Source organism: Pantoea sp. X-Soil-YNGN-775, from assembly GCF_059730575.1.
In genome coordinates this window covers 2,515,629-2,977,001 of record NZ_AP035945.1, presented here as the reverse complement: position 1 = coordinate 2,977,001, position 461,373 = coordinate 2,515,629, and the positions used below count along the sequence as shown (strand labels likewise).

Genomic DNA, 461,373 nt, shown 5'->3' with positions numbered 1-461,373 from the left:
ATAAAAATGAAAATCCTGCTTGTTGATGATGATGTTGAATTAGGCACCATGTTAAGCCAGTACCTGATCGCTGAAGGGTTCGATGCGCAGCTGGTGTTAACCGGCAGCGCCGGGGTTCAGGGGGCGCTGTCCGGTCAATACACCGCAATGATTCTGGATATCATGCTGCCCGATATGAGCGGTATTGATGTGCTGCGTCAGGTGCGGCAGAACAGCCGCCTGCCGGTGATCATGCTGACCGCGAAAGGCGACAATATTGATCGGGTGATCGGCCTGGAGATGGGCGCGGATGATTACATGCCGAAACCCTGCTATCCGCGTGAACTGGTTGCCCGACTGCGGGCGGTGCTGCGTCGGTTTGAAGAGCAGGCGCCGCAACCGGACGCGAAAGAACCGCTGCGCTGGCGTGAGCTGACGCTCAATCCCGCTACCCGCATCACCGAATGGCAGGGCAAAGCCTTTGACCTGACCGCCTCGGAATTTAATCTGCTGGATCTGTTGCTGCGCGCGCCGGATCGGGTGGTATCGAAAGATGAGCTGTCGGAGAAGGGGCTCGGTCGTCCCCGTGAAGCCTATGACCGCAGCGTCGATGTTCATATCAGTAATATCCGCCAGAAGTTAAGCGCCTTAACCGCCGACAGCGTAAATATCGAAACCGTGCGCAGCATTGGTTACCGTATTCGATGAAGCAGAGTTACCGTGGACGGATGTTCTGGAAGATTCTGATCGGCTTCTGGGTCGTGTTCGTCATCATGAGCCAGTTAATCTGGCTGGGTTTTTCGCTCTCCGGTAAACGCCATGAGCCGCCTGAAATCGTCGCTATCCGGCGTACCGTCGATCTGCAAATGGCCTCTGCGGTTTCGGTGCTGGAGCGGGGCGGTCCCGCGGCGCTGGAGGATATGATGGCGGGCTGGGAGCCTAACGATCGCCAGTTTTTTACCGTGATACAGCATACGCGGCCAGCCGGGCAACCCAGCCTGCCCGAGCGGCTAAATCCGCCGTCTGAAGGCCGGATACCCGACCAGATCGTGCGCTGGGTACGTGGTGCAGACAACAAAGAGTATGAGCTGCGCTACAACATTAAAGGCATGCGGGAAGACAGCAGCATGAACATGATGCCGCGTAAATTCCTGAATATTCCCGAGCCGATGTTCGTGTTTGCCGGCTCGGTAGGGCTGCTGTTCAGCCTGCTGCTGGCCTGGAACCTGACGCGACCGATGCGTCAGTTACGCGAAGGCTTTTCCCGGGTCGCCGGGGGCGATTTGAGCGTACGGCTGTTCCCGATGATGCGTAAACGCCACGATGAGATTTCCAACGTGGCGGAAGCCTTTGATGCGATGGTTGAACGGCTGGAGACGCTGGTGCGGGCGCGAGAAGAGCTGCTGCATGATATCTCTCACGAGCTGCGCTCCCCGCTGGCGCGGCTGCAGCTGGCCACCGGGCTGGCGCGTCAGACGCCGGAAAGCGTCGGCAGTTCGCTCGATCGGATTGATGAAGAGGCGCGCCGGCTGGATAAGATGATCGGCGAGCTGCTCACCCTGTCGCGTGCTGAACATGAAAGCATTCCGGATGAGCAATATTTTGACCTGACCGGGTTAGTCGATGCGGTGGTCACTGATGTCCGCTATGAAGCGCAGATCCCAGACGTCAGGGTTGAATTTCTGGTAGATAACCAGGCCGACTATACGGTGCGCGGTAATGCGGAACTGATACGGCGTGGCGTCGAAAACGTGCTGCGCAATGCGCTGCGCTTTTCGCTGCCCGGTCAGCAGATTGAAGTACGCTTAAGCGCGGAACAGCAGTGGCTGGCGATTCGGGTACGGGATCAGGGGCCGGGTGTTGATGAAGAGAAGTTATCCAGCATTTTTGACCCGTTTGTGCGGGTCAATTCACCGCTGATGGGCAAAGGTTATGGCCTTGGGTTAGCTATTGTGCGCAAAGTAGTGCTGGCGCATCATGGCGAGGTCAAAGCGATTAATCGACCTGACGGCGGCCTGGAACTGACGCTGCGTTTACCGCGCTGGCAGCAGCCCTGAGCCTGGACGAGAGTCAGAAACAGTAACGGCACCCGAAGGTGCCGTTATGTTTAATCACTGACGCTTACTTTTTGATGCGAATCACCGGCGTTTCGCCAACGGTGACCTGGCCAGACAGCTTAATCAATTCCTTGATTTCATCCATGTTGGAGATGACAACCGGTGTCAGGGTTGATTTTGCTTTCTCTTCCAGCAGCGGTAAGTCGAACTCGATGACCACGTCGCCTTTTTTGACCTTCTGGCCTTCTTCAGCGATGCGTTTGAAGCCTTCACCTTTCAGTTCAACCGTATCGATGCCGAAGTGGACAAACAGCTCAATGCCGTTATCAGACTCGATTGAAAAAGCGTGGTTGGTTTCAAAAATCTTGCCGATAGTGCCATCAACCGGCGCGACCATTTTGTTGCCGCTTGGTTTGATCGCAATACCGTCGCCCACGATTTTCTCTGCAAACACCACATCTGGTACGTCTTCAATGTTCACGATTTCGCCTGACAGAGGCGCTACGATGTCAATTGTCCCAGCGCTATCTGTTTTTTCGCCAAAAAGTTTAGAAAACAAACCCATGATCTTCTCCTAAGCAGTAATTTGGGGCCAGCATCTCGCAGATTAGCAGAGCGTTTTTTCTTTGATGAATTTGTTAACCAGATTCATCAAATCATCCGCTGTCGGTTGAGCCAGTGCCTGCTCCGCCAATGCCTTCGCATCTTCGAAATTAGTATTACGAATGATTTTCTTGATGCCAGGGATAGAAATGGCACTCATGCTGAACTCGTCCAGCCCCATTCCCAGTAACAGTAGTGTAGCACGTTCATCACCTGCCAGCTCACCACACATGCCGGTCCATTTGCCTTCAGCGTGAGATGCATCAATGACTTGCTTGATTAAATTCAGCACTGACGGCGTCATTGGGTTGTACAGGTGCGAGATCAAATCATTACCACGATCGACCGCCAGAGTATACTGCGTCAGGTCGTTGGTCCCAATACTGAAGAAGTCGACTTCCTTCGCCAGATGGTGCGCGATGACGGCAGACGCCGGGGTTTCCACCATGATGCCGACTTCAATGCTCTCATCAAACGCTTTACCTTCTTCGCGCAGCTGGGCTTTCAACAGCTCCAGTTCCGCTTTCAGGCTGCGCACTTCTTCAACCGAAATAATCATCGGGAACATGATGCGCAGTTTGCCGAATGATGACGCGCGCAGGATGGCACGCAGCTGGGCATGCAAAATTTCTTTGCGGTCCATGGCGATACGAATCGCGCGCCAGCCGAGGAACGGGTTCTCTTCTTTCGGCAGGTTCATGTACGGCAGATCTTTGTCGCCGCCAATGTCCATGGTACGCACGATCACCGCCTGTGAACCCATCGCTTCAGCGACGGCTTTATAGGCCTGGAACTGCTCTTCTTCGCTTGGCAGCGAATCACGGTCCATGAACAGGAATTCAGTACGGTAGAGGCCAACACCTTCTGCGCCGTTGCGCTCAGCGCCAGCGATATCACGCACGGTACCGATGTTAGCGCACACTTCTACCTGATGGCCGTCCAGCGTCACCGCCGGCAGATCTTTCAGTTTGGCTAATTCATGTTTTTCAGACAGATACTGGGTCTGTACGGCTTTCAGCTCTTCCTGAATTGCTTCAGAAGGATTGACGTAAATGGTGTTATTAACGCCATCCAGAATCAGGAAATCGCCGTTTTTGATGGTGGCGGTGACGTTACCGGTTCCGACAATCGCCGGGATCTCAAGGGAACGCGCCATGATTGAGGTGTGCGAGGTGCGCCCGCCTAAATCAGTAATAAAGCCCAGCACCTTTTTCAGGTTCAGCTGTGCGGTTTCTGACGGCGTTAAATCTTTGGCCACCAGAATGGATTCGTCCTGAATTGCGCTCAGGTCAACGATATGCAGACCTAAAATGTTCTGCAGCAGACGCTTACCGATGTCACGCACGTCAGCCGCACGCTCTTTCAGGTATTCGTCATCTAACTCTTCCAGCGCTTTCGCTTGGCCATCGATAACAGAGTAGGCAGCGGCGTCAGCAGAGGCGTGATCTTTTTTGATCAGGTCGATGATTTCCTGCTCCAGCTCTTCATCTTCCAGCAACATGATGTGGCCTTCGAAGATGGCGGCTTTCTCTTCACCGAGGGTTTCACCCGCTTTGATGCGAATCGCTTCCAGTTGTACTGCCGCCTTGCTGCGGCCGTCGAGGAAGCGCTGAACTTCCTGCTCAACCTGGTCATCCGAAATCTTCTTGCGGTTGATGACGATCTCGTCTTCTTTCAGCAGCAGTGCTTTGCCGAAAGCGATACCTGGTGATGCTAAAATGCCTGAAATCATAACCTTACCTTTTAATCACGATGGCTGATTGGACTCTTTGCGGTGCCATTGTCGCGGGACACGTACTTTACGAAAGCAATAACGCGGACAGATTGTCCGCGATCAAGATGTTTGCACTCAATGGCGCAGAGGAGTCGATTTGCTGGAAAGCTGAGCGGAACTTATTCCAGTTCAGCCATCAGTTTGACCAGATGCTCAACTGCTTTTTGCTCGTCTTCACCTTCCGCGGAAAGGGTCACGACAGTCCCCTGGGTTAAACCCAGCGTCTGCAGTTTGAACAGGCTTTTTGCGCTCGCTGATTTACCGTTAGAGGTCACGGTAATTTCTGACTGGAAAGCTTTGGCTTCTTTAACGAATTGCGCAGCTGGGCGAGTGTGCAGACCGTTTGGTGCGGTAATGGTAACTTCTTGCTGGAACATTCTATTTCCCCAACGTTATCAGGATGAGTGTTTTGGATCTAAAGTCTAGCCTGGAGCCGTCACTTTAGCCTGTGTAGGTGCGCGGGTATAGCATCATGCTGGCTAACGACGCGCATGAATGAATTTTTCAATTCCGTTGCGTGTCAAAAACGATTCTACACGTCACCGGGTAATTATGCCGTTAATCGCCGTTTCGCCAAATCCGTAAATCGATTCAGCTTGATCCACTTCAAAGAGGGATTAATTTCAGGCATCGAAATAATTGGCAGTCTAAATACCAGAGCCGCGTCACTGAAATCAATCTGCAGGGTGGTAAAAGTGGGATCTGCACCACAAAAAAGCACCCAATCGGGTGCTTTTTTCGGCATTTTCAGACTATCAGCCGTTACTGCTGCAGCTCTTTTTCGGTGAACAGGTCGGCAAAAAGGGCGGTACTGAGGTAGCGTTCGCCGGAAGAGGGCAGGATCACCACAATGTTCTTATTGGCGAAAGCTTCATCTTCCTGCAGCTTCAGCGCCGCAGCGACTGCCGCGCCAGATGAAATACCGGCCAGAATACCTTCTTCTTCCATCAGCTGACGGGCAGTGCTGATGGCTTCTTCATTGCTGATGGCAATGACCCGATCGATCAGATTCAGATCAAGGTTGCCTGGAATAAAGCCGGCACCGATACCCTGAATTTTATGCGGGCCTGGTTTGATCTCATCGCCGGCCAGCGCCTGAGCAATCACCGGTGAGTCCGTCGGCTCAACGGCGACCGAGATCAAATCTTTTTTGCCTTTGGTGTTCTTGATGTAGCGGCTCACGCCGGTCAGCGTACCGCCGGTGCCGACGCCAGCAATAAACACGTCCACTTCACCGTCGGTATCTTCCCAGATTTCCGGGCCAGTAGTCTTTTCGTGGATTTCCGGGTTGGCCGGGTTGCTGAACTGCTGTAACAGCACATATTTATCCGGGTTACTGGCGACGATCTCTTCTGCTTTGGCGATCGCGCCTTTCATGCCTTTGGCACCTTCGGTCAGCACCAGCTGTGCGCCCAGCGCTTTCAGCAACTTACGACGCTCAACCGACATGGTCTCCGGCATGGTCAGCGTCAGTTTGTAACCGCGCGCCGCCGCCACATAGGCCAGCGCGATACCGGTGTTACCGCTGGTTGGTTCAACCAGTTCAACGCCCGGTTTCAGAATGCCGCGTTTCTCTGCGTCCCAAATCATATTGGCACCGATACGGCATTTCACGCTGAAGCTCGGGTTACGGGATTCAACTTTCGCAAGGATGCGGCCGTTACCGATACGGTTCAGTCGAACCAGTGGCGTATGACCAATTGTCAAAGAGTTGTCTTCATAGATCTTACTCATAGCCTGCCCTTAACTGTATGAATTATTGGGAACCCTCTGAGCATACCTGTTCTGCCTGGGTGCGGAAGGAAAGAAATCGCATATCTATATGTCAGCCGGCAATAAGCCTCGTTAAAAAGAGCATAAGGCCGGCTGAGAGGTCTAACGCAAACCGGGATGCGCCAGGTTCTGTCGATAGCGATCGACCCACATTGCCGTGGCACCGCAAACAGCAACCGGCATGATGGCGAGGTTCAGAATCGGAATCATGGTGAACAGACTAATCAGTGCGCCAAACTGCATGTTAGCGGTTTTGTGCTGTCGCAGGGCGTTGCGCATCTGCTGAAAAGGGACTTTATGGTTATCAAACGGATAGTCACAATATTGCACCGACAGCATCCAGGCGCTGAACAGGAACCACAGCACCGGCGCCACGGTCTGGCCGAAGCCGGGAATAAAGTAGAGCAGCAGCAGCCCGATGGCGCGCGGCAGGTAGTACCCCAGCTTTTGCAGCTCACGCTTCATGATGCGCGGCACATCCTTAATCAATCCAGCCCAACCGCTGTCGGGCAACGGCTTACCGGTAAGACGACCTTCGAGCTGCTCGGCCAGCAGTCCGCAGAAGGGCGCGGCAATCCAGTTCGCCAGCGTGGAGAAGAAGTAGCTAAACACCAGCACAATTGCAATCACCGACAGCGGCCACAGCAGATAGCTCAGCCACTGCAGCCAGTCCGGGATATGAGCCAGCAGGCGTGGGATCCAGTCGCCCAGCCGGTAAAATAGCCAGATAAACGCGCCGCCCAGCATTACGATGTTAATCAGCAGTGGCATCACCACAAAACGCCGGATGCCCGGTAAACGCACCAGTTTCCAGCCCTGGCTGAAATAGTGCACACCGTTAAAATTTGAGACCGATTTCTCACGGGCCATAAAGCCAATTCTCCTGAAGATGTTAAGCCGCGCCCACTATAACCTGGCTTTTTCTGCTGACCAGCTGCCGTTTGGGTAAAAAAACAGCGAAAAAGCGTGGGTCGCCTATCTTATTTGTCAGAAAATAGTGCACAGACTTGCACTTGTGTAGCAGGGCAAATACAGTTAGAGGATAAAGTTTGCCGCGGTGGCAAGGTATTGGAACAACAGAGAATACAATGATGCAGGATTTGCGTCTGATATTAATCGTTGTTGGCGCGATCGCCATTATAGCGCTCCTTCTTCACGGGCTGTGGACCAGCCGAAAAGAGCGCTCGTCAGTGTTCCGCGATCGCCCGCACAAACGTCTTAAACAACGTGATGAACATGATGAGCAGGACCTGATTGACGACGAGGACGACGGCGTCGGTGAGGTACGTGTACGCCCTGAGCGTCCGACTCATCAGGAACCGCGTTTCGATGAAGTTCGCGATTCACAGCCACAAGCGCCGCGTCAGCCTGCGGCCGCTGAGCCTGTGCGTCAGCCCGCGCCGCGACCTGCACCGCAGTCTGAACCTGAAAGCGATCCGCTGTTCGACACGGCACCGCAGCCTAAGCCGCAGCCGCGTCCTGAGCCGGTCCGCCAGCAGCAACCTGCGCCGACCTTTGTCGCGCCGCCGGTGCAGGCCGATCCGCTGCTCGATTTAGATCCGCTGGAGTCGGTACAGCCGGAACCGCAGTATCAGGCTGAGCCTGAGCCGCAGTCTGAGGTGGTTGCTGCGCCTGAAACCAAAGCGCCAGCAGAGAAGCCTAAAGAGGCGGTGCTGGTGCTGCATGTGGCCGCGCACTCCGGTGGCGAGCTGAACGGTGAAGCGCTGCTGCAGGGGATTCTGCAGGCTGGCTTCCAGTTTGGCGAAATGAACATTTTCCACCGTCATCTCAGCCCGGCAGGCAGCGGTCCGGTATTGTTTAGCCTGGCCAATATGGTTAAACCGGGTTCGTTCAATCCTGATCTGATGACTGATTTCAGCACGCCTGGCATCTCTATCTTTATGATGGTGCCTTCCTATGGGGATGCGAATCAGAACTTCAAGCTGATGTTACAGTCGGCGCAGCGTATCGCGGATGATGTCGGCGGTGTGGTGCTGGATGATGAGCGCCGCATGATGACACCACAGAAGCTGGAAACCTACAAAGCGCGCATTCGCGATGTGGTCGGCATCTGAGACCTGCGCTAACGGTTAACTGAATTGTCAAAACAAACCCCCGCCTGTCGGGGGTTTTTTATCTGATGGGGCTTTATGAAATCCGTCCAGGATCAAATCACCGAACTGCGCACAACGTTGCGTCATCATGAATATCTCTACCACGTTATGGATGCGCCGGAAGTACCGGATGCCGAATACGATCGTCTGATGCGTGAGCTGCGTGAGATGGAAGCGGCGCATCCCGAGCTGATCACTCCGGACTCGCCTACTCAGCGTGTCGGAGCTGCGCCGCTGACGGTGTTCGAGCAGGTGCGTCATGAAGTCCCGATGCTGTCGCTGGATAACGCTTTTGATGAAGCCACCTTTATGGCTTTCAACAAGCGGGTGCAGGATCGGCTGAAAAACAGCGATGACATCACCTACTGCTGCGAACTGAAACTGGATGGCCTGGCGGTCAGCCTGCTGTACGAAAACGGCCTGCTGGTGCGGGCGGCGACCCGCGGTGACGGTACTACCGGCGAGAATATTACCGCCAATGTCCGCACCATTCGCGCCATTCCGCTGCGGCTGAAGGGCGACAACATTCCGGCGCGACTGGAAGTGCGCGGCGAAGTGTTTATGACCCAGCGCGGCTTTGAAAAACTGAATGAAGAAGCACGGCGTACCGACGGCAAGGTGTTTGCCAACCCGCGTAATGCGGCGGCAGGCTCGCTGCGCCAGCTGGATCCGCGCATTACCGCTAAGCGCCCGCTGACCTTCTTCTGCTACGGTTTTGGCCTGCTGGAAGGCGGCGATATTCCACACAGCCACCTGGCGCGACTGCAACAGTTCAAAGCCTGGGGGCTGCCGGTCAGCGATCGGATCCGTCTGGCGCACAACGCAGAAGAGGCGCTGGCTTTTTATCGTGAGATTGAGCAGCAGCGGCCCACGCTCGGTTTTGATATCGACGGTGTGGTAATCAAAGTCGATTCGCAGGCGCTGCAGGAGCAGCTCGGCTTCGTGGCTCGCGCACCACGCTGGGCTATTGCTTTTAAGTTCCCGGCTCAGGAGCAGATGACCTGGGTGCGCGACGTCGAGTTTCAGGTCGGACGCACCGGCGCGATTACGCCGGTGGCGCGGCTCGAACCGGTTCAGGTGGCCGGCGTTATCGTCAGCAATGCCACGCTGCACAATGCCGATGAAATTGAGCGCCTCGGCTTGCGCATCGGCGATCGGGTGGTGATTCGCCGCGCGGGCGATGTCATTCCGCAGGTGGTTAATGTGGTAACGACGGAACGCCCCGATGACGCCCGTGAAGTGGTGTTTCCGCAACATTGTCCGGTCTGTGGGTCGGACGTTGAGCGGGTGGAAGGGGAGTCGGTCACGCGCTGCACCGGCGGGCTGATCTGTGGTGCCCAGCGCAAAGAAGCGCTGAAGCACTTTGTGTCGCGCCGGGCGATGGATGTGGACGGCATGGGCGATAAGATTATCGACCAGCTGGTGGAAAAAGAGTATGTCAAAACCCCGGCTGACCTGTTCCGCCTGACCGCCGGTGTGCTGACCGGCCTCGATCGTATGGGGCCGAAATCGGCGCAAAACGTGGTGGATGCGCTGCAAAAGGCGAAATCAACCACCCTGGCGCGCTTTCTCTATGCGCTCGGCATTCGCGAAGTCGGTGAAGCGACCGCCGCTAATCTGGCTAACCATTTTGGTGAACTGGAAAAAGTGATGGATGCCGATCTGGAGGCGCTGATTGCGGTGCCGGATGTCGGCAAAGTGGTGGCGACTCACGTGCGTAACTTCATGGAAGAGGAGAGTAACCGCGAGGTTATCCGTCAGCTGGTTGAGGAGATCGGCATTCACTGGCCAGCGGTGGTGGTGGTGAGAGCCGAGGAGATCGACAGTCCGTTTGCGGGTAAAACGGTGGTGCTAACCGGTTCGCTGTCGCAGATGAACCGTGATGATGCCAAAGCGCAGTTAATTGCGCTGGGCGCAAAGGTAAGCGGCAGCGTTTCGAAGAAAACCGATCTGCTGATTGCTGGTGAAGCGGCCGGTTCCAAGCTGGCAAAAGCGCAGGAGCTGGGGATTGAGGTGATCGATGAAGCGGAAATGATCCGTCTGCTGGGTGCCTGAGATGGAGAAACATCAGCTGGTGGCGATCGCCAATACCGCGATGCCCTTTGGTAAGTACAAAGGGCGGATGCTGATCGATCTGCCCGAGCCTTACCTGCTGTGGTTTGCCCGCAGCGGGGATTTTCCGTCAGGCCAGCTGGGTGATCTGATGCAACTGACGCTGGCAATCAAAATTGAAGGCCTTGAAGGGTTGGTTAAACCGCTTAAGGCCGGCAATTAATTCTGCCCGCGCTGGCGGGCAGTATCTCTACTTTTGCGACTCCATCACCGGCGCTTTAACCTGCTGCGCCTGCAGCTTCTCGCCACTCTTTTTGTAGCGCCCGGCGATAAATGAACAAACCATCAGCTGAACCTGATGGAAGATCATTAAGGGCAGCACAATCATCCCTACACTGCTGGCGGGAAACAGAATATTCGCCATCGGCACGCCGTTGGCCAGGCTCTTCTTCGAGCCACAAAAAAGCACCACAATTTCATCGGCACGTTTAAAGCGGAACAGACGTGATGCCAGCAGGTTGATCAGCAACACTGCGGTCAGCAGCAGTACGCATCCGGCCAGAATCCATAATAGCGTATCGACGCCGACGCGGTGCCAGATGCCGTTGATGACCGCTTCACTGAAGGCGGAATAAACCACCAGCAGAATGGAAGTCTGATCGGTTTTGCCAATCAGACTGCGATGTTTCTCCACCCAGGCACCAATCCAGCGGCGCGAGAGATGACCCAGCACAAAAGGCACCAGCAGCTGCAGCATAATCTTACCGATTTGCTCCAGGCCATCTGATGGCGCATTGCTGTGCACATCCATCACCAGATTAACCAGCAGCGGGGAGATAAATACCCCCAACAGGCTCGACGCTGAGGCGCTACAGACCGCCGCTGCGACGTTACCGCCCGCCATTGAGGTGAAGGCGATGGCTGATTGCACCGTCGCAGGCAGAATGCAGAGGTAGATAAAGCCGGTATAGATTTCGGGGCCGACATTCACCGGATGCCACCAGACCAGCAGCAGACCGAGCAGCGGGAACAGCACAAAGGTACTGAACATAATCCACAGATGCAGCTGCCAGTGACTGCTGCCGGCGATGATCTTTTCACGTGATAACTTGGCACCGTGCATGAAAAACAGCAGGGCGATGGCGGCAGTGGTCAGATAGCTAAAGATATCGACGAAAATGCCTTTTGCAGGCAGGAAAGACGCCAGCAACACGGTGATGATGAGTTTGACCATCATCGGATCGAGCCGTAAAAATCCCATTGTTAAAATCCGGTTAAATATTGAATAGCAATGATTGTGCGCGAAGCGGGTTTAGAAATAAAATTGATTTATTGAATTAATCTATGAGCTGAATCGATGAATTATACCCTACGACAGTTGCGAACCTTTATCGCGGTGGCGCATTACGGCGGATTCAGTCAGGCCGGGCAGGCGATCGGTCTGAGTCAGTCGGCGGTCAGCCACAGCATAAAAGAGCTGGAGGCGGAGACCGGCGTACGCCTGCTGGACCGCACCACGCGGGAAGTGATGCTGACTGAAGCCGGACAGCAACTGGCGTCGCGCATGGAGCGATTGCTGGAAGAGATCAACACCACGCTACTGGATATCCGCAGCTATGGCGAGCAGCGTAGCGGCACGGTGCGGCTGGCGGCCAGCCAGACGATTTCAGCTCATCTGATGCCACAATGCCTGGCGGCCAGTCAGCACCATTTTCCCGATATCAAAGTGATCCTCCACGATCGCGCCCAGCAGTGGGTATTGCAAAGCGTGCGCAACGCCGAGGTCGATTTTGGCATTATCATCGGTCCGCTCAGTGATACCGATTTCGATTGCCTCGCCATTCTGGATGAGCCGTTTCTTTTATTGTGCCGTGATGACGATCCGCTGGCGCTGGTGGAACAGGCGCAGTGGTCGATGCTGGCGGGGCGCACTATGGTGCTGCAGGATTACGCTTCAGGCAGTCGGGTATTGATTGATGCAGCGATGCAGCAACAGCAGATTCAGGTCGACGTGGTGCAGGATATTGGTCATCCCGCCACGCTGTTCCCGATGGTCGATGCGGGGATCGGTATCAGCATTCTGCCGGCGCTGGCCTTACCGCTGCCGGCCGGGCGGGCGCTGACGGTGAGACGTTTGTACCCGGAGATAAATCGCAGCCTGATGCTGATTAAGCGCAAAAATCGCTCGCTGACGCCAGCGGCCGAAGCGATCTGGCAAGAGGTGCGCCAGCAGGCCGCGCTGCTGGCGCAACAACGGGCGGTCAATCCGCCGTTTTAGATATAGACATCGAGCTGGTGGTTGTCGGTTGGACGGTTGACGCCGTCCGCCTTGATTTCGCCTGGCAGTTTGCTGTCATCACTTTTCTGCTCAGCCTGTTCGGCTTGCTTCTGCTCTAACTGCGCAATCTGCGCTTCCAGCATGGTGATTTGCGACTCATACATCTGCTGCATCTCAGCTTTCTGTTTGTCAGACAGATCGTGATTGCCGGACAGGTCTTTCAGTTGCTTAGTGATGTTCTGGATCTGTTTGCTCAGTGCGGCCACCTGCGCCGCGACACTGCCGCCGCCGCTGTCACTGCTACTGGCTGCACTGCTTAAAACGCCCGATATAGATGACATCATTTTCTCCCTGCAAATAGTTAATATAAATATCGGCCTGCGGAAAAATGTCTTGAGAAGAAAAATGTTAAGAAGGCGAAAAGAACGGCGAGGAGAGATTGTCTGCGCCGTTAAGGCGGATGTGGCACGTTTGGCACCGGAGCCTGAAAACGAAAAAAGCGCCTTAAAGGCGCTTTATTCTGAATTGGTGGGTCGTGCAGGATAAGCCGTGGCCCGTCCGGGGCCACGCCCTGCGGGTGATGCTGTCGCATCAGCCTGAACCGCTCCCGGCGATTCAGTCGAACCTGCGCAGGTTCTCATCCGGCACGTTCAACTCTGGGCAGCAGAAACGAAAAAGCGCCTTAAAGGCGCTTTATTCTGAATGGGTGGGTCGTGCAGGATAAGCCGTGGCCCATCCGGGGCCACGCCCTGCGGGTGATGCTGTCGCATCAGCCTGAATCGCTCCCGGCGATTCAGTCGAACCTGCGGCAGGTTCTCATCCGGCACGTTCAACTCTGGGCAGCAGAAACGAAGAAAGCGCCTTAAAGGCGCTTTCTTCTGAATTGGTGGGTCGTGCAGGATAAGCCGTGGCCCGTCCGGGGCCACGCCCTGCGGGTGATGCTGCCGCATCAGCCTGAACCGCTCCCGGCGATTCAGTCGAACCTGCGGCAGGTTCTCATCCGGCACGTTTAACTCCGTGCTGCAGAAACGAAAAAAGCGCCTTAAAGGCGCTTTCTTCTGAATTGGTGGGTCGTGCAGGATTCGAACCTGCGACCAATTGATTAAAAGTCAACTGCTCTACCAACTGAGCTAACGACCCGAAGTGGTGGGTGATGACGGGTTCGAACCGCCGACCCCCTCCTTGTAAGGGAGATGCTCTACCAACTGAGCTAATCACCCACTTCGTACTGCTTAACAGGCGTGTATCACACTAAGATATGGTGGGTGATGACGGGCTCGAACCGCCGACCCCCTCCTTGTAAGGGAGATGCTCTACCAACTGAGCTAATCACCCATATCTTATATCCTGTTCACTGCGGGCCACCTTTTAGAGTGGTGGGTGATGACGGGTTCGAACCGCCGACCCCCTCCTTGTAAGGGAGATGCTCTACCAACTGAGCTAATCACCCCCGCTGTGTGGAGTCGCATTATAGGGATAGTTGATTTTGAGTCAACGCTTTTTAAAACATAAATGTGCGTTCGGTTTATTTTTAAACATCCTGTCGCGCTTTTAGTCAATGTGCTGGTTTTACTGGCAGAAAAGCCCCTTTTAGCCGGGCGCAGGCAACGGGCACGCATTGAGGATTCACCGCCAGATGCTAGAATGTGGCCACTGTTTTCGCGTCTAACCTGTTTTTTGTCATCCAGACAGAGAACCTGCGCATCTAAGGCAATACTCAATGAAAATCAAAACTCGCTTCGCGCCCAGTCCTACCGGCTATTTACATGTAGGCGGCGCCCGTACCGCACTCTATTCCTGGCTCTTCGCCCGCCACAATCAGGGCGAGTTTGTGCTGCGTATTGAAGACACCGATCTGGAGCGCTCTACGCCAGAGGCCATCGAAGCCATCATGGATGGTATGAACTGGCTGAGCCTCGACTGGAATGAAGGCCCGTATTACCAGACTAAACGCTTCGATCGCTACAACGCGGTGATTGATGAGATGCTGGCAGCGGGCACAGCCTATAAATGTTACTGCTCGAAAGAACGTCTCGAGGCCCTGCGTGAACAGCAGATGGCAAACGGCGAAAAGCCGCGTTACGACGGTCGCTGCCGTGACAGTCACGATCATCATGCAGCCGATGAGCCTTGCGTGGTGCGTTTTCGCAACCCGCAGGACGGTTCGGTCATTTTTGATGACCAGATCCGCGGTCCGATTGAATTCAGCAACCAGGAGCTGGATGATCTGATCATCCGCCGCACCGACGGTTCACCAACCTATAACTTCTGCGTAGTGGTTGATGACTGGGATATGGGCATCACGCACGTCATTCGTGGCGAAGACCATATCAACAACACCCCGCGCCAGATCAACATCCTGAAAGCGATTGGCGCTCAGGTGCCGGTCTATGCCCACGTGTCGATGATCCTCGGCGACGATGGCAAGAAACTGTCCAAGCGTCACGGTGCCGTTGGTGTTATGCAGTATCGTGATGATGGTTATCTGCCGGAAGCGCTGCTGAACTACCTGGTTCGCCTCGGCTGGTCACATGGCGATCAGGAGATCTTTAGCGTTGCTGAGATGACTGAGCTGTTTACGCTGGATGCGGTCAGCAAGTCTGCCAGTGCCTTTAATACCGAAAAGCTGCAGTGGCTGAATCACCATTACATTAATGCGCTGCCGCCAGAATATGTTGCGACGCATCTGCAATGGCATATTGAACAGCAGAAAATTGATACCCGTACCGGTCCGGAACTGGCGAAGCTAGTGGGTTTGCTGGGTGAACGTTGTAAGACGCTGAAAGAGATGGCGGCTTCCTGCCGTTATTTCTATGAAGACTTTAATGAGTTTGATGCCGATGCTGCGAAGAAACATCTTCGTCCGGTTGCACGTCAGCCGCTGGAAGTGGTGCGTGATAAGCTGGCGGCCATCAGCGACTGGACAGCAGAAAACGTTCATCAGGCGATTCAGAGCACCGCAGATGAGCTGGAAGTCGGAATGGGTAAAGTCGGTATGCCGCTGCGTGTGGCGGTGACCGGTGCCGGTCAGTCACCGGGTCTGGACGTGACCGTTGAAGCGATTGGCCGTAGCCGCAGCGTCGCGCGCATCGAGCAGGCGCTGGCCTTTATCAGTGAGCGCGAAGCGCAGGCCTGAATAAACAAGCCGGAAGCAGCACGCTTCCGGTTTTTTTTACTCTTCATTAATCCCCAGCCGCTGCAATACGCCTTTAATCCCTTCACGTAATATTAATGCCGTGAACTGATCCTGCTCTGCCTGACTCATTTGCTGGACGGAACTTATTAATAACGCAGGCAATGAATGAGGGGCTGTGCCATAGGTCGCTGAGGTTTCATTCAGGTTGCGCGTTGCCTGGATAAAACTTTTAACACGCTCATCAATATGGATCAGGCGAGCCTTACCGCCTTGTACACCGGGCTTTGGCGTGGTGGTCCAGTTTTCCCGCTTGATCCACTTATTCACCGTTTGTCGACTGTAACCCGTTTCTGCCGCTAACTCTTCGGGAGTGAGCCATTCCTTTTTCACAGTGCTGTCCCTGTTAAATACATTAGCACTACATATTACAGCAAAACGTAACGGGTGAAAGTAACTGAAGGTGAAATTGCCTTTTGCCACTCGACAAAAGGCAAAAAATCATTTATTGCACGCTGCTGGCAGGTTCAACAGCAGGGCGGAAGGCGAGGAAGTAGGCCAGACCGACGAAAACGGCACCGCCGACGCCATTACCTAAAAATACCGCGACAAAGTTAGGGAAGTACTCTGCCCAGCTCATCTGACCGGCGAAAATAGCGGCCGGAATGATGAACATATTGGCCACCACGTGCTGGAAGCCAATGGCGACGAAGGCCATCACCGGGAACCACATGCCGAAAATTTTGCCGACCACATCTTTACTGGCAAACGCCAGCCACACCGCCAGACAGACCAGCCAGTTACAGCCTACGCCGGAAATGAAGGCGTGCAGAAAATCGGCGTGCACTTTCGCTGAGGCGATGGCGACAGTCTTCTTCAGGTAATCCCCTTCGGTCATGCCCAGCATGTGGCCAAAGAACCAGGCCACCGCGACGCTGCCGAGAAAGTTAGCCAGCGTCACCCAAAACCAGTTACGCGCGACGCTGAAAAACGAGATACGACGGGCAAACCAGGCTACCGGTAAGGTCATCATATTGCCGGTCAGCAGCTCTCCGCCCGCCAGTACCGTCAGAATGAGTCCGACCGGAAAGACCGCCGCGCCCAACAGGCCGCCGAACGAGCCCCAGTCGGCAGGCAGGGAATTAATGACATGCAGATCCAGCAGGAAGCCGGTGGCAATAAAAGCGCCGGCCATAAAGCCGAGGATCAGAAGAATGCTGATCGGCGCGCGGCTTTTGGCCACGCCTGCCTGGATCGCCAGTTGGGCGATTTCTTTTGGTGTATGCAGTGACATAGTATCTCAATAGTTTTTTTGATTAATGGGACGGTAAACGCCTGGTGGACGCGCGGCCGGCGGGAGAGGGGTCCGGTGACCGCTTAATTAGCGCGCTAAGTTTTGCATGCGAAAAAGACGAAGACAAGAAAATTCCCATAACATATTTAACCGTGATTTAACCTGGCCGCCGTCTGAATAACAGAAAAAAAACGCTCAGGCAGTTACCGCTGCGGTTCTGGCGCTGGCATGCTGCTGAAACCGCTCAGGTTGCCGTCTTTTTCAGCGATCAAACACAGAATGTGATTTTGCCGTTGACACCCTGGAGGGGGTTTCATATTATGCCGTCCGTCGCTTAACACGACAGTTTTTCGGTTCGGGGCTATAGCTCAGCTGGGAGAGCGCCTGCATGGCATGCAGGAGGTCAGCGGTTCGATCCCGCTTAGCTCCACCAAACTTCTTCCCAAAAGTTTGGTACTGAAAAACAATTCCAGATGTGGGGGTATAGCTCAGCTGGGAGAGCGCTTGCATGGCATGCAAGAGGTCAGCGGTTCGATCCCGCTTATCTCCACCATTTTCTGACAATTCTCTGTCAAATTCGCCTTTCTGATTTCGACTTCTCGCTTAACCGCGCCAACGCGTCACGTCTGACGTTTACCCGCCGATTATCCCGTATCTGAACCTTCTGTTGTCAATCGCCGAACTCATCACGCTCACACGCTCACACGCTGCTGTGCGGCGATAGCGCTATTCGTTGTCTGTCACGACGATTAGGCTCTGGCGCGCTGCTGTGCTGGTTGTGCCGCGCTGAGCGATTGCTAATGCGCAGCCTCAGCATGTTGCTGAGCCGTGACGACAGGAAGCAGAAGCAGGAAGAAGCAGGAAGGGCAGAAAGACAGAAGAGAAGGGCGAGACCCGCTCGCCCTTTTAGATCAGAACGCCAGCACCAGACCGGCGATCGCAGCTGAAAGCACGCTGACCAGGGTTGAGCCATACAGCAGTTTCAGACCAAAGCGGGAAACCACGTTGCCTTGCTCTTCGTTCAGACCTTTGATGGCGCCTGCCACAATGCCGATAGAAGAGAAGTTAGCGAACGACACCAGGAACACCGACAGAATGCCTTCGGCGTGCGGTGACAGCTGACCAGCAAGTTTCTGCAGATCCATCATCGCAACGAACTCATTAGACACCAGCTTGGTGGCCATAATACTGCCAACCTGCAACGCTTCACCTGCCGGCACGCCCATCACCCAGGCAAACGGGTAGAAGACATAACCCAGTACGCCCTGGAAGGTGATACCGAAAATCACGTCAAACAGCGCATTCAGACCTGAAATCAGTGCGATAAAACCGATCAGCATCGCGGCCACAATGATGGCAACGCGGAAACCGGCCAGGATATACTCGCCCAGCATTTCAAAGAAGCTCTGGCCTTTATGCAGATCCTGCAGTTGCAGATCTTCTTCGCTGTCGACGCGGTAAGGGTTGATCAGTGACAGCACGATAAAGGTGCTGAACATGTTCAGTACCAGCGCCGCGACCACATATTTAGGCTGCAGCATAGTCATGTAAGCGCCGACAATCGACATCGAAACGGTCGACATCGCGGTGGCCGCCATGGTGTACATCCGGCGCTGTGACATCTGGCCGAGGATATCTTTATAGGCAATGAAGTTTTCTGACTGTCCCAGTATCAGAGAACTCACGGCGTTAAACGATTCCAGCTTGCCCATGCCATTCACTTTTGACAGCACGGTGCCGATGCCACGGATAACCCACGGCAGAATGCGGAAGTGCTGCAGGATACCGATCAGCGCAGAGATAAAGACGATCGGGCACAGTACGTTGAGGAAGAAGAAGGCGAGGCCTTTATCATTCATATTGCCGAAGACGAAGTTGGTACCCTCAGCCGCATATTTCAGCAGATGGTCAAACACGCCGGCAAAGCCTTTGACGAATCCGAGTCCCGCTTCGGAGTTCAGGAAGAACCAGGCGAGCACAATTTCAATCACCAGAAGCTGTATAATGTAGCGAATGCGAATACTTTTTCGGTCGTGACTGACCAGCAAGGCCAACACGCCGACCACCACCAGTGCTAAAAGAAACTGCAAAATATGGGACATGGTTGCTCCAAATTTGAGGAGGGTTGTATTTTGCTGCGTATTCTATGTAACGCGTTACTTAAAAACGAGATCTGAGCCACAATATAAGTATTCGCTATCACCTTATTTTCCAGAAAACTCTCAGCGATCACGTCTCGTTTACAAAACCTTCACAGTAGATAACCACAAATTTATTGTCTATATTTTGCCCCGGGCGTAGAGTGACATCGTTGCTCACATTTTTAGCACTCACTTCCTTTACTGTAAGATATAGCAATGGCTATACTTTATAGCAGCATCTATTTCACCAATAACAATAATCGAATTTCACTTGCAACCGCTTCCTCCTAAGCTTGCCGGGGTAGGCACATGTTCAGACAGGGTACCGTATATGTTTGAAAGTCGTACCGCCGAGCGCGCCGCTCGCGGAGTAAGAAAAGTCAAACTCGCACTGTTGGGACCCGCGTTTATTGCCGCTATCGGCTATATCGATCCGGGCAACTTTGCGACTAATATTCAGGCGGGCGCAGCGTACGGCTATAAACTGCTGTGGGTGGTGGTGTGGGCCAACATCATGGCGATGCTGATCCAGCTGATGTCGGCCAAACTGGGCATCGCTACCGGTAAAAACCTCGCTGAACATATTCGCGACCGCTTTCCCCGGCCAGCGGTGTGGTTCTATTGGGTGCAGGCGGAAATCATCGCCATGGCCACCGATCTGGCGGAATTTATCGGCGCGGCGCTGGGCTTCAAACTGCTGCTGGGCATCTCGTTGATGCAGGGCGCGGTGCTGACCGGTATCGCCACCTTCCTGATCCTGATGTTACAGAGTCGCGGACAAAAGCCGCTGGAGCTGGTGATTGGCGGGCTGCTGCTGTTTGTCGCCGCTGCCTATATCGTTGAGCTGTTCTTCTCCCAGCCCAAGGTCAGTGAACTGGTGCTCGGCATGGCGCTACCCTCTTTGCCGACCTCAGACGCGGTGTTCCTTGCCGCCGGGGTGCTGGGGGCGACCATTATGCCGCACGTGATCTACCTGCACTCCGCACTGACCCAGGGCAAAAGCAGCGACAGCAAAGGTCAGCGTTACTCGTCGACCAAACTGGACGTGGCGATTGCGATGACCATCGCCGGATTCGTTAACCTGGCGATGATGGCAACTGCAGCCGCGGCCTTCCACTTTAGTGGGCACAGTAAAATTGCCGAACTCGATCAGGCTTACCTGACGCTGCAGCCGTTACTGGGCGAAGCCGCTGCCATCGTGTTTGGCCTGAGCCTGGTGGCCGCGGGTTTATCATCGACGGTGGTCGGTACGCTGGCGGGACAGGTGGTGATGCAGGGCTTTATCCGTTTCCATATCCCGCTCTGGGTGCGCCGCACGGTGACCATGCTGCCCTCCTTTATTGTCATCTGGGCGGGCTGGGACCCGACCCGCATTCTGGTGATGAGTCAGGTGCTGCTCAGCTTTGGTATCGCGCTGGCGTTAATTCCGCTGCTGGCGTTCACCGGCAACCGTGAACTGATGGGCGATGAGATGGTGAATTCTCGTCTGATGCAGCTGACTGGCTGGGTGATTGTGGCGCTGGTGATTACGCTGAATATCTATCTGCTGGTGGGACAAGCGCTGGGACTATAACGGCGATAGGTAATGATAAACGCCCGGTGATGCCGGGCGTTTTGCCTTAATGATGGTCGCGTCCATGGTGGTCGCGGCCATGGTGATCGTGGCGGTCATGATGATCGCGGCGATGCTGATGTTCCCAGCGACGATCCCGGTCACGCTGGTGCCAGCGACGTTCGCGCTCCCACTCCTGATGACGACGCCACTCTTCATGACGCCACCAGCGGCGCTCATTCCAGGAATAACGATCGTTCCACCAGCGCGGTTCACGCCAGTGGCCGCCATCCCAGTAGTAGCCACGACGGTCGCGGTCGCCAAGTTGCAGCGTTACGCCGGGGGCCAGGGTTATTGAGGCACTGGACGCGTGTGCGGTGTGTACTGCCAGCGGTGATAACATTGCCAGCAAGGCGGCAAACAAAACGGCTCTTTTCATTTTTTTCTCCTCATCAACAGTCTGATGCTGTTGCGGCGCAGCGATTATGCCTGCGTATTGCTGTTGTTACCGCATCATTGTGTCGGAAGATTGTGAGGAAATTGGGGAGAAAAAGGGGATTGAGACTATTCTGGCGCAGAAAATGCCCGGCCTGCGCCGGGCGATAAAAGGTTACTGCAGGGCCGCTTCGATTGCGGCTAGCTCCGCCTGATCAAACTGACGGCTGGCGAGCATCGCCACCGCATCATCAATCTGGGCGGTTTTGCTGGCCCCGATCAATACTGAGGTCACCCGATCGTCGCGCAACACCCAGGCCAGCGCCATCTGCGCCAGTTTTTGTCCACGCTGGAGGGCAATCTCATTCAGCTTGCGGACTTTTTCCATCTTCTCGTCGGTCAGCTGATTCTCATTGAGGAATTTACTGCCGCTTGCTACCCGTGAATCCTCCGGAATGCCCTGCAGATAGCGGTCAGTCAGCACGCCGCCCGCCAGCGGTGAAAAGGCGATACAGCCGACACCCGCATCACCCAGCGTCTGAATCAGAGCCTGCTCCGGGGTGCGTTCGAACATCGAATAACGCGGCTGGTGGATCAGACACGGCGTGCCGAGATCGCGCAGAATGGCAATCGCCTCGGCTGCGCGATCGGCCGGATAATTCGAAATGGCGGCGTATAACGCTTTGCCCTGACGCACCACCTGATCCAGCGCGCGCATGGTCTCTTCCAGCGGCGTCTCCGGATCCGGACGGTGATGATAAAAGATATCAACGTACTCCAGCCCCATGCGCTTCAGGCTTTGATCGAGGCTGGCCACCAGATATTTACGCGATCCCCAGTCACCATACGGGCCGTCCCACATGGTGTAGCCCGCCTTGGTCGAGATAATCAGTTCATCGCGATGGGCACGGAAATCTTCGCGCAGAATACGGCCAAAATTCTCTTCCGCCGAACCCGGCGGCGGACCGTAATTATTGGCTAAGTCGAAGTGAGTAATGCCGTGGTCAAACGCATGACGCAGCAGGGCGCGGCTGTTATCCACCCGGGTGTTGTCACCAAAGTTATGCCACAGACCAAGTGAGATTGCGGGAAGTTTGATGCCACTGCGGCCGCTACGGCGGTATTCCATCTGCTGATATCGATCGGGACGGGGGAAAGACGACATTCAACGCTCCTGGGTCAAAAACGGGGATTTGTGCCAAAAGGATAGCAGTGTATACGGTTACACTCAGTGACAACGCGCCGCAGATCGCATAATTACAGAGTAATCCGCCGCCGTAACGGCGGCTTGCCAGCCATTGTGGCTGGCACCTGCGACACTTTTCTCGCCAATTTTACAGGCTGTCAGATACTTAAGCCGACTCTCCCAAAAAAGGAATCTGCTATGTCCGCTTTTACTGTTGGTGACTACCTGTTGGCGCGTCTGCAGGAGATTGGCGTGCAGCATTTGTTCGGTGTGCCGGGTGACTACAATCTGCAATTTCTCGATCGGGTTATCGACCATCCGGTGATCCATTGGGTCGGTTGTGCCAACGAGCTGAATGCCGCCTACGCCGCAGACGGTTATGCCCGCTGCCGTGGAGCAGCAGCGCTGCTGACGACGTTTGGCGTGGGCGAGTTGAGTGCCATCAACGGCATTGCCGGCAGTTACGCCGAGCATCTGCCGGTGATCCAGATTGTCGGCGCCCCTGCGACCCAGGCCCAGCAGCAGGGTGATTGCGTGCATCATTCGCTGGGTGATGGTGACTTTCGCCATTTCATCCGCATGGCCGAAGAGGTCAGTGCCGCAACCGCGCTGTTAACCGCGGAAAATGCCACTGCGGAGATCGACCGGGTGATCGTCAGCGCACTGCAGATGCGCCAGCCCGGTTATCTGTCGCTGGCGGTGGACGTCGCCGCCTGCGAGGTTGAGCCACCGACGCAGCCGTTAAACCTGCTCCACGCTTCATCACACCAGGTACGCGAAGCCTTCCGGCAGGCCGCCGAACGATTGCTGGCACCGGCCGCGCGGGTGTCGTTACTGGCGGACTTTCTGGCGTTGCGCTGGCAGCAGCAGCCGGCACTGGCTGCGCTGCGCCAGCGTCGCGCCATCCCCTGCGCCAGTTTACTGATGGGCAAAGGGGTGCTGGATGAACAGCAACCGGGATTCGTCGGCACCTATGCGGGCGAGGGCAGCGCCGGTCAGGTCCGTGAGCAGATCGAACAGGTTGATGTCGCCCTCTGCGTCGGCGTACGCTTCACCGATACCATTACCGCCGGCTTTACCCAGCAGTTTGCCGCTGAACGTCTGATCGATCTGCAACCGCACAGTGCTACTGTTGGCGGGGAAACGTTTTCACCGCTTTCGATGGCCGATGCGCTAAGCGAACTTGATGGCTTATTCGCCCAATATGGCCAGCAGTGGCAGCTCGGGCCGCAGGCAGAAGCCGCCGCGCCGGTTGAGGCAGCGGCGGTCATCAGCCAGCAGGCTTTCTGGCAGGCGATGCAGGAATTTCTGCAGCCAGGCGATATTATTCTGGCCGAACAGGGTACCGCGGCCTTTGGGGCGGCGGCGTTGCGCTTGCCGGCACAGGCGCAGCTACTGGTTCAGCCATTATGGGGATCGATCGGCTATACTTTACCGGCAGCGTTTGGCGCGCAGACCGCCGATCCCGCTCGCCGGGTTATCCTGATTATTGGCGACGGTTCGGCACAGCTGACCATTCAGGAATTAGGGTCAATGTTGCGCGACCAGCAGCAGCCAATTATCTTTCTGCTGAATAATGAAGGATATACCGTTGAGCGGGCGATTCATGGCGCAACACAACGTTACAATGATATCGCTCAGTGGAACTGGACGGCGTTGCCGCAAGCCCTTAGCCTGCACGGCCAGGCGCAGAGCTGGCGCATCAGTGAAACGGTCCAGTTACAGGAAGTAATGGCGCGACTTTCTCAGCCTCAGCGTCTGACGCTGGTTGAGGTGGTGATGCAGAAAGAGGACTTGCCTCCGCTGCTGCGAAAAGTCACCGCCTGCCTGAATCAACGCAACGGTGGATAGATTCAGATAGTTGCCGCTGTGCAGGTCAGGCTATCGCGGTTAGGCTGTAGCGCACCTGAGTAGACGCTCACCAATCGCACCGGTGAGCGTTGTTGTTTTATGGGCAGGATTTTATAGTGTCCTCCAACTCTTTAAGACCCCAAGCGGAGCAACAGAAGAATGACAACCTATGCCTTGGTCGGCGATGTCGGCGGCACCAACGCCCGTCTCGCCCTGTGTGAGGTGGAAAGCGGCAGCATCTCCCAGGCCAAAACATTCTCAACATCAGAGTACGACAGCCTCGAAGCCGTCATCCGCCATTATCTTGATGAACAACAGCAGGATATTAAAGATGGCTGTATTGCCATCGCCTGCCCGATTACCGATGACTGGGTTGAAATGACCAACCACGACTGGGCGTTTTCGACGCGCAAGCTGAAAGAGAACATCGGTTTTGAACACCTGGAAATCATTAACGACTTCACCGCGGTTTCGATGGCGATCCCGATGCTGACTGCCGATAACGTGATTCAGTTCGGTGGCGGCGAGCCGGTTAAAGATAAGCCTATCGCCATTTACGGCGCCGGTACCGGGCTGGGCGTCAGCCATCTGGTCCACGTCGATAAGCGCTGGGTGAGCCTGCCGGGCGAGGGCGGCCATGTTGACTTCGCCGCCAACAGCGAAGAAGAAGATCAGATTCTGGAAGTGCTGCGCGAAGAGCTGGGCCACGTCTCCGCAGAACGCGTGCTCTCTGGTGCCGGGCTGGTTAACCTCTATCGCGCCATCGTTAAAGTCGATAATCGCGTGCCGGAAAACCTGAAACCGAAAGATGTCAGTGAACGGGCGCTGGATGACAGCTGTACCGACTGCCGTCGCGCGCTCTCGCTGTTCTGCGTCATCATGGGACGCTTCGGCGGCAACCTGGCGCTGAACCTTGGCACCTTTGGCGGCGTTTACATTGCGGGTGGCATCGTGCCGCGCTTCCTTGAGTTCTTTAAAGCGTCGGGTTTCCGCGCTGCGTTTGAAGATAAAGGCCGTTTCCGCGATTACGTTGCCAGCATCCCGGTTTATATGATCACTCACGATCAGCCTGGCCTGCTGGGTGCCGGTGCGCATCTGCGTCAGACGCTGGGCCGCGAAATCTGATCCTTGCCTGATCCGCTATACCGCTTCCCGACCCGGCTGCCGATCGGTCGGGAAGTGAATTTCTGCCATTCCCTGCCGGTAATTACAAACGCATCAGCTGACGAAACAGCTTCACTTTGCTGCGGCTGACCGGCACCTGAAAGTCAAGATCGCGCAGTTTCAGCAGGTAGGTGTTGTTAAACCACGGTTCGATTTCGCGAATCTTACTCAGATTAACGCAGTAAGAGCGATGGCAGCGGAAGAACTGCTGCTCCGGCAGGCGTGAACAGAACTCGCTGATATTCATCGACATCACATAGGCTTCACGGCGGGTATAGACAAACGTCAGTTTCTCATGGGCTTCCACGTAGTAAATATCATTCACGTCGGTGACGATGATGCGTTCATCTTTCAGCAGATTGACCGTCTGCGGCTGCGGTGCAACGGCAGGATTGCTGACGGCCTGCTGGGTCTGGACGGTGGCTTCAAGCTTGTTGAGCATGGTGACAATGCGTGACTCGTGGTAAGGCTTGAGAATGTAGTCGAACGCCTCCAGTTCAAACGCCTCAACCGCATGCTCTTTCCACGCGGTAATAAACACAATCAACGGTTTGTGGGCAAACTGATTGATATTCTTCGCCAGCAGCATGCCATCCAGCGACGGAATATTAATGTCGAGGAAAATCACGTCAACCCGATGCTGCTGCAGGTATTTCAGCACGTCGAGACCGTCATCAAAGCAGGCTTCAATCTGGATAGTGCTGTGCTGCTGGATCATCCAGCTCAGCTCCTGCTGGGCCAAAAATTCGTCTTCAACAATAATCGCTTTCATAACAGATTCTCCGCCAGGCGCTGGCCGTTTTTACTCAGTATGAAGGCAATCTCGGTGCCGGGCTGATGGCGGACGATGGATAATCCCTGGCCCGATAACAGTTTGACCCGATGATGCACATTCAGCAGGCCGATCTTATTACCGGGCATCTCGTTGCGGGCAACGCGCGCCATCACCTCATCGCTGATCCCCTGGCCGGTATCGCGCACCGCGATCCGCACCCGATCGCCCAGATCCCGCACGCTCAGCGTCACCACGCCTTTACCCTTACAGGGCTGGATACCGTGCACAATAGCGTTCTCCACCAGCGGCTGAATCAGCAGGCTGGGCAGTAAAAAGTGCAGATCTTCATCGACGTCGTAAATCATCGTCAGCTTATCGCCAAAACGCGCCTGCTCAATGGCGATATAATCTTTTACCTGCCACAGCTCTTTGCGGATGTCGATCAGCTCATCGTCATTCAGCTCCAGGTTGTAGCGCAGATAACGCGACAGGTTGATCACCAGCTGGCGGGCGGTATCGGGATTAAGGCGGATGGAGGAGGAGATAGCGTTCAGGGCATTAAACAGGAAATGAGGATTTATTTTACTTTGCAGTGCGCGCAGTTCCGCTTTATTGGCCATCTCGCGCAGTTGCTCGGCGCGGGAGACTTCAAGCTGGGTGGAGATAATCTGTGACAGCCCAATCGCCATCTCCTTGAGCGAGCCGGTAATGCGGTGCGCCCGGCGGTAATAGATCTTCAGCGTGCCGGTCACTTTGCCTTTTTCCCACAGCGGAATGACGATCATCGAGTGAATATCTTTGGTGCGGTGCGCTTCATCGTTATTTCTGATGATGATCTTACCGCTGGCCAGCGCCTGGGCGGTGGTCGGGCTGATGTCATCATCGCCATGCTGATAGTTCTGTTCGCCATATCCCACGTAGGCGAGGATCTGCTTTTTGTCGGTCATCGCCACCGCATCGGCTTTTATCTCGCGCCGGATAATGTCACAGATATTACGCAGTGAATCGCTATTGACCTGACGGAACAGCGGCAGGGTTTTATTGGCGATCTCCAGCGCCAGCTTGGCCTGACGGGCAGCAATCGCCTCTTTTTCACCTTCTACGCTCTGCACCAGCAGCACAATCAGGCCGATGCTGGAGGCACCGAGGATCATCGGCAGCGCAATTTCCGATACGATTGCCAGCCCGAGTGAGGTCGGGCGCGCCCAAAGGATGATCAGCAGCATGGTCAGGGTTTCGCACAGCATGCCGCCGATGATGCCCACCCGCCAGCGATGCTCTTTCAGCACCCGCCGGTTAATGCCGCCCGCCACCAGACCGGCAATGATGCTGGTGATCAGACAGGGCACCGAGGTGACACCGTGAATATCAATCAAAAAACGGTGCAGACCGGCAATCACGCCGGTCGCGATACCGACCCACGGCCCGAACAGAATGCCGCCAGCCATGACCGCAATTACCCGCACATTCAGCAACGATCCATCAACATCAACGCCGGACCAGGTGCTGAACAGCGCAAACAGTGAAAAGATGGCGGTAACAGCTGCTTTTTCATAGCCGGTGTGTTCATCTTTTTGCAGCAGCTGGCGAAACAGATGGGTGCGCGTCAGAAAGAAAAGACAGATCAGCATTAATGCGGCGCGATCAAACACTGCCAGTAACATCGTGAAGTGGGAGGACACAGGCGACTCATCGGCAAAGGAATGTGGGCCTATGATAAAAAATGTGATCGCGAACCGCTAGCATTCTGGCGATCCGCTATGCCGGTTTATGTTTCAGATCAATCATGGGGATCAAATAACGAAAAGGGGAAAGTCTGAGTGCTATAAAGGGGAACATTTTCCAGCCGGCCGGGACTGGTCGCCAACGGGGCAGTTTGCTATGTTGCGCGATAAGCGAGCCAGAACCGTCGTAAAACCGCGCGCATCGGGAGCCGAGCATGCAATTCGTCACCGCCAGATTAGCCCTGAGTAAACTCCAGCCAGAGGACTGGCAACTGTTCCGCGCTGTGCATCAGGACCGCGACACCATGACCTGGGTGAGCGAAATTCCTGATGAGGCAGATATTCGCCAGCGCTTCAATGAGCGGCTGGCACCCTGGCAGGCCAGCAGTTTTCATATGCTCTGCCTGGTGGCGCGCCGGCTCGATACCGGTGAACCGATTGGCCTGTTCGGGTGCAGCCCGGAATGGGAGCCTTACCGCCAGGCGGAAGTGGGCTACATGCTGCTGCATCGTCACTGTGGTCAGGGGTTTGGCAGCGAAGCGCTGGCGGCGCTGTGCCAGTTTTTATTTGAGGCCGATTTCCATAAGCTCAAAGCCATGGTGATTGAAGGCAACTGGGCGTCGCGCCGGATTCTGGAAAAAAATGGCTTTCAGCTCGAAGGGACGCTACGGGATAATTATCTGCTGAACGGTCGCTGGGTAAACGATTGGCTGCTGGGACGGCTGAATCCGCAAAAATAAAAATATTTTCCGCCACCCTCGACAAAGTTGTTATCGCCACGTTATGTTCTTGAGAGGTCACCGCAGTGACCAGCGTCGCTCGGACGGTCCGGGCGCTCACGTACTCCAGAGGACATCATGGCTGATAACAGCACACCCCGTCGTTTTTCGCGTATCGAACGTCTGCCCCCTTACGTTTTCAACATCACCGCTGAACTGAAAATGGCTGCGCGTCGGCGCGGCGAAGATATTATCGACTTTTCAATGGGCAACCCGGATGGGGCGACGCCACCGCATATCGTGGAAAAGTTGTGTCAGGTCGCACAGCGTGACGATACCCACGGTTATTCTACTTCGCGCGGCATTCCTCGCCTGCGCCGGGCCATTTCACGCTGGTACGCCGATCGTTATCAGGTGGAGATTGACCCCGAGTCCGAAGCGATTGTTACCATCGGCTCGAAAGAGGGCCTGGCGCACCTGATGCTGGCGACGCTGGATCATGGCGATACCGTGCTGGTGCCGAACCCAAGCTATCCGATTCATATCTACGGCGCGGTGATTGCCGGGGCTCAGGTCCGTTCGGTGCCGCTGGTGGCGGGCGTCGACTTCTTCAATGAGCTGGAACGCGCCATCCGCGAAAGTTATCCCAAGCCAAAAATGATGATCCTCGGCTTCCCGTCTAACCCGACCGCGCAGTGCGTGGAACTGGACTTCTTCGAGCGGGTGATTGCACTGGCGAAGCAGTACAACGTTCTGGTGATCCACGATCTGGCCTATGCCGACATCGTTTATGACGGCTGGAAAGCCCCGTCGATTATGCAGGTACCGGGCGCGCGTGACGTCGCCGTCGAATTTTTTACTCTGTCAAAAAGCTACAACATGGCGGGCTGGCGCATCGGCTTTATGGTCGGTAATAAAGAGCTGGTTGCCGCGCTGGCACGTATCAAGAGTTACCACGACTACGGCACCTTTACACCGCTGCAGGTGGCGGCTATCGCGGCGCTGGAAGGCGATCAGCAATGCGTGCGCGATATCGCTGAGCAGTATAAACGCCGCCGTGATGTGCTGGTCAAAGGGCTGCATGAAGCGGGCTGGATGGTCGACAATCCCAAAGCCTCAATGTACGTCTGGGCGAAAATTCCCGACCATTACGCCCATATGGGATCGCTGGAGTTTGCCAAACATATGCTGCAGGAGGCCAAAGTCTGCGTCTCGCCAGGCATCGGCTTCGGTGATTATGGTGATACGCATGTGCGGTTTGCACTGATTGAAAACAGTGACCGGATCCGTCAGGCGGTGCGGGGGATTAAAGCGATGTTCCGTGCCGATGGCGTATTGCCGGGCAGCGTAAAAAGTCTGGAAGAAGAGATCTGACAGCCAGCTGGGGCGACAAGCTTGTCGCCCCCTGGCGGCACTGTCACGCCATTACTTCAGCAGCAGAACGAAGGTTCCGAACCAAAGCAACGCGAAAAAAGATATTCCCATCAAGGCATATTTCACAAAGCAACTCCTCTGAGCGGTTACGATGATGGCGATCCCAAACCAGTGCAACGCGAACAGATTTGGAAAAAAGATCGCCGCCTGAATTAACGGTCTGCTCTTTTCCGGGTCGATCTGAATAATTCAGAACAGGATCGGGCGCTAATTTACGCGGAATCCCGCCTAAATGAAATAGGTCCGTTCTGAGATATTGCTCACAAATTTACGGCACTTCAATTTCCGGGATCGCCGACATGCCTACACGTAATTGCGCCAGATGCGGTTGGTCACTCTCCAGCACAATTTTCACCGGCAGACGCTGAACGACTTTAGTGTAGTTGCCTGTGGCATTATCGGGGGAGATTGCCGAAAAAGTCGCGCCGGTGGCGGGCGCAATGCTGTCCACGTGACCGGTAAAGGTCTCGCCCGGTAAGGCGTCGATGTGAATACGCACCCGCTGTCCCGGCCGCACGTCGCTCAGCTGGGTCTCCAGATAATTGGCGGTGATATAGGTCTGCTGCAGCGGTACCACCGCCAGCAGGCGGGTGCCGGCCGAGACGTAGGCGCCGGTGCGCACCGCGCGCTGCCCGACCATGCCGGCCACCGGTGCTACGATGCGGGTATAAGAGAGATTCAGTTCGGCCTGATCGACACTGGCTTTCGCCGCTGCCACGTCAGCTTCCGCTGAGCGGACCGCCGCCTGCAATACGCCAACCTGTTTTACTGCCGAGGCCAGCGCCGCCTGACTCTGTCGTACCGCCGCCAGCGCTGAACGCTGGGTTGAGCTGGCTTTCTGCTGATCGTCAGCAGCGACCGTGCCGCTCTTATACAGCCGGTTATAGCGATCGGCGCTCTGACCCGCATACTGCGCTGAGGCCTGACTGGCGGCCACGCTGGCTTTTTGCTGCTCAATCACCGACTGCTGCTGTTCGAGCTGCGCCTGACTGCTCAGCAGTTTTGCCTCACTGACCTGCAGGTCGGCTCTGGCGCTCTCCAGCGCCACGCGATAGTCGCGATCGTCGAGCGTCGCCAGCAGTTCACCGGCTTTAACCTGCTGATTGTCCTGCACCAGCACGGTGTTGATGTAGCCCGATACCTTCGGTGCCACCAGGGTATAATCGGCATTGACGTAAGCATCGTCGGTGCGGTGATCGTTACGGGTCATCATCGACCCAATCAGCCAGGCTATCGCCAGTAAAACCAGCAGCAGCAGGCTCAGCAGCACTGTTTTTCTCATTATTAAAGCACGCATATTCAGTTCTTCCGGGATAGGGGTTGAATCAGGGTTTGGGGCGGCCAGACGCGTTTAGGCAGGATGGCGGTCAGTAATAACAGGCAGCCAGCAAAGCCGATCAGCATCAGCCAGCTGTCGCTCAGGCTCAGCACCGTCGCCTGATGCTTCACCAGCGTGGCGAAACCGCTGATATTTTCACTGGCGCTGATGCTGCCGTCCGGCAGTAACGGCTGACTGCTGCTGGCATGGCTGCTGTCGGATGCGGTTATCAGCCACGGACGACTGGCGGCCTGGTTAATTAAAATGTTGGAGTGAAACTGCTCGCGGTGGCTGAGGAATACCTCAACCAGCGTCGAGGCGGCGATGCTGGAAAATCCGCGCACCGTGTTAAACATCGCTGAGGCGAACGGGCCTTCTGGCGGCGCGACCACGCTGGTGGCACTCATCAGAATCGGCACAATCACCATCGGTTGTCCGAACGCCTGCAAAATCTGCAGCAACCAGAAGTTCTGTCGCGCCCAGTCACTGGTAACCTGCGAACCCAGCAGGCACGAGGTGACCAGCAGACCCACGCCCGCCGCCAGCATCCAGCGGCAGTCGATCCAGCGGATATTCAGCAACGCCGCAACCAGTGGCGCAATAAGCAGTTGTGGCAGGCCAACCGCCAGCGCCAGCGGGGCAAACTGCAGGGTACGAAAGCCCTCAACCTGGGCAAAGTAGGCGGAAGGCAGTGCCGAACCTGATAGCGAAAGGGTCAGGATGCAGGCCAGTGCCAGCAGCCCGTGCGCCAGGTTATGACGCTTCAGCATCTGCAACTTAAAAAGCGGCAGCGGGTGAAACCACTCGTTGATCAGGAACACCAGCAGCAGCGGCAGCGCGGTCAGTAACATTCCGACGATCAGCGGGGAGTTGAGCCAGTCAAGACGTTCGCCCTGAGTCAGCACCAGCACCAGCAGGGCGATAGCACTGCAGCCGGTGACCATGCCAAACAGATCGATCTGCTGGAAACGTTCGGGACGCAGCGGGTCCTGCGGCAGGCCCCAGCCAATCAGCAGCATGGCGATCAGCATGCCCGGCACCACCTGCCAGAACACCATCATCCAGCTGACGTGATCGGTCCACAATGATGCCAGCGAAGCCGCCATGTTCGGGCCAAAAGTGGCGGTCAGTGCATATCCGGCCAGGCCAAACAGTTTAATCGGCGGCGGTAAAAAGCGCAGGGCGACGGTCATCAGCATCGGCGGCAGTGCGCCGCCAAACAGCCCCTGCAGCACCCGCAGGCAAATAAACAGCGTCGGGTCTGGCACCAGCGGCAGCAGGATGCCGGTCAGCATAAAGCCCGCCGATACGCCGAGCGCAAAGCGCCGTAACGATAGCGTGACGGCGAACCACGGCGCGATCATCATCGCCGCCACTTCCGCCGCCTGATAGGCGGAAATAATCCAGCTACCCTGATCGTAACTGATGCCGATCGCCGCACGAATATCCGCCAACGCAATATCGCTGACGCGATCGTTCAGCCCGGAGGTCAGGGCGGCGATTAAGACACCGATTAACCCCAGCGCCAGGCGCAGCGTAAAAGGATGGGGGGCCGGCACAGGGGCTGGCTGAGCAGTCATAGCACGTTATCTCATTATTTTGATGCAGTGTATTGCGATGTGATACAGCAGCGTATTATTACATCCCGGTATGCTGTATTGCAATGTGGTACAGGCTGTAAAAAGTGCGCCGATCGCGCTACAGTAGGCCAGCTGAAAAAGGACGACGCTATGGCACATCAACCCTCCAGCCGTGAGGAAGAGAAAACGGGCGGTATCCAGGTGATCGCACGTGCGGCAAAAATTCTGAATGCGCTGGGCGAACAGCCGGGCGGTATGAGCCTGGGTGAGATTGCCCAGGCGGTCGATCTGCCTCGCTCCACCGTGCAGCGGATTGTCGCCGCGCTCGACAGCGCAGAACTGGTGCGCAGCAGCGGTGCCGGCGGCCTGCGGCTGGGACCGGCGTTACTGAAGCTGATGTCCAGCGTGCACACCGATGTGGTCGATCTGGTCCGGCCACTGCTGGAAAAACTCTCTGCCGATACCAATGAAACCGTCTCGCTGGCGCGCGCCAGCGGTACTCAGCTGGCTATCGTTCACTGTGTGGTCGCCTCGCGTGAGCTGCGCGTTGTGCCGCACATGGGGCTCAACCTGCCGCTCTACAGCACCTCCGGCGGCCGGGCGCTGCTGGCGTTAGAGTGCGATAAAGACGTTCGGGTGATTGTAGGCGAAGCCTGGCGGGAGCTGACCGAGATGACGGTCAAAACCCTGCCGCAGCTGCTGCAACTGATCAACGAAGTGCGCGAAACCGGCATTGCGGTCGATCGCGGTGAAACGCTGGAAGGCATCTCGACTATGGCGTTTGCCCTCGATACGCTGTTTGGCCGCTTCTCTGTCTCTTTGCTGGTGCCCTCTGCACGCTTCCAGCGCCACGAAGATCGCTATCGTGATGAAATGCTGAAGTGTAAAGACGCGCTGGTGCGTGAAATTGGCAAAATCGCCGCTGTAGAAGGATAAGCATTCGATGAAAACCCTGTTGATGGCCATTGATCATTCGCCGGTAACCGAAAAAGTGGTTGCGCTCACCATTGAAGAGGCGCTGGCTCACCACGCAGAAGTGGTGGTGCTGTGCTGCGTCGATCCGGCGTACTCCTCCTGTAACCAACCGATGGAAATTGATGCCGGTGAAGATCCGGCTGATTTTGTCGCGGCGCAGGATGAGCAGAACACCGCGGAACTGGTGGTGCGCCATGCCCTCGCACCGCTGCTGCGCGCCGGCATTAACGCGCGCGGCATGATTCTGGCCGGCGAAGCGGCCGACACGATTATTGCGCAGTCACTCCAGCTCAAGGCCAGCATGATTATCATGGGACGCCGTCATCTCTCCTCTTTTAACCGACTGTTGAAAGGTTCGGTCAGCGCGGCGGTGATTGAGCGTGCTCACTGCCCGGTGCTGATTGATGTGCGTAAGGATTAATACCGTAGCATGAGCTCTTTGCTGGTTATTACGCTGGCCGCCTTTGCGCTGCTGGCGTTGATTATTATTGTGCTGATTAAAACCACCCGACTGCGACTGTGGCAGGGGCTGATGCTTTTTCTGCTGCCGCTGGTGGTGGCTAATCTGTTGTGGTTCAGCTGGGCTGTGCCGCAGCAGCAGCAGGCACGAGAGCGCGATCGGGCGGTGAGTTACCTGGCACAGACGCCGGGATATCGGGTACTGCAAACCCAGGAACCGGCATTGTGGCTGTTGTTGACGCAGGAACTGACCCGCCGGGTCCGCGCCGGTGAACCGGTTGAACAGGCGACGGGCGAACTACGCGGCTGGCTGCTCGACGTGATTAATCAGCGGCTGATGCGGGCAACCGATGCGGCGGTGGTGAATTACATTGGCGTGTCAGTCGAGGAGATGCAGGCGCTCAATGCCCTTGATCCTGGCCTGTGCTTCCGTTTTCTCTATCCCCAGGTCAATGGCGGCGTCAATTTAGTGAAAATCCTGCCGCCGTCGCTCAACCACAAAGAGGCCGGGGCGATGGAGCAATTACTGCTTAACAGCGCACCTCAGCAGCAGCCAATGGACAGCGCACTGGCGCAACGCGATCTGAAACAGGTGGTTGCGCAGCTTTATCAGCGCTGGGGCGATAAGCTGCAGCAGCTGAACATGCCCGCCGATACCGCGGTTGATCGCTCTTCAATGTGCGGCATGTCGATTGATCTCTACAGTGCGATTCTCGCATTACCTGACAAGCGCGCGGCCAACCTGTTACGTAGAATGTTTGCAGTTTCCGGCTAGTGACTGACGTAAAAAAGCCCGCTTAGCGCGGGCACAAAGGTCAGGATTACGTTGTTATTTTGGCTATTACCTGGTGTGGTGCAGACTTCGTTTGGTCTGAATGCATCATGTCACGCTCGCCCTGATAGTGACAGCCGTTTAATCGTATCGAATTAATCGGTAAAAGCGTGTAAATTTTTGGTTTTTCGCGCATTAATCCTATGGATGCGTGACGTGCTGCGACATACACTGCGCAGCAAGATGAGGATAAATAAATGAAAAAAAAAATTATCGGCGCGCTGGCGCTGATTTTGCTGAGCGGTTGTACCGCCAGTAAACCCGGGGCATTTGAACGTGTTGACGAAGATGCCAGCTCAAATACTGTCCAGTACCGGTTTGACCCGGAGAAAGTCAATCGTGATGCGATGGACGTTGATCTGGCGAATTACTGTAATAAGAAAGGATTCGATAAAGTGGAATCGCTGCCGGCCCAGGACAGCCATATTCCGGGGCTAAAGAAAGCCTGGTTCCAGTGTAATTATGCAGTCAAAAGCTAAATAAAACGGGCGGGATAATTATCCCGCCCTTAATTTTTCTATTTTTATATTATGCTGTGTGACGCCTTTGCCCGTTAGCGGTGATGATGCCCGCTATGATACCCACCGTGATAGCCTCCATGATACCCGCCGCCACCGCCGTGATGCCAGCCATTGTCGTGACGGGGTTCGATAATACAGCCGCTTAATAATGTTATCAGCCCGACTACCGAAGCGACTTTAATTAATCTCTTCATAGGAAACGTCTCCTCTTTTCCAATGACTACGACGTTACGCTGGAAAAGTGGAGTGAAGATGCAGGAAATGTAGAGTTATTTATGCAGATATTGCTGGATATTTCAGTTGGCGGAATCTGGCGTCGGTAAAAGAGAAGAAAATAAGAAATGGCTGAATAGCGATTATTTTCGGCGAGAATAATCTTAAAAGCAAGCGAAAATAATTCTCATTTAAAATAAATTATAGCTACATTATTAGCAGACGCGTTAACAGGAGAAAAACATGGCGCATGAAGTGAAAAATGTAATGGCGTTGCAGGCTGAGCTGGGCGAATGCCCGCTCTGGTCAACAGAAGAGCAGGTGCTGTGGTGCGTCGATATTCTGGCACCGGCGATCCACCGTTTTGACCCGGTCAGTGGCGAACTGCAGACCTTTCCCCAGCCGGAAGAAGTGGGCTGTATCGGCTTACGTCAATCGGGCGGACTGATTGCCGCTTTGCGCAGCGGCGTCTGGCTGCTGGATGCGCAGGGCAAACCGCAACAGAAGGTGGCGGATAATCCGGGGGAAGCCGCGCGCAGTCGCTTTAATGATGGCCGGGTCGATCCCTGGGGTAATTTCTGGTGTGGCAGCCTGTGGGAACCGCAGGACAAAAACGGCGGCCTGTTATGCCGGGTTACGCCGGAACTGACGCTGGAGGTTAAAGCGCGGGACATCAAAATCTCTAACGGCGTGGCGTTCTCTCCCGACCGTCGCTGGATGTATCACAGCGACACGCCCAACGAGGTGTTGTACCGCTATCCGTTAGATAGCCATGGCGAACCGGGCGAGCGCAGCGTTTTCCGCCGCTTCGACGCCGCTGGTGGCTTACCGGATGGCGCCGCGGTCGACAGTGAAGGCTACTACTGGTCAGCCCAGTTCGATGGCGGACGGGTAGTGCGTATCGATCCGCAGAGTAGCGAGATTGTTGATGAGATCCTGCTGCCGGTGAAATGGCCGACCATGGTGGCATTCGGCGGAGCCGATCTGAAAACGCTGTTTATTACCAGTTCGCGTGAAGATCGCACTGAAGAAGAGCTGGCACGCTACCCTGAATCGGGCGATATATTTGCGGTTGAGCTTGAGGTGGCGGGTAGTGCAGAGCCGCGTTTCCGCGGCTGAAGCAAAAGGGCCGCCTGGTCGCGGCCCGTAAAGATTAATGGCGCTGCAACACCGCCTTACCGACCGCCGGTTGATGCGGTAAGCGAATGGTCAGGGAGAGTAACAGCGAGATCACCAGCAGGGTCATAATCAGGCTAAAGGTGACGGTAAAGCCGCCGAACAGCGATGCCACCAGTGAGCCCATGACGCTGCCAATACCAAAGCCGAGATAGAGCAGGCCATAGTTTTTGGTCAGGTTGTTGAGGCCGAAAAAGTCACTGACCAGCGAGGGAAACACGGTAATGGTGCCGCCGAAGCTGAAGGCGATACAGGCTAACGACAGGAAGAAGGTGGTTTCATTCATGTGGGTAAACAGCAGCACGCTCATTCCCACCAGCGAAACCACCTGCGCCAGCGAAATCACCCGGATACGCAACATCTTGTCAGATAAGATGCCCAGCACCAGACGCCCGCTCAGGTTAGCAATGGCAATCACCGTAACGGCATTGGCGGCAGTCTGCGTAGTCAGATGTACCAGGCCTTCACCGATATCCTTCGCCACGCCAATCACATACAAACCACTCATGCAGGCCGTCAGGAACATCAGCGCCAGCATCCAGTACTGTGGCAGACGTACCGACTGCGCCAGCGTGTAATCGCGAGCCTGCTGCTGGCTGACGCTGGACGCACTTTGCGGTGGGGCATCACGCATCAGCAGGGCACCGAGTATAATCATCGTCATCGCCAGCACGCCCCAGATAATAAAAGTCTGTTCCAGGCCGACATGGGTCAGCAGCGCGCCGCAGATAAATTTGAAGCCCAGGCTGCCAAGTCCGTATGCACCAATGGCGCAGGCTGAGATCATGCCTTTACGTTCCGGGAACCACTTAACACAGTTTGAGAGCGTCATCAGATAACCGGCACCATCGGCCAGGCCGACCAGCAGGCCAGCGCTGAGGTAGAGCATCACCAGGTTGTCGGCATGCGCGGTGAGCCAGAATCCTGACGCCATCAATATACCGGCACCGATAGTGACGCGCCGTACACCAAAACGTTCCTGCAGTTTTCCCGCCAGCGACGAGGCGATAGCCAGGCCTAAACTTAGCAGGCCAAACGAAAACGCCACCTGACTGATCGACGCATCCAGTTTTTGCGACAGCTGGCCGTTGAATAAACTCCATGTATAAACCGATCCCAGCGCGAACTGGGTAATCACCGTTCCGATCAGTGTGAGCCAGCGGGTGCGCTGGTGCGAAGCCTGTTGAGTCTGGTTCATGATTTTCTCTCCCGTCCGGGAATCTGGAAATTGCGGACAGAATAGGCCAGCCTTACGCGCGCGCGGCGACCAACGGCATGAACGGAAGCAGGCGCGGCATGAAATGCTGCTGAGAGGGTATGAACGGCCTCTGCTGAAAGATAACCAAAGCGGCAGTTTAATAAGTAAGGGTAAGTAGCCGTAAGATAATGTTTCACTCAGGCGATTATGCCTGCAGCTTTGCAGATTTTTTGCCAGGCTAAGGGTTCACTTATCAGGAGGAAATATGAAAGACCGGACATATGAATCCATCACCAGTGAGGATGAAGTTTGCAGCATTATCGGTCAGGCAGTGATTGAACTGAGTGCTGAACAACAGCCTGTGACCAAATCGACGCTGGCGCTCAAACTGCTGTCGATGGCCGATCGCGATAGTGATGATGAGCGAGTACTGCTCTACTGGATTGCACGCAAGGCAATCAATCAACCACAAAAACTCATTCAACAGCAGCAATGGGCATGACGCTCATCCGGACGCGGGCCGCAGCCCGCCTCTTCGTCAGACGATAGCGCGGCGACGGCTTGCCGGCCAGCGGGCAAACATCACCAGGTTGCCCAGCAGAATCATGACAAGGCCAGGGATGGCGCTGGTATGCCACTGATACCCCTCATAGCGGGTTGAGAACGCCAGCGCAACCAGCGGGAACAGCACCGTGGTATAGGCGGCCCGGCTGGCACCGATGCGACCTGCCAATGTAAAATAGGCACCAAAACCGATCACCGATCCGACTATCGCCAGATAGCTCAGCGCCGTCAGCCATTGCCCGTTCCAGGTAGGGTAGAGTGAAACGCCCTGCAGCAGTGACACCAGCGCCATCAGCAGCGCGCCATACAACATGCCATAACTGTTGGTGGTCAGCACATCCCGCTGCCGCCGTTGATGGCGCTGACTGATCATATTGCCGAACGAAAAGCCCAGCGTGCCGAGCGCGCTCAGTCCCATTCCCCACAGCAATTCGCCAGACGCCTGAGTGTCACGCAGATCATGCCAGCACAGCGCCACGATCCCCGCCATACCCAGCAGCACTGCCGGAATCAGACGCGGCGAAGGACGCTGGCCGAAAAAAATCCAGCTGTTGATGGCGTTATACATCACGGCCATGGAAAAAATGACCGACTCAAGCCCGCTGCTGATGTAGCCGGATGCGTAATAGAAGCAGACAAAGTTGAAGCCAAACACGCAGCCGCCCTGTAGCAGGCAGAACAGATGATCGTCCAGACTCAGGCGATGCAGGCGTTTCACCGCCTTAAGCAGCAGCAACATCACCACTGAAGCCAGTAAAAAACGCCAGAACACGGCAACGGTCACCGCACTGGTGCCAGCCGACTGTTGCGCATAGATGGCAATCCAGGTGGTACCCCAGATCAGCACCACAGAGAGATACAAAAACAGGTTCATCGTCGCGTTCCTTAGCCTAAAGCCCGCAGTCTGCGGCTTTAGCACGGGCGGCGCTTGCATCGGGCTGCGGCAGATTTGCAAAATCTTGCGCATTTTTATCAGGCGTCCCGATGTGGCCTGTTCTCCGTCCCGCCAGATCCGTAAACTGGTTTCCTGTTCCTCTGAAGCTGATACCCGGATGCGTAGTTACCAGACCTTTGAAACCCTGCAACGCCATAAAGCGCAGCTGCGCGATCGGGTGGAGCTGCGCAATGGCCTGCAACTGGCGGCCTGGTTTAACAGCGGCGATCGCGTGACCACGCTCAGCGATCACCATACGCTGAGTCTGTATGTGGAAGGGGGCTACGATACCTGGCATAAAACCGCCCAGGGCTGGCGTAATGGCGGCGCACCGGATCGTTTCTGCCTGATGCCGGCGGGGATAGAATCGAGCTGGGATCTGCGCGCCGATCTCGCCTTTGTTCACCTTTACTGCAGCGAAGCACAGCTGCGCCAGCTGGCGGAACAGGTATGGGATCGCAGCCCGGCACAGTTAAATCTGCACGAAAAAATTTTCGCCGCCGACCCGCGCATTACCCAACTCTATCGCCATTTTTTGCTGAGCTGCGACTGGCAACAGCCCGCCAGCCAGCTCATCCTGAGCAGTGCGACAACCTTGTTGCTGACCCATCTTCTGCAGCAATACAGCGAGGTACAGTGGCAACTGCCTCAGGTGCGGGGCGGGCTGGCACCTGCCGTATTGCGTCGGGTGCTTGAATTTATCGATGCGCACCTCGATCGGCCGTTAACGCTGGCCGATCTGGCGAGCGAAGCGGCGCTGAGTGAGTTTCACTTCGCCCGTATGTTTCGTCACTCAGCCGGCGAAGCGCCTCATCAGTTCGTGATGCAGCGCCGTATGCTGCGGGCCAGGATGCTGTTGACGCAGCCCGCATTAACCCTGACGGATATCGCGCTGCAGTGCGGTTTTCACTCTTCCAGCCACTTCAGCCACCGTTTTCGTCAGGTACACGGCGTTACGCCCTCGGCTTACCGCAAGGCAAAGCATCACACGCTGGATGAGTGATTATCATGTTTTGCGGCAATGAGCGCAGAGGCGACTATCGCAGGCAGTTATAGCGCTGCACCGCACTCAGCGACTGGCCGTTGTCGTGTGGTGTCTGGCGGCGGTCAGATAACAAAAACCTCGCCGCAGCGAGGCCGTTTACAGCACAGGTGATTACTGCAGGGAGAACTGCCATGAGCCCATCGGCTTGCGCACCAGCGTCATGGTTTTTTCCTCGCCATCAATCACTACATAATACTGTTCATTTACTTTGAGGCCTCGGGGAAAGGATTCATTGCCCTCATAGCGAATGGTGATTTTGTTGCCGAACACCTCTGCATCAGCCTGCTGACCAAACTGGGGCAGAGTAATTTTCTTTTTCACGCTTTCGGTCCTCGTTTTGATCGATCGGGGTCGAAACCCACACTGTTTTACTCATTTTTGCGGCGGGGCTGTCGTCAGCACAATGTTTCACGCTCCTCTGCAGCGTCTCCTTATCCAGCATGGCTGTGGTCTGCGGCTCCAGCAAATTCACGGTGCGTGGCCTGACCCAGACCGCTGCGCGGGATCTCGCTCCGCTTAGCATTACCGTTAACGGCTACTGCCCCGGCATCGTTAAAATCCCGATGTGGGCGAAGATTAACCGTCAGGTCTCCGAGGCGGCGGGTAAACTGCTGGGTTATGGTACGGAGGAGTTCGCCAAACGTATTACTTTAGGACGGCCCTCTGAACCTGAAGATGTTGCGGCGTGCGTAGCCTTTCTTGCAGGACCGGCCTCCGACTATACGACTGGGCAATCCCTGTTAATCGTCGGTGGGAGGGTGTTTAACTGATATTCCCTCCTGTCACAATAAACCCTGCCGCTGGCTGGGTTTATTGTGTTCTTTCTGAGTAACCGGGTCAGCTTTGGCAATACCCTATCGGTAGCTTGCCATCCTCGATCAGATAATCTCCGTTCTTCTGGGCAAAAAAGCGATAAAGCAGCTTATGCCCCTCTTTAAAAAAGAACGGGGCAACAAACTGAGCGAGGGATGCATCGTCCGCTTCGTCATGGGGCTGGGTAAAATTTTTTTTTGAAATCATTAGATAGTGAGAAGCGGTATGTTTAAAGGAATAGAGCATCTTTTTATTGACCACCCGTGTCCCGCCGTGCTCATCGTTTACTCTTCCCGCCATCGTTACAATCCCCTCATCGCCATTAAAATCAAACCGTAATATGACATCCAGACTTAATGTATTTTTACGGGAATGGTAATGCGTATAGCAGCTAAAATAGCGATGCTGATAACTTCGATTGAGCAGGATAAACGTTGTAACAATCACCATGCTCACTGCAGTCACTATTATCCCGTAAGAAAATCGTTTTCTCATGGTTCCCCGAGCTCCGTTACAAAGAATGAATCACAGTTAGGTTTGTTATAAGAGATGGGTTTTTCACAGGTAATAATAGATGCCACAGGTAATATACTATAGGCGGTAATATAAATATAAGGTGAGCGCGAGCAGTCCTGAATAATGGAGGATAAAAATTTTTCATGTATATAAGGTGCTCGGGCGATTTTATTAATGTTCAGCTCACAAAAACCGTAGGACTTGTAGAAGAAAAAGTTATCTGCGAACCTGGATTCTTTATAAGTATATTGCTCTACTACCAGAAAACAAACAGCCGCCAGGGCTACCAGAAAAAGATAGCCACAGAGTTTAAATAGTTGGGGAAGAGATAGAGAAAGGTAATCTGAGGGGGAGCTTTTCTTTCCTGATGTTATTACCGGCATTGCGTCAGGTGCTTCTGGGTAAGGTTCCTGCTCTTCACTTTGCTTTACCTCCACCCCCACAGACGGCGCAAGTTTAAATCCTTTCCTCGGTACGGTTACCACCCAAGCCTCTCCATCCGGCGCAATACTGCGTAGCGCTTTACGTAGTAAGGATATGTTTTGATAAAGGTTGTTAGGCATAATCTGATCTGAATCTTTACCCCATACATAAGGATAAAACTCTTTATGGGGGACGAGATCGCCTCTTTCCAGCAGCAGAGTAAAGCAGCGGGCAGAAGGTAAAGGTAACACAACGCTGCGAACCGGCTCGGTGTAACAAAGCAGCAAATTATTGCTGGGCTGAAATTCAACAAAGTTGTTAATTAAATATTTTTTATTCATAAAAACAATCATTAAGGCCGGTGTCAGGCTAATTTGTATACAATTTAAAGTGGTATATTAAATACACTTTATGTAGGTGGGATGCAAGTACTTCATGGCCGAACCTAAGTTACTGCTGTGCCGATTTTGAGCACATTCGTCTTCGTCAGAGGGCGCGTCATGGCGACGGATAAAAAGGTCAGGTAACCCTTTTTTCTATAAGCAGAACCTTAATGGAGATCTTAATGCAGCCATTAAGAATGTTTTTAATCATTTATATATCAATCGCTTAATTCTCTTTCTTTTATGTAATTGCGTTTATATGTATTAGATATCTGAAAGAGTTCGTTCATGTTGATTTTGATGCGGGGTTCGCTGAAAGTGAAAAGGAACACGGCGCTTAGCTATCACCTGAAATTTTGTTCTGTCTTTTGTTGAAATTCGGTGCTTTATGTTTATGTATACTTTGCTGCGAATAAATAACCTCTTCTTTAGTGATGTTGTTTTGTTGTTAAATCCAGGGGGCGATGACCACCATGCCCGACATTAATTACTGTTTTTAAGTTTTTTAATGGGCAAATATTTTGATTGTTAAATGATGTATTTAGTTGTTTTCTTTTTTTTATATTAAAAATATGATGTAGCCGCATTGTGCTGCCATGTGAGGTCATGTGAACAAAGTGAGGTAATTCTCTTATGGAAAAAGAACTCGTTGGTTACTATATCGGTGATAACTTTCAATTCGATATTATGCATAAAAAATTCACGAGTTACGATAGCAAAGGAAGGCCACAGAATTTTTTTGTCATGCGAGAGACAATGATGCGACTCTTTCTTTATCTGCTGCAAAATGCCTGCGATCGTATTGTGACGAATGAAGAGATTCTTTACAACGTATGGGACTTGCATGGGCTGAGGTCGTCCAGTCAGCGGCTGTGGCAGGTAATGCAATCACTCAGATTTAAATTAGCCATGCTTGGTGTTTCTCACGATTTCATTATGCGTATTGAAACGATAGAGGTGAAAGGCTTTTCAATTAAGAAAGGAAGTGTCCGTCCTTTATTTTTATTTAGGGAGGGAGCATAGATTATTTTATGGCGAGGATAGCCAACATGAAAGCATACGTCGTGTCTAATGATAACTATTTTAAATTAGGGATGCTTACTCTTTTGACCGAGGCTGGCTATGAGGCTTGTCTGACGGAGATGAGTTATGACGAGGTTATTAATACTGAAGACGATTTGCCCACCAGTCTGGTCTTCTTTGATCTCCGAAATGAAACGCAGCCAATAGTTTTTTTTACCAGCAATATTTATAGCGCAGCAAAGGTTATTTTTATTGTTGAACGTTTTGGTGTACGGGATTTCAGGTGCAATAGTTTTATTCTGGCAGTGCCGGAGAAAGCGCGTCTGGCAAGCCTGATAATCTGGTTAAAACATATCGGTAAAAATTGTCAGAGACGGTGTGCGGGGGAATCTTTAAGCTTATCTGACAGAGAAAACACCATTTTAATGCACTATATCAATGGAGAATCGCCGAAAGATACTTCCGAGAGGCTGAATATTTCAATTAAAACATTTTCTACTTACAAACTGAATGCCCTTAATAAACTTGGTGTCAAAAGGATAAGCAGTAGATCGCTAATCTATATCAATAGCTATATTTCAAAAAAAATGAATAAACTTCCCATGAACACAATTTAATTAACCGGGGTAGTGTCAGATTGCTGTGGCGAAGCACTTCTTTGAATTAATCTATGGAATATATGGACATGACCAGAAAAGTATTTATAAAGCTATTTTTTACCTTTTTTATAAGCAGCTTTACCTATAGCACCTGTGCTTACGCGCAAGAAACGCAAACTAAATCTGAAGCTCATACTCCTTGGGTCCTGGATACCCCGCCGGGTAAAGACCAGTGGGTGACAGAAGATACGCTGGCGCGGGTAGTAATATTTCGGCTGGCTCGCGATCGGGATACGCTTGCAGCGAAGCCTCTGAATATTTTTCTCAACGGCAAGTATCACGCCAGTCTTTTACCGGAGCATCAGGCTGTTGCGCTTTCCCTTTGCCCTGGCAAAAAAGAGCTGAGCGTGGTTCCTGGCGATCTGAATAGTGGCGTGAATAAACCTTTGGGAGCGGCAGAGGAAACGCCGGATTTAGAGCCGGGTATGCTCTATTTCTATCAGGTTGCCGCCGATGACCAGGGGAAAGTGGTCACCCGTTGGGTCGATCGCGATCAGGCGAAACAGGTCTTAGCCAATGTGAAGGTGCAATCGCACACGATATCACGCGTAGTGGACGGCAAGAATTGCCCGACCGGGATCTACTCAATTAGCTCCTCCTCGCTCTTTAAGCTGAACCGTCATGACCGTAGCGGCATGTTGCCCGGCGCTGCCCAGACGCTACAAAAACTGGCTGACCAGATCGGCACTGATTATAAGACGCTGGATAAAGTTATCGTCAAAGGTTATGCCGATCCGCTTGGGAAAGTTGAATATAACCAGCGCCTCTCGGAGCAACGCGCGAAAACTATTGCGTCATTACTTATCGAATCAGGATTACCTGAAAATGTCATTACTTTTGAGGGAGCAGGGGCGACCCACCTTCTTGTTGCCGATTGCCAGGCTCACAATTTGAAAAAAAAGCAGCTTATTGAGTGCAATCAACCAAACAGAAGGGTGGAAGTCGAAATATACGGCACTAAACAACACGCAGAAGGCTAAGAACTTTTATTCTGACATTTATTAACATCTATGCTAGATAAGGATAAAAAATGGTTACCATGGTAAAAATTAATTTACGTGGGACTAAAGGGATTATTTCGTCTCACGAAGTCGCAGCAGGAAAACATGCCGCTACGGTCATACTGGTGCCGCATAGTGGAAAATATAATATTGAGCTTATTGACGAAACTACCGGCCATGCGCCGCAGGTGGTTTCGACTAAGCGTGTCGGAAATAATCTGATTTTATTTTTTGATGGCGGAGACGAAGGTGCTCCGGATGTCATTTTACAGGATTATTATGACAATGATGGCGTGCATTTAATCGGCCAGGCCGAAAATGGACAATATTACGAATATATTCCGACCTCTGGCGATGTAGCGGATTATCCGCCCGCCATGATTGACGGTCATGAGAGCCAGGTGGCGTTAGGCGGCGAGGCTTCAGGCATCGCCGATCCCGTTGCTGACGGTAATAACTTTGCCTGGCTGCCCTTCTTGCTGATGGGCGGTGCAGCGGCCGGGATCGCCGGTATTGCCTATGCGGCATCCGATGATGGCGATGGCTCAAGCCACAGCAAACCACCCATGAGCGTCACCATTAATCCGGCCACTGATGCGGATAAAGATGGTCGCCCGGAGCTTTCCGGCACCTCTTCCAGCCCGGACTCCACGGTAACCATTACCCTGCCGGATGGTACGACGCTGACCACCACCACCGACAAAGATGGCAACTGGGCGGTTGAAGCGCCTGCTGCCCAGCCTAACGGCACTATTACCGTTACGGTAACGGCTCCAGATGGCAATACCACCACGGCGACCGGTAGCTATGAAGATACCACTGCGCCAGAGGTTCCGGTGTTAACGCAGAACGATGATGGCGGGCTGGCTGGGACGGCTGAGCCAGGTTCTAAAGTGACCATTACCGATCCCGATAATGGCACCACAACCACCGTCACCGCTGATGAAAACGGCAACTGGAGCATTCAGCCTAATCCCATCAATGAAGGGGATAAGAATGTCACGATTGTGGCGGAAGATCCCGCTGGCAACGTCTCCCCACCGATCTCAATTGACCGGCCGGATCTTACCGCGCCGGACAATGTCACCTCTGGACTTGTCGCCGGTTCTATTACGCTGACGGATGATGTTGCGCCAGTCACCGGCGTGATTGCCGACGGCAGCGTGACAAACGATACCCGTCCTGGTTACTCCGGTAAGGTCACCGCCGATATCGATCACGTTAATATCTACGATAACGGTACCCTGGTGAGTAGCGTAGCGGTGGGAAGCGACGGTACCTGGAGCTATACGCCGACGACCAGCCTTGCGGAAGGTTCTACCCATGAATATACCGTTTCAGCGGTGGACAAAGGGGGTAATGAAGGCCCGCAGTTAAGCGGCACCGCCGACAGCAGTTGGTCCTTCACGGTGGATACCATTGCGCCGGATAACTCCACCTCCGGGATCGTGGATGGTTCTGAAGGGTTGATCGACGATGCTGGTCCGGTAACCGGCCCGATCGCTGACGGCGATACCACCGATGATACCCGTCCAACCTTCACCGGTAAGGCCACCGACGATATCGATCACGTCAATATCTATGACAATGGCAACCTGATCGGCAGCGCGCCGGTGGGCGGGGACGGCAGCTGGAGCTTTACGCCGGAGACCGATCTGGCCGAGGGGGATCACTCCCTGACCGTTTCGCCGGTGGATAAGGCCGGGAACGAAGGCCCACAGACCAGCGGCACCGGTGACGGCAGCTGGGACTTCACCGTGGACACCACCGCGCCTGACAACATCACCTCCGGGATTGTGGATGGTTCGCTGGGGCTGACCGACGATGTTGGCCCGGTAACCGGCCCGATTGCCGACGGTGACACCACCGATGACACCCGTCCGACCTTTGCAGGTCAGGCCACCGACGATATCGACCACGTCAATATCTACGACAACGGCACCCTGATCGGCAGCGCCCCGGTGGGCGGGGACGGCTCCTGGAGCTTTACGCCGGATACCGATCTGGCGGAAGGGGATCACTCCCTGACCGTGGCGGCCGTGGACAAGGCGGGCCAGGAAGGTCCGCAGACCAGCGGCACCGGTGACGGTAGCTGGGACTTCACCGTGGACACCACCGCGCCGGACAACATCACCTCCGGTATTGTGGATGGCTCGCTGGGGCTGACCGACGATGTTGGCCCGGTGACCGGGCCGATCGCCGACGGTGACACCACCGATGACACCCGTCCGACCTTTGCAGGTCAGGCCACCGACGATATCGACCACGTCAATATCTACGACAACGGCACCCTGATCGGCAGCGCCCCGGTGGGCGGGGACGGCAGCTGGAGCTTTACGCCGGAGACCGATCTGGCGGAAGGGGATCACTCCCTGACCGTGGCGGCCGTGGACAAGGCGGGCCAGGAAGGTCCGCAGACCAGCGGCACCGGTGACGGTAGCTGGGACTTCACCGTGGACACCACCGTGCCGGACAACATCACCTCCGGTATTGTGGATGGCTCGCTGGGGCTGACCGACGATGTTGGCCCGGTGACCGGCCCGATTGCCGACGGTGACACCACCGATGACACCCGTCCGACCTTTGCAGGTCAGGCCACCGACGATATCGACCACGTCAATATCTACGACAACGGCACCCTGATCGGCAGCGCGCCGGTGGGCGGGGACGGCAGCTGGAGCTTCACGCCGGATACCGATCTGGCGGAAGGGGATCACTCCCTGACGGTAGCGGCCGTGGACAAGGCGGGTCAGGAAGGTCCGCAGACCAGCGGCACCGGTGACGGTAGCTGGGACTTCACCGTGGACACCACCGTGCCGGACAACATCACCTCCGGTATTGTGGATGGCTCGCTGGGGCTGACCGACGATGTTGGCCCGGTGACCGGCCCGATTGCCGACGGTGACACCACCGATGACACCCGTCCGACCTTTGCAGGTCAGGCCACCGACGATATCGACCACGTCAATATCTACGACAACGGCACCCTGATCGGCAGCGCCCCGGTGGGCGAGGACGGCAGCTGGAGCTTCACGCCGGATACCGATCTGGCGGAAGGGGATCACTCCCTGACGGTAGCGGCCGTGGACAAGGCGGGTCAGGAAGGTCCGCAGACCAGCGGCACCGGTGACGGCAGCTGGGACTTCACCGTGGACACCACCGTGCCGGACAACATCACCTCCGGTATCGTCAGCGGCTCGCTGGATCTGGTTGACGATGTGGGCAGCGTTATCGGCTCCATCGCTGACGGCAGCGTCACCGACGACACGCGTCCGACCTATACCGGCAAAGTGACGGCGGATATCGATCACGTCAATATCTATGACAACGGCACCCTGATTGGCAGCGCCCCGGTAGGTGAGGATGGCTCCTGGAGCTTTACCCCGGACACCGATCTGGCGGCGGGCGACCACGCCTTTACCGCAGCGGCGGTGGACAAGGCGGGCCAGGAAGGTCCGCAGGTCAGCGGCACCGATGATGCGGCCTGGAACTTCACCCTCGACACCACCGCGCCGGACAACATCACCTCCGGTATTGTGGATGGTTCGCTGGGGCTGACCGACGATGTTGGCCCGGTAACCGGCCCGATCGTCGACGGCGGTACCACGGATGACACCCGTCCGACCTTTGCAGGTCAGGCCACCGACGATATCGACCACGTCAATATCTACGACAACGGCACCCTGATTGGCAGCGCCCCGGTGGGCGAGGATGGTTCCTGGAGCTTTACGCCGGATACCGATCTGGCGGAAGGGGATCACTCCCTGACCGTGGCCGCCGTGGACAAGGCGGGTCAGGAAGGTCCGCAGACCAGCGGCACCGGTGACGGTAGCTGGGACTTCACCGTGGATACCACCGCGCCGGACAACATCACCTCCGGGGTTGTGGATGGCAGCATCACCCTGACGGATGACGTTGGCCCGGTAACCGGCTCCATCGCCGACGGCAGCGTCACCGACGATGCGCGTCCGACCTATGCCGGCAAAGTGACGGCGGATATCAGCCACGTCAATATCTACGACAACGGCACCCTGATTGGCAGCGCCCCGGTGGGCGAGGACGGCAGCTGGAGCTTCACGCCGGATATTGCGCTGGCAAGCGGCGGCCACGGTCTGACCGTCTCCGCCGTTGATGCCGCAGGTAACGAAGGCCCGCAGGTCTCCGGCACTGACGACGCCAGCTGGGACTTCACCCTGCTGACCAGCGCCCCGGCCCAGCCGTCGATTGAAAATATCGTCGATGACTATACCCAGGGCGATGATGCGGACACCGGCACGTTACAGAAGGGCCAGGCGACCAACGACGCCACCCTGACCCTTAACGGCAGCGGTGCGCCGGGCCTGACCGTACAGATCTGGGCAACGGACAGCGCCAGTAACCGCGTCATGGTAGGCGAGGGGACGGTAGGGGAAGACAGCCGCTGGAGCATCACCACCAGCGCGCTGGGTGCCGACGGCACCTATAACCTGACCGCGACCGCGGTTAACGCGGCGGGCGTCTCTTCCGCAGAAACCGGTGCCTTCCCGGTTGTGCTGGATACCACCTTACCGGCAGCAGCGGTCGCCGTACTCAATGACGATCAGGGCGAGGTACAGGGTGCCGTGGCCGCCGGTGGCGTGACGGACGATCGCTCCCCGACGCTGAGCGGTACCGGCGAGGCGGGTGCGACGGTCAGCGTCTATCTCGACGGCAGCAGCACGGCGGCAGGCAGTGTGGTCGTGGCTCAGGATGGTACCTGGAGCCTGGCGCTGGCCACGCTGACCGATGGCGCGCACAGCTACCAGACGAAGATCACCGACGAGGCGGGCAATGAAACCCGTGGCGAGGTGGTGAACTTCACGGTGGACAGCAGCGCCGTGGAACTCACGATCGACCAGGCGAACGACGACGCGGGCACCATCACCGGCGCGGTACTGAACGGCGGCATGACCGACGACACCTCTCCGGAACTGCAGGGCACCACGACGGCGGGCGCGACGGTCACCATCAGGGATGAGGCCAGCACCGTGCTGGGTACGGCCGTGGCGGGTGCGGATGGCAAGTGGACCTTCCAGCTGGATGGCGTTGCCGATGGCGAGCATACCTGGACGGCGGAAGTGACCAGCGGCACGGGCAACACCGCCCAGGCCACCATCACCCTGACGGTGGACAGCACCGCCCCGGCGGCACCGGCGATTACCGCGATGGCGGACGATGTGGGCACGGTTCAGGGGACCAGCACCACCCCCGGCAGCGTGACCGACGATCCGGCCCCCACCTTCAGCGGCACGGCGGATGCCGGGACCACCATCACCCTCTATGACGGTGACAGTGTGCTGGGTACCGTGACGGCCAATAAAGACGGCGAATGGAGCTACACCCCGACCACTAACCTGGTGGACGGAGAACACGCCATCACGGTCACCAGCACCGATGCGGCGGGCAACGAAAGCGCCCACAGCCCGGCCTGGGACTTCACGCTGGATACCAGCATTGAGGCGCCGGCCATCATCACTAACACCACCGATGAAATCAGCGGCACGGCAGAGCCGGGATCGACCGTGACGATCACCGATCCGTCTGACGGCAGCGAAACCTCGGTGGTGGCTGACGATGAAGGTAAATGGAGCATCCAGCCGAACCCGCTTGAAACCGGGGATACCGGCGCGACCGTGGTGGCGACCGACCCGGCAGGCAACACCAACAGCACCGTCGTGGACGGCCCGGCAGATATCACGCCGCCGGACAACATCACCTCCGGTATTGTGAATGGCAGCATCAGCCTGACGGATGATGTCGCACCGGTGACCGGTACCATCGCCGACGGCAGCAGCACCAACGATGCGCGTCCGACCTACAGCGGCCAGGCCACCGCCGATATTGACCACGTCAATATCTACGACAACGGCAACCTGATCGGCAGCGCCCCGGTGGGCGAGGACGGCACCTGGAGCTTTACGCCGGGTACCGATCTGGCGGCGGGCGACCACGTCTTTACCGTCTCCGCCGTGGACAGCGCGAACAATGAAGGGCCGCAGACCAGCGGCACCGGTGACGGCAGCTGGGACTTCACCGTGGATACCACCGCGCCGGCCAACATCACCTCCGGGATTGTGGATGGCAGCATCACCCTGACGGATGACGTTGGCCCGGTAACCGGCTCCATCGCCGACGGCAGCGTCACCGACGATGCGCGTCCGACCTATGCCGGCAAAGTGACGGCGGATATCAGCCACGTCAATATCTACGACAACGGCACCCTGATTGGCAGCGCCCCGGTGGGCGAGGACGGCAGCTGGAGCTTCACGCCGGATATTGCGCTGGCAAGCGGCGGCCACGGTCTGACCGTCTCCGCCGTTGATGCCGCAGGTAACGAAGGCCCGCAGGTCTCCGGCACTGACGACGCCAGCTGGGACTTCACCCTGCTGACCAGCGCCCCGGCCCAGCCGTCGATTGAAAATATCGTCGATGACTATACCCAGGGCGATGATGCGGACACCGGCACGTTACAGAAGGGCCAGGCGACCAACGACGCCACCCTGACCCTTAACGGCAGCGGTGCGCCGGGCCTGACCGTACAGATCTGGGCAACGGACAGCGCCAGTAACCGCGTCATGGTAGGCGAGGGGACGGTAGGGGAAGACAGCCGCTGGAGCATCACCACCAGCGCGCTGGGTGCCGACGGCACCTATAACCTGACCGCGACCGCGGTTAACGCGGCGGGCGTCTCTTCCGCAGAAACCGGTGCCTTCCCGGTTGTGCTGGATACCACCTTACCGGCAGCAGCGGTCGCCGTACTCAATGACGATCAGGGCGAGGTACAGGGTGCCGTGGCCGCCGGTGGCGTGACGGACGATCGCTCCCCGACGCTGAGCGGTACCGGCGAGGCGGGTGCGACGGTCAGCGTCTATCTCGACGGCAGCAGCACGGCGGTCGGTAACGTGGTGGTGGACGCCGAAGGCAACTGGAGCCTGGCGCTGGGTACACTGACCGATGGTGCGCACAGCTATAAAACCAAAATCACCGACGAAGCGGGTAATGAAACGCAGGGCGAGATGGTGAACTTCACGGTGGACAGCAGCGCCGTGGAACTCACGATCGACCAGGCGAACGACGACGCGGGCACCATCACCGGCGCGGTACTGAACGGCGGCATGACCGACGACACCTCTCCGCAATTGCAGGGCACCGCCACACCGGGCGCAACGGTCACCATCAGGGATGAGGCCAGCACCGTGCTGGGTACGGCGGTAGCGAACGCCAGCGGCCAGTGGACCTTCCAGCTTGACGGTGTCATTGATGGCACCCACACCTGGACGGCGGAAACCACCAATGCGGCGAATAACACCGCCCAGGCCACCATCACCCTGACGGTGGACAGCACCGCCCCGGCGGCACCGGCGATTACCGCGATGGCGGACGATGTGGGCACGGTTCAGGGGACCAGCACCACCCCCGGCAGCGTGACCGACGATCCGGCCCCCACCTTCAGCGGCACGGCGGATGCCGGGACCACCATCACCCTCTATGACGGTGACAGTGTGCTGGGTACCGTGACGGCCAATAAAGACGGCGAATGGAGCTACACCCCGACCACTAACCTGGTGGACGGAGAACACGCCATCACGGTCACCAGCACCGATGCGGCGGGCAACGAAAGCGCCCACAGCCCGGCCTGGGACTTCACGCTGGATACCAGCATTGAGGCGCCGGCCATCGTCACTAACACCACCGATGAGATCAGCGGCACGGCAGAGCCGGGATCGACCGTGACGATCACCGATCCGTCTGACGGCAGCGAAACCTCGGTGGTGGCTGACGATGAAGGTAAGTGGAGCATCCAGCCGAACCCGCTTGAAACCGGGGATACCGGCGCGACCGTGGTGGCGACCGACCCGGCAGGCAACACCAACAGCACCGTCGTGGACGGCCCGGCAGATATCACGCCGCCGGACAACATCACCTCCGGTATTGTGAATGGCAGCATCAGCCTGACGGATGATGTCGCACCGGTGACCGGTACCATCGCCGACGGCAGCAGCACCAACGATGCGCGTCCGACCTACAGCGGCCAGGCCACCGCCGATATTGACCACGTCAATATCTACGACAACGGCACCCTGATCGGCAGCGCCCCGGTGGGCGAGGACGGCACCTGGAGCTTCACCCCGGACACCGATCTGGCGGCGGGCGACCACGTCTTTACCGTCTCCGCCGTGGACAGCGCGAACAATGAAGGGCCGCAGGTGAGCGGCACCGGTGACGAGGGGTGGAACTTCACGCTCGACACCACCGCGCCGGGTGCAGATGCCTTTGAAGAGGGCAGCATCACCCTGACGGATAACGTCGGACCGGTTCAGGGCAGCATTGATGATGGCAGCACCACGGACGATGCTCAGCCAACCTACGCCGGTAAAATCACCGCTGCTGGCCTGGCTGATGGCGTAGTGAGCGTCAACATCTATGACAACGGCAGGTTAATCGGCAGTGTGCCGGTGGATCAGACTACCGGGGCATGGAGTTTCACGCCGGGTAGCGCGATGGACAGCGGCGATCATGCGCTGACTGTGTCAGCCGTTGATGCAGCGGGTAACGAAGGGCCACAGACGAGCGGTACGGCTGATGAGAGCTGGGACTTCTCCCTGCTGACCAGCGCCCCGGCGCAGCCATCGATTGAAAGTATCAGCGATGACTATACCCAGGGCGAAGATGCGGATACCGGCTATCTGCAGAAGGGCCAGGCGACCAACGACAGTACGCTGACGGTAAACGGTACCGCAGGTGCCGGCATGACGGTGCAGATCTGGGCGACGGACAGCAGTAATAACCGCGTCCAGGTAGGGGAAGGGCAGGTTGACAAGGATGGTCGCTGGAGCATCACCACCAGTGCGCTGGGCGATGATGGGGCCTATACCCTGACCGCGACCGCCGTAAATGCGGCAGGTGTTCCCTCGGCGGAAACGGGCGGCTTCCCGATTATCCTCGATACGGTCGCGCCGGATGTGGCCGTTGCCACCCTGATGGATGACGAAGGGGACAAGCAGGGTGAGATCGCCCCAGGCGAAACCACCGACGACCGCTCTCCAACCTTAACCGGTACCGGTGAAGCTGGGGCGACTGTCAGCGTTTATCTGGACGGCAGCACGACGCCGGTCGGTAACGTAGTGGTGGATGCTGAAGGCAACTGGACGCTGGCGCTGGGTACGCTGACGGATGGCGAGCACAGCTATAAAACCAAAATCACCGATGCGGCGGGCAACGAAACGCAGGGCGAGGTGGTGAACTTCACGGTAGACAGCAGCGCCGTAGAACTCACGATCGACCAGGCGAATGACGACGCGGGCACCATCACCGGTGCGGTACTGACCAACGGCCTGACCGACGATACCTCGCCGCAATTGCAGGGTACCGCCACACCGGGCGCAACGGTCACCATCAGGGATGAGGCCAGCACCGTGCTGGGCACGGCGGTGGCGAACGCCAGCGGCCAGTGGACCTTCCAGCTGGATGGCGTCACCGACGGCACCCACACCTGGACGGCGGAAACCACCAATGCGGCGAATAACACCGCGCAGGCCACCATTACCCTGACGATTGACAGTACGCCACCGGCAGCTCCGGTTATCACCTCCCTGGAGGATGATGTCGGAACGGTGCAGTACACCTCGAAAGTGCAGGGGAACATGACCGACGATCCAGCCCCGACCTTAACCGGAACGGCGGAAGCGGGTAGCACCGTTACCCTTTATGACGGCACCAGCGTCCTGGGTACCGTGACGGCGAACGCCGCGGGCGAATGGAGCTACACCCCGACCACCAACCTGGTTGAAGGCACGCACAGCATCACCGCCACGGCGACCGATGCGGCGGGGAACGTCAGCGACCCTTCCGATAGCTGGAACTTTATCCTGGATATCACCGCGCCAAACGTGGGTATCTCCGATAACTCCGCCGACTCGCTGGCGGGTCAGTCAGAGCCAGGTGCGCTCGTCACTGTTGAAACCGCGAGCGGCGATAAGTTTACCGCCGTGGCTAACCAGGATGGCCGCTGGATCATTACGCCAAACCCTATTGCCGCAGGTGAATCTGGCAAGATCTATGCCACCGATCCGGCAGGCAACGTGGGGGATCCAGTCAGCTTCCAGGGATCGGCGCTGGCAAGTTACGATCTGCTGAATGAAAGTTCACAGGTCAATACCACTACGGCGGGGGATCAGGCTAACCCGACCACCACCCGCCTGGCGGATGGCCGCATTGTGGTTATCTGGCAGGGGGCGGGCACCGGAACCGACATCTTTATGCAGCTCTATGAGGCAGATGGCGTGCATAAGATTGGTACCGAGCAGCAGATCAACCAGCGCATCAGCGGCACTCAGGACAGCGCGCAGGTGGTGGCCCTGGCTGATGGCGGCTTCCTGGTGGTCTATGAATCTTACGGTGGCGGCCTGGATAACGATCAGGATGGGGTTATTGCTCGTCGCTATGGCTCTGACGGCCAGGCGATGACCGATGAGTTCCTGGTGAACGTGACTACTGCGGGCAGCCAGCGTATGGCGAGTGCCGTGGCAACGGATAACGGCGGCTATATCATCACCTGGGAGAGTGATAGCAAAACGATTTTCCAGCGTACCTATGATGCCGATGACCAGCCGACCACCGGCGAAGTGGTGGTGGCGACCGGCACCGGTATGGGCAGTAGCGGCGGGCCGGAGATGGCGGCCTTTACCGACGCGGCGCACAGCGGGATGTATATCACCGTCTGGAGCGCGGCGAGCGGCCCGTCAGATACCAGCTCCACCGGTGTGGTCGGGCAGCTCTTCGGGGCGGACGGCAAGCCGCTGGGCAGCGCCTTCCAGGTGAACACCACCATGGACGCCAGCCAGAACTACCCGGATGTGCTTACCCTCGCGGACGGCAGCTTCGTGGTCTACTGGGATACCAACGACAGCGGAGCGAACGGCTCGGATATCCGCGCGGTGCACTACACCGTGGATGCCGAAACCGGCAAGGTTACCGTGCAGGGAACCGGCGACTTCATCGTCAACAGCTACACGACGGGCAAGCAGTACAAGCCGGTGGGCGTGGCGCTGGAAGATGGCGGCTACCTGCTGGTCTGGGGCTCGGAAGGGGGCGACGGCGACGGCTCGGCGATTTATGCCCAGCGCTTTGACGCCAACGACCACAGGGTGGGGCGTGAGTTTATCGTCAATACCACCACGCTGGGTAACCAGGGTTACGGCGGGGATTCCGTCGACGTCACCCATATCCTGGATGCGACCCTGACCGCCGACGGTAACGTCTACGTCACCTGGCAGACCGATAACCTGGACGGCAGCGGGATGGGCGTGAGCGGTATCGTGATCGACCCGGATGCAGCCTACTACTCCGAATTTACGGTTAACACCACCGTTACTGGCGCACAAACGGTCTCCTCCGTAGCGGCCCTGCCTGACGGCGGCGCTATTGTGGTCTGGCAGTCCGCCAGCGGCGACGGCTCCGGTAGCTGCGTGATGGGCCAGATGCTGGATGCTAAAGGGCAGCCGGTGGGTGGAGAGTTTGTGGTTAACACCACGACATCCGGGGATCAAACCGCACCGCAGGTGGCGGTGCTGGCAGACGGCACCTTCGAAGTGGTCTGGTCATCCGGTAGCTATATCAAAGGCCAGAAGTTCGCTTACAGTTACGATAGTGACGGCGCGGTGAACGGCGTTGCTACTTCCGGGGCTGAATTTAACGTCAATAACGGTACTGCCGCAGCAAACCAGGGGGAACCGGTTATAACCCCCCTGGCAGATGGCGGTTATATGGTGGTCTGGCAGGCCGCGGTGAACGGTACATGGCAGATCTATGGCCGTCAGTACGATGCCGAGGGAGCTCCGGTAGCCGATCAGCAGATTCTGACATCCACCACCCTCAGTACTGGCGGTTTCTTAGTGGGTGCCGATTGGGAACCGCTGCCGTCGGTCACCGCGCTGAACAACGGTATGCTTGCCATTACCTATACCGTGAAGGGTACGGGTTATGACTCGGCGGTACGCATCTACGATCCGTCTACTCAGACCGTAGGAACTGAGTTCATCGTCAACCAGACGCTGACCAACGATCAGGCATCACCGAGCGTGAGCGCGCTGGATAACGGTAACTTCGTGGTGACCTGGGACTCTAACGATAACAGCGGACCGGATCAGAACGGCTACAGCGTCTGGGGACGTATCTACGACGCGGAAGGTAAAGCGGTATCGGACGAGTTCCTTATCAATACCGCGACCAAAGGCGACCAGCATCTGGCGAAGGTGGTGAGCCGCCCGGACGGCAGCTTTGTCACCGTGTTTGTTTCGGCAACCGACGCCGATGCGGGTGCCGATACGTATGGCATTTATGCCCAGTTCTTTGATGCCAGTGGCAATAAAGTGGGCCAGCAGATGCGTATTAACCAGCTGACCTACGGCGATCAGACAGAGGTGGATGCCACCTTCCTGGAAGGGGGACAGCTCTATGTCACCTGGACCGATTCGGGCGTGGGGGACGGCAACGGATCGGCCATCAAAGGGCGCATCGTTGACCTGGTGGAAACGCTGGGGCTGGAGCAGCAGACGCCGCAGAATGACGATCCGACGCTGATTGATTATCAACCGTCTACCGTCTCGACCCAGACCGGGGATGACACCGTACCGCCGAACGTGGGTATCTCTGCCAATACGGCGGATAAACTGGGCGGCCAGACCGAGCCGGGTGTGACGGTTACGGTGACCGATGCCAAAGGCGTTGAGCATACCGCGGTTGCCGACAGCACCGGGGCGTGGAGCATCGAGCCTAACCCACTTGGCGTCGGGGATAACGGCTATATCTCTGCGACAGATGCGACGGGTAACCAGAGTGTGCCAGTTCTGATCAGCGGTTCGGCGCTGGATAACTACAACCTGCTGAATGAAAGTTCACAGGTCAATACTACTACCGGTAATGACCAGGCTAACCCGACCACCACCCGTCTGGCCGACGGCCGTATTGTGGTGATCTGGCAGGATACGACGAGTACAGGTGTTCTGACGTCGCAGATGGATGTCTATATGCAGCTGTATGAGGCAGATGGCGTGCATAAGATTGGTACCGAGCAGCAGGTCAACCAGCGTACCAGCGGCGATCAGGATAGCCCACAAGTGGTGGCCCTGGCAGACGGCGGCTTCCTGGTGGTCTATGAATCTTACGGTGGCGGCCTGGATAACGATCAGGATGGGGTTATTGCTCGTCGCTATGGCTCTGACGGCCAGGCGATGACCGATGAGTTCCTGGTGAACGTGACTACTGCGGGCAGCCAGCGTATGGCGAGCGCTGTGGCAACGGATGACGGCGGCTATATCATCACCTGGGAGAGTGATAGCAAGACGATTTTCCAGCGCACCTACGGGGCTGATAACGAGCCGACCACCGGCGAAGTGGTGGTGGCGACCGGCACCAGTATGGGCAGTACCGGTGGACCGGAAATGGCGGCCTTTACCGACGCGGCGCACAGCGGGATGTATATCACCGTCTGGAGCGCGGCGAGCGGCCCGTCAGATACCAGCTCCACCGGTGTGGTCGGGCAGATTTTCAACGCGGACGGTACACCGCTGGGCAGTGCCTTCCAGGTGAACACCACCATGGACGCCAGCCAGAACTACCCGGATGTGCTTACCCTCGCGGACGGCAGCTTCGTGGTCTACTGGGATACCAACGACAGCGGAGCGAACGGCTCGGATATCCGTGCGGTGCACTACACCGTGGATGCCGAAACCGGCAAGGTCTCCTTGCAGGGTACCGGCGACTTCATCGTCAACAGCTACACGACGGGCAAGCAGTACAAGCCGGTGGGCGTGGCGCTGGAAGATGGCGGCTACCTGCTGGTCTGGGGCTCGGAAGGGGGCGACGGCGACGGCTCGGCGATTTATGCCCAGCGCTTTGACGCCAACGACAACAGGGTGGGGCGTGAGTTTATCGTCAACACCACCACGCTGGGTAACCAGGGTACCGGCGGGGACTCCACGGACGTCACCCATATCCTGGATGCGACCCTGACTGACGACGGCAACGTCTATGTCACCTGGCAGTCCGATAACGTGGACGGCAGCGGGATGGGCGTGGAAGGGATTGTGATCGACCCGAACGCGGCCTACTACTCGGAGTTTACGGTTAACACCACCACGTCCGGTGACCAGACCGACTCTCAGGTGGTCTCGCTGCCGACGGGCGGGTTGTTTGAAGTCTGGGTTTCCGCCAGCGGCGACGGCTCCGGTACGGCCATCAAAGGCCAGATGCTGGATGCCAAAGGGCAGCCGGTGGGCAGCGAGTTTACCGTTAACTCTACCACCACGGGTAACCAGCTGACGCCGGTAGTGCTGGAGAACGGCAATATTGAAGTCGTCTGGGCCAGTCCGGGAACGGGCGGGGCTAACTACATCAAGGGCCAGCAATATACCTACGCCTATGATAAGGACGGGAATATTACCGGGCTTACCGCAGTCGGTGCTGAGTTTAATATCAGTTCCGGTGCTGGGGCGACCAGCCAGCAGAACCCGGATGTCACCTCGCTGGATGACGGTGGCTATATGGTGGTCTGGGAGGCTATTGTCGGCAGTGAGTATAAGATATTCGCCCGCCAGTACGATGCGAATAACTCGCCGGTTACCGACGAGTTTACCCTGGCATCAACCGGGTTAACGACAGGGTGGCTGGGTAGCAGTTCCGGATGGAGCGCTCTGCCTTCCGTAGCACAGTTGGGTAACGGTCAGATTGCCGTCACCTATGCCGTACTGGGCGATGATTACGATACCAGCATGGTGATGTATGACCCCACAACGCATACGGTGGGAACCAGCTCGATTGTTAACCAGACGACCGCGAGCGGTCAGGCGTCTGCCACCGTGGCGGCGCTGGATAACGGTAACTTTGTGGTGACCTGGGACTCCAGCGACAACAGCGGGCCGGATCAGAGCGGCTACAGCGTCTGGGGACGCATCTACGACGGAAGCGGTAAAGCGCTGTCGAATGAGTTCCTCATCAACACCGATACGGCTGGCGATCAGCATCTGCCAACCGTAGTAAGCCGTGCCGATGGGAGCTTTGTGGCGGTATTTGTCTCGGCGACCGACGGCGATGCGGGGGTGGGTACCTACGGTATCTACGCCCAGGACTTTGACGCCAGTGGCAACAAAGTAGGCCAGGAGATGCAAATCAACCAGCTGACCTACGGCGATCAGGTTGATGTCAGCGCCACCTTTACGGAAGGGGGACAGCTCTACGTCACCTGGACGGATGAAGGGGTAGGCGACGGCAGCGGTACGGCTATTAAAGGCCGCCTGGTTGACCTGGTTGAAACGCTGGGCCTCTCCGATGTTGGTGATGGCGTGACCCATATTGATTATCAGCCTGCCCAGTCGTACCTCAACGGTACGGAAGGCAGCGATTCTCTGGATGGGCGCGGCGCGGTTACCATCGACGGTAAAGGTGGGGATGACACCATCTTTATTAACAGCACCGCCTTTACCAGTATCGATGGTGGGGACGGGAAAGATACGTTGGTCTGGGATTCGAATAATAATTTCGAACTGGGCAGCGTTTCGTCGAAAATTACCGGCATCGAAACTATCCACATGGGGAATAACGCCGCGCAGACATTGGTTATTAGCGCGAACGATGTTCTCGAAATGACAAAAGATAATGGAGAGAGTGAACACGTACTGAAAATTACCGGTGACGACGGCGACTCAAATACGAGCGGCGCACGTGATACGGTCAGCATCGATAAATCTGGCTGGACGGCTTCAACGTCCGAAAACGATCAAGGTGTGACTTATGATGTGTACGTTCATAACGATGATACGACCGTTAAGCTGATGATTCAGCATGGCCTTAATGTAGTGTAAGCAGCACCAGGGCGGTGGCTTCGGCCACCGCCTTAAGGACTGTCTTTGTAAAAATCTTTTCGCAATTTATTAGCCTTTTGCACTTTTAAGGGAATAAGGGAATTATGAAACGGTCCGTAATCGCGCAATTTTCGCAGAGTAGCACCTGTAAATTTATTATTGCTATTCTGTTTGTTTCCCCTGCATTTAAAACGAATGCGACCGAATTTATTGATATTTTACGGATGACGGCAGATCATCCTTCCATTCAGTCTGCGGTCTCTTCAGCCAACGCTGCTTATTTTGATATTGAGCAGGCAAAAGCGGGAAATAGCCTTCAGTTAAGTGCCGGGTTAAGTTCCACGGCCTATTCCGGGCAGCCGGGTTATGAAAATAATCTTATTGCGCCGCATATCAGCATCAGCAAGGTGCTCTACGATCACGGACGTACCGACGATACGGTTCAGGGTAAAGAGGCGGCGTTTTCGATGCAGCGCGCCCAGGTGATGGCGACCCGCGAAACCCTTAACCAGCAGGCGTTGACCCTGTTCACCTCGGCGGTGACCAACGCCAAAGTCGTGGCGATCCTCGATCAGGAGATTGCCGCTCTTAACGATCTGCTGCAACGGGTAAAAACCATTGCGAGCATTGACTCCGGACGAGCATCGGAGATCAACCAGGTCGCCACGCGCTTAAACTCCGTGGTCGCGACCCGCGAGAGCAGCAATACCACCCTGCAACAATCCTGGAAGCAGCTTTCACTGCTGCTTAACAGAAACATTGCCCTCACCAGCGAACTGCCCGACCTGAAACAGGCCGGGTTGCTGCCTGAAAATCTGGATATCGCTCTGAAAGCGTTGATGGACAACCCCACTTACACGGCATACCGCTACAAACGCGACGAAGCGCGGGCGGCGTTGCAGCTCGCCTCCAGGTGGAATCGTCCTCAGTGGAATGTACAGCTGAGCCTGGATAGCCCGCGTAATAATGGCGAAATGGAGCTGTTTAAGGGGGCCACCCTTCAGGTGAGCAGCGATATCAATCTCTGGGACGGTGGGGCGGGCGGGGCGGCGGTGAAAGGGCAGACCCAGCGCCTGGCCTCTGCGGAGCAGGATATGGATGCCTCCCTGCGTTCGCTTCGGCAGCAGCTGGAGCAGCTCTGGATTTCACTGCCGCTACGCCAGCAGCAGATCAATGCCCTGAAACAGCAGTCTGAATCCGCCCTGAAAACCTGGAAAGCGGGTGAAGTGCAGTTCTTTGCCAGCCAACGGCCCCTGACCGATCTGATCTCCTTTGCTACGGATTACTACTCCAGTCTGGCAAGCCTTGAGGAGCAGAAGGTGCAGTACGCCGCCGCCCAGTGGCAGATTGTGGCCTCTCTGGGAAAGATGAGCGATCTGGCGAAAACCGTCCCGGCGCTGCCCGGCGCGCCGCTGGCAACCTCTGCGCAGAGCAGAAAAGAACGGGCGGCGGTTGCCACCAGCACGATTAATGCGCAGGTTGCCGCCGATACGCGGCAAAACATCAGGTTGGCCGACGAAAAAGATATCGAAGCCTTTAAAAAAGCGGTGGAGGCGAAAAGCGCTTCCACCCGTACACCGTTGATCGCGTCAGAGTCTCAGCTTCAGCAGAGCGCTTTCATCCCTAAAAGCCAGAAAGAGACCAATGTTGCGCAGAATGCGTTGCACGCATGGCCGTGAAATGGGCAGTAAAAAGAGAAACAGGACATGACAATTTTAGAGACACAGCAAACACTTTCTCCGCGACGATCTGATGGTGAGGAGGCGATGACATCGCACGAGGCATCGGATGTCAGCCTGCCGATGGCACTACAGAACGCGCTGCGGCTATTCGACGTGCGCTTAACCCTCAGCGAAATCACCGACGGTATGCCGTGCTGCCCTGACAGCAGCCAGCCCGATCAACAGAAAAAGTGGGCCAGCCTGGTGCTGCAGCGACGCAGTATGACGTCGGCCTGGCGGCAGATTGCCTTAATGGATGTGAAACCCTTTTTGCTGCCTGCGGTTATCCGCTATCAGGACAGCTACGCGGTGCTGACCCATTACGATGCTGAGCAGTGCCGCATGATCCTGCCGTTGCTGGGCAGCCAGCCGGTCGCCATCGAAACGGAAGAGGTGATGCGTCACTACCGGGGTGAGATGCTGCTGATGCGGCCAAAAGCCCATATGGACCATCGCGCGGAAGACCTGGTGCAGCTCACCGGGAAGCACTGGTTCTGGCATACGCTCTGGCGCTTTAAACGCTACATCTTTGAGGCGGCGGCGCTCTCTGTGGTGATCAACGTGCTGGTGCTGGCGATGTCCATCTTTACCATGACTGTCTATAACCGCGTATTGCCCAATCAGACTTATGTCACCCTTTGGACGATGGCGATTGGCGTCATGCTGGCGCTGCTCTTTGAGCTGGCTGCGCGCGTGGCGCGGGCGTGGGTCACCGACCGGGCCGGAAAGAAAATCGACCTTATCCTCGGGGCGCAGATTTTCCGTCACGTTTTGCAGGGCAAGATGGAGAACCGTGCCCAGTCCAGTGGCGCATTTGGCAACATCATGCAGAGCTTTGAGAGCGTGCGGGAGCTGACCACCTCGGCGGCGCTTACCACGGTGGCGGATCTGCCTTTTGTTCTGCTCTTTTTACTGGTTATCCATATGGTTGCCGGACCGCTCGTCTGGTGCGTGATCCTGATTTTAGTGGCTATCGTCAGCATGGTGCTGCTGATGCAGCTCCCGCTGAAACGCCACGCGGAAGAATCGATAAAAATCGGCAGCAACCGCTATGGCCTGGTAATAGAGACGCTGGATAACCTTGAAACGATCAAAGCGCTGCGTGCCGAGAACCTGGTATCCGGCAAGCACGATATCGCCAGCGTAAAACTCTCCGCTGTCTCCATGAAGTCCCGTTTTCTGTCGACGATGGGATCGAGCATGATCCAGACCACTCAGCAATTTGGCACGGTGCTGCTGCTGCTCTGGGGGGCATATCTGGTGGGGGACGGTGAGATCTCGATGGGTGGCATTATCGCCACCATGACGCTGATGGGGCGCGCCGTTATGCCTATCGCCACTCTTGCGGCGCTGGGGCTGCGCATCCAGCAGGCTAAAACCTCGCTCGATATTCTGAACAAGCTGATGAAAACGCCGACCGAACGCGAAAAAGAAAAAGTCTATATGCAGCTTCCGCAGGGCAGCCCGACGGAGATCGTTTGTCAGGATCTGAGTTTCAGCTACCGCAAAGAGCTGCCGGCGGTGGTTGACCGTCTGGATCTGACTTTACGCCCCGGAGAGCGGGTTGCCATCCTCGGCAAAATGGGCAGCGGTAAATCGTCTCTGTTGCGCCTGCTGGTTGGACTGTATGAGCCGGTAGGGGGCAGCGTCAAAATTAGCGGCGTCGATATCAACCAGATTGAAAAGGGTGAGCTGCGCTCAAGGATTGCGCTGGTGAACCAGGAGCCGCGCCTGATGTTCGGTACGCTGCGCGACAACCTGCTGATGGGCGCGCCCTGGGCCAGCGATGAAGAGATGATGCGCGTGGCGCAGATGACCGGCGTGAGCGAGATCGTCTCCCGCCATCCGATGGGCTTCGGGATGCCGGTGGGGGAACGAGGCGAGACGCTCTCCGGCGGGCAAAAACAGGCGATCGCGCTGGCCCGTGCGCTGCTGACCGAGCCGGATGTGCTGCTGCTGGATGAACCTACCTCCGGCATGGACATGGGCTCGGAACGCATGGTGCTTCAGGCGCTGGTGCCTGCAATGGAAGGGCGTACCGTGGTGATCGTGACCCATCGCCCGGCGGTGCTGAAGTATGTGGATCGCATTATCGTCATGGACGAGGGCATGAAGGTGGCCGATGGCCCGAAAGAGGAGATCGTCGCCATGCTTAACGATGGCAATATCCCGGCGGCCTCAGTGCTTCGTGCTTCCGCAAAGCCAAATGTTGTAGAAGGTAAGCCGGTGGCGGCATAGGTGAGAAAGATGCGTAATTTTTTTAGTCAAAAACAGCCTGATGCTGCTGAAGACTATATTAACCGTACCGATACGTCGTTCCATGCCGACAATATGACGGCCAGTGAGATAGTCCGGGCGGCAGGGGAAGATCGCTGGGAGGGGTGGCTCTATATCTTTGGGGGGATCATTGCGATGTTTGCCCTGGCGATAATCTGGGCCGCCACCTTTAATATCGAAGAGGTCACCACCGGCACCGCACAGATAGTCCCCAGCTCCCGCGAGCAGGTTTTGCAGAGCCTGGAAGGGGGGATTCTACAGGAACTGCTGGTGCATGAAGGGGATACGGTAGAGAAGGGGCAGATTGTTGCCCGTATTGACCCGACCCGCGCGGAAGCCTCGTTTCGCGAGAGCGCCAACCGGCTGCTGGCCCTGAAAGCGCAGTCGGCCCGACTGGCGGCGGAGGCTGCCGGGACGGATATCGTTTTCCCCCCAGAGGTGCAAAAAGCGCCTGAGCTGGTTGCAAGAGAGATGGATGCTTACCGCTTACGCAAACGTGGGCTGGATGAGTCTATCGCAGGCTATGTAAAAACCAGAGAGCTGATTGGCAAGGAGCTGGCTATGGCGAAAAAACTCGCCGCCGAGTCGCTGCTTTCTAATACCGAGGTACTGAAGCTTGAGCGCCAGGCGAATGATACTGAGCTGCAAATTGTCGATCGCCGGAACCGCTATCGCAACGAAGCGAACGATGAGTTATCCAAAGTGGATGTGGAGATGAGTAGCCTTCAGGAAACGGCGCTGGGCAGGCACGACACCCTGGAGCGAACCGAGCTACGCTCTTCCGTACGTGGCGTGGTAAACAGCATCCACATCAATACTATCGGCGGCGTCATCCAGCCGGGGGTGGAAATCATGGAGATCACCCCTCTGGACGATCAGCTGCTGGTGGAGACTAAAATCAGGCCGTCGGATGTGGCTTTCCTTGCGCCGGGTCAGGAGGCGATGGTGAAAATTTCCGCCTATGACTACTCCATCTATGGCGGGCTGAAAGGGCGGGTGCAGAGTATCAGCCCCGGCGCGCTGAAGAATGAGGAAGCTAAAATGCCGAAGCGGCAGGGGGTAGATGAGACTTACTACCGGGTGATGGTGCTGACGGAAAGCAATACGCTGACCAAAGCGGGTAGCAGGCAGCTACGCGTGATCCCCGGCATGACAGCCACGGTGGATATTCGTACCGGCGAGAAGAGTCTGTTGCAGTATCTCCTGCGACCACTGCTCCGGGTACAGGAAGCGTTCCGGGAGAAATAAATCTGTAGAGGATGAAACCAGGGCTAAGCCCCGGTTTCATCTCGCTGACAAACGTGCTTAACAGTGAATGTGAGCCCGGTTTTCCCCCTTCACCCTATTGAGTTGGAGTTTTCTGCAGAGAAAATCAGAAAGTTAAAAACTCGCTCAATAAGAGATGAAGGCAGTAAGTCTGTTCTTTTTATGTCTCATGATTGCTGGTTATAGCGGCAGAAGCATAAGCCATTTTATCCTTTGATTAATTCAGCCGCTGATAATCGCTTTTCGCCTCTTCCAGCTCTTGTTTTACTGACTCAAGCTTTAACTTCTTTTCTTCAATCTTACGCGTTTTATCGCTGATTTTAGCGGCCCGGCCATCCTGCTGCGCTTCAGCCAGATCGTCCTGAGCCTGTTGCGGCTCCAGTTCAGCTTTTTTACTTTGCGCTCTTTTTTTAACAACTTCATTTCCCGCTTTATTACTCTGTTGCCCTTCAGTACACCAGGTATTGACTTTAGTCAGGGCCGTTTCAGGTCGGCGTTCGGCATAGCTATCACCGCCAGTTTTCGCGGTGGCCAGCTTGCGGTTAATATCATCTCTCTGTTCCTGGCAGCTGTTAGTGACTGCGTGACAGGTAGAAAAAATTCCGGCGATAATCCCAGATAAAATGAGTTTCTTCGTGAAAATTCTCCATATTAAAGTGAGTGTAATATAGGGCAAGACATGCTTTACATTGCAGGTAAAAATCTGATTATTGAAATTATCATAAAAAAATCCCGCCGCTACGGCGGGAAGGGAATTGGCTATCTCAGGGGTCGATATCTTTTGCAGAGTAATAAAGTTTTATTATTGGGCGGGCATATAAACATGGTTTTTAAGGGCTTCTGGTAACAAGTATCAACCGTTTATCGTTGCATTAGCGGTTTTCTCTTCCAGGAGGGGACCATGAAAAGGCTCATGATCAACATTGATAACATTGATTACGGCTTCCCACTGACGTGTCTGATTAGCCTGCCCGGTAAAGACGCCACCTTTTTTCACGGAGAACTGATCGTATGTCATGGTGCCGTCGAGGCGACCATGTTCGCAGATATCAATCGTTTCAGCCTGGCAGTGGCCTTCTATTGTGCCATCAATAATCAGCTCCCGACTGTAAATACTGCCCTCGACCCGACCGTTATGCATCACTTTCACCACTCCTTCATCAGTGGTTATATTGCCTTTTACTCTGCCGTAAACATACACCTGACCGCTGGCGTTAATATTGCCTTCAAATTCCACGTCACTGGCAATGATCGTCTTATTCGCTCTGCCGCTGCTTAGCGGTTCTGGATCTGACAGCACGTTCTCCTTTATCTGTGGCGGGATATGCGGCGTAACGGAGGATGGGGCGGTCTGATCTTTATACCTGGGCGTTTTATTTTTTCCAAACATAGCGTTCAGCATCTTTTCCTGTTGAAAATGGAGGGTAAAAGAAAACGATAGCAGCAAAAAGCAGGCGGTTGCAGTGGTTCGATATTCATAACACCATGCCAGTAGCGCCATTCCCCAGAGAAATATGCCCGCATTCATAAAGACACCATTCTTCTGGTCTGTATCACGTTTCATGTCATGACCTGATTTATTCATTGTTACTGCCAGGCTATCGGGTGAAGTAGTCATACCGCTATTATCGCTTAAAAAAACCTGAAATACCTGAATATGATAAATAAGCAGCGGGCAAACCCGACCGGAACAGTAAGATTATTCTTCAGATTAGGCTCTGGTTATTGTCAATGTGAACTATCTGATGAAAAACCTCCTCAAAATACGCTTTTTACGACGCGTCTTAAGCCCGATTGAAACGTATCGGCGGTATTATCGATTTAATTCTGAATAGATTCAGCATCGTGCTGCTGGGTTCAGAAAAAGTCATGCCCAGGATGGCAAAGGCAAGGGTATAAATTGTATTACGAAGGATTGATAACATAATGAGAAACAACCAGATACATATTGCGGTGGTGAACAACAGCAAGATCGTTGAAGCGGCGGAAGTTAATGCCGATACCAACGCACTATTGACTACAGTACAGCCCGTCATTGTAAAAGCGATTGCAGGGGGCAAGTATTTATTAACCGAAGATGAAAACGGTACGGCACCTGAGAATATTACTGTCAAACGGGTAGGCCACAACCTGTGGATCTGTTTTGAGGGTGAAGACCTGGATCACCCAGGCCTTATTATTGAAAATTTTTACGACTATGACGGAGAAGTGATCGGTAAAGGCGAGGACGGCAGCTATCACGAATATATCGCTTCCGATGCGCGTGACGAGCATGAAGCCGCGGCCTTACTGAGCGGCGACTCGTCGGCCCTGGTGCTGGGTAGTGATAACGTTGTCGGCGTGGGGGCATTGGTTGCGCCGGTGGGGATGGTCAGCCCGGTCTGGATGGGGTTGCTTGGCCTGCTCGTTGCGGGTGGGGCTGTGGCTGCATTAGCGGGTGGCGGTGGCGGTGGCGGTGGCGGTGGCGATAACAGCGGCGGCAGTGACGCGGGCAGCAGCACCGGAGTGACCGATGAGGCTGCCGTGGCACCTGTGGTCGTGGTGCCACCTGCCACTCAGATTACGCAGGTGAGTGACGATGCGGGAGCGGTTCACGCCTCCGTCGCCTCCGGCGGCCTGACTGACGACAATACGCCAACGCTTACCGGAAAATCTGACCCGAATGTCACCATCGTTATCTATGATAACGGGAACAAAATCGGTGATGCGGTGACAGACAGTAACGGCGTATGGGTATTTACCCCGACCACGCCGCTGGCAGATGGTGCGCATAGCTTCACCAGCGTGGCAACGGATGCCAGCGGGAACAGCGGCGCGCCATCCGCACCCTGGGATGTCTCTATCGACGCGACCGCCCCGGATGCGCCGTTTATCAACGCCATTAATGATGATGTGGCCTCGACTACCGGCTCCATCGCCAGCGGCGGCGTCACTGACGATAATACGCCTACTCTTTCCGGGCAGGGCACACCGGGCGATACCATTACCATCACCGATGGCGGGACGCCAATCGGCACGGCCATTGTGGACGGTAGCGGTAACTGGACCTTTACGCCGGATACGCCACTGGCGGATGGCGAACACGATCTGGCGGTGACGGCGACCGATCCGGCGGGCAACGTCTCTGCCCCCTCCGTCGCTTATCCCATTATTGTGGATACCACGGCGGAGATCGAAGGGGCGCCACTGTTGACGGATGATGTCGGCAAGGTAACCGGCACGATCGCCAGCGGTGATACCACCGATGACAATCTGCCCGACTATAGCGGTAAAACCGAACCTGGCGCTGAGGTGATTATCCGGGATAACGGTGCTGAAATTGGTCGCGTGACGGCAGACGATGCGGGGAACTGGAGCTTTACCCCTGAGACTCCGCTTGCCGATGGCGAACACAGCTTCACCGCGCAGCCGGTGGACGCCGCCGGGAACGTTGGCGACGAAAGCGCGCCAACCGATTTTATCGTCGATACGGTGCCGTTAGCCGTGGCTATCGTGAATGTCACCGATGATGTCAGTCCGATCACCGGGGATCTCACTTCCGGGCAGGCTACCAATGACGCCACGCCGACACTGAATGGCACCGCCACGCCAGGGGTGACGGTAAACATCTACGACGGGGGAACGCTGCTGGGTACTGTGGTCGCCACGCTGGCGGGAGAGTGGACGTTAACGCCATCCGCCTCTCTTGCGGAAGGCGAACATAACTTCACCGCCACGGCTTCCAGCCCCGCCCAGGGAGAGACCGATCCCACGCCGGTATTTGCCATTACCATTGACACCACGCCGCCCGATACGCCGGTCACGGATATCAACGATGATGTGGGGGTAACTGTCGGCTCCGTTGCGCCTGGGGGCGTGACGGATGACAACCTGCCAACCCTGAGCGGCACCGGCACACCGGGCGATACCATCACCATCACCGATGGTGATACGCCGCTCGGCACGGCCATTGTGGATGATACGGGCGCATGGACCTTTACGCCGGATACGCCACTGGCGGATGGCGAGCACGATCTGGCGGTGACGGCGACCGATCCGGCGGGCAACGAATCGGCTCCCTCCGTCGCTTACCCCATTATTGTGGATACCACGCCGGAGATCGAAGGGGTGCCACTGTTGACGGACGATGTCGGCAAGGTAACCGGCACGATCGCCAGCGGTGATACCACCGATGACAATCTGCCCGACTATAGCGGTAAAACCGAACCTGGCGCTGAGGTGATTATCCGGGATAACGGTGCTGAAATTGGTCGCGTGACGGCAGACGATGCGGGGAACTGGAGCTTTACCCCTGAGACTCCGCTTGCCGATGGCGAACACAGCTTCACCGCGCAGCCGGTGGGTGCCTCCGGAAACGTTGGCGACGAAAGCGCGCCAACCGATTTTATCGTCGATACGGTGCCGTTAGCCGTGGCTATCGTGAATGTCACCGATGATGTCAGTCCGATCACCGGGGATCTCACTTCCGGGCAGGCTACCAATGACGCCACGCCGACACTGAATGGCACCGCCACGCCAGGGATGACGGTAAACATCTACGACGGGGGAACGCTGCTGGGTACTGTGGTCGCCACGCCGGCGGGAGAGTGGACGTTAACGCCATCCGCCTCTCTTGCGGAAGGCGAACATAACTTCACCGCCACGGCTTTCAGCCCCGCCCAGGGAGAGACCGATCCCACGCCGGTATTTGCCATTACCATTGACACCACGCCGCCCGATACGCCGGTCACGGATATCAACGATGATGTGGGGGCAACTGTCGGCTCCGTTGCGCCTGGGAGCGTGACGGATGACAACCTGCCAACCCTGAGCGGCACCGGCACACCGGGCGATACTATCACCATCACCGATGGCGGGACGCCAATCGGCACGGCCATTGTGGATGATACGGGCGCATGGACCTTTACGCCGGATACGCCACTGGCGGATGGCGAGCACGATCTGGCGGTGACGGCGACCGATCCGGCGGGCAACGAATCGGCTCCCGCCACCGTTATTCCCATTACCATTGATACCCTGGCTCCGGATGCGCCGGTTATTACGGATGTGGTGGATGATGTGGATGCCCTCACCGGTGCCGTTGCGGAAGCCGGGCTGACCAACGATGCCCAACCGGCTATCAGCGGAACGGCTGAGGCGAACAGCACCGTCACGGTGTATGTTGATGGCAACGCAGTGGGCACCACCACGGCCAGCGATACCGGCAACTGGACCTTTACGCCAGAAATGGGGGTGGCAGACGGCACGCATCAGATTACCGCCTCGGCGGCCGATGCGGCGGGCAATATCAGCGGGCTAAGTAATACCTGGTCTGTCGTGGTTGATACGGTGAGTGAAACGCCGGTCATTACTACCGCAACCGATGATGTTGCCGGGATTCTGGGAAATATCAGTAACGGCGGACTGACCAATGACAACCTGCCGGTAATCAACGGTACGGCAGAGCATGACAGTAGGGTTTCCATTTACATCGACAGTGTGATGGTCGGTACTGTGCAGGCTGACGCCACCGGTGCCTGGGCTTATACGCTGGATAACCTCCTGTCTGACGGCGAACATCAGTTCTCCGCCGTTGCCGTGGATGCCGCCGGGAATACCAGCAGCCAGTCGGCGGCATGGGGATTAACGGTGGATACCGTTGCGCCCACCTCATCCATTCTTTATGCCTCCGATGATGCAGGTGCAGATTCAGGGTTGGTCTACGATGGAGAAGCAAGTGATGACTCGCGTCCAACCTTCATCGGTAATGCCGAGGCGGGGAGTAATGTCACCATATTTATCGATGGCGTAGAGGCGGGTACCACCATCGCGGGTAATAAAGGTACCTGGTCCTACACCCCCACCAACGATCTTGAGATTGGTCAGCACACCGTTGAAGTCCTGGCCACTGATGCGGCGGGTAACAGCAGTGAGAAAACCCCTGTCTTTACGGTATCAGTAGCGGCATTAGAGCCATTAGAGGCACCTTTAGTGGAAAACCTTACTGCTGCCAGCGAAGCTCCTGCAACCGGGGTGCAAACATTCCCGACTCAACGGGTAAGCTCAGACCCGACGGCGGCGGAAGAGAAACTCTCTCTGAACCTGACCGATCACCATGACATGAACTTATCGGTGAATGCAGAGACAACCCAGGGTAACGGGGCGGCAGAGATGCAGTGGAGTAAAGGGGATATGCTGTCCAGGGCAGATGTCCTGATCCCGGAGCAGGAGTTCTGGCAGTTTGACGATGCCGGTACGGTTCAAAAAGGGGAAGCGAGCAAGCCGGGTGAACCACAGGGCACCGATAATGCTCTGCCGGTAGCGGATCAGCACCTCAGTGAGACAAGCGGAGATCACTACAGCGCCTTACAGCCCACGGGTAGCGATCTTGCTCTGCTTCTGCAACAGGGGGGCGTGATCCACTGACGCATTCTCTTATCGCTGGACGTTAATTTACCCTTAACCGTATTGACCGGGTGCCTTACAGGGCACCCGTGGAGGAGTCATGAAAAAAGCTGGTCTACATCTGTTAATTACGCTGCTGGCAGGTGCTGCACTCTGTAGCAACGCCGCCCAGGCGCGTAATGCGATGGGAAAACAATATGCGCCGGTATCCGCCGTATCGCCGTCTCAGTCTCAGGTTGTTTATTATCGTGCTGAAACAGGCACCCCTGACGGTGCGGCACATGTTTATGTGGATGGGGAGTTTCAGACAGCGTTGCTGCCGGGTGGGTACAACGTATTCTGCCTGACACCCGGCAGCCATACGCTGGGAAGTTACATCAAGGATGCGCCCGCTTATGCTGGAAAAAGGGCGCAGCCGTGGTCGGTGACGCTGGAGGGAGGCAAAACCTATTTTATGCGTATAGATAAAGGGAGCGCGCAGCAGCCGGAGAGGATTAATCGTATGCAGGCGGAGCAGGAGTTAAGCCCGATGCATCAGCAGATCCATACGCTGTCCAGAGTGTCATCGGTGGTGAAGTGCCAGGCTCCGACAGCCCAGGAATAAACCGGTTCTGACCAAGCCTGACGGTTTCCATCGCCGTCAGGCTATTTACCCTTATTTAGCTGAGCTTCAGATGCTCGGCATATTTAAATAGTTCCAGATCGGAGCGTAACCCTAATTTACGCAGGGCAGTCTGCTTCTGGCTGCTGATGGTTTTACGGCTGCGTGAGTATTTCGCGGCGATCTGCATCAGTGTCATACCTGCCAGGTAACAGCGAATAACTTCAGTTTCTCTCGGAGAGAGATCGCGCTTTAACACGCTGATATTTGCCCCCTCCTGCCATAGGCCATTCTCGCTTTTCCCATCCGCTTCCAGAAAACGGTCAAGCTGCCGCTGCATCTCCTCAGTAATAAAGGTTTTTTCGCATCTGACCTGGCGGATGGCGTGAACCAGCACGTCGGTATCTTCATTTTTACTGACGTAGCCCCGCACGCCGGCATGCATCACCAGCTGGAGGATGGCCGGGCTGGCGATAGAAGAGTAGATAAGTATTTTTAATTGGGGAAACTGCGCGCGCAGATATTTGATAAGGTATAACCCGTCAATCTCCTCGCTACCGAGCTGGTAGTCCAGTACCAGAAGATCAACTTTTCGGCTCCTGAGAATAGCGATGATATCGCGACGATTGCCATAAACCCCGATTAGCTCCAGCCCCTCTTTACCCGCAAGGATGGATTGTATCCCTCTGCATACAATGGGCTGCTCATCCAGAACGGCGATGCGGAGCTTTATCAGTGATTCGCTTTTTTTTATCATAGAAGGCCATTCACTCCGGCGGTGAGTCAAAGTCATAACATATCCGGGCCTGCTTTCTCCTTTTATAAAAAGCAGAATTGATTACAGGGCTTTTTTTATACATCCATCATTGGGAGCATGCTGATAAAGCTCAGCGGCTCTTAACATCGTAAAGGTGACAATCTTCTTTCCAGCCACAAAAACATTAACGACATTAGCTTCGTTGTTTTGTGTACCACGCCAGAAGGCATACCACTGTCCATCTCCCCAGCCAGATTTCGCGCTAATGTGATAGCTTTTTTCCCCCGTACTCAGCATGATAATTTGATTACTTGAATCGTATGATTGAGTACCGATATAGAGATATAAAATGCGTTCGCCAATGAGGTTGGGGGACGACGCATTAAATGCCGTCTCACAGGAAAAGTTAAGCACATTACCCAGCGGATCTTCGACGATATATTCGCGCGCGCCTTCCTCCTGCACTAAAAACCACTCATTGCGCTTTGCGATGGCTGTGACAGACACGAAAAGGCAAACCACAAAGCCTGACAGGTAAAGAATACGATGCACAGATATTCCTCCACAAAAAGTGAAATATTGAGTTCTTCTGTTTTATTGTGGAGAGTAATGCAGATTATCAGGATTAAGCCGCAACGTTAACCTTAAGGCAGTAAGCTGCTTTTCAGGATGGGTGCCAGCAAAAGAGAAGCCCCTTCTAATCAGATTATTGGTGTAATACCCATTGTATTTAAACGCCCAGATGATAATGAGCATTATCGCCCCGGCACCCAGCGTGTAGAGGCCCAGCAGGAATGTTGCCAGCATAAAGGTGATAAAAGTCCGGAAATCTCTGCGAAGGAGCGCCGGGAAGGGGCCAAAAAAGAGCGTTGTCCATGAGAAGCCATAAAAACCTGCCGTCCATTCACTTGTCCGGCGATTCTCCATTCTGATCTTTACCGCCATAACTTATCCTTAAGAAATACGATTTATAAAATTTTGCCACAGATAGCAAATCGCCCGGATGCTTTTTAACAAAATTTATCCACAGGAACAATATCCAGAATCTGAATTTTATAGCAGACGAATTATTTTGTGGTCATATGGAACTCGCTTAGGAATATTCGTTGTCAGATTGATAATGACGTTAGATATCCTTTTTAAATTCCCTGTGCGCATAAGAAAATACTGAAAAAATCATTACCAACCCACCAGTTCTGGATCGGCATACTCCATTTTACGACGCATCCTTGATCGCCAGATAAATAACCTGACGTACCGCATTATCTGCCGGGAACATGTGGCATTTTTTTATCACCGCACGGAACACGTCGTTCGGTGCTTCTATCGATCTTGTGGTGTAAAGTGCAGATATCAGTTGCATCCCTGCGCTGCTGGCGCAGTGTAATTTGATGGCTGAATGACTGCCTGATGAGAGCGGATATTTCGTTTATCGGTTGCTGGTGGAAAAAATAACATAGCGAGAAAATGACGTCCGGCCTGTGGCTGGGTGTATTTGGTGCTGCCCTTTTTCTTTTCTGTAATGGTGGCAGGGATAGCGGTGTTATCAGAATATTCGCATCCCACACCATTGCAGCATAAGCCTGTGCTCGTAAGGTTCCGAATGAGCGCTTTTTCTTTTTCCCGGCAAACCGATACTTCATGCGCCAGTACTTTGAACCGTTAGTATTGACCATGAGATAGAGTCCTCCGCCATCAGCGGGCTTACAGGCTTTGTCTCTGGGTTTTGCAGTCTCGTCCTGACGCGCATTTAAGGGCATTTTGGGGCGTCGTTTTTCATTGAACAGGATAAGCCCCCAAACGTTTATTGATTCACGTTGAAATGGGTAGGTATCAGTTGACGTCGCATAGCCAGAATAGAGGGGTTGTCGCTGATTATAAGGGGTGTATTTAATTGGGTAGACGTCAGGAGAGGTGTACATCATGTTTTGCGGCAATGAGCGCAGAGGCGACCATCGCAGGCAGTTATAGCGCTGCACCGCACTCAGCGACTGTCCGTTGTCGTGTGGTGTCTGACGGCGGTCAGATAACAAAAACCTCGCCGCAGCGAGGCCATTTGCAGCACAGGTGATTACTGCAGGGCGAACTGCCATGAGCCCATCGGCTTGCGCACCAGCGTCATGGTTTTTTCCTCGCCATCAATCACCACATAATACTGTTCATTTACTTTGAGGCCTCGGGGAAAGGATTCATTGCCCTCATAGCGAACGGTGATTTTGTTGCCGAATACCTCTGCATCAGCCTGCTGACCAAACTGGGGCAGAGTAATTTTCTTTTTCACACTTTCGGTCCTCGTTTTGATCGATCGGGGTCGAAACCCACACTGTTTTACTCATTTTTGCGGCGGGGCTGTCGTCAGCACAATGTTTCACGCTCCTCTGCAGCGTCTCCTTATCCAGCATGGCTGTGGTCTGCGGCTTTTTCAATCTGGCTTTTTACTTCGCCAGGCCTGACCGGGTTCACGGCTGACATTTTCTCTTTTCGAATGAGGGTAACGGCACGCAACGGAGGCGTTCAGGGCACGGCAATATCTTGGGGTGCAGCAGCGCCTGACCGGGCTCTGGCGTCACGCTGAACCTGCCTCGCACCGCAGTCTGAACAGCAGAATAAGTTGCTGACACTGAGTACAGAAGCCAGAGCGTAGCCGCGGCTTTTTTCTGCGCCTGACTCCGGGCATTGTCCGGTCCATTACATCGGGCATTGCTCCCGCACTGCGATCGGTATGGATCCGGACATTGCTGCACCTGTCAGCCGAAATAAGGTCATCTCTGTCGCTAACCCTTCCCATCACTTCGCCCTGCCCAGAATGCCAGCATTTTCCTCAATAAGTCACGACGAACGGTTACATCTCCTCCTTTTTGGGTACATAAATAATATTAAGCGCTGTTTAAGTAAAAACAAAAAATTCACTTTCAATGCAATGATGAACATTCCATTTACCGCTACGCGGCCCGGCTCTCGTAGTTACATAAATATTACAGTCTCATATGAAGAGTGAAAGTGACGATGCTTTATACGATTTTAAATGCCAGGTTACAGTAATCGGCTGGCGTACATCCTTACCTCATGCGGCCTGCGCACGGTTTCTTTAGAAAATTCTTATAAATCATGATGATGATCTGTTTTTGTTAAAACCCATTCTTGTAATCTTTAGTTACATCTTTTCATTTCCAAACGCCGATGCAATGTTTCTAAACTTCGTCAATGAGGCGTTGTCCGAAATTAATGCCTTTCATATAAAACCTCAAAACAGGTGTCATGCTCGCTGATGAATGGAATCTGCCCGATTTTTGACTCACGTCCTCGGGTAGCGTAAACGGGGAAGGGGTTATTTAAAGGTAAGTCTTTCTTATTAATTTTTCAGTGGCATTAACCGTTTCTATTACTTCGTAGAACAGGGACAGCCATGTCTAACTCCTATCAGTCCGAAATCCCCAAAGCCCGCGTAAATATCCGGCTCAGCCTGCACACCGGCGGGGCACAGAAAAAAATCGAACTCCCGCTCAGGCTGATGGTTATCGGCGATTACAGCAATGGCGCAGAGCAACGCCCGGTATCGGAGCGTGAAACCGTCAGCGTCAATAAAAACAACTTCGACAGCGTGATGACAGGATTCACGCCTGCCGTTCACCTGTCAGTCGAAAACACCCTGGCCGGTGACGGCAGCGAAGAGAACGTCAGCCTTTCCTTCAATGAAATGAAAGATTTCGAGCCGGAACAGGTCGCGCGTCAAATCCCGCAGCTGCGGGCCATGCTCGCCATGCGCAACCTGCTCCGCGACCTTAAAGCCAACCTGCTGGACAACGTGACCTTCCGTAAAGAGCTGGAAAAAATCCTGCTCGACCCGACGCTCAGCGCTGAATTACGCGGTGAGTTATCTGCTCTGGCACCGAAACAGCCGTAACGGTCACCCCGGTTTAACGGATTAATGAAGGAAATGCTGATGTCTGTAAAAAATGAGAATGGCGCGGGTGGCGAAAGCATCGTGCTGGAACGCCCGGAAGCCGGTGGCGTGTATGCCGCCCTGTTTGAAAAAATCAACCTGAACCCGGTCTCTGAACTGAGCGCCCTGGATATCTGGCAGGACAGCCAGGCGATGTCCGATGCCACGGCTGACGAGCGACTGACCGCCGGGATGCAGGTGTTTCTTGAGTGCCTGACAAAATCGGGTTCAAAAGTTGAAAAACTGGATAAAACGCTGATTGACCACCACATCGCCGGGCTTGATTACCAGATAAGCCGCCAGCTGGATGCGGTAATGCATCATGAAGAATTCCAGAAAACAGAAAGCACCTGGCGCGGGCTGAAGTCGCTGGTGGACAAAACCGACTTCCGTCAGAACGTCAGAATTGAGTTACTTGACCTGTCGAAAGACGCTCTGCGTCAGGATTTTGAGGACGCGCCGGAGATTATTCAGAGCGGATTATATCAGCACACCTATACCGCAGAGTACGACAGCCCGGGTGGCGAACCCATTGCCGCGCTGATTTCTGCCTATGAATTTGACGCCTCGGCGCAGGACATCACCCTGCTGCGCAACATCTCGAAAGTGTCTGCCGCAGCGCACATGCCGTTTATCGGCTCTGCCGGTCCGCAGTTCTTCCTGAAAAGCTCAATGGAAGAGGTGGCGGCGATTAAAGATATTGGCAACTACTTTGACCGGGCCGAATATATCAAATGGAAATCCTTCCGCGAAACCGACGACAGCCGCTATATCGGGCTGGTGATGCCGCGCGTGCTGGGGCGCCTGCCTTACGGTCCTGACACCGTGCCGGTGCGCAGCTTCAATTACACTGAAGAGGTGAAGGGGCCGGATCACGATAAATACCTGTGGACCAATGCTTCGTTTGCGTTTGCCGCCAACATGGTGAAAAGCTTCATCAACAACGGCTGGTGCGTGCAAATCCGGGGTCCGCAGGCCGGCGGCGCTGTGCAGGATCTGCCTATCCATCTGTACGATCTCGGCACCGGTAATCAGGTGAAGATCCCCTCAGAAGTGATGATCCCGGAAACCCGTGAGTTTGAGTTCGCCAGTCTCGGTTTCATCCCGCTGTCGTACTACAAAAACCGCGATTACGCCTGCTTCTTCTCCGCCAACTCCACCCAGAAACCGGCGCTGTACGACACGGCAGATGCGACAGCCAACAGCCGCATCAACGCCCGTCTGCCGTATATCTTCCTGCTGTCGCGTATCGCGCACTATCTGAAACTCATTCAGCGCGAAAACATCGGCACCACCAAAGATCGCCGTTTACTCGAGCTGGAGCTCAACACCTGGGTACGCAGTCTGGTGACTGAAATGACCGATCCGGGCGACGAGCTGCAGGCGTCACACCCGCTGCGCGATGCAAAAGTGGTGGTGGAAGATATCGAGGACAACCCCGGTTTCTTCCGCGTGAAGCTGTTTGCCGTGCCGCATTTCCAGGTGGAAGGCATGGACGTCAATCTGTCGCTGGTTTCCCAGATGCCGAAAGCGAAATCGTAAGCTAAGGCAGGAAGCCAATGAAAACGGAACAACCATTATGGGGCAGGGGCCAGATGATCTCTCCCCAGCACTTCCAGCAACAGGCCGCGTATGCGGCCTGGTCTGCGGAATGCATCGCCCGACTGGGTTTATCACAGCCCTGGGGAGTGATAAATGTCGCTTTCGAACCGGAAGCACTGAAACTGGGCCGTCTGCAGGCTCGTCATCTGCATGTCCGTTTTCAGGACGGTACGCTGATCGATACCGACAATGCCGACGCGCTGCCGCCGGTACTTTCGCTTGAAGGCGCTTCGCATGAGGAGCAGGTGGTTCTGGCTCTTCCGCTGCTGCGGTCGAATGGCGGCAACTGCCTTAAACCTGACGGCGTGGCCGAGCGCCCCGTTCGTTATCGCCAGCGCTGGCGGGATGTCCGCAACACCTTTGGCGAAGACATCCGCCAGATCGCGGTGATGCAGCCAGAGCTGACGTTGCGCTTCGCCCATCAGAACAACAGCGATTACCTGACCTGTCCGGTCGCCCGTCTGCAGCAGGATTCACAGGGGAGCTGGGTGCCCGATGAAACCTGGCTTCCGCCGCTGCTGGCTCTGCAGGGCAGTCGCTGGCTGGTAACACAGCTGGAACAGCTGATGACGCAACTGCGCGCTCGTCTGAGTCGGCTGATGGATATGCGCCGGGAAAGTAACGAGCGCATGGCTGATTTTGCCGTGGCCGACGTGTCCCTGTTCTGGCTGCTCAATGCCCTGAACAGTGCTGAACCGGTGCTGGGACAGTTTCAGCGCCACCTGCAAAGCCCGCCTGAGCGTCTTTATCCTGAGCTGGCCCGGCTGGCTGGCAGCCTGCTGACCTTCTCGCTGGAGCACCAGGTGAGCGCCATCCCGGTCTGGCAGCATGAGCAGTTGAATAACGTCTTCCCGCCACTGTTTGATCTGCTGGGCGACCTGCTGGAAGCCAGCCTGCCGTCGCGGGTGGTGGCGATTCAGCTCGAGCACGATGCCCGACTTCACTTCTGGCAGGCTCGTCTGCATGACCCACGCCTGCGCGAAGGGGCTGATTATTACCTCTCCGTGCGATCGCCGATACCCGTGGCACAGCTGCAGGAGCAGTTCACGCGTCAGTGCAAGGTCGGCAGCCCCGATCATGTCAGGAGTATCGTTAATTCATCACGGGTGGGCGTACCTCTGACGCCACTGCGCCATGTGCCGGCAGCGATTCCACTGCGTCTGGAAAATCAGTATTTCAGCCTTGATGCCTCTCATCCGCTGGCCATCGAAATGCTCCAGGGCGGCACCTGCATGTTTTACGTTCCTGGAATGCTCGGCGAGCCTGAACTCGAACTCTTCGCGGTACTGAGAACATGAGTGATCGTAAACGCGGTAGTAGTGCAGCTGTTGATATCGACATGTTGCTTCAGGACACCTTGCTGCAGGTGATCAGCCTGCGTCACGGCCCGCAGTTTCAGGACGGTGAAGGCCGGATACTATGGGATCGCTGTATTGCTGATGTGGAGCGCGTGCAGCGTGAGCTTAAAGCAAGTGAACTCGATGAAGCCAGTTGTCAGCATATTCTCACCGCGCAGTGTGCGCTGCTTGATGAGGTGGTCAAAGGTCGCGGTGTGGAGGATGACGCCTGTGTGCAGTGGTATGACATTCCGCTGCAGGGATATTTTCTCGGCACGATGGACGCTGGTGACACGCTGTGCGATCGGATGCGCGATGTGCTGCGTGAACCGGTGCCTGACCACGCTGTTGTGACCTGTTTCCAGCGGGTGATGATGGTGGGGTTCCTTGGTAGTTTCCGCTCTCTGAATGACCCGGAACGCCAGAAACTCGTTACTGCACTCAGTGAACATGTCACGCCATTCAGCTATCCACAAAACCATCCGGTACTGGCGGAAAGTCGTACTGGATCAGCAATGGGCGGCTGGCTGGCGTCATGGCCGGTGCGTATTGGCCTGAGCGCGGTGGCGATCGCCGCGCTCTGGTGGGCACTGGATCACTGGCTGGATCAGACGCTGCTGACCCTGTTGCCGGGAGTCGTGAAATGAGTCCTGCACAACAGCGCGGGCTTGCGATGTGGGCCGCGCTGCTGAGTGCAGTGGTCTGCCTGGGATTTCTGCCGCTCTCCCGACAGGTTTCTGTGCTCGCTCTGCTGGCGGTATGCGGGCTTATCGTGGCGTTCTGGTATCTCAACAGTCGTGGTACGGAGCACGATGACACCCTGCATCTGGACGATCTACCTGAAGCCACTTACCGTCAGCCGGTAGTGCTGGTCTGTGGCGATCTGCCGCTGGCCTGGCCTCATCAGTCACCGGTGCTCACGGTCACGCAGGGGTGCTGGATCCGCGTCGGAGACCCTCAGAATCTGGAGCAGACCGCCCGTCAGGTCCTGCGGCTGCGCCCTGACTGGGGACGTCAGTTGTCGGTGATGGTCACTGTCTGCCCGCAGAAGCACGCTGACAGTGAGCGACTTACCCGCTGCCTGCTGGCCCTGCGCTGGCAAATCAGCCAGCTGCGTAAGGAAACCGGACTCTCCGTACCGCTGGTTCTGAACGGTCAGATCGGTAGCGCGATGACAAATGACCTGCTCTGGCAGGCGGCTATACCGGGTGAAGGGGTCAGGGTCTGGCGCGAGTCTTTAGCACCGAACTCAATCGCCGCATGGGTCACCACCGGCGGTACACCAGCGCTGCAGCAACAGGTGCTGATCAACAGCCTGATGAGCTGGTTCCATCAGCACGTCAAGGCCGTCTTTATGGATGAGAATCCCGATGTTCCGGTCATCTCACCCACGGCGGTGCTGTGGGGAACAGGCCCGACCCTTGCCGGAAGTCTGGCAGCATCGGCCTGGACAGCATGGTTGTCCCGCCACACCGCTCTGCAGCAGGTAGCTGGCTGGCAGCCGGTGGGCAAGGACAGTACGGTGAACTCCCCCTTGCCGGATTTTATCCTGCCGCTGCTGCCGGCAGGGCGGGGATTAACGCCTCAAGGGCGCACCTGGCGTTATGCGCTCGGGATTTTCACGCTGGCGGCCATTGCCGCGCTGCTCAGTAGTGGCTGGAACAATCGCCAGCTGCTGCAGCGTGTGAGCTTCGATATTGCCCGCTATGACCGCATACCGATGAATGATTTCGGACCTAAAGCCGACGCCGTTGCCGTCCTGCGTGACGATGCGGCACTGCTGGATGGTTGGGCGCGCAATGGCGTACCGGCCCGGCTTAGCCTGGGCCTGTATCAGGGTGAGCGTCTGCGACTGCCGGTGCTGGATGCGATCCGCTCGTATGTGCCTCCGCCTCCGCCTCCGCCGCCTGAACCGCAGCCGAAACCCAAACCGGTACCGAAAATTGTGCAGCTCGACAGTATGTCGCTGTTCGATTCCGGCAGGGCAGAGCTGAAGGCAGGCTCCACCAAAATGCTGGTGAACTCGCTGGTCGGCATCAAAGCGAAGCCGGGCTGGCTGATTGTGGTGGCCGGCCATACCGATAACACCGGCAATCCGCAACTCAATCAGACGCTGTCCCTGAACCGTGCCGAAGCGGTGCGCAACTGGATGCGTGACACCGGCGACGTGCCGGAAAGCTGTTTTGCAGTGCAGGGCTATGGCGCAGACCGTCCCGTAACGACCAACGACACGCCGGAAGGCCGCGCGCTTAACCGTCGTGTTGAAATCAGTCTGGTACCGCAGGCCGATGCCTGCCGAATTCCAGGCAACACCAACGTGTCATCGCAGGATGGTGACGCGCACGACTATAAAATGGAGAAATAACACATGGCTATTCCTGTTTATCTGTGGCTGAAAGACGACGGCGGTGCGGACATTAAAGGGTCTGTAGACGTTCATGAGCGTGAAGGCAGCATCGAAGTGGTTGCTCAGGATCACTGCCTCTATATCCCGACCGATAACAACACCGGCAAGCTGACCGGCACCCGTATCCACACGCCGTTCCTGTTCACCAAGGAAATCGACTCCTCCAGCCCGTACCTCTACAAGGCGGTGACCACCGGTCAGACCCTGAAGTCTGCGGAGTTTAAGTGGTACAAAATCAACGACGCGGGTCAGGAGGTGGAGTACTTCAACACGAAGCTGGAAAACGTCAGGCTGGTGAAAGTTGCACCGAAAATGCACGACATCAAAGACCCATCCTACGAGAAGCATAACCACCTCGAAACCATCGAGCTGCGTTACGAAAAAATCACCTGGACCTACAAAGACGGCAACATCATTCATTCCGATAGCTGGAACGAACGCGCCACCGCCTGATTACGCGTCATATTTCGCGCTGTAGCGGTGTTGGCTGTACTCATGCACCCCGGTCACTTACTGGTGTTGGCTGTACTCATGCACCCCGGTCACTTACTTATGTAAGCTCCCGGGGCTGCACGCGCTTGCCGCCTTGCTACAGCACGAACTATTTAGCGTAACCGCCTGACGGGCAGCCTGTTCTGTCCGCTTTTTACTTTTGCTGAGCGTCTGCCTGTGCGGGCTTTCAGCAAAGAAACCCACAATCTGCCCGCCCGACCTTGTGCGCTCTGGTCTCCTTCACGGGAAACAGCGAGGGGCGGTAGCGTGTCCAGCAACCGACAAAGAGAGAGAGTCATGGAAAATCCAGCCATCCTGCTGCGACGTCTGAACCCTTACTGCGCCCGTGCGATGGAGGCGGCGGCCTCGCTCTGCCAGACCCGTGCCCATGCGGAAATTTTGCCGGAGCACTGGCTGCTGAAGCTGCTCGAACAGGGGGAAGGTGACCTGACGGTGCTGGCCCGCCGCTATGAGTGGGATATGGACGCCATCTGGCAGGATTTGCTCGGCTGGCTGGATAAACAGCCGCGCTCAGTGCGCAGCCGCCCGCAGTTGTCTGACGACATTCAGACGCTGATGCAGGAAGCCTGGCTGATTGCTTCTCTTAACGGTGAGGAACAAATCCGCAGCATCCATCTGCTGATGGCGCTGACTGACAAACAGAAACTGGTTCGCTGTGACGGGCTGTGGCCGCTGCTGACGCTGGGCCAGAGTCAGCTGGAACGCCTGCGTCCGCTGCTTGATGGGCAGTCGGATGAGCGCCCGGACGTGCAGCAGGAAGCCGGACTGGCGCAGAGCCACGGCAGTAACGTGGAGTTTGTGGGCCGCCCGGTCGGTGCAGAGCTGAAAGACGGTGAGCTGAACCCGGCGCTGCAGAACGCGCTGGATAAATTCACCCTCGACGTCACGGCCAGGGCCAGGGAAGGTCAGATTGACCCGGTGTTCGGCCGCGACACCGAAATCCGCCAGATGGTCGACATTCTCTCCCGCCGCCGTAAAAACAACCCGATTCTGGTCGGTGAGCCGGGCGTCGGGAAAACCGCACTGGTGGAAGGCCTGGCGCTGCGCATTGCCGAAGGCAACGTCCCTGAGTCCCTCAGGCCGGTCATCCTGCGCACCCTTGACCTCGGCCTGCTGCAGGCGGGGGCGGGGGTGAAAGGTGAATTTGAACAGCGCCTGAAAAACGTTATCGACGCCGTGCAGCAGTCACCGGTGCCGGTTCTGCTGTTTATCGACGAGGCCCACACCATTATCGGTGCCGGTAATCAGGCCGGTGGCGCAGATGCCGCCAATCTGCTGAAACCGGCGCTGGCGCGCGGTGAGCTGCGCACCATCGCTGCCACAACATGGTCCGAATACAAACAGTATTTTGAGCGCGATGCCGCACTGGAGCGCCGTTTCCAGATGGTGAAGGTGGACGAGCCGGACGACGACACCGCCTGCCTGATGCTGCGTGGGCTGAAATCCCGCTATGCCGAACACCATGACGTGCATATCACCGACGATGCGGTAAAAGCAGCGGTCAGCCTGTCGCGCCGCTACCTGACAGGTCGTCAGTTGCCGGACAAGGCGGTCGACCTGCTCGATACCGCCGCCGCCCGGGTACGCATGAGCCTCGACACGGTGCCGGAACAAATTGTACGCCTGAAAGCACAGCTGACCGCGCTGGCGCTGGAAGAGCAGGCGCTGCTGGCAGACATCGCCGCCGGCAGCAACCGTCATGCTGACCGCCTGGGTGTCATTGAGCGGCAGCGGGCTGAACCGGAAGCGCGTATCGGGGAGCAGGAGGCGCGTTTCAGCCACGAAAAGGCGCTGGCTCAGCAGCTGATGGCCAGCCGCCAGGGCAGCAGCCAGCAGGCTGAAATTACCGGCCTGCAACAGCAGCTGGCGCAGGCGCAGCAGGGCGACGTGCTGGTTCAGGTGGATGTCGACACCCGCACGGTTGCCAGCGTGATTGCCGACTGGACCGGCGTGCCGCTCTCTTCCCTGATGAAAGACGAACAGACCGGACTGCTGACCGTGGAAAACGAAATCGGCAGCCGTGTTGTCGGCCAGGATACTTCTCTTGAGGCCATCGCTCAGCGCCTGCGCGCCGCCAAAACCGGGCTGACGTCAGAGAACGGCCCGCAGGGCGTGTTCCTGCTGGTCGGCCCGAGCGGCACCGGCAAAACCGAAACCGCGCTGGCGCTGGCGGACGTGCTGTACGGCGGTGAGAAATCCCTCATCACCATCAACCTGTCGGAGTACCAGGAGCGGCACACCGTGTCGCAGCTGAAAGGCTCACCGCCGGGCTATGTCGGTTACGGTCAGGGCGGCATTCTCACCGAAGCGGTGCGCAAGCGTCCGTACAGCGTGGTGCTGCTGGATGAAGTGGAAAAGGCGCACCGTGACGTCATGAACCTGTTCTATCAGGTGTTCGACCGCGGCTTTATGCGCGACGGCGAAGGGCGTGAAATCGACTTCCGCAACACGGTGATTCTGATGACCTCAAACCTCGGCAGCGACCACCTGATGCAGCTGCTGGATGAACAGCCGGACGCCAGCGAAGGGGAGCTGCACGAGCTGCTGCGCCCGATCCTGCGCGACCACTTTCAGCCGGCGCTGCTGGCCCGCTTCCAGACGGTGATTTACCGCCCGCTGAATGAAACGGCGATGCGCACCGTCGTGGAAATGAAGCTGTCACAGGTCAGCAGGCGCTTACATCGTCACTACGGCCTGACCACGCAGGTTGATGAGAGCCTGTATGACGCGCTGACCGCCGCCTGCCTGCTGCCGGATACCGGGGCGCGTAATGTCGACAGCCTGCTCAACCAGCAAATTCTGCCGGTGCTGAGCCAGCAACTGTTAACCCATATGGCGGCGAAACAGAAGCCACACTCCCTGACGCTGAGCTGGAGTGAGGAAGAAGGTGTAGTGCTGGAATTTGACCATACACAAGGAGTGCACGCATGAGTGGTCAGCCCCCGATAAGATTCAGCCATAATCATCACCGGCTGGCGGTGAAGGGATGTGAAGCAGAGCTCGACGTGCTGGCGTTTGAAGGCGACGAGGCCCTGAGCACGCCGTTCAGCTACCGTATTGAATTCACCAGTCCGGACCATGCCATCAGCAGGGAAATGATGCTGATGAAAGCCGCCTCCCTGACGCTGCAGGCCCCGGTTGACCAGGGCTACGGCATCAAAATGCAGCAGGTGGTGCGGGTGATACAGGGCGTGGTGAGCGGCTTTGAACGCCTCAGCACCTCAAAGGATGAAACCCGTTATGCCCTGACGCTCCAGCCACGCCTGGCGCTGCTCGACCGTTCGCACCAGAACGCCATCTACCAGGACATGCCGGTCCCGCAAATCGTGGAAAAAATCCTGCGCGAGCGCCATGGCATGCGCGGCCAGGACTTCCTGTTTTCACTGAGTAAAGAGTACCCGCGACGCGAGCAGGTGATGCAGTACGGTGAGGACGACCTGCGTTTTATCACCCGCCTGCTGGGCGAGGCCGGCATCTGGTTCCGCTTCACCGCCGACACGCGGCTGAACATCGACGTGGTGGCGTTTTACGACGGTCAGGACGGTTATGAGAAGGGCCTGACCTTACCCTCGGTTCCGCCGTCAGGCCAGCATTCTCAGGGCATAGACTCGGTCTGGGGGATGGCGTGCCATCACAGCGTGGTGCAGAAGCAGGTCAGCACCCGTGATTACAACTACCGCCAGGCCACGGAGGACATGAACGCGCGGGTGGATGCAACCCGCGGGGACAGCACCACCTGTGGCGATGCCTATCACTATGCCGACAACTATCTGACGCCGGGCGTTGCTCACGACCGCAATCCGGCACCGGAGTCCGGCGCGTTTTATGCCCGCATCCGCCACGAGCGCTACCTGAACGGCCAGACGCAGACCCGTGCCATCACCGGCTGCCCGACCCTCTCGCCGGGTCAGGTACTCAAAGTCACCGGCGGATATGAAGTGGCAGAGGTATTCGCGCAGGGCGTGGTCATCACGGCGATGCACAGCCATGCGCGACGTGATGAGGACTTCAGCGTCAGCTTTGACGGCATCCCGGACAGCACGGGTTTTTGTTTTCGCCCCGCGCCCGGCGCGCGCCCGGTGATGGCGGGTACGCTGCCTGCGCGGGTGACCAGCACCATCGAAAACGACACCTACGGCCATATCGATAAAGACGGCCGCTACCGCGTTCACATGCTGTTTGACCGTGAAGACCGGGAAACCGGGTTCGAGAGCCTGTGGGTGCGGCAATCCCGGCCCTATGCCGGCGACACTTACGGCCTGCACCTGCCGCTGCTGGCGGGCACCGAAGTGGCGATTGGCTTTGAGGACGGCAACCCGGACCGGCCGTACATCGCCGGCGTGCTGCACGACTCGGCGCACGGTGACCACGTCACTATCCGAAACTACAAACGTAACGTGCTGCGCACCCCGGCGAACAACAAAATCCGCCTCGACGACGAGCGCGGGAAAGAGCACATCAAGGTCAGCACCGAGTACGGCGGCAAGAGCCAGCTGAACCTCGGCCAAACGGCTTTGCCAGCAGATTGGGCAGAACTATATCGATGTCATTGTTGATCAGTGCAGTGTGGATTACTCCGTGATCCCTGCGTTATCTGGCTTTTCACCGCAGATTAAATGGCAGTCTCTCTATAAGGATTTGCCTGAGGATATTTATCCCGAGGACGCACCGTTGCTGATGCGGATTATGTTTAACGATTTGCAACAATGGAACTGGCTTCAGGCGCTGGCAAAAGAGATGTCCTCAACGGCGCCTTTACTGATCTTATGTTCTCTTTGGCCATTATCCAGATTGGGAGAATGGCTGACTCAAATCACTAATGCCCGGCAAGAAGGACGGGAAGGGATTTTTCGTTTTTGGGATACTCGTATTTTTTCATATTTTTTTACGGATATTCTGAATGCTGAGCAGCAGGAACAACTGAAATACCCTGCATTGTTCTGGGGGTGGCAGGATCTTGATGGACAATCGGCACTGCTGGCGGGGAGGGGAAGTATCCCGAAACGCGACGAGGCTGCCCAACAGCTCGATTTCAGTGATAGTCAGTATGAAAAATTTATGTGCTTATGTGATGCAAAACGTTTTTTAGCTCAGCAGTTGCCAATAATAAGTACTTTCTCCTCCAAAGAGACCCAATTCAAAGCCTGTTTTGAAGGCATGGTGAATGCGACTCACGCTGGGGTATTGTTTGATGATGAACGCGATGCCTTTGTAATCGACCATTTAACCCGATTGAGTCATCAAATCGGATGAGGACAGCTTATTTACGTTAAATCATTCAGTTTATTGTTTTTTAGGATGACAATAATAAATAAGGAAAAGTAATGAAAATTATAATCGTGTTGATGTCTGTGTTTCTTTTAAGTGGCTGTGGCTCTATATCAGAACATGCCTCAGGGTGTTATCAAGAGTATTATCAGGGAACACAGAAAATGGTGGATATGGGATACTGGGTCTACCTTCCCTGGCTTGATGTCCCTTTCTCTGCCGTACTGGACACAGTGACGCTGCCTGTTGATGCCATTTGTATTGCAAATCGTTAATACGGGAATATGATTTTTTAAATGATATTGGTATATATCATTTTTCTGAAGGGAAATCAGAATGAAGATAACAATCTCTTGCGCATTACTGGGTGTTTTTTTACTGGCCGGATGCAGCCAGCCGAAGGCTGAAGCACAAACGCAAAGCGGTGGTTCGGGGACTATAGAAGCCATTAACCATACCAAATGGGCCATCAACCATTTCAGCGTTAACGGGCAATCTGGAATAGATGCGATCGGTCCATTTGACGGTGGCGGTGGAGGGTGTTGCTACGGTGTGCTTTCCGTCTGGAAACCAGGAATGACAGTGAAAATTGACTGGGAAACAGGAGTTGGAGGATCTAAAGGTTTCCCCGGCTTTGCTGACAGAGAAAAATATAAAGCGTGGAAACGTCAAATCGATTTACAAAAAAAGCAACATAGTGCAGTCGTGCCAGTTCCTAATTATACAGGACAGGAAACCTGTGGTATCACGGTGCATTTTTTACCCTGTGATGAAGTGAGGGTGACAACCAGCTGCTTTACCTACGGTAGCCCCTCTTACCCGATCAAATTTCCGCTGGAAATGAAGGAGCCGAAAGTATGTCCGAAGTAACCACGGATCTGGTCTGGCACCCGCCGGAATTTCCGGCACAGGGGCGTTTGCCGTCACAGGCGGTATTAGTAGTTAAGAAGCAACAGAAAAGAGTCTGATAAAGATTTATCTCAATGATAAAAATTATTTAATTCTGCCTGGTGGCGGCAAAATTAAATCATTTTATCTGTAAGTGTGGATGACGCAATAAAAGGAAGATAAGGATGAAGATAACAATCTCTTGCGTATTACTGGGTGTTTTGTTACTGGCCGGATGCAGCCAGCCGAAGGCTGAAGCACAAACGCAAAGCGGTGGTTCGGGGACTATAGAAGCCATTAACCATACCAAATGGGCCATCAACCATTTCAGCGTTAACGGGCAATCTGGAATAGATGCGATCGGTCCATTTGATGGCGGCGGCGGCGGATGCTGCTATGGCGTTCCTGCTGTCTGGACGCCTGGAATGACAGTCCGAATTGACTGGGAAACAGGAGTTGGGAGTTCTGACGATTTCCCCGGGTATGCTGACGAAAAGAAATTTTTGGAATGGGCAAAAAAAATAAAGGCTCAGAATCGTCAGCACAGTAAAACAGTGCCGCTGCCAGATTACTCTGGCCAGGAAACCTGCGGTATTACGGTGCACTTTTTACCTTGCGATGATGTGAAGGTAACGACCAGCTGCTGGTCACCCGCCAATGCAAATTATCCAATCAAACTGCCGCTGGAAATGAAGGAGCCAAAAGTATGTCCGAAGTAACCACGGATCTGGTCTGGCACCCGCCGGAATTTCCGGTTCAGGGTCGTTTGCCGTTGCAGGCAAGGAAAACCAGTTGAAGGCTACCTTTTCGACGGTGCTGGTAAGAGTTTTAAAGCAATTTATCCCGATGGCTGAAATGATTTAATTATGCCAGCCAGTGGCGCAATTAAATCATTTTATCTGTAAGTGTGGATGACGCAATATAAGGAAGATAAGGATGAAGATAACAATCTCTTGCGTATTACTGGGTGTTTTTTTACTGGCCGGATGCAGCCAGCCAAAGGCAGAAGCACAAACGCAGAGTGGTGGTACAGGAACAATTAAAGCCATTAACCATACCAAATGGGCTATCAATCACTTCAGCGTAAACGGGCAATCTGGAATAGATGCGATCGGTCCATTTGACGGTGGCGGTGGAGGGTGTTGCTACGGTGTGCCTTCCGTCTGGAAACTAGGAATGACAGTTAAAGTCGACTGGGAAAGCGGTGAAGCCTCCACAGAGGGTTTTCCAGGATTTGCAGATAGAGAGAAGTACAAAGTGTGGCTAAAGAAAATGAGGGCTAATAACAGGGAGCATAGCAAAACTGTGCCTCTGCCAGATTATACGGGACAGGAAACCTGCGGTATTACGGTGCACTTTTTACCCTGCGATGACGTCAAGGTAACGACCAGTTGCTGGTCACCCGCCAATGCAAATTATCCAATTAAACTGCCGCTGGAAATGAAGGAGCCGAAAGTATGTCCGAAGTAACAACGGATCTGGTCTGGTACCCGTCGGAATTTCCGGCGCAGGGGCGCTTACCGTTGCAGGCGGCGCTGGTGGGGAAAAATTGTAAGCAACAGGAGAGTCTGGAGCGTACTTACCGCAATGAGCTTTGCCAGGCTGAAAACAAGCTGGTAGATATGCCGTGTTGTAAGACGCTGCATATTAGCCTGTTTTTTGACGGTACCGGTAATAATCTGAATAACGATCTTTACCTGTCTGATCCAAAACATCCAACCAATATTGCCCGTCTATTTCGTGCCACCATCGGCAGTGGGTATGCCGGCGGTATTGGAGGTTCAGATGCTCTTTTTGACAGTAATGAAGCCGTTTCCGGGCGGTATTTTAAATATTATATTCCGGGCGTAGGTACGCCTTTCCCTGAAATTAACGACCTTGATTACACGAGTTGGGGCCTGGCTACGGCGGCGATGGGGGAGGAGCGAATTAACTGGGGACTTCTGCGCATTATTGATGCCCTGAAGTTTACGCTGACCCAGAAGTGGATGAGCAATGCTGAAAGCCGTGCGGCGTTGGATCAAATGGGAACGACCTGGGCCTCGCTCGGGCTAACCGGCAGCCATAACCGCTACGAAACCTTCACCACAGAGTTGAAAAAACTGAAGTCTTTGCTGAGCCCGGCTCTCCAGCAACCTAGCCCTACTCAGCCAAAGCTGCTGGGTATTAAGCTGTATATATACGGTTTTTCCCGCGGGGCGGCGGCGGCGCGCGCCTTTGTCAGTTGGTTGAGTGAGCTACTACCAAAACCTGAAGGCAGTAACCAAAAGCCTGAGCAGTGCCTGATGGTTGACGACCTGAAAATTCCTCTCAGCGTTGAGTTTCTGGGGCTGCTGGATACCGTGGCATCCGTGGGCATAGCGCATGTGGCACCCGTGGCGGAAGGGCATATGTCATGGGCTGACGGGACTCAGGAGCTGCCGGAGGAAAAAACCTACGGCGGGCTCATTAAAAATTGTGCACATCTGGTTTCTTCGCATGAGCAGAGGCTCAGCTTCCCGCTGGACTCTCTCCGCCGTGCTAACGGTAAATATCCGGCAAACTGTAAGGAAATAATCTACCCAGGGATGCATTCTGATATTGGTGGCGGTTATCCTCCTGGAGATCAGGGTAAGGCGAATGGGGAAAATGACAGCCTATTATTGTCTCAGATCACACTTAATGATCTATATAGTTTAGCTTTTCAGGCCGGAGCACCTCTGAAAGTTGCTGGCGATAATCTTCCAAATGACCTCAAAAAGGATAAATGGAGAGCTTTAGTATTAGATGTCTTAACCGAGTTTGATGTCGATACCTCCCTTATCAATCGCTTCAACGCCTGGCGAGAATTAACGCTAAACCTCCCCCCATCAAAAGAAAAAATCACTGACGAACAGGCAGCAGAATACATCCCCCCACGGGCATCGGTCAGTCTTGAAAAAGCGTTTGAAAATCAGATAGCCTGGATCACCGCGTGGCGCATCGATCGCTACGCCAAAGGCACAATGCTGACGACACCTTTTTACGAGCGGGCGACGGATAGTGATGCTCTCCCTGGGGCGCTGGAAAGCTCAGAAGCTAAACGGGAGCTGCAACAGGGCGCAGTCAGGGCCCGGCGACAAGAAAAAATAGCCAGTCAGCCAGCAGATAAAATGGATGAATTGGTGCTGGAGGCCGGGGTAAAGGATTTTGACCCGGATATCGCACAAACCCAGTTGAAGCAGGCAGCGAAGGAATTTGGCAAAGACTATCGTCAGCAATTCCGCAGCCCGACCAGCATTGGTCAACTGGTGCTGGCGGTGATTCCGCGTAACTCCATTTTTCTACTGAATATTGACGACGGGCCGCGAGAGTATGCCCTGATCAAAGCATCAGCCGAGACTAAGGTCGCGACGCTGTTCCCACCACCTGGAGGAGCCTCGAATGCGGATACGCATGCCGGGTTGGTCAGAGCGCTTTTTGACGATCAGGTGCATGACTCCCGCGCGTGGTTTATGCATTACGCGCTTGGAACGCGGGAACCCTGGGGCAGCTATTTCCTGTACCGGATGATCTACTTCGGTAACAAATGCAATAAATCACTCTCTCCGTTGACCATTGCCGGTGATGTGGTTGGGGCTGCTACGCTTGTCGGTGGCGTTATCTTTAGCTTCAAACAGAAAGGCACGACGGCAAAACTGGCCGGTCTCGCCGGCACGGCCGGGCTGCTGACGCTGGAGTCTGAAGCAATGGATTATCTCACCGGCCTGGCAATTCCTATGGTCGACAACGCGGATGTGCTGAAAGCCTTTACCTCCGAACCTGGCGTTGTGACGGCGCAACAGAGAGAAATCATCAGTGAGAAACGTCTGGAGATGGCGAAATCAATTATCCAGTCCGGATGGCTGGAAAAAGCACAATCGCTGGTGACAACCTGAACAGGAGGCACTGAATGAAACGGGTGATTCGTCAGGGGGACATCCTGAAAGAGTACGGCGGTAAGGTTTTGGTCGGGCACTATCTCTGCTTTGGTAAAGGGATTGCCGCTAAAGGGGATGCGGTTAAATGTAACAAGCATGGAATGACAAACATCGCCGAAGGCAGTTCACTCTCGAAGGTAGATGGTCAGCCTATTGCCCTGCATGGACACCGTTGTGTTTGTGGTTGCACGCTGGTGAGCTCCTTTCCTGATTTTGGTATCGGACAGTGAGGGACGTGCCACAGTATCCCGCCTGGAAAAAAGCCAAAAAGCCGATAAACCGTGGATGGCTGCTGGCAGGGGCATTTCTGATTTTATTTGCCGGGGCGGTGGGGGTGCTGATTGGCGGAGAAAATCGTAGCGGAATGGCTTTTTCAGCAATGGGCTTCGTTCTGATCTGCATAGGTTTTTTCTGGCTTTGTCAGCTGCTTTATTTCCGTCTCTCTTTGCATCATGCAATAGCATGGCAACGCAACGTTGCGCATGAGCAAAGTCGGTGGTGGGAAGATCATCAAAGCCTCCTTGGCCTGCAAGAAGTCCTGCTGCTTGGTCCTTCAGGCGCGGATATGGTGGATTGGCAAAGGGTGCTTAGCCGTATTCAGCGGCCCCCGGCAGAACGCCAGGAAACGGGTGGAAAAGCACTGCGTATTGCCCGCACTTTCTCTGCAGATAGCCTGATAAGGGAGCAACAGCTGGTTCGCGCTTTGGTGATGCAATGGAGGAGTACCCCGCGTGACAGGCCGCTTACGATCTCGCATTGTTTCTTTTTAGGGGATGCCTCTGTCTGGTCCGCTTTCTGCGAGCAAATGAAGGCGTCTTTTCCTGAAGTCCACCTGCCAGACCAACCTGAAAACTGGCAGGGAGAAGCAACGCTCGCGAGGCTTGCGACCCTGCTTCGTGAAGATGAAAAGAGTCAACATCTGGTGGTTGGGTGCGTGTCTCTCCCTGCTGATGCGAATAGCCCATTGCCTGCGGGCGAATCAGCCGCTCTCTGGGTGGTCGGGGCAGATGCTCCGGTGGTGATGCCCCGGGGTGAGTTTTATGATGCGTCTGCCTCAGAGCCATTGAACCTCATCTGTGAACGCGCGGTGGCACAGTGCGATCTTCACGACGATCCACCCGCCTGCGTTTTATTTACACATCCTCAAATTACTCAGTTGGATGAGTGCGGCTGGAATACCACGCATAACCTACAGGACAGCTATTGGGGAATGCAGGGCAGCATGGAACCTCTCATTGTTATCTCTCTTGCTGCTCTTTTTGCCAAAACAGAAGCACAGCCATGCGGCTGGGTTAGTACCGATCCTCAACACACTCTCGCTCTTGGAATAGTAAAGCCACATGGAAAAGGATAACGGCCTTAAACCAGACGCAAGTATCTCTACTGCCGTAACGGTGATAATCACCCTTGCTGTTGTCACTTTGCTGATACTCTGCGGCGGTCTCGTATACTGGTATTTTTTTTCTGATATCTCGCTGGGCTGGGAATCGATTCGGCCCATCCTTATTGTCTGCGGGATTTGTTGGACTGCGTTAGTTTGTCTAATTACGCTGAGTTTTGTTGGCATTCAGCTGTGGCAAATTAGCCAACTTAAGAAGCTCTCCTCTAAGGGAGTGAAATACAAAAGTCGCAAACACAACTTAAAACAGCAGGGGCTGAAAACCGAGATCGCGAGTGTTTTGCGTAAACGCTATAACCTCTTCTGGCGTCATAAAATCCGTCTGCTGCTGGTCACAGGCGAACAGGCTGCTGTTGCCAAACTGCTGCCTGAGTTAAACGCTTATCAGTGGCTTGAAGGCAACCGCACCGTGCTGATTTACGGCGGCAGCCTGACGGAAGAAATCGATAAAGAAAAGTTTGAAGCCCTGCGTAAACTGCGCCGGGGCCGTCCGTTGGACGGGATTATTCGCGTTCTGGACGCTTCACAAAACCTTACGCCGCAGACCAGCGACAACGACCTGCGGGGGCTTGAAAAAATCGGCGAAGCGCTGCGCTATCAGCCACCGGTCTGGCTGTGGCAGCAGTGCGACAGCGAGTGGTCGCAGGTAAAGCGCCCTGAGCAAACCGTGGGAGTCAGCTTTCCGCTGCGTGCCAAAGAAGACGATATTACCCGCCAGCTTGAGCTGATGCTGCCGGTCCTGCGGACGCAGGGTTTAAGTCAGGTCGCCGGGAACAACAGTCACGACTTCCTGCTGCGCCTGGGCCAGCACCTTAAAGATGGCGGTATTGCCCGCTGGGCTCAGCAACTGGTGCCATGGTTGTCAGCCTCTCAGCAGCGTGTTCCGCTGCGTGGCCTGATGTTCAGCCTGGCGGAGAATCAACTCGCTGATACGTCAATGAGTACTGCTGCCTCTGCCGCTGCTGAGAAATATATCCCGCCATCACAGCGCCATGCTCTGGCCCTGCCGGTGACCTGGCAGGGTATCGTTGACGACTGCACCCGGGTACGTGGCCGTCGTGTCGGTATGGCCTGGGAGCAGACGCTCGCCTGGACACTGATGGCCATAATCGGCGTCTGGGGCGCGGGGCTGTTGCTCTCGTTTGCGCTGAACTATGGACAAATTTCTTCTGTGGCGGCAAAAGCCCGAAACCTGGTGGAGTATCCCGCTGTTTCCGATAATCAACTCACTGCATTGTATGAACTGCGAAATGCCGCTGGTCGCTTACAGCATAACGTCCAGGCGGGTTCACCGTGGTATCAGCGCTTCGGTCTGGACCATAACCCGCCATTGCTCGACGCGATGTTGCCCTGGTACGGTGTGGCGAATAACCGCCTGATACGTGACCCGGCAAATGTCGCCCTGATGCAGAAACTCAGCGCGCTGGCAAATTCAGCCCCCAACAGCGACCAGCGGACGCTGCTGGCGAAACCGGGCTACGACCAGCTGAAAGCCTGGCTAATGATGGCCCGTCCGGATAAAGCCGACGGGGCATTCTATGCGCAGATCATGAAAACCGTGCAGCCAGCGCGTACGGGTATCTCAACCGGCCTGTGGCAAAGCCTGTCGCCGGATTTGTGGGCCTTCTACGCCTCCGGGCTGCCAGCGCAGCCGCAGTGGAAAATTACGCCGGATGCGCAGCTGGTCAGCCAGAGCCGCCAGGTGCTGTTGCAGCAAATCGGCCGGCGCAACGCTGAAAGTACGCTCTACCAGAACATGCTTAAATCCGTGCGTCGTAACTTTGCCGATGTGTCTCTGGAAGACATGACCAGCGGTACTGATGCGCGGCGACTGTTTAGCACCGATTCAGTGGTGCCGGGGATGTTCACCCGTCAGGCGTGGGAAGGCGGGATTCAGCAGGCTATCGAAAAGGCCGCCGGTTCCCGCCGGGATGAAATCGACTGGGTGCTGAGTGACAGCCGAAAAGCCGTCTCTTCAGACCTGTCGCCGGAAGCGCTGAAGGCGCGTCTGAGGCAACGTTACTTTACCGACTTTGCCGGTAGCTGGCTGAGCTTTCTCAACAGCCTGCGACTTAACCCGGCGAACAACATTGCGGATGTCACTGACCAGCTGACGATGATGAGTGACGTTCGCCAGTCTCCACTGATTGCCCTGATGAATACCATCGCCTGGCAGGGGCAGACCGGACAGCAAAGCGAAGGCCTTTCGGACTCCATCCTCAAATCGGCTAAAGACCTGGTAGGCGGAAAACACAAACCGGCGATTGACCAGTCTGCGTCAGGACCACAGGGGCCGCTGGATGAAACCTTTGGGCCACTGCTTCAGCTGCTGGGCAAAAATAAGGGCAGCAACGTCATGTCGGCCGACAACTCACTGAGCCTGCAGACGTATCTGACCCGTATCACCCGCGTGCGTCTGCGCCTGCAACAGGTAGCCAGTGCCTCTGATCCGCAGGAGATGATGCAGACCCTGGCGCAGACCGTATTTCAGGGCAAAAGTGTCGACCTGACCGACACCCAGCAGTACGGCAGTCTGATTTCTGCGAGTCTGGGTGAAGAATGGAGTGGTTTCGGCAACACGATGTTTGTGCAGCCACTCACCCAGGCCTGGGAAACCGTCCTGCAACCGTCAGCAGCCAGCCTGAATGACAAATGGAGCCGTTCGGTTGTCACGAACTGGCACACCGCCTTTGACGGACGCTTCCCGTTTGCGGCGAGCAAGAGCGATGCCTCCCTGCCGATGCTGGCTGAATTTGTGCGTAAGGACAGCGGACGTATTGAGCGCTTCCTCACGACAGAGCTCAGTGGCGTGCTGCACAAAGAGGGCAGCCAGTGGGTTCCGGATAAGGTCAACAGCCAGGGGCTGAGCTTTAATCCGGCCTTCCTCAGGGCGATTAATCAACTGAGCCAGCTGTCGGACATTCTGTTTACCGATGGCAGCCAGGGCATCAGCTTCGAACTGCAGGCACGTCCGGCACCGCAGGTGGTGGAAACCCAGCTGACCATTGATGGACAAAAGCTGCACTACTTCAACCAGATGGCCGACTGGCAGTCCTTCCGCTGGCCGGGAGACACCTATAGGCCAGGGACCATGCTGACCTGGACCACGGTCAACGCAGGCGCGCGTCTGTTTGGTGATTACAGTGGGAGCTGGGGCTTTATTCGCTGGCTGGAACAAGGCAAACGGCAGCAGCTTGACCGCAGTCAGTGGATGATGAGTTTCACTGCCCAGGATGGCCGGACCCTGCAGTGGGTGCTGCGCTCACAACTGGGCAAAGGACCGCTGGCATTACTGGCGCTGCGCGGTTTTACCTTACCGGACCAGATATTCAGCGTAGACAGCGCAGCCACGGCGCAGGCGCTGATGGCCAGTACCGGGAACAGCGACATGGAAGGAATGGAATAATGAGCATTCTGCAGAATCTGATTGCCGCCTGTCAGGCGGACGAAACTCAACTTCGACAACAGGCGCAGCTACGCACGGAAAGCTGGCAGCCCTGGCTTGCCCCGCTCAGCGATACCCGCCCGACAGGAGAAGACCCGGGATATGACGATGATTTCCAGCGTATCCGCGAGGAGGTCAATAAGCTTTCCGGCATCGATACCGGGCTGATTTGCACACTTGCCGAAAAACTGCTGACCACTACCGCCAAAGATATCCGGATTGCCACTTATTACTGCTGGGCGCGTCTGCATCAGGACGGAGAAACCGGCTTTGCTGAAGGGCTGGAACTGCTGGCAGGGTTACTGCAGCGCTATGGTACACAACTTCATCCGCAGCGTGAGCGCAGCCGTAAACCGGCGCTGGAGTGGCTTGCCGGCTCTCGTCTGCTCGACAGTCTGTCACTCTGGCCGGAGGTGGTGCGCGACGATGCCTTGCGCACTACCGGTGCGCTGCTGATCATCCGCGACAGCCTGAATGTGGAACCGGAAGCGTCACAACCAGACCTGAATACCCTGTACACCGCACTGGAGTCCCGCCTGATGAAGGCCGGTGGCGTGGATGCTGTGGTGCCGCAGAACGCCGGTAACAAGGCACAGCCGCAGGCCTCCACGCATATGACGGAGTCTGACGCGCCGGTGCTGAGCCGCATCACCTCCGGTCAGGATCTGCTGGCTCAGGCCCGCACCCTGACGGAATATCTGCGTGAACAACCCGATGGCTGGCTTGCCGCACACCGGCTGATGAAAAGCCTGCGTCACGACACGCTGAGAGCGATCCCGGCACCGGATGCCGAAGGGAGGACACGCATCGAACCGCCGCGGGCTGACCAGCGGGCGATGCTCAAACGCCTGTACCTGCAGCAGAGCTGGCTGGAGATACTGGAGCAGGCGGACAGTACCTTCTCGCGCGGCGCCAACCACCTCTGGCTGGATTTGCAGTGGTATATCCATCAGGCCCTGGTGAAATCGGGGCAGGATGTGCTGGCTGATATCATAGCCGCCGACCTGAAAGGGCTGCTGCGCCGCCTTACCGGGCTTGAAACGCTGGCCTTTAACGACGGTACGCCGTTTGCCGATGAGGTGACGCTGAACTGGATAAATCAGAGCGTGCTGGACGATATGTCCGGCTGGCGGGATGAACCGGTCAGTGCCGTCAGTGAAACGGACAACGATATCCTGGCCCTTGAGCCGGAAGCGCTGGAAAAAGCGGACGCTGAAGGTCTGGATGCCACACTCCACTGGCTACAGACTCGTCCGGGCACCGACTCCACAAAAGACAAGTGGCTGCTGCGTTTGCTGATGGCCCGCGTCGCCGAGCAAAAGGGCAAAAATGAACTGGCGCTGCATCTGCTGGGCGAGCTTGACGGTGCAGCACAGACAATCACTCTCACGCAGTGGACGCCCGGGCTGTTGTTTGAAGTGAAATCGCGCCGCCTCAGACTGCTGCGCATGAAAGCCACCCGCAGTGAAACCGATAAATCACGGCTTCAGCCCGAGATGGATTTGCTTCTGTCCGGTCTGATTGCGCTCGATCCGGCCAGCAGTGCAGTGCTTTGCGGGTAAAAAGCCTGGCATACCTTTAAAACACACATATTCAGGATCTTATGGATGACCTAACCCTGCGTTATTACGACGCCGAAATGCGCTACCTGCTGGAAGCCGGCGAAGAGTTTGCCCGCGCTCACCCCGAGCAGGCGGCAATGCTCAATCTCGATAAGGCTGGCGCGCGCGACCCTTACGTGGAGCGCCTGTTTGAAGGCTTTGCCTTCCTGATGGGACGCCTGCGTGAAAAGCTCGATGACGACCTGCCAGAACTGACCGAAGGGCTGGTCAGCCTGCTGTGGCCGCATTACCTGCGCACCATTCCGTCAATGTCGGTGGTGGAGTTCACTCCTGACTGGCGTGAGATGAAAGAGCCGATGCGCATCGTCAAAGGTTTCGAGGTGAACTCCCGGCCGATTGGTGAGAAGGGCACGCGCTGCCGCTACACCACCACTAAAGAGATCACCCTTCAGCCGCTGTCGCTGGAGCACGCCCGCCTGTCGACCGACCCTGACGGGCGTTCGGTTATCAACCTGCGCTTTAACTGCAGCCATCTTGCCGACTGGAGCCGTGTCGATCTCAGCCAGATCCCGTTCTACTTTAACGCTGACGCACCGCTGGCCTGTGCCATGCACGAAGCCTTTACCATGAACACGGCGCACCTGTGGTTGCGGATGCCGGGGGAGGTGGACAGGAGACCGCTGGACGGGCATTTTACCGCGCTGGGATTTGGCGATGACGACAACCTGTGGCCGAAGGGCAACAGCGGTTTCAGCGGCTACCAGTTGCTGCTGGAGTACTTCACCTTCCGTGAAAAATTCATGTTTACCGGTCTGCGTGGTCTGGAGAGCGTAGCTTTTCCGGCTGAGTTGCCCTGGTTTGAAATCGACGTGGTGCTGGCGGAGCGCTGGGAGCATGACTTCAGCTTTACCGGGAAGCACCTGCGGCTGCACTGCGTGCCGGTGGTTAACCTGTTCCCGCTGGAATCTGACCCGCTGACGCTCAGTTCATTGCAGACGGAGTACATGCTGCGCCCGATGCGTGTGCAGGATGGCCATACCGAGATTTACACCGTGGATTCGGTAATGTCATCGAGTCAGCATACCTACGTGCCGTTCTCCAGCTTTCGCCACAAGGGCGGGATGATGCGCCACGACGCGCCGGAATATTACTACCACACCCGCGTGCGCCGCGGCCCGTCCGGGCTGCATAACACCTGGCTGATCCTCGGCGGTGAAGCGTTTGATAACCACACCGTTCCGGAAGACGAGAGCCTGTCGCTGACGCTGACCGGCACCAACGGTCAGCTACCGCGGCGAGCACTGCAGAGCACGGTGCTTGATACGGTGATGAAAACCACCTCGGCCAGTATCGCGGTGCGCAACCTCTGCGCCCCGACGCTGCCCTGTTATCCGCCGGCGCAGGACCGTTTTCACTGGCGGGTGCTCAGTCATCTCGGCAGCGGTTTTCTCTCAATGATGGACAATGCCGACGTGCTGCGCGGCACGCTGGCGCTGTATGAATGGACCGACAGCGAGATGAATCGCCGTCGCCTGGAAGCCATCATCGAGGTGAATCACAGCGAAACTGAGCGCTTCGAGCAGGGCTACCTGGTCCGTGGCGTGCAGATTGAAGTGACGCTGGACAGCTAGGGCTTTGCCGGGCGCGGCGACATCTGCCTGTTCGGTGAGATGCTGAGCCGCTTCTTCGCGCTCTACACCGACATCTATCTGTTTAATCGTCTGATTATCATCCTGCAACCGACCGGAGAGCGCCTGGAATGGGAAGAGAAGCACAACCGCCGTATTCCCGGCTGACACCAAGGCTGGAAGCCGACCTCCACCGCATTAACTTTTACCGCTTCTGTCAGTTGCTGGAGAAGGCGAATTCGGACAGGCCGCTGATGGGCTCAACCAGCCATCCTGGTGACGATCCGGTCCGATTCGTACCGCATCCGGGAATGGGCTTTCCGATCAGCGAGCTTAGGGCGGCAGAGTACGATGAGGATGACGACAGCAAACCACCGCGCATCCGCGCCACATTTATGGGGATGTACGGCGTCGATTCGCCACTGCCGACCGCCTATCTCGATGACATTACCCAGCGGCGGGAAGGACATGACGCGCTGCAGGGATTTCTCGACATCTTCAGCCACCGTATCCTGACGCAATTTTATCGCATCTGGCGCAAATACTCCTACCCGGCCACGTTTGAGCCGGGCGGTAGCGACAGCATCTCGCAGTCGTTACTCGGCCTGGTAGGGCTGGGCATTCCCGGCACGGCAAACCACATTGCAACCCCGGTTTCGCGCTTTCTGGCGCTGCTCGGCGTATTGCGTCAGCCGGGCAAAACTCAGGAGGGTATGCAGGCGCTGGTGACCCTGCTGGCCCCGGATACCATGGTAAAGGTCAGCCCTTACTGTCTGCGTCCGGTGGAAGTCAGTCGGCCGCTGGGCTTTTACGGCGAGGATGATTTTCTGCTGGATGGCAACACGCCGCTGGGCGAGGAAGCGATGGATGCCAACAGCCAGCTGCTGGTTGCGCTCACCACAGATAATGAACGGGAAGCGCATGGCTGGAAGCCGGACGGACTGTTGTATCAGGATTTTCTGGTGATGCTGCGGGTCTGGCTGGGCTGGCGATTTAAGGCAAAAATTACCCTGACCACCTCAACCCGGCTGCTTGCCGTGCCCCCACTGGGCGAAGGACCTTTCTGGCTGGGCATGAATGGTGTACTGGGCGTGGAGAGCGATGACCTGCCGGAGGATATTCCTCAGACCTTTACCACTGAACTGGGTTACTACACCGGGCTGGAGCCCGCGACACCACCACAAGGAACTCAACGTGTTACATACAAGTTTAACTAAAATGCGCTGTCTGCTACCGCTGCTGGCATTCAGCCTGGCGGGATGCGGAGTGACCCAGGGCGTTACCGATGGCACCAAATCGGCCTTTAACGCCGTGTTCTTCAAAAAGATTAAGGTGCTGCGCCTGGATTTCTCGGCCCGTGAAGCGCTGAACACCGATTCCCGCGAAAGTAACTCGCTGTCTGAGCCGTTGGTGGTGCGTGTTTACCAGCTGAAAGACCGCAAAACTTTCGACAAAACGGTCTATCAGCAGCTGCTGAAAGACGGGGAGACCCTTCTGAAAGCCGATCTGCTGGCGAGCCGCGATGTGGTGGTGAAGCCGGGTGGTGATGCAAATCTTGATATGCCAATGGAGACCGATGCGCAGTTTGTGGCCGTCGTGGGGCTGTTCCGTCACCCGGATATGGTCAACAACAGCTGGAAGCAGGTGATGGGGCGCGAAGAGCTCGATCCGGATAAACCGCGCATTCTGAAAGCGGGCAATAACCATCTGACGCTGCAACCGCTCAAGGACGACTGATGCCCCAGGGAAACAACACACCTTCACTGTATGAAATGCTGACCGGCAATTTCACCGGCGGGCTTGCCCTGCATCAGGTCAGCGAGCAGAACCAGGTCATTTTGTCGGTGCTGGATAATATGCAGCGCATTCTCAACTGCCGCGCCGGCACGCTGGCGCACCTGCCAGACTTTGGCCTGCCGGATATGACCAAAATTCTTCAGGGGATGCCGGGTACGGCCCATCAGCTGATGGGCGCATTATCTGCTGTGCTGCTCAAATATGAGCCACGGTTAAAAAAAATAACCGTTGTCCTGCTGGAACAGAAAGTCCCCGGCGAGCTGCGCTATGCCATTGACGCTGAACTTAAAGGCGTCGGGTTAGTGCGTTATGGCACCGAATTTATGCCAGAAGGTCGGGTTCTGTTGAGGCATCTGAAGCAACAGCAGTATCTCGATAACAGGGCCGGAATATGAGCCGCTTTTCCCGGACCAAAAAACTGATAAGACAATGACAGCTAAAAATCAATTTCTGAAAAGACTTCAGGCCAGGCATTCTCCTCCCACCACCTTCAGCAGTAAGCATCAGGCTGATATTGCCGGTTTTCGCCAACAGATGGCATTGCTGCTGGACAATATGAATGCCTGGCTGGCGGATACCGCGCTTCAGGCGGAAGAATTAACCGTTTCCGTTACAGATCTGCTGGTAGAGGAGGGCACGTTTGATATACCCGGCATCGTACTGAATTACGAAAACCGGACGATAAAATTTATACCCATATTTTTATATGGGCAGGGCGTAATCGGGTGCGTAGAAGTCACTCTATGCACGGGAAATAACGTTACCCGGCTGAGTCGGTTATTTATGCGTGCAGGCCAGCTTAGTGCCTGGTCGCTTAATCAGCAACGTAATGTATCCCGGCCAGGTGAATTATTTGATGAAGACGCTTTTTTCCGCCTGATTAATGTTCTGCTGCCTTAGCCGATTCAATAAAAGGGGATCTTTAACCCTCGCTTACTGGCGATAACAGCGCCGTTAACAAGGCTTTTTATCTCTGCGGGAATCGGGCAGACAGATACGTTTCCAGACAGGCAAACTCTGACCCCGGCCGGAAGGAGGATGCGTTTAATGAATCTGTTAACATCGCAGCACCAGGTGAAATTCATCAGGTTACAAGCCCTGTGGGATAAATATCAACAGGCCGAAACAAGGCCGATATAGACTAATCTTCTGCCACAACCCTGGTTGCAGCGTCCCGAACTGCAGAAAACGAAACCGTATAAATACTCTCCCTCATAGCTGTAGACACGTCAGTTGGACAAGTCGTCATGAATGACATTATCTCCCGTAAAATTAAAACCGGCAGCGATCCGCGCATGCTGCCGGATTATGCTGCTCTGCGTGAAGAGCTGAGCAAACTGTCACATCCGGCGCGTCCGGACGTGAACTGGCGTTATGCCGAAAAACTCTGTCTTTCACTGTTTGAGCGAAATGGTGTGGAGTTGCAGACGGCAGCCTGGTATACGCTAACCCGAACACAACTGGCTGGATTGGCGGGCCTGAATGAAGGGCTGGCAATACTTGAGGCACTCATCACCCATCAATGGGAAGCACTCTGGCCGCAGCCGGTTAACGCCCGGATGGAAATCCTTACCAGCCTGAGCCAGCGTCTGCAGCAACGGATGCGCACACTTCCTCTTAGCTACAGCGATCTCAGCCCGCTTTATCTGGCGGAGCAGCAGCTTAACCGCATGGGAGAGGTGCTGCAGCGGCAGGCGCTTAAACAACTGAGCCAGCTCGAGGCCTTGCGTGCCCTGATCCACAACAGCGCTGTCCGGCTGGAAAAAAGCGAAGGTTCATCCAGCGAAGGTTCGTCCAGCAAAGGTGCGTCCAGCAAAAGTGCGTCCAGCGAAGGTGCATCCAGCGAAGGTGCGTCCAGCGAAGGTTCATCCAGCGAAGGTTCATCCAGCGAAGGTGCTGCGATTCAGCCCGGTGTGGTACTGCCGGCAACGGTAAGCGATCGCTCAGACACCTCCGTTGATGTGCTTCCCATCATTCCGCTTGCGGCGAAAACCGAGCCGGATAAGCAGGTAAAATGGGTGTATGTGGCCCAGCCGGAACATCAGCCGAATGTTGACGTGCTGGCGGCGCTCCCGGCGCCAGAAAAAAAGTGGAAACCCTTTGTCGCCGGGATGTTAACCATGCTGGTGGCAGGTGGGGCGGCGATGTGGGGCTGGCATGTTTTACACCAACCTGACCCGCTACAGACGCAGCTCGCTGCCTCCCTGATGCCGTTGCCCGCAACACTGACTCCCGGGCAACGTGAGACGCTGCATCAGCAAGCGCTCACCCCGCAAGCCTTTATCGCCGCCACGCAGCAGCAGCTCGAGCGCCTGGAACGGTTGCCGCCAGACTGGCGTATTCACTACAGTGGTCAGTTGATCGAACAGGCTCAGGCGTTGTGGCCGGAACAGGCAAAACCGCTGGCACAGCAGTGGCTGCGGCAGTTACATGCTGCCAGCATACCGGCAGAAAACCTGAATGGCTGGCATCAGGGGATGACGACGCTACAGCATCTGAGCGACCGCCTGAATGGACTGGATCAGCAGAAGGGAAAATATATGACGGTCAGTGAACTGAAGTCAGTGGTCTTTTCAGCCATGCAGTCGTTCAGCCAGTCTCCGCCGGCTGAAGAGCAACTGCGGGCATTGTCAGAACATCCTGCCGGTGAACCTTTACCTGCCGCAGCCAGCACCCAACTGGAAATGCATCTGAAGCAACTGACAGCCGGTTATGCTGAATTAAAACGAAAAGCATCATAATGAAACGGTAAAAATCATCGCTGACGCCATTGATTACCCTGACAGCCAGGCTCTTTGGCTTGCGCAGCAAAATTTTTGATGACGAGGATGAGGTAAAGCGGATTTATCCCGCCTTTATCCGGATTCATAGCGGGCTTTCAGCAAACGATGATGAACGGTAGTTGGGCGGAATGCCTGATGCAATCGGGTTTTAACGAACAGAAGAGGCGGCGTAAGAGGTGTGTATGGTGTCCCCTGCAGGAATCGAACCTGCAACTAGCCCTTAGGAGGGGCTCGTTATATCCATTTAACTAAGAGGACGACGGCGCGCAGTATAGCGCAGATAGGCGCAGAAATTCACTACGACGCCGTGCGTTTGCTCATTCCGACAGCAACTTACCCGTTTTGCTCTTCACGCTGACGGCGCTTCTCCTGCTTTTTCTGCTCGGCTTTGGCTTTGGCGACCGCCGCTTCGCTCATGTCATTACGGATCTGCGCATGGCTGATCAGGGCAAAAATCAGGGTGCCGCCGGTGATGTTACCTAACAGCGTAGGCAGGGCGAATGGCCAGAAAAATTCGTGCCAGGGAATGCTGCCATTAAACACCAGATAGAGCACCTCCACCGAACCGACCACGATATGCGCCAGATCGCCCAGCGCTACCAGCCAGGTCATCATCACAATCACCACCAGTTTGGCCCCGCCAGCAGAAGGGAACATCCACACCATAGTGGCGATAATCCAGCCGGAGATCACCGCATTAGCAAACATCTCGCCAGGGGTGTTTTCCATCACTTTCATGCTGATGTTGGTAAACGCCTGACGGGTCGCATCATCAAAAATCGGCATCTCATTAAACGCCAGTGCGCCCAGCGCGGTGCCAATCAGGTTGCCCAGCAGCACAAAGCCCCATAAACGCAGCAGCAGACCGACATTCCCCCAGGTCGGTTTGTGCATCACCGGTAATACCGCTGTCACGGTGTTCTCGGTAAACAGCTGCTGGCGCGCCATAATGACAATTACAAAGCCAAAGGTGTAACCGAGATTTTCCAGTAAAAATGCGCCGGGAACCCCGTCGAGATGAACCTGGAAAATCCCTTTCGCCATCAGCGAGGCGCCCATCGATAATCCAGCCGCAATGGCCGACCAGAGCAGGGCCATGCCGTCGCGCTCCAGCTCTTTTTCCCCATCCTGTCGAATCTCTTCATGTATCGCCGCTGCACGTGAAGGTAGCGCCTCCTCATCAACTTCTATTTCCGTCCCCTCGTCCTTTTCATCGCTTTCAACGTCATTGTGACCCTGTTGGTTACCTGATGAAGGCTTCATATTTTCTCCTGGTGATAGTGCTGTGGCGTAATAAGCGTAGCTGCTTTTTATTTGCCGATAATGTAACGGTCGATATGAATAAGCGTAACAAGCTTTTTCGTGGCTGCATTTTTAAGCAAACAGCATGGCGGACCGCACATATCGCCTCCTGACGGTCGGTCTCAACGGCGGTGCAGACTTCGGCCCACAGCAACATTATGGTATTATCCGGGCCTCTTTTTAGCTGGTGCGATTCCCCCTTCATGTTGGAAATCATTACGCTCTCTTGTGTTCGCGATGAACGGACGCTGTTCCATCGGCTGTCGTTCAGCGTCAAAGCAGGTGACATTGTGCAGATTGAGGGACCAAACGGTGCCGGTAAAACCTCGCTGTTGCGCTTGCTGGCGGGATTAAGCCGGGCAGAGCAGGGCGAAATACGCTGGCACGATCGGCCGATCCAGCAGCAGCGTGAGCGCTGGCACGCATCGATGCTCTATCTGGGGCATCATCCCGGCGTGAAAGCCGTGCTCTCCCCGCTGGAAAATTTGCGCTTCTACCATTCCGACTGCGATGACGCGCAGATTTTTACTGCGCTGGAAAGCGTTGATCTGCTGGGTTATGAAGAGGTGCCGGTGGCGCAGCTGTCGGCAGGCCAGCAGCGTCGGGTGGCGCTGGCGCGTTTATGGCTGAGTCGCGCCACCTTATGGATTCTGGATGAGCCGCTGACTGCCATCGACAAAACGGGCATCGAAAAATTAATGATGAAATTTGCTCAGCATGCCGATAACGGCGGAGCGGTGATCCTGACGACTCATCAGGATTTACCTGACCAGACGGCGCGGGTGCGTAAAATTCGCCTCAGCGCAGCGGAGTCAATCTGATGCTGTTCCGTCTTATCCAGCGTGAATTGCGCATTGCCTTTCGTGGCGGGGCAGATGTGGTTAATCCGCTGTGGTTTTTTCTGATTGTCATTACCCTGTTTCCGCTGGGTATCGGACCCGATCCGCAACAGCTGGCGCGCATTGCACCCGGCGTCGCCTGGGTCGCCGCGCTGCTGGCATCGCTGCTGGCGCTGGAGCGGCTGTTTCGCGATGATTTTATCGATGGCTCACTTGAGCAACTGCTGCTGCTGCCGACGCCCCTGCCGGTCACGGTGCTGGGGAAAGTGATTGCGCACTGGCTGGTGACCGGCTTGCCGCTGATCGTGCTGTCGCCGCTGGCGGCACTGCTGCTATCGCTCGATTTTAATGGCTGGTGGGCGATGGCGTTAACGCTGCTGATCGGCACACCGACCCTGAGTTTTCTCGGAGCGATCGGCGTCGGGTTAACCGTCGGTTTACGGCGAGGCGGCGTGCTGCTGAGCCTGCTGGTACTGCCGCTGTCGATTCCGGTGCTGATTTTCGCCAGTGCGGCGATTGAGGCCGCCGGGCAGGGCTTACCGATTGGCGGTTATCTGGCGATCCTCGGGGCAATGTTGCTGGTTAGCGCCACCCTGTCACCGTTTGCGACCGCGGCGGCGCTGCGGATTACCCTGCAATGACCGCGTCTGACCGGCGCGGCGACCCATAATTTACCGAAATGTGAGTGGCTGATATGTGGAAAGCGTTACATCAACTGGGGAAACCCGAGCGGCTCTATCAGTGGTCTGGTCGGCTGATACCCTGGTTCGCCGTGGCGGGTCTGGCGTCGTTGCTGTTGGGGTGGATCTGGGGATTTGGTTACGCACCGGCTGATTATCAGCAGGGCGACAGTTTCCGCATTATCTATATCCACGTTCCGGCCGCGATGTGGTCGATGGGCATCTACGCCTCAATGGCGATTGCCGCTTTTTGCGGGCTGGTGTGGCAGCTGAAGATGGCCGATCTGGCCTCTGCCGCAATGGCACCGGTTGGCGCGGTGTTCACCTTTATTGCGCTGGTTACCGGCTCGGCGTGGGGCAAACCGATGTGGGGCACCTGGTGGATCTGGGATGCGCGCCTCACCTCGGAGCTGGTGCTGCTGTTCATCTATATGGGGGTGATTGCGCTCTATCACGCCTTTGATGACCGCCGTACAGCCGGGCGTGCCGCCGGTATCCTGATTCTGGTTGGCGTGGTCAATCTGCCGATCATTCACTTCTCGGTACAGTGGTGGAATACCCTGCATCAGGGCTCGTCCGGCATACTGCAGCAGGCCATTGCGCCGGTGATGCGCACCCCGCTGCGCTGGTCGATTCTCGGTTACCTGCTGCTGTTTCTGACGCTGACCCTGATGCGGTTACGTAATCTGATTTTATTAACCGAACGCCATCGTCCGTGGGCGATCGGCGTGGCCAGCAAAGGAGAGAAAGCATGACGCCGGCATTTTCGTCATGGCACGCCTTCTTCGCCATGGGCGGTTACGCCTTCTATGTCTGGCTGGCCGTCGCCTGTACCTTAATCCCGCTGATCGGTCTGGTGTTGCATACCCTGCTGACACGCCGTCGTTTACTGGCGGAGATCCGCCAGCGTGAGGCGCGCGAACGTCGCATCCGGGCAGCGAAAAGTAAAAAAGCCACCGCTGAAGCGGCAGGAGAAAGCCTGTGAATATCCGTCGACGTAATCGTCTGTATGCCGTGCTGGCGATTCTGATCGGCCTTAGCCTGGCCACGGCGCTGGTGATGTACGCGCTGCGCTCGAACATCGATCTGTTTTATACCCCGAGTGAAATTCTGTATGGCAAAGGCGAGGCGCATGAAGTACCGGAACCGGGACAGCGGCTGCGCGTCGGCGGCATGGTGATGCCGGGCAGCGTCAAACGCGATCCCAACACGCTTGCCGTGTCGTTCAAACTTTATGATGCCAGCGGCGTGGTGAGCGTCAGTTTCGAAGGAATTTTGCCGGACCTGTTCAGAGAAGGGCAGGGCGTAGTCGCGCAAGGGGTGCTGGAGACCGGTAACCGGATTATCGCCAAAGAAGTGCTGGCGAAGCACGATGAAAAATATACGCCGCCGGAGATTGAAGACGCGATGAAGAAAAATCACAACGGCCCGCAGTCGCTGTATCAGCCGGGAAAACAGTCATCATGATGCCGGAAATCGGAACCTTTCTGCTCTGCCTGGCGCTGGGCATTGCGCTGCTGCTCAGCACCTATCCACTGTGGGGCGCGGTGCGCCAGGATGCCCGCCTGATGGCAATGGCGCGTCCGCTGGCTGCCGGCCTGTTCGTGCTGATTGCAGCCGCATTTTTGCTGCTGGTCTGGGCCTTCATCGCCAATGATTTTACCGTCAGCTATGTTGCCACCAACTCTAACAGCCTGTTGCCGGTCTACTACCGCATCGCCGCCACCTGGGGCGCCCATGAAGGTTCACTGCTGTTGTGGGTGCTGCTGCTGAGTACCTGGACCGTGGCGGTCGCGATCTTCAGTCGCGGCATGCCGCAGGATGCGCTGGCACGCGTGCTGGCGGTGATGGGAATGATTAACCTCGGTTTCCTGCTGTTTATCCTGCTGACCTCAAATCCCTTCAGCCGCACCTTGCCCGATTTCCCGATTGATGGACACGATCTGAACCCAATGCTGCAGGATATCGGTCTGATCTTCCATCCGCCGCTGCTCTATATGGGCTATGTCGGATTCTCGGTGGCGTTTGCCTTTGCTATTGCCTCATTGATGGCCGGACGGCTCGACACCGCCTGGGCTCGCTGGTCACGTCCATGGACCACCGCGGCCTGGGTGTTTCTTACCATCGGCATCGTGCTCGGTTCGGCCTGGGCCTATTACGAACTGGGCTGGGGTGGCTGGTGGTTCTGGGATCCGGTAGAAAATGCCTCGTTCATGCCATGGCTGGCGGGCACCGCGTTAATGCACTCGCTGGCGGTCACTGAAAAGCGTGGCACCTTTAAAGCCTGGACGGTGCTGCTGGCGATTACGGCCTTCTCGCTCAGCCTGCTCGGGACTTTTTTGGTACGTTCCGGGGTGCTGGTTTCGGTGCACTCATTTGCCTCCGATCCGGCGCGCGGCATGTTTATTCTCGCTTTCCTGGTGATCGTGATTGGCAGTTCGCTGCTGCTGTATGCCATCAAAGGTGGGAAAGTGCGTAGCCGGGTGCAGAATGAAACCTGGTCACGGGAATCTTTCCTGCTCGGTAATAACGTTTTGCTGATTGCCGCGATGCTGGTGGTGCTGCTCGGCACGCTATTGCCGCTGGTGCATAAGCAGCTCGGACTGGGCAGCATCTCGGTGGGTGAGCCGTTCTTTAATACCATGTTCAGCTGGCTGATGGCGCCGTTTGCCCTGCTGCTGGGGATTGGACCGCTGGTGCGCTGGCGTCGTGACGAGCCACAGAAGCTGGCAAAACGACTGGCGCTGGCGCTGATCGTGACGCTGGCCGGTTCGATAGTGATCCCGTGGTGGTTACAGGATCGTATTGCCGCCATGACCGTGGTCGGGCTGATGATGTCGCTGTGGATCATTGTGCTGACGCTGCTGGAACTGCATGAGCGCGCCACCCATCGTCACACCTTCTTTGCCGGGCTGCGTCATCTCTCGCGCAGCCACTGGGGCATGGTGCTGGGCCATCTCGGCGTCGGCGTGACGGTGATTGGCATCGCCTTCAGCACCCAGTACAGCGTAGAGCGCGATGTGCGGATGAAGGCCGGCGACAGTGTAGACATTCATCATTATCACTTTGTTTTTCGTGGCGTACAGAACCTGCAGGGCCCTAACTACAGCGGCGGTTCAGGCATAATCGAGGTAACGCGCAACGGCAAACCGGAAGCGACGCTGCAGGCTGAAAAGCGTTTCTATACTGCCGCACGCACCATGATGACCGAAGCGGCGATTGACGGCGGTTTCAGCCGCGATCTCTACGCGGCGTTAGGCGAAGAGCTGGATGATGGTGGCTGGGCTGTGCGGATCTATTACAAACCCTTTGTGCGCTGGATCTGGTTCGGCGGCCTGTTAATGGCGCTGGGTGGCCTGTTCTGCCTGGGCGATCCTCGCTATCGCGCCCGCAAAAAAGCGGTCCCTCAGGAGCTGGCATGAATAAGAAAATCCTGTTTATCCCGCTGGTGCTGTTTCTGCTGCTGGCGGCAGCGCTGCTGTGGCAGCTGGCGCGCAATGCCGACGGCGACGATCCGACCCGACTGGAATCGGCGCTGATAGGCAAGCCGGTGCCGCTGTTCAGGCTGGAAGCGCTCGATCAGCCGGGTAAAATTTACGATCAGCAGGTGCTGACCGACGGCAAACCGATACTGCTTAACGTCTGGGCCACCTGGTGCCCGACCTGTCGGGCTGAACATCACTACCTGAATAGCCTGGCGGAGCAGGGCATTCGGGTGGTCGGGCTGAACTACAAAGACGACCGCAACAAAGCGGTCAGCTGGCTGAACACGCTGGGCAACCCGTATGCGCTCAGCCTGTATGACGGCAACGGGATGCTCGGGCTGGATCTTGGCGTCTACGGTGCACCGGAAACCTTCCTGATCGACGGTAAAGGCATCATCCGCTATCGCCATGCAGGCGATCTGAATGAGCGCGTCTGGCAACAGGAAGTGAAACCGTTGTGGATCAAATACAGTAAGGAGGCGGGAGCATGAGGCGTCTGTTACTGCTGGTCTGTGGATTGCTGTTCAGCTTTAGCCTGTGGGCGACTATCGATACCCTGCAGTTCGATTCGGTGGCGCAGGAAGAACAATACCGCGATCTGACCGCCTCGCTGCGCTGCCCGAAATGCCAGAACAACAGCATCGCCGACTCGAACGCGATGATTGCAGCGGATATGCGACTCAAGGTCTATCAGCTAATGAAGCAGGGCCAGGACCGTCAGCAAATTATCGATTACATGGTGGCGCGTTACGGCAACTTCGTCACTTATCAGCCGCCGGTTACGCCGTCTACCCTGATTTTGTGGGTCGGACCGGCGCTGTTCGTGCTGCTGGGCGGATGCGTCATCGTGCTGCGCAGTCGCCAGCGTAAAACCCGCAGCGAGCTGGATGAAGATGAACAACAGCGTCTTGATGCGCTACTGAAGTCAGACAGGAAGCCGTAATGAGTGCATTTTGGATCACCCTTTTACTGTTGTTGCTGGCAGCCTGTGCATTGTTTCTTGCCGCGGGCTGGCGGCAGCGGCACGCCAGCGCTGGCGATCGCGATCGCCTCAATCAGCGCTTCTACCATCAGCGTCTGAGCGAACTGGCGGAAGATGAAGATCAGGGCGTGGTAGCGGAGCGGCCGGTCATGGAGCGGGAACTGCAACAGACGCTGCTGGCCGATGTTCCACCCACCCAGACCGTACAGGCGCACAGCAGCAGCCGCTGGATATTACTGCCCGGCCTGATTGTGCTGCTGCTGGTGTCGCTGGGGACTTATCTGAAAGTCGGCGGCCTGGCGCAGCTGACTGGCTGGATGCAGGTGCAGCAGGACTATCCTGCCTTACGGGCACGGCTGATGGACCCGGCGGCAAAGCCGCTGACGATGGAGGAGCTGGCGCGGTTGCAGCTTGGGCTGCGCAGCGCATTGCAGTCGGAACCGGACAACCTCAACGACTGGACCATGCTGGGACGGCTCGGCATGGTGCTGAATAACGCCAGTATCGCCAGCCAGGCCTTTGAACGCGCCTTGCAGCTCGCGCCCAACGATCCCGGCCTGAAGCAGGACTACGCCGAAGTGCTGACCCGCTCCAGCGATCCGCAGGATAATCGCCAGGCGGCGCTGCTGCTGCACGAATTGCTTAAGGCCGATCGGCACAACCTGCGTACTCTGGGCCTGCTGGCGTTTAATGCTTTCGAGCAGCAGCAATATGATCAGGCGATTGACGCCTGGCAAACGCTGCTGACGCTGTTGCCAGCTAACGATGAGCGGCGTGTGATGATCGCCCGCAGCATTGAGCAGGCCAAAACCGCGGCCGGGCAGCAGAGCAGCCAGTTGGCACTCAGTATCAGCCTGACGCCGCAGGCAGAAAAAATATTACCGCAAGGCGGAGTGTTGTATATTTCTGTCACCGACGGTGTTTCACCGGTGCCGGTGGCGGTAAAACGCCTGCCGCTCAGCCACTTTCCGCTATCGCTGACGCTGGATGACAGCAATGCGATGATGCCGGATCGCCTGTTGTCGGCGCAGCATCAGCTTCAGGTGCGGGCGCGAATTTCCCGCGACGGCAGTGCCAACGCGCGTTCGGGTGACTGGTTTGGTCTGAGTGCGGTGATGCCCTGGGACGGCCATCAGCAGATGGCAGTAGAAATAAATCAACAGCAGCCCTGAGCGCGGGATCCGACGACGCTCAGGCAGATCCTGTCGCTACCCAGGCTGACGTAAAGTTAGCTATGCTCAGGGTAAGCAGGTTCGTTAATCGACTGCCGCCTGAAGGGTGAGCAGACTTTTTTTCATCCGCACAGGGAGATTGGAATGAATTATCGCCTGACCAGCCTGGCCGTTGCCAGCGTTCTTCTGGTGGGTTGTGCCAGTTCGAAGCCGGCGAATGACGAACCTGCGCAACGCAGCGATCCGTTCGAAGGCTTTAACCGCACGATGTTCAACTTTAACTACAACGTGCTCGATCCCTATCTGCTTCGCCCGGTAGCCGTTGCCTGGCGCGACTATGTGCCGGTGCCAGCCCGCACCGGCCTGAGTAATTTTCTCGGTAACCTCGAAGAACCCGCCAGCATGGTCAACGCCATTCTGGTCGGTAACGCCCGTGATGCGGGTATTCACTTCACCCGTTTCTTCCTGAACAGCGTGCTGGGGCTGGGCGGCTTCATTGACGTGGCCGGTAAAGCCAATCCGGAGCTGGCGCGTGAAGAGCCACACCGTTTCGGCACCACGCTGGGCCACTATGGCGTCGGCTATGGCCCTTACGTTGAACTGCCGGCTTACGGCAGCTTTACCGTTCGTCAGGATGGCGGCGATTACGTCGATACCCTCTATCCGATTCTCGGCTGGCTGACCTGGCCGATGTCGATTGGTAAATGGACGCTGGAAGGCATTGAGACGCGGGCACAGCTGCTCGACTCGGATGCGATCCTCAAACAGCAGAGCGATCCGTACGCCTTTATCCGCAACGCCTACTTCCAGCGTCACGATTTTCTGGCGCGCGGTGGCAAGCTCAAGCCGGAAGAGAACCCGAACGCAGCCGCGATTCAGGACGATCTGCAGGATATTGACGCGCAGTAAGGTGCGATTTTTATCAGCAAAAAGGGCGACTCCGGAGAGTCGCCCTTTTTATTGGCGTTTGCGCATCAGAACTTATAGTTAAAGTTCGCGCCATACAGCCAGGCCTTACCTTCGGAATTAAAGGTATATGGGCCTTCTTTGACCGTCACGTTCTGGCCGTGCATATAAGAGATGCCGACATCGACCGAAGCATTGTCGTCGAACGCGTAGGAGGTCCCGGCGCTCAACCACAGGCGATCCTGATCCGGGATGGAGATCGAACGTTTATCGGCCGGAACCGGGCTGTCATCAAAGGCGATACCGGTGCGGAAGGTCCAGTTTTGGTCGTAGAAGTAGGTGGTTCCGAGCGCAATACGCCAGGCATCACGGTAACTTTCATCTTTATAGAACAGGGTCTGGCCGTTAGAACCGGTGGCTTTCAGCTCCTGGAACTGGCTCCAGCTGGTGTAGGCCATGCTGTAGTGAACCGCCCACTGCGGTGCCACTTTATGCCAGCCCGACACTTCCCACATTTCCGGCAGATTCAGGGTCAGCGCACCTGGAATGGTCGAGCCGTTGGTGCCGTAAGGGATGCCGGACTGCTGCGGATTATTGACTGCGTTCAGCGCAGAAGGGAGATTACTTTTGTAATCGCCATCAAAATCAACTTTGACTTCTGAGCGGTAGGTAAAGCCGAAACGGTTATTTTCATCGACTTCATACAGGATACCGGCGTTCCAGCCGTAGCCCCACTCATCGCCTTTCAGATGGGCGACCTGGGTATCCGCCGGGATGCGTAACGCTGCGCCTGATTCACCGGCATAACGTTCGATTTTCGCTTTAGCGTAGACCGCATCAAATCCCACCCCGACGCTGAAATGTTCATTTAATCGGTAAGCGGTGCTGAGATTAAAATTGCCGGTCATCAGGTCGGTTTTACCGCCGTAGCCGCCAGCGGTGTAACCATTATTAAACTCTGTTGCTAAGCCGTAATTGGAGGTAGCCGATGCGCCAATCCACCATTGATCATTAATGGGCTGAACGTAATGAATATTCGGCACCCACTGGTTTGGGGCAATATTATTGGCATCCAGACTGCGGCCACTCTGGCTGCGTCCGCTGATATTCACATCCGGGTCGATATACACCGCCCCGATGGAAAACGCCGGACGATCCATTAATGCCATGGTTGCCGGGTTACGGCTGGCGGAAGCGGCGGTATCGCCCATTGCGCCTTCGCCTGAATATGCGCGACCTAAACCAATCGAAGAAAACTCATTTAACTGAAACCCAGCTGCGTAAACATGTGAAGAGACAAGCGCCACTGCAGCCGCCACGGCTGACTTTGCAAACAGGTTTTTATGGTTCATGACCACAACCTCATGTGAATTATTATTTAACGTTATTACGTCGCGTAACAAGGGACGGCGGATTGTAGGGACTGATGTAAATCGCACATATCAGACCAGTGCGGAGAGTATAGGTCCGACCTGTGTGCATGTTGCAATATTGTTTTTAAAATATTTCAGGATTGATCGCTTAAAATTCGATCTGCGTAACAAAACTGACCCGACGCGCCACAGCATAACCAGTCCAGTTTGTTCTGGATCAAATTTTATTGTGATATTCGTCACTTAGCTACAGGTTAATGGCGCATCTTTAGCCGAAGAGGTAAAATCTGGTCCATAAAATTGTGTATCCCACCAGACTATCGTCAGGAGAAAATGATGACTGATGCCATTAAAAAATGCAGTGCGACCGAAACCGCAGCCTGCTGTTGCGTCGATGTCGGCACGGTAATGGATAATACCGATTGCACTGCCAGCTGGTCGGAGTGGTTTGCACAGCGCGCTGATGCTGAAGCAAAACTGGCCAGCCTCACCGAACGTGCGCGTGAGGTTGAGTCTGACCCTTGCCTGATTGAGGCCCGTTTCAGCGATGTGGACCAGGGGGTGCAGCTCGATATTGATTTCACCTTCTGCTGCCAGGCAGAAACCCTGATTTTCCAGCTCGGTTTACGCTAAGCCGCCAGACGCCGCTTTCAGAGCGGCGTTTTTCATTTTCGTGTTTCCCTTCGCAATTTTTCCCTTTCGATATTGGCGACTCACCCGCTTGTGGTTAACACTGGGATCAGGTCAGACCTCTTTGGGCAATGATGCCACAGTCCCGATTCACAGGTGAGAACAATGAGCAAAGCGCAGCCGCTGCTGACGCGCGATGGCGAACGCATCGCGATTACCCACGGGTTACGTACCCCTTTTTTGCGCCAGGCGACCGGCTTCCATGGCATTCCGGCGGTGGAACTGGGACGGATGGTGGTCAGCGAATTAATGGCGCGCAGCGAACTGCCGGTCGACGTGATTGAACAGTTGGTGTTTGGTCAGGTAGTTCAGATGCCCGAAGCGCCGAACATCGCGCGTGAAATCGTACTCAGCAGCGGACTCAGCGTCCATACCGACGCCTACAGCGTCAGCCGCGCCTGTGCCACCAGTTTTCAGGCGGTGGCTAACGTCTGTGAAAGTTTACTGGCCGGGACCATCTCTGCCGGCATCGCCGGGGGTGCTGATTCGTCATCGGTGCTACCGATTGGCGTCAGCAAAAGCCTGGCGCGGGCGCTGGTTGATCTCAATAAAGCGCGCAGCCTGTCGCAAAAATGGCAGATTCTGCGCCGTCTGCGCCCGCGCGATCTGCTGCCGGTGCCGCCGGCGGTGGCCGAGTATTCAACCGGACTGCGCATGGGCGACACCGCCGAGCAGATGGCCAAAAGCCACGGAATCAGTCGTCAGGCACAGGATGCGCTGGCGCTGCGTTCTCACCAGCATGCCGCCAAAGCATGGCAATCGGGCGTGCTGCATCAGGAAGTGATGGCGGCGCTGGTGCCGCCGTGGAAAAAGCCCATCGATCAGGACAATAACGTGCGGATGGATGCCAAAGCTGAAGATTATGCCCGGCTGCGTCCGGCGTTTGACCGCCAGCACGGCAGCGTGACCGCCGCCAACAGTACCCCACTGACCGACGGTGCGGCAGCGGTTATCCTGATGCGCGAAGGGCGCGCCCGTGAGCTGGGACTGCAGCCGCTTGGCTATCTGCGCAGCTATGCCTTTACCGCGATTGGCGTACAGCAGGATATGTTGCTGGGCCCGGCCTACGCCTCGCCGGTGGCGCTGGACCGCGCCGGTATCACCCTGGCCGATCTGACACTGATTGATATGCATGAAGCCTTCGCCGCTCAGACCCTGAGCAACCTGCAACTGTTCCGGGATGAGCGCTTTGCCCGCGAGGTGCTGAATCGCCCCCATGCGCTGGGTGAGGTGAATGAAGAGCGCTTTAACGTGCTGGGGGGATCGATCGCCTATGGCCATCCTTTTGCCGCTACCGGTGCGCGAATGATCACCCAGACGCTGAACGAACTTCGGCGGCGCGGGGGAGGATTAGGACTGGTTACCGCCTGTGCGGCCGGTGGTCTGGGCGCGGCAATGGTTCTGGAGGCCGAATAATGGAGCAGAACGCATTTCATTTACAGCTGCGGCTGGATCACGTTGGCGTCATCACCATCGACGTGCCGGGCGAGAAGATGAACACCCTTAAAGCGGAATTTGCTGGCCAGATCGCTGCCATTATTGCCGAGGCGCGGCGCGATCCTCAGCTGGCCGGGCTGGTGCTGATTTCGGGCAAAGCTGACAACTTTATCGCTGGCGCCGACATCAGCATGATCGATCGCTGCCAGAGTGCCGCAGACGCGGAAGCGCTGGCGAAACAGGGGCAGGAGGTGATGGCGATGCTTGCCGCCTTGCCGTTCCCGGTGGTGGCCGCGATTCACGGTGCCTGCCTCGGCGGCGGGCTTGAGCTGGCGCTGGCCTGCGATGCGCGCATCTGCTCGCTGGATGATAAAACCCGCCTCGGCTTGCCGGAAGTCCAGCTCGGCTTATTGCCCGGTTCAGGCGGCACGCAGCGGTTACCCCGTTTGATCGGCGTGCAGCAGGCGCTGCCGCTGATCCTGACCGGCAAAAGCCTGCGGGCGAAACAGGCCCGTAAACTCGGCATGGTTGATGATGCGGTGCCGCAGGCGATTTTGCTGGAGACCGCTATCGCACGGGTGAAAAAAGGCAAGGCCAGCGTCCGTACGCTGCCGCTGCGCGATCGCCTGCTGCAGGGCCCGGTTGCGCGTCAGGCGCTGTTTGCGCTGGCCAGCCGCCAGACCGCCGCCAAAACGCAGGGCAACTACCCGGCGGCGAAACGCATCATTGAGGTGGTGCGCATTGGGCTGGAGCAGGGCAGCCGTGCCGGACATGAGGCTGAAGCCCGCGCCTTTGGTGAACTGGCGATGACGCCAGAATCGGTGGCGTTACGCGGCCTGTTCTTCGCGACCACCGCGATGAAAAAAGAGCCGGGTGGCGACGCCACGCCGCGGCCGGTCCACAGCATCGGTATTCTGGGCGGTGGTCTGATGGGCGGTGGTATTGCCAGCGTCAGCGCCATCAACGCCGGATTGACGGTACGCATAAAGGATATCTCGCTGGAAGGGATAAACCATGCGCTGCAAACCAGCTGGGAGCTGCTGAGCAAAAAAGTTAAACGCCGTCAGATTACTCCGGCTCAGCGTCAGCAGCAGATGGCCCGCATCACCGGCGGCATCGATTATCAGGGCTTTGCCCGGCGTGATGTGGTGATTGAAGCGGTATTTGAAGATCTGGCGCTTAAGCAGCAGATGGTGCGTGAGATTGAATCACACTGTCAGCCGCAGACGATATTTGCCTCTAACACCTCTTCCTTGCCGATTGAGGATATCGCTGCCGGGGCGCAGCGGCCAGAAAACGTCATCGGACTGCACTATTTCAGCCCGGTAGAGAAAATGCCACTGGTGGAGGTCATTCCCCATCTGAATACTGCCAGCGAAACACTGGTAACGATCGTGGCACTGGCACGCCGCCAGGGCAAAACGCCGATTGTGGTGGCGGATAAGCCCGGTTTTTACGTTAACCGGATTCTGGCGCCCTATATAAATGAGGCGATGCGCTGCCTGCTGGAAGGTGAACCGATTGAGCATATCGATGGTGCGCTGGTGAAATTTGGTTTCCCGGTCGGTCCGCTCCAGCTGCTGGATGAGGTCGGCATTGATGTCGGCAGTAAAATTTCTCCGATTCTGCAGCAGGCCTACGGCGAGCGTTTTGCCGCGCCTGCTGCGTTTGAGGCGGTACTGAATGATGGCCGCAAAGGGCGTAAAAACCGCAAAGGCTTCTATCGCTACGACCTGCCGCACTGGCAGCGTAAAAAGCCGGATACGTCGCTTTACGCCTTACTGAAAATCACCCCGCAGGCGCGACAGAGCGAAGCGCAGATAGCCGAACGCTGCGTGATGATGATGCTGAACGAAGCGGCGCGCTGCCTGGATGAGCAGGTGATTCGCTGCGCGCGTGATGGCGATATCGGCGCGGTGTTCGGCATCGGTTTTCCGCCGTTTCTCGGTGGTCCGTTCCATTATATGCAACGACTGGGCGCAACGGAGCAGGTGAATAGATTAACCCGGCTAATGCAGCAACATGGCGAACGTTTCGCGCCGTGTGAGGCGCTGATTAAGGCCGCCGCAGAATAGACGAAATTTTACATTTCTGGCTGAAATGGAATACCCACTCCGATTCAGCGGGTTAGAAAAGCGTCGCCAGAGTGTGCGCCGCAGCAGGAATCTGAGAAGTGCTTATTTAATAAACAACCGGTTGACTATACTGAAGCCATTAGGGTACAACACAGCGTTCATTCGCAGAGTGAAGAGTCAGGCGCAATGCGTCGGGCGATGTCGACAAACAACAGCGGTGCTTTATGCAAGTTTTTATCATGCGTCACGGCGATGCAGCTCTGGAAGCAGCAAGTGATTCGGTCAGGCCTTTAACGCTATGCGGCTGTGATGAATCACGCCAGATGGCGAACTGGCTTAACAGTCAGACGCCGGACATAGAATGTGTGCTGGTCAGTCCCTACCTGCGTGCGCAGCAAACGCTCGCCACGGTACGTGAGGCATTTCCTCTGCCTGAAGGCCAGGAAGTGTTACCTGAATTAACGCCGGGCGGCGACCCGGGGCTGGTGGGGTGCTATCTGCAAACCCTGGCAAACGAAGGGGTGAAATCCGCGCTGGTGATTTCACACTTACCGTTGGTGGGATATTTAGTCTCAGAACTGTGCCCGCAGGAAGCGCCGCCCATGTTCGCCACTTCCGCTATCGCCTGCGTCGAGTTTGATCCGGCACAGAGTGAAGGCAAGCTGCTGTGGCAGGTCAGTCCGCGCAAACTGGCAAAAGCGATTTAACGTCTGTGGGCCGAAATATCGGCCCTTCCTCTCAGGGCAATTCAGGCGGTTGCCACTCCTCAATCTCAATCAGCACCAGCAGGGCGGCATCGCCGCCAAACATCTTCGGTGCCTGATGAAAAGCCATTACCCACGGATGCTGGGCCAGCCACAGCGGCGTTTGCTGCTTCAGGACATGTTTGCCATGGCCGGTCATCACGCTGGCGCAAAACAGATGCTCACGGCGGCAGGCGGCGATTAGCGCCCCCAGTTCCTGCTTGGCCTGCTGCTGGGTTAAGCCGTGCAGATCGAGAAATATCTCCGGCGTATAGTCGCCGCGCCGCAGTTTTTTCAGTTCAAAGTGGCTGACGTCAGCGCGCACATAGCGCGTCGCCCCCTCGGTTGAGAGCAGCGGCTGAAACTCATCCGAGAAGTAATGACTGTTGTCCGCCTGCTCTGAAAGCAGACGTTTTACCGGCACTTCGCGGGTTTTCACTCGCGGCTTGTGCACAAAGGTATCCTGTTTTAGCTGGCGCGTTCCGGTCATTAACTGCCGAAACAGCGCTTTATCATCCTGGCTCAATGGCGTTTTTTTACTCATGGCGGGCCGGTTATATCAGAAAAGGCTGTCAGACAGCAGATGGCGATACCTTACCGTTAAGTGTCATTAAATGTCAGCTTTTTCACCTTGCTGCGCTGAATTCTCCCCGGCTTCATGGCACACTATCGGCCGATTTAGTAAATGGCCTGCGGAGGGCTACGTGGACAAAATTTTCGTCGATGAGGCAGTGAACGAGCTGCACACCATTCAGGACATGCTGCGCTGGGCGGTCAGCCGCTTTTCCGCTGCCGGAATCTGGTACGGACATGGCACAGACAATCCGTGGGACGAAGCCGTTCAACTGGTCCTGCCGTCCCTCTGGCTGCCGCTGGATATTCCGGAAGAGATGCGCAATGCACGCCTGACCGCCAGTGAGCGTCATCTGATCGTCGAGCGGGTCATTCGCCGCGTCAATGAGCGCATTCCGGTCGCCTATCTGACCCACAAAGCCTGGTTCTGCGGTCACGAATTTTATGTCGATGAACGGGTACTGGTGCCACGTTCACCGATTGGTGAACTGATCGAAAATCGCTTCGCCGGTCTGATCAGCGAGAAACCGCGCCACATTCTGGATATGTGTACCGGCAGCGGCTGTATCGCCATCGCCTGCGCCTATGCGTTTCCTGAGGCTGAAGTTGACGCGGTCGACATCTCCAGCGATGCGCTGGCGGTTGCCGAGCAGAATATTGAAGAACATGGCCTGATGCAGCAGGTCACGCCGATCCGCGCCGATCTGTTCCGCGAGTTACCGGCGCTGAAATACGATCTGATCGTCACCAATCCGCCTTATGTCGATGCGGAAGATATGGACGATCTGCCGGGCGAATATCACCACGAGCCGGAACTGGGACTGGCGGCCGGCAGCGATGGCCTGAAGCTGGTGCGCCGTATTCTGGCCTGCGCGCCACAGTATCTGAGCGAGCAGGGCGTGCTGATTTGCGAAGTCGGCAACAGCATGGTGCACATGATGGAACAGTATCCCGATGTGCCGTTTACCTGGCTGGAGTTCGATAACGGCGGTGACGGCGTATTTATGCTGACCCGCCAGCAGATCGTCGACGCACAGCATCATTTCTCTTTTTACAAAGACTAAAAGTGGGGCGAAGCATCGCCCGCCGAACCGTAACAAGGAACCACAATGGCCGGAAACAGCATCGGACAATTTTTTCGAGTAACCACCTTTGGCGAGTCCCATGGTCTTGCGCTGGGCTGCATTGTTGATGGCGTGCCGCCGGGCATTCCGCTAACCGAAGCAGATATTCAGCACGATCTCGATCGTCGTCGGCCAGGCACGTCGCGCTATACCACTCAGCGCCGCGAGCCGGATCAGGTGAAAATTTTGTCCGGTGTGTTTGAGGGCGTGACCACCGGTACCTCCATTGGCCTGCTGATTGAGAATACCGATCAGCGTTCCCAGGATTACGGTGCCATCAAAGATCTGTTTCGTCCGGGCCATGCGGATTACACCTATGAACAAAAGTATGGTCAGCGTGACTATCGGGGCGGCGGCCGCTCGTCGGCGCGCGAAACCGCGATGCGGGTTGCTGCCGGTGCGATTGCCAAAAAGTATCTGCAGATGAAGCACGGCGTGGTGGTGCGCGGCTATCTGGCGCAGATCGGCGATATCGCCTGTGAGCTAAAACAGTGGGAGATCGTCGAACAGAATCCGTTCTTCTGTCCGGATGCAGACAAGCTGGACGCGCTGGACGAACTGATGCGCAGCCTGAAAAAAGAGGGTGACTCGATTGGTGCCAAAGTGACGGTAATGGCTGAAAACGTGCCGCCGGGTCTGGGCGAGCCGGTGTTCGACCGTCTGGACGCCGACCTGGCCCACGCACTAATGAGCATTAACGCGGTGAAGGGCGTCGAGATTGGTGATGGCTTTGCGGTGGTTAATCAGCGCGGCAGCCAGCATCGTGATGAAATTCGCCGTAGCGGCTTTCAGAGCAACCACGCGGGCGGCATCCTCGGCGGCATCAGCAGCGGTCAGACCATCAGCGCCAATATCGCGATGAAGCCGACCTCCAGCATTACCGTGCCGGGCAAAACTATCACCCGCGACGGCGAAGAAGTAGAGATGATCACCAAAGGTCGTCACGATCCCTGCGTCGGGATCCGCGCGGTGCCGATCGCCGAAGCGATGATGGCAATCGTCCTGATGGATCATCTGCTGCGTCAGCGGGCGCAGAATGGGGACGTTAACAGCCCCGTGCCGCGCTGGTGATCGCATGAAAGCGCTTCTGCTTACGCTTAGCGCGCTGTTGTTCAGCGCCCCAATCGTGGCGGCCACGCCATGGCAACAAATCCAGCAGCCGATCAGCGGAACCCCGCAGTCGATTGGCGGCTTTGCGAACGGCTGTATCATTGGTGCCCAGGCGCTGCCGCTCAATTCGCCGTATTATCAGGTGATGCGTCAGGACCAGCGGCGCTACTTCGGCCATCCCGATCTGATCCAGTTCATTCAGCGTCTCAGCACCCGGGTGCATAATCTGCAGCTGGGTAATCTGCTGATTGGCGACATGGGCATGGCGGCAGGCGGGCGCTTCAGCAGCGGCCACGCCAGTCACCAGACCGGACTGGATGTGGATATCTGGCTGCAGCTGCCGAAAACCCGCTGGAGTGCGCAGCAGTTGCTGAAGCCGCAGCCGCTGGATCTGGTGGGGCCGGGCGATAAAAACGTCATTGCCCGTCACTGGCAGCCGGAGATCGACAGCCTGATTAAGCTGGCGGCGAAAGACGATGACGTCACGCGCATCTTCGTCAATCCGGCGATCAAGAAACAGCTGTGTGCCGATGCTGGCGCGGATCGTGACTGGCTGCGTAAAGTGCGCCCGTGGTTTGCCCATCGCGCCCATATGCATGTGCGGTTGCGTTGTCCGGCCGGCAGCATCGGCTGTGAAGATCAGCCTGCGCCGCCGGCGGGTGATGGCTGTGGCGCAGAGTTGCAGAGCTGGTTCCTGCCGAAAAAACCGGGAAGCGGTGCGCCAGTGAAACGCGAGCCTCCACCGTTGCCGCCTGCCTGTCAGGCGCTGCTGGATAAACATTTACTGTAAGGGATCACATGGATTGGTTCGTGATCAGCCCGTTGCTGGTCGGGCTGCTGTTCTTTGTCGCCATGCTGGCCGGTTTTATTGACTCGATTGCCGGCGGCGGCGGTCTGCTGACCGTGCCGTCGCTGCTGGCCGCCGGCCTTTCCCCGGCGCAGGCGCTGGCGACCAACAAGCTGCAGTCGGTGGGCGGGTCATTCTCAGCCAGCCTCTATTTTATCCGACGCGGTGCGGTAAAGCTGAATGAGCAGTGGCTGAATATCGCCATGACCTTTCTCGGTTCGGTGCTGGGGGCGGTGCTGATTCAGCGCCTGCAGGCGGACATTCTGCGCCAGATGTTGCCGCTGTTTCTGATTGCCATCGGTTTGTGGTTTCTGCTGATGCCGCGCATTGGTGAAGAAGATCGCGCCCGTCGCCTGCACGGCATCGCTTATGCGCTGGTGGGCGGCGGTTGCATCGGCTTTTACGATGGCTTTTTTGGACCCGGCGCCGGCTCCTTTTATGCGCTGGCCTTTGTCACTCTCTGTGGCTACAACCTCGCCAAAGCGACGGCGCATGCCAAGATCCTTAACTTCACCTCCAACTTCGGTAGCCTGCTGTTCTTTATGTTCGGCGGCAAAGTGGTGTGGGGAACCGGTCTGATCATGATGCTGGGCGCATTTTGCGGGGCGCGGCTGGGCGCACGCCTGGTGCTGACCCGCGGGCAAAAGCTGATCCGTCCGATGGTGGTGATCGTCTCCGCTGTCATGAGCATTAAATTGCTGTGGGACAGCCACGGCAGCGCCGTTCTGGCGTGGTTCGCCACGCTGCACCCGTAACTATTACGTGATAACAATGAGCACAACACACGATTACACCCAGCTGATTACGCTGTTTGATCGCTGCTTTAGCGATGAATTTCAGACCCGTCTAATTAAAGGCGACGACGAACCGATCTATCTTCCGGCAGACGCAGAGTCGCCGTGGAACCGCGTGGTGTTTGCCCACGGTTTTTATGCCAGCGCCCTGCATGAAATTTCGCACTGGTGCATCGCCGGTGAAGCGCGCCGCAAGCTGGTCGATTTTGGCTACTGGTACTGCCCGGATGGCCGCGATGCGCTCACCCAGAGTCAGTTTGAAGCCGTTGAAGTGAAGCCGCAGGCGCTTGAATGGATGTTTTGTGTTGCAGCAGGCTTTCCCTTCAACGTCAGTTGTGACAATCTCGACGGAGATTGTGAGCCGGATCGCATTGCGTTCCAGCGTAAAGTGCATGCTCAGGTCATGAGCTATCTGACGTCGGGCATTCCCGCTCGTCCCGCGCGTTTTATTGCCGCCCTGGCGGAATTTTATGGCAGGCCTTCATTAAGCGCATCGCAGTTTCCCTGGCCGGACGATCTGTGATGCAGCAAGGCATTATCAAAAGAGGAATTGAGATGATCGCAGAATTTGAAGCGCGTATTCTGGCCCTGATTGACGACATGGTTGATCATGCCAGTGACGATGAGCTGTTTGCCAGCGGTTATCTGCGTGGACACCTCACGCTGGCGGTGGCTGAAGTCGAACAACTGGGCGAACATACGCCGGAAGCATTGCAGATTCAGGTGACCCGCAGTCTGCAAAATGCCATTGCCGCTGGTGAGCTGTCGCCGCGTGATCAGGCCTTAGTGGTCGGAATGTGGGACAACCTGTTTGTCCAGGCTCGTCAACTCTCCGCATAACGGTACAGGGCGGCATGCCGCCCGCAACCCCGCTTAAACCGGTTTACCCTTCAGCAATTTTCGGACCCAGTAACGATTCGGATTCAGCGCAGCCAGCGTGGCGGCATCTGCCGGTTGCGGTTCGCCGGTCAACTGTGCCGCCAGCACTTCAGCCGCCAGCGGTGCGCTGCATAATCCGCGTGAACCGAGCGCACCAAACAGATACAGACCGTTAAAGCCAGGAGCATCAGCGATCGCGCTGCCCGCCGCCTGCTGTGCCGGTAAATCGGCGTAGCGCGCCAGCGTGGCGGCATAATCCGGCACGCTGCCGACCATCGGCAGATGATCGCGGGTCGCACAGCGCACCCCAACACGCGCCTCATCCGCACTGATGTCTACCGTGTCGGTCCAGCGACTGTCGGGCAGGCACTGTTGCAGACGGCTGCGGTTCTCCTGCTGATCCTGCTGCCGATACGCGGTGGCGGTTTCGCCACGATGATAGCTGGCACCGATGCAGTGCGTAGCGAACTGCGGACTGACCGGCGTCAGGTAGCCGTCGTAGCAGAGCACGGTCTGCAGCGCATTCAGTTCCGGCGTCGACGGAACGTGACTCACCTGGCCTGCCACCGGATAGATCGGCAGAGGCGCACTCTGGGTAAAGTCGCTGATGGCGTGACCATTCGCCAGTACCACCGTCGGATGGCGCACCGCCGGACGATCGCTGAACGACAGCGTCCACTGTTCACCGTCATGCGTCAGCCCGGTTACGCGGTGCAGCCAGTGGATCCGCAAGCCCTGCGTCTCGCCATGGGCCAGCATCGCCGAGGTCAGTTCGGCCGGTGACAGCCAGCCACCCTGCGGATAGAAAATCCCGCCGCAGCCGAGCGTCACGCCCGCCAGCGCTTCTGCCTGGTCGGCATCAACAGCACAGGCGATGTCGTCAGGCAACCCCATCGCCAGCATCTGTTCAATTTTTTTGCTGCTTTTCTGGTCCCAGCCAAGTTGCAACACCCCGCTCCAGTTATGTTCGTAAGGCAGCGGTAGCCGATCGTACAGGCGGCGGGCAAAGCTGAACGCCGCCGGAAAAAAGGTGGCGATGGCCGGATCGTGCTGATTCAGCAATGGATAGAGCGCGCCCTGACGGTTGCCGGACGCGCCCAGCGCCGGTGCTTCATCGGCGCAGTAAAGCGTCACGCGCCAGCCGCGCCGCAGCAGCGCCAGCGCTAAACTGGCGCTGGCCACGCCGCCGCCAATCAGCGCCGCTTCCCGCGTCGGGCTGGCGGGCCGGGCATACCACGGCTGCGTCGCCGGCAGCGGCGGTGCTGATTGCAGGCTACCGCACAGCATCTCGCGTTTGGGGCCAAAACCTTTCCGGCGGGTGACGCTGAAACCCGCCTGCTGCAGTCCACGCCGCACGAAGCCGGCGGCCGTAAAGGTGGCAAATGTTGCCTGCGGCCGCGCCAGCGTCGCCATCATGCTGAACAGCTGCGGCGTCCACATATCGGGGTTTTTCGACGGCGCAAAGCCATCGAGGAACCAGGCGTCCACCTGACGATGCAGGCTGTCATCCAGGGTACTCATCAGCTGATTAATATCACCCAGCCACAGATCGAGCGTAATGCGGCCGCCATCAAACAGCAGACGCTGACAGCCGGGCAGGGCAGCGGGCCACTGCGCCTGCAGTTCACCCGCCCACGGGGCCAGTTCGGGCCAGTGCTGATGTGCGGCGGTTAAATCGGCGCGCGTTAACGGAAACTTCTCAAAGCTGATGAAATGCAGACGTTTTAAAATCGCGTCCGGCTGCTGGCGCTGAAACGCATCAAAAGCCTGCCACAGCGTGAGAAAATTGAGGCCGGTGCCGAAACCGCTTTCGGCCACAATCAGCACATCACGCGGATGCTGAGCGAAGCGCTGCGGCAACTGATTGCCCCCGAGGAAGACATAGCGGGTCTCTTCCAGACCGTTATCGTTGGAGAAATAGACGTCACCAAACGCTCGGGAAACAGGTGTACCCTGTTCATTCCAGTTCAGCTGTGCATGTTCGACCGGGGTTAATTTCACGCTAAAGGCTCATTTTTCAGGCAGTGGCGCGATTTTAGCGACCAGCGTGACATGACGCAAATTTACAAAAGGAAATGGCTGATCGGACTTGTTCGGCGTACAAGTGTACGCTAGAGTGCTCGTCAATTAAGAAGAAGTGGATGAGGATTATTGAATGAAACGTGCTGTGATTACTGGCTTAGGGATCGTTTCCAGTATTGGTAATAACCAGCAAGAGGTGCTGGCATCTCTGCGTGAAGGCCGCTCTGGCATCACCTTTTCTGAAGAGATGAAAGATTCCGGCATGCGTAGTCACGTCTGGGGTAACGTAAAATTAGATACCACCGGCCTCATCGATCGCAAAGTCGTGCGTTTCATGAGTGATGCGTCCATCTATGCCTATCTTTCCATGGAAGAAGCGATTAAAGATTCTGGCCTGAGCGTGGAAGCGTATCAGAACAACCCACGTGTGGGTCTGATTGCCGGTTCAGGCGGCGGTTCACCGCGTTTCCAGGTGTTTGGTGCTGATGCAATGCGCAGCCCACGCGGCCTGAAAGCGGTTGGCCCGTATGTGGTCACCAAAGCGATGGCGTCTGGCGTTTCAGCCTGCCTCGCGACACCATTTAAAATTCACGGCGTAAACTACTCAATCAGCTCGGCCTGTGCCACCTCGGCACACTGTATCGGTAATGCGGTTGAGCAGATCCAGCTGGGCAAACAGGACATCGTGTTTGCTGGCGGCGGCGAAGAGCTGTGCTGGGAAATGGCCTGTGAATTCGACGCGATGGGCGCGCTCTCTACCCGTTACAACGACACGCCAGAAAAAGCCTCACGTACCTATGATAACGAGCGCGACGGCTTCGTGATCGCCGGTGGCGGTGGCATGGTGGTGGTTGAAGAGCTGGAACATGCGCTGGCGCGCGGTGCGCATATCTATGCTGAGATCGTCGGCTACGGTGCGACATCAGACGGCGCAGATATGGTGGCACCGTCAGGTGAAGGCGCAGTGCGCTGCATGAAGATGGCGATGAACGGCGTAGATACCCCAATCGACTACCTCAACAGCCACGGTACCTCAACGCCGGTCGGCGATGTGAAAGAGCTGGGAGCGATTCGTGAAGTGTTTGGCGACAACACGCCGTACATTTCAGCAACTAAAGCCATGACCGGTCACTCACTGGGTGCGGCAGGCGTGCAGGAAGCGATTTACTCACTGCTGATGCTGGAGCATGGCTTTATTGCCCCAAGCATCAACATCAACTCGCTGGATGCAGCGGCTGAAGGCATGAATATCGTGACTCAGCCAATGGAAAAAGAGTTGACCACAGTGATGTCCAACAGCTTCGGCTTTGGCGGCACCAACGCAACCCTGACCATGCGTAAATACCAGGCGTAATGCGCTGACAGATCCCAGAAGGACCGGCTTGCCGGTCCTTTTTTTTGCCGCTTATCCCCGCTTTTGCTCTGTCCGTCGTTCCTTCTCAGCCTCGCTCCGCCAGCAGCCAGCGTAGTTTGTCGCAACCCGCCACTATCTCATCCGGCGTTAGTGCCGCATAGCCCAGCAGCCAGCCTTGCTGGCGCGGCGGTCCGGCATACAGTGGACTAAGACGCGGCAGCAACAGGCCGATTTGCGCGGCCCGGGCGGTTAACTGCGCCTCATCCTGCGCCAGCTTCACCGTTAACTGTAATCCGCCGCCGCTGTCGAACGGAGTGATCCACGGCGTCAGCCGCTGGTTAATCTGTTCGATCAGCAACTCGCGCCGACTGCCATAGAGCTGTCGCATCAAGCGCAGATGGCTGGCGAAATGGCCCTGTTGCAGGAAGGCGGCAGCAATAGCCTGCGGCAGCAGGGCGCTGTGACCATCCAGCACGCTGCGTGCCTGGCCCAGCGGTGCCACCAGCGCTGGCGGCACCACCATCCACGCCAGTCGCAGCGAAGGAAACAGTGATTTAGAGAAGGTGCCGAGCGTAATCACCCGCTGATGACGGTCCAGCCCCTGCAGGGCGGGAATCGGGCGGTGGTGATAGTGAAACTCGCTGTCGTAATCATCTTCAATCAGCCAGCTGCGGTTGCGCCGCGCCCACGCCAGCCAAGCCAGCCGTCGTGGCAGGCTCAGCGTGACGCCCGTCGGATAGTGATGGGAAGGCGTCAGATACATCAGCTTCGCATTGCCATCGATCGGTACCGCCCCCTGGTCATCCAGCCCGATAGCGCGCAGCCGCGCACCCGCCGCCAGAAAAGCGTTGCGCGCACCGGGATAACCCGGCTCTTCCAGCCAGACTTCATCGCCCGCATCCAGCAGCATTAGCGCCAGCAGCTGTAAAGCCTGCTGGGAACTGGTAAGGATCATCACCTGCTCAGGCTGGCAATGCACGCCGCGTGACAGCGCCAGAAAGTCAGCCAGGGCGCGGCGCAGTGGCAGATAGCCACAGGGATCGCCATATCCCATCGCGGCGCTACCCAGTGAACGCTGCACGGTACTGCTCAGGCGTCGCCAGATCTCATGAGGAAATGCGCGTAACTCCGGCGAACCGGCAGCAAACGCGTGGGGAAAGGGCGGATCCTGACAGCCACCAGTTGCCAGCACCTGCTGACCGCGCATCGAAAAAGGGGCGGGCTGATGAACCGCAGGCGGCGCTGACGGTTCCGGCATGGTTATCGCCACAAAGCTACCACGCCCGATTTCACGCCGCAGGTAGCCTTCGCTCTCCAGCTGACCGTACGCCGCTTCCACCGTGACGCGAGACAGCTTGAGATCCTCAGCCAGCTGGCGGGTGGAGGGCAACTGTTGTCCGGCGCGCAGATGGTGGCGACTAATCGCCAGCCGCAGCGTGGTACACAGCCGTTCGCGCAGGCCGCCGGTGGCCTGATGCTGAAAAAGTTGCAGCAGCGGTGAGCGCATAAGGGTCTTATCCGGTAAGGAAAATGGGTCTCAAAGAGCAGTCCACTTTGCCGTAAACTGCCGGCATACCACAACAGGAGAATCACTATGTCATCGGTATTACGTGTTGCCGCGGCCAGCCCGCAGCAAAGTCTCGACTATTTACAGGCTAAACTCGCTTACTACACCGATGCCTGGGATCTGGCAGAGGATCTGGCGCAACGCCAGCCGGAGATCGTGGTGATCGACGCGCGTTCGTTTGACGTCTACCGCAGCGGCCATATCTGCGGTGCGATCAATTTTCCCCATCGCGACATGGACGCGGCCAGCACTGCCCGGCTTGATCGCAGCAAAGTCTATGTCACCTATTGTGACGGGATTGGCTGTAACGGATCGACCAAAGCGGCGTGGAAGCTGGCGTCGCTGGGTTTTCAGGTGAAAGAACTGATTGGCGGGCTGGATTTCTGGAAACGTGACGGTCATCCGCTGACCTGGGGTGAGGCGCCGGGTGAATGGCCAGATGCCGCACCCGACGTCGCCTGTGGCTGTTAACTCACAGCACCAGCCACAGTAAAAACAGCACCACCAGCACCACTAATGCGCCCAGCAGAGGCCGTTTTGCCAGTGGCTGTAGCGTCGGAGGCAGCGAGGCGACAAACGGCGACCAGATAGGTTGCGGTTTGATCTCGCTGGCGGCCAGCGGCTGTTCATGCATCTTCTCGGCGCGACGGCTGAACAGGAAATTCAGCAGATCCTGCGTCTGGGTGGCGGTGAGAACCGTCTGCGGCGTCGCCTGGAAACGCTGCTGGCTGTAATCCTCCAGCAAACGCTGCTCGTGCTGATCGAGCGGCTGTTTCAGCGAGACTTCCAGCAGTTGCAGCGTCGGTGCGCTGTGCTGACTTAAGGTCTGGCGCACCTGCAGATACTGTGTCAGCAGCGGGAAGTGGCGTGACGGGATCGGATCGCCGCTGGTCAGGTTGACCAGCTTTAACGCCGCGGCCCACAGTTTTCCGCTCGATTCACCGGTGGCGGCCGCAAGGCGCACCACCTGCTGATTCAGGGTCTGATGCTCAGCCGGCAGCAGGCTACGATCGCTGACGCGGGTCTGCTGCGGTTGCGGAATCGCCATCTGTCCGTTCTGCAGCATGGTCAGCACCTGACGCAGCTGATCCTGGCTCAGCGCGCTCAACACCGTCTGACCAAATTGCTGACGAATGAAATCGCTGACCGCCTGACGATTATTGCCTTTCGGCAGCAGATCGGTCAGTTGGGTCATCAGCTGACGCGTCGCATGACCGGTCTGCGCCTGGGTCAGGCGGGCGTTCAGATATTGCTCCGCCGCCGGAAAATGGCGCGACTGTAATTCCGCTTCGCTCTTAACGCCCACTTCATGACGCACACCGGCCCACAGCTCAGGCGCTTTCAAATTACTGAGCGAGAGAATACGCACGATCAGACGTTCTAAGGTAGTGCGCTGGGCAGGAGAGAGGGGCTGTTCACCGGCCACCGAACCGGGACGCGTTGCGCCGGTTTGCGGATTGACAGATGAACGATCGCCGACCGGCACACCGGGGCCGCTGAGAGGTTGCATGGCGGATTCCTTGGGAAAACAGAACAGCGTGGGGTGCGCCGGAAAATGAATGCGCCATGATAGCAAAAGCCCCCGGGAAATCCCACGGGGGCGCACGCGTTTCGGCGGGAGATTTACTCTTCTGCCAGCTTCAGACGATGACGACGCCAGCGTTTCCAGATCGGCGGCACCAGCAGTACCGCAATCGCCAGTACCAGCAGCACTTTGCAGATCAGACTTTCCCACAGGATCACCAGATTGCCGTTGCTGATCGACAAGGCGCGACGCAGGTTCTGCTCCAGCATCTCACCCAGCACAAAGCCCAGAATCAACGGCGACATCGGGAAGTCCATTTTACGCAGGATATAGCCAAAGATTCCCAGCCCGACCATCAACAGTAGGTCGAAGGTGGTGCTGTGTACCGCGTAAACGCCAACGGCGGAGATGGCGGCAATCGCCGGCACCAGGAACCACAGCGGAATGGTCAGCATGCGGGCGAAGACGTTAATCATCGGAATGTTCATGATCAACAGCATTACGTTGCCGATTAACAGCGCAGCGATCAGGCCCCAGACAATATCCGGCTGCTCCACAAACATCGCCGGTCCCGGCGTAATGTTATACAGCGTTAACGCGCCGACCATCACCGCCGTGGTGCCGGAGCCGGGAATACCCAGCGTCAGCATCGGAATAAAAGAGCCGCAGGCTGAGGCGTTGTTTGCCGCTTCCGGCGCGGCCACACCGCGAATATCCCCTTTACCAAACTGGTCGCTGCCGCTGATTTTCTTCTCGGTCATGTAGGCGATAGCGCTGGCGATGGTCGCACCGGCACCCGGTAACACGCCGACAAAAAAGCCAATAAAGGAGGATCGCAGCGTCGCACCGGTTGCCATCGCCGCCTCTTTCATATTGAACATCATCCGGCCGCTGGCCCGCACTGCCTTCTGTCCGCTGCTGGTCGACTCAAGCATCAGCAGGATTTCACTCACCGAGAACAGGCCAATCACCACCACTACAAACTGAATACCGTCGGAGAGATGAACGCTGTCAAAGGTAAAGCGGTAGACGCCGGTATTGGCATCGACGCCGACGGTAGCCATTCCCAGCCCAATCAGTGCCGCGAGGAATGACTTCAGCGGATTGTGGCTCATCATGCTGCCGAGACAGGCGATGGCGAACACCATCAGCGCAAAATATTCTGCCGGACCAAACGCCAGCGACCAGCTGGCCAGCAGCGGGGCAAACAGAATAATGCCGATAATGGCGATGGTGGAACCGACAAACGAGCTGACCGCCGAAATCGACAGTGCGACGCCCGCTTTACCCTGTTGCGCCATTGGATAACCATCCAGCGCGGTCATGATCGCCCCGGCATCACCCGGCACGTTCAGCAGAATCGAGGAGATACGTCCGCCATATTCACAGCCGATATAGACCGTGGCCAGCAGAATCAGCGCCGATTCCGCCGGTAAGTGCAGGGCAAAAGCCAGCGGCATCAGAATCGCCACGCCGTTGATCGGGCCAAGGCCCGGCAGCAGGCCAACGATGGTGCCGATAAAGCAGCCAATCAGCGCAATCAGCAGATTCTCTGGCGTCATGGCGACGGCAAAGCCCTGCATTAAAAAGGACCAGGTATCCATGATGCTCTCCTTAACTCAGCCAGCTGCCGACCGGAAGGGTCACTTCCAGCAGGCGATCAAAGGCGTAAAACAGACAGGTGCCCATCGCCAGCCCGGCCAGCGCCGCCGCCCACCAGCGTGCGCCAAACAGCAGGCCGATGCCAAAGGTCAGCAGCGTGGTGCAGATGGCAAAGCCCAGCGTTTCAAACAGCCAGCCGTACAGCATCATCATCAGCGCCAGCGCCACCAGCCGCTTCAGCGTGCCGCCGGACGGCCAGTGAATGGTGTCGGGTTTGCGAAACAGCATCAGCAGGGCGCAGATCGCCATCAGGCCGAGGATCGCCATCGGGAAGGGACGTGGTCCCACCGGTTCGTAGCTGTATTCGCTCTGAATTTGCCAGGCCACCACCATGCCGCCGAGGCACAGCGCCAGCCACAGGCCAGCAAAAATACGATCGCTCATGATTCGCTCCGGTTATTTGGCCAGGCCAAACGATTTTGCCTGCTCACGGTAATCCGCCACCTGCTTTTTGACGTAGCTGTCGAGTGCCTGACCCGTCAGGTTAAATTCGAACAGGCCGCGCATATCACGCTGCTTTTTGAATTCCGGCGTCTCTACCATCTTTTTGAACGCCTGTTCCCACCACTGATAGTCGGCATCGCTGACTTTCGGGCCGAGGTAGTAGCCGCGAATGATCGGCCAGACGATGTTAAAGCCCTGCTCTTTGGCGGTCGGCACCTGCGCCAGCTGGCCCGGCAGACGCTGCTCGGACATGACCGCCAGCACCCGCATTTTGCCGCCCTGCAGATGCGGCACCATCTCACTCATGTCACCGGAGACTACCTGAATATGGTTGCCGAGCAGCGCGGTAACCGGCTCGCCACCGCCTTCAAAAGCGACATAGCGCATCTTGCGTGGATCAATCCCGGCTTCACGCGCCAGCAGGGCGGTTTTCATCCAGTCCTGACTGCCGATCGAGGCACCGGCACCGACCACCACTTTGGTCGGATCTTCTTTCATCGCCGCCATCAGCTCGCCAAGGGTTTTCCACGGTGCATCTTCACGCACCGCCACCATGCCGTAGTCGGTTCCCACGGCCGCCAGCCACTTCACATCATCAACCGAGTAGCGGCCAAATTTGCCCTGGGACAGATTCAGCAGTGAGCCGCCCGAGAAAGCGACTACCGTGCCGGCTTCAGCCGGGCGCTGAGCGATGATCGCGTTGTAGGCCACCGCGCCGACGCCGCCGGGCATATAGGTGACGCGCATTGGCGTTTCAATCTGTTTGGTTTCCTGCAGCGAGACCTGCAACAGCTTGCAGGTGAGATCAAACCCGCCGCCCGGTTTGGCCGGGGCAATACATTCGGTACGGCCCGGACCGTCGGCGGCAATGGCAGCAGGCACCATCAGCGACAGCAGGGCAGTGGTCAGGGCGGTATGGATTATTTTTTTCATCGTGCGCTCCATTCATTCTTCCAGAGTGTGATTGCCGCCGAAATATTGGCGTTGCTGAATTGTTAAAACAATTACCTTTCATTTACCTTTCACTGCCCGGATTTAATGACAGGATGTGATATGCGTCTCTTACTGGTAGAGGATACGGTTGACCTGGCGTGTTGGTTGCAGAAGGCACTGACGCAAAAAGGCTTTGCCGTCGACTGGGTGGCGGATGGCGTCGCGGCCGATCACGCCTTGCAATGTGAAGCCTATGCGCTGGTGGTGCTGGACGTCTCGCTGCCGCGCATTGATGGCCTGGAAGTGCTGACGCGGTTACGGCGGCGGGGTCAGAGCGTGCCGGTTTTGCTGCTGACGGCGCGCAGTGCGCTGGACGACCGGGTACGCGGCCTGAATCTCGGGGCGGATGACTACCTGACCAAGCCGTTTGAGCTGGATGAACTGGAAGCGCGGCTGCGGGCGCTGCTGCGGCGCAGCCAGAGCCAGGCGGCGCAAACTCAGTCGCTGGGCCAGCTGGTGCTGGATGGCGAAGGCTATTTCCTGCTGGCAGACCGGCCGCTGGCGCTGACGCCGCGCGAGTCGAGCATCCTGACAACGCTGATGCAGCGCCACGGCCGGCCGGTGTCCCGCCAGCACCTGTATGAACAGACTTTTAGCCTGGCGGATGAGGCCAGCCCGGAGAGCATTGAGCTGTATGTCCACCGGGTGCGTAAAAAACTGGCGGGCAGCGATGTGGCTATCGTAACGCTGCGCGGACTCGGCTACAGCCTGGAAACGCTGCCGTGCGGCTGATTCATTCGCTGCGCGGCGAACTGCTGGCGTGGCTGGGTCTGCCGCTGTTACTGCTGTGGGCGCTGTCGGTTTACACCCATTATCAGAGCGGGCTGGCGGCAGCTAATCAGGCTTACGATCGCTCGCTGCTGGCCTCGGCGCGCACCGTGGCAGAACGGCTGGTGGTGCGCCAGCATCATCTGGAGGTGGACGTGCCCTGGGTGGTGCTCGACAGTTTCGAACGCAACATGAACGACCAGCTGTTTTATCAGGTCATTTCACCGCAGGGGAAAACGCTGTCGGGCTATGACGATCTGCCGCCGATTCCGCCAGCCAGCAAAATGTCGACCGCTTATCCGGCGCTGGTGCACTTTTATGACGGACGTTACCACCAGCAACGCATTCGGGTGGCGGCCCTGTGGCAACCGGTGAGCGAGGCGGGCGTCGACGGAATGGCGCTGGTGCTGGTGGCTGAAACCGTCAACTCCCGTCAGGAGTTTGCCCGTGGGCTGATGCGTACCGCCCTGATTAGCCAGAGCGGGCTGGTGCTGATGACGCTGCTGCTGGCCAGCCTGATGCTGCGCCGGGTGTTACGCCCGCTGCGGCAGCTATCGCGCATTGTATTACAGCGCGACGGCGGTGAATTAACCCCGCTGCCGTCGTTGCCGTGGTCAGAACTGCAGCCGCTGATCATCGCCTTTAACCGTTATCTGGAGCGGCTGCGCGGCCTGCTGGCGCGTCAGGATCGCTTCAGCGCTGACGCGGCACATCAGCTGCGCACGCCGCTGACCATTCTCAAAACCCAGGTGAGCGTGGCGCTCAACAGTGAACGTCCGGAACAGTGGCAGGAGAGCTTGCTCGGCATGCGTCATACGCTGGATGAAACCATCTTGCTCACCGATCGGCTGCTGCAGCTGGCGCGCATCAAGGCGCGACATGGCGAAGATAAGCCGATGATGCGGGTCGATCTGGCGGCCATTGTCCGTGAAGCCTGTTTCAGTCGTTACACGGCGGCACGCACCCGGCAAATCGATCTCGGCTATGAGGGTGAAGAGAGCAGTCAGGTGATCGGAGACGGGGTGCTGCTCGGCGAACTGTGCGCCAACCTGCTGGATAATGCGATTAAATATACCCCGCATCACGGCGTCGTCACCGCGCGGGTGGTGGCGGGCAAACTGGAGATTGAGGACAGCGGTCCCGGCATCGACGGGGCGGAACAGCGAAAAGCGTTACAGCCTTTTCAGCGGCTGGATAATGTCGGTATGCAGCCGGGGGCCGGCATTGGTCTGGCGCTGGTGCAGGATATCTGCGCCTGGCATGGTGCCACCATGCAGCTCGATCGCAGCCCGCAACTGGGCGGGCTGCGCGTGACGGTGCGGTTTATAGCCGACGCAGGTTGACCGGTTCAGGGCGGGTTAGCGGCGTACGCAGTCGCTGGGCCAGAATCACTCCGAACAGCGTCAGGCCGCCACCAATCCAGTGATAGCTGTGCAGCTGCTCATGCAGGAACATCACCGCGATCAGGGCGGTAAACACCGGGATCAGATTCATAAAGATGCTGGTGGTGCTGGCCCCGAGGCGCTGCACGCCGTGGATCCACAAAAAGGGCGCAATGATTGAGGCAAACAGCCCGGCAAACGCCACCAGCGGCAGATTGTGCCGGTTAAGTGACACCTCCGGCGCCAGCAGAAAGCCAGGCAACAGCAACAGCACGCCGAATAAAATCTGCACATACAGGCTGTGCCAGATCGGCAACGGCAGCGCCCAGCGCCGGGTCAGCACGCCATACAGCGCATAGGCGGCGGAGGCGGCCAGCATCAGCAGTTCTCCTTTGCCAAGGCCGTGACTCAGTAACTGCATCACATCGCCCTGACTCACCAGCCACACCAGACCGATAAACGAGATGATACTGCCGAGCAGAATGCCGAGCGTCGGGGTGATCCGCAGGATCACCACGCTTAGCAGCACGGTAAGCAGCGGGATCAACGCCCCGATAATCCCCATAAACAGCGCGCTGACGCTCTGCGCGGCATAATAGGCCAGGCTCTGATACAGCACCATGCCGAGCAGGCCGAGGATCAGTAACCGCCAGAGATGCGGCCGGATCGCCTGACGCGTCCGCCACACGCCGGGCAGCACAAACGGTGTCAATACCAGCAGCGCCAGCAGCCAGCGGTAGAAGGAGATCGCCGCCGGATCGATGGCGGAAGCCGACAGCTTGCTGACAATCGAGTTGATCGACCAGATCAACACCGCGCACAGCGGATAAAGGAAAAACATGGTCACGCTCCACAGCAGAAGATGAGGCGCAGTGTACGCTTGTCCGGATTTATCCAGATAGTTAATATCAGACAAAATTAATCGCTCTCCGGACATAATGACCTTACAGATTACCTACCAGCCGCCGCTGGACGCGCCACAGCTGCACTATTTTATGCGTTTCGAACAGGCCAACGCGCATACCGAATATCTGCCGCATACCCATGACTGGGGCCAGCTGATCTTTGTGAAAAGTCACGTGCTGGAGATGCGGGTCGAGGGCGAGCGGCTGCTGACCCCGGCCGATATCCCGGTGTGGATACCGCCGGGCCACCGGCACAGCAGCTATAACCACCGTCAGGCGCAGTTCCGCACCTTTAACCTCGCCGCCGCGCTGTGTTGCGGCCTGCCACAGCGCGCCTGCCTGCTGATTGTCGATCCGATTGTGCACGCCATCATGGATGAGTTTGCCGCGCAGCAGATCGAGCAGCCGGTCACCGAGGCGCAGTGGCGGCTGTGTGAGGTGCTACGCGATCGGCTCCCGCTGGCGCAGGTGCAGGAGAGCTACCTGCCGACCTCAACCGATAAATTTCTGGCTCCGGTGCTGCATGCGCTGGAAGCTAATCCGGGTGATAACACCACGCTGGCAGGCTGGGCAGCGCGGGTTTTCACCACCGAACGGACGCTGGCGCGGCGCTGTCAGCAGCAGTTGCACATGACCTTCGGCGAGTGGCGACAGCGGCTGCGTTTTCTGCGCGCTATCGTGCTGCTGGAACAGGGCGTCAGCGTGCAAAGCATCGCCCACGAACTCGGCTATAGCTCGGCATCGGCGCTGATTGTGATGTTTCAGCAGCAGGCAGGAACCACACCGGATCGTTACCGCGCGCGGTTAGGCTAACGCGTCGCTTTGTGCCAGAATAATGGCCTTCAATGCAACAGACAGGAAAGCCGTGGTGAAGATTCTGGTCGATGAAAATATGCCTTATGCCCGTGAGTTGTTCAGCCGGACCGGTGAAGTGGTGGCGGTTCCGGGTCGTCCTTTGCCGGAGGCGCAGCTGGCCGATGCCGATGGCCTGATGGTGCGATCGGTGACCCAGGTGAATGAAGCGCTGCTGGCTGGTAAACCGGTGAAGTTTGTCGGCACCGCCACTGCCGGCACCGACCACATCGACGAAAACTGGCTGCAGCAGGCGGGCATTGCCTTTTCCGCCGCGCCCGGCTGCAACGCCATCGCGGTGGTGGAGTATGTCTTCTCATCTTTACTGCTGCTGGCGGAGCGTGACGGCTTCCAGCTGCGTGACCGCACTGTCGGCATTGTCGGCGTCGGCAACGTCGGTGGACGGTTGCAGAAACGGCTGGCGGCGTGGGGGGTAAAAACCCTGCTGTGCGATCCGCCGCGCGCCGATCGCGGTGACCAGGGCGATTTTCTTTCGCTGGAGCAGCTGGTGGAGCAGGCGGATATTCTGACCTTCCATACGCCGCTGTTTAAAGCCGGCCGCTATAAAAGCTGGCACCTGGCGGATGCGGCGTTACTGATGGCGCTGAAGCCCAACACCATTCTGATTAACGCCTGTCGCGGCCCGGTAGTCGACAATGCCGCGCTGCTGGAGGTGCTGAAGATGCGCGCCGATCTCAGCGTGGTGCTTGACGTGTGGGAACCGGAGCCGGATCTGTCGCTGGCGCTGCTCGACAACGTGGACATCGGCACCGCGCACATTGCGGGCTATACCCTTGAAGGTAAAGCGCGCGGCACCACTCAGGTGTTTGAAGCCTGGTGTGACTTTATCGGTCAGCCGCAACAGGTTCCGCTCAGCAGCCTGCTGCCGGTGCCGGAATTCAGCGAAATCAGCCTGAATGGCCCGCTGGATCAGGCAACGCTGAAACGCCTGGTGCATCTGGTGTATGATGTGCGCCGCGACGATGCGCCCCTGCGAAAAGTGGCGGCTCAGCCTGGCGAATTTGATCGCCTGCGTAAGCAGTATCAGGAGCGCCGCGAATGGTCCTCGTTGCGGGTGATCTGTGATGACGCCAGCACGGCTGAGATGCTGACCCAGCTGGGTTTTGACGCAACGCTCTCTTCCCGATAGGTCGTGCCCTGGCACGGCTGCCTGCGGGCAGGGAAAAATCCGAATCCCTCGGCGGTGAGATCACCGCCTTCTGTTTTTATGTCATTGTCTGGAGTAAACCAACATGTCTGACGGCTGGAATATTGCGCTACTGGGCGCGACAGGCGCAGTAGGGAACGCTGTACTGGAATTGCTGGCGGAACGCCAGTTCCCGGTTGGTGAATTGTATTTGCTGGCCAGTGAAAACAGCGCCGGTGAGATCAAACGTTTTGAAGGCCGCTCGGTGCGGGTTGAAAATGCGGCGGAGTTTGACTGGTCGCAGGCGCAGCTGGCCTTTTTCGTCGCTGGCCGCGACGCATCTGCCCGCTTTGCCGATGATGCGGCGAACGCCGGTTGCCTGGTGATCGACAGCAGCGAGCTGTTTGCGCTGGAACCCGATGTGCCGCTGGTGGTGCCGGATGTTAATCCGCATGTGCTGGCCGATTACCGCAACCGCAATATTATCAGCGTGGCGGACAACCTGGTCAGCCAGTTGCTGACCGCGATTAAACCGCTGGTCGATGCGGCTGGATTAGGCCGGTTGCAGGTCACTAACCTGATCTCGGTCTCCAGCTACGGCAAAGTGGCGGTGGATGCGCTGGCCGGTGAAAGTGCCCGTCTGCTGAACGGCATGCCGGCAGATGATCACCACTTCGGGCGTCAGCTGGCGTTTAACCTGATGCCGCAGCAGGTGGACGCGGAAGGCAGCGTGGAGAGCGAACGTCGTCTGGTCGATCAGGTGCGTAAAGTGCTGCAGGATGAAGGCTTACCGATTGCGGTCAGCAGCGTGCAGGCTCCGGTGTTTTATGGCAATGCACAGATTGTCCACATTGAAAACCTGCGTCCGCTTTCGGCGGAAGAGGCGCGGGCTGAACTGGCGCTGGTGTCAGACATCTCGCTGAGCGAAGAAGATTCAGTGCCGACGCCGGTCACCGATGCGTCGGGTAACGGTGAACTGAGCATTGGCGGCGTGCGTAATGATTACGGCATTCCGGAGCTGCTGCAGTTCTGGTCAGTGGCCGACAATATTCGCTTTGGCGGCGCGTTGATGGCGGTGAAAACGGCTGAGAAACTGGTTCAGGAGTACCTGTAACCATGTCCGACGGTCAGACGCAAAAACTGGCGCTCGGCATCGAGTATGACGGCAGCCGCTATTATGGCTGGCAGCGTCAGCAGGAAGTGCGCAGCGTGCAGGAGAAGTTAGAGCGTGCGCTGTCAAAAGTCGCCGATCATCCGGTCAGCGTATTTTGTGCCGGACGTACCGATGCGGGCGTCCATGGTACCGGGCAGGTGGTGCATTTTGAAACCACTTCGCAGCGGGCGGATGGAGCCTGGACACTCGGCGTCAATGCCAATCTGCCGCCGGATATTGCGGTACGCTGGGTCAAAGCGGTGCCGGAGGCGTTCCACGCCCGTTTCAGCGCCACCGCCCGTCGCTATCGCTACCTGATTTACAATCAGCGGCTGCGTCCGGCGGTACTGGCGCAGGGTGTGACGCATTTTTATCATCCGCTGGATGCTGAGAAGATGCATCGTGCCGGGCAGTGTCTGCTGGGTGAGAATGACTTTACCTCGTTCCGCGCCGTGCAGTGTCAGTCGCGAACCCCGTGGCGCAACGTGATTCACCTGAATGTGACGCGTCAGGGGCCTTACGTGATTGTCGATATTAAAGCCAACGCCTTTGTGCACCACATGGTGCGCAATATCGTCGGCAGCCTGATGGAGATTGGCTGTGGCAATCAGCCGGAATCCTGGATGGCTACGCTGCTGGCGGCGAAAGATCGGACATTGGCTGCAGCCACTGCCCGGGCAGAAGGGTTATATCTGGTGGCGGTGGATTATCCATCTCACTTTGCGTTACCACAGCCGTCGATGGGACCGTTGTTCCTCGCGGATTAATTCACTTTTAGGGCTTAAAAGGGCGCGTTATGGAGTTCATCCATTTTCTGGTTGATTTTATTTTGCACATTGATGTGCATCTTGCCGAACTGGTTGCGCAGTACGGTGTCTGGATTTACGCTATTTTGTTCCTGATTTTGTTCTGCGAAACCGGTTTAGTGGTGACGCCATTCCTGCCCGGCGATTCGTTACTGTTTGTGGCGGGCGCACTGGCGGCGTTGCCTGGCAACGACCTGAATGTGCATCTGATGGTGGCGCTGTTAGTGGTAGCGGCGATCCTTGGCGATGCGGTGAACTACACCATTGGCCGGCTGTTTGGCGAGCGGTTGTTCAGTAACCCGAACTCCAGAATTTTCCGTCGCAGCTATCTGGATAAAACCCATGCGTTTTACGCCCGTCACGGCGGTAAAACCATTATCCTGGCGCGCTTTGTGCCGATTGTTCGCACCTTCGCGCCGTTTGTTGCCGGTATGGGCCACATGTCCTATCGTCACTTTGCGCTGTTCAACGTCACCGGTGCGCTGGCCTGGGTCCTGCTGTTCTCCTATGCCGGTTACCTGTTTGGCGATTTGCCGGTGGTGCAGGAAAACCTGAAGCTGCTGATTGTCGGGATTATCCTGGTGTCGGTATTGCCTGGCGTGATTGAAGTCTGGCGTCATCGCCGTCAGGCAAAGCAGCAGAAGCAGCCCTGAGTGGCCGCTTTGCTCAGGGGTAAGACCAGATTTTTATCCACAGTCTGAACGGGTTGTGGTTTAATGAGCGACATTTACCGTCTGCTGAAGCGGTTTTCAGCAGTATCAAGACGACTGGACCAGGTCAGTTTTAAACAGAAAGGTCATCAATGAGCTGGATTGAACGCATTCTTAATAAAAGCAACGTTACGCCTGCGCGCCGCGCCAGTATCCCGGAAGGGGTCTGGACCAAGTGCGACAGCTGTGGCCAGGTTCTCTACCGTGCCGAGCTGGAGCGTAATCTTGAAGTCTGTCCGAAATGTGACCATCACATGCGTATGCACGCCCGTGAGCGCCTCGGCAGCTTCCTCGATCAGGGCACCCTGGTTGAGCTGGGCAGTGAACTGGAACCCAAAGATCTGCTGAAGTTCCGCGACTCGAAAAAGTACAAAGATCGTCTGGTCGCTGCGCAAAAAGCGACTAACGAGAAAGATGCGCTGATCGTGATGAAAGGCCAGCTGCACGGCATGCCGGTTGTCGCGGCCGCCTTTGAATTCGCCTTTATGGGCGGCTCAATGGGCTCGGTGGTTGGTGCCCGCTTTGTGCGTGCGGTTGAGCAGGCGCTGGCGGATAACTGCCCGCTGATCTGCTTCTCTGCCAGTGGCGGTGCGCGTATGCAGGAAGCGCTGATGTCGCTGATGCAGATGGCGAAAACCAGCGCCGCGCTGGCTAAAATGCAGGAGCGCGGTCTGCCTTACATCTCGGTACTGACCGACCCGACCATGGGCGGCGTGTCAGCCAGCTTTGCTATGCTGGGCGACCTCAACGTGGCGGAACCGAAAGCGCTGATCGGCTTTGCCGGTCCTCGCGTTATCGAGCAGACGGTGCGTGAAAAACTGCCGCCGGGCTTCCAGCGCAGTGAGTTCCTGATTGAAAAGGGTGCGATTGATATGATCATTCGTCGCCCGGAAATGCGGTACAAACTGGCAAGCCTGCTGGCAAAAATGATGAACCTGCCAGCACCGCTGCACGACGGTGAACAGTCCGCCCCGGCGACGACTGAGCCGGAGAGCAACGAGGCCTGACAGGAGATAGAAAGGCGCGCCCGTCGCGCCTTTCACCAATGCACCGTATACCTCAGCATCAGTCTGTCGGGTATAAATAAGCAAAACGGGACATATGGACAATCTTCACCTCCCTCAAGCCACGTCGCCTTTGGCCACGTGGCTTTATTATCTTGAGCACCTGCACACTCAGGCCATCGAACTGGGGCTGGATCGCATTCGCCAGGTCGCGCAACGCCTTGACCTGCTGAAACCCGCTCCCTTCGTCTTCACCGTCGCCGGCACCAACGGCAAAGGTACCACCTGTCGTACCCTGGAAACGCTGCTGATGGCGGCTGGCTATCGGGTGGGCGTTTACAGCTCGCCGCATCTGGTGCGCTATACCGAACGGGTTCGGGTTCAGGGACAGGAGCTGAGTGAAGCGCAGCACTGCGCCAGCTTTGCCGACATTGAAGCCGGACGGGGCGATATCTCGCTGACCTATTTCGAGTTTGGCACCCTGTCAGCGCTGAAGCTGTTTCAGCAGGCGCAGCTGGACGTGGTGATCCTTGAAGTGGGCCTCGGCGGGCGGCTCGACGCCACCAATATCGTGGATGCGGATGTGGCGGTGGTGACCAGCATTGCGCTCGATCACATCGACTGGCTCGGTCCGGACCGCGAAAGCATTGGCCGCGAAAAAGCGGGTGTGTTCCGTGCCGGCAAACCGGCGGTGGTGGGTGAGCCTGATATGCCGCACAGCATTGCCGCGGTGGCCAGTGAGAAGGGCGCACAGCTGCTGCAACGCGACCGTGACTGGGGTTACCGGGAGCAGCCGGAAAGCTGGTCGCTGCGTGACGCGCAAGGTGAGCTGAACGATCTGCCGCTGCCGCAGGTGCCGCTGCCGAATGCCGCGACGGCGCTGGTCGCACTGCGCGCCTCCGGGCTGCAGGTCAGTGAGGCGCAGATCCGCGCTACACTGCCGTTAGCCATGCTGCCGGGCCGCTTTCAGACCATCAGCGAATCGCCGCGGGTGATTCTCGACGTGGCGCATAATCCGCATGCGGCGCACTATCTGGCGTCACGGCTGGCCGCGCTGCCCAAAACTGGCCGGGTACACGCGGTAGTGGGTATGCTGCACGACAAAGATATTGCCGGTACGCTGGCGGCGCTGTCACCGGCGGTGGACGCCTGGTACTGCGCACCGCTCGACGGCCCGCGTGGCGCGACGGCGCAGCAGCTGCTGCAATGGCTGCCGCAGGGCGAGGCATTCAGCACGGTAGAGCAGGCCTGGCAGCAGGCGCGCCAGCAGGCGCAGCCGCAGGACATTGTGCTGGTGTGTGGATCGTTCCACACCGTGGCACAGGTCATGGAATCGATTGAAACGGAGAAAGGACGTGGCTAGTAAGTTTCAGAACCGTTTAGTCGGCACCGTCATTCTGGTGGCCGTCGGCGTGATTGTATTGCCGGGGCTGCTGGATGGACAGAAGAAGCACTATAAAGAAGAGTTTGCCGCCATTCCGCTGGTGCCGAAACCGGACGATCAGCAGGACAGCGAAATGGTGCCGCCGGTGACCCAGTCGCTGCCGGCCCAGCCGCCGGAAGGCGCAGGTAATGCGGTCAGCAGCAGCAGCGGAAAAACCACCGCAGCGGCTGAACAGGGACGCGCAAAACCCACCGAAGAGAGCGAGCCGGCCGTTGTGACGCCACCGCCGGTGCATCAGTCAACGCCGGTGCAGGTGAAACCAAAACCGGTCGAGCAGCCAAAACCGAAGCCGGTTGAACAGCCGAAGCCTAAACCGGTCGAACAGCCGAAGCCAAAACCGGTTGAGCAGCCGAAAACCGTGGAGCAGCCGAAGCAGACCGAGACGCCGAAGGCGACCGAACCGAGCGCGCCTGCCGGTCAGGCTTATGTGGTTCAGCTGGGTGCACTGAAAAACGCCAGCAAGGTGAATGAAATTGTCGCGCAGCTGCGGCTGTCGGGCTATCGCGCCTTTACCGTGCCATCAACGCCGGTACAGGGGCAGATCACCCGCATTTACGTGGGACCGGACGCCTCAAAAGCCAAAATGCAGAGTGCGGTAGGCGAGCTGAAAAGTATCTCCGGGCTGGGTGGCGTCGTGAAGCCGTACAGCGCCCGTTAAACCCGCCAATTGGCGCTGCCGATAGCAGTAACAGGCAGCGCCTTTTGGGCCATAGCACGGCAGGTTAAAGCGGCTAAACGGATAAAAATATGAAGATTTTCAACGGACTGACCGTCGGAAAATCCACCGGGCGACGAAGGTTTTTTTCATCGCCTTTTTTATGGATGCAGAACAGGAAAACCGCTACGCAAACGTTTTCTTTTTCTGTTAGAATGCGCCCCGAACTGGATGCAGGGGTGCAATGGCACTGGCGCTGGAAGAGTTCATGATCTGGATTGATTACGTCATTATTGCGGTAGTTGGTTTTTCGGCTCTGGTCAGCCTGATCCGTGGGTTTGTCCGGGAAGCCTTATCTCTTGTTACCTGGGGATGCGCGTTTTTTGTCGCCAGTCATTACTACGCCTACCTTGCAGTCTGGTTTACAGGTTTTGACGACGAACTGGTTCGTAACGGTATCGCCATTGGGGTGTTGTTTGTCGCCACTCTGATTGTCGGTGCGATTGTGAATTACGTGATCGGCTCGCTGGTGGAAAAAACCGGCCTGTCGGGAACCGACCGGGTGTTGGGCGTCTGTTTCGGGGCGTTGCGTGGTGTGCTGATAGTGGCCGCTTTGCTGTTCTTCCTCGATACTTTCACCGGCTTTTCGAAAAGTCCGGACTGGCAACAGTCTCAACTCATTCCCGAGTTCAGTTATATAATCAGGTGGTTTTTCGATTACCTGAAAAGCACGTCGAGTTTTTTACCCCGGTGATGTGACCGGGAGTGCGGCTTAATGAGGAAATGACAACATGTGCGGTATTGTCGGTATCACCGGTTTCATGCCGGTAAACCAGTCGATCTATGACGCGTTAACGGTGCTCCAGCACCGCGGGCAGGATGCCGCAGGCATTTGTACTATCGATGCGCTGAAGTGCTTTCGTCTGCGAAAGGCAAATGGCCTGGTCAGCGACGTTTTCGAAGCACGCCACATGCAGCGTTTGCAGGGCAACATGGGGATTGGTCACGCGCGTTATCCGACCGCGGGCAGCTCAAGTGCCTCTGAAGCGCAGCCTTTCTACGTAAACTCGCCGTACGGTATCACGCTGGCGCACAACGGAAATCTCACCAACGCCCACGAACTGCGCAAGCACCTGTTCGAAAAGGGCCGCCGTCATGTGAATACCACCTCAGATTCTGAAATCCTGCTCAACATTTTCGCGCAGGAGCTGGATCGCTTCCAGAACGATCCGCTGGAAGCCGACAATATTTTTGCCGCGGTCGCTGCGGTGCACCAGCAGGTGCGCGGTGCCTATGCAGTGGTGGCGATGATTATCGGTCATGGCATGGTGGCGTTCCGCGATCCGAACGGTATCCGTCCGCTGGTGCTGGGCAAGCGCGTAATCGCCGATGGCCGTACCGAATATATGGTGGCCTCGGAGAGCGTGGCGCTGGATACGTTAGGTTTTGAATTCATCCGTGACGTTGCGCCGGGTGAAGCGGTTTATGTCACTGAGCAGGGCCAGCTTTCTACCCGCCAGTGCGCCGAAAACCCGAAAAGCAATCCTTGCCTGTTCGAGTACGTCTACTTTGCACGCCCTGACTCGTTCCTCGACAAAATTTCTGTCTACAGCGCCCGCGTGCGCATGGGCACCAAGCTGGGTGAGAAAATTGCCCGCGAGTGGGAAGATCTCGATATCGATGTGGTGATCCCGATTCCGGAAACCTCAACCGATATCGCGCTGGAAATTGCCCGCATTCTCGATAAGCCGTATCGGCAGGGCTTCGTGAAAAACCGTTACGTTGGCCGCACCTTTATCATGCCGGGCCAGCAGTTACGCCGCAGCGCGGTTCGCCGTAAGCTGAACGCTAACCGCGCCGAGTTCCGCGATAAAAACGTGTTGCTGGTGGATGACTCCATCGTCCGCGGCACCACCTCAGAGCAGATCATTGAGATGGCGCGTGAAGCCGGTGCGAAGCGGGTTTATCTGGCGTCAGCGGCTCCGGAGATTCGTTTCCCGAACGTGTATGGCATTGATATGCCCAGCGCCACCGAACTGATTGCCCACGGTCGCGAAGTCGAAGAGATTCGCCAGCTGATCAAAGCGGATGCGCTGATTTTCCAGGACCTGGATGATCTGATCGAAGCGGTTCGCGAAGAGAACCCGGACATTACTCAGTTTGAATGCTCGGTGTTTAACGGGATTTATGTCACCAAAGATGTTGACCAGCGTTACCTGGAATATCTCCAGTCGCTGCGTAATGACGACGCAAAAGCGATTGCGCGTCAGAATGAGGTGGAAAACCTCGAGCTGCATAACGAAGGCTAAGCGCCAGCGTTAGCGCAGATAAAGCAGGGCGGGAGCAATCCCGCCCTGTTTGTTTTCAGAAATCACCAGGCCGCGTTATGATGGTGCATTCGGGTAGAGCAAGGTTGAAATATGAAACGACTCATCATTGGCATCTCAGGCGCCAGCGGGGTGATTTATGGCGTGCGCATGCTGCAGGTTTTGCAGCAGGTCGATGAGGTGGAAACGCATCTGGTGATGAGCCAGGCGGCGCGCCAGACTTTAGGGCTGGAGAGCGATTATTCACTGCGCGAGGTGCAGGCGCTGGCCGATGTGGTGCACGACGTGCGCGATATTGCGGCAAGCATTTCGTCAGGATCGTTCAAAACTCTCGGGATGGCGATTTTGCCGTGCTCAATGAAAACCCTGTCCGGCATCGTGCACAGTTACAGCGATTCACTGCTGACCCGCGCGGCTGACGTGGTGTTAAAAGAGCAGCGTAAGCTGGTGCTGTGCGTGCGTGAAACGCCGTTGCACGTCGGCCACCTGCGGATGATGACCACCGCCGCCGAGCTGGGGGCGATCATAATGCCGCCGGTCCCGGCGTTCTATCATCGCCCTGAGAATATCCAGCAACTGGTTGATCAAACGGTCAATCGGGTTATCGATCAGTTTGATATCGAACTGCCACAAGATTTGTTCGCGCGCTGGCAGGGTGCATAAAGTTCCGCTGGCGCACTTATTTAGTGCATAAGCGCGCCTCGGATCACTCTTCGTGCATTTGATGCACCAAAAGTTAACATCATCGCTTTTTCTCTTTTACTTCACTGTTATATTCCCCTCACAAACTCAGCGTTTTCGGCTGTCTGACGACACGCTAAGTGCGCGGATAACTTGCAGAACTGGCATGAAACATGCAAATTAATTTGCGCAAACACATCACGTACCACATAACAAAAAGCATTTCACTTGAGGGTAATCTATGAAAAAGCGTGTTCTGGCTCTTTCCCTGTTGCTGGGTTTATCCAGTGCTGCCAGCGTATTTGCGGCGGTACCAGGTTCAATCCGCATCGGTACAGATCCAACCTACCCACCGTTTGAGTCAAAAAACGCGCAAGGGCAGTTAGTGGGCTTTGATATCGACCTCGCTAACGAAATCTGCAAACGCATTCATACCCAGTGTACTTACGTTGAGAGCGACTTTGATGCGCTGATCCCGTCGCTGAAAGCGAAGAAAATTGACGCCATCATCTCTTCACTCTCGATCACAGCAAAACGTCAGGAAGAAATCGCCTTCTCGGAAAAACTCTACGCCGCCAACGCGCGCTTAGTGGCACCGAAAGGGTCTAAAATCGAGCCGACCATTGAGTCGCTGAAAGGCAAAAACATCGGTCTGTTGCAGGGCACTACCCAGGAAACTTACGCCAACCAGAACTGGCGGCCAAAAGGCGTCACCGTAACGCCGTACGCTAACCAGGATCTGGTTTATCAGGATCTGAATGCCGGACGTATTGATGCGGCGTTCCAGGACGAGGTGCAGGCGAGCGAAGGGTTCCTGAAGCAGCCGGTCGGTAAAAACTACGCCTTCGCCGGTCCGGCAGTGAAAGATGACAAAATCTTCGGCGTCGGTACCGGTATGGGGCTGCGTAAAGATGACAGCGAGCTGAAAGCGGCCATCGACAAAGCCTTTGCTGAAATGCGTAAAGATGGCACCTACGACAAGATTGCGAAGAAGTACTTCGACTTTAATGTGTACGGCGACTAACCATCCTGTCGCTCTGCCTATGGTATGACGGACCTTAGCAGGCCGGATCGGATGCGGGGGAGAGGGTCGCTGGCTAACAGCGATCGCCTCACTGGCAATTCACCGTCTGCTGCTGTCCGGAATGGCTGAGCAGAGCAAAACTGCCCGTCGATTGCTGACGGGCAGCGTTCCGTTTCCACCCCACGACAGGACCCTCTCGATGCTGTATGGCTATTCTGATGTAATTCTCCGGGGCACGCTGGTGACGCTGGAGCTGGCGCTGACCTCGGTGGTTCTGGCAGTGCTGCTCGGGCTGATTGGCGCGGGTGCCAAACTGTCACGTAACCGGCTGCTGGCGATGATCTTTGAAGGCTACACCACCCTGATTCGCGGTGTGCCGGACCTCGTTCTTATGCTGCTGATCTTCTACGGTCTGCAGATCGTGCTTAACCAGATTACCGACGCGCTGGGGATGGCCCAGTTTGATATCGACCCGATGGTCGCGGGTATCATTACGCTCGGTTTTATCTATGGCGCCTACTTTACGGAAACCTTCCGTGGTGCCTTTATGGCGGTGCCCAAAGGGCAGATCGAAGCGGCCACCGCCTTTGGTTTCACCGGCTCACAGGTGTTCCGCCGCATTCTGTTTCCGGCGATGATGCGCTATGCGCTGCCGGGTATCGGCAACAACTGGCAGGTGATCCTCAAAGCCACCGCGCTGGTGTCACTGCTGGGGCTGGAAGATGTGGTGAAAGCCACGCAGCTGGCCGGTAAAAGTACCTGGCAACCGTTCTACTTTGCGATTGTGGCGGGGGTGATCTATCTGGTGTTTACCACGCTATCGAATGGCGTGCTGTGGTGGCTTAACCGGCGCTACACGGTTGGCGTAAAGAGGGCGAGCTATGATTGATATTATTCAGGAATACTGGAAATCGCTGCTCTGGACCGACGGTTATCGCTTTACCGGCGTCGCCATTACGCTGTGGCTGCTGATTCTGTCGGTGGTGATCGGCGGATCGCTGGCGGTTCTGCTGGCGATTGCGCGGGTGTCACCGAACCGGTTTATCAGTTTTCCGGTCTGGCTGTTTACCTATGTGTTTCGCGGTACACCGCTCTATGTCCAGCTGCTGGTGTTCTACTCCGGTATGTACACACTGGAAATTGTTAAAGGCACCGAACTGCTGAATGCCTTTTTCCGCAGCGGGCTGAACTGTACTTTACTGGCGTTTACCCTCAACACCTGTGCCTACACCACCGAAATCTTTGCCGGTGCTATCCGCTCGGTACCGCACGGTGAAATTGAGGCGGCGCGGGCCTATGGCTTCTCCACCTTCAAACTTTATCGCTGCATTATCCTGCCATCGGCGCTGCGCACCGCGTTACCGGCTTACAGCAACGAAGTGATTTTGATGCTGCACTCCACCGCGCTGGCGTTTACCGCGACGGTGCCGGATTTGCTGAAAATCGCGCGGGATATCAACTCGGCGACCTATCAGCCGTTTACTGCATTCGGCCTGGCTGCGGTGCTGTATCTGATCATTTCTTACGTGTTAATCAGCCTGTTCCGCCTGGCAGAGCGCCGCTGGCTGGCCCACATCAAACCCTCTTCATCGCATTGAGTAGAACTATGGCTGACAATAAATTAAGCGTCACCGAATTACATAAACGTTACGGTGAACACGAAGTGCTGAAAGGGGTCTCGTTAACCGCAAATGCGGGCGATGTGATCACCATTATCGGATCGTCCGGTTCGGGGAAAAGTACCTTTTTACGCTGCATCAACTTCCTCGAAAAACCGAGCGAAGGCACCATTGTGGTTAACAATCAGCAGATCAACTTAGTTCGCGACAAAGATGGTCAGCTGAAAGTAGCCAATAAAGAACAACTGCGTGCGCTGCGCACCAGCCTGACCATGGTATTCCAGCACTTCAATCTGTGGAGCCATATGACGGTACTGGAAAACGTGATGGAAGCGCCGATCCAGGTGCTGGGACTGAGCAAAGCCGAGGCGCGTGAACGGGCGATCAAATACCTTGATAAGGTCGGGATTGATGCGCGGGCACAGGCCAAATATCCGGTGCATCTTTCCGGCGGTCAGCAGCAGCGCGTGTCGATTGCGCGCGCGCTGGCGATGGAGCCGGAAGTGCTGCTGTTTGATGAACCGACCTCAGCGCTCGATCCGGAGCTGGTCGGTGAAGTGCTGCGCATTATGCAAAAACTGGCGGAAGAGGGGAAAACCATGGTAGTGGTGACGCACGAGATGGAATTTGCCCGTCACGTCTCCAGCCACGTCATTTTCCTGCATCAGGGCAAAATTGAAGAGCAGGGATCGCCGGTCGAACTGTTCGGTAGCCCGAAGAGCACCCGCCTGCAGCAGTTCCTGAAAGGCTCGCTGAAGTAATTCCACGTCCGCGTCGTGCTGGCGCGGGCCGTAGCAATGCGGATGGTGCCGCTCAGCTGCCGATGCCGTTGTGGATCGACTCCGCAGGCGTGCTGGATCAGCACGGTCGATTATCCGTTCGCTGGCCGGTCCATCCCGTTGCGATGTGCCGGCTCAGTCTGAAAAGCGCGCTGCCGCTGAATAGTATATTGCTGCCGGACGGCATCAGACACCATTTATCGCTGGTCCGAATTCCGGCGGTGTTCGGGGTAGCCCGTTGCCGCGTTGGTGGCGGCTTGCGGCCTTAATCCCCCGACCAGAGACGGCAAGCAACGCTCGCACCGGCAAACGCAGCGGTAGCAGCAGATCAACGCGGCCCGGCTCGAAACCCGACTGATCCGCCGCCCGCATTAATGCTTAATCACATCCTGTAATGCCTGCTGCAGATCATACCAGCGGAAGGTAAATCCTGAGGCTTCCAGCCGTTTGGGCAACACATGCTGTCCACCCAGCACCAGCACCGACGATTCACCCATCATCAGCTTAATTGCGCTGGCAGGCGTACGCATAAAGGCCGGGCGGTGCATCACCCGGCCCAGGGTCGCGGCAAACTGCTCATTGCGAACCGCATAGGGCGCGACCATGTTGAACGGACCGCGCAGATCGTCATGATCCAGCAGCCAGAGTATGGCGTTGAGCATGTCATCGAGATGGATCCACGGCATATATTGCTTACCGCTGCCGATCGGGCCGCCAATACCCAGTTTGAACGGCAGCTTCATTTTGCTGAGCGCGCCGCCTTCTGCTGCCAGCACCACGCCGGTACGCAGCAGACAGACGCGGGTACGATCGCTTTCGGCACTGAGCGCCAGCTGCTCCCAGCGGGCGCACAGCTGGTGGGTGAATTCGTCGTGTCCGGGATCTTCTTCGGTCAGCACCAGATCGCCGGCATCGCCGTAAAAACCGGTCGCGGAGCCGGAGATCAGCACCGAGGGCGGGGTGGTGCTGGCATTAATCAGCGAGGCGATCTGTTCCGTGATCTGCCAGCGGCTTTCGCATAACTGCTGCTTATGCGGTTCAGTCCAGCGTTTGTCGGCAATCGGTTCACCCGCCAGGTTGATCACCGCATCAACATTGTTGAGGTCGTGCTGCTGCGCCAGACCTGACCAGAGCGCCACGTCGTCGCCCAGCTTTTCACGCGCACTGACCACATCACGCGTCACCACGCTGATCTGATGACCGCGTTGCTGCAGGCGCGGAATCAGATGGCGACCAATCAATCCTGTTCCACCGGTAATAAGAATGTGCATGTTGCGGCTCCCTTGACGTTTTTGTTATTTGTTCCCTTCAGCATAGAAGAGTGAGGCCAGTGTGAGGTGAGTCGCGTCGCGCTTTCTTGCAATCGGTCGAAACATCGGACCAGCTCAGCGTTGCCTTCAGAAATAAAAATCGGTAAACATGATGCAATCCTGACAGCCAATTGAGGTAACCGATGAATTATCCGCCCATCACCCTGTGGTCAGATTCATCATTTTTCAGTCCTTACGCCATGTCGGCTTATGTTGCTCTCACCGAAAAAGGCATCCCTTTTACCCTGAAACGGGTCGATTTATCGCAAAACCAGCAGTTCGCTGCGACCTATCGTGAGCTGTCGTTAACCTGCCGGGTGCCTACGCTGCAAATCGATGATTTTCTGCTGAGCGAATCTTCGGCCATCAGCGAATATCTGGAAGAGCGGTTTCCGGCTCCCGAGTTTGAGCGCCTCTATCCACGCGACCGTGAGAAGCGTGCCAGGGCAAGGGAGATTCAGGCCTGGCTACGCAGCGACTTTCTGTGGATCCGTCAGGAACGGCCGACCGAAGTGCTGTTCGCCGGCGAACGATTTTCACCGCTGACCGCCTCGGCGCAGCAGGCGGTAGATAAGCTGATTACGGCGGTTGAACGGCTGTTACCTGAAGGCCAGCAGAATCTGTTTGGTGAATGGTCAATCGCCGATACCGATCTGTCGGTGATGCTCAACCGGCTGGTACTGCACGGCGATCCGTTACCCGCGCGCTTACAGCAGTATGCTGAGTTTCAGTGGCAGCGTGCCTCAGTACAACTGTGGTTAGCTGAAAGCGGTAAAAATCGATAACTTTCGAGGCTTGCTCAAGCTAACGGAAGTGATTACCTTACGCCACACTATGATAATAACGTGGTAAACAGCGCGTGCATCCAGGCACGCCAAACAGGAAAGGGTTTCGGATGGTGGATCACATTGCGGGTGAGGGTGTCGAGTGGGTCGATATCGTCAACGAAGAGAACGAAGTGGTTGCTCAGGCGACACGTGCACAGATGCGTGCTGAATGCCTGCGTCACCGTGCCACCTATATCGTGGTGCATGACGGTATGGGTAAAATTCTGGTACAGCGTCGCACTGAGACCAAAGATTTTATGCCGGGCAAGCTGGACGCAACGGCGGGCGGCGTGGTGCAGAGCGGCGAAGATATGCTGGAATCGGCACGACGTGAAGCGGAAGAGGAACTGGGGATTGCCGACGTTCCGTTTGCCGAGCACGGCAAATTCTACTTCGAAGATGAGCATTGCCGCGTCTGGGGTGGACTGTTCAGCTGCGTGTCACACGGTCCTTTCGCGATGCAGGAAACCGAAGTGGATGAGATTATCTGGATGACACCTGATGAGATCACCGCGCGTTGCGATGAGTTTACCGACGATTCGCTGAAGGCATTGTCGCTGTGGATGAGCCGTAACGGCGAGAACCGCGCCTGATATCAACCGGTAATGTAGCGCAGACAAAAAAAAGGGCATGCGCAGTGGCATGCCCGATGTAACACAGTGAGGTTTAGCCTTCAGCCTGCTGTGACTGGATAGCGGTTAGGGCGATGGTGTAGACGATATCATCCACCAGCGCGCCGCGTGACAGGTCGTTGACCGGTTTACGCATGCCCTGCAGCATCGGACCGATGGAGATCAGATCGGCCGAACGCTGTACCGCTTTATAGGTGGTGTTACCGGTGTTGAGATCCGGGAAGATAAACACCGTGGCGCGGCCGGCCACCTGTGAGTTTGGCGCTTTTGATTTCGCCACATCTTCCATAATCGCTGCGTCATACTGCAGCGGACCATCAATCACCAGATCCGGACGCTTCTCCTGCGCAATACGGGTCGCTTCACGCACTTTTTCGACGTCGCTGCCAGCACCTGAGGTGCCGGTAGAGTAGGAGATCATCGCCACGCGCGGGTCGATACCAAACGCCTTAGCCGAATCGGCGGATTGAATAGCGATTTCAGCCAGCTGCTCAGCGCTTGGGTCCGGGTTAATCGCGCAGTCACCGTAAACCAGCACCTGCTCAGGCAGCAGCATAAAGAACACTGACGAAACCAGTGAACTGTTCGGTGCGGTTTTGATCAGCTGCAACGGCGGACGGATGGTGTTGGCGGTAGTGTGCACGGCACCGGAAACCAGACCGTCGACTTCGCCGCGCTCCAGCATCATGGTACCCAGCACCACGTTATCTTCCAGTTGCTCCTGCGCCACTACTTCGGTCATGCCCTTGCTCTTACGCAGCTCAACCAGACGCGGCACGTAGTTTTCACGCACCACAGCCGGATCGACAATCTCGACGCCTTTGCCCAGTTCGACGCCCTGCGCAGCAGCGACGCGCTGAATTTCATCCGGGTTACCTAACAGCACGCAGGTGGCGATGCCGCGTTCGGCACAGATCGCCGCGGCTTTCACGGTACGCGGCTCATCACCCTCTGGCAGCACCACACGTTTGCCGGCTTTGCGCGCCAGCTCGGTCAGCTGATAACGGAAGGCTGGAGGTGACAGGCGACGGCTGCGTTCAGAGGTGGCGGTCAGTGACTCAATCCAGTCAGCGTTGATATAGCTGGCGACGTACTCCTGCACTTTTTCGATGCGCTGGGTGTCATCAGCCGGAACTTCAAGGTTAAAGCTCTGCAGGCTGAGTGAGGTCTGCCAGGTATTGGTTTTCACCATAAACACCGGCAGGCCGGTCTGGAACGCACGCTCACACAGTCTGGCGATACGATCGTCAATTTCATAGTTACCGGTCAGCAGAATGGCGCCAATCTCAATGCCGTTCATGGCAGCCAGACAGGCGGCAACCAGCACATCCGGACGGTCAGCGGAGGTCACCAGCAGCGATCCTGGACGGAAATGCTCCAGCATATGCGGAATACTGCGGGCGCAGAAGGTGACAGATTTCACCCGGCGAGTCTGAATCTCACCTTCGTTGATGATGCGCGCATTAAGGTGGCGGCACATATCGATGGCGCGAGTGGCAATCAGATCAAAGCTCCACGGCACGCAGCCTAATACCGGCAGCGGGCTGTCGGAAAACAGCTGTTTCGGATCGATGTTCGCGATGCTGGCTTTTGACGAGTCATCAAAAATTTCTGACAGGTCAGGGCGGGTACGTCCCTGTTCATCCACTGGCGCGTTAAGTTTGTTGATGATCACGCCTGTGATGTTTTTGTTTTTCTGTCCGCCGAAGCTGCTTTGCGTCAGCTCAATGCGTTCTTTCAGCTGTGCCGGAGAGTCATTGCCCAGCGCCATCACGAAGACGATTTCCGCGTTCAGCGTTTTGGCGATTTCGTAGTTCAGCGCGTTGGCGAACTGATGCTTACGGGTCGGCACCAGGCCTTCAACCAGCACCACTTCGGCGTCCTGGGTGTTGGCATGGTAACGGGAGATGATCTCTTCCATCAGCACGTCCTGCTGGTTAGAACCCAGCAGAGATTCAACCCGTGCCATCTGCAGCGGTTCAGCAGCAGGAATCGACGAGTTTTTACGAATAATGGTGGTGGTCTGATCCGGTGTATCACCGCCAGAACGCGGCTGAGCAATCGGCTTGAAGACGCTGAGACGCACGCCTTTACGTTCCATGGCGCGAATAACGCCGAGGCTGACGCTGGTCAGGCCGACGCTGGTGCCGGTCGGAATGAGCATAATTGTACGTGACACGATTGAACCTCTCAGAAATTGCAGGGTGTCAAAAACAACTCCGTCAGCCTGAGCTGACGGAGAGAAGCGATTACGCAGTCAGACGCGCGGCGTCCTGGGCGATAACCAACTCTTCGTTGGTTGGGATAACCAGCGCCGGGCGGGTGCCCTCTTTATTGATGTAGCCGGACTGACCAAAGCGGGCCGCCAGGTTACGATCGTGATCCACCTCGAAACCGAGCAGCGCCAGTTTTTTCAGCGTCAGTTCGCGCACCATCGCGGCGTTTTCACCGATACCGCCGGTGAAGATAACGGCGTCAAGGCGACCTTCCATCAGCGCGGTATAGCTGCCGATGTATTTGGCCAGGCGGTGGCAGAACACATCCATCGCGCGCTTCGCATCCTCTTTGGTGGTGTAGTTTTCTTCAACATAACGGCAGTCGCTGGTGACTTCGGTCAGCCCTAACAGGCCAGACTCTTTGGTCAGCAGCTTGTTGATCGCATCAACGCTCATGCCGAGGGTGTCGTGCAGGAAGAAGATGATCGCCGGGTCGATATCGCCACTGCGGGTGCCCATCACCAGGCCTTCCAGCGGCGTCAGACCCATTGAGGTATCAACGCATTCGCCATTGCGGATCGCTGAAACCGAACCGCCGTTGCCGAGATGGCAGGTGATGATGTTGAGTGAAGCCAGCGGCTTGTTGAGCATTTTGGCCGCTTCATGCGTCACGTAATAGTGGCTGGTGCCGTGTGCGCCATAGCGACGAACGCCGTGCTCTTTATACAGTTTGTACGGCAGCGCATAAAGGTAGGACTCTTCCGGCATTGTCTGATGGAAAGCGGTGTCAAATACCGCGACATTCTTATCTGACAGGTGCGGGAAGTTTTTCATCGCCTCATCGATACCAATAAGGTGCGCTGGATTATGCAGTGGCGCAAAGGAAGAGGCGTCTTTAATGCCCTGGATCACCTCTTCAGTGATCACCACTGACTGGGTCAGTTTCTCGCCGCCGTGAACGATGCGATGGCCGATTGCAGCAATTTGTGCCGAAAGCTCTGGTTTTTGTGCCAGAATGGTTTTAACAATGAAATTCAGTGCTTCGCTATGCGCTGCGCCGGCACCGAGGGGCGCTTCCTGTTTTTGACCGTCCAGCTTCCATTTGATACGCGCTTCAGGAAGATGAAAGCATTCCGCCAGGCCAGACAAAAATTCGTCGCCGCTGGCAGGATTGAGGATGGCAAACTTGAGGGAAGAGCTGCCACAGTTCAGGACCAGAACTAACTTACTCGACATGGAAGTACCTATTTTTAGAGAGTGGCTAAAAAAAACGCAATCAGACTATCAGCGTAGCCCATGAAAGCTGGTAGATTAATGATAAACATCATGCGGTAGTCAGAATTCTGCTTTTCCGCAAAAAAATTTGGTAATTTTACGCAAAAATTTGAAATTTCTTTGTCGCAACCTGACCCGTCCTCTTCCCAAAGGCGCTGGTCGCTGCCAGAAAGGTGTTGAAACGGCGTCAGAATAGCTGGAGTCACCTTTAAAGACAAAAAAAATTGAAGGATGTCACGTAAAGTTGTGTAGTTATAACTATTTTTTAATCTTTGCAGTATTAGTTGAGGTGAGCCATGGCGAATGAATCGGGCAGTACCAGTTGGTTCCGGATGTTTCAGCGCGGACAGCACTACATGAAGACCTGGCCGGCTGACAAGCGCCTGGCACCGGTGTTCCCTGAAAACCGTGTTTCATCAGCGACGCGCTTTGCCATTCGCTTTATGCCACCTTTAGCGATTTTCACGCTAACCTGGCAGATTGCCATGGGCGGTCAGCTTGGCCCGGCAGTCGCGACAGCGCTGTTTGCCTGTAGCCTGCCGATGCAGGGCTTGTGGTGGCTGGGAAAACGATCGATTACGCCGCTTCCGCCTACCTTGCTCAACTGGTTCCACGAGGTCCGCGCCAGACTGGAAGAGGCCGGTCAGGCAATTGCTCCGGTTGAGGGCAAACCGACCTACCAGGCGCTGGCTGACGTGCTGAAACGCGCCTTTAAACAGCTGGACCGCACCTTCCTCGACGACCTCTGAGTGATGCCGGTTTCTGACTAAAATACCGGTTAACCTGCAGCCAGATCAAAGAAAGGCGATACGGATATTTCCGTATCGCTAACGCTGTGTGATCATTTCCTCATTAACTGTTACCTGAGCGGCTCTGGCCGGGAGTGAATGATGGAAATGACCCATGCACAGCGTTTGATCCTTACCAACCAGTACAAAATCATGGCGATGCTTGAGCCGGAAAATGCCGAGCGCTTCCGCCGTTACCAAACCATTATCGAACGCGGCTATGCGCTGCAGATGCGTGAGCTGGACAAAGAGTTCGGCGAACTCAGTGAAGAGACCTGCCGGACCATCATCGACATTATGGAAATGCACCATGCGCTGCACGTTTCCTGGTCGAACCTCAAAGATAGCGGCACGCTCGAGGAGCGGCGTCTGGCGTTTCTCGGGTTTGATGCCGCGACCGAAGCGCGTTATCTGGGCTACGTACGCTTTATGGTGAATAGCGAAGGGCGCTATACCCATTTTGATTCCGGCACCCATGGCTTTAATGCCCAGACGCCGATGTGGGAAAAGTATCAACGTATGCTGGCTTTGTGGCAGACTTGTCCGCGACAGTACCATTTGAGCGCTAATGAAATTGCGCAAGTAATTAATGCCTGATGAGGAGTGACGCGTGACCTACAGTGGTTTTCTATTTGATTTAGACGGCACCTTAGTAGATTCTCTGCCCGCAGTTGAACGTGCCTGGAGCCAGTGGGGCGCCCGCCACGGCATTGCAGCGGAAGAGATCCTGGCGTTTATTCATGGTAAACAGGCGATCACGTCACTGCGTCACTTTATGGCCGGTCAGCCGGAAGCGGCAATTCAGGCAGAGTTTGTTGCGCTGGAACAGTCTGAGGCCGCCGATACGGATGGCGTTCAGGCGTTGCCTGGCGCGCGCGCGTTACTGAACACGCTGAATGAACTGCAGATCCCATGGGCGATTGTCACCTCAGGTTCGGTGCCGGTGGCGCATGCGCGGCATAAAGCGGCAGGCTTACCGCAGCCGGCGGTGTTTATCACTGCGGAACAGGTGGCAAAGGGCAAACCGGAGCCGGATCCTTATCTGCTGGGGGCCGAAAAGCTTGGGTTAGCGGCAACCGCATGTGTGGTGGTTGAGGATGCGCCCGCCGGGATTCTATCCGGTCTGAATGCCGGCTGTGCGGTGATAGCGGTCAATGCGCCGGCTGAAACGCCGCGACTGAATGACGTCACGCTGCAGCTGTCGTCGCTTGAGTCGTTAACCCTCACCCGACAGAGCAATGGCCAGTTCAGCATCGGGCGCAAGGCGTAAGAACATGACTGCGCCGTCTGAATCAGAGCGGCGTATCCTGCGAAATCTCATCCAGTGACAGGCTGAAGCTGGGAATGAATACCTCAACGAAGTAATCCATTTCCGGTGAGCGACGTTGCGCCAGCGTGGTTTCCAGCCTCGCCTTCGCCAGCAAAAATTCGTTATTGCCGGCGGAGAGCTCTTCCAGACACTTCACATACGCGCAGAGCGCATCGGCCTGCTTGACCACGGCCTGTTCTTCTTCACTGTGCTGATGCTCATCAATCAACGGGCGATAGATCGCCTGAAACTCCTCAGGCAGCATCTCAATCAGCTTTTGCTGAGCAATTTTTTCAATCTTTTTATATTCATGGGCAATCTGCGCGTTGTAATACTTCACCGGCGTCGGCAGATCGCCGGTCAGCACTTCACTGGCATCATGATAGAGCGCCAGCATGGCGATGCGATCGGCGTTAAGCGTGCCATTGAATTTAAGATTCTTGATCACCGCCAGGGCGTGCGCCACCATTGCTACCTGCAGGCTGTGCTCAGAGACGTTTTCGGTGCGCACATTGCGCATCAGCGGCCAGCGATTGATCAGCTTAAGGCGAGAGAGGTGGGCAAAAAAGTGGCTTTGAGTCATGAGCGTTCCTGTGAGCCGACAGGGGAGAGACCGGCTCTCCCCAAATAGCGTCAGTATACGCGGCTGAGATTATTGACGGTAGCCTTGCAGGAAACGGCCAAATTTATTGATCGCCATCTCCAGATCATCAACGCGCGGCAGGGTCACGATGCGCAGGTGATCTGGCCACGGCCAGTTGAAGGCGCTGCCCTGCACCAGCAGGACTTTCTCCTGCAACAGGAAATCCAGCACCATCTTCTGATCGTCAAAGATGTTGAATTTTTTTGCATCGATGCGCGGGAACATATACAGCGCACCCTGTGGTTTGACGCAGCTAACGCCGGGAATATCGTTAATCAGTTCCCAGGCACGCTGGCGTTGCTCATACAGACGACCGCCAGGCACGATAAATTCGCTGATGCTCTGGTATCCTCCCAGTGCGGTCTGAATCGCATGCTGCGCCGGCACGTTGGCGCACAGCCGCATAGAAGCGAGCATTTCCAGCCCTTCAATGTAACCTTTGGCGTGCTTTTTCGGGCCGTTCAGCACCATCCAGCCCTGACGGAAGCCCGCAACGCGATAGGTTTTCGACAGGCCGTTGAAGGTGACAGTCAGCAGATCGGGCGCCAGGGCGGCGATGCAGTGATGCTGTGCCTCGTCGTAAAGAATTTTGTCGTAGATCTCATCGGCGAAAATGATCAGGTTATGCTGACGGGCAATTTCGACAATTTCTAACAGCAGTTCTTTACTGTAAACCGCACCGGTAGGATTATTCGGGTTGATGATAACGATGCCGCGGGTGCGGGGGGTGATCTTACTGCGGATATCGTCCAGGTCGGGAAACCAGTCAGCCGATTCGTCACACAGATAGTGCACCGCTTTACCGCTCGACAGCGACACGGCCGCGGTCCATAACGGATAATCAGGGGCCGGCACCAGCATTTCATCGCCACTGTTCAGCAGGGCCTGCATCGCCTGCACGATTAACTCAGAAACACCATTCCCGATGTAGATATCTTCTACGGTGACATCGCGCATGTCGCGTGCCTGGTAATGCTGCATGATCGCTTTGCGGGCGGAATAGAGTCCTTTGGAGTCGCAATAACCCTGCGCGCTCGGCAGGTTACGGATCACATCTACCAGAATTTCATCAGGGGCTTCGAAGCCAAACGGCGCCGGATTGCCGATGTTCAGTTTAAGAACTTTGTTGCCTTCTTCTTCGAGGCGTTTAGCCTCTTTCAATACCGGGCCACGGATGTCGTAGCAAACGTTATCCAGCTTACCGGATTTATCAATCTGAAAAGTCATTGTTACCGCCTTAATGGGCAGAATCCTTTTGGCTGCCGCAGAAATCAAACCAGCACAATGTACTCTCCTCACGGACACAAAAGAAGGGTGCCGCTCGGTTTTGGCGGGTTCAACAACTTTTCCGGTCGCGTGTAGTGCAAAAGTTATCTGTTAACATAATTATTAGTTAAACTATCCACATTAAAATAATTAAACGATATTTTAAACTGACAGCGGCCGGCAAAAATGGCGGCTGGCTGGCACATTATGAAACATTTTTGGAACTTATGACGGCGGAACCTTTGCCCGCTTTTGAAATACACACCGTGTGAAATAGTTAAACGATATTTTATGGATGGCTAAATAGTGACCATTCAGGGCAGGGCGATTTCACTTACGGCTTAAGACTGTTAAAGACTGGTGCGGCTATCACCCTGTAATTCGCGCAGAAGTCCCAAAAGATCAGGGCCGGATGGCAGCAGATAAGCGGAATTCAAGCTATTGTCTGTCACTACACTGCTGAAATTTTTCTCACCGACCGGATGAAAAGAAAGCACCTGGCTGCCAGGATGCGCTGGAAACGCCTTTAGCACAAAATTTACAGCGGTTTTCACAAAATCATTTCCATTTTGAAGTCAAAAATGATTAAGTATAATTTATTATTTAGTGCGTATGGCCGCTCCGCTTAATGCGGTGCCCCATCACACATTCTGTCCCGCCTGGCCTTTTTGGGTGGGAATAAGACAACTACACAGCTTCCTGCATACGCGCACCCCCGCGCCTTCGGTTCAGAAGTTGTATCTGTCTTCCGACCCTGTTGATCTTCAGCTTTATCCAGGTCTTCAGCGGTCTGTAAACGTACGTGGAATTTTTTGTGTCAGTCTCAACACAGGACTGTCATTGAGCACCATTACTGCTTATCACTTTGATAAGCTTAGTAATAACACCAGGGTAGTAGTTCGTAAAAATCTAATAAGTGAAGAAAAAACATGACTAATGCAAATCGTCCGATACTGAATCTCGACCTCGATCTGCTGAGAACCTTCGTTGCCGTTGCTGACCTGAATACTTTTGCGGCGGCGGCTGCAGCGGTCTGCAGAACCCAGTCAGCAGTCAGCCAGCAGATGCAACGTCTGGAGCAATTGGTAGGTAAAGAGCTGTTTGCCAGACATGGACGTAATAAGCTGTTAACTGAGCACGGAATCCAGCTGTTAGGTTACGCCAGAAAAATCCTTCGTTTTAATGACGAAGCCTGCACCTCTCTGATGTACAGCAATATTCAGGGTGTGCTGACTATTGGCGCTTCCGATGACACGTCTGACACCATTCTGCCGTTCCTGCTAAACCGCGTAACCTCGGTCTATCCGAAACTGGCGATTGATGTACGGGTAAAACGTAACCCTTTCATGATGGAAATGCTCAACCAGGGCGAAGTGGACCTTGTGGTCACCACCTCCAGCCCGGGCAATTTCACCTATCAGGTGCTGCGCACCTCGCCAACCTTGTGGTATTGCGCGGCGGATTACATCTTCCAGCGCGGTGAAGCCATTCCATTGGTATTGCTGGATGAGCCAAGTCCTTATCGCGATATGGCGATCGATCATCTCAACGAAGCGGGCATCCCATGGCGTATTTCGTACGTGGCGTCGACGCTGGCTGCGGTACGTGCTGCGGTTAAAGCAGGATTGGGTGTGACGGCACGTCCGGTAGAGATGATGAGTCCGGAACTGCGGGTGATGGGTGCGGCTGAAGGGCTGCCGGTTCTGCCGGATACGCAGTATCTGCTGTGTCGTAACCCTGACAGCGATAATGAACTGGCGCTGGCGATCTTTAACGCCATGCAGTCCACCAACGATCCGTATAACCTGAGCGCTAATCCTGACGGTACACTGTTACTGGATGACGAAGAATAATTTCGCTGACACTCTACTGCGCAGATTAATTTCGCTGACACTCTACTGCGCAGATAATGTGCAGAGTGCGCGAATCAAAACTCCGATAAAAAAGCCTTTCAATCTGTAAGCAGAGCGAGAGGCTTTTTTTTGCCTGCCTGTCGCTTCCTGACAATTTTAACATGCTGCTGAACCGGCTCTTTTCAATAGTCACCGGTTGCAATTAATTTCATCTCTGTTGTATCTGAAACTTACTCACCAAAAAAACGAACTTTTTGTTTCGGCTGGTCCGAAAAGCGGAGAAATTTAACGCAAAAAGGACAGAAGTGTGTCCTGGATCAAGAAAATACCCCTGCTAAGGGGAAGGAAAACACGGTGATTCCTGTCAAAATATGTTTGTTAAATGCACGATCCAAGCATGTAAATACCCGCTACACTAAAATTAACCCCACAGACTGAAGCGATTTAGCTGGAAAGCGGGGCATCATTTGTTAATAATATGATGCAGGTGTGAAATAATGTTTGGATACTTTTGTCAAAGTTGACAAAAGGTTATAGAAAGGAGTAAAAAACCCCATAAAATTGCTGTTTATTTAAGAATAACAGTGACGTTTAAAAGGTTTTTATCCTTCCCTTGAATCGATGTGGTCAGTTTGCTGCGGGAAACGCGTGCAGGATGCCAGCGCCACTTTTGATGAGTAAGCAATGAGTATGTCAACTACCACCGAAATCATCGCTCAGCATTGGGCGTTTATCGTCTTTATCGTCATCGCTTTTGGCCTGTGTGCTTTCATGTTGACCGGAGGATGGCTGCTTGGCGGCAGAGCACGCGCGCGTCACAAAGACACGCCGTTCGAATCGGGCATTGAGTCGGTCGGCGATACCCACATCCGCCTGTCGGCAAAATTTTATCTGGTTGCGATGTTTTTCGTCATCTTCGACGTCGAAGCCCTCTTTTTATACGCATGGGCGACCTCAATCCGCGAAAGCGGCTGGGTCGGCTTTGTGGAAGCCGCAATTTTCATTTTGGTGCTCCTGGCGGGCTTGGTCTATCTGGTACGCATCGGCGCACTCGATTGGGCTCCTGCACGTCGCCGGGTCGTGGTTAAAACCACCACGATCAGTCACACCAATCCTCACAAGCAGTAAAAGAGAGGCAATAAGATGGACTATACGCTCACCCGCATAGACCCGAACGGTGGTGAGAACGACCGTTATCCTCTGCAAAAGCAGGAAATCGTCAGCGATCCGCTGGAGCAGCACGTTCATCGCAGCGTTTACATGGGCAAACTCGAAAATGCCCTGCACGACATGGTGAACTGGGGACGTAAAAACTCCCTGTGGCCTTACAACTTCGGCCTCTCCTGTTGTTATGTAGAGATGACGACCTCGTTTACCGCAGTGCATGACGTGGCGCGTTTCGGTGCCGAAGTTATGCGTGCCTCGCCTCGTCAGGCCGACTTTATGGTTATCGCCGGTACGCCATTTACCAAAATGGCCCCGGTGATTCAGCGTCTGTATGACCAGATGCTGGAGCCGAAATGGGTAATCTCTATGGGTGCCTGCGCTAACTCCGGCGGCATGTATGACATCTATTCCGTGGTGCAGGGCGTGGATAAATTCCTGCCGGTTGATGTGTATATTCCTGGCTGCCCGCCGCGTCCGGAAGCCTATATGCAGGCGCTGCTGCTGTTGCAGGAGTCGATCGGCAAAGAGCGCCGTCCGCTGTCATGGGTGGTCGGCGATCAGGGCGTTTACCGCGCCAACATGCAATCCGAGCGTGAAAGAAAACGCGGTGAGCGCATTGCGGTCACCAACCTGCGTAGCCCGGACGAAGTGTAAGTTAACCGTATGGATGGCAAACCGCGCCTGCAGCAGAACATCACAATTTAATGCATGGCCCCATCCTGACGCCTTCATTTGAGTGCCTGAGACCAGGCCGGAATGGTGAGTAACGTATGACAGATTTGACCACGCAAGATCTCGCTCAGCCTTCATGGCAAACCCGTGATCACCTTGATGACCCGGTGATTGGCGAGTTGCGTAACCGTTTTGGGCCGGATGCCTTTACCGTTCAGGCGACCCGCACCGGGATTCCGGTGGTCTGGGTGAAGCGTGAACAGCTACTGGAAATCATCGAGTTCCTGCGTAAATTACCCAAGCCTTACGTCATGCTGTATGACCTGCATGGCATGGATGAGCGTTTACGTACCCACCGCGCAGGCTTGCCTGCAGCGGATTTTTCCGTTTTCTATCATTTCCTGTCGATTGAACGTAATCGCGACATCATGCTCAAGGTGGCGTTATCTGAAAATGATATGCACCTGCCGACCATCACCCGTCTGTTCCCGAATGCCAACTGGTATGAGCGTGAAACCTGGGAGATGTTTGGCGTGACCTTTGACGGTCACCCGCACCTGACCCGCATCATGATGCCGCCGACCTGGGAAGGGCACCCGCTGCGTAAGGACTATCCGGCGCGCGCCACTGAATTCGATCCGTTCACGCTGACCAAACAGAAAGAAGATCTGGAGATGGAGGCGCTGACTTTCAAGCCTGAAGACTGGGGCATGAAGCGCAGCACCACCAATGAGGACTTCATGTTCCTCAACCTCGGTCCTAACCACCCGTCGGCGCACGGGGCTTTCCGCATCATTCTGCAGCTGGATGGCGAAGAGATCGTCGACTGCGTACCTGACATCGGTTACCACCATCGCGGTGCCGAAAAGATGGGTGAGCGTCAGTCGTGGCACAGCTACATTCCCTACACCGACCGCATCGAATATCTCGGCGGTTGCGTCAATGAGATGCCTTATGTGCTGGCGGTAGAGAAACTGGCCGGTATCGTGGTGCCGGATCGCGTTAACGTGATCCGCGTGATGCTGTCTGAACTGTTCCGTATCAACAGCCATCTGCTCTACATTTCGACCTTTATTCAGGACGTCGGCGCCATGACGCCGGTGTTCTTTGCCTTTACCGATCGTCAGAAAATTTATGACGTGGTTGAAGCCATTACCGGCTTCCGTATGCACCCGGCGTGGTTCCGCATTGGCGGCGTGGCGCACGACCTGCCGAAAGGCTGGGAACGTCTGCTGCGTGACTTCCTTGACTGGATGCCGAAGCGTCTGAAGGAATATGACAAAGCCGCCCTGCGTAACAGCGTGCTGGTAGGCCGTTCCAAAGGCGTGGCCGCCTACAACATGGAAGAAGCGCTGGCCTGGGGCACTACCGGTGCCGGTCTGCGCGCCACCGGTCTCGACTTTGACGTGCGTAAATGGCGTCCATATTCCGGCTACGAAAACTTCGATTTCGACATCCCGATCGGTTCCGGCATCAGTGATGCTTACAGCCGCGTCCAGCTGAAGATGGAAGAGATGTGGCAGTCGCTGCGTATTCTTGAGCAGTGCCTGAACAACATGCCGGAAGGGCCGTTCAAAGCCGATCATCCGCTGACTACGCCGCCGCCGAAAGAGCGCACGTTGCAGCACATTGAAACGCTGATCACCCACTTCCTGCAGGTCTCGTGGGGCCCGGTAATGCCGGCCAACGAATCCTTCCAGATGATTGAAGCGACCAAAGGGATCAACAGTTACTACCTGACCAGCGACGGCAGCACCATGAGCTACCGCACCCGTGTGCGCACGCCCAGCTTCCCGCATCTGCAGCAGATTCCTTCAGTCATCCGCGGCAGCCTGGTATCCGACCTGATCGTATACCTCGGTAGTATCGATTTTGTTATGTCAGACGTGGACCGCTAATTATGCACGATCAACACATTGCCATTAAAACGATCGACCCCAACGAGGTCTTCGTGCTGAGCGCGGAAGAACATCACGCCATTGAGCACGAAAAACACCACTACGAAGATGCGCGTGCAGCCTCAATCGAAGCGCTGAAGATCGTGCAGAAAGCGCGCGGCTGGGTGCCGGATGGCGCAATTCACGCCATCGCTGAGGTGCTGGGCATTCCGGCCAGTGACGTGGAAGGCGTGGCGACATTCTACAGCCAGATCTTCCGTCAGCCGGTTGGCCGCCATGTGATCCGCTACTGCGACAGCGTGGTGTGCCACATTACCGGCTATCAGGGCATTCAGGCTGCGCTGGAACAGAATCTGAATATCAAACCGGGCCAGACCACGGCGGACGGACGTTTTACCCTGCTGCCGACCTGCTGTCTGGGCAACTGCGATAAAGGGCCAACGATGATGGTGGATGAAGATACCCACGTGCATCTGACGCCAGAAGGCATCGCCACTTTGCTGGAGCAGTATCAATGACACTGAAAACTATCATTCGTACTGCTGAAACCCATCCTCTCACCTGGCGGATGCGCGACGACAAGCAGCCGGTGTGGATTGATGAATACCGCAGTAAAAACGGTTATGCCGGCGCTGAAAAAGCGTTAAACAGCATGTCGCCTGACGAAATCGTGGCGGCGGTCAAAGACTCTGGCCTGAAAGGGCGCGGCGGTGCGGGCTTCTCAACCGGGCTGAAGTGGAGCCTGATGCCGAAAGATGAGTCGATGAACATCCGTTACCTGCTGTGTAACGCCGATGAAATGGAGCCGGGCACCTATAAAGACCGCCTGCTGATGGAGCAGATGCCTCACCAGCTGGTGGAAGGGATGCTGATCAGTGCCTTTGCGCTGAAGGCTTATCGTGGCTACATCTTCCTGCGTGGCGAATACATTGAAGCCGCGGTGCATCTGCGCCGGGCGATTGCTGAAGCCACCGAAGCGGGCTATCTCGGTAAAAACATTCTCGGCACCGGTTTTGACTTCGAACTGATCGTTCACACCGGCGCGGGACGTTACATCTGCGGCGAAGAGACGGCGCTGATTAACTCGCTGGAAGGGCGTCGTGCTAACCCGCGTTCCAAACCGCCTTTCCCGGCGAGTGCGGGCGCATGGGGTAAACCGACCTGCGTTAACAACGTCGAAACGTTGTCAAACGTGCCGGCCATCCTGGCAAACGGCGTCGACTGGTACAAAGGCATCTCGAAAAGCGACGACGCCGGCACCAAGATGATGGGCTTCTCCGGTCGGGTGAAAAATCCTGGCGTCTGGGAACTGCCGTTCGGCATTACCGCACGTGAAATTCTGGAAGATTACGCCGGCGGAATGCGTGACGGACTGCGCTTCAAAGCCTGGCAGCCAGGTGGGGCAGGGACCGACTTCCTGACCGATGAGCACCTGGATCTGCCAATGGAATTTGCCAGCATTGGCAAAGCCGGCAGCCGTCTGGGTACTGCGCTGGCAATGGCGGTCGATCACGAAATCAATATGGTTTCGCTGGTGCGCAATCTCGAAGAGTTCTTCGCCCGTGAATCGTGCGGCTGGTGTACGCCATGCCGTGACGGCCTGCCGTGGAGCGTAAAAATTCTGCGCGCGCTGGAGCAGAAGCAGGGTCAGCCAGGCGACATCGAAACCTTACAGCAACTCTGCCGTCAGCTCGGCCCGGGTAAAACCTTCTGCGCACATGCGCCGGGTGCGGTTGAGCCGCTGCAGAGTGCGATTAAATATTTCCGTGAAGAGTTTGAAGCCGGCATTGCGCCGCAGGTGTTTGGTAATACCCGCGCGATTGGCGGGATTCAGCCAAACCTGCTGAAAGCGCGCTGGTAATTCGCCGCAGCACACGGAAACAGGCCTGGTGCCGCCGCCCCGATAATCGCAGTGTGTCGGGGCAAGAATTTGATTAACGCTCGTTTCTGACGAGCCTTACGGAAGCATGTCACTATGGCTACAATCCATGTAGACGGTAAAGAGTATGATGTGAACGGAGCGGACAACCTGCTACAGGCGTGTCTCTCTCTGGGCCTTGATATTCCTTATTTTTGCTGGCATCCGGCGCTGGGAAGCGTTGGGGCCTGCCGCCAGTGCGCGGTAAAGCAATTCCAGAATGCCGAAGATACCCGCGGCCGTCTTGTCATGTCCTGCATGACGCCGGCTTCTGACGGCACATTTATCTCCATCGACGATGGCGAAGCGAAAGAGTTCCGCGAAAGCGTGGTGGAGTGGCTGATGACCAACCACCCGCACGACTGCCCGGTCTGTGAAGAAGGGGGTAACTGTCACCTGCAGGATATGACAGTGATGACCGGCCACAGCTTCCGCCGTTATCGCTTCACCAAACGTACCCACCGCAATCAGGACCTCGGCCCGTTCATTTCTCACGAGATGAACCGCTGTATCGCCTGCTATCGCTGTGTGCGTTACTACAAAGATTATGCCGACGGCAAAGATCTCGGGGTCTATGGCGCGCACGACAACGTCTATTTCGGTCGCCCGGAAGATGGCACGCTGGAGAGCGAATTCTCCGGTAACCTGGTTGAGATCTGTCCGACCGGCGTGTTCACCGATAAAACCCACTCCGAACGCTATAACCGTAAATGGGATATGCAGTTTGCACCGAGCATCTGCCAGCAGTGCAGCGTCGGCTGTAACACCAGCCCGGGTGAGCGTTACGGCGAACTGCGCCGCATCGAGAACCGCTACAACGGTACGGTAAACCACTACTTCCTGTGTGACCGTGGCCGTTTTGGTTACGGCTACGTCAACCGCAAAGATCGCCCCCGCCAGCCGATGCTGCTGCGCGGCAACGACTGGGTGACACTGAACGCAGAACAGGCGGTGAATGCCGGCGCGGATCTGCTGCGTCAGGCGAAAAAAGTGATTGGTATCGGTTCGCCGCGCGCCAGCATTGAAAGCAACTTTGCACTGCGTGAGCTGGTTGGTGCCGAAAACTTCTCCACCGGGATGCCGGCGGGCGAACAGGCCCGGCTGGAGCTGATGCTGAAAGTACTGCGTGAAGGCGGGATCTATACGCCATCGCTGCGCGAAATTGAAAGCTACGATGCGGTGCTGGTGCTGGGTGAAGATCTGACCCAGGTGGGCGCACGCGTGGCGCTGTCAGTGCGTCAGGCCGTTAAAGGCAAAGCGCGCGACATGGCCGCCGCTCAGAAAGTAGCAGAGTGGCAGATTGCAGCGATCCTCAACATCGGTCAGAACGCCAAACATCCGCTGTTTATCACTAACGTCGATGAAACCCGTCTGGATGATATCGCTGCCTGGAGCTACCGCGCACCGGTTGAAGATCAGGCGCGCCTCGGTTTCGCCATCGCCAACGCGCTGGATGAAACTGCCCCGGCGGTGACCGATTTCGACAGCAAGCTGAACGGCAAGATGGATGTCATCGTGCAGGCGCTGGCCGGCGCGAAAAAACCGTTAATCATCTCCGGTACCCACTCCGGCAGCAGCGCGATGATCGAAGCGGCTGCCAACGTGGCCAAAGCGCTGAAAGCGCGCGGTGCCGACGTCGGGATTACGCTGCTGGCGGGACACGCTAACAGTGTGGGTCTTGGCCTGATGGGCGGCAATACGCTGGAAAGCGCGCTGGAGCAGCTGAGCAACGGTGAAGCCGATGCGCTGGTGGTGCTGGAAAACGATCTCTATCGTCATGCACCGAAAGCGCTGGTTGATGCGGCACTGGCACAGACCACCAACGTGATTGTGGTGGATCATCAGCGTACCGCTACGCTGGAGAAAGCCGGGCTGGTGTTATCGACCGCCAGCTTCGCCGAAAGTGACGGAACCTCGATTAACCATGAAGGCCGCGCACAGCGTTTCTTCCAGGTTTACGATCCTTCCTATTACGACAACAGCATTGTGATGCTTGAAAGCTGGCGCTGGCTGCATTCGCTGCACAGCACGCTGGAAAGTCGTCACGTCGACTGGACGCAGCTGGACCACGTGATCGATGCGGTGGTGAGTCATCTGCCACAGCTGGCCGGCATCAAGGATGCGGCACCGGATGCCAGCTTCCGTATTCGCGGGCAGAAACTGTCGCGTTCACCGCACCGTTCCAGTGGCCGTACCGCCGCGCGCGCCAACATCAGCGTGCACGAACCGCGTCAGCCGCAGGATCAGGACACCATGTTCGCCTTCTCAATGGAAGGCAACAACCAGCCAGGCGCGCCACGTTCGCAGATTCCGTTTGCCTGGGCACCGGGCTGGAACTCACCGCAGGCGTGGAACAAATTCCAGGTTGAAGTGGGCGGTAAACTGCGTAATGGCGATCCGGGCGTACGCCTGTTTGAAGCCAGCGCCGCCCAGCTGCCGTGGTTCAGCAACGTCCCTGCGGCGTTTGTCAGCGAAACGCAGTGGCGCGTGGCACCTTACTATCAGCTGTTTGGCAGTGAAGAGATGTCACAGCGTTCGCCGGTATTCCAGCAGCGCATGGCGCAGCCGATGCTGGTGATTAACCCGGATGATGCGGCGAAACTGGGTGTTAACAACGGCGCAGCCGTTGAGTTTACCTGTGCCGGTGAAACCGTACGTCTGCCGGTCCGTTTCTCAGCGTCACTGCAGGCGGGACAGATTGGCCTGCCGCTGGGCATGCCGGGTGTACCGCCGTTCCTGGCGAACGGAAAAATCGACAAACTGCAGGAGACGGCGCAATGAGCTGGTTAACACCGGATGTTATCGACATTCTGCTGGCCATCGGTAAAGCCATCGTCATTCTGCTGGTGGTGGTGGCCTGTGGCGCGTTCATGAGCTTTGCCGAGCGTCGTCTGCTCGGCCTGTTCCAGAACCGTTACGGACCGAACCGGGTAGGCTGGGGCGGATCGCTGCAGCTGGTGGCGGACATGATCAAAATGTTCTTTAAAGAGGACTGGGTCCCGCCGTTTACCGACCGCTTCATTTTCACCCTGGCACCGGTTATCGCTTTCGTGTCGCTGCTGCTGGCGTTTGCGATTGTGCCGGTTTCGCCGACCTGGATGGTGACGGACCTGAATATCGGTCTGCTGTTCTTCCTGATGATGGCGGGCCTGGCGGTCTACGCGGTGCTGTTCGCTGGCTGGTCGAGTAACAACAAATACTCGCTGCTGGGTGCGATGCGTGCTTCGGCGCAGACGCTGAGCTACGAAGTGTTTCTCGGGCTGTCGCTGATGGGTGTGGTGGCGCAGGCGGGCTCGTTCAACATGAACGATATCGTCAACAGCCAGACGCACCTGTGGAACATCATTCCGCAGTTCTTCGGCTTCGTAACCTTCTGTATTGCTGGCGTTGCGGTCTGTCACCGTCATCCATTTGACCAGCCGGAAGCCGAGCAGGAACTGGCCGATGGTTACCACATTGAATATGCCGGTATGAAGTTTGGCCTGTTCTTTGTCGGCGAATATGTGGCGATTACCACCGTGTCGGCGCTGATCGTCACGCTGTTCTTTGGTGGCTGGCATGGCCCATTCCTGCCGCCGTTCATCTGGTTCGCCCTGAAAACGGCGTTCTTTATGATGATGTTCATCCTGATTCGTGCTGCGCTTCCGCGTCCACGCTATGACCAGGTGCTGTCGTTCGGCTGGAAAGTGTGTCTGCCGTTGACGCTGTTGAACCTGCTGGCGACCGCCGCAGTGATTCTCTACACAGCGCAGTAAGGGGTTAACAAATGACTTTAAAAGATATTGTCGTTGGCTTCGGCACGACAGTCCGCAGTATCTGGCTGATTGGCCTGCACGCCTTCGCCAAACGTGAAACGCAGATGTACCCGGAAGAGCCGGTTTATCTGCCACCACGCTATCGCGGCCGCATCGTGTTAACCCGCGATCCGGATGGCGAAGAGCGTTGCGTAGCCTGTAACCTGTGCGCCGTTGCCTGTCCGGTCGGCTGTATTTCGCTGCAGAAAGCGGAAACCAAAGATGGTCGCTGGTACCCGGAGTTCTTCCGCATCAACTTCTCACGCTGCATCTTCTGCGGCATGTGTGAGGAAGCCTGTCCGACCACGGCGATTCAGCTGACGCCCGATTTCGAACTGGGTGAGTTCAAGCGTCAGGATCTGGTGTACGAGAAGGACGATCTGCTGATCTCGGGTCCGGGTAAATATCCGGAATACAACTTCTACCGCATGGCGGGTATGGCGATTGACGGTAAAGATAAAGGCGAAGCGGAAAATGAAGCCAAGCCTATCGACGTCAAAGGCTTATTACCTTAAGGAGCAAGGCATGGAATTTGCGTTTTATCTTTGCGGGCTGGTGGCGGTGCTGACGACGTTGCGCGTCATTACCCACACTAATCCGGTACATGCGTTGCTGTACCTGATCATTTCGCTGCTGTCGATCGCCGGCGTCTTCTTCTCGATGGGCGCCTATTTTGCCGGCGCGCTGGAGATCATCGTTTACGCCGGTGCGATTATGGTGCTGTTCGTTTTCGTGGTGATGATGCTGAACCTGGGCAAACAGACTGAGAAGCAGGAACGCGAGTGGCTGAGTCCGTCACTGTGGATTGGGCCTGGCCTGGTCTCGCTGTTGCTGCTGGTAGTCATGGTCTACGCCATCCTGACCGCGAACGATCAGGGCATTGACGGCACCATTATCGACGCGAAAGCGGTCGGCATCAGCCTGTTTGGTCCTTACGTGCTGGCGGTTGAACTGGCGTCAATGCTGCTGCTGGCGGGTCTGGTGGTGGCGTTCCACGTCGGTCGTGAAGATCGTCAGGGTGAAGTTCTCAGCAACCGCGTTTCTGACGCCGCGCAAGCGAAAAAGGAGAATGCATGATCCCGTTACAACATGGATTGATACTTGCTGCTGTGCTGTTTGTCCTCGGACTGACCTCGCTGGTGATCCGCCGCAATCTGCTGTTTATGCTGATTGGCCTGGAGATCATGATCAACGCCGCTGCCTTAGCGCTGGTGGTTGCGGGGAGCTACTGGGGACAGGCCGATGGACAGGTGATGTATATCCTGGCGATCAGTCTGGCCGCCGCTGAAGCGAGTATTGGCCTGGCGCTGCTGCTCCAGCTCTATCGTCGTCGTCAGACGCTGAACATTGACACTGTGAGCGAGATGCGCGGATGAATCTTCTCTATTTAACAGTACTGTTTCCGCTAATCGGCTTCTTGCTGTTAGCATTTTCCCGTGGTCGCTGGTCAGAAAATCTGTCGGCCGCTATTGGTATGGGATCGGTAGGATTGGCGGCGCTGACCACGGTGATGGTCGGTGTCGACTTCTTCGCCAACGGCCAGCAGGCTTATACCCAGGCGCTCTGGACCTGGATGCAGGTCGGCAATTTTGACATGAAAGTGAACCTGACGCTGGACGGCCTTTCGCTGACCATGCTGTCAGTGGTCACTGGCGTCGGTTTCTTCATCCACATGTTCGCCTCCTGGTACATGCGCGGTGAAGAGGGCTACTCGCGCTTCTTCGCCTACACCAACCTGTTTATCGCCAGCATGGTGGTTCTGGTGCTGGCCGATAACCTGATGCTGATGTATCTCGGCTGGGAAGGGGTAGGGCTCTGCTCTTATCTGTTGATCGGCTTCTACTACAGCAATCCGGACAACGGCAAGGCGGCGATGAAAGCGTTCATCATCACCCGTGTCGGCGACGTGTTTCTGGCGTTCGCGCTGTTCATTCTCTATAACGAGCTGGGCACGCTGAACTTCCGCGAGATGATGGAACTGGCACCGGCGCACTTTGCCGCAGACAACCACATGCTGCAGTGGGCGACGCTGATGCTGTTGGGCGGCGCGGTCGGTAAATCGGCACAGTTACCGCTGCAGACCTGGCTGGCGGATGCGATGGCCGGTCCGACGCCGGTCTCGGCACTGATCCACGCCGCGACCATGGTGACCGCCGGTGTTTACCTGATTGCCCGCAGTCACGGACTGTTCCTGCTGACGCCGGAAGTGCTGCATCTGGTCGGCATTATCGGGGCGATTACCCTGGTGCTGGCTGGCTTTGCCGCGCTGGTGCAAACCGATATCAAACGCGTACTCGCTTACTCCACCATGAGCCAGATTGGCTACATGTTCCTGGCGTTGGGCGTACAGGCGTGGGATGCGGCGATTTTCCACCTGATGACGCACGCCTTCTTTAAAGCGTTGCTGTTCCTCTCTTCCGGTTCAGTGATTCTGGCCTGCCACCACGAGCAGAACATCTTTAAGATGGGCGGCCTGCGTAAGAGCATTCCGCTGGTTTACACCTGCTTCCTGGTGGGCGGCGCGGCGCTGGCGGCACTGCCGCTGATTACTGCGGGCTTCTACAGTAAAGATGAGATCCTGTTTGGCGCACTGGCCAACGGTCACGTCAATCTGATGGTTGCCGGTCTGGTGGGCGCTTTCCTGACTTCTATCTATACCTTCCGCATGATCTTCATCGTGTTCCACGGTGAAGAGAAAATTCATGCGCATGCCGGTAAAGGCATTACCCATCATCTGCCACTGATTGTGCTGCTGCTGCTTTCCACCTTCATCGGCGCGCTGATTACGCCGCCACTGGCTGGCGTACTGCCTGCTAATGAGTTTGGTGAAGCCGGCAAAGTGGGACTTGAAATCACCTCTGGCGTGGTCGCTGTGGTTGGCATTCTGATTGCTGCCGCGCTGTGGCTGGGCAAACGTGAGCTGGTAACGAAGATCGCTAACAGCGCGCCGGGCCGTTTCTTCGGTACCTGGTGGTTCGCTGCATGGGGCTTCGACTGGCTCTACGACAAAGTGTTCGTCAAACCTTACCTTGGTATTGCGTGGCTGCTGAAACGCGATCCACTGAATGCCCTGATGAACCTGCCTGCGCTGTTCTCACGTATCGCCAATAAAGGCCTAGTGGTCAGTGAAAATGGGTACCTGCGCTGGTACGTCGCGTCGATGAGTGTCGGTGCCGTAGTGGTGCTGGCCCTGATGCTGGTGATTTAAAGATTGATGAGCGGGGTGGGTTAGCTCACCCCAACGAAGAATGTCAAAATAACCTGAGTAATGAGCGTCATCGTCGCCGCCAGTTTTATCACCGCCAGCGCACAGCAACCGGAGCATACCGAGGTATGTGAGGATTGCGAGCACTGCCGGGGATGAAAATGGCAAGTAAGATAGCTCAGAAAAGGAAATATAAGGGAAGTGTGCCGTGTTATTACCTTGGCTAATTATCATACCCTTCGTCGGTGGTCTGATTTGCTGGCTGACCGAGCGCCTTGGCGCGAAGGTGCCACGCTGGATCGCACTGATCACCATGGGGCTGACGTTGGCGCTTTCGCTGCAACTCTGGTTGCAGGGAGGCTATTCACTGACGCAGGCAGCGGGTATTCCGCAGTGGCAGTCAAGTTTCTCCGTACCGTGGATCCCACGCTTCGGCATCAGCTTCCATGTCGCCATCGACGGTCTGTCGCTGCTGATGGTGGTGCTGACCGGCCTGCTCGGCCTGATGGCGGTGCTCTGTTCCTGGAATGAGATTTCAAAGTATCAGGGCTTTTTCCACCTGAATCTGATGTGGATTCTGGGTGGCGTGATCGGGGTGTTCCTTGCCATCGACATGTTCCTGTTCTTCTTCTTCTGGGAAATGATGCTGGTGCCGATGTACTTCCTCATCGCGCTCTGGGGTCATAAAGCCTCTGACGGTAAAACCCGTATTACCGCCGCCACCAAATTCTTCATCTATACCCAGGCGTCAGGTCTGGTGATGCTGATTGCGATTCTGGGACTGGTTTTCGTCCACTACAACGCCACCGGCGTCTGGACCTTTAACTACGAGCAGCTGCTGAAAACGCCGATGTCGAGCGGTGTCGAGTATCTGCTGATGCTGGGCTTCTTTATCGCTTTCGCGGTGAAAATGCCGGTGGTTCCATTGCACGGCTGGTTGCCGGATGCGCACAGTCAGGCACCGACTGCAGGTTCGGTCGACCTGGCCGGGATCCTGCTGAAGACCGCGGCTTACGGTTTACTGCGCTTCAGCCTGCCGCTTTTCCCGAACGCCTCCGCCGAGTTCGCGCCGATTGCCATGTGGTTAGGCATTATCGGTATCTTCTACGGCGCCTGGATGGCCTTCTCGCAGACCGATATCAAACGTCTGATCGCCTACACCTCAATTTCGCACATGGGCTTTGTGCTGATTGCGATCTACACCGGCAGCCAGCTGGCGTTCCAGGGTGCGGTGGTGCAGATGATTGCGCACGGCCTGTCAGCCGCGGCACTGTTCATCCTGTGTGGTCAGCTGTACGAGCGTCTGCATACCCGTGACATGCGTCAGATGGGCGGCTTGTGGTCACGGATTAAATGGATCCCTGGCCTGTCGCTGTTCTTTGCCGTGGCTAACCTCGGGATGCCGGGCACCGGTAACTTCGTCGGCGAATTTATGATTCTGACCGGCAGCTTCCAGGTGGTGCCAGTGATTATCGTCATCGCCACCTTTGGTCTGGTGTTCGCCTCGGTCTACTCGCTGGTGATGATGCAGCGCGCTTACTATGGCGAAGCGAAATCGAAAGATCCGCTGCCGGGCATGTCGCCGCGTGAGTTTCTGACCATCGGGGTTCTGGTGGTGCTGCTGGTGCTGCTGGGCGTCTATCCACAGCCGATTCTGGATACTTCGCACGCTGCCATGAGCAATATTCAGCAGTGGTTTACCGCTTCAATTTCAACTACAAGGCCGTAATTCGCCATGACAATAACTCCTCAACAATTGATCGCGTTGCTGCCGCTGTTAATCGTCGGATTGACGGTGGTGGTTGTGATGCTGTCCATTGCCTGGCGACGCAACCACTTCGTTAACGCCACGCTAACGGTGGTGGGCCTGAACCTGGCGCTGCTGTCACTCTACTTTGTCGGCCAGGTCGGGGCGATGGATGTCACGCCGCTGCTGCGGGTCGATGGCTATTCCATTTTCTATACCGCGCTGGTGGTACTGGCGAGCCTGGCAACCTGTACCTTTGCTTATCCCTGGCTGACAGATTTCCCCGACAACAAAGATGAGTTCTATCTGCTGGTGCTGATTGCGGCACTCGGTGGCATCGTGCTGGCCAGCGCCAACCATCTGGCGGCGCTGTTCATCGGTATTGAGCTGCTGTCACTGCCGCTGTTTGGTCTGATTGGCTACGCTTTCCGCCAGAAACGTTCGCTGGAAGCGGCGCTGAAATACACCATCCTGTCGGCGGCGGCCTCGTCGTTCCTGCTGTTTGGTATTGCGCTGATTTACGCGGATTCCGGTAACCTGAGCTTCGTGACGCTGGGCAAGAGCCTGACTGACAGCATGATCCAGGAGCCGCTGTTGCTGGTGGGTCTGGGCATGATGATCATCGGCCTCGGCTTCAAGCTTTCGCTGGTGCCGTTCCATCTCTGGACGCCGGATGTTTATCAGGGTGCCCCTGCGCCGGTTTCAACCTTCCTCGCCACCGCCAGCAAGATTGCTATCTTCGGCGTGATTATGCGTCTGTTCATGTACGCGCCGGTAACTGATAGTGAAGCGGTGCGGACGGTACTGGGCGTGATCGCGTTCGTCTCGATCCTTTTCGGTAACCTGATGGCGATTTCGCAGAGTAATATCAAGCGTCTGCTGGGCTACTCCTCTATCGCCCATCTCGGTTATCTGCTGGTGGCGCTGATTGCGGTGAAAGATCATCAGCTGTCGCTGGAAACATCCGGGGTTTATCTGGCCGGTTACCTGTTCAGCAGCCTCGGCGCGTTTGGCGTGGTCAGTCTGATGTCCAGCCCGTATCGTGGCCCGGATGCCGATTCGCTCTACTCCTACCGTGGTCTGTTCTGGCATCGTCCGATCCTGTCAGCCGTGATGACGGTGATGATGCTGTCACTGGCCGGTATCCCGATGACGCTCGGCTTTATCGGTAAATTCTACGTTATCGCTTCGGGCGTCAGTGCGCATCTGTGGTGGTTAACCGGTGCGGTGGTGGCGGGCAGTGCGATTGGCCTCTACTACTATCTGCGCGTCACGGTGAGCCTCTATCTCAGCCCGCCGGAACTGCATACCCGCGATACGCCGGCTAACTGGGCCTTTACTGCTGGCGGTGTAGTGGTGCTGATTTCAGCGATTCTGGTGCTGCTGTTAGGGGTTTACCCGCAGCCGCTGATTACGCTGGTGCAGATGGCCCAGCCGCTGATGTAAGTTCGACCCTGACTGAACAATCAGGCCTGCGGGCCTGATTTTTTTTGCCCGTAATTTGCCTGCAGCGCGGCCGGGATCTGTCCCGACACAGGCCGATTCGCTAAAGTGAGTAAGCTGACAAGGAGACCCTATGGACATTATCTGGCTGGATAAACATCATCGTGAACTGACCACCGCCGAGCTGTATGCGCTGCTGGCACTGCGCTGTGCGGTGTTTGTGGTGGAACAGCAGTGCGCCTATCTGGATGTGGATGGCGACGATCTACAGGGTGACAACCGTCATCTGCTTGGAATGCACGACAACCAGCTGGTCGCCTATGCGCGGCTGCTGGCCCCGGCCGATGCGGCCAGTCCGGTAAAGATCGGCCGGGTAATCGTATCCGATAGCGTGCGCGGTGCGCGGCTGGGTAATCGTCTGATGGAGCAGGCAATCAATAGTTGTCAGCAGCACTGTCCGGGCCGCGATCTGTTTCTCTCCGCCCAGGCACATCTTCAGGCGTTCTATGGCCAGCACGGTTTTGTAGCGATCGGTGAGACCTACCTTGAAGATGGCATTCCGCACATTGACATGCAGAAAGCCGCCGCGGCAGGTTAAAAAAGGCGAGGCCAGTGCCTCGCCTTTCGGACTTAGCCCACCGTCATCTGCCGGTCATCAACATATTTGCGCTGGTCCGGTGCGGGCGGGAAGTACTGATAAAGCCAGGTTTCACTCAGAGTTTCCTCCTTGCTGCGCAGGAACAGACGCATATCCACCGGCTGGGTAGAATCGCTGTTTGGATACCAGTCAAACAGAATACGGTAGCCTTTCAGCGGTTCCACGTAGAGGATCTCAACCTGCTTCACGCTGCCGGATGAAACGGTAATCACCGGTTCAATGCCTTTCGGCGCCGCAGCCTGCAGATCGCCACCTATAAAGTCGATGGCGAAGCGACGGCTCCAGGTTTCCGGGAAGTGTTCGCCAGGTGCCCAGCCTTCCGGGAAGCCGCCCATACCGGTGCGGGTAGCATCGACGCGCGCCAGACCGCTGCGAACCGGCGGCAGACCGCTCCAGTAGAGTTTGTAGGAGAAGTTCAGCTCGCTGCCTGCCTTCACCGGTTCAGCCGGCTGCCAGAAGCAGACGATGTTATCCAGCGTCTCACCGGTGGTCGGGATCTCCATCAGATTGATCGCGCCTTTACCCCATTTACCGACCGGCTCAACCCACAGGCTCGGGCGTTTGTCATACCAGCCAATCACGTCCTGATAATCTTTGAAGTCGTGATTAAGCTGCAGCAGACCAAAACCGCGTGGGTTCTCATCTTCATAAGCGTTGAATTGCAGGCGCTGCGGATTATTCAGCGGACGGGCAATCCATTCGCCTTTTCCGGTCCACATCGCCAGGCGATCGGAGTCATGAATCTGAGGATGGTAGGTGTTGCACATGCGGCGTTCGTTGGTGCCGCAGCTGAACATACTGGTCATTGGCGAGATGCCGATCTGACGGATCTCTTTACGGGCAAACAGGTGGTTTTCCACTTCCATCACCACGCGTTTATCTTCGCAGTGGATGATGAACTTATAGGCGCCGGTAATGCTGGCCCCATCGAGTAACGCGTAACAGGTGAAGGTGGTGTCTTCCGCTTTCGGCGTTTCAAACCAGAAGGCGGTGAAATCCGGGAACTCTTCCTGACCGTTACTGAAGGTGTTGATGGCGACACCCCGGGCGGATAAGCCGTACTGGAAGGTCTCATCAACGGCACGAAAGTAGCTGGCACCAAGGAAGGAGACGATGTCACGACGCGCCAGTTCCGGCTTTTTAAACGCCCGGAAACCGGCAAAGCCGAGATCGGTTTTGCCTTCCAGCTGTTTGGTATCAACGTGGGCATTGTTGTAATTGAACAGCTCAGGACGGAAGTGGATCTCACGTGCCTGGCGGCTCTCGCCGTCGACTGAGAACATGCGGATACGGCGTTTAAAGCCCATCCCGACGTGGAAGAACTGAACGTCAAGTTCACGGTCAGGAATGTTGTTCCACAGTGAATGGTTGGCGTCATACTGAATTTCGTTATACGCCTGCGGAGTCAGTGTCGCCAGCGTCTGCGGCAGCGCGCCTGGCGCGCCACTCCAGGGTTGCTTTGCCAGGGCGGCCGCGTTCTTCTTCAATACGTCGAAATCGAAGCGTACTGCGGTTCCGTCAGCAATGCCATCTTCTGCCCAGGCGGATTGCGCAAACAGCGTTGACAGGCCGGTCATGCCGCTGACGGCGGAGAAGGCCATTGACGCTTTCATAAACATTCTTCGATTCATGCCAGAGATCATTCCTTAGCTGTTCGAGTTTGTCGTGACTGTCGTGCGAAATGCACTTTTATGGCCCGATAATCACAGGCAACAGGAGGGTACGACAGTCGGGTGACGTGAAAATTCAGTCCGGAGAAAATTTATCAGATTAATCAAAGAAGCGAAGCGAAATTCGGTGTTTGCCGCGCCGCCTTACACTTCTTTGCGAAAGCTCCGCCGCTATCCTGCGGCTCTGGATGGCGTTAGCAGATGAATTATCAGGTGATTCCTGGTGCGCTAAACCGGCAGAGCGCCAGATTGTGGCTATAGTTAATGGACTGCTTTGCAATTCACACGGAGGAAATGATGGTAAATCAGACTGATCAATTCGAAACCGGCCTGGATGACGATATTGCGCTGCTGACCGAAACGCTGGAAGAAGTGTTGAAGTCGTCAGGCGATCCGGCGGATCAAAAATATATCGAGCTTAAAACTAAAGCGGAACAGGCGCTGCACGACGTAAAATCCCGTGTCAGCCAGGCATCAGACAGCTACTACTATCGTGCCAAAAAAGCGGCTTACCGCGCTGACGATTATGTCCATGAGAAACCGTGGCAGGGCATCGGCATCGGCGCGACTGCCGGTCTGGTACTCGGCCTGCTGCTGGCGCGTCGCTAATTACCCTGGCGACACCGTAGCAGCACACTGATGATAAAAACGGCGGGCGATCCCCGCCGTTTTTGTTGCCGTTTCCGCCGCACCCGCTATCCGCTACCCCCGCCGTGCCGCCGATACGCGACGCCCTCGCGCTCAGACCGTCAACTCCATCGCTGTGCAGTGGTCAGCGATGTTGATTGTGTTTCATCTGCGGACTTCCTACAGTAAAGCGACCGGCATAAGGAGAACTAACGTGATCAGAGTAGAGATGCTTTCAACCGGGGATGAGGTGCTGCACGGCCAAATCGTCGATACCAATGCGGCCTGGCTGGCAGACGTTTTATTCCAGCATGGTTTGCCGATGACCAGCCGTACCACGGTTGGCGACGCCCTTGAGTCACTGGTCGCGACGCTGCAGGCGCGCAGCCATGAGGCGGATGTGCTGATTGTTAATGGCGGGCTGGGACCGACCAGTGACGATCTCAGCGCGCTGGCCGCGGCGCAGGCCTGCGGTGTTGAGCTGGAGCTGCAACAGGCGTGGCTGGCGCAAATGGAAGCCTGGTTCGCCAGTCGCGGCCGGGTGATGGCAGCCAGCAACCGCAAACAGGCGGAGATCCCGGCCAATGCCGAGCTGATTGATAATCCGGTCGGCACCGCCTGTGGCTTTGCACTGCAGTTAAATCGCTGCTGGATGTTTTTTACGCCTGGCGTGCCGTCTGAATTTAAGGTGATGGTTGAGCAGCAGATCATTCCGCGTCTTAAAGCGAAGTTTTCCCCGCCTGAACCGCCGATCTGTCTGCGGCTGACCACCTTTGGCCGTGGCGAAAGCGACCTGGCAGCGGAACTCGAACCGCTGAGCTTGCCGGAAGGCGTGGTGATGGGGTATCGCTCCTCCATGCCGATCATTGAGATCAAACTGACCGGTCCGGCCAGTCAGCGGGTGGCGATGGAGCAGGTGTGGCAGCAGGTGCGGCTGCAACTGGCGGAGTGCACCATTTTTGAAGGCATCGCGGGATTGCCGGCACTGCTGGCCAGCGAGCTACAGCAACGTGACTATCAGCTGACGCTCAGTGAGCAGTACACCGCCGGGCTGCTTTACTGGCAGCTGGCCGCAGCGGGCGTGCCGCTGTGTGGTGCTGACATCTTGCCACCTAAGCCGGAGACGCTGGAGCAGCAGGTGATCCGCACCCGCCATCTTGCCGACCAGCAACAGGCGGCGCTGGCGCTCTCTATCGGCAGCCTTGAACAGGAAGAGATTTCGGTCGCGCTGCATACGCCGGATGGTAACTTTGGTCAGCGCGTGAAGTTCAGTACCGGCCGGCATAATCTGGAGACGCGGCAGAAGGTGGTGGCAATGATGGCGATGAACATGCTGCGCCGCTGGTTACACGGCAGTGAAGTCACTACCGGTCACGGCTGGATTGATGTGGTCGAAACGGTCAGACAGTAATGTCAGTGAAAACAAAACGGGCGCCTGAGGCGCCCGTTTCGTTTCACAATGCTGACCAACTTAGCCTTGGTGGCTGTAAGTCTGACAAACGCGACCTCAGTTACAACTCAAGCTCGATCTCGCCTTTGGCTTTGCAACAGCAGGGCAGAATCTCGTCCTGCTGCACAAACGCCAGCGGCCGTTGCGGGTAGTGCACTTCGCCTTTCAGCAAACGCATCCGGCAGGAGCCGCAGTAACCTTCGCGGCACTGGAACTCCACGCACAGATTGTTGGCTTCCAGCAGCGTCAGCAGATTGGTATGTTCGTCTGTGCATTCCAGGCGGGTGCCGGAGCTGCGCAGAATAACCACGTCGCGGCTCATGATTACAGCTGGAAGTCGTCGAAGTCGTTAGCGCCCACTTCAGAATCGATCTGACCGACCAGATAGGAGCTGACTTCCACTTCCTGCGGCGCAACCTGAACGTTGTCAGAGACCAGCCAGGAGTTAATCCATGGAATCGGGTTTGAGCGCGTCTGGAACGGCAGATCAAGCCCGACAGCCTGCATACGAATATTGGTGATGTACTCAATGTACTGGCAGAGAATATCTTTGTTCAGGCCGATCATCGAACCGCCGCTGAACAGATATTCCGCCCACTCTTTTTCCTGCAGAGCGGCTTTCTTAAACAGTTCAAAGCACTCTTCACGACACTCGGCCGCAATCTCTTTCATCTCCGGATCGTCTTCACCGCTGCGCAGCAGGTTGAGCATGTGCTGGGTGCCGGTCAGGTGCAGCGCTTCATCGCGGGCAATCAGCTTGATGATTTTGGCATTGCCTTCCATCAGTTCGCGCTCGGCAAAAGCGAATGAACAGGCAAAGCTGACGTAGAAACGGATCGCTTCCAGCGCATTGACGCTCATCAGGCAGATATAGAGCTGTTTCTTCAGGGCGCGCAGGCTGACGGTGACCGATTTGCCGTTGACCTGATGGGTGCCTTCGCCCAGCAGATGCCAGTAGTTGGTCATTTCAATCAGATCGTCGTAATAGCGTGAGATATCCTGGGCACGGGCCAGAATCTGCTCATTGGTGACGATATCGTCAAACACCACCGCCGGATCGTTAACGATGTTGCGGATGATGTGGGTGTAGGAGCGCGAGTGGATAGTCTCAGAAAACGCCCAGGTTTCGATCCAGGTTTCCAGTTCAGGAATGGAGATCAGCGGCAGCAGCGCCACGTTAGGGCTACGGCCCTGAATCGAGTCCAGCAGGGTCTGATATTTCAGGTTGCTGATGAAGATGTGTTTTTCGTGGTCCGGCAGCGCCTGATAGTCGATGCGATCGCGTGACACATCGACCTCTTCCGGCCGCCAGAAGAAGGAGAGCTGCTTTTCGATCAGCTTTTCAAAGATGTCATATTTCTGCTGGTCGAAGCGCGCCACGTTTACCGACTGACCGAAAAACATCGGCTCTTTCAGCTGGTCATTTTTGTTCTGTGAGAAAGTGGAGTAAGCCATAAAAAATGTCCAAAAGTGAACGAAGCGAAGCCGCCCCGTGAAAGGAGTGGGGCGGGAGTCTCTCCCGCCCGCCCGTTAGATCTTACATGCGCCGCTTTCGCAGCCATCATCCTGGATAGAAGGTGCCAGATCGTCCTGCGCATCTTCAGCACCGTCACGGGTGTTCTGGTAGTAGAGCGTTTTCACGCCAAATTTGTACGCGGTCAGCAGATCTTTCAGCAACTGTTTCATCGGCACTTTACCGTTGGCAAAGCGCGACGGATCGTAGTTGGTGTTAGACGAGATCGCCTGGTCGATAAACTTCTGCATCAGACCCACCAGTTGCAGGTAGCCGTCGTTGTTCGGCATTTCCCACAGCAGTTCGTACTGATCTTTCAGGCGCTCATACTCCGGCACCACCTGACGCAGAATGCCATCTTTCGAGGCTTTAATGCTGATGTGGCCGCGCGGCGGTTCAATGCCGTTGGTGGCATTGGAGATCTGCGACGAAGTCTCAGACGGCATCAGTGCAGAGAGCGTGGAGTTGCGCAGGCCGTGCGTTTTGATCTCTTCACGCAGGCTTTCCCAGTCCAGATGCAGCGGCTCGTTGCTGATGGTGTCGAGATCTTTCTTGTAGGTGTCGATTGGCAGGATGCCCTGCGAATAGGTGGTTTCGTTGAACCACGGGCAGGCACCTTGCTCTTTAGCCAGCGCATTTGAGGCTTTCAGCAGGTAATACTGAATGGCTTCAAAGGTTTTATGGGTCAGACCGTTGGCGCTGCCGTCGGAGTAACGCACACCGTGTTTCGCCAGGTAGTAAGCGTAGTTAATCACGCCGATACCCAGGGTACGACGGCCCATTGCGCCACGTTTGGCCGCCGGGATCGGGTAGTCCTGATAATCGAGCAGCGCATCAAGCGCACGCACTGCCAGGGTAGCCAGCTCTTCCAGATCGTCGAGGCTGTCAATCGCACCAAGGTTGAAGGCCGACAGCGTACACAGGGCGATTTCACCGTTTTCGTCGTTAACATCTTCCAGCGGTTTGGTCGGCAGCGCGATCTCAAGGCACAGGTTAGACTGGCGAACCGGCGCAATGCTGGCGTCAAACGGGCTGTGGGTGTTGCAGTGATCGACGTTCTGAATGTAGATACGGCCGGTAGAAGCACGTTCCTGCATCATCAGTGAGAACAGATCGACCGCTTTAACCCGCTGCTTACGGATACTCTGGTCCTGCTCATATTTGGTGTAGAGGCGCTCAAACTCATCCTGATCGGCGAAGAACGCATCATACAGGCCCGGCACATCAGACGGGCTGAACAGGGTGATATCTTCCCCTTTCAGCAGGCGCTGATACATCAGTTTATTAAGCTGTACGCCGTAGTCCATGTGGCGCACGCGGTTGCCTTCAACGCCACGGTTGTTTTTCAGCACCAGCAGGCTTTCGATTTCCAGATGCCACATCGGGTAGAACAGCGTGGCTGCGCCGCCACGAACGCCGCCCTGTGAGCAGGACTTGACCGCCGTCTGGAAGTGCTTATAGAACGGGATACAACCGGTATGGAACGCTTCACCGCCGCGGATTGGGCTGCCCAGCGCACGGATACGGCCGGCATTGATGCCGATACCGGCACGCTGAGAGACATATTTCACAATTGCGCTGGAGGTGGCGTTGATCGAGTCCAGGCTGTCGCCGCACTCAATCAGGACGCAGGAGCTGAACTGACGCGTTGGCGTCCGCACGCCGGACATGATAGGCGTCGGCAGCGAGATCTTGAAGGTTGAGATCGCATCATAGAAACGCTTGATGTAATCCATCCGCGTGTCGCGCGGATAGCCCGAGAACAGGCAGGCGGCGACCAGAATATAGAGGAACTGCGCGCTCTCGTAGATTTCGCCCGAGACGCGGTTCTGCACCAGATATTTGCCTTCCAGCTGCTTCACTGCGGCATACGAGAAGTTCATGTCGCGCCAGTGGTCGAGGAACTCGTCCATCTGCGCAAACTCTTCTTCGCTGTAATCTTCCAGCAGGTGGCGGTCATATTTGCCCATGCCGACCATTTTAACCACCTGGTCATACAGCTTCGGCGGCTCGAACTGGCCATAGGCTTTTTTACGCAGATGGAAGATCGCCAGGCGGGCGGCGAGGTATTGATAATCCGGGGCATCGCGAGAGATGAGGTCTGCTGCGGCCTTGATGATGGTCTCATGAATGTCAGACGTTCTGATGCCATCATAGAACTGAATGTGGGAGCGCAGCTCCACCTGCGATACCGAGACGTTGTTCAGCCCTTCGGCTGCCCAGTCCAGTACACGGTGAATTTTGTCGAGATCAATGCGCTCCTGGCGGCCATCGCGTTTAGTAACGAGCAGACTTTGGTTCATGTCGCGTTTTTACCTTTGCGTGAGTATCCAAAAATTAAAAGAAATCCCGGTTTATACACAGCATATTCATTGTGAATAATGTGTGGATAAACACTACATCTAGGGGGTGTTGGCAAAAGCCATAACAATATGGAGGCATATTTTAGTATTTTACTGCCGCTTAACAAGAGGAAAAAATGATGTCAGGAGGGGTTGTAATTTCTGCGATATTTCCTGGCCCGCGTCTTATAAGGCCCGCCATCATGTCAACCCGATCCCACTTTTTTTTCTTAATTTGATCGAACGCGTATTTCTTATTCAATCCTTTGCGCCAGGTCCTGGAAAGGGTGAAAAACCGTCAAATTCAGCTAGCGGTGGTGTGGCAGGCAATGCGGAAAAAGGGAAAATCTGCACCGTTCAGACTGCGTGCAGGCTAACCCGTTGGCAGGCAACAAAATGATGCCGCCCGGTTTCTGCGGTTCACCTTTTCCGGTCGGGCGTGGCTAATGCAGTAAGCTTTCGCCCATCAACAGGGCGAGGCATGGCCGGCCGTGCAGCCGGGCCAGCATAATAAAGGAGGAGAGATGACGGGCAGATTTCGCCGGGCGGCGCAGCGAGATAGCGAGATGCTGAGCCGTCCGGCCAGTTAGCGCAGCGCGTCGCCCGCCGGATCGCCGGCGAGCAGGGCGCTTAAACGGCGCGGTGGGTATGCACCATATAATTGACGTCGGTGCCCGGTGCCAGCCTGAAACGGTTGGTCAGCGGGTTGTAGTGCAGGCCAATGATGTGACGTTCACGCAGTGTGGTTTCATCTACCCAGCTCAGCAGTTCGGATGGACGGATGAATTTCTTCACGTCGTGGGTCCCGCGCGGCACCATACGCAGCACATATTCAGCGCCAAACACCGCCAGTAGCCAGGCTTTAGGATTGCGGTTCAGGGTAGAGAAAAAGACTTCGCCGCCGGGCTTCACCAGCTGCGCGCAGGCGTGAACCACCGAGCGCGGATCGGGCACGTGCTCCAGCATTTCCATGCAGGTCACTACATCGTAGTGGCCGGGATGCTGTTCGGCATGGGCTTCTACCGTCTGCTGGACATAGTCGAGCGTTACGCCGCTCTCCTGGGCATGCAGACGCGCCACGGCCAGCGGTTCAGCGCCCATATCCAGCCCGGTGACGATAGCGCCTTCACGCGCCATGCTTTCCGCTAAGATGCCGCCGCCACAGCCGACGTCGAGCACTTTTTTACCATACAGACCGTTGCTGTGCTGGGCGATATAGCCCAGTCGCAGCGGGTTAATCCGGTGCAACGGTTTAAATTCACCCTCCAGATCCCACCAGCGCGAGGCCACGGCCTCAAATTTGGCAATTTCCTGCGCATCGACGTTCTGCTGATGATTCTGCGGTTGTGCATTCATTGAATCGTAACTCCTGACAAAATGTGCCATCAGTATAAACGCTTAACCGGTTATGGCACACCTTTCAGGCGTAAGGAAAAGCGGCTGAAATCGGTGGTTAACGTTCACCAGAGCATTGCAGTGTGATATACTTTCGCACCTTTAAAATCCGGGATTAAGTAGAGGGATAGCGGCTCCATGAGCGACCTTGCGAGAGAAATTACACCGGTCAATATCGAAGAAGAGTTAAAGAATTCTTACCTCGATTACGCCATGTCGGTCATCGTTGGCCGAGCTTTACCCGATGTGCGTGACGGCCTGAAGCCGGTGCATCGTCGCGTACTGTTTGCGATGAGCGAACTGGGTAACGACTGGAACAAACCCTATAAAAAATCTGCCCGCGTCGTCGGTGACGTTATCGGTAAATATCACCCGCATGGTGATTCCGCCGTTTACGACACCATTGTACGTATGGCCCAGCCTTTCTCCCTGCGTTACATGCTGGTGGACGGTCAAGGCAACTTCGGCTCCATCGACGGCGACTCCGCTGCGGCGATGCGTTATACCGAAGTCCGCATGTCCAGAATCGCCCACGATCTGTTAGCTGACCTGGAAAAAGAGACCGTCGATTTTGTCCCAAACTACGACGGCACTGAGCAGATCCCAGAAGTTCTGCCGACCAAAATTCCAAACCTGCTGGTTAATGGTTCCTCCGGTATCGCCGTGGGTATGGCCACCAATATCCCACCGCATAACCTGCGTGAAGTGATCAACGGCTGCCTGGCTTACATTGAAGATGAGAACATCAGCATTGAAGGGCTGATGGAGCACATTCCGGGACCTGATTTCCCGACCGCTGCCATCATCAATGGTCGTCGTGGCATTGAAGAAGCTTACCGTACCGGGCGCGGCAAAATTTATATCCGCGCACGTGGCGAAGTCGAAGCGGACGCCAAAACCGGCCGTGAGACCATCATCATTCATGAGCTGCCTTATCAGGTTAACAAGGCACGTCTGATTGAGAAAATCGCCGAGCTGGTGAAAGAGAAGCGTGTCGAAGGCATCAGCGCACTGCGTGATGAATCCGATAAAGACGGCATGCGCATCGTGATTGAGATCAAGCGTGATGCGGTCGGCGAAGTGGTGCTGAATAATCTCTATTCACTGACTCAGCTGCAGACCTCGTTCGGCATCAACATGGTGGCACTGCATCAGGGCCAGCCGAAGATTATGGCGCTGAAGGAGATTCTGGAAGCCTTTGTCCGCCATCGTCGTGAAGTGGTGACCCGCCGTACCATTTTCGAACTGCGTAAAGCCCGTGACCGTGCGCATATCCTTGAAGGCCTGGCGATTGCGCTGGCCAACATCGATCCGATCATTGAGCTGATTCGTCGTGCGCCAAGCCCGGCGGAAGCGAAAGCGGGTCTGGTTGCCCAGGCATGGGATCTGGGTAACGTTTCCGCGATGCTGGAGCGTGCCGGTGATGACGCCGCGCGTCCGGAGTGGCTGGATGCGCAGTTCGGTATTCGTGACGGCCAGTACTATCTGACCGAGCAGCAAGCTCAGGCGATTCTGGATCTGCGTCTGCAGAAACTGACCGGCCTTGAGCATGAAAAACTGCTGGATGAGTATAAAGCGCTGCTGGATCAGATCGCTGAATTGCTGCATATCCTGTCAAGCGCCGAGCGTCTGATGGAAGTGATTCGCGAAGAGCTGGAACTGATGCGCGATCAGTTTGGTGATGAGCGTCGCACTGAGATCACCGCCAATACTGCTGACATCAATATCGAAGACCTGATCAATCAGGAAGATGTGGTCGTGACACTGTCGCATCAGGGCTACGTGAAGTATCAGCCTCTGACCGATTACGAAGCACAGCGTCGTGGTGGTAAAGGCAAGTCGGCCGCGCGTATCAAAGAAGAAGACTTCATTGATCGTCTGCTGGTCGCCAACACCCATGACACGATCCTCTGCTTCTCAAGCCGTGGCCGTCTCTACTGGATGAAGGTTTATCAGCTGCCGGAAGCGAGCCGTGGCGCACGTGGACGTCCAATCGTCAACCTGCTGCCGCTGGAAGCCAACGAACGCATTACCGCGATTCTGCCGGTACGCGAGTACACCGAAGGCTTCAACATCTTCATGGCGACCGCCAGCGGTACCGTGAAGAAGACCGCGCTGAAAGAGTTTAGCCGTCCGCGCAGTGCCGGTATTATCGCCGTCAATCTGCGTGACGACGACGAGCTGATCGGCGTGGCGCTGACCAACGGCAACGACGAAGCGATGCTGTTCTCGGCTGCCGGTAAAGTGGTGCGCTTCGCGGAAACCGCAGTCCGTGCGATGGGCCGTACCGCATCCGGTGTGCGCGGCATCAAGCTGGCCGAAGGCGATCGCGTGGTGTCGTTGATTGTGCCGCGTGAAGAGGGTGCAATCCTTACCGTGACGCAGAATGGCTACGGTAAACGTACTGCCAACAGCGAATACCCAACCAAGTCGCGTGCGACGCAGGGTGTTATCTCCATCAAGGTGACCGATCGTAACGGTCCGGTGATTGGAGCGGTGCAGGTTGTCGATGGCGATCAGATCATGATGATCACCGATGCTGGTACGCTGGTGCGTACGCGTGTTTCAGAAGTCAGCATCGTGGGTCGTAACACCCAGGGTGTGATTTTGATCCGTACGGCTGAAGATGAAAACGTAGTTGGGCTGCAACGTGTTGCTGAACCGGTTGAAGAAGAAGAGCTGGATTCAATCGACGGTAGCGTGGCTGAAGGCGAGGACGATATCGCGCCGGAAGCGGAGCTTGATGACGAAGAGATCGCGCCAGAAGCGGATATCGATGATGAAGACGACGCGGCGGCAGACGACGAAGAGTAATTCGTTGGTCGTTAGCTGAGTACGCTGTCGAAACGGCAGGTCAGGGGAAACCCGGCCTGCCGTTTTTTTTGGCGATGGGATGCTGAAGAGGTGATGAAACGGAGAGGTGACGCGCGGCGGTGAGTGGGTGCGGTGGTTAAACGCTGCGGTGAGTGGGGGGCGGTGGTTAAACGCTGCGGTGAGTGGGGAGCGGGTCTTTCTGGGTTGGCTGAAGTGCGCTGGCGGTTGCTGGTGGCGATGGTGACTGTGGCGGGAGGGGAGAGGGTGGCGCTGCGGAGAGGTGACGCGTGGCGGTGAGTGGGTGCGGTGGTTAAACGCTGCGGTGAGTGGGGTGCGGTCGAAAGGCCCGCCCTGCCCGATCGCAAAGGAAACCCGCTTCCGTGCGGATCGGCCGCGCCTTCCGTGGCGCGGACGCTTTGCTTTTCGGACAGGGCGGCTCTTTCTGGGTTGGCTGAAGTGCGGTTGCTTTGGCTGATGTTGCTGTTGTGCGCTGGCGGTTGCTTTGGCTGATGTTGCTGTTGTGCGCTGGCGGTTGCTTTGGCTGATGTTGCTGTTGTGCGCTGGCGGTTGCTTTGGCTGATGTTGCTGTTGTGCGCTGGCGGTTGCTTTGGCTGATGTTGCTGTTATGCGCTGGCGGTTGCTGGTGGCGGTGATGGGATGTCGGATAGGGCGGGCAGCAAACCTGACTGACAGATTCAGGGATCGCAGCGGGGCGTGACGTTGTTCACCGTCTTCTGGCCAGGTGCGGCTTCAGAAACGATAGCAACGTGCCGTTAAAAGATTCCCAAACCGGGTGCTAAGCCCGCGTCCGACTGGCTTTTTTTGCCCGATAAAGCTAGTGTATGGGCATTAAAAATCGACGATGCGATTAACCTTGCCAACTGCGAGTTCCACTTGAAATATCCTGTCTCTTTCCGCACCACGCTTCGCATCTCGCGCTATCTTTTTCGCGCGCTGGCGCTGCTAATCTGGACGCTGGGCGCCGTGCTGACCGCCTTTTACATCATTAGCGTGCTGCATGAAAAAGAGACCCAGGTCCGCCAGGAGTTCGCCAGTAATTACGGCTCAATCGAGTGGTATGTCCGGCATTCAGCCGACATGATGCGAGAGCTGAAATATATCACCGAGAACCGTCTGACCAACGCCAGCAGCGGGCTGGATGTGCTGACCGGGATGATGCCGGGCAAATCGACCCAGCCGCAGTTTACGCCGCTGTTCTCCGACGGTGACTGTACTTCGATGAGCAATACCTGGCGTAACTCGCTGGATTCGCTCAGTTACTACATCAATTACTGGAAAAGTAACTTCGCTTCGTCGTACGAGCTAAATCGGGTGTTCTTTATTGGCGGTGAAAATCAGTGCCTGGCCGACTTTACCATCGGCAGCAGCAACGCCGACCGCGAACGCAGCCTGAAATCCCTGCGCGAGAACGTGCTGCGTTACCGCAACAGCAATGAAGAAGAGCGCCGTAATCCGATGTACTGGATTAACAGCAGTACCCAGCCGGGTGTGGGGACCTTCTATATGGTGGTGCCGGTTTACGTCGCCAACAAATTGCAGGCGCTGCTGGGGGTTGAGCAAAATATCCGCCTGGATGAGTTTATACAGCCTGGCAGCCTGCCGGTTATCGCTTCGATTACCGATGAAAATTATCGTCCGCTGCTTAATTCACGCCGTGGTGGCCTCGGTTTTTCGCTGGATGATCTGCCTGACGATAAGACCTGGTTTGGCTACCTCAACGGCTATCGTCAACTGGTCCTGAAAAAACCGCTGCCGCCGTCCGATCTCAACATCGTCTGGTCGATTCCCACAAACGTGGTGGTCGATCAGTTAAAACTGATGATGATTAATGCGCTGCTGCTGAATATCTTCAGTGCCGTCATGCTGTTTACGCTCGCCTGGCTGTTTGAGCGGCGGATGTTTCTGCCCGCCGAAGAGAATGCGCACCGGCTGGAAGAGCATGAGCAATTTAACCGCAAGATTGTCGCCTCAGCGCCGGTCGGTATCTGTATTTTACGCACCAGCGACGGCACCAATATCCTGAGTAATGAGCTGGCGCACAACTATCTGACGCTGCTTACTCAGGAAGATCGTCAGCGGCTGAACGAAATCATTGGCGGTCAGCAGGTAAATTTTGTCGATGTGCTGACCGGCAGTAATACCAACCTGCAAATCAGCTTCGTTCATTCACGCTATCGCAATGAGAATGTGGCGATTTGTGTATTGGTGGATGTCTCGGCGCGCGTCCGAATGGAACAGTCGCTGCAGGAGATGGCGCACGCCGCCGAGCAGGCCAGTCAGTCGAAATCGATGTTCCTCGCGACCGTCAGTCACGAACTGCGTACCCCGCTGTATGGCATTATCGGTAACCTCGATCTGTTGCAGACCAAGCAGTTGCCAAGCGGCATTGATTCGCTGGTAACCGCGATGAATAACTCCTCCAGCCTGCTGCTGAAAATCATCAGCGATATTCTCGACTTCTCTAAAATTGAGTCGGAACAGCTGAAGATTGAGCCGCGGCCGTTTGCCCCGCGTGAAATCGTTACTCATATCGTCGGTAACTATCTGTCGCTGGTGGTGAAAAAGCGACTAACGCTCTACTGCTTCATCGAACATGACGTGCCGCAGGTGCTGGATGGCGATCCGCTGCGTCTGCAGCAGGTGATCTCGAATCTGCTGAACAACGCGATCAAGTTCACCCACACCGGCTGCATCATCCTGCATGCCTACGTTGCCGAGGGTTATCTGGCGTTCCGCGTTCGTGATACCGGCGTCGGCATTCCGGCCAAAGAGCTGCCGCGACTGTTTGATCCGTTCTTCCAGGTGGGCAATGGCGTGCAGCGTAATTTCCAGGGCACCGGTCTGGGACTGGCGATTTGTGAAAAGCTGATCAACATGATGGACGGCGATATTGAGGTCGACTCCGAGCCGGGCATGGGCAGTCAGTTCATCGTGCGTATCCCGATCTACAAAGGACAGCAGCCTGCGCTGCCGTTGCTGGAAGGGATGCAGGATAAGAAAATCTGGCTGGCGATGTGCAACGAATATCTGGCGGAATTTATTGCGCGCCAGTTACGGCAGCAGGGCATTCAGGTGGCTGAGTACCACGGCAAACCCGGTCCGGACGATGTGGTGATGACCGACCACGAACTGGATATTGATTTGCCGCTGCGGGCGCTGGTGACGTTTGACGGTTCGCACGTCGATATGCCGCGTGAACGTCAGCCGGGACGCTGGATCCATTCTACTGCCACGCTGCACGAAGTGCCGACGCTGCTGGCACGCATCTATCGCATCGCGCTGGACAGCGACGCGGCAGACGCGCTGCTGCTGGCCGGACCGGTAGAAGAGAAAGTGCATAACGATGACATCATGGTGCTGATTGTGGACGATCACCCAATCAACCGCATGCTGCTGTCAGAACAGCTCGGCACGCTGGGCTATCAGGTTAAAACGGCACAGGATGGCGTCGATGCGCTCAACGTGCTGAGCCGTAATGAGATTGATATCGTGCTGACCGACGTCAATATGCCGAACATGGATGGTTACCGACTGACGCAGCGGCTTCGTCAGCTGGGGCATCTGTTCCCGGTGGTCGGCGTTACCGCGAATGCGCTGGCTGAAGAGAAGCAGCGTTGTATGGATGCGGGCATGGATAACTGTCTGTCGAAGCCGGTAACCCTGGATGTGCTGAAGGTGACGCTGGCGATCTATGCGGAGCGGGTACGTAAAACGCGGGCAGGATAGCAGAGGGCAGAAGAAGTAAAGGCGGTGCCGGTGGCACCGCCTCGTGATACTAGTCTTTTTCGACCTGAGTCTGGCTGACAGACGACAGGTAGTTCAGCAGCGCGATATCGTTATCCACGCCCAGTTTCATCATGGCTGATTTCTTCTGGCTACTGATGGTCTTAATACTGCGGTTCAGTTTCTTGGCAATTTCGGTAACCAGGAAGCCTTCAGCGAACAGACGCAGCACTTCGCTCTCTTTCGGTGACAGGCGTTTGTCGCCGTAACCGCCAGCGCTGATCTTCTCCAGCAGTTTCGCGACGCTTTCCGGCGTGTACTTTTTGCCTTTCTGCAACGCGGCCAGCGCTTTTGGCAGGTCGGTTGGCGCGCCCTGCTTCAGGACAATCCCTTCAATATCGAGATCCAGTACCGAGCTCAGAATCGCCGGGTTATTGTTCATGGTCAGAACGATAATCGACAGATCCGGATAGTGACGTTTAATATATTTAATCAGCGTGATGCCATCGCCATACTTTTCACCGGGCATAGAGAGATCGGTGATCAGGACATTCGCATCGAGCTTAGACAGATTGTTGATCAGTGCTGTTGAGTCTTCGAACTCACCTACAACGTTAACCCATTCAATTTGTTCCAGAGATTTTCGGATACCGAAAAGAACAATTGGATGGTCATCGGCAATAATTACGTTTAAGTTATTCATCTTATTGGTTACCTTGCTGCAGCAGTTGATTGACGTAAGCGTCAATATCACTGGTGGTATTTGTAATGTTTGAATCGTCACACGCTTTAATGTGGTGTTCTAACTCTTCACAAAGCTGTTTGCCGGGAGTCAGATTAAGCATGGCAAACACGCCCTTAAGGCGATGCGCTGTCTGAGCAAGCGAGGCGTAGTCCTTTTCCGCCGACTCAGTATACAGTCTCTTTACATCAACCGGTACTGTCTCAGTAAACAGCTGGAAATAGCCGCCGCTCATCAATGGCGTGGCCGCTTCTTCTTCAGCGTCATCTTCCATCACATCGTGTGACAGTTGCTTCTCAATCAGCGCCAGCAATGCATCGAGCAGCGCATTACTGAGATTGAAATTAACCCGATACTGCTGGTCATTCAGTGCATGATGACCGGGTTCATCGCCGGCCAGCAGCAGTGACCAGCCGCTCAGTTTGTTGGGATCATCGGTTATCAGCACATCATGATCCTGACCGGAAATACGCTCGTCTGGCGTCAGACACCGCGCACCCCAGTTTTCCAGATGGCGGCAGACGATCTTGTGCACGTCTTCCACGGCGATTTCCACCAGCGCGGTGACGCCATCGAGAATTTTTTCCTCTTCCTCTTCGGTTTTTTGCTCCAGCACCAGCGGCAGCTGCATGTTATAGCGGGTGCCGATATCGGCTTTCGCCACGATATCCAGACTGCCGCCCATCTGCTTGCACAGCTGTTTACACAGGAAGAACGCCATTCCTGACGCCTGACCATAGCGATCCTGGCTGGTGTCACCGAGGAATGGGAAATCAACATTGGCCAGCTCATCGACCGTCAGGCCGGCCCCGGTATCAACCAGTTCAATCAACAAGCGATCGGCCTGCTTGTCTGCCGCTTTGACTTCCAGCGTGATTTTACCCCAGCGGGTGGTGGTCAGCGCGTAGTGCATCAGGGTAATCAGCACCTTACGCAGCGCGCGGCGATCGCCAAAACGCATTTCGTCGTTCGGCAGATGATTATTCACCACCAGCGACAGCCCTTTACGGCGCATCAGCGGCAGGCTTTCCAGCGCAATCTCATCCAGCAGTTCCTGCAGGCTGAATACTGTCGCATCCGGTGACCAGTCGTGCGCTTCCAGCCGGTTGAGCAGCACAATATCGTCGACCAGCCGCGCCAGACCCTGGCTCTCATCCAGCACGTCCAGCACCGTTTCATCGCTGTCACGCTGGCTGAGCTGGACCAGCTGGGCCACGATTTTTTCCAGCGGCTGATTCAGGGCATGGCCAAGGTTATGCAGCAGCTGCTGGCGCATCTGATGATTGCGATCCAGCACCTGCTGCGCTTTTTGCAGCTTCTTGTTGACCAGCAGCTCGCGATCCTGGTCGCGCATCATAAATAGCTGAGTATGGGGCGACAACACGCTGCGGGCGTGGCGGATCTCATACACTTCGTTATTGATGGTCGCCTGCAGCACGCCCTGATGCTGGTCGGACATATTAATGATCTTCTGCAAATTAAGGTGTGGCAGAAGGTGTTCTGCAATCTTATTACTCAGCAGGGTGCGGTTACTGGCAAAGTCGTAGACCAGCAGGCCGACCGGCAGGCTGGCCACAATCTCTTCATTCAGAACCCGCAGCGAGTCGAGTTCAGCGCTCTGGTTCTCGCTGGGACGCAGTGACTGCTGGCGCAGCAGCACCATGCCGCCCAGCGACAGCAGGAAAAGCAGCAGGTTAATCAGCAGCGGCCACAGCAGATTATGCAGGGTATCGATGATCAGCCGGCTAATCGGTACCCGGTAGACCAGCTGCAACGAGGTGCTGGGCAGCGTAGCGGCAATTTCCACATTCGGATTCACCAGTGAAATCTGGGTATCTTCCGTCTCCTGCTGATCCGTGCTGGTGGCAGGCACCGAGCTGTCCTGCCGCAGTTGGAAGTTTTCCAGTGGCATATTTTGTGGGATCAGATCGTTGACCGGCAGATCAAAGGCCACCACCGTCGCCAGATGGCCGGGCTGATTAAAGGTGGTACGCAGGGTAAAATAGTGATCGTTTTGAAAGGCGAGGTGGCGCAGCGCCGAGAAACTTTCGCGCTCATCCAGCGCATTGGCCTGCTGCAGCATCTCCGCACGACGCGCATCCACCATTGAACTGATGGCGCTCTCTTTATAGCGGGTCGCCATATCTTTCAGCGGCAGGGTAGAGATCATGATCAGGCTGTTATCCTGACCGTTCAGAAAATACATCGACCAGGTCGGATTTTCGGCGCCCCACAGCGTGTCGAGATAGTTCGACATCCGCATGGTCATGTCCAGCGTGCTGCTGTCATGCGAGCCAAAAATCAACGCCTCGGTTTTGCGGCGGGTTTTTTCCAGATAATAGACGTCAGGACGCAGTCGCGTCTCCTGCAGATTGGCGCTGGGGGCGGCACCCGCGGCGCTGGTTGAGAGGTTTTCATAAATCTGCCAGGTGGCAAAACGATAGGCGTCGATGCGTTTCTGCACGTCGCGCGCCAGATCGGTCATTGCGTAACGTTTGCTGGTCAGCCAGGCATTGACCGAGTTGTGCACCATAAAGCCCAGCGCCAGCAGCAGCACCAGATTGAAAACCACAAAAAAGCGGGTGACATTGCCGGATGTCAGGGGAAACTTATAAGGCAACATAGCGTGTCTGATACCTGAATTATCGCGCAACTTTTCGCGCACTGGCGGCCACAGCTAACAGTAACAGCGCGATTAATATAAATGCGCCGCTGAGGCTGATCCATTGTGATATGAATCCGATTAAGGCCGGACCTGAGAGAATACCCGCATATCCCAGCGTTGTCATGGCAGAAATCGCCAGGTTTGCCGGCATATCCTGTTGATTCCCCGCCGCATTGAATAACATCGGCACGGTATTCGATAAACCGAATCCGACCAGCAGAAAAGCCAGTAGCGCCATTTCCGGCCACGGCAGCCACACCGCCAGGCTCATGCCAGCAGCGGCCGTCAGCGCGCCGGTCAGCATCACCGGATAACGACCAAAGCGGTGAATGATCTTATCGCCGCTAAACCGGCCCAGCGTCATCGCCGTTGAGAACAGCGCATAGCCCAGACCGGCATGGGTCGGCGACATGGCCGGGTTCTGCAACAGCAGCAGCGCGCCCCAGTCCAGCACCGCCCCTTCCGCCAGAAACAGGATAAAGCAGAGCGCACCCAGAAAGGCAACCCAGCCACGCGGGATCACCAGCCACGGCTGATCGGGCTGATGCAAACGCTGATTCATTAAGCCAGGCAGGCGCCACAGTAACAGCAGCAGCATTACCGCCATGATCACCATCACGGCGTTCAGCGGGGTAAGACTCAGGCTTAACAGCAGGCTCACCGCGCCAGCGCCCAGAATGCCGCCGAGGCTAAAGAAACCGTGAAAGCCAGACATCATCGGTTTGCTGGCGGCTTTTTCAACCTGCACCGCCTGGTAGTTCATGGCGACATCCAGCATACCCAGGCCGGCACCAAAACACATCAATGCTGCTGCCATCACCAGATGGGAATCAGCGGTGGCCAGTAGCGGCATCATCGCCAGCACCAGCAACGTCGACAGACACATCACCCGCCGGCAGCCAAATCGCGCAACTAATGTGCCGGTGATCGGCATCGCCGCCAGCGAACCAATGCCCAGACAGAGCAGTAACGCGCCCAGTGAGGCACCGTTAAGCTGCAGGCGGTCGCGCGCAAACGGCACCAGCGGTGCCCAGGCTGACATGCCTAAACCATTGATTAAAAACACCGTGCGGGTGCCCCAGTTCAGGCGGCTATCGGGTTTATTTTGCTGTGCAGCGTCCAGTGCAGTCATAGGTCAGATTCATCAGTGGCAAAGCGAAAAAGTGTAGCATTGCGGCCATGAAAACTGGCACCCGCCGCGCCATTTATTACCGGTGTGGTGCAGCGGCAGATGCGTCACAAAACCGCGAGTTTACCGACTTTTAGCGGTGCGCGGATTTTTTCCAGAACTTTCCTGGCTAATCTCGCAATACGTAACGTGACTTAAGCCAAATTTGATCGCCATTTTTCAACCACTTGTCAGCGAAAATGGCGATCAGGGCCAGCGATAAATGATGGCTGAATCGCTTAATTAAGAAATTCTTTTTTCCGCTCTAAAGTTCAGTTGGAGGTTATTTTTTAACCTTTTAAACCCAATCATAGAAACTTCCCGCAACAAATTGACATGTAAAAACAACGATAAAGCAAATTTGCTGAAAGCCTTATTGCAAGTGTTGCTTATGGAAGGAATGTTAAAACATAATAAAATCTGCACATTAAAATTGATTTTTATCTCCCTTACGTTAAAGATTAAGCAGGCGAAACCGTTGCGTTTTGCGTATAACTACACACAAATAATCCAATAAAAATAGCGCCGCGCCGGGAATTTTCCCCAGTGTTTAGCGTCACCTGGCTTTACTGCCTTTACATACACCAGGCTAAAACACTTTCTGTCTGACAGAAGGTGAAAGAATGTGTGAATACTATAAGCATAAAAATATTTTATGTTTTTAGATTCAGTATATTAGCCAATCTGGTGGAGTAGAGGTTACAAATGGCAGAACTCACGCAGGGCCGGGTCGATATCATTTCGCGCGAAAACGGCACGCTTATCTCGCAGAGTACAGGCGGTTCATCACAAACCATTAACCTCACCGAACCCAGCGTAGTCCGCATTAGCGGCACGCGCGCAATGGTGGTGCAGTACGAACGCCAGGGGGACGATCTTGTTCTGCATATGCGTGATGGCAGTACTGTCCGCTATCAGAAATTTTTCTTTGATGACGCCGAAGGCGAACACAGCGAACTGGTTTTTGATGATGGGGTTAATCCTCCGGAACACGCCCTGTTTCCACAAACGGCGGAAGGCGCCGAACTGGCCTCCAGCTCGGTCACGCCGACCTATGAATCACTCGACAGCGTAGAGCCGCTGTTACTGGCCGATAACGCCAACTCGTCAATGGGTGTCATCACCGCCGGCGGTCTCGGCGTGCTGGGCTTAGCCGGACTGGCGATTGGCGCAGGTGGCGGCGGTGGCGGTGGCGGTGGCGATGATAACAACAACGGGGGTGTCGATCCCGGCAACCCGGGTAACCCTCCAGCGCCCGGAGCACCGACCATTACCCTCAACCCGTTTGCCGGTGACGACGTACTGGACAACGCTGAGAAATCAACCGACCAGCTGCTAAGCGGCACCACCAGCAACGTAGAAGCAGGTCAGGTTGTTTCCATCACCCTTGGCGGCCAGACCTACAATGCCAGCGTCGGTGCCGATGGCAGCTGGAGCGTCAGCATTCCTGCCAGTGCGCTGGCGGCGCTGGCGGCAGGCAGCACCACCATTTCAGTCAGCGTGAGTAACACCGCCGGCACCTCCGCCTCTGCCAGCCAGGGGATCACCGTTCAGCAGCCCGATACCACGCCGGATGCGCCGACTATTACCCTTAACCCGTTTGCCAGCGACAACGTACTGGATAACGCTGAGAAATCAACCGACCAGCTGCTAAGCGGCACCACCAGCAACGTAGAAGCAGGTCAGGTTGTTTCCATCACCCTTGGCGGCCAGACCTACAATGCCAGCGTCGGTGCCGATGGCAGCTGGAGCATCAGCATTCCGGCCAGTGCGCTGACGGCGCTGGCGGCAGGCAGCACCACCATTTCAGTCAGCGTGAGTAACACCGCCGGCACCTCCGCCTCTGCCAGCCAGGGGATCACCGTTCAGCAGCCCGATACCACGCCGGATGCGCCGACCATTACCATCAATCCGTTTGCCGGTGACGACGTGCTGAGCGGCACTGAAAAAACCACTGACCAGACGCTGAGCGGCAGCACCAGCAACGTTCAGCCAGGCCAGATCGTCACCATCACGCTCGGCAGTCAGAGTTTCAATACCACAGTCGGTGCCGACGGAAGCTGGAGTATCACCTTGCCGCCCGCTACGCTTGCCGCCCTGGCGCAGGGCGCGCAGACGATTACCGCCACCGTCAGCAATCAGGCGGGCATCCAGACCAGCGAAAGCCGTCCGATTCAGGTTCAGGCCCCGGTGACCGAGCCGGGTACGCCGGGAATCGAGATCGACCCGTTTACCGGTGATAACGTGCTGAGTAACACCGAAAAAACCGTCGACCAGACTCTGAGCGGCAGCACCACCAATGTTGAAGCCGGCCAGGTTGTCAGCGTGACGCTTGGCGGCCAGAGCTACAGCGGCAGCGTGGCCGCCGATGGCAGCTGGCGTATCACCGTGCCTGCCGATGCGTTAGCGGCACTGGCTTCGGGTAGCACCACCCTCACCGTCAGCGTCACCAATGCGGCAGGTACAGCGGCCACCGACAGCCTGGCAATCAGCGTTGACGCGCCGGTTACCCAGCCGGGCGTACCGGCCATCGCCATCAACCCGTTTGCCGGCGACGATATCCTGAGCAATGACGAAAAGAACAGTGACCAGACGCTGAGCGGCAGCACCAGCAACGTGGAAGCGGGCCAGATCGTGACCATCACGCTCGGCGATCAGACCTATAGCGCTACCGTAGGTGCCGATGGCAGCTGGAGCATCAGCCTGCCGGCGCCGGCGCTGAATGGGCTGGCTGCGGGTAGCCTCGCTATTTCGGTTGTCGTCACTAATCAGGCCGGCGTTGAAGCCAGCGAAAACCGCGATATCAACGTGGAAACTCCGGTGACGCCCGGCGCGCCCGGCGTGACGCTGGCTGATTTCGCCGGCGATAACCAGCTAAGCAATGACGAAAAAACCACTGACCAGACGCTGAGCGGCAGCACCAGCAACATTGAGGCCGGGCAGACCGTCACGGTGACGCTGGGCGGTCAGACCTACAGCACCAGCGTTGGTGCCGATGGCAGCTGGAGCCTGACCGTACCTGCTGCGGCGCTGTCGGCGCTGGCAGCCGGTGAAACTACCATCAGCGTATCGGTCAGTAATGCAGCCGGTGCTACCGCCACCGCCACACTGCCGATCGGCGTTGATGCACCGGTTACCCAGCCGGGCGAACCGTCGATATCGATTGGTCAGTTTGCCGGTGATGACATCCTGAGCAATGCTGAAAAAGGCACCGCCCAGACGCTCAGCGGTAGCACCACTAACGTTGAACCGGGTTCAGAGGTGATTGTGAACCTCGGTGGAGAGAACTATATCGGCACCGTCGGTGCCGATGGCAACTGGCAGGTGATTATCCCGGCGGCGGCGCTGGGCAATCTCCCCGCCGGTTCGACTGCCATCATCGTGGCCGTCACGAATCTGGCGGGAACCACCGTCAGCGAAACCCGTGATATCGCGGTTGAAGCAGCGGATACCGGTCCGGGCATCCCGACGCTTGTCATCAACGATTTCGCCGGTGATAACCTGCTCAGCAACGATGAAAAAAGCGTTGATCAGATCCTGAGCGGCACCACCAGCAACATTGAAGCGGGGCAGGTGGTCACCGTGACGCTTGGCGGCCAGGTTTACAGCGCCAGCGTCGATGCCGATGGGGGCTGGAGCCTGACGGTACCTTCTGCGGCGCTAACCGCGCTGGCTGCGGGCGACACCACCATTACGGTTTCGGTCAGCAACGCTGCTGGCACCACGCTCACTGACCAGCTACCGATCAGCGTTACGGCTCCGGTCACCTTACCGGGCGAGCCGACCGTCACCATCAACCCGTTTGCCGGTGATGACATCCTGAGCAATGCTGAAAAAGGCACCGCCCAGACGCTCAGCGGTAGCACCACTAACGTTGAACCGGGTTCAGAGGTGATTGTGAACCTCGGTGGAGAGAACTATATCGGCACCGTCGGTGCCGATGGCAACTGGCAGGTGATTATCCCGGCGGCGGCACTGGACAATCTCCCCGCCGGTTCGACAGCCATCATCGTGGCCGTCACGAATCTGGCGGGAACCACGGTGAGCGAAACCCGTGATATCGCGGTAGAACCGCTGGTGACCGCGCCGGGCACACCGACCCTGACCGTGGCGGCATTTACCGACGATAACCTGTTAAGCAATGAAGAGAAGCTGGATGCGCAGGCGGTGTCCGGCACCACCACCAATGTCGAGGCGGGCCAAATCGTTACCGTGACGCTGGGAGGTCAGTCTTACAGCGGCACCGTCGGTGACGACGGCAACTGGAATATCAGCATTCCGGCCGATGCGCTTGGTGCGCTGGCGTCCGGTTCCACCACCCTGACCGTCACGGTCAGCAACGCAGCAGGTATCACCGCCAGTGACAGTCTGCCGATCACGGTTGAAGCGCCGGTCACCGTGCCGAACGCACCGGTTCTGACCATCAATCCGTTCGCGGTCGATGATGTGCTGAATAATGACGAGAAAGCCAGCGACCAGTTGCTGAGCGGCAGCACCACTAACGTTGAAGCCGGTCAGATTGTCACCGTTACGGTCGGCGATCAGACCTTCAGCGCTGCGGTTGATGCGGACGGTAACTGGAGCCTGACCGTTCCGGCCAGCGCACTGGCCGCACTGCCTGCCGGCAGCATCACCCTCAGCGCCACGGTCTCCAGTGTGGCAGGTGTTGAGGCCAGCGAAAGCCGTGGTATCGCGGTAGAAACCTCGCCCGAACCGGGTGTGCCAGCGATTATGGTCAATGTTTTTGCCAGTGACGATCTGCTGGATAACAGCGAGAAAGCGGTCGATCAAACCCTGACCGGCAGTACCAGTAACGTCGAAGCGGGCCAGACGGTCACCATCACGCTGGCTGGCGTAACCTACACTACGCAGGTCGGGCCTGAGGGCAACTGGAGCGCCCAGATTCCGTCTGCAGCGCTGAGCGCGCTGGCGGCGGGCACCACCACGCTGACGGTCAGCGTCAGCACTGCGGCCGGGACCACAGCCACTGACAGCCGCGAAATTAATATTGCACCCGCCCCAGGTGAGCCGGGTGTCCTGACCATCAGCGAACCGTTGAGTGGCGATGGCTTCCTTAACCAGCAGGAGAGCGGCAACGATCTGGTGATCGCCGGTTCAGCGGTTGGCGTTGCCGCAGGCCAGACGGTACTGGTGGCCTTCAACGGCAGCACCTACAGCGGCGTGATCGGCAGCAACGGATTCTGGAGCATCACCGTGCCGGCCAGCGCGCTGAGCGGCATTAGCGATGGGGTTCAGGCGGTGTCGGTGACCGCCATCGATACCAATAACACGCTGCTGACCGATTCAGCCCAGCTCAACGTGGTGGTGAGCAATCAGCCACAGATCACGCTTAACGACAGCGCGCTCACGGATGGCATTCTCAACCGCGCCGACGCCAGCAGCGATCTGGCGATCGGCGGCAGCACCGGCAAAGCGGCGGCGGGTCAGCAGGTCGAACTGGAACTGAACGGTAAAAACTACAGTGCCACGGTCAATCCCGACGGCAGCTGGAACCTGGCCGTGCCTGCCAGCGATCTTGCCCTGCTGTCGCAGGGGGCAAACAGCCTCAATATCACGGTGATTGATGAGGCAGGCAACCGCGTTGAGGAGAGCCTGAACTTCAACGTCGATACCCAGTTGCCGAACCTGATTGTGGCACCGGTGGCCGGCGGCGATGGCATCCTCAACAGCAGTGAAGTCGCGGCCGGACTGCCGGTCAGCGGCTCCGGCGGCGCGCCAGGGGAATTGGTTTCGGTCACGCTGAATGACCAGATTTACACCGCCACCGTGGATGGCTCCGGCAACTGGACGGTGACCGTACCGTCTGACGCGCTGCAGGCGCTGGCGGATGGCAGCAGTTACCGGCTCGACGTCACCCTGACCGATGCCAGCGGTAATAGCATCACCCAAACCCAGCCGCTGGTGGTCAGTACCCAGTTGTCTGAGGCAACGGTGGCGGCTCCGGGCGGTGACGGCGTACTCAGCAATGGCGACCTGGCGCAGCCGCTACTGTTCAGCGGTACCGGCACGGCGGGCGATACGGTCTCGGTGGTGCTGAACGACAAAACCTACACCGCCACGGTGGATGACAATGGTAACTGGACCGCCTCGGTGCCGGTATCCGATCTCAGCGCGCTCACTGATCAGACCTATCCGGTGACCGTTACCGTCACCGATCCGGCCGGTAACAGCAGTGATCTCTCGACCGAACTGCGGGTGGCTACCGCTGCGCCAGTGTTAACCGTCGACCCACTCACCGATGATGGCGTGGTTAACGTTGCCGATGCGCAGCAGCCGCTGAGCGTTAGCGGCAGCGGTGATGAAGGCGATATTATTCGCGTCTCGCTCAACGGCCAGACTTACAGCGCCGTAGTGGCACCGGCGGGAACCTGGAGCGTCACCATTCCCGCCGCCGATCTGGCCCTGGTACCGAATGGTACCCAGCCGGTGACGGTGGTGGCGACCGACAGCGATGGCAACGTCAGCCAGACGACGGATTTAGTGACCTTTGCCACCACGCCACCGCTGCTGGAAGTCTCAACCCCAGGCAGCGACGGCTATATCAACATTGCCGAGCACAGTCAGGATCTGACCATTGATGGCCGTGGCGGCAGCGCGGGCGATACGGTGTCGGTTGATTTTAACGGCACGGTTTATACCGCGACGGTCGATACCAGCGGCAACTGGAGCGTCACGGTGCCGGCGGCGGTGGTCAGCCAGCTGGCTGATGCGATCTATCCGGTTAACGTGTCGATCAGCGATACGTACGGCAACAGCAGCAGCGTGCTGTCGGATGTTACCGTGCTGGCCGCCAACCCGCCGGCGCTGACCATTGATCCGGTCACGGCGGATAATCAGGTCGACAGTGCCGAACAGCTGAGTGACATTCAGATCACCGGCACCGTCACTGGCGTCCCGGCCGGGCAGCCGGTGGTACTGGCGATTAACGGTCAGTCTTACGATGGCGTGGTTCAGGCAAATGGCGTCTGGAGCGTCACGCTACCGGCCGGATCGCTGGGCGCGGCCGGGGAGAAAACCTTTACCGTGGCGATCCTTGATGTCGCCGGTAATCCGGCGCAGCCCGCCAGCGGACAGTTCACCGTCATCACCACCAACGCACCGCTGCTGTCGATTGCGCCAATCGCCGAGGATAATCAGCTCAACGTGGTTGAAGCGCAGAGCGATCTGACCCTCAGCGGCAGTTCAACCAATCTGGCCGTCGGCAGCGTGGTCAGCGTTACGCTGGTGCCAGGCGGCACCGTTTACAGCGGTACCACCGACGAAACCGGGGCCTGGACAGTCACCGTGCCTGCCGGCGATCTGGCTAATCTGGCGCAGGGCACCACCACGGTGACCGTGACCTCAGGCGAGGTCACCAGCAGCCAGACGCTGCTGGTCGCCACCACGCCGCTGACCGCACCGGTCATCAACACGCCGTTTACCGACAGCGTGCTCAACAGTGAAGAAGCCAGCGCGGCACAAACCCTGACCGGCACCACGGCACCCGGCCAGGCGGTTAGCGTTACCGTGGGCGGCGTCAGCTATCCGGCAACGGTGGCCGACAATGGCGACTGGAGCCTGGTTCTGCCACCGTCGGCACTGCAAAATCTTGCCCAGGGCAGCAATCCAATCACCGTCACCACCACCGATCCGGCCGGCAACAGTGCCAGCACCACGGTGCCGCTGACGGTCGATACCGGCACGCCAACGGTGGGGGTCAATCCGATTGCCACCGACGGCATTATAAATGCTGCTGAAGCTGACGCCGATCTGCCGATCAGCGGGATCGTCGCACCGGGCAGCAGCGTGAGCCTGCTATTGAACGGCGTTACCTACGATGCGGTTGTTGCTGACGATGGTCGCTGGACCGCCACCATACCGCGCGACAATTTGCAGGCGCTGACCGATGGCCGCTACGATCTTAACGTCACGGTCACCAGCGCCAGTGGCAACAGCAATACCAGCGCCTTGCCGCTGACCGTCGATACTGCCGCACCGGACTTCAGCTTCAATACACCAGCCGGTGACGGCGTGCTGAACGGCGCGGAGCAGGCGGCGGGCTTCAGCTTCAGCGGAACCGGCAGCGAAGGCGATCGGGTCAGCCTGACGCTGAACGGCGTGACCTATACCGGCACGGTCAATGCTGACGGTAACTGGTCGCTGACGGTGCCGCCAGCCGCGCTGGCTGGCCTGACTAACGGCAACAGTTATCCGGTGAATGTGATCGTCAGCGACGCGGCAGGCAACAGCAGCAGCCAGAGCAGCACGCTGAACATCGCGACCGCCGCACCGCTGCTGGTGGTCGATCCGATCAGCGGTGATAACGCCCTGAGCGTCAATGAGCTGACGCAGCCGCTGGTGATCAGCGGCACCGGTCAGAATGGCGATCGGGTGACGGTCGAATTCAACGATACGCTTTACAGCACCACCGTCGGCCTCAACGGCCAGTGGACGTTGCAGATTGCGCCGGACAATCTCACCGGGCTGCCGTCAGGCAGCAATCCGGTGACCGTCACCGCCAGCGATGCGAATGGCAACCAGACCCGTCAGACCATCGATCTGAACGTGGTGAATGCGCCAGAATTACAACCTACGCTGACCATCGACAGTGACACCTTTGCCGGCGATGGCGTTGTCAGCGCCGCCGAACAGCTACAGCCGCTGACACTGCGTGGCACCTCCACCAATGTGGAAGCAGGGCAGCAGGTCACCGTCTCTCTCAATGGGACCACCTACAGTGGCGTAGTCGAAGCCAGCGGTAACTGGAGCATCGTGCTACCGGCCGGGGCGCTGGCCGGTCTGGCGGAAGGCAGCCAGACCCTGACCGTCAGCGTGATCAATACGGTGGGTAACACCAGCAGCAGTGCGTTTGACTTCAGCGTAGATAATACCCAGCCCGCGGTCGCGCTGGCCCCGATCACCGGTGATAACTACCTTAACGCCGGCGAACTGAATGGCGATGTGCAGGTCAGCGGCAACACCAGTGGTCTGCCGCAAGGCAGCATCGTTGAGGTAACCGCCAACGGCACCACCGTCACCACCACCGTGGCGGCAGACGGAAGCTGGAACCTGACGTTACCGGCAGGGACCTTTACGGATGCCGCCGACGGCCCGCTGACCGTGACCACTACCGTGACTGATGCAGGCGGTACGCCACTGGCGACCACCGACACGGTGGTCACGGTAATTGCCAGCGCGCTGCCGGTTGCTACCCCAGGCGACGCGTTTGGTGACGGCATTCTGAACGCTACGGAAGCGGCGACCAGCGGCACCATCACCGGCAATACCGGCGTCAGCGGCGACGGCCAGGCGGTCAGCGTCACGCTGGATGGCGTCAGCTACAGCGGCACGGTCGATCAGGCCGGCAACTGGCAGGTAACCATTCCGGCCGACATCCTGTCAGCGCTACCACAGGGTGATACCTCGTATACCGTAGTAGTCAGCGATGTGGCCGGTAACAGCAGCCAGGCGAACGGCAGCGTTGCGGTTGATACGCTGCCTCCGTCGCTTAGCCTGAATACGCCGTCAGGCGGCACTATTAACGCCGCAGAGAGCCAGCAGCCGCTGGCGCTGACCGGCAGCAGTGAAGCCAATGCGCTAATTGTCGCCAGCTTTAACGGCACCAGCGTTAGCACCACGGCGGACGCGAACGGCAACTGGAGCCTCGATCTGCCCGCGACTGTTTACAGCGGGCTGGGCAACGGCAGCTATCCACTGACCGTGACCGCCAGCGATGCCGCAGGCAACAGCACCAGCAGCAACACCAGTCTGGCGCTGAAAGTCGATCCGGCCAGCCTGCCGACCCTGACGCTGGATGCTTTTGCCGGCAATAACGTGGTGGATGGCGCGGAGCGGCAGACCGATCAGCGCCTCTCCGGCACCGTCAGCAACGTCGAGCCAGGGCAACTGGTGACCGTGACGCTGGACGGCAACGTCTACAGCGCCGCAGTGCAGGCCAGCGGAGCCTGGAGCCTGACCGTACCGGCAGGCGCACTGAGTGCGCTTAACGACGGCAGCGCCAGCTTTACGGTGGCCGTCAGCGACGTGGCGGGCAATACCGCCACGAACACGCTGGCCTTCGAGGTTAACAGCAACGCCTCCGGCCTGGCGCTTAATGCGCTGAGTGACGATAACTATCTGAATGCTCAGGAGTTGGGTGAACCGCTGATCGTAACCGGCAGCTCGGTCAATGTGCCGGAGGGCGGCACGGTGACGGTATTACTTAACGATGTCAGCTACACCGCGCAGGTCTCGGGCAATGGCAACTGGAGCCTGATCGTGCCAGCCAACGCGCTGGCCGGGCTGGCGGATGGCGCTTACACCCTGACGGTGACCGCCACCGACAGCGGAGGCGCGACCCTCAGTAGCGCAGCGACGCTCAACGTGCTGGCCACCAATCTGCCCGATCCGACCATCACCAGCCCGTTTGGTGACGGCACGCTCAACAGCAACGACATTACCACTGCACAAACCCTGAGCGGAACCACCGGTGCCACCGGGGACGGCCAGAGCGTCAGCGTGGTGCTGAACGGCAACACCTATACCGCGACCGCCGATGGCAATGGTAACTGGACGGTTTCTGTGCCGGCGTCTGCACTGGCGGATTTGCCGGAACAGACCATCGGCTACACCGTGACGGTACAGGATGCGGCAGGCAACACCGCCAGCACTGACGGCAGTGTGGTGGTGGATCGCACGCCTCCTGCGTTAACCCTTGATGCGGTGGCAGATGACGACATCATCAATATCGCTGAAAGTACCGCACCGGTTATCCTGAGCGGCAGCAGTGACGCCGGTGAAGGGCAGCTGGTCACCGTGACGCTGAATAATCAGGTCTGGACCACCACCGTCAACGGAGAGGGCGACTGGAGCCTGACGCTGCCGGCGGGCGCACTGGCGGATATTCCGGCCGGACTCTATACCGTCACCGTCACGGTGCGTGATACCGCGGGCAACCCGGTCACCGAAACGCGCGAGATCAATCTGGCGACCGCCTCGTTGTCGGTCAGCATTGATACGCCGTTCGGCGATGGCTATCTGAGCCGCAATGAAGCTGACTCCAGCCAGACGCTGAGCGGTACCACCGGATTACTGGGCGCAGGCCAGACGGTGAATGTGACGCTGGGCGGCGAGAGCTATCCGGCGGCGGTCGATGCGCAGGGTAACTGGACGCTGACCCTGACGCCGGCGCAGCTACAGACCCTGACCGACGGTATTAATACCCTTGAGGTCAACGTCAGCGATGCAGCAGGCAACAGTGGCTCACTCGCCAGCAGCGTCACGGTCGATTTCACTCCACCCGCGCTCACTGTGAATGCGATTGGCGGCGACAACATCATTAATTCACTGGAGGTGCTGCAGGATGTGGCCGTCAGCGGCACCGCCTCGGTTGCTGATGCCGGCCAGATTGTTACCGTCAGCTTCCAGAATGTGGATTACCAGACCCAGGTGCTGTCAGACGGCAGCTGGCAGGTGAGCCTGCCCGCCAGCGTGCTGCAGGGCCTGACGGATGGCAGTTACCCGCTCGGGGTCTCGCTGACCGATGCGGCAGGCAACCAGACCACGACCAGCCAGACGCTGACCCGCGATGCCGACAGTGCAACGCTGCCAACCCTGACCATCGGGCCTGTCAGCGGTGATAACTACCTTAATCAGGCTGAAGCGGGGCAGGATCTGACCCTCAGCGGCACCAGCACCAACCTCGCCGAGGGGCAGGTGGTGACGGTCACGCTGAATAATATTGACTACAGCGGCACGGTCGCCGCTGGTGGCGGCTGGACGGTGACCGTACCGGCGGCCGATATCGCTAATCTGCCGGATGGTGAGCAGGCATTGGTGGTGGTCTCCACCGATGAAGCCGGTAACCCGGCCAGCAGCAGCACCAGCCTGGTGGTGGTGGCCAGCGATCAGGCCCAGCCGACGCTCAGCGTCAACGTGGTGGCCAGTGATGATGTGATCAACGCCACTGAAGCGACCGGCGACGTGGTGGTCAGCGGCACCAGCACCCAGCTGGCTGGTGGCACCGCGGTTACGGTCACCTTCAATAATGTGGACTACAGCACCACGCTGGATGCCAACGGCAACTGGACGGTGAGCGTGCCGGCGACGGCCTTCAACGGCCTGCCGGCGGATTCCACTCAGACCTTCAGCGTGCGCGCCAGCGATGTGGCCGGTAACCCGGCGACGGCCAGCCATGATGTCACGATCAGTACCAGCCTGCCGGTGGTGACGGACATTGCGCTCAGTGCTGGCAGCAGCCTTAACCTGGCGGAGTCGTTGCAGGATCTGACCATCACCGGTAACACCGCAGAAGGTCTGCCGGTGGCGGTGACCTTAAACAACGTCACCTACACTACCACCGCCGGAACTGACGGTAACTGGTCGGTCACCATTCCGGCCGCCGATCTCCAGCAGTTAGCCGATGGCCCACAAGCCATCAGCGTGACGGTCACTGACGCAGCAGGCAACGTCACCACCGATAGCAGTACCTCGCTGGATGTCGCCTTTAACAGCCTGCCGACCATCAGTCTGGCACCGCCGTTTACCGACGGGCTGGTGAGCGCCGCCGATGCGGCTGGCGAGCTGCAGCTGAACGGCAGCAGTAGCGTAGCCCCGGGTACTCTGGTCACCATCCGGGTTGGTGACCAGACCTTCAGCACCACGGTGGGACAGGACGGTAACTGGACGCTGAACCTGGCACCAGGCGCCCTGACGGCACTGCCGGACGGTCAGACTCAGGTACTGGTCTCGACCGTTGATGCGGCCGGTAACCCGGCGCAGGCCAGCGCCGGAATTGAAATTCTGCAGACCGCACCGGTGGCCCCGACGTTCGCGACCACGCTGTTTGGTGACAACGTGATCAACAGCAGCGAAGCGGCAACGGTGCAGGTTATTACCGGCACCACCGCGGTGGGAGATGGCCAGACCGTCAGCGTGACGGTCGGCAACGACAACATTCCGTTGTCGGTCACGGTCGATGCAGATGGCAACTGGACCGCCAGTCTGACGCCGGAATACATCGCTATTCTCGGCAACGGGCAGCACACCCTTACCGTGACCACCACCGACCGGGCGGGTAACAGCACGGAAGCGACCCAGAGCTTTACCACCGCCACGGCACCGATTGCGGCCCCTGTACTGGATACGCCATTCACTGATGGCCGCATCAATGCTGATGAGGCAGCAGCAGGCGGCTCACTGAGCGGCGCGATCAACGCCACCAATCCGGCGTCGGTTACGGTAACCGTCAATGGCACTGTCTATTCCGCCACCCTGACCGACGGCGATAGCCGCTGGACGCTGGATCTGCCACCGGCGATATTGCAGTCGCTACCGGATGGTAACTGGCCGGTCACCGTGACGGTCACCGACGTTAACGGCAACAGCGCCAGCGTGGGCGGCAACGTGCTGATCGCGGTGAATAACCTGCCGGACGTCACCCTCAATCTGCCGTTTGGCGACGGAGCGCTCAGTGCGGCTGAGGCGGCAAGCGAGCAGGTGCTGAGCGGCTCTACCGGCCTTACCGGTGCCGGCCAGACGGTTAGCGTACTGATCTCGGGCTTTAATGGCGATCAACCGCTGAGCGCGACGGTACAGGCCGATGGCAGCTGGTCGCTGACGCTGACGCCTGCGCAGTTAGCGACCTTCACCAGCGGCAGCCACACCATCACGGTCACCGCCAGCGATCTGGCCGGTAACACCGACAGCACGGCGCTGAACGTGGTGACCGAAGTCACGCTCCCCACGCCAACCTTTGCCGACGGCGCGTTTGGTGCTGATAACGTGCTGAACATCAGTGAAGCGGCGGCGGGCGTTACGCTGACCGGATCCACCGGCAGCACTGGTGATAATCAGGCAGTGAGTATTACGGTCGATCTGAACGGTTCGCGCTACAACGGCACGGTGGATGGTGCGGGTAACTGGGTGGTTAACATCCCAGCCAACGCACTGAACTCCCTGTCTGACGGCGCGCATACTCTGACGGTCAACGTGGTCGACGCCGCTGGCAACACCGGCACCACCCAGCTGGACTTCACCGCCGATCTCACTGCACCGCAGCCGACGGTTGATGCTCAGTTCCTCGACGGCTACATCAACGCCGCCGATGTGGCGGCAGGCTTTACCCTGAGCGGCACCACCGGCGCGACCGGTGCGAACCAGCTGGTGCAGATCACTATGGGCGGGGAGGTCTACAGCACCCAGGCCGATGCCAGCGGCAACTGGACGCTGCCGCTAACCAACGCCGACCTGTCAGTGTTCAACGACGGAAGCTATCCGGTCACCGTGACGGCAACCGATGCCGCCGGTAACAGCAGCACCATCAGCAGTACGCTGGTGGTCGATACCACGCCGCCAGCCCTGACTGTCGGCACCTTTGCCGGCGATGGCACGCTCAACTATAGCGAGAGCATCCAGCCGCAGCTGCTGAGCGGTACGGCTGACGGTGCCGAGCCTGGCACCGTGCTCAGCGTCTCGCTTGGCGCGACGACGCTCGGGACGGCGGTGGTCGGCGCGAACGGCAGCTGGAGCCTGACCCTGACGCCAGAGCAGATGGCGACCTTCAGCCAGCCGGCCACCACTCTGGCGTTAAGCGTCAGCGACCTGGCGGGCAATATCACCCGCCAGGAGCTGACCTTCGACGTCAATCTCACGCCACCAGCAGGACCGCTGGTGACGCTGGGCACCGTCTCAGGCGATAACATCATCAGCACCGCCGATCAGGCGGGCGGGGTGGTGGTGAGCGGCACCTCGGCGAATCTCGGCGCGGGCGGCGTGGTCACGGTGGTGATCAATGGTGAGACCTATGGCACAACCCTGAACGCTGATGGCAGCTGGTCTACCGCCGCCTTGCCGGTCAGTGATTTTGGCAACGCAGACGGCAGCGTCGGCATAACGGTCAACGCGACCAACGGCACGGCAACGGTATCCACCAGCGGCAGCGTGCAGATCGATCTGACGCCACCGACCCTGACGCTCAACACCTTTGCTGGCGACAATCGGGTCAACGGCAGTGAAAGCGCCACCAGTCAGGTGATCAGCGGCACCGCCGACAGCGCCGAAGTCGGACGGACGGTAGTGGTGACCTTCAACAACAAAACCTATAACGCCATCGTGCAGAGCAACGGCAGCTGGTCGGCTACGGTTCCGGCCAGCGATATGCAGGCGCTGCCGGATGGCGCGACGCCGGTGATTACGGCGCAGCTGTCCGACGCAGCGGGCAACGTCACTACCGTCAGCGAAACGGTGACGGTGGATAACACGGCACCGCTGATCCAGATTGACGCCTTCCTCGGCGACAACCTGATCAACGCGGCGGATCTGCTGCTCAGCCAGGTACTGACCGGCAGTGCCCAGGGGGCTGAAGGGCAGACCGTCAGTCTCTATCTCGGTGACGGCGCACCGATTGCCACCGCGGTGGTCGGTGCTGACGGCCGCTGGAGTCTCGATGTCGATCCACAGGTGCTGTCGAGCCTGAATGATGGCGCGCTGGTGTTTGGCGTGCGGGTTAATGACGTCAGCGGTAACCAGACTGATGCCACTCTGACCGTGAATAAACTGGTCAACAGCGCGCTAACCCTGGTGGTCGATTCGGTATTCGGCGACGGAACGTTAAGTGCAGTCGATACCACGGTGGCACAGACCATCAGCGGCGTGGCCACCTCGCCGGGGGTGGGTGCCACGGTTTCGGTGGTGCTGGGCGGAACCACCCTGTCTGCCGCAGTGGGTCAGGATGGTAAGTGGGCGATCGTCGTACCGCCTTCCGTACTGGGGCTGCTGAGTGATGGCGAACTGGCGCTCAACGTCACGCTGACCGATGCGGCCGGTAATATCCGAACCGTACCGGAAACCGTGACGGCAATTGTTGATGCCGTGCCGGTGGTCGGTGATTTGACCGGGCTGTTTGGTGGCGATAATTTACTCAATATTGCCGAGGCGGCAGCGGGGCAGCTGGTTGGCGGTGTGATTCAAAACGCCGCCGCCGGTTCGCAGGTTACCGTCACTTTAGGCAGCCGCAGCTACACCACCACGGTGCAGGCGGACGGTGAATGGAGCGTCAGCCTGCCGGGCGGCGATCTCAGTTCACTGCTGAACGGCAACCTGACGCTGGGCGTCAGCGTCACCGATCGGGCCGGTAACGTCGCCTCCAACAGCGCGACCATCGGTATCTTCACCCAGACCCCGTCGATCAGCCTGACCTCACTTTTTGGCGATGGCGTGCTAAACCTGGCGGATATTGCCACCGGCCAGGTGATCAGCGGGGTAGTCAATAATGTGGCGCAGGGATCGGTGGTGACGCTGAACGTTGGCAGCAGCCAGCTCACCGCGACGGTCGGCGCGGGCGGGGCCTTCACGGCGACGGTCACGCCGGATATTCTGGGCACGCTGGCGCAGGGCAACCTGACGGTGGGTGCTTCGGTCACTGATGCGGCGGGCAATACTGCCAGCACCAGTGCCGGGATCCGGGTCGATACGCTGTTGCCCACCATTACCGTTAATCCACTGTTCGGCGACGGCCTGCTTAACGTGGCGGATGCGCTGGTAACCCAGGTGATCGGTGGCGTGGTTGGCGGGGCAGAACCCGGCTCGCGCGTGGTGGTCTCGCTCGGATCGCAGCAGTTCATCACCACCACCGATGCCAGTGGCAACTTCAACGTTTCGCTGACGCCTGCGCTGTTGCAGGGTATTACCGATGGCAACCTTACCGTCGGCGTTAGCGTCACCGACAGCGCGGGCAACACCAGCAGTACCACTGCTGGCGCGCTGGTCGGCATTCACAATCTGCCGAAAGTGACGCTTAACCCGCTGTTTGGTGACGGCGTGCTGAACCTGGCGGAATCGCTGGTGACGCAAACCATCAGCGGTACGGTATCAGGCGTGGCGGCGGGCAGTAGCGTCCGGCTGGCGATTGGCAATACCACCGCTACCGCGCTGGTTAACCCTGATGGCACCTTCTCTGCCACCGTATCGCCTGCCATTCTTTCGACGCTGCTGAACGGTAATTTCACCGTCAGCGCCTCGGTTACCGATCCGGTCGGCAACACCACCACCAGCAGTGCCGGGGTCTCACTGGGGCTGATTCAGCCGACGTTGTCGGTGAATACGGTGTTTGGCGATGGCGTGCTGAGCGCGGCGGATCTGGCCTCCAGCCAGACCATCAGCGGCAGCTCCAGCCTGGCAGCCGGGTCTACGGTCAGCGCCACGCTGAACGGTCTGACCTACACCACCAAAGTGGTGAGTGGCGGAAGCTGGAGTATCAGCGTACCGAAAGCGGATCTGGCGGCGATTACTGACGGCAGCAAAACCGTCAGCGTCACCGGTACCGATGCCTATGGCAACGTGGCGAACAGCAGCGGTGCGCTGAGCGTGATTGCGCACACCGCGCCGACGGTCGCCATCACCTCACTGTTTGGTGACAATGCGCTGAGTGCGGTGGATGTCAAAACGGCACAAACCATCAGCGGCAGCGCCACCAATGCGGAAGGTTCGGTGGTGCGCGTGGTGCTGGGTGGCCAGACCTACAGCACCACGGTGAACAGCAATGGCAGCTGGAGCCTGTCGATTCCGGCCGCTAACCTGGCGGCGATTACCGACGGTGCCTATACGGTGACCGCCAGCGTCACCAATGGTGCCGGCATTAGCGGCAGCGGCTCGGCGGCACTCGGCGTGGTCAGCCATACGACGCCAACGGTGAGCCTGAACAGCTATTTTGGCGGTGATGGTTACCTCAATATTGCCGAAGCCAATACCGCCGAAACCATCAGCGGCAGCAGTACGAATGCCGCTGGCGGCAGGGTGACGGTGAATATCGCCGGGACTATCCTCACCACCACCATTGGCGCAAATGGGGCATGGAGCATCAGCGTACCGTCAGCCACTCTGAAAGGGATCGCCGACGGCAGTCATCCGCTGACCGTAACGGTGGCTGATATTGGCGGCAACACCGTTACCAGCAACAGCAGCTTTACCGCGCTATCGCATAACTCACCGCTGGTGGGTGCCGATCCGGTGCTCAGCGTGCTGACCTCGTTGCTGACTGGCCTGACGGTGCAGGGGGGATCGCTGAACGCGGCGCAGGGGTCGAAAGTCAGCGTCACGCTGCTGCTCGGTAACGGCAGCAACGGACCGACGATCAATACCACCACCGATGCGCTGGGACGTTACTCGGCCAACTTCGCGCCATCGTTGCTGTCGGTTGGTGGTCTGCTGCTGTCGCTGGGCACGCTGGCAAAAATCACCATCACCGATGCGGCAGGCAACAGCTATTCGACCACCAATACCCTGCTATTGGGGTCATTGTTGCCGGTTGCTACTGCCGCCACCGAGTCGGTTGCGCTGTTCTCGGTGGCCGATGACGGTGCCACGGTGGCCAGTGCCGGCGGTGAAACGCAGCACAGCGCCAGCAGCAGCGAGGATAGCGCCAGCCATGCTGTCGTTGCCTCAACCCTGACCACCGAGGCGGATATCACCACCCCGGCCAGCAGCAGCGAAAGCGCTACCGCGCCGGAAACTGCCGCTGCTGCGCCAGCAGAGGAGGCCAGCTATACCATTGGAGGCGTGGTGATCACCCTGGCTGATGGCAGCACGGTGGAAGGTGCGGCGGTCACCGGCAGCAGCGGGGCCGATACCGTGACGGTCAGTGACCTGAACTTTACGCACATCGATGGCGGCGCAGGCAGCGATACGCTGGTGCTGAACGGGGAGCATCTGAATCTGGATCTCACCACGCTGGGCCTGAAAGTCGAGCATATTGAAGTACTCGACCTCGGGAACACCGGCACTAACTCGGTGAAACTCGATCTGAATGAAGCACTCAGTATTACCGATAAGCAGAGTGATGATTTGATCATTAAGGGTGCCGATGGCAGTCAGGTGACGCTGGCCAACAGCAATGGCGGCATCTGGGCGGTAACCGGCGAGCGTACCGTGGAGGGGCAAACCTTTGAGGTTTACCACAACTCGGCGCTGACCAGCGATAACACCCTGGGCGACGTGCTGGTGCAACATAACCTGCAGGTGCATATCGTGTAGTGCGGCTAAAATATCAGTAATCCTGATGGAATCAGCGGGTGTGTGAGCGCCCGCTGATTTTTTATTTTCCGGACGTGATAATTCCATTTTCCAGATTTTCGCCACTATTCATCAGCAGAGTGAAAGATTAGGGTAGGGGCAGCAAACGGCGTCACGCCGGTTAATGCAGAAAATCTGACATCTAAAATTCTTTAGCGGCTTTTTTAGTCGCCTATTCATTCATCCTTGTTACCTGCGGGTAACCGGTTCCGACCAGCGGAAACGGGCAGCTTACGCTTGCCTGACATAACTGCGCCAACCTTAACGATCAGTTTATCTGATGGTTTGCGCCTGCGTTTCTGTTCTGAATTGAGGTTACCTATGTCCCAGCGCGATACGTTTCGTGCCGTCCGGCTCGAATCCATTTTTCAGGCAGCAGTGAGTGAATTTTCCGTTCCCGATAGCACCACACGCAGCGTTGCGCCGGCCGTAACAGCGACCATCGCGACGCCGACCAGCGATCTTTCCGCCGACAGCGCGCTCAGTCCGGCGATTGGGCTGACCACGCTGGCGGTTACCGCGGCCGCAGATACCCAGCCGCCCGCCGCGCTGCGGCCGTATGAACCGATCGCCAGCGATGGGGTGATCGCCAACCGGGAAGTGCAAAACCCGGTCCATCTGCGCGGTCAGGCGGTGGGGGAGGCGGGATCAACCGTCACCCTGACCTTCAACGATCAGAGCTGGCAGAGCACTGTCAATCAGTGGGGCTACTGGAACGCCTCAATGCCGGCCGAAGTGCTGAAAGGGCTGCCGGACGGCAATCACACCCTGACGCTGACCATCACCGATAAAGCCGGTAACAGCACCGACACCACGGTCGATTTTGGTCTCTATGCCGACCGCAGCCTTAAGCCGACTCTGACGGTGGACACCATCAGCGGCGATAACGCGGTTAACATCGAGGAAAGCGTGTATGGCGTCGACATCAGCGGCAGCGGCACCCATCTGCCCGCTGGCGCACGCGTGACCCTGACGCTGGGCAGCATCACCACCACGGCGATTGTCGGCAGCGATGGCAAATGGACCGGCACCTTTCACGAAAGCGATCTCAACGCGCAGCAGGATGGCGTCTACAGTCTGACGGTCAGCGCGAAAGATCCCAATGGCAAGACCACCACTGAATCCCATCAGCTGACGCTGATCACCCACCTGAGCAGCCTGCCGCAGATTAGCTTTGATAAGGTGACGGCGGATGATGTGATCAATCTGGCGGAAACCCAGCAGGATTTACTGCTGAGCGGCACGCTCTCGACCGTGATGCCAGGCCATCGGCTGGTGATTACCGGCGCCAATGAGAAAGATTATGCCGCCACGCTGAGTGAGGATGGACACTGGCAGGTGGTGATCCCGGCAGCGGATGTGCACGCCTTTATTAATGTCGGCGAGATCCGCGCCTGGTCGATTGACGGTGCCAACAACTATACCGACGCCAGCCATGAACTGAATATCAAAACCGGCTTTATCCCGATCTATGTCGAAATGGATATCGGCGGCGATATGATCCTCAACTATCAGGAGGCGCAGCACGATCTCAGCCTGTATGTTGAGGGCGCTAATGAGCTGGAGATCAATGGCAAAACCTACCAGCCGGACGCGAAGGGGATGGTGACCCTCAGCGCCAGCGATCTGCAGGCGCTGCCGGAGGGACCGGTCGCCGTCACCTATCATCGCTGGGATGAGTATGGCAACAGCGACACCCAGACCAACAGCAGCCTGTTCACCGTGGCAACTCATCAGCGTCCGACCCTGACGCTGGATACGCCGTTCGACGACAATGTGATTGACGCTGCGGATGTGAACAGCTGGCACCTGATTCAGGGCAGTTCGACTCACCTTGAGCCTGGCAGCCTGGTGCAGTTAACCCTCGGCGATCAGCACTACAGCGCCAGCGTGAAAGCAGACGGCGGCTGGGCGCTGACCATCCTGGCCGGACAGCTGGCACCGCTGGACGACGGCGAGTATCAGATGACGGTGAGCGCCAAAGACAGTGCCGGCAATCTGACCAGTGCCAGCCAGACCGTGACGGTTGCCTCGCATACTGACGCTGCTGCCACGCTGAATCTGCTGACGGTCGATCAGCTACTGGATAATCTCAGCCCCACTGCGGCAGATGAAACGCTGCCGGCGGCGAAGGCGTCTGCCGCTGTGGCTGCGCCGCACGACAGCAATCTGGTAACCGATTCCCCTTACACCCTCGCCGATCACTTATGGCAACACCCCGCCGTTCATCCGCTGGTCTGAGTTAAAACACATTAGTTAACGTACTGCCTTCCGGACGGGTTTGTTAAGCCCGTCTGGATTGGTAGGCGTAACATCATCGATTAAATTTTGTTCGATTAAGAAAATAATTAATTATTTCATCGATATTTAGCAGGAAGAAGCGCGGGATATGATCTAATAATGTTAAAGGTCGTTTAGCGTCTGGCTTACGAACCATAAATTAATTGATGCAGTCTGACGAGGCGAAAGCCCGCAACGGCGCACCGTTTTGCACTCTTTGTTCACCGGGAAAACACCATGATGATAAGAACCCCTGTTGGTAAACATAATGAACAAAGCGCGACTGACCTTTTTATTATGCGCCCTGAATGGCGTAGTGTTGCCTGCGGCTTTTGCCGCACCCTTGCCCAAAGCTGAATTTAACTGGCGTGCTGCTCCCAGCGAAGAGCAGATTGCTACCTTAACGCTGCGTGACGCCATTCTCCGCGCTTTCGCCCGCAACCCGAAAATTTCGCAAGCGGCGGCTCAAATCCACGTTGGCGAAGGCGATCTCGACGCCGCAAAAAGTGCCTGGTATCCGCAGATTTCACTGCAGGGTGCGGCGGGTCGATCGCATCAGACCGACTCCGCTGGCAGCCTGAATAACAATGGCTCCGGCGGCATTATGCTCAGCCAGCTGCTGTACGATTTTGGCCGCACCGGCGGTGCTATCGACGAGCAGCACGCCTTGTCAGAGGCCTACCTGTTTGGCCTGTTCGACTCGATGACCACCGTGGCGGAAGATACGCTGCAGGCCTATCTGGAAGTCAAACGTTACCAGGCGCTGGCGGAAACCGCCCACACCAATATCGCCTCACTGGAGCGGGTGCGTGACATCGCCCGCCTGCGCGCCGACGCCGGACTCAACTCGCAGTCGGACGTGTTACAGGCGGAAACCCGTATCGCCGCGATGCACGCCACGCTGGAACAGTATCGGGCGCAGCTACGTTCAGCCAAAGCCCAGCTGACGGTGCTGACCGGCGTGGTGCCGGCGACCCTGCCTGAGCTGCCGCAGGCGTTGCTCAATCAGCAGATCACCCTCGACAAAATCGCCTACGCCAACAGCGCCGCGGTGCGCAGCGCCCAGGCGAAGCAGGAAGCCGCGCGCGAGCGGGTGCGTCAGGCGCAGTCCGGCCACTGGCCAACCATCAAAGTTCAGGCTGGCCGTACCCGCTATGAAAACGATCGCCAGTCTTACTGGGATGATGAGGTCCAGCTGCAGGTTGAAGCGCCGCTTTATCAGGGCGGCATGGTCAATGCCCGAACCCAGTCCGCCGAGGGCGATCGGGAAGCCGCACAGGCGGCGGTGCAGCAGGCCAAACTCACCATCAATCAGAATGCCTCCACCGCCTACGCCGACATGATTGGCGCGCAGCAACGTCAGGCAGCCGGTGAAGTGCAGCTGGAAAGTGCTGACCACACCCGCAACGTCTATGCCGATGAGTATCGTCTCAGTAAACGCAGCCTGAACGATCTGCTGAGCGTGGAACAGGATGTGTTTCAGGCGGACAGCTCACGCATCACCGCGCTTTACGATGGCTGGGATGCCACCGTGCGCTATGCCGCTGCGGTCGACAATTTGCTCGATATCCTGGGTATCGATCGTCAGCGCAGCAGCGGCGATCTCCTTCCTTCGCTGCAATAGCGAGCTTTCGCATTAAAAGGCATTAACCATGAGCGCACAAAACCTGAATACCGATAACTGGATTGCCGCCATGCTGCGCGTGGCTGCGCGGTTCGGTAAACCTGCCGACGGCAAGACTCTGCGCCAGCAGATGCGTTGGTTTGAACATCTGCCGGTGGCGCAGCAGCTGGAACGGCTCTCCGGGCTGCTCGGACTGCACCTGACCATGGTGCCGCAGAATAAGCTGCGCTGGCGTCAGGAGATCACCCCGGTGGTGCTGGTGCTGGAAAACAGCAGCGTGGCGGTGCTGGAAGGGATCGACCCGGACGGCAGCGCGCGCTACTGGCTGAGTGAAGGCGGCGACGTGGTGCGCGAAGGCGCGCTGTCCGAACTGCTGGCCCGCGCTCAGGGCGAGGTCGGGGTGATTGGCGTCGCGGCGCGCGGCCGCGATGCGCGCATCGACGAATTCGTCCAGCCGTATGAGCCACACTGGTTCTGGAAGAATTTTCGCGGCATGGGCCGGCGCATCACCGAGATTTCGCTGGCGTCGGTGATCGGCAACGTGCTGGCGCTGGCCGGCATTCTGTTCTCGATGCAGGTTTACGATCGGGTGATCCCGGCGCAGTCGCAGGCCACGCTGTGGGTGCTGTTTGTCGGGGTGCTGATTGCGGCGGCGATTGAGTATCTGATCCGCCTGATGCGCACCCAGGTCTCCGACTTAATGGGGAAACGCATCGACCTGAAAGTCTCTGCCATGCTGTTCGCCCGGGCGATGAGCATCCGCAATGAAGCGCGGCCAAAATCGACCGGTTCGTTCATTTCGCAGCTGCGTGAAATCGATCAGGTACGTGAACTGCTGACCTCCACCACGGTGGGCGCAGCGGCCGATCTGCCGTTTGTTATCCTGTTCCTGTTTATCATGTCATTTATCGGCGGCTGGCTGGTGCTGATTCCGCTGGCGGCGATACCGCTGATCGTGATCCCTGGCATGCTGGTGCAGATCCCGATGGCTCGGCTGGCCAAAGAGGGGCTGCGCGAAGGGGCGCTGCGTAATGCAGTGCTGGTGGAAACCATTGAAGGCATTGAAGATATCAAAGCGCTGCAGGCGGAACCCTATTTTCAGCGTCAGTGGGAGCAGACCCATGAGGTCAGCGCCGCTATCAGTAACCAGCAACGCTTATGGGGCGCCCGGCTGACCGGCTGGGCCGCTACGGTGCAGCAGCTTACCTATGCCGGCATGCTGGTGTTTGGCGTCTATCTGGTACTCGACTCGCAAATCACCACCGGCACCCTGGTCGCCTGTAGCCTGCTCTCGTCACGCACCATTGCGCCGCTGATGCAGCTTACTATGGTCTTTTCCCGCTGGCAGCACGCCAAAATGGCGATGAAGGGGCTGGATGAGCTGCTGAAGAAGCCGCTCGATCAGCCCGAGGCGGCAACGCTGGCGCACTGTCCGACGCTGACCGGCCAGTACGATCTGCGTAATGTGCATTACAGCTACGACGAAGAGAATGAAAAGAACGTTCTCAACGTGCAGCAGCTGCAGATCAAACCGGGCGAGAAGATTGCCATTCTGGGTAAAGTCGGGGCCGGGAAATCAACCCTGCTCAAAATTCTCGCCGGTCAGGCGATGGCAAGCCAGGGCAAGGTGATTGTTGATGGCGTAGACATTGAACGCATCGATCCGATCGATCTCCGCCGCCAGCTCGGCTGGTTATCACACGATTCACGACTGTTTTTTGGCACGCTGCGGCAAAACCTGATGCTGGGTAATCCGCACGCCAGCGAACAGGAGATGCTTCAGGCGCTGCGCATTAGCGGCGCGCTGTCGCTGGTACAGCAGGATGCGGCCAGTCTCGATCGTATTATTAATGAAGGCGGGCGCGGGCTGTCCGGCGGGCAGCGTCAGATGGTGATGCTGAGCCGTATGATCCTGCGCCAGCCGCAGGTGGTGTTGCTGGATGAGCCGACCGCCGCCATGGATGAGCAGCTGGAAGAGCATGTGATCCGTCAGCTCCAGGGCTGGATCAGCGGGCGTACTCTGATCCTGGTGACGCACCGTCCGGCGCTGCTGAAGATGGTCGACCGCATTGTGGTGATGGATAACGGCCGGATTGTGGCCGATGGGCCGCGTGACGCGATCCTGCGCCGCGCCACGACTCCGGCCGCCCAACCGGCGGCAGGGCCGGATAAAGGAGATGCTGCATGAGCCTGGTGATGATTGATAAAGATCTGGCGCGCCATGAACGCCGTACCTCAGCCATTATCTGGCTCTGCACAGCGGCGCTGGCGATATTCCTCATCTGGGCGCACTTCGCCATTCTGGATGAGGTGACCGTCGGCACCGGTAAAGTGACCCCATCCAGCCGCGCGCAGGTGATTGACAGTCTGGACGGCGGCATCGTCAAACAGCTCAACGTGCATGAAGGCGATATTGTCGAGAAAGGGCAGATCCTGGCGACGCTCGATCCGACCCGCTTCCAGTCTAACTTCGGTGAAGCGCAGGCTAAAGTGCGTACTCTGCGCGCCTCCTCGGAGCGTCTGGATGCGGAGCTGTCAGGCACGCCGCTGCAGTTCAGCGCGGAAACCCTGAAGGAGCCGCAGCTGGTGACGCGGGAAAGGCAGCTGTATGAATCCCGGCGGCGCAACCTGACGGAAACTATCAGCAACCTGCAGCAGTCACTCAAGCTGGTGCAGGATGAGCTGCGCCTGACCGAGCCGCTGGTCGCCAAAGGGGCAGCCGGTCAGGTCGAGGTGATCCGGCTGCGCCGTCAGGTCAGCGACCTGCGCGGCAAAATCGACGAGGCGCGCAATGACTATCTGGTGCGCGCCCACGAAGAGCAGGTGAAAAACAACGCTGAACTTGATGCGCAGCTGCAGGTGGCGGCGGGTAAAGAGGACCAGCTGACGCGCGCCACGCTCTACTCGCCGGTGCGCGGCATCGTTAAGGATATTCAGGTCACCACGGTGGGCGGGGTACTGGAGCCGGGCGGCAAGCTGATGGAGATCGTGCCGCTGGAAGATCAACTGCTGATTGAAACCCGTATCAATCCACGCGATATCGCTTACATTCGTCCCGGTCTGGCAGCCATCGTCAAAATCACCGCCTACGACTCCTCTATCTATGGCGATCTGCCGGGTGAGGTTGAAATCGTCTCGCCGGATACGCTGCAGGATGAGGTTAAGCGGGATCAATACTACTACCGGGTCTACGTTCGCACCCAAAAAGCGGAACTGACTAACCGCGCCGGGCGCAAATTCCCGATTGTGCCCGGTATGGTGGCCAATGTTGAAATTAAAACCGGCCAGAAATCAGTGATGGATTACCTGCTTAAGCCGCTGAATAAAGTTAAAGAATCACTGCGCGAACGCTGAAATCACGATCCGGATATTATCGCAGCCTGCTTAGTTACGGTGATAAATTAAGTGGGCGGATATATCGCCAGATAAGCGTCAGGAGGGGCGGAAATTAACCTTCTGTGCGGCCAGGTAATAAAGTTAATTAACGGCGGAAAACCATGTTTACATTACGCCAATCGCAACGGCGGATCGCAGGCAAAAAAAATGCCGGACAAACTTGTCCGGCGGGAAATTAGGGTAAACATCTCATTCGGGGTGAATGAAGGTAATAATGAAATAAATGATGATAGCGGGATCTATTGTATTGCCTGATGACGCATAAGTTTTATCATTCAGTGCTTCAGAGCATTCCGAGATAACCTGTTGATAACCAAGGATGCGAAATCAGGTTGGCTTTTTGTGCCATATTTTTTATCGATACGTGCTGGTTATTAGTTCCCCAAAACTTACATTCAGAAATAACTGTTTCGAACTATGAAACAGTTTTGGAAATTTAGTAGCATTTTCGTGATGGATTATTGCCCGTTATAAAACAACAATGGCTTGCCGGCTGAATTTTTAATCATTCAGTTCGCAGTGGCAAATAATAAAGGCACATTACAGAGGGTAATAAAATGAAACGTCGCGTTCTCTCCCTGATGATCCCTGCGTTGCTGGTCGCAGCAGGATCGGCAAACGCAGCTGAAATCTACAATAAAGACGGCAACAAATTAGACCTGTTTGGTAAAGTCGATGGTCTGCACTACTTCTCTGATAACGATGGTTCTGACGGCGATCAGTCTTATGTCCGCTTTGGCTTCAAAGGCGAAACCGAAGTCAGCGATCAGCTGACCGGTTACGGCCAGTGGGAGTATCAGGCGGCGCTGAACAATGCAGAATCTGAAGGTACAGCTGACAGCTATACCCGCGTCGGTTTTGCCGGTATTAAGTTTGGCGATGCAGGTTCGTTCGATTACGGTCGTAACTACGGCGTAGCTTACGACATCGGCGCATGGACCGACGTGCTGCCGGAATTCGGTGGTGATACCTATGGCGCGGATAACTTTATGTTCCAGCGCGGCAACGGTATGGCGACCTACCGCAACAGCAACTTCTTCGGCCTGGTCGATGGCTGGAACTTTGCGGTGCAGTATCAGGGCAAAAACGGCAATGGCGATGAATCACCCAACGGTCGTGATGTGCTGGGCCAGAACGGTGACGGCTGGGGTCTGAGCACCACTTACGATCTCGGTTCCGGTTTTGGTATCGGTGCGTCAGCTTTCCAGTCTGACCGTACCAACGACCAGAACGGCAACCAGGCGGGTATCCTCGGTCGTGGCGACAAAGCAGAAGCCTACACCGGCGGTCTGAAATACGATGCCAACAACATCTATCTGGCAGCGATGTACACCAAGTCTTACAACGCAACCCGCTTCGGCAGCAGTAATTCGCCGGTGTTTGGTTATGCGGATAAAGCGGAAAACTGGGAACTGGTGGCGCAGTATCAGTTCGACTTCGGCCTGCGTCCATCGCTGGCGTATGTCACCTCACGCGGCACCGATGTGCAGGGCTGGGGTAAACAAAACCTGAAGAAATACATTGATGTAGGCGCGACTTACTACTTCAACAAAAACATGTCCACCTACGTGGATTACCAAATCAACCTGCTGGATGACAACCAGTTCACCGATCAAGCCGGTATTAATACCGACGACGTGGTGGCACTGGGTCTGGTTTACCAGTTCTGATTTGTGCAGGTGCGCAGCGCGGGCTGCGCACCTGAGTCACTAATCCTTTTCCTTTATCTCATCTGCCGTTCGCCACTTTTTCGCTTTCGCGACTGCCGTGACCGGCGAGACCACACTGCCAAATCGGGCACCTTCAAAAGCCACGCCCGCCAGAGAAAAGGCTGAAAAGCTCAGCCACTGATGCCAGGCCGCCTGCAGGTTCTGTGACGTTTTCATTCTGCACCTCTCAGAGATAAACACTGTTTCAACAGTGCAGAATTCATGCCAGCTTTACCGCTCTGATAGCCACGGCTCTGCCGCCGCTTCTGGTAAACTTGCCGCACATTATGATGAGGCCGTTGCCCCGTTCAGGTGCAGCGCTGCAGGCTAATGGCGCGCCCGTGACAGGGCCATGTGACGATGACGACGCTGATGCCAGACTTTGTAGCTGCTGAAAATGAACAGACTCAGGGCGATGGCAAGAATCACGTAGATCATCTGCTACTCCTTAATTAAACCAAACCGTTAAACGTAAATCGCCCGGTTACGGGCGGATGCATAGTAGATGACGGGTTGATACTGTCGTCATTAGCCGCCGGATTCAACCCTCTTTTACGCTCTTTACCAGCGATTTATGCTTTGTAGCAGGAATAGATAAATTTTTACAAGTGAGGATTGATGAGGTATCAGATTAATCTGCTGTCTTTACCGTTTGCCATTCTGTTGTTAGCCGGTTGTGATAAACCAGCAGCGACCTCATCGATGGTGCTGGAAGGCAAAACCATGGGCACGGTCTGGCGGGTCAGCCTGGCGGGCGTTGACAGTGAACGCAAAGCCGCACTGCAGCAGCGCATTCAGAAGCAGCTCAACAGTGACGACGCTGAGCTTTCTACCTGGAAGCCCACATCGGTGCTGTCGCGCTTTAATCAGAGCAGTGAACTGACGCCCCAGCCGATCAGCGAGAATATGGCGGATATCGTCACGCTCGCCTTGCGCATTGGTGCTAAAACCGGTGGAGCGATGGATATCACCGTCGGACCGCTGGTTAATCTGTGGGGCTTTGGCCCGACAAAACAGCCGACCCGGACGCCGGATGAGGCGGAAATCGCGGCGGCCAAAGCACAGACCGGTCTGCAGCATCTGCGGGTGGTGCAGGGCGCGGGCGGCCAGTGGCTGCAAAAGGATCTGCCTGGGTTATATGTTGATCTCTCAACGGTAGGTGAGGGCTTCGCCACCGATCATCTGGCGCGCCTGATGGAGCAGTTGGGGATTAATAATTATCTGGTCTCGGTTGGCGGGGCGGTGCTGAGCCGCGGGCTTAACGCCCGGCACCAGCCGTGGCGGGTCGCCATTCAAAAGCCGACTGACCGTGAGAATGCGGTGCAGGCGCGGGTCGATCTGCAGGGACACGGCATCAGCACCTCCGGCAGCTATCGCAACTATTATGAACTGGACGGCAAGCGCGTTTCTCACGTCATCGATCCTGTAACCGGCCGGCCGATTGAGCATAAACTGGTTTCGGCAACCGTGATTGCCACCACCGCGCTGGAGGCCGACGGCTGGGATACTGGGCTGATGGTGCTGGGCAGTGAAAAAGCCAAAGCGCTGGCGATCCAGCAGCAGCTGGCGGTCTATCTGATCAGTAAAGAAGGGGACGGTTTCGTCAGCTGGATGTCACCGCAGTTTGCCGCCTTTTTGATTAAACCCGAGTCGACAGGAGCACCCTGATGTTAGATCTGTTTAGCGAAGAGCAACCGTGGCAGGAACCGCTGGCTGACGGGGCGGTGATCCTGCGCCGGCGGGCGCGCGATGAGGCTGAAGCGCTCTATCAGCAGATTCTGGCTATCGCCGACCAGAATCCGTTTGCGCATCGCATTACGCCGGGCGGGCACCGCATGTCGGTGGCGATGACCAACTGCGGCGACTTTGGCTGGTCAGTGGATTCACGCGGCTATCAATATCAGCAGCAGGACAACCTCAACGGCCGCAAGTGGCCGCCGATGCCGCCGCTGTTTCGCAGCCTGGCGCAGGCTGCGGCGCGTGAAGCGGGCTTTCCCGGCTTTAATCCGGATGCCTGTCTGCTCAATCGCTACGAACCGGGCGCGAAGCTGACCCTGCATCAGGACAAAGATGAGAAAGATCTGCGGCAGCCGATCGTCTCAGTCTCGCTGGGATTACCGGCGGTCTTCCAGTTTGGCGGGTTTGAACGTGGTGACGCCACCCAGCGGGTGCTGCTGGAGCATGGCGATATTGTGGTATGGGGCGGCCCGTCTCGCCTGCGTTATCACGGTATCCTGCCGCTCAAGCCGGGCGTCCATCCGCTGGTCGGCGCATGGCGCTATAACCTGACCTTCCGCCGCGCCTTTTGATTCGTCCTGCCGCGCGCGGCGCAGTGCGAATAACTATTGCTATCATTTTGCATCACATTACACTGCAGGCTGTTTTTTGACTGCTGGATTGTCTGCATGACGTTGTTAAGCGTTGTTTTTCGCCAGTTTCGCTGGCCTTTTATCGGGGTTATCGCCCTGACGCTGCTGAGTGCGGTGTTGGGGATTGGCATGATCGCCTTCATCAATCGCGAAATGATCGTCGCGATCAATACTTCCTATGCGGTACTGCCGCAGTTTCTGTTGCAGCTGGTGGTACTGATGGCGGTCACGCTGGCCTCTCAGCTGGCGCTGACGATGCTGGGCCATCAGTTTGTCTGGCGGATGCGCGGTGAATTTATCAAACGCATTCTGGATACCCGGGTGGAGCGGATTGAGCAACTCGGCAGCGCGCAACTGCTGGCCGGTCTCACCAGCGATGTTCGGGCCATTACCCTGGCTTTTGTGCGTCTGCCGGAGCTGATTCAGGGCATCATTATCACCCTGGGTTCAGCAATCTATCTGGCCTGGCTGTCCCCCAAAATGCTGCTGGTGACCAGCGGCTGGCTGGCCGTGACGCTGGTGGGCGGCTGGATGCTGGTGTCGCGCGTGTATCAGCACATGGCGAAGCTGCGTGAAATCGAAGATCACCTCTATCGTGACTACCAGACGGTAATTGACGGACGCAAAGAGCTGCAGCTTAACCGCGAGCGCGCCCGTCAGATCTATGAAAGCGTCTATCAGGAAGATGCCACCGCCTGGCGGCACCATATCGTGCGGGCCGATACCTATCATCTCAGTGCGGTGAACTGGTCGAATATCATGACGCTGGGCGCCATCGGCATGGTCTTTTTTATGGCCAACAGCCTCGGCTGGGCCAACACGGCGGTGGCGGCGACCTTTTCCCTGACGCTGCTGTTTCTGCGCACGCCGCTGCTGTCGGCAGTCGGCGCATTGCCCACTTTGCTCAGCGCACAGGTGGCATTCCGCAAACTCAACGCCTTTGATCTGGCGCCTTATCAGCCCGAATTCCACGCTTCTCCGTCCAAAGCGGACTGGCAGACGCTGGAGCTACGGGATGTCTGTTTTCACTACGGTGAAAATGGCTTTAAGGTCGGCCCGATTAACCTGACCCTGCGCCGCGGTGAACTGGTGTTCCTGATTGGCGGTAATGGCAGTGGTAAATCGACCCTGGCGATGCTGCTGACCGGTCTCTATCAGCCGCAGTCCGGCAGTCTGCTGCTGGATGGCCAACCGATTGACGCTGACGGGCTCGATCACTGGCGTAAACACTTCTCAGCGGTGTTCACCGATGTACATCTGTTCGATCGGCTGATTAGTCACGAAGGCATTCCGGCGAACCCGGCGTTAGTGCAGCAGTGGCTGGAACGGCTGAAGATGCAGGACAAACTGAAGATTGAAGGCAATAAGGTGCTGAATCTGCAGCTCTCCAAAGGGCAAAGCAAACGTCTGGCACTGCTGCTGGCGGTGGCTGAAGAGCGGGACGTGCTGCTGCTGGATGAATGGGCGGCGGATCAGGACCCGCATTTCCGTCGTATCTTTTATCGCGAGCTGCTGCCGTGGCTGCAGGCGGCCGGCAAAACGGTATTCGCCATCAGTCACGATGATCACTACTTTATTCACGCCGATCGGCTGCTGGAGATGCGGGAAGGGCAGCTGAGTGAACTGACCGGCCGCGAACGCGATCTGGCCACGCTCGACTCGGTAGAACGCACCGATACCGGGCTTTGATGCCGGCTGGCAAAGCTTAGCAAAAAGGCATATTAGCGGCCTGCGCGGCGACCAGGTTATGCTGGAATTCAGCAGAGAGCAGGCTCTCTGCCATCCTGAAACTTCTTCTGTCGTCATGTGTTTACCCCGGCTAAGCCGCATTGCTTAGCCGGTTTTTTTAGGCCTGCTGCATCAGCAGGGTAATCACCTGATCGTCCTGCCATAAAAACTGCGCCTGCAAGCGGGTCCCTGTTGTGAAGCGATCGCTGAAATGATGAGTGAGCCGTAACGTGGCGCACTGACGCCGGAGATCGACCGTTTCCAGCGCCGCCTGCTGAAAATCCATCGGCTGATGCAGCTGAGGCCACAGCGCCTTATAAAGAGATTCTTTCAGTGAAAATAGCAGGGTGGCAGCAGCATTGAAGCCGATCGGCAGCGCCCGCAGCAGTTGCTGCTCCTGAGAATTCATCAGCAGGTCGGCGGTTTCATTGGCCGTTGCGTCCGACATCAGCTGTTCGACATCCACGCCGACACCACCAGGCTGACGGGTTGCTGCCAGCACCACTACGCCTGCGCTGTGCGACAGCGAAGCCTGCACGCCGGCGGGCCAGCACGGCGAGCGATCGGCGGCGTTGGTCAGAATAAAATCCTCAATACCGAGATGCGCCATCACACTGCGGGCCAGCAGTCGGCTGGCGAGATACTCGGCACGGCGTTTTTTCACCGCCTGCTGCAGACGAGCGGGCAGCGGCAGTCCCCACCCAACGGCAAGGGCATCACAGTAGTGTTGCGGGTCAAAGCGGCTCACCGCCAGCCAGGGATCGCTGTCGCTCAGGTGCTGAGAAAGGATAAAGCCGCCTGCGGGAGGCGGCAGCGGAACGTCGGGATAGCGCATGCGGTGCCGTGATCAAAGCCAAAAGGGCATTAAATCAGGCGCGGGATGCCGGGGCAAGCCGACCGCAGGGATCAGTCGTTCGGGGGAATAGCAAAACTTTTCAGTGAAACGACAAAATGGTGGTGACCTTTACTGATGCGAGCGCCGCGGTCGCACCAGTGGCTCGCCAGACGAAAGAAGTCGTCGCTGCCAATGTCGTACGCCAGTTCCACTTTGCCAATGCCTGAATGCAATAACGCTTCTGCATCCTTCAGGCTTTTCGCTTTGATCGCCATAAAAATTATCCATCAATTTCAGGGGAGACCAGAGTAGGCAATTTTTGTGACATTTTTGTTTCAGTTTGATGAATTGGCGTCGCGTTGTGCTTATTTTGTGAGGCAGACTGGATTTCACTGCAACAGGTAACTGCCTGAAAGCGCGCAGGATGTTGCCTGGCTGAGCAGGCGAGTGCGGGAAGATATCCGGCAATCGGGCAACAACCGACCTGGCACCGCGGCTACAGCCATAGACCATAGAAAAGGCCGCGTCTGGCGCGGCCTTAGTGGGTTACTTCTTGTCTGGCGGAGTTGGTTGCTTATCGCCGGACTCTGGTGCTTCGGTTGGATCGTCTTTTTCGATTGCTGTCATGAACTCTCCTATCGTTACCCACACGCTTTTCAGTATAGATCGGAATACCCAGAGCGCGAGCTACGTGACCGGTTGATGACTAAAAAGCCGCTATTTCGCTTCGCATGACGTTTTCCCCGCGCCTGGACGCAGCAGAGCAGAATACTGTTCTGCGCCACGCCGCATCGCTTTAATTCTGTGAAAGCGCTATTGCTGCGGCTCAACGGCGGATAAGACGCTGGGCAAGAGACGAGACTCACGCTGACGAGTCAGGTACCGTCTGGCATTGCGCAATAGCCGTCGGGCGGGCGACATAAGCCTCTATGGCTGGCGCGCTTTGCGTCCGCTTAACGCTTTGGCTTAGCTGATTGTAGTGACGTACAGACAGAGGCGGATCAAAGAGGTGAGCGGTTCAACAGTGCGTTTAGAAGTACAGCTTCTTTCCCGGTTGCTTCGCTGGGCTGCTGCTGAGAAGAGGATAGAATGTAAAGGCGTGGTAGCAGGTCAAGATCTTACAGGTCAAGCTTATGGAATGAGCTATGCTGAGTCAGAGGATGCCGGAAAACTTCCAGCTGAATTTGAGCGTAAAATAGCATCATATGATAAATGCAAATAAGCACCAGAAAAGGCATTACCTGGTGTTGATTCTGAATGGTTCATTCGATACGGAATAAGTTTCAAGCATGAACGCGAACAGATGAATTCAAACATTGAACGCATACGGAAGTTATTTGATCTTACCCACTAATACTAAAAACAGGACTCCGCACCAACGAGAATAAATTGCACACGTAGCAACATAATGGTTTTGGTGGGGTGGGCTTTGATGGCTTACACAGTGTGGCACTTGTTCTTTTAGTAGCTTGTAACCACTCAATTTTACTGAGTTTATAAAAAAATGAAATTTAAAGTAATTGCGCTTCTTGTTCTGGCTGTCTCTGTTCCTGCTGCTAACGCTGCATACAACCCTAGTGAACATGACGCCGCTATCCAGCAAATCAATCAGGGCTTGAACCAGATCAGCAACGCACAAGCGCCTAACCAAATCACAGACGGTCACAATAACATTAACGCAGGTATCAGCCGCATAGAGGCCATGACAGGTGGAACCTATGCCGGTTCTATTCCTGCTGGCACTACCGCACCGGCACAACCTGAACGTAATACAGCGGCTGACGCACACAATTACGCTGCTACAGCGGCAAGAGCCTATAACGCCGCTCTTACTGCTGCTAAATATGCTGCTGTTAATCAGCCGGTGAAAAATGATCCTACCGGTACACCCGTTACACAAGGCCCGGTAGTGAATGCCACGGCTTACCGTGCCGGTATTACACAGCAACAGCAAAAAGCTATCGGTGTCGCTCCTACAGCAACGGTATCTACTGCTGTCGCTCCTACAGCAACGGTATCTACTGCTGTCGCTCCTGCAGCAACTGTATCTACTGCTGTTGCTCCTACAGCAACGGTATCTACTGCTGTCGCTCCTGCAGCAACGGTATCTACTGCTGTGGCTCCTGCATCTATCAACGTTTCAGCCGCTACCCTGCATCCAGATACTCCGGTTAGCGTCTCGATTAATGGCGTTACACATGCTACAACGGCTGGCGCACTGGCTGCTATTGATCCTGCTATACAGGTATCCGTTCCATACATTGCCGCTTTCCAGCGTACAACCATTAAAGGTGGACGTGAGAACCATTCTCATGGAGGTTCACACGTTCAGGGTGATAACAACGGCAATAGCAACGCACACGCTCACGCTATGGGCGCTCGTGGTCAGGGTGGACAACGATCAGGTAAATCGGCTGCTGATAATTTCTAACGGTGAGCTATGCCGCTCTGGTTGATGTTCTCTAAGGGGACGCCATGTAGTGGTCATCAAAAACTGGCCACGGCTTTAGAGTTTTTCCAGAACAATCTTTCTGATTCATCCGGCGTCAAACCACCATTATATTGATGGGGTCTGAGCTGGCTGTAATATCCTGTGATGTAATTCGTTATTGCCGTGCGGACTTCGCTAAAATTAGCGTAGCCATTATCCGGTACCCACTCTGTTTTCAGGCTTCTGAAGAACCGTTCCATTGGGCTGTTATCCCAGCAATTCCCCGGCGACTCAGGCTTTGCTTTATCTGATATCTCCACAGTAACTGTCTGAAATTCCTGCTGGTATAGTGGCTGCCTTGATCCGGGTGATACAGTAAATTAGCCGGCTTTCCTCGTGATTCCCAGGCCATCGACAGCGCTTTAGCTGTCAGTACAGAATCCGGGAAAAATGACATAGCCCAGCCAGTCGGTTTACGGGAAAACAGATCAAGCACTACGGCCAGATAAGCCCAGCGTTTACCCGTCCAGATATAAGTCACATCACCGCACCAGACCTGATTAGGCCCGGTTACAGCAAACTGGTGTTCCGGATAATGGGGGATCTCTAGGTGTTCCTTCTGCTCAGGTGTCATGGGTGAAGCTATGGGTGATTTTCCCGCTCGCTCATCTTTCAGTTGTCGAACCCATTTGTCCATCGTGGATTTGCCGACACTCATCGCTGTGGCAGCGGCGGCAACGGTGTAGTGCTGATCGAGTACAAGCTGGGCAGCTTCGAGGCGAAACCCGGGGCTAAAATTGCGTCTGTTACGTCCGGTCATAATGTCACCTGTTTTGACTATGAGGTGATGATATCACCTCTGTTCAGGTGGCCAAATTCAGTGTGCCACTACACAGTTACCTCTGTGCGTTCACAATGCGTCATGTGTATTACGTCATAGCGTGCATGAAATGCGTTAAAGAGAGGCACGTAGCGCAGCCTTGGGAGCAGCATAGCGAACGCAACGTCAGTTGCTGGAGCGTAGGAATAGAGCACAGCGATATTCAGTCCTGTCATGGGAAGGAAAAGGGGCAAGAAGAAGGGGAGAGTGTACACAAGGGGGAATTGCACAGGTGCAGAAAAGGCCATAAAGTAAAAGGGCTAACCTTTCGATTAACCCTTTGACCTATTAGAGTAATTTGGTCGGCACGAGAGGATTTGAACCTCCGACCCCGGACACCCCATGACCGTGCGCTACCAGGCTGCGCTACGTGCCGAACACTGGACAGTCAGTCTACTGGTTCTCGCCATGAATGCAAGACGCCAGCCGACTATTTGCCTCATTATTAATCAGTTAGCGATAAATCGCTTCTCTTCCGTCAGCACCTGTAACAGCAATGCCAGCTCCGGTTTATGATCTTTTAACGCCTTGCCGTGCGCATCATAGGCGCGGTAGCTGCCGTTGTTGTTCAACACCAGCGTCACCTGCGGCGTGGTAATCACCAGCTTGTTCTCTTCGCTACTGGCAACCCAGTCGTGGCGACGGCGTGCGGCAAACAGATCTTCGCCCTGCGAATAGTTAACCGGATTGGTGCGGACATGCAGCAGGCGCTGCATCAGCGTCGCCATCACGTCCTGATGGTCAGAAAGACGATCCACCGTTTGCGCAGGGGTATCTGGCCAGTGAATCACCAGCGGCACCTGCAGGGTCTCCCGATTTCCGGCACTGTCAGGATTCCCTTCCAGCGCCAGTCCACGCTGGGCGGTAATCACCACCACGGTATTTTTCAGTAAATCACGCGCCTGCAGGGTATTAAGCACCGCGCTAATCTGCTCATCAACCGCCGGTGCCTGACGCAGATAGCTGCGCTGGCGTGCTTTCGCGTTGTCGCCAGAAACGTCCGGGCCATTCAGCGCCACCCACGAGAACCACGGATTGCTGGCATCGTGCTGTTTCTCCAGCCAGTTCTGCCACTGGCTGACGGTACTGGCATTGGGCTGACTGTTGCTGGCGGGCAGGGTGTAATCGGTCAGCAGCGCCTGACGATAGAGTGGGGGATTAAACCCTTCAGACGAAAACAGGCCGAACTGATAGCCCTGGGTGCTGAGTGCTCCGAGCAGGGCAGACGGCGTACGCGACGCCAGTATCCCGTTCATGTAGCTGGAAGAGATACCGTAAAACAGGCCAAACAGCCCTTTTTCCGGCGTATCGCCGGCGCTGTAGTGCTGGGTAAAGCGCACATTTTCACTGGCAAACTGATTCAGCTGCGGCAGCGCTTTTGCCAGCGTAGCGTTATTCAGGCCATCGACGGTCAGTACCAACAGATTATTGCGGGTGCCTGCGTCGCGGAAGGTAATCTCACTCAGCGGATATTCAACCGACACCGCTTCCGGATCGCCTTGCTGCACCAGACGACGCTGATACTCCTGCGCATCCAGTAAGCCATGACGCTCAAGGAAGCGACGGGCGGTCATCGGATAGGAGAGCGGCAGGTTAGCGCGCTGCATGGTAATCGGGCGATAGAAGTTGGCATCAGCCCAGATATACATCAGATGGCTGGCAAAGAAGGCGCTGATAAACAGTGCGGCAACCGGTTTACCAAATGAACGGCGATTGAGGCTGCGCAGCTTCTGCCAGCTCCAGGTGGCAAACAGCATCTGTACCAGGAAGATCAGCGGCACGCTGATAAACATCAGCTGCCAGTCACGCGCCATCTCGCTCTGGTCGGGGTTGATCACCAGCTCCCACACCACCGGATTGAGGTGCAGGTGGAAGCGGCTGAACACCGCACTGTCGACCATCACCAGCGTCAGCCCGGCGGTGGCGACCACCGCCGAGATCACCCGCAACAGCCGTTGCGACATCACCACAAAAGTCAGCGGGAAGATGATCAACAGATAGGCGGCAAAAACGATAAAACTGAAGTGGCCAATCCAGCTGCTATAGGCGTAAATACGCCCCGCCAGCGAAGAAGGCCAGTCAGCGACCAACAGGTAGCGACTGCCTAAAATCAGCGCGAAAAGGATGTTAAACAGAGCAAACCAGTGCCCCCAACTGATCATCTGGGAGACTTTTTCGCGGTAGCGCTGCCGGTTGGTTACCATATTATGAGATCAAATCAGCAAATTAATGGGCGTTATCGTCACGTACCGACGCCTGCAAGGCATCAGCGAAAGATCGGGCCAGTGAACGACGTTGCGCAGGGGCGACATCGCTGTTAATCAAATTAGTCACCATGTTTCCCAGCACCATCAGGGAAAGATCGGTCGGGGCCTTGTCCTTCTGCAGGATTTGGGCCATTTCCGCGAGGAGTTGTTCCACGCGTTCGTCACTGTAACGGGAAGATTGTGGCATATCGTTATCTGAGCTCATTTCAAAAGGCGATATATTACCGGAACAGCGACCTTTTTTCCGCAATTTTATCGAAAGCGCACTGTTCGCTTTACGCATGGAGTTGAAAGCCGATGCCGGCGGTGTTTGAATACGCGCCTGTGCTAAAAGGAGAGTCTACCATGAGTCTGGATATCGACCAGATTGCCCTGCATCAGTTAATTAAACGCGATGAAAACCAGCTTGAACTGGTGCTACGCGATTCGCTGTTACCCGCTACCAACACGGTTAACGCCATGGTGGAGGAGCTGCACCGGGTTTACAGCGCGAAAAGCAAAGCCTATGGCCTGTTTACCCCGGAGAGTGAACTGGCGGACGCGCTGCGTAATTGTCGCCAGGGCAACGATGATTTTCTCGCTTTTAGCCGGGCGGCCACCGGTCGCCTGCGTGATGAGCTGGCAAAATATCCGTTTGCCGAAGGCGGCGTGGTGCTGTTTGTTCACTATCGCTATCTGGCAGTGGACTATCTGCTGATTGCGGTGCTCAACAGCCAGTCGAGCATGCGGGTTAACGAGCAGATGGACATCAGCAGTACCCATTATCTCGACATTAATCATGCCGATATTGTGGCGCGTATCGACCTGACCGAATGGGAAACTAACCCGGAATCAACCCGTTACCTGACCTTCCTGCGCGGTCGCGTTGGACGTAAAGTGGCTGACTTCTTTATGGATTTCCTCGGTGCTGAGGTGGGCTTAGACACCAAAGCGCAGAACCGCGGTCTGTTACAGGCGGTGGATGATTACTGCAGCGAGTCGAATCTCGATAAGCAGGAGCGTCAGAACTACCGGCAGCAGGTCTACAGCTACTGCAACGAGCAGCTGCAGGCGGGTGAAGAGATTGCGCTGGAAGAACTGTCGGGCGAGCTGCCGCCGCTGGGCGAAAAAACCTTCCAGGCGTTTACCCAGGAGCAGGGTTACGAGCTGGAAGAGAGTTTCCCGGCTGACCGCAGCACCCTGCGGCAGTTAACCAAATTTGCCGGCAGCGGCGGGGGACTGACGCTGAATTTTGATGCGATGCTGTTAGGAGAACGCATTTTCTGGGATCCGGCCACCGATACCCTGACCATCAAAGGCACGCCGCCGAACCTGCGCGATCAGCTTCAGCGCCGGACCAGCAGCAAATAAAAAAGCCGGGCTAAGCCCGGCTTTACCTGCGTGCCACCGTTTTCACCCGGCAGCGCCAAAAGAAAAGGGCCGGTTTCGCAACCGGCCCTTCTGCTTTCAACCAAGCTCGCGATTAAGCGCGAACGAAGTCGATGTGAAACAGTTTTGGCTTGAACGGGTGACGCTGAACAGCCTGAACTTTCACTTTGGTTTCTTTACCGTCAACAGACAGGGTCAGGACTTCGTCGTAGAAACCTGGCTTAGCTTGCAGGTTCATTACGGAGTCGTGATCCAGGTCGATGGCAACAGCCGCTTCAGAACCACCGTAAATGATGGCCGGGAAACGGTTTGCTGTACGCAGGCGGCGGCTCGCACCCTTACCCTGCTCTTTACGTTCTACTGCATTGATAGTGAGCATTAATATATCTCTTTATTTAATTCCTGCTACAGGCGACCCAGTAACAGGCTGGTTATTCAATACCGCTGATGCACATGCAAAAGCGGGCGGCAGTATAGCCGTTATGCCAGGTGGTGGCAAACGATATACCGGCCCGCGCGGCGCTTAACGCAGTTCGTTGGCGCGACGGAAGCGGCCCTGATAGTCAAACATCTTCTCGCGGATCTGCCAGAACTGGCCTTTGGCCCGCGCCACCACAAAATCGGGATGGCGCAGTAACGGCTGCAGCGCCAGCACGTCGGCCGCAGTTTGCCAGCCAAGCGGCACGCCCGGCGCACGCTGATGCGGGCGCATAAACAGCTGCTCAAACGCCTTGCGTTGCGCCGGCGTCTGCAGGCGAAAACGTTCGCTGACGCTGGTGCCTTCCTCATCGTAATAGGTGGCTTTCAGCCATTCACCTTTGGCATCGCGGCCCTGTTCCAGCGTCATTCCGCCGCAGCGCAGCACCAGCGCATCTTTTAATTTCAGCGCCGCCTTCAGCATGTCGTCCGGATCGACCAGAATTTTGTCGCACTGGTGACAGCGCCGGGCGGCAATATCATTTTCTGCACCGCAGTCGGGGCAGCTCTTGAAGCGGAAGCGGAAGTCGCACTGCTCGCGCTCACCGTCGTCATCTTCCAGCACGCCCTGACAGCGGCGGCCAAAATGCTCAATCACCATGCCGTCGGCGGTGGCTTTGCCCCAGAAGGTATTGGCAAAGCCACAGGCCGGGCAGAACACCTGGACCGGCTGATTATCACTGGCACCTTTGGGCGCGCCTACTTCCGGGGTAAACAGGTCGTGCGGGTTACCGGCGTAATCAAGGATCAGGCAGTCGGTTTTACCCGGTGACAGCCGCAGGCCGCGGCCCACAATTTGCTGATACAGGCTGACCGATTCCGTCGGACGCAGAATGGCGATCAGATCTACGTGCGGTGCATCAAAACCGGTGGTCAGCACCGCGACGTTAACCAGAAACTTCAGTTGCTGCGCCTTAAACGCCACAATCAGCGCATCGCGCTCTTTGGCCGGGGTTTCCGCTGATATCAGGGCGCTGTTGACGGGTAACAGCCGCAGAATTTCACCCGCGTGTTCGACCGTAGAAGCAAAAATCATCACGCCGTGTCGATCTTCTGCGAACTCGACAATCTGGCGGATGATATGTGGCGTCACGCGCTGCTGCTGTTTCAGTTCGCGGTTGAGATCGGCTTCACTGAACAGGCCGTTGGACTGTGCCGTCAGGCGGCTAAAATCATACTGCACCACCGGCATATCGAGCCGCTCCGGCGGCACCAGAAACTGATGTTTAATCATGTAGCGCAGCGGCAGCTCGTAAATACAGTCACGAAACAGCGCCTTTTCATCACCGCGAACCATGCCATGGTAGTGAAACTGGTAAATCCAGCCCTTTCCGAGGCGGAACGGGGTGGCCGTCAGGCCGAGCAGCCGCAACTGCGGATTATGCTGCCGCAGATGGTTAAAAATTTGCTGATACTGGCTCTCTTTGTCATCGCCAATGCGGTGGCACTCATCGACAATCACCAGTGAAAAGGCGCTGTCGAACTGGTCCAGGTTGCGGGCGACCGACTGCACGCTGCCAAACACCACTTTGCGCTGACTCTCTTTTCGCTGCAGACCGGCGGCAAAGATATCCGCCTCCAGACCGTAGGCCTGATATTTACTGTGGTTCTGCGCCACCAGTTCTTTCACGTGCGCCAGCACCAGTACCCGGCCGCGCGCCAGCCGGGCCAGCTCGGCAATCACCAGACTTTTTCCGGCACCGGTCGGCAGCACAATAACCGCAGGATGGTGATGACGACGGAAATGCGCAACGGTGGCATTGACCGCGTCCTGTTGATAGGGGCGTAAGGTAAAAGACATGGCTATCACTTTTGGCAAACTGAGGGTAATTATGCCACGAAAGCGCGGTAAACGCGCTGTCAGACCGGCGCGGATCACGCTATACTTCCCGTACATTTTCAACGGTTAACCAGGCCGTTTCAGGTTCCCTCCGCAGTAACAGGCAAAACGAATTCATGCGACTCGACAAATTCATCTCTCAGCAACTGGAAATCAGCCGTGCCATCGCTCATCGCGAGATCCGTGGCCAGCGTGTCACCGTTAACGGTGAAGTGGTGCGCGACACCGCCTTCAAACTGCTGCCCGACCACGAGGTCGAATATGACGGCAACGTACTGCAGATGCAGACCGGGCCACGCTACTTCATGCTGAATAAGCCGCAGGGTTACGTCTGTTCAACCGACGATCCCGATCATCCGACCATCATCTATTTTATCGAAGAGCCGATGGCATTCAAACTGCACGCCGCCGGGCGTCTCGACATTGATACCACCGGGCTGGTGCTGCTGACGGATGACGGCCAGTGGTCACACCGCATCACCTCGCCGCGCCATCACTGCGAGAAAACCTATCGGGTGATGCTGGAATCGCCGGTTAGCGACGATACCGCCGCGCAGTTTACGGCTGGCGTGCAGCTGCACAATGAAAAAAGCCTGACCAAACCGGCACAGCTGGAGGTGATTACCCCAACCGAGGTGCTGCTGACCCTGAGCGAAGGGCGTTACCATCAGGTGAAACGGATGTTTGCTGCCGTCGGTAATCGGGTGGTGGGCCTGCATCGCGAGCGAATCGGTGATATTTCGCTGGATGCGGATCTGGAACCGGGTGAATACCGGCCATTAACCGCCGACGAGATCGCCAGTATCGGCATGCCGAAAGAGCTGCAGGTAAAATAACAGCGCTGGCTGACTGCAAGCGCGCAGCGGCCGAACGGTTTAATCAGCAAGGGCAGGAGAGGGTGTGCGCAAGGAAAAGAATTCGCCGATAGGATTGGTGGTAATCCTCGGTCTGTTAGCGATGTTGATGCCGCTGTCGATTGACATGTATCTGCCGGCGATGCCGCAAATTGCGCGTGAGTTTGGTGTTTCTGCCGGTAGCGTGCAGATGACGCTCAACCTCTACATCCTCGGGTTCGCCATCGGCCAGTTGATTTACGGCCCGCTGGCCGACAGCTACGGCCGTAAGCCGGTGATTGCCCTCGGTACGCTGATTTTTGCCGTCGCCGCCGCGGCCTGTGCGCTGTCGCAGACTATCGATCAGCTTATCGCCATGCGTTTTCTGCATGGATTATCGGCCGCTGCCGCCAGCGTGGTGATCAATGCCCTGATGCGTGACAGTTACTCGAAAGAGGACTTCTCACGCATGATGTCGTTCGTGATGCTGATCACCACCATTGCGCCGCTGCTGGCGCCGATTATCGGCGGCTGGCTGCTGTTGATCTGGAACTGGCACGCCATTTTCTGGGCGCTGTCGGCGGCGGCGGTGATCACCACGGTGCTGGTGACTACCCAGATTCGCGAAACCCTGAAACCCGAGCAGCGACAGCGTTTTCATCTGCGCACCACGCTGGGAAATTTCGTGATCCTGTTTCGGCACAAACGCGCCTTCAGCTACATGCTGTCGAGCGGTTTTTCGTTTGCCGGACTGTTTACCTTTCTCAACGCCGGTCCCTTTGTCTACATCGAACTGAACCACGTTTCACCGCAAAACTTTGGCTATTACTTCGGCCTCAATGTGGTGTTTTTGTTCATCTTAACCCTGATTAACAGCCGCGCAGTGCGCCGTTTTGGCCCGGTAGCGATGTTCCGTCTCGGCCTGTTGATTCAGTTCTGCATGGGCATCTGGCTGCTGATCGTCAGCGCCTTTGATCTTGGCTTTTTGCCGCTGGTGTTCGGGGTGGCGATGTTTATCGGTTGTGTATCGATGGTCTCATCGAACGCGATGGCGGTAATCCTTGATGAGTTCCCGCATATGGCAGGCACCGCCTCCTCGCTGGCCGGCACGTTGCGCTTCGGCGTGGGTGCGTTGGTCGGCGCGCTGCTGTCGCTGGTCAGTTTTAACAGTGCCTGGCCGATGGTTGGCACCATCGCGCTGTGCGCCACGCTTTCTCTGCTGCTGTTCTTCTACGCTTCCCGTCCACGTCACGCCTCGCATTAAGCGCATTCAGCGAGTCAGGCCGTCACGGTTATCCCGGACGGCCCGATCGGCTATGCCACTTTGTTTCGATATTGTGAAAATATTTAGCTAAAAAAGTAACCACATTGCGTCTAAAATGATTGTTAAGTGCTGCCGAACGCGGTACATATAGCCTGAATTGCGATACCACTCGCAAAAAAATAAATTCAGCGATTCGCTTTAGTGGGAAATGAGAAGCCGGGCCTTGACGTCCGGACACCGACGCCGTGACACCGGGCGACCACCACAAAGGGATGGCGAAGTAAATACTCCTGGGGACATTGATAACTATGCTGCAACTTTCGATTGTGCATCGCTTACCACAGCATTTTCGCTGGACCAGCGATCATCACAGTGCCATCGAAGCGGATGACACCACGCTGGACGATCAGGATTTTATCGCGCTGCGGTTAATCAGCCACGACGGCATTCCGGCCTGGGAGATCCTGCAGCAGCTGAAAGAGGTGCTGGCTGACATCCAGGTCGACTGTAAAGTCGCCGAGTGCGAAGGGCAGCCTTGCCTGTTTATCCAGCGCCGCGACGAAAGTGCCACCAACTGCTGCCTGAAAAATCAGGGCGTGGCGATTGCCGAAACGTTTATCGCTCGCTGAGTTGCGCTGAACGCAGCAGTTCGCAGGTGTATTCCGCCGCAGGCGAGGCAAACAGCATTTCACACTCCCCCTGTTCCACCACTTCCCCCTGACGCAGCACGATAAGCTGATGGCACAGGGCGCGCACCACCTCAAGATCGTGACTGATAAACAGATAGCTCAGCTGGCGCTGCTGCTGTAGCCGACGCAACAGCGTCAGGATCTGTTTCTGTACCGTGCGATCGAGCGACGAGGTCGGCTCATCCAGCACCAGCATCTCCGGTTCAAGGATCAGCGCCCTGGCAATGGCGATGCGTTGCCGCTGGCCACCGGAAAATTCCGCCGGATAGCGATGACGGCTCTCCACCTCCAGCCCGACCTCCTGCATCACCGCGATAACCTGCTGTTCCTGCTGCTGTGCGGTCAGCTCGGGCTGATGCACCGCCAGCCCTTCGGCGATAATCTGCTGCACCGTCATCCGCGGATTAAGCGAAGAGTTCGGGTCCTGAAACACCACCTGAATGCGCCGACGCAGCGGTAGCAGTTGCCGCCGTGACAGCTGATGCAGCGGCTGGCCATCAAACCAGACCTCGCCGCCGGCCTCAATCAGCCGCAGCAGCGCCAGGCCGGTGGTGCTTTTACCTGAGCCGGATTCACCCACCAGTCCGAGACTTTCGCCGCGCCGCAGGGTAAAACTCAGCGCAGAGAGCGCCCGTTTTTCGCCCACCTGGCGGCGGAACAGGCCACGGCGTAACGGGAAACTGACCCGAAGCCGATCGACCTGCAGGATCACCGGCGCGTCGGCGGGCAGCGGCAATGGCCTGCCTTCCGGCTCTGCCGCCAGCAGCTGTTGGGTGTAGGGATGCTGCGGCTGACTGAGCAGCGTCTGGCAGCGATTCTGCTCAACCACCTTTCCCTGACGCATCACGCTGACGCTATCCGCCAGCTGACGCACAATATTCAGGTTATGAGTGATAAACAGCATCCCCATGTTGAATTCGCGTTGCAGCTCGCGCAGCAGGGCCAGAATCTGTGCCTGCACCGTCACATCGAGCGCGGTGGTCGGCTCATCAGCGATCAGCAGTGCTGGCCGGGTTAAAAGCGCCATGGCGATCATCACCCGCTGACGTTCGCCGCCCGACAGCTGATGCGGAAAATCGTGCAGCCGGGCGGCGGGCTGGCGGATGCCGACCCGATCCAGCACGCTGAGGATTTCGCCGCGTGCCGCCGCAGGCCGCATACCGCGATGCAGCGACAGCACTTCGTACAGCTGCTTCTCCACGGTATGCAGCGGATTAAGTGACACCATCGGCTCCTGAAAGATCATCGCGATCTGGTTGCCGCGAATGCCGCGCAGCCGCTGCTCGCTGGCGCGCAGCAGATCCTCACCGTTGAACAGGATCTCCCCGCCCGGCCAGGCGACCGTCGAGGGAGGCAGCAGCCGCATCACTGACAGGGCGGTGACACTTTTGCCGGAACCCGATTCGCCCACCAGCGCCAGCGTTTCACCGGCCTCAACGCGTAATGAAACCTCATCCACCACCCGCTGCAGCCGTTCGCCCTGACGAAAGGCGACCGAAAGGTGGTTGATAGCAAGCAGTGGCGCAGTCATTCAGACTCCTTTGCCGGGATCGAAGGCGTCACGTACCGCTTCGCCGATAAAAATCAGCAGCGATAACAGGATCGCCAGTGAGAAAAAGCCCGCCAGGCCGAGCCACGGCGCCTGCAGATTATTTTTACCCTGCAGCAGCAGTTCCCCCAGCGACGGCGAACCGAGCGGCAAACCAAAGCCGAGGAAATCGAGCGAGGTCAGTGTGGTAATCGATCCACACAGAATAAACGGCAGGAAGGTCAGGGTGGCCACCATCGCATTCGGCAGCATATGGCGCAGCATAATCCGGCTGTCACTGACGCCCAGCGCCTGTGCCGCGCGGATATAGTCGAAGTTGCGGGTGCGCAGGAACTCGGCCCGCACCACGCTAACCAGGCTCATCCAGCCAAAGGTCACCGTCACCAGCAGCAGCCACCAGAAACCAGGCTGAATCACGCTGGAGAGCAAAATCAGCAGAAACAACGACGGCATGCCGGACCAGACTTCAATCAGCCGTTGTCCAATCAGATCAATCCTGCCGCCGAAATAGCCCTGCACCGCGCCGACCACCATACCGATCACGCTGGAAAACAGCGTCAGCAGCAGGCCAAACAGCAGTGAAATACGCGTGCCGTACAGCAGACGCGCCATCACATCACCGCCGGTTGCGTCGGTGCCCAGCCAGTTCTGCGCCGAAGGCGGGGAAGGGAAGGGCACCTGGGTGGCAAAATTGATGGTGCTGTCACTGAAGCGGATCGGCGCCCAGATCGCCCAGCCTTGCTGATCTATCCGCTGCCGCAACCAGGGGTCCTGATAATCGGCGGCGGTTGCCAGCACGCCGCCGTAATCGGTCTCGCTGTAGTCAAACAGCAGCGGCAAATACCAGCGCTGCTGATAATGCACCAGCAGCGGCTTGTCATTGGCGATCAGCTCGGCACCGAGCGACAGCAGGAAAATAACCAGAAAGAGCCACAGCGACCAGTAGCCACGTCGGTTATGGCGAAAGCGCTGCCAGCGCTGCTGATTCAGGGGAGATAAGCGCATCAGCGGCCCTCGAAATCAATGCGGGGATCGACCAGCGTATAGGTTAAGTCGCTGAGAACATTCATCAGCAGGCCGATCAGGGTGAAAATATAGAGCGTACCAAACATCACCGGGTAGTCGCGCTGCAGGGTCGCGTTATAGCCGAGCAGTCCGAGGCCGTTAAGTGAAAATATCACTTCGATCAGCACCGAACTGGTGAAAAACATGCTGATAAAGGTGGCGGGGAAGCTGGCAATCACCAGCAGCATCGCATTGCGGAACACGTGGTGATACAGAATGCGGCGCTCCGGCACCCCTTTGGCGCGGACGGTGACCACGTACAGTTTACGGATCTCATCCAGAAAGGCGTTTTTTGTCAGCATGGTCAGAGTAGCAAAGCCGCCAATCACCGTTGCCAGCACCGGCAGCGCGATGTGCCAGAAATAATCAAGCACCTGGCCGTACCAGGGCAGGCTGTCATGCTGCGGTGAGGTGAGGCCGCGCAGCGGAAACCAGTCGAGATAGCTGCCGCCGGCAAACAGCACGATTAACATGATGCCGAACAGAAAGGCCGGAATCGAGTAGCCAATAATGATGAAGGTGCTGCTCCAGATATCAAAGGCGCTGCCGTTGCGTACCGCTTTACGGATGCCGAGCGGGATCGACACCAGATAGATAATCAGCGTGCTCCACAGGCCCAGACTGATCGACACCGGTAAACTCTCTTTCACCAGCTGCAGCACCGAGGCGCTGCGAAACAGGCTGTCGCCAAAATCGAAGCGGGCATAGTCCCACAGCATTTCGCCATAGCGTTGCCAGATCGGCTTATCAAAGCCGTAGCGCTGCTTAATCTCCGCAATCACCTCGGGATCCAGCCCGCGCGCGCCGCGATACTGATTATCCGCCGGGTTAAGTGCATTCAGGCTGGCGCGGGACCCCGCGCTGTCGGCACCGCCGCCAGCCAGACCCGTGGTCTGACCGAACTGGATATTGGCCAGCGCCTGATCGACCGGACCGCCCGGTGCAATCTGCACAATAAAAAAGTTAAGGGTGATGATCGCCCACAGGGTGGGAATAATCAGCAACAGCCTGCGCAGAAAGTAAGTTGCCAACGGTCCACTCCTTAGCGTTTGCTGGCCGGCAACCGGGCAGCTTTGTTCACGTCATACCACCAGTTTTCCAGCCCGAGGCTGTAAGCCGGTTTGCCGGCCGGATGGGAAAACTTATCCCAGTACGCCAGCCGTTGCTCTGCGTTGTACCACATTGGAATCATATAGGCATTCCACAGCAGAATGCGATCCAGTACCTGCGCCAGCGGTCGAAGGGCAGGGAGATCGCCCTGATGCGCCACAATCTGTTTGACGAAATGATCGACCAGCGGATCTTTAACCCGCGCGGTATTCCACGACGAGGCGATGTAGTCCGACTGCCAGTAAACCTGCAGACTGGAGGAGGGGATCGGCATAGCAGAATAGGCGGTGGCGATCATGTCATAGTCGCCCTCACGCAGCCGCCGCAGATACTGTGAACTGTCCACCTGGCGCAGAGTCAGGGTGATACCGAGCCGCGCCAGATTGTGCTGCAGCGGTAGCGCCCATTCGGTACTGGTGCCGCTGCGCAACAGCAGTTCAACGCTAAACGGCTGACCGGTTTTCTCGTTCACCAACCGGCGATGGTTAATCTGCCAGCCCGCCTGTTTCAGCAAGGCAAACGCCTGAAGCAGACTGGCGCGATCGTAACCGCTGCCGTCGGTAACCGGCGGGTGATAGGGCTGGGTGAACAGGTCAGGCGGCAACTGCGCCCGCCACGGAGCCAGCAATGCCTGCTGCTGCGCATCGGGCACACCGCGGGCGGCAAACCCGGTATTCTGGAAATAGCTGCTGGCACGCTGATAAGCACCATAGAACAGCGCCTTGTTCATCCACTCAAAATCAAACGCCAGCGTCAGCGCCTGGCGGACCCGGCGATCGTGAAACAGCGGTTTTTCATTGTTAAACGCCAGCCAGCGGGTATCAATCGCGGCCTGATTGGGCAACGTCTCTTTCACAATGCTGCCATCGTCGAAATGGCGGCCGCGATACTGGGTGGCCCATTTTTTGGCTGAGGTCTCTTCCCGTAAATCGAACGCGCCCGCTTTAAAAGCCTCAAACGCCACGTTGTCATCCAGATAGTAGTCGTAGCGGATGCGATCAAAATTAAACCGTCCGCGGTTAACCGGCAGATCGGCCGCCCAGTAATCTTTTACCCGGCTGTACTCAATGAACTGACCGGGCTTCCATTTAGTGATGCGATAAGGACCGCTCGACAGCGGCGGCGAACTCAGGGGTTCGTTGAACTTTTTATCGTGCCAGAATTTTTCAGCCAGCACCGGCAGCGTCAGTAATCCCAGCATCCGATCTTTGTCCGGCTGCTGGGCATCAATTCGCACCGTCAGGCGGTCCAGCGGCTTTACGGTCACGCCGCGATAGGCGACGCGAAACTGCGGCACCCCTTCAGTCATAAATTTGCCAAACGAAAAGGCCACGTCCTGAGCGGTGATCGGGCTGCCATCCTGGAAGCGGGCCTGCGGTTTAAGACGGATCTCGATCCAGCTAAAGTCGCTGGCGTTGCGGGCAGAGTCGGCGATCAGCGGATAGTAGCTGCCGGGCTCATCATCTGAGCCGGTATAGAGCCCGTCATACAGGGCTTCCGTGTAGATGCCGGGATTGCCGCGCGAGGCGTAGCGGTTAAAGTTGTCGTAGGTGCCGACCACCGCCATGGTGATGCTGCCGCCTTTGGGGGCCTGCGGATTGGCATAATCATAATGACTGAAGTCTGGCGGATACTTCGCTGTGCCCGCCTGGGTAAAAGCGAAGCTGTGTTGAATGCTGGCGGCCAGCAGCGGGCCGCTCAGGACGCCGCACAGCAATAAAAATCCAGCACGAAGCAGCACCACGTTTACGCTCTCCTGTAATTTTTCGATTCCGCGCGTCAGGCATCGTGACGCTGAAAATAGTCTATCAGCGTTTCGGGACGTAGCGGACGGCTAAAAATGTAACCCTGCAGATGCGTCACGCCGCGATTGATCAGCCAGGCGGCCTGTTCTCCGGTTTCGACGCCTTCCGCCACGCTTTTCAGATTGAGCTTTTTCGCCAGCTGTAACACCGTATCCAGTACCGGTGAGGTCAGGGTGTCGGTTCCGATGCTCTGCACAAAACCGCGATCGATCTTCAGGTAATCAAACGCATAACGCTCCAGATAGATCAGCGCACTGTGTCCGGTGCCGAAGTCATCAATCGCAATATTAATCTGCTGCTGATGCAGCCAGTCAAACAGTTCGCCGACATTTTCATCGCGCACCATCGCACGCTCGGTGATTTCAAACACGTAACTGAAGTGCGCGGCGGGCATGGTGTCGAGCCAGCGCAGCACATCCTGGCGGAAGCAGCTATCCGCCAGATGCAGCGGAGAGATATTCAGGCTGAGGCTGGCATGGCGGGGAATGGTGTGGCAGAGCAGGTGGGCATCACGCGCCACCAGCTGGAACAGATGGCGGGTCAGCGGAATAATCAGGTTTTGCGCTTCGGCGTAGCTGATAAACACATCCGGCGGGATCGGCCCCTCGGTCGGGTGAGTCCAGCGCAGTAGCGCTTCCATGCCGTAGGGCTGACCATCATGCGAGGTCACCAGTGGCTGATATTCAATGTGAAACTCGCCACGCTTGATTCCCTGGATCAGATCTTTGCCGGGACGCTGATAGGCTGACAGCAGCAGCCAGCCGCCGCCGGTCACCAGCAGGGAGAGCAACAGGCTAATCAGCACAATATTTTGATAATCGCTGAGCGCCAGCGTCGAGCCATATAACACAAACTGCAGCGGGTAACCGGGCAGGGACTGTTGCCGTAACGGCGGCGGCAGCCCGTGGTTTTCCACTACGCCCGGCTGCCAGCTGGTTAACGCCGTACGCTGCGCCACCAGCGCCATGCCGGTAATCTCTGACTGGCGCGACGCCAGCAACAGATAGGGCGCCAGCGTAATATTGAGGGTGGCAAACACCCCGGACTGGACGCTGCCTGGATTCCTGATCCACAGCGCCAGCGCCGGTTTATTGGGTTGCAGCGGCGTGCCGCGCATCAGTTGCAGATCAATGTCGCGTGTCGTATCACTCATTGGCGCAATAACGCTGAGCGGCAGGCTAAAGCTGCCGGTGGCAGAGGAACAAAAAGCGTTACCGTTATTTATCAGCAGAATGGCGCGAAGATTACCGGCAAAGGCGGCGCGTGAGGTCAGTTCACGATTAATGGTCTGGCAGGGAGTTTCGGTGAATGGAAGCAGAGGGCTGAGCGTGCTGTTAATCAGAGAAGAGAGCGTTTGCTGTAGGGCCATTCGGCTGTTCTCTAATAATTGCTGGTGCTGCCGATCGCGCTTATGCCAGAGATGGTTAAACGATAGCGCAGAAAATAATAAAAAGAACAGGCAGCCGATCATCGCGCTACTCCATGCGATTCGACGAGGATAGGTTGCATGGCGCATCAGCGCCCCCGACAGTGGCATGAGGTGCTTCCTCTGATAAAATTATTATTATGTTATTGCGCACGACTGCTTCGGTGTAAGCGACCGAGAATATAACGAGAAGGCGGGGAATGTCTCGTTATTCTTCTGAAAGGCAATGGTTTTTAAGCCATCAGTCTGAGGCGGGCAAGGGCATCAGACGAAAAAAAACGCTGCGTAAGCAGCGTTTCATATTCTCTGGCTGAGAAGGAGATCAAAGGCGGTAATCAGGTCGGGTTACGACTTAATACGCGTCGCCCTTCACGATAACGCTTTTTCCAGTAATTGTCGTTCAGGTTGGAGATCATCACACCACTGCTGGTGGAAGCGTGAACGAAGTTATCATTACCGAGATAGATGCCAACATGACGGCCAGTAGAACCGGCGCGGAACAGCACCAGATCGCCAGGACGCAGTTTAGTGCGTGAAATCTCTTTACCGGTGCCCTGCTGCTCTGAGGTAGAACGCGGCAGTTCTAAGCCAAATTGATCGCGGAAGGTGCGTTGTACAAAGGCGGAGCAATCGATACCGCGTTTGGTATCGCCACCGAGGCGATAGCGCACACCTTTCCAGACGGCGTATTGATCCATGATGCGTGACTTAACGTCAACGTTACGCACCATTTCTTCAAATTCATCCTGAGACGCCTGAAGTAAAAAACCATTGTGGTTGTTAACTTCATGATTCTCGTTATTCGCGTTTTGACCGTTATGGGTACTGCTACAAGCTGAGAGGAGAGTTGCCAGTGCCACTGCAGGCACGATTCGCCAGATATATCTCAGTATTGGTTGAGACTTGACCATTATTCGGGTTTTCCTTCGATGTCCTTACGACAAGATTGTCGCCAGCCAGATGACAAAACAGGGAGATTAATAAGCGAAACAGACTAAGACAATTCCTTAATTACTAAAATGTGTTAATGGACACATTTTTACTGTAAAAAAAAGCGAATTTGCTGCTGCTGTTACCCCACAGCGACTGAGGTTAACCGATTACAAGCGCCGTGGCGAGTGCTTTCAGTCAAATTCTTATAGGTTTTTCTGATGTGAAATCAAACCTTAACACACTGACTACTTTAGCAACAATTGTGGGGAAATGATGGTGAGAGCAGGGGGTAAAAAGCGCGCTAATTCCGCCTATAGCCTGCTGTTTGGGAATTTTCTTTATGGACAGACAGAAATGGCGGTTATTTAACCGATGAGGTGAGTCATAACCTTTTCTTTTAATCAATTTAATTAGCCTGCTAATAATGTACTGACTTTTTTTATAAGCGCGGGCGGTTAAGAATAATGCCATTATTACGCCCGCGCTTATCATTCAGCTTAGCGGCTTATATTTACCCGGCAATTTGCGATAAAACCAATTTACCAGCGCATCACTGGCCGGGGTTAATAACCACCAGCTCAATCCGACTAAAACTACCGACAGTGAACCGACGGCAATATCGGTGAACCAGTGCGCGCCAGCCATAACGCGAGGCAGCGAGAAAATAACCACGATCGCCGCCGCAATTAAAAACCGACCGAAACCGAAATAACGCCAGATAAAGCAGGCGAAGATCATCAGCATCATGCCGTGGTCGCCAGGGAAACTGTCTTTCGAGGCATCCTTAGCCGGAATACCGGTCAGCTCACTGACCCGATGCACGTTGTCGAAGAACAGTGTCGGGCTGGAGTGTTTCACCGGCAGCAGGTGACCCAGCTGGTTGAGGACTACCGCGGTTAACAGCATGGTGATGCCGATAGCCAGCATGCGACGCCGTGCCTGCGGTGTTTCGCTGCGCCAGATCGACAGATAAAGCAGGCCCATCGCCAGCAGCGAGACGGCATCAAAGCCACGATAGTTGGTGATCGCCACCAGCAGCGCAAAGCCGGAGTGAATGATCATCTGACTATTAAAGCCAAAGAAAATTGCTTTATCGATGCCGAACCAGAAACCATGTTCAGGCGGCAGATACCACGACAGGAATAGCACCACGCCCAATGCATTAAGCAACAGGATGGTAATAAGGCGAGTTACGCGCATAATTAAACTCATGATTGAAAAAATAACCGCCGACAATAACCGTGTCAGCGTAAACGGCACTTCAACAACGCCGATTGTAGTCTATTCCAGTCAGCCTGCTGCGAATTAATGATCTCGATACGGCTGTCGGCGGGTGGCTGCGATCGCGTTTCAATCTGCAGATCGTCGCCCTGACGATTAATCATCAGCGATCCTGCCTCAATATGCATCACGCCTTTAATTCGATCGCCTGGCGCCTGGCGTACCCATTCCAGCAGCGCCTGCTGGTCAAACTGCGTCGCGGCGTCGAACAGCCAGCCACAGGCGCTGTAGTCCTGTCCCTGATTCAGCGCCCGACGCCAGCGTGCCGGATGCGTCAGCCGCATGGCCGCTACGCCACTGGCCGGGATGGCGGCAGGGTGGTGATGCTGTGGCACCGGCAACTCACGCGGCTGGCCGCGTGGCGTATCGAGCAGCGCCAGCGGAATCTGACCAAATTCGGTGGCGATAAAGGGCCGCTGATCCAGCGCATCACGCTGCCAGTCGGCCAGACGCTGATGATCTTCCGGCTGCCAGCGATCCTGCTTGTTGCCGATAATAATGTCCGCCGCCGCCAGCTGATCGCGGAAATTTTCATTAGCAACGACCCGCGGATCGGCAAGCTGGCGCGCATCCAGCAGGGTGAGGGTGGCGTTGAGCTGTAGCCAGGCGTGGTAGGTCGGCGAACTTAGCAGCTGCAACAGCTGGCGCGGATGGCCCAGCCCGGTCGGCTCAATCAGCAGCCGATCGGGCTTGTTCTGCAACAGCCGGTTCAGCCCGATCTGCATCGGCAGGCCGTTGACGCAGCACATGCAGCCGCCGGGGATCTCTTTCAGGATGGCTCCGCGATCGGCCAGCAGCGCGCCATCGACGCCAATCTCACCAAATTCATTGACCAGCACCGCCCACTGCTCATTAGCGGGCTTTGCGGCCAGCAGATGGCATAACAGCGTGGTTTTGCCGCTGCCCAGAAATCCGGTAATCAGATTCACCCGCGTCATTAGTCAGGCTCCTGTCAGTATTTGCCGTGAAAGTTGTTACTTTATAACAGTCAGCGCCACGGCAACGTTCAGGAAGTGCGGTTAGTCGGCACGGCCCATATAACGGCGTTCAGCGACATGAATGCGGATGCGGTCGCCGTTACTGAGGTACTCAGGCACCTGAACCACCAGGCCGGTACTCATGCCTGCCGGTTTGGTGCGGGCGCTGGCCGAGGCACCTTTGATGCCGGGTGACGTATCGACAATTTCCATATCGACGGTCTGCGGCAGCTCCAGCGCCAGCACCTGTCCTTCCATCGTCAGCACCTGAATGCCCGGAATGCCCCCTTCAGGAATAAACAGCAGTTCTTCTTCAATCTGCTCTTTTTTGAAGCTGTAAGGGGTGTAATCTTCGTCATCCATAAAGACATACTCGTCACCGTCTATATAAGAAAAGGTGACGCTGCGGCGGCTGAGCGAAATTGCATCAATAATCTCATCGCCCTTAAAGCGTTCTTCGACCTTCATACCGGTGCGCACATCGGTGAAGCGCATCTTATACAGGGTGGCGGCACCGCGTGCGCTTGGGCTCTGGACATCAATATCTTTAACCAGCAGCAGTTTTCCGTTGTGGGTAACGGCCATTCCTTTTTTGATTTCATTCGCTTTTGGCATTGCTGTTCTCGCTATCTCTGAAGTGAAGTGCGCGCCACGTTACTCGCGCCGGTGAAAACTGGCAATATGGCGAGAATGAAATTTTAGCCCGGACGGCGGCAGACGTGGTAATTGTGGCGGCGGACTGCTATTGTCGCCGCGACTTTCTCTGCTGGAGCGCAGCATGCAATGCCGTAGCCACTGCGGTGCCTGTTGTACGGCGCCCTCCATCTCTTCGCCGATTCCCGGCATGCCCAACGGCAAACCCGCCAATACGCCCTGCGTTCAGCTCGACGACGCCTTACGCTGCAAGCTGTTTGGCTCCGACCTGCGTCCCGCAGTCTGTGCCGGCCTGCAGCCGTCGCACAGCATGTGCGGCGATTCGCGCCAGCAGGCGATGATCTATCTGTTGCAGCTGGAAGCGGACACCGCCCCCTGACGCGCTGACGTTGCTGAACGTTATGGCGAATTTAAGCCAGGCTTACAGCAACCGCGTCAGCTGGCAGGCGGCAAAATCCTGAAACGTCGATGAAATGTGCGTAACGTCAAAAATCTGCTACGCCGTTTGCGCATTTTCTTGCCTGCTGAAAGGGGCTGTACCACAATCCTTGAAACGTTTCAGCGGTGACCGCGCCACCTGTTGTGTGACAGATGGCGTAAAAATTTCCCCATCGGCTGAAACGATTCAATTTCAGCAAGCGAGGAGAATTATGTTCCAGCTCGAATTGCAGGCCATCCATACCGGAGCCAGCGCCCAGAACAAAGAAGAGGCCATTCGCCAGGTTGCCGCAGCGCTGACCGCTGCCGGTAATGTGACCGAAGGCTACGTCAACGGGATGCTGGCGCGTGAACAGCAAACCTCCACCTTTCTTGGTAACGGCATCGCGATCCCGCACGGCACTACCGATACCCGCGATCTGGTGCTGAAAACCGGCGTCCAGGTGTTCCAGTTTCCGCAGGGCATCAGCTGGGGCGACGATCAGACCGCCTATGTGGCGATCGGGATTGCCGCCAAATCGGATGAGCATCTGGCGCTGCTGCGTCAGTTAACCCACGTTCTGAGCGATGACAGCATCGCTGAACAGCTTAAAACCGCCTCTGCTGAAGATCTCCGTGCGTTGCTGATGGGTGAGAAACAAGCCGCCGAATTCAGTTTCGACACCTCATTAATTACCCTGAACGTCGCCGCCAGCGATTTAATCACCTTACAGGCGATGAACGCCGGTCGGTTGCAGTCAGCGGGCGTGGTCGATGCCAGCTACGTCGCTGACGTGGTCTCTAACGCGCCGCTGAGTCTCGGACAGGGGATCTGGCTGAGCGACAGCAGCCTCGGCAATCTGCGCAGCGGCGTGGCCGTCAGCCGTGCTGCTCATCCGTTTGACCATCAGGGCGAATCTGCCGCGCTGTTGATCAGCGTCGCCGCGGTCGATGAACGTCCGCTGGAAGTGCTGGGTTACCTCAGCGCCCTATTGCAGCAAGGTAAAGCAGACCGCTTGCTGAAAGCCGATGCCGCAGGCGTCTATGCGCTGCTCACCAGTGAAGTTGACGAGCAGGCCGAGGTGCTGACCGCCGAGTTCACCATCCGTAACGAACACGGTCTGCATGCCCGTCCGGGCACCGCGCTGGTCAGCGTGATCAAGCAATTCAACAGCGACATTACCGTCACCAACCTCGATGGCAGCGGCAAGCCCGCTAACGGCCGCAGCCTGATGAAAGTGGTGGCGCTCGGCGTGAAGAAAGGCCATCGCCTGCGCTTTACCGCCAGCGGTGAAGATGCACAGCAGGCGCTGAATGCGATTGAAGAAGCGATCACCAGTGGACTGGGCGAGGGGGCAGCATGAGCAGACGTGTCGCTACCATCACGCTGAATCCGGCGTATGACCTGGTGGGTTATACCCCTGAAATTGAACGCGGCGAAGTCAATCTGGTGAAAACCACCGGTCTGCACGCGGCGGGTAAAGGGATTAACGTGGCCAAAGTGCTGAAGGATCTGGGCATCGACGTCACCGTCGGCGGCTTCCTCGGCAAAGAGAACCAGGATGGCTTTCAGCAGCTGTTCAGCGAGCTGGGCATTGCTAACCGTTTTCAGGTGGTGCCGGGCCGTACCCGAATCAACGTTAAACTGACTGAACAGACCGGCGATGTCACTGACCTGAACTTTTCCGGTTTTCAGGTTAACGGTCAGGACTGGGATCGCTTTACCAGCGACTCACTCACCTGGCTGGGCCAGTTCGATATGGTCTGCGTCAGCGGCAGCCTGCCGGAAGGTGTCGATCCTGACGCCTTCACCCGCTGGATGACCGAGCTGCGCACCCATTGTCCGTGCATTATTTTTGACAGCAGCCGCGACGCGCTGGTGGCCGGGCTGAAAGCCGCGCCGTGGCTGGTTAAACCCAACCGTCGTGAACTGGAAATCTGGGCCGGTCGCAAACTGCCGACCCTGCAGGATGTGATTGATGCTGCGCACCAGCTGCGCGAGCAGGGCATCGCTCATGTGGTGATCTCGCTGGGTGCGGAAGGCGCGCTGTGGGTCAACGCCTCAGGCGAATGGATTGCCAAACCGCCGGTGTGCGAAGTGGTCAGCACCGTGGGTGCCGGCGACTCGATGGTCGGCGGGCTGATTTATGGCCTGTTAATGCGTGAATCCAGTGAACACACGCTGCGTCTCGCCACGGCAGTGGCGGCAATGGCCGTCAGCCAGAGCAACGTTGGCGTTTCCGATCGTACCCAGTTGGCCGCAATGATGGCGCGCGTCGACTTACAACCCGTTAACTGACAGCAGGAGAGCGATAATGAAAACGCTGCTGATAAAAGATCCTTCATTGGGACTGGCTTCCGCTTATATGGCGCAACAGCGCCTGGCTGCCGCCGCTGCGGCGGCTGGCCTGACGCTGACTGATAATCCCGCCGAGGCCGGGCAGGTCATCGTGCTGGGGAAAAACGTACCGGACGACGCAGCGCTGAATGGCAAACCGCTGTGGCAGGGCGATGTTCAGCTGGCGATCCGTGAGCCAGAAACCTTCCTCAATCGCGCCAAAGCTGAGGCTAAACCGTGGCAGGCCGCCGTGCCGGTTGCGGCACCAGCAGGTGCGCCTGCAGCGGCTCAGGCTGGCGCGCAGAAACGTGTGGTGGCGGTTACCGCCTGTCCGACCGGCGTGGCACATACCTTTATGGCCGCCGAGGCGATTCAGGCTGAAGCGACCCGGCGCGGCTGGTGGGTAAAAGTTGAAACCCGCGGTTCTGTCGGTGCCGGTAACGCCATCACCCCTGAAGAAGTGGCAGCTGCCGATCTGGTGATCGTGGCGGCTGATATCGAAGTCGACCTGGCGAAATTCGCCGGTAAGCCGATGTACCGTACCTCAACCGGCCTGGCGCTGAAGAAAACTGCTCAGGAACTGGACAAAGCGGTTGCCGAAGCGAAACCGTATAAGTCTGCGGGTGGACAAGGTAGCGACAATCAGAATGAGAAGAAAGAGGGCGCAGGCGCTTATCGTCACCTGCTGACCGGTGTTTCTTACATGCTGCCGATGGTGGTGGCGGGCGGTCTGAGTATCGCGCTGTCATTTGCCTTTGGTATCACCGCATTTAAAGAGCAGGGCACGCTGGCTGCCGCGCTGATGCAGATCGGCGGTGGCAGCGCCTTTGCGCTGATGGTGCCGGTACTGGCGGGCTTTATCGCTTTCTCGATTGCTGACCGTCCGGGTCTGACCCCAGGCCTGATTGGCGGCATGATCGCCACCAGCATTAACGCTGGCTTCCTCGGCGGCATCATCGCCGGTTTCATCGCCGGTTACGCTGCGAAGCTGATCAGCGGCAAAGTAAAACTGCCGCAGAGTATGGAAGCGCTGAAGCCGATACTGATCATTCCGCTGTTTGCCAGTCTGATCACCGGCCTGCTGATGATTTATGTGGTCGGTAAACCGGTTGCCGGCATCATGAACGGCCTGACGCACTGGCTGGCGAACATGGGTACTGCTAATGCGGTGCTGCTGGGCGCGATTCTGGGCGGCATGATGTGTACCGATATGGGTGGCCCGGTCAATAAGGTGGCTTACGCATTCGGTGTCGGTTTGCTGAGTTCACAGACATATGCGCCGATGGCGGCGATCATGGCGGCCGGTATGGTGCCACCGCTGGCGATGGGTCTGGCGACGCTGGTTGCCCGTCGTAAGTTCAACAAAGGACAGCAGGAAGGGGGCAAAGCGGCGCTGGTGCTGGGTCTGTGCTTCATCTCTGAAGGTGCGATTCCGTTCGCGGCCCGTGACCCGATGCGCGTTCTGCCTTGCTGCATCATCGGCGGCGCGACCACCGGTGCTATCTCAATGGCGGTGGGGGCCAAACTGATGGCACCACACGGTGGACTGTTTGTCCTGCTGATCCCGGGTGCGATTACGCCGGTGGTCGGTTATCTGGTGGCGATTGTGGTCGGTACGGCGATTGCCGGTCTGAGCTATGCGGTACTGAAACGTCCGGAAGAGCAGCTGGCCAAAGCCTGATTTGCTCAGGGCATAATCTGCTGAAGTATAAAAACAGGGAGCCAGATGGCTCCCTGCTTGCTTTTTCAGACGGTGAATAATGTTAAAGCGATGGATGAATACGCCTGGAGTAAAGCGTCACGCCTCAGCGCTGCGGATAGCCCTTTCAGCAGCAGAGGCGCTCAGGCCTCTACTCTCGTGCCATTTTAAGCAGACTGCGTTATCACCGGTCCCTTAACCGATCGGCATTAAGCCAGCTGGCTCCCTTTTTTATCCCTGCTGTTCTGACTTCAGCCAGGCAATCTCATCTTTCCAGATATCCGGGTTGATGGTTTCGAGGATCAACGGAATCCGGTCAAAACGCGCATCCTTCATCATCCAGCTAAACACGGTTTTGCCGATGTTGCCTTCACCGAGGCTGTGGTGGCGGTCGACGCGGCTGCCAAAGGTGCTTTTCGCATCGTTGAGGTGCATGCCGCGCAGATAGCGAAAGCCGACAATGCGCTCAAACTCAGCGAAGGTAGCGACGCAGTCCGCTTCAGTTCGCAGATCATAGCCGCCAGCAAAAGCGTGGCAGGTATCCAGACAGACGCCGACGCGGCTCTTATCCTCAACCTGGTCGATAATTTCCGCCAGATGTTCAAAGCGGAAACCGAGGTTGCTGCCCTGACCGGCGGTATTTTCAATCACTGCGGTAACGTTGCGAGTCTGGTCGAGGGCGATATTGATCGATTCGGCGATGCGTTTCAGGCAGGCCTGCTCGTCAATCTGATGCAGATGGCTGCCCGGATGAAAGTTCAGCAGCGTCAGGCCGAGCTGATCGGCGCGCTGCAGTTCATCAACAAAGGCGGCACGGGATTTTTCCAGCGCATCAGCCACCGGGTGGCCAAGATTGATCAGAAAACTGTCATGCGGCAGGATCTGCTGCGAGCTGAAGTGATATTTCTCGCAGGCGGCGCGAAAGGCATCAATCACCTCAGTGGAAAGCGGGGCGGCTTTCCACTGCCGTTGATTTTTAGTAAACAAGGCGAAGGCGGTGGCGTCTATTTCATGGGCGCGAATGACTGCCTGATCCACACCACCTGCCGCACTGACGTGTGCGCCGATATATTTCATGCCGTTCTCCTGAAGGGGCTATGCACTGACGAGCAGGCATGATACCCGATGCGGTTAGCCCATGAAATGTTGCACCAGCAGATTGATGGCACCGCCGCCGACGATCAGCCAGACAGCGACCATCGCGCCCAGCAGCAGCGGTTTCACACCCGCTTCACGTAACGTGCTGAAACGGGTAGTTAATCCCAGCGCAGCCATCGCCATCGCCAGCAGCAAGCCAGCCAGTTGATTCAGCATCGCCACCAGGCCAGCCGGCAGCAGGTGCAGCGAGTTAAACAGCGCGACGGCAATGAACAGCAGTGCGAACCACGGGAAGGTCACCGGACGCGATGCGGTCGCCGCCGGGCTCTGGCGGCGCAGCACGCCGCTGAGACACAGCAGGAACGGGGCCAGCATCATCACCCGCAGCATTTTGGCAATCACCGCGCTGTTCTCGGCATCCGGACCGATACTGTGTCCGGCCGCGACCACCTGAGCCACTTCATGAATGGTCGAGCCGGTAAATACGCCGAACTGCGCCTGATCAACACCAGGCAGCAGGGTATGCACCAGCGGCCACAGCAGCGGATAGCTAAAAATCGCCAGGGTACCAAACAGCACTACCGTCGCGATGGCGACCGCGACTTTTGACGGTGCCGCTTTGACCACCGGTTCGGTCGCCAGTACCGCCGCCGCGCCACAGATGCTGCTACCGGCACCAATCAGCCAGACGGTATCGCGATCGAGCTTCAGCAGGCGCATCCCCAGCAGGCAGGTAATAAAAAAGGTGCTGCTCAGGGTTAGCGCATCAATCAGGATGCCGCTGACGCCGACGTCAGCAATCTGCTGCAGCGTAATGCGAAAGCCGAATAAAATTACCCCCAGCCGCAGCAGTTTCTGCTTGGCCAGCACCACCCCGGCATCACAGTGGGAGGCCAGCGGCGCGTAGACGCTGTTGCCGATGATGATGCCCAGCACAATCGCCAGCGTCAGCGATCCCAGCCCCCACGACGCAATCGCCGGTTGTCCGGCCAGCCAGCTGGCCGCAGCGGCAATCAGCGCGGTCAGCAGCAAACCAGGCAGCCAGCGCGGAATCGGATGATGGGTTTTGGTCATGCTCAGATCGGTCATGGTGGTTCCTCCTTCTGCTTGAGGCCCGATCATCGCGCTGACTGGCTTAAAAGTGAAATTGATAATATATTTATAATTGACCAGAATAAACGATAAGGCGGCAATCATGCTATTTTCGCGTCTGCGCCGATGGGCGACGCTGATCAAACGGGACGTGGTGGTGCTGTGGTTTGCCTTTCGCGATCCGCGCACCCCGTGGTGGAACAAACTGGCGATGCTGGGACTGGTTGCCTATGGCATCAGCCCAATCGATCTCATTCCGGATGTGATCCCGTTTGTTGGATTACTGGATGATGCGGTGATTATTCCCTCCGGGGTCATGATTCTGCTGCGGCTGCTGCCGCGTGAGGTGCGCATCAGCAGCAGCCAACGGGCGCAAACCCAGCGCTCGCGCGGCAAAAAGATAGCTGGCGGGATTGCGCTGATTGCGCTGATCTGGCTGGCGGTGGTGATCTATCTCGTCAGGCAATAAATGATTTAAGGAGCGCCGATGCACATTACGCTGCGGCAGATAGAAGTGTTCACGGAAGTGTTAAAAAGCGGCTCGACCACCCAGGCGTCGCAGCTGCTGGCGCTATCGCAGTCGGCGGTCAGCGCCGCGCTGGCCGATCTGGAAAACCAGCTCGGGGTACAGCTGTTTGATCGGGTAGGCAAGCGGCTGGTGCTGAATGAGCATGGACGACTGCTCTATCCGCGTGCGGTAGGGCTGCTGGAGCAGGCGGGTGAAATTGAGCAGCTGTTCAAAGAGGACAATGGGGCGATTCGCATCTTTGCCAGCAGCACCATCGGCAACTATCTGCTGCCCGGCATGATGGCGGCTTACCGGCGTGATTTTCCCGGTTTGCCGCTGGAGCTGAGCGTCGGCAACAGTCAGGATGTGATCAATGCGGTATCCGATTTCCGGGTTGATGTCGGGTTGATTGAAGGCCCCTGTCACATGACTGAGCTGGTGAGCGAACCCTGGCTGGAGGATGAGCTGGTTGTATTTGCCGCACCGGATGCGGCGATCCTGCAACAGCCGGTGACGCTGGAAACGCTGGCGGCAGCGCCGTGGATCCTGCGTGAACGCGGCTCCGGCACCCGTGAAATTGTGGATTATCTGCTGCTGTCGCATCTGCCGACCTTTCAGCTGGGCATGGAGCTGGGCAACTCCGAGGCGATCAAACATGCGGTGCGCCACGGAATGGGCATCAGCTGCCTGTCACGGCGGGTCATCAGCGATCTGCTGGATGCCGGCACGCTGGTGGAACTGCCGCTGCCGCTGCCGCGTCTGACCCGCACCCTGTACCGCATTCACCACCGGCAAAAACATATCTCGAAGGCACTGACACGTTTTTTATCCTATTGTCGCGAGTGATTACTAATAATTATGCCGCGATCATGAACGTAACTTATAACAGTGCGGCATTCGCTATACAGCGCGGGCTTAGCTGCTACAATCGCGCCTCATTTTTACCCAGCGTAGCGTTTACACATGCATAATGACTCAAAAACAACACAACAACCTGCGTTACGACGTGCGTTAAAAGCACGTCATCTGACGATGATCGCCATTGGCGGTTCAATCGGCACCGGCCTGTTTGTCGCGTCCGGCGCGACCATTGCCCAGGCTGGGCCTGGCGGCGCGCTGCTCTCTTATATTCTGATCGGACTGATGGTCTATTTTCTGATGACCAGCCTCGGTGAACTGGCAGCGTTTATGCCGGTCTCAGGCTCGTTCGCCACCTACGGCGCAAAGTACGTTGAAGAGGGCTTTGGTTTCGCGCTCGGCTGGAACTACTGGTACAACTGGGCGGTGACCATTGCGGTTGACCTGGTCGCCTCGCAGCTGGTGATGAACTACTGGTTCCCCGACACGCCTGGCTGGATCTGGAGTGCGCTGTTCCTCTGCCTGATGTTCCTGATGAACTACATCTCGGTGAAGGGCTTTGGCGAGGCGGAATACTGGTTTTCGCTGATTAAAGTGGCGACCGTGATTATCTTTATCGTGGTGGGCGTGCTGATGATCACCGGCATCATGCGCGGTGCAGAGCACGCAGGCTGGCAGAACTGGCAGGTCGGTGACGCACCGTTTGCCGGCGGCTTTGCGGCGATGATTGGGGTGGCGATGATTGTCGGATTCTCCTTCCAGGGCACCGAGCTGATCGGTATCGCGGCGGGCGAATCTGAAGATCCGGCCAAAAACATCCCGCGGGCGGTGCGGCAGATTTTCTGGCGTATCCTGCTGTTCTATGTGTTCGCCATTCTGATTATCAGCCTGATCCTGCCGTATACCGATCCGCAGCTGCTGCACAATGATATCAACGATATCAGCGTCAGCCCGTTCACCCTGGTGTTCCGTAATGCCGGTCTGCTGTCGGCGGCGGCGGTGATGAATGCGGTGATCCTGACGGCGGTGCTGTCAGCCGGTAACTCCGGCATGTATGCCTCCACCCGCATGCTCTACAACCTGGCGAGCGAAGGCAAAGCGCCGCGGATTTTTGCCCGTCTGTCAAAAGGCGGCGTGCCGCGCAATGCACTGTGGGCCACTACCGTGGTGGCGGGGCTGTGCTTCCTGACCTCAAAATTTGGCAACCAGGAAGTGTATCTCTGGCTGCTGAACACCTCGGGCATGACCGGCTTTATCGCCTGGCTCGGTATCGCCATCAGCCATTACCGCTTCCGTCGCGGCTATGTGGCGCAAGGGCATGACGTGAACGCGCTGCCTTACCGTTCCGGCTTCTTCCCGCTGGGTCCGATCTTCGCCTTTGTGCTCTGCCTGATCATTACCCTCGGTCAGAACTACCAGGCGTTCCTCAATGACCGTATCGACTGGTACGGCGTGGCGGCGACCTACATCGGTATTCCGCTGTTCCTGATTATCTGGTTCGGTTACAAGCTGACGCGCGGCAGCCGCTTCGTGAAGTACAGCGAAATGGAATTCCCGATCCATAAAGAGTAACGCTGCGCTGAAGCGTGGTGCCTTCGGTCGTTTTGGATGACCGAAGTAAAACGTAAAGCGAGGGGAGCCTGCGCCTGTAGCAAAGCAGCGCGGACCAGGGACAAAAGCGCAACGCGTTGGCCCGGCTACCGGCGCACCTCAGGGATGAGGTGCGTAATCGCCCGCACTGAGCCGCCAGCAAGGGCGGTTTTGCCTCTTTGCGAAAGGCGTATGCTCCCTGATTCAGTATCCTGCCTGTTAGCGCGCTTTTTTCTGCTTTTTTCACGCCTCGCTTATGCTCACGAATTGATAATTATTATCACCTGCACTATTGTGGCTGCGTTTTCTGACCGGATAGTCACAACAGGGTTAAACATGACGACAGAATCTTCGCTGCTGACAGGCACTGAATCGCCTGAGCACAGCGTGCAAAACTATCATCAGGTACTGCGGCGTCGCATGATGTGGATTGGCGTACTGCTGCTGGCGATTCTCGCCTCTCTGATCCTCGACTTTACTCTCGGCCCGGCGGGCCTGTCACTGCAGACGCTGTGGAATACCCTGCTTAGCCCCGCTAGCGTCGATGCCGGAACCCGGGTTATCGTCTGGGACATTCGCCTGCCGTATGCGCTGATGGCGATCGTGGTCGGCCTGTCGCTCGGCCTGGCAGGGGCAGAAATGCAGACCATCCTGAATAACCCGCTTGCCAGTCCGTTTACCCTTGGCGTCTCGTCTGCGGCGGCCTTTGGTGCCGCGCTGGCGATCATTCTCGGCATCGGTATTCCCGGCGTTCCTGACCAGTGGCTGATCTCCGCCAACGCCTTCGTGTTTGCGCTGTTTGCCGCCCTGATGCTGGATGCGGTGACCCGCTGGACGCAGGTTTCTTCGGCTGGCGTGGTGCTGTTCGGTATCGCGCTGGTATTCACCTTTAATGCGCTGGTTTCGATGATGCAGTTTATCGCCAGCGAAGACACGCTGCAGGGGCTGGTGTTCTGGACCATGGGCAGTCTGGCGCGCGCCTCGTGGGAGAAGCTGGGCGTGCTGACCGTGGCGCTGGCCATTCTGCTGCCGTTTTCGCTGCTGAGCAGCTGGAAGCTGACGGCGCTGCGCTTAGGCGAAGACCGCGCGATAAGCTTTGGCATTGATGTGCGCCGTCTGCGGCTGGCGACCTTACTGCGCATCAGTATTCTCTCTGCGCTGGCGGTGGCCTTTGTCGGTCCGATCGGCTTTATTGGCCTGGTAGCACCGCATATCGCCCGCATGATGTTCGGTGAGGATCATCGCTTTTATCTGCCGGCCAGTGCGCTGGTGGGGGCGCTGGTGCTGTCGCTGGCGTCTGTCGCCTCGAAGAACCTGATCCCCGGCGTGATCATTCCGGTCGGCATTGTCACTTCGCTGATTGGCGTGCCGTTCTTCCTGAGCATTATTTTGCGTCATCGGGGGACAGTCTGATGCAACAGGGTCTGACCTTACGCGGTTTCAGCGCCGGTTATCCTAAGCATAAGGTGATTGAAAACCTGAATATCGCGCCGCTGCCGCGCGGTGAGATTACCGTGCTGCTCGGGCCAAACGGCTGCGGCAAATCGACCCTGCTGCGGGCGCTGGCCGGGCTGAATAAAGGCCGTGGCGAACTGTGGCTCAACGGCGAAAACCTGATGACCCAGCCGTTTGCACAGCGGGCAAAGCATGTGGTTTATCTGCCGCAGTCGCTGCCGGCCGGGGTGCATCTGCACGTGCTGGAGTCGATTATCGTGGCGCAGCGCGCCTCCGGTGGCCTGCACAGCGCCAACAGCGAAGCGGAAGTGATGCATCTGCTGCAACAGCTGGGGATTGCCCACCTGGCGATGCGCTATCTCGATCAGCTGTCGGGCGGGCAGAAGCAGCTGGTCGGGCTGGCGCAGTCGTTGATTCGTCGCCCCTCGCTGCTGCTGCTGGATGAACCGCTTAGCGCGCTCGATCTGAATTACCAGTTCCACGTGATGGATCTGGTGCGGCGCGAAACCGCACTGCGCAACATGGTTACGGTGGTGGTGGTACACGACATCAATATCGCGCTGCGCCACGCTCAGCATGCGTTAATGCTGAAACAGGGCAGCCTGGTGGCCGAAGGTCAGCCGGATCGGGTGATTACACCGGCCACGCTGGCTCAGGTGTATGGCGTTGAAGGACGGATTGAGCATTGTAGCCGTGGAATGCCGCAGGTGATGATCGACGGACTGGTGCACGACGCGCTGGTGTAATCAGGTGCGAGAGGGCGGTTAGTAGAAAAAAGAAGCACCTCATCCTCCCGGCGCGGGAAGATGAGGTGAAGATTAGCGGGCCAGCAGATGCTGCGCGTGGAAGCGCAGGTGATCTTCAACAAAACTGGCGATAAAGAAGTAGCTGTGATCGTAACCCGGCTGAATGCGCAGGGTCAGCGGGAAGCCCGTCTCCTGCGCCACCGACTCCAGCCGCTCCGGCTGCAGCTGATCGGCTAAGAACTGATCGCTGTCGCCCTGATCGATCAGCATCGGCAGCCGATGCGAGACCTGCGCCATCAGCTGACAGCTGTCATATTCACGCCAGGCGGCGCGATCGTCGCCCAGATAAGCCTGAAACGCTTTCTGTCCCCACGGCACATCCATCGGATTCACAATCGGCGCAAAGGCGGATGCCGAGGCAAAGCGGCCGCCCAGGCGCAGCGCCAGCATCAGCGCGCCATGTCCACCCATCGAATGACCCATAATCGACTGACGCTCGCTGACCTTGAAGTTATCGGCGATCAACGCCGGCAGCTCACTGCTCAGATAATCGAACATGCGAAAATGGCTGGCCCACGGCTGCTGGGTGGCGTTGAGATAAAAACCCGCGCCCTGACCGAGATCGTAGCCCTCATCATTCGCCACCCCTTCGCCGCGCGGGCTGGTGTCCGGCATGATCAGCACCAGGCCCAGTTCGGCGGCAACCCGCTGCGCCCCGGCCTTGGTGGTGAAGTTCTCATCATTGCAGGTCAGCCCGGCGAGAAACCAGACCACCGGCGGTGGCGCATCACCGTGCGGAGTCGGCAGGTAGATGCTGAAGGTCATCGGGCAGTCGAGGACCGCCGACTGATGACGCCAGCGCTGCTGCCAGCCGCCAAAAATGCGATGTTCTTCCAGAAGCTCCAGAGTGGATGCCATAACGCCTCCTGATTACTTGTTAAAGTGCACTACCGAGCGGATCGATTTTCCTTCGTGCATCAAATCAAAGGCGTCGTTAATCTGTTCCAGCGGCATGGTGTGGGTGATGAAATCATTCAGCGCAAACTTGCCGTCGAGATAATCCTGCACGATGCCGGGCAGCTGTGAACGGCCTTTGACGCCGCCAAACGCCGAACCGCGCCAGACGCGACCGGTCACCAGCTGGAAAGGACGGGTTGAGATCTCTTCACCCGCGCCGGCCACGCCGATAATCACGGATTCGCCCCAGCCCTTGTGGCAACACTCCAGCGCGGAGCGCATCACGTTGACGTTACCGATACATTCAAACGAATAATCGACGCCGCCATCGGTCAGCTCAACAATCACTTCCTGAATCGGCTTATCGTAATCTTTCGGGTTAATCAGATCGGTGGCACCCAGCTTGCGCGCCAGATCGAACTTACTGGTGTTGATGTCGATGGCAATGATGCGACCGGCTTTCGCCATTTTGGCACCGATGACCGCAGACAGGCCAATGCCGCCGAGACCAAAGATCGCCACGGTATCGCCTTCCTTCACTTTGGCGGTATTCATCACCGCGCCCATGCCGGTGGTAACGCCGCAGCCCAGCAGGCAGACTTCTTCCAGCGGCGCTTCTTTGCTGATCTTCGCCAGCGAAATTTCCGGGATCACCGTGTACTCAGAGAAAGTGGAGGTGCCCATATAGTGGAAAATCGGCTTGCCGTCTTTGTAGAAACGGGTGGTGCCGTCGGGCATCAGACCCTTGCCCTGGGTGGTACGAATCGCCTGGCAGAGGTTGGTTTTGCCAGACAGGCAATATTTACATTTGCCACACTCCGGGGTGTAAAGCGGGATCACATGGTCGCCGACTTCGACGCTGGTGACGCCTTCGCCGACGGCTTCAACGATGCCGCCGCCTTCGTGGCCGAGGATCGCCGGGAAAACGCCCTCAGGATCGGTGCCGGACAGGGTATAGGCATCGGTATGGCAAACGCCGGTCGCCACGATGCGTACCAGTACTTCACCTTTCTGCGGCGGCATTAAATCCACTTCTTCAATTTTCAGCGGTTCGCCAGCAGCCCAGGCAACAGCGGCACGGGTTTTGATCATATTCATGCAATCCCTCTTCCAGTCAGATTGTGACGCGCAGGGGCGTCCGGTTGGTGGTGATGATTCAGAGCCTGGCCCGCCAGGCTATCTTATTTGCCAGTCTGAACCCGGGCAGTGCTCACAATCCTCACGTACTCCGTGTACGCTCCGGTTGTTCCGCGCTGGCCGTGTTCAGGCTGCCTGCAACAGTTACGCCTGGCCCGCCAGGCTATTTTATTTGCCAGTCTGAACCCGGGCAGTGCTCACAATCCTCACGTACTCCGTGTACGCTCCGGTTGTTCCGCGCTGGCCGTGTTCAGGCTGCCTGCAACAGTTACGCCTGGCCCGCCAGGCTATTAAACATAGCGCGGAACGCTTATTCCGCCGCCGCTAATGGATGGATCAGCTCATCGTTGAGCGGACGATCGTCAAATTGTTCGATGATCAGGTACTTCAGGGCTTCAACATTCGGCGTGAACGCGTCGCGTCGCCACATCAGCCAGGTTGCGGTATCGCGGTAGCCCGGCGGCAGCGTGTGCGCCTGCACCCGTGAGCGGTCCGGCATCTGCTTCAGCACCGAGGCGGGGATCATCGCCACCCCCGCGCCGCCCGCCACGCAGGCCAGCATGGCGTGATAGGACTGAATCTCCATCACGTTGTCGGGCGCGGTCTGGCTGTCGCGATACCAGGTCTCCAGCTTCACCCGATAAGAGCAGCTGTTGCGAAAGGCAAACAGCGTGTCATCCTGCACGTCGCGCGCGCTGTTAATCGGCGCGTGATCGAGTCCGGTAATCAGCACCATCTCCTCGCGGAAGGCGATGCAACCGTTGAGATCGTCATGCGAAACCGGACCGTCAACCAGCGCAGCCGCTAAGGTGCCTTCACGCACCCGATCGATAATCTCGCCAGAGGTGCCGGTGATCAGCGACAGTGCCACTTTCGGAAAGCGCTGGTGATAGGCTGCCAGCAGGCCGGGCAGCCGCGTGGCGGCAGTGCTCTCCATCGAGCCGAGCGCAAAGTTACCTGCCGGTTCACCGGTGCGAGTCATGCTCATCGCTTCGTCACTCAGCGCCAGGATACGCTGCGCATAATTGAGGAAATTATGGCCCATTGGCGACAGGCGAATGCGTTGCTTCTCACGAATAAACAGATCAACGCCTAACTCTTCTTCCAGTTGACGCAGCCGCGTGGTCAGATTAGAGGGTACGCGATGCAGCTGTTCTGCCGCGCGCGCCAGCGAACCGCTTTCGGCGACGGAACAGAACATACGTAGCTGAACTAAATCCATATCTTCTCTTCCCGTAAACAACTTGGTTAATATTATTCACTTTCCGTGAGTTTAAACATCCTGCATGCTGTAAGCAAGTCAGAAAAGATCCCAGGCCATCACGACAGGAGTTCAGCAATGGCGGTACGCGTCGCGCTTAGCGCATTTTTAACTTTATTTGTGGCGATGGGCATCGGGCGCTTTGCCTTTACGCCGCAGGTTCCGCTGATGATTCAGGAGCACCAGCTGACGCTGACCAGTGCCAGTCTGGTGGCGGCGTTAAATTACCTGGGCTATCTGTGTGGCTCCTTCGATGCGATGCGCGCGCACCGCCGGGTGGAGCTGCGGTTACTGGCTGGCGTCTGGGGAGCGGTGATCCTGACGCTGCTCTCGGCCTGCGTCAGCGGTCCCTGGCTGCACGGGGCGATTCGCTTCCTGATTGGCTGGGCCAGCGGCTGGGCGATGGTGCTGGTGGCGGCCTGGAGCAATGAGCAGCTGCACCGGCATGGCCGGGCCGGCTTATCGGCGGCAGTGTTTGCCGGTCCGGGCTGCGGTATTTTTGTCAGCGGGCTGCTGGCGGTGGCGTTACACAGCTTCCAGGTATCAGCGTCGCTGGCGTGGGCTGCTTACGGCGCGCTGGCGCTGCTGCTGATTGCGCTGATTAGCCGTAATCTGCCGCGGCGGGGCGAACTGCATCGTCCGGATCAGGCACCTGAACCGCTGGTGCTGAACCGCAATCTGAAACGGCTGGTGCTGAGCTACAGCCTGGCAGGCTTCGGTTACATTCTGCCTGCCACCTTTCTGTCGCAGATGGCGGCGGCACGCTTTCCTGATGGGGCATTCGCGCAGTTCGTCTGGCCGATATTCGGCGGAGCGGCGATGGTCGGGATTGTGATTGGCATTATGACGCGGCGCTGGGGCAGCAGCCATGCACGGCTGGCGTTAGTGCTGTGGGCGCAGGCGCTGGGTGTACTGGCGGCGGCGCTGTTGCCAGGCTTCAGTGGCTTGCTGATCGGCGCGCTGCTGGTCGGCGGCGGCTTTCTCAGCGTGGTGCAACTGTCGCTGCTCTATGCACGTGAACTGGCGCCGCAGCATTTGCGTTACATGGCCGGTTTACTGACCACCGGTTATGCGGTCGGGCAGCTGGTCGGCCCGCTGCTGTCGTTTCTGTCAACCGCGCTGCTGCACCGGCTGGAGCCGGCGTTGTGGGTAGCGGGGGCCAGTCTGGTGTGGGCCGGCCTGCTGGTCTGGCGACGCGCAGCCGATGCGGGTTGATCACCAATCTGATTGATTGCTGGATTCCCCGCAAAGAAAGTTTCACAATACGCGCTCAGTAACAGGGCCCGCAGGCATTAACCGGCGGGCGCAACACCAGCCGGAGAAGAGTACGATGAGCACCTTAAGTCAGGAAGCTGCCCTGGTCCATGAAGCGCTGTTAGCGCGTGGCCTGGAAACGCCGTTACGTGCACCGACGCGCGACCTCGATGACGAAACGCGTAAGAGCCTGATTGCAGGCCACATGACCGAAATTATGCAGCTGCTGAATCTCGATCTGCAGGATGACAGCCTGATCGAAACCCCGCACCGCATTGCCAAAATGTACGTTGATGAGGTGTTCTCCGGTCTCGACTACGCCAACTTCCCTAAAATCACCGTCATTGAAAACAAAATGAAGGTTGATGAGATGGTGACGGTGCGTGATATCACCCTGACCAGCACCTGTGAGCATCACTTCGTGATCATCGACGGCAAAGCGACCGTCGCTTACATCCCGAAAGATACGGTGATTGGTCTGTCGAAGATTAACCGCATCGTGCAGTTCTTCGCTCAGCGCCCGCAGGTGCAGGAGCGTCTGACACAGCAGGTTCTGGTCGCGCTGCAAACGCTGCTGGGCACTAACAACGTCGCGGTATCGATTGACGCGGTGCACTACTGTGTTAAAGCGCGCGGCGTTAAAGATGCCACCAGCGCCACCACGACCACCTCACTGGGTGGACTGTTCAAGTCCAGTCAGAATACCCGCCAGGAATTTCTGCGCGCGGTACGCCATAGTTGAGTCAACGGCGGGCGCACTCAGCGGCCCGCATCGTCAATTCAGGGTGCCGCATGCAACGCTATCTTGCGCTGGATTTCATACGTGGATGTGCCATTCTCGGCATCCTGCTGCTTAATATTGTCGGTTTCGGTCTGCCGTCCGCCGCCTACCTGAATCCTGCGTGGCAGGGCAGCGTCACGCTGTCCGACGCCTGGACATGGGCGGTTTCTGACGCGCTGGCTCAACTCAAATTCCTGACCCTGTTTGCGCTGCTGTTTGGCGCAGGCCTGCAAATGCAGCTGCCGCGCGGCAGTCGCTGGCTGACGGCGCGCCTGACGCTGCTGGTGTTTTTCGGTTTCCTGCACGGGGTGTTGCTGTGGGAAGGCGATATTCTGCTGGATTACGGCATTATCGGCCTGGTGGTGTGGCGGGTGTTGCGGGATGTGCCCTCAACCCGTAGCCTGATGAATACCGGCATTCTGCTCTATCTGGTCGGCTGTGGCGTATTGCTGGTGTTCGGATCGATTTCCGATCATCAGGCGACCCGCTCATGGCTGCCGGGCGCGGCCGATCTGCAATATGAGCAGTACTGGAAACTGACCGGCGGCTGGGAAGCGGTGAGTAACCGGCTCGATCACCTCTCGTCGGGTCTGATGGCGCTGGCGGCGCAGTACGGCTGGCAGCTGGCCGGCCTGATGATGATTGGCGGCGCACTGCTACGCAGCGGCTGGCTGACGGGCGAATTTTCAACGCAGCATTACCGTCAGGCGGCAGCGTTGCTGCTGACGATGGGGCTGTTGATTGCGGTGGCCGGGGTCGCAGCGCAATGGCTGTTACATTGGGAGTTTCGCTGGACCGGTTTTTATCTGCAAACCCCGCGTGATGTGGCCAGCCCGTTGATCAGCCTGGGCTATGCCGCACTCTGTCTTGGTTACTGGTCGCGGATTAGACGCTGGCGTATTTGCTATGCGATTCAGTGCGTTGGCCGCATGGCGTTAACCAATTACCTGCTACAGACCCTGATCTGTACCACGCTGTTCTATCGCTTCGGGCTGTTCATGCACTTCACTCGCCTGCAACTGGTGATGATGGTCCCCGCGGTATGGCTGATTAACATCCTGTTTTCACTCATCTGGTTACATTACTTCGCCCAGGGTCCGCTGGAGTGGCTATGGCGGCGTCTGACGCTGCTGGCCGCCGGTAAACCTGCGGTCACTGACAACGCCAGATAATGACCGCCATCACAAAGGTTGCAGAATTGTATGTAACCGTTTTCATTGATGTGACGCAATTCACGCTGCCTGCCTCCCGCCCCTGACAAAATAGCGCCGGTGTTCAACCCGGCGTGATGCCTTATTCTTCCTTTCTGGAACTGCTGCATGATAACGATTCGTGATGTTGCCCGTCAGGCTGGCGTGTCGGTGGCGACCGTCTCGCGCGTACTCAATAACAGTAGCGCCGTCACGTCTGATACCCGTGACGCGGTGTTACAGGCCGTTGATGCACTGGGATATCGTCCAAACGCCAATGCCCAGGCGCTGGCCACCCAGGTCAGCGACACCATCGGCGTGGTGGTGATGGATGTTTCCGATCCCTTCTTTGGCGCGCTGGTCAAAGCGGTCGATACCGTGGCGCAGCGCGTACACAAGCATGTGTTAATCAGCAACTCCTGGCATCAGGAAGAGAAAGAGCGCCATGCAATCGAGGTGCTGATCCGACAACGTTGCAGCGCGCTGGTGGTACACGCGAAAACGCTTTCAGACCACGAGCTGGCTGAGTTTATGCAACATGTGCCGGGCATGGTGGTGATCAACCGCATCGTGCCTGGATTTGAACATCGCAGCGTCAGTCTCGACAACGTTACCGGCGCACTAATGGCGTCAAGAACGCTGTTACAACAGGGACATAGCCGGATTGGCTACCTCTGCTCCAGCCACCCGATTGAGGATGTCGCCCAGCGCCGCGAAGGCTGGCTACAGGCGATGGCGGAGCAGGGCATCCGGCCGCAGGAGAGCTGGATCGCCAGCGCCGAGCCGGATATGCAGGGCGGGGAAGCGGCAATGGTCGAACTGCTGGGGCGTAATCTCAATCTGAGCGCAGTCTTTGCCTATAACGACGGCATGGCGGCGGGCGCACTCACTGCGTTGAAAGACAACGGCATTCAGGTTCCACAGCATTTTTCTGTCATTGGCTTTGATGACATCCCGATTTCGCGTTACACCGATCCTCAATTGACCACCGTGCGCTATCCCATTGTTTCTATGGCAAAACTGGCAACTGAGCTGGCGTTGCAGGGCGCGGCAGGGCTGCTGGATGACACCGCAACGCACATCTTTATGCCGACCCTGGTGCGCCGTCATTCGGTGGCGCAACGGCAAAATGTGGAGTCCGTCACTAATTCAGGCGATTCAGCCATGTAACCGTTTTCAATCTGTGATTACATTCACAGTTAATTAACATTGCTCTCACTATGATGGCAGCGTCTTACCGGACTGAAACATTATGTAACGCCCGCTTAACCGCATCAGGCACCGTCTCAGTCGCTGGATGAAAGGGTTCACAACATATTTCCTATTTACGGAAGCGTTTGACTACAGGGAAGTCAGATTTTGGACGGTGGTTCAGCGGCTTAGCGTAACGTTGTGTCTATTCCGCCTCCCCGATCAGTTTTACCGATTGTTCTCCCGCCTCTGTAGCGCGGCAGAGCTAAAAAGACCCTGCATAAAAAAACCGGAGATACCATGAATAAGAAGGTTTTCACGCTCACAGCACTGGTTGCCAGCATGATGTTTGGTGCAACCGCTCACGCAGCTGACACCCGTATCGGCGTGACCATTTATAAATATGATGACAACTTCATGTCGATGGTGCGCAAAGACATCGAGAAAGAAGCGAAAACCCTCGGTGGCATTCAGCTGCTGATGAATGACTCGCAGAACGACCAGTCTAAACAGAACGACCAGATCGACGTACTGATGGCGAAAGGCGTGAAAGCGCTGGCGATTAACCTGGTTGACCCGGCAGCAGCAGCGGTAGTGGTAGACAAAGCGCGCGCAAATGATGTGCCGGTGGTGTTCTTCAACAAAGAGCCAAACGCCAAAGTGCTGGCCGGTTATGACAAAGCCTACTACGTCGGTACCGACTCTAAAGAGTCCGGCATCATCCAGGGTCAGCTGATTGAGAAGCACTGGAAAGCGACCCCGGCCTGGGATCTGAACAAAGATGGTCAGATTCAGTTCGTGCTGCTGAAAGGCGAGCCGGGCCACCCGGACGCTGAAGCGCGTACCAAATATGTTATCGACACCCTGAACAAAGATGGCCTGAAAACCCAGCAGTTAGCGATGGACACAGCAATGTGGGACACCGCGCAGGCGAAAGATAAGATGGATGCCTGGCTGTCAGGCCCGAATGCCAAAAAAATCGAAGTGGTCATCGCCAACAACGATGCGATGGCAATGGGTGCGGTTGAAGCGCTGAAAGCGCACAACATGAGCTCCATCCCGGTGTTCGGCGTCGATGCACTGCCAGAAGCGCTGGCGCTGGTGAAATCGGGCGCACTGGCCGGTACCGTGCTGAATGATGCGGAAAACCAGGCGAAAGCAACGCTGGATATGGCGAAAAACCTGGCTGACGGCAAAGCCGCCACCGAAGGTACTAACTTCAAGATGGTCGACAAAATCGTCCGCGTACCTTATGTACCGGTTGATAAAGAAAACCTCTCACAGTTCCAGAAATAATATCGATTCCGGGCGCGGCGAGTGTCGCGCCTTTTTTACGTCACCACCGTTTTTTAGCCAGGTAAATTATGGCCAGTGATAATACGACCGCGCAGCGAGAATATCTGCTGGAAATGACCAATGTCAGTAAATCATTTCCCGGCGTTAAAGCGTTAGATAATGTGAATTTAAAAGTGCGGCCTCACTCTGTTCATGCATTAATGGGCGAGAACGGCGCCGGTAAATCCACCTTATTGAAATGTCTGTTTGGTATTTATAAGAAAGATACCGGCAGTATTCTGTTTCAGGGAAAAGAGATCGATTATAAAAGCTCCAAAGAGGCGCTGGAAAACGGCGTGTCGATGGTGCATCAGGAATTAAACCTGGTATTGCAGCGTACCGTGATGGACAACATGTGGCTGGGGCGTTATCCTCGTAAAGGCTTCTTTGTCGATCAGGACAAAATGTATAACGACACCAAGGCGATCTTTGACGAGCTGGATATTGATATCGATCCGCGCGACAAAGTGGCGCATCTTTCCGTGTCGCAAATGCAGATGATTGAAATTGCCAAAGCGTTCTCGTATGACGCGAAAATTGTGATTATGGATGAGCCAACCTCCTCGTTAACCGAGAAAGAGGTTAATCATCTGTTCACCATTATTCGTAAGCTGAAAGATCGCGGCTGCGGCATTGTGTATATCTCGCACAAGATGGAAGAGATTTTCCAGCTGTGTGACGAAATCACCATTCTGCGTGACGGACAGTGGATCACTACCCAGCCGCTGGACGGGCTGGACATGGACAAGATCATCTCGATGATGGTCGGCCGTTCACTGAACCAGCGTTTTCCGGACCGCACCAACGTGCCGGGTGAAACCATTCTTGAGGTGCGTAACCTGACGTCTTTGCGTCAGCCATCAATTCGCGACATCTCGTTTGATCTGCGCAAAGGGGAGATTCTCGGCATTGCCGGGCTGGTGGGTGCTAAACGTACCGATATCGTCGAAACGCTGTTTGGCATTCGCGAAAAATCGGGCGGCACCATTAAGCTGCACGGTAAACCGATTAATAATCACAGCGCCAACGAAGCGATTAACCACGGTTTTGCGCTGGTAACGGAAGAACGTCGTTCGACCGGGATTTATGCTTTTCTCGATATTGGTTTTAACTCGCTTATTTCCAATATCAAAAAATATAAAAACAGTATCGGGCTGCTGGATAATAAACGCATGAAGAGTGATACCCAATGGGTTATCGATTCTATGCGGGTTAAAACGCCGGGCCATCATACGCAGATTGGTTCGCTTTCGGGTGGGAACCAGCAAAAAGTCATTATTGGTCGCTGGTTATTGACCCAGCCTGAAATCCTGATGCTTGATGAACCGACACGCGGGATTGACGTCGGGGCGAAATTCGAAATTTACCAGCTGATTGCGGAGCTGGCGAAAAGAGAAAAGGGCATCATTATTATCTCTTCCGAAATGCCGGAGCTGTTAGGCATTACCGACCGTATTCTGGTGATGAGTAATGGTCTGGTTGCCGGCATTGTTGATACCAAAACCACCACGCAGAACGAAATATTGCGTTTAGCGTCATTACACCTTTAATGAAGCAAGGGCTGTTAACATGAAAGCGACTACAAAAAAGAATGCGCTAACCTGGTTAAAAGAGGGCGGCATTTATGTCGTTCTGCTGGTATTGCTGGCTATTATTATTTTCCAGGACCCGACATTTTTAAGTTTAATGAACCTGAGTAATATCCTGACCCAATCTTCGGTGCGCATTATTATTGCACTGGGTGTGGCGGGGCTGATCGTCACTCAGGGTACTGACCTGTCAGCCGGTCGTCAGGTTGGTCTGGCAGCGGTGGTCGCGGCCACGCTGCTGCAGGCGATGGACAACGCCAACAAGGTGTTCCCGTCGCTGGATACGGTGCCAATTCCACTGGTGATCCTTACCGTCTGCATCATCGGCGGCGTAATTGGTCTGGTAAACGGCGTAATCATTGCCTACCTCAAGGTGACGCCGTTTATTACCACTCTGGGCACCATGATCATCGTCTACGGTATTAACTCGCTCTATTACGATTTCGTTGGCGCCTCACCGATTGCCGGTTTTGATGCCGGTTTCTCGAAATTCGCCCAGGGCTTTTTACGCTTCGGTGACTTCAAACTCTCTTTCATCACCTTCTACGCGGTGATTGCGATTGTGTTTGTCTGGGTGCTGTGGAACAAAACCCGCTTCGGTAAAAACATTTTTGCTATCGGTGGTAACCCGGAAGCGGCGAAAGTCTCTGGCGTTAACGTGCCATTGAACCTGATCATGATCTATGCGCTGTCCGGCGTGTTCTACGCCTTCGGCGGGATGCTGGAAGCGGGCCGTATCGGCTCGGCAACCAACAACCTCGGCTTTATGTATGAGCTGGATGCGATTGCTGCCTGCGTAGTCGGCGGCGTCTCCTTCGCCGGCGGCGTCGGAAGCGTGGCGGGCGTGGTGACCGGGGTACTGATCTTCACCGTGATCAACTACGGCCTGACCTATATCGGCGTCAACCCGTACTGGCAGTACATCATCAAAGGCGGCATCATCATCTTCGCCGTGGCGCTGGATTCGCTGAAATACTCGCGCAAAAAATAGTGCGCAGGCGATGAAGTCAGAAAAACAGAGCGACCTTCGGGTCGCTTTTTTTATGGGAAAAAGTGCTGGCGTCGTTACGGTGAGATCGGGACGGCTCAGGGAATAAGGGCAAATCAGAAATTGGTTCAGGTCTGTCAGCCGTCTGAAGCGACTTTCTGAGCGCCTGAAACTGCTCCCTGAGCCAGCAACATAGTAACAAGCCGCAGTGCGTGAGCTATTTACGCAGCTTCTGCTCCAGATCCAGCAGCTGTTCTGGCGTCACCGCCGGATAACTTTGCGCATCTTCCGGCACTTCACGTACCGCCGGAATCGGCACCAGCGGCCCAAGGAAGCGTGGCTCTCGCTTCAGCAGGAACAGGTCAGCCAGCGCGCCCAGCCGCGCACCGACCTCACGGAAACGCACGCTGAGCATGTTTTTCGGCGAGGGCACGGCATAACACTGCGCCTGAATGCCGAGCTGCAGGGCGATAAACAGCGCCCGCTCACAGTGGAAGCGTTGAGTGATGATAATGAAGTCGTTGGTATCGAACACTTTGCGGGTACGAACAATCGAATCCAGCGTCCGGAAACCGGCATAGTCCAGCACGATATCCGCCGGATCCACGCCTGCCTTAATTAAGTCGCGGCGCATGGTCATCGGTTCGTTGTAGCTTTGCAGCGCATTGTCACCGCTCAGCAGCAGATAGTTCACTTTGCCGCTGTTATAGGCGTTGAGCGCACCCTGCATCCGATAGAGGTAATACTGGTTGATCACCCCGGTACGATAATATTTGGCGGTGCCCAGCACCACTCCCACCTGGCGGTGCGGCAGTGAAGAGACATTCTCGTAGATAAAGGGCGCAGTTTTCCAGCTGATCCAGCGATCAAGGCCAAGCGCCGTCGCCACCATCAGCAGGATGATGAAAAGCAGTCCAATGAAAACGCGTTTCAGCATGCGCCTGGAGACTCGATGTCAGAAATTTGAGATGGCACAAGGCTACTTGAGCCGCCGCAGCGAAGCAAGTTAGTGCCGGTTGGCTGGTCTCTTTTTGAGCATTGCCGGACCAGAATCGGTCCGGCAGCGCACGATTAGATCGAGGTACGACGATAATGACGGTATTGCGGCAGCCAGAAGTTGTTGGCAATCGCCTGCGACAGCACATCTTCAGAGGTGACGACGGCGACACCCGCCAGCTGTGCCGCTTTGCCAACTTCCATAGCGATGATTTTCGACACGCCCTGGATATCTTTGATTTCCGGCAGTACCGGACCTTCGCCATCGTTCACCAGCGGTGAGCAGTCGGCCAGCGCGCGGCTGGCGGTCATCAGCATGGTGTCGGTGACGCGGCTGGCGCCTGACGCGATAACCCCCAGACCAATTCCCGGGAAGATGTAGGAGTTGTTGCACTGGGCAATCGGGTAGGTTTTACCGTTCCAGCTGACCGGCGAGAACGGACTGCCGGTGGCCACCAGCGCGGCACCGTCGGTCCAGGCGATGATATCGGCTGGCGTGGCTTCAACGCGTGACGTCGGGTTCGACAGCGGCATTACAATCGGGCGTTTGCAGTGCTTGTGCATCTCGCGGATGATCTCTTCGGTGAACAGCCCTGGCTGACCCGATACCCCAATCAGAATATCCGGGTGGGCGTTGCGCACCACGTCGAGCAGCGAAATCGCGTCACTGGTGACATCCCAGTGCTGAATGTTTTCGCTCTTCTGAACCAGTCTGCTCTGGAAATCGAGCAGGTTAGGCAGCTTGTCGGTCAGCAGACCAAAGCGATCCACCATCATTACCCGGCTGCGCGCTTCTTCATCGCTCAGGCCTTCCGATTTCATCTGGGCAATAATCTGTTCGGCGATGCCACAGCCGGCGGAACCGGCACCGAGGAACACCACCTTCTGTTCGCACAGGCGGCTGCCAGCTGCGCGGCTGGCGGCGATCAGCGTACCTACGGTAACTGCGGCGGTGCCCTGAATGTCGTCGTTAAAGCAGCAGACTTCATCGCGATAGCGGTTCAGCAACGGCATGGCGTTCTTCTGGGCGAAGTCTTCGAACTGCAACAGCACTTTCGGCCAGCGACGTTTAACCGCCTGAATAAAGTCATTAACGAAAGCGTCGTACTCTTCGCCGGTAATACGCGGATGACGCCAGCCCATGTAGAGCGGATCGTTCAGCAGCTGCTGATTATTGGTACCGACATCCAGCACCACCGGCAGGGTATAGGCCGGGCTGATACCGCCACAGGCGGTGTAGAGCGACAGCTTACCGATCGGGATGCCCATGCCGCCGATGCCCTGGTCACCCAGACCCAGAATGCGCTCGCCGTCGGTGACCACAATCACCTTCACGTTCTGTTTGGTGGCGTTCTGCAGCATATCTTCGATGCGGTCGCGGTTCGGGTAAGAGATAAACACCCCGCGCGCCCGGCGATAGATTTCAGAGAAGTGTTCGCAGGCGGCGCCAACGGTTGGGGTGTAGATGATCGGCATCATCTCTTCGAGATGGTTGTCCAGCAGGCGATAAAACAGCGTTTCGTTGGTGTCCTGGATGTTACGCAGGTAGACGTGCTTATCGTTATTGTTTTTGAAGTCCTGGAACTGACGCCAGGCACGCTGCGCCTGTTCTTCAATCGACTCTACCGCTTCGGGCAGCAGACCATTGAGATTAAATTCGTTACGTTCTTCGATGCTAAAGGCACTGCCTTTATTGAGGAGGGGGAATTCCAGCAAAATCGGGCCAGCGTAAGGGATGTAGAGCGGGCGTTTACTTTCGTAGTCGAGTTCCATGCAGTAATGCTCCGGTTGCAGTGTTGTCTGGCGTCACGCCGGAAAGGTAGCGCCAGTTTACTTACCCGTTATAGCTCAGGCTGCAGGAGCAGTGCAGCGGCAGGTCTCCGCTGCGAATCATTCACGTACTTGCTGCCATCCTGCAACCCGAATTATTCAGAGTAATTTGTCATGACGTGAATTCTGGCGCCAGATCCTATGAAATTTCCCGCAGAAGTACAGCATTTGTTCATAAAAGGTCACAAAACTGTGGCCTTTCTGACAGTGGGTTATGCTTTGTGCAATTTTACTGACAGCAGCTCAGCGCAACCAAAAGTCTGTAAGGTTGCCTGCGTGGCGGCAAACTGGCTCAGCGTGGCATTTTCGACTTCTGCCAGCACCGCTCTTTTTATCTGTCCACTGTGCCCGCCCTGCATATTCAGCAGCACCAGCGCGGCCTGAAGCGGCGGAAAGCTGGGGTTAAACGCGGCATTCTCAGCATAGCGACCGGTGACAATGGTGCCGGACTCGGTTTCCAGCGCTACGCCGCTGTGTGACTGGCTGTAGGGCGCGTGGCTGGCATTGGCGGCGGCTACGGCGGCCTGCACCAGCGCATCTCCCTCAGCGCTGTAACCGTGATCGACCGCATCCATCAGCAGGGTGGTGATGTCGAGATCGCGCGGGCCAAAGGCGTCAGGCAGATAATCGGCCAGGGTACTGATGGCGCGCTGTGGCAGCGAAATACGAATCCCGGTACCGCTGTTGAGTTCATTCATAAACTGACGGCAATGACCGCACGGAGTGTAGTTAACCGTGATGGTTTCCAGCTGGCGTTCACCGCGCAGCCAGGCGTGGGTAATCGCGCTTTGCTCAGCATGCACCGTCTGTTGCAGCGGAGTGCCGACAAATTCCATGTTGGCACCAAAGTACCAGTTACCACTGGTGCCACGGGCGATCGCCCCGACGTTAAAGTGCGACACCGTGGCAACCGCACAGGCCGCTGCCAGCGGCAGTAGCGCCAGCGCCAGCGCATCGGCGTCCATCTGAGTCTGTTGCTGCAGCGAGGCGATCTGGTCGGCGCGCAGCACGGCCTGGAAGTCAGGCGCGTCCAGCAGCGGAGCCAGCGCGGTTTGCAGGGTTGACGGCAACGCCTCGAAGGCGGAGAGGAAACGTGAATGCATGAGAGCCTCATTAAATTCAGCAGGGCGATATGCCAGTCACCGGTTTATATGTGATCCCCGTAGCTCTGACAATGCAACCTGTGTTGCATGTTTCAACTTTGCGAGATCTATCGCAAAGTTTTAGCCAAACCAGTGCAGCAGTAACGGAAAAATAAACGGTGCCAGCAAAGAAGTAATGATGCCGCAAATCACCAGCGCCAGTGAACTGAACGCCCCTTCCTGATAATCGACTTCGGCCGCCCGGGCGGTTCCGAGCGCATGGGAGGCGTTACCGATCGCCAGACCGCGCGCCGCTTTCGATTTGACGCCCAGCAGGTTCAGCAGCATATGCCCGAACACCGCCCCCAGCACGCCGGCAATCAATACGCAGATGGCGCTGATCGCCGGGATGCCGTGCAGCGATCCGGAGACCGCCATCGCGATGGGCGTGGTGACTGATTTGGGAATAATGGTGGCGGCAATTTCCGGCGTGGCGCCCAGCCACAGGGCGATAGCGGTGCCTGATATCATGGCGGTCAGGCTCCCGATAAAGCAGACGCCAATGATCGACTTCCAGCGGGCGCGAATCTGATGCATCTGCTCATACAGCGGCAGCGCCAGCGCAACTACCGCCGGTTGCAGCAGCTGGTTAAGAATCTGACTGCCGGCAAAGTAGCGCGAGTAGGGCAACTGCAGCAGCAGCAGGATCGGGATGATGATCGCCATCGCCACCAGCAGCGGATTAAGCAGCGAGATTTTCAGGGTCAGCGCCAGCTTGCGTGCCAGAAAGAACGCCGCGAGGGTCAGCGGCAGGGACCACCAGATATCACTCATCGTTCGGCTCCCGGAGCGGACGGCGGCTGTGCAACTGGTGGGCGCTGACGCCGACTACCGCCAGCACCACAAAAGTACTGACCACGCAGGAGATGACGATTGGACCAAACTGGGCGCTGAGAATATCGGTGTGGCTCATCACGCCGACGCTGATCGGTACAAACAGCAGCGCCATATAGCGAATGATCAGATGGCAGCCCGGTTTGACCCAGCTCACCGGCAGGATTTGCGACGCCAGCAGGGCAAACAGAATCAGCATCCCGAGAATACTGCCAGGAATGGTTATCGGCAGCAGCGAGGCGATGCCGTTGCCACTGTATAAGCAGAGATAAATGATGATAAAGGCACGAAGGTAGCGCCCGCAGACAGACAGCACGGTGAGCATGACAGGCTCCTGTTTTCACTGTTCTTCATCATACGCATTAACCGCTTAGCGTGCTAGCGATCACATAAAAGCCGCGACGGTTCGGCTGAGTTAGCGTTAAACAGACAAAGCAGAGCGGAGAAGAAACCAAAAAGCACGGAGGGAAAACCGGACGGCTGAATTGCAGAGATAAAGCGGAAGCTCCCCTTGCACCGGCAACCTGGCGTAAGGGGAGTCAAGCGTGTGGGATTACTTGACCGGCATACCCGGTACCGCACCGCTGTCTACCGACAGGACAAACAGATCTTTACCGCCCGGTCCCGCCGACAGCACCATCCCTTCGGAGATGCCAAAGCGCATTTTACGCGGCGCCAGGTTAGCAACGATGATAGTCATCTTGCCGACCAGCACCGACGGATCGGGATAGGCCGCACGAATGCCGGAGAAAATCTGACGCTTCTCGCCACCCAGGTCGAGTTGCAGACGCAACAGCTTGTCTGAGCCATCGACCAGCTCCGCCTGCTCAATCAGCGCTACCCGCATGTCGACTTTAGCGAAGTCATCGATGGTGATGGTGTCACCAACCGGCGCATCTGCCAGCGGACCGCTAACCGCCGGGGCGCTGGCCGCGGCGGCATCCTCTTTCGACGCCTCAATCAGACCCTCGACCTTCGCCATTTCAATCCGGCTATAGAGCGCTTTAAATGGCGCAACCTGATGATCCAGCAGCGGCTGCGGAATCGCATCCCAGCTCAGTTCGCAGTTAAGGAAGCCTTCTGCGCGCGCGCTCAGCGACGGCAGCACCGGCTTCAGCCAGGTCATCAGCACGCGGAACAGGTTAATCCCCATCGAGCAGATCGCCTGCAGATCGGCGTCGCGGCCTTCCTGCTTCGCGACCACCCACGGTGCCTGCTCATCAACGTAGCGGTTTGCCAGGTCAGCCAGCGCCATGATTTCGCGGATCGCGCGGCTGTATTCGCGGCTCGCCCAGGCTTCACCGATCTTCTCTGACGCATCAACAAAGGTCTGATAGAGCGCCGGATCGGCCAGTTCAGCCGCCAGCTTGCCGTCAAAGCGTTTGGTGATAAAGCCGGCGTTACGTGACGCCAGGTTCACCACTTTATTGACGATGTCAGCGTTGACGCGCTGAACGAAATCTTCCAGGTTCAGGTCGATGTCGTCGATGCGTGAAGAGAGTTTTGCCGCGTAGTAGTAACGCAGGCTGTCTGCATCCAGATGCTGCAGCCAGGTGCTGGCTTTAATAAAGGTGCCGCGCGATTTCGACATCTTGGCGCCATTGACCGTCACATAACCGTGGACAAACAGGTTGTTCGGTTTGCGGAAGTCGCTGCCTTCCAGCATCGCTGGCCAGAACAGGCTGTGGAAGTAGACGATATCTTTACCGATAAAGTGATACAGCTCGGTGGTGGAATCTTTACGCCAGAATTCGTCGAAGTCGATATCGCCACGCTTGTCGCACAGGTTCCTGAACGAGCCCATGTAGCCGATCGGCGCATCCAGCCAGACGTAAAAATATTTGCCTGGCGCATCCGGGATTTCAAAGCCGAAATAGGGCGCGTCACGTGAGATATCCCACTGCTGCAGGCCCGATTCGAACCACTCCTGCATCTTATTAGCGACCTGATCCTGCAATGCACCGGAACGGGTCCAGGCCTGCAGCATGGCGCTGAATGATGGCAGATCAAAGAAGAAGTGTTCTGAATCGCGCAGCACCGGCGTCGCACCGGAGACCACCGATTTTGGATCAATCAGTTCGGTCGGGCTGTAGGTCGCGCCGCAGACTTCACAGTTATCACCGTACTGATCGGCAGACTTACATTTCGGGCAGGTGCCTTTAACAAAACGGTCCGGCAGGAACATCCCTTTTTCCGGATCGTAGAGCTGAGAAATGGTGCGGTTCTTAATAAAACCGTTCTCTTTCAGGCGACCATAGATCAGCGCCGACAGCTGGCGGTTCTCTTCACCGTGGGTTGAGTGATAGTTGTCATAGCTGACGTTGAAACCGGCAAAATCGGCTTCATGCTCTTGTTTCATTTCAGCAATCATCTGCTCTGGCGCAATACCCAGCTGCTGGGCTTTCAGCATAATCGGCGTGCCGTGCGCGTCATCAGCGCAGATGAAGTAAACCTGATTGCCACGCATTCGCTGGTAACGCACCCAAATGTCTGCCTGGATATGCTCGAGCATATGGCCGAGATGGATTGATCCGTTCGCGTACGGCAGCGCGCAGGTTACCAGAATTTTTTTAGCGACTTGAGTCATAGTTTGCGTAGCTTTCTGTTGATTGAAAAAACGGGCTTAGATGGTAACCGAAGGCTCCGCTGGCGTAAACACAAGGGATTCGCCACCGGCAGTCGCCGCGAAACGGTGGCCATCTGATATCATTGAAAATACATCGCTGAAGCTCAGCGTAAGAACAGCATAAAAAAGGAGTGGGGGATGACAGTACAATCCCGGGAACCGCATACGCCTGAAGCGCTGCGCGCCATCGTGGTCGGCGTACTGAGAGGCTTTGAGCATCCGACGCTGCAACAGAATCTCACCGCGCTGAAAGCGTTGCATCACGTGGCACAGCTGGACGGTAAGCTGCATATCGAGCTGATCATGCCGTTCGCCTGGGCTAGCGCCTTTGAAGAGCTGAAGGCGCAGACCAGCGCCGAGCTGCTGCGCCTGACCGGCACGCGCGCGATTGACTGGCGTTTAAGCCATGATATCGCCACTCTGAAGCGGGTGAAAAACCAGCCTGGCGTTAACGGCGTGAAAAATATTATCGCCGTCAGCTCAGGTAAAGGTGGCGTGGGCAAATCCAGCACTGCGGTCAATATGGCGCTGGCGCTGGCCGCCGAGGGCGCGCGCGTCGGTATCCTCGACGCCGATATCTATGGCCCCTCGGTGCCCAACATGCTGGGCACCGAACATGAACGGCCAACTTCACCCGATGGCACCCACATGGCACCGATTATGGCGCACGGGCTGGCCACCAACTCGATTGGCTATCTGGTGACTGACGATAACGCGATGGTGTGGCGCGGGCCGATGGCCAGCAAAGCGCTGATGCAGCTGCTGAACGAGACGATGTGGCCGGAGCTGGATTATCTGGTGCTGGATATGCCACCGGGCACCGGCGATATCCAGCTGACGCTGGCGCAGAATGTCCCGGTGACCGGCGCGCTGGTGGTCACCACGCCGCAGGATATTGCGCTGATCGACGCCCGCAAAGGCATCGTGATGTTTGAAAAAGTCAGCGTGCCGGTGCTGGGCGTGGTCGAGAACATGAGCCTGCACATCTGCAGCCAGTGTGGCTTCCACGAACCGATTTTCGGCACTGGCGGGGCGCAAAAGCTGGTGGCTGATTACCACACGCAGCTGCTGGCACAGCTGCCGTTGCACATTAACCTGCGTGAAGATCTGGATGCGGGCCAGCCGACGGTGATCAGCCGTCCGGACAGTGAATTCACCGCGCTCTACCGCCAGCTTGCCGGACGGGTCGCCGCCCAGCTTTACTGGCAGGGCGAGGTCATTCCTGGCGACATCGCCTTCCGCGCACTTTAAGCCCGACCCGACCCGCTGGTGTATTCAGACGCCAGCGGGTAGTGCATCAGCACATAGCCTCCCTGTTCCCCTTCGCCCTGCGCAATCATCTTCCAGCCGTGCTTCAGATAAAATGCCTGCGCCGCTTTGTTCTTCGTCAGGCACTTCAGCGCCCCGGTCGAGGTAAAGCGCGCCTGAACCGCTTCCAGCAACGCGCTGCCTGCGCCGCGGCCCTGCCAGTCGGGATCGACATACAGGCTGTGCAGGAAATTATCATTCTCCAGCAGGCCGGCAAATCCGACGCGCTGACCGTCACATTCCGCCACCAGTACGGTTTCACCGAGGATGACACTATCAAAATCTTCCAGCTGCCACTCGCTGCCATCCAGCCAGCGCCAGTTATGCCGCCGCGCCGCCAGAAACAGCGTACGCAAAAAAGGCCGATCGGCTTCAGTAAACGGACGAATCTCCACAAGTCAGCTCCCTTTATCTCCGGTCTTACAAAGCTAGCAGCGATTGGCCGAAAAGATTTGAAAAGTATAAAGCGGGTTAATTGTCCCGGCATTCCCTGTACACTGCCTCGCGGGCCAGAGAGCACCCAGCTTTCCGCGTTTGATAGCTTTCGTTTATTTGATTGATAACGACTGCATATTAGATGTTGGCCCGAAAATTCTGTAACGTACATCACATAATTCAACGGAGGCCATCAGATGTCTATTATCAATACCAAAATCAAGCCGTTTAAAAACGCAGCATTCAAAAACGGCGAGTTCATCGACGTAACCGAGAAAGACGTTGAAGGTAAATGGAGTGTGTTCTTCTTCTACCCGGCTGACTTCACTTTCGTTTGCCCGACCGAACTGGGCGACGTGGCCGATCACTACGAAGAGTTCCAGAAACTGGGCGTAGATATCTACTCCGTTTCAACTGACACCCACTTTACCCACAAAGCCTGGCACGGTTCTTCAGACACCATCGCCAAGATCCAGTACGCAATGATCGGCGACCCGACTGGCGCGCTGACCCGTAACTTCGAAATCATGCGTGAAGCGGAAGGCCTGGCTGACCGTGGTACGTTCATCGTTGACCCGGAAGGCATCATCCAGGCGATCGAAATCACTGCTGAAGGTATCGGCCGTGACGCGTCTGACCTGCTGCGCAAAGTGAAAGCGGCACAGTACGTTGCTTCTCACCCAGGCGAAGTGTGCCCGGCGAAATGGAAAGAAGGTGATGCAACACTGGCTCCATCTCTGGACCTGGTTGGCAAAATCTAATCCCGCTTCGGCCTTTCGATCTTTCTCTCATCGGGTGCCACGGCACCCGATTTTTTGACCAGGATATCACTATGCTCGACACAAATTTGAAGACGCAACTCAAGGCCTACCTTGAGAAATTAACCAAACCTGTTGAGTTGATTGCCACTCTGGACGAGGGTGCCAAATCAACCGAGATCCGTGAGCTGTTGGTCGATATCGCAGGCCTGTCTGATAAGGTCAGCTTCCGCGAAGAGAACGATCGTCAGGTCCGCAAGCCATCGTTTTTAATCACTAACCCAGGCTCGAACAGCGGTCCGCGTTTTGCCGGTTCGCCACTGGGTCACGAATTTACCTCACTGGTGCTGGCGCTGTTGCAGACCGGTGGGCATCCGTCAAAAGAAGCGCAGAGCCTGCTGGATCAGGTTGTCGCGCTGGATGGCGATTTCCATTTCGAAACCTACTATTCGCTGTCATGCCACAACTGCCCTGACGTGGTACAGGCGCTGAACCTGATGGCGGTGCTGAATCCACGCATCAGCCACACCGCGATTGACGGTGGCCTGTTCCAGAATGAAATTCAGGAACGCAACGTGATGGGCGTGCCGGCGGTTTACCTCAACGGTAAAGAGTTTGGTCAGGGTCGCATGAGCCTGGCGGAAATCGTCAGCAAAGTAGACACCAACGCCGACAAACGTGCCGCAGAAGAGCTGAACAAGCGTGATGCGTATGACGTACTGATTATCGGTAGCGGCCCGGCGGGCGCAGCAGCAGCGATCTATTCTGCCCGTAAAGGCATTCGTACCGGTCTGATGGGCGAGCGTTTCGGTGGCCAGGTGCTGGACACCGTTGATATCGAAAACTATATTTCTGTGCCGAAAACCGAAGGGGCAAAACTGGCGGGCTCACTGCGCGCTCACGTCGATGATTACAATGTTGATGTGATTGAGAGCCAGAGCGCGATCAAGCTGATCCCGGCTGCTGCTGTGGGTGGCCTGCATGCGGTTGAAACTGCTTCCGGCGCGGTACTGAAATCACGCAGCATCATCCTGGCGACCGGCGCACGCTGGCGTAACATGGGTGTGCCGGGCGAAGAAGAGTATCGCACCAAAGGCGTCACCTACTGCCCACACTGTGACGGCCCGCTGTTTAAAGGCAAGCGCACCGCAGTCATCGGCGGCGGTAACTCTGGCGTTGAAGCGGCGATTGACCTGGCCGGTATTGTTGAACATGTGACGCTGCTGGAGTTTGCCGGTGAAATGCGCGCTGACCAGGTGCTGCAGGATAAACTGCGCAGCCTGAAAAACGTGGATGTGATCCTGAATGCCCAGACCACCGAAGTGAAAGGCGACGGCAGCAAGGTGACCGGTCTGCAGTATATCGACCGTACCAGCCAGACCACGCACGAACTGGCGCTGTCCGGCATCTTCGTTCAGATCGGCCTGCTGCCTAATACTCCATGGCTGGAAGGCGCGGTTGAGCGCAACAAAATGGGCGAAATCATCATTGATGCCAAGTGCGAAACCAGCCTGAAAGGCGTGTTCGCGGCGGGTGACTGTACCACGGTTCCGTACAAGCAGATCATCATCGCCAGCGGCGAGGGTGCGAAAGCCTCACTGAGCGCCTTTGATTACCTGATTCGTACCAAAGCGGCTGAATAAGTTTTGCGATAGCCACGCAACAGCCCCTCGACTGATGTTGAGGGGCTTTTTTTTTAATATCCCGCCAGCGTCATCAGCATCATCCACAGCGGCGTGGTCACCGCAGCAAACAGCGTCGAAAACAGCATGCTGGCAGCGGCCGGGCCGGTAATCACATTAAACTTCTGCGACATCAGGTAGACGTTGACCCCGACCGCCATCGATCCCAGCAGCACCACCACTTTACTCTCCAGCGGCGGCAGGCCGGTCAGCCAGGCGATGGCCCACACCGTCATCGGTTGCAGCACCAGCTTGAGCAGGCAGAGGGTATAACTCTCTTTCAGTCCTTCCCGCACCCGGTAATGAGCGAGGCTCATGCCAAGAGTAACCAGCGACAGCGGGGCGGCGATCGATCCCAGCATCCGCAGCGGTTCCGCGGCCAGCAGCGGCAGCGGACGCTGCAAAAAGCTCCAGCCGGTACCGCTGAGAATGCCAATAATCAGCGGATTCTTCAGCACGCCGATCGCGGTGCGTCCCAGCCCCTGCAGCGAGAAGCTGCCCTGTTTCGCCCACTCAACCGAGATTGTCAGCAGGGTCCAGAGGATCAGGCTGTTAAACACCAGCACCAGCGCCACCGAGGGCAGGGACGCTGGCCCCAGCAGCACCGTCGCCACCGGAATGCCGAGCATCACGTTATTGGAAAAGATGCCGCCCAGCGCGAAGACCGAGCCAGCAACGCCATCCAGCTTAAACAGCCGTTTTGCCACTATCCGGCCGACGATAAATACCAGCAGGCAGCTGCCAAAAAAGGCCAGCAGCAGCCGCGCGTCAACCGGCGGGCTCTGGTAGAAATGGCTCATCACGCCAAACAGCATGCAGGGCAGCGCGACGTTGAACACGAAGCGGTTCATCCCTTCGCTGATGCTGGCGGGCCATTTACCCAATCGCGTCAGGCCGTAGCCCAGCAGGATAAGAATAAACAGCGGTGCGGACAGATAGATTTGATGACTTAAGCTTTCAAACAGCAGTGGCATAGAGAGAGTCTGGTCAGACGATGATTAGTTACCAGACTAACAAATTGCTAACTAACTGTTAACTTTAACTTTGTCTGAGCCGCTCGCCGTCAGGGCCGCTATCCCAGCCAGCGGCGCGCCTGTTGATCGCTGATATCCCGATAATAAACACGATGAATTGTTTCGCCGCAGCGCAGACAGCGGGCGGAAATATAGGTGGAAAGATAGTATCTGCCGTTTGGCGCGATAGCGCCGCGGCGTTCGATAATAATGTCCTGCCATCGATGACGGTGTGGAATAAGCGCTGACAATCGCATCATACATCCTGAATAGTATGAAGTTCCGCTCCTGGAGTGGTTTAACTCCATGAAATGAGGTGTTTTTTCGGCGATGCTCTACGCAGGCTAATTATTATGGCTGGCTACCGCTTATGGGCGGAACCCGATGCCGCGATGGGCAGCACCTGTGCTCTGGCTTAAATGGCTACCTCAAAAGAGGTAGTTTTATGGCCCGCAGCATTAAGCCTGTTTTTGCCGTAGCGAGAATTGATCAGGATCATGTGAAGTGTCAGCGGCGCGAGGATGGGTGACGTGGCTGTGGCTTGCTTTCGCGGCGCCACCTCCTTATGCTGCAGGCTGTAACACGACTCGGGTTGTCCTTCTTTGTAAAGGCTGAGAAATACCCGTATTACCTGAACTGGATAATGCCAGCGTAGGGGGCCAAAATTTGGCCTACTTATCGTGAGATTGACTCTCTTTTTGTTTGTGCGCAATGCACTTGAGGTACAAAAAGGGTGTATTTATGGGGTACAGAACTCTTCCATACACATTTCAGAAAAATGGTAACTACTACCTGCAAATCCGGCTTTCCAATGGCAGGATGTATAAGAAATCCCTCCTCACTGACAGCTATCGTTAAGTAACTGCTTTGATGATTGGCGTTACTCCGCATATTCCTTTTGTTAAGTCATTAGCTACGCCGATCCTCGTGTTCGAATCATTTTTGTCTAATCTGATTGCGTCAGAACGTAAGGCTGCGAGAAATCCACTTTTGCCCCACCAGCAGATAGCTCCTCCTGTTGAAATCGTGGAATCTCAACCGCCAGCCGAACCGGAAAAAGTGCTAACTCTCTCGGATGCGTGGACGATGTCCAAAGACGAAAAGGGACGCAACTGGACGAAATCTATCTCAATGGCAAATGAGTGATACATGGACGTGCTGTTAACGATCTTAGGAGGGGAACTGATGTAAGGGTGATCACTAAGCAGGACATCAAACAGGTGATGGAAGTTATTGAAAACCTGCCTAAGCGTGTTGTTCAGCCTTACCGCTCAATGTCGATTCAGCAACTGATTGAATGCGATGATGTTCCACTGGAGCAACTGGTAGGCGTTGAGGCCATCCATAAGCATCTCAAACTGTATAAATCACTCTTCAAAACCTTCCTCACCGAAAGCAAAGACATTCTAACTAAGTCGCCAACTGATGGCGTAGCGGCTGCACCATCGAAAGCGAGATTTGGTGCATACAGCACAGCTGAGATGAAAAAGTTTGTAGGGTGGGCACTAAAGCAGCCTGATAACTGGCAAAAATGGAGCACGTTGTTATTGGCATATACTGGAGCAAGAAGAAGTGAGAGAGGAAAACTGGAGAAGTCACAGATCAAGTTCGACGAAGATAGTCAGCGTTATTATTTCCTGATTGCTGAGGGAGGGAAGGGTAAACGGAGAATGCCACAAGGCAGGTAGTCATCCACCCTAAGTTAATCGAATGGGGGTTCATGGATTACGTTGATCGCCAATGGAAAGAGCGGATTTTTTCAGAAGTGGCAGGTACGAACATGACGAAGATCGGTAAAGTGTTTGCTGATGTTCGAGATCAATTGGGTATTCCTTATCTGGACGATTATGGACAACGGCGGTTACTGCATTCTATCCGTCACTCGGTCTGTTCTGCTGCAATGGCTGGCTGGGTTACTAACATTCTTCATCTTCAGCAGACTGTTGGTCATGAGAAGAGTGGGGGAATAACTAAGCGCTATCTACATATATTTCCGCTATCTACGATTTGCTATGTGATAGATGGTTTGAGTTGGACAAATTAACGAACTGTAGGTCCTGATAGTGCAACAGCATTTACTGTGTGATAAATATACTTTACCCAGTAAGATTGCAGGGAAACGGGTTGTGAGTCAGCTCTTCTGAATGGAGCTTATCTCTACTGGATCAAAGGGTTAGTGATATGTGTATGATGGTTTTTAACCTATTGATACCAATTGGATTTTTTTCTTTACTTTTCATGTAATTGATACTATGTCAAAATTGTAGAAAGGAATGAAAACATGGATCTAATCAATGAATTTCACAGCAATTGACCTATTCTGCGGTGCTGGTGGGTTGACATGCGGTTTAAAAGATGCTGGCTTTAAAGTTATCGCTGGTGTCGAGCTTGAAGCGGTTGCTGCAAAAACTTACAGAATTAACCATGCCGATCATATTCTCTATGAAGCTGATATTCGCACGTTAAACCCTCTAAAAATTATGGAGGAGTTGCAGCTTCAACCAGGGGAGTTGGATTTATTAGCGGGTTGCCCTCCATGCCAAGGTTTCTCATCTCATCGCACTCGAAACAAATGTACTTCAGTTGAAGATATTAGAAATGACCTTATTTTTGATTTAATGAGGTTTGTGAGGGCTTTTGAACCTAAAACAGTCATGATCGAGAACGTTCCTGCTCTGGCTAAAGATGAGAGGATTACTAAGGTCATTGCCGAGCTACGTGATCGTGGGTATGTCATCGGTGAAAAAACATTGCAAGTGAAAGATACCGCTTGTTATGGCGTTCCTCAACGCAGAAAAAGAATGATCCTTATCGCATCTAAGTTTGGTGATATCGACGAGCCTTTAAAAGTAGCCTCTCCAAAGACTGTAAAAGATGCAATCGCAGATTTTCATGTTCCTGGTGAAGGTAATGACAATCTTCATGACTTTATTCCGAACAGAACCGATAAAATTAAAGCGATGATAAGAAACATTCCTAAAAATGGTGGTTCGAGAGCAGATTTACCGAAACAGTTTTGGCTACCTTGCCATTTGAAAAATCCAGATGGATATAAAGATGTTTATGGACGAATGTCATGGGATAAAGTTTCTCCAACCATTACCGGTGGGTGTACTAATCCTTCAAAGGGCCGTTTTTTACATCCTGAACAAGATAGATCTATCACATTGCGTGAAGCTGCCGCGCTTCAAACTTTTCCAAAAAATTATGCCTTCTCGCTGGATAGTGGAAGAGAGTTCGCTGCACTGATGATCGGCAATGCCTTACCACCTGCCTTTATTTGTGCACATGCAACCAAGATTATTGAGCATTTGAATAAGTCGGAAAAACAGAATAGGGAATAAAAACATGTCTGATTACGAAATGAAGTTTGATCCTCATACGATAGAACATCTCGGCGTGAAAATGTATTCTACGCTTCCACCAGCACTTGCTGAACTGATTTCAAATGCTTATGATGCTGACTCAGGAAATGTGACTCTCGATTTTTTGGAAGTAGGGAGTAACAAATTTATTAGCATCAAAGATGATGGTACAGGGATGAGTGCCACAGATATTCAACAGCGATTTTTAGTTATAGGCAGAAATAGACGTCGACATGATGGCGATAAGCCAACACCACGGTTTGGACGTTATGCTACAGGCAAAAAAGGTTTAGGAAAATTAGCCCTGTTTGGTCTTGCCAGGGAAATAACTATTGATACCGTTAAGGATGGAAAAAGAAATAGGTTTGTACTTGATTGGAATGCACTACTTAATGCTGATGGCGTCTATAATCCTACTGTAGAGTTATCTGATGAACCTACAGATGCTGCAAATGGAACGACGATAAAATTATCCAAACTCAAACGACAATCCCCGTTTGATCTTGAAGCGATTGCTAACAGCTTGTCAAAAATATTTATCGTTGATGATAACTTTAATATAAATCTTAAAGACCAATATGGTCATGTTGTAACGGTAAATAATGCTCGTCGGTATAGTGGTTTTGAGCAGCAGTTCGAATGGGATGTTGAATCTCTGATGAAAGATGACAGCCCTTATAAAGATAAATTGAAGGGTACCTTGTATACTTCACGGACTCCGATAAGACCAAATTCAGGTTTAAGAGGAATTTCCCTGTTTTCAAGAGGGAAACTTGTTAATAACCCCGAGTTTTTTTCAAACAGCACATCAAGCCATTTCTTTCAATACTTGACCGGATGGATATCTGTTGATTTTATTGATGATCTTGATGATGACGTCATCTCAACCAACCGGCAGTCTATTGATTGGGATAATGAGGAAATGACTCTTCTTCGTGAATATCTCTCAACAATTATTAACCAAGTTAATAATGAATGGAGAAATAAACGAAAAGAGAAAAAGGAAAAAGAACTTGAAGTGACAACTGGCATAGATACTAATCAATGGATGAGTACGATGCCTGAAGATATCAGACAGCAAGCATCAAAAATTATAGATTTTCTTGGTGAAGAAGACGCGCTTGAGAAGTACAGTCCTGTTATTGAAGCGCTGCATACAATAGTGCCAGAATATCCTTTGTTACACTGGCGATATTTAAATGAGAAAATTAAAGATAGAATAAAAACATTCTACACAAACAAACAATATGGAATGGCAGCGGATCAAGGAACGAAAATATACTGTGAGGTTATTCGTGAACTCACTGGCCTGACATTTGATGGTACAGAACTTGTTAATTTAGTTTTTTCCCCTAAAAAACCTGTCATTAAATTATGTGATATTTCGACTCAAACAGGAATGAGTATTCAAAGTGGACAGCGTTCACTTTCCCAAGGGGTTATTGAGTCCTTTAGAAACCCGGTTGCGCATATGCCATTGGATAAATTAGTTCCTGAGCAATATTCTGAGTTGGATTGTTTAAACGTTTTAAGTTTGATTTCTTATCTTTTTGAAAGGATGGAAGGTGCTGAAGTTATCACGGAAACAGGAGATGCATAGTAATTAATCTAAATTCTGAAGATATGAAAGCATACTCAGGGTTTAGTGTATGCTTCATTCAGAGTGTCCTGATCCCCCGTTGATTAGTAGCGTGGTTATTTGAACAGTTAAACGTTAATTTTTGGACCTCTACAATGCGGCATTCGGAATTCTCAAGTATCCGAGAGTTGTTCGAATTTCTTAAGTCTGTAGAAGGTTGCTTCACTGATCGCTAACCTATCCTGGACCGCAACTGGTGGTAAACCTTGCGCCAGCAACTCTCGCACCTGTTCAACGGTTGCTTTGATAGGTCTGCCGCAATGCTTACCTTCAGATTGAGCACGTTTGATTTCTGCTGTTCTACGCTCTGCGATCAGGTCTTTTCCAGGCTTGCAATTCCAGCCATCATAGTGAGCATCGTTTACCCACTGGAGTTGAAAGATCAAATTCTTCTCGCAAGCTGACAACCTTCACGCCCTTCACTTTCATATAAAAAATTGTTGATAGTAATGATTCAATGACTTTAGATGTATAGCTGGTGTGCCAGCTTAGAATTAGCCAGTCAGTGAATGTCATGATTTATCCACCGTGTACTCGTAATGCATCTTCTCCCCAACTCCTATTTTGAAATCAGGATTTGCTTGCATAATGAAACACCACAAACCCAGAGCCTTACCTTTGTAATCCTTTGGAATCTCAACAGAGAATACATCAGGTTCAGCTTTCGGAGTTATAGCGGTCACTTCTTGCTCATATACTGTATGCTCGTTAAATGCTTCAGTTATCATTGAGCTGAGGCTACCAAACATGGCAAAACCATTGCGTTCGACATCCTCTAATGAGTCAGGATTAAACGTGAAGCGCACACAGTGAAGTTTCCCGTTCTCGTCCATTATTCCCTCAGGTTCACCACATTCCCAACGACCGAACCGCATCAGGTAGAATGCAATATTCTTCTCTTCGTAGTCTTCAATCTCTTTTTCGCCACAATACATCTTCACGTCACCGCAAATGAAATTCGCTCGATTGTCTTCGTCAACAGAGGCGTCTTTATTCCTGTCAGCTACCAGTTCGAAGACAAGAGGGGGCTTAGTCCCCACGGTCACGTCACCGAGCATTGCCATTTCGTTATTAGCAAGTGAATGTATCGGTGTCGTTTCATACTTCTGTTTTAGTTCAATAAATGAACTCACCGGCAGCAATGTCCACATTCTGAGACAGCGGTAATAGATTGCAAAATACAATGGGACACCGTTTAGCTCACTATAACGTTGAAGTTTTGCAACGTAGTCCTTTCTTAGTAGGTATGTTGATGTAGGGTTCGGGAGGCTGCTGTTTTTCACCTCAACGAATATCTGTCTACCATCCTTCAGGACGAGCCTGTAGTCGGGTAGTAAAATGTCGGCATCATCAGAAATTACGTCACCAGTATCTTCAGTTTTTATCAGGCGACATCCATGCAACCCTGCGGCAATTTGACCAAAACACGCTTCCATGCGTTTACCGTGAAGTAGTATCTGATTTTCCTGTGAAGCCTTAAGCGATTCGCCAAACTGCTCAAGGAACGTTTCAGTGTCCTCTGGCGATTTCAGTTTGTAGTCATGTTCACGGCTAAATGCTGTAAATACTTCCAGAGCTTCGAACTTCCCAGGATTTCTGACAAGGCGTTTCATCATTTGATATTCAGTGTTTTTAGGAGTTTACCTAAAGTTACACCTGAACAACGATGATGCGCAACAGCACTAACAAGTGTAGTGGCATAGTGAATTTGGCCACCTGAATAGAGGTGATATGCTCACCTCAGAACAACACAGGTGCTCCAATGAAAAGAAGAAATTTTAGTCCTGAATTCAAACGCGAATCAGCCCAGTTGGTTGTCGATCAAAACTACACCGTCTCTGATGCCGCTAAGGCTATGGATGTAGGTCTTTCCACGATGACGAAATGGGTCAAACAACTGCGTGATGAGCGTCAGGGCAAAACGCCAAAAGCCTCCCCGACAACGCCGGAACAAATCGAAATACGTGAACTCAGGAAGAAGATGCAACGTATTGAAATGGAAAACGAAATATTAAAAAAGGCTACCGCGCTCTTGATGTCAGACTCCCTGAACAGTTCTCGATAATCGTGAAACTCAGGGCGCGTTATCCTGTGGCCACACTCTGCCATGTGTTCGGGGTTCATCGCAGCAGCTACAAATACTGGAAAAACCGTCCTGAAAAGCCGGACGGCAGACGGGCTGTATTACGCAGTCAGGTACTTGAGCTGCATGGCATCAGCCACGGTTCGGCCGGAGCAAGAAGCATCGCCACAATGGCAACCCAGAGAGGCTACCCGATGGGGCGCTGGCTTGCTGGCAGGCTCATGAAAGAGCTGGGACTGGTGAGTTGCCAGCAGCCAACTCACCAGTATAAGCGTGGCGGTCATGAGCACGTTGCTATCCCGAATCATCTTGAGCGACAGTTCGCCGTAACGGAGCCCAACCAATTGTGGTGCGGTGATGTGACCTATATCTGGACAGGTAAACGCTGGGCGTACCTCGCCGTTGTTCTCGACCTGTTCGCAAGAAAACCAGTGGGCTGGGCAATGTCGTTCTCGCCGGACAGCAGACTCACCATGAAAGCGCTGGAAATGGCATGGGAAACTCGCGGTAAGCCCGTCGGGGTGATGTTCCACAGCGACCAGGGGCGTCATTATACAAGCAGGCAGTTCCGGCAGTTACTGTGGCGATACAGGATCAGACAGAGTATGATCCGGCGCGGAAACTGCTGGGATAACAGCCCGATGGAACGCTTCTTCAGAAGCCTGAAGAACGAATGGGTGCCGGTGACGGGTTACGTAAGCTTCAGCGATGCAGCTCACGCCATAACGGACTATATCGTTGGATATTACAGTGCACTAAGACCGCACGACTATAATGGTGGGTTACCACCAAATGAATTGGAAAAACGATACTGGAAAAACTCTAACGCGGTGGCCAGTTTTTGTTGACCACTACAGGCCGATCACCCTCTCGTGTTTGTCGTTCCCGACATGGCGGCAGCGAAATACCTCAAAACCCATTACTTCCCTCGCTCAACCATCGAATGCCTTGGAATCAAGAAAGCTGGAAAGCAGCATGAAACGCGTTTGAAGGTTCTGGAACATAAGGCTCAAGGGCTAACACCGAAGGAAACGGTTGAAGCGATGGGTGTGTCTCTGAGAACAGTTCGAAGCTATTGGAACCAAGAGGTTTGCGTATGATCACCGCACTGTACTGGTATCTGCTGTTCTTGTTTATCTGGGATGTAATCCGCACCTTTGAACGACGTAGAAAAACAGAATGCAAAACTGAATCTCGGAATCCATGAGGTCTTGGGTTATATCACAAAGGAGCTTAACGGCTCCTTTTTTCGTTTCTGTGGTGGGGTACAAGCTGGGATACAGCGTGAGGAAGCGATAACCGGAAGGGCGAGCTTGCATCAGTCAGCCGCTCAACCTAATCTGGTAAAAATTACAGAAATGTAACGACATGACTCGGGGTGCCCTTCCACGTGAAGGCTGAGAAATACCCGTATTACCTGAACTGGATAATGCCAGCGTAGCCATGGCAATTATTCAGATACAAATCAAATGATTACTATCAATGCCTGTCCCGTTTTGTTCAGCCGTATCTCAAAGAGGCTCACCAAATGGGACACAAGACTATTCGTCACACCATCACACGCAACGGGATTTACTACGTCCGTTTTCGCCTGCCGGGAAATACATATTTTCGTAAGTCACTGGAAACAGACAGTCAAACCCAAGCTCATTTGATAATGTCGTTTGCCTCCCCTGTAATTCACATGGTGCAGAGCGGTGCAATCCAGCCGGATCAATTTGCTGCTCGTCTTTCAAACTTATCCAAACGCTTGAAACAGCAAACCGATCAATGGATAGCCCATCAATTTTTCGATGATGATCACCGTCTTGCTCAAACTCAGCCAATAGCACTGCATGAACGCCGAGATATTGTCACTCCTCTGGTAGTTGTGGAACAAAGACAAGTTACCGAACCAGCAGAAGTTTTAACTTTGGCTGGAGCATGGAACATGTACAGAAGTGAGAAGGAACGTAAGTGGACTAAAGCAATCGCCCAAGCCAACGAGCGTTTTATGGAAGTGTTGCTTGTTGTCTTAGGAGGGGAAACTGATGTTACGGGAATCACCAAGCAGGACATAAAGCAAGTGATGGAAATTGTGGAAAATCTGCCGAAGCGAGTTGTTCAGCCATATCGTTCAATGACTATTCAGCAGTTGATCGAATGTGATGATGTTCCAGCGGATGATTTGGTGGGAACTGAGGCTATTCATAAACATCTCAAAATCTACAAATCTTTGTTCAAAACCTTTCTCACTGACAGTAAAGACATCCTAAAAAGATCGCCAACAGATGGTGTTGTTGCAGCACCAACAAAGGCAAGATTCGGTGCGTACAGTGCAGCTGAAATGCGTAAATTTGTGGGTTGGGCGCTTGAACAGCCTGATGGATGGGAGAAGTGGATCATTTTACTGCTTGCTCATACCGGAGCCAGAAGAAGTGAAATAGCCAAACTTGAGAAGTCACAGATTAAATTTGACGAAGATAGCCAGCGGCACTATTTGCTGATAGCAGAAGGAGGGCAGGGTAAAACGGAAAATGCTACAAGGCAGGTTGCGATTCATCCCAAGTTAATTGAATGGGGTTTCCTCGATTTTGTGAATCGTCATTGGAAAGAAAAAATCTTCTCGCCAGTGGCAGGGAAGAACATGCCGAAGATTGGCAAGGTCTTAGCTGATGTCCGAGATCAACTTGGGATTCCGTACCTTGATGATTATGGACAGCGACGCTTGGTGCATTCATTTAGGCATACCATGATCTCAACCTGTTTAGCTGGCTGGGTTGGTAACTTGGCGCACTTGCAGCAGGTGGTAGGGCATGAGAAAAGCGGATCAGGGATTACGAGACGCTATTTGCATACTTTTCCGCTAAATTCAGTTTGCTACGTAATTGACGGATTGTGCTGGGTATAATGACACATTAATTTTTTTGTGATTAAGATCAAAAAGTATTTAGGATTTGTCTTGAAAAACAAGCGTGCGGTATTCATATAGTTTTAATCCGTACTTCACAGAAGGAAAGGTGTGTTATGGCTAATTGTGAACATGAACATCGTTACTGGGATTTTTTTGAACAACTACCTGACGATCAAGGGGGAGTTGGAAGACACAAGTGTTGTGGTTGTGCTTATGAAAGAGGATATGAGGCGGGAACAAGAAGAGATGAAACTCTCCATATTAACTTAGATTCCTTACCAGAAAGCCAAGCAGGAAACGTTAGGCATAAGAGTCCGCATGCTGCCTATGCTCAAGGCTATCTTGATGGCATCTCATCTTCATATTGGAATAAATAATTGATAATGTAATTTTTATCAAGGAGATAAGATGGCAATTCGAAGAATCGCTTACGCATATTATGACCCTGACTGGTCAAAGGGCGAGCATACACTTCTTGCTCTAAAAAGAAATACCGTTGAACCCTTGGCCTACTCATTGCAAATGAAAGGATATATTTTCTGTCCTTCCTGCTATGAACATATAACTCGGGTACCAGCTGATCCAGATAAGGGAATGACTACTAACGAAGTTCCTGCCTATTATAAACATCTTAAGGATGATAATGCCCCTTTCTGTAGCTTGAGATGTGGACCCATTCAGTACAAAAAATATTCATCTCAAGAAGATGCAAAAAAAGCCGTTGAAGATGAGGATCTCATTGTCATAAGTGGCTTTCTTGAGTCTCGTCCAGATAATAATCCCCGGATAGACACGGAAGGTAACGAAATACCTGTCGATTCGCATTTCGAAAGAAAAAATGGCAAAGAGGTCTCATTGCCCATTTCCCGCCATCATGGTGAATCTTTCAAGGTTCCCAGTCAGATAACAAGTATTCAGTCCCTATGCGTGAATTTTAATCACAATTATTATCGTGAGATTTATCTTGTTGGTGAAGATGGTCGAGCTAAACGTTATAGGTTGTGTGACTCTCTCAAGAAGATCGATGACATAACAGATAGTTGCTCTGAGCCAGCATTCTATTTTGGTACGTTTTGGAAAATTGATAGGTTCTCAGGTCATAGCAATGTCTGGTTAAAGATCACCCAAGGAACATCATTCAAAGATTTCAGGATACGAATTACTAATGATACTGCTGATGGGAGAGGATTTTTTAATGGAAATAACATTAATCGGATAGTTGTTTTTTACAGCCAAGTCGATGAGGTTGGGATGGGATATATGACCCCTCAGCTTGGATGGGGAGAAGTGGCTCTCTTACCTGCTAAATATGATGAATTTCTAATCAAAGATTACATGTTCTCGCATCACGGTAAGAAATAGCTTTCGGCTAATTGTGATTATTTCGACCATAAATTCAAAGCCCTGTCCCGACAGGGTTTTATGCTTAAACTGACCGATAAGTCAGGAACGTATCCCAATACATCAGGCTGCTGTTTGTCTTGTATCACACACTGTATCTCTTTTTGTATCGCATGGGCAATCCACCCTCACCAGCAAATCCATCTCCTTCATAAGCCCCTTCGTACAGTCATGGCTGCTGACCGATAAATCGATAAAATCGATCATTTTTATTGAATTGATCGGTTTTATCGATCAATAATCTCGTGAAATTTTATGTTTAGCATTGAGAAATCAGAAAGGTAGACAATAAAAGTGATGAAATTCATTGTGTTGCTCGTGGGTTGGTGCGGTGTTATGCAAGCAGCGATTGCTACAGAGCAAATGGACAAACAAAAGGTGCAGTCTGAGATCCGCTATGTTGGTTATGAATGTGACAGGGTGGATGATGTTCAGACTGCTTTTTTCGGAGATGAAGTAACGGTTACTTGCGACAAGGTATACAAATTCATAATCAAGTATGAGCGAGGTGGGGTAACAGTTGAAGTCAAAAGTTGACTAAAATATTATCCCCATAGGGGAAAATATTCAATTTTATAGCGGGCAATAAAGATAGTTTAACTATATTACTATCGAAAGAATTAATTATAACTCTTTAAAAAAATTACATTCAAAAGTAATCACCTTAAAAATCCATAAGGAATAAATTCTCAATAAAAATAACATGGGGCATTGTTAACGCCCCTAAAAATAAAGTTTAAAAACTTCAATCATAATTGTAGTTATAATTTTTTAGGAGGAATGCTGCCTGATAGGGAGTTTTGTAATAGTCACGTTTCTCAGCTATTAAATACAAGTTCTTTTTTGCCCTTGAACATATGACATAAAGAAGTTTTGACTCTGAATCTTTCGCTTTAACCGGATTATTTTTAATTTCTTCACGATGAGGTATAAATCCTCTCAACATACCGAATGCAATAACCACTTCATACTCTTCACCTTTGACACCATGGCAGCTATTTATAACAACACCTGTTGATTCTCGAAAAAAAACTCTAAAAACATTTATATCATCATCGTATTGATCGGCATATTTAGTAATATTTTTATTTGCCTTTTCAAAGAAAGTATCATAAGACTCCCTTATCAAATTATTATCATCGAGCGATAGTGAAATGTTTTTTAAAAGATATGCACAAGCCTCAACCAAGTAAAATGTCCCTCTCTTTTCATTTGATGTAAACGAATTCATTAGTTTGAGTAAGTCTTTAGCTTTCCAAAGAGATAGATTAGGATTATAACTTTCAAAAAAACTTAGTACTTTATTAGCCCACCTGATCCTTGAAGTAAATAAGCAACCTGAAGAATCTGTCAATAGTATTTTAATTACATAAAACCAAACATTATCTCTTTGTCCATAAAAGGGAGACAGAGAAGGAGCATCGAACTTTACATCAGGAACTAATACAGTGAGCCTTTTTGCCATCGACTTTATTGGCGCCCATTGAGGGGCGATAATGCAAATATCTTTTTCGCTAACACCAGATGCTATCTCAGATTGTATTATTTTGGCAATTTCTTCCGGCAGCATATCTTTACTGATATCATTGTTCCTGAATGTTATTTTCCCACGCAATTTTGAGTATTGCGCCTTTGATATTTGGCCTTTAACACCTCTGAAAAAAGAGAAGTAATCTACTAACCTTTGCGTTGATCTATAGTTGTCATTGAAAGGGAAGTCTTTGATATCTGAGCCAATAAATAGCTTTTTAACTTCTGCTATAGATTTTGACGCACCAAATCCATCATAAATAGATTGATTGAAATCGCCAACCAAAAACAGCCTCTGCTTAACGATTGATTCATTATAAATTGAGGATATTATGGAGTACTGAAGAGTTTGAGTATCCTGAACCTCATCAATACAAATTAACTCGAACAGTCCTCCGATTACCTGTGCCACCTCTCTTTTCTCAAAAAGGAGTCGATGAGAAAAATACAATACTTGGTCAAAATCAATCTTTTTATTTTTTAGCAGATGCTGTCTGAATTCTTTCTCTACCCGTTTTTTAACTTCACTGTCGTTATACACTTCACCTTTAAGGTCATATGAAAAATTAACTTTATCGTTAAATCCTAATTTATTTTTATTTTTTAGATCAAAAATTAAGTTAGATGCTTCATACTCATCTATAAGCGAAAATCCATTACTAATCTCTGGAATGTAACATGCATAGGGTTTGAGTATCCATTCAATAGCAAAAGAGTGAATTGTTCCCGCCCATAACATATCATCTCCATCCGTAAGTAACTGATCAATGCGTTTTTCAATCTCATCAGCAGCTCTATTAGTATATGTTAAGGCTAATATTTTTTTCACGGAACTTTTTTGTCGAATAGCTGTAATTATTTTCGCAGTCAATGCTCGTGTTTTACCACTTCCTGGACAAGCGGAAACATATACATTACCGGGGAATGATACAGCGGCCTGTTGCTCATCGCTTAGCTTCATAATTTGTATCCATCGAAATAGTTAATCAGTTTACTCAAGTCGTCTTCTGGTATTGAATCGATAAAATACTCAACGTAACCGCTATCATTATTTTCGATTTTAAAAAAAACCTTAACCTTCTCTTTTTCATCATCATGAAAGGTTTTATTATTCAATCTATAATCACACATCTTTTTAAAAACAGAATCAGACAACCCGGGATCTAAAGAGAATGCAATTGCTTTAAGGATGTAATCTGGAACAAATGTCACTGAATTTACTCCTTCTGATACAAGCAGGGAGAGCCACCCTTTCCCCTCTTTCTTAGCTAAACGCAAAACTTCCACAGCAGCTTCAGAGCTTTCATAATCCTCTAATATTGCTTTGCTTTGATCAATATCAAATTTACGCTTATAGATTTTCCCTAATGCACGTATATATTCTTGAGCATTGTTGGATTTTAGAAAGTCAACCTCGAAGGTATGTTCTGCATAATGGGCTGAAATAAATTTGTTGTGAACTATGGCGGCATCAAGAGAAATTTTACGTTGAGCACCTGCAATTTCAGAGTTCCTATACCCTTTCATAACATCATCATCATCGATACTATCTTCTGGCAATTGAACAAAAGCACTATCTAAGTCTGTAATGATTGCACAACGTTTCCTAATTCTTGAATCATGGAAGAGTTTTGATATATGGTCAAAAAACGCACTATCCATGCTGATTAAGCTAAGTCCTAATTCATCAAGAGATAAACCAAAGACTTTTTTTACCATTGCTGGGATTAAAATAAGTTCTGCATCTCCTTCAACTAATATTACCCCTTTTGCAAAAAGGAGCGTTGACCTCGTGGCGTTGAGATATCTTTCAATTCGGCTACACTCATCTGGTTCTAACCCTTTATAAGGTTGGAACACATCTGCTATTCCAGATTGAAGTGATAAAATATTCATGTTGGAGATTTTCGATACTGAGGATATGTGTGCTGAATGTGTTGTTAAGAATACTTGAGTTTTATCACCTGAATATTTTTCGAAAAGTGTTTTTTGTATATGTGTATGTATGTGCGCTTCAGGCTCTTCAATTAGGAGTATTTGGGCTGCCTTATCAGAACCTTGTTTAACTTCATACTCATAAAGTTTTAACGCCATATATATTAGGTTGGCACCACCTAAGCTCAGTTCACTAATGTCTCCCTTATAACCACCATTGTAATTATCACCTACGACAAGTGACAATTTTTGAACTAATTCATCAATGTCTTCAGGTAGAGAGGACTCGATGCCAACTAATGGTGAAAAAGTATAACCAATTGTTTTATTTAGAGTGTTTTGAACTCCTTTTGAAACTTTTGTAACTTCATCGAGTCCTGAGATAAGAGTGTTCAGCCCTGTTACTTTATCTACTATTTCATCTGAATCATGTGGAGTGAGCTTGTCTCCCAAATCCTTTAATAAAGCTAAAAGTGGGCTTACCCTATGGTTTCTAAGATCGGATACGACATCACGCAACGCCTTTATAAACGTGAAAGACACCTCATCATATATAGGGAACACCTTAGTTCCGTATAAATTAAATCTTTCATCATCAGGATTTGGAAAGCTACATCCTGCGAAGTCCCCAACTAAAGAGGTATATACTTGTTCATCTAAAAAGTCTACCGATGCTCTTCCTGTTAAGATTGTTTCATAATCATCTATAGTGATTTTACTGAGAATCTCTGTAATGGCTTTGGGATCCCCATTGTTGATAAAGAGGTCTCGTCTGAATTTGTATGAAGGCCGAAAATATAAACTTAACTTACCTTCATTTTCATCGCTCATTTTTCCCGTGAGATGTTTTATTGTTCGAATACTTTCATGAGAGGATAACTCATTAAGTTCTATTGATATTATAATCCAATGCCCTTTCCAATTAGATAGTTTTCTACAGAAATCACTTTCTATTAATTTAGTTGCATTTCTTGAAAGAGAGTCGTCTAACAAAAGTCTCAAGGCATGAAATGCATTTGATTTCCCAGAAGCATTTTCACCCAGAAGTGTATTAACACCTTTATTAAAATTAAATTCCGCCCTATGGAAATTTCTGAAGTTGTTTATGCTGAGCTTACTAATATACATAAGAATTCCTTTTTTTAGGTGGTATGCTCTTCTTACAATAAGCTGGTTATAAAGTTAAAATTTTGTCTGTTACTTATTGTTTGTGATAACTTTTTATGATGCCTTGACACTATTTGTCAATTTATTTTTATAGCCGAAATCTTAAGTATTATTCAAGATATGGGTCAATAGTTTTCCAGCCAGCAATTTTGATAGTGCAAGATTTAATGCAACGCGATTTATCTGACGCCGCAAGTGCTCTACAACACTCTTAGAAATTATTTGCGTCTGATAGGGGCAGGTATAGCCTTTCTGCAACGATGTAAAAACCCGTGTTTGGAGATAACAACATTACAGTAGTGACATTATATGCAATTGAAAAATATGCTTTCTTGCTGTTGATATGGTTGGAGGATGGCTAAGCCTGCTTGAGATGTTAGGAATATTTATCCGCTATAATTCTCAAATATCTATCTGCCTAATGGATCTGCTGTCCATGTGGTCTGGTTTAAGTATACCTAAAGAGGCACTGGTTTATTGAACCAGTCAGGCCGGGAAAAACATTTATTGAACCACTCTTAACAGACTGTTACTGTTGAACCACTTAAAACAGACTGTTAAGGTACATCACCATGACACCACGTGTTTATGCATACCTCAGAGCCTCGACTAAAGAGCAGGACGCATCACGCGCCAGAGAGCAGCTTGATGAGTTCGCTCATTCTAAGGGTATGACTATTGCCACCTATTTCAAAGAGAACGAGTCGGGGGCGTCATTGCAGCGTCCTGAGTTGTTCCGTTTGCTGGATACCGCACAAAAGGGTGACGTACTGCTTGTGGAGCAGGTAGATCGACTGTCACGTTTAAGCGGTGATGACTGGAACAAGTTACGAGTACGGATTGATAGCAAGGGCGTAATAGTCGTTGCTTTAGACTTGCCGACCAGCCACCAGCTTATTCAGCCCGGTGATGAGTTTACCAGCAGAATGCTGGAAGCATTGAACGGGATGATGCTGGATATGCTCGCCGCTATTGCACGTAAGGATTACACCGACCGTAAGCGCCGTCAGTCTCAGGGGATCAGCAAGGCAAAGGCGGCTGGTAAGTTTAAAGGCCGCCCGGAGGATGCCCAGCGTAATGAGAAGATCGGTAAACTGCTGAAAGCGGGTATGTCGTACACCGACATCATGGGGACGGTGAACTGTTCCCGTGCGACGGTTGCCAAAGTGAGCAAGAGTCTGAAAGAGACCGGCATCACGGGTTAACCCGCCTTCCACAATCCAAAGTGCCGACCTGAGATGGTCGGGTGTATTGAGATCCTCGCCATGTGCGGGGATTTTTTGTTTTAAAAAGGGTTATTCACGCATTTAATCTGGGAAAATCGGCGTCGTGTAGATCGCTGTGGGCGTTGCTGTGCCTGCTGGCAACAAATTTATCATGGGAATATGCCCTGTAGAAATTTTTCCTGTGCGTAAGGCTGGTCCGGTGGAGTCGAACCTTGTTTAGCGCTTAGCCGTTGCCTGTCCATTTTCTCGACCAGCACCGCCTCTGTCCCTGAGCCAAGAACAAGGTCGCCGCTTTAGGATTTGCACACGGCGCTACGCACTGCCTACGGCTGCCCCTGTTGCTCACTGGCGTGCGCCAACAGAGCACATAGTTTATAAAAAAAGATCTTAACGTGGTGGGGTGCCACGGGTAGAGTTTGATTTTTTATTATATATTATGCACTTAATGAATTATTCATGGTGGGGTAATAGGCGGGGTAAGCATGGGGTCCATAGTGGGGTACAAATGCGGCTGCTAAAGAAAAGAGGGGAATAAATCCCCCTCAGAATGTGAACACCTCGGCGTTTGTAAGGTGCTCCCTCAGGCTGGCGGGTGTCCAGCCATCAGGCATCCACCACCATTGTTTTGACGTTTTTCCGGTCGGGTCTGGGTTTTTCTGGTACGGCTGGCATCTCCGGTAACGCATAGCGGTCAGGTAGCTGGAAGCTATCTGGCAGTTTCGGAGATCGGAGAAGTGGGCCTGTAGCGTTTCCAGTCGGAATGCCGGGTTATCTGTTACCCACTCACGAACCTGCATTTCCAGGATTGAAACTGAATCCGAGATCATTCGGCGCAGACAATCTGACTGCGGCACGTATTTATGGTTGAACTGGCTCAGGTCACGCGCCATAAGCCACTCATAAATTACGTCCAGCCCGCCGCTGGATACCCACGGCAATAGACGATTCTGGATGAATAATTGCGTCTCTTGCCGGTCGGCTTTGTGCGTCATAAACTCCGGGGCGTACCAGCGGCGCTCATTCTCATCCAGTCGCAGAGGCCGAGGCTGGTTACTCGACAATATGATCCTTGCGAAAACCCGTGCACTCCGCTCCGCTTCATAAAGTGGTCGTAGCCGCTGCCATTCCTCGCTGAGGATAGATTTTAACCGGGTCATCTGGCTGTCACTGTTGGTTGATACGTCATCCAGGTGGATCAACATATTGGAGGTCAGCGTTGTGCTGTGTTTCTCCGTCAGTTTGGCGAATGAGTCCAGCGAGGCGGTTTGCCCTGAAAGCAACGGGGTGAGGATATGCTCAAAGAGCACGCCTTTCCCGGTACCAGTATCGCCGGTGAACAACAGGTGCCAGGATGGACGCTGATCGGGGCGCTGGAGCATATGTGCCATCCAGTCGCACACTATTTTCCTGTCAGTGTCTTGCGGAAACAGGCGCTCGATAAACTCAATCCACGGGGCCGGTTCAGGGTTAAAACCTTTAGCTGGTCCGTCACTCTCGTATCTTTTGTACGTATTGACTGCAAACACCCCGGAACTCAACGGCACAAATAATTCCGGGTCTACCGCTGGCTGGAAGGCTTCACCGATGACGAACGTTAACCGGCGGCGTATGTTGTTCCACCAATGATCCTCGTACTCAATCTCAGCATATGAGTTTTGGTTGGCCCACTGGTAAAACAGCCCGCTGATGCTGTCATCGTTGAGGGTGACACCATCATGGATGTTGAACAGGACTGAGAGGTTATTTGTCGCTTTGAGCACCCATCCATGATTTTTCAGGTAGTCGATAAAGGCGTTGAGAATCTGTTTCTTTATTTTTTCGTTGTTCGGGTTTGGCATTTGCACTCCACTGAGTCGTTAATTGTATTGGTCAGGTCACTGTATTTCTCGGGCTGGCTGGCGATCTCAGTCAGCAGCTTACGAACGAACACCGGCAGAGGTATATTTCCGCGCGTGGCGGTCAGCCAGTCGGCGGTAGTTCCCGTCACTGTGATGTCATAAATTTTCATTTTTTAACCTCCGGTTGGACGGGTAGCGATTTGTACCTGTCCCGATTGGCACCCTGGATTTTACGAGCGGCGGCTATTGCCCGTTCGAGCGCGTCCGGGTCAATATGGGCGGGCGTTGGCGTCCCGCTTTTTATCTTCGTCATACAGTCGCTCCTGCCAAAAGCATATCTTTGAGGCGATGGCGCATAGCTTCCCGCTCTGCGGCTGCGGCTTCCTCAGCACGGCGCTGTGTTTCGTTGGCGGCGTCCTGAACCAGCCTGTCCAGTTCACGCTCCAGCCCGTTTGCCAGCTCTCTGTGATATTCATCTTCCACTTGCCGTTTCAGGTCGGTGATCTCCTGTTCCAACAGCTCTGCCGGTTTGCGAAGCGTGATCGATATGTTCCCTGTGCTACCGGCAAGGTAGACTGATTGAGGGATGCCGATATCGTACCGCCAGCCCTCAAGAATCCGCTCCTGTAACTGTTGCATTGCAAGTGCTCCTGGGGCGTTGAAGCGCTGAGTAGTGCTGGTGGCGGTGTACCTTTGGACAGCGGTATCAATCCGTGCTGCCAGTACGGTGGCGTCAGGTTTGAACCGTTCTGCGGCTTCGCTCAGGAATGCCTGTAGATCGCTCTCAGCGGCTTTCTGGGCCTGTCTTTTAGTAGTCATGGTTTTCTCCGTAATCGGTTGGAAATGGGCGTAAAAGCCCAATGGCGCTCCGTGGTGAGCGTCATTTGATGTGACCGTGTAGTGCGGCCATCTCGTCAGTGTTTGTGTGTTCGGCTTACGCGTACTCTGTAAAGAAGCTCTGCCCGCACGCAGGGCAATGTTGAGGCCTGTCCGGGAGGAACCGGAACCAGCGCGTTACTTCGGAGCGTCCAAACGTAACTCCTGCAAGGCTGTTAGTTTCAAGCGCCGTCAATGCCCGATAAGCTGTGGATAACGGGAGATCGACGTACCTTGAAACCATCTCAGCGGTAACGGGGATATCGGTTTCGTTCAGGTAGTGCAGGACGTTGATCCTTGGGGTTGTCGCGCGTAGGTCAACGGTATTCAGTATAGATACCAGGTAGGTGCGTTCCGCCTCATTAGGTAACGAAAACGGGACTGGCGTAAATTTATGGCACAAGGCTTCCTCTGTTAAGTTATTAATTAATAGAATTTATTTTATCACATTTTGATGGAAATAGATATCAATTTCATTTGAATTCGGGGTTGCTATTGACAATCTACGGCTTTTGAGGATGATGGGTGGTATTGATTTTGATAAATTAAATTAATCACGATGTTCGTGTTTGGCCCTTTGGTTGAATCAAGCGTGTTACGACGGTGCAAGCGCTTACTGTCCGACTGCATGTTGGAAAGGGAATAAAACGCCACAATATAAAGAGACCTCGCTTTTGTTAATTTTCATTCCTTAGTCAGGAAAGAAAATACACAACACTCACCCATACGGGCTATGGTCTTTGAAATCCTTTTTCGAAATATTTAAAGCACCAACAACTGTTTCTTCGAAAAAACCAACTCATCTATAGAAGTTAATCACAGCAAGATGACGGGTGTCATCAGTGATTAGATGTGTTTTTTCTTCTCGTCACGACGTTACGAGATGGCTTCGCCTCTTTAGATGATATTCAGATAATGGCCTGTATCAGACGTAAACTGAATCGTCTGTCCATACCATAACCTTCGTTTACCACTCTGTTACATGCCACAGCCTCAACAGGTCTCATGACCTGTTTCTGTGTGGATTGTCCCACTCGTGGACTCAGGTAACCCAGCGGTTACACCGGATTGCTGTTGCATATTGTGTGCATTTAACGGGGATGTTTACATCACTGGTTGAAAAGCATATGTGTGGAATAGCGATCAGCAACATTTGTGGCAATGCACTTCGATAAGGTTGTGGACGCTTCTTGCTACAAGCGAACTTCAATTAACAGTCTCAAAAGCTGTGTTCCAGAACGTTTGGCGCAATGCCGGATAAATCAAATTACCGTAAAACGGTAACCCCTACTAAATGCCATCCACAAGGAGGGCCACATATCCTGCTCGCTACCAGCGATAGCGGAGGATTTTATATACCCATTTAAAAAGGAGAAAAACATGGCAAGAACGAAAGGTGCAGTGGCAAAGGGTGTGGATAATAAAGCGGTGCGAGCATTCCTGCTAAAGCATAGCTCATTATCTGAATTACCTCAGATTGTGGAAGATTGTATCTGGGGGGCGATGGGGCAGGAGAAGGAATCGAGAGGTTATAGTGGCGAACGAATCATAGCGATCTTGAAACGGCTTGATTGCATTGATACACCCACGGTATTTAAGCAGATGTGGGATTACAATATCTCGCAAGGTGATTGGACAGCCCCTTCCAGACGAAACACCCAGCGTATGACAAAAGTGCTGAGGTGTGCGTCGGACGCTATTTATCATCACGCCAGATTGTCACGACGGAGCGAGTCTAAACATCAAGAAATTTTCAATTTGACTGACGATGAACGTGAAAAGATACGTTCTTGGGTTAAGGCATGCGAATGGTGGAAGGTAAAAGAATTGCTCTCTTATTGCGGGAAGAGAATGGTTCGCCATCAACCTCCGATATTAGAGTATACAGAAGATAATTTGGTGAGATTAACAACCTCAATGCCTACCACAATGAGGCCATCGATACGCCTTTCTTGCCCATTAAATATCAATGAACACATCAACGACCATCAGCCAGCAACTATGTTCACCGTCAAAGGTAGCAAAAACTTGCAGCCACTTATTGATGAGATTGGTTTGCACTATGCTCGTTTACGAAGTGCAGCCTGAGCGCTTGCCTGAGAATGCAAATTCCAGCCGGGAATATCCCGGCTTTTTTGCATCTTTTCCACCTCGTTCCATTAATAACTTGGGACACAAGCTGGGATACTTTATGGGATTTGTACAGTTTTTAGAGCTTGTTTGTTGGACTTCCCGCTGGCATTATCCTGATCAGGGATTAACGGGACGTTAATCGCAAGTAGTTGATTTTGATTTTAAATGACTCGGGGTGCCCCTCTAATACAGGGCTGAGATACACCCGCTGACCTGATCTGGATAATGCCAGCGTAGGGAAGTCTGATGCCTGACCGCATTCGCCTTCTTGTTCGCCGGTTGGGAGCTATGATGACACATCAATCTCAACACCTTTCTGCTGCGCAATTCGCGCCCATTCTGCACCGTTTCCGCCGTCAGTCACCGCTGGTGCACTGCATGACCAACGACGTGGTACAAAACTTCACCGCCAATGTGCTGCTGTCGCTCAACGCTTCGCCAGCGATGGTGATTGATGCGGAGGAAGCCGCGCAGTTCAGCGGCTTTGCCGATGCCTTACTGATAAACGTCGGAACGCTGACCGTTGAGCGCCAGCAGGCGATGCAGGCGGCAGTCACGGCCGCCAGGCAGGCGGGAACGCCCTGGACACTGGACCCGGTGGCGGTCGGCGCACTGACGCTGCGCACCACTTTCTGCCAGCGGCTGCTGAGCCAGCAGCCGGCGGTGATCCGCGGTAACGCGTCAGAGATCATGGCGCTGGCGCAACAGGCCAGCGGCGGACGCGGAGTGGATAGCCTGCATCAGGCGGATGCAGCGCTGGAGGCTGCCCGGCAGCTGGCCCGCGACTATCAAACGCTGGTGATTGTGACCGGCGAAGTAGACTACGCCACCGACGGCCAGCGCACCTTTGCCATTCGCGGCGGCAGCCCGTTAATGACGCGGGTGGTCGGTACCGGCTGTGCGCTGTCGGCGGTGGTAGCCGGCTTCAGCAGTCTGAGCGGCGATCGGCTGCTCAACGTTGCCAGTGCCTGTCAGGTGATGGCGCGGGCCGGTGAACAGGCGGCGGCAAGCTCAGCCGGCCCCGGCAGTTTTGCCACAGCATTTCTTGATGCGCTCTGGACGCTGGAGGTTGACCATGAAACGCATTAATGCACTGACCATCGCCGGGACCGATCCCAGCGGCGGGGCAGGGATTCAGGCCGATTTGAAAACCTTTTCAGCGCTGGGCGCGTATGGCACCAGCGTGATCACCGCGCTGGTGGCGCAAAATACCCGTGGCGTTCAGTCGGTCTACCGGATTGATGCAGACTTTGTGGCCGCCCAGCTCGACTCGGTGCTGGACGATGTGCGCATCGACAGCGCTAAAATTGGCATGTTGTCGGAAACCGCCATCGTCGGGCAGGTTGCGGCGCGGCTGAAACGCAGCGCAATTCCTTTCGTGGTGCTGGATACGGTGATGGTGGCGAAAAGCGGCGATCCGCTGTTATCCGCCGATGCCATTGCCAGCGTCCGCGAACTGCTGTTACCGCAGGTGTCGCTGATTACGCCGAATCTGCCGGAAGCAGCAGCGTTGCTGGGGTGCGCGGTGGCGGAGAGCGAAGCGCAGATGCGGGCGCAGGGCGAGGCGTTGCTGGCGGCGGGATGTCAGGCAGTATTGATCAAGGGCGGTCACCTGACGGCTGATAACAGCCCGGACTGGCTGATCACCCCGTCGGGCCAGCAGCGGTTCAGCACCCCGCGGGTCAATACCCGTCATACTCACGGCACCGGCTGCACGCTGTCAGCGGCGCTGGCGGCGTTGCGTCCGCGTCACGCCGACTGGGCTGATACGATCACCGAAGCGAAAGCCTGGCTGCAGCAGGCGTTGTTACAGGCGGATTCACTGGAGGTCGGTACGGGAATCGGGCCGGTGCACCATTTTCATCAGTGGTGGTAACGGTAGATGCGCCATCCCGCGCTGAGGCGGCGGGACGGCACATTACCGGGTCAGGGTGCTTCAAACCAGGCGCTGTTGCGCTCGGCGATAGGGGTTATTGAGAAAATCATCTCCTGCAAATGACGGCGCATCGCGGCTTCGGCGGCGTCTGCGTCGTGATGTTTCAACGCTGAAAAAATCTCCTCATGCTGCTCAATCAGGCTTTCCGGCGGTGAAACTTCACTCAGGGTGAGAAAACGCACCCGGTCCATCGCTGCTTTGATGTTCTCGACGGTTTCCCACGCCAGCTTGCAATCAATACTCTCGGCAATCAGCCGGTGAAACTCATCATCAAGGCTGAGAAACGCCTGGCTGTCATGCCGCTCAGCCGACATGCGTTGCAGCTGAAGGTTGTGTTCCAGCATCATCAGCGCCGGCTCGCCAATTTCCAGCGCCGCACGGCGCACCACGGAAACCTCCACCGCTTCACGGATGAAACGGCCGTCCGCCACCCGTTTGGCGGAAATTTTACGCACAAAGGTGCCGCGCTGCGGCAATACCTGTACCAGTCCGGCTTCGGCCAGCTTGATGAACGCTTCGCGCACCGGCTGGCGTGAGACGTTAAAACGCGCAGAGACCTCTTTTTCCGACAGCAGCGAACCCGGCTGAATCACACAGGTCACGATATCTTTGCGCAAAAACCGGTAAATCTGCTGATTCACCGGTTCGCTGGTGGTAATGGTATAGGCGATCGACATGCAGCAATATCCATATTACGGCTGGCTGGTGCCAGCCCGAAGGGAAAGAGTCAGTCTAATCAGCACGCTGCGTCTGCGCCAGTGCTTTGTCATCACAGCATCAGGCGCGGGTCATGTACTGCTGCACCGTCGCACGCGCACCCTGGGTAGTCAGCTGCTGATAACGGGCGGTCAGCCGGGCGACCAGATCGGCGTTGCCTGCCAGGTCGTCGCCGAAGATCTGGCGCAGGCCCAGCAGCGCACGCACCCGCGCTTCACCTTCTTCGCTGCCGGCCACGCATTCTGCCAGCGTGCTCTTCAGCGGATCGCGAACCTCAATCGGCTGACCCTGTTCGTCGATGCCCCCGACATAGCGCATCCAGCCAGCCACGCCGAGCAGCAGCAGTTCACAGCGGCTGTTATTGCTCAGATGCCAGCGCAGACTGTCCAGCAGACGCTGCGGTAACTTTTGCGATCCGTCAGTAGCGATTTGCCAGGTACGATGTTTGATGGCGCGGTTTTCGTAGCGGGCGATCAGCGAATCGGCATAGGCTTCAAGGTCCACGCCCTGGGTGCGCAAGGTGGGAGCCTGCTCATCGACCATCAGTGAACGGGCAGCGGCGCGGAAGTGCGGATCGGCCATGCAGTCGCTGATGTGCTGATAACCGGCAAGATAGCCGAGGTAGGCGAGAAACGAGTGGCTGCCATTCAGCATCCGCAGTTTCATCTCTTCATACGGCAAGACGTCGCTGACCAGCTCTGCACCCGCCTTTTCCCACGCCGGACGACCGCTGACAAAGTTATCTTCAATAACCCACTGAAAGAACGGTTCCGCTTCAACCGCCACCGGGTCACGGGAGCCGAGCCGCCCGGCCAGCGCGTCAAACGCCGCCTCCGTCATCGCCGGCACAATCCGGTCAACCATGGTTGAGGGAAAGGTCACCTGCTGCTGAATGTACTCAGCCAGCGCGGCATCCTGGCGCTGCGCCAGCTGCACAATCACGTTGTGGGTGACGTGGCCATTCTCCGGCATGTTGTCACACGACATCACGCTGAAGGGCGGCAGACCGAGTTGCCGACGGCGATTAATCGCAGCCAGAATCAGCCCTGGCAACGAACGCGGCGTCTGTGGATTGTCGAGGTCATGCAGGATATCGGGATGATCCGGGTTCAGATTGCCGCTGGCTGGCTGATGGCAATAGCCTTTCTCGGTCACGGTCATTGAAACAATCGCCACCTCGGGCTGACACATGGCGTTAATCACCGCCTCAATGCCGTCGCCTTTGCCGTGCAGCGCCGCAGTAATCACGCCGATCACCCGGGTCTGCAGCGAATCATTCGCCATTTCGGTCAGGGTATAGAGCAACTGCTGTTCACGCAGCGCCTGAATCAGTTCGCCGCTGTTGAGGTTCACTTCGCAGTAACCCCAGTCACTGCCGTGTTCGGCGGCCAGCTTATCGCTGCACAGCGCCTGATGCGCGCGGTGAAAGGCACCAAAGCCGATATGTACCATACGGGTTTTAAGCTGGGCCCGGTCATAGGCAGGGCGCTGGATCTCAGCGGGCAGGCGATCGATCTGTAACATAGTCCGTCCTTATGGCAAACGGGGCGCGAGGCGCCCCGAAATCAGTGATCATGTTGCGTGATGAGGATTACACCGAAACTGGCTTATCCTGGGTCTTCGGGCTGCGGATCACAAACAGCACCAGGAAGGCACCCAGCGCAGCGACAGCGCCGGCCAGCACAAAGGCGCTGTCAAACTTACCGGTATGCTGGACGATAAAGCCGGTCACAATCGGTCCGATGATGCCGGAAAGGCTGCCGACCAGGTGGATAAAGCCGCTGATGCTGCCGACACGACTCTTGTGCACCACATCCTGAATAATCGCCCAGTAGATCGCGCCGGTAATGTAGAGGAAGAAGATCGATACCGACATCATCATCACCGCAGGAACCACCTCTTTTATCGTACCTGCCAGCGCCACACAAATTGCCGCCGCCAGCAGTGAGACCACCAGCACAATTTTACGTGACAACAACAGTTTGCCGGTGATGTTGAAGATTTTATCGGAGATCCAGCCGCCCAGCGCCAGGCCGACGAAACCCACAATCCACGGGATCATGGTGGTAATGCTCATCGACTTAATATCCAGACCATGGGCCTGCACCAGATAGGCCGGGAACCAGCTCAGGAAGAAGAACAGGATGTAGTTGTAGCAGAAGAAGGCAAACGCGGTCACCAGGATGATTGGCTGACGCAGGTAGTAGCCAAACGGATGGGCAGTTTCTGACAGATCGGCTTCATCGTTAGGGTTAGCCGCTTTCAGGCGTTCAATTAAGAGACGTTCCTCTTCGCTGACCCGTTTGCTTTTCGCCGGGTTGTCCGCGGCAAAGAACAGCCAGAAGGTCATCCACACCAGACCGATGCAGCAGACGATGATGAAGGCCGGACGCCAGCCGTACGCCAGCGCCAGATAACCGATGATCGGACCGGCAACCGCGCCACCCAGTGGCGAACCGGCGCTGAGTAAGCCCATCGCGGTGGCTGCCTGTTTTTTGGGAAACCAGCCGTTGATCGCTTTATTCGCCGAGGCGCAGATCGGGCCTTCAGCCATGCCGAACAGCACGCGCAGGATCAGCAGCGACCAGAAACCGGTCGCCAGCGCAGTCATGCCGCAGAAAATCGACCAGGCGCCTACCGCGACGGCCAGCACGATTTTCGGGCCAAACCGGTCAGTGGCGAGGCCGCCGACGAAGTTAAACAGCGCGTAACCGAAGAAGAAGCTGCCAAAGATCATGCCGAACTGCTCAGCATTGATCGCCAGATCTTTCTCTACCAGCGGCACCGTCAGTGATAAGGCAACACGATCGAGGTAATTGATCATGTAAACCAGGAACAACAGCAAAACGAGGGTCCAGCGCAGATTCTTGAACATAAAAACTCCGTGATCTGTTTTCTCTTTGTAATAAGCCGGTGGGTACGCACCGGCTGAGGACACCTGGTGTTCAGTGGGCATTAGCCCATTTGAAGGATCACTTTGCAGCAGGTGCGCGGATCTTTTTCGAACAGCGTCATGGCGCGTTCAATCTCCTGCAACGGGAAATAGTGCGTGACCAGCTTCTCTGGCTGGATTAACCCTTTTTCCATCCAGTCAATCACCTGCGGAAAGCGGTTGCTGTTGAGACGTGAGGTAAACAGCGACAACTCTTTACTGGTGAGGCTTTGCTGGGTAATGCTGCAGGGCTCGCCGGAAAAGCCCAGCAGACCGATGCGTGCCGCCGGAGAGGCGAGGGCAGCCGCTTCTGCCAGAATGGTGGGATGGCAGGCCGCGTCGATAATCAGCGTCGGCTGAATGCCTTCCAGCTGCGCCGCCAGCGGGATCTCACTGTTGTTAAACAGCCGATCGGCCCCGTTCTGCTGCGCCAGCTCCAGCCGTTCCGGCAGACGATCCACCACCATCACTTCGCTGACGTTGTAGACCCCCTTCAGCACCTGGATGGCGGTCAGTCCCATTGGACCGGCCCCGTAAATCAGCGCCACATCCTGCGGTTGCGGCTGCAGGAAAGCGGTGATGTTAGCCGCAATGGTGAACGGCTCGACCAGGCTGGCCAGCCGGTCGGGGATCGCATCCGGCAGATGATGAGCGTTGCTGGCCGGCGCCAGCGCATATTCGCTGAAACCACCGTCGCGATGCACGCCAATCACCTGCAGTGAGGTACAGACGTTGGGGCGACCGACCGAGCAGGGGTAGCAGTGACCGCAGCTGACCACCGGGTCGACCGCCACGCGCTCGCCGAGCCGGGCTTGATCGACGCCTTCGCCCAGCGCATCAATCACGCCAAAAAACTCATGACCAATCACCCGCGGATATTTAGCAAACGGGTTGTGGCCGTGCCAGATATGCACATCCGAACCGCAGATGCTGGCATAGGCCACTTTGACCCGCACTTCACCGGCTGTTGGCTGCGGCAGAGCACGTTCAGCCAGCACCAGCTCGCCCGGTTGTTCAATCACCACACTTTTCATCAGGCTCTCCTTACCAGTTCCACAGCGTACCGTCTTCCAGACGGGCCACCGGCAGATAGGCGGGTTCATAGGGATATTTGGCAGCCAGCTTCTCATTGAACTCAATGCCCAGACCCGGTTTATCGCCCGGATGCATATAGCCCTGATCGAAGGTCCAGTTCGCCTCGAACAGCTCCATCATCTGCTCAGAGAAGCCCATGTACTCCTGCACACCGAAGTTCGGTACCCAGAGATCGAAGTGCAGCGCCGCCGCCATGCAGATGGGTGAGAGATCGGACGGGCCGTGTGAACCGGTGCGCACCTGGTAAAGTGAGGCGAAATCTGCGATGCGGCGCATGCCGGTAATGCCGCCCGCATGGGTGATGGTGGTGCGGATATAGTCAATCAGCTGCTCTTCAATCAGCTGTTTACAGTCCCAGATGCTGTTAAACACTTCACCGACCGCAATTGGCGTCACGGTGTGCTGACGGATCAGGCGGAAGCACTCCTGGTTCTCAGCCGGCGTCGGATCTTCCATCCAGAACAGGCGATAATCTTCCACGCTCTTACCGAAACGCGCCGCTTCAATCGGCGTCAGGCGATGGTGCATGTCGTGCAGCAGATGTTCATCGAAGCCAAATTTGTCGCGGATCGCTGCGAACAGTTTTGGCGTGAAATCGAGGTATTTCTCGGTGGACCAGAGCTGCTCTTCCGGCCAGTTGCCTTTGGTCGCCGGCTCGTAGGCCAGACCTTTGCCTTTGGCCATGCCGTAGGTGGTTTTCATGCCTGGCACGCCGCACTGGGCGCGAATCGCCTTGAATCCCAGCTCTTTGTGCTTCGCGTAGTCGTCCATCACTTCATCAATCGAATGACCGGTGGTGTGGCAATAGACCATAACGCCGGTGCGCGATGCGCCGCCCAGCAGCTGGTAAACCGGCATGTTGGCGGCTTTGCCTTTGATATCCCACAGCGCCATATCCACCGCCGAAATGGCTGACATGGTGACCGGACCGCGACGCCAGTAAGCGCCTTTATAGAAGTACTGCCAGATATCTTCGATTTGATGCGCATCGCGGCCAATCAGCTGCGGGCAAACGTGATCTTTCAGGTAGGAGGCGACCGGTAATTCGCGGCCATTCAGCGTGGCATCACCAATCCCGGTCAGGCCCTGATCGGTGGTGATTTTGACGGTGACAAAGTTTCTGCCTGCGCAGGTCACAAATACTTCAGCGTTAACAATTTTCATCCTGGTAGCCTTCAGTCAGCATTCAATGATGAAAAAATACGCGCTTTAATACTACCATACAAGTTGACCGGGCAGAGTTGTGAAGGCAATCACAAAGCGTTTACATTTGCCAAAAGAAAGGGGCTTTCGCCCCCTTGTCTGTGTATCAGGCCAGCAATGGGCACTGCGGCGGCAGGCGACAGCTCAGCGCGCCCGCCAGCACTTCAATCACAAACTCGCGGCCGGACAGCGGTTCGCCATCGAGGTTAAAGGTCATTTCATGCGGCGAACGGATAGTCAGCGACTCCAGCTGGGTGGTGACGATACCCGGATTATCATCATCACCGGTCAGCGAATGCAGCAGGGTTGGCAGCAGCTCCTGCGCGGTAACGATGCTGACATCCAGCCGTCCATCGTTAATCAGCGCTGACGGACAGAGGCGCTGTCCGCCGCCCGCCTGACGGCCATTGCCGATGCCGATCACCAGCGCATCGCCCTGCCACTGAAAGTCAGGTCCGCTGATTTCACAGGTATCGGGCTTCAGGGTATCCATCCGCATCAGACCGTGAATAAAGTAGGAGACGCCGCCGAGGGCGGACTTGAGCTTTTCCGGCGTTTCGGTGGTGATGCGGGTGCCAAAACCGCCGGTCGCCATATTAATGAAGTAGTGAGTCTGATTCACCCGCGCCAGATCGATGCTGCTGGCTTTGCCCTGGATCGCCAGCCGCAGCGCCGGTTCCATCTCTTCGGGAATGCCGACGCTGGTGGCGAAATCGTTGGCGGTGCCGAGCGGCAGAATGCCCAGTACCGGTCGATGGGCTGCGTCAGATGCCGCCAGCGCGGTGGCGATTTCATTGATGGTGCCGTCACCGCCGCCGGCGACCACGGTCTCGGCCTGCAGTGCAATCGCCTCTTTGACGTAGCGGTCGCCGTCCCCTTTTTCAAAGGTCACGCGCACGGCGATATCAAAGCCTTCTTCACGCAGCGAGCCGATCGCGTCACGCAGATCGTCATTGCCTGCGCCTTTTCCATTCAGGATCAGCAGCGTAAGCGATTTTTTATCCATTATCTGTTCCTTGAAGATCACCAGAGTGAGAAGGGGGGTTATAACACAGCTGACAGCTGAAAATTATTGGCGAAAGTGAGAAAAAAGAAAACCCGCACGGGGGAGCCGGGCGGGTGAATGAGGTGGTTCCAGTAATAACCTGCTGATTATTGTTACTCGTTAGCAGCAGGCGGGACTATAAGGCAGTGGCGCGCAGGGGTCTGTGATCCTGTTCTAACTTCGTCAAAATGTTTCAGATGGTAAACGATTTGCATGCGGATCGCGGGTGTCCTGACCGTGATCGAAGTTGCGCAGCAGCAGCCCAAAGCGCAAATCAACCTCTTCCGGCACCCGCAGCCAGACGCGGTGGCCGTCGCCCGGCGCAACGTCAATCGCCTCGCCGCGACCGTTTTGCAGCGCATCCAGCTGGCACAGCAGATTCCCGGCCGGGGTCATGATCTCCAGCGTATCGTGCAGCATAAACTTGTTTTTCACCGCCACTTCCGCCCAGGCATCCCGTCGCTCACCGGTGAACTCACCGACAAACTGCTGACGATCGGAGACCGAAAAGCCCTGCTGATAGTTCTGGTAGCTGTCGTGGGTGTGACGACGCAAAAAGCCTTCGGTGTAGCCACGGTGCGCCAGCCCTTCCAGCGTCTCCAGCAGCGAAGGATCGAAAGGTTTACCGGCGGCGGCATCGTCAATCGCCCGACGATAAACCTGCGCGGTGCGGGCGCAGTAATAGTAGGACTTGGTGCGGCCTTCAATCTTCAGCGAATGAACGCCCATCTGGCTGAGACGCTCGACGTGCGCCACCGCGCGCAGGTCTTTGGAATTCATGATGTAGGTGCCGTGCTCATCTTCAAAGGCGCTCATCACTTCGCCCGGCTTCATCTTCTCTTCCAGCAGAAAGACTTTATCCGTTGGCTGACCGAGGCCGAGGGTTGGTGTCACATCCTGCACCGGGATCGGCTGGTGAATACCGACGATGTTACCCACGTCATCCTGCTGGCCTTCTGCCACCTTATACTCCCAGCGGCAGGCGTTGGTGCAGGTACCCTGATTGGGATCGCGCTTATTCATGTAGCCGGAGAGCAGGCAGCGACCTGAATAGGCCATGCAGAGCGCGCCGTGGACAAACACCTCCAGTTCCATCTCCGGCACCTGCTGACGGATTTCGGCAATCTCCTCCAGCGACAGTTCGCGCGACAGAATCACCCGACTCAGCCCCATCTGCTGCCAGAATTTTACCGTCGCCCAGTTAACCGCGTTAGCCTGTACCGACAGATGAATCGGCATCTGCGGAAAGGCCTGCCGCACCAGCATGATCAGGCCCGGATCGGACATGATCAGCGCATCGGGCTGCATCGCCACCACCGGGGTTAAATCACGAATAAAGGTTTTCAGCTTGGCGTTATGCGGGGCAATGTTGACCACCACATAAAACTTTTTGCCCAGCGCGTGCGCTTCATCGATCCCTTTGGCGAGATTTTCATGGGTGAATTCGTTATTGCGCACCCGCAGGCTGTAGCGCGGCTGGCCAGCATAGACCGCATCGGCACCGTAGGCGAAGGCGTAACGCATGTTTTTCAGCGTGCCGGCAGGGGAAAGCAGTTCGGGTTTCATCGGGTTCTCACTGATGTCAGGTCAGTATGCCGCCTCAGGCGACAGCGGCAGGGCCGGTTGATGGCCCTGCTAAATGTGCGGAATTGTAGGCAGGGAAAAAACGGAAGTAAATTGATCGGGATCAAACTAGATCAAATGACAGACGTCAGCTTCCCAGCGATAACCCATTCCATAGACGGCGCGGATAAAGGGTTGTTCACTGTCGAGGCTCTCCAGCTTGCGGCGCAGGTTTTTAATGTGGCTGTCGATAGTCCGATCGGTCACCACCCGGTAGTCGTCATACAGGTGATTGAGCAGCTGCTCGCGCGAAAAGACTTTGCCCGGCTCCAGCGACAGGGTTTTCAGCAGGCGAAATTCCGCCGGCGTCAGATCCAGCGGCCGATCGCGCCAGCTGGCGACAAAACGGCCCTCATCCACCGTCAGCAGCGAGCTGTCCGGCACCGCTTCCGTGGCGCGTTTAACCCGCCGCAGAATGGTTTTCACCCGCGCCACCACTTCGCGCGGGCTGAACGGCTTGCAGATGTAGTCATCTGCGCCGATCTCCAGCCCGAGCAGCCGATCAATCTCTTCAGTACGGGCGGTAACCATGATGATCGGCAGTTCAGAATGACGGCGGATCTCGCGGCACAGCGTCAGCCCGTCGGTGCCGGGCAGCATTAAATCCAGCAGCATCAGATCGGGCGGCGACTGGCGAACGTAGTCCAGTACCGCATTGCCATCGGCAATATGGTGAGTGCGATAGTTCGAGGCGTGCAGATAATCGATCATTAACTGCGCCAGTTTGGGTTCGTCTTCGACCACCAGAATCAGCGGGTCGTGGTTTTCCTGGCTCATAAGCGCTTACACAGAGGGAACGTAGCGCAAGTGTAGCGCGATTTTCAGTCCACCTAAATCAGAGTGCTCTGCAGCGATGCGCCCGCCGTGCGCGTCAACGATGTTTTTACAGATCGCCAGCCCCAGTCCCGACCCGCCGCTGGCGCGGTTGCGCGACCCTTCGGTGCGGAAGAAGCGTTCGAAAATCTGGCTCTGATGTTCACCGTCAACGCCGGGCGCGCTGTCTTCCAGATCGATGCGCCAGTAAGGGGCTTCATACCAGAGTTTGACCTCGACCCGGCCACCACTGTCGGTATAGCGCAGGCTGTTTTCCAGCAGGTTGGTGAACAGCTGCATCAGCCGGTCAGGGTCGCCAAAGAACGGCGCTTCATCCGGTAAGCTCAGTTTCAGGCTTAAGCCGTAGGCACGATAGCGTTCAGCAAAGCTGCCGGCGGTTACCTCCAGCAACTGCACCAGATCGGTCGCCTGCTTGCGGTAGGCGAGGGCACCCTCATCGGAGAGCGACAGCTGATGCAGATCGTCCACCAGCTTGGTCAGCACCACCACTTCGCTCTGCAGCGAGGCGATCGCTTCCGGCGTCAGTTTACGCACGCCATCCTGCATCGCCTCCAGCTCGCCGCGCAGAATGGCCAGCGGGGTGCGCAGCTCGTGCGAGATGTCCGCCATAAAAGCGCGGCGCATGCTTTCATTTTTTTCCAGCGAACTGGCCAGCAGGTTGAAGTCACCGGCCAGCTGACCGAGTTCATCCTGACTGCCCACCTCAACCCGGGTGGCAAAATTACCGGCTGCCAGATGATGGGTCCCATCAACCAGTCGTTTAACCGGTGCCAGCAGGCCGCGCGCCATCAGCCAGGTGACCAGCGCGGCCAGCAACGTCGACAGCGCGACGATATACCAGCTGGTGCGTCGCTGCTGTTGATCAAAGTTGATGTCGGTGCTGCGCGTCAGCCGCTCCGGCGGCGAGCCGATCACCCAGCCCACCACTTTGCCGGTGCTGGTGGTGATATTACGCCGCGATCCCTCAGGCGGAACCGGTGAGCGCGGGCCGACCATCACTTTATATTGCTGATCGAGGATCCAGAACTGGGTGCGCCAGCCGTGCGGCGGTAGCTGATTATTGCTGTCGGGATTCTGCTCCAGCGAACGCAGAATATTGAACACCAGCCGATCGTTATGGCGCAGGAAATCCCAGTTGCCGTGCTGCTGATACTGATCGGCCAGCGCGTCACTCAGCAGGCTTAACCGCTGCTCATTGCCGCGTTTAATGTAGTCAACAAAGCCGTGCTCAAAGCTCAGGCGGACGCCCCAGTGCATGGTGATCAATATCAGCATGCAGGTCGAGAAGATCGCCATAAACAGTTTGGCGCCAATGCCGAGGCGCAGGTTACTCCTCATGACTTTCTCCGGCGTCGTAAGTCGACGTTTTTACTCACCTGCTGCGGCACGCGCCAGAACACCAGCGCCGGCAGGATAATGATCAGTGACATGCACAAATAGGCATAGATAAACATCTGGTGCTCCGCACTGCTGTCGCTGGCGGCATCCTGAGCAAACGCACCCAGCAGTAAGCCCGCCAGCGTCACGCCGATACTCATCGACAGCTGCATAATCATCGACAGCAGGCTATTGCCGCTGGAGGCGAGTTCATCGGGCAACTCTTTCAGCGTCAGGGTGTTCATCGAGGAGAAGCGAATGGCGTTGACCATCCCCTGCAGAAACAGCACCAGCGGCAGCAGCCAGACCCAGCCCATGATCGCCACCAGCGGGAACAGCAGCACCACCAGCGCCAGTGCAATGGTCGAAACCACCAGCACGTTGCGATAGCCAAACAGGTTAACGATGCGCACCACAATGCGCTTCATCCCCATGTTGCCGAGCACCATCGGGATCATCATCAGCCCGGCGTGAAACGGGCTGTAACCCATGCCGACCTGCAGGAAAATCGGCGTCATAAACGGTAGCATGCCGCTGCCGATGCGGCCGGTAAAGCTGCCGAGCAGGCCAATCGAATAGATGCGGTTATCAAACAGCTTCAGGCTGAACAGCGCATTGTCATTGCTGCGCGCATGCATCAGATAGAACAGCAGCGAGAACATGCCGATCAGGATCATCGCCCCGAGCAGCAACGGTGAGCCGCCACTGCTGCGCTGACCATCCAGCGCCAGGGTTAAGGTCGCCATGCCCGCCGCCAGCAGGATAAAGCCGGTGAAGTCGAATCGTCGGGTCTGCATCGCGTAGTTGGGCATCAGCATCAGGGTGGCCACGGCACCGGCAATGCCGACAGGTATATTGATCAGGAAAATCCAGTGCCAGCTGGCGTACTCCACCAGCACGCCACCCAGCGCCGGCCCCAGCAGCGGACCGATCTGCCCCGGCAGCGTGACAAAGGTCATCGCCGACATGTACTGCTCGCGCGGCACGATTTTCATCACCGTCAGGCGACCGACCGGCACCATCATCGCGCCGCCAATGCCCTGCACCACCCGCGACAGCACCAGCTGGTCGAGAGTGGTAGAGAGCGCGCACAGCAGCGATCCGAGGCTGAACAACACAATCGCGCTAAAGAAGATGTTACGCACGCCGAAGCGGTCTGCCAGCCAGCCGCTGACCGGCAGCATGACCGCCACCGTCAGCACGTAATAGACAATCACCGAGTGCATGTGCAGCGGACTGACGCCTAAATCGTGCGCCATCGCCGGAATGGCGGTGTTAACAATGGTGGTATCCAGCGTCTGCATAAAAAAGCCGATGGCGACTATCCATAATTGCCAGCGGACGTTTGCGCTCTGTGTACTCATCGTTCAGTCCCGAAATCGCGTCGCTTCGTTCTTCACCTGGCGCGACGCAGCGGCGTCGCACATCCCGTTATTGCTGTTGCGCCAGCGCCAGCGGACGCTTTTTACGCCGCAGCTTATCCATCATCAGGTAGACCACCGGCGTAGTATAGAGCGTCAGCAACTGGCTCATCACCAGGCCGCCGGCGATGGTAATGCCGAGCGGCTGCCGCAGTTCCGCGCCGTCACCGCTGGTCAGCACCAGCGGCAGCGCGCCAAACAGCGCCGCCAGCGTGGTCATCAGAATCGGCCGGAAGCGCAGCAGGCAGGCCTGAAAAATCGCCTCGCGCGCGCTGAGCTGGCCGTTGCGTTGTGCTTCAAGGGCAAAATCTACCATCATAATAGCGTTCTTTTTCACGATGCCGATCAGCAGCAGAATGCCGATCAGCGCAATCAGGCTGAACGGCGTATCGAACAACTCCAGCGCCAGCAGTGCGCCAACCCCGGCCGACGGCAGCGTCGACAGAATGGTGAGCGGATGGACATAGCTCTCATACAGCATCCCCAGCACGATATAGACCGCGCCAATCGCCGCCAGCATCAGCCACAGCTGGCTGCTCTGTGACTGCTGGAACACCTGCGCAGTACCGGCAAAACTGCCGCGTACGCTGGAGGGCACCCCGAGCGAGGTCATGGTGCGATCAATCGCCTCGGATGCCTGCGACAGCGACACCCCTTCCGGCAGGTTAAACGAGATGGTCGAGGCGGCAGAAAGCCCTTCATGATTGACCGACAGCGGGGCGTTGGCGGGCTGCCAGTGCGCAAACCACGACAGTGGAATCGCTTTACCTTCGCTGTTGATAACAAACATCTGCGACAGGGCGCTGATATCCTGGGTGTAGCGTGGATCGACCTCCATCACCACCTTGTACTGGTTAAGCGGCTGATAAATGGTAGAGATTTGACGCTGACCAAAGGCGTTATTCAGCAAGGCATTCGCTTCAGCGACGTTAATACCGAGTCGCGCCATACTTTCACGATCGTAGGTCAGGGCCATTTCGCTGCCTTTATCCTGCTGATCGGAGTTGACGTCCGCCAGCTGCGGCAGGGCGGCGAACGCCTGACGGATTTTCGGCTCCCAGCTGCGCAGGTCGTCGAGATCGTCCGACAGCAGCGAGTACTGATAACCGGCATTCGATTCACGGCCGCCGACCCGCAGATCCTGCACCGCATTCAGGTAGAGGTTAGCACCCGGCTCTTTCGCCAGTTTAACCCGCAGTCGGGCGATGACCGCCTGCGCGTTCTCTTTGCGCTCTGACAGCGGTTTCAGCGAGATAAACATTGAGCCGCTGTTGGTGCGCATCCCACCGGTAAAGCCGACCACGCTCTCTACCGCCGGATCGGCACCGACGATCTGCATAAAATCCTGCAGTTTACTGCGCATCGCCTGGAACGAAATGCTCTGGTCGGCCGAGATAAAGCCGGAGAGCCGACCGGTGTCCTGCTCCGGCATAAAGGTTTTCGGGATGCTGATAAACAGCCAGACGGTGAGGGCGATGGTGGCGAAAAACAGTAGCAGCACCCAGCGGGCATGGTTCAGCACCACGTTGAGCGAGCGGCCATAGCCCTGCTGAATCGCCAGCAGCAGCCGGCCCGAGCCATGCCGACGGGGCTGGCTGCCGGGTGCCGACGGTTTCAGCAGATATGCACACATCATCGGCGTCAGGGTCACCGAGATAAACAGTGAGATCACAATCGCCACCGACAGGGTGATGGCAAACTCGGAGAAGAAGCGGCCAATCAGCCCGCCAATCATCAGCAGCGGCAGGAAGACTGCAATCAGTGACAGACTCATCGACAGCACGGTAAAGCCGACTTCACGTACCCCTTTCAGCGCCGCGGGCAGCGGTTTCATTCCCGCCTCGACGTGGCGGGCGATGTTCTCCAGCACCACAATCGCATCATCGACCACAAAGCCGGTGGCGATGGTCAGCGCCATCAGCGACAGGTTGTTGAGGCTGAAGCCGCACAGGTACATCGCGGCGAAGGTGCCAATCAGTGAAACCGGCACCGCCACCGCCGGGATCAGCGTGGCGCGACCCGACCGTAAAAAGGCGAACACCACCAGGATCACCAGCGCGACGGCGATCACCAGCGATTGCTCCACTTCATGCAGCGAGGCCCGAATGGTGGGTGAGCGATCCTGAGCGATCTGCAGATCGATAGCGGCCGGGATCACCTCGTGCAGCAGCGGCATTTCGGCGCGGATGCGGTCCACCGTATCGATGACGTTTGCTTCAGGCGTTTTGCGGATCAGCAGCAGCACCGCCGGTTTACCGCGCGACATCCCGGCGTTGCGCACGTCCTGAACCGAGTCTTCGACTGTCGCCACGTCCGACAGTCTGACCGCCGCGCCGTTGTTGTAATGCACTATCAGCGGCTGATACTCACTGGCGGTCTGCAACGCATCGTTGGTACGCAACTGCCAGCGCTGCTGCGAATCATCCAGAGCGCCCTGCGGCCGTCGCTGATTGGCGTTGGAAATGGCGGTGCGCACCGCATCCAGCGACACGCCCTGATTAAACAGCGCCTGCGGATTGAGGGCCACGCGGACCGCGGGCAGCGAGCTGCCGCCGACCGTGACGTCACCGACGCCCTCGATTTGCGACAGTTTCTGCGCCAGCTGCGTCGAGGCGTAGTCATACAGCTGTCCCGGATTGTAGCTGTCCGAGGTCAGCGTCATGATCATAATCGGCGCATCTGATGGGTTCACTTTGCGATACGTCGGGCGCGACGGCATCCCGGTAGGCAGCAGGCTTTGCGCCGCGTTAATCGCTGCCTGCACATCACGCGCCGCGCCGTTGATGTCACGGTCGAAATCGAACACCAGAATGATGCGGGTGCTGCCGAGTGAGCTGGTGGAGGTCATTTCGCTCACCCCGGCGATGCGGCCCAGCGAGCGTTCAAGCGGCGTGGCGACCGACGAGGCCATGGTTTCCGGCGCAGCGCCAGGCAGCGAGGCCGAAATCACGATCACCGGAAAATCGACCTGCGGCAGCGGTGCCACCGGCAGCAGGCGAAAACCGAGGATGCCGGCCAGCGCAATCGCCAGCGTCAGCAGGGTCGTGGCGACCGGCCGATGAATGAACAGGGCAAAAAACTTCACTCTGCGGCCTCCGTGCGGCCGAGGCGACGGCGGGTGGCGTGCGCCAGCTGATCAAACAGCAGGTAGATCACCGGCGTGGTGAACAGGGTCAGCACCTGACTGACAATCAGACCGCCGACCATCGCAATCCCCAGCGGGTGACGCAGTTCCGCGCCGACCCCGGTACTGAGCATCAGCGGTAACGCGCCCAGCAGCGCCGCCAGCGTGGTCATCAGAATCGGCCGGAAACGCAGCAGGCAGGCCTGATAGATAGCATCGTAAGGCTGCATCCCCTGTTCACGCTCAGCCGCCAGCGCGAAGTCGATCATCATGATGGCGTTCTTTTTCACGATACCGATCAGCAGAATGATGCCGATGATCGCCACAATATCCAGCTCGTTGCCGCTGAGCATCAGCGCCAGCAGCGCCCCGACGCCCGCGGTTGGCAGCGTCGACAGTATGGTGATTGGATGGATAAAGCTCTCATACAGCACCCCGAGCACGATATACATCGCTACAATCGCCGCCACAATCAGCCAGACGGTGCTGCTCAGCGCCGCTTCAAACGCCAGCGTGCTGCCCTGGAACTGGGTCATCATTTCGGCGGGCATACCGAGCTGCGCTTCTGCCTGCGACACCGCTTTGACCGCATCTTCCAGCGAATAGCCGTCAGCCACGTTGAACGAGAAGGTCGCCGACGGGAACTGATCGAGATGGTTGATACTGAGCGGCGTATGACGCTGTTCAATCCGGGCAATGGTGCTGAGCGGCACGCTGCCGCCGTCGCTGCTGGCCAGACGAATGCCCTCCAGGCTTTGCAGGCCCGGCGTGGCGCGGTTGTCCTGCTCCAGCACTACGCGATACTGATTGGCCTGGGTATAAATGGTGGAGATCAGGCGCTGACCAAAGGCGTTATACAGCGCGTTATCCACGTCCGCCATGCTGATACCCAGCCGGCTGGCGCTGGCGCGATCGACATTGATATAGGCTTCCAGCCCCTGATCCTGCCAGTCGCTGCTGACATCCCGCAGTTGCGGCAGGGTATTCAGCTCGGCCAGCAGCGCCGGCACCCAGGTAGAAAGTGAGGCCAGCGAACCCGACTGCAGCGTGAACTGATAGGGCGTGCGGCTCGCCTGGGTATCAATGGTGAGATCCTGTACCGCCTGCAGCCATAGCTGCACCCCCGGAATCTCGCTGACCTGCTGTTGCAGCCGTTGCTGAATCACCGGGATCCGGTCCTCACGCTGGTCGAGCGGCTTGAGGTTGATTTGCAGACGCGCACTGTTCAGCGAGGCGTTGGTGCCGTCCACCCCGACAAACGAGGTCATGCTCTGCACCGCCGGATCTTTCATGATGATTGAAGCTACATCGCGGGTGCGCTCGGCCATGCTGGCGTAGGAGACCGACTGCGGTGCCTGCAGCGTGCCCTGAATAATGCTGTTGTCCTGCTGCGGGAAAAAGCCTTTCGGAATCATCATCCACAGCAGCACGGTCAGCACCAGGGTGCCAAGCGCGACCGATAAGGTCAGCCATCGATGATTAAGCACCCGGCGTAAACCGCGGCCGTAAACCGCAATGATGCGCTCAAACATCGCTTCGCTGGCGCGTGAGAAACGGTTCTGCTTACGCAGCGAGTCGGCGCTCAGCATCCGGGCGCACATCATCGGCGTCAGGGTCAGCGAGACCACCGCCGAGATCAGAATCGCCACCGCCAGCGTCACGGCAAACTCGCGGAACAGGCGGCCAATCACATCGCCCATAAACAGCAGCGGGATCAGCACCGCAATCAGTGAGAAGGTCAGGGAGATGATGGTAAAACCGATTTCGCCTGCGCCTTTCAGCGCCGCGGTTAACGGTTTTTCCCCTTTTTCGATGTAGCGGGAGATGTTCTCAATCACCACAATCGCGTCATCGACTACAAAGCCGGTGGCGATGGTCAGCGCCATTAAGGTCAGGTTGTTGATCGAAAAGCCGAGAAAATACATCGCCGCAAAGGTGCCGATCAGCGACAGCGGCACCGCAACTGCCGGGATCAGCGTGGCGGGCACGTTGCGCAGGAACAGGTAGATGATCATCACCACCAGCGCCATCGCCAGTATCAGCTCATACTGGGTATCGCTGACCGAGGCGCGGATATTGGTGGTGCGGTCGGTCAGCAGTTTGACCTCGACCGATTTTGGCAACGCCGCCGTCAGCGCGGGCAGCATGGCGCGAATATTGTCGGCGGTAGCAATGATGTTGGCACCTGGCTGACGCTGCACGTTGAGCACAATCGCGGCGTCGCGGTTGGCCCAGGCACCCAGCCAGCTGTTCTCTGCGCCTTGCTCAATGGTGGCGACGTCACCCAACCGCACCGGCGCGCCGTTGTTGTAGCTGATGATCAACTGACGGTAATCTTCCGCCGATTTCATCTGGTCGTTGGCCGACAGGGTAATCGAGCGCGTCGGCCCATCCAGGCTGCCTTTAGCCGAATTGACGTTGGCGTCGCTGATGGCGGTACGCACCGTCTCGCTGGTCAGGCCAAGCGCCGCCAGCGCCTGGGCGTTCATTTTGACCCGCACCGCCGGACGCTGACCGCCGGACAGGGTCACCAGCCCGACGCCGCTGACCTGAGAAATTTTCTGCGCCACCCGGGTTTCCACCATGTCCTGAACCTGGGTCAGCGGCATGCTGCGGGTGGTAACGGCCAGCGTCATGATCGGCGGATCGGCCGGGTTCACTTTGCTGTAGACCGGCGGGTTGGGCAGATCGTTGGGCAGCAGGTTGGTGGCGGAGTTAATCGCTGCCTGCACTTCCTGTTCCGCCACGTCGAGCGGCAGGCTGAGCTGGAACTGCAGCGTCACTACCGATGCGCCGCCCGAACTCTGCGACGCCATCTGCTTCAGGCCCGACATCTGACCGAACTGACGCTCCAGCGGTGCGGTAATGGATGAGGTGACGACATCCGGACTGGCACCCGGATAGAGGGTGACCACCTGAATAGTCGGATAATCAACTTCCGGCAGCGCCGAAACCGGCAGGAAGCGATAGCCCAGCACGCCTGCCAGCAGAATGGCAATCATCAACAGCGTGGTGGCTACCGGACGCAGAATAAACTGGCGCGACGGTCCACCGCTGTGATCGGGAGGCATTACCTGCATTACTCACGCTCTCCCTTCGACGGCAGCGCCGCACGGCTACTGCGCGGTGCGGTACTTTGCGCCGCGACAATCTCAACTTTCGCGCCTTCGGTCAGGCGATCCAGGCCATCGGTCACCACCCGTTCACCCGCTTCCAGCCCGGCGCTGATCACCACTTTCTGGCTATCCTGCAAGCCGGCAATCACGCTTTTCTTGCTGACTTTGTTATCGATGTTGACCACCCAGACGAAGTGCCCTTCATTGCCCATCTGCAGCGCGGCGGCCGGAATAACCACCGCATCCTGCAGGGTATTGACCTTCAGCCGGACGTTAACGAACTGATTGGGGAACAGCGCATCGTCCTGATTATCGAAGCGCGCTTTGATCTTAATGGTGCCGGTGGTGACATCAATCTGATTATCGAGGCTCAGCAGTTTACCGCTGGCAATCAGCGCCTGATTGCTGCGATCCCAGGCTTCAACCAGCAGCGGCTCACCGCTTTTCTGCGCCTGCAGAATCTGACTGATGTTGTTTTCGGCGAGGGTGAACACCACGTCAATCGGCTGGGTCTGGGTGATGACCACAATGCCGGTGGTATCACCGCTGGTGACGTAGTTGCCGACGTCAACCTGCTTCAGACCGACCCGGCCGGCGATCGGCGCGGTAATCCGGCTGTAGGTCAGATTAAGCTGGGCGCTGGCGACGCTGCCCTGGTCGGCTTTCAGGGTGCCGAGGGTTTCACTGACCAGCGAGCGCTGGGTATCCAGCTCCTGTTGCGACACCAGCGAACTTTTCGCCAGCTTTTCGAAACGCGCCAGGTCGCGGCGGGCGTTCGCCAGCGTGGCCTGATCTTTTGCCAGCTGACCCTCGGCCTGGGTTAAGGCTACCTGATACGGGCGCGGATCGACTTCTGCCAGCAAATCGCCTGCTTTGACCTGCTGGCCTTCGGTAAAGTGAATCGCCAGCAGATCGCCGTTAACCCGGCTGCGCACCGTGGCGGTATTGGCGGCGGTGACGGTGCCTAATCCGCTCAGGTACTGCGGGACGCTCTGGCTGGTGGCGCTGGCGGCCTGAACCGGGGCCAGCGGACGACGCGCGCCGTCAGCGCCGCCTTTGCCTTTGCCACGCGGCGCGCGTGCGCCACTCTGCTGGTCGGTCTGTGGCTCAGCAGCGTGCTGCCACCAGTAATATCCGCCGACGGCAGCGGCAATCACCACCAGCACAATCAGGCTCTTTTTCATAACAGGATGTCGGGTGCTCATTATTTTGCTTGCTCTCCAGCAGTGATGTAGTCCCAGGCGCAGGCATCAAACGGGTAGCCTGCAAACGACAGATTGTAGTCGCCTCTGACGGGCAAAAGTTGAAGGAAATAAGGATATCTGTCAGGGCGGGGTAAGTATGCCTTTTCTGACATTAATCACACCACAATCGTCATAAAGAAACCGTTTCGCTTTGCTATGCTCAGTGACAGACCGTTTCCAGACACCATGAAGGAGCAGATGATGAGTCAGAATGAAACCCGACAGTTAGGCGACAGCGGCATTGCTGTGCCGCTACTGACGTTTGGTGGCAACGTTTTTGGCTGGACCGTGGATCGGCCCACTTCGTTTTCGCTGCTGGACGCGCTGGTGGAAAAAGGGCTGTGGTTTATCGACACCGCCGATGTTTACTCACGCTGGGCGCCGGGCAATAAAGGCGGCGAATCAGAAACCATTATCGGCGAATGGCTGAAGAAAAGCGGCAAACGCGACAGTATCGTGCTGGCCACTAAGGTCGGGATGGAGCTTTCGCCGGAGAAAACCGGACTAAAACCGCAGTATATCCGGCAGGCGGTGGAAGACTCGCTGCGTCGGCTGCAAACCGATTATATCGATCTCTACCAGGCGCACCGTGACGATCAGGACACGCCGCTGGCCGAGACCCTAAGCGCCTTCGACAGCCTGATTAAAGAGGGCAAAGTGCGGGCCATCGGTGCCTCTAACTACAGTGCGGCTCGCCTGCAGCAGGCGCTGGAGATCAGCGAGGCGGAAGGGCTGGCGCGTTATGACACCCTGCAGCCGGAATATAACCTCTACGATCGCCAGCCTTATGAGTCAGAGCTGGAGCCGGTGGTCAGCCAGCACGGGCTGGGCGTGATTAACTACTATTCGCTGGCCAGCGGTTTCCTGAGCGGCAAATACCGCCAGCCGGCTGATGCCAGCAAAAGTCAGCGCGGCCAGGGCGTGGTGGAAAAATACCTCAACCCGCGTGGCCTGAAGATTCTGGCGGCGCTGGATGCCATTGCTGAGGCGCATCAGGTCTCGCCGACGCAGGTGGCGCTGGCGTGGCAAATCGCCCGTCCCAGCATCACCGCGCCGATTGTCAGCGCCACCTCGCTGGCCCAGCTCGACGAACTGGCGGCGGCGACCCGGCTTACGCTGACGCCGCAGCAGATTGACCAGCTGGCCGACGCCAGCCGCTAACAGAACGGGGCCGCTGCGCCCCGTTTTGCGCTAAACCCTTCATATTTCGCCTCCGCTGCTGAAACAGTAACCACTCTGAGATCCAGCTCACATTTGCGCGAATAAACTGGTTAGTTGACTAATCGTGCGCACGTATTTACAAAAATTGAACTTTCCTCAGCACTATCCTCTGCGGGTCATTTTTCCCGTAAATCACATAAGAATAAGCATGATGAAAAACAAACAAGCAGAGCAGCGTTTTCCGCTGCGCCGTGTGGCAACCGGCAGTCTGATTCTGGCAATGTTAACCGGCCAGGCGATGGCCGCTGACGCGCTGAGCCCTGATTCAGAGTGGATGTTTGGTGACTGGGGTGGTTACCGAACGCAGTTGCAGAACGACGGCATTAAATTTGACGTTAATTACACCATGGAAAGCGCGGCCAACTTAGGCGGCGGCGCCGATACCAACACCACTATGCGTTACAGCGATCAGTGGACCTTCGGCACCAATTTCGATCTGGAAAAACTGCTGGACTGGCAGGATGCAGAATTCCAGATGACCATCACTAACCGTGACGGACAAAACCTGTCCGACCAGGTCGCGGACAAGCGCACCGGCATGCTCTCTTCGGTGCAGGAAGTTTATGGTCGTGGCCAGACCTGGCGTCTGACCCAGTTCTGGTTGCGCAAAGGGCTGTTTAACGACGTGGTCGATCTGAAAGCTGGCCGGGTGACGGTCGGTGAGGACTTTGATAACTTCGACGGCAACCTGTTCCAGAACCTGGCGCTGGGCAGCGGCCAGGCCGGTAACTGGCGCGGTGACCGCTGGTTTAACTGGCCGGTCTCCCAGTGGGGCGGCCGCATCAAACTGAATATCACCCCGGAAGTTTTCTTCCAGGTGGGATTCTATAACCAGAACCGGGCTAACTACGATCGCGGCGACGGCTTCCGTCTGGATACCAGCAATTCTGAAGGCAATCTGGTGCCGGTCGAACTGGGCTGGAAACCGACGCTGGGCGCGCAAAAGCTGCCGGGTAACTACCGCATCGGCTATTACTACTCTTCAGCTAATGGCGATGTCTATGGCAGCTGGCGCAACGGCGCGTATCAGGATCAGGATCACGCCTATGGTGGCTACCTGCTGTTGCAGCAACAGCTGACGGCGCAGGATGGCGATGTGAATCGCGGTCTGGGCGTGCGGGTTCAGGCAGTGATGAACGATCACAAAACCTCTAAAACCGACAACTACCAGTCGATCGCCTTTACCTGGAAAGGGCCGTTTGATGCGCGTCCTGATGATGAAATTGGCGTAGGCGCGGCGCGTATTCACGTCAACAGCGACTACACACGCTCGCTGCGTCAGCAGAATCAGGCTAACGGCGAGAGCAGCTTTGACAGCCCGACCTATCTGCCGATTCAGGATGGCTCGGAGTATAACTACGAGGTCTATTACAACGCCAAAGTGACCAACTGGATGTCGCTGCGCCCGAACCTGCAGTATGTGGTGGCGCCTGGCGCGGTCAGCGAAGTGAAAGATGCGTTTATCGGCGGCATCAGCGCCAATATCGCGTTCTGATCGGTTGTCAAAACAGTAACGGCGCCGTTGGGCGCCGTTTTTTTTGCTGCGAGATCACGCTTAGCGGAACATCACTTCTGCCCAGCGGGCTAAACCGGCGGTTACCGAGGCGAAATCATCGCCGCCGGCAATCGGCGTGTCAGGCAGCGCCTGCTGCAGTGCCGCACGCAGCAGCGGCGAGCGCGCACTGCCGCCGGTCAGGTAGACCACATCAGGCTTGATCTGGCTGGTGGCCAGCGCCAGCTGGACCTGCTCAAGGATTTTCTCCAGTGGCTGGTTGATCGCCTCCTGCAGCAGGTTGACGCTGAGATCCGCCTGCAGCGATCCGGCAATAAAGTCGAGCGACGCCGCATGTTCCGCGCGATCTGACAGCGCGATTTTGCTCTCTTCAGCAGCCCGTACCAGACGATAACTCAGCTTCTGCTGCCACACTTTCAGCAGGCGAGCGACGACGTCACTCTGTTCCGCGTCACGGACTAAATCGCGCAGCAACTTACCGCAGGCGGCGCTGTAAAATTCGCTTTGCGCCGGAACATCGTTGATCGCGACCGCATTCCACCACGGCAGGGCGGGCAGGGCGATGCCTTTCTGGGTGTTACCGCCGAGACCGAGCAGCGGCATCAGCGTTTTGAACGCCAGCATAATGTCGAGATCGTTCCCGCCGACGCGGCAGCCGCTGTGGCCCAGCAGGCTTTCGCGGCGATCGGCTTTGTCGCGCCACTGCGGTCCCATCAGTAACATCGAACAGTCGGTGGTCCCGCCGCCGATATCCACTACCAGCACCCGGGTCTCCTGCTGCAGGGTGGCTTCAAAATCCAGACCGGCCGCTACCGGCTCAAACTGAAACTCTACCTCGCGGAAGCCGGCCCGCTGTGCGGCACGCAGTAAAATACCCTGCGCCTGCTGGTTGGCCTCTTCACTGCCTAAGCCCTGGAAGTTAATCGGACGGCCAATCACCGCCTGATCGATCGGCTGATCGAGCTGGCTTTCGCCCTGCTGACGAATGTGCAGCATCATGGCGCAAACCAGATCTTCAAACAGGGCGATCTGCTGCGGTTTCAGACCGCTGGCACCGAGAAAGGATTTTGGGGATTTTACGAACCAGACATCTTCCGGGTCGACCATGTAATGCTGCAGCGCGGTCAGACCAAACTGCACGCTGTTGGGCAGTACCTCGATATCTTCTTCGCGGTTAAAACGCAGGGCGCGCTGCAGCAGGGCGGTGGTTTCACTGTCGGGCGTCGCCACCTGATGATGACGATAGAGCCATTCACTGACCGACTCACGGGTAGGCGCACAGATCATCGACGGCAGCAGGCGCTGACCGTTTTCCAGCGTTAACAGACGCGGCGCGCCATTTTCACTGACGGCTATGGAACAGTTAGCCGTGCCGTAATCGAATCCTATGAACATTTTTGCCCCCATGCCGGAAAAAAGGGGGCGACTTTAGCGCAGCTTTAGCAGGGTAGCAAGCGCGTAACGGTGGATTTAACGGATGGCAAAAAAGCGCGCCTCGGCCAGCATGCTCAGCGGCTGACGTTCGGCGACCGCGCTGCCCCAGACACCGTCCACATCCAGACTGGCGAGGGTAGTCAGCACCGCCGGAACCGAAACCGGACCGGCCAGCAGGGCAATATTGCGCTGCGACGCCTGGCCCTGGATGATGGTCAGCAACATCTCATCCATCAGATTGTTATGCACATTGGAGACCAGTTCAGGTGCCAGCACCAGACAGTCGACCCACTCATCGCTGAGCTGATTGAAGGCGTCGAGGTTACGGCCAAAGTGCTGCAGCACGATGCGGCAGCCACTCTGACGCAGCTGCAGCAGTGCGCTGTGCAGCCGATCGCCCTGACTTAACACGCTGGCAGCCGGGAAGGCGAAGCCACAGCGGCTGTCACTCAGGCCCGCCGCCACAAAACGGTGACACAGCTGCTGGACAAAATCGGCATCCAGCAACGCCTGGGCGCTAAGCGGCAGAACCACCGCAATGCCTTTTTCATTCAGCCCCTGCACATCGTGCTGGAACAAGGCCTCAACAATTTTATTGTCCAGCTGACGGCGCAGTACTTCATCCGGCAGATTATTGCGCAGCAGCGTTTCATCAATCAGCAGGCCGTCCGGAGTTAACAGTTGTACCTCCAGCAGCCAGAGAAAGGCCGACTGTGGCGTATTCGGCGGGGCGACAGCCCAGGCCGGCAGCTCTATCTGCAGCGAGTCGATCATCGCGGCGTCGAGGCCCTGATGATTGCCCGCCAGCGGCAACCGGTGCTGCTCATACACCACATAGCGGCCGCGGCCGCTGCGTTTGGCGTTGTAACAGGCGATATCGGCCTGAGACAGCACATCACTGCTCTGGCAGTTGTCCGGTGAAATCTGGGTGACGCCGACGCTGGCCCCCACCTGATAGAGGCGGCCCAGCCACTGGAAGCGGTAGTCATTGACCGTGGTGACAATGCGCTGAATCACCTCACAGGCCTGCTCAACCTGACAGTCGGGCATCAGCAACGCAAATTCATCGCCGCCCAGCCGCGCCAGGAAATCACTGCTGCGCAGATGATGCTGCATCAGGTCGGACAGTTCCCGCAGCAGCGCATCGCCCGCCGCATGACCGGCGCTATCGTTAACCGCTTTAAATCTGTCGAGATCGATAAACACCAGCACGTGATGATGCTGATGTTCCGCTGCATCATACAGCAGCCGTTTTAGCTGGTGCTCGAAGCTGGCGCGGTTCGGCAGGCGGGTCAGGGTGTCGTGCAGCGCACTGTAGCTCAGGCGCTTCATCAGTTTGCGCGATTCACTGACGTCCTGGATGACCATCACCGCACCCTGTTCCAGTCCGGCCTCAGAGCGTAGCGGGGTGATGCTGTAATGAATGTCGATGTGCCCGCCATCCGGCGTATGCAGCACCAGATCCTGATCCAGATCGGGGGTGATTTTCTCTCGCGGTAGCTGACACAGCAGCAGATTTTCGGTCTGCGGTCCGTTACGGCCCTGGGTGATGTGCAGCAGTTCGCTAAGGGGTTTACCCGCCGCCTGCTGCTGCGACCAGCCACTCATCTTCTCGGCCACCGGATTCATAAAGGCGACGCGCATCGCTTCATCGGTGCTGATCACCGCCTCACCGATCGAGTCGAGGGTGATCGCCATTCGCTCTTTTTCCTGAAACAGCGCCTCGTTCAGGTTGCGTAACGGGGTAATGTCCTGACAAATCCCCAGCATTCGCTCAATCCGTCCCTCTTTACTGAGGATGCGGTTGGCCTGCGTGCGCACCCAGCGCTGGCCCTCGGCGTTAACAATCCGGTATTCCATATGGAAGGCGCTGCGCAGTTCAATCGCCTGCTGCACCGTTAGCGCCGCATGCTCCCGATCGCCAGGATGCAGCAAATGCACCCACAAGTCATAGCTGGGCGACTCGTGTGGCGCCAGGCCAAACAGCGCATACATCCGCTTGTCCCAGAGCATCTCGCCGGTCAGCAGGTTCCATTCCCACACGCCGATGCCGCCCGCCTCGTTGGCCAGCGTGATGCGCTCCATCAGCCGGCGGTTGACCTGCTCGCTCTGTTTCAGCTCAGAGATATCCACGATTTGGGCAATCAGGTAGAGCGGCTGATGGACGGGATCGCGCACCAGCGATACCGTCAGCCGGGTCCAGACAATCTCACCGTCTTTGCGGAAGTAACGCTTTTCCAGCGTGTAGGTGTCAATCTCACCGCCGAGCAGCTTACTCAGCTGCTGCAGATCGTTGCTGAGGTCGTCAGGATGGGTGATCTGCTGAAAGGTCAGCCGCCGCAGTTCATCTTCCGGATAGCCCAGCGTCTGGCAGAGTGAGTGGTTAACCTGCAGCCAGCTGCCCTGCGGTGAGACCAGCGCCATGCCAATCGCCGAGTATTCCATCGCGTGGCGAAAGCGGGTTTCGCTTTCGCTGATATGATTTTTTTCACGCCGAAACGCATCCATCACCAGCGACATGATGTGGCTGGGGATCAGCACCAGCAGGAATGGCAGCCAGCTGGAGACCGGTCCCAGCGCACCGTTATTGTTCACCACGCTGACCAGGCCAAAGGCCAGCAGCATTGACATAAAGCTGGCGTTCAGAAAAAACAGCACGAACGCCTGCAGTTTGGGCAGCCGGACGGCGCACCAGAACAGAATCACCACAATAAAGGTGAACGGCCACGGCAGATAGCGCAGGGCCAGATAGCTGGCCAGCAGCGTCACCGTCAGCGTCAAAAAGAATTCCGTCAGGTGCAGTTCGCCCAGCTGGCTACGGCGCAGCGGCCACGGCAGCAACAGCAGCATCGGACCGAGCACCAGCATGCCGATAATCTCGGAGATCACCCAGGTATAAAAGAACGGAAACGAGGCGTGACCACTAACCTGCAGTACCCACAGCGCCATCAGCCCGCCGATCAGCGGCGTACAAATCCCGACTGACAGCACCAGTCGCGCCCAGTCATGCAGTGAACTGAGCGGCGCACGGCGATCGAGGAACGCCCGCAGCAGTATTCCGCCCAGACCCGCCTGCAGCAGGTTAAGCAGGGCAAATTTAATGTTAGAGAGGGCCGGTCCGATGATGATTGCATTGGCACAGGCGGTGCCGAGTACGCAGGCCGTCAGGTAGAGCGGGAGCTGGCGTGACGGGCAGCGGAAAACCACCACCGTCATGGCGGCAGTCGGAAACCATAGCGGAGAAATTTTACCGCTGACCACGATCAGCTCGAGGCAGAACAGCGTCAGGGCAAACAGCGAGCAGCCGAGTAAAAGCGCAGAGATCCAGCGCTTTTTCGGTCGATTGTGCAGGTAGGGGATCTCTATGGTCATGCAGACGTCCGGCAGGGCGCAGCGGTTCCGTAACGGCGAACCAGGCACCAGTCATTCTCTTTCAGCATGCTAGCACATTCAGATAAGAAAAAAGGGGGCAAATCAAAGTTGCCCGTTATTCGGCGAATTGACGGGCAGAGAAAGTTAGCCTTTGATTACTGGCGGAAAAGATCGGCGCGGGTGTAAGGCTTTTCCAGACCGGCCAGGCTGGCGGAAAACCGTTCGAGGAACTGCTGGGTGGTGGCTACCCGGCCATGACTTAACAGGACAAATGGCACTAACAGCGCGGCGCCAACCTGCGGCCAGCTGAACCCTTTGAGCGCGGTACCACGCTGTGAAATCAGGAAGGCGGTGCTCAGCGTGAAGCCGAGCAGCAGGCCGGTCGCCACTTCACTTTTAGAATGGGCGTGGATCACCAGGCGCGAGAAGCCCACCATCAAGGGGATCATATAGCCGACGCCAATCGCCAGGCCGCGCCACAGGGCGGGCCAGCGGCCAGAAATCAGCCACAGCATCACCGGCCACAGGGTGGCTGACATCGCGCTATGCCCGCTGAAGCCGGTAAAATTAAAGCGCGCACTGCCAATACCAAAGCCGAGAAACAAAATTTTTGACAGGCTGACCAGCAGTCCGGCGAGGCCAAAGGCGACCACCCAATAGAGTACCGTACGGCGGTTATCGCTTTTCCACGGTAAAATCAGCGCAATAAGCACCGCTGTCGGAATCAACAGCATGCTGTCGCCAAAATAAGTCAAAGTCTTCCAGAGCATACAACTCCTGATGGGATCGGTCGGTCGTACCCGGCAGACACGCGTTGAGCGCGCCGCGCCGGCGGTTTTATTTATATTACAGTGTGTGCTTAGTTTATCGGTGAAATGAGTGGCGTCCAAAGGAGAAAGTCTGAAAAGTCAGCCGCGCCATTTCTCTGGCATCAAAACGCCGAAATCCCTATACTTAGCGCGAACACACCCTCTCCATTTCGGCCCGTCATCTGGACGCGTAATGCGTGACCAGTGGCAGGCTCCAGTTATCAGGTCTTAAAAAAGTATGACTGACAAGTCTCATCAGTGCGTGATTGTAGGCATTGCCGGCGCTTCCGCATCCGGTAAAAGTTTAATTGCCAGCACGCTCTATCGTGAAATCCGTGATCAGGTAGGTGACGAGCATATCGGGGTTATCCCGGAAGATGCTTATTACAAAGATCAAAGTCACCTCACCATGGAAGAGAGGGTTAAAACCAATTATGACCATCCCAGCGCGATGGATCATGATTTGCTGTTGCAGCATTTGCAGGCGGTTAAAGCCGGCCAGGATATTGAGTTACCGGTCTACAGTTATGTTGAACACACCCGCACCACGGAAACCCTGCACCTGAAGCCAAAAAAGGTCATTATCCTTGAAGGCATTCTGCTGTTAACCGATGCGCGTCTGCGTCAGGAACTGAATTTCTCGATTTTCGTTGATACCCCGCTCGACATCTGCCTGATGCGCCGCATGAAGCGTGACGTTAATGAGCGTGGCCGTTCGATGGATTCAGTGATGAGTCAGTATCAGAAAACCGTGCGTCCGATGTTCCTGCAGTTCATCGAACCCTCAAAACAGTACGCCGATATCATTGTGCCGCGCGGCGGGAAAAACCGCATTGCCATTGATATTCTCAAAGCCAAAATTAATCAGTTTTTTGAATAATTCACGTCTGTCTGGATGTGATGCGCACAGGCGGCACCCACTATGGCGCCTGTTCGCTACACTTACGTCATGGAGTTAGCGCAATGAGATTATGCGACCGCGATATTGAAGCCTGGCTGGATAATGGCAAGCTGGCCATTGAGCCACGCCCGCCCGTCGAGCGGATTAATGGTGCCACGGTCGATGTACGACTGGGCAATCAGTTTCGTACGTTCAGCGGCCACACGGCGGCTTATATCGATCTCAGTGGTCCGAAACATGAAGTGAGCGCGGCGCTGGACCGGGTGATGAGCGATGAAATCGTGCTGCCGGACGGCGAAGCCTTTTTCCTGCATCCCGGTGAACTGGCGCTGGCGGTGACGCTGGAGTCGGTCACGCTGCCGGACGATCTGGTCGGCTGGCTGGACGGGCGCTCCTCACTGGCGCGACTCGGCCTGATGGTGCATGTCACCGCACACCGTATCGATCCCGGCTGGCAGGGACGCATCGTGCTGGAGTTCTATAACTCAGGTAAACTGCCGCTGGCGCTGCGTCCCGGCATGTTAATCGGCGCGCTGAGCTTCGAGCCGCTTTCCGGCCCGGCAGCGCGTCCCTATAACCGGCGTGAAGATGCAAAATACCGCGGTCAGCAGGGCGCTGACGCGAGCCGTATCGACAAAGACTGATTTACTGAGGATGTAATGAAGAGAGTGATAACCACGCTGGCCATCCTGTTAGTGGTGGTCGTAGCGGGAATGACCGCACTGGTGCTGCTGGTAAATCCCAACGACTTTCGTGCCTATATGGTGCAACAGGTTGAACAACGCAGTGGTTATCAGCTTCAGGTCAGCGGCGATCTGCGCTGGCACGTCTGGCCGCAACTCAGCATCCTGGCCGGACGCATGAGCCTGACCGCGCCGGGTGCCAGCCAGCCGCTGGTAACGGCGGACAATATGCGGCTGGATGTCGATCTCTGGCCGCTGCTGTCACATCAGCTGAGCGTAACCCAGGTAATGCTGAAAAATGCAGTGGTGCGGGTGACGCCCGACAGCGCCGCGCAACCGGCAAAAAATGCCCCGCAGGGTCCGCGTAACGCCGAGCCTTCTGCGCCGTCCAGCGGCTGGTCGTTTGACATCGCCCAGCTGCGGGTGGCCGACAGTTTGCTGATCTGGCAACAGCCGGGCGGCGACGAATATAACTTCCGCGATTTTAATCTCAATCTGGAACAGGATGCGCGTAAGCAAGCCACGCTGACCCTGAGTTCCAGCCTGACGCGCAATCAGCGCAACGTCACCGTGAACCTGAAGGGCCAGCTGGATGCGGCGCAGTATCCGCATCGCCTCAGCGGTGAGATAGAGCAGCTCGATTACAGCCTGTCCGGTGCGGATATGCCGGCGCAGGGGATCAAAGGCAGGCTGAGTGGCCAGGCTGACTGGAATGCCGACAGCCAGCAGTTCGCCCTGCGTAATCTGCAGCTTACGGCCAACGACAGCACCCTGACCGGCCAGGCCGATGGTCGCCTGGCCATGCCGCAGCGGCTGGCGCTCGACCTTAAAGCCAGCAACCTCAATCTGGATAATCTACTGACCGATACGCCGGACGCTGACGCGCCGGGCGCACAGCGGGCGACGGTGACCCGTTCGCCGGTAATCGCGCAGCCGCGTGAGAAAAGTAACGCCGATTCACCGCTCAACAGCCTCGACCTGACACTCAAAGTTCAGGCTGATAAGGCGCTGTGGCGCGGGTTACCGCTGACCGGGCTGGCCATTGATGCCACCAATCAACGCGGCCTGATGACGCTTAACACCCTGCAAGGCCGTCTGGGGCAGGGCAGTTTCTCGATTCCGGGCAGCATCGATATCCGCCAGCCAGTGACCCACGTTAGCCTGCAGCCTGAGCTGAGTCAGATTGACATTCAGCCGCTGCTTAAAGCCTTTGAACTGCCGGAAAGCCTGCAGGGAACGGTGAGCCTGAACGGCAGCCTGGCGGGTGACACACTGAGCGTGGCCGAGGCGAAGCGCAGCTGGCAGGGCAGGGCGGCAATCAGCGCCAGCCATCTTAAACTGGCACAGCTCAATCTGCAGCAGATGGTGCGGCGTGCGGTGGCGCGGGCCAGTAACCGCGTCAGCAGTGACGACCAGCCGGATCAGGGCATCGATCAGATCAGCGGCCAGCTGGCGCTGAATCGCGGCGAACTCAGCTTCAGCCAGCTGAGCGGCAACGGTCAGCATCTGGCGCTGCAGGGCGCGGGCAAAGTGAACATGGTGCAGCAGCAGCTTGACGTGACGCTGGGGCTGAAGATCAGCGGCTGGAAAGGCGATGAAGAGCTGGTGGCCGCGCTCTCCGATCAACCGATCCCGCTGCGGATGTACGGCAGCTGGAACGATCTGCAATATTCATTACCGGTGGATGCGGTATTGCGCGACCGGCTGCAGAACGAGGCGAAGTCGCGGTTAGATAAATGGATCGAACGTCAGCCAGAGAGCGACAATAAACAGAATATGCAGAAGCTGCTGCGCCCGTAAACGGCGCAGCGCATCAGACCTGATAATCCATCACCGGCTGTTGCAGAATTTCGACTTTCTGCACCCGGTGATTTTCTACCTGTAGCGTCCGCAACAGGTAGTCTCCCAGCTGCAGCTCTTCCCCTTCCTGCGGAATATGTTGCAGCCGGTCCATCAGTAAGCCGGCCAGGGTATGGTAATCCCGCTGCTCTTCCAGCGGTAATTTCACATACAGCGCCAGGTCGTCCAGCGGCATATGGCCGTTGGCTATCCAGTGGTTTTCACCCTGAATCTGAATATCGTAGCGGGCATCGATTTCGCCCGCCTCATTTGGCAGGTTACCGGCAATGGTTTCCATCACGTCACTCAGGGTGACCACGCCCTCAACCGATCCAAACTCATCCACCACAAAGGCAAAATGGGTATGCGCCTGGCGAAACTGCTCCAGCGCCTGCAACAGCGTCAGGCGTTCAGGAAACACCAGCGGCTGGCGAATCAGCGCCCGCAAATCGAGGGAGTTGTTATGCAGCGACTGGTGCAGCAGATCGATAACGTGGACCACGCCAAGCGGTTCGCTGGAGTGGTCGGTCATCAGAATCCGGGTGTGCTGATTACGGTCGAGGCGCGCCATGATTTCAGCCGGATCGTCGCTCAGGTCGATATGTTCAACGTCATGACGTGAGGTCATAATGCTGTTAACGTGGCGCTGTCCCAGCCCCAGTACCCGGGCAATCATCACCCGTTCCTGGCGGTTGAACAGCATCGTCGCGTCACTGTCGGCAATCAGCGAAGAGGTTTTCGCATCCAGCTCTGCCGGTTCCGCCGCGCCGCGCAGTAGCCGCAGCACCGCTTCGGCAGTGCGCTGACGTAACGGCCGGCCAGCCGAGAGCACCCGCCGACGGTTAAACTGCGCCAGTTGATTTAGCGCCTCAATCAGCACCGAGAAGCCGATGGCTGCATAGAGGTAACCTTTCGGAATCGCAAAGCCAAAGCCTTCCGCTACCAGGCTGAAGCCGATCATCAGTAAAAAGCTTAAGCAGAGAATGACAATGGTCGGGTGACTGTTCACAAAGCGGGTCAGGGGTTTACTGGCCAGCAGCATCAACAGAATGGCGATGGTCACCGCAATCATCATTACCGGCAAATCATTGACCATTCCGACCGCCGTAATCACCGCATCGAGCGAGAAAATGGCGTCCAGAACCACGATTTGCGCTACCACTGGCCAGAATTTAGCGCCGCCTTTTTGTTGACCGGCGTCATCATCATGGCCTTCAAGGCGCGAATTTAACTCCGTTGTGGCTTTAAACAGCAGGAAAATTCCGCCTGACAGCAGTAACAGATCGCGCGCGCTAAACGCGTGACCCGCCAGCGTCACCCACGGTTGGGTCAGCGTAACCAGCCAGGAAAGCGAGGCCAGCAGCAGTAAACGGCACACCAGCGCCATCAGCAGGCCAATCACCCTGGCGCGGTCGCGCAACGCCGCGGGCAGCTTCTCAACCAGAATGGCGATGAACACCAGATTATCGATACCCAAAACCAGTTCGAGAACGATTAGCGTGACTAATCCTGCCCACAGTGACGGATCTGCAATAACCTCCAGCATGCGTTATTTACCTGAATGTCTTTAATTGAGTTTTGTCTGATGATAGTGGAGTGTGACGCCCGGTACAAATGCCGCAGCCGGCGGTGATCCACCGCTGGCAGCAATCCAGCCGCAATAATTTTGTCACCGTACAGGAGATGATTTGATTAAATTCGCACTGATTCAGCAGCACAGATGACGGGTGATATTTTCAAATGCAGGGATATCCCGCTGTATGGCTTATGCGATTTATCCTGGTAGTGACATGGCATTAATCTGAATTATGAAGAAAGGATTGCACTGCCGCTGAGGCGTCAATACTAATGGCTGGTAGTCTTTTTCCTAAAATAGTCCAGGGATGGCGGGGCCTACTTGTAAACAAGCCAGTAATAACTAGTATAGCAACGAGTTTGCAAAAGTCTGCGCCCATGTCGTAATTCGCGTGACCCATCGACGTCAAATGTTGTGAATTGTGATCTCGTCCGATAACTGATGCATTAAGCGTCAATGCGACGCTCTGTGCAGAGCAATTTGAATGATGACAGCGGTATTGGCAGCGACAGCCAAGGGCGGTAGCGTGCCTGAATCGCGTTTATCGTTTATTAAATGAGCGCCTTTCAGGTCGGTTAAAGTCAGAGTAATCTGTTGGAATTAATCACAATAATGCTGGTTTTATGGTTAAGATCGTTGGCGTAAAGGCCGCAGGAGCTCCCCTCAGAAACGGCTCAGTCCTGAGAATTTATACCGCTCAATAAATATACAGGCGAGAGACGTGGCGGGTTTAAGGAAATAAAATAAAGAGTTAAATATGCGCGATACAGAATTTACGTTTAAAAGTCTTATCACCAAATTAATGCTGGCTTGCTCAGACTTAATTTGTTTCAACGCAGCGTTCTTTGTGGCGATGATGCTAATTAATATGCAGTCGGATTCGCCACTGGCAGATATTTCTGAAAAAGAAATGAATTTAAAAATTGCCACCCACATCTGCCTGTCAGTAATTTGTATTGGCTGGTTCTGGGTCAGGCTGCGTCACTATACATACCGCAAACCTTTCTGGTTCGAATTAAAAGAAATTTTTCGTACCATTCTTATATTCTCGGTTATTGATCTGTCGATTACCGCATTGTCGCAGTGGCAGATGTCGCGTTTTGTCTGGTTACTGACCTGGCTGCTGGCGCTTATTTTCATCCCGACCTGCCGCGCGCTTTCTAAGCGAGTGCTCAACCATTACGGGTTGTGGAAAAAGCAAACCATTATTATCGGCAGCAGCAAAAATGCCCATGAAGCCTGGCAGGCGCTGCAGAGCGAAGAGGTGATGGGTTTTGACGTCATCGCCTTCTACGACGTAGATGGCACCTGTCCGCAAGGCATTCTCGATGGCGTGCCGGTGCTGCGCGATGAGCAGGAGCTGTGGAGCCTGACCAATAGCGAAACCCAGTTTATCGTGGCGGTGGAGTTTGAGCAGAGCCAGTATCGTGATAAATGGCTGAAATCGCTGGCGATGCACAATTGCCGTTCGGTATCGGTCATCCCGACATTACGCGGCGTTCCGCTGTACGGCACCGATATGGCGTATATCTTCAGCCACGAAGTGATGATTTTACGCGTACAGAACAATCTGGCGAAACGCACCTCGCGTTTCCTGAAGCGCGCCTTTGATATCGTCGGTGCTCTGTCGATTATTCTGATGCTGATGCCGGCGCTGCTGGTGCTGGGCTTCCTGGTCGGCCGCGACGGTGGACCGCCAATTTATGGACACGAGCGTGTCGGCATGAATGGTCGCAAATTCAAATGCCTGAAGTTCCGCTCGATGGTGATTAATTCTAAAGAAGTGCTGGAAGAAGTGCTGCGTACCGACCCGGTGGCGCGCGCGGAGTGGGACAAAGATTTCAAACTGAAAAATGACCCGCGCATTACCAAAGTGGGCCATTTTATCCGGAAAACCAGTCTTGATGAGTTGCCGCAGCTGTGGAACGTGGTGCGCGGCGACATGAGCCTGGTCGGTCCCCGTCCGGTTATTGAAGATGAACTCTGTCGTTATGCCGGTGATGTTGATTATTACCTGATGGCAAAGCCAGGCATGACGGGATTGTGGCAGGTCAGCGGTCGTAATGATGTTGACTACGAAACCCGCGTCTATTTCGACTCGTGGTACGTGAAAAACTGGTCACTGTGGAATGACATCGCCATTCTGTTTAAAACAGTCGGTGTGGTGTTGAAGCGAGACGGTGCGTATTGATTGTGAGGCGATAAGAGCGCGTTAACCGCGCGCTCTCGTGGTTCGGTGCCGTTGTCAGGCGTGTCGTTGTTAGCGACCATCGTCAGGGAGAAAGTAGATTGTCATTACCGTTGCGTAATCCTCTGCTACTGTTATTCCGCCCTGATAGATGGTTACTACTTATAACAATTGGAGCAAAGGATAATGAACGACAGGTTCAGTGCTTAATTAAGTTAGTTTTACTTTTTGTTGGACGCTTACACAGCGGCGTATTCGCCTCTATCAATCAATAACTGATAGCGAAGATCTAAATGATTACAATCAAAATGAAATTGATACCCTTGCTGGTATCCGCCACTTTTCTTAGCGGGTGTACGATCGAACCAGGTCAGCGCCTTTCCACATCGGGAAAAGATGTCATCGAGCAGCAGGACAGCAACTTTGACATCGATAAGTACGTCAATGTCTTTCCGTTAACCCCAACGCTGGTCGAGAAAATGCGTCCTAAGCCACTGGTGGCTCAGGCGAACCCTTCTCTGCAGAACGAAATTCAGAACTATGAATACCGTATCGGTATCGGCGACGTTCTGACCGTAACCGTCTGGGATCACCCTGAGTTAACCACGCCGGCCGGTCAGTACCGTAGCGCCAGCGACACCGGTAACTGGGTACATTCAGATGGTACGATTTTCTACCCATACATTGGTAAAGTCCGCGTAGCAGGCCGTACCGTCGGTGAAGTGCGTAATGAAATCGCCCGTCGCCTGGCGCAGTACATCGAAAGCCCGCAGGTTGATGTCAGTATCGCCTCGTTCAAATCGCAGAAGACCTACGTGACCGGTTCGGTGACCACCTCAGGTCAGCAGCCGATTACCAACGTGCCGTTGACGATTCTGGATGCCATCAACGCCGCAGGCGGTCTGGCAGCGGATGCGGACTGGCGCAACGTGGTGCTGACGCACAACGGTCGCGAACAGCGCGTCTCACTGCAGGCACTGATGCAGAACGGCGACCTGAGCCAGAACCATCTGCTCTACCCAGGCGATATCCTTTACGTTCCGCGTAATGACGATCTGAAAGTGTTTGTGATGGGCGAAGTGAAGCAGCAGGCGACCCTGAAAATGGATCGCAGCGGCATGACGCTGGCTGAAGCGCTGGGCAACGCGGCCGGGATGGATCAAACCACCTCTGACGCCACCGGCGTGTTCGTTATCCGTCCACTGCGCGGCACCGATCGCAACAAGATTGCCAACATCTATCAGTTGAATACCAAAGATGCGGCATCAATGGTCATGGGTACTGAATTCCAACTGGAACCGTACGACATCGTCTATGTCACCTCCACGCCGCTTACGCGCTGGAACCGTGTGATCTCGCAATTACTGCCAACCATTGCGGGTATCAACGATGTGAGCGAGAGCGCACTGCGTATCCGCAACTGGTCAAACTAAGGTTTCACCATGATTACGTCCGTGTTAGTCGTATGCGTCGGCAACATCTGCCGCTCTCCCACCGGAGAGCGCCTGTTTAAACGCGCGCTTCCCAATACTCAGGTCAGTTCGGCCGGTCTGGGCGCCCTGGTAGGGCGTCCGGCTGACCAGACCGCCAGCGACGTGGCGGCCGCACATGGCCTGTCGCTGGAAGGACATCAGGCACAACAGCTGACGGCAGAGATGTGCCGCAACGTTGACCTGATTCTGGTGATGGAGAAGCGTCAGATTGAACAGGTGAATCGCATTGACCCGGCCGCGCGTGGCAAAACCATGCTGCTTGGGCACTGGCTCAATCAGAGAGAAATTGCGGATCCGTACAGAAAAAGCCGTGAGGCCTTTGAAGAGGTTTACGGGTTACTGGAAAACGCTACCCAGAAATGGGTCAACGTATTAAGCCGATAGTTGGGATTATCCATGAATATAAAAAACAAGGTTAGAACCGCGCCGGGAGAGGATTCGAATGGATGGGATCTGGCGCATCTTGTGGGACAGCTTATTGATCATCGCTGGATCATTGTTGCCGTTACCGCTTTCTTTATGCTGGCGGGCACGCTCTACACACTGTTTGCGACACCGATTTATAGCGCCGATGCCTTAGTCCAGGTTGAGCAGAAGAATGCCAGCACCGTTCTGAACGAACTGGACAGCATTCTGCCACCAACACCTGCCTCAGATACTGAGATCGAGATTCTTGAATCGCGCATGGTGATCGGCAAAACCGTTGACGATCTGGGTCTGGACACCGTGGTTGAGCAGAACTACTTCCCGGTGATCGGTAAAGGTCTGTCACGCCTGATGGGCAACAAGCCATCAAACATCGCGATTTCGCGGCTGGAAATCCCACGCACTATCGACAAGCGTAACGTTGAACTGGAAGTCACCGGTCCGGACAGCTACACCGTGTCGAAAGATGGCGATGAACTGTTCAAAGGTAAAGTCGGTCAGCTGGAGTCGCACGGCGATATCACCATGCTGGTGAGCGAGATTCACGCCGATGAAGGCACCAGCTTCACCGTGACCAAGCTGAACAATCTGCAGGCGATCCGTTCAGTGCTGTCTAACCTGACCGTTGCCGACAAAGGTAAAGACACCGGCGTGCTGGGTCTGGAGTATCTGGGTGAAGATCCCGAGCAGATCAGCAAAGTGCTGAACCAGATCGTCAACAACTATCTGTTGCAGAACGTTGAGCGCAAGTCTGAGCAGGCAGAGAAGAGCCTGCAGTTCTTACGCACTCAGTTACCGCAGGTTCGCGCCAAACTGGATGAAGCAGAAGACAAGCTGAACACCTTCCGTCGTCAGAACGAATCGGTTGACCTGTCACTGGAAGCGAAATCAGCGCTCGACTCGTCGGTCAGCGTGCAGAGCCAGTTGAACGAACTGACGTTCCGTGAAGCCGAAGTGTCTCAGCTGTTCACCAAAGATCACCCGACTTACCGCGCGCTGCTGGAAAAACGCAAAACGCTGGAAGGTGAGCAGGCTCAGCTGAACAAGAAAATCTCTGGTATGCCACAGACTCAGCAGGAAATCCTGCGTCTGACCCGTGACGTGCAGTCCGGTCAGGAGATCTACATGCAGCTGCTGAACCGTCAGCAAGAGCTGGGCATTAGCAAAGCCAGCACCGTGGGTGATGTTCGCATCATCGATGGCGCCGAAACCGCTAACTCGCCGGTAGCACCGAAGAAAATGCTGATTATCGCCGCCAGCCTGCTGTTAGGTCTGTTCGTGTCGGTCGGCCTGGTTCTGCTGAAAGCGCTGCTGCATCACGGCATCGAAAACCCGGATCAGCTGGAAGAGCTGGGCATGAATGTCTACGCCAGCGTTCCACTGTCAGAGTGGCAGCGTAAGAAGGACACCGAAGCCCTGGCACGTCGCGGTAACAAGGTGAAAAGCGATCCGCACGAAACGCTGCTGGCGCTGGGTAATCCGACTGACCTCTCCATTGAAGCGATTCGTAGCCTGCGTACCAGCCTGCACTTCGCGATGATGGAAGCCAAAAACAACATCCTGATGATCACCGGCGCCAGCCCGGGTATTGGTAAAACCTTTATCTGTGCCAACCTGGCCACTCTGGTGGCGAAAGCGGGTCAACGCGTGCTGTTTATCGATGGCGACATGCGTCGTGGTTACACCCACGAACTGCTGGGCGCGGATAACAAATCAGGCCTCTCCAACGTGCTGTCCGGTAAAACGGAGTTCAGCCCGGCGCTGATTCAGCATGGTGTTTACGGTTTCGACTTCCTGCCACGTGGCCAGGTCCCGCCGAACCCGTCTGAACTGCTGATGCATCGTCGCATGGGTGAGCTGCTGGATTGGGCGAGCAAGAACTACGACCTGGTGTTAATCGATACGCCACCGATTCTGGCGGTTACCGATGCGTCAATTATCGGTAAGCTGGCCGGCACCTCGCTGATGGTGGCGCGTTTCGAGGCCAACACCACTAAAGAAGTGGATGTCAGCTTCAAACGCTTTGCCCAGAACGGTATTGAGATTAAAGGTGTGATCCTCAACGCCGTGGTGCGTAAAGCAGCCAATGCGTATGGCTATGGTTATGACTATTACGATTACGAATACGGTAAACCAACCAAAAGCTAATCACTGAGTTGCAGGGGCGGTCTGACCGCCCCTTTTTATCGCACCTTTGAATGACGACACGCATCAATTTACACAGGTGATTCTGTATATAACCAACAAAAGCGATGAAGGTATAAATCGCATGGCGAGCGTCACTCAACAGAATTCATCACCAGCATGGCATCAGCCTGTCGCCCGCCCGGAAGGGTCAGCGCGCCGGGCACGCTGAGACGTCAGCCGGGAAGGCAATCAGCGTCGCCGACTGTTGGCATGAGAACTTGTGGAATTAAGGAATCACACCATGGCTCCATATTGGTATGTATCAGGGTTTTTACTGGTGATGTCGCTGGTTGAACTCCTGCTGAAAAAAGACGAACGAACCAACCATCTTCTGACTTATCTGCTCTGCATCGCGACCGTAACGCTGATTGTCTTCGGCGGCATACGCGGTCTCGGCACCGGGATGGATGACTACCAATACCGCAACTTCTTCGAAGATTTTATCCGGCGTATCCAGGTCAACGGCTTCTTCAATACCGTGGCATTCTTCCGCTACGAACCGCTGATTTTTGCGATCGCCACCCTGACCAGCCTGATCTCCCATAACGCCAGCACCTTCCTGTTTGTTTTTTCCATCCTGGCGGTGGGCACCAACGCAATCTTCTTCAAAAAGCTGTCGCCGTATCCGGTGATGGCGCTGGCGCTCTACTCGGCGCATATCTTCATTAACAAAGATATGAACCAGATTCGCTTTGGTCTCAGCTCGGCTCTGTTTCTCGGGGTGATCTGGGCGCTCTACCTGCGGCGCTACTGGCTGGCAACCGGCTTCTTTGTGCTGTCATTCCTCAGCCACAACACCGCCGTAATGGTGGTTACGCTGATCCCGTTCCTGTTTATGCGTGAACGTCGCTGGTGGCCGATTGCGATTATTGTGCTGAGTATCCCGGCCTCTAAAGTCGGCGGGATGGGCTTCGTGTCGGTGATTGCCGGCCATCTCGGGGCACTGGGTGAAAGGGCAGCCAACTACAACAACGACAACTCTGCAGCGGCGACCACCGGTAGCGTTTTCTCGGTTTCCAACCTGAAGAACGTCGCGCTGGTGTTCATCTTTGTTTATTTCATGCTGAGCAACCAGCTCAAGCGTGATAACTACGATGCGTGGCGGATGAACTACCTGTTGATCATCACCTTTGCCATCGGTGGCGGCATCAGGATCTTCTTCTATAACTACTCCTCCGGCGCGCGTCTGTCGAACTACCTGCTGCAGGTGGAGCCGGTCATTCTGACGCTGTTGATTTACCAGTCAAAACGGGTCTGGAAGCCGGCGATGTTTGCCATGTTTGTCTTCTTCCAGATGTACTACCTCTACTACAACACCATCTCCCTGAAGCAGGCAGTGGTGGGGTACGAGGTGGCACGCGAATTTAAACTGGTTCACTGATGAAACCGGGGCTGGTAATGAAACGCTGTCTGCCGCTGTTGCTGATCGCTTCGCCGCTGCTGGTGCAGGCGGCGAGCGCGCCGGCCGCGATTGTTATCGCGGCCTATGGCGATTCCACCACCGCTGGCGTGACCTCGTCAGGCGGGCGCAACATCATCAGCAAAGAGAACGAAATCAGTTATCTGCAGCAGATGTTGCAGCAGAAATATGGTCCGGCGGTGCGCATTGAAAATCACGGCTCGCCCGGTGCTCAGCTCACCGAGCTGAGCAGGTCGCCGGTCAGCTGGGAGCAGCGCATGGCGCAGTCCGATGCGCGTATCATCCTGATCAATTACGCGATTAACGATGCGCGCGTCTACTCGGCTAAAAATCGGCCGGCCGGGGCAGAAAGCCCTGCGGATTTTAATCGTACCCTGACCAGCCTGATTAAAACCGCCCGAGCGCACCATAAACAGGTGGTGCTGCAACAGCCGAATCCGCTGTGTGGGCGGGCGGAGCGCTGGAACGTCTGGCCCTATGTTTACCAGCTCAACCAGGTGGCACAGCAGCAGCAGGTGCCGATTGTCCGACAGTATCAGCTGATTAAGCAGCAGGGTGACTGGCGCAGCGAAATGTCTGCCGACTGTATTCACCCGACTAAAACGCTGTATAAAAAGAAAGCTGAACAGACTTTTGAGCTGCTCAGCCAGCAATTTGACAGCGTGTTTAAAACCACCAGCTAACGTAATGATTTTATGGACTTCAGGAGCAGGGCGGTATGTACGTACTGATGATGGTGCTTTCACTGGGACTGGCGCTGCTGGTATTGCGGGCTTTCTCTTTCCATCGTGGCATTTACAACGAAAGCGGTATTAAAAGCATTTCCGGATTGCGTGCGCTGCTGGCCAGCATCGTGGCATTTTCGCACTTCGCGCATTATGTCTACGCACGCGATCATGACTGGATATTTGATAAAGACTATTTTTCCCTGCTTTCTCAGGGCAACTTTTTTGTCAACAGCGGCAAGTTTGGCGTGGCGCTGTTTTTTATGATCTCGGCCTTTTTGTTTTACCGCTGGCTGGATAACGACCGTCTGACCTCCGGCGAGCTGACCCACAAGCTGATGAAATCGCGTTTGCGCCGCATCGCGCCAATGTTCTGGTTTTCGGGACTGGTGGTGGTGACGATTGGCTGGTTACACGGCGACCTGCTGCTGAACCTGACGTCGCTGAAGCAGGCGCTGCTGTGGCTGCTGTTTGTCGGCAATTATCATATTGGCTCATTTATGACCGCCAACGTTAACGCTGGCGTCGAATGGACGCTGCGGCTGGAATGGCTGCTCTATTTGTCGATTCCGCTCAATTACCTGCTTAACCGCGTGACCGGTGGCCGCTACAAAACGTGGCTGATCCTCGGCTCGATTGGGGTGATTTTTGTGGTTGCGGTGGCGTTGCGGCTGCGGGGCACCGCCTATACCGATCCGCGTCCGGTGCTCGGGTTCGCGATGGGCTATCTGGCCTGGCAGTACCGCGACCGCTGGGTAGCGGGCCGCAACTCCGCTCAGGCAGCGGGTCTGGCGATTGTGCTCGCCGTGGTGGCGCTGTTCTTTACCAGCAGCGAGTTTTTCTACCTGATCTTTCTCTGCTGTCTGGCGCTGGTGTTTTTCATCGTCAGCAGCGGCAATGCGCTTTTTGGTCTGCTGGAAAATAAGACCCTGATGTCGGTTGGCGAAGTGAGTTATAGCCTCTATCTGATGCACGGCGTGGTGCTCTATTTCATTAAGCAGCTGCCGCTACCCGCACTGCAGCACGATTTTGTTCTTTATACCGCGCTTTCCACGCTGTTTTTTGTGGTGTCGTTTTACGTGGCAAAACTGACTTACCTGTATGTGGAAAAACCGTTTATCGGCAGCAGCAATAAGAAAAAAGTGGCGATCGAAACCTCGCCGACAAATTAGGACATCACCGGTTACCCTGCTACGTCCAAACGTTATATCTTTGAAATTGGAACTGTTTTTAATGAGGTGCTGGCAATGAAGGACATTCGCTTCTCCATCGTAATTCCTGCTTATAATGCGTCAGAATCGATTGTGACGACGCTGGATTGCGTTAAAGCGCAGACGTATCGCAATTTTGAAGTGATCATCGTTGATGATAAGTCCGCCGATGCGGCCGCTCTGGCTGAAGTGGTGCGCAGTGAGCGCTATCAGGACCTGAATATTAACCTGGTGCTCTCCGAGGTTAAGCTCAACGGCGCAGGCGCGCGTAACAAAGGTATTGAGCTGGCAACCGGCGATTACGTCAGTTTCCTCGACGCCGACGACGAGTGGCACGCCGATAAACTGCGTCAGGTGAGCGAAAAAATTGCGCAGCTGGACGCCCAGGGCAAGCAGAACGTGGTGATTTTCAGCCAGGTGAACATCTATCAGGATGGTGCTTTTCTGAAAGTGATGCCGATGCAGCCACCGGGTAAAAATGAAACCGTCGCCGAGTATCTGTTCGGCTGCTACGGCTTTATTCAGACCAGCACCATTGTGCTGAAACGCGAAGATGCAGCAAAAATTCAGTTCGATACCCGCTATATCCGCCATCAGGATTACGACTTCTGTATTCGTGCCGATCGCATGGGCTATGAGTTCGTGATGATCGCCGCGCCGCTGGCCAATTACCATCTGGTGACGAAGTTCGGCTCGAAGCACAAAGGCGAGTCGGTGAATTACTCGATGTTCTGGCTCGACGCGATGAAGCCGCACCTGACCCCGCGTGACATCCACACCTACAAAGCCTTTAAGCTGCCGCTGCGCTATAAGATGGACGGCAAGGGAATGATGGCGAGCCTGACGTTTGCCCGCTACTTCTTCCTCACCAACCAGGATAACCGCGCTTACTTTATGAACCGGGTCAAAGACAAGCTCCGGGCGCGTTTTGGCGGTGAAAAAGCGCTCTCCTGATGCGCAGTCTGGTTCTCTTTGCTCCTGACGCCAGGAGCAGCTCTCTCTCTATTTTGCTTATTATTCTGGGTTAAAGATGAATAATCACGTTGGAACCGTCGGCATTGTCATGCCTATGTATAACGCACGTCAGACGGTATTACGCGCCGTGCAATCGGTTATCAATCAAAGTTACGCCGACTGGCACCTTTACCTGATCAACGATAAGTCGACCGACGATTCACTCGCCTGGGTGCAGGAACAGTGTCAGGACCCGCGTATAACCATTCTGGACAACGCGGTTAACATGGGCGCCGCCGAAACCCGTAACGTCGGGCTGCGGGCCGCCAGCGAAGAGATCATCGCGTTTCTCGACAGTGACGACGAATGGCACGCCGACAAACTGGCGCAGCAGGTGGCGGCAATCGCCGCGGGTGACAACTTTGTTATCACCGAATATCACTACAAAACCCGCAATGCCGACCACGATATCACCTACAGCAAGCCCTATCTGCAGCAGGAAAACTTTGTGAAGAAGCAGTATCGCGTCTGCTTTTCGTCGGTCTGTTTCCGTCGTCCGCCTGAGGGCATCTTCTTCCAGCGTAAGGGCCACGAAGACTTCCTGTTTCTGTATGAACTGTTCACCCGCTACCGGCAGGCGCGCGTGATTCAGACCATTCTGGTCAATTATTACGAATTAGGTGATTCCCTTTCCCGCAATAAGAACAAAGCGGCGAAATGGCACCTCGAATTATTAAGAATTATCTATAAAAACAATCCTTTAAAAATCTATTACTATTACGGCTGGTATATGGTGAATGGCGTGCTGTTTACCCTGAAGCATCGTTAAGCCAATCGGCAGGATTGTCTTTATTATTTGAGGTGGATAGCGTTTCATGAAAAAAATTGTCCTGGTGATCAAAGATGCCTACTCGTATGCGGGCACCGAGAACATCTGTAACTTCATGTCAGAGTGTCTTGGCGAAACGCACGACGTCACCATTTACTCGCTGGAAGGCAGCGGAAAAACCTTCTATCCGTTTGAGCACGTCAAACAGATCGTCAGCTTTGAAGGGCAGAGCAACCCGATCAAGAGCGCGGTGGCGCGCATTCATGAAGAGGGTTTCGACACCGTTTTCCTGATCAGCATGGGTCGCCTCAGCGTGATGTTCGCCTTCTGGAACCTGCTGGCGATGAAGAAAAAGCGGGGCAAAGCCTACGCCTGCGAACATATCGCCATTAACTCCTTCAGCAAACCGATCAAGTTCCTCAAGTTTCTGCTGCTGCGCTACTACGACCGCGTGATTGTTCTGACCGAAAAAGATCATCAGGTGTTCAACCGCTGGCGCATTCCCAGCAAGCAAATCCCGAATCCGGTGGTTTACAAAGGCTATCAACGCCAGACGCGTCATCGTCAGGCGCTGGCCGTGGGGCGTCTGGATAATCAGAAAGGCTTTGATTTGATGCTGGATATCTGGCGCGACTTTGCCGGTTCTCATCCTGACTGGACGCTGGTGATTGCCGGTGACGGCGAACTGCGTCAGCAGTTGCACGATCAGGCTGCGGTGCTGGGCATTACCGACAGCGTGAAGTTTGTCGGCAAGGTCAGCAACATTAACGATTACTACCGCGACAGCGACATGGCGCTGATGACTTCACGCTATGAAGGTCTGCCGCTGGTGCTGCTGGAAGCCAAATCCTGGTCATTGCCGGTAGTGGCGTATGACTGCCCGACCGGGCCGCAGGAGATCATCAATCACGGTGAAGATGGCTTCCTGGTGCCGATGAATGACAAAACCACCTTCCTGGCGCGGATGGAACAACTCGCCAGCGACGACGCCCTGTTCTATGCCATGAGCGAAAAAACAAAACAGACCGCGCTGAAATTCGACGGTAATCAAATCAAGCAAAGCTGGCTGGCGTTGGTGTAATTCGGTGCTGGAAAAGCGCCCTTGCGACGTGCCTCAGGGACACCGCCATGGCCGATCATCCGGCCTTATTGACTACGGGAATTGATGCATGAAAAGAAGAGAAGTTTTACAGACCGCCGCCTCCGCTCTGGTGGGGGCTCTCTCCGTGAGCACCTTTTCCAGCTACGCTGCTAAAAGTAACGGTATCGCCCTGAAGCCGGTTGATGCCACCGATGTACCGAAAGGTGATGTGCCGATCCTGACGCCGGAAAACGTTTACGCCATGCCGCCGCAGTTCTGGCAGGGCTTTGAAGGCAAACTGTGGATCGGTAAAGCCGGCACCGACGCCAGCAAGCCGGGCAACCAGATCCCGGTCTACCTGCGCGATGCCAGCGGCAAAGTGTCACAGATCGCCCAGCCGGTAGCGCTGAACAAAGGCAACTTTTCGCAGTTTATTAAAGATAATGCGGCGCTGATCGCCGATCCGTCGCACTCGATGGCGGTTGAAGACAATAACGGCCAGATGCTGTTTAACATTACCGACGTCAGCCGTCCCGGCGCGGCAGATTTCAGCCAGCGTCTGGCGCAGCCTGCCGGTTACCAGCTGATTGGTGAAATCCCGTCAGTGGAAGAGTTACGTAAAACCCGTCCGCTGTTTGAAGGGGCTAAAGTGAAGCTGAAAAGCTGGCACGACGGCTTCGAAGTCGGCGGCGGCGAGTTTGTCGGCAGCTTTCAGCCGGCGCAGGATGATGGCGGCGTTAACTTCGCCGGCCAGGGTTTCCACTGGCGTCGGGTGGTTGAGGATTTCAACCGCCTGACCCTGTTTGATTTCGGCGCGATTGCCGACGGCAAAACCGATACCGCACCGGCGATCATGGCAATGTTTACCTGGTCGCAGCAGGCTAACCAGCAAATCTGCGTCCAGTTTCCGGCCGGCACCTTTTTTGTCTCAGTCTGCGACTTTGGCGATAAATATCTCAACTTCTTCCGCGTGTCAGGCGCGATGGTCAACTTCGGCTATTTCCCGGCCACCACCGTGGTCTCTGACGGTAAGTCAGACTTCATCTTCTCGATGAATGCGCGCCGGGTTGAGCTTTCTAACCTGATTTTCAACGGTAACAGTGACAAGAACCCGAACAAACAGGGCTTCTTCCACAATACCTGTCCTGGCGGTCAGTACTTCCGTGGTGCCTGCCTGCGTTTCAATTTTGTCGGCGGCACCGCCATCAGCCTGCAGGATACGCTGGATTGTAAAATCGACCAGTGGTACGCCTCGCGCTGCAGCGGTGACGTGATCAAATCCGGCTGGTCAGGACAGAAGCAGGGCAAGTGGGACCACAGTACCGCGATTGAGTTATCTAACTTCAATGCCCAGCACTGCCGCGGCGGTAAGGTGCTGAATCTGCCGCGCTGCGGTCAGTCGATTATTCACAACGGCTGGATTGAGCACTGCGACAACCCGGGCGACATCTCCAACGGCCAGTGGATCGTCGATGCGCTGAGCCTTGAAGATTGTAACAATCCGCTGATCGCACACAACACCCGTCTCAATATGCGTCAGACCAGCCTGCAGTCAGGCAGCTGGATTGACAACTCCAGCCAGGGCGATCGGCTGCTCAGCATCTGGGAGATGGGCTCAACCCGTGTGGAGTCGTACGGCGTCGCGCTGGATGGCAGCCTGAAGTACAACTACATCACCTCGCGCTGGCGGTTAGAGAACAACACCAATCAGGAAACCTGGTTCGATCTCGGTAGCCTCTACTCACCGACGGTGGGAGATTCGTGGGAGATTGAAATTTTTGGTCAGGCGCAGTTCAGCAACGGCAGTGGCGATAAGCCGCTAATGAACCTGATCAGCGACAAAACCACCGGTGGCCGCGCGGTGATCCACGTTCAGCGCAAGAAAGGGCGCTCGGAAGCGAGCTGGTCTGCCGAAGGCAGTTCGCCGGTGGTCGACGTGCGCTATGTGGCTGAGCATGACACCGACGTACGGATCTTTATCAAACTGGCGGGCTGGACCCCGGCGGCGGCAGTGCTGGTGAAAACCACCGGCAAAGACCGCTTTGTTACCGGACGCTGTGCGCGGGTTAATGCCCGGATGCAGCCGGGTAATCCGCCGGCTGGTGATGCCACCAAACGGGCACCGCAGCGCTTCAGCCTGCACAACGGCAAAGCCGGCGTCGGGGCCAACGAGCAGGGCGACCTGCTGATGGCGTCGCGGCCGCTGTCGGCCGAACAGGTTGATACCAGCAAGCCGGAAGGTTTTGTCTCGGTAGTGATCAACGGCAAACAGGTTGCGCTGCCTTACTTCGCCATCAAGTCGTAACCGATTCAGTTATCACCGATGCATGACGGCCGCCATAAAGGAGGCGGCCGGTCTTAACAGGAGCAGGACCCTTTGGGTGCGTTATCCCGTATTGCAGTTATTTAAACAGAGTTCATTTTGCCCGTTGCGGATCTGGGCGGCTTGCAGAATTAAAAAAATTCATTCGGAGTTGTTATGAAAATTTTATTGGTGGGTAACCATACGTGTGGGAATCGTGGGGATGGCGCGATTCTTCGTGGACTGATTGATTCAATGAAGTCTGCACGCAGTGATTTAGACATTGATGTGATTAGCCGTTATCCAACCAGCTCCGGTTATTTGCTGCAGCAGGATATTCAGCAGGATTCGCTGTTTCTGCACAATAGCAAGTCAGCCAAAGGTTTGGTCGGTTCGTTCAAGCGTAAAGTGGCGAACCGTTTGATGCCCGACATTATGATGGCGCATCTGGGCAAGGGCGGCCTGTACAAGTCGTTCGCCGTGCCGCCACATCTGAAGGCGTTTACCGAAAGCCTGGCAAAATATGATGCGATTATTCAGGTGGGCGGATCGTTCTTCGTCGACCTGTATGGCGTGACCCAGTTTGACCACGCGCTGTGTGCGCTGATGGCGAAAAAGCCGATCTACCTGATTGGTCACTCCGTCGGCCCGTTCCAGAACCCGCGCGTGAATGCGCTGGCTAACTTTGTGTTCGATCGCGTCGACAGTCTGGTGCTGCGTGAGTCCGTCAGCCTTGATCTGATGAAGCGCGATGGCGTGACCAGCTCTAAAGTGGCTGCCGGGGTAGACACCGCCTTCCTGGTGCGGGCGCGTGAGGTGGAAAACCCAAGCCATAACCTGCTGCACTGGCAGGGCATTATCAGCGGTCGCAAAACCATCGCTATCACCGTGCGTGAACTGGCGCCGTTTGATAAACGTCTGGGCGTCACCCAGAAAGAGTACGAAGCCGCCTTTGGCCGGGTGATCAATGCGATGATCGCCGACGGCTATCAGGTCGTCGCGTTCTCGACCTGTACCGGCATCGACAGCTACGCCAAGGATGACCGCATGGTGGCGCTGACGCTGCGTGACCACGTGGCTCAACCTGAGCATTATCACGTTATCATGGACGAATTTAACGATCTGGAGCTGGGCATCCTGCTGAGTCATTGTCATCTGACCATTGGAACCCGTCTGCACTCCGCGATTATTTCCATGAACTTTGGCACCCCGGCCGTGGCGATTAACTACGAGCACAAGTCGATGGGTGTGATGAACCAGTTGGGTCTGCCGCAGATGGCAACTGATGTGAAAAGCCTGATGGATGGCTCGCTGATCGACAAGGTCCAGACGGTCCTCGCCGATTACGACAACATCAAGCAAAAGGTCGACACGGCCGTTGCGAATGAAAGGGAAATTGGCAATCGGATCACTGCAGAGATTCTCAAAGTATTAGGGTAATGTGATGAAACTGACTTTTTTCACCATGCGTTTCCCGGTTGCCTCTGAGACATTCGTACTAAATCAGGTGACCCATTTTATTGATGCTGGTTACGAGGTGGAGATTATTTCGGTCTTTCCCGGTGATTTAGTCAACCGGCATGCCGCCTTTGATGAGTATGGCCTGGCGGCAAAGACGCACTATCTGCTGCCGGAAGAGAAGGTCTCGCTCGTTGATAAGCTAAACCAGCGTTTGCGGCTGGTGCTGCCGAAGATCACTAAGCCATCGCTGCTTCGTTCGCTTAACGTGCGCCGCTATGGCGCACAGTCGAGCAAGCTGCTGCTGCCGTCGATTGTTGCCAACGCCAGCCAGACCTTCACCGCGGACGTGTTCCTGGTGCACTTCGGCTATGCCGGTGCGCTGGCGAATAAACTGCGTGAGTTGGGTGTGCTGAAGGGCAAGCAGGCAACCGTGTTCCATGGGGCGGACATTTCCCGTCGTCACATCCTGGAAGAGCACAAGCTCGATTACGTTAATCTGTTTCGCCAGAGTGAGCTGATGTTACCGATCAGCCATTTGTGGCAGAACAAGCTGATCGAGATGGGCTGTCCGCCGGAAAAAATTCACGTTACGCGCATGGGAATTGAGCCGGAGAAGTTTAACTTCCAGCCACGCCAGGCGTTTCACTCACCGTTGCGTATCGTCTCGGTGGCACGTCTGACCGAGAAAAAAGGGCTGGATGTGGCGGTGAAAGCCAGTGCGATCCTGAAACAGCGTGGCGGTCAGTTCCAGTACACCATTATTGGTAACGGCGATCAGGATGAGATGATGCGTGATTTCATCACCCGTGAGGGAATGGAAGACTGCGTCAGCATGCCGGGCTTCAAGCCGCAGGACGAAATCCGCCGCGCCTTAAGTGAAGCGGATATCTTCCTGCTGCCGTCTAAAACCGCGGCTGATGGCGATATGGAAGGCATTCCGGTAGCGCTGATGGAAGCGATGGCGGTTGGTCTGCCAGTGGTCTCGACTTTCCACAGCGGTATCCCGGAGCTGATTGAGAACAACGTTTCCGGCTGGCTGGTGGAAGAGGACGATCCTGAGGCGCTGGCCGAAACGCTGCTGAAGCTGTCGCAGGGTGAAGTTGACGTCGCCCCGGTGGTCGCGGCGGCGCGCCATAAAGTTGAAACTGAATTTAATCAGCATATCGCCTACGGCGAACTGGCACAGATTCTGGAGCGACTGGCGTGAGTGGATTTAAGTCACAGGCGATCTGGCTGTTCGGCAGCACCTGCTTTTCTGCGGCGCTGCAGGTAGCGCAGCTCAGCTTTCTCGCCCGCAAACTGGAAACCCACGAGCTGGGGCTGTTAGCGATTATCAACGCCATTCTGGCGGTGGCCGGCGTGCTGCAGGATATGGGGATGAGTAGCTATCTGGTGCATCGCCAGAACATCACCCGCCGCGAGCAGAGCACCATCTACTGGGTCAACGTCTCGCTGAGCTTGTGTACCGGTCTGATCATGCTGCTGATCGCCTTCCCGGTCGCCTGGTTCTATCATCTGCCTGAGCTGGTCGGGCTGATCATGCTGACCAGCCTCAACTTCCTGGTGCTGGGACATCTGTCGCAGTATCAGGCGCACTACATCAAAACCAAGCGGATGGTGTCGCTGGCGAAGATTGAGATGGGCACCAAGCTGTTTGCCTTTCTCTGCGTAGTGGCGATGCTGGAGTTCACCTCTCTGACGGTGGCCGCAGCGATTCTGGGTCTGTTTATCAACGCCTTTACCCGTATCCTGTGCATGATTGCGCTGGGTGAGAAGTCGTGGCGTCCGACCTGGGAGTTCGATAAAGCGACCTTCTTTGGTGCCATTCGTTACGGCAGCTACCAGCTGGGCTCGCAGACCATTAATCAGCTGCGTACCCAGGCCGATGCGTTAGTGGTCGGTAAGGTGATGGGCGCTGAGATGCTGGGTGTCTACTCGCTGGCGAAAGAGCTGGTGCTGCAACCGCTGAAGCTGGTCACGCCGGTGATTAACCGCCTGGCGCTGCCGCGTTTCGCCGAGAAGCAGCACGATGCCGAACAGCTGAAGAAACTGTTCCTCAAAGGCACGCTGGGGATCATGCTGTTCAGCAGCGCGATGTACCTGGTGATTGGCATCTTCTCGCCGGTGATTGTGCGGGTGCTGTATGGACCGGCGCATGAGCAGGTCTATCACCTGATTCCGCTGATGCTGCTGTTTGGCATGCTGCGGCCGATGGGTGGCCTGACCGGGGCGATCTCGCAGGCTAACGGGCGCACCAACGTTGAGTTCTACTGGAACATCGTGGCAAGTCTGGTGGTACTGGCGGTGCTGGCGACCACCTTTATCTGGCCGAACGTGCTTTACGTGGCGCTGACGCTCTCCATCTCGCAGATTCTGATCTCAGCGCTGGCGCATCCGTTCTTTATCAAGCCGGTGATTGGCATTCGGTTTATGCCGTATGCCCGCCAGTGGGTTGCGGTTTCAGCGGTGTTTGTCGGCGTGATGATGCTGGTTAATCACTTCAATCTGTTCGTGATGCCTGAGTGGTTTGAAGGCTGGCTGTAAGCCAGCAGCAGTGACAGTAACGGGCGGCCTCAGGGTCGCCCGTTTTCATTTATCGCTGGCCTCAGCCGGTTGCGCAACGGCAGCCGAAATAGCCGATGCCGATCACGTTTACTGATTGTCTTTATTCAGTTTCTGCTGTCGCTGGCAATGGGCAAAATGCCGAATTTCCATGGTGTGACAGAGAGTTAGTGTCCGATTTTCAGATAAAGATTATACTTGCTGTTCTGGCCGATCCTGCATAATCGACCCACATCTTCATTTTATTAAACGGAATAAATATGACCAAGCTTAAAGCAGTAATCCCGGTTGCGGGTCTCGGTATGCATATGCTCCCTGCGACTAAAGCCATTCCGAAAGAGATGCTGCCTGTCGTCGACAAACCGATGATTCAGTACATCATTGACGAGTGTGTGGCTGCGGGCATTAAAGAGATTGTGCTGGTCACCCATGCCTCTAAAAATGCGGTGGAAAACCACTTCGACACCACCTACGAGCTGGAAGCGCTGCTTGAAGCGCGCGTGAAGCGCCAGCTGCTGAGCGAAGTGCAGTCTATCTGCCCGCCAGGCGTGACCATCATGAACGTGCGTCAGGCACAGCCGCTGGGCCTTGGCCACTCTATCCTGTGTGCCCGCCCGATGATTGGCGACAATCCATTTGTCGTGGTGCTGCCGGACGTGCTGCTGGATGATTCCACCGCTGACCATATGCGTTATAACCTTGCGGCGATGGTGGCCCGTTTTGAAGAGACCGGCCACAGCCAGGTGCTGGCGCAGCACATGCCGACTTCCGATCTCTCTGAGTACTCGGTGATCACCACCGAAGAGCCGATCGATCACCCAGGCGACATCAGCAGCATCACTAACTTTGTTGAGAAGCCAGAGCATCCTGCTGAGCTGAACTCTGACCTGGCAGCAGTAGGCCGCTATGTGCTGTCTGCTGATATCTGGGCGGAGCTGGAGCGCACTGAGCCAGGCGCGTGGGGCCGTATCCAGCTGACCGATGCGATCGCCAGCCTGAGCAAGCATAAAACGGTAGATGTCTCGCTGCTGACCGGCCACAGCTTCGACTGCGGTCGTAAACTGGGTTACATGCAGGCGTTTGTCTCTTACGGACTGCGCAGCAACGCTCAGGGCCGTGATTTCCGCGAAGCGATTCAGAAGATTCTCGCCAAACAACACTAACAGATTCGCCGCGCACCCCGCGGCAGAGAGAAAGGAGTTCACATGGCTATTTTGGTAACGGGTGGAGCGGGGTATATCGGCTCCCACACGGTGCTGGCGCTGTTGCAGCGCGGTGATGACGTTGTGGTACTGGATAACCTGTGCAATGCCTCGCGGGAAGCCATTAACCGCGTCGAGAAGCTGGCGGGTAAGAAAGCAACCTTCGTTGAAGGTGACATCCGCGATCGCGCCTGTCTGCGTGACCTGTTCGCCTCAAACAGCATTTCTGCCGTGATCCACTTCGCTGCGTTGAAAGCGGTAGGTGAATCAACCCGCATGCCGCTCGAGTATTACGAGAACAACGTCGCGGGAACCGTGGTGCTGCTGGAAGAGATGCGCGAAGCGGGCGTCTGGAACTTTATCTTCAGCTCTTCCGCGACCGTATACGGTGCAGATGCGCCGGTACCGTACGTTGAGACCACGCCAATTGGCGGCACCACCAGTCCTTATGGCACCTCCAAGCTGATGATCGAGCTGGTGATGCGTGACTTCGCTAAAGCCGAACCGAAGTTCAAGGCGATCGCCTTGCGTTACTTCAACCCGGTCGGCGCGCACGAGTCGGGTGAAATTGGTGAAGATCCTGCCGGCATCCCGAACAACCTGTTGCCGTACATTGCTCAGGTTGCGATTGGTCGTCTGGAGAAGCTGGGTGTGTTTGGCGGTGATTACGATACGCCAGATGGCACCTGCCTGCGCGACTACATCCATGTGGTTGACCTGGCGGAAGGGCACCTGAAGGCGCTGGACCATCTGAACAAGGTTGAAGGCTATACCGCTTTCAACCTCGGCGGCGGTAAAGGCTTCTCGGTGCTGGAGATGATCAAAGCGTTTGAGAAGGCGTCAGGCAAAGCGATTCCTTTCGAGATCAAACCGCGTCGCGATGGCGACCTGCCGGCCTTCTGGGCCGACGCCTCGCTGGCCAACCGTGAACTCGACTGGCGCGTGACGCGCGGCATCGACGAGATGATGCGTGATACCTGGAACTGGCAGAGCAAGAACCCGAATGGGTTTAATTAATCTGCGATGAAATTCAAAAAACCCGGCTAATGCCGGGTTTTTTTATGTCTGCGTTAAGCAGAATTGCATATATAGGCTAAACATTAGCCCATGGCAGATTTGTTACTGACATCCAATGCAGTTAATACGGATTAATCCTGGCGTGATAGCTGTTCATTTTAAACACAATCGAGCGCTGGCGCATGGCATTAACAGAGGAAAGGGAGAGTGTAGATGGCGCTACTATGCTGTTTTGCCAATGATTACCTTATCTGAAGCGCATCCTGATCATTGTTTAGTTAAACTTAAGTTTCTTCTGGCACATTGAAAGAATAGGCATATTATTTTTGCCGCACAAATTGTACTATTTGCGGTGGTCTCAGAACCCGTATGCGGTTGAATAAAATATCATCAGCGTACTGACAAGTTAACCTGTGAAAGCATGATTGCTATCACACAGCATATTGGTTGCTGCAAGCCAAGGGCGGTAGCGTGGCTGTTTATTCATAATGAATAAAAATTGACCCGCTTTATATGCAATAGCATGTTTAAATTTGTTAGAGGATGTGGAATGTTACTTCCCGTAATCATGGCCGGAGGAACCGGCAGCCGCTTATGGCCCCTTTCCCGCGAACTTTATCCTAAGCAGTTCATTTGCCTTCACGGCGAGCACTCAATGCTGCAGGAGACTGTTAAACGTCTGACGGGCATTGAAGCCCGTGCACCGATGGTAATTTGCAACGAAGAGCATCGCTTTCTGGTGGCCGAGCAGTTGCGACAAATTAACAAGCTATCTCATAACATTATTCTTGAGCCTGTCGGGCGTAACACAGCACCGGCCATTGCGCTTGCCGCTCTTAATGCTGTGGAGCAGGGCGATGATCCGGTGCTACTGGTGCTGGCTGCGGATCACGTCATTGAAGATCGTGCGGCCTTCCATCAGGCGATCAAGGTGGCGACCGCCCATGCCAAACAGGGCAAGCTGGTCACCTTTGGCATCGTGCCGACCGGCCCGGAAACAGGATATGGCTATATTCAGCGTGGTGAAGCACTGCCAGGTGCCGAGAACGGTCCATATCTGGTCCAGCGCTTTGTCGAAAAGCCGAACCAGAGCACTGCTGAGGAGTACCTTGAATCTGGTGAGTATTACTGGAACAGCGGCATGTTTATGTTTCGCGCGAAACGCTATCTGCAAGAGCTGGAAAAATTCCGCCCGGATATCCTTGAGGCCTGTCGTCGCGCGATGGACAACGTTAAGGAAGGCAATGATTTTATCAGCATTGATAAAGACGACTTCATCGCCTGCCCGGACGAGTCAGTTGACTATGCAGTAATGGAACAAACTGATGCTGCGGTAGTGGTTCCGCTGGCAGCAGGATGGAGCGACGTCGGTTCCTGGTCGGCGCTGTGGGAAGTGAACGATAAAGATAGTTACGGCAATTCACTGAAAGGTGATACCTTCCTGCACAATACCCAAAACTGTTATATCAACAGTGAAGACCAGCTGGTCGCGGCAATCGGAGTGGAAAACCTGGTGATTGTGAATACCAAGGATGCCGTATTGGTCGCGCGTAAAGATCAGGTTCAGGATGTGAAGCGCGTCGTTGAGTTCCTGAAAGGCGAATGCCGCAGCGAATACCGTCGTCACCGTGAAACCTACTGGCCATGGGGACGCTGTGATCTGGTGGTGAACACCGGTCGATTCAACGTCAACCGTATCACCGTAAAACCAGGTGAAGCCTTTGAACTGCAGATGCACTATCACCGCACTGAGCACTGGGTCATCCTGTCGGGTACCGCAAAAGTTACCATCCAGGATAAAACCCTGCTGCTGACCGAGAATCAGTCAACCTTTATCCCAATTGGTCATCCACATACCTTAGAAAACCCAGGCAAAATTCCATTAGAGCTGTTGGAAATTCAGTCGGGATCCTACCTTGGCGATGACGACCTCATTTTGATTAAACAACAGTTTGCAGTAAGTAAGTAAGGACAGACAAGATCATGGCAGCACTGACCTGTTTTAAAGCTTATGACATTCGTGGTGAGCTGGGCACTGAACTCAATGACGATATTGCTTACCGCATTGGTCGCGCTTATGGCGAGTTTATCCGACCTAAAACCATTGTGGTGGGTGGCGATGTTCGTCAGACCAGTGAATCACTCAAGCTGGCGCTGGCAAATGGTCTCAGGGATGCAGGTACCGATGTACTGGACATCGGTATGAGCGGAACGGAAGAGATCTACTTCGCGACTTTTCATTTAGGGATTGATGGCGGCATTGAAGTGACCGCCAGCCATAACCCGATGAACTATAACGGCATGAAGTTAGTGCGCGAAGGTGCGCGTCCCATCAGCGGAGATACCGGACTGCGTGACGTCCAGCGACTGGCTGAAGCTAATGATTTTGCTCCGGTCGATGAGAGTAAACGCGGCAGCTATAAACAGATCACCGTTTTAGATGCCTATGTTGAGCATCTGATGGGCTACATCGACCTGAATAACTTCACTAAGCCGATGAAGCTGGTGATCAACTCAGGTAATGGGGCTGCTGGCCACGTTATTGATGAGATTGAGAAGCGTTTTCAACAGGCTAATGCACCTGTGACCTTTATCAAAGTGCATCATCAGGCGGATGGAACTTTCCCAAACGGTATCCCTAACCCATTGCTGCCGGAATGCCGTAAAGATACCTCTGACGCAGTACGTGAGTATCAGGCTGACATGGGGATTGCGTTCGACGGCGATTTCGATCGTTGCTTCCTGTTTGATGAGAATGCAGAATTCATCGAAGGCTATTATATCGTTGGGCTGTTAGCCGAGGCATTCCTTAAAAAGGAGCCTGGCGCAAAAATCATCCATGACCCGCGTCTGACCTGGAACACCATTGATGTGGTAACCAAGGCGGGTGGTATTCCGGTGATGTCCAAAACCGGCCATGCTTTCATCAAAGAGCGCATGCGCGAAGAAGATGCAGTTTATGGCGGCGAGATGAGTGCACACCACTACTTCCGTGACTTTGCTTACTGTGATAGCGGCATGATCCCCTGGCTGCTGGTGGCTGAACTGCTGGCGGTGAAAGGGGAGACACTTTCCGGACTGGTTTCGGAAAGAATGAAGGCGTTTCCTTGCAGTGGTGAGATTAACTACAAAGTGTCTGATGCAAAGTCAGTTATCGTGGCGTTAAAAGAAAAATATCGTAGTAGTGCAATAACCGAAGATAATACCGACGGCATTAGCCTGGACTGCCAGGGCTGGAGATTCAATGTAAGAACTTCCAATACGGAACCTTTACTGCGACTCAACGTCGAAACTGAAGGCAATATTGAAGCCTTGAGTAAAATATTGAAAGAAATCGACTCTGTTATTAAAGCTACGACAGTTTAATTTCACCTATAGTTGATAATATTAATTTTCCAAATGATGGGTTTAAGAATGACGAATAAGATTGCAATTATTACAGGAATTACCGGGCAGGATGGCGCTTATCTTGCTGAATTACTCTTAGATAAAGGCTATACGGTTTATGGAACCTATCGCCGTACCAGTTCGGTCAACTTCTGGCGCATTGAAGAGTTGGGTATCAAATCAAACCCCTCTTTGCATCTCGTCGAATATGACCTGACTGACCTGTCATCAAGCATTCGTTTACTTCAGGAAAGCAAAGCGACCGAAGTTTACAACCTTGCGGCTCAGAGCTTTGTAGGTGTTTCTTTTGACCAGCCACTGACCACCGCTGAAATTACAGGTATTGGTCCGGTAAACCTGTTAGAAGCTATTCGCATTGTTAACCCTGAAATTCGCTTCTATCAGGCATCGACTTCAGAAATGTTTGGTAAAGTGCAGGCCATCCCACAGAAAGAAGACACGCCATTCTATCCGCGTAGCCCGTATGGCGTTGCCAAGTTGTATGCACACTGGATGACCATTAACTACCGTGAGAGCTACAACATCTTCGCATCAAGCGGCATTCTGTTTAACCACGAATCACCACTGCGTGGACAGGAGTTTGTAACCCGTAAGATCACCGATTCAGTAGCGAAAATTAAGCTCGGCAAGCTGGATGTGCTTGAGTTAGGTAACATGGACGCCAAGCGTGACTGGGGTTTTGCTAAGGAATATGTTGAAGGCATGTGGCGCATGCTGCAGGCTGATGAGCCAGATACTTTTGTCCTGGCAACCAACCGCACAGAAACAGTCCGCGACTTCGTGTCAATGGCGTTCAAAGCGGCTGGCATTGAACTGCGCTTTGAAGGCAAAGATGACCAGGAAGTTGCAATCGATGTAGCCACTAATAAAGTGGTTGTTAAGGTCAATCCTAAGTTCTATCGTCCTGCTGAAGTAGAATTGTTGATTGGCAACCCACAGCGTGCAAAAGACATTCTGGGCTGGGAACCTAAAACCACGCTCGAAGAGTTGTGCGCGATGATGGTAGAAGAAGATCTACGCCGCAATAAACAAGGGTTCTCCTTCTGATATGAATAATGGCAAAAAAGCATTGATCACTGGGATCAAGGGCTTTACCGGCCAGTATATGGCAGCGGAATTATCCGCTGCCGGATATGAAGTATTTGGTTTCGGTTCATCCCCTGCTCTTGGATCCTCAAATTATTATCAGGTCGATCTTACCAACCTGGTCCAGGTAATGCATGCTGTAGATGATATTCAACCCGACGTTGTCATTCATCTCGCTGCAATTGCTTTTGTCGGTCATGCCGATCCAAACGCTTTTTACAATGTTAATGTAGGCGGCACTCGTAATTTACTACAGGCTTTAATCGAATCTAAAAAATCCCTGGATGCTGTATTAATTGCCAGCAGCGCTAACGTTTATGGCAACAATACACCGGGAAGATTATCAGAGACTACTCTGGCAAGGCCAGCAAACGACTATGCCGTAAGCAAATTGTCGATGGAGTATATGGCAAGCCTGTTTTACGAAAAGCTACCTATTGTCATTACCCGACCATTCAACTATACCGGAGTAGGTCAGGCAGAAAATTTCCTGATTCCTAAAATTGTTAAACATTTTCGCGAACGAAAAGAAGTCATTGAACTGGGTAATATTGATGTCTGGCGCGACTTTTCTGATGTGCGAAATGTTGTTAAATGCTATTCGGCATTATTGCAAACGTCCTCATTTGGTAAGGTTGTCAATGTTGCTTCAGGAACGATGCACTCATTACGTGAGGTAATTGATCTTTGCCAGGAGTTAACGGGCCGCGATATTCGTATCGAAGTTAATCCTGCATTTGTGAGACCAAATGAAATAAAAGAACTCTGCGGTGATATCAGCCTGTTAAGCAGTTTGATTGGTGATGATACATTGAAAATTCCTTTTAGAGATACGCTCAAATGGATGCTGGAAGCAAAAAAATAAACGTTGTATTTTCTACGGATTGCATTAAATATCCTTTAACTGGGATAGGCCGTTACGCGTTTGAACTTGCTAAACAGCTTCAGAAGAAAGAAGAAATTTCCTTAACATTTCTTCATGGTACGAGTAAGCGTGATTCGCTGATAGTCGCCAGTGAATCAGCACAGTCGGTACAATCCTTAAAACGCAGATTGCAAAAAAGTAAAGCCGTTAGTGAAGTTTACCGTCTCACTTTTCCGGTAATGAAAACAATTGCGTTAAGAAAATTCAAAGATCACGTTTTTCACAGTCCTAATTATTATTTACCACCACGTGTTAAACATTGCGTGGCTACATTCCATGATCTTTCTGTTTTCCACTGGCCGCAATTTCATCCGGCTGGGCGCGTTCATTTAATGCAGAAAGAGCTAAGAAAAACCGTATCGCGCTCGGCGATGTTGATAACTGATTCTGATTATACTAAAACTGAGTTGATGGATTTTTTTGGATTGGAAGATAATAAAATTTGCGTGGCCCCATTAGCCTGCAATGATGAGTTTCATCCACGGAATGAAATTGAAGTCAAAAGCGTTCTTGAAAAATATAATCTTCACTGGCGTCGATATCTACTTTACACCGGTACAATAGAACCAAGAAAAAACATACTGACATTATTGCAAGCTTATGATCGTTTAACCCCTCATGAAAAATCGAATTTTCCTCTCGTCGTCAGCGGTTATAAAGGATGGGAAAACGAGCAGCTATTCAGGCTTTTTGATAAGGGTGAAAGAGAGGGCTGGCTAAAATATTTAGGCTTTGTGCCGGGTAAAGAACTGCCTTGCTTATTCAGTGCTGCTACCAGTTTTGTTTTTCCTTCAATATATGAAGGATTCGGTTTACCCGTACTTGAAGCAATGGCCTCAGGTACCCCTGTGATTTGCTCTAATGCAACATCACTCCCCGAAGTTGCAGGTGATGCAGCATTAATGCATGATCCAAAAGATGTCGATGCCTTAACCACTTCTATCCAAATGATGATCGGTAATGCTTATGAAAAGCAACGCATGATAGATACGGGACTAGCTCGCGCCCGCCAATTTTCATGGTCATTTTGTGCGGATAAAACCATTGATGCTTACGAGCAGGTCGCGAAATTTATATGATTAAAGTTTTACACTGTTATAAAACCTACTATCCCGATACTTTTGGCGGCATTGAACAAGTTATATACCAGCTTGCGGAAGGTGGCATCAAGGAAAACATCCAATCAGTAGTGTTTACTCATAGCCCGAATTTTATAGAGAAAAAAAAGCAACTCGACAACCATCTTATTTATCGGGTCAAAACGCAGTGTGAATATGCATCGACACCGTTTTCTTTTGCAGCAATAACTCAATTCAAAAAGCTGGCAAAGGAAGCAGATATCATCCATTATCATTTTCCTTATCCTTTTATGGATTTAATGCATTTTACAGCAAAAATAAAAAAACCTTCAGTAGTAAGCTATCATTCCGATATTGTTAAACAAAAATTATTATTGAAGCTTTATGCTCCGTTAATGAATCGCTTTCTTTCCAGTGTAGACAGAATTGTTGCCGCGTCTCCTAATTATGTTGAGAGTAGCCCGGTGCTGCAACAATTTAAAGATAAAGTTGAAGTGATCCCGTACGGTCTTGATAAAAAGTTTTATAAAAATAATGATCCTGCCGTTTTGCAAAAATGGCAGACGAAATTTCCTGACGGCTTCTTTCTTTTCATTGGCACATTCCGTTATTACAAAGGCCTGCATATCCTGATAGAGGCGGCGAAGAATAGCCGTTATCCGATCGTAGTGGTAGGCGCAGGTCCGATTGAAGCAGAGTTAAAATCTCAGGCACAACAGTTAGGTGTAGATAATATTCATTTCCTGGGTGCGCTTGAAGACAGTGAAAAGTCTGCCTTACTTCAGCTGTCTACCTGTCTGGTATTTCCATCACATCTGCGCTCAGAAGCTTTTGGGATCTCGCTACTGGAAGGGGCTCTGTATTCTAAGCCGCTCATATCAAGCGAGATAGGTACAGGTACAACCTTTATCAATATCGATCGGATAACCGGTTTAGTCGTTCCCCCGTCAGATCCTGTTGCTCTGCGTAAAGCGATGGATGAAATATGGGACAATCCACCACTAGCCCGCAGTTATGGTGCAGCTGCTCTTGAACGTTTCGAGTCGCTATTTACCGCTGAAAAAATGATTAATAGCTACACAAAGCTTTATAAGTCTTTGTTATAATTGTGATTTTTTTTCAGATTATTTCATCTGACTATCGCACCATTCATTACCTTTTATCAGCTATCCTGAGTTAACATAGTGTTCACTTATAAAGTGGTGTTACTGGTAACACCATGCGAGACCACAGACAGGAGTATGTAATGTCCAAGCAACAGATCGGCGTTGTAGGTATGGCAGTGATGGGCCGCAACTTGGCTCTTAACATTGAGAGCCGCGGTTACACTGTTTCTATCTTTAACCGTTCACGCGAAAAGACGGATGAAGTCATCGCGGAGAACCAGGGCAAGAAGCTTGCTCCTTTTTACACCGTTGAAGAGTTTGTCGAATCGCTGGAAAAACCACGTCGTATCCTGCTGATGGTTCAGGCAGGGGAAGCGACCGACAAAACCATCGCCTCACTGACGCCACACCTCGATAAAGGCGACATTCTGATCGATGGCGGTAACACCTTCTATAAAGACACCATTCGTCGTAACAAAGAGCTGTCAGACCAGGGCTTCAACTTCATCGGTACCGGCGTATCCGGCGGTGAAGAGGGCGCGCTGAAAGGCCCATCTATTATGCCGGGCGGCCAGAAAGAAGCCTATGAGCTGGTTGCTCCAATTCTGGACAAGATTGCGGCACGTGCAGAAGATGGCGAAGCCTGCGTAGCTTACATCGGTCCGGACGGTGCGGGTCACTACGTGAAGATGGTGCACAACGGCATCGAATATGGCGATATGCAGCTGATCGCCGAAGCTTATGCGTTGCTGAAAGGTGCGCTGGGTCTGAACAACGAAGAGCTGGCAGAAACCTTCACCGAGTGGAACAACGGCGAGCTGAGCAGCTACCTGATCGACATCACCAAAGATATCTTCACTAAGAAAGATGAAGAGGGTAACTATCTGGTTGATGTGATTCTGGATGAAGCGGCCAACAAAGGTACCGGTAAATGGACCAGCCAGAGTTCACTGGATCTGGGCGAGCCACTTTCACTGATCACTGAATCAGTGTTTGCTCGCTACCTCTCTTCGCTGAAAACCCAGCGTGTTGCGGCTTCCAAAGTTCTGAGCGGCCCACAGGCTCAAGCCTTCACTGGTGATAAAGCGGAGTTTATCGAAAAAGTGCGTCGCGCACTCTACCTCGGTAAAATCGTCTCTTATGCGCAGGGCTTCTCACAATTGCGTGCGGCTTCAGAAGAGAACAACTGGGATCTGCACTACGGTGAAATCGCCAAGATCTTCCGTGCTGGCTGCATCATCCGTGCCCAGTTCCTGCAGAAAATTACCGATGCCTACGCTGAAGATGCAAGCATTGCTAACCTGCTGTTGGCACCGTACTTCAAAGATATCGCCGATCAGTATCAGCAGGCGCTGCGTGATGTTGTTTCTTACGCGATTCAGAACGGTATCCCAACGCCTACCTTCTCTGCGGCGATTGCTTACTACGACAGCTACCGTTCAGAAGTGCTGCCTGCCAACCTGATTCAGGCGCAGCGTGACTACTTTGGTGCGCATACCTACAAGCGCATTGATAAAGACGGTGTGTTCCATACAGAATGGCTTGATTAATCGATAATCATTATATCTGGGTAATATTTTAGCGTTGAATAAAGAAAAGCACATCAATGATGTGCTTTATTCTTTTCTCCATCAAAACCCTCATTTTAATTAATGCTTTGAATCTACTGTTTGGATGATAAAACGTAATAGTAAAGGTTATAGCCTTACTATTGCTTGCAAAGGACGAGAAATGATTTACTACGATATTACCGATATTATTAATCACTCAAAGTTTTCGACCAAGGTTAGCGGGATTCAACGTGTTGTACTTGAGGGACTGAAAGGACTTGATGGTGATTATACAATATTTTTCATGAGCCCTATTACTGGCCGTACTTATAAAGTCGACGGGCTGGAAAATATCGAGCTTAATGATTTGACGCCATTTATTAACCTTTGGATCTATTCTGATATCTACATTTCAAAATCCAGCGGTAATATAGATAAATACTTTGAGAAGATCCGGACGCTTGGTCGCAAGAAAAAAGTGGTTAGCGATACCTATTTTCTTTTATCGAAAGTTCCAGTTATTAAAAAGAGTAGTCATAAAGCCATCTTCAGATATTTAAAAAGTCGCCTTGCGCTTTACCCGGGGCTTTCCGTATCTGAAATTGAGAAATTTGAAGATAATGCTTCTGTCGCATTATTTGGTGGTGTGTGGAATTTTCAGAGCAAGTATCAGGAGTTGATAGAAAGGAAATGGTACGATCTTCGTAAAATTTTTATGGTTTACGATATGATCCCAATCGTATCACCTTATGTGCCTGATGAACTTAAGGCAATGTTCAAAAAGTATATTCCTTTTGTATTGGAACATGCAGATAAAATCATCGTCAATTCTCACAGTTGTAAAAACGATCTAACCAGATATTGCCTTGAGCGAGGCACGGACGTACCCGTCATCGAGGTCGTTCATCTATCGCATAAACTGCCTGAAGGCGCGGCAAAAATACCGGAAGAAAGTGATTATGAATTTCCATTGCGCGTAAGAAAATTAAAAAATGAACAATACGCATTTTGCGTGGGCTCAATTGAGTCCAGGAAAAACCATGTTAATTTAATACTGACCTGGATTAAATTTTTTAACTCTCCAGAGTATGCAAATCAAAAATTGGTTATTGCTGGAAAATGGCTTTGGGATACTGAAGAATTCGCGCATCAGTTACATCATTCTGGAAACGTTTTTGGCAGCGTCATTGTTATGCAGGATGCTTCAGACGCTGAAATCGGCGAGATTTATCGTAATTGTCGCTTTACAGTTTATCCGTCACATTATGAAGGGTGGGGTCTGCCGCTAGGTGAGTCTTTAGCTTTAGGAAAACCTTGCTTACACTTTGATACGTCTTCCTTGAAAGAAGCAGGGTATGGTTTGACGGTTGCAGTAGATTATCCAGACTATAAAAAATTCAATCTAGAGTTCAATAGGTTAATGAGCGATGACGCCTATTATTATGAGCAAGTTAATCATATTGCAGCTAATAAGGACAAACTTCGCAGCTGGAAGGATTTCTCGACAGATATAAAGAAAATATTTATTCATGAAGAGGAAATTCAATGAGTGAAGCTGATAAAGCTATATGGTTTGGAAAGAATGCGCCAGAGAAATTTACTTGTTTAAGTACTCATTTTATTAATAATCCGGATACGCGTTTATCATCAGAGCATTACAGCAAATATTCAGAAGTTGTATTTACTGAAGCGCCAATATCAAATTATGGCAACTGGCCATTTATAATTGACGAGTTATTCAAATTATCTAAAGGAAAGACGACGTTCAAGATTCGTTTCCGTGTTTCCTCACCTGTTTTCTCAACACCTAAGTTTTATAAGCAAATTCATAACCTTTCAGCAGGTAGCGTAGAGTTTGTAAGCCTTGAGCGTGCTGAAAAAAATGACGGTTTCATCGTAACCTTCACCGCAACGCGGCGACGCTTTGATGTTGGCAGAAACTGGTCATTCGGCATTTTATGGGACGGGAAAAATGAGGAATATCTTCGTAGCTACGTTGATAGTGTAGCGAATTTAGCTAACTCAGGCGCATTAACGGAGATAATTATCTGTGGTCCACGACCAACTTTTGAGATAGCGCTGGATCATACGATTGTAGAGGCTGACAACGATACAGAGAAATATGCCAATATTTCCAGAAAGAAAAATATCATCATAAGCCAGGCTAAATTTGAAAATATTTGCATTGCACACAACAGATATAAACTAGATGCAAATTTTATCAAGGCATTCGATCGCATTAATCATGATTTTGATATTTGCGTGGTTAAGCAGATATTGAATGACACGGGCGAGCGAGTTCCCGACTGGGTTTCGCAAGCCTCTGATCAGCGTCTTACTGCGAATTATTTGCTGAATTATGGCGAATACTCTCCTTATCTCTATGTTCCCGGAGGGCTTGTCATCGGCAAGAAGCATGTTTTGACTGCGTTCCCCTTTAATGATCTGGGAACATGGAATATGGCGGAGGATGTCGAGCTTTCTCAACGGTTGATGTCAGCTGATTACCTTCCCCGGCTGAACACAAAAACCATCGCCAGAGTTCTCCAGTTAAGAAAAGAAATTATCGCTGACTTTAAAAAACCAGACCTTAACAACTTTTATCATCATATTGATCTTTTCCAGGGACCACATGCTCGTGTTGATAGATACCGGGCTTTCTTAAAACGCAATGTAAAATTGCTCCTGTCAGATCCATCGTCACTTTATTCGACGATTAAAAATCGATTGAAAAATAGGGCAGGATAGGACGTTACGGACAGGATTAATGCAATATTTTGAATTAAGTTTCCTGATGTTTAGGCTGTAAGTGTTATTAATGAGGTTTTAAATGATGAATATCGTAATTCCCATGGCCGGGGCTGGAAGCCGCTTCGCTAAAGCAGGGTATGCTGATCCTAAGCCTCTTATAAAAGTTCATGGCGTCACCATGGTCAAACTGGTTATAAATAATTTAAAACCAACTCAGCCTCACAGGTTTATATTCATTATCCAGCGCGCTCATGATGAAACGTATGGTTTAACTTCATTGCTTAAAGAATGGGAGCCGTCCTGTGAAGTCGTCTATGCAGATGGACTAACCGAGGGTGCAGCCTGTACCGTTCTATTAGCTAAAGATTTAATTGATAATGATGAACCGCTGATGATTGCAAATAGTGACCAGTATGTCGATTGTCAAATCGATGACTATCTTGCAACAATGCAAGACAATAACTACCAGGGCATTATCATGACTATGAAGGCAAACGATCCTAAGTGGTCATTTGTCGGCTTTGATGACGATGGTAATGTCAACCGGGTTGTTGAAAAAAAAGTCATTTCTGATGAGGCCACGGTTGGTATTTATAATTTTGCTAAAGGCTCAGATTTTGTACACGCAGCTGAAGAGATGCTGGAAAAGAACGACAGGGTTAATAACGAGTTTTATGTCGCACCTGCCTATAACTATCTTATCGCATCAGGTGCGAAAATCGGCATTTACAACATAGGATCTGAAGCTAATGGAATGTATGGCTTAGGTATTCCTGCTGATTTAGAGATTTTCTTAAACCTTGAGCTCTCTAAACACGCTACGCAAGGAATGCAAAATGGAAATAATTAGTCATCGTGGTTATTGGCATACAGTAGAAGAAAAAAACAGTGCTGTTGCTTTTAAAAGATCGTTTGACCTCGGCTTCGGAACAGAAACTGATGTTAGAGATTACAATGGCAAATTAGTGATATCTCATGATATTCCTTCTGGTCATGAAATGACCCTGCATGATTTGCTCTCCTTAGCTGAAGGTAAAGATTTCTCGCTTGCGCTTAATATCAAATCAGATGGGTTAGTCAAACTTCTTGCCGAGCAACTTGCTAAATTTAATATAAAAAAAGCTTTTGTTTTCGATATGTCTGTTCCGGATCAGATAACATTCTCTCGAGATGGTCGTGTTCATTTTTTCTCTCGTGCGAGCGAATATGAACCCGTCATTTCGCTTTATGAATCGTGCCATGGCGTCTGGTTGGACGCTTTTGAGTCAACCTGGTACGATGCCGAATATATCAAAAATATCCTTCAGGCAGGCAAAAAAGTCTGTATCGTTTCTTCAGAACTTCACAAGCGTGGGGATTACCATTCTCTTTGGGCTATGCTTAAAAACTCTGATTTAACAACATCTGAAAATCTTATTTTGTGCACCGATCTTCCTGAAGAAGCGCAAAGATATTTCGAGGATAAAAAATGATAAAGGCCGTCATTTTCGATATGGATGGAGTTTTGATTGAAGCAAAAGACTGGCACTATGAAGCTTTAAATAAATCACTAAATTTATTTGGATATAACATCAGCCGCTTTGATCATCTAACAAAGTTTGATGGTCTGCCTACAAAAGATAAACTTAATATCTTATCGACTGAGTACAATTTACCTTATGAACTGCATTCATTTATCAATGAAATGAAGCAAAGCTATACAATGGAAATTGTACATACGAAATGTAAGCCACTTTTTATTCATGAATTTGCTTTATCCAGATTAAAGATGGAAGGTTACAAGTTGGCAGTTGCTTCAAACTCTGTCAAAAATACTGTTACGACTATGATGGAAAAAGCTGCTCTGACTCCCTACCTTGATCTGATGATTTCAAATGAGGACGTAAAAAAAGGTAAGCCCGATCCAGAAATGTATATAAAAACTATCGGACTGTTAGGGTTAAAACCGGAAGAGTGTGTAGTTGTCGAAGATAATGAAAATGGTATTCGTGCTGCTAAGGCTGCAGGTACGCATGTACTGGCGGTTAGTGAAGTTCATGATGTCATTTATCGCAACATCAAGACTTTCATTCAATCTGTAGAGGAAACTAAAGCATGAATATTTTAGTACTTGCTGCAGGTGAAAATTACATTGATAGCGACGATAAAAATTATCCTTTCTGTCTCTCTGAGTTTTTAGGCAAGCCTTTAATTCAACTTATTTCTGAGCAAATAGCTTTTAATAAAGGGCATTCCGTCTTTCTTTTTCAGGATAAACATATAAAAAAATATCGTCTTGATAATATTGTTCGTCTGCTCTCGAATGGCAACTTTAGTTCTATTTCTGTACCTGAAAACACTGCTGGTGCTGCCTGTACCGCTTTGCTCGGTGTGGTTAGTCTGAATCAGGATGAGCCGCTACTGATAGTTAGTGCAAATCAGTATGTCGATATAGACTACGCGGTATTTACTTCACATATGCAGAACTCAGGGCATGATGCTGGCACAATCATTTTTGATTCTGTACATCCCCGATACTCCTATGTAGTTTTAGAAAATGAACTCGTTGTAGAAGCTTCTGAAAAAAATCCTATTAGCCGTAATGCGACTGCTGGGGTTTACTGGTTCAAGAAAACCTCTTTTTTCACCGAGGCGGTGAAACAAATGATCAGGAAGGATGCGCGTATTGATGATATGTTCTATATTTGTCCTTCATTTAATGAACTTATATTGTCCGGTATGAAAATTTCTGTCCAAAAAATTGACATCTCTCAGTATCACCCACTGAAATCTGCTTCACAATTTGAAACCCGGAAAGGCAATAATGAAAAGCTATAAACTCTCTAATATGAAAAGGGGCTGGATTGTCGGCGGATTTGACCCGACTGCCTTTAGTACACAAGATTGTGAAGTTGCCGTTAAGCATTATAAAGCAGGGGACCGAGAGGGTGCGCATTTTCATAAAATTGCTACTGAAATAACTTGTATTGTTTCTGGTGAAGTCATTATGTGTGAAAAACGCTGGACTGCTGGCGACATTATTGTGTTATCACCTGGCGATATTACTTCGTTTGAAGCCCTGACTGATGCCGTTACAACCGTCGTCAAACTACCGGGCGCATTGAACGATAAGTATAATGTTAAATGAAAAGGCTGATGATGGATCATTATTATCATACTAGTCTGAATTTAACTCTTTTGGATGGCCACAAGCTGGAGTTGGGCTTGACTGTGCGCTCTTTGGCTCTAGAATGTCTGAATTTCAATGATGGAATAAAATAATGCAAGGTAGTTCAGCTAAAGTTGCCTTAAAAGATATTTTCGGGGCAATAAATCGTTATTCATTAGTTGGTATGTTGGGCTGGCAGGACGTTAAGCAACGCTACCGTCGCTCAGCTCTAGGCCCATTCTGGTTAACAATCAGCATGGGTGTAATGATAGGTACAATTGGTATAGTATTTGGTTCAATCTTTCAAACTACAATGGAAGAGTTTTTACCTTTCCTTGCTTCTGGGTTGATTCTATGGTCTTTTTTCACCACGGTTACCAATGAAGGTTGTGCAGGTTTCATAAATGCAGAACGTATCATTAAGCAACTTCCAATCCCGCTTTTTGTCCACATAATGAGAATAATCTGGCGAAATATTATTATATTGATACATAACATGGTCATTTTGCCTCTTGTGTTTTTAGCTGTTGGAAAGCCACTCTCGCTTATCATTTTACTTGCAATACCAGGCTTCGTACTCGTAACAATCAATCTTTCATGGATTGCGCTGTTATTGGGGGTGCTTTGTGCACGCTATAGAGATCTACCTCAAATTATTACAAGCTTAATAAATGTGATTTTTTACTTTACACCCATTATGTGGATGCCTCATTTAGTACCTCAGCGAGCAGGTGAATTTATCTTAGGGTTGAATCCTGTTTATCATTTAATGCAAATTGTCCGAGCTCCTATATTGGGCCAGATTCCAGCGACCTCAAGCTGGATTACTTGCATAGTAATCGCAGTATGTGGTTGGGGTGTAACTATTTTGGTTTATGGGCGCTATAAGCGTCGTATTGCTTACTGGTTATAAGAAGATTTATTATGGCGTTAGTCGAATTTAAAGATGTATGTGTTGATTTTCCTATTTATAATGCTAATGGTCGGTCACTCAAAAAAAGATTGATGCAAGTAGCCACAGGGGGACAGTTAGGTTCTGATCCGCAGGGACGTGTGGTTGTTCGAGCAATAGATCATCTTTCTTTTACATTGAAAGACGGCGATCGTGTGGGGTTACTTGGACATAATGGTGCAGGCAAAAGTACGTTATTGCGCCTATTAAGCGGGGCATATGAGCCTTCATCCGGTACTGCTGTTAGCATTGGAGAAGTGGGTTCGCTAATTGATATCTCACTTGGTATAGATGTGGAAGCCACCGGTAGAGATAACATTTTTTTACGAGGAGGGCTGTTAGGCCGCACTCGACAAGAAATTAGTGAAAAGCTTGATGAAATTATTGAGTTTTCTGAGTTAGGTGATTTTGTTGATATGCCTGTTCGTACTTACTCTTCAGGTATGCATTTAAGATTAGCCTTTGCTGTTTCGACAATAGTCCGTCCTGAAATTTTATTAATGGATGAATGGTTATCTGTTGGCGATGAGGCTTTCAAAAAGAAAGCAGAGACTCGACTATCGGAGATGGTACAGGCAACAAATATCTTAGTTATTGCTTCACATTCTAAAACCATGCTTCTTAAATCGTGTAATAGAGCTATATGGCTTGAGCATGGCAGAATAAAGATGGATGGTGATGTTAAAGAAATTTGTGAAAAATACTTCGGGAAAGAATAATTATAATTATTTCGGGATTTTATATGTAGTCATGAGAGCTTTCCCATAAGTTATTAGTGTGGGGAAGCTTTGCTCATGCTTATACTATCTTAGTAGGTATTTGGCTTGGCTGGTTTTTTGAAAAATTTTTCTTCTATGGTATTACCAAATTGACGTAAGGATATACTGCATATATTTGGTTTTTTTGCATGTTTTGTGATTAATTCAAAAAACATGAAAAGTGAAACTATTTATAAGGCGGTCATGACATTTTTATACTTTAAAAGATGTTTCTTTTATTTAAAAAAATTAAAAGCTTTATGTTACACACTGGTTGTTGCACTGATTATCTAATGTCTATTTTTTGCCCAGAAAATTCAATCAATGCTGCCTAAGCGGTGGCTCCGGATTAGCATAGGCCGTAACAATCACCTAGAAAAACTATAACACATTGTTTTTAATATTTTTTTTGTGGCTGATGCGCTAAGGCTTCAATAGGGCAGTAATGAACAAACGCTTCATTAATTTGCAACTAAATGTTAAGATTTGTTTTTTATAATTGGAAAAATACTTGGGATGACATGAAAAAGATTGTACATATAAAAGTTTCTGATCAAGGCTGGATCCTCGAAAAACTAGCCCGGGAAATTACTACCCGATTACCCTATGTTAGTTACAATCTGACTGCCGACGCTTCTGCTGACATACAGTATTACATGACTTATGGTTGTCGCAATGAAAGAATATCCCCTGTTGAGATAGCTCTGTTCACTCATAAAGAAGAAGTTCAGTCAGCCGCAGAGAAATTTGATTCTGTGGCGGCAGATGTCGATTTTTGCGTTGCACAATCTTTGAAAACGGAAGAAATACTTACCGAAATTGGCATTAAAAATGTCATAACTATTTCTCCAGGAGTGGATCTTGAACGCTATTCTGCAGATGTACGGATAGGAGTAGTAGGCAGAACTTATCATACTGGAAGGAAAGGCGAAAATCTAGTTGCGCAGGTTATGGATATCCCTGGTATTCAATGGCACTTTACTGGAGAGGGCTGGCCTGGTCCAGCTCAACATATACCAGAAGAATCTCTTCCAGAATTTTATCGCTCCCTAGATTATATTCTCGTCCCAGCTTTAATTGAAGGCGGACCGATGTGTGTGCTTGAGGCATTGGCAAGTGGCTGTCAAGTTATAGCTTCACCAGTGGGGTGGGTCCCGCAGTTTCCACATATTGAATTTAATCTTGGTGATGTTAATGATTTAAGACGAGTACTTTTGGAGGTTGTGGAGAAGAAACAAGCTTTACGGAGGAGTGTTGAAAATTACACATGGCAGTCCTGGGCTGACCAACATCATATACTGTTCTGTCAATTACTTGGCTATGACCCACTCGTAAAATTTAACTTTATTAAAGTAGATTCTCAAGATGAACAAATGCCAAGTAGAATTAATGCCCTTGTAGCTGTTCATGGCCAGGAGATGACCAAGTCTCTTGGTGGGCCTTCAGTCCGCGCTCCTAAAACAGTTTCTGCGCTTAAAAAATTAGGCGTTAACGCTCAGTTTGCCTCTGATCGCAATTTTTGTGCACATAATTATGATGTTATACATGCTCTCAATGTTTGGCATCCTACTCAATGTGAAATTTTACTACAACAAATTGAAAAAAATGATCGACCTTCAGTGCTTTCACCAATATTTTTGGATCTCTCTGAGTTGGATTTCTTTAATAACCGTGTGAAACTAATTTTATCAATGTATGATTATATCGATGATGTAAAAGAAGCACTTTCAACTTTAAGAAGTGAAATCCTAGCACATCGAAATAAGCCGATGATTGAACGCGAGCCTATGCCCGGCTATTTTTCAAAAGTCCGTCGTTTAACATCTTTTGCGAGCCATTTAATTTTATTGAGTGAATTAGAAAGAGATTTACTTAAGCAGATTGGTGTCGCACATTCCTCAACCTCGATTGTAAAAAATCCTGTAGACACTACGGTTTTTAATTCCGCTAATCCTCAATTGTTCCGTGATAAAATCGGTCTCGAACAATATGTTTTGTGCGTAGGACGAATTGAGCCGAGAAAAAACCAAGCCCTTCTGGCTCTCTCACTTAAAGATACTCAACTCCCATTAGTTTTCATTGGCCATGAAGCGGATAGTGAATATGCTGATCTAATTAGAAAGTGGGGGGGAGATAATGTTTATTTTGCAGGCCGTGTTGACTCAAATAGTGCAATGCTTGCCTCAGCATTTGCTGGAGCAAAAGTTTTTTGCCTTGCTTCTTGGAGTGAAGGTGCACCGTTAGTTGCACTTGAAGCCGCTGCTGCTGGCTGTAATATGGTTTTAAGCAATAGGTCTTCAGAAGAAGAGTATTTTGGTAATCTTGCTCGATATGTGGATCCTGCTGATATTGATGATATACGTAATAAAGTTATTTCTGCATGGAATGATTCAGAAACAGAAAAGGATGAGCGCGCTCAAATCCTAAGAAAAAAAATGCAAACGGAACATAGTTGGGAAAACTATGCCATGCAGACTTATCATGCTTACAAGATGGCTATTAAGAGTCGCGAGCAATTGAAAAGCCAGGAATTGGAGTTTACAAAACATAAAAAAAACATATATGTTGATTTAACAACTGTAGCTCACCATAAAGGGCCCCCAACTGGGATTACCCGCGTTGAGCTTTGCATGGCCGAGGCATTGCATAAGCAATATGGTGATGAAATCCATTATATCGTTTGGAATTCACATCACCGTAAATTTCTCTGCATTGACTACTCAATGGTAGAGGATAATAGTATTAAGTTTCTTTCAGAATTTGAAAGATCTGAATTCAAAAGTGGTAAGTCAGAACTTGAATGTAACTTCAGGAAAAATGATGTTTTATTAGTTTTTGGCAGTGCATGGATTAGAAATCTAAATTATATTAAGAGCCTTAAAACCCTTAAGCTTGTTTTTGGAGTTTCAATAGTTACTGCTATTTATGATGTAATAGAATATAAATTAAAGTTCATGTTTCCTGAGGATCGCCGTAACCAATTCTCTAGGAACTGCCGAGAAATAATTAATATCTCTGATAAGTTGATAACATGTTCAATGCAAACTCAGAAAGATGTTGTTGAGTTTTGCCTGGAAAATAATATCTCTCTACGGCCTATATCTATATTCCGGCTAGGTGATGAGGAAATTAACAATATCTCACTTGCAAAAGATGAATTGATTAGTGAGAATTCTGATAATGTTGTTTTGCCCTCTGAAAAATTTGTTTTATATGTTAGTACTATTAATATAAGAAAGAATCATTCGCAATTACTTATGTTGTGGCGCAGTCTTATTAAGGAGTACGGCAATGCAGTTCCTAAGCTTGTTTTAGTTGGTAGTGTTGGCTGGGGGGGTGAAGAAGCTATTCATATTATTGAAAATAATCATGACCTGCAGGAGAAAGTGTTATTATTGCATGATGTCGATGACATGACACTAGCATGGCTATATAAGCAATGCATGTTCACTGTTTATCCTTCCCGTTATGAGGGATGGGGTCTTCCTGTTGCAGAAAGCTGTTGTTACGGTAAATTCTGTCTGGCTTCTGATGCTGGCTCTCTACCGGAAGTGGCACCTGGGTGCGCCGAATATATTGATCCCATGGATAGCATTGCTTGGTACAATGCAATTTCAAAATATTGTTTTGATGAAAAACAGTTAGCTGAAAAAACTGAACAAGCCAAAAAATATGTACCAACAACATGGATTGAAACTGTTAACCAGGTTATAGATTCTATTGAGAATGTAAAATCTACTGAGCGTATCGCTTCTCTGGCATTTGGTAACACGATTAGCTTTTCTGCCGCTCCTCAACCGGGTACTCTTCGTAGTGATGCTTATACTTTATCTGGATGGTCCAATAATGAGTCAATGGGAACGTGGACCTGTGGACATGAGTCTGTGTTTGGGTTTCAATTAGATGAAGAGGCCCCTGATGATTTGGCGATTAATCTTTCGGCTTTCGGTTATTCACCCGATGGAGAAGCGGTTAAAGTTTCTATATTTATCAATTCTGTAAGAGTGGCTCAATGGTCAATTGGCGGAAAGGTTGTGGAATTATCATTTCCAATTCCTCGAAATGCTATCGATTCATCCAAAAACGTTATTATCCGTATGAAAATTGATAACGCTAAATCTCCTTATCATTTTGGATCGGGGGATATGCGCATCCTTGGGCTTTATGTGCAACGCGTAACTCTGGTTGCTCTTGATTCCAGCATGATATCTTCCGTCCCAACTTTGAACCAAAATGATAGTACTCGTTCAGTCAAAATCGATTTACCCGAGCCTACTCTTACCCGAAAAATTAAGAACAGACTGAGGTATATTGCAAGTCTAGTTAATAGAGTTTAATTACTCATCAGATTTAAATTTCTTTAATAGACTTAGAATAAGTCATTTCAGGACCGGGTTTTGACCCGGTCTTTTCCATTATGTCTCTGTAATTATTTTATCCTACCAGCAGATCCCCGCTCCGAATCTCACTCTCGCCCGCCAGTCTCACCACCAGCATGCCTGCCGTTGCAAACCGTACCCAGTGCCTCGCATACAGAATGCCGCCGTGCTCAGCCATTAGCGGCGTGATCTGATCGGTGACCGGATCAACAATTTCTGCCACCACTTCGCCAGCGCGAATCCGCGCGCCCAGTGGCTTGCGATGCAAAATTAAACCTGAAACCGGCGAATGAATGTATTCACAGGCCGCCGATGGCGTCGGTGGATTCTTCAGGGCAGGTGAGGGCATAGCGCAACCTTCACTGTAGCGCTCTTTAATCATGCTCTGCTCATCGGCTGCTTCGACCACCTCAGGCGCGCTCAGGCCGGTACCGTTTTCACCAATTGCCACCACATCTTCGCCGCCGGTGGTCACCGATACCAGTTCATCGCCGCCAATCACCGGAGCTGCCACTTCCACCGACACCGCCGGTTCGCTGTAGCCGATATAGCCGCCTTCCTGTAACGCCGAAATAATCGCATCAGCATCTTTCTCAGCCTGCTCCGGTGAGACGTCACGGACACCCCGCAGTTCGAGCGTGACCGGCAGTAAGCCGCGTGGCATCGGGAAATCTTTGCCATAACGTTCGGCCAGCGTCAGCCACGGCTCACAGCAGGCTTCATCAAACGGTTCGCCGCCTGAAATCTGCGCCAGCAGCTGTACTTCACTGCCTAACCAGCGCGCCAGAGGCTCGATATCCGGCCAGGCGTGCGGCGTGGTGTAAAGGTGCGGCACCGCTTCCCAGTCACAGTGCAGATCAATCATCAGATCCGCCTGGCTGGCCATGCGCATCAGGGTAAAACGCTGCGCATCCAGCTCGGTTTTTGGCACCGTATCGCGGTAGTGACGATCGATCGCCTCACGGATCAGCGTTTTATTCTGCGCTTCGCTCTGGGTCAGACTGTCGGCCAGCCCGGTTGCCAGCGTCTCGCCCAGCGAAGGGAAGCGGCGATTAAAATCCTGTCCCGATAAGGTATGAAAACGACCAAGATGAGTGCCGTGCCAGTGCTGGCCCAGCGCCAGCGGATTGGCGACCGGCACCAGCGTGAAAGCGGCTCTCAGCTGGCCGGCTGACTCCAGCGCCTGCAGCCGCTGCTTTAAAAACCACGCCACCGCCATGCCCGGCAACTCGTCGCCATGCAGCGCAGCCTGGATATAAACCTGACGCGAGTGGTTTTCAGCAAAATGGAAACTGATGATTTCACGTTGGGTGCCTAAAGAGGCGCTTAACAGAGGATGATGTTGTTGATGCATACCGTGTTAATGTCCTGTAGTCGGCGAAGGACGACAGCGCGCCGTCCCGAAAAGGTTAGAGTATAGTGCCGGATCGCAGTCAGTGACGGAAAAGCCGGCTCGCGCCGTTACGGCTGAATAGAGATATCGGTGGCGAAATAGCGCTGCTGGATCTGGTCGAAGGTGCCATTCTTTTTGATTTCAGCAAAGGCATTATCCAGCGCGGTTTTCAGTTCCGCGTCGTCTTTACGCAGGCCAATAGCGGTGCCGGGACCGATAATCGGATCCTGAACAATCGGGCCTGCCAGCTCGAAATCTTTCCCCTGCGGCTGTTTGAGGAAGCCAATCGCCGCCTGCGCCGCATCGGTAAACACCGCATCCAGACGACCGGCAACTAAATCACTCTCGACCTGCGCCTGATCGCCATACGGCACCACGTTGACGCCATGCGGTTGCCATTTAGCCAGCGCATAGCGCTCCTGTACCGTTCCCTGCTCAACGCCCACCGTTTTGCCTTTCAGGGATTCAGCCGTCGGCAGCACACCAGCGCCTTTACGGGCAATCAGTTGGGTGTGGGTGTCGTACAGCGGCACGGTGAAATCGATCTGCTTCAGGCGCTCTTCCGTGATGCCCATATCTGACAGGATGGCATCGAACTTACGCGCCTTCAGCGCCGGGATCATGCCGTCAAACTGGCTCTCAACCCAGACACATTTCGCCTGCATCTGAGCACAAAGCGCATTGCCCAGATCGATATCGAAACCGACCAGTTTGCCCTGCGGGGTTTTGGATTCAAACGGAGGATAGGTGGGATCAACGGCGAAGCGTACCTGGTCGATTTTTGCCTGTGCGCTAAAGGCGGAGCCAGTCATAACAGCCATGATTAACGTCTGACGCAGATGGGTAGAAAAGCGGTTCATTGCCATAGTAAGGTCTTCTTTTGTCGTGATGAGGGTTAACGCAGAGTAACGTTGACCCGGATTGATGGCAATTACTGGATTATTTTCACGACGTTAGCACGGCACAGCGCCCGATAATCTTCGGTGTTAAGGATCACCGAGCGATCCAGCCGACCGGCGTTAAAAGCGATCTCCGGATAGCGTTCAAACAGCAGTGGATCAACCATCAGGCTTAAATCGGGATGAAAGCTAAACGGCGGGATAGCGCCAAACGCACAGCCGGTCAGGGCATCAGTTTCTGCCGGACTGGCCAGCGAGGCGCGGCGTCCACCGACTGCGGCGGCCACTTTACTCAGGTCAGCCTGCCGATCGGCGGGCAGCACCGCCAGTACATGTTGCTTAACACCATTGCCTTTGACGTGGCAGACCAGCGCTTTGGCACCCTGACCGACTTCGGTGCCGCGGATCGCCGCCACCGCCTCACACTTACCGGTGGCCTGATGTTCCATCAGCCGATAGCGCGCCTGGTGCTGGTCGAGCAGGGCAATCAGTTTTTCATGGGTGGTCATTGTGCTCTCCGGATGCAATGAGTTGCTGGATCAGGGTTTGCAGCAGATGCGGCTGACGCGGTAATAGTCCTGCCCTGAGACCGAGCGGTTTAAAGGCACGATTCAGCATAGTTAAGGTGGTGCTGTCCTTATCCTGCTCAATATCGGACAGCGTCCGTCGGCTAATTCCTGCCAGCAGCGCGTAGCGTTGTTGAGAAAACCCCAACGCTTTTTTACGAAGCAGCTTCAATAGCTCGCCCTGCGTATGAGAAGGATATTGCTCAAAATCACCAATTCAGCCTGATTTTGAGCAGCTTATTGCACATTTTACTGATGACGGGCGCGCAGGTTATTGATTACCGCGCTGAAGTCTAAGTCCTGGTCCTGCAACAGCACCATCAGGTGATAGATCAGATCGGAGGCTTCATTGGTCAGCTCATGGCGATCGTTAACCGTGGCCGCCAGGGCGGTTTCAACCCCTTCCTCACCCACTTTCTGCGCGATGCGCTTGGTGCCGCTGGCGTAGAGCCGGGCGGTGTAGGAGCTTTCAGGATCGGCGCTCTTACGTGACGCCAGCAGCTGCTCCAGCTGATAGAGGAAGGTCCACTCCGCAGCGGCCGGGGAGAAGCAGCTGGAGGTGCCGAGATGGCAGGTCGGACCGATGGGATTCGCCAGCACCAGCAGCGTATCGTTATCGCAGTCTGGCGTGATGCTGACTACCTGCAGAAAGTTGCCGGAGGTCTCGCCTTTGGTCCATAACCGGTTTTTGGTACGCGAGAAAAAGGTCACGTTGCCTTCGGCCAGGGTTTTTTCCAGCGCCGGCTGGTTCATATAACCGTGCATCAGCACTTCGCCTGAGACGTTATGCTGCACAATCACCGGCATCATGCCCTGCGTTTTGTCCCAGTCGAGCTGGGCCAGTTGTTGTTCGGTTAACACGCGCGAATCTCCACTCCGTTGTCGATCAGGAAGCTTTTCAGCTCACCAATATTGATAATCTGCTTATGGAACACCGAGGCCGCCAGCGCGCCATCGACGTTGGCATCGGTAAATGCCTCGAGAAAATGCGGCATGGTGCCTGCGCCGCCAGAGGCGATCAGCGGTACATGACAGACATCACGCACTTTTTTCAGCTGTACCAGGTCATAACCGTTACGCACGCCATCCTGGTTCATCATGTTCAGCACGATTTCGCCAGCACCCAGCTTCTGCACTTCCTGCACCCAATCCAGCGTTTCCCACTGCGTCACCCGGGTACGGGCTTCGTCGCCGGTGTACTGATTGACCTGATACTTGCCGCTGGCTTCATCGAACCAGGTATCAATGCCGACCACAATGCACTGTACGCCAAAGCGGTCAGCCAGTCGGGTAATCAGCGTGGGATCGGCCAGCGCCGGTGAGTTAACTGAAATCTTATCGGCACCGAATTCCAGAATGCGCGCCGCGTCTTCCGGGGTTTTGATACCGCCCGCCACGCAGAATGGAATATCGATCACTTCCGCCACCCGCGACACCCAGCTTTTATCGACCACCCGGCCATCAGATGAGGCGGTGATATCATAAAACACCAGCTCATCAGCCCCTTCGGCGGCATAACGCTGCGCCAGTGGCACGATGTCGCCGATGATCTCGTGATTGCGAAACTGCACGCCTTTCACCACCTGGCCGTCACGTACATCAAGACAGGGAATTATCCGTTTTGCCAGCATGAGATAGCCTCCGAAACTGTGAATTTACCTTCCAGCAGCGCACGTCCGACGATTACGCCCTGGACGCCACTGCCGCGCAGGGCCGCGATATCGTTAAGTTCACCAATGCCGCCCGAGGACTGGAAGGCAATCTGCGGGAAGCGAGCGGTCACTTCCTGGTAAAGTGCAACGTTTGAGCCGCTCAGGGTGCCGTCGCGGGATATATCGGTGCACAGCACATGTTTCAGGCCGACCGGCTGAAAATCGGCGATCACCTGCTCCAGCGTGACGCCCGCCGCTTCCTGCCAGCCGCTGATCGCCACTTCTTTGCGGTTATCAGCATCAATGCGCACGTCCAGCGCCAGCACAATCGCCTCTGCGCCAAACTCGGCAAACCACCGTTTTACCTCGTCAGGCTGTTTAACCGCGGTCGAACCGACCACCACGCGGCTGGCACCGGCGTCCAGCAGCGCCTTCACATCGTCACGATGACGAATGCCGCCGCCGACCTGCACAATCACGTCGACGCCGTCGAGCAGGGTTTTCAGCAGCGCAATCTGCCGCTTTGCCGGATCTTTCGCGCCGGTTAAGTCCACCAGATGCAGCACCGTGGCGCCTTCCTGTGCATACTGCTGCAGGCGCGGCAGCGGATCGCTGCCGTAATCGCGCTGCTGGCCATAATCGCCCTGATGCAGACGGACCACTTTGCCGTCGATTAAATCTAACGCGGGGATAATCATTACATCTCCAGGAAGTTTTTCAGCAACTGTGCGCCCGCTTTGCCCGAGCGTTCCGGGTGGAACTGTACGCCGAAGAAGTTATCTTTCTGCACCGCCGCGGTGAAGGCTTCACCGTAGTGGCACTGGGCGATAGTGCTGGCGTTGACCGGCATCGCGTAGCTGTGCACGAAGTAGAAGTAGCAGCCTTCGTCAATGCCACGGAACAGGTGATTGCCCGCCTGCGCGGTAATCTGGTTCCAGCCCATGTGCGGCAACGGCAGACCGTGCGTCTCCATCAGCGAAACCGGCTGGTCGATAATACCCAGCGTCGGCACGCCGCCGTTTTCATCACTGCCGCGTCCCAGCAACTGCATGCCGAGACAGATGCCCAGCACCGGCTGGGTGCAGGCTTTGACCAGATCGATCAGGTCACGCTCTTCCAGCTGATTCATCGCCGCCTGCGCCGTACCCACTCCCGGCAGAAACAGTTTGTCGGCGCGCAGCACCACATCGGGATCGCGGCTGACGTCCGGGGTAAACCCCAGACGCTCAATCGCCCACTTTACCGATGAAAGGTTGGCGCAGCCGGTATCCATGATCACCACGTTCATCACAGCACTCCTTTCGAGCTCGGCAGCGTATTACCTTCAACGCGGATCGCCTGGCGCAAGGTGCGGCCAAAGGCTTTAAACAGGCTTTCGACGCGGTGATGATCGTTTTTACCCTTGGTTTTAAGATGCAGGGTGCTCATCATGGCGTAGGAGAGCGAACTGAAGAAGTGCTCAACCATTTCGGTGCTCAGGTCACCGACGCGCTGATAGTTGAATTCCGCTTTAAATTCGATATGCGGCCGGCCGGAGATATCCAGCGCACAGCGTGCCAGACACTCATCCATCGGCAGCACAAAGCCAAACCGGCCAATGCCGCGTTTGTCGCCCAGCGCTTTGAGCAATGCTTCACCCAGCGCCAGACCGGTATCTTCTACCGTGTGGTGATCGTCGATGTAAAGATCGCCTTTCACTTCGATATGCATGCGGAAACCGCCGTGTACCGCAATCTGGTCCAGCATGTGATCAAAGAAGCCGACGCCGGTGTTAATTTTGCTGCCGCCTTCGCGATCCAGCCACAGCTCGACCCGCACCTGGGTCTCTTTGGTATTACGCTGCACCAGCGCATGGCGATCGCGCTGGGTCAGACGCTGCTGAATGGTCTGCCAGTTTTCCCCTTCGGCACCGTAACGGATCGGCTGAATGCCCATGTTCTCTGCCAGCTGCACATCGGTCAGGCGATCGCCAATCACGTAGCTGTTGGCGGTATCCAGTGCGCCTTCGGCCAGCCAGGCTTCCACCATTTTGGTTTTCGGCTTGCGGCAATCACAGTTTTCCTCCGGCAGGTGCGGGCAAATCAGCACCTGATCAAACGCGATACCCTGCGAGGTCAGCACCTGCATCATCAGATTATGCGGGCCGTCAAAGTCCGCCTGCGGGAAGCTTTGGCTGCCCAGTCCATCCTGATTGGTGATCATCACCAGACGGTAACCGGCGGCCTGCAACGCCAGCAGCGCCGGGATCACGTCCGGCTCAAAGGCCAGTTTGTCCATGCGATCCACCTGAAAATCTTCAGGCGGCTCAGAGATAAGGGTGCCGTCGCGGTCAATAAAAAGGGTCTTCTGGCTCATGCTTGCTCCACAGATAAGGCTTGCAGCGCGGCGATCACACGCTCGCACTCTTCACGCGTGCCGATGGAGATGCGCAGGCATCCCGACAGGCCCGGATTTTTGTTCTGGTCACGCAGGATAATGCCCTGATCCCATAAGGTTTTAAACACTTCTGGTGAATCGGTAAACCGCGCCAGCACGTAGTTGGTTTCACTGGCGAAAACCTGCTCGACGCAGGCCAGCTTCGCCAGCGCCGCCAGTAACCAGCTGCGGTTGTCGTTGAGCTGTGCCACATGTTCACGCATCAGGGCGATGCCTTGCTCGCTCAGCGCCTGACCGGCCACATCCGCCACCGGCGTCGCCAGCGGGTAGGGGGCAATCACCTTCATCAGCAGATCAATCACCGGCGGGTTGGCCAGCGCAAAGCCACAGCGCAGGCCAGCCAGCGCAAAGGCTTTCGACAGGGTGCGCAGGATAACGAGGTTCGGATACTGTTTCAGCCAGCCGGTCAGTGTCGCCTGCGGGCAGAACTCAATATAAGCTTCGTCTGCCACCACCAGCGCTTTGCCGGCGGTCATTGCCAGCAGCTGACGGATATCATCCTGATTGATCAGGTTACCGGTCGGGTTGTTCGGGCTGCAGAGGTAAACCACCTTGACGCCTTCCAGCTGGTCGGCGATGGCGGGCAGATTAAGCTGCCAGTCGGCCAGTGCAGGCACCGTGCGATACTCAATGCCGATGGTTTCCGCGCTGACGCTGTACATGCCGTAAGTCGGTGGACAGAACAGAATCGCGTCCTGGCCCGGCTCACAGAATGCCCGCATGATCAGTTCAATCGCCTCGTCGGCACCGCGGCTGACCAGCACCTGCTCCGGATTCAGGCCGGCATAGGCCGCGTAACGCTCAATCACGAGTTTGGGCTGGCATTCCGGGTAGCGGTTCAGCGTCTGCTGCGACAGCTCAAACGGCACCGGCAGCGGAAACTCGTTGGCATTGAGCCAGACATCACCGTTGCCACCCAGCCGGCGTGCCGACTGATAGGGCGTCAGCGCGCGAACGTTGGCGCGCGCCAGTTGCTCGATATTCTGGCTCATGCTTGCTCCTTCAGTGCGGCAACGCGCAGGGTGACAGCGTTTTTGTGGGCATCCAGCTGCTCGGCGGCAGCCAGCGTTTCAATGGTGGCGGCCAGGTTAAGGAAGCCCTGCGGCGTCAGCTCCTGTACCGTCATGCGTTTCTGGAAATCAGCCAGACCCAGGCTGGAACAGGTCGAGGTATAACCGTAGGTCGGCAGCACGTGATTGGTTCCCGACGCATAGTCACCCGCCGATTCCGGCGACCAGTCGCCGAGGAATACTGAACCGGCACTGGTGATTGACTCCACCAGGTCGCGCGGCTGGCGGGTCTGCAGGATCAGGTGCTCCGGGCCATACTGGTTTGAAATTTCTACACACTGCTGCAGGTCGCGCGCCACGATCAGACGACTGCTCTCCAGCGCCTGACGCGCGGTAGCGGCACGTGGCAACTGCGCCAGCTGCTGTTCAACCGCGTCAGCGACCGCGTCGGCCAGCGTCCGCGAAGGCGTCAGCAGGATAACCTGCGAATCCGGACCGTGCTCGGCCTGGGACAGCAGATCCGAGGCGACGAAGGCGGGCGTGGCACCCGCATCGGCAATCACCAGCACCTCTGACGGACCGGCCGGCATATCAATTGCCGCCCCGTCCAGCCGCTGACTGACCTGACGCTTCGCTTCCGTCACCCAGGCATTGCCCGGACCAAAAATTTTATCTACCCGCGGTACCGTTTCGGTGCCAAAAGCGAGGGCGGCAATCGCCTGCGCGCCGCCGACCTGAAACACCTCTTCAACGCCACACAATTGGGCAGCATAAAGGATCTCATCAGCAATCGGCGGCGGTGAGCAGAGCACCACGCGCCCGCATCCGGCAATGCGCGCTGGCGTTGCCAGCATCAGCACGGTAGAGAACAGCGGCGCAGAGCCGCCAGGAATGTAGAGCCCGACCGATTGAACCGGGCGGGTAATCTGCTGGCAGCGCACGCCCGGCTGGGTTTCAACATCGACCGGCGGCAGGATCTGCGCATTATGGAAGGTTTCGATGTTGGCTACCGCCACCGCCATCGCCTGTTTCAGCGTATCGCTGAGCCGGGCACTGGCGTCGCTGATCTGCTGCGGCGTAACGCGCAGATTATCAACCTGCGCCTTATCGAAGCGGGCGCTGAAGGTGCGCAGGGCCTCATCGCCGTTCGCCTTTACCTGCTCCAGCACGTCACGTACCGTCTGGGTCACATTCTCTGAGGCGGCAATAGCCGGACGTAACAACAGCGCCTGCTGCTGTTCTGCACTGCATTGCTGCCAGTCAATCGGGGTAGAAAAGGCCATGGCTTACTCCATCATCTTCTCAATTGGCAGCACCAGAATCGAACTGGCACCCAGCGCTTTCAGTTTTTCCATCGTTTCCCAGAACAGGGTTTCGCTGCTCACCATGTGCATTGCCACGCGGCTGACATCACCGGCCAGCGGCAGCACGGTCGGGCGCTCGGCACCGGGCAGCAGGCTGATGACCTCTTCCAGCCGCTCGCTTGGCGCGTGCAGCATGATGTACTTCGATTCACGCGCTTTAATCACGCCCTGAATACGGGTCATCATCTTGTCGATCAGTTCCTGTTTGGCGGCAGGCATCTCGCCGTCGCGCTGAATCAGCACTGCTTTCGAGCGGTAAATGACTTCGACTTCGCGCAGACCGTTAGCTTCCAGCGTGGCACCGGTCGAGACCAGATCGCAGATCGCATCTGCCAGACCGGCGCGGGTTGCCACTTCAACCGAACCGTTCAGCATACAGGTTTTGAAACTGACGCCTTTTTTATCGAGGTACTGCTTTAACAGATGCGGGTAAGAGGTGGCGATGCGGGCATTATCGAGGCATTGCGGACCGGTATATTCATCATCAACCGCCATCGCCAGCGACAGACGGCAACCGCCAAAGTCGAGGCGACGCAGCGTGAAGTAGCGCGGGTCTTCACCCTGGGCACGGCGAGACAGCAGCTCTTCTTCCAGCACGTTCTCGCCAATAATCCCGAGGTCGACCACGCCATCCATCACCAGGCCAGGAATATCGTCATCACGCACCCGCAGGATATCGATCGGCATGTTCTCCGCAAACGCAATCAGGCGCTGTTGCTGAAGGTTGATTTTAACGCCGCAGCGCGCCAGCAGTTCGCGTGAATCATCACTTAAACGGCCGGATTTCTGCATAGCTATGCGTAAACGGGTGTTATCTAACATGGTTCCTGTCCTCTTTAAGCCTATTCCGGTAGGCGTATATTGTTGCAGTCAGTCTGGTCACGGACCGCGCGCAACAACCGAAACGTACACGCAGTACGTGAGGATGGTGAGCACTGCCCAGGCCAGAGTGGCAAATAAAATAGCCTGATGGGATTGGCTATTATTCCTGTCCTGATTGGTGTGTTTGCGTCAGCCCATAAAAAAACCCCCGGAAGACGATCTTCCGGGGGTTCTCTTGCGTTCGCACCACTGGAAGATCTTAAAAGTCTTCCAGCACACATCGCCTGAAAGACTAGTCAGGATGATGGTGGTGGTGATGGTTGAACTGAACGCGTGTCATAAAAAATTCCGTTGATGAATGAGTATTCATTTGTGAGGTTTAACCTAGCGAAGATGGCCGCGATTGGCAACCCTTTTTTAACCCGGCAGTTCGGAAAGCACTGAAACAGGTTGTTCTGGTTTGCAATCCGGGGGCAAACTACGTTGAAGTCAGGGTTGATTTTTTACGCCAGGAGTCAAAATGAAGAAGGTCGCAATTGTGGGGCTGGGTTGGTTAGGCATGCCGCTGGCCACGGCGTTGACCGCGCGAGGCTGGCAGGTGACCGGCAGCAAAACCACGCCGGATGGAGTAGATGCGGCGCGCCGCTGCGGCATCGAAGCCTTTCAGCTGGAGCTGACGCCGGAACTTATCTGTGATTCCGCCGACGTCGAGCCACTGTTCAACGTCGATGCGCTGGTGGTGACGTTACCCGCCAGCCGCACGGCGGAGGGGGGCGAAGCCTATCTGCAGGCGGTCCAGAACGTGGTGGACAGCGCGCTGGTCTATAACGTGCCGCGCATCATCTTTACCAGCTCGACCTCGGTGTACGGCAGCGGATCGGGCATCAAGCGCGAAACCAGTCCGCTGACGGCCGAGACCGTTGCCGGTAAAACGCTGGTTAAACTGGAGAACTGGCTGCACGATCTGCCGGGCACCAGCGTCGATATTGTCCGTCTCGCTGGGCTGGTGGGACCGAAGCGCCATCCGGGCCGGTTTCTGGCCGGTAAGCAGGATGTGGCGAATGGCTCCCAGGGCGTTAACCTGGTGCATCTGGATGACGTGGTTGAGGCGATTACGCTGCTGCTGCAAACGCCAAAAGGGGGACGGGTCTATAACCTGTGCGCCGCAAAACATCCGTCGCGCGATACCTTTTATCCGGCAGTCTCCCGCCAGCTGGGGCTGCAACCGCCACACTTCGCCCCGGAAACCGCTAACGAAAGCGGCAAACTGATTGATGGCTCCCGCATCTGCACCGAGCTGGGCTTTGAATATCGTTACGACGACCCGGTGAAGATGCCGCTGGAGTAAAAAGCACTTGAGGAAGATGGCAAGGCTGCTGTTCCGGGCGCAGGTCACCGGAACAGCCAGTAAGCCAGACCACTTCTGATGCCTTATAGTTACAACATACTTAAATCGGTAACAACCAGCCGGCGCCTGCCCCGACCACGCTTTTCAGCTGAGCACGCCGGGCAGGGCGCGCGGGCGCCTGATCACACGCCTAACCGATCGCGAATGGCGTACCACACCGCGCCCATGGCGGTCAGTGGCACCTTGAAACGTCGTCCGCCCGGAAACGGCAGGTGAGGCAGGCGCGCGAAGGCATCAAAGCGTTCGGCATCACCGCGCAGCACTTCGCTGATCAGCTTGCCGGACAGATGAGTGCTGGTCACGCCGTGGCCGCTGTCGCCCTGCATGAAATAGACATTATTCTCCAGCCGGCCAAACTGCGGCATACGCGACAGCGTTAACAGGAAATTACCGCTCCAGCTGAAATCCAGCTTCACATTCTGCAACTGCGGAAAGGTGCGGCGCAGCTTTGGCCGGATCAGCGCTTCGATATCGCCCGGCTCCCGCGCGCCGTAAACCACGCCACCGCCATACAGCAGCCGGTTATCGGCGGTCAGACGAAAATAGTCGAGCAGATAATTACAGTCTTCCACGCAATAATTATTCGGCAACAGCGACAGCGCCTGATCGGGTGATAGCGGCTCGGTGGCCACAATCTGCGAACCGCACGGCATGCTTTTACCGCTCAGTCGGGGTTCAACTTCAGTGGCCAGATAGGCATTTCCGGCGAAAATCACGAACTTTGCGCTGACCTCGCCGTGCGCGGTTTTCACCCGATTCGGCGAGCCGTAGGCCACTTTCACTGCGGCGGACTGTTCATAGATACGTCCGCCGTGCCGCCGAATCGCTTCCGCTTCACCCAGTGCCAGGTTGAGCGGATGCAGATGGCCGCCGCGCCGATCCAGCAGCCCGCCGACGTAACGCTCGGTTGCCACTTCACGACGAATCCCGCGCTCATCCAGCAACTCCAGATCATAATTGCCATACTGCTGCCATAATGCTTTCTGTTTACGCAGGTGCGCCATCTGGCGGGCATTCAGCGCCGCGAAAATGCCGCCGGGCCGGTAGTCGCAGGCAATGGCGTAACGATCAATACGATCGCGGATGATCTCTGCTCCCTCAAACATCATGCTGCCCAGCATGCGCGCGCTCTCTTTACCGTAACGCTGCTCAATCACGTCGACATCGCGGCTGTAGGAATTGACCACCTGACCGCCGTTGCGCCCGCTGGCACCAAAGCCGATGCGCGCCGCTTCCAGCACCACCACCTCGTAACCCGCTTCGGTCAGATGCAGCGCCGCCGACAGGCCGGTAAAGCCGCCGCCAATAATGCAGACATCACACTGAATGCTCTCCTGCAACGTCGGCCACGGCGCGTGCGGATTGGCGGTCGCGGCGTAATAACTCTCCACGTAATTCATAACAACCTCCTTGATGCGCTCAGAAATTGGCAGGCGTATGGGCACTGACAATGCGGCAGGGTTCGTCAGACGTATTGGTAAAACTGTGCGGCAGGCCGGTATCAATCACGTAACTTTCACCGGCGTACAGGTGAAAGCTCTGACCGTTAATCACTAAAGTGATCTCGCCCGCCAGCAGCGTGCCGGTCTCTTCTCCGGGATGACGCAGTTTTTCGCCGGTGCTGGCACCGGGCTGATAAGTTTCCAGCAGCATGCCCAGCGAGCGCTGCGGATTGCCGTTTTCGACCAGCTTCAGCGAGACACCCTGACTGCCGATCTCCAGCAAATCGTCGGGCCGGACAATCACTTTAGGCGTGGCGTCGGCTTTCGGTTCCGAGAAAAATTCCGACAGTGAGAGCCCGTACACCTTTAATAGCTTCTGTAAGGTACTGACCGCCGGACTGACCTTATCCTGCTCAATGGTGCTGATAGCGCTGTGGGTCAGGCCCGCCAGTTCAGCCACGCGGCGCTGCGACAAACCCAGCGCCTGACGGATCTGCGACAGCCGGCGTCCGGGTGCCAGCGTGGCGTCATTCATGATCTTTTTCCTTATGAAAGCGAAGTGCGGCCTGGATAAAACCGTCAAACAGCTGACGCGAGCCGGTTGTGCGATCCGCCTGCCATTCCGGATGCCACTGCACCGCCAGCGCGAAGGGATGATGGCGCAGGCTGACCGCTTCAATCAGCCCGTCCGGCGCGCGTGCTTCAACCCGCAGCTGCGGGCCCGGTTCGCGGATGCCCTGATGATGCAAAGAGTTAACCTGCAGCGGTTGCGAGCTGTCGAGCAGGGAACTGAGCAACCCATCGGCTTCAATCGTCACCGGATGCGCCGGGGCGTACTGCTGATCCAGCGGCTGGGTCTCATCTTCATGATGGCGCTGGAACTGTTTTTGCTGGCTGAGATCGCGCCACAGCGCACCGCCATTAGCCACCACCAGCTCCTGCATTCCACGGCAGATCCCCAGCATCGGCATCTTTCGGCTGGTGGCCCAGGTAATCAGCTGGAAGGCGAGACGATCGCGACCCGGATCGGCATGCGACTCTTCTCCCGCTTCACCGTAATGCCAGGGTTCGATATTGCTCGGACTGCCGGTCAGCAGCAGGCCATCCAGCACCGTCATAGCGTTTTCTAATAGCTGGGGAGCGTTCATCAGGCTGTGGGGCAGGGCAAGCGGAACGCCGCCCGCAAGGATCACCGCGTCGGGGTATTTGTTGTGCACCGTTTGCGTCGGATGGCCACCGATGTTGCTCTGGCACATCACTACGCCAATCAAAGGTTTGTCAAAAATAATGCCCATTTCACGTCCTCGCATCGCTGTTCGAAATATCTACCGAAAGGGCACGTCTGGCGGTTAAGTGTGCAATATTTTGTCAATCTAGCAATCTGCTGTTTGTTCTTCAAACAGATTTGTTACATTTGCACACTTTTTATGTTGGCGCTATGTTAGAGGAGTGGCTGTTATTTTGAGCATTGCGCAAACCGAATAGGGGCGGGTGAGATCATGACTAACCTGGTAGAAGTGGAAGACTTCACGCTTCACAGTGAAGAGAAACGAACCAGCGCGTTCCAGCTTGAGGTGAAAGCCTGGCTGGAGCGCCATCCTGAAACGCAGTATGTCGACATTCTGTTAAACGATTTAAACGGTGTCTTTCGCGGTAAGCGCATTCCCGTCTCAGCGCTGCCAAAGCTGGAAAAGGGCTGTTACTTCCCCGCCTCAGTGTTCGCCATGGATATCCTCGGCAACACGGTGGAAGAGGCCGGACTCGGCCAGTCTCTGGGCGAACCTGATAACCTTTGTCTGCCCGTCGCGGGCACCTTAGTTCCCTCTGCTTCCGATCCTCAGCACATTGCGCAACTGCTGCTCACCATGTGCAACCAAGATGGCACTCCCTTTGACGTTGAACCCCGAAATGTCCTTAACCGGCTGTGGCAACAGCTGCGTAACCGAGGTCTGTTTCCGGTGGTAGCGGTAGAGCTGGAGTTCTATCTGGTGGATAAAAAGCGCGATGCCGAGGGCTTCATCCAGCCGCCGTGCGCGCCGGGCAGCGATGAACGCAATATGCAGAGCCAGGTCTATTCGGTCGATAATCTTGATCATTTCGCCGATGTGCTGCGCGATATTGACGATCTGGCGCGTCAGCAGGGCATTCCGGCCGATGGTGCGCTGGCTGAAGCGTCACCGGGTCAGTTCGAAATCAACCTGCATCACACCGGCGACGTGCTGCGCGCCTGCGATCACGCGGTGCAGCTGAAACGGCTGATCCGCCAGGTGGCCGAAAATCACGGCATGACCGCCACCTTTATGGCCAAACCGTATGAGGAGTATGCGGGCAGCGGCATGCATGTACATATCAGTATGCTGGATGCCGCCGATCATAACGCCTTCGCCTGTGATGACGGCAGTGACTCGCCGCTGATGAAGCGCGCGCTGGCCGGCATGATCGACCTGATGCCCGCCTCGATGGCGCTGCTGGCACCTAACGTTAATGCCTATCGCCGCTTTGTGCCGGAGGCTTACGTGCCGTTGCAGGCGTCGTGGGGCCATAACAATCGCACTGTGGCATTGCGGGTGCCGTGCGGTGATATCGATAATCATCGCATCGAATACCGGGTTGCGGGCGCGGATGCCAATCCTTATCTGGTGGTATCGGCGATACTGGCCGGGATGCTGCACGGCCTGGATACCCAACTGCCGTTGCCGCAGCCGGTGACCGGCAACGGTCATCACGCCGAAGGTCTGGCGCTGCCGATTCGGCAGAGTGACGCCCTGTATGAGTTCAACAACAGCTATCCGCTGCAAAAATTGCTCGGCGAGCGCTTTGCCAGCGTCTGGTATAGCTGCAAGAATTATGAACTGATGCAGTTCGAACGGCTGATAACCGCCACCGAGATTGACTGGATGCTGAAAAACGCCTGATCACTTTTTTTTGCATCCGGTGCCCCGGTGGCTTGTATTTTTGCCCCAGGATGAGGCAGAATACGCGGCCTGCAAAATCAGACCATAACCGACGCTTACCGCGCCGGTTATTTTTTTTTGCATCCTGTTTTAACAAATAGTTTTTCGCTGACTTAACCGAGGCCGGGCACGCACCCGGATAGATAAACACTGAAAACACGCGTTAGCGTGAGATTGAGGATACAAAGATGGGGATGTTTTCCACACTGCCAGCCCAGGCTGGTGCGCGTTTTCGTGATGACTACGGCGCCGCGTTGATCACCAACCTTACTCCCTGTCGCTTAATGCGCAGTTGCCCTGTGACCCAACCCAGTCAGGTTGTTGCGCAGGAGGGACTGAAGCATGTCGCTTAACACCTCCGCTGCACCACAGCGTGCACAGCTGAAAAAAACGCTAACGTTACTTCCGGTCGTCATGATGGGCTTAGCCTACATGCAGCCTATGACGCTGTTCGATACCTTTGGCATCGTTTCCGGGCTGACCGACGGTCACGTCGCGACGGCTTACGCTTTCGCGCTGATTGCGATTCTGTTTACTGCCGTGAGCTACGGTAAGCTGGTACGCCGCTTCCCCTCTGCGGGCTCCGCTTATACCTACGCTCAGAAGGCGATCAGTCCGCACGTCGGCTTTATGGTTGGCTGGTCATCCCTGCTGGACTACCTGTTCATGCCAATGATCAACATCCTGCTGGCGAAAAACTATTTCGAATCGCTGGTGCCCGGCATTCCTTCGTGGATATTCGTGGTGCTGCTGGTCGGCTTTATGACGCTCTCCAACCTCAAGGGCATCAAAACTGTCGCCAACTTTAACAGCGTGATCGTGGTGCTGCAGGTGATTGTGATGGTCGGGATCACGGCGATGGTGATCTACGGTGTGGCGAACGGCGTTGGTGCTGGTACGCTGGCCAGCAGTAAACCGTTCTGGTCTGAGAATGCGCACGTGGTGCCGATGATCACCGGGGCGACGATACTCTGTTTCTCGTTCCTCGGCTTTGACGGCATCAGCTCGCTGTCAGAAGAGACCAAAGATGCAGAACGTACCATTCCGCGTGCGATTTTCCTGACCGCGCTGATTGGTGGCGTGATCTTTATTATCGCCTCCTACTTCCTGCAGCTCTACTTCCCGGACATCACGCGCTTCCAGGACCCGGACTCCTCTCAGCCTGAAATCATGCTGTTTGTTGCCGGTAAAGCGCTGCAGGTCGGCATCCTGATCTTCTCGGTGGTCACGGTGCTGGCATCCGGTATGGCGGCGCATGCCGGCGTATCACGTCTGATGTATGTGATGGGCCGTGATGGCGTGTTCCCGGAGCGTTTCTTCGGTTACATTCATCCGAAGTGGCGTACCCCGTCGCTCAACGTGCTGCTGGTGGGTGCGATTGCGCTGATGGCGATTAACTTTGACCTGGTAACCGCCACGGCGCTGATTAACTTCGGTGCGCTGGTGGCCTTCACCTTCGTTAACCTGTCGGTGATTGCCCAATTCTGGATCCGTGAGAAGCGTAACCGTACGCTGAAAGATCACCTCCAGTATCTGGTGCTGCCGCTGCTGGGTGCGTTGACGGTCGGTGCGTTGTGGGTGAACCTGGAAGAGAGTTCAATGGTGCTGGGCCTGATCTGGGCGACCATTGGCATTATCTATCTGGCGTTCGTCACCCGCAGCTTCCGTAATCCGGTGCCGCAGTTCAGCGAAGAGGTTTAATCGCGCTAAACCTCGCCGCCTTCCCGCGCTAACAACGGGAGGGCGGCGAAAGTGTTAACCGGCGAGCACCAGCTCCCAGTGCCCGGTGTTCAATGCCAACCGTCCCGCCTCACTCAACTGACTGTCGGTCACCACCAGATCAAACTTCTCCAGCGGCAGGGCCAGAAAGGTCGCAATCTTGTTGTATTTCGAACTGTCGCTCAACAGCACCCGCTTACTGCTCACCTCGCTGACCGTCTGCTTCACCGTTACCTTATCTTCATCCGGCGTAAACAGCCCGCGGGGCCCCCAACAGGAGGCGGAAATAAAGGCGATGTCGATCGCCAGATGACGCAGGCTGCGCGCTGCCGACTCACCGACGCAGGAACGGTTCTCGCGGCAGACCGTACCGCCGGTGTGGATCACCCGGCAGTGACTGGCTTCCATCAGCAGGTTAGCCACCATAAAATCATTGGTCACCACCAGCAAATCATCCCGATCTACCACCTCCCGCGCCAGCGCCAGCGTCGTGGTGCCGGCATCCAGATAGATGCAGCTATTGCGCGGAATGTGCTGAGCGGCATAGCGACCAATCGCGCGCTTCTCATCGTTGTACAAGGCACTTTTGGTCAGGTGTGACGGTTCGGCCGCCAGCCGATCCGCCGACCTTACGCCACCTGACACCGACAGCACCGCGCCTTGCTCCTCCAGCTTTTGCACATCACGCCGGATAGTCATGTGCGACACGCCCAGCCGCTCGGTCAGTTCAGCAATGCTCACCACGCCACGATCGGCCACCAGCGCCAGAATCTGTTGATGACGTTCAACCGGAATCATATTCGCTCCCTGAGTTTTATCATTTTTTCACATTGTAGAGCATCTGCCGGTCGGGAAGAACAAAAAATAACAGCCTGCGCCAGCGGTTAAACCGGCTGAAAGTGCCCGCAAGGCGGCGTTTTTCAGGGACGATGAGAGATGTTAAGAATTGTTCTCGATCACATCACAGATGTTTTTTTGTGAGTTGCCACACGTTTTTGCCGGGGTAAAGCTGGCAGGATTAACAGTAACAAACAAATAATCACTTAATTTAACAGTGGAGGCCGACAGTGCCAGTCGAAAATATCTGTGTTATCGGGTTAGGTTCCATGGGCATGGGTGCCGCGCAATCCTGTATCCGCGCCGGTCTTAACACCTGGGGCGTCGATCTGAATCCCGCCGCGCTGGAGAGCCTGCGCCAGGCGGGCGCTCGTGACGCGCAATCCTCCGCCGCCGCCTTTGCTGACCAGCTCGACGCGGTGCTGCTGCTGGTGGTGAATGCGCAGCAGGTGAACGCCATTCTGTTTGGTGACGATGGTCTGGCCGCGAAGCTAAGGCCCGGCACGGCGGTAATGGTGTCATCAACGCTCTCGGCGCAGGATGCGCAGCAGATTGAACAGCGGCTGGCACAACATCAGCTGCTGATGCTCGACGCGCCGGTCTCCGGTGGGGCAGCCAAAGCCGCCAGCGGTGAGATGACGGTAATGGCGTCCGGCAGCGAAGAGGCTTTTACGCAGCTGCAACCGGTGCTGGATGCGGTGGCGGCCAAAGTCTATCGGGTGGGCAGCGACATCGGCCTCGGCTCGACGGTGAAAATCATTCATCAGCTGCTGGCCGGAGTGCACATCGCCGTTGGGGCAGAAGCGATGGCGCTGGCGGCACGGGCGGGCATCCCGCTGGAAACCATGTATCAGGTGGTTACCCATGCCGCCGGTAACTCATGGATGTTCGAAAACCGCATGCGCCACGTGGTGGACGGTGACTACAGTCCGAAGTCGGCGGTCGATATCTTCGTCAAAGATCTCAACCTGGTGGCGGATACCGCCAAATCGCTGCATTTCCCGCTGCCGCTGGCCTCGACCGCGCTCAATATGTTTACCGAAGCCAGCAACGCCGGTTATGGCCGTGAGGATGACAGCGCGGTAATTAAAATCTTCAGCGGCATCACCCTGCCTCAGGGTAAGGAGAATACCTGATGCGTCTTGGAGTGATAGCCGACGATTTTACCGGTGCGACCGACATCGCCAGTTTTCTGGCGCAAAACGGCCTGACCACCATTCAGTTCAACGGCGTACCGGCCGGCGATCGGGTCGTCGGGGCGCAGGCGATAGTGATCAGCCTGAAGAGTCGATCCTGCCCGGCAGAGCAGGCGGTAGCGCAGTCGCTGGCGGCGCTGGCGTGGCTGCAACAGCAGGGCTGTGAGCGCTTCTACTTTAAATACTGCTCCACCTTCGACAGCACCGCGCAGGGCAATATCGGCCCGGTGACCGATGCGTTGCTGGCCGCGCTGGGCGAAAGCCTGACGGTGATCTGTCCGGCGCTGCCGGTGAACGGGCGCACGGTGTATCAGGGGCATCTGTTTGTCGGCGATCGGCTGCTGTCGGACTCCGGCATGCGCCATCACCCGGTCACCCCGATGCACGACAGCAACCTGCTGCGTCTGATGACAGCGCAGGCCACCGGTCAGGCCGGGCTGATCGCTGCAGCGCAGGTCGATCAAGGCGCGGAGGCAGTGCGTCAGGCGCTGGGCCAACTGGCGGAGCAGGGCATTAACTATGTGGTCATCGACACGCTGAATGAACAACATCTGCTGACCCAGGGCGAGGCGCTACGCGATCTGCGGCTGGTGACCGGCGGTTCCGGGCTGGCCATCGGGCTGGCGCGCCAGTGGGCGACGGCCGGAGCGGATGCAGCGGCGGCGGAGCAGGCAGGACGACCGCAGGGCGATCGTGCGGTGGTGCTTTCCGGCTCCTGCTCGCAGATGACCCAACGCCAGGTCAGTGTCTATCGCCAGCTGGCACCCGCTCAGGAAGTGCAGGTCGAACGCTGCCTGCAGGATGCTGACGACTATGCCCTGCAGCTGTGTGACTGGGTAACAGCCAACAGTCATCAGGCACTGGCGCCGCTGCTGTTTGCGACCGCTGACGCGCAGCAGTTGCAGCTGATTCAGCAGCAATATGGTGCCCGGCGCAGCAGTGAGGCGGTCGAACAGCTGTTTGCCGCCGTAACCCGTGAGCTGCAGCGGCGCGGCTGGCAGCGCTTTATCGTGGCGGGCGGCGAAACCTCCGGCGTGGTGGCCCAGAGCCTGGGGGTGACGGCGTTTCATATCGGCCCGACCATCTCGCCTGGCGTGCCGTGGGTGCGTGATATTCAGCAGCCACTGTCGCTGGCGCTGAAGTCCGGTAACTTTGGCGATGAAGACTTTTTCCGCCGCGCGCAAACGGAGTTTCCCCATGTCTGAATCTTTCTCTTTAGCCGAGCAGCAGGCGCGTGACGAAATGGTCCGGCTCGGCGCCTCCTTCTTTCAGCGCGGCTACGCCACCGGCTCGGCCGGCAATCTGTCCGTGCGGCTGGAAGATGGTAATCTGCTGGCGACGCCCACCGGCTCCTGCCTCGGTGAGTTGCAGGGTGACCGCCTCGCTAAAGTCACCCCGGACGGCGAGTGGCTCTCCGGCGATAAACCGTCCAAAGAGATCGCCTTTCACCGCGCGCTCTACCTGAACAATCTCGACTGCAAAGCGGTGGTGCATCTGCACAGTCATTACCTGACGGCGCTCTCTTGTTTACAGGGGCTGGACCCGGAAAACTGCATCCGTCCGTTCACGCCGTATGTGGTGATGCGGGTCGGGGATGTGCCGGTGGTGCCGTACTACAAGCCGGGCGATCAGCGGCTGGCGGAAGATCTGGCGCAGCTGGCACCGCGCTACCGCGCCTTTTTGCTGGCCAACCATGGGCCGGTGGTAGTGGGAAAATCATTGCGTGAAGCGGCAGATAACACCGAGGAGCTGGAAGAGACGGCCCGGCTGATTTTTACCCTTGGCGACCGCGCCATCCGTTATCTCAACGACGCCGAAGTGGCTGAGTTAAGGAGCCGATAATGCCTAAGTTTGCTGCCAATCTGTCGACCCAGTTTACCGAACTGCCGTTTGCTGAACGCTTCGCTGCCGCAGCGGCCGCCGGTTTTGAGGCGGTGGAATTTCTGTTTCCCTATGACTATCCCGCAGAACAGCTGAAGCAGTGGCTGGATGAGAATCAGCTCCAGCTGGTGCTGTTCAACACCGCGCCTGGCAACATTGCCGCGGGCGAGTGGGGCGTTTCCGCCATTCCCGGCCGTGAAGCGGAAGCCAGAGCGGATATCGATCGCGCCCTGCAGTATGCGCTGGCGCTCAACTGCCCGCAGGTGCACATCATGGCGGCGACGGTGCCGCCGGGTGCCGATCGCCAGCGCTATGCTGAGACCTTTATCAACAATATGCGTTATGCCGCACAACGCTTTGCGCCGCACGGCATCAACCTGCTGATTGAGGCGCTGAACCCGACCACTAAGCCGAACTATCTCTATTCCAGCCAGTATCAGACGCTGGAAATGGTGGAGCAGATCGATTGGCCCAATGTGTTTACCCAGCTCGACCTGTTCCATGCGCAGTTAGTGGATGGCAACCTTAGCCATCTGATTCGCCACTACGCCGGGCGCTATCGTCACGTACAGATCGCCTCGGCACCGGATCGCCATGAACCGGATGAGGGGGAAATTAACTACCCGTGGCTGTTTACCCTGCTGGATGAGGTCGGCTATCAGGGCTGGGTCGGCTGCGAATATTTCCCGCGAAGCAGCACCACCGCTGGCCTCGGCTGGTTTGCCCGCTGGCGTACGCGCCGTTAATCACCTGCACCGCTACTCACACCGATTGTCAGGCAAACGGTGTGAGTCCTGCTGCAGCTTAATCACACCAGTGTTCAATCAATAAAAATATAACTTACTGAAAATTATAATTAATAAGAGGTCTGCCGATGTCCACTACGCTGCTGTTATCCATCGCGCTGGTCAGCGTGATTCTGCTGTTGCTGCTGGTAATCAAAGCCAAAGTCCATCCCTTTATTGCGTTACTGATCGCCAGCCTGTTTGTCGCCATTACTACCGGTATCCCGGCTGAAAACATTATGAAAGTGATCCTGGGCGGGATGGGCAGCCTGCTCGGCAGCATTGCCGCAATAATTGTACTGGGGGCGATACTCGGCGCGATTATTGAAGCATCCGGCGGCGCTGATCGGCTGGCAAACCGCTTCGCGCAGCTGTGCGGACCGCAGCGCATGGTCGCGGCCTTAACCACCGTAGCCTTTATTCTGGGATTGCCGGTGTTTTTTGACGTCGGGTTTATTATCGTGGTCCCGCTGATTTATGGTTTTACCAAAGTGATGCGCGTATCGCCGCTGAAGTTTGGTTTGCCAATGGCAGGCATGATGCTGATGGTGCATGTTACGGTGCCCACTCATCCAGGACCGGCCGCCGCCGCCGGTTTGCTGAATGCCGATCCTGGCTGGTTAATGATGACCGGGATAGCATTGTCGATACCGACAGGCATTGCCGGTTATTTCGTGGCTAAGGCGCTAAATCTTAAAAAATACCATCTTTCTGTTCAGGTACTGGAGCAGCTGCAGCTTACTGAACCCACCGCCCAGACGACATCTGCCAGCGGTAAAGATGCGCCGGGCGCTTTGCTGATTTCGGGCTTAATCTTATTGCCGATTCTGCTGATCATGCTGGGTACGTTATTGCCGCCGCATCTTACCCCCGATAGCCTGCCACTGAAGATTCTGACGTTAGTGGCTTCGCCAGCTGTGGCATTGCTGATTACCCTGGCGCTTGCAGGATGGTTACTGGGACTGCGTCGTGGCTGGACCAAAGAGAAACTGGAAACGCTGTCAAACAACGCGATATCCACCGCTGCCGGGGTGATTTTAGTCTCAGGTGCCGGGGGCGCGTTCGGCAAAGTGCTGGTGGAATCGGGCGTAGGCAAAGCGCTGGCCAGTTCATTGCAGACGATTCATCTGCCGTTGATCCCGGCTGCGTTTATTCTTTCACTGGCGCTGCGTGCTTCACAGGGGTCGGCCACGGTGGCGATTGTCACAACCTGTGGATTGTTAAGTACCGCCGTGACCGGGCTTGGCGAGATGCAACTGGTGCTGGTCGCCCTGTCAGCCTGTTTTGGTGCGCTGGGCCTGTCACACGTTAATGATTCCGGCTTCTGGGTGGTCACCCGTTATCTTGGTTTGTCGGTTGCTGATGGGTTACGCAGCTGGACAATACTGACCACGATGATGGGACTGTGCGGTTTTGCGCTGACCTGGCTGGTATGGATGATGATGTAATGCGGTAACGTGGCGGGACCGCGAACAGTTGCGGTCCCGACCTTAGCCGGCAGCAGAAACGGCCGGGCAGTTTCGGGGCTAAGAAACCAGCTCCTGCGCATAGAGATAGAGCGCTTTTAACTGCCCCAGCTTCTCCGGATCGGCTTCATGCAGACTCGCCAGTGACTCCAGCTCCTGCAAAAACGCCTGCACCCGCTCAGCATTGAGCACCTCGCGCCGATGCTGCAACCAGCGCTGCTGTTCCGCATCATCCAGCGTGCCGGGGAAGTTACGCGCCCGATAACGGAACAGCAGTTTCGCCACGCGCGCGCTGTCGAATGTTAAATCCAGCGCCGGCAAATTAGCGGGTGCGGTCTGGCGGATAATGTTCATGCCCGCGCGATCGGCATCGCTGAAAAAGCCATCGTACAGCTGGGTGTCAACATCGTCCGACGGGGTAAACGGTTCGGCGTCAGCAAACAGCGTCACCAGCTTTTCGCGCACCTCTGGCTGCTGACGCAGCAGCGCCAGATTCGCCAGACAGTGCTGACGATCGATACCCAGCCGGGCGGCATCCTCCGGACGCAGCGTATTGGCCGGTGCCAGCACCGGACACTTGTTGATATGAACCAGCTTAACCGGCACTGCCGGCAGATCGCCGAGATCGTTTTTCGGCGTATAGAGCCGCTCGCGCAGGGTATCGGCATCCAGCTGCAGCAGCGGTGAGATATCACCGGCCAGATCGACCACAATCAGCGCATTGCGGTTATCCGGGTGCCAGGCCAGCGGAACCACCCAGCTGGTGTTGCCGCGTGCCGCGCCGAACATGCCGGACACGTGCACCAGCGGCTTCATCTGCGGGATATCAATCAGGTTCATCAGCTTGTTTTTGTTACGGTGGGCAAACAAAAACTCAAACAGCTTAGGCTGCTTCTCTTTCACCAGCCGGGCCATTGCCAGCGTGGCATAGACATCAGACATCGCGTCATGGGCATTTTCATGCGCTACGCCGTTGGCTTTGGTCAGATGCTCCAGCCGGAAGCTGGGAAAGCCTTCTTCATTTTCTGGCCAGTTAATCCCTTCCGGACGTAACGCATAGCAGGCCCGCATCACGTCGAGCAGATCCCAGCGCGAGTTGCCGTTCTGCCAGCTCCAGCCATAGGGATCGTAGAAGTTGCGGTAGAAGATATTGCGCGTTACTTCATCATCAAAGCGCACGTTGTTGTAGCCGACCACGCAGGTTTGTTCGGTGGTAAACAGGGCGTGAATGCGTTCAGCGAACTCCGCTTCAGTCACGCCGCGCGCCATCGCCACCTGTGGCGTGATGCCGGTAATCATCACCGCTTCCGGCTGCGGCAGATAGTCATCCGGCGGACGGCAGTAAAACACCTGCGGCTCACCAATCGGATTAAAATCGCTGTCGGTACGCAGACCGGCGAACTGTGCCGGCCGATCGCGTGAAGGGCTGGTGCCGAAGGTCTCATAATCGTGGAAGAGGAATGTTGGCTGTACTGAATTGTCTTTCACTGTATCAAAGTATCCACGTTTATTTGTTTATCCTTATGTTTTTACTAATAAATATTACAAAAGCCAGAACCATTCGATTAGGTATGTACAAGGTTGAATGTTGGTGTATTCGTTAGTACATGGCACATTGAGTACACGATGAATTCATAATTCAGTGAGTACAAAATATTATTATGGCTATCAGCGACATTAAGCTCCGCTCTATACATGGTAAACCATATTCAGGCTCGCCGGAAATAACCGATTCAGACGGGCTGGGCGTTAGGATCACGCCGCGCGGAATTATCAACTTTCAGTATCGATATCGGTGGCAGGGCAAGCAGCATCGCATTGGCATTGGTAAGTACCCAGCCGTCTCTCTTCATGATGCGAGAAACAGGGTCGCCGAACTCCGCCTGAGTCTTGATAAAGGTATTGAGCCAAAAGCCGCCGCCGCTCACAGCAAAGCCACCACTAAACCGACCATAGCGGATACCGGGAAAAGAACATGGTCTCCCACTGGTTCGGTTCCAGCCAGTGGCAGTTGCCGGGTGAGGCGGATTACCTGAAATTAAAGGGGTTGTTCACCCGCATTGCTATCGAGAAGCATCGACGAGCCGAACTGGCGCGTCCTCATCATCAGCTGGTGGCAGCATCTCAGTCACTGAATCGTAAGTATTCTGATCTGCTTGCTGAGTTTAAGTCTCTCCGGCGGTATTTTGCCGTGTCTGCGTCAGTGCCATACACCGACGTATGGATGCATAAACCGGTTCAGTTTTATCCCGGAAAGCATCCATGCGAGAAACCCACTGTCATGCTTGAGCAGATCATTAATGCCAGCAGCAGGCCGGGAGATGTGGTTGCTGATTTTTCCATGGGGTCAGGGCCAACATTGAAAGCGGCCGTGAGGCTGGGCCGCTGTGCGATTGGTGTTGAACTGGAGAGGGAAAGGTTTCTGCAGACAGCAGAAGAGATGCGCGAATATATTGAAACGGCAGTGGATATCCCACGGAAATTGAAAGAATAATACATCAGTTGCCGGATGCCGTTATTAAAATGTAATGACTGTTAATTTAGCTATTGAGGGCTTTAAAAATAACGAGATTGAGTTCACAGTTATTAAAATTTATTTGGTTTTTACTGAATTATTTTAACGCATTGCTCTGATAAAAATATGTCAGCTTGAAGCAAATGGCTGTTTATATTGTTACTTTATTTGGTCATTGTTCTCCAGGCGCGGTTTTTGTTGGTTTTAACCGCGAGTGTTATAACAACTTAACAGCGCTGCTCATGGTTACTCAGGATAAAACTATTGGAAATAAAATATGGAAATTTTGAATAAAGCGCAGTTCATGTTGATTGCTGGTGCAAGCGGTGCATATGATCCTTCTTGTGCAGGTGCTAGCGCACGTCAAAGTCAACACGGTAAATCCAGTGGAAGCGCTGGCAGTAATGGGAGTCATGATATTTATGCCGGTACCGATGGCTGCGTAACCGCTATAGGGCTTGGGGCTATGAGCGGTTTTTTTGGCGGCCCCGGAGCGGCGTTGCCTGGAGTTGTAACTGGTGGAATTAATTCATGTATAGGTAGTTCGAATAACGGCTCTGGTCAAGCCTCTAATGGAGGTAGTGATTGCTCTGGTGGAATAGGCGGCGTATGCAATTAGAAAAAAATAAATATTTCAGTAAAACATTGCAGCTTTTGGTGATAGGTATAGGTCTTCTGCTCAATATATCTTTTCTCCATGGCGTTGGCCTGTTGGATTCCACTTATTTTGAGATATCTAAAGAGTTTTCTGGGTTTGCTATTTATTTTACTAGCATTATTGGTACGTTAGTGATCTGCAAGTACCTGGTTAATCTTATCCTTCGGTTTTTTTCAAAAAACTAATAAAAAGCTCGCTTCGGCGGGCTTTTTTCATGTCCAAAAGCCACGACCAGCATCTTATCGCGCACCCTGCGCATGGCTGGCGCGTGGCTTTTTCTTTTCCGGAGTATTCAATGTGACCGAACCTATCACCGGCACCGGCGTTGAGACAAATCGATAATCTCATCAGCGTAATACGTAACCTTATCCCTCAGGTCGATGTTCCTTTTTTAACCGTACAAAAGGTGCGCGTAAACGTTCATTAAGTAAACAGCTTTCACCGCACGCCGTGATCCATCGAACAGCCAGTCAGCGTCTTAGCCGCCCCAGTTCATACTTTTTTTCAATTTATTCAAACCTTCACAACGGTTTTGCCGTAAAACGTGCGGCTGTTTCCGTTTCGTTTCATAAATAAATTTTTCTCCCGTGCAGGTAAGGATGAAGTGTTGAAAAGGCGTCTGTTGATTACCGTTACCGCTACTGTTTTTTGGGCTTCGCTGGCACAGGCTGACGACATGCCATTTCCCGTGACGCCACCGGCGATTGATGCGGCGTCCTGGGTGCTGATGGATGCCACCACCGGCCAGGTCCTGACCGCCGGTAATCCGGATGAGCGCCGCAATCCTGCCAGTCTGACCAAGCTGATGACCGGTTACGTCGTCGATCGCGCTATCGATCAAAAGAAAATCAGCCGCGACGATATGGTCACCGTCGGCAAAGATGCCTGGGCAGCCGGTAATCCGGTATTTAAAGGCTCATCGCTGATGTTCCTTAAGCCGGGCGACAAGCTGAGCGTACGTGATTTAAGCCGGGGAGTAATCATCGATTCCGGTAATGACGCCTGCGTAGCGCTGGCAGACTACGTGGCGGGCAGCGAAGACAATTTCGTCAAAATGATGAATCACTATGTCGATAAGCTCGGCCTGCAAAATACGCACTTCGAAACGGTGCATGGGCTGGACGCGCCAGGCCAGTTCTCCAGCGCGCTGGATATGGCGAAACTGTCGCGGGCGATTATCGATGGCGAACCCGACTTCTATGCCATGTACAGTGAGAAAACCCTGACGTGGAACGGCATCACTCAGAACAACCGTAACGGCCTGCTTTGGGATAACAACCTGCATGTGGACGGGCTGAAAACCGGTCACACCGAAACCGCAGGCTTTAATATCATCGCTTCTAACGTGGTGGGCAAACATCGTCTGATTGCCGTGGTGATGGGCGGCAAGAGTCCAAAAGGGCGCGAAGAGCAGGCACGTAAACTGCTGGTCTGGGGTCAGAATACCTTTGATACCGTGCAGCTGTTCCATGCCGGTAAGAAAATTGGCAGCGAGAACGTCTGGTACGGCAATCCGCATCAGGTCGAAGTGGGTACCGCGAATGATGTCTATCTGTCGCTGCCGCGCAGTGAAGTGCAGAACGTCAAAGCGAAATACATTATTAACCGCAGCGATCTGGAAGCGCCGCTGAAAGCCAATGAGGTGATTGGTGAAATTCAGGTAATGGATAAAGATCAGCAGATTGCCCACTATCCGCTGGTGGCCCTGAGCGCAGTTGAGCCTGCTGGCGTCATTACCCGCATTACCGATTATCTCAAGCAAAAGTTCTGATCGGCGTTGCTGGCCGCGTAATAGGGGGCAGCCTTCAGGCTGCCCCCTGACTGCTTAACGCAACTCTTCCTTCATCTTCTTCACCTCACTGGCCTCAACCGGCGCGGCAGCATTGCCCCAGCTGTTGCGAATGTAGGTGAGCACCGCCGCAATATTGTCATCACTCAGGGTACCGGCAAAGGCTGGCATCGCCGGTGCCGTTGGTCGCGCATCGGTATCCACGCCGCGACTGCCCGCCAGCACCACATGCATCAGTGATGTCGCATTCGGCTGATTGATCAATGGATTATCCGCCAGCTGCGGGAAGATATTCTTCTCACCGCGGCCACCCGGGCTGTGGCAGGCCGAGCATTTGGCTTCATAGATCGTCGCCCCAAGCTTCATCCTGTCATCGTTAGCGTCCAGCGGTTTTGGCTTCTCGTCAGCTTTTTTATCGCCATCCTTGAGATAAACCGCTACTGCGTTGAGATCGTCCTCGCGCCAGTGCTGGGTTGAATGACGCACCGCATCGGCCATCGGGCCGGAAGCGATGGCATAGCGGTTCACGCCGGTCCGCAGGTAGGTCACGATATCCTGCTGGGTCCATTTACCGAGTCCGGTATGATCGCTGGCGTCCAGATTGGGCGCATACCAGTCCTCCACCTCGCTGCCGCCGAGGAAGCGGCCATTTTTGTCGCCGCCCAGCAGATTTTTTGGCGTGTGGCAGGTGCCGCAGTGGCCGAGACCCTCAACCAGATAGGCCCCGCGATTCCATTCCGCCGATTTATCCGGATGCGGTTTGAATTCGCCCTTATCAAAGTTAATCCAGTTCCACACCAGCAGGCTGGTACGGATGTTGAAAGGAAAGGGCAGCTGGTTGGTTTCTACCGGATGATTGATCGGTTGCAGCGTCTGCATCCAGGCCCACAGGTCCTGCAGATCCTTTTCCGACATTTTGGTGTAAGCGGTAAACGGCATCGCGCCATATAAACGCTTGCCGTTATGGCCGACACCGGTATTCATGGCGCGGCGAAAATCATCGTAACTCCAGTTGCCAATCCCGGTTTCACGGTCAGGGGTGATATTCGCGCCGAGCAGGGCGCCAAACGGCGTCTGAAGCTTAACGCCACCGGCGAAAGGCTGTTTCTCATCGGTGGTGTGACAGGCGGTACAGTCGCCCAGCGTGGCGATATAACTGCCGCGGGCGATCTGATCATATTCCGGTTGCGCCTGACTGCTGAAGCTGCAGGCCAGTAGCCATGCGGCGGCGGAGAGAAGCGGTAAGGTTTTCATGCGCTGATCATCTCCCCCGGACGTTTCAGGTAGTAGCGACGGATATCGTGCGCCGCTTTGAAAGCCAGCGCGCCTACCGTGCCGGTCGGGTTGTAGCCGGGATTCTGCGGGAAGGCGGAAGCGCCCACCACAAACAGATTAGGCACATCCCACACCTGCAGATGTTTATTCACCGAACTGGTGCGTGGATCGGCACCCATGATGAAGCCGCCGACCACGTGCGAGGACTGATAGGGCACGCTGCTCCAGTGGCCGGTCATTGGCTTGACGATCATCTCGCGCGGGTTCATCACCTTCGCGATCTCGGCCACCTTGTTAGTGCAGTACTGCGCCATCTTCAGGTCGTTCTGCGCGAAGTCAAAGGTAATACGCAACAGCGGACGGCCATGCGGATCTTTGTAGTTAGGATCCAGCGACAGATAGTTGGTGCGGGTGGTGTAGCTGCTGGCTTCACAGCCAATCGACATGGTGCTGAGATAGTTATCTTTCAGCGTCTGTTTCCATTTCGAACCCCACTTCGGCGTATTGGGCGGCAACGGACGATACCCAATCGGCGCTGCGCCAATCGGGGTGACGCGGATACTGCCGCCGCCGAAAAAGCCGAGGCCGCTGTGGTCAAAGTTATCGTTATTGAATTCGTCGATTCCCATGCCGACCGCGCCAGCGCCGATAAATGGATTGAAGTTTTTGTTATCGAAAAACAGCGTGACGTTGTTGGCGGTCTGGTAGGCGTAGTTGCGCCCGGTGGTGCCGGTGTTGGTCACCGGATCGTAGGCCTCGCCAATGCCCGACAGCAGCATCAGGCGCACGTTCTCAAAGGTAAAGGCGGCGACAATCACCAGATCGGCCGGCTGTTCCCACTCATCACCCGACGAGTCGATGTAGGTGACACCGGTGGCTTTTTTGCCGGTCGAGTCAGTCAGTACCTGCAACACTTCACTGTTGGTATAGGCGGTGAAGTTAGGCTTGCGCATCAGCGCCGGCAGTACGGTGGTGATGGCGCTGGCTTTAGAGTAGTTGGCACAGCCGTAGTTAGTGCAGAAGCCGCAAAAGGTGCAGGGCCCCATGGTGACGCCATACGGATTGGTATAGGCCTCCGAAACCAGTGAAGAGGGCACCGGGAACGGCTGATAGCCGAGATTTTTTGCCGCATCGGCAAACAGGGTCGGACCATAAGGCTGACGCAGCGGCGGCGTCGGATAGTCGCCGGAGCGCGCGCCCTCAAACGGATTGCCGCCCGGCCGTTTTTCACCGTTGAGGTTGCCGGCGCGACCTGAGGTGCCAGCCACACGTTCAAACTGCATATAGTGCGGCTCCATCTCCTCCCAGCTGGTGCCCCAGTCCTGCAGCACCAGCTCATCAGGAATGGCGCTGGCACCGTAACGTTCGGTAAGGTGGCTCTTCAGGCGGAATTCTTCCGGCTGGAAGCGAAAGGTGATGCCGGCCCAGTGGTTGCCAGCGCCGCCGGTGCCGTTGCCGGGGTGAAACGAGCCCCAGGTCCGCATCGGTAACGCGGTCTGCGACGGATTATTACGCATGGTGCAGGTGTTCTGTCGGGTGCGCAGCATCAGCTCTTCGCGCATCACATAACGCAGTTCATCGGTTACGGTGCCGATATTGAAATCGCGAGCGGTATCGCGCCACGGACCCCGTTCAATACCGACCACTTCCAGGCCTTCATCGGCCAGCTCATTGGCAATAATCGATCCGGCCCAGCCGAGTCCAATTACCACTACATCGGTTTTGGGAAGTTTTTTCATGATTAGTCCTTTGCCTTCCATTGCGCAATACTGATCGGCTCGAAGTGCAGATTTTCGTTATGGCGTTCGATGTAATCGCGATAGTCATAGCGCGCACCTGGAAAACCGAGCATCTTCCACGACACCATTTCGCGGTTGCCGCCATACACCGGATCGGCAAAGAAGCCTTCCATGGTGTTATTCAGCACTTCGAGAAAGAAGGACTGCGCATCGAAATCGCTGAAGTGCACCTTACCGGCTTCCATCGCCTGCAGCAGTTCGTCCTGCTGTTGCGGCGTCAGGTCAGTGAAGTTTTTATGCGAGGTCTGCTGAACGTAGCGGTTAAGTGCGGCGATGCCCTGGCGGTAGCGCTGACGCGGCACCAGCGGTGACTGATCGCCCTGCTCGGTAGTGCCTTGCTGAAACGGGCCTTGCATATAGAGGCGCTCAAAACTGCCGTAGGAGCCGTGCAGCTGGCGATCGATAAACACGGCGCAGCCTGCTTCTTTGCCGCCCACGCTAAGATCATCGGCCGGGATCAGCCGGTCAACGATCGCCTCAATGGTCCTGGCTTCAGCATCGGTGAAAAACAGCCAGCCTTGTTGTGGGAAAGTTTCTGGAGGATTATCGGAGAATGGCGTCCAGCCTGGACTGCCTTTCAGCGAAACGGCATCGGCGACCTGGCTGACAGTCGCTGCGACACCCAGCGTCGACCATGTCAGAACCTGCCGCCGCGTGACGCCCGGCAGGGTTTTTGCTCTTTTTCGCATCGTGCTTCCTTCTCAAGTGTTACTAACAAAAGCTAAAGGTGAAAAATTGTTGGCAATTTGTTGTTTGAGTTCGGGGCCGTATGTAAAGGCGATGTGGATAATTGTAAGGGAACGTCAAAACTGTTTTGAAATGTAGATGGCGCACTAAACCTTAGCAACATCAGGGGTTAAAATAGCGCACGAAATGATCCAACAACCGGAAAACCATTTTGCGATCTGATAAGCCCATATCAAAAATCGAGTTTTGGTTCTATCGCCATTACCGCACCGTTCACGGTGTACGCATCGCTATCGCCTTTTTACTCTGTTTTATTTTCGTCCGGGCGACGGACATTCCTGAGGGCACCTGGCCGCTGATTACGCTGGTGGTGGTGATGGGGCCGATCTCCACCTGGGGGAATGTGTTTCCGCGCGCGCTGCAGCGCATTTGCGGCACGGTGGCGGGATCGATCTCAGGACTGATTGCCCTGAAACTGGAGCTGATCTCCATGCCGATGATGCTGGCCTGGTGCGGTGTCGCGATGTTTATCAGCGGCTACCTGACGCTCGGTAAACATCCCTATATGGCGCTGCTGATCGGCATTACCCTCAGCGTCGTCGTCGGCGCGCCGACCGGCGATTTCGCCATAGCGCTGTGGCGCGGCGGCGATGTGATCCTGGGTTCGCTGATGGCGCTGCTGTTTACCGCCATCTGGGCGCAGCGCGCCTATATTCACTGGCGTATTCAGCTCTCGGATACGCTGGGGGAGATGGCGAAAATCTACCACGCCGGTTTCTCGCCCAACCTGGTGGAGAAGCCGCGCCTTAACAAGCCGCTGGGCAAATTGCTGACCAGCGTGATCAAAATGCGGGCGCTGCTGGAACCGTCAAGTAAAGAGACGCGCATCCCGAAATCAGTGCTTGAAGCCATTCAGACCATAAACCGTAATATGGTGTACACCATTGAGATGCAAATTGATGCGTGGTGGGCTTCACGTCAGAGCCACCTGATCCTGCTCAACGCCCCGGCGTTACGCCGGACCCAGCAGATGACCGAAAACACCCTGCGTGCGCTGTCGGTGATGGCGATAGAAGGCGAAACCGACGAGGTGCTGGCTAACAGCCATGAGCTGACCGAAATCAGCGGCGAGCTGCGGCGGCTGATTGCCGAAGCGGGCAGTGAAGGACTGGAGGAGACGCCGATTTACGGTTACGTCTGGTTAAGCCTTGAGCTGGCAAAACAGCTGGAACGGATGACCGATTTGATGCGAATGGCGCTGCGCAAATAATCACCTCAGACAATGACTTAATGTGAAACCGGGTTTCTTTGCGCTAAGATAAGGGCCAGTCCGAAATTAGCTGTGAAAATTGCGTATAAGGCTGGCTAGCCGCTAAGCTGATCGTTTTGTCTCTCTGCCTGCGTCAGCAGGCTCAAAGAAAGGTGCCATCATGGAAAATGCCAAGCAATCATTTCAGGACGTCCTGGAGTTCGTGCGTATGTTCCGCCGCAAAAACAAACTGCAGCGTGAAATTGTCGATAACGAGAAGAAAATTCGTGACAACCAGAAGCGCGTCCTGCTGTTAGACAACCTGAGCGAGTACATCAAACCCGGCATGAGCGTCGAGGCGATTCAGGAAATTATCGCCAGCATGCGGGTGGATTATGAAGACCGCGTTGATGAGTACATCATCAAAAACGCCGATCTGTCGAAAGAGCGTCGTGAGCTGTCGAAAAAGATCAAAGCTATGGGCGTCGGCGAACACCCGAAAGCCTGAGGCTGATAACTGAGCGTGACTGCTCCGCTCGGTTAACAAAGACCCGCTCCCCGTCAGGAGGGCGGGTTTTTTTATCGCCGGCATCGGCTCCGCAGCATTTGCCTGGCGGCAGGGCGGGGATTATTTTGCTATCAGCTGGCGGGCAATCGCCTGAAGCTGCTGCGCCAGCGCGGAGAGATCGAGGTGTGAATCGGCGGGTGGCGCGGTGGTTTCTCTGATCACCAGCGCAGTTTCCAGCGCTTCATCACTGACTGATTCGCCCTGCAACCGCGCCAGCAGTCGCTCAACGCTGAGCACGCCCAGCTGCTGTAAATCCTGTCGCACCGTGGTCAGCGGCGGCTGATACCACGCACTCTCGGCGGTATCGTCATAGCCAATCACCGAAATCTGCCGCGGAATCGCCACGCCGTGCTGATGCAGCGCCCGCATCGCGCCCAGCGCCATCTGATCGTTCGCCACCAGCAGCGCCTGCGGTAAGGCATTCGGTAACTGCGCCAGCAACGCCTGATAACCCGACTGGGCACTCCAGTCGCCGCGCAGTGAGCAATGCGGCGTCAATTGATGATCGGCCAGCGCCTGACGCCAGGCGGCTTCACGCTGACGCGCCGACACCGATCGCTCCGGGCCGTTCAGCAAGCCGATATGCCGGTGTCCCAGCGCCACCAGGTGCTCTACCGCCGCCCGCGCGCCGTGATGATTCGGATACTGACACTGCGCCACGGCCGCCTGCGGCTCGACGTCTAAAAACAGCACCGGTTTCGCAGCGCACAGCGCCTGGATCTGCTGTGCCTGCCCGGCCTGCAGCGGCAGGTTGATCAGTAAACCATCCACCCGCTGCGCCAGCAGTTCATTGATGGTCGCCGCAGCGTCATTGCCGCTCTCCATGGCGATCACCAGATGATAGCCTGCCGCCGCCGCGCGCCGCTGAATCGCCGAGGCAATCTGTGCCGGGGCCATCAGCGCCAGATCGCTGGTGGCGAGACCCAGGGTGCGGGTCGCTTTACCCGCCAGCTGTTGTGCTACCCGGTTCGGCACATAATTGAGCTGCTGCATCGCCGCTTCGACCCGTTGCCGGGTGCGGACCGAGACCTGTTCAGAACGATTAAGCACCCGTGAAACGGTTTGGTAAGAGACGCCAGCCAGTTGAGCGACATCATCAAGGGTCACAGAGCGGGAAGTCATTGATCTCTCCAGTAGATGAAGCGGCGATTGTAGCAAATTTTTCGGCTGCAGCGCTGCTGCTGCGCGCTACACTGCTCAGCAATAAGGAGAAAAATATGCAGCTGACTGACCATGATATTGATGACATCAACCTGATCGCCGCCTGGCTGGCGCTTGATCAGCTGACAGATCCGCAGCACCCCGACGCCGATCTGCTGATTCTGGCCGGCCATGCGGTGCTGCCAAATATTGAGGGCGCGGTGGCGCTGGCGAAAACCTCCGGTCTGCCGCTGCTGATCAGCGGTGGCGTCGGCCACGCTACGCCGCTGTTAGCCCAGGCGATGGCGGCAGATCCGCGCTTTCACCAGCTTGATACGCAGGGAAAGAGCGAGGCGCAGATGCTGGCGGCTATCGCGCATCGGCTGGCCGATCTGCCGCCTCAGCAGCTGCTGCTGGAAGGAGAATCGCGCAACTGCGGCGAAAATGCGGCGTTCAGTCAGCGGTTACTGGATAGCCGTGGCATACGGCCGCAGCGGGTCATTCTGATTCAGGACCCGTTACTGCAGCGGCGCACTGACGCCACCTTCCGCTGGCAGTGGCGCGATCGGCCGGCGGCTCCCCGCTTTATCAGCTGGCCGGTTTTCATTCCGCAACTTAGGCTGAAGGCGGGCCAGCCACGCATCACCGGTGCAGCGCCGCAGGGTTTGTGGACGCTGGAGCGCTTTATTTCGCTGCTGATGGGAGAGGTGCAGCGGCTGCGAAACGATGAGCAGGGCTACGGGCCGCGCGGTAAAGGATTCTTCGCGGAAGTGATACTGCCTGATCAGATTGATGCGGCGTGGCAGCGCCTGATGCGCCTTTCCGGCGTGCAGCAGCGGATTCAGGGGCGCTGAAAAGTGGCGGGCCGCGCGGATGCGGCCCGCTGACGCTTAACGGCTCTGCAGATAGACCTGCAGATTGACATATACCGCATTCAGCAAGGGCGTGCTCAGGCCGGAGTGACTGGCACGCAGCAGCAGATCGCCGATGATCTGGTCGGCTTCAATATCAAATCCCTGGCATAAATCGCGGTACATAGAGGAGGTCATCGGTGTGGCTGGATTGTTCAGCAGCTCGAAAATTTTAGCGGTTACCGCCGGGCGCGGTTGGTAACCCGCCGCGCTGATGACCGTCAGGATCTCGCTAAAAATCCCCTGTAACAGCGCTTCACCGCCACGGGATCGCAGCACCTGCTGGGTGTCGCCGCGAGCCAGACAACACACCGCGCCGAGCGTGCTGAGCAGCAGCCATTTCTCCCACAGTTCATCCATGATGTTGTCGCTGAAGCGGGTATCAACCTGACTGTCGCGCAGCGCAGCATCGACCCGCTGCAGGCGCGCATCGTTATTACCGTCGAGCGCGCCATAATAGAGCTGATGCAGTGGCGTCATCTGGATCACTTCGCCGTTGTCGCCCAGCGTGGCGTTGATTTTACACAGGCCACCGATCACCGCGTCGCGGCCAAAGCGCTGTTGCAGCGTCTCAATGTGCCGCATGCCGTTAAGGATCGGCATAATCAGCGTCTGTGGGCCGACGGCGGGCGCAATATCTTCCATCACCTGCTCAAGGGCAAAGCTTTTTACCGTCAGGATAATCAGGTCATAGTGGCCGTGCAGGGAAGCCGCCTGCACCAGCTGCGGCTGCAGCGTTTCGGTGCCATTGGGGGTCTGCAACACCAGTCCCTGCTGCTGCAACTGGCGGTAACGCCGTTCGCGCACCAGAAAGGTCACGTCCTGGCCGGCCTGGGCCAGCCGCGCGCCAAAATATCCACCGGTCGCGCCGGCACCTGCTATCAGAATGCGCATAGAATTTCCCTTTAAGTGAAAACCGTTACCTTAAAACGTCATCGCCGGACTTGTCAGCCGATCCGTGCGGTAAGGTGTCCTGACTGATAGCCGTCAGCACGCTGGTGAGTAAGCCAGGAAAGCGATGTTCAAGATCTTCACGGCGTAGCGAAATCAGATTTTCCCGCCCCAGCGGCCGCTGCCAGATCACGCCACTGTCACGCAGGACTCGCCAGTGGTGGGTCATGGTCGATTTCGCCACCTCACCACGCAACAGGCCGCAAGGCTGTTCACCTTCACGCGCCAGCGCATCAACAATAGCCAGCCGCAGCGGATTGCCCAGCGCAAATAACACATTTTCTAATCGTAACTGTTCAGTATCAGGGTGATTACTCAGCATAACGTTCCTGTCAGGGGAATGAGCCGGTTAATTATAGCTCAATCTGTTCGTATAGAGTCGTACCATTGGTCTAAGCTTGCTGACACGGGTGCCGAAAAATTGTGCACCCATTTCCGTCAAACTGACTAAGGATACATCATGCCCCGATCCCTTCCGATCGAACGTTACCGCAACATCGGCATCTCCGCGCACATCGATGCCGGTAAAACCACCACTACCGAGCGCATTCTGTTTTATACCGGAATGAGTCACAAGCTGGGGGAAGTGCACGATGGCGCTGCAACAACCGACTGGATGGCGCAGGAGCAGGAGCGCGGCATAACCATCACCTCTGCCGCGGTCAGTTGCTTCTGGCCGGGCATGGATAAGCGCTTTGAGCCGCACCGCATCAATATTATCGACACCCCAGGCCACGTTGATTTCACCATTGAGGTCGAGCGCTCAATGCGGGTGCTGGATGGCGCGGTAATGGTGTATGACGCGGTGGGCGGCGTACAGCCGCAGTCGGAGACGGTGTGGCGGCAGGCGAATAAATATCATGTGCCGCGGCTGGCGTTCGTCAACAAAATGGATCGTCAGGGCGCTGATTTTTTCCGCGTCGTCACCATGATGCAGTCACGGCTGAAAGCCAATCCGGTGCCGATTGTCATTCCAATCGGCCGCGAAGAGCATTTCGTCGGGGTGATCGATCTGATCCGCATGCAGGCTATCTACTGGGATGAAGAGAGCCAGGGGATGACCTTCAGCTATGGTGAAATTCCGTCTGATCAGCTGGCCGAAGCGCAGAGCTGGCGCGAAAAAATGGTCGCGGCGGCGGCAGAAGCCAACGAAACCCTGACCGAAGCCTGGCTGGAGCAGGGCGATCTCAGCGAACAGCAGGTGATTGCCGGTTTACGCCAGCGTACGCTGCTCAACCAGATCCAGCCGATGCTGTGTGGCAGCGCGTTTAAAAATAAAGGGGTACAGCGGATGCTGGATGCGGTGATCGAACTGATGCCGTCACCGGCCGATGTGCCGGCGATCAGCGGCGTGGATGAGGCCGGAAACCACGCCGAACGACACGCTGATGATGACGAACCGTTCTCGGCGCTGGCGTTTAAGCTGATGAGCGATCCTTTTGTCGGGCAGCTGACTTTTGTGCGGGTCTACTCGGGGGTGTTACGCAAGGGCGACAGCGTCTTTAACGCGGTCAAAGGCAAAAAGGAGCGCATTGGTCGTATCGTCCAGATGCACGCCAACGCCCGCCATGAAATCGACGAAATCCGCGCCGGGGATATTGCCGCCTGTGTCGGGCTGAAAGAGGCGACGACCGGCGAAACCCTGTGCGATCCGCACGCCATTATTACTCTGGAGCGGATGGAGTTTCCTGAACCGGTGATTTCGCTGTCGATCGAACCGAAGACCAAAGCGGACCAGGAGAAGATGGGGCTGGCGTTACAGCGGCTGGCGGCAGAAGATCCGTCGTTCCGGCTGCACACCGACGAGGAGTCGGGCCAGTCAATTATCTCCGGCATGGGCGAACTGCATCTGGAGATTATCGTCGATCGCCTGAAACGTGAATTTGGCGTAGAGGCCAATATCGGGCGGCCGCAGGTCACCTACCGTGAGACGCTGCGCAAGGCGGTGCAGGATGTTGAAGGCAAGTTTGTGCGCCAGTCGGGCGGCAAAGGGCAGTACGGCCATGTGGTGCTGAGCCTGCAACCGGGTGAGGCGGGCAGCGGGTTTGTCTTTGAAGATGCCACCAAAGGCGGGGTGGTGCCGCGCGAATATATCCCGTCAGTGGAGAAAGGCGTCCGCGAAGCGCTGAACAGCGGCGTGCTGGCGGGCTATCCGATTGTCGATATCAAAGCGACCCTGACGTTTGGCTCTTATCATGAGGTCGATTCCTCGGAGATGGCGTTTCGCATGGCAGCGATTCTCGGTTTCCGTGCCGCGGCAAAGCTGGCCGATCCGGCGATTCTGGAGCCGGTAATGAAGGTGGAAGTGGAGACGCCGGAAGAGTATGCCGGCGGCATCATGGGCGATCTGTCGTCACGTCGCGGCGCGGTGCAGGGCATGGATGAACATTTTGGCGGCCGGATTATTCGTGCCGAAGTGCCGCTGTCAGAGATGTTCGGCTACTCCACCAGCCTGCGTTCGCTGACTCAGGGGCGCGCCACCTACAGCATGGAGTTCAGCCATTACGCGCAGGCACCGCGTAACGTGGCCGATGAGATCATTGCTGCCCGTAAATAGGGCGATGCGGCAGGGAAGCCGCTTTTCCTTCAGCTTAAAGCCGGGTTACCCCATGCGCTGCTGCCTGCTGTTCAAAGCGGATTATCGTCTGATAATCCTGGCGCCGCAGCGGGCTGAATCCACTAATCAGGCTGGCCGCACAGACTTCACGCCACGCCGGACTCGTCACCAGTTCCCCCAGCACCGACTGCAGCGTCTGGCGCTGCTGCGCGCAGGTTGAGGCCGAAGTGATGAGTGGCAACCCAGGCGCAGGCGGTGTTTCGTCGATAATGTGCAATCCCTGTAGTTCCTCTGGCGCGTACCGGGCGATCAGGGCCCAGCTGACACAATCAATGGCGGCAATATCCGCCTGATGCTGGCGCACCGCCGCCAGTGACTGACGATGCCCGCCACTCAGCACCAGTCGTGAAAACAGCACGCCCGACAGGGCCGCCACCAGGCGCAGCGCGTTATAGCCGGAGTGTGAATCGAGGCCGTTGGCCACCGCCCGACGCGCGTGAAAATCGCTCAGCGTCGCGCCCTTATCCCGCGCCACCAGCCAGCTACGATAATCGGGTCCGCTGCAGCCTGGCGCGCTGTAGTGAAACGCGCCGACCAGCTGCACCGCAGGCAGTCGCGTCACCAGCGGATAGCCGCAGGTCTGACTCAGCAGCAGCCGATCATCCTGCCAGTGGGTAAGCAGATCGTCGGGCCAGACTGGCTGCGCCGCCGTGCCGTGCTGCGCCAGTAACGTTACTATCGCCTGGCTGAGCGCCTCAGTGGCAGGGCGAGCAATGTCGTACATCGGTAATGCCAGCAGGTCAGTCATGGCGAGCCTCTTCAGAACGCCCAGGATGGGCATTGACCCCGACCGGCCGTGCCCAGAACTGACGCAGCCAGACCCGGTAGCCCGCCACGCGGAAACCGTGGTTGCGCTGGTAATAGTGCTCGCGGTCGCGCAGATAGAGGCGACGCAGGCCGTACCAGGGCACGCCGGGCAGATCGTGATGCACTGAATGGTAGTTCAGATTCAGAAACAGGATCCGCCAGGGCAGCGCCGCCTCATTATTGACCGAACGCGCCAGCGGATCGTCAGCCGCGCGATGTTCATAAAAGGAGCGCACTTTGGTCAGCGCCAGCGCCGGATAGCTGACCGCCAGCAGATACCACAGCGGGGAGAAGCCGCACTGCGCCATGGCGTAAAACAGCAGCGCCAGCAGGCTCCAGTGCAGCAGCCACATGCCGATAGCGGCCCGCTCACCGTGACGAAGCGCCTGCCACATCGCCCGGAAAGTGCCGCAGATATCCAGCAGCGGAGCCAGCAGCAGGCGGCCAAAAAAGGTATTCCGCAGGTGGATCAGCTGCTGCTGCCACGGCGACAGCTGCGCCCAGCGTGCGGCGGACAGGTAGTAACTTTCCGGATCGTCATCCGGTTCGGTCAGGGTGTGGTTGCGGTGATGGGCCAGATGAGAATCACGGTAGAGGCCAAACGGAAACCACACCGCCAGCGGCAGGGTGCCAAACAGCTGATTAACCCGCGGCCAGCGTGTTGGATGGCCGTGGATCAGCTCATGCTGCAGCGACATATACCAGGCGGTAAAGCCCGTCAGCAGCAGGGTAGCGGGCAGCCGTCCGAGGATCTGCCAGCCGAGCAGCGTGCCGAACCAGCCGCCATAGACCGCGACGATCAGCAGCCAGGTGGGCAGTTCAGTGCGCCATAACCAGCTGCGTGAGAGCTGTTGCAGCAGGGCGCGCTGCTGCGGATGAAGGTAACCGGCACGGCTTTTTTGCATGGTCAACCTGGCAGAAAAGGAACAGAGAGCCACAGTGAAATAAACGCTGCGCAAAGACAAAGACGTTATTTTTCTTAGCTATGTCGAAAATCCTGAATATGGCGCTGAAAGATATTGACTATCAGTGGCGACGACGACGGCGTAACCTTTGCCTATCGAAAACCGCCTTAGCATGAGCGGGCCACCTTTGCCCGCCAGGAGAAGTAACAGATGAAAAAGATTGGCTTTTTATCCTTCGGTCACTGGACGCCCTCTTCACAGTCAGCCACCCGTTCTGCGCAGGATGTGTTACTGCAGTCGATTGACCTGGCGGTTGCAGCCGAAGAGCTGGGCGCAGACGGCGCTTACTTCCGCGTGCACCATTTTGCCCGCCAGCTGAGTTCGCCGTTCCCGCTGCTGGCGGCGGTCGGTGCCCGTACCAAAAATATCGAAATTGGCACCGGCGTGATCGACATGCGTTATGAAAATCCGCTCTACATGGTGGAAGATGCCGGTTCCGCCGATCTGATTTCCAACGGTCGTTTGCAGCTCGGCCTGAGCCGTGGCTCGCCTGAGCAGGTGGTGGATGGCTGGCGTTATTTTGGCTTTGAGCCAAAAGCGGGCGAGACCGACGCCGATATGGGTCGTCGTCACACCGAAGAGTTTCTGGAAGTGCTGCGCGGTGAAGGCTTTGCCAAACCGAATCCACAGCCGATGTTCCCGAATCCGCCGGGCCTGCTGCGCCTCGAACCGCTGTCTGAAGGGCTGCGTGACCGCATCTGGTGGGGCTCCGGCTCTAACGCCACCGCAGAGTGGGCAGCAAAAATGGGCATGAACCTGCAAAGTTCGACCCTGAAAGATGATGAAACCGGCGAACCGTTCCATATTCAGCAGGCGAAGCAGATCCGCGCCTACCGTGAAGCGTGGAAAGCCGCCGGCCATCAGCGTGAGCCACGGGTTTCGGTCAGCCGCAGCATTTTTGCGCTGGTCAATGACATGGACCGCGCCTACTTCGGCCGCAGCGGTAGCGACCAGGATTCGGTGGGTTTCCTCGACGAAAAAACCCGCGCCATCTTTGGCCGCAGTTACGCCGCCGAACCGGAGCAGTTAATTAAGCAACTGGCGCAGGATGAAGCGATTGCTGAAGCGGATACGCTGCTGCTGACCGTGCCAAACCAGCTTGGCGTGGCGTATAACGCACATGTGATTGAGGCGATACTGAAGTATGTCGCGCCGGAACTCGGCTGGCGTTAACCGTTCCCGACACAGCGCCTTAGTGATAAGGCGCTGAATTCAGTCTCAGCATACTTCCCACCACCATCGTATACCTCTTCACTCTCCGCTGACGTCAGCGGGAGCGCCCAGGCGCATCCGGTGCAGATTTTCGGCTGCTCCTGCCTGTATGGCATAATTTTCTTCAGCCGTCCGTTGACGTCACCGGTCATGCCCGCTTGCCTCCAGCGAGGCGACGCACCTTGTTGACGCCTGGCATCTGCATACTCTCGTCCCGTGACTTAAAATGCCATTAGTCACCACTCTGCCAGTTAACGATTCCTTTGCTGATCCGCCCCCGCTGTCATAAATCTGTCGCAGCTCAATGATGACCTGCAATGAGCAGCATGCGAATCACGCAGGCAGTCATCGGTCGCCGTTAGTGACCATTGACAATATTGGTCACTTGATAAGAGAATGGCGCGAACTCCCGTTCACTGATTAAGGTCACCTATGTTCAGGTTTACCCCTGCCACTTTTGCTGTTTGCCTGTTGCCGCTGGCACTGGCTGCCTGTCATGACACCGCTAACGATGACGATCCGCGCAACCAGCCGCCACAGGTCAGGGTGGCGAAGGTGATCAGCGCGACTGACGCCACACGCGCCTTCAGCGGGGTAGTGGTGGCCCGGGTCCAGAGCGATCCCGGATTCCGGGTAGCGGGCAAAATTGTTGAACGTCTGGTGGATAGCGGTCAAAGCGTCAAACGCGGGCAGCCGCTGATGCGGCTCGATCCGGTCGATCTGCGGTTGCAGGTCCAGGCCCGGCAGCAGGCCGTTGCGGCGGCGCAGTCTCGCGTCAGGCAGACCGCGGCCGATCAGGCGCGTTACCGCAGCCTGCTGGCCAGCGGAGCGGTTTCCGCCTCGGCTTACGATCAAATCCGCGCGGCAGCAGAAACGGCAAAGGCCGAACTGCGGGCGGCTGAAGCGCAGGCGGACGTGGCGCGTAACGCCAGCGGCTATGCGCTACTGCTGGCAGATGCCGATGGCGTGGTGATGGCTACCCTTGCCGAACCGGGTCAGGTGGTCAGCGCGGGTGAACCGGTGATCCGGCTGGCGCGGGCCGGTCAGCGTGAGGCACAGGTCCAGCTACCTGAAACGCTGCGTCCGCCACTGGGCAGTAAGGCGATGGCGACGCTGTATGGCAGCAGCAGCGCAGCGGTGCCGGCCCGGTTGCGGCTGCTGGCGGATGCGGCCGACCCGCTGACCCGCACCTTTGAAGCCCGCTATGTGCTGGAGGGGGCGCTGGCCGCCGCGCCGCTCGGTGCGACGGTGAATCTGACGATCCCGAATCAATCGGCCCGTCCGCTGCTGCAGGTGCCGCTGGCCGCGCTGTACGACGGCGGCAAAGGCCCCGGCGTCTGGCAGATTGCCGGGCCGCCCGCCACCGTCGCCTGGCGGCCGGTAGAGGTGGTCAGCCTCAGCGATGAGTCGGCCACCGTCAGCGGTGAACTGAAGGCAGGAGAGCCGATTGTGGCGCTGGGCGCGCATCTGCTCCATGAGGGCGAACGCGTGCGCCTCAGCCAGGCTGACTCAGCCGGGAGCCAGCCATGAGCCAGGGACGGTTTAACCTGTCGGCGCTGGCGGTACGCGAGCGTGCCATCACGCTGTTTCTGATCATCCTGATTACCGTCGCCGGGGTGCTGTCGTTTTTTGAACTGGGTCGGGCAGAGGACCCGCCGTTTACCGTCAAACAGATGACGATTATCTCTGCCTGGCCGGGCGCAACCGCGCAGGAAATGCAGGATCAGGTGGCGGAACCGCTGGAGAAACGGCTGCAGGAGCTGAAATGGTATGACCGCAGCGAAACCTATACCCGCCCCGGCATGGCCTATACCCTGCTGTCGCTGCAGGACAAAACGCCACCGTCGCAGGTGCAGGAACAGTTCTACCAGGCGCGTAAAAAACTCGGCGATGAGAGCAGAAACCTGCCTGCCGGGGTGATCGGACCGATGATCAATGACGAGTTCTCCGATGTGACGTTTGCGCTGCTGGCCCTGAAGGCCAGAGGCGAGCCGCAGCGTTTGCTGGTGCGTGATGCCGAAGCGCTGCGTCAGCGCCTGCTGCATCTGCCCGGGGTGAAAAAGGTCAATATTATTGGCGAACAGGCCGAGCGCATTTACGTCTCGTTCTCCCACGATCGACTGGCGACGCTTGGCATCTCACCGCAGGACATTTTCGCCGCCCTGAATGACCAGAACGCCCTGACGCCAGCCGGCTCCATCGAGACCGCCGGGCCACAGGTGTTTATCCGGCTGGAGGGGGCTTTCGATAAGCTGGAAAAGATCCGAGACACACCGATAGTGGTGCAGGGCAGAAGCCTGAAGCTGGCCGATGTGGCGTCGGTCACGCGCGGTTATGACGATCCCGCCACCTTTCTGGTGCGCAACCAGGGTGAACCGGCCCTGTTGCTCGGTATCGTGATGCGTGACGGCTGGAACGGGCTGGATCTCGGCAAGGCGCTGGCGGCGGAAACCGTTAAAATTAACCAGGCGATGCCGCTCGGCATGTCGCTGACCCAGGTGACTGATCAGTCGGTGAATATCCGCTCCGCAGTCGATGAGTTTATGGTGAAGTTTTTCGTGGCGCTGCTGGTGGTGATGGTGGTCTGTTTCGTCAGCATGGGCTGGCGCGTCGGGGTGGTGGTAGCCGCTGCCGTGCCGTTAACCCTGGCGGTGGTGTTTGTGGTGATGGAGGCCTCAGGGAAAAACTTTGACCGGATCACGCTGGGCTCGCTGATACTGGCGCTTGGTCTGCTGGTGGATGATGCGATTATCGCCATCGAAATGATGGTGGTCAAAATGGAAGAGGGCTACGACCGGATTAAAGCCTCAGCCTACGCCTGGAGCCACACCGCAGCGCCGATGCTGGCCGGTACGCTGGTCACTGCGGTGGGCTTTATGCCCAACGGATTCGCCCAGTCGACCGCCGGTGAGTACACCAGCAACATGTTCTGGATTGTCGGCATTGCGCTGATCGCCTCGTGGGTGGTGGCCGTGGTTTTCACGCCTTATCTCGGCGTGAAGCTGCTGCCCGCCATCAAAACCGTTGAGGGCGGTCATGCGGCGATCTACAACACCCGGCACTACACTCGCTTTCGCCACCTGCTGCAGCGGGTGATTGCCGCGAAATGGGCGGTGGCGGGCACGGTAATTGCGGTGTTTGTGGTGGCGGTGCTCGGCATGGGACTGGTGAAAAAGCAGTTTTTCCCGACCTCCGATCGCCCGGAAGTGCTGGTCGAAGTCCAGCTGCCCTACGGCAGTTCGATTGAGCAGACCGCGGCGGCAACCGCAAAAATTGAAACCTGGCTGAAAAAGCAGCAGGAGGCGAAAATCGTCACCGCCTATATCGGTCAGGGGCCGCCGCGTTTTTATCTGGCGATGGCACCGGAATTGCCCGATCCCTCGTTTGCCAAGCTGGTGGTGCTGACCGACAGCCAGCAGGCGCGTGACGCGCTGAAGTTACGGCTGCGGGCGGCCGCGGCCAGCGGTCTCGCTCCCGAGGCGCGGGTGCGGGTAACCCAGCTGGTGTTTGGCCCTTATTCACCTTATCCGGTGGCCTGGCGGGTGATGGGGCCCGATCCTGCGCGGCTGCGGGCGATCGCAGACCAGGTGGAAGCGGTGCTACAGGCCAGTCCGATGATGAGAACGGTTAATACCGACTGGGGTCCGCAGGTGCCGACCCTGCACTTCACCCTGAATCAGGATCGGCTGCAGGCGGTGGGGCTGACTTCCAGCGCCGTGGCCCGCCAGCTGCAGTTTCTGCTGTCAGGCGTGCCGATCACTGCGGTGCGGGAAGATATCCGCTCGGTGCAGGTAGTCGGACGCGCGGCGGGCACCGTCCGGCTCGATCCGGCGCGGATCGGCGATTTTACCCTGGTGGGCGCGGCGGGCCAGCGTATTCCGCTGTCGCAGATTGGCGAGGTCGGGGTGCAAATGGAAGATCCGCTGCTGCGCCGACGCGACCGCACGCCGGTGATCACCGTACGCGGTGATATTGCTGAACATCTGCAGCCGCCGGACGTCTCGACTGCCCTCGGTAAAAGCCTGCAGCCGATCATCGCATCGCTGCCTGATGGCTATCGGATTGAACTGGCAGGATCGATAGAGGAGTCGGGTAAAGCGACGCAGGCGATGGCGCCGCTGTTCCCAATCATGATCGCCATCACGCTGCTGATTATTATTTTGCAGGTACGATCCCTGGCGGCAATGGTAATGGTATTTTTAACCGCTCCGCTTGGACTGGTCGGCGTGGTGCCGACGCTGCTGCTGTTTAATCAGCCGTTCGGTATCAATGCGCTGGTCGGGCTGATTGCGCTGTCGGGCATTTTGATGCGTAACACCCTGATCCTGATTGGTCAGATTCACCATAATGAACAGCAGGGGCTGGCACCGTTTGATGCGGTGGTTGAAGCGACCGTGCAGCGCGCCCGGCCGGTGCTGCTCACCGCGATGGCGGCCATTCTGGCGTTTATCCCGCTGACGCATTCGGTGTTCTGGGGCACGCTGGCCTACACCCTGATTGGCGGTACGCTGGGCGGTACCATTATCACTCTGGTCTTCCTGCCAGCGATGTATGCCATCTGGTTCCGCATCCGTCCAGCGGCGGAGTAACCGGCGGGCAGTGAAAACTGCCCCTCTGACGATCCTGCGCTACGCCGTGCCTGTTTGCAGGCGCGGTTCTTTTCATCGTTAAAACCTTTTCAGCTAAGCATATTCAAAGGAGCAGGCTATCAAAGGTATAGGATGAGACAGGTGTGCCTTTTTCAAAAGCCACTATAGAGTAGCGCTGAGAATACATAAAAGAGGTGTGACCATGAGCAATTCTGTTGATGAAGATGCAAAAGATGCAAAGCCTATTGTCGAAGCCGATCGCGAAGCGGCGGCGGGTAAATGCCCTTTCCACGCAGGCAAGGCCAATCAGACATCAGGCGGCGGCACGTCCAACCGTGACTGGTGGCCTAACCAGCTGCGTGTCGACCTGCTGAACCAGCACTCATCCCGCTCTAACCCATTGGGCGAGTCGTTCGACTACCGTAAAGAATTTGCCAAATTAGACTACGCTGCGCTAAAAGCCGATCTCAAAGCCTTGCTCACTGAGTCACAAGCCTGGTGGCCTGCCGACTGGGGCAGCTACATCGGTCTCTTCATCCGTATGGCCTGGCACAGCGCCGGCACCTATCGCGCAGTAGACGGTCGGGGTGGTTCAGGCCGCGGCCAGCAACGCTTCGCGCCGTTAAACTCGTGGCCCGATAACGTCAGCCTGGATAAAGCGCGCCGTCTGCTGTGGCCGGTGAAGCAGAAGTATGGTCAGAAAATTTCCTGGGCCGACCTCTATATCCTGGCGGGTAACGTGGCGCTGGAAAATTCCGGCTTCCGCACCTTTGGTTTTGGCGCCGGACGTGAAGATGTCTGGGAACCGGATATGGACGTCAACTGGGGCGACGAAAGCACCTGGCTGGAACACCGTCATCCTGAATCGCTGGCACAGTCACCGCTCGGCGCGACCGAAATGGGGCTGATCTACGTTAACCCTGAAGGCCCGGAACACAGCGGCGATCCGGCCTCAGCCGCACCGGCTATTCGTGCCACCTTCGGCAATATGGGAATGAACGATGAAGAGATCGTCGCCCTGATCGCCGGTGGCCATACGCTGGGCAAAACCCACGGTGCCGGTTCGGCCGACCACGTTGGCGTTGATCCGGAAACCGCACCGATTGAAGCACAGGGTCTGGGCTGGGCAAGCAGCCACGGCACCGGCGTCGGTGCCGATGCGATTACCTCGGGTCTGGAAGTGGTCTGGTCGCAGACGCCGACCCAGTGGAGCAACTACTTCTTCGAGAACCTGTTCAAATATGAGTGGGTGCAGACGCGCAGCCCGGCTGGTGCCATCCAGTTTGAAGCGATCGACGCGCCTGAGATCATTCCTGATCCGTTTGACCAGACGAAGAAACGCAAACCGACCATGCTGGTCACCGATCTGACCCTGCGTTTCGACCCGGAATTCGAGAAAATATCGCGTCGTTTTTACCACGATCCGCAGGCGTTCAATGAAGCCTTTGCCCGCGCCTGGTACAAGCTGACGCACCGTGATATGGGGCCGAAAGCACGTTATATCGGTCCGGAAGTGCCGAAAGAAGATCTGATCTGGCAGGATCCGCTGCCGACACCGGTTTATCATCCGACCGGCGCCGACATCGCCCAGCTGAAAGAGAAGATCGCGGCCGCTGGCCTGAGCGTCAGTGAACTGACCTCGGTTGCCTGGGCGTCAGCCTCAACCTTCCGTGGCGGTGACAAACGCGGCGGGGCCAACGGCGCACGTCTGGCGCTGCTGCCGCAGCGCGAGTGGGAGGTTAACGCCATTGCGGCCCGGGTGTTGCCGAAGCTGGAAGCGCTGCAGCGGGAATTCAATAAAGTCTCGCTGGCCGATCTGATTGTGCTGGCCGGGGTGGTCGGGGTTGAGCAGGCGGCGAAAGCGGCCGGCGTTGAGATTGAGGTGCCCTTTATCCCGGGCCGGGTCGATGCGCGTCAGGATCAGACCGATATCGAATCGTTTGAGTTGCTGAAACCTCGCGCTGACGGTTTCCGTAACTACGGTCGCGGATACGGCAAAACCACCACCGAGCATCTGCTGATTGATAAAGCACAGCAGCTAACGCTGACGGTGCCGGAATTAACGGTACTGATTGGCGGGATGCGCGCGCTGGGAACCAACTATGACGGTAGCCAGCACGGCGTTTTCAGCCGCAGCGTCGGTGAACTGAACGCCGATTTCTTCATCAACCTGCTGGATATGCGCATTGAATGGAAAGCCATTGATGGCTCCAGCGAGCAGTTCGAAGGACGCGATCGCCTGACCGGTGAAGTCCGCTTTACCGCCACCCGCGCTGACCTGGTATTCGGCTCCAATGCGGTGTTACGTGCGTCGGCGGAAGTCTATGCCAGCAGCGATGCCAAAGAGAAATTCATTAAAGACTTTGTTGCCGCCTGGACCAAAGTGATGAACCTGGATCGGTTCGAGCTCTGATGGCTTGCGATTAACCACTGAAAGGCAAAAACCCACTTAGTGATAAGCGGGTTTTTTTATATCAGCGATGACGCGAAGCCGTTGTAGCCGGCTGATCAGGGCGCGCTCAGGGTGAAGGGCGGCGCAACGCCAGCGGATCGTCATCCAGCACCAGCGTATCGCGCAGTTCCCAGCCTTTAAGTTTGCCGGGATTGAGTAATCCATCCGGGTCCAGACACTGTTTAACCGAGACCACCGCCGGTTTGATCTCTCCCTGTTTGCCTTCTTCAATCTGATAAACATGCGGATTATTGATCCGGACGCCGTTGGCGCGAAAAGCGTTCATGATCTCGTTCAGTCGCGCCTCACTGCTGTAGCGCACCAGTTGCAGGCCGCTGGCGGTCAGATTGCCGTCAGCGTCACGCAGAAACTCAATATGCGACATCACCTCATCACCCAGCAGAGCGGCCATGTCGATAATCTGCTGGCGATAACAAGCCGGGTTAAACGCGGTCTGTAAATAGGTCAGGGTACTGTCAACTTTCAGTGCGTGCAGGGTAGTGTGGTTCCAGCAATATTCCATCAGTGACGCATTCGCATCGCGAGCGGCGCTGGCAGACTGCCGCAGCGCACTCTTTCCGCGATATTTTTCCAGCAGGCCCGCCGCTAACCCGTCACTTTCCTGCCCAATCACGCTGATCACCGCGTGCTGATCCGCCTGATAATGGCCGCTGAGGTGGGTGAAGTAGCCGGGGATCGGCGCGGCGAATAACGCCAGCTGACGTTTCACCAGTCCCGGTGAGCGGGCGAAGGCATTGGCGTAATCCAGCGCGTCGCTAAAGTCGTCGAACACGTCCAGCCGCTCTATCCAGTTATGTACCGGTGCCAGCGCCAGTTCAACCTCCAGCACGATACCGTTGCTGCCGTAAGCGTGATGCAGCAGCAGCGCCTGCGGTGCCGGCACCTGCAGAATGCGCGGTTCCGCTTCCACGGTCATCACTTTCACGCTGAGTACGTTTCCGGCGGCGGCCAGTGGGCCATAGTTGATTGAGCCGATACCGCCAAAGCCGCCACCGTACAACCCGCCCAGCGTGGCGAGGCGGTAGGTTGAAGGCATGCAGCGCAGTTCCCAGCCGGTCGGACGGGTCAGGGCTTCAATCTCCGCCAGCCGCATCCCGGCCTGCGCCCGGACCACGCCATTGGTGAGTTCACACAGCTGATTAAAGCCGGTCATATCGACCAGAATGCCGCCCGCCAGCGGCACCAGCTGGCCATAGTTGCCGGTTGCTCCGCCGCGCAGGATCAGCGGTAGCTGATGGCGGACGCAGGCTTTGACCAGCAGGCTCAGCTCCTCTTCACTGCGCGGTCTGACAACCGCATCGGCCTGTTTATCTTCCAGTTGCCGTTTCAGTAGCGGGCTGAACCAGTGAAAATCGCGCGACAGGCGTTTAACTCTGGCGGCCTGCAAAGTCCAGTCGAGATCGGGAAGCGCCTGCTGTATCAGGGCAAGCGCGTGTTGACGGTGTTCGCTGTGCATAGTTTTCCTGCCTGAATAAAGTGAGTTAGTGAGACTGAACCGCTTCGCTCTCATGCCAGGCGGAGAGGGCGCGGCGGGAAATCCACGACATCATGCCAAACAGCGCAATACCGGCGAGGGAGATCAGCAGCAGCGCCGCAAACATCAGCGGAATGTCCAGCTGATAGCCCGCTTGCAGGATCTGGTAGGCCAGCCCGGTATCATTGCCGCCAGCGCCCGCCACGAACTCGGCAACCACTGCCCCGATCAGCGACAGCCCGCTGGAAATCCGCAGCGCACCGAAAAAGTAGGGCAGCGCGGACGGAATGCGCAGACGAATCAGTACCTGCAGACGACTGGCGCGGCTCAGCCTGAAGTAGCTCAGCAGCCCCGGCGAGACGCTGCGCAATCCCTGGGTGGTGTTGGAGATAATCGGGAACACCGCCATCAGTGTTGAACAGACCACCAGCGACAGGGTGGTGTCTTTGACCCAGATAATAATCAGCGGCGCGATGGCGACAATCGGCGTCACCTGCAGGAAGACGATGTAGGGAAACAGGGCGGTTTCGACAAAGCGATTCTGCACCAGCACGAAGGCCACGGCGGCACCGATGATGATCGAAAGTAAAAACGAGATCAGGGTGATTTTCAGGGTGAACAGCAGCGCCATCATCAGCGAGCCGAAGTGGGTCCACAGGCTTTGCAGCATCACCAGCGGTGACGGCACCAGAAACTGCGGGATATTGAAATAGCTCACCCATCCCTGCCACAGCAACACCACGACCACCGCCACAACGGTGGGATAAAACACTTTGCGAAAGCCGGGATTAGCGATCCACGGAGAAGATTTTTGCGTCTGCATGGTATTACTCCCCTCCCGATTGGCTGGCTTGCAGCAGGCTATCCTGCAGTTGCTTCGCATAACGTGAAAATGCCGGACTGACGCGGAAATCTTCGCTGCGCGGGAACGGCTCATTGATGGCGATATCTTCCACCACCCGGCCTGGCCGGGCAGCCATCATGATCACCCGCTGCGACAGAAAAACCGCTTCGTGAATTGAGTGAGTGACGAACACCACCGTCAGGCCCTGTTCACGCCACAGCCGCAGCAGGTCGCTGTCGAGTTTATTGCGGGTGATTTCGTCGAGCGCGCCAAAGGGTTCATCCATCAGCAGCAGTTTCGGGCGCGTCACCAGACCACGGGCAATCGAGACCCGCATCTGCATGCCGCCGGAGAGTTCACGCGGCAGCACCCGGGCAAATTTACCCAGCCCGACCAGTTCCAGCGCCTCGGCAACGCGGGTATTGGCTTCGGCCCGCGGCACGCCCGCCAGATCCAGCGGCAGGCGGACGTTGTTTTGCACCGTGCTCCACGGCATCAGCGTGGCTTCCTGGAACACAAAGGAGAGCGGGACCTGGGCGCTTTCGCGGCTGTCGCGACGCCACAACACCAGTTTGCCGTCGCTGGGTTCGGTCAGCCCGGCGACCATTTTCAGCAGGGTACTTTTGCCACAGCCCGACGGTCCGAGCAGGGTAACAAATTCACCCTGATGAATGGTGAGATTGACCGGCAGCAGGGCACGGGTGCCGTTGCTGTAAATCTTCTCTGCCGACAGCACTTCGATCGCCGGCTCTGCCTGCGGCGTGGCGCTGCGAACGTCGCGCATCACGGTGAGGTTGGGGACAGTATTCATGGCATGACCTTCGCGTCTTTAATCATATCGAGGGTATAGGTCTGGCCGAACGGCACTTTCTCCGCGTCGATCAGCTTGTTTTTAACCAGCATCTCCCAGCTCTTTTTCAGCCGCGATTCGGTGATGATGCCGATACCGCCGGTTTGCGCATCGCCGCCCGTCACCAGCTGATATTTCTTCATCTGCGCGATGCCAAAAGCGATCTGATCGGCGCTCATCTGCGGGTTAGCTTTGGCGATCAATGCATTGCCGGCGGTCGGGTCCTGCAGATAAGCTTTCCAGCCCTGCATTGAGGCTTTAACGAAGGCGGCCACCGCTGCCGGGCGTTGTTTAACCGTGTCGGCCATGCAGATAATCGAGTTGCCATACGGCGGGTAGCCCCAGTCGCTGAGCATGTAGACGTAAAACGGTTTGCCGCCTTTCTCAATCGAGAACGGTTCAGAGGTGACGTATCCCTGCTGCACCAGATTGCGGTCGGCAAGGAAAGGCTGGACGCTGAAGGTGTAGGGACGGACTTTCACCTTCTCCAGTCCGAGTTCGCTTTTTGCCCACGGCCAGAACGAGTTATAAGCCTCGGTGGCCAGCAGGAAAGTTTTGTCTTTCAGCTGTTGCGCCTGATCCACTTTGTCATGGCTGATAAACACCGTCGGTGAATGCTGAAACACCGTGGCGACCGTGACGGCGTGCACCCCGGCTTCCCAGGTCTCCAGCGCCTGGCCGTTGTCACCCAGCGTACAGTCTGCGCGTCCGGCCGCCATCAGCTGCATGACGTTCACCTGTGGACCGCCCATGTTGATGCTGACATCCAGCCCGGCTTTTTTGTACAAGCCGCTAGCCTGAGCCTGATAAAAACCACCGTGCTCTGCCTGCGCGTACCAGTTGGTCAGGAAGGTAAACTTCTCTTCCGCCATGCCGGAAGCCGAGACCCCGGTCAGCATCAGAGCAAGCAGGGAGAAAGTTGATTTACGCCCAATATTCATCGTAACGACTCCACTATTCAGAGGCCAAAGAAGACGAAGGAGGAGTGAAGCCGGTTTGCACAAAACCGCTCCAGTGCTGTTTTCCCCAGGTGGGTTCGCTGCGCGCCTGCCAGCTCATCTGGTGGATTTCGGTGATCGCCTGCGCCCAGCTTGCGGCCAGCGAATCGAGGATCGCGTGGCCCTGTTCTGCGGTGGCCGCGGTCGGATCGCCAATCACGCCACTTGGCCCGAAATCGTAGGCGGCCCAGGCCGCCGCCGGGCGACCGGAGGAGAGCGTCGGGCAGGGGAATTCCGGCGGATAGTTGGCCACCGCCTGGTCGAGGTGGACGCATTCCGGTGCCAGTGCCAGCATCACCGCGGTTTCGCTGTGACCGGCGTGCATCGCCATTTTCTGCTCCTGAGCGCTGAGGAACTGGTTTTCAACGTTTGGTACCCGAAACACGTCGTGCGGGATGATGATCATATCGCCGTGGCGCAGACGCATTTCCCGCGCCGCCATTTGCAGCACCTGCGGCTGTCCGCCGTGACCGTTGATCATCAGCAGCTTGCGGAAGCCAGCGCGGTAGAGCGATTCAGCTATCTCCAGCACGGTTTGCAGCAGGGTGTCGCCGGTTAAGGTCAGCGTGCCGGGGAAATTCAGATGTTCATCCGACTTGCCGTAGGTGATCGGCGGAATGGCATAAGCCGGGATGGTTTTTGGCAGTCTGGCCAGCGCATGGCCCGCCACGCCGGACGAAATCACGCTGTCGACCGAACAGGGCAGATGCGGGCCGTGCTGCTCAATCGCGCCGGTCGGCAGAACAATCACCGTGTTGGCTTTGTCGGGCAGAGCCGCGATGGCCGTCCAGCTCAGAAAAGGCAGAAAACGCGCTGCAGGAATGTAACCGTTAATCATGCTGTGCCTCGTGGTCGGAGATTAGGGGGTTAGCGGTAACCAGGCGGTGGCTTCCACTTCAATCAGCACCTCGGCGCTCGGCAGCATTTCGCTGACCTGCACCACGGTTGAAACCGGCGGCTGTCCGTCATAAAACAGCTTTCTGACCCGGCTGTAGCAGGGAAAGTGATCGAGATTGCGGAAGTACTGCACCAGCTTGATCACATCGCTCATCTGTCCGCCTGCCTGTTGCACGGTGTGGCGAATGCTTTCCAGCACGTACCAGCTCTGCGCAAGAATCGGCCCCTGTCTGGCGTCGGTCGAGAACTCGCCGGTTTCGCCAACTAACTGACGGACTTCAACCGGGATATCCTTAAAGCCGCGCACGATAGTGCCGCTCTGCGGGTTAACCGGAATGATGCCGGAGAGAAAGACAAAATCACCGGCCCGACGCCAGGCGGCATAATGGGCGAGCGGTTGGCCCGCACCCTCTTCAAGACTCATGGGATAACTCCTGCTGCCAGATACGTTGATGGGTCAGCCGGCCGTGATGGATAACCTGGCGGGCTGCGCTGTTTAACGGCCAGCTGCCGCTGTCGCTGCCCGGGAACAGCACCAGCGTGGCGTCGCTGCCCGGTGACAGCGGCGGTGGGGCTGCGCGCGCGCCGGTCAGGGCGGCGGCGTCACAAATCAGCCATGAATGCTGGTCAAAAACGTTGCTCAGTTGCAGGGCGAACAGCGCGCAGCTCAGGGTATCCAGCGGGTCGTAACTGCCTGCCGGACAAAAGGCGTCCTGAACGTTGTCACAGCCGATCAGCAGCGGAACGCCGGCGGTCTGCGCCTCTTTCAGCAGGGTAATGCCGCGCTGACGCGGCGTGCGTCCGGTTACCGCATCCTGCAACAGCAGGTTGGTCATCGGCAGAGCGATCAGCGTGACGCCGTGGGCTGCCAGTTGCCGCAGTACCTGCTGCGCCTGCAGTTCACTGCCGGACGCCAGCGCGCAGCCGTGGCTGCAACAGATGTGGCCGCTGAAGCTGTTTTCAGCCAGGTAGTGCGCCAGCCAGCTCAGGCCGTGTGCCACTGGCGAAAGCTCTTCATCAATATGCAGGTCCAGATCCAGTTGCCAGCGTGCGGCGCTGCGCATCAGGTGGCTCATCGCTGCCGGGTCCCAGTTTGAGGAGTGGATAAAGCCGCCCAGCAGGCAACCGGCGCCGCTCTGCGCCACCGCGCGAGCGATGCGGTCAGCGACTTCAGCATTGGCGAACAGGCTCAGCGGCACCAGCGCCACCCGTTCCAGCCTGATGCCTGGGGGGGCCATGCCGGCCAGCTCAGTCCAGGCCAGCGGAGGGCGATGGTCAAACCAGTCGATATGGCTGCGCAAATGAGTCACGCCGTTGGCGGCCGCCCTGCCGATAGCTTTGCCGGCACGCTGCTGAAGGTCCGACGCCGTCCAGTGCTGGCGGTCCTGATGCAGGGTTTCAATGGCGGCCAGCAGGCCCGGTTTTGACGGACGGCTGCGGGCGAGGGTGAAGGTTTTATCGAGGTGAGCATGCGGTTCAATCAGCCCCGGCAGCGCCAGTGCGCCATCCACCGGCCACAGGTCGCTCTGATCGGATCGGGCTGGCGTCAGCGAAGCAATTTTGCCGTTGTCAAAACGCAACTCGGCCAGCAGCGGCTCACCGGCTTCACGCGGCCAGTCCGCCGGCAGCAGCCAGTCGGGGAGGCGAACGCCGGCAAGGCCAGCAAGCGGTGCATCGGACCGGGAAACAGACATGATAAGACTCCGCGCTGAGATTAAAGGTCGAGCACCAGAACCGGCGTTCTGGACCGGGAGCAGCACAAGGTTATCTGCGTATTCTCCGCTTTCTCTTCGGCAGTCAGCACGCAGTCACGATGATCGGGAATACCGTCGATTACCTCAGTGATGCAGGAACCGCATATTCCCTGTTCGCACGACAGCATAATATCGACCCGGGCGCTTAATAAGACTTCGGCGATAGTCTGCTGCGGGCTGACTAAATAGCGGGTGCCGGTAGAATTGAGCTGGATATAAAAGGCGCTGTCGCTGGCGCTATTATTTAGCGCGGAATTGCTGAATCGCTCAAAAATCAATTTATCCGGTTGCCAGCCATGCTGCTGCATAAGGTGCTGCAGACGCTGAATAAAGCCGTCCGGGCCGCAGGCTATTATCCGGGTCTGTGGATCGGGCTGCGATAAACACGACGGCGTAGCGGTACGCAGAGAATCGTTTGCGCTGCTGTGATGAAAATAAACCTGGTCTGCTAATCGCGGTGCGGTTAATCGCGGCACAAATGCCGCCTGTTCTGGCGACGAGATAAAATAATGCAGTTCATAGTCAATCCCTTGTCGGGCAAGCTGTTCCGCCATCGGCAACAGTGGGGTAATACCGATTCCCCCGGCAAACAGCAGATAGCGTCCCGCTTCGGGCAGCGGGAAATGATTGCGCGGTGCTGAGATTTCCAGCGCATCGCCAGGCCGTAAATGGTGATGAATAAAATGCGATCCGCCGCTGGAGAGGTCTGCCCGTTTCACGCAGATCTCGTAATATTCACCGCTGTGACTTTCGCTGCAAAGTGAATACTGACGCGACCCGATTTGCGGAATGAAAACATCAATGTGCGCACCCGGTAAATAATCCGGTAATAAACCACCGTGCCGGGCAATAAGCTGCAATGAAAGATTGCCGACACCATTAATATTGACAGCGCTGATCGTGACAGGAATAAGCCTGGAATCTTTCATGGTTATTTACCGTATTTGCCTAAAGGGAGCAGTGATAAAAAATCAGGTCATCGTGCTTGCTACCTGACCAGCAGCATTATCACTCCGCGCTGCGCAGCAGCAGCCCGTTGAGTGATGAAACGATTGTTCCCATTGCCATGAAATCTACGTTATTGTGATAAAACTGTTGCGTCCAGCGCTTTGATTCGCACATCCCGTTGCAAAAAAGAGAGCACTGCCTATGTTTGCATTCTCCCGATTTCTGCTCTATTTCACTGAAGTGGCCCGTCAGGGATCGTTTCGCAAGGCGTCCGAAACCCTGCACGTGGCGGCGTCGTCTATCGATCGGCAAATCCTGCGGGTTGAGAAAGAACTGGCGATGCCGCTGTTTGAGCGTCATCCCACCGGCCTGCGGCTGACCGCGGCTGGCGAACTGCTGTTGCACGCCGCCAGTAACTGGAAAAAAGACTTTTCGCGGGTCTGCGAACAACTGGACGACCTGCGTGGACTGCGACGCGGCCATGTGCGCATCGCCACCATCGACGCGATTAACCGGCAGTTTTTCTCGTCAATGCTCAGGCAGGTGCATCTCGACTATCCGAATATCTCTTTCACCCTGACCACCATGAACAACGTCGATATTCAGCAGGCGCTGATGTCGGGCGATGCCGATTTCGGGGTAATGCTGAACCCGCAATCGTCACGCGAGCTGCAGGTGCGGGCCTTTGCCGAGATCAATCTGGGGATTGTGGTCCCGACCGGCCATCCGCTCAGCAGCAAAAGCGGGGTGCGGTTTAACCAGTGCAGCGAGTATCCGTTTATCCTGCCTTCCGCTCCGCTGATGCTGGCTGAGCCGGTGCAGGCGCTGATCAACATTCATGGCGAGATGATCAACGAGGTGGCGGTCTCCAATAACATCCACATGATCCGTTCGCTGATCAAAGAGAAAATCGGCATCGGTATTCTCTGCTGGCTCGATATCATGGATGAGGTGGAAAGCAACGAACTGCAGTTTATTCCGCTGACCGATCCGCAACTCAAAACCTTCACCCTGTCACTGTGCGTCGCTCCGGCCAGGCAGCTGTCGCTGGCGGCGTCGATGATGCTTAAACAGCTGGAAATGCTGTTCAGCCAGATTCAGACGCCCGGACACCCGCAGCCCTGACGCTGCACCAGAATGGTGCTGGTTGCTCCTTAATGAATCAAAGGTTGCAGCGCCTCCTCCGCCGATCGCCGCGCAGCCCTTAAGCCGCGCCGATCGGCTAACCTGGCATCCTTTTTGTATAACTCACTGTGAGTAGAAGCGGTCAGTGCAGGCAACTGCGCGGGACATTGCTCAGCCACCATTTCGCGGTTCATGTTGAACCGGCCGGGGGCTGAGTCGCCTTTGCTCAGCCTCCCTCCGGTGACGATTAGGAGAGGAGCAATGAAGTTACGATCCCGCATTCCCCTGTCTGGCTGCGTGCTGAGCACGCTGATTTCTGGCGCATTCATCCTGCCGGCCGATGCCGCAGAGAAGATTGCCTTACTCACCTCCTGGTACGCGCAGGCTGAGCAGGGCGGCTATTACCAGGCGCTGGCGACCGGTATCTATCAGCGCTACGGGCTGGACGTCAGCATTCAGTCCGGCGGGCCGCAGATCAACGGCATGCAGTTGCTGTTATCGAAGCGCGCCGACGTGATCATCGGTTATGACCTGCAGTTACTTGAAGCGGTGCAGCGTGGCTTTCAGGCTAAAGCGATTGCCGCCCCGTTCCAGTACGATCCGCAGGGACTGCTGACCCACGCCTCCGTCACCTCCCTCGACGGCCTGAAAGATAAAACCATTCTGGTTTCCAGTTCCGGGCAAGCCACCTGGTGGCCGTGGCTCAAGGCACAGTATCAGCTCAGCGATGGGCAGGTGCGCCCCTATACCTTCAATATCCAGCCGTTTATCGCCGATCAGAATGTGGCACAGCAGGCTTATGTCAGCTCTGAGGTTTTCCAGGCGCAAAAGGCCGGGGTAAAATCGAATTTCTTCCTGTTTTCCGAGCACGGCTATCCGCCTTACGGCGGCATTCTGATTACCCGCCCGGACCAGATCAGCAGCCGCAGCGCGGCGATGGCGAAGTTTGTGCGCGCCTCAATGGAGGGCTGGGTCAGCTACCTCAATAATCCGGCAGCAGGCAACGCGCTGATTAAAAAAGAGAATCCCAAAATGACCGATGATTTGCTGGCCTGGGGCGTCACGCAGATCAAACAGCACCACCTGATTGACGGCGGCGATGCCGCGACAGCCGGCTGGGGCACCATGACGCAGGATCGCTGGCAAAAAACCCGCGATTTCATGGTCAAAGCCAGCCTGCTGAAGGCGGATACCGACTGGAAACAGGCTTACACCACCGAGTTTGTTCAGCAGATGCAGGTTAAACCGTGAGGAACGTTGCGATGTCATCTCAATCATTACTGATTAAAAACGCGCACGCCATTTTGACCGGCCTGCCGGGCGAGCGGGCGCGTCATGCCGGGCCCGATATCCGCATCCGCGAAGGCGTGATCGAAGCCATTGGTTCGCTGACCGCGTTGCCGGACGAGCGGCTGATTGATGCCCGCGACTGCGTGGTCTATCCCGCCTGGGTCAATACCCATCACCACCTGTTTCAGTCGTTGCTGAAAGGTGAGCCGCAGGGGCTGAACAAAAGCCTGACCGGCTGGTTAAGCGCCACGCCGTATCGTTTTCGCGCCACCTTTGATGAACAGACCTTCCGGCTGGCGGTTCGTATCGGCCTGATCGAGTTACTGCGCTCCGGCTGCGCCACGGTCGCCGATCATAACTATCTCTACTGGCCAGATATGCCGTTTGATCCTTCCGACATTTTGTTCAGTGAGGGCGAGGCGCTGGGGATGCGGATTGTGCTGTGCCGGGGTGGTGCGACTCAGGGGCGGACGATTGAGCAGAATTTACCGCAGGCGCTGCGCCCGGAGAATTTTGATCACTATATGGCCGACATAGAACGGCTGGTGGGACGTTACCACGATCCGCGGCCAGCCTCGCTGCGTCGGGTGGTGATGGCTCCGACTACGCTGCTGCACTCAGCGCCGGGCGCGCAGCTGCGCGAAATGGCCAGGCTGGCGCGTCAGTTGGGTATCCGGCTGCACAGTCACCTGTCGGAAACGGTGGATTATCTGGATGCAGCGCGTGACCGCTACAACATGACGCCGGTGCAGTTTTGTGCTGAACACGACTGGCTGGGTAATGACGTCTGGTTTGCCCATCTGGTGAAGCTGTTGCCGCAGGAGATCACGCTGCTGGGTGACAGCCGGACCGGGATTGCGCACTGCCCGCAAAGTAACGGACGGCTGGGCAGCGGCATTGCCGATCTGCTGGCGCTGGAGCAGGCGGGGGTGCCGGTTTCACTGGGCGTGGACGGCGCGGCATCGAACGAGGCGGCCGATATGCAGAGTGAAGCGCATGCGGCATGGCTGTTGCAGCGCGCCAGAAAAGGCATGTTCGCCACGCCTCGCTATGACGGCGGCACCTTTGAAGGCGGTGGCGATGCGGCAACCATTGAAGATGTGGTGCGCTGGGGCAGCGCCGGCGGGGCGCAGATCCTCGGTCTGCCGCAGAGCGGCACCGTGCAGGTCGGGATGCTGGCCGATATCGCCGTGTACCGGCTGGACGATCCGCGCTATTTCGGCCTGCATGACATGGCAATTGGGCCGGTGGCCTGCGGCGGTCGGGCTTCGTTAAAGGCGCTGATGATCAATGGCCGGATGATTGTCGAAAACGATCACATTCCTGGTCTCGATCTGGATGCCATGCGCCATCAGGCAATCTCAGCCGTCCGGACGCTGCAACAGCGTGCCGCCGGTTAACCCTCTTCTGAAAAGGAATAACACCATGACACAATCAACCCAGACACAAGGCTATGCACTGCAGGAACTGGAAAAAGAAGCGGCAATGGGCGCAATGGGCGAAGAGACCTTTGCCCGCGAAGTGCGCTGCATCGACCTGTCAGATTTCGAACAGCGTAAACAGGAAATTGCCGAACAACTGTGGCAGGCAGCGGTGGAGATCGGTTTCTTTCAGGTCAGCAATCACGGCATTGCCCTCGACGATATCCGCCAGGCATTCAGCATGACGGAAGATTTCTTCTCGCTGCCGGAAGCGGTCAAAGCCCGTTATCCGCTGGCGCGTAACGCCGGCTGGGAAAATAAGTCGCAGGTCCGTCCCTCGACCAAAACCCCGGACCAGAAAGAGTCCTATCAGATTACCCGTCCGTTAATGGATTCGCTGTGGCCGACAGAGCAGGAGCTGCCCGCCTTTAAGCAGACCATGCTGGGCTTTGAGTCGCAGTGCTGGCAGCTGGGGATGAAGCTGCTCTCCTGCTTTGCGCTTAAGCTGGGTTTTCCTGAGCACTTCTTCGAGCAGGCGCACAATCCCGACCGAAACACCTACCAGAGCACGCTGCGGATGCTGCACTACTATGCCACCGAACAGTCGGAGCAGGGGATGTGGCGCGCCGGTGCGCATACCGATTTCGACTGCCTGACGCTACTGTTCCAGCGCCCCGGCCAGGGCGGCCTGCAGGTTTGTCCCGGCAAAGATCGCGAAAGCCAGCAGTGGACCAGCATTGAACCACGTGAAGAGGTGATCACCTGCAATATTGGCGACATGCTGATGCGCTGGAGTGACGACCAGTTGCCGTCAAACTTCCATCGGGTAAGAAGCCCGCTGCCGGGGGAATATCAGGGCGCGCGCTACAGCCTGGCTTTCTTCTGTCAGGCGAATAAAGACGTTGAGATCCTCGGCCCGCAGGCGAAGTATCCGGCGATCAGCGCTGAAGATTATCTGCAACAGCGTATCCAGGCGAACTTTGCCAAAGGCTAAGCGGCAGTAACAGCAAAAAGCCCGCTCAGTTTTCCCTGAGCGGGCTGCTTAAATATGACTGTCAGACTGGACTCGCCTTTGCCAGTAACTGTCTGATAAGAAAGATAAAACTGAGTGATCTTTTTGTCAAGACCACCAGAATGACCACCAATAGTTGCTCGTTACGTAAAACAGGTTTAAAACTTCGCTTCATCGCTGATCGTGCCACGAGGTTCTCTGCAAAAGACGGGTGTTCAGAACAAGCATCTAAAAGTCGGCTCGAAGCGTGATGGTGGTCAAAGAGCTCTGACGGTCTGCTCTGTGCCAGAAACGGACGTTAGCGTCTTAAGTCCACAATCAAAATGCGCCACATTGACGGTGATAGAAAAGGAATTTTGGTTAGTAAAACTCATCTTTATGCTGATATCTGTATTCTTGCGTTATCCCTGTGTATCCATATGAAGCAGCTTTACAATCAATAACATGCACATTTGACTGAGGATGTAGGTTACCAATAGCTTGTTCCATAGCGTTGTAAATTGCTTTTTGATACGCTGCTTTCTGATCTTTGCTACAGGTTTCATCCACGACAGTAACTTCAAGTCTGAACGAATTTTTTCCCCATTCAGCCAGACTCCTGCCATCAATAAACCAGTCATCATCGTCCACATGTCTTACTATGACCATGGTTTCGAAGCTGTTTTTCTTCAATATCTCGCATGTGATTTGAGTAGCTAAAAGTACACACTTTTTGGTTAATTTTTGATCTTTGCAACCAGACAATGTGAGCGTTATTCCAGGCATAATGATTCCTTAAATGTGTCATTACATAGCTTGATTATCAAAAGTGTTGCCGCATTTTTTGAACGATACGAGATGAATAAGATGGCATAATCGAAAACGTGAGGACAACTTACGTCCGCTTTTCGCTCACAGCGGACCTTCCGATTCGATAGCTCAACCGCTGTGTGCCAAAAACGGAGATTTAAGCGTTCAGGGAATACTAATCCCTTGGGAATGTTTCATCGTTTTATCTAGTCTCAAGCAATAATTTACATTTCATATTTTGTAATTTTTTGAATATTGTCATGAGGAGCTGGTGGCTTTTTTCGAATTCACCGGTGAAAAATTGTCGAGCTGTCTAATCCCAGGGACCAGGCAGGTTCCTAAAGTTGCTATGACTACTGCTATCGCTGAAACCAGAAGCACATTACTCCTGCCATAATGAATTGCCAGCGGCCCAGCGACCAGTTCACCTAAGGGAATGGCCACAAACGAACCTACAGCGTCATAGGCGTACACGCGAGCCAATTTTTCCTGAGGAATATGAGTTTGTAATGAATGAGCCCAGGAGACGCCGAATAGACCGAACGTTACGCCAGCAATAAAAAAAGCTGCAATAAGCCACGCTGCAGAAGCAGGTTGACTAAGCATAAAAATTGGCACTGAGCATAGTGCTACTAGCATTGCACCAATAAAAAGATCGCGTCGTGGACGCCATCTTAGGGCGAAGAACGAACCTGTCATAAGGCCAACGCTTTGCGCAGCAACCATAATTCCCCAATTAGCTCGCCCAAAAGAAGCATCAGCAATCACAGGGCCAAGTACCATCATTACGCCACTAAATGCTGCATTGATAATGGTGAATTGGACCACAATTGCCCATACCCAAGCTCGGCTTGTGAATTCTTCCCATCCTTCTTTTAAGTCCTGCAGGATATTACCTGATGGTGGGCATGCTTTGATTGATGTAATACGAATTAAGAAATAAAGCGGTGCAGAGGCTGCGAAACCAATCGCATCAATTGCCAGTCCCCAACCGGGTCCGACAGAACTGATTAGGATCCCACCAAGCGAAGTGCCGATAATCGTACCGCCATAAATACCAAGCTGAATTAATGCATTCGCTGCTCGCAAATTCTGCACTGGAACAGTTTGGGGGACCAGGGCTGAGGATGCAGGTAACGCGATGCCAGCTGCTGCTCCATTCAAAGCTCCAGGTAATGCCAGACTCATCACAGTTGCTGAACCGTCCAACACAGACCATGCGACAATAGCTTGTGAAACTGCCGCAATAACAGAAGAGGATACCAATAGCTGGTTACGAGAGTAGCGGTCCGCTAATACGCCCCCGATCAACAAGAATAAAACGTTAAAAATGGAGCGGGACGCAACAACGAGACCTAAATCAGATACCGATCCGCCAATATCAAGCACTGCGAACGCTAATGCAATCGGTGCAATACCATTGCCCAAAACGGTAAGAAGGCGAGCAGCAAACAGATAACGAAAAGGACTGAAGTGAAAAACGCTAACTTTTTTAGTAAATGTTTTCATTATAAAAATGGCTTCTGGATAAGAGGATTTATTTTAGAACGCCTGTATTTTGCTAATACTTTAGCATGATCTGTTAGTTACACTGCATTATGTCGTTTAGGTAAGCAGAGAAATAACTTCCGCTCCTCACTCCTCACTCCTTATGGATATTGGCCTGTATGTCAGTCCGCCTCGTGCCAGGAGCCGACTTCGCGAACATCACGACACGTTAAGGAAAGATATCTAAAATCACGTGGCCGGGTTTTACGGGATGTTTACAGGGTTGCCGGAGCGTTACCTTTTTTCTGATGCGGCCAATTTTCACGCCACCGGTCTGCATGAGCTGGTTCACTGAACTGGGGCAAAAGCCGCCTGAATCGTGAAATGAAAGGGAAGTTTGGCAGTGCGAGTTAGGCTTTTGAGGAGTTGATCGCCGAGCCGGGAAGCGCGTACCTGATGGCGGATCTGGGGATCGCTGGAGAGGGGCAGCATTAAAGCGATATTGCTTCCTGGCTGAAACCACTGAAGAATGACAAGCGCTATATTTTCAAGGCCGCTAGTGCAGCGTCCAAAGCGCATCGTTATTTGATGGATAGCCATTGAGTTTGTTACCGATTCACTAATAACACAAAGCAAAAAGCCCGCTCAGGTTTCCCTGAGCGGGCTTCTTAAATATGGCTCCTCTGACTGGACTCGAACCAGTGACATACGGATTAACAGTCCGCCGTTCTACCGACTGAACTACAGAGGAATTGTTGGAACGGGGCGCATAGTAACGGCCTGTCCGGGCCATGTCAAAACTCTTTTTCACAAAATCGTCCGACTGCTGAAATAGTCGCCACTGTCGGGTCTCTCCCCTTAAAAATGCCCGCTTTTCGCCGGTTTCCTGCCGCTAAGTAAAAAAAACGCTGGCGGCGAAAAGTGAGGTTTTTATGAGGTGTTTTGCCGCAGAGCAGTCCTTGTCAGGCGGCGTAATCAGTGGTTCTGACGGATTGTTTTCCACCATTGTCACATTTATTTCATTCTGGCTTTGTAAACGGCATAAATGAAATTTAGATTTCATTTCAACCTTGAGATGCGTGTATGGAGTTGAGATGAACAAAGTCAGAATCGGCATGATCGGCAGTGGGTATATTGGTCGCTGTCACGCCATTGCTTATGCCCAGGCACCCACCGTTTTTGCGCTGAAAGGCGAGATCGTGCGGGAGATGCTGGCGGAAGTGAACCCGGAGCTGGCCGCCCGCCAGGCCGCAACCTTTGGTTTCGCCCGTTCGACCGGCGACTGGCGCGAGCTGGTACGCGATCCGGCTATTGATGTGGTCGACATCTGCGCCCCCAACTTCCTGCATAAAGAGATGGCGCTGGAGGCGATCCGCCACGGTAAGCACGTCTACTCCGAAAAGCCGCTGTCGCTGAGTGTGGCTGATGCCGAAGAGATGGTGGCCGCCGCCACGGCCGCCGGCGTCAAAACCCTGGTCGGCTTTAACTATATGAAAAACCCCACCAGCCAGCTGGCGAGAGAGATTATTGC

At 55.6% G+C, this 461,373-nt stretch carries 369 protein-coding genes, 9 tRNA genes, 11 pseudogenes, 2 riboswitches and 1 other annotated feature (1 of these 392 cut by a window edge); of the genes and pseudogenes, 230 read left to right on the top strand and 159 right to left on the bottom strand.

Going from position 1 to position 461,373, the window contains the following annotated elements; genetic code table 11:
• The first annotated feature begins 6 nt into the window (after positions 1–6).
• Together AC6I8I_RS13850 and AC6I8I_RS13845 are read left to right on the top strand one after the other, a co-directional pair.
• Positions 7–687: a response regulator transcription factor gene (locus AC6I8I_RS13850; RefSeq protein ID WP_312055002.1), complete on the top strand. Its 681-nt coding sequence runs from the start codon at positions 7–9 to the stop codon at positions 685–687.
• Entirely contained in the window at positions 684–2,036 is a 1,353-nt protein-coding gene (locus AC6I8I_RS13845; RefSeq protein WP_312055000.1) for an ATP-binding protein, read from the top strand. The genes AC6I8I_RS13850 and AC6I8I_RS13845 overlap by 4 nt, the downstream gene beginning before the upstream one ends.
• A 64-nt stretch (positions 2,037–2,100) precedes the next feature.
• Here AC6I8I_RS13845 and crr read toward each other — a convergent pair whose 3' ends face one another.
• From crr to cysZ, 6 genes are all read right to left on the bottom strand, one after another.
• The gene (gene crr / locus AC6I8I_RS13840; RefSeq protein ID WP_069728735.1) at positions 2,101–2,601 is read right to left on the bottom strand and encodes a PTS glucose transporter subunit IIA; all 501 of its coding nucleotides are present in this window, start codon (positions 2,599–2,601) and stop codon (positions 2,101–2,103) included.
• A 42-nt stretch (positions 2,602–2,643) separates the two neighbouring features.
• Complete coding sequence (ptsI, locus tag AC6I8I_RS13835; RefSeq protein ID WP_312054998.1) at positions 2,644–4,371, bottom strand: phosphoenolpyruvate-protein phosphotransferase PtsI; 1,728 nt, start codon at positions 4,369–4,371, stop codon at positions 2,644–2,646.
• A gap of 161 nt (positions 4,372–4,532) precedes the next feature.
• Positions 4,533–4,790: a phosphocarrier protein Hpr gene (gene ptsH / locus AC6I8I_RS13830; RefSeq protein ID WP_003848868.1), complete on the bottom strand. Its 258-nt coding sequence runs from the start codon at positions 4,788–4,790 to the stop codon at positions 4,533–4,535.
• A gap of 173 nt (positions 4,791–4,963) precedes the next feature.
• Positions 4,964–5,158: a hypothetical protein gene (locus tag AC6I8I_RS13825; protein WP_497827977.1), complete on the bottom strand. Its 195-nt coding sequence runs from the start codon at positions 5,156–5,158 to the stop codon at positions 4,964–4,966.
• Positions 5,159–5,175: 17 nt separating this feature from the next.
• On the bottom strand, positions 5,176–6,147 hold the full coding sequence (gene cysK, locus AC6I8I_RS13820; RefSeq protein WP_031375859.1) for a cysteine synthase A: 972 nt from the start codon (positions 6,145–6,147) through the stop codon (positions 5,176–5,178).
• Between the two features lie 141 nt (positions 6,148–6,288).
• On the bottom strand, positions 6,289–7,056 hold the full coding sequence (gene cysZ / locus AC6I8I_RS13815) for a sulfate transporter CysZ (RefSeq protein WP_312054996.1): 768 nt from the start codon (positions 7,054–7,056) through the stop codon (positions 6,289–6,291).
• A gap of 218 nt (positions 7,057–7,274) precedes the next feature.
• On the opposite strand from cysZ, the gene zipA reads away from it, so the two are divergent.
• From zipA to AC6I8I_RS13800, 3 genes are all read left to right on the top strand, one after another.
• Positions 7,275–8,261: a cell division protein ZipA gene (gene zipA, locus AC6I8I_RS13810; RefSeq protein ID WP_312054994.1), complete on the top strand. Its 987-nt coding sequence runs from the start codon at positions 7,275–7,277 to the stop codon at positions 8,259–8,261.
• Positions 8,262–8,336: 75 nt separating this feature from the next.
• Positions 8,337–10,355: an NAD-dependent DNA ligase LigA gene (gene ligA, locus AC6I8I_RS13805; RefSeq protein ID WP_497827976.1), complete on the top strand. Its 2,019-nt coding sequence runs from the start codon at positions 8,337–8,339 to the stop codon at positions 10,353–10,355.
• A 1-nt stretch (position 10,356) separates the two neighbouring features.
• On the top strand, positions 10,357–10,575 hold the full coding sequence (locus AC6I8I_RS13800; RefSeq protein WP_031375863.1) for a DUF3820 family protein: 219 nt from the start codon (positions 10,357–10,359) through the stop codon (positions 10,573–10,575).
• 27 nt (positions 10,576–10,602) lie between these two features.
• Here AC6I8I_RS13800 and AC6I8I_RS13795 read toward each other — a convergent pair whose 3' ends face one another.
• A complete protein-coding gene (locus AC6I8I_RS13795) occupies positions 10,603–11,613 on the bottom strand; it encodes a bile acid:sodium symporter family protein (RefSeq protein ID WP_031375864.1) in 1,011 nt (336 codons plus the stop codon).
• A gap of 96 nt (positions 11,614–11,709) precedes the next feature.
• Here AC6I8I_RS13795 and AC6I8I_RS13790 point away from each other — a divergent pair, with 96 nt between their 5' ends.
• A complete protein-coding gene (locus tag AC6I8I_RS13790) occupies positions 11,710–12,630 on the top strand; it encodes a LysR family transcriptional regulator (RefSeq protein ID WP_312054990.1) in 921 nt (306 codons plus the stop codon).
• Here the strand turns inward: AC6I8I_RS13790 and AC6I8I_RS13785 are convergent.
• The 5 genes from AC6I8I_RS13785 to AC6I8I_RS13765 all read right to left on the bottom strand — a co-directional run bounded on the left by AC6I8I_RS13785 (position 12,627) and on the right by AC6I8I_RS13765 (position 14,080).
• A complete protein-coding gene (locus tag AC6I8I_RS13785) occupies positions 12,627–12,971 on the bottom strand; it encodes a FlxA-like family protein (RefSeq protein ID WP_312055196.1) in 345 nt (114 codons plus the stop codon). The two genes, AC6I8I_RS13790 and AC6I8I_RS13785, sit on opposite strands and share 4 nt — an antisense overlap.
• 723 nt (positions 12,972–13,694) lie before the next feature.
• Positions 13,695–13,770, bottom strand: a tRNA-Lys gene (locus AC6I8I_RS13780).
• A gap of 4 nt (positions 13,771–13,774) precedes the next feature.
• A tRNA-Val gene (locus AC6I8I_RS13775) sits at positions 13,775–13,850 on the bottom strand.
• 39 nt (positions 13,851–13,889) lie between these two features.
• A tRNA-Val gene (locus AC6I8I_RS13770) sits at positions 13,890–13,965 on the bottom strand.
• Between the two features lie 39 nt (positions 13,966–14,004).
• Positions 14,005–14,080, bottom strand: a tRNA-Val gene (locus AC6I8I_RS13765).
• A 270-nt stretch (positions 14,081–14,350) separates the two neighbouring features.
• Here AC6I8I_RS13765 and gltX point away from each other — a divergent pair.
• On the top strand, positions 14,351–15,766 hold the full coding sequence (gene gltX / locus AC6I8I_RS13760; protein ID WP_312057433.1) for a glutamate--tRNA ligase: 1,416 nt from the start codon (positions 14,351–14,353) through the stop codon (positions 15,764–15,766).
• Between the two features lie 36 nt (positions 15,767–15,802).
• Here gltX and AC6I8I_RS13755 read toward each other — a convergent pair whose 3' ends face one another.
• Both AC6I8I_RS13755 and AC6I8I_RS13750 read right to left on the bottom strand, forming a co-directional pair.
• Positions 15,803–16,156, bottom strand: coding sequence for a YfeC-like transcriptional regulator (locus tag AC6I8I_RS13755; protein ID WP_312057431.1), 354 nt, complete (start codon positions 16,154–16,156; stop codon positions 15,803–15,805).
• Positions 16,157–16,268: 112 nt separating this feature from the next.
• The gene (locus AC6I8I_RS13750; protein WP_312057429.1) at positions 16,269–17,057 is read right to left on the bottom strand and encodes a formate/nitrite transporter family protein; all 789 of its coding nucleotides are present in this window, start codon (positions 17,055–17,057) and stop codon (positions 16,269–16,271) included.
• A 357-nt stretch (positions 17,058–17,414) separates the two neighbouring features.
• Here AC6I8I_RS13750 and AC6I8I_RS13745 point away from each other — a divergent pair.
• Together AC6I8I_RS13745 and AC6I8I_RS13740 are read left to right on the top strand one after the other, a co-directional pair.
• A tRNA-Ala gene (locus AC6I8I_RS13745) sits at positions 17,415–17,490 on the top strand.
• Positions 17,491–17,534: 44 nt separating this feature from the next.
• Positions 17,535–17,610 (top strand) — tRNA-Ala (locus AC6I8I_RS13740).
• Between the two features lie 358 nt (positions 17,611–17,968).
• Here AC6I8I_RS13740 and AC6I8I_RS13735 read toward each other — a convergent pair.
• Positions 17,969–19,159: a NupC/NupG family nucleoside CNT transporter gene (locus AC6I8I_RS13735; RefSeq protein ID WP_031375870.1), complete on the bottom strand. Its 1,191-nt coding sequence runs from the start codon at positions 19,157–19,159 to the stop codon at positions 17,969–17,971.
• 370 nt (positions 19,160–19,529) lie between these two features.
• Here AC6I8I_RS13735 and AC6I8I_RS13730 point away from each other — a divergent pair, with 370 nt between their 5' ends.
• Entirely contained in the window at positions 19,530–20,771 is a 1,242-nt protein-coding gene (locus tag AC6I8I_RS13730; protein ID WP_031375871.1) for an Nramp family divalent metal transporter, read from the top strand.
• Positions 20,772–20,817: 46 nt separating this feature from the next.
• On the opposite strand, the gene AC6I8I_RS13725 is transcribed toward AC6I8I_RS13730, so the two are convergent.
• Positions 20,818–21,189: a DUF2502 domain-containing protein gene (locus AC6I8I_RS13725; protein WP_312057426.1), complete on the bottom strand. Its 372-nt coding sequence runs from the start codon at positions 21,187–21,189 to the stop codon at positions 20,818–20,820.
• Positions 21,190–21,360: 171 nt separating this feature from the next.
• Positions 21,361–22,350, bottom strand: coding sequence for an L-glyceraldehyde 3-phosphate reductase (gene mgrA / locus AC6I8I_RS13720; RefSeq protein WP_497827975.1), 990 nt, complete (start codon positions 22,348–22,350; stop codon positions 21,361–21,363).
• Positions 22,351–22,569: 219 nt separating this feature from the next.
• Between mgrA and ipdC the strand changes: the two genes are divergently transcribed.
• Together ipdC and glk are read left to right on the top strand one after the other, a co-directional pair.
• A complete protein-coding gene (gene ipdC, locus AC6I8I_RS13715) occupies positions 22,570–24,222 on the top strand; it encodes an indolepyruvate decarboxylase (protein WP_312758959.1) in 1,653 nt (550 codons plus the stop codon).
• 159 nt (positions 24,223–24,381) lie between these two features.
• Positions 24,382–25,347 (top strand): glucokinase, encoded by a 966-nt coding sequence (glk, locus tag AC6I8I_RS13710; RefSeq protein ID WP_031375875.1) that lies wholly within the window; start codon positions 24,382–24,384, stop codon positions 25,345–25,347.
• Between the two features lie 82 nt (positions 25,348–25,429).
• Here glk and AC6I8I_RS13705 read toward each other — a convergent pair whose 3' ends face one another.
• Positions 25,430–26,158 (bottom strand): LytR/AlgR family response regulator transcription factor, encoded by a 729-nt coding sequence (locus tag AC6I8I_RS13705; protein WP_312057420.1) that lies wholly within the window; start codon positions 26,156–26,158, stop codon positions 25,430–25,432.
• Positions 26,155–27,825, bottom strand: coding sequence for a LytS/YhcK type 5TM receptor domain-containing protein (locus tag AC6I8I_RS13700; RefSeq protein WP_312057434.1), 1,671 nt, complete (start codon positions 27,823–27,825; stop codon positions 26,155–26,157). Before AC6I8I_RS13700 ends, AC6I8I_RS13705 begins: the two co-directional genes overlap by 4 nt.
• A gap of 275 nt (positions 27,826–28,100) precedes the next feature.
• On the opposite strand from AC6I8I_RS13700, the gene AC6I8I_RS13695 reads away from it, so the two are divergent.
• Together AC6I8I_RS13695 and alaC are read left to right on the top strand one after the other, a co-directional pair.
• Positions 28,101–28,625 (top strand): GNAT family N-acetyltransferase, encoded by a 525-nt coding sequence (locus tag AC6I8I_RS13695; RefSeq protein ID WP_312057418.1) that lies wholly within the window; start codon positions 28,101–28,103, stop codon positions 28,623–28,625.
• Between the two features lie 117 nt (positions 28,626–28,742).
• Complete coding sequence (gene alaC / locus AC6I8I_RS13690; protein WP_031375879.1) at positions 28,743–29,978, top strand: alanine transaminase; 1,236 nt, start codon at positions 28,743–28,745, stop codon at positions 29,976–29,978.
• Positions 29,979–30,029: 51 nt separating this feature from the next.
• Here the strand turns inward: alaC and ypdK are convergent, their stop codons facing one another.
• The 3 genes from ypdK to AC6I8I_RS13675 all read right to left on the bottom strand — a co-directional run bounded on the left by ypdK (position 30,030) and on the right by AC6I8I_RS13675 (position 32,936).
• The gene (gene ypdK / locus AC6I8I_RS13685; protein WP_099257831.1) at positions 30,030–30,104 is read right to left on the bottom strand and encodes a membrane protein YpdK; all 75 of its coding nucleotides are present in this window, start codon (positions 30,102–30,104) and stop codon (positions 30,030–30,032) included.
• Between the two features lie 202 nt (positions 30,105–30,306).
• Entirely contained in the window at positions 30,307–31,335 is a 1,029-nt protein-coding gene (locus AC6I8I_RS13680; RefSeq protein ID WP_497820376.1) for an HlyD family secretion protein, read from the bottom strand.
• A gap of 2 nt (positions 31,336–31,337) precedes the next feature.
• Entirely contained in the window at positions 31,338–32,936 is a 1,599-nt protein-coding gene (locus tag AC6I8I_RS13675; protein WP_497820375.1) for an MFS transporter, read from the bottom strand.
• A 150-nt stretch (positions 32,937–33,086) separates the two neighbouring features.
• Here AC6I8I_RS13675 and AC6I8I_RS13670 point away from each other — a divergent pair, with 150 nt between their 5' ends.
• The 4 genes from AC6I8I_RS13670 (at position 33,087) to AC6I8I_RS13655 (ending at position 35,681) form a co-directional block, all read left to right on the top strand.
• A complete protein-coding gene (locus tag AC6I8I_RS13670; RefSeq protein ID WP_497827974.1) occupies positions 33,087–33,872 on the top strand; it encodes an IclR family transcriptional regulator in 786 nt (261 codons plus the stop codon).
• 7 nt (positions 33,873–33,879) lie between these two features.
• Positions 33,880–34,332 (top strand): universal stress protein, encoded by a 453-nt coding sequence (locus AC6I8I_RS13665; protein ID WP_031375883.1) that lies wholly within the window; start codon positions 33,880–33,882, stop codon positions 34,330–34,332.
• 9 nt (positions 34,333–34,341) lie between these two features.
• Positions 34,342–35,145, top strand: a complete 804-nt coding sequence (locus AC6I8I_RS13660; protein WP_497820374.1) for a hypothetical protein — start codon at positions 34,342–34,344, stop codon at positions 35,143–35,145.
• Positions 35,146–35,399: 254 nt separating this feature from the next.
• Positions 35,400–35,681: a putative periplasmic lipoprotein gene (locus AC6I8I_RS13655; protein ID WP_312758953.1), complete on the top strand. Its 282-nt coding sequence runs from the start codon at positions 35,400–35,402 to the stop codon at positions 35,679–35,681.
• A gap of 74 nt (positions 35,682–35,755) precedes the next feature.
• On the opposite strand, the gene AC6I8I_RS13650 is transcribed toward AC6I8I_RS13655, so the two are convergent.
• A complete protein-coding gene (locus tag AC6I8I_RS13650; RefSeq protein WP_497827973.1) occupies positions 35,756–35,917 on the bottom strand; it encodes a hypothetical protein in 162 nt (53 codons plus the stop codon).
• Positions 35,918–36,179: 262 nt separating this feature from the next.
• Between AC6I8I_RS13650 and AC6I8I_RS13645 the strand changes: the two genes are divergently transcribed.
• Complete coding sequence (locus tag AC6I8I_RS13645) at positions 36,180–37,055, top strand: SMP-30/gluconolactonase/LRE family protein (protein ID WP_497827972.1); 876 nt, start codon at positions 36,180–36,182, stop codon at positions 37,053–37,055.
• A gap of 34 nt (positions 37,056–37,089) precedes the next feature.
• Here the strand turns inward: AC6I8I_RS13645 and AC6I8I_RS13640 are convergent, their stop codons facing one another.
• Positions 37,090–38,310 (bottom strand): L-lactate MFS transporter, encoded by a 1,221-nt coding sequence (locus AC6I8I_RS13640; protein ID WP_312057364.1) that lies wholly within the window; start codon positions 38,308–38,310, stop codon positions 37,090–37,092.
• Positions 38,311–38,575: 265 nt separating this feature from the next.
• Between AC6I8I_RS13640 and AC6I8I_RS13635 the strand changes: the two genes are divergently transcribed.
• Positions 38,576–38,812 (top strand): hypothetical protein, encoded by a 237-nt coding sequence (locus tag AC6I8I_RS13635; protein ID WP_312057365.1) that lies wholly within the window; start codon positions 38,576–38,578, stop codon positions 38,810–38,812.
• Between the two features lie 36 nt (positions 38,813–38,848).
• On the opposite strand, the gene AC6I8I_RS13630 is transcribed toward AC6I8I_RS13635, so the two are convergent.
• Positions 38,849–39,748: a DMT family transporter gene (locus AC6I8I_RS13630; protein WP_497827971.1), complete on the bottom strand. Its 900-nt coding sequence runs from the start codon at positions 39,746–39,748 to the stop codon at positions 38,849–38,851.
• Positions 39,749–39,926: 178 nt separating this feature from the next.
• On the opposite strand from AC6I8I_RS13630, the gene AC6I8I_RS13625 reads away from it, so the two are divergent.
• Complete coding sequence (locus AC6I8I_RS13625; RefSeq protein ID WP_312057374.1) at positions 39,927–40,811, top strand: helix-turn-helix domain-containing protein; 885 nt, start codon at positions 39,927–39,929, stop codon at positions 40,809–40,811.
• 153 nt (positions 40,812–40,964) lie between these two features.
• Here the strand turns inward: AC6I8I_RS13625 and AC6I8I_RS13620 are convergent, their stop codons facing one another.
• Positions 40,965–41,174 carry a hypothetical protein gene (locus AC6I8I_RS13620; RefSeq protein WP_312057367.1) on the bottom strand — a complete coding sequence of 70 codons (210 nt, stop codon included), beginning with the start codon at positions 41,172–41,174 and terminating at the stop codon, positions 40,965–40,967.
• Positions 41,175–41,302: 128 nt separating this feature from the next.
• Between AC6I8I_RS13620 and AC6I8I_RS13615 the strand changes: the two are divergent.
• A pseudogene (locus AC6I8I_RS13615) lies at positions 41,303–41,623 on the top strand (SDR family oxidoreductase); the annotation flags it as partial.
• Between the two features lie 67 nt (positions 41,624–41,690).
• Here AC6I8I_RS13615 and AC6I8I_RS13610 read toward each other — a convergent pair.
• Positions 41,691–42,161, bottom strand: coding sequence for a YqeJ family protein (locus tag AC6I8I_RS13610; RefSeq protein ID WP_312057368.1), 471 nt, complete (start codon positions 42,159–42,161; stop codon positions 41,691–41,693).
• On the bottom strand, positions 42,158–42,946 hold the full coding sequence (locus tag AC6I8I_RS13605) for a winged helix-turn-helix domain-containing protein (RefSeq protein ID WP_312057369.1): 789 nt from the start codon (positions 42,944–42,946) through the stop codon (positions 42,158–42,160). The genes AC6I8I_RS13610 and AC6I8I_RS13605 overlap by 4 nt, the downstream gene beginning before the upstream one ends.
• A 675-nt stretch (positions 42,947–43,621) precedes the next feature.
• Here AC6I8I_RS13605 and AC6I8I_RS13600 point away from each other — a divergent pair.
• The 7 genes from AC6I8I_RS13600 (at position 43,622) to AC6I8I_RS13570 (ending at position 66,795) form a co-directional block, all read left to right on the top strand.
• The gene (locus tag AC6I8I_RS13600; RefSeq protein WP_312057370.1) at positions 43,622–44,011 is read left to right on the top strand and encodes a winged helix-turn-helix domain-containing protein; all 390 of its coding nucleotides are present in this window, start codon (positions 43,622–43,624) and stop codon (positions 44,009–44,011) included.
• A 26-nt stretch (positions 44,012–44,037) separates the two neighbouring features.
• A complete protein-coding gene (locus AC6I8I_RS13595; RefSeq protein ID WP_312057371.1) occupies positions 44,038–44,628 on the top strand; it encodes a helix-turn-helix transcriptional regulator in 591 nt (196 codons plus the stop codon).
• Positions 44,629–44,696: 68 nt separating this feature from the next.
• Positions 44,697–45,650 (top strand): OmpA family protein, encoded by a 954-nt coding sequence (locus tag AC6I8I_RS13590; RefSeq protein ID WP_312057372.1) that lies wholly within the window; start codon positions 44,697–44,699, stop codon positions 45,648–45,650.
• A 50-nt stretch (positions 45,651–45,700) separates the two neighbouring features.
• On the top strand, positions 45,701–61,549 hold the full coding sequence (locus AC6I8I_RS13585) for an Ig-like domain-containing protein (RefSeq protein ID WP_497827970.1): 15,849 nt from the start codon (positions 45,701–45,703) through the stop codon (positions 61,547–61,549).
• Positions 61,550–61,773: 224 nt separating this feature from the next.
• On the top strand, positions 61,774–63,228 hold the full coding sequence (locus AC6I8I_RS13580; protein WP_497827969.1) for a TolC family protein: 1,455 nt from the start codon (positions 61,774–61,776) through the stop codon (positions 63,226–63,228).
• 87 nt (positions 63,229–63,315) lie between these two features.
• Positions 63,316–65,508: a type I secretion system permease/ATPase gene (locus tag AC6I8I_RS13575; protein WP_497827968.1), complete on the top strand. Its 2,193-nt coding sequence runs from the start codon at positions 63,316–63,318 to the stop codon at positions 65,506–65,508.
• Between the two features lie 9 nt (positions 65,509–65,517).
• Positions 65,518–66,795, top strand: a complete 1,278-nt coding sequence (locus AC6I8I_RS13570; RefSeq protein ID WP_497827967.1) for an HlyD family type I secretion periplasmic adaptor subunit — start codon at positions 65,518–65,520, stop codon at positions 66,793–66,795.
• 235 nt (positions 66,796–67,030) lie between these two features.
• Here the strand turns inward: AC6I8I_RS13570 and AC6I8I_RS13565 are convergent, their stop codons facing one another.
• On the bottom strand, positions 67,031–67,489 hold the full coding sequence (locus AC6I8I_RS13565; protein WP_497827966.1) for a DUF1090 family protein: 459 nt from the start codon (positions 67,487–67,489) through the stop codon (positions 67,031–67,033).
• Positions 67,490–67,666: 177 nt separating this feature from the next.
• Complete coding sequence (locus tag AC6I8I_RS13560; RefSeq protein ID WP_497827965.1) at positions 67,667–68,431, bottom strand: bactofilin family protein; 765 nt, start codon at positions 68,429–68,431, stop codon at positions 67,667–67,669.
• Between the two features lie 308 nt (positions 68,432–68,739).
• Here AC6I8I_RS13560 and AC6I8I_RS13555 point away from each other — a divergent pair, with 308 nt between their 5' ends.
• Both AC6I8I_RS13555 and AC6I8I_RS13550 read left to right on the top strand, forming a co-directional pair.
• The gene (locus AC6I8I_RS13555; RefSeq protein ID WP_497827964.1) at positions 68,740–73,218 is read left to right on the top strand and encodes an Ig-like domain-containing protein; all 4,479 of its coding nucleotides are present in this window, start codon (positions 68,740–68,742) and stop codon (positions 73,216–73,218) included.
• 79 nt (positions 73,219–73,297) lie between these two features.
• Entirely contained in the window at positions 73,298–73,801 is a 504-nt protein-coding gene (locus AC6I8I_RS13550) for a hypothetical protein (RefSeq protein WP_497827963.1), read from the top strand.
• Between the two features lie 55 nt (positions 73,802–73,856).
• Here the strand turns inward: AC6I8I_RS13550 and AC6I8I_RS13545 are convergent, their stop codons facing one another.
• The 6 genes and pseudogenes from AC6I8I_RS13545 to AC6I8I_RS13520 form a co-directional block, all read right to left on the bottom strand.
• Positions 73,857–74,591, bottom strand: a complete 735-nt coding sequence (locus AC6I8I_RS13545) for a response regulator (protein WP_497827962.1) — start codon at positions 74,589–74,591, stop codon at positions 73,857–73,859.
• A gap of 45 nt (positions 74,592–74,636) precedes the next feature.
• Positions 74,637–75,107: a YfjT/YkfB family phage-associated protein gene (locus tag AC6I8I_RS13540; protein ID WP_497827961.1), complete on the bottom strand. Its 471-nt coding sequence runs from the start codon at positions 75,105–75,107 to the stop codon at positions 74,637–74,639.
• Positions 75,108–75,149: 42 nt separating this feature from the next.
• Positions 75,150–75,500, bottom strand: a complete 351-nt coding sequence (locus AC6I8I_RS13535; protein WP_497827960.1) for a hypothetical protein — start codon at positions 75,498–75,500, stop codon at positions 75,150–75,152.
• 194 nt (positions 75,501–75,694) lie between these two features.
• Positions 75,695–75,903 (bottom strand): annotated as a pseudogene (locus tag AC6I8I_RS13530) (hypothetical protein); the annotation flags it as partial.
• A 250-nt stretch (positions 75,904–76,153) separates the two neighbouring features.
• Positions 76,154–76,315, bottom strand: a pseudogene (locus AC6I8I_RS13525) (Arm DNA-binding domain-containing protein); the annotation flags it as partial.
• Positions 76,316–76,626: 311 nt separating this feature from the next.
• Complete coding sequence (locus AC6I8I_RS13520; RefSeq protein ID WP_497827959.1) at positions 76,627–76,836, bottom strand: hypothetical protein; 210 nt, start codon at positions 76,834–76,836, stop codon at positions 76,627–76,629.
• 1,125 nt (positions 76,837–77,961) lie between these two features.
• Between AC6I8I_RS13520 and tssB the strand changes: the two genes are divergently transcribed.
• The 24 genes and pseudogenes from tssB to AC6I8I_RS13400 all read left to right on the top strand — a co-directional run bounded on the left by tssB (position 77,962) and on the right by AC6I8I_RS13400 (position 107,023).
• Positions 77,962–78,459, top strand: a complete 498-nt coding sequence (gene tssB / locus AC6I8I_RS13515; protein ID WP_497819884.1) for a type VI secretion system contractile sheath small subunit — start codon at positions 77,962–77,964, stop codon at positions 78,457–78,459.
• A 33-nt stretch (positions 78,460–78,492) separates the two neighbouring features.
• Positions 78,493–80,040, top strand: coding sequence for a type VI secretion system contractile sheath large subunit (gene tssC, locus AC6I8I_RS13510; protein WP_497827958.1), 1,548 nt, complete (start codon positions 78,493–78,495; stop codon positions 80,038–80,040).
• A gap of 17 nt (positions 80,041–80,057) precedes the next feature.
• The gene (gene tssK / locus AC6I8I_RS13505; RefSeq protein WP_497827957.1) at positions 80,058–81,398 is read left to right on the top strand and encodes a type VI secretion system baseplate subunit TssK; all 1,341 of its coding nucleotides are present in this window, start codon (positions 80,058–80,060) and stop codon (positions 81,396–81,398) included.
• On the top strand, positions 81,395–82,084 hold the full coding sequence (gene tssL, locus AC6I8I_RS13500; RefSeq protein WP_497827956.1) for a type VI secretion system protein TssL, short form: 690 nt from the start codon (positions 81,395–81,397) through the stop codon (positions 82,082–82,084). The genes tssK and tssL overlap by 4 nt, the downstream gene beginning before the upstream one ends.
• On the top strand, positions 82,081–83,802 hold the full coding sequence (locus AC6I8I_RS13495) for an OmpA family protein (RefSeq protein ID WP_497827955.1): 1,722 nt from the start codon (positions 82,081–82,083) through the stop codon (positions 83,800–83,802). The genes tssL and AC6I8I_RS13495 overlap by 4 nt, the downstream gene beginning before the upstream one ends.
• Positions 83,803–83,805: 3 nt before the next feature.
• Positions 83,806–84,297, top strand: coding sequence for an Hcp family type VI secretion system effector (locus AC6I8I_RS13490; protein WP_497819888.1), 492 nt, complete (start codon positions 83,806–83,808; stop codon positions 84,295–84,297).
• Between the two features lie 336 nt (positions 84,298–84,633).
• On the top strand, positions 84,634–87,288 hold the full coding sequence (gene tssH / locus AC6I8I_RS13485) for a type VI secretion system ATPase TssH (protein ID WP_497827954.1): 2,655 nt from the start codon (positions 84,634–84,636) through the stop codon (positions 87,286–87,288).
• A pseudogene (vgrG, locus tag AC6I8I_RS13480) lies at positions 87,285–88,862 on the top strand (type VI secretion system tip protein VgrG); the annotation flags it as partial. The gene tssH and the pseudogene vgrG, both read left to right, overlap by 4 nt.
• 19 nt (positions 88,863–88,881) lie before the next feature.
• Positions 88,882–89,610, top strand: a complete 729-nt coding sequence (gene tla1 / locus AC6I8I_RS13475) for a toxin Tle1 chaperone Tla1 (protein ID WP_497828664.1) — start codon at positions 88,882–88,884, stop codon at positions 89,608–89,610.
• 71 nt (positions 89,611–89,681) lie between these two features.
• A complete protein-coding gene (locus AC6I8I_RS13470; RefSeq protein ID WP_069728756.1) occupies positions 89,682–89,900 on the top strand; it encodes a YceK/YidQ family lipoprotein in 219 nt (72 codons plus the stop codon).
• A 61-nt stretch (positions 89,901–89,961) separates the two neighbouring features.
• On the top strand, positions 89,962–90,495 hold the full coding sequence (gene tli1a / locus AC6I8I_RS13465) for a Tli1a family immunity protein (RefSeq protein WP_497827953.1): 534 nt from the start codon (positions 89,962–89,964) through the stop codon (positions 90,493–90,495).
• A 203-nt stretch (positions 90,496–90,698) separates the two neighbouring features.
• On the top strand, positions 90,699–91,232 hold the full coding sequence (tli1a, locus tag AC6I8I_RS13460; protein WP_497827952.1) for a Tli1a family immunity protein: 534 nt from the start codon (positions 90,699–90,701) through the stop codon (positions 91,230–91,232).
• Positions 91,233–91,449: 217 nt separating this feature from the next.
• Entirely contained in the window at positions 91,450–91,983 is a 534-nt protein-coding gene (tli1a, locus tag AC6I8I_RS13455; protein WP_069728757.1) for a Tli1a family immunity protein, read from the top strand.
• On the top strand, positions 91,971–94,409 hold the full coding sequence (locus AC6I8I_RS13450; RefSeq protein ID WP_497827951.1) for a T6SS phospholipase effector Tle1-like catalytic domain-containing protein: 2,439 nt from the start codon (positions 91,971–91,973) through the stop codon (positions 94,407–94,409). The genes tli1a (AC6I8I_RS13455) and AC6I8I_RS13450 overlap by 13 nt, the downstream gene beginning before the upstream one ends.
• Before the next feature lie 14 nt (positions 94,410–94,423).
• The gene (locus tag AC6I8I_RS13445) at positions 94,424–94,681 is read left to right on the top strand and encodes a PAAR domain-containing protein (protein WP_497827950.1); all 258 of its coding nucleotides are present in this window, start codon (positions 94,424–94,426) and stop codon (positions 94,679–94,681) included.
• A gap of 5 nt (positions 94,682–94,686) precedes the next feature.
• The gene (locus AC6I8I_RS13440) at positions 94,687–95,805 is read left to right on the top strand and encodes a KPHS_23130 family T6SS system protein (RefSeq protein ID WP_497827949.1); all 1,119 of its coding nucleotides are present in this window, start codon (positions 94,687–94,689) and stop codon (positions 95,803–95,805) included.
• A complete protein-coding gene (locus AC6I8I_RS13435; protein ID WP_497827948.1) occupies positions 95,792–99,256 on the top strand; it encodes an ImcF-related family protein in 3,465 nt (1,154 codons plus the stop codon). Before AC6I8I_RS13440 ends, AC6I8I_RS13435 begins: the two co-directional genes overlap by 14 nt.
• Entirely contained in the window at positions 99,256–100,857 is a 1,602-nt protein-coding gene (gene tssA / locus AC6I8I_RS13430) for a type VI secretion system protein TssA (protein ID WP_497827947.1), read from the top strand. The genes AC6I8I_RS13435 and tssA overlap by 1 nt, the downstream gene beginning before the upstream one ends.
• Before the next feature lie 41 nt (positions 100,858–100,898).
• Positions 100,899–102,653 (top strand): annotated as a pseudogene (gene tssF, locus AC6I8I_RS13425) (type VI secretion system baseplate subunit TssF).
• A complete protein-coding gene (gene tssG, locus AC6I8I_RS13420) occupies positions 102,617–103,702 on the top strand; it encodes a type VI secretion system baseplate subunit TssG (protein ID WP_497827946.1) in 1,086 nt (361 codons plus the stop codon). The pseudogene tssF and the gene tssG overlap by 37 nt, the downstream one beginning before the upstream one ends.
• Positions 103,680–104,222, top strand: a complete 543-nt coding sequence (gene tssJ, locus AC6I8I_RS13415; protein ID WP_497827945.1) for a type VI secretion system lipoprotein TssJ — start codon at positions 103,680–103,682, stop codon at positions 104,220–104,222. The genes tssG and tssJ overlap by 23 nt, the downstream gene beginning before the upstream one ends.
• The gene (gene tssE, locus AC6I8I_RS13410) at positions 104,222–104,677 is read left to right on the top strand and encodes a type VI secretion system baseplate subunit TssE (protein ID WP_497827944.1); all 456 of its coding nucleotides are present in this window, start codon (positions 104,222–104,224) and stop codon (positions 104,675–104,677) included. Before tssJ ends, tssE begins: the two co-directional genes overlap by 1 nt.
• Positions 104,678–104,711: 34 nt before the next feature.
• A complete protein-coding gene (locus AC6I8I_RS13405) occupies positions 104,712–105,182 on the top strand; it encodes a hypothetical protein (RefSeq protein WP_497827943.1) in 471 nt (156 codons plus the stop codon).
• 347 nt (positions 105,183–105,529) lie between these two features.
• Positions 105,530–107,023, top strand: coding sequence for a VasL domain-containing protein (locus tag AC6I8I_RS13400; RefSeq protein WP_497827942.1), 1,494 nt, complete (start codon positions 105,530–105,532; stop codon positions 107,021–107,023).
• Positions 107,024–107,248: 225 nt separating this feature from the next.
• On the opposite strand, the gene AC6I8I_RS13395 is transcribed toward AC6I8I_RS13400, so the two are convergent.
• Both AC6I8I_RS13395 and AC6I8I_RS13390 read right to left on the bottom strand, forming a co-directional pair.
• A tRNA-Arg gene (locus tag AC6I8I_RS13395) sits at positions 107,249–107,323 on the bottom strand.
• Positions 107,324–107,398: 75 nt separating this feature from the next.
• Complete coding sequence (locus tag AC6I8I_RS13390) at positions 107,399–108,328, bottom strand: formate/nitrite transporter family protein (RefSeq protein WP_312055865.1); 930 nt, start codon at positions 108,326–108,328, stop codon at positions 107,399–107,401.
• Positions 108,329–108,570: 242 nt separating this feature from the next.
• Here AC6I8I_RS13390 and ccmA point away from each other — a divergent pair, with 242 nt between their 5' ends.
• From ccmA to mlaA, 10 genes are all read left to right on the top strand, one after another.
• On the top strand, positions 108,571–109,188 hold the full coding sequence (gene ccmA / locus AC6I8I_RS13385) for a cytochrome c biogenesis heme-transporting ATPase CcmA (RefSeq protein WP_312759594.1): 618 nt from the start codon (positions 108,571–108,573) through the stop codon (positions 109,186–109,188).
• On the top strand, positions 109,188–109,847 hold the full coding sequence (gene ccmB / locus AC6I8I_RS13380; protein WP_312055867.1) for a heme exporter protein CcmB: 660 nt from the start codon (positions 109,188–109,190) through the stop codon (positions 109,845–109,847). Before ccmA ends, ccmB begins: the two co-directional genes overlap by 1 nt.
• A gap of 53 nt (positions 109,848–109,900) precedes the next feature.
• Positions 109,901–110,641, top strand: coding sequence for a heme ABC transporter permease (locus AC6I8I_RS13375; RefSeq protein WP_312055868.1), 741 nt, complete (start codon positions 109,901–109,903; stop codon positions 110,639–110,641).
• Positions 110,638–110,871 carry a heme exporter protein CcmD gene (ccmD, locus tag AC6I8I_RS13370; RefSeq protein ID WP_159858329.1) on the top strand — a complete coding sequence of 78 codons (234 nt, stop codon included), beginning with the start codon at positions 110,638–110,640 and terminating at the stop codon, positions 110,869–110,871. The genes AC6I8I_RS13375 and ccmD overlap by 4 nt, the downstream gene beginning before the upstream one ends.
• Positions 110,868–111,353: a cytochrome c maturation protein CcmE gene (gene ccmE / locus AC6I8I_RS13365; RefSeq protein WP_031375907.1), complete on the top strand. Its 486-nt coding sequence runs from the start codon at positions 110,868–110,870 to the stop codon at positions 111,351–111,353. The genes ccmD and ccmE overlap by 4 nt, the downstream gene beginning before the upstream one ends.
• Complete coding sequence (locus tag AC6I8I_RS13360; protein ID WP_312055869.1) at positions 111,350–113,308, top strand: heme lyase CcmF/NrfE family subunit; 1,959 nt, start codon at positions 111,350–111,352, stop codon at positions 113,306–113,308. Before ccmE ends, AC6I8I_RS13360 begins: the two co-directional genes overlap by 4 nt.
• Entirely contained in the window at positions 113,305–113,862 is a 558-nt protein-coding gene (locus AC6I8I_RS13355) for a DsbE family thiol:disulfide interchange protein (protein ID WP_312759601.1), read from the top strand. The genes AC6I8I_RS13360 and AC6I8I_RS13355 overlap by 4 nt, the downstream gene beginning before the upstream one ends.
• Complete coding sequence (locus AC6I8I_RS13350) at positions 113,859–114,314, top strand: cytochrome c-type biogenesis protein (RefSeq protein ID WP_312759603.1); 456 nt, start codon at positions 113,859–113,861, stop codon at positions 114,312–114,314. The genes AC6I8I_RS13355 and AC6I8I_RS13350 overlap by 4 nt, the downstream gene beginning before the upstream one ends.
• Positions 114,314–115,525, top strand: coding sequence for a c-type cytochrome biogenesis protein CcmI (ccmI, locus tag AC6I8I_RS13345; protein WP_312055871.1), 1,212 nt, complete (start codon positions 114,314–114,316; stop codon positions 115,523–115,525). The genes AC6I8I_RS13350 and ccmI overlap by 1 nt, the downstream gene beginning before the upstream one ends.
• 144 nt (positions 115,526–115,669) lie before the next feature.
• The gene (mlaA, locus tag AC6I8I_RS13340) at positions 115,670–116,434 is read left to right on the top strand and encodes a phospholipid-binding lipoprotein MlaA (RefSeq protein WP_312055872.1); all 765 of its coding nucleotides are present in this window, start codon (positions 115,670–115,672) and stop codon (positions 116,432–116,434) included.
• A gap of 65 nt (positions 116,435–116,499) precedes the next feature.
• On the opposite strand, the gene fadL is transcribed toward mlaA, so the two are convergent.
• The gene (gene fadL, locus AC6I8I_RS13335) at positions 116,500–117,783 is read right to left on the bottom strand and encodes a long-chain fatty acid transporter FadL (RefSeq protein WP_312055873.1); all 1,284 of its coding nucleotides are present in this window, start codon (positions 117,781–117,783) and stop codon (positions 116,500–116,502) included.
• Between the two features lie 357 nt (positions 117,784–118,140).
• Between fadL and AC6I8I_RS13330 the strand changes: the two genes are divergently transcribed.
• The 4 genes from AC6I8I_RS13330 (at position 118,141) to sixA (ending at position 122,713) form a co-directional block, all read left to right on the top strand.
• Positions 118,141–118,437: a YfcZ/YiiS family protein gene (locus AC6I8I_RS13330; RefSeq protein WP_082097556.1), complete on the top strand. Its 297-nt coding sequence runs from the start codon at positions 118,141–118,143 to the stop codon at positions 118,435–118,437.
• A gap of 162 nt (positions 118,438–118,599) precedes the next feature.
• A complete protein-coding gene (gene fadI, locus AC6I8I_RS13325; RefSeq protein ID WP_312055874.1) occupies positions 118,600–119,910 on the top strand; it encodes an acetyl-CoA C-acyltransferase FadI in 1,311 nt (436 codons plus the stop codon).
• Positions 119,910–122,006 (top strand): fatty acid oxidation complex subunit alpha FadJ, encoded by a 2,097-nt coding sequence (gene fadJ / locus AC6I8I_RS13320; protein WP_497827941.1) that lies wholly within the window; start codon positions 119,910–119,912, stop codon positions 122,004–122,006. Before fadI ends, fadJ begins: the two co-directional genes overlap by 1 nt.
• A 224-nt stretch (positions 122,007–122,230) precedes the next feature.
• Positions 122,231–122,713 carry a phosphohistidine phosphatase SixA gene (gene sixA / locus AC6I8I_RS13315; protein WP_031375917.1) on the top strand — a complete coding sequence of 161 codons (483 nt, stop codon included), beginning with the start codon at positions 122,231–122,233 and terminating at the stop codon, positions 122,711–122,713.
• 31 nt (positions 122,714–122,744) lie between these two features.
• Here sixA and smrB read toward each other — a convergent pair whose 3' ends face one another.
• On the bottom strand, positions 122,745–123,293 hold the full coding sequence (smrB, locus tag AC6I8I_RS13310; RefSeq protein ID WP_031375918.1) for an endonuclease SmrB: 549 nt from the start codon (positions 123,291–123,293) through the stop codon (positions 122,745–122,747).
• A gap of 160 nt (positions 123,294–123,453) precedes the next feature.
• On the opposite strand from smrB, the gene prmB reads away from it, so the two are divergent.
• Genes prmB through AC6I8I_RS13280 form a run of 6 tightly spaced genes read left to right on the top strand, consistent with a single transcriptional unit; the run spans position 123,454 to position 128,037 of the window.
• A complete protein-coding gene (gene prmB / locus AC6I8I_RS13305; RefSeq protein WP_279810003.1) occupies positions 123,454–124,386 on the top strand; it encodes a 50S ribosomal protein L3 N(5)-glutamine methyltransferase in 933 nt (310 codons plus the stop codon).
• Between the two features lie 45 nt (positions 124,387–124,431).
• Entirely contained in the window at positions 124,432–125,517 is a 1,086-nt protein-coding gene (gene aroC / locus AC6I8I_RS13300) for a chorismate synthase (RefSeq protein WP_312055876.1), read from the top strand.
• Positions 125,518–125,521: 4 nt separating this feature from the next.
• On the top strand, positions 125,522–126,346 hold the full coding sequence (gene mepA, locus AC6I8I_RS13295; RefSeq protein ID WP_312055877.1) for a penicillin-insensitive murein endopeptidase: 825 nt from the start codon (positions 125,522–125,524) through the stop codon (positions 126,344–126,346).
• An 8-nt stretch (positions 126,347–126,354) separates the two neighbouring features.
• The gene (locus tag AC6I8I_RS13290; protein WP_312055878.1) at positions 126,355–127,158 is read left to right on the top strand and encodes a sulfite exporter TauE/SafE family protein; all 804 of its coding nucleotides are present in this window, start codon (positions 126,355–126,357) and stop codon (positions 127,156–127,158) included.
• A gap of 16 nt (positions 127,159–127,174) precedes the next feature.
• The gene (locus tag AC6I8I_RS13285; RefSeq protein ID WP_312055879.1) at positions 127,175–127,720 is read left to right on the top strand and encodes an elongation factor P hydroxylase; all 546 of its coding nucleotides are present in this window, start codon (positions 127,175–127,177) and stop codon (positions 127,718–127,720) included.
• A 32-nt stretch (positions 127,721–127,752) separates the two neighbouring features.
• A complete protein-coding gene (locus AC6I8I_RS13280; RefSeq protein WP_312759607.1) occupies positions 127,753–128,037 on the top strand; it encodes a YfcL family protein in 285 nt (94 codons plus the stop codon).
• Between the two features lie 33 nt (positions 128,038–128,070).
• Here the strand turns inward: AC6I8I_RS13280 and mnmC are convergent, their stop codons facing one another.
• Entirely contained in the window at positions 128,071–130,077 is a 2,007-nt protein-coding gene (gene mnmC / locus AC6I8I_RS13275) for a bifunctional tRNA (5-methylaminomethyl-2-thiouridine)(34)-methyltransferase MnmC2/FAD-dependent 5-carboxymethylaminomethyl-2-thiouridine(34) oxidoreductase MnmC1 (protein ID WP_497827940.1), read from the bottom strand.
• Positions 130,078–130,231: 154 nt separating this feature from the next.
• Here mnmC and fabB point away from each other — a divergent pair, with 154 nt between their 5' ends.
• Positions 130,232–131,452 (top strand): beta-ketoacyl-ACP synthase I, encoded by a 1,221-nt coding sequence (gene fabB / locus AC6I8I_RS13270; protein WP_031377182.1) that lies wholly within the window; start codon positions 130,232–130,234, stop codon positions 131,450–131,452.
• An 85-nt stretch (positions 131,453–131,537) separates the two neighbouring features.
• On the opposite strand, the gene pdxR is transcribed toward fabB, so the two are convergent.
• Positions 131,538–132,959 (bottom strand): MocR-like pyridoxine biosynthesis transcription factor PdxR, encoded by a 1,422-nt coding sequence (gene pdxR, locus AC6I8I_RS13265; RefSeq protein ID WP_497827939.1) that lies wholly within the window; start codon positions 132,957–132,959, stop codon positions 131,538–131,540.
• Positions 132,960–133,046: 87 nt separating this feature from the next.
• Here pdxR and AC6I8I_RS13260 point away from each other — a divergent pair, with 87 nt between their 5' ends.
• Positions 133,047–133,490 (top strand): rhodanese-like domain-containing protein, encoded by a 444-nt coding sequence (locus AC6I8I_RS13260; protein WP_312055883.1) that lies wholly within the window; start codon positions 133,047–133,049, stop codon positions 133,488–133,490.
• A gap of 1 nt (position 133,491) precedes the next feature.
• On the opposite strand, the gene flk is transcribed toward AC6I8I_RS13260, so the two are convergent.
• The 4 genes from flk to AC6I8I_RS13240 form a co-directional block, all read right to left on the bottom strand.
• Complete coding sequence (flk, locus tag AC6I8I_RS13255) at positions 133,492–134,529, bottom strand: flagella biosynthesis regulator Flk (protein WP_312055884.1); 1,038 nt, start codon at positions 134,527–134,529, stop codon at positions 133,492–133,494.
• A 113-nt stretch (positions 134,530–134,642) separates the two neighbouring features.
• Complete coding sequence (locus tag AC6I8I_RS13250) at positions 134,643–136,148, bottom strand: tripartite tricarboxylate transporter permease (RefSeq protein ID WP_312055885.1); 1,506 nt, start codon at positions 136,146–136,148, stop codon at positions 134,643–134,645.
• A 10-nt stretch (positions 136,149–136,158) separates the two neighbouring features.
• The gene (locus AC6I8I_RS13245; RefSeq protein ID WP_312055886.1) at positions 136,159–136,590 is read right to left on the bottom strand and encodes a tripartite tricarboxylate transporter TctB family protein; all 432 of its coding nucleotides are present in this window, start codon (positions 136,588–136,590) and stop codon (positions 136,159–136,161) included.
• Between the two features lie 12 nt (positions 136,591–136,602).
• Positions 136,603–137,583 carry a Bug family tripartite tricarboxylate transporter substrate binding protein gene (locus AC6I8I_RS13240; protein ID WP_312055887.1) on the bottom strand — a complete coding sequence of 327 codons (981 nt, stop codon included), beginning with the start codon at positions 137,581–137,583 and terminating at the stop codon, positions 136,603–136,605.
• Positions 137,584–137,703: 120 nt separating this feature from the next.
• On the opposite strand from AC6I8I_RS13240, the gene tctD reads away from it, so the two are divergent.
• Together tctD and AC6I8I_RS13230 are read left to right on the top strand one after the other, a co-directional pair.
• Positions 137,704–138,375: a transcriptional regulator TctD gene (tctD, locus tag AC6I8I_RS13235; protein ID WP_312055888.1), complete on the top strand. Its 672-nt coding sequence runs from the start codon at positions 137,704–137,706 to the stop codon at positions 138,373–138,375.
• Complete coding sequence (locus AC6I8I_RS13230) at positions 138,366–139,754, top strand: sensor histidine kinase (RefSeq protein ID WP_312055889.1); 1,389 nt, start codon at positions 138,366–138,368, stop codon at positions 139,752–139,754. Before tctD ends, AC6I8I_RS13230 begins: the two co-directional genes overlap by 10 nt.
• Here AC6I8I_RS13230 and AC6I8I_RS13225 read toward each other — a convergent pair.
• Positions 139,735–140,634, bottom strand: coding sequence for a DMT family transporter (locus AC6I8I_RS13225; protein ID WP_312055916.1), 900 nt, complete (start codon positions 140,632–140,634; stop codon positions 139,735–139,737). The two genes, AC6I8I_RS13230 and AC6I8I_RS13225, sit on opposite strands and share 20 nt — an antisense overlap.
• Before the next feature lie 97 nt (positions 140,635–140,731).
• On the opposite strand from AC6I8I_RS13225, the gene AC6I8I_RS13220 reads away from it, so the two are divergent.
• From AC6I8I_RS13220 to hisP, 16 genes are all read left to right on the top strand, one after another.
• A complete protein-coding gene (locus AC6I8I_RS13220) occupies positions 140,732–141,511 on the top strand; it encodes an AraC family transcriptional regulator (RefSeq protein ID WP_312055890.1) in 780 nt (259 codons plus the stop codon).
• Between the two features lie 55 nt (positions 141,512–141,566).
• Entirely contained in the window at positions 141,567–142,700 is a 1,134-nt protein-coding gene (gene pdxB, locus AC6I8I_RS13215; protein ID WP_312055917.1) for a 4-phosphoerythronate dehydrogenase PdxB, read from the top strand.
• A 103-nt stretch (positions 142,701–142,803) separates the two neighbouring features.
• Positions 142,804–143,811: an aspartate-semialdehyde dehydrogenase gene (locus AC6I8I_RS13210; RefSeq protein ID WP_312055891.1), complete on the top strand. Its 1,008-nt coding sequence runs from the start codon at positions 142,804–142,806 to the stop codon at positions 143,809–143,811.
• A 2-nt stretch (positions 143,812–143,813) separates the two neighbouring features.
• Positions 143,814–144,617: a tRNA pseudouridine(38-40) synthase TruA gene (gene truA, locus AC6I8I_RS13205; protein ID WP_031377192.1), complete on the top strand. Its 804-nt coding sequence runs from the start codon at positions 143,814–143,816 to the stop codon at positions 144,615–144,617.
• Positions 144,618–144,646: 29 nt separating this feature from the next.
• Positions 144,647–145,309, top strand: coding sequence for a DedA family protein (locus tag AC6I8I_RS13200; protein WP_031377193.1), 663 nt, complete (start codon positions 144,647–144,649; stop codon positions 145,307–145,309).
• A 149-nt stretch (positions 145,310–145,458) separates the two neighbouring features.
• Positions 145,459–146,373 (top strand): acetyl-CoA carboxylase, carboxyltransferase subunit beta, encoded by a 915-nt coding sequence (accD, locus tag AC6I8I_RS13195; RefSeq protein WP_312055892.1) that lies wholly within the window; start codon positions 145,459–145,461, stop codon positions 146,371–146,373.
• Between the two features lie 94 nt (positions 146,374–146,467).
• On the top strand, positions 146,468–147,733 hold the full coding sequence (folC, locus tag AC6I8I_RS13190; protein ID WP_312055893.1) for a bifunctional tetrahydrofolate synthase/dihydrofolate synthase: 1,266 nt from the start codon (positions 146,468–146,470) through the stop codon (positions 147,731–147,733).
• Entirely contained in the window at positions 147,726–148,472 is a 747-nt protein-coding gene (gene dedD, locus AC6I8I_RS13185; RefSeq protein WP_312055894.1) for a cell division protein DedD, read from the top strand. The genes folC and dedD overlap by 8 nt, the downstream gene beginning before the upstream one ends.
• 89 nt (positions 148,473–148,561) lie before the next feature.
• Positions 148,562–148,741 carry a hypothetical protein gene (locus AC6I8I_RS13180; protein WP_497827938.1) on the top strand — a complete coding sequence of 60 codons (180 nt, stop codon included), beginning with the start codon at positions 148,562–148,564 and terminating at the stop codon, positions 148,739–148,741.
• Positions 148,738–149,223 carry a colicin V production protein gene (gene cvpA, locus AC6I8I_RS13175; RefSeq protein ID WP_031376251.1) on the top strand — a complete coding sequence of 162 codons (486 nt, stop codon included), beginning with the start codon at positions 148,738–148,740 and terminating at the stop codon, positions 149,221–149,223. Before AC6I8I_RS13180 ends, cvpA begins: the two co-directional genes overlap by 4 nt.
• A 37-nt stretch (positions 149,224–149,260) precedes the next feature.
• Entirely contained in the window at positions 149,261–150,778 is a 1,518-nt protein-coding gene (purF, locus tag AC6I8I_RS13170; RefSeq protein WP_312055895.1) for an amidophosphoribosyltransferase, read from the top strand.
• Between the two features lie 111 nt (positions 150,779–150,889).
• Positions 150,890–151,459, top strand: coding sequence for a UbiX family flavin prenyltransferase (locus tag AC6I8I_RS13165; protein WP_312055896.1), 570 nt, complete (start codon positions 150,890–150,892; stop codon positions 151,457–151,459).
• A gap of 259 nt (positions 151,460–151,718) precedes the next feature.
• Positions 151,719–152,501 carry a lysine/arginine/ornithine ABC transporter substrate-binding protein ArgT gene (argT, locus tag AC6I8I_RS13160; RefSeq protein WP_312055897.1) on the top strand — a complete coding sequence of 261 codons (783 nt, stop codon included), beginning with the start codon at positions 151,719–151,721 and terminating at the stop codon, positions 152,499–152,501.
• Positions 152,502–152,700: 199 nt separating this feature from the next.
• Complete coding sequence (locus AC6I8I_RS13155; RefSeq protein WP_031376248.1) at positions 152,701–153,390, top strand: histidine ABC transporter permease HisQ; 690 nt, start codon at positions 152,701–152,703, stop codon at positions 153,388–153,390.
• The gene (locus tag AC6I8I_RS13150; RefSeq protein ID WP_312055898.1) at positions 153,383–154,099 is read left to right on the top strand and encodes an ABC transporter permease; all 717 of its coding nucleotides are present in this window, start codon (positions 153,383–153,385) and stop codon (positions 154,097–154,099) included. The genes AC6I8I_RS13155 and AC6I8I_RS13150 overlap by 8 nt, the downstream gene beginning before the upstream one ends.
• An 8-nt stretch (positions 154,100–154,107) precedes the next feature.
• Positions 154,108–154,881 (top strand): histidine ABC transporter ATP-binding protein HisP, encoded by a 774-nt coding sequence (hisP, locus tag AC6I8I_RS13145; protein WP_031376246.1) that lies wholly within the window; start codon positions 154,108–154,110, stop codon positions 154,879–154,881.
• A 389-nt stretch (positions 154,882–155,270) separates the two neighbouring features.
• Here hisP and AC6I8I_RS13140 read toward each other — a convergent pair whose 3' ends face one another.
• Positions 155,271–156,170: a TIGR01777 family oxidoreductase gene (locus AC6I8I_RS13140; RefSeq protein ID WP_312055899.1), complete on the bottom strand. Its 900-nt coding sequence runs from the start codon at positions 156,168–156,170 to the stop codon at positions 155,271–155,273.
• A 182-nt stretch (positions 156,171–156,352) separates the two neighbouring features.
• Between AC6I8I_RS13140 and yfcF the strand changes: the two genes are divergently transcribed.
• Complete coding sequence (gene yfcF, locus AC6I8I_RS13135) at positions 156,353–156,994, top strand: glutathione transferase (protein ID WP_497827937.1); 642 nt, start codon at positions 156,353–156,355, stop codon at positions 156,992–156,994.
• A 110-nt stretch (positions 156,995–157,104) separates the two neighbouring features.
• The gene (gene yfcD, locus AC6I8I_RS13130) at positions 157,105–157,629 is read left to right on the top strand and encodes an NUDIX hydrolase YfcD (protein ID WP_031376244.1); all 525 of its coding nucleotides are present in this window, start codon (positions 157,105–157,107) and stop codon (positions 157,627–157,629) included.
• 73 nt (positions 157,630–157,702) lie between these two features.
• Here yfcD and pta read toward each other — a convergent pair whose 3' ends face one another.
• From pta to AC6I8I_RS13115, 3 genes are all read right to left on the bottom strand, one after another.
• The gene (gene pta / locus AC6I8I_RS13125; protein WP_497820359.1) at positions 157,703–159,847 is read right to left on the bottom strand and encodes a phosphate acetyltransferase; all 2,145 of its coding nucleotides are present in this window, start codon (positions 159,845–159,847) and stop codon (positions 157,703–157,705) included.
• Between the two features lie 70 nt (positions 159,848–159,917).
• Positions 159,918–161,120 carry an acetate kinase gene (gene ackA / locus AC6I8I_RS13120; RefSeq protein ID WP_312055901.1) on the bottom strand — a complete coding sequence of 401 codons (1,203 nt, stop codon included), beginning with the start codon at positions 161,118–161,120 and terminating at the stop codon, positions 159,918–159,920.
• A 14-nt stretch (positions 161,121–161,134) separates the two neighbouring features.
• On the bottom strand, positions 161,135–161,512 hold the full coding sequence (locus AC6I8I_RS13115; protein ID WP_312055919.1) for a hypothetical protein: 378 nt from the start codon (positions 161,510–161,512) through the stop codon (positions 161,135–161,137).
• On the opposite strand from AC6I8I_RS13115, the gene yfbV reads away from it, so the two are divergent.
• From yfbV to AC6I8I_RS13100, 3 genes are all read left to right on the top strand, one after another.
• On the top strand, positions 161,456–161,908 hold the full coding sequence (yfbV, locus tag AC6I8I_RS13110) for a terminus macrodomain insulation protein YfbV (protein ID WP_312055902.1): 453 nt from the start codon (positions 161,456–161,458) through the stop codon (positions 161,906–161,908). The genes AC6I8I_RS13115 and yfbV overlap by 57 nt on opposite strands.
• A gap of 141 nt (positions 161,909–162,049) precedes the next feature.
• Positions 162,050–162,544, top strand: coding sequence for a YfbU family protein (locus tag AC6I8I_RS13105; protein WP_031376240.1), 495 nt, complete (start codon positions 162,050–162,052; stop codon positions 162,542–162,544).
• A gap of 13 nt (positions 162,545–162,557) precedes the next feature.
• Positions 162,558–163,217 (top strand): sugar phosphatase, encoded by a 660-nt coding sequence (locus AC6I8I_RS13100; protein WP_312055903.1) that lies wholly within the window; start codon positions 162,558–162,560, stop codon positions 163,215–163,217.
• Positions 163,218–163,239: 22 nt separating this feature from the next.
• Here AC6I8I_RS13100 and yfbR read toward each other — a convergent pair whose 3' ends face one another.
• The 3 genes from yfbR to AC6I8I_RS13085 all read right to left on the bottom strand — a co-directional run bounded on the left by yfbR (position 163,240) and on the right by AC6I8I_RS13085 (position 165,719).
• Positions 163,240–163,839 carry a 5'-deoxynucleotidase gene (gene yfbR, locus AC6I8I_RS13095; protein WP_312055904.1) on the bottom strand — a complete coding sequence of 200 codons (600 nt, stop codon included), beginning with the start codon at positions 163,837–163,839 and terminating at the stop codon, positions 163,240–163,242.
• 69 nt (positions 163,840–163,908) lie between these two features.
• The gene (locus AC6I8I_RS13090; protein WP_312055905.1) at positions 163,909–165,126 is read right to left on the bottom strand and encodes a pyridoxal phosphate-dependent aminotransferase; all 1,218 of its coding nucleotides are present in this window, start codon (positions 165,124–165,126) and stop codon (positions 163,909–163,911) included.
• 389 nt (positions 165,127–165,515) lie between these two features.
• Positions 165,516–165,719, bottom strand: coding sequence for a hypothetical protein (locus tag AC6I8I_RS13085; protein WP_497827936.1), 204 nt, complete (start codon positions 165,717–165,719; stop codon positions 165,516–165,518).
• A gap of 375 nt (positions 165,720–166,094) precedes the next feature.
• On the opposite strand from AC6I8I_RS13085, the gene lrhA reads away from it, so the two are divergent.
• The 15 genes from lrhA to AC6I8I_RS13010 all read left to right on the top strand — a co-directional run bounded on the left by lrhA (position 166,095) and on the right by AC6I8I_RS13010 (position 183,460).
• Positions 166,095–167,018 carry a transcriptional regulator LrhA gene (gene lrhA / locus AC6I8I_RS13080; RefSeq protein WP_021509211.1) on the top strand — a complete coding sequence of 308 codons (924 nt, stop codon included), beginning with the start codon at positions 166,095–166,097 and terminating at the stop codon, positions 167,016–167,018.
• Positions 167,019–167,702: 684 nt separating this feature from the next.
• The gene (locus AC6I8I_RS13075) at positions 167,703–168,146 is read left to right on the top strand and encodes an NADH-quinone oxidoreductase subunit A (protein WP_031376237.1); all 444 of its coding nucleotides are present in this window, start codon (positions 167,703–167,705) and stop codon (positions 168,144–168,146) included.
• A gap of 15 nt (positions 168,147–168,161) precedes the next feature.
• Positions 168,162–168,839, top strand: coding sequence for a NuoB/complex I 20 kDa subunit family protein (locus AC6I8I_RS13070; protein ID WP_009089012.1), 678 nt, complete (start codon positions 168,162–168,164; stop codon positions 168,837–168,839).
• 116 nt (positions 168,840–168,955) lie between these two features.
• Positions 168,956–170,755 carry an NADH-quinone oxidoreductase subunit C/D gene (gene nuoC, locus AC6I8I_RS13065; RefSeq protein WP_312055907.1) on the top strand — a complete coding sequence of 600 codons (1,800 nt, stop codon included), beginning with the start codon at positions 168,956–168,958 and terminating at the stop codon, positions 170,753–170,755.
• A gap of 2 nt (positions 170,756–170,757) precedes the next feature.
• On the top strand, positions 170,758–171,273 hold the full coding sequence (nuoE, locus tag AC6I8I_RS13060; protein WP_046288191.1) for an NADH-quinone oxidoreductase subunit NuoE: 516 nt from the start codon (positions 170,758–170,760) through the stop codon (positions 171,271–171,273).
• Positions 171,274–171,275: 2 nt separating this feature from the next.
• Positions 171,276–172,616 carry an NADH-quinone oxidoreductase subunit NuoF gene (gene nuoF / locus AC6I8I_RS13055; RefSeq protein WP_031376234.1) on the top strand — a complete coding sequence of 447 codons (1,341 nt, stop codon included), beginning with the start codon at positions 171,276–171,278 and terminating at the stop codon, positions 172,614–172,616.
• 114 nt (positions 172,617–172,730) lie between these two features.
• Positions 172,731–175,454, top strand: a complete 2,724-nt coding sequence (gene nuoG, locus AC6I8I_RS13050; protein ID WP_497827935.1) for an NADH-quinone oxidoreductase subunit NuoG — start codon at positions 172,731–172,733, stop codon at positions 175,452–175,454.
• Positions 175,451–176,428, top strand: a complete 978-nt coding sequence (nuoH, locus tag AC6I8I_RS13045; protein WP_046288193.1) for an NADH-quinone oxidoreductase subunit NuoH — start codon at positions 175,451–175,453, stop codon at positions 176,426–176,428. Before nuoG ends, nuoH begins: the two co-directional genes overlap by 4 nt.
• Positions 176,429–176,439: 11 nt before the next feature.
• Positions 176,440–176,982, top strand: coding sequence for an NADH-quinone oxidoreductase subunit NuoI (gene nuoI / locus AC6I8I_RS13040; protein WP_031376232.1), 543 nt, complete (start codon positions 176,440–176,442; stop codon positions 176,980–176,982).
• 10 nt (positions 176,983–176,992) lie between these two features.
• Complete coding sequence (gene nuoJ, locus AC6I8I_RS13035) at positions 176,993–177,544, top strand: NADH-quinone oxidoreductase subunit J (protein ID WP_031376231.1); 552 nt, start codon at positions 176,993–176,995, stop codon at positions 177,542–177,544.
• Entirely contained in the window at positions 177,541–177,843 is a 303-nt protein-coding gene (gene nuoK, locus AC6I8I_RS13030) for an NADH-quinone oxidoreductase subunit NuoK (protein WP_003854236.1), read from the top strand. The genes nuoJ and nuoK overlap by 4 nt, the downstream gene beginning before the upstream one ends.
• Positions 177,840–179,675: an NADH-quinone oxidoreductase subunit L gene (gene nuoL / locus AC6I8I_RS13025; protein WP_312055909.1), complete on the top strand. Its 1,836-nt coding sequence runs from the start codon at positions 177,840–177,842 to the stop codon at positions 179,673–179,675. The genes nuoK and nuoL overlap by 4 nt, the downstream gene beginning before the upstream one ends.
• A 205-nt stretch (positions 179,676–179,880) precedes the next feature.
• Positions 179,881–181,401 carry an NADH-quinone oxidoreductase subunit M gene (gene nuoM, locus AC6I8I_RS13020; protein ID WP_031376229.1) on the top strand — a complete coding sequence of 507 codons (1,521 nt, stop codon included), beginning with the start codon at positions 179,881–179,883 and terminating at the stop codon, positions 181,399–181,401.
• Between the two features lie 6 nt (positions 181,402–181,407).
• A complete protein-coding gene (gene nuoN, locus AC6I8I_RS13015) occupies positions 181,408–182,865 on the top strand; it encodes an NADH-quinone oxidoreductase subunit NuoN (RefSeq protein WP_312055910.1) in 1,458 nt (485 codons plus the stop codon).
• A 130-nt stretch (positions 182,866–182,995) separates the two neighbouring features.
• Entirely contained in the window at positions 182,996–183,460 is a 465-nt protein-coding gene (locus AC6I8I_RS13010) for a GNAT family N-acetyltransferase (RefSeq protein ID WP_312055911.1), read from the top strand.
• Positions 183,461–183,492: 32 nt separating this feature from the next.
• Here the strand turns inward: AC6I8I_RS13010 and AC6I8I_RS13005 are convergent, their stop codons facing one another.
• Positions 183,493–185,151 (bottom strand): glucan biosynthesis protein D, encoded by a 1,659-nt coding sequence (locus tag AC6I8I_RS13005; RefSeq protein WP_069728987.1) that lies wholly within the window; start codon positions 185,149–185,151, stop codon positions 183,493–183,495.
• A gap of 336 nt (positions 185,152–185,487) precedes the next feature.
• On the opposite strand from AC6I8I_RS13005, the gene elaB reads away from it, so the two are divergent.
• Positions 185,488–185,799, top strand: coding sequence for a stress response protein ElaB (gene elaB / locus AC6I8I_RS13000; RefSeq protein ID WP_159858965.1), 312 nt, complete (start codon positions 185,488–185,490; stop codon positions 185,797–185,799).
• 232 nt (positions 185,800–186,031) lie between these two features.
• A complete protein-coding gene (locus AC6I8I_RS12995) occupies positions 186,032–187,228 on the top strand; it encodes a nicotinamide mononucleotide deamidase-related protein YfaY (protein ID WP_312056735.1) in 1,197 nt (398 codons plus the stop codon).
• Positions 187,229–187,328: 100 nt separating this feature from the next.
• Here AC6I8I_RS12995 and yfaE read toward each other — a convergent pair whose 3' ends face one another.
• The 4 genes from yfaE to ubiG form a co-directional block, all read right to left on the bottom strand.
• Positions 187,329–187,589: a class I ribonucleotide reductase maintenance protein YfaE gene (gene yfaE / locus AC6I8I_RS12990; RefSeq protein ID WP_010258095.1), complete on the bottom strand. Its 261-nt coding sequence runs from the start codon at positions 187,587–187,589 to the stop codon at positions 187,329–187,331.
• 2 nt (positions 187,590–187,591) lie between these two features.
• Complete coding sequence (gene nrdB, locus AC6I8I_RS12985; RefSeq protein WP_312056733.1) at positions 187,592–188,722, bottom strand: class Ia ribonucleoside-diphosphate reductase subunit beta; 1,131 nt, start codon at positions 188,720–188,722, stop codon at positions 187,592–187,594.
• Between the two features lie 75 nt (positions 188,723–188,797).
• Complete coding sequence (gene nrdA / locus AC6I8I_RS12980; protein WP_497827934.1) at positions 188,798–191,083, bottom strand: class 1a ribonucleoside-diphosphate reductase subunit alpha; 2,286 nt, start codon at positions 191,081–191,083, stop codon at positions 188,798–188,800.
• A gap of 669 nt (positions 191,084–191,752) precedes the next feature.
• Positions 191,753–192,478 carry a bifunctional 2-polyprenyl-6-hydroxyphenol methylase/3-demethylubiquinol 3-O-methyltransferase UbiG gene (gene ubiG, locus AC6I8I_RS12975; protein ID WP_312056731.1) on the bottom strand — a complete coding sequence of 242 codons (726 nt, stop codon included), beginning with the start codon at positions 192,476–192,478 and terminating at the stop codon, positions 191,753–191,755.
• 177 nt (positions 192,479–192,655) lie between these two features.
• Between ubiG and gyrA the strand changes: the two genes are divergently transcribed.
• Both gyrA and rcsC read left to right on the top strand, forming a co-directional pair.
• On the top strand, positions 192,656–195,331 hold the full coding sequence (gyrA, locus tag AC6I8I_RS12970) for a DNA topoisomerase (ATP-hydrolyzing) subunit A (protein WP_312056730.1): 2,676 nt from the start codon (positions 192,656–192,658) through the stop codon (positions 195,329–195,331).
• 894 nt (positions 195,332–196,225) lie between these two features.
• Positions 196,226–199,078, top strand: a complete 2,853-nt coding sequence (gene rcsC, locus AC6I8I_RS12965; RefSeq protein WP_497827933.1) for a two-component system sensor histidine kinase RcsC — start codon at positions 196,226–196,228, stop codon at positions 199,076–199,078.
• 49 nt (positions 199,079–199,127) lie between these two features.
• On the opposite strand, the gene rcsB is transcribed toward rcsC, so the two are convergent.
• Genes rcsB through AC6I8I_RS12950 form a run of 3 tightly spaced genes read right to left on the bottom strand, consistent with a single transcriptional unit; the run spans position 199,128 to position 203,614 of the window.
• A complete protein-coding gene (gene rcsB, locus AC6I8I_RS12960; RefSeq protein WP_031376602.1) occupies positions 199,128–199,778 on the bottom strand; it encodes a response regulator transcription factor RcsB in 651 nt (216 codons plus the stop codon).
• A 1-nt stretch (position 199,779) separates the two neighbouring features.
• Positions 199,780–202,437, bottom strand: coding sequence for a phosphotransferase RcsD (gene rcsD, locus AC6I8I_RS12955; RefSeq protein WP_312056737.1), 2,658 nt, complete (start codon positions 202,435–202,437; stop codon positions 199,780–199,782).
• 22 nt (positions 202,438–202,459) lie between these two features.
• Positions 202,460–203,614, bottom strand: a complete 1,155-nt coding sequence (locus tag AC6I8I_RS12950) for an MFS transporter (RefSeq protein WP_312056728.1) — start codon at positions 203,612–203,614, stop codon at positions 202,460–202,462.
• Between the two features lie 741 nt (positions 203,615–204,355).
• Here AC6I8I_RS12950 and AC6I8I_RS12945 point away from each other — a divergent pair.
• From AC6I8I_RS12945 to ompC, 6 genes are all read left to right on the top strand, one after another.
• Positions 204,356–222,679: an Ig-like domain-containing protein gene (locus AC6I8I_RS12945; RefSeq protein WP_497827932.1), complete on the top strand. Its 18,324-nt coding sequence runs from the start codon at positions 204,356–204,358 to the stop codon at positions 222,677–222,679.
• 360 nt (positions 222,680–223,039) lie between these two features.
• Complete coding sequence (locus AC6I8I_RS12940; protein WP_497827931.1) at positions 223,040–224,959, top strand: Ig-like domain-containing protein; 1,920 nt, start codon at positions 223,040–223,042, stop codon at positions 224,957–224,959.
• 307 nt (positions 224,960–225,266) lie between these two features.
• Positions 225,267–226,622, top strand: coding sequence for a TolC family outer membrane protein (locus tag AC6I8I_RS12935; RefSeq protein WP_312056725.1), 1,356 nt, complete (start codon positions 225,267–225,269; stop codon positions 226,620–226,622).
• Between the two features lie 28 nt (positions 226,623–226,650).
• The gene (locus tag AC6I8I_RS12930; RefSeq protein ID WP_312056724.1) at positions 226,651–228,810 is read left to right on the top strand and encodes a type I secretion system permease/ATPase; all 2,160 of its coding nucleotides are present in this window, start codon (positions 226,651–226,653) and stop codon (positions 228,808–228,810) included.
• Positions 228,807–229,976 (top strand): beta-barrel domain-containing protein, encoded by a 1,170-nt coding sequence (locus AC6I8I_RS12925; RefSeq protein ID WP_312759654.1) that lies wholly within the window; start codon positions 228,807–228,809, stop codon positions 229,974–229,976. Before AC6I8I_RS12930 ends, AC6I8I_RS12925 begins: the two co-directional genes overlap by 4 nt.
• 599 nt (positions 229,977–230,575) lie before the next feature.
• A complete protein-coding gene (ompC, locus tag AC6I8I_RS12920; RefSeq protein WP_312056722.1) occupies positions 230,576–231,688 on the top strand; it encodes a porin OmpC in 1,113 nt (370 codons plus the stop codon).
• Between the two features lie 39 nt (positions 231,689–231,727).
• Here the strand turns inward: ompC and AC6I8I_RS12915 are convergent, their stop codons facing one another.
• Positions 231,728–231,904, bottom strand: coding sequence for a hypothetical protein (locus AC6I8I_RS12915; protein ID WP_162836812.1), 177 nt, complete (start codon positions 231,902–231,904; stop codon positions 231,728–231,730).
• A gap of 150 nt (positions 231,905–232,054) precedes the next feature.
• Positions 232,055–232,165 carry a response regulator gene (locus tag AC6I8I_RS12910; RefSeq protein WP_312055416.1) on the bottom strand — a complete coding sequence of 37 codons (111 nt, stop codon included), beginning with the start codon at positions 232,163–232,165 and terminating at the stop codon, positions 232,055–232,057.
• A 180-nt stretch (positions 232,166–232,345) separates the two neighbouring features.
• On the opposite strand from AC6I8I_RS12910, the gene apbE reads away from it, so the two are divergent.
• From apbE to AC6I8I_RS12895, 3 genes are all read left to right on the top strand, one after another.
• A complete protein-coding gene (gene apbE, locus AC6I8I_RS12905; protein WP_497827930.1) occupies positions 232,346–233,395 on the top strand; it encodes an FAD:protein FMN transferase ApbE in 1,050 nt (349 codons plus the stop codon).
• On the top strand, positions 233,395–234,036 hold the full coding sequence (alkB, locus tag AC6I8I_RS12900; RefSeq protein WP_312055418.1) for a DNA oxidative demethylase AlkB: 642 nt from the start codon (positions 233,395–233,397) through the stop codon (positions 234,034–234,036). Before apbE ends, alkB begins: the two co-directional genes overlap by 1 nt.
• A 96-nt stretch (positions 234,037–234,132) precedes the next feature.
• Positions 234,133–235,785 carry a multidrug ABC transporter permease/ATP-binding protein gene (locus AC6I8I_RS12895; RefSeq protein ID WP_312055419.1) on the top strand — a complete coding sequence of 551 codons (1,653 nt, stop codon included), beginning with the start codon at positions 234,133–234,135 and terminating at the stop codon, positions 235,783–235,785.
• A gap of 157 nt (positions 235,786–235,942) precedes the next feature.
• Here the strand turns inward: AC6I8I_RS12895 and AC6I8I_RS12890 are convergent, their stop codons facing one another.
• Together AC6I8I_RS12890 and AC6I8I_RS12885 are read right to left on the bottom strand one after the other, a co-directional pair.
• Positions 235,943–236,659 carry a 4'-phosphopantetheinyl transferase family protein gene (locus AC6I8I_RS12890; RefSeq protein WP_312759659.1) on the bottom strand — a complete coding sequence of 239 codons (717 nt, stop codon included), beginning with the start codon at positions 236,657–236,659 and terminating at the stop codon, positions 235,943–235,945.
• A gap of 71 nt (positions 236,660–236,730) precedes the next feature.
• Positions 236,731–236,934, bottom strand: a complete 204-nt coding sequence (locus AC6I8I_RS12885) for a hypothetical protein (protein ID WP_312055421.1) — start codon at positions 236,932–236,934, stop codon at positions 236,731–236,733.
• A 734-nt stretch (positions 236,935–237,668) separates the two neighbouring features.
• Between AC6I8I_RS12885 and AC6I8I_RS12880 the strand changes: the two genes are divergently transcribed.
• Both AC6I8I_RS12880 and AC6I8I_RS12875 read left to right on the top strand, forming a co-directional pair.
• Positions 237,669–237,881 carry a hypothetical protein gene (locus AC6I8I_RS12880; protein WP_497820347.1) on the top strand — a complete coding sequence of 71 codons (213 nt, stop codon included), beginning with the start codon at positions 237,669–237,671 and terminating at the stop codon, positions 237,879–237,881.
• Between the two features lie 282 nt (positions 237,882–238,163).
• Entirely contained in the window at positions 238,164–239,090 is a 927-nt protein-coding gene (locus AC6I8I_RS12875) for a hypothetical protein (protein ID WP_312055423.1), read from the top strand.
• A gap of 56 nt (positions 239,091–239,146) precedes the next feature.
• Here the strand turns inward: AC6I8I_RS12875 and AC6I8I_RS12870 are convergent.
• The 4 genes and pseudogenes from AC6I8I_RS12870 to AC6I8I_RS12855 all read right to left on the bottom strand — a co-directional run bounded on the left by AC6I8I_RS12870 (position 239,147) and on the right by AC6I8I_RS12855 (position 242,424).
• Positions 239,147–239,910: pseudogene (locus AC6I8I_RS12870) on the bottom strand (IS3 family transposase).
• A 359-nt stretch (positions 239,911–240,269) separates the two neighbouring features.
• Positions 240,270–240,346, bottom strand: a tRNA-Pro gene (locus AC6I8I_RS12865).
• Positions 240,347–240,419: 73 nt separating this feature from the next.
• Complete coding sequence (gene yejM, locus AC6I8I_RS12860) at positions 240,420–242,174, bottom strand: LPS biosynthesis-modulating metalloenzyme YejM (RefSeq protein ID WP_312055424.1); 1,755 nt, start codon at positions 242,172–242,174, stop codon at positions 240,420–240,422.
• Between the two features lie 22 nt (positions 242,175–242,196).
• On the bottom strand, positions 242,197–242,424 hold the full coding sequence (locus AC6I8I_RS12855) for a YejL family protein (RefSeq protein ID WP_009089108.1): 228 nt from the start codon (positions 242,422–242,424) through the stop codon (positions 242,197–242,199).
• A gap of 158 nt (positions 242,425–242,582) precedes the next feature.
• On the opposite strand from AC6I8I_RS12855, the gene yejK reads away from it, so the two are divergent.
• Entirely contained in the window at positions 242,583–243,587 is a 1,005-nt protein-coding gene (gene yejK / locus AC6I8I_RS12850) for a nucleoid-associated protein YejK (protein WP_312055425.1), read from the top strand.
• A gap of 112 nt (positions 243,588–243,699) precedes the next feature.
• Here the strand turns inward: yejK and rplY are convergent, their stop codons facing one another.
• On the bottom strand, positions 243,700–243,984 hold the full coding sequence (gene rplY, locus AC6I8I_RS12845) for a 50S ribosomal protein L25 (protein ID WP_013358540.1): 285 nt from the start codon (positions 243,982–243,984) through the stop codon (positions 243,700–243,702).
• A 144-nt stretch (positions 243,985–244,128) separates the two neighbouring features.
• Positions 244,129–245,883, bottom strand: a complete 1,755-nt coding sequence (gene radD / locus AC6I8I_RS12840) for a DNA repair helicase RadD (RefSeq protein WP_312055426.1) — start codon at positions 245,881–245,883, stop codon at positions 244,129–244,131.
• A gap of 155 nt (positions 245,884–246,038) precedes the next feature.
• On the opposite strand from radD, the gene rsuA reads away from it, so the two are divergent.
• The 3 genes from rsuA to AC6I8I_RS12825 all read left to right on the top strand — a co-directional run bounded on the left by rsuA (position 246,039) and on the right by AC6I8I_RS12825 (position 248,648).
• The gene (gene rsuA, locus AC6I8I_RS12835) at positions 246,039–246,758 is read left to right on the top strand and encodes a 16S rRNA pseudouridine(516) synthase RsuA (RefSeq protein WP_312759669.1); all 720 of its coding nucleotides are present in this window, start codon (positions 246,039–246,041) and stop codon (positions 246,756–246,758) included.
• Positions 246,759–246,822: 64 nt separating this feature from the next.
• On the top strand, positions 246,823–248,019 hold the full coding sequence (locus AC6I8I_RS12830) for a Bcr/CflA family multidrug efflux MFS transporter (protein ID WP_312759671.1): 1,197 nt from the start codon (positions 246,823–246,825) through the stop codon (positions 248,017–248,019).
• 308 nt (positions 248,020–248,327) lie between these two features.
• On the top strand, positions 248,328–248,648 hold the full coding sequence (locus AC6I8I_RS12825; RefSeq protein ID WP_312055429.1) for a YejG family protein: 321 nt from the start codon (positions 248,328–248,330) through the stop codon (positions 248,646–248,648).
• On the opposite strand, the gene yejF is transcribed toward AC6I8I_RS12825, so the two are convergent.
• The 10 genes from yejF to yeiP form a co-directional block, all read right to left on the bottom strand.
• A complete protein-coding gene (gene yejF, locus AC6I8I_RS12820; RefSeq protein ID WP_497827929.1) occupies positions 248,635–250,239 on the bottom strand; it encodes a microcin C ABC transporter ATP-binding protein YejF in 1,605 nt (534 codons plus the stop codon). The two genes, AC6I8I_RS12825 and yejF, sit on opposite strands and share 14 nt — an antisense overlap.
• On the bottom strand, positions 250,240–251,262 hold the full coding sequence (locus tag AC6I8I_RS12815) for an ABC transporter permease (RefSeq protein ID WP_497827928.1): 1,023 nt from the start codon (positions 251,260–251,262) through the stop codon (positions 250,240–250,242). It lies immediately after the preceding gene.
• Positions 251,262–252,353, bottom strand: a complete 1,092-nt coding sequence (locus AC6I8I_RS12810) for a microcin C ABC transporter permease YejB (RefSeq protein WP_497827927.1) — start codon at positions 252,351–252,353, stop codon at positions 251,262–251,264. Before AC6I8I_RS12810 ends, AC6I8I_RS12815 begins: the two co-directional genes overlap by 1 nt.
• Before the next feature lie 11 nt (positions 252,354–252,364).
• On the bottom strand, positions 252,365–254,173 hold the full coding sequence (locus AC6I8I_RS12805) for an extracellular solute-binding protein (RefSeq protein WP_497828663.1): 1,809 nt from the start codon (positions 254,171–254,173) through the stop codon (positions 252,365–252,367).
• Between the two features lie 38 nt (positions 254,174–254,211).
• On the bottom strand, positions 254,212–255,774 hold the full coding sequence (gene pdeN / locus AC6I8I_RS12800) for a cyclic di-3',5'-guanosine monophosphate phosphodiesterase PdeN (protein WP_312055432.1): 1,563 nt from the start codon (positions 255,772–255,774) through the stop codon (positions 254,212–254,214).
• A 224-nt stretch (positions 255,775–255,998) separates the two neighbouring features.
• A complete protein-coding gene (mepS, locus tag AC6I8I_RS12795) occupies positions 255,999–256,574 on the bottom strand; it encodes a bifunctional murein DD-endopeptidase/murein LD-carboxypeptidase (protein WP_312055433.1) in 576 nt (191 codons plus the stop codon).
• Positions 256,575–256,791: 217 nt separating this feature from the next.
• Complete coding sequence (locus AC6I8I_RS12790) at positions 256,792–257,067, bottom strand: hypothetical protein (RefSeq protein ID WP_312759678.1); 276 nt, start codon at positions 257,065–257,067, stop codon at positions 256,792–256,794.
• Between the two features lie 21 nt (positions 257,068–257,088).
• Complete coding sequence (locus AC6I8I_RS12785) at positions 257,089–257,796, bottom strand: phosphatase PAP2 family protein (RefSeq protein ID WP_312055435.1); 708 nt, start codon at positions 257,794–257,796, stop codon at positions 257,089–257,091.
• 44 nt (positions 257,797–257,840) lie between these two features.
• On the bottom strand, positions 257,841–258,815 hold the full coding sequence (locus AC6I8I_RS12780; RefSeq protein ID WP_497827926.1) for a CobW family GTP-binding protein: 975 nt from the start codon (positions 258,813–258,815) through the stop codon (positions 257,841–257,843).
• A gap of 81 nt (positions 258,816–258,896) precedes the next feature.
• A complete protein-coding gene (yeiP, locus tag AC6I8I_RS12775) occupies positions 258,897–259,469 on the bottom strand; it encodes an elongation factor P-like protein YeiP (protein ID WP_031377226.1) in 573 nt (190 codons plus the stop codon).
• A 163-nt stretch (positions 259,470–259,632) separates the two neighbouring features.
• Between yeiP and AC6I8I_RS12770 the strand changes: the two genes are divergently transcribed.
• From AC6I8I_RS12770 to fruA, 4 genes are all read left to right on the top strand, one after another.
• Positions 259,633–259,887: a zinc/iron-chelating domain-containing protein gene (locus AC6I8I_RS12770; RefSeq protein ID WP_031377225.1), complete on the top strand. Its 255-nt coding sequence runs from the start codon at positions 259,633–259,635 to the stop codon at positions 259,885–259,887.
• Between the two features lie 271 nt (positions 259,888–260,158).
• Positions 260,159–261,289, top strand: coding sequence for a fused PTS fructose transporter subunit IIA/HPr protein (gene fruB / locus AC6I8I_RS12765; RefSeq protein WP_312055437.1), 1,131 nt, complete (start codon positions 260,159–260,161; stop codon positions 261,287–261,289).
• The gene (gene fruK / locus AC6I8I_RS12760) at positions 261,286–262,224 is read left to right on the top strand and encodes a 1-phosphofructokinase (RefSeq protein WP_031377223.1); all 939 of its coding nucleotides are present in this window, start codon (positions 261,286–261,288) and stop codon (positions 262,222–262,224) included. The genes fruB and fruK overlap by 4 nt, the downstream gene beginning before the upstream one ends.
• 16 nt (positions 262,225–262,240) lie before the next feature.
• The gene (gene fruA, locus AC6I8I_RS12755; RefSeq protein WP_312055438.1) at positions 262,241–263,944 is read left to right on the top strand and encodes a PTS fructose transporter subunit IIBC; all 1,704 of its coding nucleotides are present in this window, start codon (positions 262,241–262,243) and stop codon (positions 263,942–263,944) included.
• 249 nt (positions 263,945–264,193) lie between these two features.
• Here fruA and nfo read toward each other — a convergent pair whose 3' ends face one another.
• Positions 264,194–265,039, bottom strand: coding sequence for a deoxyribonuclease IV (nfo, locus tag AC6I8I_RS12750; protein ID WP_497827925.1), 846 nt, complete (start codon positions 265,037–265,039; stop codon positions 264,194–264,196).
• A gap of 54 nt (positions 265,040–265,093) precedes the next feature.
• Positions 265,094–266,149: a YeiH family protein gene (locus AC6I8I_RS12745; protein ID WP_497827924.1), complete on the bottom strand. Its 1,056-nt coding sequence runs from the start codon at positions 266,147–266,149 to the stop codon at positions 265,094–265,096.
• Positions 266,150–266,255: 106 nt separating this feature from the next.
• Here AC6I8I_RS12745 and AC6I8I_RS12740 point away from each other — a divergent pair, with 106 nt between their 5' ends.
• The 5 genes from AC6I8I_RS12740 to AC6I8I_RS12720 all read left to right on the top strand — a co-directional run bounded on the left by AC6I8I_RS12740 (position 266,256) and on the right by AC6I8I_RS12720 (position 271,309).
• Positions 266,256–266,621 (top strand): YkvA family protein, encoded by a 366-nt coding sequence (locus tag AC6I8I_RS12740; RefSeq protein WP_312055440.1) that lies wholly within the window; start codon positions 266,256–266,258, stop codon positions 266,619–266,621.
• Positions 266,622–266,639: 18 nt separating this feature from the next.
• A complete protein-coding gene (yieE, locus tag AC6I8I_RS12735; protein WP_312055441.1) occupies positions 266,640–267,506 on the top strand; it encodes a DNA-binding transcriptional regulator YeiE in 867 nt (288 codons plus the stop codon).
• Positions 267,507–267,623: 117 nt separating this feature from the next.
• Positions 267,624–269,090, top strand: a complete 1,467-nt coding sequence (locus AC6I8I_RS12730; RefSeq protein WP_312055442.1) for an amino acid permease — start codon at positions 267,624–267,626, stop codon at positions 269,088–269,090.
• 354 nt (positions 269,091–269,444) lie between these two features.
• Positions 269,445–270,521 carry a FecCD family ABC transporter permease gene (locus AC6I8I_RS12725; RefSeq protein ID WP_312759688.1) on the top strand — a complete coding sequence of 359 codons (1,077 nt, stop codon included), beginning with the start codon at positions 269,445–269,447 and terminating at the stop codon, positions 270,519–270,521.
• Entirely contained in the window at positions 270,521–271,309 is a 789-nt protein-coding gene (locus AC6I8I_RS12720; protein ID WP_312055444.1) for an ABC transporter ATP-binding protein, read from the top strand. The genes AC6I8I_RS12725 and AC6I8I_RS12720 overlap by 1 nt, the downstream gene beginning before the upstream one ends.
• 72 nt (positions 271,310–271,381) lie before the next feature.
• On the opposite strand, the gene fghA is transcribed toward AC6I8I_RS12720, so the two are convergent.
• The 3 genes from fghA to ptrR form a co-directional block, all read right to left on the bottom strand.
• The gene (gene fghA / locus AC6I8I_RS12715) at positions 271,382–272,227 is read right to left on the bottom strand and encodes an S-formylglutathione hydrolase (protein ID WP_312759692.1); all 846 of its coding nucleotides are present in this window, start codon (positions 272,225–272,227) and stop codon (positions 271,382–271,384) included.
• Positions 272,228–272,239: 12 nt separating this feature from the next.
• Positions 272,240–273,364, bottom strand: a complete 1,125-nt coding sequence (locus AC6I8I_RS12710; protein WP_031377125.1) for an S-(hydroxymethyl)glutathione dehydrogenase/class III alcohol dehydrogenase — start codon at positions 273,362–273,364, stop codon at positions 272,240–272,242.
• Between the two features lie 349 nt (positions 273,365–273,713).
• On the bottom strand, positions 273,714–274,625 hold the full coding sequence (gene ptrR, locus AC6I8I_RS12705; RefSeq protein ID WP_312055446.1) for a putrescine utilization regulator PtrR: 912 nt from the start codon (positions 274,623–274,625) through the stop codon (positions 273,714–273,716).
• A gap of 117 nt (positions 274,626–274,742) precedes the next feature.
• Here ptrR and AC6I8I_RS12700 point away from each other — a divergent pair, with 117 nt between their 5' ends.
• The 7 genes from AC6I8I_RS12700 (at position 274,743) to mglC (ending at position 282,995) form a co-directional block, all read left to right on the top strand.
• Entirely contained in the window at positions 274,743–275,879 is a 1,137-nt protein-coding gene (locus tag AC6I8I_RS12700) for a YbfB/YjiJ family MFS transporter (protein WP_312760312.1), read from the top strand.
• A gap of 115 nt (positions 275,880–275,994) precedes the next feature.
• Positions 275,995–276,660, top strand: a complete 666-nt coding sequence (gene folE, locus AC6I8I_RS12695; protein ID WP_031377128.1) for a GTP cyclohydrolase I FolE — start codon at positions 275,995–275,997, stop codon at positions 276,658–276,660.
• Positions 276,661–276,710: 50 nt separating this feature from the next.
• Positions 276,711–277,871 (top strand): DUF418 domain-containing protein YeiB, encoded by a 1,161-nt coding sequence (yeiB, locus tag AC6I8I_RS12690; RefSeq protein ID WP_497827923.1) that lies wholly within the window; start codon positions 276,711–276,713, stop codon positions 277,869–277,871.
• Between the two features lie 147 nt (positions 277,872–278,018).
• Positions 278,019–279,059 (top strand): HTH-type transcriptional regulator GalS, encoded by a 1,041-nt coding sequence (galS, locus tag AC6I8I_RS12685; protein WP_312055449.1) that lies wholly within the window; start codon positions 278,019–278,021, stop codon positions 279,057–279,059.
• A gap of 321 nt (positions 279,060–279,380) precedes the next feature.
• Entirely contained in the window at positions 279,381–280,376 is a 996-nt protein-coding gene (gene mglB, locus AC6I8I_RS12680) for a galactose/glucose ABC transporter substrate-binding protein MglB (protein WP_312055450.1), read from the top strand.
• A 68-nt stretch (positions 280,377–280,444) separates the two neighbouring features.
• A complete protein-coding gene (gene mglA, locus AC6I8I_RS12675; RefSeq protein ID WP_312055451.1) occupies positions 280,445–281,965 on the top strand; it encodes a galactose/methyl galactoside ABC transporter ATP-binding protein MglA in 1,521 nt (506 codons plus the stop codon).
• 19 nt (positions 281,966–281,984) lie between these two features.
• A complete protein-coding gene (gene mglC / locus AC6I8I_RS12670; RefSeq protein WP_312055452.1) occupies positions 281,985–282,995 on the top strand; it encodes a galactose/methyl galactoside ABC transporter permease MglC in 1,011 nt (336 codons plus the stop codon).
• 214 nt (positions 282,996–283,209) lie between these two features.
• On the opposite strand, the gene sanA is transcribed toward mglC, so the two are convergent.
• The 6 genes from sanA to metG form a co-directional block, all read right to left on the bottom strand.
• Entirely contained in the window at positions 283,210–283,929 is a 720-nt protein-coding gene (gene sanA, locus AC6I8I_RS12665; RefSeq protein WP_312055453.1) for an outer membrane permeability protein SanA, read from the bottom strand.
• A 134-nt stretch (positions 283,930–284,063) separates the two neighbouring features.
• Positions 284,064–285,761, bottom strand: coding sequence for an NAD-dependent malic enzyme (locus tag AC6I8I_RS12660; RefSeq protein WP_312055454.1), 1,698 nt, complete (start codon positions 285,759–285,761; stop codon positions 284,064–284,066).
• A gap of 269 nt (positions 285,762–286,030) precedes the next feature.
• Positions 286,031–286,921: a cytidine deaminase gene (gene cdd, locus AC6I8I_RS12655; protein WP_312055455.1), complete on the bottom strand. Its 891-nt coding sequence runs from the start codon at positions 286,919–286,921 to the stop codon at positions 286,031–286,033.
• A 120-nt stretch (positions 286,922–287,041) separates the two neighbouring features.
• Positions 287,042–287,734: a CidB/LrgB family autolysis modulator gene (locus AC6I8I_RS12650; protein ID WP_031377135.1), complete on the bottom strand. Its 693-nt coding sequence runs from the start codon at positions 287,732–287,734 to the stop codon at positions 287,042–287,044.
• Positions 287,727–288,119 carry a CidA/LrgA family protein gene (locus tag AC6I8I_RS12645; protein ID WP_497827922.1) on the bottom strand — a complete coding sequence of 131 codons (393 nt, stop codon included), beginning with the start codon at positions 288,117–288,119 and terminating at the stop codon, positions 287,727–287,729. Before AC6I8I_RS12645 ends, AC6I8I_RS12650 begins: the two co-directional genes overlap by 8 nt.
• 228 nt (positions 288,120–288,347) lie before the next feature.
• A complete protein-coding gene (gene metG / locus AC6I8I_RS12640; RefSeq protein WP_312055456.1) occupies positions 288,348–290,381 on the bottom strand; it encodes a methionine--tRNA ligase in 2,034 nt (677 codons plus the stop codon).
• 177 nt (positions 290,382–290,558) lie between these two features.
• Between metG and apbC the strand changes: the two genes are divergently transcribed.
• On the top strand, positions 290,559–291,671 hold the full coding sequence (gene apbC, locus AC6I8I_RS12635; protein ID WP_312055457.1) for an iron-sulfur cluster carrier protein ApbC: 1,113 nt from the start codon (positions 290,559–290,561) through the stop codon (positions 291,669–291,671).
• On the opposite strand, the gene AC6I8I_RS12630 is transcribed toward apbC, so the two are convergent.
• Positions 291,668–292,123 (bottom strand): GNAT family N-acetyltransferase, encoded by a 456-nt coding sequence (locus AC6I8I_RS12630; protein ID WP_497827921.1) that lies wholly within the window; start codon positions 292,121–292,123, stop codon positions 291,668–291,670. The genes apbC and AC6I8I_RS12630 overlap by 4 nt on opposite strands.
• A 237-nt stretch (positions 292,124–292,360) precedes the next feature.
• On the opposite strand from AC6I8I_RS12630, the gene ahpC reads away from it, so the two are divergent.
• Positions 292,361–292,924, top strand: a complete 564-nt coding sequence (ahpC, locus tag AC6I8I_RS12625; protein ID WP_010617942.1) for an alkyl hydroperoxide reductase subunit C — start codon at positions 292,361–292,363, stop codon at positions 292,922–292,924.
• Positions 292,925–292,995: 71 nt separating this feature from the next.
• On the top strand, positions 292,996–294,564 hold the full coding sequence (gene ahpF / locus AC6I8I_RS12620; RefSeq protein ID WP_312055459.1) for an alkyl hydroperoxide reductase subunit F: 1,569 nt from the start codon (positions 292,996–292,998) through the stop codon (positions 294,562–294,564).
• Positions 294,565–294,617: 53 nt separating this feature from the next.
• On the opposite strand, the gene AC6I8I_RS12615 is transcribed toward ahpF, so the two are convergent.
• Both AC6I8I_RS12615 and AC6I8I_RS12610 read right to left on the bottom strand, forming a co-directional pair.
• Positions 294,618–295,577: an AEC family transporter gene (locus AC6I8I_RS12615; protein ID WP_312055460.1), complete on the bottom strand. Its 960-nt coding sequence runs from the start codon at positions 295,575–295,577 to the stop codon at positions 294,618–294,620.
• Between the two features lie 98 nt (positions 295,578–295,675).
• The gene (locus tag AC6I8I_RS12610) at positions 295,676–295,873 is read right to left on the bottom strand and encodes a hypothetical protein (protein ID WP_312055507.1); all 198 of its coding nucleotides are present in this window, start codon (positions 295,871–295,873) and stop codon (positions 295,676–295,678) included.
• 484 nt (positions 295,874–296,357) lie between these two features.
• On the opposite strand from AC6I8I_RS12610, the pseudogene AC6I8I_RS12605 reads away from it, so the two are divergent.
• The 3 genes and pseudogenes from AC6I8I_RS12605 (at position 296,358) to AC6I8I_RS12595 (ending at position 300,581) form a co-directional block, all read left to right on the top strand.
• Positions 296,358–297,660: pseudogene (locus AC6I8I_RS12605) on the top strand (site-specific integrase).
• A gap of 250 nt (positions 297,661–297,910) precedes the next feature.
• Positions 297,911–298,960 (top strand): DNA cytosine methyltransferase, encoded by a 1,050-nt coding sequence (locus tag AC6I8I_RS12600; protein ID WP_497827920.1) that lies wholly within the window; start codon positions 297,911–297,913, stop codon positions 298,958–298,960.
• Positions 298,961–298,964: 4 nt separating this feature from the next.
• Positions 298,965–300,581 carry a TIGR02391 family protein gene (locus AC6I8I_RS12595; RefSeq protein WP_497827919.1) on the top strand — a complete coding sequence of 539 codons (1,617 nt, stop codon included), beginning with the start codon at positions 298,965–298,967 and terminating at the stop codon, positions 300,579–300,581.
• 152 nt (positions 300,582–300,733) lie between these two features.
• Here AC6I8I_RS12595 and AC6I8I_RS12590 read toward each other — a convergent pair.
• A pseudogene (locus tag AC6I8I_RS12590) lies at positions 300,734–301,043 on the bottom strand (recombinase family protein); the annotation flags it as partial.
• Positions 301,044–301,132: 89 nt separating this feature from the next.
• Positions 301,133–302,236 carry a hypothetical protein gene (locus AC6I8I_RS12585; RefSeq protein WP_497827918.1) on the bottom strand — a complete coding sequence of 368 codons (1,104 nt, stop codon included), beginning with the start codon at positions 302,234–302,236 and terminating at the stop codon, positions 301,133–301,135.
• 146 nt (positions 302,237–302,382) lie between these two features.
• On the opposite strand from AC6I8I_RS12585, the gene AC6I8I_RS12580 reads away from it, so the two are divergent.
• From AC6I8I_RS12580 to AC6I8I_RS12555, 6 genes are all read left to right on the top strand, one after another.
• Positions 302,383–303,551 (top strand): IS3 family transposase gene (locus AC6I8I_RS12580; RefSeq protein ID WP_497827917.1). Its coding sequence is split into 2 segments (ribosomal slippage): positions 302,383–302,632 and positions 302,632–303,551, totalling 1,170 coding nucleotides; the frame shifts between segments, so codons are not numbered across the junction.
• A gap of 42 nt (positions 303,552–303,593) precedes the next feature.
• Complete coding sequence (locus AC6I8I_RS12575) at positions 303,594–303,803, top strand: helix-turn-helix transcriptional regulator (RefSeq protein ID WP_497828662.1); 210 nt, start codon at positions 303,594–303,596, stop codon at positions 303,801–303,803.
• Between the two features lie 264 nt (positions 303,804–304,067).
• Positions 304,068–304,164, top strand: a riboswitch (TPP riboswitch).
• A gap of 67 nt (positions 304,165–304,231) precedes the next feature.
• Positions 304,232–305,593 (top strand): tyrosine-type recombinase/integrase, encoded by a 1,362-nt coding sequence (locus AC6I8I_RS12570; RefSeq protein WP_497827916.1) that lies wholly within the window; start codon positions 304,232–304,234, stop codon positions 305,591–305,593.
• Between the two features lie 116 nt (positions 305,594–305,709).
• A complete protein-coding gene (locus AC6I8I_RS12565; protein ID WP_497827915.1) occupies positions 305,710–305,973 on the top strand; it encodes a hypothetical protein in 264 nt (87 codons plus the stop codon).
• 31 nt (positions 305,974–306,004) lie between these two features.
• Positions 306,005–306,958: a hypothetical protein gene (locus tag AC6I8I_RS12560; protein ID WP_497827914.1), complete on the top strand. Its 954-nt coding sequence runs from the start codon at positions 306,005–306,007 to the stop codon at positions 306,956–306,958.
• Positions 306,959–307,294: 336 nt separating this feature from the next.
• Entirely contained in the window at positions 307,295–307,534 is a 240-nt protein-coding gene (locus tag AC6I8I_RS12555; RefSeq protein WP_497827913.1) for a hypothetical protein, read from the top strand.
• A gap of 208 nt (positions 307,535–307,742) precedes the next feature.
• Here the strand turns inward: AC6I8I_RS12555 and AC6I8I_RS12550 are convergent, their stop codons facing one another.
• Both AC6I8I_RS12550 and AC6I8I_RS12545 read right to left on the bottom strand, forming a co-directional pair.
• The gene (locus tag AC6I8I_RS12550; RefSeq protein ID WP_497827912.1) at positions 307,743–309,488 is read right to left on the bottom strand and encodes a UvrD-helicase domain-containing protein; all 1,746 of its coding nucleotides are present in this window, start codon (positions 309,486–309,488) and stop codon (positions 307,743–307,745) included.
• Positions 309,485–311,590 (bottom strand): ATP-dependent nuclease, encoded by a 2,106-nt coding sequence (locus tag AC6I8I_RS12545; protein ID WP_497827911.1) that lies wholly within the window; start codon positions 311,588–311,590, stop codon positions 309,485–309,487. The genes AC6I8I_RS12550 and AC6I8I_RS12545 overlap by 4 nt, the downstream gene beginning before the upstream one ends.
• 611 nt (positions 311,591–312,201) lie before the next feature.
• On the opposite strand from AC6I8I_RS12545, the gene AC6I8I_RS12540 reads away from it, so the two are divergent.
• Positions 312,202–312,834, top strand: a complete 633-nt coding sequence (locus AC6I8I_RS12540; RefSeq protein WP_497827910.1) for a recombinase family protein — start codon at positions 312,202–312,204, stop codon at positions 312,832–312,834.
• Between the two features lie 563 nt (positions 312,835–313,397).
• Here the strand turns inward: AC6I8I_RS12540 and AC6I8I_RS12535 are convergent.
• The 5 genes from AC6I8I_RS12535 to AC6I8I_RS12515 all read right to left on the bottom strand — a co-directional run bounded on the left by AC6I8I_RS12535 (position 313,398) and on the right by AC6I8I_RS12515 (position 315,813).
• Complete coding sequence (locus AC6I8I_RS12535) at positions 313,398–314,693, bottom strand: primase-helicase family protein (RefSeq protein ID WP_497827909.1); 1,296 nt, start codon at positions 314,691–314,693, stop codon at positions 313,398–313,400.
• Positions 314,666–314,863 (bottom strand): hypothetical protein, encoded by a 198-nt coding sequence (locus AC6I8I_RS12530; RefSeq protein WP_238561445.1) that lies wholly within the window; start codon positions 314,861–314,863, stop codon positions 314,666–314,668. The genes AC6I8I_RS12535 and AC6I8I_RS12530 overlap by 28 nt, the downstream gene beginning before the upstream one ends.
• On the bottom strand, positions 314,860–315,006 hold the full coding sequence (locus AC6I8I_RS12525; RefSeq protein WP_497827908.1) for a hypothetical protein: 147 nt from the start codon (positions 315,004–315,006) through the stop codon (positions 314,860–314,862). The genes AC6I8I_RS12530 and AC6I8I_RS12525 overlap by 4 nt, the downstream gene beginning before the upstream one ends.
• Positions 315,003–315,512, bottom strand: a complete 510-nt coding sequence (locus tag AC6I8I_RS12520; RefSeq protein WP_497827907.1) for a hypothetical protein — start codon at positions 315,510–315,512, stop codon at positions 315,003–315,005. Before AC6I8I_RS12520 ends, AC6I8I_RS12525 begins: the two co-directional genes overlap by 4 nt.
• A 115-nt stretch (positions 315,513–315,627) precedes the next feature.
• Complete coding sequence (locus AC6I8I_RS12515; protein WP_497828661.1) at positions 315,628–315,813, bottom strand: hypothetical protein; 186 nt, start codon at positions 315,811–315,813, stop codon at positions 315,628–315,630.
• 1,136 nt (positions 315,814–316,949) lie between these two features.
• Between AC6I8I_RS12515 and AC6I8I_RS12510 the strand changes: the two genes are divergently transcribed.
• From AC6I8I_RS12510 to thiD, 3 genes are all read left to right on the top strand, one after another.
• Entirely contained in the window at positions 316,950–317,657 is a 708-nt protein-coding gene (locus AC6I8I_RS12510; RefSeq protein WP_497827906.1) for a hypothetical protein, read from the top strand.
• Positions 317,658–317,863: 206 nt separating this feature from the next.
• A riboswitch (TPP riboswitch) is annotated at positions 317,864–317,959 on the top strand.
• A gap of 34 nt (positions 317,960–317,993) precedes the next feature.
• Positions 317,994–318,791 carry a hydroxyethylthiazole kinase gene (thiM, locus tag AC6I8I_RS12505; protein ID WP_497828660.1) on the top strand — a complete coding sequence of 266 codons (798 nt, stop codon included), beginning with the start codon at positions 317,994–317,996 and terminating at the stop codon, positions 318,789–318,791.
• Positions 318,778–319,578, top strand: a complete 801-nt coding sequence (gene thiD, locus AC6I8I_RS12500; protein ID WP_497827905.1) for a bifunctional hydroxymethylpyrimidine kinase/phosphomethylpyrimidine kinase — start codon at positions 318,778–318,780, stop codon at positions 319,576–319,578. Before thiM ends, thiD begins: the two co-directional genes overlap by 14 nt.
• 50 nt (positions 319,579–319,628) lie before the next feature.
• Here thiD and AC6I8I_RS12495 read toward each other — a convergent pair whose 3' ends face one another.
• The 13 genes from AC6I8I_RS12495 to AC6I8I_RS12435 form a co-directional block, all read right to left on the bottom strand.
• Positions 319,629–320,315, bottom strand: a complete 687-nt coding sequence (locus AC6I8I_RS12495; RefSeq protein ID WP_312055462.1) for a GntR family transcriptional regulator — start codon at positions 320,313–320,315, stop codon at positions 319,629–319,631.
• Between the two features lie 100 nt (positions 320,316–320,415).
• Positions 320,416–321,879, bottom strand: coding sequence for a mannitol dehydrogenase family protein (locus AC6I8I_RS12490; protein ID WP_497827904.1), 1,464 nt, complete (start codon positions 321,877–321,879; stop codon positions 320,416–320,418).
• 67 nt (positions 321,880–321,946) lie between these two features.
• Positions 321,947–323,230 carry an MFS transporter gene (locus tag AC6I8I_RS12485; RefSeq protein ID WP_031377177.1) on the bottom strand — a complete coding sequence of 428 codons (1,284 nt, stop codon included), beginning with the start codon at positions 323,228–323,230 and terminating at the stop codon, positions 321,947–321,949.
• An 80-nt stretch (positions 323,231–323,310) separates the two neighbouring features.
• On the bottom strand, positions 323,311–324,321 hold the full coding sequence (locus tag AC6I8I_RS12480; RefSeq protein WP_312055464.1) for a Zn-dependent oxidoreductase: 1,011 nt from the start codon (positions 324,319–324,321) through the stop codon (positions 323,311–323,313).
• Positions 324,322–324,331: 10 nt separating this feature from the next.
• Positions 324,332–325,546, bottom strand: coding sequence for a D-mannonate dehydratase ManD (gene manD / locus AC6I8I_RS12475; RefSeq protein ID WP_031377175.1), 1,215 nt, complete (start codon positions 325,544–325,546; stop codon positions 324,332–324,334).
• 145 nt (positions 325,547–325,691) lie between these two features.
• Entirely contained in the window at positions 325,692–326,591 is a 900-nt protein-coding gene (yegS, locus tag AC6I8I_RS12470; protein ID WP_312055465.1) for a lipid kinase YegS, read from the bottom strand.
• 222 nt (positions 326,592–326,813) lie between these two features.
• Positions 326,814–328,196, bottom strand: a complete 1,383-nt coding sequence (gene trhP, locus AC6I8I_RS12465) for a prephenate-dependent tRNA uridine(34) hydroxylase TrhP (protein WP_312760292.1) — start codon at positions 328,194–328,196, stop codon at positions 326,814–326,816.
• Positions 328,197–328,322: 126 nt separating this feature from the next.
• Positions 328,323–329,030, bottom strand: coding sequence for an envelope stress response regulator BaeR (gene baeR, locus AC6I8I_RS12460; protein WP_031377173.1), 708 nt, complete (start codon positions 329,028–329,030; stop codon positions 328,323–328,325).
• Positions 329,031–329,036: 6 nt separating this feature from the next.
• On the bottom strand, positions 329,037–330,425 hold the full coding sequence (baeS, locus tag AC6I8I_RS12455; protein WP_312055467.1) for an envelope stress sensor histidine kinase BaeS: 1,389 nt from the start codon (positions 330,423–330,425) through the stop codon (positions 329,037–329,039).
• On the bottom strand, positions 330,422–331,828 hold the full coding sequence (locus AC6I8I_RS12450; protein ID WP_312055468.1) for an MFS transporter: 1,407 nt from the start codon (positions 331,826–331,828) through the stop codon (positions 330,422–330,424). Before AC6I8I_RS12450 ends, baeS begins: the two co-directional genes overlap by 4 nt.
• 67 nt (positions 331,829–331,895) lie before the next feature.
• Positions 331,896–334,970: a multidrug efflux RND transporter permease subunit MdtC gene (gene mdtC, locus AC6I8I_RS12445; protein ID WP_497820337.1), complete on the bottom strand. Its 3,075-nt coding sequence runs from the start codon at positions 334,968–334,970 to the stop codon at positions 331,896–331,898.
• Complete coding sequence (locus AC6I8I_RS12440) at positions 334,967–338,089, bottom strand: MdtB/MuxB family multidrug efflux RND transporter permease subunit (RefSeq protein ID WP_312055470.1); 3,123 nt, start codon at positions 338,087–338,089, stop codon at positions 334,967–334,969. The genes mdtC and AC6I8I_RS12440 overlap by 4 nt, the downstream gene beginning before the upstream one ends.
• On the bottom strand, positions 338,089–339,330 hold the full coding sequence (locus AC6I8I_RS12435; RefSeq protein ID WP_312055471.1) for an MdtA/MuxA family multidrug efflux RND transporter periplasmic adaptor subunit: 1,242 nt from the start codon (positions 339,328–339,330) through the stop codon (positions 338,089–338,091). Before AC6I8I_RS12435 ends, AC6I8I_RS12440 begins: the two co-directional genes overlap by 1 nt.
• A 240-nt stretch (positions 339,331–339,570) precedes the next feature.
• On the opposite strand from AC6I8I_RS12435, the gene AC6I8I_RS12430 reads away from it, so the two are divergent.
• Positions 339,571–340,530, top strand: coding sequence for an aldo/keto reductase (locus AC6I8I_RS12430; RefSeq protein WP_497820684.1), 960 nt, complete (start codon positions 339,571–339,573; stop codon positions 340,528–340,530).
• A gap of 211 nt (positions 340,531–340,741) precedes the next feature.
• Positions 340,742–342,085, top strand: coding sequence for a carbohydrate porin (locus AC6I8I_RS12425; protein ID WP_312760279.1), 1,344 nt, complete (start codon positions 340,742–340,744; stop codon positions 342,083–342,085).
• Between the two features lie 60 nt (positions 342,086–342,145).
• Here the strand turns inward: AC6I8I_RS12425 and yegD are convergent, their stop codons facing one another.
• From yegD to AC6I8I_RS12410, 3 genes are all read right to left on the bottom strand, one after another.
• Positions 342,146–343,498, bottom strand: a complete 1,353-nt coding sequence (yegD, locus tag AC6I8I_RS12420) for a molecular chaperone (protein WP_312055473.1) — start codon at positions 343,496–343,498, stop codon at positions 342,146–342,148.
• Between the two features lie 75 nt (positions 343,499–343,573).
• On the bottom strand, positions 343,574–346,909 hold the full coding sequence (locus AC6I8I_RS12415) for a diguanylate cyclase (protein ID WP_497827903.1): 3,336 nt from the start codon (positions 346,907–346,909) through the stop codon (positions 343,574–343,576).
• A 155-nt stretch (positions 346,910–347,064) separates the two neighbouring features.
• Positions 347,065–347,679, bottom strand: a complete 615-nt coding sequence (locus AC6I8I_RS12410; RefSeq protein WP_497827902.1) for a phosphatase PAP2 family protein — start codon at positions 347,677–347,679, stop codon at positions 347,065–347,067.
• Between the two features lie 277 nt (positions 347,680–347,956).
• On the opposite strand from AC6I8I_RS12410, the gene udk reads away from it, so the two are divergent.
• The 3 genes from udk (at position 347,957) to asmA (ending at position 351,102) form a co-directional block, all read left to right on the top strand.
• Positions 347,957–348,598, top strand: a complete 642-nt coding sequence (udk, locus tag AC6I8I_RS12405; RefSeq protein ID WP_312055476.1) for a uridine kinase — start codon at positions 347,957–347,959, stop codon at positions 348,596–348,598.
• An 83-nt stretch (positions 348,599–348,681) separates the two neighbouring features.
• Positions 348,682–349,263 (top strand): dCTP deaminase, encoded by a 582-nt coding sequence (gene dcd, locus AC6I8I_RS12400; RefSeq protein ID WP_031375323.1) that lies wholly within the window; start codon positions 348,682–348,684, stop codon positions 349,261–349,263.
• Positions 349,264–349,278: 15 nt separating this feature from the next.
• The gene (gene asmA / locus AC6I8I_RS12395) at positions 349,279–351,102 is read left to right on the top strand and encodes an outer membrane assembly protein AsmA (protein ID WP_312760274.1); all 1,824 of its coding nucleotides are present in this window, start codon (positions 349,279–349,281) and stop codon (positions 351,100–351,102) included.
• Positions 351,103–351,115: 13 nt separating this feature from the next.
• On the opposite strand, the gene AC6I8I_RS12390 is transcribed toward asmA, so the two are convergent.
• On the bottom strand, positions 351,116–352,687 hold the full coding sequence (locus AC6I8I_RS12390) for a TerC family protein (RefSeq protein ID WP_312760272.1): 1,572 nt from the start codon (positions 352,685–352,687) through the stop codon (positions 351,116–351,118).
• Positions 352,688–353,474: 787 nt separating this feature from the next.
• Between AC6I8I_RS12390 and wbaP the strand changes: the two genes are divergently transcribed.
• From wbaP to AC6I8I_RS12225, 33 genes are all read left to right on the top strand, one after another.
• On the top strand, positions 353,475–354,908 hold the full coding sequence (wbaP, locus tag AC6I8I_RS12385; protein ID WP_312055479.1) for an undecaprenyl-phosphate galactose phosphotransferase WbaP: 1,434 nt from the start codon (positions 353,475–353,477) through the stop codon (positions 354,906–354,908).
• Positions 354,909–355,198: 290 nt separating this feature from the next.
• The gene (locus AC6I8I_RS12380) at positions 355,199–356,338 is read left to right on the top strand and encodes a polysaccharide export protein (RefSeq protein WP_031375327.1); all 1,140 of its coding nucleotides are present in this window, start codon (positions 355,199–355,201) and stop codon (positions 356,336–356,338) included.
• A gap of 9 nt (positions 356,339–356,347) precedes the next feature.
• The gene (locus AC6I8I_RS12375) at positions 356,348–356,782 is read left to right on the top strand and encodes an arsenate reductase/protein-tyrosine-phosphatase family protein (protein WP_312055480.1); all 435 of its coding nucleotides are present in this window, start codon (positions 356,348–356,350) and stop codon (positions 356,780–356,782) included.
• 12 nt (positions 356,783–356,794) lie between these two features.
• Positions 356,795–358,972: a tyrosine-protein kinase Wzc gene (wzc, locus tag AC6I8I_RS12370; protein WP_312055481.1), complete on the top strand. Its 2,178-nt coding sequence runs from the start codon at positions 356,795–356,797 to the stop codon at positions 358,970–358,972.
• Positions 358,973–359,252: 280 nt separating this feature from the next.
• Positions 359,253–360,392: an EpsG family protein gene (locus AC6I8I_RS12365; protein ID WP_312055482.1), complete on the top strand. Its 1,140-nt coding sequence runs from the start codon at positions 359,253–359,255 to the stop codon at positions 360,390–360,392.
• Between the two features lie 17 nt (positions 360,393–360,409).
• Entirely contained in the window at positions 360,410–361,114 is a 705-nt protein-coding gene (locus tag AC6I8I_RS12360) for an SGNH/GDSL hydrolase family protein (RefSeq protein ID WP_312760269.1), read from the top strand.
• Positions 361,115–361,149: 35 nt separating this feature from the next.
• Positions 361,150–362,328, top strand: a complete 1,179-nt coding sequence (locus tag AC6I8I_RS12355; RefSeq protein ID WP_497820331.1) for an acyltransferase family protein — start codon at positions 361,150–361,152, stop codon at positions 362,326–362,328.
• A 75-nt stretch (positions 362,329–362,403) separates the two neighbouring features.
• The gene (locus AC6I8I_RS12350; protein ID WP_312055485.1) at positions 362,404–363,321 is read left to right on the top strand and encodes a glycosyltransferase family 2 protein; all 918 of its coding nucleotides are present in this window, start codon (positions 362,404–362,406) and stop codon (positions 363,319–363,321) included.
• A 76-nt stretch (positions 363,322–363,397) separates the two neighbouring features.
• Complete coding sequence (locus AC6I8I_RS12345; RefSeq protein WP_312055486.1) at positions 363,398–364,150, top strand: glycosyltransferase family 2 protein; 753 nt, start codon at positions 363,398–363,400, stop codon at positions 364,148–364,150.
• A 46-nt stretch (positions 364,151–364,196) separates the two neighbouring features.
• Positions 364,197–365,231 carry a glycosyltransferase gene (locus AC6I8I_RS12340; protein WP_497827901.1) on the top strand — a complete coding sequence of 345 codons (1,035 nt, stop codon included), beginning with the start codon at positions 364,197–364,199 and terminating at the stop codon, positions 365,229–365,231.
• 88 nt (positions 365,232–365,319) lie between these two features.
• Positions 365,320–367,536, top strand: coding sequence for a phage tailspike protein (locus AC6I8I_RS12335; protein WP_497827900.1), 2,217 nt, complete (start codon positions 365,320–365,322; stop codon positions 367,534–367,536).
• Positions 367,537–367,710: 174 nt separating this feature from the next.
• Positions 367,711–368,973 (top strand): colanic acid biosynthesis pyruvyl transferase WcaK, encoded by a 1,263-nt coding sequence (gene wcaK / locus AC6I8I_RS12330; protein ID WP_031375334.1) that lies wholly within the window; start codon positions 367,711–367,713, stop codon positions 368,971–368,973.
• Positions 368,974–368,977: 4 nt separating this feature from the next.
• On the top strand, positions 368,978–370,201 hold the full coding sequence (locus AC6I8I_RS12325) for a glycosyltransferase (protein ID WP_312055489.1): 1,224 nt from the start codon (positions 368,978–368,980) through the stop codon (positions 370,199–370,201).
• Positions 370,198–371,538: a lipopolysaccharide biosynthesis protein gene (locus AC6I8I_RS12320; protein ID WP_497827899.1), complete on the top strand. Its 1,341-nt coding sequence runs from the start codon at positions 370,198–370,200 to the stop codon at positions 371,536–371,538. Before AC6I8I_RS12325 ends, AC6I8I_RS12320 begins: the two co-directional genes overlap by 4 nt.
• A gap of 278 nt (positions 371,539–371,816) precedes the next feature.
• The gene (galF, locus tag AC6I8I_RS12315) at positions 371,817–372,719 is read left to right on the top strand and encodes a UTP--glucose-1-phosphate uridylyltransferase GalF (protein ID WP_031375337.1); all 903 of its coding nucleotides are present in this window, start codon (positions 371,817–371,819) and stop codon (positions 372,717–372,719) included.
• 42 nt (positions 372,720–372,761) lie between these two features.
• On the top strand, positions 372,762–373,775 hold the full coding sequence (gene galE, locus AC6I8I_RS12310; RefSeq protein WP_312055490.1) for a UDP-glucose 4-epimerase GalE: 1,014 nt from the start codon (positions 372,762–372,764) through the stop codon (positions 373,773–373,775).
• A 550-nt stretch (positions 373,776–374,325) separates the two neighbouring features.
• On the top strand, positions 374,326–375,744 hold the full coding sequence (locus tag AC6I8I_RS12305) for a mannose-1-phosphate guanylyltransferase/mannose-6-phosphate isomerase (RefSeq protein ID WP_312055510.1): 1,419 nt from the start codon (positions 374,326–374,328) through the stop codon (positions 375,742–375,744).
• Between the two features lie 14 nt (positions 375,745–375,758).
• Positions 375,759–377,141, top strand: a complete 1,383-nt coding sequence (gene cpsG, locus AC6I8I_RS12300; protein WP_312055491.1) for a phosphomannomutase CpsG — start codon at positions 375,759–375,761, stop codon at positions 377,139–377,141.
• Positions 377,142–377,189: 48 nt separating this feature from the next.
• Positions 377,190–378,230 carry a GDP-mannose 4,6-dehydratase gene (gmd, locus tag AC6I8I_RS12295; protein WP_312055492.1) on the top strand — a complete coding sequence of 347 codons (1,041 nt, stop codon included), beginning with the start codon at positions 377,190–377,192 and terminating at the stop codon, positions 378,228–378,230.
• A 1-nt stretch (position 378,231) separates the two neighbouring features.
• Positions 378,232–379,134, top strand: a complete 903-nt coding sequence (locus tag AC6I8I_RS12290) for a GDP-mannose 4,6-dehydratase (protein ID WP_312055493.1) — start codon at positions 378,232–378,234, stop codon at positions 379,132–379,134.
• Complete coding sequence (locus tag AC6I8I_RS12285; protein ID WP_312055494.1) at positions 379,110–380,273, top strand: glycosyltransferase family 4 protein; 1,164 nt, start codon at positions 379,110–379,112, stop codon at positions 380,271–380,273. Before AC6I8I_RS12290 ends, AC6I8I_RS12285 begins: the two co-directional genes overlap by 25 nt.
• Entirely contained in the window at positions 380,270–381,379 is a 1,110-nt protein-coding gene (locus AC6I8I_RS12280) for a glycosyltransferase family 4 protein (RefSeq protein WP_312055495.1), read from the top strand. Before AC6I8I_RS12285 ends, AC6I8I_RS12280 begins: the two co-directional genes overlap by 4 nt.
• 140 nt (positions 381,380–381,519) lie before the next feature.
• Positions 381,520–382,929, top strand: a complete 1,410-nt coding sequence (gnd, locus tag AC6I8I_RS12275; protein ID WP_046288219.1) for an NADP-dependent phosphogluconate dehydrogenase — start codon at positions 381,520–381,522, stop codon at positions 382,927–382,929.
• A gap of 181 nt (positions 382,930–383,110) precedes the next feature.
• Positions 383,111–384,478: a glycosyltransferase gene (locus AC6I8I_RS12270; RefSeq protein WP_312055496.1), complete on the top strand. Its 1,368-nt coding sequence runs from the start codon at positions 383,111–383,113 to the stop codon at positions 384,476–384,478.
• On the top strand, positions 384,475–385,677 hold the full coding sequence (locus AC6I8I_RS12265) for a hypothetical protein (RefSeq protein ID WP_312055497.1): 1,203 nt from the start codon (positions 384,475–384,477) through the stop codon (positions 385,675–385,677). The genes AC6I8I_RS12270 and AC6I8I_RS12265 overlap by 4 nt, the downstream gene beginning before the upstream one ends.
• Before the next feature lie 82 nt (positions 385,678–385,759).
• Positions 385,760–386,530, top strand: coding sequence for a glycosyltransferase family 2 protein (locus tag AC6I8I_RS12260; protein ID WP_312055498.1), 771 nt, complete (start codon positions 385,760–385,762; stop codon positions 386,528–386,530).
• Entirely contained in the window at positions 386,517–387,152 is a 636-nt protein-coding gene (locus AC6I8I_RS12255; protein WP_312055499.1) for a PI-PLC domain-containing protein, read from the top strand. The genes AC6I8I_RS12260 and AC6I8I_RS12255 overlap by 14 nt, the downstream gene beginning before the upstream one ends.
• Positions 387,149–387,778, top strand: coding sequence for an HAD family hydrolase (locus tag AC6I8I_RS12250; protein WP_312055500.1), 630 nt, complete (start codon positions 387,149–387,151; stop codon positions 387,776–387,778). Before AC6I8I_RS12255 ends, AC6I8I_RS12250 begins: the two co-directional genes overlap by 4 nt.
• On the top strand, positions 387,775–388,497 hold the full coding sequence (locus AC6I8I_RS12245) for a glycosyltransferase family 2 protein (RefSeq protein WP_312055501.1): 723 nt from the start codon (positions 387,775–387,777) through the stop codon (positions 388,495–388,497). The genes AC6I8I_RS12250 and AC6I8I_RS12245 overlap by 4 nt, the downstream gene beginning before the upstream one ends.
• Positions 388,484–388,807, top strand: coding sequence for a hypothetical protein (locus AC6I8I_RS12240; RefSeq protein ID WP_312055502.1), 324 nt, complete (start codon positions 388,484–388,486; stop codon positions 388,805–388,807). Before AC6I8I_RS12245 ends, AC6I8I_RS12240 begins: the two co-directional genes overlap by 14 nt.
• A gap of 133 nt (positions 388,808–388,940) precedes the next feature.
• Positions 388,941–389,741, top strand: coding sequence for an ABC transporter permease (locus AC6I8I_RS12235; protein WP_312055503.1), 801 nt, complete (start codon positions 388,941–388,943; stop codon positions 389,739–389,741).
• An 11-nt stretch (positions 389,742–389,752) separates the two neighbouring features.
• A complete protein-coding gene (locus tag AC6I8I_RS12230) occupies positions 389,753–390,499 on the top strand; it encodes an ABC transporter ATP-binding protein (protein ID WP_312055504.1) in 747 nt (248 codons plus the stop codon).
• 515 nt (positions 390,500–391,014) lie between these two features.
• On the top strand, positions 391,015–394,875 hold the full coding sequence (locus AC6I8I_RS12225) for a glycosyltransferase (protein ID WP_497827898.1): 3,861 nt from the start codon (positions 391,015–391,017) through the stop codon (positions 394,873–394,875).
• A 97-nt stretch (positions 394,876–394,972) separates the two neighbouring features.
• Here AC6I8I_RS12225 and AC6I8I_RS12220 read toward each other — a convergent pair whose 3' ends face one another.
• The 13 genes from AC6I8I_RS12220 to hisL form a co-directional block, all read right to left on the bottom strand.
• Entirely contained in the window at positions 394,973–396,271 is a 1,299-nt protein-coding gene (locus AC6I8I_RS12220; protein ID WP_497827897.1) for a succinylglutamate desuccinylase/aspartoacylase family protein, read from the bottom strand.
• Positions 396,272–396,378: 107 nt separating this feature from the next.
• Complete coding sequence (locus tag AC6I8I_RS12215; protein ID WP_497828659.1) at positions 396,379–397,170, bottom strand: ABC transporter substrate-binding protein; 792 nt, start codon at positions 397,168–397,170, stop codon at positions 396,379–396,381.
• A gap of 71 nt (positions 397,171–397,241) precedes the next feature.
• On the bottom strand, positions 397,242–397,718 hold the full coding sequence (locus AC6I8I_RS12210) for a YbaK/prolyl-tRNA synthetase associated domain-containing protein (RefSeq protein WP_312056046.1): 477 nt from the start codon (positions 397,716–397,718) through the stop codon (positions 397,242–397,244).
• Positions 397,705–397,947 (bottom strand): helix-turn-helix domain-containing protein, encoded by a 243-nt coding sequence (locus AC6I8I_RS12205; RefSeq protein WP_497827896.1) that lies wholly within the window; start codon positions 397,945–397,947, stop codon positions 397,705–397,707. The genes AC6I8I_RS12210 and AC6I8I_RS12205 overlap by 14 nt, the downstream gene beginning before the upstream one ends.
• Positions 397,948–398,024: 77 nt before the next feature.
• Positions 398,025–398,636: a bifunctional phosphoribosyl-AMP cyclohydrolase/phosphoribosyl-ATP diphosphatase HisIE gene (hisIE, locus tag AC6I8I_RS12200; protein WP_089561749.1), complete on the bottom strand. Its 612-nt coding sequence runs from the start codon at positions 398,634–398,636 to the stop codon at positions 398,025–398,027.
• A complete protein-coding gene (gene hisF, locus AC6I8I_RS12195; RefSeq protein ID WP_497827895.1) occupies positions 398,630–399,406 on the bottom strand; it encodes an imidazole glycerol phosphate synthase subunit HisF in 777 nt (258 codons plus the stop codon). The genes hisIE and hisF overlap by 7 nt, the downstream gene beginning before the upstream one ends.
• Positions 399,388–400,125 carry a 1-(5-phosphoribosyl)-5-[(5-phosphoribosylamino)methylideneamino]imidazole-4-carboxamide isomerase gene (gene hisA, locus AC6I8I_RS12190; protein WP_316552658.1) on the bottom strand — a complete coding sequence of 246 codons (738 nt, stop codon included), beginning with the start codon at positions 400,123–400,125 and terminating at the stop codon, positions 399,388–399,390. The genes hisF and hisA overlap by 19 nt, the downstream gene beginning before the upstream one ends.
• The gene (gene hisH, locus AC6I8I_RS12185) at positions 400,125–400,715 is read right to left on the bottom strand and encodes an imidazole glycerol phosphate synthase subunit HisH (RefSeq protein WP_497820323.1); all 591 of its coding nucleotides are present in this window, start codon (positions 400,713–400,715) and stop codon (positions 400,125–400,127) included. The genes hisA and hisH overlap by 1 nt, the downstream gene beginning before the upstream one ends.
• Positions 400,715–401,782 (bottom strand): bifunctional histidinol-phosphatase/imidazoleglycerol-phosphate dehydratase HisB, encoded by a 1,068-nt coding sequence (gene hisB, locus AC6I8I_RS12180; protein ID WP_312056051.1) that lies wholly within the window; start codon positions 401,780–401,782, stop codon positions 400,715–400,717. Before hisB ends, hisH begins: the two co-directional genes overlap by 1 nt.
• Positions 401,779–402,855, bottom strand: coding sequence for a histidinol-phosphate transaminase (gene hisC / locus AC6I8I_RS12175; protein WP_497820322.1), 1,077 nt, complete (start codon positions 402,853–402,855; stop codon positions 401,779–401,781). Before hisC ends, hisB begins: the two co-directional genes overlap by 4 nt.
• Positions 402,852–404,156, bottom strand: coding sequence for a histidinol dehydrogenase (gene hisD / locus AC6I8I_RS12170; protein WP_312760238.1), 1,305 nt, complete (start codon positions 404,154–404,156; stop codon positions 402,852–402,854). The genes hisC and hisD overlap by 4 nt, the downstream gene beginning before the upstream one ends.
• A gap of 3 nt (positions 404,157–404,159) precedes the next feature.
• On the bottom strand, positions 404,160–405,059 hold the full coding sequence (gene hisG / locus AC6I8I_RS12165) for an ATP phosphoribosyltransferase (protein WP_031375359.1): 900 nt from the start codon (positions 405,057–405,059) through the stop codon (positions 404,160–404,162).
• Between the two features lie 196 nt (positions 405,060–405,255).
• Positions 405,256–405,376: a sequence feature (His leader region), on the bottom strand.
• Complete coding sequence (gene hisL, locus AC6I8I_RS12160; protein ID WP_100396937.1) at positions 405,352–405,399, bottom strand: his operon leader peptide; 48 nt, start codon at positions 405,397–405,399, stop codon at positions 405,352–405,354. It overlaps the preceding feature by 25 nt.
• A 180-nt stretch (positions 405,400–405,579) precedes the next feature.
• On the opposite strand from hisL, the gene AC6I8I_RS12155 reads away from it, so the two are divergent.
• Positions 405,580–406,407 carry an SDR family oxidoreductase gene (locus AC6I8I_RS12155; RefSeq protein WP_312056054.1) on the top strand — a complete coding sequence of 276 codons (828 nt, stop codon included), beginning with the start codon at positions 405,580–405,582 and terminating at the stop codon, positions 406,405–406,407.
• Positions 406,408–406,589: 182 nt separating this feature from the next.
• Here the strand turns inward: AC6I8I_RS12155 and AC6I8I_RS12150 are convergent, their stop codons facing one another.
• The 3 genes from AC6I8I_RS12150 to puuD are packed head-to-tail and all read right to left on the bottom strand — an operon-like array spanning position 406,590 to position 409,204.
• On the bottom strand, positions 406,590–407,867 hold the full coding sequence (locus AC6I8I_RS12150) for an NAD(P)/FAD-dependent oxidoreductase (protein WP_312760236.1): 1,278 nt from the start codon (positions 407,865–407,867) through the stop codon (positions 406,590–406,592).
• A gap of 19 nt (positions 407,868–407,886) precedes the next feature.
• On the bottom strand, positions 407,887–408,444 hold the full coding sequence (puuR, locus tag AC6I8I_RS12145) for an HTH-type transcriptional regulator PuuR (protein ID WP_031375362.1): 558 nt from the start codon (positions 408,442–408,444) through the stop codon (positions 407,887–407,889).
• Entirely contained in the window at positions 408,437–409,204 is a 768-nt protein-coding gene (gene puuD / locus AC6I8I_RS12140; protein WP_497820320.1) for a gamma-glutamyl-gamma-aminobutyrate hydrolase, read from the bottom strand. The genes puuR and puuD overlap by 8 nt, the downstream gene beginning before the upstream one ends.
• A gap of 204 nt (positions 409,205–409,408) precedes the next feature.
• On the opposite strand from puuD, the gene AC6I8I_RS12135 reads away from it, so the two are divergent.
• Together AC6I8I_RS12135 and AC6I8I_RS12130 are read left to right on the top strand one after the other, a co-directional pair.
• Positions 409,409–410,824 (top strand): glutamine synthetase family protein, encoded by a 1,416-nt coding sequence (locus AC6I8I_RS12135; protein ID WP_312056057.1) that lies wholly within the window; start codon positions 409,409–409,411, stop codon positions 410,822–410,824.
• Positions 410,825–411,205: 381 nt separating this feature from the next.
• On the top strand, positions 411,206–412,564 hold the full coding sequence (locus AC6I8I_RS12130; RefSeq protein ID WP_312056058.1) for an APC family permease: 1,359 nt from the start codon (positions 411,206–411,208) through the stop codon (positions 412,562–412,564).
• A 54-nt stretch (positions 412,565–412,618) separates the two neighbouring features.
• Here the strand turns inward: AC6I8I_RS12130 and ygbI are convergent, their stop codons facing one another.
• Entirely contained in the window at positions 412,619–413,380 is a 762-nt protein-coding gene (gene ygbI / locus AC6I8I_RS12125; RefSeq protein WP_312056059.1) for a DNA-binding transcriptional repressor YgbI, read from the bottom strand.
• A gap of 269 nt (positions 413,381–413,649) precedes the next feature.
• Here ygbI and ltnD point away from each other — a divergent pair, with 269 nt between their 5' ends.
• From ltnD to AC6I8I_RS12100, 5 genes are all read left to right on the top strand, one after another.
• Positions 413,650–414,555 (top strand): L-threonate dehydrogenase, encoded by a 906-nt coding sequence (ltnD, locus tag AC6I8I_RS12120; protein WP_312056060.1) that lies wholly within the window; start codon positions 413,650–413,652, stop codon positions 414,553–414,555.
• Positions 414,555–415,820 (top strand): 3-oxo-tetronate kinase, encoded by a 1,266-nt coding sequence (gene otnK, locus AC6I8I_RS12115; protein WP_497827894.1) that lies wholly within the window; start codon positions 414,555–414,557, stop codon positions 415,818–415,820. Before ltnD ends, otnK begins: the two co-directional genes overlap by 1 nt.
• Complete coding sequence (otnC, locus tag AC6I8I_RS12110) at positions 415,813–416,457, top strand: 3-oxo-tetronate 4-phosphate decarboxylase (protein WP_497827893.1); 645 nt, start codon at positions 415,813–415,815, stop codon at positions 416,455–416,457. Before otnK ends, otnC begins: the two co-directional genes overlap by 8 nt.
• Positions 416,457–417,242 (top strand): HPr family phosphocarrier protein, encoded by a 786-nt coding sequence (locus tag AC6I8I_RS12105; protein WP_312056062.1) that lies wholly within the window; start codon positions 416,457–416,459, stop codon positions 417,240–417,242. Before otnC ends, AC6I8I_RS12105 begins: the two co-directional genes overlap by 1 nt.
• 128 nt (positions 417,243–417,370) lie before the next feature.
• Positions 417,371–418,729 (top strand): GntP family transporter, encoded by a 1,359-nt coding sequence (locus AC6I8I_RS12100; RefSeq protein ID WP_312056063.1) that lies wholly within the window; start codon positions 417,371–417,373, stop codon positions 418,727–418,729.
• Positions 418,730–418,807: 78 nt separating this feature from the next.
• Here the strand turns inward: AC6I8I_RS12100 and sbcB are convergent, their stop codons facing one another.
• Entirely contained in the window at positions 418,808–420,235 is a 1,428-nt protein-coding gene (gene sbcB, locus AC6I8I_RS12095; RefSeq protein ID WP_312056064.1) for an exodeoxyribonuclease I, read from the bottom strand.
• A 173-nt stretch (positions 420,236–420,408) separates the two neighbouring features.
• On the opposite strand from sbcB, the pseudogene AC6I8I_RS12090 reads away from it, so the two are divergent.
• From AC6I8I_RS12090 to dacD, 4 genes and pseudogenes are all read left to right on the top strand, one after another.
• Positions 420,409–420,708: pseudogene (locus AC6I8I_RS12090) on the top strand (Arm DNA-binding domain-containing protein); the annotation flags it as partial.
• A gap of 5 nt (positions 420,709–420,713) precedes the next feature.
• Positions 420,714–421,241: pseudogene (locus tag AC6I8I_RS12085) on the top strand (DNA methyltransferase); the annotation flags it as partial.
• A gap of 298 nt (positions 421,242–421,539) precedes the next feature.
• Positions 421,540–421,881 carry a hypothetical protein gene (locus tag AC6I8I_RS12080; protein WP_312056066.1) on the top strand — a complete coding sequence of 114 codons (342 nt, stop codon included), beginning with the start codon at positions 421,540–421,542 and terminating at the stop codon, positions 421,879–421,881.
• A gap of 646 nt (positions 421,882–422,527) precedes the next feature.
• Positions 422,528–423,691, top strand: coding sequence for a serine-type D-Ala-D-Ala carboxypeptidase DacD (gene dacD, locus AC6I8I_RS12075; protein WP_497820312.1), 1,164 nt, complete (start codon positions 422,528–422,530; stop codon positions 423,689–423,691).
• Positions 423,692–423,745: 54 nt separating this feature from the next.
• On the opposite strand, the gene AC6I8I_RS12070 is transcribed toward dacD, so the two are convergent.
• From AC6I8I_RS12070 to AC6I8I_RS12060, 3 genes are read right to left on the bottom strand one after another with little or no spacing between them, the layout of a single operon-like run.
• A complete protein-coding gene (locus tag AC6I8I_RS12070) occupies positions 423,746–424,963 on the bottom strand; it encodes a cytochrome c (protein WP_312056068.1) in 1,218 nt (405 codons plus the stop codon).
• The gene (locus AC6I8I_RS12065; protein WP_497828658.1) at positions 424,960–426,726 is read right to left on the bottom strand and encodes a GMC family oxidoreductase; all 1,767 of its coding nucleotides are present in this window, start codon (positions 426,724–426,726) and stop codon (positions 424,960–424,962) included. Before AC6I8I_RS12065 ends, AC6I8I_RS12070 begins: the two co-directional genes overlap by 4 nt.
• Complete coding sequence (locus AC6I8I_RS12060) at positions 426,726–427,472, bottom strand: gluconate 2-dehydrogenase subunit 3 family protein (protein WP_312056069.1); 747 nt, start codon at positions 427,470–427,472, stop codon at positions 426,726–426,728. The genes AC6I8I_RS12065 and AC6I8I_RS12060 overlap by 1 nt, the downstream gene beginning before the upstream one ends.
• 209 nt (positions 427,473–427,681) lie before the next feature.
• Between AC6I8I_RS12060 and AC6I8I_RS12055 the strand changes: the two genes are divergently transcribed.
• Complete coding sequence (locus tag AC6I8I_RS12055) at positions 427,682–428,740, top strand: FUSC family protein (protein WP_497827892.1); 1,059 nt, start codon at positions 427,682–427,684, stop codon at positions 428,738–428,740.
• A gap of 160 nt (positions 428,741–428,900) precedes the next feature.
• The gene (gene tmaR, locus AC6I8I_RS12050) at positions 428,901–429,227 is read left to right on the top strand and encodes a PTS system regulator TmaR (protein ID WP_004571340.1); all 327 of its coding nucleotides are present in this window, start codon (positions 428,901–428,903) and stop codon (positions 429,225–429,227) included.
• 120 nt (positions 429,228–429,347) lie between these two features.
• Here tmaR and AC6I8I_RS12045 read toward each other — a convergent pair whose 3' ends face one another.
• Complete coding sequence (locus tag AC6I8I_RS12045) at positions 429,348–430,409, bottom strand: LacI family DNA-binding transcriptional regulator (protein ID WP_497820311.1); 1,062 nt, start codon at positions 430,407–430,409, stop codon at positions 429,348–429,350.
• A 95-nt stretch (positions 430,410–430,504) separates the two neighbouring features.
• On the opposite strand from AC6I8I_RS12045, the gene AC6I8I_RS12040 reads away from it, so the two are divergent.
• Positions 430,505–431,281 carry a YdcF family protein gene (locus AC6I8I_RS12040; RefSeq protein ID WP_497827891.1) on the top strand — a complete coding sequence of 259 codons (777 nt, stop codon included), beginning with the start codon at positions 430,505–430,507 and terminating at the stop codon, positions 431,279–431,281.
• A gap of 36 nt (positions 431,282–431,317) precedes the next feature.
• Here the strand turns inward: AC6I8I_RS12040 and AC6I8I_RS12035 are convergent, their stop codons facing one another.
• On the bottom strand, positions 431,318–432,232 hold the full coding sequence (locus AC6I8I_RS12035) for a ketopantoate reductase family protein (protein ID WP_312760211.1): 915 nt from the start codon (positions 432,230–432,232) through the stop codon (positions 431,318–431,320).
• A 25-nt stretch (positions 432,233–432,257) separates the two neighbouring features.
• Complete coding sequence (locus tag AC6I8I_RS12030; RefSeq protein ID WP_312056074.1) at positions 432,258–432,611, bottom strand: ArsR/SmtB family transcription factor; 354 nt, start codon at positions 432,609–432,611, stop codon at positions 432,258–432,260.
• A 138-nt stretch (positions 432,612–432,749) separates the two neighbouring features.
• Between AC6I8I_RS12030 and fusA the strand changes: the two genes are divergently transcribed.
• Complete coding sequence (gene fusA, locus AC6I8I_RS12025; RefSeq protein ID WP_312056075.1) at positions 432,750–434,846, top strand: elongation factor G; 2,097 nt, start codon at positions 432,750–432,752, stop codon at positions 434,844–434,846.
• 34 nt (positions 434,847–434,880) lie between these two features.
• Here fusA and AC6I8I_RS12020 read toward each other — a convergent pair whose 3' ends face one another.
• Together AC6I8I_RS12020 and AC6I8I_RS12015 are read right to left on the bottom strand one after the other, a co-directional pair.
• Positions 434,881–435,654, bottom strand: coding sequence for a phosphate/phosphite/phosphonate ABC transporter substrate-binding protein (locus AC6I8I_RS12020; protein WP_497827890.1), 774 nt, complete (start codon positions 435,652–435,654; stop codon positions 434,881–434,883).
• Positions 435,647–436,618 carry a fatty acid desaturase gene (locus AC6I8I_RS12015; RefSeq protein ID WP_312760207.1) on the bottom strand — a complete coding sequence of 324 codons (972 nt, stop codon included), beginning with the start codon at positions 436,616–436,618 and terminating at the stop codon, positions 435,647–435,649. Before AC6I8I_RS12015 ends, AC6I8I_RS12020 begins: the two co-directional genes overlap by 8 nt.
• Positions 436,619–436,828: 210 nt before the next feature.
• Between AC6I8I_RS12015 and AC6I8I_RS12010 the strand changes: the two genes are divergently transcribed.
• The 4 genes from AC6I8I_RS12010 (at position 436,829) to katG (ending at position 444,892) form a co-directional block, all read left to right on the top strand.
• The gene (locus AC6I8I_RS12010; protein ID WP_031375219.1) at positions 436,829–437,851 is read left to right on the top strand and encodes an LLM class flavin-dependent oxidoreductase; all 1,023 of its coding nucleotides are present in this window, start codon (positions 436,829–436,831) and stop codon (positions 437,849–437,851) included.
• 471 nt (positions 437,852–438,322) lie between these two features.
• A complete protein-coding gene (locus AC6I8I_RS12005; RefSeq protein ID WP_497827889.1) occupies positions 438,323–439,420 on the top strand; it encodes an efflux RND transporter periplasmic adaptor subunit in 1,098 nt (365 codons plus the stop codon).
• Entirely contained in the window at positions 439,417–442,479 is a 3,063-nt protein-coding gene (locus AC6I8I_RS12000; RefSeq protein ID WP_497827888.1) for an efflux RND transporter permease subunit, read from the top strand. Before AC6I8I_RS12005 ends, AC6I8I_RS12000 begins: the two co-directional genes overlap by 4 nt.
• Positions 442,480–442,681: 202 nt before the next feature.
• Positions 442,682–444,892 (top strand): catalase/peroxidase HPI, encoded by a 2,211-nt coding sequence (katG, locus tag AC6I8I_RS11995; RefSeq protein WP_312056080.1) that lies wholly within the window; start codon positions 442,682–442,684, stop codon positions 444,890–444,892.
• A 106-nt stretch (positions 444,893–444,998) separates the two neighbouring features.
• Here katG and AC6I8I_RS11990 read toward each other — a convergent pair whose 3' ends face one another.
• The 8 genes from AC6I8I_RS11990 to AC6I8I_RS11955 are packed head-to-tail and all read right to left on the bottom strand — an operon-like array spanning position 444,999 to position 452,698.
• Complete coding sequence (locus tag AC6I8I_RS11990) at positions 444,999–446,408, bottom strand: FAD-binding oxidoreductase (protein ID WP_312760201.1); 1,410 nt, start codon at positions 446,406–446,408, stop codon at positions 444,999–445,001.
• A 25-nt stretch (positions 446,409–446,433) separates the two neighbouring features.
• Positions 446,434–447,249 (bottom strand): ABC transporter permease, encoded by an 816-nt coding sequence (locus AC6I8I_RS11985; RefSeq protein WP_312056082.1) that lies wholly within the window; start codon positions 447,247–447,249, stop codon positions 446,434–446,436.
• A 4-nt stretch (positions 447,250–447,253) separates the two neighbouring features.
• Positions 447,254–448,081, bottom strand: a complete 828-nt coding sequence (locus AC6I8I_RS11980; protein WP_312056083.1) for an ABC transporter ATP-binding protein — start codon at positions 448,079–448,081, stop codon at positions 447,254–447,256.
• The gene (locus AC6I8I_RS11975) at positions 448,078–449,061 is read right to left on the bottom strand and encodes an ABC transporter substrate-binding protein (RefSeq protein WP_497820303.1); all 984 of its coding nucleotides are present in this window, start codon (positions 449,059–449,061) and stop codon (positions 448,078–448,080) included. The genes AC6I8I_RS11980 and AC6I8I_RS11975 overlap by 4 nt, the downstream gene beginning before the upstream one ends.
• 13 nt (positions 449,062–449,074) lie before the next feature.
• Positions 449,075–449,956, bottom strand: coding sequence for a creatininase family protein (locus AC6I8I_RS11970; protein ID WP_312760197.1), 882 nt, complete (start codon positions 449,954–449,956; stop codon positions 449,075–449,077).
• Between the two features lie 21 nt (positions 449,957–449,977).
• Positions 449,978–450,439, bottom strand: coding sequence for a RidA family protein (locus AC6I8I_RS11965; RefSeq protein WP_312056086.1), 462 nt, complete (start codon positions 450,437–450,439; stop codon positions 449,978–449,980).
• The gene (locus AC6I8I_RS11960; RefSeq protein ID WP_497827887.1) at positions 450,429–451,709 is read right to left on the bottom strand and encodes an amidohydrolase family protein; all 1,281 of its coding nucleotides are present in this window, start codon (positions 451,707–451,709) and stop codon (positions 450,429–450,431) included. The genes AC6I8I_RS11965 and AC6I8I_RS11960 overlap by 11 nt, the downstream gene beginning before the upstream one ends.
• Before the next feature lie 20 nt (positions 451,710–451,729).
• Positions 451,730–452,698: a PDR/VanB family oxidoreductase gene (locus tag AC6I8I_RS11955; protein WP_497827886.1), complete on the bottom strand. Its 969-nt coding sequence runs from the start codon at positions 452,696–452,698 to the stop codon at positions 451,730–451,732.
• A gap of 220 nt (positions 452,699–452,918) precedes the next feature.
• Here AC6I8I_RS11955 and AC6I8I_RS11950 point away from each other — a divergent pair, with 220 nt between their 5' ends.
• From AC6I8I_RS11950 to AC6I8I_RS11935, 4 genes are all read left to right on the top strand, one after another.
• Positions 452,919–453,842 carry a LysR family transcriptional regulator gene (locus AC6I8I_RS11950; protein WP_497827885.1) on the top strand — a complete coding sequence of 308 codons (924 nt, stop codon included), beginning with the start codon at positions 452,919–452,921 and terminating at the stop codon, positions 453,840–453,842.
• Positions 453,843–454,103: 261 nt separating this feature from the next.
• On the top strand, positions 454,104–455,093 hold the full coding sequence (locus AC6I8I_RS11945) for an ABC transporter substrate-binding protein (RefSeq protein ID WP_497827884.1): 990 nt from the start codon (positions 454,104–454,106) through the stop codon (positions 455,091–455,093).
• Between the two features lie 11 nt (positions 455,094–455,104).
• On the top strand, positions 455,105–456,532 hold the full coding sequence (locus AC6I8I_RS11940) for an amidohydrolase family protein (RefSeq protein WP_497827883.1): 1,428 nt from the start codon (positions 455,105–455,107) through the stop codon (positions 456,530–456,532).
• A gap of 25 nt (positions 456,533–456,557) precedes the next feature.
• Positions 456,558–457,547, top strand: a complete 990-nt coding sequence (locus AC6I8I_RS11935; protein WP_312056091.1) for an isopenicillin N synthase family dioxygenase — start codon at positions 456,558–456,560, stop codon at positions 457,545–457,547.
• Between the two features lie 378 nt (positions 457,548–457,925).
• On the opposite strand, the gene AC6I8I_RS11930 is transcribed toward AC6I8I_RS11935, so the two are convergent.
• Both AC6I8I_RS11930 and AC6I8I_RS11925 read right to left on the bottom strand, forming a co-directional pair.
• Positions 457,926–458,330, bottom strand: a complete 405-nt coding sequence (locus AC6I8I_RS11930; RefSeq protein WP_497827882.1) for a tautomerase family protein — start codon at positions 458,328–458,330, stop codon at positions 457,926–457,928.
• Positions 458,331–458,612: 282 nt separating this feature from the next.
• Complete coding sequence (locus AC6I8I_RS11925) at positions 458,613–459,863, bottom strand: MFS transporter (RefSeq protein WP_312056092.1); 1,251 nt, start codon at positions 459,861–459,863, stop codon at positions 458,613–458,615.
• 262 nt (positions 459,864–460,125) lie between these two features.
• Here AC6I8I_RS11925 and AC6I8I_RS11920 point away from each other — a divergent pair.
• Positions 460,126–460,445, top strand: a pseudogene (locus AC6I8I_RS11920) (zincin-like metallopeptidase domain-containing protein); the annotation flags it as partial.
• Positions 460,446–460,517: 72 nt separating this feature from the next.
• Here the strand turns inward: AC6I8I_RS11920 and AC6I8I_RS11915 are convergent.
• Positions 460,518–460,593: transfer RNA gene (locus AC6I8I_RS11915), tRNA-Asn, on the bottom strand.
• 343 nt (positions 460,594–460,936) lie between these two features.
• Here AC6I8I_RS11915 and AC6I8I_RS11910 point away from each other — a divergent pair.
• Positions 460,937–461,373, top strand: the 5' portion of a protein-coding gene (locus tag AC6I8I_RS11910; protein WP_312760183.1) for a Gfo/Idh/MocA family protein. 685 nt of this gene lie beyond the right edge of the window; the window shows 437 of its 1,122 coding nt (coding positions 1–437); its start codon is at positions 460,937–460,939; its stop codon lies off the right edge, out of view.

Excerpts from the sequence above, each read along its gene's own strand:
- tctD (WP_312055888.1), top strand. The coding sequence starts at position 137,704 with ATGCGTCTCTTACTGGTAGAGGATACGGTTGACCTGGCGTGTTGGTTG.
- gltX (WP_312057433.1), top strand. The coding sequence starts at position 14,351 with ATGAAAATCAAAACTCGCTTCGCGCCCAGTCCTACCGGCTATTTACAT.
- tssA (WP_497827947.1), top strand. The coding sequence starts at position 99,256 with ATGAGCATTCTGCAGAATCTGATTGCCGCCTGTCAGGCGGACGAAACT.
- AC6I8I_RS13610 (WP_312057368.1), bottom strand. The coding sequence starts at position 42,161 with ATGAGAAAACGATTTTCTTACGGGATAATAGTGACTGCAGTGAGCATG.
- fruA (WP_312055438.1), top strand. The coding sequence starts at position 262,241 with ATGAAAACGCTGCTGATAAAAGATCCTTCATTGGGACTGGCTTCCGCT.
- AC6I8I_RS13800 (WP_031375863.1), top strand. The coding sequence starts at position 10,357 with ATGGAGAAACATCAGCTGGTGGCGATCGCCAATACCGCGATGCCCTTT.
- AC6I8I_RS13245 (WP_312055886.1), bottom strand. The coding sequence starts at position 136,590 with ATGAGCGATCGTATTTTTGCTGGCCTGTGGCTGGCGCTGTGCCTCGGC.
- AC6I8I_RS11940 (WP_497827883.1), top strand. The coding sequence starts at position 455,105 with ATGTCATCTCAATCATTACTGATTAAAAACGCGCACGCCATTTTGACC.
- AC6I8I_RS12240 (WP_312055502.1), top strand. The coding sequence starts at position 388,484 with ATGAAAAGCTATAAACTCTCTAATATGAAAAGGGGCTGGATTGTCGGC.
- AC6I8I_RS12260 (WP_312055498.1), top strand. The coding sequence starts at position 385,760 with ATGATGAATATCGTAATTCCCATGGCCGGGGCTGGAAGCCGCTTCGCT.
- AC6I8I_RS12105 (WP_312056062.1), top strand. The coding sequence starts at position 416,457 with ATGCCTAAGTTTGCTGCCAATCTGTCGACCCAGTTTACCGAACTGCCG.
- fabB (WP_031377182.1), top strand. The coding sequence starts at position 130,232 with ATGAAACGTGCTGTGATTACTGGCTTAGGGATCGTTTCCAGTATTGGT.
- ccmI (WP_312055871.1), top strand. The coding sequence starts at position 114,314 with ATGAGTGCATTTTGGATCACCCTTTTACTGTTGTTGCTGGCAGCCTGT.
- AC6I8I_RS12940 (WP_497827931.1), top strand. The coding sequence starts at position 223,040 with ATGTCCCAGCGCGATACGTTTCGTGCCGTCCGGCTCGAATCCATTTTT.
- hisD (WP_312760238.1), bottom strand. The coding sequence starts at position 404,156 with ATGGCCTTTTCTACCCCGATTGACTGGCAGCAATGCAGTGCAGAACAG.
- AC6I8I_RS12645 (WP_497827922.1), bottom strand. The coding sequence starts at position 288,119 with ATGCTCACCGTGCTGTCTGTCTGCGGGCGCTACCTTCGTGCCTTTATC.
- yfcF (WP_497827937.1), top strand. The coding sequence starts at position 156,353 with ATGAATTATCCGCCCATCACCCTGTGGTCAGATTCATCATTTTTCAGT.
- metG (WP_312055456.1), bottom strand. The coding sequence starts at position 290,381 with ATGACTCAAGTCGCTAAAAAAATTCTGGTAACCTGCGCGCTGCCGTAC.
- mlaA (WP_312055872.1), top strand. The coding sequence starts at position 115,670 with ATGAATTATCGCCTGACCAGCCTGGCCGTTGCCAGCGTTCTTCTGGTG.
- zipA (WP_312054994.1), top strand. The coding sequence starts at position 7,275 with ATGATGCAGGATTTGCGTCTGATATTAATCGTTGTTGGCGCGATCGCC.
- AC6I8I_RS13790 (WP_312054990.1), top strand. The coding sequence starts at position 11,710 with ATGAATTATACCCTACGACAGTTGCGAACCTTTATCGCGGTGGCGCAT.
- AC6I8I_RS13450 (WP_497827951.1), top strand. The coding sequence starts at position 91,971 with ATGTCCGAAGTAACAACGGATCTGGTCTGGTACCCGTCGGAATTTCCG.
- AC6I8I_RS12220 (WP_497827897.1), bottom strand. The coding sequence starts at position 396,271 with ATGCATCAACAACATCATCCTCTGTTAAGCGCCTCTTTAGGCACCCAA.
- ptrR (WP_312055446.1), bottom strand. The coding sequence starts at position 274,625 with ATGGATTTAGTTCAGCTACGTATGTTCTGTTCCGTCGCCGAAAGCGGT.
- AC6I8I_RS12305 (WP_312055510.1), top strand. The coding sequence starts at position 374,326 with ATGTTACTTCCCGTAATCATGGCCGGAGGAACCGGCAGCCGCTTATGG.
- hisP (WP_031376246.1), top strand. The coding sequence starts at position 154,108 with ATGGCTGACAATAAATTAAGCGTCACCGAATTACATAAACGTTACGGT.
- AC6I8I_RS12020 (WP_497827890.1), bottom strand. The coding sequence starts at position 435,654 with ATGACTGACCTGCTGGCATTACCGATGTACGACATTGCTCGCCCTGCC.
- AC6I8I_RS12135 (WP_312056057.1), top strand. The coding sequence starts at position 409,409 with ATGACTAACCTGGTAGAAGTGGAAGACTTCACGCTTCACAGTGAAGAG.
- AC6I8I_RS12725 (WP_312759688.1), top strand. The coding sequence starts at position 269,445 with ATGACGACAGAATCTTCGCTGCTGACAGGCACTGAATCGCCTGAGCAC.
- AC6I8I_RS13585 (WP_497827970.1), top strand. The coding sequence starts at position 45,701 with ATGGTTACCATGGTAAAAATTAATTTACGTGGGACTAAAGGGATTATT.
- AC6I8I_RS13670 (WP_497827974.1), top strand. The coding sequence starts at position 33,087 with ATGGCACATCAACCCTCCAGCCGTGAGGAAGAGAAAACGGGCGGTATC.
- AC6I8I_RS13695 (WP_312057418.1), top strand. The coding sequence starts at position 28,101 with ATGCAATTCGTCACCGCCAGATTAGCCCTGAGTAAACTCCAGCCAGAG.
- AC6I8I_RS12780 (WP_497827926.1), bottom strand. The coding sequence starts at position 258,815 with ATGACGCGGGTGAATCTGATTACCGGATTTCTGGGCAGCGGCAAAACC.
- AC6I8I_RS12790 (WP_312759678.1), bottom strand. The coding sequence starts at position 257,067 with ATGGCATTATTCTTAACCGCCCGCGCTTATAAAAAAAGTCAGTACATT.
- fusA (WP_312056075.1), top strand. The coding sequence starts at position 432,750 with ATGCCCCGATCCCTTCCGATCGAACGTTACCGCAACATCGGCATCTCC.
- gmd (WP_312055492.1), top strand. The coding sequence starts at position 377,190 with ATGACGAATAAGATTGCAATTATTACAGGAATTACCGGGCAGGATGGC.
- crr (WP_069728735.1), bottom strand. The coding sequence starts at position 2,601 with ATGGGTTTGTTTTCTAAACTTTTTGGCGAAAAAACAGATAGCGCTGGG.
- cdd (WP_312055455.1), bottom strand. The coding sequence starts at position 286,921 with ATGCATTCACGTTTCCTCTCCGCCTTCGAGGCGTTGCCGTCAACCCTG.
- purF (WP_312055895.1), top strand. The coding sequence starts at position 149,261 with ATGTGCGGTATTGTCGGTATCACCGGTTTCATGCCGGTAAACCAGTCG.
- tssE (WP_497827944.1), top strand. The coding sequence starts at position 104,222 with ATGCCCCAGGGAAACAACACACCTTCACTGTATGAAATGCTGACCGGC.
- AC6I8I_RS12255 (WP_312055499.1), top strand. The coding sequence starts at position 386,517 with ATGGAAATAATTAGTCATCGTGGTTATTGGCATACAGTAGAAGAAAAA.
- fghA (WP_312759692.1), bottom strand. The coding sequence starts at position 272,227 with ATGGCATCCACTCTGGAGCTTCTGGAAGAACATCGCATTTTTGGCGGC.
- yeiP (WP_031377226.1), bottom strand. The coding sequence starts at position 259,469 with ATGCCAAAAGCGAATGAAATCAAAAAAGGAATGGCCGTTACCCACAAC.
- AC6I8I_RS12530 (WP_238561445.1), bottom strand. The coding sequence starts at position 314,863 with ATGAAAATTTATGACATCACAGTGACGGGAACTACCGCCGACTGGCTG.
- AC6I8I_RS12060 (WP_312056069.1), bottom strand. The coding sequence starts at position 427,472 with ATGCGAAAAAGAGCAAAAACCCTGCCGGGCGTCACGCGGCGGCAGGTT.
- AC6I8I_RS13105 (WP_031376240.1), top strand. The coding sequence starts at position 162,050 with ATGGAAATGACCCATGCACAGCGTTTGATCCTTACCAACCAGTACAAA.
- AC6I8I_RS13625 (WP_312057374.1), top strand. The coding sequence starts at position 39,927 with ATGCGTAGTTACCAGACCTTTGAAACCCTGCAACGCCATAAAGCGCAG.
- AC6I8I_RS13285 (WP_312055879.1), top strand. The coding sequence starts at position 127,175 with ATGAGCACAACACACGATTACACCCAGCTGATTACGCTGTTTGATCGC.
- AC6I8I_RS12945 (WP_497827932.1), top strand. The coding sequence starts at position 204,356 with ATGGCAGAACTCACGCAGGGCCGGGTCGATATCATTTCGCGCGAAAAC.
- AC6I8I_RS11950 (WP_497827885.1), top strand. The coding sequence starts at position 452,919 with ATGTTTGCATTCTCCCGATTTCTGCTCTATTTCACTGAAGTGGCCCGT.
- AC6I8I_RS13260 (WP_312055883.1), top strand. The coding sequence starts at position 133,047 with ATGTCATCGGTATTACGTGTTGCCGCGGCCAGCCCGCAGCAAAGTCTC.
- AC6I8I_RS13200 (WP_031377193.1), top strand. The coding sequence starts at position 144,647 with ATGGAGTTCATCCATTTTCTGGTTGATTTTATTTTGCACATTGATGTG.
- nuoI (WP_031376232.1), top strand. The coding sequence starts at position 176,440 with ATGACTTTAAAAGATATTGTCGTTGGCTTCGGCACGACAGTCCGCAGT.
- ccmB (WP_312055867.1), top strand. The coding sequence starts at position 109,188 with ATGCTGTTCCGTCTTATCCAGCGTGAATTGCGCATTGCCTTTCGTGGC.
- AC6I8I_RS13680 (WP_497820376.1), bottom strand. The coding sequence starts at position 31,335 with ATGCGTGCTTTAATAATGAGAAAAACAGTGCTGCTGAGCCTGCTGCTG.
- elaB (WP_159858965.1), top strand. The coding sequence starts at position 185,488 with ATGGTAAATCAGACTGATCAATTCGAAACCGGCCTGGATGACGATATT.
- AC6I8I_RS13405 (WP_497827943.1), top strand. The coding sequence starts at position 104,712 with ATGACAGCTAAAAATCAATTTCTGAAAAGACTTCAGGCCAGGCATTCT.
- AC6I8I_RS12895 (WP_312055419.1), top strand. The coding sequence starts at position 234,133 with ATGACGTTGTTAAGCGTTGTTTTTCGCCAGTTTCGCTGGCCTTTTATC.
- AC6I8I_RS12345 (WP_312055486.1), top strand. The coding sequence starts at position 363,398 with ATGAATAATCACGTTGGAACCGTCGGCATTGTCATGCCTATGTATAAC.
- AC6I8I_RS12915 (WP_162836812.1), bottom strand. The coding sequence starts at position 231,904 with ATGAAAACGTCACAGAACCTGCAGGCGGCCTGGCATCAGTGGCTGAGC.
- folE (WP_031377128.1), top strand. The coding sequence starts at position 275,995 with ATGAGCACCTTAAGTCAGGAAGCTGCCCTGGTCCATGAAGCGCTGTTA.
- AC6I8I_RS13725 (WP_312057426.1), bottom strand. The coding sequence starts at position 21,189 with ATGAAAAGAGCCGTTTTGTTTGCCGCCTTGCTGGCAATGTTATCACCG.
- tssK (WP_497827957.1), top strand. The coding sequence starts at position 80,058 with ATGAAAACGGAACAACCATTATGGGGCAGGGGCCAGATGATCTCTCCC.
- AC6I8I_RS12485 (WP_031377177.1), bottom strand. The coding sequence starts at position 323,230 with ATGTTCAAGAATCTGCGCTGGACCCTCGTTTTGCTGTTGTTCCTGGTT.
- AC6I8I_RS12325 (WP_312055489.1), top strand. The coding sequence starts at position 368,978 with ATGAAACTGACTTTTTTCACCATGCGTTTCCCGGTTGCCTCTGAGACA.
- AC6I8I_RS12535 (WP_497827909.1), bottom strand. The coding sequence starts at position 314,693 with ATGCCAAACCCGAACAACGAAAAAATAAAGAAACAGATTCTCAACGCC.
- AC6I8I_RS12360 (WP_312760269.1), top strand. The coding sequence starts at position 360,410 with ATGAAACGCTGTCTGCCGCTGTTGCTGATCGCTTCGCCGCTGCTGGTG.
- AC6I8I_RS12000 (WP_497827888.1), top strand. The coding sequence starts at position 439,417 with ATGAGCCAGGGACGGTTTAACCTGTCGGCGCTGGCGGTACGCGAGCGT.
- AC6I8I_RS11955 (WP_497827886.1), bottom strand. The coding sequence starts at position 452,698 with ATGAAAGATTCCAGGCTTATTCCTGTCACGATCAGCGCTGTCAATATT.
- rsuA (WP_312759669.1), top strand. The coding sequence starts at position 246,039 with ATGCGACTCGACAAATTCATCTCTCAGCAACTGGAAATCAGCCGTGCC.
- AC6I8I_RS12150 (WP_312760236.1), bottom strand. The coding sequence starts at position 407,867 with ATGAATTACGTGGAGAGTTATTACGCCGCGACCGCCAATCCGCACGCG.
- AC6I8I_RS13545 (WP_497827962.1), bottom strand. The coding sequence starts at position 74,591 with ATGACTTTGACTCACCGCCGGAGTGAATGGCCTTCTATGATAAAAAAA.
- yfbR (WP_312055904.1), bottom strand. The coding sequence starts at position 163,839 with ATGACTCAAAGCCACTTTTTTGCCCACCTCTCTCGCCTTAAGCTGATC.
- AC6I8I_RS12245 (WP_312055501.1), top strand. The coding sequence starts at position 387,775 with ATGAATATTTTAGTACTTGCTGCAGGTGAAAATTACATTGATAGCGAC.
- AC6I8I_RS12560 (WP_497827914.1), top strand. The coding sequence starts at position 306,005 with ATGGCAATTCGAAGAATCGCTTACGCATATTATGACCCTGACTGGTCA.
- AC6I8I_RS12495 (WP_312055462.1), bottom strand. The coding sequence starts at position 320,315 with ATGTCGATCGCCTATACCATTACCACCAGCGAACCGGTGAATCAGCAG.
- AC6I8I_RS12265 (WP_312055497.1), top strand. The coding sequence starts at position 384,475 with ATGAGTGAAGCTGATAAAGCTATATGGTTTGGAAAGAATGCGCCAGAG.
- AC6I8I_RS12285 (WP_312055494.1), top strand. The coding sequence starts at position 379,110 with ATGGATGCTGGAAGCAAAAAAATAAACGTTGTATTTTCTACGGATTGC.
- AC6I8I_RS12935 (WP_312056725.1), top strand. The coding sequence starts at position 225,267 with ATGAACAAAGCGCGACTGACCTTTTTATTATGCGCCCTGAATGGCGTA.
- nfo (WP_497827925.1), bottom strand. The coding sequence starts at position 265,039 with ATGAAATATATCGGCGCACACGTCAGTGCGGCAGGTGGTGTGGATCAG.
- radD (WP_312055426.1), bottom strand. The coding sequence starts at position 245,883 with ATGTCTTTTACCTTACGCCCCTATCAACAGGACGCGGTCAATGCCACC.
- AC6I8I_RS12435 (WP_312055471.1), bottom strand. The coding sequence starts at position 339,330 with ATGAGCACCCGACATCCTGTTATGAAAAAGAGCCTGATTGTGCTGGTG.
- AC6I8I_RS12005 (WP_497827889.1), top strand. The coding sequence starts at position 438,323 with ATGTTCAGGTTTACCCCTGCCACTTTTGCTGTTTGCCTGTTGCCGCTG.
- nuoC (WP_312055907.1), top strand. The coding sequence starts at position 168,956 with ATGACAGATTTGACCACGCAAGATCTCGCTCAGCCTTCATGGCAAACC.
- cvpA (WP_031376251.1), top strand. The coding sequence starts at position 148,738 with ATGATCTGGATTGATTACGTCATTATTGCGGTAGTTGGTTTTTCGGCT.
- AC6I8I_RS13350 (WP_312759603.1), top strand. The coding sequence starts at position 113,859 with ATGAGGCGTCTGTTACTGCTGGTCTGTGGATTGCTGTTCAGCTTTAGC.
- yejM (WP_312055424.1), bottom strand. The coding sequence starts at position 242,174 with ATGGTAACCAACCGGCAGCGCTACCGCGAAAAAGTCTCCCAGATGATC.
- AC6I8I_RS12925 (WP_312759654.1), top strand. The coding sequence starts at position 228,807 with ATGAGCCTGGTGATGATTGATAAAGATCTGGCGCGCCATGAACGCCGT.
- AC6I8I_RS12410 (WP_497827902.1), bottom strand. The coding sequence starts at position 347,679 with ATGCTCTGGAAGACTTTGACTTATTTTGGCGACAGCATGCTGTTGATT.
- AC6I8I_RS12215 (WP_497828659.1), bottom strand. The coding sequence starts at position 397,170 with ATGAACCGCTTTTCTACCCATCTGCGTCAGACGTTAATCATGGCTGTT.
- tssL (WP_497827956.1), top strand. The coding sequence starts at position 81,395 with ATGAGTGATCGTAAACGCGGTAGTAGTGCAGCTGTTGATATCGACATG.
- AC6I8I_RS12875 (WP_312055423.1), top strand. The coding sequence starts at position 238,164 with ATGAAATTTAAAGTAATTGCGCTTCTTGTTCTGGCTGTCTCTGTTCCT.
- AC6I8I_RS13400 (WP_497827942.1), top strand. The coding sequence starts at position 105,530 with ATGAATGACATTATCTCCCGTAAAATTAAAACCGGCAGCGATCCGCGC.
- mepS (WP_312055433.1), bottom strand. The coding sequence starts at position 256,574 with ATGGTCAAGTCTCAACCAATACTGAGATATATCTGGCGAATCGTGCCT.
- fadI (WP_312055874.1), top strand. The coding sequence starts at position 118,600 with ATGAGCAAAGCGCAGCCGCTGCTGACGCGCGATGGCGAACGCATCGCG.
- AC6I8I_RS12565 (WP_497827915.1), top strand. The coding sequence starts at position 305,710 with ATGGCTAATTGTGAACATGAACATCGTTACTGGGATTTTTTTGAACAA.
- hisG (WP_031375359.1), bottom strand. The coding sequence starts at position 405,059 with ATGTTAGATAACACCCGTTTACGCATAGCTATGCAGAAATCCGGCCGT.
- folC (WP_312055893.1), top strand. The coding sequence starts at position 146,468 with ATGGACAATCTTCACCTCCCTCAAGCCACGTCGCCTTTGGCCACGTGG.
- AC6I8I_RS11935 (WP_312056091.1), top strand. The coding sequence starts at position 456,558 with ATGACACAATCAACCCAGACACAAGGCTATGCACTGCAGGAACTGGAA.
- lrhA (WP_021509211.1), top strand. The coding sequence starts at position 166,095 with ATGACTAATGCAAATCGTCCGATACTGAATCTCGACCTCGATCTGCTG.
- nrdB (WP_312056733.1), bottom strand. The coding sequence starts at position 188,722 with ATGGCTTACTCCACTTTCTCACAGAACAAAAATGACCAGCTGAAAGAG.
- nuoN (WP_312055910.1), top strand. The coding sequence starts at position 181,408 with ATGACAATAACTCCTCAACAATTGATCGCGTTGCTGCCGCTGTTAATC.
- AC6I8I_RS13700 (WP_312057434.1), bottom strand. The coding sequence starts at position 27,825 with ATGTTACTGGCAGTGTTTGATCGCGCCGCATTAATGCTGATCTGTCTT.
- AC6I8I_RS13495 (WP_497827955.1), top strand. The coding sequence starts at position 82,081 with ATGAGTCCTGCACAACAGCGCGGGCTTGCGATGTGGGCCGCGCTGCTG.
- AC6I8I_RS13490 (WP_497819888.1), top strand. The coding sequence starts at position 83,806 with ATGGCTATTCCTGTTTATCTGTGGCTGAAAGACGACGGCGGTGCGGAC.
- tli1a (WP_497827953.1), top strand. The coding sequence starts at position 89,962 with ATGAAGATAACAATCTCTTGCGCATTACTGGGTGTTTTTTTACTGGCC.
- AC6I8I_RS13575 (WP_497827968.1), top strand. The coding sequence starts at position 63,316 with ATGACATCGCACGAGGCATCGGATGTCAGCCTGCCGATGGCACTACAG.
- AC6I8I_RS12700 (WP_312760312.1), top strand. The coding sequence starts at position 274,743 with ATGGCGGTACGCGTCGCGCTTAGCGCATTTTTAACTTTATTTGTGGCG.
- AC6I8I_RS12155 (WP_312056054.1), top strand. The coding sequence starts at position 405,580 with ATGAAGAAGGTCGCAATTGTGGGGCTGGGTTGGTTAGGCATGCCGCTG.
- pdxR (WP_497827939.1), bottom strand. The coding sequence starts at position 132,959 with ATGCGCTCACCGCTGCTGCAACTTTTTCAGCATCAGGCCACCGGCGGC.
- yeiB (WP_497827923.1), top strand. The coding sequence starts at position 276,711 with ATGCAACGCTATCTTGCGCTGGATTTCATACGTGGATGTGCCATTCTC.
- ubiG (WP_312056731.1), bottom strand. The coding sequence starts at position 192,478 with ATGAATGCACAACCGCAGAATCATCAGCAGAACGTCGATGCGCAGGAA.
- gyrA (WP_312056730.1), top strand. The coding sequence starts at position 192,656 with ATGAGCGACCTTGCGAGAGAAATTACACCGGTCAATATCGAAGAAGAG.
- AC6I8I_RS13435 (WP_497827948.1), top strand. The coding sequence starts at position 95,792 with ATGGAAAAGGATAACGGCCTTAAACCAGACGCAAGTATCTCTACTGCC.
- trhP (WP_312760292.1), bottom strand. The coding sequence starts at position 328,196 with ATGAAACCCGAACTGCTTTCCCCTGCCGGCACGCTGAAAAACATGCGT.
- AC6I8I_RS13010 (WP_312055911.1), top strand. The coding sequence starts at position 182,996 with ATGGACATTATCTGGCTGGATAAACATCATCGTGAACTGACCACCGCC.
- cysK (WP_031375859.1), bottom strand. The coding sequence starts at position 6,147 with ATGAGTAAGATCTATGAAGACAACTCTTTGACAATTGGTCATACGCCA.
- AC6I8I_RS13600 (WP_312057370.1), top strand. The coding sequence starts at position 43,622 with ATGGAAAAAGAACTCGTTGGTTACTATATCGGTGATAACTTTCAATTC.
- AC6I8I_RS11945 (WP_497827884.1), top strand. The coding sequence starts at position 454,104 with ATGAAGTTACGATCCCGCATTCCCCTGTCTGGCTGCGTGCTGAGCACG.
- AC6I8I_RS13785 (WP_312055196.1), bottom strand. The coding sequence starts at position 12,971 with ATGTCATCTATATCGGGCGTTTTAAGCAGTGCAGCCAGTAGCAGTGAC.
- AC6I8I_RS11975 (WP_497820303.1), bottom strand. The coding sequence starts at position 449,061 with ATGAATATTGGGCGTAAATCAACTTTCTCCCTGCTTGCTCTGATGCTG.
- AC6I8I_RS12270 (WP_312055496.1), top strand. The coding sequence starts at position 383,111 with ATGATTTACTACGATATTACCGATATTATTAATCACTCAAAGTTTTCG.
- AC6I8I_RS12380 (WP_031375327.1), top strand. The coding sequence starts at position 355,199 with ATGATTACAATCAAAATGAAATTGATACCCTTGCTGGTATCCGCCACT.
- AC6I8I_RS12340 (WP_497827901.1), top strand. The coding sequence starts at position 364,197 with ATGAAAAAAATTGTCCTGGTGATCAAAGATGCCTACTCGTATGCGGGC.
- AC6I8I_RS13730 (WP_031375871.1), top strand. The coding sequence starts at position 19,530 with ATGTTTGAAAGTCGTACCGCCGAGCGCGCCGCTCGCGGAGTAAGAAAA.
- AC6I8I_RS13280 (WP_312759607.1), top strand. The coding sequence starts at position 127,753 with ATGATCGCAGAATTTGAAGCGCGTATTCTGGCCCTGATTGACGACATG.
- yejF (WP_497827929.1), bottom strand. The coding sequence starts at position 250,239 with ATGACTGCGCCACTGCTTGCTATCAACCACCTTTCGGTCGCCTTTCGT.
- baeR (WP_031377173.1), bottom strand. The coding sequence starts at position 329,030 with ATGAGCCAGGAAAACCACGACCCGCTGATTCTGGTGGTCGAAGACGAA.
- hisC (WP_497820322.1), bottom strand. The coding sequence starts at position 402,855 with ATGAGCCAGAATATCGAGCAACTGGCGCGCGCCAACGTTCGCGCGCTG.
- AC6I8I_RS13735 (WP_031375870.1), bottom strand. The coding sequence starts at position 19,159 with ATGTCCCATATTTTGCAGTTTCTTTTAGCACTGGTGGTGGTCGGCGTG.
- dcd (WP_031375323.1), top strand. The coding sequence starts at position 348,682 with ATGAGATTATGCGACCGCGATATTGAAGCCTGGCTGGATAATGGCAAG.
- AC6I8I_RS13290 (WP_312055878.1), top strand. The coding sequence starts at position 126,355 with ATGGATTGGTTCGTGATCAGCCCGTTGCTGGTCGGGCTGCTGTTCTTT.
- hisH (WP_497820323.1), bottom strand. The coding sequence starts at position 400,715 with ATGAACGTGGTGATCATGGATACCGGCTGCGCCAACCTTTCATCGGTA.
- AC6I8I_RS13605 (WP_312057369.1), bottom strand. The coding sequence starts at position 42,946 with ATGAATAAAAAATATTTAATTAACAACTTTGTTGAATTTCAGCCCAGC.
- fadL (WP_312055873.1), bottom strand. The coding sequence starts at position 117,783 with ATGAACCATAAAAACCTGTTTGCAAAGTCAGCCGTGGCGGCTGCAGTG.
- aroC (WP_312055876.1), top strand. The coding sequence starts at position 124,432 with ATGGCCGGAAACAGCATCGGACAATTTTTTCGAGTAACCACCTTTGGC.
- AC6I8I_RS13150 (WP_312055898.1), top strand. The coding sequence starts at position 153,383 with ATGATTGATATTATTCAGGAATACTGGAAATCGCTGCTCTGGACCGAC.
- AC6I8I_RS13240 (WP_312055887.1), bottom strand. The coding sequence starts at position 137,583 with ATGAAAAAAATAATCCATACCGCCCTGACCACTGCCCTGCTGTCGCTG.
- AC6I8I_RS12885 (WP_312055421.1), bottom strand. The coding sequence starts at position 236,934 with ATGGCGATCAAAGCGAAAAGCCTGAAGGATGCAGAAGCGTTATTGCAT.
- AC6I8I_RS12910 (WP_312055416.1), bottom strand. The coding sequence starts at position 232,165 with ATGATCTACGTGATTCTTGCCATCGCCCTGAGTCTGTTCATTTTCAGC.
- nuoE (WP_046288191.1), top strand. The coding sequence starts at position 170,758 with ATGCACGATCAACACATTGCCATTAAAACGATCGACCCCAACGAGGTC.
- AC6I8I_RS12550 (WP_497827912.1), bottom strand. The coding sequence starts at position 309,488 with ATGAAGCTAAGCGATGAGCAACAGGCCGCTGTATCATTCCCCGGTAAT.
- AC6I8I_RS13225 (WP_312055916.1), bottom strand. The coding sequence starts at position 140,634 with ATGTTTTTCCTTTATCCGCTGTGCGCGGTGTTGATCTGGTCGATCAAC.
- tli1a (WP_069728757.1), top strand. The coding sequence starts at position 91,450 with ATGAAGATAACAATCTCTTGCGTATTACTGGGTGTTTTTTTACTGGCC.
- thiM (WP_497828660.1), top strand. The coding sequence starts at position 317,994 with ATGACACATCAATCTCAACACCTTTCTGCTGCGCAATTCGCGCCCATT.
- AC6I8I_RS12555 (WP_497827913.1), top strand. The coding sequence starts at position 307,295 with ATGAAATTCATTGTGTTGCTCGTGGGTTGGTGCGGTGTTATGCAAGCA.
- manD (WP_031377175.1), bottom strand. The coding sequence starts at position 325,546 with ATGAAAATTGTTAACGCTGAAGTATTTGTGACCTGCGCAGGCAGAAAC.
- ptsH (WP_003848868.1), bottom strand. The coding sequence starts at position 4,790 with ATGTTCCAGCAAGAAGTTACCATTACCGCACCAAACGGTCTGCACACT.
- AC6I8I_RS13580 (WP_497827969.1), top strand. The coding sequence starts at position 61,774 with ATGACGGCAGATCATCCTTCCATTCAGTCTGCGGTCTCTTCAGCCAAC.
- AC6I8I_RS12585 (WP_497827918.1), bottom strand. The coding sequence starts at position 302,236 with ATGATGAAACGCCTTGTCAGAAATCCTGGGAAGTTCGAAGCTCTGGAA.
- galE (WP_312055490.1), top strand. The coding sequence starts at position 372,762 with ATGGCTATTTTGGTAACGGGTGGAGCGGGGTATATCGGCTCCCACACG.
- AC6I8I_RS12480 (WP_312055464.1), bottom strand. The coding sequence starts at position 324,321 with ATGAAAAGTGTGGTGATTGAACAACCGGGCGAGCTGGTGCTGGCTGAA.
- AC6I8I_RS13850 (WP_312055002.1), top strand. The coding sequence starts at position 7 with ATGAAAATCCTGCTTGTTGATGATGATGTTGAATTAGGCACCATGTTA.
- AC6I8I_RS12045 (WP_497820311.1), bottom strand. The coding sequence starts at position 430,409 with ATGACTTCCCGCTCTGTGACCCTTGATGATGTCGCTCAACTGGCTGGC.
- tli1a (WP_497827952.1), top strand. The coding sequence starts at position 90,699 with ATGAAGATAACAATCTCTTGCGTATTACTGGGTGTTTTGTTACTGGCC.
- AC6I8I_RS12610 (WP_312055507.1), bottom strand. The coding sequence starts at position 295,873 with ATGCGATTGTCAGCGCTTATTCCACACCGTCATCGATGGCAGGACATT.
- AC6I8I_RS12855 (WP_009089108.1), bottom strand. The coding sequence starts at position 242,424 with ATGCCACAATCTTCCCGTTACAGTGACGAACGCGTGGAACAACTCCTC.
- AC6I8I_RS12650 (WP_031377135.1), bottom strand. The coding sequence starts at position 287,734 with ATGAGTGATATCTGGTGGTCCCTGCCGCTGACCCTCGCGGCGTTCTTT.
- fruK (WP_031377223.1), top strand. The coding sequence starts at position 261,286 with ATGAGCAGACGTGTCGCTACCATCACGCTGAATCCGGCGTATGACCTG.
- cysZ (WP_312054996.1), bottom strand. The coding sequence starts at position 7,056 with ATGGCCCGTGAGAAATCGGTCTCAAATTTTAACGGTGTGCACTATTTC.
- AC6I8I_RS12745 (WP_497827924.1), bottom strand. The coding sequence starts at position 266,149 with ATGACCGATCTGAGCATGACCAAAACCCATCATCCGATTCCGCGCTGG.
- AC6I8I_RS13390 (WP_312055865.1), bottom strand. The coding sequence starts at position 108,328 with ATGAAGCCTTCATCAGGTAACCAACAGGGTCACAATGACGTTGAAAGC.
- sixA (WP_031375917.1), top strand. The coding sequence starts at position 122,231 with ATGCAAGTTTTTATCATGCGTCACGGCGATGCAGCTCTGGAAGCAGCA.
- AC6I8I_RS12030 (WP_312056074.1), bottom strand. The coding sequence starts at position 432,611 with ATGCTGAGTAATCACCCTGATACTGAACAGTTACGATTAGAAAATGTG.
- AC6I8I_RS12425 (WP_312760279.1), top strand. The coding sequence starts at position 340,742 with ATGAAAAACAAACAAGCAGAGCAGCGTTTTCCGCTGCGCCGTGTGGCA.
- AC6I8I_RS12595 (WP_497827919.1), top strand. The coding sequence starts at position 298,965 with ATGTCTGATTACGAAATGAAGTTTGATCCTCATACGATAGAACATCTC.
- flk (WP_312055884.1), bottom strand. The coding sequence starts at position 134,529 with ATGCAACCTCTCAGCGGCCCCGGTGTGCCGGTCGGCGATCGTTCATCT.
- AC6I8I_RS12600 (WP_497827920.1), top strand. The coding sequence starts at position 297,911 with ATGAATTTCACAGCAATTGACCTATTCTGCGGTGCTGGTGGGTTGACA.
- ptsI (WP_312054998.1), bottom strand. The coding sequence starts at position 4,371 with ATGATTTCAGGCATTTTAGCATCACCAGGTATCGCTTTCGGCAAAGCA.
- yfaE (WP_010258095.1), bottom strand. The coding sequence starts at position 187,589 with ATGAGCCGCGACGTGGTTATTCTGCGCAGCTCCGGCACCCGCCTGGAA.
- AC6I8I_RS12415 (WP_497827903.1), bottom strand. The coding sequence starts at position 346,909 with ATGACCATAGAGATCCCCTACCTGCACAATCGACCGAAAAAGCGCTGG.
- AC6I8I_RS12080 (WP_312056066.1), top strand. The coding sequence starts at position 421,540 with ATGGAAATTTTGAATAAAGCGCAGTTCATGTTGATTGCTGGTGCAAGC.
- yfbV (WP_312055902.1), top strand. The coding sequence starts at position 161,456 with ATGGCGAATGAATCGGGCAGTACCAGTTGGTTCCGGATGTTTCAGCGC.
- nuoJ (WP_031376231.1), top strand. The coding sequence starts at position 176,993 with ATGGAATTTGCGTTTTATCTTTGCGGGCTGGTGGCGGTGCTGACGACG.
- ipdC (WP_312758959.1), top strand. The coding sequence starts at position 22,570 with ATGTCCGCTTTTACTGTTGGTGACTACCTGTTGGCGCGTCTGCAGGAG.
- katG (WP_312056080.1), top strand. The coding sequence starts at position 442,682 with ATGAGCAATTCTGTTGATGAAGATGCAAAAGATGCAAAGCCTATTGTC.
- AC6I8I_RS12510 (WP_497827906.1), top strand. The coding sequence starts at position 316,950 with ATGGCAAGAACGAAAGGTGCAGTGGCAAAGGGTGTGGATAATAAAGCG.
- galS (WP_312055449.1), top strand. The coding sequence starts at position 278,019 with ATGATAACGATTCGTGATGTTGCCCGTCAGGCTGGCGTGTCGGTGGCG.
- AC6I8I_RS12390 (WP_312760272.1), bottom strand. The coding sequence starts at position 352,687 with ATGCTGGAGGTTATTGCAGATCCGTCACTGTGGGCAGGATTAGTCACG.
- otnC (WP_497827893.1), top strand. The coding sequence starts at position 415,813 with ATGTCTGAATCTTTCTCTTTAGCCGAGCAGCAGGCGCGTGACGAAATG.
- AC6I8I_RS12040 (WP_497827891.1), top strand. The coding sequence starts at position 430,505 with ATGCAGCTGACTGACCATGATATTGATGACATCAACCTGATCGCCGCC.
- AC6I8I_RS12525 (WP_497827908.1), bottom strand. The coding sequence starts at position 315,006 with ATGACGAAGATAAAAAGCGGGACGCCAACGCCCGCCCATATTGACCCG.
- AC6I8I_RS12615 (WP_312055460.1), bottom strand. The coding sequence starts at position 295,577 with ATGCCACTGCTGTTTGAAAGCTTAAGTCATCAAATCTATCTGTCCGCA.
- AC6I8I_RS13630 (WP_497827971.1), bottom strand. The coding sequence starts at position 39,748 with ATGAACCTGTTTTTGTATCTCTCTGTGGTGCTGATCTGGGGTACCACC.
- accD (WP_312055892.1), top strand. The coding sequence starts at position 145,459 with ATGAGCTGGATTGAACGCATTCTTAATAAAAGCAACGTTACGCCTGCG.
- AC6I8I_RS12950 (WP_312056728.1), bottom strand. The coding sequence starts at position 203,614 with ATGACTGCACTGGACGCTGCACAGCAAAATAAACCCGATAGCCGCCTG.
- AC6I8I_RS12280 (WP_312055495.1), top strand. The coding sequence starts at position 380,270 with ATGATTAAAGTTTTACACTGTTATAAAACCTACTATCCCGATACTTTT.
- AC6I8I_RS13090 (WP_312055905.1), bottom strand. The coding sequence starts at position 165,126 with ATGACTTTTCAGATTGATAAATCCGGTAAGCTGGATAACGTTTGCTAC.
- apbE (WP_497827930.1), top strand. The coding sequence starts at position 232,346 with ATGAGGTATCAGATTAATCTGCTGTCTTTACCGTTTGCCATTCTGTTG.
- tmaR (WP_004571340.1), top strand. The coding sequence starts at position 428,901 with ATGGAAAATGCCAAGCAATCATTTCAGGACGTCCTGGAGTTCGTGCGT.
- AC6I8I_RS12930 (WP_312056724.1), top strand. The coding sequence starts at position 226,651 with ATGAGCGCACAAAACCTGAATACCGATAACTGGATTGCCGCCATGCTG.
- AC6I8I_RS13535 (WP_497827960.1), bottom strand. The coding sequence starts at position 75,500 with ATGGCGGTAAAGATCAGAATGGAGAATCGCCGGACAAGTGAATGGACG.
- AC6I8I_RS12490 (WP_497827904.1), bottom strand. The coding sequence starts at position 321,879 with ATGTTACAGATCGATCGCCTGCCCGCTGAGATCCAGCGCCCTGCCTAT.
- otnK (WP_497827894.1), top strand. The coding sequence starts at position 414,555 with ATGCGTCTTGGAGTGATAGCCGACGATTTTACCGGTGCGACCGACATC.
- udk (WP_312055476.1), top strand. The coding sequence starts at position 347,957 with ATGACTGACAAGTCTCATCAGTGCGTGATTGTAGGCATTGCCGGCGCT.
- gnd (WP_046288219.1), top strand. The coding sequence starts at position 381,520 with ATGTCCAAGCAACAGATCGGCGTTGTAGGTATGGCAGTGATGGGCCGC.
- AC6I8I_RS12720 (WP_312055444.1), top strand. The coding sequence starts at position 270,521 with ATGCAACAGGGTCTGACCTTACGCGGTTTCAGCGCCGGTTATCCTAAG.
- puuR (WP_031375362.1), bottom strand. The coding sequence starts at position 408,444 with ATGAATGACGCCACGCTGGCACCCGGACGCCGGCTGTCGCAGATCCGT.
- sanA (WP_312055453.1), bottom strand. The coding sequence starts at position 283,929 with ATGCTGAAACGCGTTTTCATTGGACTGCTTTTCATCATCCTGCTGATG.
- AC6I8I_RS13650 (WP_497827973.1), bottom strand. The coding sequence starts at position 35,917 with ATGAAGAGATTAATTAAAGTCGCTTCGGTAGTCGGGCTGATAACATTA.
- yfcD (WP_031376244.1), top strand. The coding sequence starts at position 157,105 with ATGGTGGATCACATTGCGGGTGAGGGTGTCGAGTGGGTCGATATCGTC.
- AC6I8I_RS13375 (WP_312055868.1), top strand. The coding sequence starts at position 109,901 with ATGTGGAAAGCGTTACATCAACTGGGGAAACCCGAGCGGCTCTATCAG.
- AC6I8I_RS13005 (WP_069728987.1), bottom strand. The coding sequence starts at position 185,151 with ATGAATCGAAGAATGTTTATGAAAGCGTCAATGGCCTTCTCCGCCGTC.
- ccmA (WP_312759594.1), top strand. The coding sequence starts at position 108,571 with ATGTTGGAAATCATTACGCTCTCTTGTGTTCGCGATGAACGGACGCTG.
- AC6I8I_RS12210 (WP_312056046.1), bottom strand. The coding sequence starts at position 397,718 with ATGACCACCCATGAAAAACTGATTGCCCTGCTCGACCAGCACCAGGCG.
- AC6I8I_RS12815 (WP_497827928.1), bottom strand. The coding sequence starts at position 251,262 with ATGCGCTTATCTCCCCTGAATCAGCAGCGCTGGCAGCGCTTTCGCCAT.
- AC6I8I_RS13655 (WP_312758953.1), top strand. The coding sequence starts at position 35,400 with ATGAAAAAAAAAATTATCGGCGCGCTGGCGCTGATTTTGCTGAGCGGT.
- asmA (WP_312760274.1), top strand. The coding sequence starts at position 349,279 with ATGAAGAGAGTGATAACCACGCTGGCCATCCTGTTAGTGGTGGTCGTA.
- AC6I8I_RS12450 (WP_312055468.1), bottom strand. The coding sequence starts at position 331,828 with ATGAGTACACAGAGCGCAAACGTCCGCTGGCAATTATGGATAGTCGCC.
- hisF (WP_497827895.1), bottom strand. The coding sequence starts at position 399,406 with ATGCTGGCAAAACGGATAATTCCCTGTCTTGATGTACGTGACGGCCAG.
- AC6I8I_RS12230 (WP_312055504.1), top strand. The coding sequence starts at position 389,753 with ATGGCGTTAGTCGAATTTAAAGATGTATGTGTTGATTTTCCTATTTAT.
- AC6I8I_RS12290 (WP_312055493.1), top strand. The coding sequence starts at position 378,232 with ATGAATAATGGCAAAAAAGCATTGATCACTGGGATCAAGGGCTTTACC.
- AC6I8I_RS13555 (WP_497827964.1), top strand. The coding sequence starts at position 68,740 with ATGAGAAACAACCAGATACATATTGCGGTGGTGAACAACAGCAAGATC.
- AC6I8I_RS11990 (WP_312760201.1), bottom strand. The coding sequence starts at position 446,408 with ATGCACAGCGAACACCGTCAACACGCGCTTGCCCTGATACAGCAGGCG.
- smrB (WP_031375918.1), bottom strand. The coding sequence starts at position 123,293 with ATGAGTAAAAAAACGCCATTGAGCCAGGATGATAAAGCGCTGTTTCGG.
- AC6I8I_RS12825 (WP_312055429.1), top strand. The coding sequence starts at position 248,328 with ATGCTGCAACTTTCGATTGTGCATCGCTTACCACAGCATTTTCGCTGG.
- AC6I8I_RS12235 (WP_312055503.1), top strand. The coding sequence starts at position 388,941 with ATGCAAGGTAGTTCAGCTAAAGTTGCCTTAAAAGATATTTTCGGGGCA.
- AC6I8I_RS12250 (WP_312055500.1), top strand. The coding sequence starts at position 387,149 with ATGATAAAGGCCGTCATTTTCGATATGGATGGAGTTTTGATTGAAGCA.
- AC6I8I_RS13210 (WP_312055891.1), top strand. The coding sequence starts at position 142,804 with ATGTCTGACGGCTGGAATATTGCGCTACTGGGCGCGACAGGCGCAGTA.
- AC6I8I_RS13825 (WP_497827977.1), bottom strand. The coding sequence starts at position 5,158 with ATGCCGAAAAAAGCACCCGATTGGGTGCTTTTTTGTGGTGCAGATCCC.
- ackA (WP_312055901.1), bottom strand. The coding sequence starts at position 161,120 with ATGTCGAGTAAGTTAGTTCTGGTCCTGAACTGTGGCAGCTCTTCCCTC.
- alkB (WP_312055418.1), top strand. The coding sequence starts at position 233,395 with ATGTTAGATCTGTTTAGCGAAGAGCAACCGTGGCAGGAACCGCTGGCT.
- AC6I8I_RS13645 (WP_497827972.1), top strand. The coding sequence starts at position 36,180 with ATGGCGCATGAAGTGAAAAATGTAATGGCGTTGCAGGCTGAGCTGGGC.
- tssH (WP_497827954.1), top strand. The coding sequence starts at position 84,634 with ATGGAAAATCCAGCCATCCTGCTGCGACGTCTGAACCCTTACTGCGCC.
- AC6I8I_RS13845 (WP_312055000.1), top strand. The coding sequence starts at position 684 with ATGAAGCAGAGTTACCGTGGACGGATGTTCTGGAAGATTCTGATCGGC.
- glk (WP_031375875.1), top strand. The coding sequence starts at position 24,382 with ATGACAACCTATGCCTTGGTCGGCGATGTCGGCGGCACCAACGCCCGT.
- AC6I8I_RS12710 (WP_031377125.1), bottom strand. The coding sequence starts at position 273,364 with ATGAATATGATCAAAACCCGTGCCGCTGTTGCCTGGGCTGCTGGCGAA.
- AC6I8I_RS12365 (WP_312055482.1), top strand. The coding sequence starts at position 359,253 with ATGGCTCCATATTGGTATGTATCAGGGTTTTTACTGGTGATGTCGCTG.
- ygbI (WP_312056059.1), bottom strand. The coding sequence starts at position 413,380 with ATGATTCCGGTTGAACGTCATCAACAGATTCTGGCGCTGGTGGCCGAT.
- mglC (WP_312055452.1), top strand. The coding sequence starts at position 281,985 with ATGAAAGCGACTACAAAAAAGAATGCGCTAACCTGGTTAAAAGAGGGC.
- AC6I8I_RS12015 (WP_312760207.1), bottom strand. The coding sequence starts at position 436,618 with ATGCAAAAAAGCCGTGCCGGTTACCTTCATCCGCAGCAGCGCGCCCTG.
- AC6I8I_RS12225 (WP_497827898.1), top strand. The coding sequence starts at position 391,015 with ATGTTAAGATTTGTTTTTTATAATTGGAAAAATACTTGGGATGACATG.
- wzc (WP_312055481.1), top strand. The coding sequence starts at position 356,795 with ATGAATATAAAAAACAAGGTTAGAACCGCGCCGGGAGAGGATTCGAAT.
- AC6I8I_RS12375 (WP_312055480.1), top strand. The coding sequence starts at position 356,348 with ATGATTACGTCCGTGTTAGTCGTATGCGTCGGCAACATCTGCCGCTCT.
- AC6I8I_RS12540 (WP_497827910.1), top strand. The coding sequence starts at position 312,202 with ATGACACCACGTGTTTATGCATACCTCAGAGCCTCGACTAAAGAGCAG.
- tssC (WP_497827958.1), top strand. The coding sequence starts at position 78,493 with ATGCTGATGTCTGTAAAAAATGAGAATGGCGCGGGTGGCGAAAGCATC.
- AC6I8I_RS13220 (WP_312055890.1), top strand. The coding sequence starts at position 140,732 with ATGACCTTACAGATTACCTACCAGCCGCCGCTGGACGCGCCACAGCTG.
- AC6I8I_RS13795 (WP_031375864.1), bottom strand. The coding sequence starts at position 11,613 with ATGGGATTTTTACGGCTCGATCCGATGATGGTCAAACTCATCATCACC.
- ahpF (WP_312055459.1), top strand. The coding sequence starts at position 292,996 with ATGCTCGACACAAATTTGAAGACGCAACTCAAGGCCTACCTTGAGAAA.
- yegD (WP_312055473.1), bottom strand. The coding sequence starts at position 343,498 with ATGTTCATAGGATTCGATTACGGCACGGCTAACTGTTCCATAGCCGTC.
- AC6I8I_RS12515 (WP_497828661.1), bottom strand. The coding sequence starts at position 315,813 with ATGGTTTCAAGGTACGTCGATCTCCCGTTATCCACAGCTTATCGGGCA.
- AC6I8I_RS13355 (WP_312759601.1), top strand. The coding sequence starts at position 113,305 with ATGAATAAGAAAATCCTGTTTATCCCGCTGGTGCTGTTTCTGCTGCTG.
- AC6I8I_RS12350 (WP_312055485.1), top strand. The coding sequence starts at position 362,404 with ATGAAGGACATTCGCTTCTCCATCGTAATTCCTGCTTATAATGCGTCA.
- yieE (WP_312055441.1), top strand. The coding sequence starts at position 266,640 with ATGCACATTACGCTGCGGCAGATAGAAGTGTTCACGGAAGTGTTAAAA.
- AC6I8I_RS13660 (WP_497820374.1), top strand. The coding sequence starts at position 34,342 with ATGAGCTCTTTGCTGGTTATTACGCTGGCCGCCTTTGCGCTGCTGGCG.
- AC6I8I_RS13590 (WP_312057372.1), top strand. The coding sequence starts at position 44,697 with ATGACCAGAAAAGTATTTATAAAGCTATTTTTTACCTTTTTTATAAGC.
- AC6I8I_RS12100 (WP_312056063.1), top strand. The coding sequence starts at position 417,371 with ATGTCCACTACGCTGCTGTTATCCATCGCGCTGGTCAGCGTGATTCTG.
- truA (WP_031377192.1), top strand. The coding sequence starts at position 143,814 with ATGTCCGACGGTCAGACGCAAAAACTGGCGCTCGGCATCGAGTATGAC.
- galF (WP_031375337.1), top strand. The coding sequence starts at position 371,817 with ATGACCAAGCTTAAAGCAGTAATCCCGGTTGCGGGTCTCGGTATGCAT.
- baeS (WP_312055467.1), bottom strand. The coding sequence starts at position 330,425 with ATGAGGAGTAACCTGCGCCTCGGCATTGGCGCCAAACTGTTTATGGCG.
- AC6I8I_RS12440 (WP_312055470.1), bottom strand. The coding sequence starts at position 338,089 with ATGCAGGTAATGCCTCCCGATCACAGCGGTGGACCGTCGCGCCAGTTT.
- AC6I8I_RS12785 (WP_312055435.1), bottom strand. The coding sequence starts at position 257,796 with ATGCGCGTAACTCGCCTTATTACCATCCTGTTGCTTAATGCATTGGGC.
- AC6I8I_RS11965 (WP_312056086.1), bottom strand. The coding sequence starts at position 450,439 with ATGAGTCTTGAAGAGGGTGCGGGCCAACCGCTCGCCCATTATGCCGCC.
- AC6I8I_RS13550 (WP_497827963.1), top strand. The coding sequence starts at position 73,298 with ATGAAAAAAGCTGGTCTACATCTGTTAATTACGCTGCTGGCAGGTGCT.
- cpsG (WP_312055491.1), top strand. The coding sequence starts at position 375,759 with ATGGCAGCACTGACCTGTTTTAAAGCTTATGACATTCGTGGTGAGCTG.
- AC6I8I_RS13750 (WP_312057429.1), bottom strand. The coding sequence starts at position 17,057 with ATGTCACTGCATACACCAAAAGAAATCGCCCAACTGGCGATCCAGGCA.
- AC6I8I_RS12570 (WP_497827916.1), top strand. The coding sequence starts at position 304,232 with ATGGGACACAAGACTATTCGTCACACCATCACACGCAACGGGATTTAC.
- puuD (WP_497820320.1), bottom strand. The coding sequence starts at position 409,204 with ATGGGCATTATTTTTGACAAACCTTTGATTGGCGTAGTGATGTGCCAG.
- AC6I8I_RS13675 (WP_497820375.1), bottom strand. The coding sequence starts at position 32,936 with ATGACTGCTCAGCCAGCCCCTGTGCCGGCCCCCCATCCTTTTACGCTG.
- AC6I8I_RS12545 (WP_497827911.1), bottom strand. The coding sequence starts at position 311,590 with ATGTATATTAGTAAGCTCAGCATAAACAACTTCAGAAATTTCCATAGG.
- pdeN (WP_312055432.1), bottom strand. The coding sequence starts at position 255,774 with ATGCCACTGTCGGGGGCGCTGATGCGCCATGCAACCTATCCTCGTCGA.
- AC6I8I_RS12730 (WP_312055442.1), top strand. The coding sequence starts at position 267,624 with ATGCATAATGACTCAAAAACAACACAACAACCTGCGTTACGACGTGCG.
- AC6I8I_RS12070 (WP_312056068.1), bottom strand. The coding sequence starts at position 424,963 with ATGAAAACCTTACCGCTTCTCTCCGCCGCCGCATGGCTACTGGCCTGC.
- AC6I8I_RS13250 (WP_312055885.1), bottom strand. The coding sequence starts at position 136,148 with ATGGATACCTGGTCCTTTTTAATGCAGGGCTTTGCCGTCGCCATGACG.
- tssG (WP_497827946.1), top strand. The coding sequence starts at position 102,617 with ATGGGAAGAGAAGCACAACCGCCGTATTCCCGGCTGACACCAAGGCTG.
- rcsB (WP_031376602.1), bottom strand. The coding sequence starts at position 199,778 with ATGAATAACTTAAACGTAATTATTGCCGATGACCATCCAATTGTTCTT.
- AC6I8I_RS13570 (WP_497827967.1), top strand. The coding sequence starts at position 65,518 with ATGCGTAATTTTTTTAGTCAAAAACAGCCTGATGCTGCTGAAGACTAT.
- AC6I8I_RS12335 (WP_497827900.1), top strand. The coding sequence starts at position 365,320 with ATGAAAAGAAGAGAAGTTTTACAGACCGCCGCCTCCGCTCTGGTGGGG.
- AC6I8I_RS13330 (WP_082097556.1), top strand. The coding sequence starts at position 118,141 with ATGACTGATGCCATTAAAAAATGCAGTGCGACCGAAACCGCAGCCTGC.
- AC6I8I_RS13640 (WP_312057364.1), bottom strand. The coding sequence starts at position 38,310 with ATGAACCAGACTCAACAGGCTTCGCACCAGCGCACCCGCTGGCTCACA.
- hisA (WP_316552658.1), bottom strand. The coding sequence starts at position 400,125 with ATGATTATCCCCGCGTTAGATTTAATCGACGGCAAAGTGGTCCGTCTG.
- AC6I8I_RS13075 (WP_031376237.1), top strand. The coding sequence starts at position 167,703 with ATGAGTATGTCAACTACCACCGAAATCATCGCTCAGCATTGGGCGTTT.
- nrdA (WP_497827934.1), bottom strand. The coding sequence starts at position 191,083 with ATGAACCAAAGTCTGCTCGTTACTAAACGCGATGGCCGCCAGGAGCGC.
- wcaK (WP_031375334.1), top strand. The coding sequence starts at position 367,711 with ATGAAAATTTTATTGGTGGGTAACCATACGTGTGGGAATCGTGGGGAT.
- AC6I8I_RS11970 (WP_312760197.1), bottom strand. The coding sequence starts at position 449,956 with ATGATTAACGGTTACATTCCTGCAGCGCGTTTTCTGCCTTTTCTGAGC.
- hisB (WP_312056051.1), bottom strand. The coding sequence starts at position 401,782 with ATGAGCCAGAAGACCCTTTTTATTGACCGCGACGGCACCCTTATCTCT.
- AC6I8I_RS12660 (WP_312055454.1), bottom strand. The coding sequence starts at position 285,761 with ATGGAACTCGACTACGAAAGTAAACGCCCGCTCTACATCCCTTACGCT.
- AC6I8I_RS13665 (WP_031375883.1), top strand. The coding sequence starts at position 33,880 with ATGAAAACCCTGTTGATGGCCATTGATCATTCGCCGGTAACCGAAAAA.
- AC6I8I_RS13445 (WP_497827950.1), top strand. The coding sequence starts at position 94,424 with ATGAAACGGGTGATTCGTCAGGGGGACATCCTGAAAGAGTACGGCGGT.
- fadJ (WP_497827941.1), top strand. The coding sequence starts at position 119,910 with ATGGAGCAGAACGCATTTCATTTACAGCTGCGGCTGGATCACGTTGGC.
- AC6I8I_RS11960 (WP_497827887.1), bottom strand. The coding sequence starts at position 451,709 with ATGTCTGTTTCCCGGTCCGATGCACCGCTTGCTGGCCTTGCCGGCGTT.
- nuoK (WP_003854236.1), top strand. The coding sequence starts at position 177,541 with ATGATCCCGTTACAACATGGATTGATACTTGCTGCTGTGCTGTTTGTC.
- AC6I8I_RS13155 (WP_031376248.1), top strand. The coding sequence starts at position 152,701 with ATGCTGTATGGCTATTCTGATGTAATTCTCCGGGGCACGCTGGTGACG.
- yegS (WP_312055465.1), bottom strand. The coding sequence starts at position 326,591 with ATGGATAAAAAATCGCTTACGCTGCTGATCCTGAATGGAAAAGGCGCA.
- AC6I8I_RS11985 (WP_312056082.1), bottom strand. The coding sequence starts at position 447,249 with ATGCAGACGCAAAAATCTTCTCCGTGGATCGCTAATCCCGGCTTTCGC.
- ccmD (WP_159858329.1), top strand. The coding sequence starts at position 110,638 with ATGACGCCGGCATTTTCGTCATGGCACGCCTTCTTCGCCATGGGCGGT.
- AC6I8I_RS13470 (WP_069728756.1), top strand. The coding sequence starts at position 89,682 with ATGAAAATTATAATCGTGTTGATGTCTGTGTTTCTTTTAAGTGGCTGT.
- AC6I8I_RS12430 (WP_497820684.1), top strand. The coding sequence starts at position 339,571 with ATGAGTCAGAATGAAACCCGACAGTTAGGCGACAGCGGCATTGCTGTG.
- ligA (WP_497827976.1), top strand. The coding sequence starts at position 8,337 with ATGAAATCCGTCCAGGATCAAATCACCGAACTGCGCACAACGTTGCGT.
- AC6I8I_RS13705 (WP_312057420.1), bottom strand. The coding sequence starts at position 26,158 with ATGAAAGCGATTATTGTTGAAGACGAATTTTTGGCCCAGCAGGAGCTG.
- AC6I8I_RS12355 (WP_497820331.1), top strand. The coding sequence starts at position 361,150 with ATGTACGTACTGATGATGGTGCTTTCACTGGGACTGGCGCTGCTGGTA.
- mepA (WP_312055877.1), top strand. The coding sequence starts at position 125,522 with ATGAAAGCGCTTCTGCTTACGCTTAGCGCGCTGTTGTTCAGCGCCCCA.
- AC6I8I_RS13165 (WP_312055896.1), top strand. The coding sequence starts at position 150,890 with ATGAAACGACTCATCATTGGCATCTCAGGCGCCAGCGGGGTGATTTAT.
- AC6I8I_RS13360 (WP_312055869.1), top strand. The coding sequence starts at position 111,350 with ATGATGCCGGAAATCGGAACCTTTCTGCTCTGCCTGGCGCTGGGCATT.
- nuoG (WP_497827935.1), top strand. The coding sequence starts at position 172,731 with ATGGCTACAATCCATGTAGACGGTAAAGAGTATGATGTGAACGGAGCG.
- AC6I8I_RS12010 (WP_031375219.1), top strand. The coding sequence starts at position 436,829 with ATGAAAAAGATTGGCTTTTTATCCTTCGGTCACTGGACGCCCTCTTCA.
- mglA (WP_312055451.1), top strand. The coding sequence starts at position 280,445 with ATGGCCAGTGATAATACGACCGCGCAGCGAGAATATCTGCTGGAAATG.
- AC6I8I_RS13560 (WP_497827965.1), bottom strand. The coding sequence starts at position 68,431 with ATGACTACTTCACCCGATAGCCTGGCAGTAACAATGAATAAATCAGGT.
- ahpC (WP_010617942.1), top strand. The coding sequence starts at position 292,361 with ATGTCTATTATCAATACCAAAATCAAGCCGTTTAAAAACGCAGCATTC.
- AC6I8I_RS12770 (WP_031377225.1), top strand. The coding sequence starts at position 259,633 with ATGCAATGCCGTAGCCACTGCGGTGCCTGTTGTACGGCGCCCTCCATC.
- AC6I8I_RS12890 (WP_312759659.1), bottom strand. The coding sequence starts at position 236,659 with ATGCGCTATCCCGACGTTCCGCTGCCGCCTCCCGCAGGCGGCTTTATC.
- alaC (WP_031375879.1), top strand. The coding sequence starts at position 28,743 with ATGGCTGATAACAGCACACCCCGTCGTTTTTCGCGTATCGAACGTCTG.
- mgrA (WP_497827975.1), bottom strand. The coding sequence starts at position 22,350 with ATGTCGTCTTTCCCCCGTCCCGATCGATATCAGCAGATGGAATACCGC.
- AC6I8I_RS11925 (WP_312056092.1), bottom strand. The coding sequence starts at position 459,863 with ATGAAAACATTTACTAAAAAAGTTAGCGTTTTTCACTTCAGTCCTTTT.
- AC6I8I_RS13140 (WP_312055899.1), bottom strand. The coding sequence starts at position 156,170 with ATGCACATTCTTATTACCGGTGGAACAGGATTGATTGGTCGCCATCTG.
- fruB (WP_312055437.1), top strand. The coding sequence starts at position 260,159 with ATGTTCCAGCTCGAATTGCAGGCCATCCATACCGGAGCCAGCGCCCAG.
- AC6I8I_RS13635 (WP_312057365.1), top strand. The coding sequence starts at position 38,576 with ATGAAAGACCGGACATATGAATCCATCACCAGTGAGGATGAAGTTTGC.
- argT (WP_312055897.1), top strand. The coding sequence starts at position 151,719 with ATGAAAAAGCGTGTTCTGGCTCTTTCCCTGTTGCTGGGTTTATCCAGT.
- yejK (WP_312055425.1), top strand. The coding sequence starts at position 242,583 with ATGAGTCTGGATATCGACCAGATTGCCCTGCATCAGTTAATTAAACGC.
- ompC (WP_312056722.1), top strand. The coding sequence starts at position 230,576 with ATGAAACGTCGCGTTCTCTCCCTGATGATCCCTGCGTTGCTGGTCGCA.
- wbaP (WP_312055479.1), top strand. The coding sequence starts at position 353,475 with ATGCGCGATACAGAATTTACGTTTAAAAGTCTTATCACCAAATTAATG.
- nuoL (WP_312055909.1), top strand. The coding sequence starts at position 177,840 with ATGAATCTTCTCTATTTAACAGTACTGTTTCCGCTAATCGGCTTCTTG.
- AC6I8I_RS13180 (WP_497827938.1), top strand. The coding sequence starts at position 148,562 with ATGAAGATTTTCAACGGACTGACCGTCGGAAAATCCACCGGGCGACGA.
- apbC (WP_312055457.1), top strand. The coding sequence starts at position 290,559 with ATGACAGTACAATCCCGGGAACCGCATACGCCTGAAGCGCTGCGCGCC.
- AC6I8I_RS12740 (WP_312055440.1), top strand. The coding sequence starts at position 266,256 with ATGCTATTTTCGCGTCTGCGCCGATGGGCGACGCTGATCAAACGGGAC.
- AC6I8I_RS12575 (WP_497828662.1), top strand. The coding sequence starts at position 303,594 with ATGGCGGCAGCGAAATACCTCAAAACCCATTACTTCCCTCGCTCAACC.
- thiD (WP_497827905.1), top strand. The coding sequence starts at position 318,778 with ATGAAACGCATTAATGCACTGACCATCGCCGGGACCGATCCCAGCGGC.
- AC6I8I_RS12520 (WP_497827907.1), bottom strand. The coding sequence starts at position 315,512 with ATGACTACTAAAAGACAGGCCCAGAAAGCCGCTGAGAGCGATCTACAG.
- AC6I8I_RS12035 (WP_312760211.1), bottom strand. The coding sequence starts at position 432,232 with ATGCGCATTCTGATAGCAGGTGCCGGCGCGACCGGTGGATATTTTGGC.
- nuoH (WP_046288193.1), top strand. The coding sequence starts at position 175,451 with ATGAGCTGGTTAACACCGGATGTTATCGACATTCTGCTGGCCATCGGT.
- AC6I8I_RS11930 (WP_497827882.1), bottom strand. The coding sequence starts at position 458,330 with ATGCCTGGAATAACGCTCACATTGTCTGGTTGCAAAGATCAAAAATTA.
- AC6I8I_RS13070 (WP_009089012.1), top strand. The coding sequence starts at position 168,162 with ATGGACTATACGCTCACCCGCATAGACCCGAACGGTGGTGAGAACGAC.
- AC6I8I_RS11980 (WP_312056083.1), bottom strand. The coding sequence starts at position 448,081 with ATGAATACTGTCCCCAACCTCACCGTGATGCGCGACGTTCGCAGCGCC.
- tssB (WP_497819884.1), top strand. The coding sequence starts at position 77,962 with ATGTCTAACTCCTATCAGTCCGAAATCCCCAAAGCCCGCGTAAATATC.
- mglB (WP_312055450.1), top strand. The coding sequence starts at position 279,381 with ATGAATAAGAAGGTTTTCACGCTCACAGCACTGGTTGCCAGCATGATG.
- AC6I8I_RS12130 (WP_312056058.1), top strand. The coding sequence starts at position 411,206 with ATGTCGCTTAACACCTCCGCTGCACCACAGCGTGCACAGCTGAAAAAA.
- rplY (WP_013358540.1), bottom strand. The coding sequence starts at position 243,984 with ATGCTCACTATCAATGCAGTAGAACGTAAAGAGCAGGGTAAGGGTGCG.
- AC6I8I_RS13595 (WP_312057371.1), top strand. The coding sequence starts at position 44,038 with ATGAAAGCATACGTCGTGTCTAATGATAACTATTTTAAATTAGGGATG.